The organism is Roseobacter sp. MH60115 (assembly GCF_015644665.1).
GTDB lineage: Bacteria > Pseudomonadota > Alphaproteobacteria > Rhodobacterales > Rhodobacteraceae > Roseobacter.
The window spans coordinates 1-446,863 of record NZ_JADOBQ010000003.1 but is presented as its reverse complement, the minus strand read 5'-3'; the positions used below and the strand labels follow the sequence as shown (position 1 = coordinate 446,863).

General features: G+C 60.9%; 445 protein-coding genes, 6 tRNA genes and 2 pseudogenes (1 of these 453 cut by a window edge). 251 read left to right on the top strand and 202 right to left on the bottom strand.

Annotated elements, in window-relative coordinates; all coding sequences use genetic code 11:
* Positions 1 to 360, bottom strand: partial view of a bifunctional alpha/beta hydrolase/OsmC family protein gene (locus tag ISX84_RS12595; protein ID WP_195820713.1) — the 5' end (the start) only. The gene continues 855 nt to the left of window position 1, outside the view; the window shows 360 of its 1,215 coding nt (coding positions 1–360); its start codon is at positions 358 to 360; the stop codon falls past the left edge of the window.
* Positions 361 to 676: 316 nt separating this feature from the next.
* Here ISX84_RS12595 and ISX84_RS12590 point away from each other — a divergent pair, with 316 nt between their 5' ends.
* Positions 677 to 1,477, top strand: a complete 801-nt coding sequence (locus ISX84_RS12590; protein WP_195820712.1) for a class D beta-lactamase — start codon at positions 677 to 679, stop codon at positions 1,475 to 1,477.
* A gap of 6 nt (positions 1,478 to 1,483) precedes the next feature.
* On the opposite strand, the gene dddP is transcribed toward ISX84_RS12590, so the two are convergent.
* Entirely contained in the window at positions 1,484 to 2,824 is a 1,341-nt protein-coding gene (gene dddP, locus ISX84_RS12585; RefSeq protein ID WP_195820711.1) for a dimethylsulfonioproprionate lyase DddP, read from the bottom strand.
* A 128-nt stretch (positions 2,825 to 2,952) separates the two neighbouring features.
* On the opposite strand from dddP, the gene ISX84_RS12580 reads away from it, so the two are divergent.
* The gene (locus ISX84_RS12580; RefSeq protein WP_195820710.1) at positions 2,953 to 3,690 is read left to right on the top strand and encodes a heme-dependent oxidative N-demethylase family protein; all 738 of its coding nucleotides are present in this window, start codon (positions 2,953 to 2,955) and stop codon (positions 3,688 to 3,690) included.
* 33 nt (positions 3,691 to 3,723) lie between these two features.
* Here ISX84_RS12580 and ISX84_RS12575 read toward each other — a convergent pair whose 3' ends face one another.
* The 4 genes from ISX84_RS12575 to ISX84_RS12560 all read right to left on the bottom strand — a co-directional run bounded on the left by ISX84_RS12575 (position 3,724) and on the right by ISX84_RS12560 (position 7,269).
* A complete protein-coding gene (locus tag ISX84_RS12575) occupies positions 3,724 to 4,173 on the bottom strand; it encodes a glyoxalase superfamily protein (RefSeq protein WP_195820709.1) in 450 nt (149 codons plus the stop codon).
* A 190-nt stretch (positions 4,174 to 4,363) separates the two neighbouring features.
* The gene (locus ISX84_RS12570) at positions 4,364 to 5,287 is read right to left on the bottom strand and encodes an alpha/beta fold hydrolase (protein ID WP_195820708.1); all 924 of its coding nucleotides are present in this window, start codon (positions 5,285 to 5,287) and stop codon (positions 4,364 to 4,366) included.
* Positions 5,288 to 5,483: 196 nt separating this feature from the next.
* Positions 5,484 to 6,887, bottom strand: coding sequence for a type I glutamate--ammonia ligase (gene glnA / locus ISX84_RS12565; protein WP_195820707.1), 1,404 nt, complete (start codon positions 6,885 to 6,887; stop codon positions 5,484 to 5,486).
* A 43-nt stretch (positions 6,888 to 6,930) separates the two neighbouring features.
* The gene (locus ISX84_RS12560) at positions 6,931 to 7,269 is read right to left on the bottom strand and encodes a P-II family nitrogen regulator (RefSeq protein WP_195820706.1); all 339 of its coding nucleotides are present in this window, start codon (positions 7,267 to 7,269) and stop codon (positions 6,931 to 6,933) included.
* 167 nt (positions 7,270 to 7,436) lie between these two features.
* On the opposite strand from ISX84_RS12560, the gene ISX84_RS12555 reads away from it, so the two are divergent.
* On the top strand, positions 7,437 to 8,981 hold the full coding sequence (locus ISX84_RS12555) for an NAD(P)H-hydrate dehydratase (RefSeq protein ID WP_195820705.1): 1,545 nt from the start codon (positions 7,437 to 7,439) through the stop codon (positions 8,979 to 8,981).
* On the opposite strand, the gene ISX84_RS12550 is transcribed toward ISX84_RS12555, so the two are convergent.
* Positions 8,978 to 9,493 (bottom strand): Hint domain-containing protein, encoded by a 516-nt coding sequence (locus tag ISX84_RS12550; RefSeq protein ID WP_195820704.1) that lies wholly within the window; start codon positions 9,491 to 9,493, stop codon positions 8,978 to 8,980. The two genes, ISX84_RS12555 and ISX84_RS12550, sit on opposite strands and share 4 nt — an antisense overlap.
* 143 nt (positions 9,494 to 9,636) lie before the next feature.
* Between ISX84_RS12550 and ISX84_RS12545 the strand changes: the two genes are divergently transcribed.
* Positions 9,637 to 9,721 (top strand) — tRNA-Leu (locus ISX84_RS12545).
* Between the two features lie 383 nt (positions 9,722 to 10,104).
* Here the strand turns inward: ISX84_RS12545 and ISX84_RS23490 are convergent.
* The 4 genes from ISX84_RS23490 to ISX84_RS12525 form a co-directional block, all read right to left on the bottom strand.
* Positions 10,105 to 11,256 carry a recombinase family protein gene (locus ISX84_RS23490; RefSeq protein WP_195820703.1) on the bottom strand — a complete coding sequence of 384 codons (1,152 nt, stop codon included), beginning with the start codon at positions 11,254 to 11,256 and terminating at the stop codon, positions 10,105 to 10,107.
* Positions 11,253 to 11,537, bottom strand: coding sequence for a hypothetical protein (locus ISX84_RS12535; RefSeq protein ID WP_195820702.1), 285 nt, complete (start codon positions 11,535 to 11,537; stop codon positions 11,253 to 11,255). The genes ISX84_RS23490 and ISX84_RS12535 overlap by 4 nt, the downstream gene beginning before the upstream one ends.
* 232 nt (positions 11,538 to 11,769) lie before the next feature.
* The gene (locus ISX84_RS12530; RefSeq protein WP_195820701.1) at positions 11,770 to 12,024 is read right to left on the bottom strand and encodes a hypothetical protein; all 255 of its coding nucleotides are present in this window, start codon (positions 12,022 to 12,024) and stop codon (positions 11,770 to 11,772) included.
* Positions 12,021 to 12,335, bottom strand: a complete 315-nt coding sequence (locus ISX84_RS12525) for a hypothetical protein (protein WP_195820700.1) — start codon at positions 12,333 to 12,335, stop codon at positions 12,021 to 12,023. The genes ISX84_RS12530 and ISX84_RS12525 overlap by 4 nt, the downstream gene beginning before the upstream one ends.
* Before the next feature lie 216 nt (positions 12,336 to 12,551).
* On the opposite strand from ISX84_RS12525, the gene ISX84_RS23485 reads away from it, so the two are divergent.
* Both ISX84_RS23485 and ISX84_RS23480 read left to right on the top strand, forming a co-directional pair.
* Entirely contained in the window at positions 12,552 to 12,944 is a 393-nt protein-coding gene (locus ISX84_RS23485) for a recombinase family protein (RefSeq protein ID WP_195820699.1), read from the top strand.
* A 3-nt stretch (positions 12,945 to 12,947) separates the two neighbouring features.
* Positions 12,948 to 13,355, top strand: coding sequence for a winged helix-turn-helix transcriptional regulator (locus tag ISX84_RS23480; protein ID WP_195820698.1), 408 nt, complete (start codon positions 12,948 to 12,950; stop codon positions 13,353 to 13,355).
* A gap of 622 nt (positions 13,356 to 13,977) precedes the next feature.
* Here ISX84_RS23480 and ISX84_RS12510 read toward each other — a convergent pair.
* Positions 13,978 to 15,231 carry a tyrosine-type recombinase/integrase gene (locus ISX84_RS12510; RefSeq protein WP_195820697.1) on the bottom strand — a complete coding sequence of 418 codons (1,254 nt, stop codon included), beginning with the start codon at positions 15,229 to 15,231 and terminating at the stop codon, positions 13,978 to 13,980.
* A 253-nt stretch (positions 15,232 to 15,484) separates the two neighbouring features.
* Entirely contained in the window at positions 15,485 to 15,793 is a 309-nt protein-coding gene (locus tag ISX84_RS12505) for a DUF6476 family protein (protein WP_195820696.1), read from the bottom strand.
* Here ISX84_RS12505 and ISX84_RS12500 point away from each other — a divergent pair.
* The 3 genes from ISX84_RS12500 to ISX84_RS12490 all read left to right on the top strand — a co-directional run bounded on the left by ISX84_RS12500 (position 15,792) and on the right by ISX84_RS12490 (position 19,004).
* A complete protein-coding gene (locus ISX84_RS12500; RefSeq protein WP_195820695.1) occupies positions 15,792 to 16,841 on the top strand; it encodes an RluA family pseudouridine synthase in 1,050 nt (349 codons plus the stop codon). The genes ISX84_RS12505 and ISX84_RS12500 overlap by 2 nt on opposite strands.
* A gap of 160 nt (positions 16,842 to 17,001) precedes the next feature.
* Complete coding sequence (gene rpoH / locus ISX84_RS12495; protein WP_195820694.1) at positions 17,002 to 17,898, top strand: RNA polymerase sigma factor RpoH; 897 nt, start codon at positions 17,002 to 17,004, stop codon at positions 17,896 to 17,898.
* A gap of 128 nt (positions 17,899 to 18,026) precedes the next feature.
* The gene (locus ISX84_RS12490; protein ID WP_195820693.1) at positions 18,027 to 19,004 is read left to right on the top strand and encodes a Gfo/Idh/MocA family protein; all 978 of its coding nucleotides are present in this window, start codon (positions 18,027 to 18,029) and stop codon (positions 19,002 to 19,004) included.
* Positions 19,005 to 19,006: 2 nt separating this feature from the next.
* Here ISX84_RS12490 and ISX84_RS12485 read toward each other — a convergent pair whose 3' ends face one another.
* From ISX84_RS12485 to ISX84_RS12460, 6 genes are all read right to left on the bottom strand, one after another.
* Positions 19,007 to 20,827 (bottom strand): M3 family oligoendopeptidase, encoded by a 1,821-nt coding sequence (locus tag ISX84_RS12485; protein ID WP_195820692.1) that lies wholly within the window; start codon positions 20,825 to 20,827, stop codon positions 19,007 to 19,009.
* 69 nt (positions 20,828 to 20,896) lie between these two features.
* The gene (locus tag ISX84_RS12480) at positions 20,897 to 21,781 is read right to left on the bottom strand and encodes an amidohydrolase family protein (protein ID WP_195820691.1); all 885 of its coding nucleotides are present in this window, start codon (positions 21,779 to 21,781) and stop codon (positions 20,897 to 20,899) included.
* Positions 21,774 to 23,372 carry an ATP-dependent DNA ligase gene (locus ISX84_RS12475; RefSeq protein ID WP_195820690.1) on the bottom strand — a complete coding sequence of 533 codons (1,599 nt, stop codon included), beginning with the start codon at positions 23,370 to 23,372 and terminating at the stop codon, positions 21,774 to 21,776. The genes ISX84_RS12480 and ISX84_RS12475 overlap by 8 nt, the downstream gene beginning before the upstream one ends.
* Positions 23,369 to 24,382 carry a ligase-associated DNA damage response exonuclease gene (locus ISX84_RS12470; RefSeq protein WP_195820689.1) on the bottom strand — a complete coding sequence of 338 codons (1,014 nt, stop codon included), beginning with the start codon at positions 24,380 to 24,382 and terminating at the stop codon, positions 23,369 to 23,371. The genes ISX84_RS12475 and ISX84_RS12470 overlap by 4 nt, the downstream gene beginning before the upstream one ends.
* Before the next feature lie 39 nt (positions 24,383 to 24,421).
* Positions 24,422 to 25,369 (bottom strand): alpha/beta fold hydrolase, encoded by a 948-nt coding sequence (locus ISX84_RS12465; protein WP_195820688.1) that lies wholly within the window; start codon positions 25,367 to 25,369, stop codon positions 24,422 to 24,424.
* Complete coding sequence (locus ISX84_RS12460) at positions 25,369 to 25,659, bottom strand: SCP2 sterol-binding domain-containing protein (protein ID WP_195820687.1); 291 nt, start codon at positions 25,657 to 25,659, stop codon at positions 25,369 to 25,371. The genes ISX84_RS12465 and ISX84_RS12460 overlap by 1 nt, the downstream gene beginning before the upstream one ends.
* Positions 25,660 to 25,734: 75 nt before the next feature.
* On the opposite strand from ISX84_RS12460, the gene ISX84_RS12455 reads away from it, so the two are divergent.
* The 5 genes from ISX84_RS12455 to ISX84_RS12435 all read left to right on the top strand — a co-directional run bounded on the left by ISX84_RS12455 (position 25,735) and on the right by ISX84_RS12435 (position 30,724).
* Complete coding sequence (locus ISX84_RS12455; protein WP_229884307.1) at positions 25,735 to 26,292, top strand: tetratricopeptide repeat protein; 558 nt, start codon at positions 25,735 to 25,737, stop codon at positions 26,290 to 26,292.
* A gap of 25 nt (positions 26,293 to 26,317) precedes the next feature.
* Positions 26,318 to 29,149, top strand: coding sequence for a helicase-related protein (locus ISX84_RS12450; protein WP_195820685.1), 2,832 nt, complete (start codon positions 26,318 to 26,320; stop codon positions 29,147 to 29,149).
* A complete protein-coding gene (locus ISX84_RS12445) occupies positions 29,150 to 29,527 on the top strand; it encodes an RNA-binding S4 domain-containing protein (RefSeq protein ID WP_195820684.1) in 378 nt (125 codons plus the stop codon).
* Positions 29,528 to 29,578: 51 nt separating this feature from the next.
* Positions 29,579 to 29,917 carry a ferredoxin FdxA gene (gene fdxA / locus ISX84_RS12440; RefSeq protein ID WP_195820683.1) on the top strand — a complete coding sequence of 113 codons (339 nt, stop codon included), beginning with the start codon at positions 29,579 to 29,581 and terminating at the stop codon, positions 29,915 to 29,917.
* Positions 29,918 to 30,211: 294 nt separating this feature from the next.
* The gene (locus tag ISX84_RS12435) at positions 30,212 to 30,724 is read left to right on the top strand and encodes a CarD family transcriptional regulator (protein ID WP_195820682.1); all 513 of its coding nucleotides are present in this window, start codon (positions 30,212 to 30,214) and stop codon (positions 30,722 to 30,724) included.
* A gap of 51 nt (positions 30,725 to 30,775) precedes the next feature.
* Here the strand turns inward: ISX84_RS12435 and cobS (ISX84_RS12430) are convergent, their stop codons facing one another.
* Complete coding sequence (gene cobS / locus ISX84_RS12430) at positions 30,776 to 31,537, bottom strand: adenosylcobinamide-GDP ribazoletransferase (protein ID WP_195820681.1); 762 nt, start codon at positions 31,535 to 31,537, stop codon at positions 30,776 to 30,778.
* Positions 31,538 to 31,618: 81 nt separating this feature from the next.
* Here cobS (ISX84_RS12430) and cobT (ISX84_RS12425) point away from each other — a divergent pair, with 81 nt between their 5' ends.
* Complete coding sequence (gene cobT / locus ISX84_RS12425; RefSeq protein WP_195820680.1) at positions 31,619 to 32,632, top strand: nicotinate-nucleotide--dimethylbenzimidazole phosphoribosyltransferase; 1,014 nt, start codon at positions 31,619 to 31,621, stop codon at positions 32,630 to 32,632.
* 29 nt (positions 32,633 to 32,661) lie between these two features.
* On the opposite strand, the gene ISX84_RS12420 is transcribed toward cobT (ISX84_RS12425), so the two are convergent.
* Positions 32,662 to 34,536 (bottom strand): monovalent cation:proton antiporter-2 (CPA2) family protein, encoded by a 1,875-nt coding sequence (locus tag ISX84_RS12420; protein ID WP_195820679.1) that lies wholly within the window; start codon positions 34,534 to 34,536, stop codon positions 32,662 to 32,664.
* Positions 34,537 to 34,561: 25 nt separating this feature from the next.
* Positions 34,562 to 35,017, bottom strand: coding sequence for an Lrp/AsnC family transcriptional regulator (locus ISX84_RS12415; protein WP_195820678.1), 456 nt, complete (start codon positions 35,015 to 35,017; stop codon positions 34,562 to 34,564).
* Between the two features lie 158 nt (positions 35,018 to 35,175).
* Here ISX84_RS12415 and hppD point away from each other — a divergent pair, with 158 nt between their 5' ends.
* Positions 35,176 to 36,270 (top strand): 4-hydroxyphenylpyruvate dioxygenase, encoded by a 1,095-nt coding sequence (gene hppD / locus ISX84_RS12410; protein WP_195820677.1) that lies wholly within the window; start codon positions 35,176 to 35,178, stop codon positions 36,268 to 36,270.
* Positions 36,271 to 36,333: 63 nt separating this feature from the next.
* On the opposite strand, the gene ISX84_RS12405 is transcribed toward hppD, so the two are convergent.
* Entirely contained in the window at positions 36,334 to 38,652 is a 2,319-nt protein-coding gene (locus tag ISX84_RS12405; protein ID WP_195820676.1) for a hypothetical protein, read from the bottom strand.
* A 157-nt stretch (positions 38,653 to 38,809) separates the two neighbouring features.
* On the opposite strand from ISX84_RS12405, the gene ISX84_RS12400 reads away from it, so the two are divergent.
* Positions 38,810 to 39,502: an SIMPL domain-containing protein gene (locus tag ISX84_RS12400; RefSeq protein ID WP_195820675.1), complete on the top strand. Its 693-nt coding sequence runs from the start codon at positions 38,810 to 38,812 to the stop codon at positions 39,500 to 39,502.
* 53 nt (positions 39,503 to 39,555) lie between these two features.
* Here ISX84_RS12400 and ISX84_RS12395 read toward each other — a convergent pair whose 3' ends face one another.
* Together ISX84_RS12395 and ISX84_RS12390 are read right to left on the bottom strand one after the other, a co-directional pair.
* Complete coding sequence (locus ISX84_RS12395; RefSeq protein WP_195820674.1) at positions 39,556 to 40,848, bottom strand: O-acetylhomoserine aminocarboxypropyltransferase/cysteine synthase family protein; 1,293 nt, start codon at positions 40,846 to 40,848, stop codon at positions 39,556 to 39,558.
* Between the two features lie 86 nt (positions 40,849 to 40,934).
* Positions 40,935 to 41,942, bottom strand: a complete 1,008-nt coding sequence (locus ISX84_RS12390) for a hypothetical protein (RefSeq protein ID WP_195820673.1) — start codon at positions 41,940 to 41,942, stop codon at positions 40,935 to 40,937.
* A 201-nt stretch (positions 41,943 to 42,143) separates the two neighbouring features.
* Here ISX84_RS12390 and ISX84_RS12385 point away from each other — a divergent pair, with 201 nt between their 5' ends.
* The 7 genes from ISX84_RS12385 (at position 42,144) to ISX84_RS12355 (ending at position 48,715) form a co-directional block, all read left to right on the top strand.
* On the top strand, positions 42,144 to 42,554 hold the full coding sequence (locus ISX84_RS12385; protein WP_195820672.1) for a hypothetical protein: 411 nt from the start codon (positions 42,144 to 42,146) through the stop codon (positions 42,552 to 42,554).
* A complete protein-coding gene (locus ISX84_RS12380; protein WP_195820671.1) occupies positions 42,551 to 42,973 on the top strand; it encodes a hypothetical protein in 423 nt (140 codons plus the stop codon). Before ISX84_RS12385 ends, ISX84_RS12380 begins: the two co-directional genes overlap by 4 nt.
* 124 nt (positions 42,974 to 43,097) lie before the next feature.
* Entirely contained in the window at positions 43,098 to 43,745 is a 648-nt protein-coding gene (locus ISX84_RS12375; RefSeq protein WP_195820670.1) for an HIT family protein, read from the top strand.
* Complete coding sequence (locus ISX84_RS12370; protein ID WP_195820669.1) at positions 43,738 to 44,298, top strand: hypothetical protein; 561 nt, start codon at positions 43,738 to 43,740, stop codon at positions 44,296 to 44,298. The genes ISX84_RS12375 and ISX84_RS12370 overlap by 8 nt, the downstream gene beginning before the upstream one ends.
* 2 nt (positions 44,299 to 44,300) lie before the next feature.
* The gene (locus ISX84_RS12365; protein ID WP_195820668.1) at positions 44,301 to 46,703 is read left to right on the top strand and encodes a nucleoside triphosphate pyrophosphohydrolase; all 2,403 of its coding nucleotides are present in this window, start codon (positions 44,301 to 44,303) and stop codon (positions 46,701 to 46,703) included.
* 670 nt (positions 46,704 to 47,373) lie between these two features.
* Positions 47,374 to 47,952, top strand: coding sequence for a BP74-related protein (locus ISX84_RS23240; RefSeq protein WP_229884281.1), 579 nt, complete (start codon positions 47,374 to 47,376; stop codon positions 47,950 to 47,952).
* Between the two features lie 139 nt (positions 47,953 to 48,091).
* Complete coding sequence (locus tag ISX84_RS12355; protein ID WP_195820667.1) at positions 48,092 to 48,715, top strand: hypothetical protein; 624 nt, start codon at positions 48,092 to 48,094, stop codon at positions 48,713 to 48,715.
* Here ISX84_RS12355 and ISX84_RS12350 read toward each other — a convergent pair.
* From ISX84_RS12350 to ISX84_RS12330, 6 genes are all read right to left on the bottom strand, one after another.
* Positions 48,708 to 49,157 (bottom strand): hypothetical protein, encoded by a 450-nt coding sequence (locus ISX84_RS12350; protein WP_195820666.1) that lies wholly within the window; start codon positions 49,155 to 49,157, stop codon positions 48,708 to 48,710. The two genes, ISX84_RS12355 and ISX84_RS12350, sit on opposite strands and share 8 nt — an antisense overlap.
* Before the next feature lie 10 nt (positions 49,158 to 49,167).
* Entirely contained in the window at positions 49,168 to 49,938 is a 771-nt protein-coding gene (locus ISX84_RS12345; RefSeq protein ID WP_195820665.1) for a hypothetical protein, read from the bottom strand.
* Positions 49,939 to 50,117: 179 nt separating this feature from the next.
* Positions 50,118 to 50,225, bottom strand: a complete 108-nt coding sequence (locus tag ISX84_RS23570; RefSeq protein WP_442800625.1) for a hypothetical protein — start codon at positions 50,223 to 50,225, stop codon at positions 50,118 to 50,120.
* 47 nt (positions 50,226 to 50,272) lie between these two features.
* Positions 50,273 to 50,395, bottom strand: a complete 123-nt coding sequence (locus ISX84_RS23565; RefSeq protein ID WP_195820664.1) for a recombinase family protein — start codon at positions 50,393 to 50,395, stop codon at positions 50,273 to 50,275.
* 339 nt (positions 50,396 to 50,734) lie between these two features.
* Complete coding sequence (locus ISX84_RS12335; RefSeq protein ID WP_195820663.1) at positions 50,735 to 51,574, bottom strand: hypothetical protein; 840 nt, start codon at positions 51,572 to 51,574, stop codon at positions 50,735 to 50,737.
* A gap of 84 nt (positions 51,575 to 51,658) precedes the next feature.
* The gene (locus ISX84_RS12330) at positions 51,659 to 52,432 is read right to left on the bottom strand and encodes a recombinase family protein (RefSeq protein WP_229884280.1); all 774 of its coding nucleotides are present in this window, start codon (positions 52,430 to 52,432) and stop codon (positions 51,659 to 51,661) included.
* 12 nt (positions 52,433 to 52,444) lie between these two features.
* On the opposite strand from ISX84_RS12330, the gene ISX84_RS12325 reads away from it, so the two are divergent.
* Positions 52,445 to 52,789: a hypothetical protein gene (locus ISX84_RS12325; protein WP_195820662.1), complete on the top strand. Its 345-nt coding sequence runs from the start codon at positions 52,445 to 52,447 to the stop codon at positions 52,787 to 52,789.
* A 5-nt stretch (positions 52,790 to 52,794) separates the two neighbouring features.
* On the opposite strand, the gene ISX84_RS12320 is transcribed toward ISX84_RS12325, so the two are convergent.
* Entirely contained in the window at positions 52,795 to 53,553 is a 759-nt protein-coding gene (locus tag ISX84_RS12320; protein WP_195820661.1) for a hypothetical protein, read from the bottom strand.
* A gap of 149 nt (positions 53,554 to 53,702) precedes the next feature.
* Positions 53,703 to 54,473 (bottom strand): hypothetical protein, encoded by a 771-nt coding sequence (locus ISX84_RS12315; protein WP_195820660.1) that lies wholly within the window; start codon positions 54,471 to 54,473, stop codon positions 53,703 to 53,705.
* Between the two features lie 240 nt (positions 54,474 to 54,713).
* Between ISX84_RS12315 and ISX84_RS12310 the strand changes: the two genes are divergently transcribed.
* Genes ISX84_RS12310 through ISX84_RS23235 form a run of 3 tightly spaced genes read left to right on the top strand, consistent with a single transcriptional unit; the run spans position 54,714 to position 56,658 of the window.
* A complete protein-coding gene (locus ISX84_RS12310) occupies positions 54,714 to 55,013 on the top strand; it encodes a hypothetical protein (RefSeq protein WP_195820659.1) in 300 nt (99 codons plus the stop codon).
* 36 nt (positions 55,014 to 55,049) lie between these two features.
* Positions 55,050 to 55,193 carry a hypothetical protein gene (locus ISX84_RS12305; RefSeq protein ID WP_195820658.1) on the top strand — a complete coding sequence of 48 codons (144 nt, stop codon included), beginning with the start codon at positions 55,050 to 55,052 and terminating at the stop codon, positions 55,191 to 55,193.
* Positions 55,194 to 55,248: 55 nt separating this feature from the next.
* Complete coding sequence (locus ISX84_RS23235) at positions 55,249 to 56,658, top strand: type IV secretory system conjugative DNA transfer family protein (protein ID WP_326838733.1); 1,410 nt, start codon at positions 55,249 to 55,251, stop codon at positions 56,656 to 56,658.
* Here the strand turns inward: ISX84_RS23235 and ISX84_RS12300 are convergent.
* From ISX84_RS12300 to drt3a, 3 genes and pseudogenes are all read right to left on the bottom strand, one after another.
* A pseudogene (locus tag ISX84_RS12300) lies at positions 56,563 to 56,799 on the bottom strand (antirestriction protein ArdA); the annotation flags it as partial. The gene ISX84_RS23235 and the pseudogene ISX84_RS12300 overlap by 96 nt on opposite strands.
* A gap of 335 nt (positions 56,800 to 57,134) precedes the next feature.
* On the bottom strand, positions 57,135 to 59,267 hold the full coding sequence (gene drt3b / locus ISX84_RS12295) for an antiviral reverse transcriptase Drt3b (protein WP_195820657.1): 2,133 nt from the start codon (positions 59,265 to 59,267) through the stop codon (positions 57,135 to 57,137).
* Positions 59,257 to 60,603, bottom strand: coding sequence for an antiviral reverse transcriptase Drt3a (gene drt3a / locus ISX84_RS12290; protein ID WP_195820656.1), 1,347 nt, complete (start codon positions 60,601 to 60,603; stop codon positions 59,257 to 59,259). Before drt3a ends, drt3b begins: the two co-directional genes overlap by 11 nt.
* A 479-nt stretch (positions 60,604 to 61,082) precedes the next feature.
* Between drt3a and ISX84_RS12285 the strand changes: the two genes are divergently transcribed.
* Entirely contained in the window at positions 61,083 to 62,576 is a 1,494-nt protein-coding gene (locus ISX84_RS12285) for a DUF2779 domain-containing protein (protein ID WP_195820655.1), read from the top strand.
* A 621-nt stretch (positions 62,577 to 63,197) separates the two neighbouring features.
* Here the strand turns inward: ISX84_RS12285 and ISX84_RS12280 are convergent.
* The gene (locus ISX84_RS12280) at positions 63,198 to 63,548 is read right to left on the bottom strand and encodes a hypothetical protein (RefSeq protein WP_195820654.1); all 351 of its coding nucleotides are present in this window, start codon (positions 63,546 to 63,548) and stop codon (positions 63,198 to 63,200) included.
* A 184-nt stretch (positions 63,549 to 63,732) separates the two neighbouring features.
* On the opposite strand from ISX84_RS12280, the gene ISX84_RS12275 reads away from it, so the two are divergent.
* Positions 63,733 to 64,362 carry a tyrosine-type recombinase/integrase gene (locus ISX84_RS12275; RefSeq protein ID WP_195820653.1) on the top strand — a complete coding sequence of 210 codons (630 nt, stop codon included), beginning with the start codon at positions 63,733 to 63,735 and terminating at the stop codon, positions 64,360 to 64,362.
* Between the two features lie 10 nt (positions 64,363 to 64,372).
* Here the strand turns inward: ISX84_RS12275 and ISX84_RS12270 are convergent, their stop codons facing one another.
* The 3 genes from ISX84_RS12270 to ISX84_RS12260 form a co-directional block, all read right to left on the bottom strand.
* Positions 64,373 to 64,735, bottom strand: coding sequence for an ankyrin repeat domain-containing protein (locus ISX84_RS12270; protein WP_195820652.1), 363 nt, complete (start codon positions 64,733 to 64,735; stop codon positions 64,373 to 64,375).
* Positions 64,736 to 64,841: 106 nt separating this feature from the next.
* Positions 64,842 to 65,231 (bottom strand): hypothetical protein, encoded by a 390-nt coding sequence (locus ISX84_RS12265; RefSeq protein WP_195820651.1) that lies wholly within the window; start codon positions 65,229 to 65,231, stop codon positions 64,842 to 64,844.
* On the bottom strand, positions 65,231 to 66,265 hold the full coding sequence (locus ISX84_RS12260) for a hypothetical protein (protein ID WP_195820650.1): 1,035 nt from the start codon (positions 66,263 to 66,265) through the stop codon (positions 65,231 to 65,233). The genes ISX84_RS12265 and ISX84_RS12260 overlap by 1 nt, the downstream gene beginning before the upstream one ends.
* 49 nt (positions 66,266 to 66,314) lie before the next feature.
* Between ISX84_RS12260 and ISX84_RS23395 the strand changes: the two genes are divergently transcribed.
* The 4 genes from ISX84_RS23395 to ISX84_RS12245 all read left to right on the top strand — a co-directional run bounded on the left by ISX84_RS23395 (position 66,315) and on the right by ISX84_RS12245 (position 68,776).
* Positions 66,315 to 66,449, top strand: a complete 135-nt coding sequence (locus tag ISX84_RS23395) for a hypothetical protein (RefSeq protein ID WP_268247473.1) — start codon at positions 66,315 to 66,317, stop codon at positions 66,447 to 66,449.
* A gap of 222 nt (positions 66,450 to 66,671) precedes the next feature.
* Positions 66,672 to 66,968 carry a hypothetical protein gene (locus tag ISX84_RS12255; protein WP_195820649.1) on the top strand — a complete coding sequence of 99 codons (297 nt, stop codon included), beginning with the start codon at positions 66,672 to 66,674 and terminating at the stop codon, positions 66,966 to 66,968.
* A gap of 4 nt (positions 66,969 to 66,972) precedes the next feature.
* The gene (locus tag ISX84_RS12250; protein ID WP_195820648.1) at positions 66,973 to 67,146 is read left to right on the top strand and encodes a hypothetical protein; all 174 of its coding nucleotides are present in this window, start codon (positions 66,973 to 66,975) and stop codon (positions 67,144 to 67,146) included.
* A 4-nt stretch (positions 67,147 to 67,150) separates the two neighbouring features.
* Entirely contained in the window at positions 67,151 to 68,776 is a 1,626-nt protein-coding gene (locus tag ISX84_RS12245) for a type IV secretory system conjugative DNA transfer family protein (protein WP_195820647.1), read from the top strand.
* Between the two features lie 20 nt (positions 68,777 to 68,796).
* Here ISX84_RS12245 and ISX84_RS12240 read toward each other — a convergent pair whose 3' ends face one another.
* Positions 68,797 to 69,096: a hypothetical protein gene (locus tag ISX84_RS12240; RefSeq protein WP_195820646.1), complete on the bottom strand. Its 300-nt coding sequence runs from the start codon at positions 69,094 to 69,096 to the stop codon at positions 68,797 to 68,799.
* Here ISX84_RS12240 and ISX84_RS12235 point away from each other — a divergent pair.
* From ISX84_RS12235 to ISX84_RS12220, 4 genes and pseudogenes are all read left to right on the top strand, one after another.
* A complete protein-coding gene (locus tag ISX84_RS12235) occupies positions 69,095 to 69,541 on the top strand; it encodes a hypothetical protein (RefSeq protein WP_195820645.1) in 447 nt (148 codons plus the stop codon). The two genes, ISX84_RS12240 and ISX84_RS12235, sit on opposite strands and share 2 nt — an antisense overlap.
* A gap of 152 nt (positions 69,542 to 69,693) precedes the next feature.
* Complete coding sequence (locus tag ISX84_RS12230) at positions 69,694 to 69,999, top strand: hypothetical protein (protein WP_195820644.1); 306 nt, start codon at positions 69,694 to 69,696, stop codon at positions 69,997 to 69,999.
* 104 nt (positions 70,000 to 70,103) lie between these two features.
* The gene (locus tag ISX84_RS12225; RefSeq protein WP_195820643.1) at positions 70,104 to 70,421 is read left to right on the top strand and encodes a hypothetical protein; all 318 of its coding nucleotides are present in this window, start codon (positions 70,104 to 70,106) and stop codon (positions 70,419 to 70,421) included.
* Positions 70,418 to 71,470 (top strand): annotated as a pseudogene (locus ISX84_RS12220) (recombinase family protein); the annotation flags it as partial. The gene ISX84_RS12225 and the pseudogene ISX84_RS12220, both read left to right, overlap by 4 nt.
* A 93-nt stretch (positions 71,471 to 71,563) precedes the next feature.
* Here the strand turns inward: ISX84_RS12220 and ISX84_RS23230 are convergent.
* Complete coding sequence (locus ISX84_RS23230; RefSeq protein ID WP_229884279.1) at positions 71,564 to 71,779, bottom strand: hypothetical protein; 216 nt, start codon at positions 71,777 to 71,779, stop codon at positions 71,564 to 71,566.
* A gap of 184 nt (positions 71,780 to 71,963) precedes the next feature.
* Positions 71,964 to 72,047: transfer RNA gene (locus tag ISX84_RS12215), tRNA-Tyr, on the bottom strand.
* Positions 72,048 to 72,157: 110 nt separating this feature from the next.
* Between ISX84_RS12215 and rlmB the strand changes: the two genes are divergently transcribed.
* The 3 genes from rlmB to ISX84_RS12200 all read left to right on the top strand — a co-directional run bounded on the left by rlmB (position 72,158) and on the right by ISX84_RS12200 (position 73,959).
* Positions 72,158 to 72,934, top strand: coding sequence for a 23S rRNA (guanosine(2251)-2'-O)-methyltransferase RlmB (rlmB, locus tag ISX84_RS12210; protein ID WP_195820642.1), 777 nt, complete (start codon positions 72,158 to 72,160; stop codon positions 72,932 to 72,934).
* A gap of 23 nt (positions 72,935 to 72,957) precedes the next feature.
* Complete coding sequence (locus tag ISX84_RS12205; RefSeq protein WP_195820641.1) at positions 72,958 to 73,272, top strand: hypothetical protein; 315 nt, start codon at positions 72,958 to 72,960, stop codon at positions 73,270 to 73,272.
* A 219-nt stretch (positions 73,273 to 73,491) separates the two neighbouring features.
* Positions 73,492 to 73,959: a CoA-binding protein gene (locus ISX84_RS12200; RefSeq protein ID WP_195820640.1), complete on the top strand. Its 468-nt coding sequence runs from the start codon at positions 73,492 to 73,494 to the stop codon at positions 73,957 to 73,959.
* Here the strand turns inward: ISX84_RS12200 and ISX84_RS12195 are convergent.
* From ISX84_RS12195 to hisA, 4 genes are read right to left on the bottom strand one after another with little or no spacing between them, the layout of a single operon-like run.
* Complete coding sequence (locus tag ISX84_RS12195) at positions 73,956 to 74,264, bottom strand: phosphoribosyl-ATP diphosphatase (RefSeq protein ID WP_195820639.1); 309 nt, start codon at positions 74,262 to 74,264, stop codon at positions 73,956 to 73,958. The genes ISX84_RS12200 and ISX84_RS12195 overlap by 4 nt on opposite strands.
* On the bottom strand, positions 74,261 to 75,022 hold the full coding sequence (gene hisF, locus ISX84_RS12190; protein WP_195820638.1) for an imidazole glycerol phosphate synthase subunit HisF: 762 nt from the start codon (positions 75,020 to 75,022) through the stop codon (positions 74,261 to 74,263). The genes ISX84_RS12195 and hisF overlap by 4 nt, the downstream gene beginning before the upstream one ends.
* Positions 75,023 to 75,029: 7 nt before the next feature.
* Entirely contained in the window at positions 75,030 to 75,518 is a 489-nt protein-coding gene (locus ISX84_RS12185) for a DUF2867 domain-containing protein (RefSeq protein WP_195820637.1), read from the bottom strand.
* A 5-nt stretch (positions 75,519 to 75,523) separates the two neighbouring features.
* Positions 75,524 to 76,246 carry a 1-(5-phosphoribosyl)-5-[(5-phosphoribosylamino)methylideneamino]imidazole-4-carboxamide isomerase gene (hisA, locus tag ISX84_RS12180; RefSeq protein ID WP_195820636.1) on the bottom strand — a complete coding sequence of 241 codons (723 nt, stop codon included), beginning with the start codon at positions 76,244 to 76,246 and terminating at the stop codon, positions 75,524 to 75,526.
* Positions 76,247 to 76,383: 137 nt separating this feature from the next.
* On the opposite strand from hisA, the gene ISX84_RS12175 reads away from it, so the two are divergent.
* Both ISX84_RS12175 and ISX84_RS12170 read left to right on the top strand, forming a co-directional pair.
* The gene (locus tag ISX84_RS12175; protein WP_195820635.1) at positions 76,384 to 76,770 is read left to right on the top strand and encodes a DUF2147 domain-containing protein; all 387 of its coding nucleotides are present in this window, start codon (positions 76,384 to 76,386) and stop codon (positions 76,768 to 76,770) included.
* A 171-nt stretch (positions 76,771 to 76,941) separates the two neighbouring features.
* Positions 76,942 to 77,415 (top strand): hypothetical protein, encoded by a 474-nt coding sequence (locus ISX84_RS12170; RefSeq protein ID WP_195820634.1) that lies wholly within the window; start codon positions 76,942 to 76,944, stop codon positions 77,413 to 77,415.
* A 55-nt stretch (positions 77,416 to 77,470) separates the two neighbouring features.
* On the opposite strand, the gene hisH is transcribed toward ISX84_RS12170, so the two are convergent.
* Together hisH and hisB are read right to left on the bottom strand one after the other, a co-directional pair.
* Positions 77,471 to 78,109, bottom strand: coding sequence for an imidazole glycerol phosphate synthase subunit HisH (gene hisH, locus ISX84_RS12165; protein WP_195820633.1), 639 nt, complete (start codon positions 78,107 to 78,109; stop codon positions 77,471 to 77,473).
* Position 78,110: 1 nt separating this feature from the next.
* Complete coding sequence (gene hisB / locus ISX84_RS12160; protein WP_195820632.1) at positions 78,111 to 78,698, bottom strand: imidazoleglycerol-phosphate dehydratase HisB; 588 nt, start codon at positions 78,696 to 78,698, stop codon at positions 78,111 to 78,113.
* Positions 78,699 to 78,837: 139 nt separating this feature from the next.
* Here hisB and ISX84_RS12155 point away from each other — a divergent pair, with 139 nt between their 5' ends.
* The 10 genes from ISX84_RS12155 (at position 78,838) to ISX84_RS12110 (ending at position 90,463) form a co-directional block, all read left to right on the top strand.
* On the top strand, positions 78,838 to 79,077 hold the full coding sequence (locus tag ISX84_RS12155) for an Lrp/AsnC ligand binding domain-containing protein (RefSeq protein WP_195820631.1): 240 nt from the start codon (positions 78,838 to 78,840) through the stop codon (positions 79,075 to 79,077).
* On the top strand, positions 79,074 to 79,418 hold the full coding sequence (locus ISX84_RS12150) for a hypothetical protein (protein WP_229884277.1): 345 nt from the start codon (positions 79,074 to 79,076) through the stop codon (positions 79,416 to 79,418). The genes ISX84_RS12155 and ISX84_RS12150 overlap by 4 nt, the downstream gene beginning before the upstream one ends.
* Positions 79,419 to 79,679: 261 nt before the next feature.
* Positions 79,680 to 81,002: a sn-glycerol-3-phosphate ABC transporter substrate-binding protein UgpB gene (gene ugpB / locus ISX84_RS12145; RefSeq protein WP_195820630.1), complete on the top strand. Its 1,323-nt coding sequence runs from the start codon at positions 79,680 to 79,682 to the stop codon at positions 81,000 to 81,002.
* 841 nt (positions 81,003 to 81,843) lie between these two features.
* Positions 81,844 to 83,814, top strand: a complete 1,971-nt coding sequence (gene acs / locus ISX84_RS12140) for an acetate--CoA ligase (protein ID WP_195820629.1) — start codon at positions 81,844 to 81,846, stop codon at positions 83,812 to 83,814.
* Positions 83,814 to 84,500 carry an adenylate kinase gene (locus ISX84_RS12135; RefSeq protein WP_195820628.1) on the top strand — a complete coding sequence of 229 codons (687 nt, stop codon included), beginning with the start codon at positions 83,814 to 83,816 and terminating at the stop codon, positions 84,498 to 84,500. Before acs ends, ISX84_RS12135 begins: the two co-directional genes overlap by 1 nt.
* A 51-nt stretch (positions 84,501 to 84,551) precedes the next feature.
* Positions 84,552 to 84,812 carry a DUF4212 domain-containing protein gene (locus tag ISX84_RS12130; RefSeq protein ID WP_195820627.1) on the top strand — a complete coding sequence of 87 codons (261 nt, stop codon included), beginning with the start codon at positions 84,552 to 84,554 and terminating at the stop codon, positions 84,810 to 84,812.
* 5 nt (positions 84,813 to 84,817) lie between these two features.
* Positions 84,818 to 86,602, top strand: a complete 1,785-nt coding sequence (locus tag ISX84_RS12125) for a sodium:solute symporter family protein (RefSeq protein WP_195820626.1) — start codon at positions 84,818 to 84,820, stop codon at positions 86,600 to 86,602.
* A gap of 103 nt (positions 86,603 to 86,705) precedes the next feature.
* A complete protein-coding gene (locus ISX84_RS12120) occupies positions 86,706 to 88,526 on the top strand; it encodes a DUF294 nucleotidyltransferase-like domain-containing protein (protein WP_195820625.1) in 1,821 nt (606 codons plus the stop codon).
* 4 nt (positions 88,527 to 88,530) lie between these two features.
* The gene (locus tag ISX84_RS12115) at positions 88,531 to 89,049 is read left to right on the top strand and encodes a hypothetical protein (RefSeq protein ID WP_195820624.1); all 519 of its coding nucleotides are present in this window, start codon (positions 88,531 to 88,533) and stop codon (positions 89,047 to 89,049) included.
* A gap of 1 nt (position 89,050) precedes the next feature.
* A complete protein-coding gene (locus ISX84_RS12110) occupies positions 89,051 to 90,463 on the top strand; it encodes a 3'-5' exonuclease (RefSeq protein WP_195820623.1) in 1,413 nt (470 codons plus the stop codon).
* 191 nt (positions 90,464 to 90,654) lie between these two features.
* Here ISX84_RS12110 and ISX84_RS12105 read toward each other — a convergent pair.
* The 5 genes from ISX84_RS12105 to ISX84_RS12085 all read right to left on the bottom strand — a co-directional run bounded on the left by ISX84_RS12105 (position 90,655) and on the right by ISX84_RS12085 (position 98,269).
* Positions 90,655 to 90,729: transfer RNA gene (locus tag ISX84_RS12105), tRNA-Gly, on the bottom strand.
* 115 nt (positions 90,730 to 90,844) lie between these two features.
* Entirely contained in the window at positions 90,845 to 91,225 is a 381-nt protein-coding gene (locus tag ISX84_RS12100; protein ID WP_195820622.1) for a VOC family protein, read from the bottom strand.
* Between the two features lie 127 nt (positions 91,226 to 91,352).
* Positions 91,353 to 94,793 (bottom strand): pyruvate carboxylase, encoded by a 3,441-nt coding sequence (locus ISX84_RS12095; protein ID WP_195820621.1) that lies wholly within the window; start codon positions 94,791 to 94,793, stop codon positions 91,353 to 91,355.
* A gap of 358 nt (positions 94,794 to 95,151) precedes the next feature.
* Positions 95,152 to 96,291, bottom strand: a complete 1,140-nt coding sequence (locus tag ISX84_RS12090; RefSeq protein WP_195820620.1) for an alpha-hydroxy acid oxidase — start codon at positions 96,289 to 96,291, stop codon at positions 95,152 to 95,154.
* A gap of 76 nt (positions 96,292 to 96,367) precedes the next feature.
* On the bottom strand, positions 96,368 to 98,269 hold the full coding sequence (locus ISX84_RS12085; RefSeq protein WP_326838732.1) for a sensor domain-containing diguanylate cyclase: 1,902 nt from the start codon (positions 98,267 to 98,269) through the stop codon (positions 96,368 to 96,370).
* A gap of 206 nt (positions 98,270 to 98,475) precedes the next feature.
* On the opposite strand from ISX84_RS12085, the gene ISX84_RS12080 reads away from it, so the two are divergent.
* Both ISX84_RS12080 and ISX84_RS12075 read left to right on the top strand, forming a co-directional pair.
* On the top strand, positions 98,476 to 100,887 hold the full coding sequence (locus ISX84_RS12080) for an ATP-dependent helicase (protein ID WP_195820619.1): 2,412 nt from the start codon (positions 98,476 to 98,478) through the stop codon (positions 100,885 to 100,887).
* A 477-nt stretch (positions 100,888 to 101,364) separates the two neighbouring features.
* On the top strand, positions 101,365 to 102,294 hold the full coding sequence (locus ISX84_RS12075) for an autoinducer binding domain-containing protein (protein WP_195820618.1): 930 nt from the start codon (positions 101,365 to 101,367) through the stop codon (positions 102,292 to 102,294).
* A 563-nt stretch (positions 102,295 to 102,857) separates the two neighbouring features.
* Here the strand turns inward: ISX84_RS12075 and ISX84_RS12070 are convergent.
* Complete coding sequence (locus ISX84_RS12070; protein ID WP_195820617.1) at positions 102,858 to 103,094, bottom strand: DUF1127 domain-containing protein; 237 nt, start codon at positions 103,092 to 103,094, stop codon at positions 102,858 to 102,860.
* 223 nt (positions 103,095 to 103,317) lie between these two features.
* Between ISX84_RS12070 and ISX84_RS12065 the strand changes: the two genes are divergently transcribed.
* Positions 103,318 to 104,391, top strand: a complete 1,074-nt coding sequence (locus ISX84_RS12065) for an Mrp/NBP35 family ATP-binding protein (RefSeq protein ID WP_195820616.1) — start codon at positions 103,318 to 103,320, stop codon at positions 104,389 to 104,391.
* On the opposite strand, the gene ISX84_RS12060 is transcribed toward ISX84_RS12065, so the two are convergent.
* A complete protein-coding gene (locus ISX84_RS12060; protein WP_195820615.1) occupies positions 104,388 to 105,158 on the bottom strand; it encodes a hypothetical protein in 771 nt (256 codons plus the stop codon). The genes ISX84_RS12065 and ISX84_RS12060 overlap by 4 nt on opposite strands.
* Positions 105,159 to 105,886: 728 nt before the next feature.
* On the opposite strand from ISX84_RS12060, the gene mraZ reads away from it, so the two are divergent.
* The 9 genes from mraZ to murD all read left to right on the top strand — a co-directional run bounded on the left by mraZ (position 105,887) and on the right by murD (position 116,738).
* A complete protein-coding gene (gene mraZ, locus ISX84_RS12055) occupies positions 105,887 to 106,390 on the top strand; it encodes a division/cell wall cluster transcriptional repressor MraZ (RefSeq protein ID WP_195820614.1) in 504 nt (167 codons plus the stop codon).
* A gap of 3 nt (positions 106,391 to 106,393) precedes the next feature.
* Positions 106,394 to 107,386, top strand: coding sequence for a 16S rRNA (cytosine(1402)-N(4))-methyltransferase RsmH (gene rsmH / locus ISX84_RS12050; protein WP_195820613.1), 993 nt, complete (start codon positions 106,394 to 106,396; stop codon positions 107,384 to 107,386).
* Complete coding sequence (ftsL, locus tag ISX84_RS12045) at positions 107,386 to 107,748, top strand: cell division protein FtsL (RefSeq protein WP_195820612.1); 363 nt, start codon at positions 107,386 to 107,388, stop codon at positions 107,746 to 107,748. The genes rsmH and ftsL overlap by 1 nt, the downstream gene beginning before the upstream one ends.
* Positions 107,745 to 109,526, top strand: a complete 1,782-nt coding sequence (locus ISX84_RS12040) for a peptidoglycan D,D-transpeptidase FtsI family protein (protein WP_195820611.1) — start codon at positions 107,745 to 107,747, stop codon at positions 109,524 to 109,526. Before ftsL ends, ISX84_RS12040 begins: the two co-directional genes overlap by 4 nt.
* Before the next feature lie 19 nt (positions 109,527 to 109,545).
* A complete protein-coding gene (locus tag ISX84_RS12035; protein WP_195820610.1) occupies positions 109,546 to 111,027 on the top strand; it encodes a UDP-N-acetylmuramoyl-L-alanyl-D-glutamate--2,6-diaminopimelate ligase in 1,482 nt (493 codons plus the stop codon).
* A complete protein-coding gene (locus ISX84_RS12030) occupies positions 111,024 to 112,460 on the top strand; it encodes a UDP-N-acetylmuramoyl-tripeptide--D-alanyl-D-alanine ligase (RefSeq protein WP_195820609.1) in 1,437 nt (478 codons plus the stop codon). The genes ISX84_RS12035 and ISX84_RS12030 overlap by 4 nt, the downstream gene beginning before the upstream one ends.
* A gap of 3 nt (positions 112,461 to 112,463) precedes the next feature.
* Positions 112,464 to 113,585: a phospho-N-acetylmuramoyl-pentapeptide-transferase gene (gene mraY, locus ISX84_RS12025; RefSeq protein ID WP_195820608.1), complete on the top strand. Its 1,122-nt coding sequence runs from the start codon at positions 112,464 to 112,466 to the stop codon at positions 113,583 to 113,585.
* 123 nt (positions 113,586 to 113,708) lie between these two features.
* On the top strand, positions 113,709 to 115,034 hold the full coding sequence (locus ISX84_RS12020; RefSeq protein WP_195820607.1) for a tetratricopeptide repeat protein: 1,326 nt from the start codon (positions 113,709 to 113,711) through the stop codon (positions 115,032 to 115,034).
* Between the two features lie 312 nt (positions 115,035 to 115,346).
* Positions 115,347 to 116,738: a UDP-N-acetylmuramoyl-L-alanine--D-glutamate ligase gene (gene murD / locus ISX84_RS12015; RefSeq protein WP_195820606.1), complete on the top strand. Its 1,392-nt coding sequence runs from the start codon at positions 115,347 to 115,349 to the stop codon at positions 116,736 to 116,738.
* Positions 116,739 to 116,802: 64 nt separating this feature from the next.
* On the opposite strand, the gene ISX84_RS12010 is transcribed toward murD, so the two are convergent.
* On the bottom strand, positions 116,803 to 117,978 hold the full coding sequence (locus ISX84_RS12010) for an NAD(P)/FAD-dependent oxidoreductase (protein ID WP_195820605.1): 1,176 nt from the start codon (positions 117,976 to 117,978) through the stop codon (positions 116,803 to 116,805).
* Positions 117,979 to 118,114: 136 nt separating this feature from the next.
* Here ISX84_RS12010 and ftsW point away from each other — a divergent pair, with 136 nt between their 5' ends.
* From ftsW to ISX84_RS11940, 14 genes are all read left to right on the top strand, one after another.
* Positions 118,115 to 119,284, top strand: a complete 1,170-nt coding sequence (gene ftsW / locus ISX84_RS12005; RefSeq protein ID WP_195820604.1) for a putative lipid II flippase FtsW — start codon at positions 118,115 to 118,117, stop codon at positions 119,282 to 119,284.
* Positions 119,281 to 120,384 (top strand): UDP-N-acetylglucosamine--N-acetylmuramyl-(pentapeptide) pyrophosphoryl-undecaprenol N-acetylglucosamine transferase, encoded by a 1,104-nt coding sequence (locus tag ISX84_RS12000; RefSeq protein WP_318169188.1) that lies wholly within the window; start codon positions 119,281 to 119,283, stop codon positions 120,382 to 120,384. The genes ftsW and ISX84_RS12000 overlap by 4 nt, the downstream gene beginning before the upstream one ends.
* Complete coding sequence (gene murC, locus ISX84_RS11995; RefSeq protein WP_195820603.1) at positions 120,381 to 121,787, top strand: UDP-N-acetylmuramate--L-alanine ligase; 1,407 nt, start codon at positions 120,381 to 120,383, stop codon at positions 121,785 to 121,787. The genes ISX84_RS12000 and murC overlap by 4 nt, the downstream gene beginning before the upstream one ends.
* Entirely contained in the window at positions 121,787 to 122,035 is a 249-nt protein-coding gene (locus tag ISX84_RS11990) for a DUF2484 family protein (RefSeq protein WP_442800622.1), read from the top strand. The genes murC and ISX84_RS11990 overlap by 1 nt, the downstream gene beginning before the upstream one ends.
* Entirely contained in the window at positions 122,032 to 122,280 is a 249-nt protein-coding gene (locus tag ISX84_RS11985; RefSeq protein WP_195820602.1) for a DUF2484 family protein, read from the top strand. Before ISX84_RS11990 ends, ISX84_RS11985 begins: the two co-directional genes overlap by 4 nt.
* Before the next feature lie 9 nt (positions 122,281 to 122,289).
* Positions 122,290 to 123,207 (top strand): UDP-N-acetylmuramate dehydrogenase, encoded by a 918-nt coding sequence (gene murB / locus ISX84_RS11980; protein ID WP_195820601.1) that lies wholly within the window; start codon positions 122,290 to 122,292, stop codon positions 123,205 to 123,207.
* Between the two features lie 159 nt (positions 123,208 to 123,366).
* Positions 123,367 to 124,245: a D-alanine--D-alanine ligase gene (locus ISX84_RS11975; RefSeq protein WP_229884276.1), complete on the top strand. Its 879-nt coding sequence runs from the start codon at positions 123,367 to 123,369 to the stop codon at positions 124,243 to 124,245.
* Positions 124,233 to 125,108, top strand: a complete 876-nt coding sequence (locus ISX84_RS11970) for a cell division protein FtsQ/DivIB (RefSeq protein WP_195820599.1) — start codon at positions 124,233 to 124,235, stop codon at positions 125,106 to 125,108. The genes ISX84_RS11975 and ISX84_RS11970 overlap by 13 nt, the downstream gene beginning before the upstream one ends.
* A gap of 1 nt (position 125,109) precedes the next feature.
* The gene (ftsA, locus tag ISX84_RS11965) at positions 125,110 to 126,444 is read left to right on the top strand and encodes a cell division protein FtsA (RefSeq protein ID WP_195820598.1); all 1,335 of its coding nucleotides are present in this window, start codon (positions 125,110 to 125,112) and stop codon (positions 126,442 to 126,444) included.
* Between the two features lie 366 nt (positions 126,445 to 126,810).
* Complete coding sequence (gene ftsZ / locus ISX84_RS11960; RefSeq protein ID WP_195820597.1) at positions 126,811 to 128,412, top strand: cell division protein FtsZ; 1,602 nt, start codon at positions 126,811 to 126,813, stop codon at positions 128,410 to 128,412.
* A gap of 207 nt (positions 128,413 to 128,619) precedes the next feature.
* Positions 128,620 to 129,543 carry a UDP-3-O-acyl-N-acetylglucosamine deacetylase gene (lpxC, locus tag ISX84_RS11955; RefSeq protein WP_195820596.1) on the top strand — a complete coding sequence of 308 codons (924 nt, stop codon included), beginning with the start codon at positions 128,620 to 128,622 and terminating at the stop codon, positions 129,541 to 129,543.
* 172 nt (positions 129,544 to 129,715) lie between these two features.
* Positions 129,716 to 130,585: an outer membrane protein assembly factor BamD gene (locus tag ISX84_RS11950; protein ID WP_195820595.1), complete on the top strand. Its 870-nt coding sequence runs from the start codon at positions 129,716 to 129,718 to the stop codon at positions 130,583 to 130,585.
* A 29-nt stretch (positions 130,586 to 130,614) separates the two neighbouring features.
* Positions 130,615 to 132,264, top strand: a complete 1,650-nt coding sequence (gene recN, locus ISX84_RS11945; protein ID WP_195820594.1) for a DNA repair protein RecN — start codon at positions 130,615 to 130,617, stop codon at positions 132,262 to 132,264.
* A 66-nt stretch (positions 132,265 to 132,330) separates the two neighbouring features.
* Entirely contained in the window at positions 132,331 to 134,010 is a 1,680-nt protein-coding gene (locus tag ISX84_RS11940; RefSeq protein ID WP_195820593.1) for a chloride channel protein, read from the top strand.
* Here the strand turns inward: ISX84_RS11940 and ISX84_RS11935 are convergent, their stop codons facing one another.
* The 6 genes from ISX84_RS11935 to ISX84_RS11910 form a co-directional block, all read right to left on the bottom strand.
* The gene (locus ISX84_RS11935) at positions 134,011 to 134,355 is read right to left on the bottom strand and encodes a DUF427 domain-containing protein (protein WP_195820592.1); all 345 of its coding nucleotides are present in this window, start codon (positions 134,353 to 134,355) and stop codon (positions 134,011 to 134,013) included.
* 75 nt (positions 134,356 to 134,430) lie between these two features.
* Positions 134,431 to 136,221, bottom strand: coding sequence for an aminopeptidase P family protein (locus ISX84_RS11930; RefSeq protein WP_195820591.1), 1,791 nt, complete (start codon positions 136,219 to 136,221; stop codon positions 134,431 to 134,433).
* Positions 136,222 to 136,269: 48 nt separating this feature from the next.
* Positions 136,270 to 138,147, bottom strand: coding sequence for a cobaltochelatase subunit CobT (cobT, locus tag ISX84_RS11925; protein ID WP_195820590.1), 1,878 nt, complete (start codon positions 138,145 to 138,147; stop codon positions 136,270 to 136,272).
* Positions 138,144 to 138,851 (bottom strand): aspartate/glutamate racemase family protein, encoded by a 708-nt coding sequence (locus ISX84_RS11920; RefSeq protein ID WP_195820589.1) that lies wholly within the window; start codon positions 138,849 to 138,851, stop codon positions 138,144 to 138,146. The genes cobT (ISX84_RS11925) and ISX84_RS11920 overlap by 4 nt, the downstream gene beginning before the upstream one ends.
* A gap of 22 nt (positions 138,852 to 138,873) precedes the next feature.
* Positions 138,874 to 139,860, bottom strand: a complete 987-nt coding sequence (gene cobS / locus ISX84_RS11915) for a cobaltochelatase subunit CobS (RefSeq protein ID WP_195820588.1) — start codon at positions 139,858 to 139,860, stop codon at positions 138,874 to 138,876.
* 124 nt (positions 139,861 to 139,984) lie between these two features.
* Entirely contained in the window at positions 139,985 to 140,611 is a 627-nt protein-coding gene (locus ISX84_RS11910; protein WP_195820587.1) for a J domain-containing protein, read from the bottom strand.
* 74 nt (positions 140,612 to 140,685) lie between these two features.
* Between ISX84_RS11910 and ISX84_RS11905 the strand changes: the two genes are divergently transcribed.
* Positions 140,686 to 140,943, top strand: a complete 258-nt coding sequence (locus tag ISX84_RS11905; protein ID WP_195820586.1) for a BolA family protein — start codon at positions 140,686 to 140,688, stop codon at positions 140,941 to 140,943.
* A gap of 9 nt (positions 140,944 to 140,952) precedes the next feature.
* Here the strand turns inward: ISX84_RS11905 and ISX84_RS11900 are convergent, their stop codons facing one another.
* From ISX84_RS11900 to ISX84_RS11885, 4 genes are all read right to left on the bottom strand, one after another.
* Positions 140,953 to 141,411, bottom strand: coding sequence for a DUF4177 domain-containing protein (locus ISX84_RS11900; RefSeq protein ID WP_195820585.1), 459 nt, complete (start codon positions 141,409 to 141,411; stop codon positions 140,953 to 140,955).
* Between the two features lie 136 nt (positions 141,412 to 141,547).
* Positions 141,548 to 143,059 carry an Asp-tRNA(Asn)/Glu-tRNA(Gln) amidotransferase subunit GatB gene (gatB, locus tag ISX84_RS11895; protein ID WP_195820584.1) on the bottom strand — a complete coding sequence of 504 codons (1,512 nt, stop codon included), beginning with the start codon at positions 143,057 to 143,059 and terminating at the stop codon, positions 141,548 to 141,550.
* 84 nt (positions 143,060 to 143,143) lie between these two features.
* Positions 143,144 to 143,629: a hypothetical protein gene (locus tag ISX84_RS11890; protein WP_195820583.1), complete on the bottom strand. Its 486-nt coding sequence runs from the start codon at positions 143,627 to 143,629 to the stop codon at positions 143,144 to 143,146.
* Between the two features lie 20 nt (positions 143,630 to 143,649).
* Positions 143,650 to 144,789 carry a hypothetical protein gene (locus ISX84_RS11885; RefSeq protein ID WP_229884275.1) on the bottom strand — a complete coding sequence of 380 codons (1,140 nt, stop codon included), beginning with the start codon at positions 144,787 to 144,789 and terminating at the stop codon, positions 143,650 to 143,652.
* A gap of 365 nt (positions 144,790 to 145,154) precedes the next feature.
* Between ISX84_RS11885 and ISX84_RS11880 the strand changes: the two genes are divergently transcribed.
* Positions 145,155 to 145,817 carry a transglycosylase SLT domain-containing protein gene (locus ISX84_RS11880; protein WP_195820582.1) on the top strand — a complete coding sequence of 221 codons (663 nt, stop codon included), beginning with the start codon at positions 145,155 to 145,157 and terminating at the stop codon, positions 145,815 to 145,817.
* Position 145,818: 1 nt separating this feature from the next.
* Here ISX84_RS11880 and ISX84_RS11875 read toward each other — a convergent pair whose 3' ends face one another.
* From ISX84_RS11875 to pepN, 3 genes are read right to left on the bottom strand one after another with little or no spacing between them, the layout of a single operon-like run.
* The gene (locus ISX84_RS11875) at positions 145,819 to 146,256 is read right to left on the bottom strand and encodes a hypothetical protein (protein WP_195820581.1); all 438 of its coding nucleotides are present in this window, start codon (positions 146,254 to 146,256) and stop codon (positions 145,819 to 145,821) included.
* A complete protein-coding gene (locus ISX84_RS11870) occupies positions 146,246 to 146,986 on the bottom strand; it encodes an SDR family oxidoreductase (protein WP_195820580.1) in 741 nt (246 codons plus the stop codon). Before ISX84_RS11870 ends, ISX84_RS11875 begins: the two co-directional genes overlap by 11 nt.
* A gap of 3 nt (positions 146,987 to 146,989) precedes the next feature.
* Complete coding sequence (pepN, locus tag ISX84_RS11865; RefSeq protein ID WP_195820579.1) at positions 146,990 to 149,539, bottom strand: aminopeptidase N; 2,550 nt, start codon at positions 149,537 to 149,539, stop codon at positions 146,990 to 146,992.
* 102 nt (positions 149,540 to 149,641) lie between these two features.
* On the opposite strand from pepN, the gene ISX84_RS11860 reads away from it, so the two are divergent.
* The 5 genes from ISX84_RS11860 (at position 149,642) to ISX84_RS11840 (ending at position 153,594) form a co-directional block, all read left to right on the top strand.
* Positions 149,642 to 149,812, top strand: a complete 171-nt coding sequence (locus ISX84_RS11860; protein WP_195820578.1) for a hypothetical protein — start codon at positions 149,642 to 149,644, stop codon at positions 149,810 to 149,812.
* A 5-nt stretch (positions 149,813 to 149,817) separates the two neighbouring features.
* A complete protein-coding gene (locus tag ISX84_RS11855; RefSeq protein ID WP_229884274.1) occupies positions 149,818 to 149,967 on the top strand; it encodes a DUF2256 domain-containing protein in 150 nt (49 codons plus the stop codon).
* 97 nt (positions 149,968 to 150,064) lie between these two features.
* Positions 150,065 to 152,206 carry a malate synthase G gene (locus ISX84_RS11850; protein ID WP_195820577.1) on the top strand — a complete coding sequence of 714 codons (2,142 nt, stop codon included), beginning with the start codon at positions 150,065 to 150,067 and terminating at the stop codon, positions 152,204 to 152,206.
* 86 nt (positions 152,207 to 152,292) lie between these two features.
* Positions 152,293 to 152,718, top strand: a complete 426-nt coding sequence (locus ISX84_RS11845) for a GlcG/HbpS family heme-binding protein (RefSeq protein WP_195820576.1) — start codon at positions 152,293 to 152,295, stop codon at positions 152,716 to 152,718.
* A gap of 99 nt (positions 152,719 to 152,817) precedes the next feature.
* Positions 152,818 to 153,594, top strand: a complete 777-nt coding sequence (locus ISX84_RS11840) for a gamma-glutamyl-gamma-aminobutyrate hydrolase family protein (protein WP_195820575.1) — start codon at positions 152,818 to 152,820, stop codon at positions 153,592 to 153,594.
* Here the strand turns inward: ISX84_RS11840 and ISX84_RS11835 are convergent.
* Both ISX84_RS11835 and ISX84_RS11830 read right to left on the bottom strand, forming a co-directional pair.
* Positions 153,591 to 154,139, bottom strand: coding sequence for an REP-associated tyrosine transposase (locus ISX84_RS11835; RefSeq protein WP_195820574.1), 549 nt, complete (start codon positions 154,137 to 154,139; stop codon positions 153,591 to 153,593). The genes ISX84_RS11840 and ISX84_RS11835 overlap by 4 nt on opposite strands.
* A 119-nt stretch (positions 154,140 to 154,258) precedes the next feature.
* Positions 154,259 to 155,011: an SDR family NAD(P)-dependent oxidoreductase gene (locus ISX84_RS11830; RefSeq protein ID WP_195820573.1), complete on the bottom strand. Its 753-nt coding sequence runs from the start codon at positions 155,009 to 155,011 to the stop codon at positions 154,259 to 154,261.
* 129 nt (positions 155,012 to 155,140) lie between these two features.
* On the opposite strand from ISX84_RS11830, the gene ISX84_RS11825 reads away from it, so the two are divergent.
* The 5 genes from ISX84_RS11825 to ISX84_RS11805 all read left to right on the top strand — a co-directional run bounded on the left by ISX84_RS11825 (position 155,141) and on the right by ISX84_RS11805 (position 160,732).
* Positions 155,141 to 155,521: a VOC family protein gene (locus ISX84_RS11825; RefSeq protein ID WP_195820572.1), complete on the top strand. Its 381-nt coding sequence runs from the start codon at positions 155,141 to 155,143 to the stop codon at positions 155,519 to 155,521.
* On the top strand, positions 155,518 to 155,967 hold the full coding sequence (locus ISX84_RS11820; RefSeq protein WP_195820571.1) for a methyltransferase family protein: 450 nt from the start codon (positions 155,518 to 155,520) through the stop codon (positions 155,965 to 155,967). The genes ISX84_RS11825 and ISX84_RS11820 overlap by 4 nt, the downstream gene beginning before the upstream one ends.
* 126 nt (positions 155,968 to 156,093) lie before the next feature.
* Positions 156,094 to 157,668 carry a Re/Si-specific NAD(P)(+) transhydrogenase subunit alpha gene (locus ISX84_RS11815; RefSeq protein ID WP_195820570.1) on the top strand — a complete coding sequence of 525 codons (1,575 nt, stop codon included), beginning with the start codon at positions 156,094 to 156,096 and terminating at the stop codon, positions 157,666 to 157,668.
* A 14-nt stretch (positions 157,669 to 157,682) separates the two neighbouring features.
* The gene (locus ISX84_RS11810) at positions 157,683 to 159,179 is read left to right on the top strand and encodes an NAD(P)(+) transhydrogenase (Re/Si-specific) subunit beta (RefSeq protein WP_195820569.1); all 1,497 of its coding nucleotides are present in this window, start codon (positions 157,683 to 157,685) and stop codon (positions 159,177 to 159,179) included.
* Between the two features lie 269 nt (positions 159,180 to 159,448).
* On the top strand, positions 159,449 to 160,732 hold the full coding sequence (locus ISX84_RS11805; protein ID WP_195820568.1) for a DUF3422 family protein: 1,284 nt from the start codon (positions 159,449 to 159,451) through the stop codon (positions 160,730 to 160,732).
* A 230-nt stretch (positions 160,733 to 160,962) separates the two neighbouring features.
* On the opposite strand, the gene ISX84_RS11800 is transcribed toward ISX84_RS11805, so the two are convergent.
* The 3 genes from ISX84_RS11800 to ISX84_RS11790 all read right to left on the bottom strand — a co-directional run bounded on the left by ISX84_RS11800 (position 160,963) and on the right by ISX84_RS11790 (position 164,817).
* A complete protein-coding gene (locus ISX84_RS11800; RefSeq protein WP_195820567.1) occupies positions 160,963 to 161,955 on the bottom strand; it encodes an ABC transporter permease in 993 nt (330 codons plus the stop codon).
* Positions 161,948 to 162,985, bottom strand: coding sequence for an ABC transporter permease (locus tag ISX84_RS11795; RefSeq protein WP_195820566.1), 1,038 nt, complete (start codon positions 162,983 to 162,985; stop codon positions 161,948 to 161,950). Before ISX84_RS11795 ends, ISX84_RS11800 begins: the two co-directional genes overlap by 8 nt.
* 101 nt (positions 162,986 to 163,086) lie before the next feature.
* On the bottom strand, positions 163,087 to 164,817 hold the full coding sequence (locus ISX84_RS11790) for a peptide ABC transporter substrate-binding protein (protein WP_195820565.1): 1,731 nt from the start codon (positions 164,815 to 164,817) through the stop codon (positions 163,087 to 163,089).
* A gap of 275 nt (positions 164,818 to 165,092) precedes the next feature.
* Here ISX84_RS11790 and ISX84_RS11785 point away from each other — a divergent pair, with 275 nt between their 5' ends.
* The 4 genes from ISX84_RS11785 (at position 165,093) to ISX84_RS11770 (ending at position 170,973) form a co-directional block, all read left to right on the top strand.
* Positions 165,093 to 167,030 (top strand): ABC transporter ATP-binding protein, encoded by a 1,938-nt coding sequence (locus tag ISX84_RS11785; protein WP_195820564.1) that lies wholly within the window; start codon positions 165,093 to 165,095, stop codon positions 167,028 to 167,030.
* Entirely contained in the window at positions 167,023 to 168,186 is a 1,164-nt protein-coding gene (argE, locus tag ISX84_RS11780) for an acetylornithine deacetylase (protein ID WP_195820563.1), read from the top strand. Before ISX84_RS11785 ends, argE begins: the two co-directional genes overlap by 8 nt.
* An 88-nt stretch (positions 168,187 to 168,274) precedes the next feature.
* A complete protein-coding gene (locus ISX84_RS11775; RefSeq protein WP_195820562.1) occupies positions 168,275 to 169,621 on the top strand; it encodes an NAD(P)/FAD-dependent oxidoreductase in 1,347 nt (448 codons plus the stop codon).
* Between the two features lie 185 nt (positions 169,622 to 169,806).
* Positions 169,807 to 170,973 (top strand): M20 aminoacylase family protein, encoded by a 1,167-nt coding sequence (locus ISX84_RS11770; protein ID WP_195820561.1) that lies wholly within the window; start codon positions 169,807 to 169,809, stop codon positions 170,971 to 170,973.
* A 22-nt stretch (positions 170,974 to 170,995) separates the two neighbouring features.
* On the opposite strand, the gene ISX84_RS11765 is transcribed toward ISX84_RS11770, so the two are convergent.
* The 3 genes from ISX84_RS11765 to moaA are packed head-to-tail and all read right to left on the bottom strand — an operon-like array spanning position 170,996 to position 174,374.
* Positions 170,996 to 172,063: a glycosyltransferase family 4 protein gene (locus ISX84_RS11765; protein ID WP_195820560.1), complete on the bottom strand. Its 1,068-nt coding sequence runs from the start codon at positions 172,061 to 172,063 to the stop codon at positions 170,996 to 170,998.
* Entirely contained in the window at positions 172,060 to 173,358 is a 1,299-nt protein-coding gene (locus ISX84_RS11760) for a 3-deoxy-D-manno-octulosonic acid transferase (protein WP_195820559.1), read from the bottom strand. The genes ISX84_RS11765 and ISX84_RS11760 overlap by 4 nt, the downstream gene beginning before the upstream one ends.
* A gap of 8 nt (positions 173,359 to 173,366) precedes the next feature.
* Positions 173,367 to 174,374 carry a GTP 3',8-cyclase MoaA gene (gene moaA, locus ISX84_RS11755; RefSeq protein ID WP_195820558.1) on the bottom strand — a complete coding sequence of 336 codons (1,008 nt, stop codon included), beginning with the start codon at positions 174,372 to 174,374 and terminating at the stop codon, positions 173,367 to 173,369.
* 84 nt (positions 174,375 to 174,458) lie between these two features.
* Between moaA and ISX84_RS11750 the strand changes: the two genes are divergently transcribed.
* Positions 174,459 to 174,944, top strand: coding sequence for a hypothetical protein (locus ISX84_RS11750; RefSeq protein ID WP_195820557.1), 486 nt, complete (start codon positions 174,459 to 174,461; stop codon positions 174,942 to 174,944).
* Positions 174,945 to 174,946: 2 nt separating this feature from the next.
* On the opposite strand, the gene ISX84_RS11745 is transcribed toward ISX84_RS11750, so the two are convergent.
* Genes ISX84_RS11745 through glmU form a run of 3 tightly spaced genes read right to left on the bottom strand, consistent with a single transcriptional unit; the run spans position 174,947 to position 178,683 of the window.
* Complete coding sequence (locus tag ISX84_RS11745; RefSeq protein ID WP_195820556.1) at positions 174,947 to 175,501, bottom strand: pyridoxamine 5'-phosphate oxidase family protein; 555 nt, start codon at positions 175,499 to 175,501, stop codon at positions 174,947 to 174,949.
* Between the two features lie 3 nt (positions 175,502 to 175,504).
* Complete coding sequence (gene glmS, locus ISX84_RS11740; RefSeq protein WP_195820555.1) at positions 175,505 to 177,325, bottom strand: glutamine--fructose-6-phosphate transaminase (isomerizing); 1,821 nt, start codon at positions 177,323 to 177,325, stop codon at positions 175,505 to 175,507.
* Positions 177,326 to 177,327: 2 nt separating this feature from the next.
* Entirely contained in the window at positions 177,328 to 178,683 is a 1,356-nt protein-coding gene (gene glmU, locus ISX84_RS11735; protein WP_195820554.1) for a bifunctional UDP-N-acetylglucosamine diphosphorylase/glucosamine-1-phosphate N-acetyltransferase GlmU, read from the bottom strand.
* A 138-nt stretch (positions 178,684 to 178,821) separates the two neighbouring features.
* Here glmU and ISX84_RS11730 point away from each other — a divergent pair, with 138 nt between their 5' ends.
* The 3 genes from ISX84_RS11730 (at position 178,822) to ISX84_RS11720 (ending at position 182,000) form a co-directional block, all read left to right on the top strand.
* Entirely contained in the window at positions 178,822 to 179,487 is a 666-nt protein-coding gene (locus ISX84_RS11730; protein ID WP_195820553.1) for an HAD-IA family hydrolase, read from the top strand.
* 48 nt (positions 179,488 to 179,535) lie between these two features.
* On the top strand, positions 179,536 to 180,744 hold the full coding sequence (locus ISX84_RS11725) for a DegT/DnrJ/EryC1/StrS family aminotransferase (protein ID WP_195820552.1): 1,209 nt from the start codon (positions 179,536 to 179,538) through the stop codon (positions 180,742 to 180,744).
* 92 nt (positions 180,745 to 180,836) lie between these two features.
* The gene (locus ISX84_RS11720) at positions 180,837 to 182,000 is read left to right on the top strand and encodes an isovaleryl-CoA dehydrogenase (protein ID WP_195820551.1); all 1,164 of its coding nucleotides are present in this window, start codon (positions 180,837 to 180,839) and stop codon (positions 181,998 to 182,000) included.
* Between the two features lie 46 nt (positions 182,001 to 182,046).
* Here the strand turns inward: ISX84_RS11720 and ISX84_RS11715 are convergent, their stop codons facing one another.
* On the bottom strand, positions 182,047 to 182,649 hold the full coding sequence (locus tag ISX84_RS11715; protein WP_195820550.1) for an OmpW/AlkL family protein: 603 nt from the start codon (positions 182,647 to 182,649) through the stop codon (positions 182,047 to 182,049).
* 152 nt (positions 182,650 to 182,801) lie between these two features.
* Here ISX84_RS11715 and ISX84_RS11710 point away from each other — a divergent pair, with 152 nt between their 5' ends.
* The 7 genes from ISX84_RS11710 to ISX84_RS11680 all read left to right on the top strand — a co-directional run bounded on the left by ISX84_RS11710 (position 182,802) and on the right by ISX84_RS11680 (position 189,755).
* On the top strand, positions 182,802 to 183,167 hold the full coding sequence (locus ISX84_RS11710) for a hypothetical protein (protein WP_229884273.1): 366 nt from the start codon (positions 182,802 to 182,804) through the stop codon (positions 183,165 to 183,167).
* A gap of 40 nt (positions 183,168 to 183,207) precedes the next feature.
* Positions 183,208 to 184,812, top strand: a complete 1,605-nt coding sequence (locus tag ISX84_RS11705) for a carboxyl transferase domain-containing protein (protein ID WP_195820549.1) — start codon at positions 183,208 to 183,210, stop codon at positions 184,810 to 184,812.
* 153 nt (positions 184,813 to 184,965) lie between these two features.
* Positions 184,966 to 186,906, top strand: coding sequence for an acetyl/propionyl/methylcrotonyl-CoA carboxylase subunit alpha (locus ISX84_RS11700; RefSeq protein ID WP_195820548.1), 1,941 nt, complete (start codon positions 184,966 to 184,968; stop codon positions 186,904 to 186,906).
* Positions 186,903 to 187,568, top strand: coding sequence for a glutathione S-transferase family protein (locus tag ISX84_RS11695; RefSeq protein WP_195820547.1), 666 nt, complete (start codon positions 186,903 to 186,905; stop codon positions 187,566 to 187,568). Before ISX84_RS11700 ends, ISX84_RS11695 begins: the two co-directional genes overlap by 4 nt.
* A 27-nt stretch (positions 187,569 to 187,595) precedes the next feature.
* Positions 187,596 to 188,453, top strand: coding sequence for a hydroxymethylglutaryl-CoA lyase (locus ISX84_RS11690; protein WP_195820546.1), 858 nt, complete (start codon positions 187,596 to 187,598; stop codon positions 188,451 to 188,453).
* An 11-nt stretch (positions 188,454 to 188,464) separates the two neighbouring features.
* Complete coding sequence (locus ISX84_RS11685; RefSeq protein ID WP_195820545.1) at positions 188,465 to 188,980, top strand: DUF6653 family protein; 516 nt, start codon at positions 188,465 to 188,467, stop codon at positions 188,978 to 188,980.
* Positions 188,973 to 189,755, top strand: coding sequence for a crotonase/enoyl-CoA hydratase family protein (locus tag ISX84_RS11680; protein WP_195820544.1), 783 nt, complete (start codon positions 188,973 to 188,975; stop codon positions 189,753 to 189,755). Before ISX84_RS11685 ends, ISX84_RS11680 begins: the two co-directional genes overlap by 8 nt.
* A gap of 118 nt (positions 189,756 to 189,873) precedes the next feature.
* Here the strand turns inward: ISX84_RS11680 and ISX84_RS11675 are convergent, their stop codons facing one another.
* The 3 genes from ISX84_RS11675 to ISX84_RS11665 form a co-directional block, all read right to left on the bottom strand.
* Positions 189,874 to 191,442, bottom strand: coding sequence for a hypothetical protein (locus ISX84_RS11675; RefSeq protein WP_195820543.1), 1,569 nt, complete (start codon positions 191,440 to 191,442; stop codon positions 189,874 to 189,876).
* Entirely contained in the window at positions 191,435 to 192,244 is an 810-nt protein-coding gene (locus ISX84_RS11670; protein ID WP_195820542.1) for a hypothetical protein, read from the bottom strand. Before ISX84_RS11670 ends, ISX84_RS11675 begins: the two co-directional genes overlap by 8 nt.
* Positions 192,245 to 192,441: 197 nt before the next feature.
* A complete protein-coding gene (locus ISX84_RS11665) occupies positions 192,442 to 192,948 on the bottom strand; it encodes a fasciclin domain-containing protein (protein WP_195820541.1) in 507 nt (168 codons plus the stop codon).
* Positions 192,949 to 193,254: 306 nt separating this feature from the next.
* Between ISX84_RS11665 and ISX84_RS11660 the strand changes: the two genes are divergently transcribed.
* The 32 genes from ISX84_RS11660 to ISX84_RS11515 all read left to right on the top strand — a co-directional run bounded on the left by ISX84_RS11660 (position 193,255) and on the right by ISX84_RS11515 (position 217,357).
* A complete protein-coding gene (locus ISX84_RS11660) occupies positions 193,255 to 193,620 on the top strand; it encodes an NADH-quinone oxidoreductase subunit A (RefSeq protein WP_195820540.1) in 366 nt (121 codons plus the stop codon).
* The gene (locus ISX84_RS11655; RefSeq protein WP_195820539.1) at positions 193,611 to 194,144 is read left to right on the top strand and encodes a NuoB/complex I 20 kDa subunit family protein; all 534 of its coding nucleotides are present in this window, start codon (positions 193,611 to 193,613) and stop codon (positions 194,142 to 194,144) included. The genes ISX84_RS11660 and ISX84_RS11655 overlap by 10 nt, the downstream gene beginning before the upstream one ends.
* A gap of 9 nt (positions 194,145 to 194,153) precedes the next feature.
* Positions 194,154 to 194,759, top strand: a complete 606-nt coding sequence (locus tag ISX84_RS11650) for an NADH-quinone oxidoreductase subunit C (protein WP_195820538.1) — start codon at positions 194,154 to 194,156, stop codon at positions 194,757 to 194,759.
* On the top strand, positions 194,759 to 194,932 hold the full coding sequence (locus ISX84_RS11645) for a hypothetical protein (protein WP_195820537.1): 174 nt from the start codon (positions 194,759 to 194,761) through the stop codon (positions 194,930 to 194,932). The genes ISX84_RS11650 and ISX84_RS11645 overlap by 1 nt, the downstream gene beginning before the upstream one ends.
* Complete coding sequence (locus ISX84_RS23390; RefSeq protein ID WP_268247471.1) at positions 194,932 to 195,063, top strand: hypothetical protein; 132 nt, start codon at positions 194,932 to 194,934, stop codon at positions 195,061 to 195,063. The genes ISX84_RS11645 and ISX84_RS23390 overlap by 1 nt, the downstream gene beginning before the upstream one ends.
* Complete coding sequence (locus tag ISX84_RS11640) at positions 195,063 to 196,286, top strand: NADH-quinone oxidoreductase subunit D (protein WP_195820808.1); 1,224 nt, start codon at positions 195,063 to 195,065, stop codon at positions 196,284 to 196,286. Before ISX84_RS23390 ends, ISX84_RS11640 begins: the two co-directional genes overlap by 1 nt.
* Positions 196,283 to 196,789, top strand: coding sequence for a hypothetical protein (locus tag ISX84_RS11635; protein WP_195820536.1), 507 nt, complete (start codon positions 196,283 to 196,285; stop codon positions 196,787 to 196,789). Before ISX84_RS11640 ends, ISX84_RS11635 begins: the two co-directional genes overlap by 4 nt.
* On the top strand, positions 196,790 to 197,887 hold the full coding sequence (gene nuoE / locus ISX84_RS11630) for an NADH-quinone oxidoreductase subunit NuoE (protein ID WP_195820535.1): 1,098 nt from the start codon (positions 196,790 to 196,792) through the stop codon (positions 197,885 to 197,887).
* A gap of 70 nt (positions 197,888 to 197,957) precedes the next feature.
* The gene (locus tag ISX84_RS11625; RefSeq protein ID WP_195820534.1) at positions 197,958 to 198,659 is read left to right on the top strand and encodes a hypothetical protein; all 702 of its coding nucleotides are present in this window, start codon (positions 197,958 to 197,960) and stop codon (positions 198,657 to 198,659) included.
* A 44-nt stretch (positions 198,660 to 198,703) separates the two neighbouring features.
* Positions 198,704 to 198,952, top strand: a complete 249-nt coding sequence (locus tag ISX84_RS11620) for a DUF5337 domain-containing protein (protein WP_195820533.1) — start codon at positions 198,704 to 198,706, stop codon at positions 198,950 to 198,952.
* Between the two features lie 12 nt (positions 198,953 to 198,964).
* Entirely contained in the window at positions 198,965 to 200,260 is a 1,296-nt protein-coding gene (gene nuoF, locus ISX84_RS11615; protein ID WP_195820532.1) for an NADH-quinone oxidoreductase subunit NuoF, read from the top strand.
* 258 nt (positions 200,261 to 200,518) lie between these two features.
* On the top strand, positions 200,519 to 201,001 hold the full coding sequence (locus tag ISX84_RS11610) for a DUF3291 domain-containing protein (protein ID WP_195820531.1): 483 nt from the start codon (positions 200,519 to 200,521) through the stop codon (positions 200,999 to 201,001).
* A complete protein-coding gene (locus ISX84_RS11605) occupies positions 200,998 to 201,492 on the top strand; it encodes a DUF3291 domain-containing protein (RefSeq protein WP_195820530.1) in 495 nt (164 codons plus the stop codon). Before ISX84_RS11610 ends, ISX84_RS11605 begins: the two co-directional genes overlap by 4 nt.
* 5 nt (positions 201,493 to 201,497) lie before the next feature.
* Positions 201,498 to 201,821: a hypothetical protein gene (locus tag ISX84_RS11600; RefSeq protein ID WP_195820529.1), complete on the top strand. Its 324-nt coding sequence runs from the start codon at positions 201,498 to 201,500 to the stop codon at positions 201,819 to 201,821.
* 109 nt (positions 201,822 to 201,930) lie between these two features.
* Positions 201,931 to 202,338: a DUF5333 domain-containing protein gene (locus ISX84_RS11595; RefSeq protein WP_195820528.1), complete on the top strand. Its 408-nt coding sequence runs from the start codon at positions 201,931 to 201,933 to the stop codon at positions 202,336 to 202,338.
* A gap of 39 nt (positions 202,339 to 202,377) precedes the next feature.
* The gene (gene nuoG, locus ISX84_RS11590; protein ID WP_195820527.1) at positions 202,378 to 204,390 is read left to right on the top strand and encodes an NADH-quinone oxidoreductase subunit NuoG; all 2,013 of its coding nucleotides are present in this window, start codon (positions 202,378 to 202,380) and stop codon (positions 204,388 to 204,390) included.
* An 8-nt stretch (positions 204,391 to 204,398) separates the two neighbouring features.
* On the top strand, positions 204,399 to 204,770 hold the full coding sequence (locus ISX84_RS11585) for a hypothetical protein (protein ID WP_195820526.1): 372 nt from the start codon (positions 204,399 to 204,401) through the stop codon (positions 204,768 to 204,770).
* A 6-nt stretch (positions 204,771 to 204,776) separates the two neighbouring features.
* Entirely contained in the window at positions 204,777 to 205,814 is a 1,038-nt protein-coding gene (gene nuoH / locus ISX84_RS11580; RefSeq protein WP_195820525.1) for an NADH-quinone oxidoreductase subunit NuoH, read from the top strand.
* The gene (locus ISX84_RS11575) at positions 205,811 to 206,014 is read left to right on the top strand and encodes a hypothetical protein (RefSeq protein WP_195820524.1); all 204 of its coding nucleotides are present in this window, start codon (positions 205,811 to 205,813) and stop codon (positions 206,012 to 206,014) included. The genes nuoH and ISX84_RS11575 overlap by 4 nt, the downstream gene beginning before the upstream one ends.
* Before the next feature lies 1 nt (position 206,015).
* Positions 206,016 to 206,510 carry an NADH-quinone oxidoreductase subunit NuoI gene (gene nuoI / locus ISX84_RS11570; RefSeq protein ID WP_195820523.1) on the top strand — a complete coding sequence of 165 codons (495 nt, stop codon included), beginning with the start codon at positions 206,016 to 206,018 and terminating at the stop codon, positions 206,508 to 206,510.
* Positions 206,507 to 206,905, top strand: coding sequence for a carboxymuconolactone decarboxylase family protein (locus ISX84_RS11565; protein ID WP_229884272.1), 399 nt, complete (start codon positions 206,507 to 206,509; stop codon positions 206,903 to 206,905). Before nuoI ends, ISX84_RS11565 begins: the two co-directional genes overlap by 4 nt.
* A complete protein-coding gene (locus ISX84_RS11560) occupies positions 206,902 to 207,321 on the top strand; it encodes a carboxymuconolactone decarboxylase family protein (RefSeq protein WP_195820522.1) in 420 nt (139 codons plus the stop codon). The genes ISX84_RS11565 and ISX84_RS11560 overlap by 4 nt, the downstream gene beginning before the upstream one ends.
* Positions 207,318 to 207,920 (top strand): NADH-quinone oxidoreductase subunit J, encoded by a 603-nt coding sequence (locus ISX84_RS11555; protein WP_195820521.1) that lies wholly within the window; start codon positions 207,318 to 207,320, stop codon positions 207,918 to 207,920. The genes ISX84_RS11560 and ISX84_RS11555 overlap by 4 nt, the downstream gene beginning before the upstream one ends.
* A 134-nt stretch (positions 207,921 to 208,054) precedes the next feature.
* Complete coding sequence (locus ISX84_RS11550; RefSeq protein WP_195820520.1) at positions 208,055 to 208,495, top strand: hypothetical protein; 441 nt, start codon at positions 208,055 to 208,057, stop codon at positions 208,493 to 208,495.
* Positions 208,496 to 208,523: 28 nt separating this feature from the next.
* Positions 208,524 to 208,829 (top strand): NADH-quinone oxidoreductase subunit NuoK, encoded by a 306-nt coding sequence (nuoK, locus tag ISX84_RS11545; RefSeq protein ID WP_011569388.1) that lies wholly within the window; start codon positions 208,524 to 208,526, stop codon positions 208,827 to 208,829.
* A gap of 4 nt (positions 208,830 to 208,833) precedes the next feature.
* Positions 208,834 to 208,965, top strand: coding sequence for a hypothetical protein (locus ISX84_RS23385; RefSeq protein WP_268247470.1), 132 nt, complete (start codon positions 208,834 to 208,836; stop codon positions 208,963 to 208,965).
* 7 nt (positions 208,966 to 208,972) lie between these two features.
* Positions 208,973 to 211,093 carry an NADH-quinone oxidoreductase subunit L gene (gene nuoL, locus ISX84_RS11540; RefSeq protein ID WP_195820519.1) on the top strand — a complete coding sequence of 707 codons (2,121 nt, stop codon included), beginning with the start codon at positions 208,973 to 208,975 and terminating at the stop codon, positions 211,091 to 211,093.
* Positions 211,093 to 212,634, top strand: coding sequence for an NADH-quinone oxidoreductase subunit M (locus tag ISX84_RS11535; protein WP_195820518.1), 1,542 nt, complete (start codon positions 211,093 to 211,095; stop codon positions 212,632 to 212,634). Before nuoL ends, ISX84_RS11535 begins: the two co-directional genes overlap by 1 nt.
* Before the next feature lie 11 nt (positions 212,635 to 212,645).
* Positions 212,646 to 214,088, top strand: coding sequence for an NADH-quinone oxidoreductase subunit NuoN (gene nuoN / locus ISX84_RS11530; RefSeq protein WP_195820517.1), 1,443 nt, complete (start codon positions 212,646 to 212,648; stop codon positions 214,086 to 214,088).
* 60 nt (positions 214,089 to 214,148) lie between these two features.
* A complete protein-coding gene (locus ISX84_RS11525) occupies positions 214,149 to 214,898 on the top strand; it encodes a biotin--[acetyl-CoA-carboxylase] ligase (RefSeq protein ID WP_195820516.1) in 750 nt (249 codons plus the stop codon).
* Positions 214,899 to 214,910: 12 nt separating this feature from the next.
* Positions 214,911 to 215,684 (top strand): type III pantothenate kinase, encoded by a 774-nt coding sequence (locus ISX84_RS11520; protein WP_195820515.1) that lies wholly within the window; start codon positions 214,911 to 214,913, stop codon positions 215,682 to 215,684.
* Between the two features lie 5 nt (positions 215,685 to 215,689).
* Positions 215,690 to 217,357: a ribonuclease J gene (locus ISX84_RS11515; protein ID WP_195820514.1), complete on the top strand. Its 1,668-nt coding sequence runs from the start codon at positions 215,690 to 215,692 to the stop codon at positions 217,355 to 217,357.
* A 73-nt stretch (positions 217,358 to 217,430) separates the two neighbouring features.
* Here ISX84_RS11515 and ISX84_RS11510 read toward each other — a convergent pair whose 3' ends face one another.
* From ISX84_RS11510 to ISX84_RS11500, 3 genes are all read right to left on the bottom strand, one after another.
* Entirely contained in the window at positions 217,431 to 218,888 is a 1,458-nt protein-coding gene (locus tag ISX84_RS11510; RefSeq protein ID WP_195820513.1) for a DEAD/DEAH box helicase, read from the bottom strand.
* A gap of 274 nt (positions 218,889 to 219,162) precedes the next feature.
* A complete protein-coding gene (locus ISX84_RS11505) occupies positions 219,163 to 220,770 on the bottom strand; it encodes a peptide chain release factor 3 (RefSeq protein ID WP_195820512.1) in 1,608 nt (535 codons plus the stop codon).
* 85 nt (positions 220,771 to 220,855) lie between these two features.
* Positions 220,856 to 221,857, bottom strand: coding sequence for a Hint domain-containing protein (locus ISX84_RS11500; RefSeq protein ID WP_195820511.1), 1,002 nt, complete (start codon positions 221,855 to 221,857; stop codon positions 220,856 to 220,858).
* A 140-nt stretch (positions 221,858 to 221,997) separates the two neighbouring features.
* On the opposite strand from ISX84_RS11500, the gene ISX84_RS11495 reads away from it, so the two are divergent.
* The 6 genes from ISX84_RS11495 (at position 221,998) to ISX84_RS11470 (ending at position 226,193) form a co-directional block, all read left to right on the top strand.
* On the top strand, positions 221,998 to 222,777 hold the full coding sequence (locus tag ISX84_RS11495) for an SDR family oxidoreductase (RefSeq protein ID WP_195820510.1): 780 nt from the start codon (positions 221,998 to 222,000) through the stop codon (positions 222,775 to 222,777).
* 3 nt (positions 222,778 to 222,780) lie between these two features.
* A complete protein-coding gene (locus ISX84_RS11490) occupies positions 222,781 to 223,899 on the top strand; it encodes a DNA alkylation repair protein (RefSeq protein ID WP_195820509.1) in 1,119 nt (372 codons plus the stop codon).
* A 145-nt stretch (positions 223,900 to 224,044) separates the two neighbouring features.
* A complete protein-coding gene (locus tag ISX84_RS11485) occupies positions 224,045 to 225,127 on the top strand; it encodes an ABC transporter ATP-binding protein (protein ID WP_195820508.1) in 1,083 nt (360 codons plus the stop codon).
* A gap of 21 nt (positions 225,128 to 225,148) precedes the next feature.
* Positions 225,149 to 225,499 carry a Lin0512 family protein gene (locus tag ISX84_RS11480; protein WP_195820507.1) on the top strand — a complete coding sequence of 117 codons (351 nt, stop codon included), beginning with the start codon at positions 225,149 to 225,151 and terminating at the stop codon, positions 225,497 to 225,499.
* Positions 225,492 to 225,860 carry a Lin0512 family protein gene (locus tag ISX84_RS11475; protein WP_195820506.1) on the top strand — a complete coding sequence of 123 codons (369 nt, stop codon included), beginning with the start codon at positions 225,492 to 225,494 and terminating at the stop codon, positions 225,858 to 225,860. Before ISX84_RS11480 ends, ISX84_RS11475 begins: the two co-directional genes overlap by 8 nt.
* A 102-nt stretch (positions 225,861 to 225,962) precedes the next feature.
* Positions 225,963 to 226,193 carry a glycine zipper 2TM domain-containing protein gene (locus tag ISX84_RS11470; protein ID WP_195820505.1) on the top strand — a complete coding sequence of 77 codons (231 nt, stop codon included), beginning with the start codon at positions 225,963 to 225,965 and terminating at the stop codon, positions 226,191 to 226,193.
* Between the two features lie 54 nt (positions 226,194 to 226,247).
* Here the strand turns inward: ISX84_RS11470 and ISX84_RS11465 are convergent, their stop codons facing one another.
* Together ISX84_RS11465 and ISX84_RS11460 are read right to left on the bottom strand one after the other, a co-directional pair.
* Positions 226,248 to 226,913: a helix-turn-helix transcriptional regulator gene (locus ISX84_RS11465; protein ID WP_195820504.1), complete on the bottom strand. Its 666-nt coding sequence runs from the start codon at positions 226,911 to 226,913 to the stop codon at positions 226,248 to 226,250.
* A gap of 27 nt (positions 226,914 to 226,940) precedes the next feature.
* Entirely contained in the window at positions 226,941 to 227,315 is a 375-nt protein-coding gene (locus ISX84_RS11460) for a hypothetical protein (protein WP_195820503.1), read from the bottom strand.
* Positions 227,316 to 227,540: 225 nt separating this feature from the next.
* On the opposite strand from ISX84_RS11460, the gene tatA reads away from it, so the two are divergent.
* The 4 genes from tatA to ISX84_RS11440 are packed head-to-tail and all read left to right on the top strand — an operon-like array spanning position 227,541 to position 229,959.
* On the top strand, positions 227,541 to 227,750 hold the full coding sequence (gene tatA / locus ISX84_RS11455; RefSeq protein ID WP_195820502.1) for a twin-arginine translocase TatA/TatE family subunit: 210 nt from the start codon (positions 227,541 to 227,543) through the stop codon (positions 227,748 to 227,750).
* Between the two features lie 3 nt (positions 227,751 to 227,753).
* Positions 227,754 to 228,206: a Sec-independent protein translocase protein TatB gene (gene tatB, locus ISX84_RS11450; protein ID WP_195820501.1), complete on the top strand. Its 453-nt coding sequence runs from the start codon at positions 227,754 to 227,756 to the stop codon at positions 228,204 to 228,206.
* The gene (gene tatC / locus ISX84_RS11445) at positions 228,203 to 229,117 is read left to right on the top strand and encodes a twin-arginine translocase subunit TatC (protein WP_195820500.1); all 915 of its coding nucleotides are present in this window, start codon (positions 228,203 to 228,205) and stop codon (positions 229,115 to 229,117) included. Before tatB ends, tatC begins: the two co-directional genes overlap by 4 nt.
* Positions 229,114 to 229,959 carry an ATP-binding protein gene (locus ISX84_RS11440; protein WP_195820499.1) on the top strand — a complete coding sequence of 282 codons (846 nt, stop codon included), beginning with the start codon at positions 229,114 to 229,116 and terminating at the stop codon, positions 229,957 to 229,959. Before tatC ends, ISX84_RS11440 begins: the two co-directional genes overlap by 4 nt.
* 281 nt (positions 229,960 to 230,240) lie before the next feature.
* On the opposite strand, the gene ISX84_RS11435 is transcribed toward ISX84_RS11440, so the two are convergent.
* From ISX84_RS11435 to ISX84_RS11375, 13 genes are all read right to left on the bottom strand, one after another.
* Positions 230,241 to 231,443 carry a LysM peptidoglycan-binding domain-containing protein gene (locus ISX84_RS11435; protein ID WP_195820498.1) on the bottom strand — a complete coding sequence of 401 codons (1,203 nt, stop codon included), beginning with the start codon at positions 231,441 to 231,443 and terminating at the stop codon, positions 230,241 to 230,243.
* A 65-nt stretch (positions 231,444 to 231,508) separates the two neighbouring features.
* A complete protein-coding gene (locus ISX84_RS11430; RefSeq protein WP_195820497.1) occupies positions 231,509 to 232,153 on the bottom strand; it encodes a protein-L-isoaspartate(D-aspartate) O-methyltransferase in 645 nt (214 codons plus the stop codon).
* Positions 232,150 to 232,935 carry a 5'/3'-nucleotidase SurE gene (surE, locus tag ISX84_RS11425; RefSeq protein ID WP_195820496.1) on the bottom strand — a complete coding sequence of 262 codons (786 nt, stop codon included), beginning with the start codon at positions 232,933 to 232,935 and terminating at the stop codon, positions 232,150 to 232,152. The genes ISX84_RS11430 and surE overlap by 4 nt, the downstream gene beginning before the upstream one ends.
* Before the next feature lie 73 nt (positions 232,936 to 233,008).
* Positions 233,009 to 233,662: an SDR family NAD(P)-dependent oxidoreductase gene (locus ISX84_RS11420; RefSeq protein WP_195820495.1), complete on the bottom strand. Its 654-nt coding sequence runs from the start codon at positions 233,660 to 233,662 to the stop codon at positions 233,009 to 233,011.
* 31 nt (positions 233,663 to 233,693) lie between these two features.
* Positions 233,694 to 234,098, bottom strand: coding sequence for a DUF1801 domain-containing protein (locus ISX84_RS11415; RefSeq protein ID WP_195820494.1), 405 nt, complete (start codon positions 234,096 to 234,098; stop codon positions 233,694 to 233,696).
* Between the two features lie 46 nt (positions 234,099 to 234,144).
* Entirely contained in the window at positions 234,145 to 235,626 is a 1,482-nt protein-coding gene (gene purF / locus ISX84_RS11410) for an amidophosphoribosyltransferase (RefSeq protein WP_195820806.1), read from the bottom strand.
* Positions 235,627 to 235,793: 167 nt separating this feature from the next.
* Positions 235,794 to 236,348 carry a CvpA family protein gene (locus ISX84_RS11405; protein ID WP_195820805.1) on the bottom strand — a complete coding sequence of 185 codons (555 nt, stop codon included), beginning with the start codon at positions 236,346 to 236,348 and terminating at the stop codon, positions 235,794 to 235,796.
* A 29-nt stretch (positions 236,349 to 236,377) separates the two neighbouring features.
* Positions 236,378 to 237,739 (bottom strand): DNA repair protein RadA, encoded by a 1,362-nt coding sequence (radA, locus tag ISX84_RS11400; RefSeq protein ID WP_195820493.1) that lies wholly within the window; start codon positions 237,737 to 237,739, stop codon positions 236,378 to 236,380.
* Positions 237,740 to 237,789: 50 nt separating this feature from the next.
* Complete coding sequence (locus ISX84_RS11395) at positions 237,790 to 238,548, bottom strand: DNA repair protein (protein WP_195820492.1); 759 nt, start codon at positions 238,546 to 238,548, stop codon at positions 237,790 to 237,792.
* Positions 238,549 to 238,734: 186 nt separating this feature from the next.
* The gene (locus ISX84_RS11390; RefSeq protein ID WP_195820491.1) at positions 238,735 to 239,481 is read right to left on the bottom strand and encodes an ABC transporter ATP-binding protein; all 747 of its coding nucleotides are present in this window, start codon (positions 239,479 to 239,481) and stop codon (positions 238,735 to 238,737) included.
* Positions 239,478 to 240,251, bottom strand: a complete 774-nt coding sequence (locus ISX84_RS11385; RefSeq protein WP_195820490.1) for an MlaE family ABC transporter permease — start codon at positions 240,249 to 240,251, stop codon at positions 239,478 to 239,480. The genes ISX84_RS11390 and ISX84_RS11385 overlap by 4 nt, the downstream gene beginning before the upstream one ends.
* Positions 240,251 to 241,282 (bottom strand): alanine racemase, encoded by a 1,032-nt coding sequence (alr, locus tag ISX84_RS11380; protein ID WP_195820489.1) that lies wholly within the window; start codon positions 241,280 to 241,282, stop codon positions 240,251 to 240,253. The genes ISX84_RS11385 and alr overlap by 1 nt, the downstream gene beginning before the upstream one ends.
* Positions 241,283 to 241,364: 82 nt before the next feature.
* Positions 241,365 to 242,153, bottom strand: coding sequence for a DUF1194 domain-containing protein (locus ISX84_RS11375; protein ID WP_195820488.1), 789 nt, complete (start codon positions 242,151 to 242,153; stop codon positions 241,365 to 241,367).
* Positions 242,154 to 242,417: 264 nt separating this feature from the next.
* On the opposite strand from ISX84_RS11375, the gene ISX84_RS11370 reads away from it, so the two are divergent.
* A complete protein-coding gene (locus ISX84_RS11370) occupies positions 242,418 to 242,849 on the top strand; it encodes an NUDIX hydrolase (protein WP_195820487.1) in 432 nt (143 codons plus the stop codon).
* A gap of 34 nt (positions 242,850 to 242,883) precedes the next feature.
* Here the strand turns inward: ISX84_RS11370 and ISX84_RS11365 are convergent, their stop codons facing one another.
* The 5 genes from ISX84_RS11365 to ISX84_RS11345 all read right to left on the bottom strand — a co-directional run bounded on the left by ISX84_RS11365 (position 242,884) and on the right by ISX84_RS11345 (position 247,572).
* Positions 242,884 to 244,377, bottom strand: coding sequence for a replicative DNA helicase (locus tag ISX84_RS11365; protein ID WP_195820486.1), 1,494 nt, complete (start codon positions 244,375 to 244,377; stop codon positions 242,884 to 242,886).
* A gap of 146 nt (positions 244,378 to 244,523) precedes the next feature.
* A complete protein-coding gene (locus tag ISX84_RS11360) occupies positions 244,524 to 245,204 on the bottom strand; it encodes an orotate phosphoribosyltransferase (RefSeq protein ID WP_195820485.1) in 681 nt (226 codons plus the stop codon).
* A 69-nt stretch (positions 245,205 to 245,273) separates the two neighbouring features.
* Positions 245,274 to 246,308 (bottom strand): dihydroorotase, encoded by a 1,035-nt coding sequence (pyrC, locus tag ISX84_RS11355; RefSeq protein ID WP_195820484.1) that lies wholly within the window; start codon positions 246,306 to 246,308, stop codon positions 245,274 to 245,276.
* A gap of 38 nt (positions 246,309 to 246,346) precedes the next feature.
* Positions 246,347 to 247,276 carry a phosphoadenosine phosphosulfate reductase gene (locus ISX84_RS11350; protein ID WP_229884271.1) on the bottom strand — a complete coding sequence of 310 codons (930 nt, stop codon included), beginning with the start codon at positions 247,274 to 247,276 and terminating at the stop codon, positions 246,347 to 246,349.
* 104 nt (positions 247,277 to 247,380) lie between these two features.
* Entirely contained in the window at positions 247,381 to 247,572 is a 192-nt protein-coding gene (locus ISX84_RS11345) for a hypothetical protein (RefSeq protein ID WP_195820483.1), read from the bottom strand.
* 275 nt (positions 247,573 to 247,847) lie between these two features.
* Between ISX84_RS11345 and ISX84_RS11340 the strand changes: the two genes are divergently transcribed.
* Together ISX84_RS11340 and ISX84_RS11335 are read left to right on the top strand one after the other, a co-directional pair.
* Entirely contained in the window at positions 247,848 to 248,756 is a 909-nt protein-coding gene (locus ISX84_RS11340) for an AAA family ATPase (RefSeq protein ID WP_195820482.1), read from the top strand.
* A gap of 66 nt (positions 248,757 to 248,822) precedes the next feature.
* Positions 248,823 to 250,085 (top strand): vWA domain-containing protein, encoded by a 1,263-nt coding sequence (locus ISX84_RS11335; RefSeq protein ID WP_195820481.1) that lies wholly within the window; start codon positions 248,823 to 248,825, stop codon positions 250,083 to 250,085.
* 3 nt (positions 250,086 to 250,088) lie between these two features.
* Here the strand turns inward: ISX84_RS11335 and purL are convergent, their stop codons facing one another.
* Both purL and ISX84_RS11325 read right to left on the bottom strand, forming a co-directional pair.
* Complete coding sequence (gene purL / locus ISX84_RS11330) at positions 250,089 to 252,248, bottom strand: phosphoribosylformylglycinamidine synthase subunit PurL (protein ID WP_195820480.1); 2,160 nt, start codon at positions 252,246 to 252,248, stop codon at positions 250,089 to 250,091.
* A gap of 263 nt (positions 252,249 to 252,511) precedes the next feature.
* Positions 252,512 to 253,417, bottom strand: a complete 906-nt coding sequence (locus tag ISX84_RS11325; RefSeq protein ID WP_195820479.1) for a LysR family transcriptional regulator — start codon at positions 253,415 to 253,417, stop codon at positions 252,512 to 252,514.
* 174 nt (positions 253,418 to 253,591) lie between these two features.
* Between ISX84_RS11325 and ISX84_RS11320 the strand changes: the two genes are divergently transcribed.
* The 10 genes from ISX84_RS11320 (at position 253,592) to ISX84_RS11275 (ending at position 264,920) form a co-directional block, all read left to right on the top strand.
* Positions 253,592 to 257,011, top strand: a complete 3,420-nt coding sequence (locus tag ISX84_RS11320; protein ID WP_195820478.1) for an indolepyruvate ferredoxin oxidoreductase family protein — start codon at positions 253,592 to 253,594, stop codon at positions 257,009 to 257,011.
* Positions 257,012 to 257,096: 85 nt separating this feature from the next.
* Positions 257,097 to 257,969 (top strand): lysophospholipid acyltransferase family protein, encoded by an 873-nt coding sequence (locus tag ISX84_RS11315; protein ID WP_229884270.1) that lies wholly within the window; start codon positions 257,097 to 257,099, stop codon positions 257,967 to 257,969.
* 26 nt (positions 257,970 to 257,995) lie between these two features.
* Positions 257,996 to 258,805, top strand: a complete 810-nt coding sequence (locus ISX84_RS11310; protein WP_195820477.1) for a glutamate racemase — start codon at positions 257,996 to 257,998, stop codon at positions 258,803 to 258,805.
* 30 nt (positions 258,806 to 258,835) lie between these two features.
* Positions 258,836 to 259,864, top strand: coding sequence for an N-acetyl-gamma-glutamyl-phosphate reductase (argC, locus tag ISX84_RS11305; RefSeq protein WP_195820476.1), 1,029 nt, complete (start codon positions 258,836 to 258,838; stop codon positions 259,862 to 259,864).
* Between the two features lie 6 nt (positions 259,865 to 259,870).
* Entirely contained in the window at positions 259,871 to 260,314 is a 444-nt protein-coding gene (ccmE, locus tag ISX84_RS11300; RefSeq protein WP_195820475.1) for a cytochrome c maturation protein CcmE, read from the top strand.
* A gap of 93 nt (positions 260,315 to 260,407) precedes the next feature.
* Positions 260,408 to 261,019: a holin-associated N-acetylmuramidase gene (locus ISX84_RS11295; RefSeq protein ID WP_195820474.1), complete on the top strand. Its 612-nt coding sequence runs from the start codon at positions 260,408 to 260,410 to the stop codon at positions 261,017 to 261,019.
* Positions 261,010 to 261,600 carry a holin family protein gene (locus ISX84_RS11290; protein WP_195820473.1) on the top strand — a complete coding sequence of 197 codons (591 nt, stop codon included), beginning with the start codon at positions 261,010 to 261,012 and terminating at the stop codon, positions 261,598 to 261,600. The genes ISX84_RS11295 and ISX84_RS11290 overlap by 10 nt, the downstream gene beginning before the upstream one ends.
* A gap of 60 nt (positions 261,601 to 261,660) precedes the next feature.
* Positions 261,661 to 263,625, top strand: coding sequence for a heme lyase CcmF/NrfE family subunit (locus ISX84_RS11285; RefSeq protein WP_195820472.1), 1,965 nt, complete (start codon positions 261,661 to 261,663; stop codon positions 263,623 to 263,625).
* Positions 263,622 to 264,074: a cytochrome c-type biogenesis protein gene (locus tag ISX84_RS11280; protein WP_195820471.1), complete on the top strand. Its 453-nt coding sequence runs from the start codon at positions 263,622 to 263,624 to the stop codon at positions 264,072 to 264,074. Before ISX84_RS11285 ends, ISX84_RS11280 begins: the two co-directional genes overlap by 4 nt.
* A gap of 69 nt (positions 264,075 to 264,143) precedes the next feature.
* On the top strand, positions 264,144 to 264,920 hold the full coding sequence (locus ISX84_RS11275; protein ID WP_195820470.1) for an enoyl-CoA hydratase-related protein: 777 nt from the start codon (positions 264,144 to 264,146) through the stop codon (positions 264,918 to 264,920).
* A gap of 2 nt (positions 264,921 to 264,922) precedes the next feature.
* On the opposite strand, the gene ISX84_RS11270 is transcribed toward ISX84_RS11275, so the two are convergent.
* The 3 genes from ISX84_RS11270 to gltX form a co-directional block, all read right to left on the bottom strand.
* Positions 264,923 to 265,234 carry a hypothetical protein gene (locus ISX84_RS11270; protein WP_195820469.1) on the bottom strand — a complete coding sequence of 104 codons (312 nt, stop codon included), beginning with the start codon at positions 265,232 to 265,234 and terminating at the stop codon, positions 264,923 to 264,925.
* A gap of 377 nt (positions 265,235 to 265,611) precedes the next feature.
* On the bottom strand, positions 265,612 to 266,907 hold the full coding sequence (gltA, locus tag ISX84_RS11265; RefSeq protein ID WP_195820468.1) for a citrate synthase: 1,296 nt from the start codon (positions 266,905 to 266,907) through the stop codon (positions 265,612 to 265,614).
* 75 nt (positions 266,908 to 266,982) lie between these two features.
* The gene (gene gltX, locus ISX84_RS11260) at positions 266,983 to 268,404 is read right to left on the bottom strand and encodes a glutamate--tRNA ligase (RefSeq protein WP_195820467.1); all 1,422 of its coding nucleotides are present in this window, start codon (positions 268,402 to 268,404) and stop codon (positions 266,983 to 266,985) included.
* 89 nt (positions 268,405 to 268,493) lie between these two features.
* On the opposite strand from gltX, the gene ISX84_RS11255 reads away from it, so the two are divergent.
* A complete protein-coding gene (locus ISX84_RS11255; protein ID WP_195820466.1) occupies positions 268,494 to 270,542 on the top strand; it encodes a ComEC/Rec2 family competence protein in 2,049 nt (682 codons plus the stop codon).
* Here ISX84_RS11255 and lexA read toward each other — a convergent pair.
* The 7 genes from lexA to ISX84_RS11220 form a co-directional block, all read right to left on the bottom strand.
* Positions 270,536 to 271,237, bottom strand: coding sequence for a transcriptional repressor LexA (lexA, locus tag ISX84_RS11250; protein WP_195820465.1), 702 nt, complete (start codon positions 271,235 to 271,237; stop codon positions 270,536 to 270,538). The genes ISX84_RS11255 and lexA overlap by 7 nt on opposite strands.
* Before the next feature lie 77 nt (positions 271,238 to 271,314).
* Positions 271,315 to 272,487 (bottom strand): molybdopterin molybdotransferase MoeA, encoded by a 1,173-nt coding sequence (locus ISX84_RS11245; protein ID WP_195820464.1) that lies wholly within the window; start codon positions 272,485 to 272,487, stop codon positions 271,315 to 271,317.
* Positions 272,484 to 272,963, bottom strand: a complete 480-nt coding sequence (moaC, locus tag ISX84_RS11240) for a cyclic pyranopterin monophosphate synthase MoaC (RefSeq protein WP_195820463.1) — start codon at positions 272,961 to 272,963, stop codon at positions 272,484 to 272,486. The genes ISX84_RS11245 and moaC overlap by 4 nt, the downstream gene beginning before the upstream one ends.
* A 1-nt stretch (position 272,964) precedes the next feature.
* Positions 272,965 to 273,777, bottom strand: a complete 813-nt coding sequence (gene trpC, locus ISX84_RS11235; protein WP_195820462.1) for an indole-3-glycerol phosphate synthase TrpC — start codon at positions 273,775 to 273,777, stop codon at positions 272,965 to 272,967.
* The gene (locus tag ISX84_RS11230; RefSeq protein ID WP_195820461.1) at positions 273,774 to 274,445 is read right to left on the bottom strand and encodes a uracil-DNA glycosylase; all 672 of its coding nucleotides are present in this window, start codon (positions 274,443 to 274,445) and stop codon (positions 273,774 to 273,776) included. Before ISX84_RS11230 ends, trpC begins: the two co-directional genes overlap by 4 nt.
* Complete coding sequence (gene trpD / locus ISX84_RS11225) at positions 274,442 to 275,461, bottom strand: anthranilate phosphoribosyltransferase (RefSeq protein WP_195820460.1); 1,020 nt, start codon at positions 275,459 to 275,461, stop codon at positions 274,442 to 274,444. Before trpD ends, ISX84_RS11230 begins: the two co-directional genes overlap by 4 nt.
* Complete coding sequence (locus ISX84_RS11220; protein WP_195820802.1) at positions 275,458 to 276,039, bottom strand: anthranilate synthase component II; 582 nt, start codon at positions 276,037 to 276,039, stop codon at positions 275,458 to 275,460. The genes trpD and ISX84_RS11220 overlap by 4 nt, the downstream gene beginning before the upstream one ends.
* A 185-nt stretch (positions 276,040 to 276,224) precedes the next feature.
* Here ISX84_RS11220 and ISX84_RS23475 point away from each other — a divergent pair, with 185 nt between their 5' ends.
* Positions 276,225 to 277,916 (top strand): divergent polysaccharide deacteylase family protein, encoded by a 1,692-nt coding sequence (locus ISX84_RS23475; RefSeq protein ID WP_195820459.1) that lies wholly within the window; start codon positions 276,225 to 276,227, stop codon positions 277,914 to 277,916.
* 5 nt (positions 277,917 to 277,921) lie between these two features.
* On the opposite strand, the gene ISX84_RS11210 is transcribed toward ISX84_RS23475, so the two are convergent.
* From ISX84_RS11210 to fabI, 9 genes are all read right to left on the bottom strand, one after another.
* Complete coding sequence (locus tag ISX84_RS11210) at positions 277,922 to 279,919, bottom strand: putative bifunctional diguanylate cyclase/phosphodiesterase (RefSeq protein ID WP_195820458.1); 1,998 nt, start codon at positions 279,917 to 279,919, stop codon at positions 277,922 to 277,924.
* 256 nt (positions 279,920 to 280,175) lie between these two features.
* Positions 280,176 to 281,213, bottom strand: a complete 1,038-nt coding sequence (locus ISX84_RS11205) for a succinylglutamate desuccinylase/aspartoacylase family protein (protein ID WP_195820457.1) — start codon at positions 281,211 to 281,213, stop codon at positions 280,176 to 280,178.
* Between the two features lie 3 nt (positions 281,214 to 281,216).
* Positions 281,217 to 282,728, bottom strand: a complete 1,512-nt coding sequence (gene trpE, locus ISX84_RS11200) for an anthranilate synthase component I (RefSeq protein ID WP_195820456.1) — start codon at positions 282,726 to 282,728, stop codon at positions 281,217 to 281,219.
* Between the two features lie 3 nt (positions 282,729 to 282,731).
* Entirely contained in the window at positions 282,732 to 284,573 is a 1,842-nt protein-coding gene (locus ISX84_RS11195) for a peptidyl-prolyl cis-trans isomerase (RefSeq protein ID WP_195820455.1), read from the bottom strand.
* A 77-nt stretch (positions 284,574 to 284,650) separates the two neighbouring features.
* Entirely contained in the window at positions 284,651 to 285,832 is a 1,182-nt protein-coding gene (locus tag ISX84_RS11190) for an aminotransferase (protein ID WP_195820454.1), read from the bottom strand.
* 83 nt (positions 285,833 to 285,915) lie between these two features.
* Entirely contained in the window at positions 285,916 to 286,428 is a 513-nt protein-coding gene (gene gpt, locus ISX84_RS11185; RefSeq protein ID WP_195820453.1) for a xanthine phosphoribosyltransferase, read from the bottom strand.
* 1 nt (position 286,429) lies between these two features.
* Entirely contained in the window at positions 286,430 to 287,035 is a 606-nt protein-coding gene (locus ISX84_RS11180) for a LysE family translocator (protein ID WP_195820452.1), read from the bottom strand.
* A 3-nt stretch (positions 287,036 to 287,038) separates the two neighbouring features.
* On the bottom strand, positions 287,039 to 287,650 hold the full coding sequence (locus ISX84_RS11175) for a LysE family translocator (protein WP_195820451.1): 612 nt from the start codon (positions 287,648 to 287,650) through the stop codon (positions 287,039 to 287,041).
* Positions 287,647 to 288,453, bottom strand: coding sequence for an enoyl-ACP reductase FabI (fabI, locus tag ISX84_RS11170; protein WP_195820450.1), 807 nt, complete (start codon positions 288,451 to 288,453; stop codon positions 287,647 to 287,649). The genes ISX84_RS11175 and fabI overlap by 4 nt, the downstream gene beginning before the upstream one ends.
* 145 nt (positions 288,454 to 288,598) lie before the next feature.
* Between fabI and pdxH the strand changes: the two genes are divergently transcribed.
* The 4 genes from pdxH to ISX84_RS11150 all read left to right on the top strand — a co-directional run bounded on the left by pdxH (position 288,599) and on the right by ISX84_RS11150 (position 290,596).
* Positions 288,599 to 289,204: a pyridoxamine 5'-phosphate oxidase gene (gene pdxH / locus ISX84_RS11165; RefSeq protein ID WP_195820449.1), complete on the top strand. Its 606-nt coding sequence runs from the start codon at positions 288,599 to 288,601 to the stop codon at positions 289,202 to 289,204.
* A gap of 279 nt (positions 289,205 to 289,483) precedes the next feature.
* A complete protein-coding gene (locus ISX84_RS11160) occupies positions 289,484 to 290,020 on the top strand; it encodes a cold-shock protein (protein ID WP_195820448.1) in 537 nt (178 codons plus the stop codon).
* Positions 290,017 to 290,478: a DUF192 domain-containing protein gene (locus ISX84_RS11155; protein WP_195820447.1), complete on the top strand. Its 462-nt coding sequence runs from the start codon at positions 290,017 to 290,019 to the stop codon at positions 290,476 to 290,478. The genes ISX84_RS11160 and ISX84_RS11155 overlap by 4 nt, the downstream gene beginning before the upstream one ends.
* 41 nt (positions 290,479 to 290,519) lie before the next feature.
* Positions 290,520 to 290,596: transfer RNA gene (locus ISX84_RS11150), tRNA-Pro, on the top strand.
* Between the two features lie 176 nt (positions 290,597 to 290,772).
* Here ISX84_RS11150 and ISX84_RS11145 read toward each other — a convergent pair.
* Positions 290,773 to 291,495 (bottom strand): helix-turn-helix transcriptional regulator, encoded by a 723-nt coding sequence (locus ISX84_RS11145; RefSeq protein ID WP_195820446.1) that lies wholly within the window; start codon positions 291,493 to 291,495, stop codon positions 290,773 to 290,775.
* 66 nt (positions 291,496 to 291,561) lie between these two features.
* Here ISX84_RS11145 and ISX84_RS11140 point away from each other — a divergent pair, with 66 nt between their 5' ends.
* The 3 genes from ISX84_RS11140 to ISX84_RS11130 all read left to right on the top strand — a co-directional run bounded on the left by ISX84_RS11140 (position 291,562) and on the right by ISX84_RS11130 (position 297,093).
* Positions 291,562 to 291,978: a RidA family protein gene (locus ISX84_RS11140; protein WP_229884269.1), complete on the top strand. Its 417-nt coding sequence runs from the start codon at positions 291,562 to 291,564 to the stop codon at positions 291,976 to 291,978.
* Positions 291,979 to 293,029: 1,051 nt separating this feature from the next.
* Positions 293,030 to 296,683, top strand: coding sequence for a vitamin B12-dependent ribonucleotide reductase (locus tag ISX84_RS11135; protein ID WP_195820445.1), 3,654 nt, complete (start codon positions 293,030 to 293,032; stop codon positions 296,681 to 296,683).
* Positions 296,684 to 296,694: 11 nt separating this feature from the next.
* A complete protein-coding gene (locus ISX84_RS11130; RefSeq protein ID WP_195820444.1) occupies positions 296,695 to 297,093 on the top strand; it encodes a hypothetical protein in 399 nt (132 codons plus the stop codon).
* A gap of 417 nt (positions 297,094 to 297,510) precedes the next feature.
* Here the strand turns inward: ISX84_RS11130 and ISX84_RS11125 are convergent, their stop codons facing one another.
* Positions 297,511 to 298,014, bottom strand: a complete 504-nt coding sequence (locus ISX84_RS11125; RefSeq protein WP_195820443.1) for an RNA polymerase sigma factor — start codon at positions 298,012 to 298,014, stop codon at positions 297,511 to 297,513.
* Positions 298,015 to 298,278: 264 nt separating this feature from the next.
* Between ISX84_RS11125 and ISX84_RS11120 the strand changes: the two genes are divergently transcribed.
* The gene (locus ISX84_RS11120) at positions 298,279 to 298,515 is read left to right on the top strand and encodes a hypothetical protein (RefSeq protein ID WP_195820442.1); all 237 of its coding nucleotides are present in this window, start codon (positions 298,279 to 298,281) and stop codon (positions 298,513 to 298,515) included.
* 97 nt (positions 298,516 to 298,612) lie between these two features.
* Here ISX84_RS11120 and ISX84_RS11115 read toward each other — a convergent pair whose 3' ends face one another.
* A complete protein-coding gene (locus ISX84_RS11115) occupies positions 298,613 to 300,151 on the bottom strand; it encodes a trimethylamine methyltransferase family protein (RefSeq protein WP_195820441.1) in 1,539 nt (512 codons plus the stop codon).
* Positions 300,152 to 300,555: 404 nt separating this feature from the next.
* On the opposite strand from ISX84_RS11115, the gene ISX84_RS11110 reads away from it, so the two are divergent.
* Entirely contained in the window at positions 300,556 to 301,158 is a 603-nt protein-coding gene (locus tag ISX84_RS11110) for an outer membrane protein (protein ID WP_195820440.1), read from the top strand.
* A gap of 54 nt (positions 301,159 to 301,212) precedes the next feature.
* Here ISX84_RS11110 and ISX84_RS11105 read toward each other — a convergent pair whose 3' ends face one another.
* On the bottom strand, positions 301,213 to 302,385 hold the full coding sequence (locus ISX84_RS11105; RefSeq protein WP_195820439.1) for a pyridoxal phosphate-dependent aminotransferase: 1,173 nt from the start codon (positions 302,383 to 302,385) through the stop codon (positions 301,213 to 301,215).
* A 220-nt stretch (positions 302,386 to 302,605) separates the two neighbouring features.
* On the opposite strand from ISX84_RS11105, the gene cysS reads away from it, so the two are divergent.
* From cysS to ISX84_RS11085, 4 genes are all read left to right on the top strand, one after another.
* The gene (cysS, locus tag ISX84_RS11100) at positions 302,606 to 304,096 is read left to right on the top strand and encodes a cysteine--tRNA ligase (protein WP_195820438.1); all 1,491 of its coding nucleotides are present in this window, start codon (positions 302,606 to 302,608) and stop codon (positions 304,094 to 304,096) included.
* 214 nt (positions 304,097 to 304,310) lie between these two features.
* Positions 304,311 to 305,930, top strand: a complete 1,620-nt coding sequence (gene cimA, locus ISX84_RS11095) for a citramalate synthase (protein WP_195820437.1) — start codon at positions 304,311 to 304,313, stop codon at positions 305,928 to 305,930.
* The gene (locus ISX84_RS11090) at positions 305,927 to 306,658 is read left to right on the top strand and encodes a class I SAM-dependent methyltransferase (RefSeq protein ID WP_195820436.1); all 732 of its coding nucleotides are present in this window, start codon (positions 305,927 to 305,929) and stop codon (positions 306,656 to 306,658) included. Before cimA ends, ISX84_RS11090 begins: the two co-directional genes overlap by 4 nt.
* A complete protein-coding gene (locus ISX84_RS11085; protein ID WP_195820435.1) occupies positions 306,648 to 307,418 on the top strand; it encodes a squalene/phytoene synthase family protein in 771 nt (256 codons plus the stop codon). The genes ISX84_RS11090 and ISX84_RS11085 overlap by 11 nt, the downstream gene beginning before the upstream one ends.
* A gap of 58 nt (positions 307,419 to 307,476) precedes the next feature.
* On the opposite strand, the gene ISX84_RS11080 is transcribed toward ISX84_RS11085, so the two are convergent.
* Positions 307,477 to 308,700: an MFS transporter gene (locus ISX84_RS11080; protein ID WP_195820434.1), complete on the bottom strand. Its 1,224-nt coding sequence runs from the start codon at positions 308,698 to 308,700 to the stop codon at positions 307,477 to 307,479.
* A gap of 75 nt (positions 308,701 to 308,775) precedes the next feature.
* Between ISX84_RS11080 and ISX84_RS11075 the strand changes: the two genes are divergently transcribed.
* The 4 genes from ISX84_RS11075 (at position 308,776) to ISX84_RS11060 (ending at position 311,976) form a co-directional block, all read left to right on the top strand.
* On the top strand, positions 308,776 to 309,519 hold the full coding sequence (locus ISX84_RS11075) for a precorrin-6A/cobalt-precorrin-6A reductase (protein ID WP_195820433.1): 744 nt from the start codon (positions 308,776 to 308,778) through the stop codon (positions 309,517 to 309,519).
* Positions 309,516 to 310,148 (top strand): DNA-3-methyladenine glycosylase family protein, encoded by a 633-nt coding sequence (locus ISX84_RS11070; protein WP_195820432.1) that lies wholly within the window; start codon positions 309,516 to 309,518, stop codon positions 310,146 to 310,148. Before ISX84_RS11075 ends, ISX84_RS11070 begins: the two co-directional genes overlap by 4 nt.
* Complete coding sequence (locus tag ISX84_RS11065; protein WP_195820431.1) at positions 310,145 to 310,810, top strand: alpha/beta hydrolase; 666 nt, start codon at positions 310,145 to 310,147, stop codon at positions 310,808 to 310,810. The genes ISX84_RS11070 and ISX84_RS11065 overlap by 4 nt, the downstream gene beginning before the upstream one ends.
* Positions 310,811 to 310,872: 62 nt before the next feature.
* Positions 310,873 to 311,976 carry a PAS domain-containing sensor histidine kinase gene (locus ISX84_RS11060; protein WP_195820430.1) on the top strand — a complete coding sequence of 368 codons (1,104 nt, stop codon included), beginning with the start codon at positions 310,873 to 310,875 and terminating at the stop codon, positions 311,974 to 311,976.
* Positions 311,977 to 312,074: 98 nt separating this feature from the next.
* Here ISX84_RS11060 and ISX84_RS11055 read toward each other — a convergent pair whose 3' ends face one another.
* The gene (locus ISX84_RS11055; RefSeq protein WP_195820429.1) at positions 312,075 to 313,202 is read right to left on the bottom strand and encodes a helix-turn-helix domain-containing protein; all 1,128 of its coding nucleotides are present in this window, start codon (positions 313,200 to 313,202) and stop codon (positions 312,075 to 312,077) included.
* On the opposite strand from ISX84_RS11055, the gene ISX84_RS11050 reads away from it, so the two are divergent.
* A complete protein-coding gene (locus ISX84_RS11050; protein WP_195820428.1) occupies positions 313,201 to 314,256 on the top strand; it encodes an alpha/beta hydrolase family protein in 1,056 nt (351 codons plus the stop codon). The two genes, ISX84_RS11055 and ISX84_RS11050, sit on opposite strands and share 2 nt — an antisense overlap.
* Positions 314,257 to 314,463: 207 nt before the next feature.
* Positions 314,464 to 315,048, top strand: a complete 585-nt coding sequence (locus tag ISX84_RS11045; protein WP_195820427.1) for an HNH endonuclease — start codon at positions 314,464 to 314,466, stop codon at positions 315,046 to 315,048.
* A gap of 53 nt (positions 315,049 to 315,101) precedes the next feature.
* Here the strand turns inward: ISX84_RS11045 and ISX84_RS11040 are convergent, their stop codons facing one another.
* Positions 315,102 to 316,469: an alpha/beta hydrolase family protein gene (locus tag ISX84_RS11040; RefSeq protein WP_195820426.1), complete on the bottom strand. Its 1,368-nt coding sequence runs from the start codon at positions 316,467 to 316,469 to the stop codon at positions 315,102 to 315,104.
* Between the two features lie 112 nt (positions 316,470 to 316,581).
* A complete protein-coding gene (gene xth, locus ISX84_RS11035; RefSeq protein WP_195820425.1) occupies positions 316,582 to 317,364 on the bottom strand; it encodes an exodeoxyribonuclease III in 783 nt (260 codons plus the stop codon).
* 348 nt (positions 317,365 to 317,712) lie between these two features.
* On the opposite strand from xth, the gene ISX84_RS11030 reads away from it, so the two are divergent.
* Positions 317,713 to 317,994, top strand: a complete 282-nt coding sequence (locus ISX84_RS11030; protein ID WP_195820424.1) for a DUF6749 family protein — start codon at positions 317,713 to 317,715, stop codon at positions 317,992 to 317,994.
* Positions 317,995 to 318,082: 88 nt separating this feature from the next.
* On the top strand, positions 318,083 to 319,132 hold the full coding sequence (locus tag ISX84_RS11025; protein WP_195820423.1) for a DUF6902 family protein: 1,050 nt from the start codon (positions 318,083 to 318,085) through the stop codon (positions 319,130 to 319,132).
* A 38-nt stretch (positions 319,133 to 319,170) separates the two neighbouring features.
* Here ISX84_RS11025 and ISX84_RS11020 read toward each other — a convergent pair whose 3' ends face one another.
* Entirely contained in the window at positions 319,171 to 319,494 is a 324-nt protein-coding gene (locus ISX84_RS11020; RefSeq protein ID WP_195820422.1) for a HesB/IscA family protein, read from the bottom strand.
* 83 nt (positions 319,495 to 319,577) lie between these two features.
* Here ISX84_RS11020 and ISX84_RS11015 point away from each other — a divergent pair, with 83 nt between their 5' ends.
* The 7 genes from ISX84_RS11015 (at position 319,578) to ISX84_RS10990 (ending at position 326,366) form a co-directional block, all read left to right on the top strand.
* Positions 319,578 to 320,720: a deoxyguanosinetriphosphate triphosphohydrolase gene (locus tag ISX84_RS11015; protein ID WP_195820421.1), complete on the top strand. Its 1,143-nt coding sequence runs from the start codon at positions 319,578 to 319,580 to the stop codon at positions 320,718 to 320,720.
* 90 nt (positions 320,721 to 320,810) lie between these two features.
* Complete coding sequence (gene argS, locus ISX84_RS11010; RefSeq protein WP_195820420.1) at positions 320,811 to 322,553, top strand: arginine--tRNA ligase; 1,743 nt, start codon at positions 320,811 to 320,813, stop codon at positions 322,551 to 322,553.
* A 78-nt stretch (positions 322,554 to 322,631) separates the two neighbouring features.
* Positions 322,632 to 323,633 (top strand): SPOR domain-containing protein, encoded by a 1,002-nt coding sequence (locus ISX84_RS23220; protein WP_229884268.1) that lies wholly within the window; start codon positions 322,632 to 322,634, stop codon positions 323,631 to 323,633.
* Positions 323,630 to 324,628 carry a beta-N-acetylhexosaminidase gene (gene nagZ / locus ISX84_RS11005; RefSeq protein ID WP_326838731.1) on the top strand — a complete coding sequence of 333 codons (999 nt, stop codon included), beginning with the start codon at positions 323,630 to 323,632 and terminating at the stop codon, positions 324,626 to 324,628. The genes ISX84_RS23220 and nagZ overlap by 4 nt, the downstream gene beginning before the upstream one ends.
* Before the next feature lie 14 nt (positions 324,629 to 324,642).
* A complete protein-coding gene (locus ISX84_RS11000; protein WP_195820418.1) occupies positions 324,643 to 325,434 on the top strand; it encodes a segregation and condensation protein A in 792 nt (263 codons plus the stop codon).
* A 50-nt stretch (positions 325,435 to 325,484) separates the two neighbouring features.
* A complete protein-coding gene (gene scpB, locus ISX84_RS10995) occupies positions 325,485 to 326,090 on the top strand; it encodes an SMC-Scp complex subunit ScpB (protein WP_195820800.1) in 606 nt (201 codons plus the stop codon).
* Positions 326,091 to 326,162: 72 nt separating this feature from the next.
* Entirely contained in the window at positions 326,163 to 326,366 is a 204-nt protein-coding gene (locus tag ISX84_RS10990; RefSeq protein ID WP_195820417.1) for a hypothetical protein, read from the top strand.
* Between the two features lie 8 nt (positions 326,367 to 326,374).
* Here ISX84_RS10990 and ISX84_RS10985 read toward each other — a convergent pair whose 3' ends face one another.
* The 9 genes from ISX84_RS10985 to ISX84_RS10945 all read right to left on the bottom strand — a co-directional run bounded on the left by ISX84_RS10985 (position 326,375) and on the right by ISX84_RS10945 (position 333,183).
* On the bottom strand, positions 326,375 to 327,451 hold the full coding sequence (locus tag ISX84_RS10985) for a 2'-deoxycytidine 5'-triphosphate deaminase (RefSeq protein WP_195820416.1): 1,077 nt from the start codon (positions 327,449 to 327,451) through the stop codon (positions 326,375 to 326,377).
* A gap of 67 nt (positions 327,452 to 327,518) precedes the next feature.
* Positions 327,519 to 327,595: transfer RNA gene (locus ISX84_RS10980), tRNA-Pro, on the bottom strand.
* A 56-nt stretch (positions 327,596 to 327,651) separates the two neighbouring features.
* Complete coding sequence (locus ISX84_RS10975; protein ID WP_195820415.1) at positions 327,652 to 328,905, bottom strand: MerR family transcriptional regulator; 1,254 nt, start codon at positions 328,903 to 328,905, stop codon at positions 327,652 to 327,654.
* Between the two features lie 4 nt (positions 328,906 to 328,909).
* Positions 328,910 to 329,212 carry an integration host factor subunit alpha gene (ihfA, locus tag ISX84_RS10970; protein WP_195820414.1) on the bottom strand — a complete coding sequence of 101 codons (303 nt, stop codon included), beginning with the start codon at positions 329,210 to 329,212 and terminating at the stop codon, positions 328,910 to 328,912.
* Positions 329,213 to 329,310: 98 nt separating this feature from the next.
* Complete coding sequence (locus ISX84_RS10965; protein WP_195820413.1) at positions 329,311 to 330,282, bottom strand: beta-ketoacyl-ACP synthase III; 972 nt, start codon at positions 330,280 to 330,282, stop codon at positions 329,311 to 329,313.
* Complete coding sequence (gene plsX, locus ISX84_RS10960; protein WP_195820412.1) at positions 330,279 to 331,352, bottom strand: phosphate acyltransferase PlsX; 1,074 nt, start codon at positions 331,350 to 331,352, stop codon at positions 330,279 to 330,281. Before plsX ends, ISX84_RS10965 begins: the two co-directional genes overlap by 4 nt.
* Before the next feature lie 49 nt (positions 331,353 to 331,401).
* Positions 331,402 to 331,608, bottom strand: coding sequence for a 50S ribosomal protein L32 (gene rpmF, locus ISX84_RS10955; protein WP_195820411.1), 207 nt, complete (start codon positions 331,606 to 331,608; stop codon positions 331,402 to 331,404).
* Positions 331,609 to 331,786: 178 nt separating this feature from the next.
* Positions 331,787 to 332,560, bottom strand: a complete 774-nt coding sequence (locus tag ISX84_RS10950) for an alpha/beta fold hydrolase (RefSeq protein ID WP_195820410.1) — start codon at positions 332,558 to 332,560, stop codon at positions 331,787 to 331,789.
* 65 nt (positions 332,561 to 332,625) lie between these two features.
* Complete coding sequence (locus tag ISX84_RS10945) at positions 332,626 to 333,183, bottom strand: YceD family protein (RefSeq protein ID WP_195820409.1); 558 nt, start codon at positions 333,181 to 333,183, stop codon at positions 332,626 to 332,628.
* 87 nt (positions 333,184 to 333,270) lie between these two features.
* On the opposite strand from ISX84_RS10945, the gene ISX84_RS10940 reads away from it, so the two are divergent.
* The 3 genes from ISX84_RS10940 to ISX84_RS10930 all read left to right on the top strand — a co-directional run bounded on the left by ISX84_RS10940 (position 333,271) and on the right by ISX84_RS10930 (position 336,444).
* On the top strand, positions 333,271 to 333,753 hold the full coding sequence (locus tag ISX84_RS10940; protein WP_229884266.1) for an outer membrane protein assembly factor BamE: 483 nt from the start codon (positions 333,271 to 333,273) through the stop codon (positions 333,751 to 333,753).
* Positions 333,754 to 333,824: 71 nt separating this feature from the next.
* The gene (locus ISX84_RS10935; RefSeq protein ID WP_195820408.1) at positions 333,825 to 334,550 is read left to right on the top strand and encodes a GNAT family N-acetyltransferase; all 726 of its coding nucleotides are present in this window, start codon (positions 333,825 to 333,827) and stop codon (positions 334,548 to 334,550) included.
* A gap of 85 nt (positions 334,551 to 334,635) precedes the next feature.
* On the top strand, positions 334,636 to 336,444 hold the full coding sequence (locus ISX84_RS10930; RefSeq protein ID WP_195820407.1) for an ABC-F family ATP-binding cassette domain-containing protein: 1,809 nt from the start codon (positions 334,636 to 334,638) through the stop codon (positions 336,442 to 336,444).
* Here the strand turns inward: ISX84_RS10930 and ISX84_RS10925 are convergent.
* Both ISX84_RS10925 and ISX84_RS10920 read right to left on the bottom strand, forming a co-directional pair.
* The gene (locus tag ISX84_RS10925) at positions 336,441 to 337,196 is read right to left on the bottom strand and encodes an SDR family NAD(P)-dependent oxidoreductase (RefSeq protein ID WP_195820406.1); all 756 of its coding nucleotides are present in this window, start codon (positions 337,194 to 337,196) and stop codon (positions 336,441 to 336,443) included. The genes ISX84_RS10930 and ISX84_RS10925 overlap by 4 nt on opposite strands.
* Positions 337,197 to 337,253: 57 nt before the next feature.
* Positions 337,254 to 338,147 (bottom strand): GNAT family N-acetyltransferase, encoded by an 894-nt coding sequence (locus ISX84_RS10920; protein WP_229884265.1) that lies wholly within the window; start codon positions 338,145 to 338,147, stop codon positions 337,254 to 337,256.
* Positions 338,148 to 338,184: 37 nt separating this feature from the next.
* Between ISX84_RS10920 and ISX84_RS23380 the strand changes: the two genes are divergently transcribed.
* On the top strand, positions 338,185 to 338,316 hold the full coding sequence (locus ISX84_RS23380) for a hypothetical protein (protein WP_268247467.1): 132 nt from the start codon (positions 338,185 to 338,187) through the stop codon (positions 338,314 to 338,316).
* Here ISX84_RS23380 and tyrS read toward each other — a convergent pair.
* Positions 338,313 to 339,563: a tyrosine--tRNA ligase gene (tyrS, locus tag ISX84_RS10915; protein WP_195820405.1), complete on the bottom strand. Its 1,251-nt coding sequence runs from the start codon at positions 339,561 to 339,563 to the stop codon at positions 338,313 to 338,315. The genes ISX84_RS23380 and tyrS overlap by 4 nt on opposite strands.
* A gap of 64 nt (positions 339,564 to 339,627) precedes the next feature.
* Here tyrS and ISX84_RS10910 point away from each other — a divergent pair, with 64 nt between their 5' ends.
* Positions 339,628 to 340,752 (top strand): anhydro-N-acetylmuramic acid kinase, encoded by a 1,125-nt coding sequence (locus ISX84_RS10910; protein WP_195820404.1) that lies wholly within the window; start codon positions 339,628 to 339,630, stop codon positions 340,750 to 340,752.
* Here the strand turns inward: ISX84_RS10910 and ISX84_RS10905 are convergent.
* Positions 340,749 to 341,168 carry a cupin domain-containing protein gene (locus ISX84_RS10905; protein ID WP_195820403.1) on the bottom strand — a complete coding sequence of 140 codons (420 nt, stop codon included), beginning with the start codon at positions 341,166 to 341,168 and terminating at the stop codon, positions 340,749 to 340,751. The two genes, ISX84_RS10910 and ISX84_RS10905, sit on opposite strands and share 4 nt — an antisense overlap.
* Before the next feature lie 47 nt (positions 341,169 to 341,215).
* Between ISX84_RS10905 and ISX84_RS10900 the strand changes: the two genes are divergently transcribed.
* A complete protein-coding gene (locus ISX84_RS10900) occupies positions 341,216 to 342,295 on the top strand; it encodes an NAD(P)/FAD-dependent oxidoreductase (protein WP_195820402.1) in 1,080 nt (359 codons plus the stop codon).
* Here ISX84_RS10900 and ISX84_RS10895 read toward each other — a convergent pair.
* From ISX84_RS10895 to ISX84_RS10885, 3 genes are all read right to left on the bottom strand, one after another.
* Positions 342,285 to 342,797, bottom strand: a complete 513-nt coding sequence (locus ISX84_RS10895) for a GNAT family N-acetyltransferase (protein ID WP_229884264.1) — start codon at positions 342,795 to 342,797, stop codon at positions 342,285 to 342,287. The genes ISX84_RS10900 and ISX84_RS10895 overlap by 11 nt on opposite strands.
* The gene (gene eno, locus ISX84_RS10890) at positions 342,797 to 344,071 is read right to left on the bottom strand and encodes a phosphopyruvate hydratase (protein WP_195820401.1); all 1,275 of its coding nucleotides are present in this window, start codon (positions 344,069 to 344,071) and stop codon (positions 342,797 to 342,799) included. Before eno ends, ISX84_RS10895 begins: the two co-directional genes overlap by 1 nt.
* Before the next feature lie 62 nt (positions 344,072 to 344,133).
* Positions 344,134 to 345,006, bottom strand: coding sequence for a DMT family transporter (locus ISX84_RS10885; RefSeq protein ID WP_195820400.1), 873 nt, complete (start codon positions 345,004 to 345,006; stop codon positions 344,134 to 344,136).
* A 249-nt stretch (positions 345,007 to 345,255) separates the two neighbouring features.
* On the opposite strand from ISX84_RS10885, the gene ISX84_RS10880 reads away from it, so the two are divergent.
* Entirely contained in the window at positions 345,256 to 346,227 is a 972-nt protein-coding gene (locus ISX84_RS10880) for a hypothetical protein (RefSeq protein WP_195820399.1), read from the top strand.
* An 88-nt stretch (positions 346,228 to 346,315) separates the two neighbouring features.
* On the opposite strand, the gene ISX84_RS10875 is transcribed toward ISX84_RS10880, so the two are convergent.
* Entirely contained in the window at positions 346,316 to 346,729 is a 414-nt protein-coding gene (locus ISX84_RS10875; RefSeq protein ID WP_195820398.1) for a Fur family transcriptional regulator, read from the bottom strand.
* A gap of 346 nt (positions 346,730 to 347,075) precedes the next feature.
* Between ISX84_RS10875 and ISX84_RS10870 the strand changes: the two genes are divergently transcribed.
* Both ISX84_RS10870 and ISX84_RS10865 read left to right on the top strand, forming a co-directional pair.
* The gene (locus ISX84_RS10870) at positions 347,076 to 348,407 is read left to right on the top strand and encodes a DEAD/DEAH box helicase (protein ID WP_195820397.1); all 1,332 of its coding nucleotides are present in this window, start codon (positions 347,076 to 347,078) and stop codon (positions 348,405 to 348,407) included.
* Between the two features lie 96 nt (positions 348,408 to 348,503).
* Entirely contained in the window at positions 348,504 to 349,391 is an 888-nt protein-coding gene (locus tag ISX84_RS10865; protein ID WP_195820396.1) for a DMT family transporter, read from the top strand.
* A 3-nt stretch (positions 349,392 to 349,394) separates the two neighbouring features.
* Here ISX84_RS10865 and ISX84_RS10860 read toward each other — a convergent pair whose 3' ends face one another.
* The 4 genes from ISX84_RS10860 to mazG all read right to left on the bottom strand — a co-directional run bounded on the left by ISX84_RS10860 (position 349,395) and on the right by mazG (position 353,170).
* Complete coding sequence (locus ISX84_RS10860; protein ID WP_195820395.1) at positions 349,395 to 350,807, bottom strand: protein adenylyltransferase SelO; 1,413 nt, start codon at positions 350,805 to 350,807, stop codon at positions 349,395 to 349,397.
* Positions 350,808 to 350,846: 39 nt separating this feature from the next.
* Positions 350,847 to 351,296: a GNAT family N-acetyltransferase gene (locus tag ISX84_RS10855; protein WP_195820394.1), complete on the bottom strand. Its 450-nt coding sequence runs from the start codon at positions 351,294 to 351,296 to the stop codon at positions 350,847 to 350,849.
* The gene (locus tag ISX84_RS10850) at positions 351,293 to 352,234 is read right to left on the bottom strand and encodes a nucleoside hydrolase (protein WP_195820393.1); all 942 of its coding nucleotides are present in this window, start codon (positions 352,232 to 352,234) and stop codon (positions 351,293 to 351,295) included. Before ISX84_RS10850 ends, ISX84_RS10855 begins: the two co-directional genes overlap by 4 nt.
* A gap of 123 nt (positions 352,235 to 352,357) precedes the next feature.
* On the bottom strand, positions 352,358 to 353,170 hold the full coding sequence (gene mazG / locus ISX84_RS10845; RefSeq protein ID WP_195820392.1) for a nucleoside triphosphate pyrophosphohydrolase: 813 nt from the start codon (positions 353,168 to 353,170) through the stop codon (positions 352,358 to 352,360).
* Between the two features lie 63 nt (positions 353,171 to 353,233).
* Between mazG and ISX84_RS10840 the strand changes: the two genes are divergently transcribed.
* From ISX84_RS10840 to ISX84_RS10825, 4 genes are read left to right on the top strand one after another with little or no spacing between them, the layout of a single operon-like run.
* The gene (locus ISX84_RS10840) at positions 353,234 to 354,403 is read left to right on the top strand and encodes a M20 aminoacylase family protein (protein ID WP_195820391.1); all 1,170 of its coding nucleotides are present in this window, start codon (positions 353,234 to 353,236) and stop codon (positions 354,401 to 354,403) included.
* Positions 354,404 to 354,406: 3 nt separating this feature from the next.
* On the top strand, positions 354,407 to 355,381 hold the full coding sequence (speB, locus tag ISX84_RS10835) for an agmatinase (RefSeq protein ID WP_195820390.1): 975 nt from the start codon (positions 354,407 to 354,409) through the stop codon (positions 355,379 to 355,381).
* Positions 355,378 to 356,328, top strand: coding sequence for an agmatinase (gene speB, locus ISX84_RS10830; protein ID WP_195820389.1), 951 nt, complete (start codon positions 355,378 to 355,380; stop codon positions 356,326 to 356,328). The genes speB (ISX84_RS10835) and speB (ISX84_RS10830) overlap by 4 nt, the downstream gene beginning before the upstream one ends.
* A gap of 47 nt (positions 356,329 to 356,375) precedes the next feature.
* Positions 356,376 to 356,783: a DUF1499 domain-containing protein gene (locus tag ISX84_RS10825; protein WP_195820388.1), complete on the top strand. Its 408-nt coding sequence runs from the start codon at positions 356,376 to 356,378 to the stop codon at positions 356,781 to 356,783.
* On the opposite strand, the gene ISX84_RS10820 is transcribed toward ISX84_RS10825, so the two are convergent.
* Positions 356,721 to 357,008, bottom strand: a complete 288-nt coding sequence (locus ISX84_RS10820) for a hypothetical protein (protein WP_195820387.1) — start codon at positions 357,006 to 357,008, stop codon at positions 356,721 to 356,723. The genes ISX84_RS10825 and ISX84_RS10820 overlap by 63 nt on opposite strands.
* Before the next feature lie 63 nt (positions 357,009 to 357,071).
* On the opposite strand from ISX84_RS10820, the gene prfA reads away from it, so the two are divergent.
* The 3 genes from prfA to ISX84_RS10805 all read left to right on the top strand — a co-directional run bounded on the left by prfA (position 357,072) and on the right by ISX84_RS10805 (position 359,735).
* Positions 357,072 to 358,127 (top strand): peptide chain release factor 1, encoded by a 1,056-nt coding sequence (gene prfA / locus ISX84_RS10815; protein WP_195820386.1) that lies wholly within the window; start codon positions 357,072 to 357,074, stop codon positions 358,125 to 358,127.
* 14 nt (positions 358,128 to 358,141) lie between these two features.
* Complete coding sequence (gene prmC / locus ISX84_RS10810; RefSeq protein WP_195820796.1) at positions 358,142 to 358,957, top strand: peptide chain release factor N(5)-glutamine methyltransferase; 816 nt, start codon at positions 358,142 to 358,144, stop codon at positions 358,955 to 358,957.
* Between the two features lie 223 nt (positions 358,958 to 359,180).
* Positions 359,181 to 359,735: a DUF4167 domain-containing protein gene (locus tag ISX84_RS10805; RefSeq protein ID WP_195820385.1), complete on the top strand. Its 555-nt coding sequence runs from the start codon at positions 359,181 to 359,183 to the stop codon at positions 359,733 to 359,735.
* Positions 359,736 to 359,769: 34 nt separating this feature from the next.
* On the opposite strand, the gene rsmA is transcribed toward ISX84_RS10805, so the two are convergent.
* From rsmA to lptF, 6 genes are read right to left on the bottom strand one after another with little or no spacing between them, the layout of a single operon-like run.
* Positions 359,770 to 360,612: a 16S rRNA (adenine(1518)-N(6)/adenine(1519)-N(6))-dimethyltransferase RsmA gene (rsmA, locus tag ISX84_RS10800; protein WP_195820384.1), complete on the bottom strand. Its 843-nt coding sequence runs from the start codon at positions 360,610 to 360,612 to the stop codon at positions 359,770 to 359,772.
* A 34-nt stretch (positions 360,613 to 360,646) separates the two neighbouring features.
* On the bottom strand, positions 360,647 to 361,621 hold the full coding sequence (pdxA, locus tag ISX84_RS10795) for a 4-hydroxythreonine-4-phosphate dehydrogenase PdxA (protein WP_195820383.1): 975 nt from the start codon (positions 361,619 to 361,621) through the stop codon (positions 360,647 to 360,649).
* Positions 361,618 to 362,820: a peptidylprolyl isomerase gene (locus ISX84_RS10790; protein ID WP_229884262.1), complete on the bottom strand. Its 1,203-nt coding sequence runs from the start codon at positions 362,818 to 362,820 to the stop codon at positions 361,618 to 361,620. Before ISX84_RS10790 ends, pdxA begins: the two co-directional genes overlap by 4 nt.
* A 26-nt stretch (positions 362,821 to 362,846) precedes the next feature.
* Positions 362,847 to 364,964, bottom strand: coding sequence for an LPS-assembly protein LptD (locus tag ISX84_RS10785; RefSeq protein WP_326838730.1), 2,118 nt, complete (start codon positions 364,962 to 364,964; stop codon positions 362,847 to 362,849).
* Between the two features lie 3 nt (positions 364,965 to 364,967).
* Complete coding sequence (gene lptG, locus ISX84_RS10780; protein ID WP_195820381.1) at positions 364,968 to 366,065, bottom strand: LPS export ABC transporter permease LptG; 1,098 nt, start codon at positions 366,063 to 366,065, stop codon at positions 364,968 to 364,970.
* Entirely contained in the window at positions 366,062 to 367,198 is a 1,137-nt protein-coding gene (lptF, locus tag ISX84_RS10775; RefSeq protein WP_195820380.1) for an LPS export ABC transporter permease LptF, read from the bottom strand. The genes lptG and lptF overlap by 4 nt, the downstream gene beginning before the upstream one ends.
* A 135-nt stretch (positions 367,199 to 367,333) precedes the next feature.
* Between lptF and ISX84_RS10770 the strand changes: the two genes are divergently transcribed.
* Entirely contained in the window at positions 367,334 to 368,806 is a 1,473-nt protein-coding gene (locus tag ISX84_RS10770; RefSeq protein ID WP_195820379.1) for a leucyl aminopeptidase, read from the top strand.
* Between the two features lie 4 nt (positions 368,807 to 368,810).
* Positions 368,811 to 369,269 (top strand): DNA polymerase III subunit chi, encoded by a 459-nt coding sequence (locus ISX84_RS10765; RefSeq protein WP_195820378.1) that lies wholly within the window; start codon positions 368,811 to 368,813, stop codon positions 369,267 to 369,269.
* Positions 369,270 to 369,306: 37 nt separating this feature from the next.
* Here the strand turns inward: ISX84_RS10765 and ISX84_RS10760 are convergent, their stop codons facing one another.
* The 3 genes from ISX84_RS10760 to ISX84_RS10750 form a co-directional block, all read right to left on the bottom strand.
* Positions 369,307 to 369,888, bottom strand: a complete 582-nt coding sequence (locus tag ISX84_RS10760; protein WP_195820377.1) for a retropepsin-like aspartic protease family protein — start codon at positions 369,886 to 369,888, stop codon at positions 369,307 to 369,309.
* A 51-nt stretch (positions 369,889 to 369,939) separates the two neighbouring features.
* Positions 369,940 to 370,563 carry a MarC family protein gene (locus ISX84_RS10755; RefSeq protein WP_195820376.1) on the bottom strand — a complete coding sequence of 208 codons (624 nt, stop codon included), beginning with the start codon at positions 370,561 to 370,563 and terminating at the stop codon, positions 369,940 to 369,942.
* Positions 370,564 to 370,627: 64 nt separating this feature from the next.
* Entirely contained in the window at positions 370,628 to 372,490 is a 1,863-nt protein-coding gene (locus tag ISX84_RS10750) for an ABC-F family ATP-binding cassette domain-containing protein (protein ID WP_195820375.1), read from the bottom strand.
* Positions 372,491 to 372,622: 132 nt separating this feature from the next.
* On the opposite strand from ISX84_RS10750, the gene ndk reads away from it, so the two are divergent.
* Positions 372,623 to 373,045, top strand: coding sequence for a nucleoside-diphosphate kinase (gene ndk / locus ISX84_RS10745; RefSeq protein WP_195820374.1), 423 nt, complete (start codon positions 372,623 to 372,625; stop codon positions 373,043 to 373,045).
* Positions 373,046 to 373,104: 59 nt separating this feature from the next.
* On the opposite strand, the gene ISX84_RS10740 is transcribed toward ndk, so the two are convergent.
* Both ISX84_RS10740 and ISX84_RS10735 read right to left on the bottom strand, forming a co-directional pair.
* Positions 373,105 to 373,431, bottom strand: a complete 327-nt coding sequence (locus ISX84_RS10740; RefSeq protein ID WP_195820373.1) for a TfoX/Sxy family protein — start codon at positions 373,429 to 373,431, stop codon at positions 373,105 to 373,107.
* Between the two features lie 362 nt (positions 373,432 to 373,793).
* Positions 373,794 to 374,471, bottom strand: coding sequence for a hypothetical protein (locus ISX84_RS10735; protein WP_195820372.1), 678 nt, complete (start codon positions 374,469 to 374,471; stop codon positions 373,794 to 373,796).
* A 247-nt stretch (positions 374,472 to 374,718) separates the two neighbouring features.
* Between ISX84_RS10735 and ISX84_RS23470 the strand changes: the two genes are divergently transcribed.
* The 4 genes from ISX84_RS23470 (at position 374,719) to choV (ending at position 380,929) form a co-directional block, all read left to right on the top strand.
* On the top strand, positions 374,719 to 377,961 hold the full coding sequence (locus ISX84_RS23470; protein WP_195820371.1) for a chemotaxis protein CheB: 3,243 nt from the start codon (positions 374,719 to 374,721) through the stop codon (positions 377,959 to 377,961).
* A gap of 114 nt (positions 377,962 to 378,075) precedes the next feature.
* A complete protein-coding gene (locus tag ISX84_RS10725; RefSeq protein ID WP_195820370.1) occupies positions 378,076 to 379,002 on the top strand; it encodes a choline ABC transporter substrate-binding protein in 927 nt (308 codons plus the stop codon).
* Positions 379,003 to 379,067: 65 nt separating this feature from the next.
* Positions 379,068 to 379,901, top strand: a complete 834-nt coding sequence (choW, locus tag ISX84_RS10720; RefSeq protein WP_195820794.1) for a choline ABC transporter permease subunit — start codon at positions 379,068 to 379,070, stop codon at positions 379,899 to 379,901.
* Complete coding sequence (gene choV, locus ISX84_RS10715) at positions 379,898 to 380,929, top strand: choline ABC transporter ATP-binding protein (RefSeq protein ID WP_195820369.1); 1,032 nt, start codon at positions 379,898 to 379,900, stop codon at positions 380,927 to 380,929. Before choW ends, choV begins: the two co-directional genes overlap by 4 nt.
* A 7-nt stretch (positions 380,930 to 380,936) precedes the next feature.
* On the opposite strand, the gene ISX84_RS10710 is transcribed toward choV, so the two are convergent.
* Entirely contained in the window at positions 380,937 to 381,326 is a 390-nt protein-coding gene (locus ISX84_RS10710) for a c-type cytochrome (protein WP_195820368.1), read from the bottom strand.
* Positions 381,327 to 382,136: 810 nt separating this feature from the next.
* Here ISX84_RS10710 and ISX84_RS10705 point away from each other — a divergent pair.
* The 14 genes from ISX84_RS10705 (at position 382,137) to ISX84_RS10640 (ending at position 397,301) form a co-directional block, all read left to right on the top strand.
* Positions 382,137 to 382,865: a DUF4384 domain-containing protein gene (locus ISX84_RS10705; protein ID WP_195820367.1), complete on the top strand. Its 729-nt coding sequence runs from the start codon at positions 382,137 to 382,139 to the stop codon at positions 382,863 to 382,865.
* A gap of 78 nt (positions 382,866 to 382,943) precedes the next feature.
* Positions 382,944 to 384,056, top strand: coding sequence for a serpin family protein (locus tag ISX84_RS10700; protein WP_195820366.1), 1,113 nt, complete (start codon positions 382,944 to 382,946; stop codon positions 384,054 to 384,056).
* Positions 384,057 to 384,079: 23 nt separating this feature from the next.
* A complete protein-coding gene (locus ISX84_RS10695) occupies positions 384,080 to 384,712 on the top strand; it encodes a DUF4384 domain-containing protein (RefSeq protein ID WP_195820365.1) in 633 nt (210 codons plus the stop codon).
* The gene (locus tag ISX84_RS10690) at positions 384,705 to 385,577 is read left to right on the top strand and encodes a serine protease (protein ID WP_195820364.1); all 873 of its coding nucleotides are present in this window, start codon (positions 384,705 to 384,707) and stop codon (positions 385,575 to 385,577) included. Before ISX84_RS10695 ends, ISX84_RS10690 begins: the two co-directional genes overlap by 8 nt.
* Complete coding sequence (locus tag ISX84_RS10685; RefSeq protein ID WP_195820363.1) at positions 385,574 to 386,503, top strand: OmpA family protein; 930 nt, start codon at positions 385,574 to 385,576, stop codon at positions 386,501 to 386,503. The genes ISX84_RS10690 and ISX84_RS10685 overlap by 4 nt, the downstream gene beginning before the upstream one ends.
* A gap of 2 nt (positions 386,504 to 386,505) precedes the next feature.
* Complete coding sequence (locus tag ISX84_RS10680; protein ID WP_195820362.1) at positions 386,506 to 388,038, top strand: caspase family protein; 1,533 nt, start codon at positions 386,506 to 386,508, stop codon at positions 388,036 to 388,038.
* Between the two features lies 1 nt (position 388,039).
* The gene (locus ISX84_RS10675) at positions 388,040 to 389,530 is read left to right on the top strand and encodes a caspase family protein (protein ID WP_195820361.1); all 1,491 of its coding nucleotides are present in this window, start codon (positions 388,040 to 388,042) and stop codon (positions 389,528 to 389,530) included.
* A 16-nt stretch (positions 389,531 to 389,546) separates the two neighbouring features.
* Positions 389,547 to 390,800, top strand: a complete 1,254-nt coding sequence (locus ISX84_RS10670) for a hypothetical protein (RefSeq protein WP_195820360.1) — start codon at positions 389,547 to 389,549, stop codon at positions 390,798 to 390,800.
* A 31-nt stretch (positions 390,801 to 390,831) separates the two neighbouring features.
* Positions 390,832 to 391,266 carry a hypothetical protein gene (locus ISX84_RS10665; RefSeq protein ID WP_195820359.1) on the top strand — a complete coding sequence of 145 codons (435 nt, stop codon included), beginning with the start codon at positions 390,832 to 390,834 and terminating at the stop codon, positions 391,264 to 391,266.
* A 3-nt stretch (positions 391,267 to 391,269) separates the two neighbouring features.
* Positions 391,270 to 392,652 carry a hypothetical protein gene (locus tag ISX84_RS10660; protein ID WP_195820358.1) on the top strand — a complete coding sequence of 461 codons (1,383 nt, stop codon included), beginning with the start codon at positions 391,270 to 391,272 and terminating at the stop codon, positions 392,650 to 392,652.
* Positions 392,640 to 393,407: a hypothetical protein gene (locus ISX84_RS10655; protein WP_195820357.1), complete on the top strand. Its 768-nt coding sequence runs from the start codon at positions 392,640 to 392,642 to the stop codon at positions 393,405 to 393,407. Before ISX84_RS10660 ends, ISX84_RS10655 begins: the two co-directional genes overlap by 13 nt.
* A 200-nt stretch (positions 393,408 to 393,607) precedes the next feature.
* Positions 393,608 to 394,129, top strand: coding sequence for a GAF domain-containing protein (locus ISX84_RS10650; RefSeq protein WP_195820356.1), 522 nt, complete (start codon positions 393,608 to 393,610; stop codon positions 394,127 to 394,129).
* A 195-nt stretch (positions 394,130 to 394,324) separates the two neighbouring features.
* A complete protein-coding gene (locus ISX84_RS10645) occupies positions 394,325 to 396,670 on the top strand; it encodes a cache domain-containing protein (RefSeq protein WP_195820355.1) in 2,346 nt (781 codons plus the stop codon).
* The gene (locus tag ISX84_RS10640) at positions 396,654 to 397,301 is read left to right on the top strand and encodes a response regulator transcription factor (protein WP_195820354.1); all 648 of its coding nucleotides are present in this window, start codon (positions 396,654 to 396,656) and stop codon (positions 397,299 to 397,301) included. Before ISX84_RS10645 ends, ISX84_RS10640 begins: the two co-directional genes overlap by 17 nt.
* Positions 397,302 to 397,771: 470 nt before the next feature.
* Here the strand turns inward: ISX84_RS10640 and ISX84_RS10635 are convergent, their stop codons facing one another.
* The gene (locus tag ISX84_RS10635) at positions 397,772 to 398,341 is read right to left on the bottom strand and encodes a YcbK family protein (RefSeq protein ID WP_195820353.1); all 570 of its coding nucleotides are present in this window, start codon (positions 398,339 to 398,341) and stop codon (positions 397,772 to 397,774) included.
* 303 nt (positions 398,342 to 398,644) lie between these two features.
* On the opposite strand from ISX84_RS10635, the gene ISX84_RS10630 reads away from it, so the two are divergent.
* The 4 genes from ISX84_RS10630 to ISX84_RS10615 are packed head-to-tail and all read left to right on the top strand — an operon-like array spanning position 398,645 to position 402,899.
* Positions 398,645 to 400,258 carry a L,D-transpeptidase family protein gene (locus ISX84_RS10630; protein ID WP_195820352.1) on the top strand — a complete coding sequence of 538 codons (1,614 nt, stop codon included), beginning with the start codon at positions 398,645 to 398,647 and terminating at the stop codon, positions 400,256 to 400,258.
* A 32-nt stretch (positions 400,259 to 400,290) separates the two neighbouring features.
* Complete coding sequence (locus ISX84_RS10625; protein ID WP_195820351.1) at positions 400,291 to 401,391, top strand: UDP-3-O-(3-hydroxymyristoyl)glucosamine N-acyltransferase; 1,101 nt, start codon at positions 400,291 to 400,293, stop codon at positions 401,389 to 401,391.
* A 34-nt stretch (positions 401,392 to 401,425) separates the two neighbouring features.
* Positions 401,426 to 401,683 carry an acyl carrier protein gene (locus tag ISX84_RS10620; protein WP_195820350.1) on the top strand — a complete coding sequence of 86 codons (258 nt, stop codon included), beginning with the start codon at positions 401,426 to 401,428 and terminating at the stop codon, positions 401,681 to 401,683.
* 7 nt (positions 401,684 to 401,690) lie between these two features.
* Positions 401,691 to 402,899 carry a beta-ketoacyl-[acyl-carrier-protein] synthase family protein gene (locus tag ISX84_RS10615; protein WP_195820349.1) on the top strand — a complete coding sequence of 403 codons (1,209 nt, stop codon included), beginning with the start codon at positions 401,691 to 401,693 and terminating at the stop codon, positions 402,897 to 402,899.
* Between the two features lie 53 nt (positions 402,900 to 402,952).
* Here ISX84_RS10615 and ISX84_RS10610 read toward each other — a convergent pair whose 3' ends face one another.
* A complete protein-coding gene (locus ISX84_RS10610; RefSeq protein ID WP_195820348.1) occupies positions 402,953 to 403,588 on the bottom strand; it encodes an invasion associated locus B family protein in 636 nt (211 codons plus the stop codon).
* 420 nt (positions 403,589 to 404,008) lie between these two features.
* Between ISX84_RS10610 and ISX84_RS10605 the strand changes: the two genes are divergently transcribed.
* Complete coding sequence (locus ISX84_RS10605) at positions 404,009 to 405,556, top strand: helicase HerA-like domain-containing protein (RefSeq protein ID WP_195820347.1); 1,548 nt, start codon at positions 404,009 to 404,011, stop codon at positions 405,554 to 405,556.
* Positions 405,557 to 405,728: 172 nt separating this feature from the next.
* On the opposite strand, the gene ISX84_RS10600 is transcribed toward ISX84_RS10605, so the two are convergent.
* The 7 genes from ISX84_RS10600 to ISX84_RS10570 form a co-directional block, all read right to left on the bottom strand.
* Complete coding sequence (locus ISX84_RS10600) at positions 405,729 to 406,268, bottom strand: hypothetical protein (protein ID WP_195820346.1); 540 nt, start codon at positions 406,266 to 406,268, stop codon at positions 405,729 to 405,731.
* 162 nt (positions 406,269 to 406,430) lie between these two features.
* The gene (locus tag ISX84_RS10595; protein ID WP_195820345.1) at positions 406,431 to 407,735 is read right to left on the bottom strand and encodes a branched-chain amino acid ABC transporter permease; all 1,305 of its coding nucleotides are present in this window, start codon (positions 407,733 to 407,735) and stop codon (positions 406,431 to 406,433) included.
* The gene (locus tag ISX84_RS10590; RefSeq protein ID WP_195820344.1) at positions 407,732 to 408,742 is read right to left on the bottom strand and encodes a branched-chain amino acid ABC transporter permease; all 1,011 of its coding nucleotides are present in this window, start codon (positions 408,740 to 408,742) and stop codon (positions 407,732 to 407,734) included. Before ISX84_RS10590 ends, ISX84_RS10595 begins: the two co-directional genes overlap by 4 nt.
* Positions 408,742 to 409,182 carry a hypothetical protein gene (locus ISX84_RS10585; protein WP_195820343.1) on the bottom strand — a complete coding sequence of 147 codons (441 nt, stop codon included), beginning with the start codon at positions 409,180 to 409,182 and terminating at the stop codon, positions 408,742 to 408,744. The genes ISX84_RS10590 and ISX84_RS10585 overlap by 1 nt, the downstream gene beginning before the upstream one ends.
* Positions 409,183 to 409,184: 2 nt before the next feature.
* The gene (locus tag ISX84_RS10580; protein ID WP_195820342.1) at positions 409,185 to 410,009 is read right to left on the bottom strand and encodes an ABC transporter ATP-binding protein; all 825 of its coding nucleotides are present in this window, start codon (positions 410,007 to 410,009) and stop codon (positions 409,185 to 409,187) included.
* Positions 410,010 to 410,097: 88 nt separating this feature from the next.
* Positions 410,098 to 410,880: an ABC transporter ATP-binding protein gene (locus tag ISX84_RS10575; RefSeq protein ID WP_195820341.1), complete on the bottom strand. Its 783-nt coding sequence runs from the start codon at positions 410,878 to 410,880 to the stop codon at positions 410,098 to 410,100.
* Between the two features lie 93 nt (positions 410,881 to 410,973).
* Positions 410,974 to 412,164: an ABC transporter substrate-binding protein gene (locus ISX84_RS10570; protein ID WP_195820340.1), complete on the bottom strand. Its 1,191-nt coding sequence runs from the start codon at positions 412,162 to 412,164 to the stop codon at positions 410,974 to 410,976.
* A 164-nt stretch (positions 412,165 to 412,328) separates the two neighbouring features.
* Between ISX84_RS10570 and ISX84_RS10565 the strand changes: the two genes are divergently transcribed.
* On the top strand, positions 412,329 to 413,438 hold the full coding sequence (locus tag ISX84_RS10565) for a PQQ-dependent sugar dehydrogenase (protein WP_195820339.1): 1,110 nt from the start codon (positions 412,329 to 412,331) through the stop codon (positions 413,436 to 413,438).
* On the opposite strand, the gene ISX84_RS10560 is transcribed toward ISX84_RS10565, so the two are convergent.
* The gene (locus ISX84_RS10560; protein ID WP_195820338.1) at positions 413,439 to 414,443 is read right to left on the bottom strand and encodes a GlxA family transcriptional regulator; all 1,005 of its coding nucleotides are present in this window, start codon (positions 414,441 to 414,443) and stop codon (positions 413,439 to 413,441) included.
* Between the two features lie 190 nt (positions 414,444 to 414,633).
* Here ISX84_RS10560 and ISX84_RS10555 point away from each other — a divergent pair, with 190 nt between their 5' ends.
* Positions 414,634 to 416,004, top strand: a complete 1,371-nt coding sequence (locus tag ISX84_RS10555) for a class II 3-deoxy-7-phosphoheptulonate synthase (protein ID WP_195820337.1) — start codon at positions 414,634 to 414,636, stop codon at positions 416,002 to 416,004.
* Between the two features lie 142 nt (positions 416,005 to 416,146).
* Here the strand turns inward: ISX84_RS10555 and ISX84_RS10550 are convergent, their stop codons facing one another.
* Positions 416,147 to 416,815: a PAS domain-containing protein gene (locus tag ISX84_RS10550; protein ID WP_229884261.1), complete on the bottom strand. Its 669-nt coding sequence runs from the start codon at positions 416,813 to 416,815 to the stop codon at positions 416,147 to 416,149.
* A gap of 300 nt (positions 416,816 to 417,115) precedes the next feature.
* On the opposite strand from ISX84_RS10550, the gene ISX84_RS10545 reads away from it, so the two are divergent.
* From ISX84_RS10545 to phoB, 11 genes are all read left to right on the top strand, one after another.
* Positions 417,116 to 418,006 (top strand): YicC/YloC family endoribonuclease, encoded by an 891-nt coding sequence (locus ISX84_RS10545; protein WP_195820335.1) that lies wholly within the window; start codon positions 417,116 to 417,118, stop codon positions 418,004 to 418,006.
* 3 nt (positions 418,007 to 418,009) lie between these two features.
* Positions 418,010 to 418,654 carry a guanylate kinase gene (gene gmk / locus ISX84_RS10540; RefSeq protein ID WP_195820334.1) on the top strand — a complete coding sequence of 215 codons (645 nt, stop codon included), beginning with the start codon at positions 418,010 to 418,012 and terminating at the stop codon, positions 418,652 to 418,654.
* On the top strand, positions 418,651 to 419,178 hold the full coding sequence (locus tag ISX84_RS10535) for a gamma carbonic anhydrase family protein (RefSeq protein ID WP_195820333.1): 528 nt from the start codon (positions 418,651 to 418,653) through the stop codon (positions 419,176 to 419,178). Before gmk ends, ISX84_RS10535 begins: the two co-directional genes overlap by 4 nt.
* Position 419,179: 1 nt before the next feature.
* Positions 419,180 to 420,367, top strand: a complete 1,188-nt coding sequence (locus ISX84_RS10530; protein WP_195820332.1) for a trans-sulfuration enzyme family protein — start codon at positions 419,180 to 419,182, stop codon at positions 420,365 to 420,367.
* A 15-nt stretch (positions 420,368 to 420,382) separates the two neighbouring features.
* Positions 420,383 to 421,444: an ATP-binding protein gene (locus ISX84_RS10525; protein WP_195820331.1), complete on the top strand. Its 1,062-nt coding sequence runs from the start codon at positions 420,383 to 420,385 to the stop codon at positions 421,442 to 421,444.
* Positions 421,445 to 421,662: 218 nt separating this feature from the next.
* Positions 421,663 to 422,703 carry a substrate-binding domain-containing protein gene (locus tag ISX84_RS10520; RefSeq protein ID WP_195820330.1) on the top strand — a complete coding sequence of 347 codons (1,041 nt, stop codon included), beginning with the start codon at positions 421,663 to 421,665 and terminating at the stop codon, positions 422,701 to 422,703.
* A gap of 88 nt (positions 422,704 to 422,791) precedes the next feature.
* Positions 422,792 to 424,279: a phosphate ABC transporter permease subunit PstC gene (gene pstC / locus ISX84_RS10515; protein WP_195820329.1), complete on the top strand. Its 1,488-nt coding sequence runs from the start codon at positions 422,792 to 422,794 to the stop codon at positions 424,277 to 424,279.
* Positions 424,276 to 425,637, top strand: a complete 1,362-nt coding sequence (gene pstA, locus ISX84_RS10510; protein ID WP_195820328.1) for a phosphate ABC transporter permease PstA — start codon at positions 424,276 to 424,278, stop codon at positions 425,635 to 425,637. Before pstC ends, pstA begins: the two co-directional genes overlap by 4 nt.
* A 14-nt stretch (positions 425,638 to 425,651) precedes the next feature.
* Positions 425,652 to 426,449 (top strand): phosphate ABC transporter ATP-binding protein PstB, encoded by a 798-nt coding sequence (gene pstB / locus ISX84_RS10505; RefSeq protein ID WP_195820327.1) that lies wholly within the window; start codon positions 425,652 to 425,654, stop codon positions 426,447 to 426,449.
* Between the two features lie 4 nt (positions 426,450 to 426,453).
* Positions 426,454 to 427,161, top strand: coding sequence for a phosphate signaling complex protein PhoU (gene phoU, locus ISX84_RS10500; RefSeq protein WP_195820326.1), 708 nt, complete (start codon positions 426,454 to 426,456; stop codon positions 427,159 to 427,161).
* A gap of 5 nt (positions 427,162 to 427,166) precedes the next feature.
* Positions 427,167 to 427,856, top strand: coding sequence for a phosphate regulon transcriptional regulator PhoB (gene phoB, locus ISX84_RS10495; protein ID WP_195820325.1), 690 nt, complete (start codon positions 427,167 to 427,169; stop codon positions 427,854 to 427,856).
* A gap of 10 nt (positions 427,857 to 427,866) precedes the next feature.
* On the opposite strand, the gene ISX84_RS10490 is transcribed toward phoB, so the two are convergent.
* The 4 genes from ISX84_RS10490 to pcaC are packed head-to-tail and all read right to left on the bottom strand — an operon-like array spanning position 427,867 to position 430,388.
* Positions 427,867 to 428,703, bottom strand: coding sequence for a 3-keto-5-aminohexanoate cleavage protein (locus ISX84_RS10490; protein WP_195820324.1), 837 nt, complete (start codon positions 428,701 to 428,703; stop codon positions 427,867 to 427,869).
* A complete protein-coding gene (gene pcaG, locus ISX84_RS10485) occupies positions 428,696 to 429,280 on the bottom strand; it encodes a protocatechuate 3,4-dioxygenase subunit alpha (protein ID WP_195820323.1) in 585 nt (194 codons plus the stop codon). Before pcaG ends, ISX84_RS10490 begins: the two co-directional genes overlap by 8 nt.
* The gene (gene pcaH, locus ISX84_RS10480) at positions 429,280 to 430,011 is read right to left on the bottom strand and encodes a protocatechuate 3,4-dioxygenase subunit beta (protein ID WP_195820322.1); all 732 of its coding nucleotides are present in this window, start codon (positions 430,009 to 430,011) and stop codon (positions 429,280 to 429,282) included. The genes pcaG and pcaH overlap by 1 nt, the downstream gene beginning before the upstream one ends.
* Positions 430,008 to 430,388: a 4-carboxymuconolactone decarboxylase gene (gene pcaC / locus ISX84_RS10475; protein WP_195820321.1), complete on the bottom strand. Its 381-nt coding sequence runs from the start codon at positions 430,386 to 430,388 to the stop codon at positions 430,008 to 430,010. The genes pcaH and pcaC overlap by 4 nt, the downstream gene beginning before the upstream one ends.
* A gap of 553 nt (positions 430,389 to 430,941) precedes the next feature.
* On the opposite strand from pcaC, the gene ISX84_RS10470 reads away from it, so the two are divergent.
* Both ISX84_RS10470 and aroQ read left to right on the top strand, forming a co-directional pair.
* On the top strand, positions 430,942 to 431,394 hold the full coding sequence (locus ISX84_RS10470; RefSeq protein ID WP_195820320.1) for a bactofilin family protein: 453 nt from the start codon (positions 430,942 to 430,944) through the stop codon (positions 431,392 to 431,394).
* Between the two features lie 285 nt (positions 431,395 to 431,679).
* Positions 431,680 to 432,117, top strand: a complete 438-nt coding sequence (gene aroQ / locus ISX84_RS10465) for a type II 3-dehydroquinate dehydratase (protein WP_195820793.1) — start codon at positions 431,680 to 431,682, stop codon at positions 432,115 to 432,117.
* Between the two features lie 77 nt (positions 432,118 to 432,194).
* On the opposite strand, the gene tsf is transcribed toward aroQ, so the two are convergent.
* Both tsf and rpsB read right to left on the bottom strand, forming a co-directional pair.
* Positions 432,195 to 433,070: a translation elongation factor Ts gene (gene tsf, locus ISX84_RS10460; RefSeq protein WP_195820319.1), complete on the bottom strand. Its 876-nt coding sequence runs from the start codon at positions 433,068 to 433,070 to the stop codon at positions 432,195 to 432,197.
* Between the two features lie 125 nt (positions 433,071 to 433,195).
* Positions 433,196 to 434,068: a 30S ribosomal protein S2 gene (gene rpsB / locus ISX84_RS10455; protein ID WP_195820318.1), complete on the bottom strand. Its 873-nt coding sequence runs from the start codon at positions 434,066 to 434,068 to the stop codon at positions 433,196 to 433,198.
* Between the two features lie 293 nt (positions 434,069 to 434,361).
* Between rpsB and ISX84_RS10450 the strand changes: the two genes are divergently transcribed.
* Positions 434,362 to 434,940 (top strand): PA14 domain-containing protein, encoded by a 579-nt coding sequence (locus tag ISX84_RS10450; RefSeq protein WP_195820317.1) that lies wholly within the window; start codon positions 434,362 to 434,364, stop codon positions 434,938 to 434,940.
* On the opposite strand, the gene ISX84_RS10445 is transcribed toward ISX84_RS10450, so the two are convergent.
* The 3 genes from ISX84_RS10445 to ISX84_RS10435 all read right to left on the bottom strand — a co-directional run bounded on the left by ISX84_RS10445 (position 434,923) and on the right by ISX84_RS10435 (position 436,849).
* Positions 434,923 to 435,777 (bottom strand): lysophospholipid acyltransferase family protein, encoded by an 855-nt coding sequence (locus tag ISX84_RS10445; protein ID WP_195820316.1) that lies wholly within the window; start codon positions 435,775 to 435,777, stop codon positions 434,923 to 434,925. The genes ISX84_RS10450 and ISX84_RS10445 overlap by 18 nt on opposite strands.
* The gene (locus ISX84_RS10440) at positions 435,774 to 436,553 is read right to left on the bottom strand and encodes a GNAT family N-acetyltransferase (RefSeq protein WP_229884260.1); all 780 of its coding nucleotides are present in this window, start codon (positions 436,551 to 436,553) and stop codon (positions 435,774 to 435,776) included. The genes ISX84_RS10445 and ISX84_RS10440 overlap by 4 nt, the downstream gene beginning before the upstream one ends.
* 113 nt (positions 436,554 to 436,666) lie before the next feature.
* Positions 436,667 to 436,849, bottom strand: coding sequence for a DUF3553 domain-containing protein (locus ISX84_RS10435; protein WP_195820315.1), 183 nt, complete (start codon positions 436,847 to 436,849; stop codon positions 436,667 to 436,669).
* A 27-nt stretch (positions 436,850 to 436,876) separates the two neighbouring features.
* On the opposite strand from ISX84_RS10435, the gene ISX84_RS10430 reads away from it, so the two are divergent.
* On the top strand, positions 436,877 to 437,473 hold the full coding sequence (locus ISX84_RS10430; RefSeq protein ID WP_195820314.1) for a histidine phosphotransferase family protein: 597 nt from the start codon (positions 436,877 to 436,879) through the stop codon (positions 437,471 to 437,473).
* A 42-nt stretch (positions 437,474 to 437,515) separates the two neighbouring features.
* Here the strand turns inward: ISX84_RS10430 and ISX84_RS10425 are convergent, their stop codons facing one another.
* The 10 genes from ISX84_RS10425 to ISX84_RS10380 form a co-directional block, all read right to left on the bottom strand.
* Positions 437,516 to 438,781, bottom strand: a complete 1,266-nt coding sequence (locus ISX84_RS10425) for a glutamate-5-semialdehyde dehydrogenase (RefSeq protein WP_195820313.1) — start codon at positions 438,779 to 438,781, stop codon at positions 437,516 to 437,518.
* Between the two features lie 57 nt (positions 438,782 to 438,838).
* The gene (gene proB / locus ISX84_RS10420; protein WP_195820312.1) at positions 438,839 to 439,945 is read right to left on the bottom strand and encodes a glutamate 5-kinase; all 1,107 of its coding nucleotides are present in this window, start codon (positions 439,943 to 439,945) and stop codon (positions 438,839 to 438,841) included.
* Positions 439,933 to 440,967, bottom strand: coding sequence for a GTPase ObgE (obgE, locus tag ISX84_RS10415; RefSeq protein WP_195820311.1), 1,035 nt, complete (start codon positions 440,965 to 440,967; stop codon positions 439,933 to 439,935). Before obgE ends, proB begins: the two co-directional genes overlap by 13 nt.
* Positions 440,968 to 441,002: 35 nt before the next feature.
* A complete protein-coding gene (locus tag ISX84_RS10410) occupies positions 441,003 to 441,545 on the bottom strand; it encodes a GNAT family N-acetyltransferase (protein WP_195820310.1) in 543 nt (180 codons plus the stop codon).
* The gene (locus ISX84_RS10405) at positions 441,542 to 442,144 is read right to left on the bottom strand and encodes a LysE family translocator (protein WP_195820309.1); all 603 of its coding nucleotides are present in this window, start codon (positions 442,142 to 442,144) and stop codon (positions 441,542 to 441,544) included. The genes ISX84_RS10410 and ISX84_RS10405 overlap by 4 nt, the downstream gene beginning before the upstream one ends.
* Positions 442,141 to 442,653, bottom strand: coding sequence for a GNAT family N-acetyltransferase (locus tag ISX84_RS10400; RefSeq protein WP_195820308.1), 513 nt, complete (start codon positions 442,651 to 442,653; stop codon positions 442,141 to 442,143). The genes ISX84_RS10405 and ISX84_RS10400 overlap by 4 nt, the downstream gene beginning before the upstream one ends.
* Positions 442,654 to 442,747: 94 nt before the next feature.
* The gene (gene rpmA / locus ISX84_RS10395; protein WP_195820307.1) at positions 442,748 to 443,017 is read right to left on the bottom strand and encodes a 50S ribosomal protein L27; all 270 of its coding nucleotides are present in this window, start codon (positions 443,015 to 443,017) and stop codon (positions 442,748 to 442,750) included.
* Between the two features lie 11 nt (positions 443,018 to 443,028).
* Entirely contained in the window at positions 443,029 to 443,703 is a 675-nt protein-coding gene (locus ISX84_RS10390; RefSeq protein WP_195820306.1) for a 50S ribosomal protein L21, read from the bottom strand.
* A 185-nt stretch (positions 443,704 to 443,888) separates the two neighbouring features.
* The gene (locus ISX84_RS10385) at positions 443,889 to 444,695 is read right to left on the bottom strand and encodes a DUF2059 domain-containing protein (RefSeq protein WP_195820305.1); all 807 of its coding nucleotides are present in this window, start codon (positions 444,693 to 444,695) and stop codon (positions 443,889 to 443,891) included.
* A 3-nt stretch (positions 444,696 to 444,698) separates the two neighbouring features.
* A complete protein-coding gene (locus ISX84_RS10380; RefSeq protein WP_229884259.1) occupies positions 444,699 to 445,490 on the bottom strand; it encodes a DUF2059 domain-containing protein in 792 nt (263 codons plus the stop codon).
* A 201-nt stretch (positions 445,491 to 445,691) separates the two neighbouring features.
* Between ISX84_RS10380 and ISX84_RS10375 the strand changes: the two genes are divergently transcribed.
* Positions 445,692 to 445,781 (top strand) — tRNA-Ser (locus tag ISX84_RS10375).
* Positions 445,782 to 446,863 lie beyond the last annotated feature (1,082 nt).

The window sequence follows — 446,863 nt, the reverse complement described above, 5'->3', positions numbered from 1 at the left end:
CTTTGAGGTGGCTTTCAGCACCGCCGCACCGCCCAGCGAATGCCCGATCATCAGTGACGGCGTCATACCGCGATCCGCGAGATATGCATTGGCCGCAATCAGGTCCTCCACATTGGACGTAAAGGAGGTGTTGGAGAACTCGCCCGCAGAATGCCCCAGACCGGTGAAATCAAAACGCAGCACGGCGATCCCCATGGACGCCAGACGCGCGGCAATGCGCCGGGCGGCCGGAATATCCTTGCCGCAGGTAAAGCAATGCGCAAAGAGCGCCGTCGCCAAATGCGGCCCGTCCGGGACATCCAGACGCGCGGCAAGCTCCGAGCCGTCATGTCCGGGAAAAGTGATGCGTTGAGTGGGCATGGCAGCGCTCCTTTGTCAGGGATCAGAGTGGGGCCATGGCAGGACGCATGCAAGAGGTGTGACAGCAGGATCACGGGGAGGTGACGGAAAGATCGCAGGTCGCTGTCTTCACGGGAGGCGGCCCGCTGGCCCCGCTACCGGCGGATTGCCGCGCAGGGGCACATGCCGGTGGATTTCCGATGATTTCCCCTTTGCCGCCGACTTCCCGCAATACTAGAAACGGGGTGGGATAAAAGAAGCAGTCATCCCGATAAAAAACCCAAACTCTGGACGTCGCGAATGTGCCGTCACAGTATGTATATTCAGGAGAAACGTTATGATGTCGATGTTGAGAACTGCTGCGCTTTGCAGTCTTTTTGCGGCAGGTGCCTATGCACAACCCTATGATATTTCTGACTATGTTGCAGAGATAGGGGTCGAGAATACAACCACAGCGGTGGTGGTGAAACGCTTGTCGGACGGCCATACATGGAGCAGTAATTTTGCCCGGGCCGAGGAACGCTTTCAGCCTGCGTCGACATCGAAAATTCCCCATACGCTGATTGCGCTGGAGAGCGGCTTTGCCACCCCGGAGACCACCTTCGAATGGGATGGCAAAGAAAGGTTCATGGACAGCTGGAACCAGGATCAATCGCTGATATCCGCCTATCAGCGCTCCGCGGTCTGGGTTTACCAGCATATCACCACCAGCCTCGGCGGCGACAAGATGGCCGACTGGTTGCAGGCGTTCGACTATGGCAATGCGGAGATCGGCGATGAAAGCGCGCTCGACAAATACTGGCTGCGTGGCCCGCTTGCGATCAGCGCCGAGGAACAGATCGACTTTCTGAGCAAACTGGCACAGGAGGACCTGCCGCTCGCGCCCGCGACCTATGTGGATGCGCGCAAGATCATGATGGAGGCGGAAGCCGGTGACGCAAGGCTCTATGCGAAAACCGGTTACAACCTGCGCAGCGGGCAAGAGGATCTGGGGTGGTATGTTGGCTGGGTCGAGACCGCGGATGAAACTTATGTTTTTGCGGTCAACATGGATCTGGGTGGCTTTGACGAGGCACCGCAGCGCAAAATCCTGGCCCGGCATGTCCTGGCCCGGCTGGATATCTTCCCCGCGCCGTAACCTGCGCTAACGCCCCATCAGCGCATCGTCGAAGGGGTAGGTGGTCAGGTTCTCGAAACCGTCCTCGGTGATGAGAACCTGATCCTCCAGCTTGATCGAGAAATCACCACCCTCGGGGCTGACCAGGGCCTCCACGCAGAGGCACATGCCCGGCTCCAGAGGGTAATCATAGGCCCCGGCCACCGCGCGGTCGGGGTAGGCCACCAACGGCCATTCATCGCACAACCCGACCCCATGCATCAGGCAGCCGTATTTCTGTTTCTGGAACGGCGCGTCCAGCACATGGGTACCTGCAGACAGCTCCGGGATCATCACGCCGGGCTTCAGCATCTGCATGTTGGTCATGATGTGCTCGACCCCGTGCTGCATGGCGTAGATCATATCGGGGCGCGGTTTTTCATCGCCGATCCACCAGCTGCGCGAGACATCGGTGCAAATGCCGTAAGCCCCCACCAGATCGGTGTCGAAGGAGATGATCTCGTTTTTCTGGCACACACGCGGGCCGCATTCCTGAAACCACGGGTTGGTGCGGGGGCCGGAGGAGAGTAGCCGGGTTTCGATCCACTCACCGCCGCGGCGGACGTTTTCAGCGTGCAGGATCGCCCAGATGTCATCTTCGCAGGTCACACCGTCGCCGACATGGGTGCGGGCAAACTCCTCCATCACCCGCATCGCGGTCTCGCAGGCGTGAGAAGAACAGCGCATCGCCTTGATCTCGTCGAGGCCTTTCACCGCGCGGGACTTCTCGGTCACCTCTTCGCCGTCCATGATCGTGAAGCCCTGCGCTTCCAGCGCGCGCAGCCCGTGCAGCATGACCTTGTCGACCGCCAGGTGTTTCAGCCCCGGTGCGTGTTCGGCCAGCAGCACCCGCACCTCATTGGCAAAATGGTCGGCGGCCACGTCCACCTTGTCACCCCGATCGAAGTAGAAGAGATCAGCGCCGGAGCGCTGTTCGCGGACAAGAGGATTGAATTTGCTGAGGAAGGGCGCGTTCTTGTAGTCCCACATCACCATATAGCCATCGGCGCAGAGCAGGACGGCGCGAAAGGGGTTGTGGGTGTTCCAAAGCTGCATATTGGTGCTGTCGGTCGCATAGCGGATGTTGAGCGGGTCGGTCATCAGCAGCCCGGCATAGCCACGGTCAACGATATGCTGCGTCAGGCGGGCGTGACGATAGGCGCGCATCGCGGCGAGGTCAGGCAATTCCAGCCCCGCATTCGCCCATTCCGCAAAGGCCAGCTGTGTCGGGCCGATCTCCACCCGGTCCATGTCATTTGGCGAGCCATCGCCCAGCGTTGCACCCTGGGTCGGGTCGATCTTGCGGCTATCGCGGTAATGCTGGTTCATCGTGGACCTCGCTGTCTCTGTCGCCCCTCAAGCTTGGGCGCAATTTCTTCGGCAGGTTTGCTCGAATGCGACACGATTCAGGGTCGTTTTTTGATGACAACGGCGCTGCCGCTCTCTAAGTGGCTGTTATGGTGGAGATTTTACAGGAAAAGCTGCCGCAGGAGATGCTGGACGAACGCGCCTTGCCGGGTGTGCAGCCCCTTGGCCCTGATGATTGGCTGCGTGTCGATGACGCCTATGCCGCCCAGATGGCACATCGTCGGTCGCTGATCGCGGCGCGGCGTGCGGAGGTTTATTGGCAGGATCCGGGCGCGGATGCGGCGGCGCGTGAGGTGCTGGCGCAGGCCTTGAAACTGCTGACGGGCCTGGGCTTTGAGGTGTCAGGCGGGCAGTGCCGCTGCCCGGATGGGCAGATCGTTCCGCTCGACGGGGATGCGCCGCTGATCGTGCTGGGCCAGTTGGTGCAGGAAGACATCTGCATCATGGACAAACGCGGCGATGAACATGTGTTGGTGGCTGCCTGCCTGTGTTTTCCCGCCAGCTGGCGGCTGAGCGAGAAGGTCGGACGCCCGTTGATCGGCATCCACGACACGGTGGAAGAATACGACGCAGGCATCGCCCGCCGGGTGCAGCGCCTGTTTGACGGGGTGCAGGTGGGCCGCCCGATGTGGCGCTACAATCGCCTGTGGTATGACGATCCGGACCTGTTTCAGCCCCGCTCGACCCTGTCGCCCCGCCGGATTGCACCGGGCGAGGCCGAGGCCGCCTACCAACGGGCGGAACGTCAGTGCATCGTGCGCATGCCCGAGAGCAGCGCGGTGGTTTTTTCCATTCACAGCTATGTGGTGAAAGCCACGCAAGGGTGATCCGGGCGCGGTGATCGAACGCCCGGACCGCTGTCAGGGGCGCGACCAGTGATCATTCAGAATGACCTGCGGCACGCCATCGGATGTTTTCTGCGGGCTGCGCCCGCGTGCGTCTAGGCTGCAGTTGATCTGGCGACGCAGGCAGGAAAACTGCTCTGACCGCACCACATCCACAGGCTGGTCAAACCGGATGGTCATGCGCCAGAACCCCTGCGCGCGCTGGTTTGCCGCCTTCACGACGCCCTGAAAGCGCCGCCCGAGGTAGCGGCCGCTCACACGTTGACCAATCTGCCATGCGGTTCTGGGCGCATCACCGGCCAGCGCGCAGAGCGTGTTCCAGTCGCGCATGCCCCATTGGTGCGCCACGGCTTCGAGCGCCATCGAATGCGACATGGGCTGACCGGCCTCGATCAGCCGGGCCCGCAGCCGCCGGGCCTGGGCCTTCAACGCGTCGCGGGAAGGAAGAGGTGTATCCACGTTCATCTCCATTCAGGTCGCAGGAGAGGGCAGGTGTCCGCATTGCCAGCACCGATGCGCGACCCATGGGATCAGAAATCGGAAGGACCATCGTGGTTTCACCAGAATGCGAACGGCAGGCACCACGCGCCTTCGCTGCCTCTACGCTGGTGCGCTGTTAAAGACAAGACATTTCCGTCTCTGAGACGGCGGTGGCTCAACTCAGCAGCGCGAGATCCGTGGTTGTCGTCCGGCGTCGTGTTGGCAGCGGGAAGGCAGGCTGACCGGCCAGCGTCAACCCCGCGTCCCTGTAAAACTTGGCATTGTCGAACCACCAGCGATGGGAGTTCAGCACGGTCCGGTTCGGCCCGTCCACATCCTTGAGATACTGCTCATGGCTGTAAAGATCGACGTGGTTTTTGTGGATACCGGATGGCATGCCGCTGCGGCCTGCCCGTTTACGAAACCCGTTGGCAGGCACAGCCGCATTCAGAACATCGTCCAACTGGCTGTAATAATTCGTAAACCGCTTGGACCTATGCGCCAGCAGAAGCGCGCCCCAGGCGCCCTTGCCAAACCACCGGCGATCCGCATCGCCAGACACGAACAACGTCTCATTGAGTTTCCATGCCCCCGATCCGGGGCCTGCATCATCGTCGAATTCAGAGAGTGCGCGCAGCACCAGATAGGCCCCCATGGAATGCGCGATCAGATTGACCTTGGGGCGCGGGGAGAGCGCCAGCAGGGGCAGGATGCCATCACGCACAAGGTGTTCCGCCGTCAGCTTGGCATGGCGTTTGTCGCTGTCATAGGCCGTCACCGTGCCCGCGCTGGGCCAGTCATAGGCGATCAGGGCGCCGCGGTAACCTTCACCGTTCAACCCGGCCCGGATCTTGTTCATGCGGTTCAGATTGTCGATCTGATCGGTGTTGAACCCATGTACGTAGATCGTGATCTCATTGGTGGCGGCCTCTGCCTTGACGTGGGCCAGCCAGTCGTCCTTGCTGATGATCCCGCCTGTCCACTTTCCGCTGGCATCCGGGCCGCTGGTCAATCGCACATAGCGGGTCACGTCAGCGGGGTTGTTGGTGAAGCGTTGTTTCGAGGCATTATAGGTGCGGCGCGAGAAAAACAGCGTCATGGTCAAATCTCCATCTTTAAATCGGCATCGTTCAAATGCGGCAATGATGCACCAAGAATGGGAAATTTCAAAATCCGGGCAGGCGACAACGAAAAAAGCGCCCCGGTCTAGGGGCGCTTTTGATGATTTTCCGTAGTCTTTTCGCAGATCAAAGGCAGACGGTTTTCGTGAAACCCTGCTCTGCTAAGAGAAGTTTTTAGCAGCTGTAATAGAGCGCGAACTCGACCGGGTGCGGCGTGTGTTCGTACTGTTCGATCTCTTCCATCTTCAGCTCGATGTAGCCTTCGATCTGATCCTTGGTGAAGACGTCACCCTTGAGCAGGAAGTCCATATCGGCCTGCAGCTCTTCCATGGCTTCACGCAGGGAACCGCAGACGGTGGGGATGCCGGCCAGCTCTTCCGCAGGCAGATCATAGAGGTTCTTGTCCATCGCCTCACCGGGATCGATCTTGCTGGTGATGCCGTCAAGACCGGCCATCAGTAGTGCTGCAAAGCACAGGTAGGGGTTCGCCGACGGATCAGGGAAACGGGCCTCGACACGCTTGGCTTTGGGGCTTTCGGTCCATGGGATCCGCACACAGCCCGAGCGGTTGCGCGCGGAATAGGCACGCAGCACGGGCGCTTCAAAGCCCGGGATCAGGCGTTTGTAGCTGTTGGTGCCAGGGTTGGTGAAGGCGTTCAGCGCCTTGGCATGCTTCAGGATACCACCGATGAAATACAGCGCTTCCTGAGACAGATCGGCGTATTTGTCACCTGCAAACACGGGCTTGCCGTCTTTCCAGATTGACATGTTCACGTGCATGCCGGTGCCGTTGTCGCCCGCGATCGGCTTCGGCATGAAGGTCGCCGATTTGCCGTAGGCATGGGCCACATTGTGGATCACGTATTTGTATTTCTGCAGCTCATCGGCCTGTTTCGTCAGGCTGTCAAAGATCAGACCCAGCTCGTGCTGGCAGGAGGCCACTTCGTGGTGATGCTTGTCCACCTTCATGCCCAGACGCTTCATGGTCGACAGCATCTCAGAGCGCAGGTCCTGGCTTTCGTCCACGGGGTTCACCGGGAAGTAACCGCCCTTGACGCCCGGGCGGTGGCCCATGTTACCCATCTCGTAATCGGTGTCGGTGTTCCATGCGCCGTCGGAGGCATCGACCTCGTAGGAGACTTTGTTCATCGAGGTGGAATATTTCACGTTGTCGAAGAGGAAGAATTCCGCCTCCGGACCCATATAGGCCACGTCACCCACGCCGGTGGATTTCAGGTATTCTTCGGCTTTCTGCGCCGTGCCGCGCGGGTCGCGTTCGTATGCCTCACCGGTGTCCGGTTCCACGACGGAGCAGTGCAGACAGACGGTCTTTTCCGCATAGAAAGGATCGACATAGGCGCTGTCTGTGTCAGGCATCAGCTTCATGTCGGAGGCTTCGATGGATTTCCAACCTTCGATGGAGGAGCCGTCGAACATGAACCCTTCTTCAAGGAAGTCTTCATCCACCTGATCGGCCATCACGGTCACGTGCTGCAGTTTCCCGCGCGGATCGGTGAAGCGGATGTCGACATATTCGACGTCCTCATCCTTGATCATCTTCAGTAATTCTTTGCTCATTCTCGTATATCCCTCTTGGTTGGAATGATAATCTGTTGGCCGGTCAGAGCGCGTCGGAACCGGTTTCCCCTGTACGAATGCGGATCGATTGCTCGACCGGCGTGACAAAAATCTTGCCGTCGCCGATTTTTTCGGTTTTGGCGGCCGAAACGATGGCCTCGATGGCCGCGTCGACCATGTCATCATCCAGCACGATTTCGATTTTCACCTTGGGCAGGAAATCCACGACATATTCGGCGCCGCGATAAAGCTCGGTATGGCCCTTCTGGCGGCCGAACCCCTTGACTTCGATGACGGACAGACCCTGGACACCGACTTCTTGCAGGGCCTCTTTCACCTCATCCAGTTTGAACGGCTTAATCACCGCTTCGATCTTCTTCATGGGGGCCTCCCTGCCTATGTTTCGTTTGGGTTCAGATCATTTCGGGCTGGAGCGGTCCATGGATTGCCGTAAACTGCTTTCTGTCCGAAGTGCATTTGGCAAATGTGCGCTTATTTTAGCGGCGTGTCGCACAAAAAATAAGCGAAAGTGAATCGCGAGGGTCAAAAATGACTGAACTTCTGACCGGTGCAGAGATGCGCGCCCATGAAAGCAAGGCGATTGAGTCGGGTCAGGTTACGGGTCTGGACCTGATGGAGCGGGCCGGGCAGGGCGTTGTCGATGCGATGTTTGCACAGTGGCCCGATATGCAGGCGGGCGATCATAGCGCCATTGTGCTCTGCGGTCCGGGCAACAACGGCGGCGACGGTTTTGTCGTGGCCCGTCTGTTGAAAGAACATGGCTGGAGGGTGCAGGTGTTCTGCCTCGGAGCGCCCGAAAACTTGCCGCCCGACGCCCGCCGGAACTTTGACCGCTGGACGGATTTAGGGCCGGTTGTCTCGATAGAAGAATTGAAGATTGATCAGGGTTTCAAACCCGATCTGGTGGTGGACGCCCTGTTTGGCACCGGTCTTACGCGCGCCATTGACGCTTCACTGGATCTCCTGTTCTCGAAGATCAATGCGCATGCCGCCCGGGGAGATACAAAAATCCTTTCTGTTGATATCCCATCGGGTGTCTGTGCCGACAGTGGGCGGGTTTTGGGAGACAGCCTGCGCGCCGACTTGACCGTGACATTCCACGGCGAGAAACCGGGCCATCTCCTGACGCATGGACTTCTGGCTCACTCAGAAAAAGTGGTTGTTGTTGATATCGGCCTCCCACAGTTTCAACGACACACCTCTGATACCAATTTCATCCTGAAAAATGAGCCTGTCACCCCGTATGTGCTGCGCAAATCTGGGCAACGGCATAAATACGATTACGGCCACGCGGTTGTGATCAGTGGCCCCGCTGCGCACACCGGGGCCGCGCGTCTGGCCGCCCGTGGTGCCTTGCGGATCGGCGCGGGGCTGGTGACCGTCGCTGCGCGCGCACAGGCGCTGCCCGAGCTTGCGGCACATCAGACCGCCGTGATGCTCCGGCAGGTGGAGGGTGGCGCTGATCTGAAGGTCCAGTTTGCCGATGACGCCCGTGCGAATGCCTTTTGCGCGGGACCTGCCTTGGGGGCAGATGATGTCGCGGCAGAGCTGCTTGGCGCGGTGCTGGCGTTGGAGCGCGCCACGGTGCTGGATGCGGATGCGCTGACGCTTCTGGCAGAGCGGCCAAAGCTCTTTACCGCTTTGCACACCAGCTGTGTATTGACGCCTCACGGTGGTGAATTCGTGCGGCTCTTCCCCGAGATCGAAGAGAAATTCGCCACGCCGCCGACGCGGGGCCCGGCCTATTCCAAGGTCGATGCAACCCGTGACGCGGCCAGAAAGGCGGGTTGTGTTGTGCTGTTCAAGGGGCCGGATACCGTGATCGCCGGTCCGGATGGCAGGTGCGTGATCAACCCGCCAGACGACAGCGCCGCCTGGTTGGCCACGGCGGGATCCGGGGATGTGCTGGCCGGATTTATCTGCGGCCTGCTCGCCAGGGGCTTGCCGCCCCTGTTGGCCGCTGCCGCAGGCACCGCCCTTCACAATGAATGCGCGCGATCCTTCGGCCCGGGACTGATTGCAGAGGATTTGCCAGAGGCGCTTCCGGGTGTTTTTCGCCAGATGGGTGTCTAGCTTGCTCTGCTGACGCGGGCGACACCTGCCGTATCCGCGGTACCAAGTTCCAGACCATCGGCGTAGAGCACTTGCGGTGTGGCGCAGAACACGCGGTGCAGCGTCACAACCTGCTGGCCAAGACTGCGCACGAACTCCCCATCAACAAGCTGGGCTGCCTCGACAAAGGCGTTGCGCGTGCCACAGAATGCCGGCGCGCGCCAATCGCGCAGATGGACGGTCTGGTGGGCCGTCAGCAAGGCATCGCGCTCCAGCCTGCAGTGGCCCAGGGACCCGGCGATGATATAGACCGTCGGCGCGACCACGCTGACAACCTCTACCCGGGTCACAGGCACAGCACCTTCGCGGGTCAGAACACGTTCACCCGCACGCAAGCCATCAACCGGGCGTTCGCCCTTGAGTGTCAGTATGCGCGCGCCCGAGACCAGCCCGGTAAAGCGGGCCCCTTCTAACGCACCGTCGCGCACCGGACAGCGCCTGTTGTCTACGCGCCCGACCGTTTTCGGCTTCATGGGCGTTCTTCCTTCTTCAACCTGTCTCCAAGTTGATCATGGATAATTATAACATCTGCTTAAGAGGTTCGAAATTTTCCTCTCGCGCTGCCTGCACGGGTTTGCTAAGCAGCGCGCCAACCGGTTTTGCTAACCGGCGATGTGCGGGTGTGGCGGAATTGGTAGACGCACCAGATTTAGGTTCTGGCGCCGCAAGGCGTGGGGGTTCAAGTCCCTTCACCCGCACCATCTTACCAAACTGGTCGCAATTTCCCGTTAAGGCATTGAATGGAAATGATATTTTTGGAGTTCGAGGTCCTGTTTTACGATGGTAGCGGAAAGGGTGGGTGAGGACCAGTTTGAGCACTTTTCGGCGTAACTCAAAACTACCTTTATCCGATATTTTCCAAGGGTTTGCTAGAAATTGCAGCGAAAGTTCAAGTTTCTCATTGAAGTGATGGCTGTTTGAGGACGGGATCGCGGCTTTTTCGGCCAGAACCGCCCGCTGTAGCGCCATTTCATTGTACTTTTGCTCTAGTGCGCTTGACACGGCTGCAGAGTCGGCACCGACAATGCGGTCCAGAGTTTTCTGCATGCGCGTTTCAAGGGCTTTCAGCTCTTCTTTGATAGTGCTACTTTGAGCATTTGCCTGTGCCACGCGCGTGTCCCAAAGCTTGCGGAACATCTTGCGGGCAATGGTGATCATGTTTGAAGTCGGTGCGATGTCTTTCAAAAATATCTTCGAATGCGCTTTCGACCTGCGCGCGCGGGATCGATTTGCCATAGCTCTCACAGGTTTTGGTCTGACACACATAGTAAGCATATTTCTTGTACTTTCCTTTCGACCAGGCAGAGCGGTAGGGCGCGTCGCACTCAGCGCAAAGCACCGCGCCGCGCAGGATGAAATCTTGACCGAGATCCGCGCGTTTGCTGATTTTGGTGCGGCCTGCGCGGATGTCCTGAATGCGCTGGTAGGTTTCCGCACTAATAAGTGCTTCGTGGTGGCCCCTGCGCCGGGTGACGCCCCACGCCTCATGCTCGACGAAGCCTGCGTAGACCGGGCGCGTTAGGATATCGGTCACGCGCTGCGGACGGACACGCCCGCCCGCCGCTTTTGGAAAAGCAGGTTGATCTTCAAGCCAGCGCTGCACTTCGGCTTGGCTGGCAAAGCGCCCCGAGGCAAATTCCTCAAGCGCTTCAACGACGATGGATGCCTCCGGCTCGTTGCGGACGTAGAGCTTGCCGTGTGGGGCGACTTTGCCCCATCTGTAACCGACAGGTGGCGGGAAAGTATTGTAGCCGCTTTCCAGCCGTGCCTTGGTCTTCTGCATGGCTTGTCGACGGTTCTGCTCGCGCTCCAACTCGCCATGGGCCGCCACAATTGTCTCGTGGAATTTGCCTTCCGGCGTATCTTCAAACCGGAAGTTCAGGCATTCGACCTGCGCACCGCGCTGCTTGAAGGCCCGGCGCAGTTGGATGTGGAATTCAGTATCGCGGGCAAAGCGTTTGAGATCATCGAAGATGACGACGTAGGATTTGTCCTTCTGCGCGTCGAGGTAGCTGAGCAGGGCTACCATGCCGGGGCGCTTCATGAAGTCGCCACCGCCAGAGACATCATCGGGGAAGACGGCCTCTACGACATAGCCTTGGCGCTCGGCGTGATCCCGACAGCGGGTCTCTTGGCTATCGAGACCGTGACCAGTGGTGGCCTGCTTGACGCCTGAGACGCGGCTGTAAATGACAGCGGGTTGTTGGGACCTAATATCTGTGCGGTATGTGCTCACGGTTGCTCCTTCTCGTTATCGGGTGAACGGGGTGCAACTGTTTCATGCGGCATGTCTTCAGGGTGCAGTAATCGTAGCACATCAACGCGAAGATCGGAATGCTTTTCTTGTTTGATTATAATGTCTTCCACATCGGTAGGGCCGATCTTTACGCCTAGGTCGACAAAGGCGCTCATGATGCGAAAGAGGGACATCAGGAAGACCTTTGCGGCTTCATTGGAGATATCGACGCCGTGCAGGTCGTCTCGGTACTCTTCGAGAAGGCGGTCGTCCAAGGACATCGGTGAAGTTGGGGTGTTCTCGGTCTCTGGGTGTCAGCCATGGCGTGATCCTTTCTGTTTGGGTGGATACAAAAGAGGGCGCTGGCCATCTCGGCGCAGCGCCCCTTTGGCTCCGGTTAGATCACCGCTTCAGCGTTCCATACGCGGCTGAGAGTGGTTTTGCCCATCACGGTCCTGAAATCGCGCGGGCGTATCGCCCCCCCGATCAACAGCATCGCGGGCCGGACCCTGATTATGGTTCTGCTGTCGGTTGATGCAGATCGATCCTGCTCGTCAGTTCGTTGAGCCGCGCGGCATATGCAGCGCCACCATCCACCAGGATTGCCGTCATCAGGTCTGATTTCTCTGCCTGCTCTTCGACGATCTGGGCAGCGCGCTTTTCGATCCGCTCGTCCTGCAGGCGAAACCCTTCTTCTCGCAGGCGTGTCGCGTCGTCAAACTGTATCTCCCGTGCTAGGTCTAGTGCTGTTTCAAAATCTGTCATCATGCATCGCACCGCCTTTGAATGAGTGCTGCCATGATTGCGCCGGGCGTGCGCTCCTGAAACTTGGCGAAGGCGGCCAATATCACATCGAAAGTGCCGTCCTCGTCATAGAACCATTGATAGATGCAGGTCATGCCGTTGGTCATACTGCCATCGGCGCGGTAGCGGGCGTAGGCCAGACCTTCCGTCAAGCCTGCCAGATAGGAATACTGCTCCGCCGCGTTCATGTCGGAAATGACCTTGCCAGCTGTGAAGTCACTTGCAGAGCCTGCTGTTGGCAGCAGCCCGTACAGGGCCAGCGCCGCTGCTTTCACCGCATTTTCGTTGTTATCTCAGATCCAAATAAAATACTGTTTTTGATGAATAATTTGTATCAAGAATTGAATTAACGTATACTGAAGATAACGCCTGAAAACTTGAGATTTTCGCCAAACCTGTTCGGCGAATTCCAAGAGCCAGGCAAAGACACAGAAAGGGTCCTTACGGTTGCAGTCGCATGAGGCGGTTTGCAAAACGCTAAGCACGCAGCAATGAAGAAACTGGCATATCTAAGAATTTCCACACAAGAGCTGCGTCCTGATCGCCAGATCGACGGAATGAAAGGCTTATGTGACGAGCTGTTCATCGAGTACGCCTCGGGTGCGACGATGAAACGACCCATCTTCGAGAAGGTTCTGACCGCCTTGGAAGAAGGCGACACCCTGTACGTTTGGGATCTTGACTGCGCATTCCGCTCGACTCTTGATGCCATCCAGACGGTAGATACGCTTCAACAGCGAGGGATCGCCCTTAATATCGTCAATCTGCAGCTCGATACCCGCACGTCGGCAGGGCGGTTGCTAGCGAACTCGCATGCAGGTGTTGCAGGGCGACAAGCGCCACTATTGGCATCCACGGGCGCAAGCAGAACTACATTCGCTTAGAGCATGGATCATCTTATCGAGATTGGACTGTTAGAAAGAAATCCCGGTTATGGCCATCCGCTACGACCCGAGTTTCGTCTCACGCAGCCTGGAGAAAAGGCGGCGGCAATCGCGCGCAAAATTCAATGTGTATCTCCTGAGGGCGATCAGAGCTTGCTGCGTAAATCATGGACCTTGCCGGTGCTGAGTTCACTTCAGACACCAAGCCGCTTCAACGATATCAAGCGAAATTTGCAAACGATCACCGATCGCGCTTTGTCACAGTCACTGAAGGCTATGGAAGCGAAAGATTGGGTGCATCGCAGCGTCGACGACACCGCTCGACCGCCAAGGTCAATCTATAGCGCCGTAAATGCTGGTGGAACTATTAGTAAGGTCATCGCGGGAGAAATTAGCTTTTTCCATCAATGATCAGAATGTCGAAAAAGCAGCCAACTACCAAGGCAGAACGAAAGCGTTCTTTGTCCGCGCTGAAGCGACCCAGTAATCAGGATCGGATGTCCGCTGCGAGCCCTCATTGATCTATACTGTGCGATGAAACGACGGCTGCTATCCGAAAATTCATATCGATGGCGCGAGCCGTATCGTGCGGCACAGAAGCCGCCGTTTGTGCAGCCGCAGCGAAAGAGCGCGTCGTCCGCGCTTCCGACCTTCGTCGCTCAAATCCAATGTCGGCTTCCGGGGCTTTGCGACCATCAAGAAGCACAAGGCGAACGGCGACTCCGCCCTTGCGTGGTATCTCATGAGCGATTTACCTACGGCTCCTTTTAACCGATGATGCCTCGCAGCCTCAGTTCAGCAGGCGGCTCCGACTACGGTCCACCGTTGCAAAGAGCAGGTATCAAAACCGAGGAGCCTTCAAGATTTACTGCTGCGGTGGCACCGCCGTTGCTCTGTACGGTGTCGGTGGTCGCCACGAGGCGTCCCTCATTTGCACCGGTTGGCGGTCGTCCTCGTCTTCCTGCCCATCGATTTGGTCCCAGTCTATGGCTGCCAGCGCGGCCCTCTGCGCCTCTGTAAGGGTCACCATCGCTCAGGCCTCCAGCCGCAGGACGTTGTCAGCCGCCGCGCCGGTGACGATCTCGCGGACCTTGTCAGCCCACGCCTCCAGCGCAGCGCGCTTCTCCTCCTCGAAGTCATAGTGTCCGTAGGTTTGCACCAGCACATCGTCGTCGGTGTGGTTGACCACCCGCTTGATGATGTCGCTGGGGATGCGCAGGCGCTGCATACCGGTGTACAGCGTACGGCGCAGATCGTGGGCACCCCAGTTCTCGCATTCCATGGCCGGGCGCACGCGCACCCGCAGCGCCTTCACGAGACCCTGATACGGCGTCTGGCCGTCGGTAGTGAAGACGTAGTCGCCACGTCGTTCAATACCCTCCAGCACCTCCAGCGCCATGGGAGACAGCGGCACGGTATGCTCGCGCCTGTTCTTGGTGCGGGTCGCCGGGATCGTCCAGACGGCAGCATCCATGTCCACCTCACCCCAGCGCATGGCGGCGATCTCGCCGGGGTTGTTGGCCTTGGTGCCGGGGCGCTGGCCCGTCAGCAGACCGAAGCGCAGAGCAGCCCCGTACGGGCTGTCCAGGCCCTCTGTGACTTTCCACAGCTTCGCGATCTCCTCGTCGCTCAGGACGCGGGTCTTGGGGGCATTCTTCGGGAAGGCCTTCACACCCAGCACCGGGTTGCGGTCGGCCATGTCGAGATCGACCGCGAGGTTGAACATGGTGCAAAGGACGGCACGCTCGCGGTTGAACGCCGTAGGATCGTCGGCCCGCATCTTCTTGCGCTTCATGAGGGCGGCCTTGGTGATGTCGCCCAGTGGCTTGTCAGCACCGAAGTGCGGGATAAGGCCGTTCTCGATCTGGCGGCGGTCCTCGCCGATGGACTTCTTGTGCCGCTTCTCGAACAGGTAGGTATCGGCGAGGTTGAGCAGGGTGTTGGTCGCGATCTTTTGCTCCTCGGCCTCAACGGCTGCCTGAGCCTCCAGCTCAGCCCGCATAGCGGCGTCACGGTCAAAACCGCGCTGGCCTTCCAGCTTGCGCTCTGTGGCCTCCTGCCGGGCTACCTCCAGCGTCATCTCACCCGTCGCGGCCAGCCGCACCTCCTTCTGCTTCAGACCGTCGGCGGTGCGTAGTCGGTAGTTCGTATAGTACGCCTTCTTGCCGGTCGGGGCGACGCGCACGTAGAGGCTGGTCACCTGCGTGTCACGAAGGATGTGGGCCTTCGCCTCGGGCTCCGCGTTTTCGATGGCGCGGACGGTCAGCTTGAGCTTCTGATTGGGCATTTTCGAGTCCTCGTTTTGGTGTGCCGCCGTGGGCGCAGTGCCCCGTGTCGTCAGAGTTCTTTCCAACACTTTTCCAACACTTTCTGACCGGTGTATTTCGAAGTGAAGCGGTCTTTCCCTTTGAAAATAAGGGGTTTACCGCCTCCTTTGCAAGCCCATAAGTGGCAAAACCTGATTGTGGATCAGGAGGTCCCCCGTTCAAGCCGGGGAGGTGGTACCACCCTTCCTCCGACCACTTGAAACTGCAGTCAAGCTATTGAACGGAAATCGTTTTTTCGAGCTGACCCGTGACACGGTCAAATATCAGGATCTCGTCGTTATCCGTCACCACGGCGTACCAATCGGGTCCCTGGGTAAAGGAAATGGCCCGCGCGTCGCCGGGCAGGGTGATCTCTGTCGGCAGATTGGGTGCGGGGTCGTTGAAACGCATGACAATCAGGAAGATGATCAGTAGAACACCGCCAATCATCGTCGCGGTCAGCACTGTCACCAACCGCCGCAGAAACCTCAGGTTGGCGGGTTCTTGACCCTCGTCTTCCGGCCTCAATTCAGGACTATCCATGCCGCTCCGCCAAATCCGCTTTTCCATCGACGAAACACCGCCGTCGCGCCTTGATAAGGCGCTTGCGCGCGATGTGCCAGTGGAGGCGGCCTTGTCGCGCACCCGCATCGGGCGCCTGATCGCAGAAGGGGCGGTGCGGGTAGACGGCACCGTGGCGCAGGACCCCAAGGCACGGGTCGACGCGGGCGCAGAGGTGATCATTGACGTGGAGGAGGCGCAGGACAGCCACATTCTGCCCGAAGATATCCCGCTGGACGTGGTGTTCGAAGATGACGATCTGGTCGTGATCAACAAACCGGCAGGCATGGTGGTACACCCTGCGCCGGGCACGCCGTCGGGCACGCTGGTCAATGCGCTGCTGGCGCATTGTGGGGCCGATCTGTCCGGCGTCGGCGGGTTGAAACGCCCTGGTATCGTGCACCGGATCGACAAGGATACATCGGGCCTGCTGGTGGTGGCGAAATCGGATGCGGCCCATCACGGCTTGGCCGCGCAGTTCGAGGCGCATTCGGTGGAGCGCTACTATCAGGCACTTGTTTATGGCGTGCCCGATGCGAATGACCCACGATTGCGCGGCGTGAAAGGGGCCAGTTTTGAGCCTGGCAATATCTTGAAGCTGACCACCCAGCTGGCGCGCCATCGCACAGACCGGCAGCGTCAGGCGGTGTTGTTTCACGGGGGGCGTCACGCGGTGACGCGGGCACGCACGGTGGAGCGGTTTGGCCAACCCCCGGTTCTGGCCCTGATGGAATGCTGGTTGGAAACGGGCCGCACGCATCAGATCCGGGTGCATCTGGCCCATGCCGGGCACGGTTTGGTGGGCGATCCCACCTATGGCGGAAAACGCAAACTCGCCGCGAAGGCGATGAGCGAGCCAGCGGCCGAAGCGATCAAAAATTTCCCGCGCCAAGCGCTGCATGCGGCTGTTTTGGGGTTCACACACCCTGTTTCCAGCGAAAACGTGCGGTTCGAGGCACCTTTGCCGCAGGACATGAGCGATTTGCTCGATGCTGCGCGCGGTTCTGACACAAACAGCAAGCCTGCGTGAGCGCACTGATACGTGAAGTGTTAACGCTGGCGCTTTATGTCAGTCTTTCGTTAATCCGACGGTTGTATCGTTTCCGTTAACATTTTCGGGTCTGACAACTTGAACTGATCAGTTCAGACCCTATCTAGCATGTTAAGCCCGTAAACATTGGGAGGCTTCTATGGCAAATTATGCAAATCTACCGGCGCCAACGCCGGAAGGCGGGTTGAACCGCTATATGCAGGAAATCCGCAAGTTTCCGCTTTTGGAACCTGAAGAGGAATACATGCTCGCCAAGGCATGGGTTGAGAAGGAAGACACCGCTGCGGCGCATAAGATGGTGACATCTCACCTGCGTCTCGCGGCCAAGATCGCCATGGGCTATCGCGGCTACGGTCTGCCGCAGGCTGAGGTGATTTCGGAGGCCAACGTGGGTCTGATGCAGGCCGTGAAGCGGTTTGATCCGGAAAAAGGGTTCCGCCTTGCGACCTACGCCATGTGGTGGATTCGTGCCTCTATTCAGGAGTACATCCTGCGCAGCTGGAGCCTTGTGAAGCTGGGGACGACCTCCGGCCAGAAGAAGCTCTTTTTCAACCTGCGCAAGGCGAAAAACCGCATTGGCGCGCTGGAAGAGGGCGATCTGCGTCCTGAAAACGTGACCCGTATCGCCACCGATCTGGGGGTGACCGAGGATGAGGTGATCTCCATGAACCGGCGCATGTCGGGCGGGGATGCCTCGTTGAATGCCACCGTCGGCTCCGAGACCGAAGGGGCGATGCAGTGGCAGGATTGGCTGGAAGATGAAGATGCCGATCAGGCTGGCGATTATGAGGCGCGTAATGAGCTCGAAGCACGGCGCGAGCTGCTGGGCGAGGCGATGAGCGTGCTCAATGACCGCGAGAAAGACATCCTCACGCAGCGTCGCCTGTCCGACAAGACGGTGACTTTGGAGGATCTCAGCGCGGAGTATGACGTCAGCCGGGAACGGATCCGGCAGATCGAAGTGCGCGCTTTTGAGAAACTTCAGAAGAAGATGCGCGATCTTGCCAAGGAAAAGGGCATGATGGCCAGCGCTTGATCCGACGTCACATAGCACTTTCTCGAACCCCCGCAGCCTGACGGTTGCGGGGGATTCTTTTTCGAAAAGACGCCTACCCTCTGTCCGCCTGTTTGCGCTAACCTGCGTTGAAACAGGGAGATATGGGCATGACATCACTACGCTGGGGCATTTTGGGCGCATCCAATTTTGCAGCAAACGTCATGGGCCCCGCCATCCATGCCGCCAGAGGGGCGCAACTGATGGCGCTAGCAACCTCAGACACTGCCAAAGCGGCCCCCTTCGACGCCTTTGCACCGGGGCTTCGGGTGCACGAAAGCTATGACGCGTTGCTGGCGGATGAACAGGTGGATGCCGTCTATATCCCGCTGCCCAACCACCTGCATGTCGACTGGAGCCTGAAAGCGCTGGCGGCCGGCAAACATGTGCTTTGTGAAAAGCCGATGACCCTGCAGGCAGATCAGTTCGATGAGCTGATTGCGGCGCGCGATGCCTCCGGGTTGCTGGCCGCCGAGGCGTTCATGATCGTGCATCATCCGCAATTCGTGCGGGCCAAAGAATTGATCGCGGAGGGAGCAATCGGGCACCTCCGCCATGTGGACGCGGTGTTTTCCTATTTCAACGCGGATCAGGCCAACATCCGCAATCAGGCTGCGGCGGGGGGCGGCGGGTTGCCGGACATTGGCGTCTATACCTTCGGGTCGGTGCGCTATGTGACCGGGCAGGAACCGCTTTCGGTGCCCTATGCGCATATCGACTACGAAAACGGGGTCGATACCTTCGTGCAGATGGCCGCAAAATTCCCCGATTTCACCTATTCTGCGGTGGTCTCCATGCGTCTCTTCAACCGGCAGGAGATCGTGTTTCACGGCGATCAGGGCGTTTTGCGCGTGACTTGCCCATTCAATGCAGGCGTCTTCGATCAGGCGGAATTATGTCTGGAATCCAAAGTCCACACCCGCGTGATTGAGAGGTTTCCCGGTGTAAACCACTACGTCCTGCAGGTGGAAGCCTTCGGCGCATCGGTCCGCGAGGGCGTGCCCTATGCGTGCCCGCTGGAATTCAGCAAGGGCACGCAGGCCATGATGAACATGGTTTTCGAGGCGGGTTGCAGGCCGGAGGGCTGAGCTCAGTCCTCCATCGCCTCCAATTCGTCGATGAAGCCCGAGATCATGCTGAGCCCCTTGTCCCAGAACGCAGGGTCCGAGGCGTCGAGGCCGAAGGGCGCAAGCAATTCCTTGTGGTGTTTGGACCCGCCCGCTTTCAACATGTCGAAATACTTGTCCTCAAAACCCGCGTCGCCTTCGGCGTAAACCGCATAAAGTGCGTTCACCAGCCCGTCGCCAAAGGCATAGGCGTAGACATAGAAGGGCGAATGCACGAAATGCGGGATATAGGCCCAGAAGGTCTCGTAGCCGTCCATGAATTCAAAGGCAGGCCCAAGGCTTTCGGCCTGGACGCTCATCCACAGCGCGTTGATGTCATCCGGTGTCAACTCGCCACCCCGGCGCGCGGCGTGCAGTTTGCATTCGAAATCATAGAAGGCGATCTGGCGCACGACCGTGTTGATCATGTCCTCAACCTTGCCGGCCAGCAGCACCTTGCGCTGGGCCTGCGTCTCGGCCCCGTCCAGCATCTTGCGGAAGGTCAGCATTTCGCCAAAGACACTGGCGGTTTCGGCCAAGGTCAGCGGGGTGGAGGAGAGCATTTCACCCTGTTCCGCCGCGAGCACCTGATGCACGCCGTGGCCCAGCTCATGCGCGAGCGTCATCACATCACGGGGTTTGCCTAGATAGTTCAGCATCACGTAGGGGTGCACGTTGGTGACAGTGGGATGCGCAAAGGCGCCCGGGGCCTTACCCGGCTTCACGCCCGCGTCGATCCAGCCCTTGCTGAAAAAGGGCGCCGCAATCTCGCCCATGCGCGGATCAAAGGCGTTGTAGGCGTCCATGACCGTGTTCTCGGCTTCGGCCCAGTTCACGATCCGGGTATCTTCCATCGGCAGCGGCGCATTCCGGTCCCAGACCTGCATCTTGTCGAGGCCCAGCCACTTGCGTTTGAGCTCATAGTAGCGGTGGCTGAGCTTGGGATAAGCGTCGACAACGGCATTGCGCAGCGCCTCGACCACCTCCGGCTCCACCTGATTGCTGAGGTGGCGACCCAGTTGCGCCGTCTCCATCCCGCGCCAGCGATCGACGATTTCCTTTTCCTTGGCTTGCGTATTGTGCACCCGCGCGAAGGTCTTGATGTTTTCTGAAAACACCTCGGCCAGCACCCGCGCCGCCGCCTCGCGTTTGCCACGCTCCGGGTCTGTGAGCAGGTTCAGCGTGCCTTCGATGTTGAGCGTCTCGCCCTCCACCTCGAATTCCAGCCCCGCAATGGTCTCATCAAAAAGCCGCTCCCAGGCATCGCCCACGACACCGAGATCGTGCAGGAACTTCTCCAACTCGTCGCTCAGCTGATAGGGTTTCATCGCCCGGATGCGGTCAAAGACCGGCTTATAGCGCGCCAGATCGGCGTTCTGGGCGTAAAGACCCTCCAGATGATCATCCGGCAGGCGGTTGATCTCCAGCGTGAAAAACACCAGCGGCGTGGTGAAATTGGTGATCTTTTCCTGCAGGTCGGACATGAACTTGGCCCGGCCCGCATCGGTGGTCAGCTGGTAATAGCGCAGACCGGCAAAGGACATGATGCGCCCGGCGATCTGGTTGATCTTTTCGTTCCGCAACACACAGTCCAGAAATCCCGGGGCATCCAGCTCGCCCAGCTTGCCTTCGTAGTCGGTGGCAAAGCTCGCGCAGGCCTGTTCCAGCCAGTCCAGATCACGCTTGAGTTCGGTGGCGTCTTCCCCGGTGTAGAGGTCATCGAGATTCCACTCGGGCAAATCGCCCAGAGGGGCGCCGCTACCGGCAGCATTTGCATCGCGCAGGGGAAAGGGGAGTTGAAACATCAAGGACCTCATCAGTGTTTGGCTATACCTATGTCGGGCAGGGCGGCGGGACAAGCGGGGCTTGTGCCTTCATGCAGTGTTGAACCCGAAAAGGCGTGCCGGGTTGTCCACGAGGATGCGCTGCCGGGTCTGTTCATCGGGCACAACGCGGTCGAAGGCGTTCAGAAGATCCGCCACCTGCGGCATCTGCGCATCCGCCAGCATCAGATGCGGCCAGTCGGAGCCCCAGAGGCAACGCTCCGGGTTGGCCGCGATCAGCGCGGCCACCAGGGCATCGGCCTGTGTGTAGGGGGCCGTGCACATGCGATAGAGAGCCGAGAGTTTCACCCAGGCGCGCCCCTCCGCCAAGAGCGTGCAGAGTGCCCTGAACCCGTCGCTGTCGGGGCTCAAGGCATCTCTGGGCCAGCCGATGTGATCGAAAACCACATCGACCGCCAAGCGCCGGACGTCGGCCATCAACTCTGTCATATGCTGATCTGCGTGGCAGAGCATTTGAAGGTGCAGGCCGCGTTCGGCCAAGGCCGGGGCCATGGCTTTGGCGCCTTCCCAGCTGAGAACACCGCCGTGCACGTAGTTGAGCCGCACGGCCGCCATGTTCCATTTCACAAAATCATCCATCTGCCGGTCTGACGCGTCATCGGCAAGCAGCCCGACGCCTTTGAAACCGGACCCCATGCGTTTCACGGTTTCGACCGTGACGCTGTTGTCCGTGCCGTAGAGGATGGAATGCACAATCACCCCGCGCGAAAAGCCTAATGTTTCCAGTTGGGTGCGGAACATCTCAAGCCAGTTGTCCAGATCAGGCCCCGGCGCGGGGTTTTCGACCCGGCCATTCCATAAGGGAAACTCCCCTGCACCCGCGACCAGATGCACATGCGCGTCGCAGGCCCCATCGGGCGCGCGTTTCAGGGGCGCCTGTGGGGGCGGTGGAAGAAGGGCGTCCGGTTTATCCATAAATCCTCAGCATGTCGTTCAAATCGGCCAGCGTGTTGGCTTCCTGCAGGGGTTTGTCCTGCCGCCAGCGCGACATACGCGGAAACCGTAGGGCAACGCCAGACTTGTGGCGCGGGCTGGCCTGAATGCCCTCAAAGGCGATCTCGAAAACATGATGCGGCGTCACCTGCCGCACCGGGCCAAAGCGCTGCAGCGTGTTCTTGCGCACCCATTTGGTGATCTCTCGGAATTCGGCATCGGTGAGGCCGGAATAGGCCTTGGTGAAGGGCACCAGATCATTGCCGTTCCAGACCGCAAAGGTGAAATCTGTGAAGAGATTGGCGCGCCGCCCGTGGCCCGCCTGCGCATAGATCATCACCGCGTCGATGGTCAGCGGGTCGAGCTTCCATTTCCACCAGTCGCCCTTTTTGCGGCCAACCAGATAGGGGCTGTCGGCGCGTTTGAGCATGAGCCCTTCGGCGTTTTTATCCCGCGCGATAGCGCGGATTTCGGCCAGATCGTCCCAGGTCTTGAAGTCCAGTTGGGGCGAGAGGCGCACCGGCGCTTCGGCTGGCAGGTCTGCGCAAGCGCGCTCAAGCAGGGCGCGACGCTCGGCGAAGGGCTTGTCCCGCATATCCGCGCCGTCCCATTCCAGCAGGTCATAGGCGTGCAGGACCACCGGCGCCTCGGTCAGCAGCTTATTCGGCACCGTCTTGCGCCCGATCCTGCGCTGAAGTGCGTTGAAGCTTGCAGGGCTTTCGGTCTGCGGATGCCAGACGAGCAGTTCCCCATCCAGCACCGTGCCCGGGGGCAGGAAATCCACCGCACGGGCCAGTTCCGGAAACCGGTCGGTCATCAACTCCTCGCCTCGCGACCAGACAAAATGCTGCCCGTCCCGCAGGATCAGCTGGCCGCGGATGCCGTCCCATTTCCACTCGGCCCGCCAGTCGTTCGGCGCGCCGAGCGCCTCCGGTCCGTCCTCCAGCGCATAAGCGAGATAGAAAGGGTAGGGACGCGAGGCATCGGCAGAGGCATCCTCGGCCTCGATCAGCGCCTCCCATGTGGTGTCGTCGGGGTGCCAGTTGCCCATCAGGCGGTGCGCCAGCTCCGCCTCCGATTTGCCGGTGGATTTGGCCAGCGCGCGCGTCATCAACTTTTGGCTGACCCCCATGCGAAACCCGCCGGTGATCAGTTTGTTGAAGACAAAGCGTTCCGTTCCGCCAAGCTGCGCCCAAACCTGAAGAACCGCGGCCTTCTGGTCCTCTTCCTCGACACTGGCCAGCGCGCGCAAGGCGTTGATCCAATGCGACAGGCTTTCATCAGAAGACGTTTCATTCGGGGGCAGCACCAGCGCGATGGTTTCGGCCAGATCGCCGACAATCGGGTAGCTCTCCTCGAAGAGCCAGAGCGGAATGCGCGCCTCTTCCGCCGCCCACTCGCGCAGCTTGGTGGTGGTCACCGCCCGTTTCGGTCTGCGCCCGGAGAACAGCGCCATGGTCCACATCCGGTCCATATCGGGCGCCTCGGCAAAGTAATCTGCCAGAGCGGAGACCTTCACCGTTGTCTTGGTGCTCTGGTCGATGGCGTTGAAAAGGGCTGCGAACCGCCTCATTCCTTGCCCTCCGTGTCCAGCATCTCGCCTTCGAACTCGGTGGGGACAACGCGGGCATTCCAGCCGTTTTCCGTCAGGTAACGGGTGAAGATATCCGTATACCCATGCGTCACATAGATGTTTTCTGCGCCGGTCTCCTTGATCGTGTTGAGCAGTCCCTGCCAGTCTGCGTGATCGGAGATGACAAAACCCCGATCCCCCGCGCGCCTGCGCCGGACCCCGCGCAACTGCATCCAGCCGCTGGCAAAGGCGTTTTCCTGGGTCCCGAATTTCCGGGCCCAGGCGCTGCCCAGTGCGGAGGGCGGCGCCAGAACCAAGGCCCCCGGATAGGCCTTGGGGTCGATCTCAGCCGTCGCATGTACGGTGTCCGGCAGGTCAATCCCCTGCGCGCGCAGCACCTTGTTGGTGGCTTCCACGGCGCCATGGGTCAGGATCGGGCCGATATCCGCATTCAGCATGGTCAGCAATCGCTGTGCCTTGCCCAAGGCGTAGGCCCCCAGAAACGCGGTCTTGCCCGCCGCTGCGCAGGCCGCCCACCAGTCGTTGATCTCGCGCGCGATCTGGGCCTGAGGCTGCCAGCGAAAGACCGGCAGCCCGAAGGTCGACTCCGTGATGAAGTGGTGGCAGCTCTGCGGCTCGAACGGCTCTGACAGCCCGTCGTCTTCGGTCTTGTAATCCCCCGAGACCACCCAGATTTCCCCGGCCACCTCGACCCGGATTTGCGCAGAGCCGGGCACATGGCCTGCGGGGTGGAACGAGACCTGCGCATCGCCGATGGTAACCATTTCGCCATAGGGCACGCCCTGCGCGGTGATCTCCCCCAGACGGTGCTGCATCACGGGCAAGGCCGTGTTGGTCGCAAGGTACCTTTGGTGGCCACTGCGGGCGTGGTCCGCGTGACCATGGGTGATCAGGGCGCGGTCCACCGGACGCCATGGGTCAATGTAGAAATCACCGGCAGCGCAATAGATGCCGCGATCTGTGAACGTGAGGACGGGGGCAGGGCTCATGTCAGCCAATCTAGGCGGCTGGCACCGTTTGCCCAGACCCTAGCCGTGTCCGCCGCTGAGAAAGAGCTCGGTCATGCGGTCGAAGAGGGGATCGGCGGTGGCCGCGCTTTCCATCAGAACCTCGTGTTCGCCGTCCGGCACCAGTTCGAGGGTGCCGCGTTTCCATGCGTCCATACGGCGGTGTACGGCGCTGATATCGACAATGCGTTCGTTGGTGCCCAGAAAGGTGACACAAGGCAGGTTGGGCGACGGGCGGCTGGCCAGATGCCGTGTTTCCAGCAAGGCCTCGCGCAGCCAGACGAAACTGGGGCCGCCCAGAGCCAGTTCGGGGTGCGCTTCGAGTTGCTTTCGCATCATTTCGAACTGCTCCGGGTCGCGCGTGAGCAGATTGTCCTGAAACCCGTCGGTCAGGACATGGTGTTCGATCGTGGTACCGGGGGGCAGGCGATGACCCTGTCCGACGCGCGGCATCACATGGCTGAGCGTCCAGGCTACCGGTCGCAAATGCGGCGCAATGCGAATGCCCCACATCGGGCCAGTGAAGGCCGTGGCCTGCACCGACAATCCCTCCATCGCGGCGCGCAGGCCAATGGCGCCGCCCATGGAATGCGCAAGCAGGAAAAACGGCCGCGGCATCTCCAGTGTCCGGGCGGCGCGGACCAGCGCATTCACGTCTTTCTGGTAGTCGGTGAAATGCCCCACATGACCCACCAGCGCATTGTCGAGCATGCGATCCGCCAGACCCTGACCGCGCCAGTCGATGGCCATGCTTGCAAAACCACGCTGACCCAAGGCAGCCGCACAGCCGTCATATTTTTCAATGAATTCGGTGCGTCCGGGAAAGATCAGCACCGTACCTTTTGCCTCCGATTTCGACCATTGGCCGATCCGGACGCGCAGATCGTCAGAGGTCTGCGCCCAATGCGCAGCCCCGCCTTTCTCTCCAAAAGCGATGTCGCTGAGAAAAGGGGCGGGGCTGAGGCTCATCAGGCCAGCGCAGAGGCGAGTTGCATGGCCATGCCCATGTCGCCGTCCACGCTGAGCTTGCCGGTCATGAAGGCGCTTGTGGGGTTCGTGTCCCCGTCCAGAATGGATTTGAACGTTTCGGCATCCGCGCTCAGCGTCACGTCTGCGGCCTCATCGCCCGCGCGCGCGCCAGAGCTGTCCATCATCACGCAGCCTTCGCCCGCGATGTCGAATTTGGCCGTGCCGCCAAAGTCCGATCCTGCCAGTTTTTCGTTCAGCGCCGCCACGGCTTCGGTCACAATATCGCTCATCTTCACGCCCTTTTGGGTTAGCGGCATCTTTGGGCACTGGAATTGCCCTGCATGCCTGTTACATTCAAATGTGTTATGGCCATGAAACTCTATTTCCTCAAACGTGTCGTTACGGCATTTGTCATCGCGCTCGTTTTTGTCGCGCCAGCGCAAGCTCAGCAAAGCGAAGAGGCTTTATTGCAACAGTTGCGCGAGGCGCCCGAATCGGATGCGCAGCGGTTGGACCGCGAATTGGCCCTGATCTGGGGCAGTTCGGGGTCGGCGTCGATGGATCTTTTGCTCAAGCGCGGCCGCGACGCGCTTGAGCAGGAGGAGACGGGCAAGGCCATCGATCACCTGACGGCGCTGACCGACCATGCGCCGGATTTTGCCGAAGGCTGGCATGCGCGCGCGACCGCCTTCTATCAGGCCGGGCTCTATGGTCCCGCGCTGGATGATCTGGAACGCGCGCTGGCGTTAAATCCCAACAATTACAATGCGATCTTCGGGCTTGGCGTGATGTTGCAGGAGTTCGGCGATCATGACCGGGCCGCCGCGGCCTTCGAACGTGTTCTGGCCTTGCATCCCAACCATGAGAACGCGAAAACGGCGATGGAGCAGCTCAAGCGGCGCGGCATCGGTCGGACCCTCTGAGCAGCAACGAACGAAGGACAGCGCCGTGACAGGTGACACGCGGGTTGTGGCCGTTCTGGGCCCGACCAACACAGGCAAGACCACCTATGCCATCGAACGGATGCTGGGCCACCGCACAGGGGTGATCGGCCTGCCGCTGCGGCTTTTGGCGCGCGAAGTCTACGACCGTGTGGTGGCGGCGCGGGGCCCTTCCGTGGTGGCCCTGGTGACGGGCGAAGAGCGGATCGTGCCGCCGCGCACGCAATACTGGATCTGCACGGTCGAGGCGATGCCGGACGGGATCGGCTGTGATTTTCTCGCGGTGGATGAAATCCAGCTCTGCGCCGATCCGGAGCGTGGCCATGTGTTTACCGACCGGTTGCTGCGTGCCCGCGGGCTGCATGAGACGCTGTTTCTGGGCGCCGACACCATGCGCGGCCCGATCCGCGCGTTGGTGCCGCAGGCGCAATTCGTCCAGCGCGAGCGCATGTCCGAATTGACCTATGTTGGTCCGAAAAAGATAAGCCGGATGAAGCCGCGCAGCGCCATCGTCGGGTTTTCGGTTGAGAATGTATATGCCATCGCCGAACTCATTCGGCGTCAGAAGGGCGGTGCGGCGGTGGTTATGGGGGCACTCAGCCCGCGCACCCGCAACGCGCAGGTCGACATGTACCAGAACGGTGAAGTGGACTATCTGGTGGCCACGGACGCCATCGGCATGGGGCTGAACCTCGACGTGGATCACGTGGCCTTTTCGGCGCTTTCCAAATTCGACGGGCGGCGGATGCGGCCCCTGGCCCCGAACGAGCTGGCCCAGATCGCCGGGCGCGCCGGGCGGGGTATGAAAAACGGCACCTTCGGGGTCACGGGCGATGCTTCCCCGCTGGACGAAGGGGTGGCTGAGGCGATCACATCGCATCGGTTCACACCGCTGAAAAAGCTCAACTGGCGCAATCACGCGCTGCGATTCGGCTCCATCGACGGTCTGATTGCCAGCCTTGAAGCCCCACCGAGTGACGAGGTGCTGGTCAAGGCCCGTGAAGCGGACGATTTGGGCGCGCTCAAGGTGCTGGCACAGGACGCCGAAGTGGCGGCGCGGTGCACCGACGGGCCCTCCGTCAGGCTGCTCTGGGACGTGTGCCGCATTCCCGATTTTCGCGGCATCAGCCACGCCGAGCACACGGGCCTTCTGGAGGCGATTTTCAACCATTTGCATGAGCGTGGCAGCTTGCCCGACGACTGGCTGGCGCAGCGCATCAACAGAATTGATCGAACCGATGGCGACATTGATGCGTTATCCAAGAGATTGGCGTTTATCCGCACGTGGACATATGTCGCGCAGCGCAAAGGCTGGACGATTGATGAAAGTCATTGGCGGGAGCAGACGCGTTCTGTAGAAGACCGATTGTCGGATGCGCTGCACGAGCGTCTGACGCAAAGATTTGTAGACCGGCGCACATCCGTGCTCTTGCGCCGGCTCGGCCAGAAGGAAGCCATGGTGGCAGAAGTATCGAATACCGGCGAAGTAACCGTCGAAGGTGAGTTTGTGGGGCGGTTGGAAGGTTTCCGCTTTTCACAGGACAAGGGTGCCGGTGGCGCCGAGGCGAAGACGATCAAATCGGCGGCGCTGCAGGCGCTTGGGCCGCAATTCCATCTGCGCGCGGATCGGTTCTACAATGCGCCCGATACGGAGATCGATTTCACCGAGCAAGGGGGCCTTGTCTGGGGCAAGGACGCCGTTGGCAAACTGGTGGCCGGTGCCGATGCGCTGAAGCCGCAGGTCGAGGTGTTCGTGGATGATGTGGCAGGCCCGGAGGTTGCGCAAAAGGTGCAGCGCCGGTTGCAGCATTTCATCGACCGCAAGATCGCAGCCCTGTTCGAGCCGCTTTTGAACCTCAGCCGGGACGAGGAACTCACCGGTCTGGCGCGCGGGTTCGCCTTCCAGATGGTGGAGGCGCTGGGTGTGCTGCCGCGGGCCGCCGTGGCCGATGATGTAAAGGCACTGGATCAGGATGCGCGCGGCGCGTTGCGCAAGCATGGTATCCGTTTTGGTCAGTTCACGATCTTTATGCCGCTTCTGCTGAAACCCGCGCCGACGCGCTTGCGGCTGGTGTTGTGGTCCTTGATGCAGGGCGTGCAGGATTTCCCTGAAGCCCCGCCGCCCGGTCTGGTGACCATTCCTGCGGACAAGACGGCCCCGGCCGGTGCCGACACGATGTCCGGCTACCGCATTGCGGGGGAACGCGCGATCCGCATCGACATGCTGGAGCGGCTCGCGGATATGCTGCGCGGCGAGAATTCGCGCGCCGGGTTCGAAGCCAACGCTGACATGCTCTCCATCACCGGGATGACGCTCGAGCAATTTGCCGATCTCATGCAGGGCCTTGGATACAAGGCCGACAAGGGCGAGCGGACCAAGGTGAAACCGGTCGATGCCGTGGTGACGCCAAGCGAGCCCACACCAGTGGAAGGCGACACGCCGGTCATGGATCAGGCGGAGGCAGCCGAGGCTCCTGCCGTCCCAACGCCGGAGACACCTGACAGCGAAACGCCCGTTCCGGTGACACCTGCCGAAGAGACGCCCCTTGGGGAAGCCCCCGATGCGGAAGAAGCGGGCCCGGAGCTTGAAACTTTCTATACGTTCACCTGGGGTCGCCCGCCGCGCAACGCCGGGGCGTCCAACCGCCGTCAGGGCGGGGATCGCCCGCAAGGCAAGGGTAAGGGCAAACCGGGAGGCAAAGGCAAACGTGGCGGTCCCCGTGGAGACAAGGACAAGGGGGCGCAGAAATTCTCCGCCCGGCCGCCCAAGCCGGAGAAGAAGATCGACCCGGACAACCCCTTTGCCGCCGCGCTCATGGGGCTGAAGGACACCAAGTGATTGGCTGAAAAACTCCGCCTCGACAAATGGCTCTGGCATGCGCGGTTCTTCAAAACCCGCTCGCTGGCGGCCACGCGGGTGGCGGCAGGGGATGTGCGCGTCAACGGCGTGCGTACGGAGAAACGCAGCCAGATGGTGGGCCCCGAGGACGTCCTGACCTTCGCTCAGGGCGATCACGTTCGGGTGATCCGCATCCAGGCCATCGGCGTGCGGCGCGGTCCGGCCCCCGAAGCGCAGACGCTTTATACCGATTTGTCCCCGCCGGAGCCCAGATCGAAGGACACTGCCCCGGAAAACCCCGGGTTTGAGGGAAAAGGTCGCCCGACAAAGCGGGATCGCCGCATCCTTGATCTTTCTAAGGCGCGCTCCCTTGAATGATCGGGTTGGCTCATTTAGCTACCCTTCAGAGACCGGGGAAAAGAGGGTCCGATGACCTATATCGTGAACGACAGCTGCATTGCCTGCAAATACACCGACTGCGTCGAAGTGTGTCCGGTGGATTGCTTTTACGAGGGTGAGAACATGCTGGTCATTCACCCCGATGAATGCATTGATTGTGGCGTATGCGAGCCTGAGTGCCCCGCGGATGCGATCCGCCCCGATACCGAGCCGGACACGGAGAAATGGGTTGAGTTCAACCGCAAGTATTCCGAGATGTGGCCGGTCATCATCACCAAGAAAGACCCGCTCCCCGATGCTGAAGAGCGCGATGGTGAGACCGGGAAGCTCGAAAAATACTTCTCCGAGAAGCCCGGCGAGGGCGGATGAGGCAAATTTCGCGCTGATTCGAAGTAATTCGCGCCGGTATTTCCTCTTTAATCGCTTCGTTTCGCGGTGTTTTCCGTGAATTGACGTAGGGTCCGCTTTTTTGCGGTCCGTTTTTGTGTTATATTGTCGTCACAAAGCAATAACGGATATGCTCATCGCCTTGCGACCTGATCGGTGGCTGGCACTGGAAAATCGATAGGCACACACTCGGACGCGCGGCCTCACGGTCAACGCTCAGTGTGTTTTTGACTGTCAAAATCCTGCGGGCCGCTGCCGTTTTCTAAGGAACACTGAATGACCAAATCGAAGAAACTTGATTTCCGCCCGAACGAATTTGTCGTCTACCCCGCGCATGGCGTGGGTCAGATCCTGTCGATCGAGGAACAGGAAGTGGCCGGAATTTCGCTGGAGCTTTTTGTGATCTCCTTCGAGAAGGACAAGATGACGCTGCGGGTGCCGACGCATAAGGCCACGGAAATCGGGATGCGGGCGCTGAGCTCGCCGGATGTGATCACCCATGCGATGAAGACGCTCAAAGGGAAAGCCAAGGTCAAGCGGGCCATGTGGTCGCGCCGGGCGCAGGAATACGAGCAGAAGATCAATTCCGGTGACCTGATTGCGATTGCCGAAGTGGTGCGCGACCTGCACCGCACCGATGATCAGCGCGAGCAGAGCTATTCGGAGCGTCAGCTTTATGAGGCCGCGCTGGAGCGTCTGACCCGCGAAGTGGCCGCTGTGAGCGGGGGCGACGAGTTGGCCGCTGCCAAACAGGTGGGCGACGTATTGGAAAGCCGCGTCGCGGCCTGATCCCCCTATTGCTCTTGAAAAAACCGCGTGTCCGCCGGGCGCGCGGTTTTTCTATGTCAGCAGCAGCACGAAAACTGCCAGAATGCCAACCTCGGCCAGTTGCTGCGTCGCGCCGAGGACATCGCCGGTCTGTCCGCCGATCTTCCGGTGTGCGAGCCAGCCCAACGCGCCGGTGACGGCCAGCGCGATCAGCAGGCCGCCAATGGCAGCACCTCCGACGCATAGCCCGGCCAGCAAGAGTGCTATGCCCAATCCCAGAACCGCCGTCGGCGCATCGGGGCGCCCCACGCTCTGCGACAGGCCAGCCTCCCGTGCATGCGGCAGGGCGGCCATCATACAGGGCATCATCGCGCGCGAGAGGGCCGCTGCTGCAACCGCCGACCAGAGACCCAGGGGCAGGAGAGCCGTATAGGCAGACCACCTGAGCCCGGTTACGATCAGCAGGGCCAGGATGCCGTAGGTACCGGTCTGGCTGTCTTTCATGATCTCAAGCCGCCGCGCCCGGTCGAAACCGCCCCAGAAACCGTCCGCCGTGTCGCCAAGCCCATCCTCATGCATGGCACCGGTCAGCAGCATCAGAACGGTCAGCAGGCCGCCTGCCGCAAAAACGGCTGGCAACCCCATCGCCAGGAAAATGCTGGCTGCGATCCCGGCAAGCCCGCCGATCACCACCCCCACCACCGGATAGGCCCAGCAGGCATGTGCCGCGCGCTCGAATGCGGTGTCCGGCACATGCGGCAGGGGCAAGCGGCTCAGCAAGGTGCCCGCCAGCAGTAGATCGGTCAGCCAGAAAGGGATTTTGTCGGTTTTCATACGGTGCCGTGTCGTTCGAGGCTTGTGGGGACGTGTTCATTGGGTAATCAGGTGCGCAGGATGTTGCAACCGAGGGACCCCATGACAGCAGCTTTTTCGGACATGGCCGGTTTCCGGTCCCTTCTGGCCGCACAGCCGGGCAACGACGCAGAAGCCATGGCCGCTGCCACCGCGCGCAATGGCCAGCTGACCAAACCGCCCGCCGCGTTGGGGCGTTTGGAAGAACTCGCCATCTGGTATGCGGGCTGGTGCGGCACCGCGCGCCCGGTGGTCGAGAAACCGCAGATCATTGTCTTTGCCGGAAATCACGGGGTTGCGGCGCAGGGGGTGTCGGCCTTCCCGTCGGAAGTGACCGCGCAGATGGTGCTGAACTTCCAGCACGGCGGGGCCGCGATCAACCAGTTGGCGCGCACCTTTAGCGCGCAGCTTGACGTGCATGCGCTCGCGCTCGACAGGCCGACCGCGGATTTCACCCAAACCGCCGCGATGAGCGCGGCGGACCTGGTCGAGGCCCTGCAGACAGGCTGGACAGCGGTGGATGAAGGCGCAGACGTGCTGGTCACCGGCGAGATGGGCATCGGCAATACCACCTCTGCGGCGGCGCTGGCGGCGGCTCTTTTTGGCGGCACCGCCTTGGACTGGACCGGGCGCGGCACAGGCGTGGATGATGCGGGGTTGGAGATCAAGACCCGTGTGGTGGCTGATGGCGTTGCGCTGCACGGGGGACAGGGCGATGGTCTGGAGACCCTGCGCCGTTTGGGCGGGCGCGAGGTGGCGGCCATGGCGGGGGCCATTGCGCGGGCGCGGAGCCTGCGTATCCCGGTCCTGCTGGACGGTTTCATTTGTTGTGCCGCCGCCGCCTGTCTGGAAAAGACCGTGGCCGGATCACTGGATCATTGCGTTGCCAGCCATCTCAGTGCCGAAGGCGCGCATCAAAGGATGCTGGACGCCCTGGGTAAAGAGCCCCTGTTGTCGCTTGGCCTGCGCTTGGGCGAAGCCTCGGGCGCGGCGCTCTCCATCGGTGTGTTGAAAGGCGCCGTTGCCTGCCTGAGCGGCATGGCCACTTTCGCAGAGGCCGGTGTCACCGACGCCTGACCGCTTGGGCTGATAGAACCAACACGAGTTCAGGCCTGCTTTTTCTCCGCATCCCGGCTGAGGAAGGCGGTCTCCAGCTCTTTCTGCAACTCCTTGGCACGAGCGAGGTAGGCGGGGTTCTGGCTGGCCGGAACCGCCGGATCCCAAAGCTGTGCCAACTCCTGCACGGAGTGGCGGTCGTGATGGTAGAAAATCCGCTCCGCTTCCGAGGCCTCATATTCGCTGAGCCCCATGTTCTCCAGCACATAGCGTCCGGCGCGCAGGGAACTGTCGAAAAGCTCGCGCACGATGTCATCCGCACCGGCCTGGTAGAGCCGGTAGACATGGGTGCGGTCGCGGGCGCGGGCGACGATGTGCAACCCGGGCCGTAGCTTGCGGGCGTATTGCACCAGCTTGATGGCGGCCTCCGGATCGTCCAGCGCGACGACCAGAACCCGTGCCGATTCCAGCCCCGCCGCGCGCAGGATATCCGGTCGGGTCGGATCGCCCAGAAACCCCTTGAACCCGAACCGGCGCATGACGGCGATGGTTTCCATGTCATGATCGAGCACGACGGTGTTGAAACCGTTTGCCTGCACCAGCCGGTTCACGATCTGACCGAACCGACCAATGCCCGCGATGATGACCGGCCCTTCGATGTCGATCTCGTCGTCTGGATGCTGTTCGCTGGTGTCGGGCGCGCGTTTCGACAGCAGATCGTAGATGATGAAGAGCAGGGGCGTGATCAGCATCGAAATCGAGATGACGAGCAGCAGGGTTTCCGCCACCCCACGTGGAATAACCCCCTGAACCACGGAAAAGGACACCAGGACAAAACCGAATTCGCCAGCTTGCGCCAGGGCGAGCGTGAAGAGCCAGTGGTCCTTGCCCTTGAGCTTGAAGGCGCGGCCGAGGAAGAAAAGAATGACGCCCTTTACGACAATGACCAGCAGCGCCATGGCGACGATGCCCGCCACATTGTTGAAGAGCAGTGTGAAATTGATACCGGCGCCCACGGTGATGAAGAAAAGCCCGAGCAGCAGGCCCTTGAAGGGCTCAAGGTCGGTTTCCAGCTCATGGCGGAATTCGGAACTGGCCAGGACGACGCCCGCCAGAAAAGCGCCAAGCGCGGGCGAGAGACCCACCAGTGTCATCAGAAAGGAGATGCCGACGACGATCAGCAGCGCCAGCGCGGTATACATCTCGCGCAGCCGCGCGGAATGGATGTAGCGAAACAGCGGACGGGTCAGGAAGACGCCTGCAAAGATGACGGCGGCGATGGCGGCAATGGTGACCAGCGTCACGCCCCAACCGGGCAGGCCTTCGACCAGAGAGAGGCTGTGGTGGGCCTTGTCGTGCGCGTCCTCGCCACCGCGCTGGATCGAGCCATCGGTGGCAATCTGCGCCGGTACAGTGGCGGCCAGCAGCGGCAGGAAGGCGAGGATCGGGATCACCGCAATATCCTGTGTCAGCAAGACTGAGAACACGGATCGGCCACCACTGGTCTGCATCAGCCCCTTTTCCGACAGGGTTTGCAGCACGATGGCGGTGGAGCTGAGCGAGAGCGCCAGACCGATCGCCAAGGCGACGCCCCATGGCTGGTTGTAGGCCATGGCAATGGCCATCAGGGCCAGCGCGCTAATCACGATCTGCAGCCCGCCCAGGCCGATGAGCCTGTGCCGCATGTCCCAGAGGGCGCGGGGTTCCAGTTCCAGCCCGATCAGGAAAAGCATCATCACCACCCCAAATTCGGCGAAATGCTGCAGATCTTCGGTCTCGGATCCGACCAGGCCCAGGACCGGACCAATGATGATCCCGGCGGCCAGGTAGCCCAGCACCGACCCCAGCCCCAAACGCGAGGCGAAGGGCACCGCAATGACTGCGGCGGCCAGGTAGATCGAGGCCTGGAACAGGAAGCTATCCATGTGGGTGACGTCTCCTCATCGGGGGTCAGGTGGGCAGGGGCCCATCGGATTTCAGCTGGTCCATCACGATCTGACTATGCACCCGTGCCACAGCCGGATGCGGCAGCAAAACGTCGTGGATCAGCGCGTTCAGGGCCGGTAAATCAGCGCAGTAAACCCGCAAAAGATAATCCGCATCGCCGGTCATTGTCCATGCGCTCGTGATCTCCGGGCGGGTGTTGACGAGGCGGGCGAAGCTCTTGGAGTGATCCGGCCCGTGCGTGCCCAGGTGCACCTGCACAAAGCCCTGAACCTGCAGCCCCAGATGGGCAGGATCGAGCCGCGCGACATAGGCGCGGATGTAGCCGTCGGCTTCCAGCCGCTGGCGGCGGCGGCCCGCCTGGCTGGAGGAGAGGTTCAGCATCTCGCCCAACTGCTGCGCCGTCAGGTGGGCGTTCCGCTGCAGGGCTTGCAGGAGGCGGGTGTCGGTATCGTCGAGCATGATGCGGGTCTTTCGCATTTGGCTTGGCTATCATGCGGGATTTCCGCGTCTGCGTCCATGCTTGCCCTGGAGATTGCGCGGAAAATGCGCCTGAAAGGCTGTATTCTGCTCGAAATTCGCGCATCGGGCGCGACTCGCTTTGCTGACTGGAGATCACCATGGGCCCTTTCCCGCATGACGCACCGAAATCCACGATCACCGAGGAGAATCCCGCCGGGACGGATGGGTTCGAGTTCGTTGAGTTTGCCCATCCCGATCCGCAAGAGTTGCGCGATCTTTTTGCGCGTATGGGCTATGCCCATGTCGCCAATCACAAAAGCAAGAATGTCGAGTTATGGCAGCAGGGCGATATCACCTATGTGCTGAACGCAGAAGCAGACAGTTTCGGGGCGCGTTTCGTCGAGGCGCATGGCCCCTGCGCGCCGTCCATGGGCTGGCGTGTCGCGGACGCCCGCGCCGCATTTGACCATGCCGTATCGAAAGGCGCGGAGCCCTATGAGGGGGCGGGCAAAGTGCTGGACGTGCCCGCCATTGTCGGGATCGGCGGGTCGCTGCTCTATTTCGTGGATCAATACTATGACACGAGCCCTTACAACGAAGAGTATGACTGGATTGCGCAATCGAAACCGGCAGGGGTTGGGTTCTACTATCTCGATCATCTGACGCATAACGTGCACAAGGGGAACATGGACAAATGGTTCAAGTTCTATGAGGACCTGTTCAACTTTCGCGAAATCCGGTTTTTCGACATTGAGGGCAAGTTTACCGGGCTGCTCAGCCGGGCGCTGACCTCGCCGTGTGGACGCATCCGCATTCCGATCAACGAGGATCGGGGGGAAACAGGGCAGATCGTTTCCTATCTGAAGAAGTACAAGGGCGAGGGTATTCAGCACATCGCCGTGGGCTCAAGCGACATCTATGACAGCACAGATGAGATCGCGTCGCGTGGGTTGAAGTTCATGCCCGGTCCGCCGGAAACATATTACACGCTCAGCCACGACCGCGTGGTTGGCCATGACGAACCCGTGGACAGAATGAAGAAGCACGGCATCCTGATCGATGGCGAAGGGGTCGTGGACGGCGGGGAGACGAAGATCCTGCTGCAGATTTTTTCGAAAACCGTGATCGGGCCGATTTTCTTCGAGTTCATTCAGCGCAAGGGCGATGATGGGTTTGGCGAGGGGAATTTCAAGGCGCTGTTCGAGAGCATCGAGCAGGAGCAGATCGATAGCGGAGAACTGGCGGCGGAGTAGGGGTGGCCTGAAGCCCACCCTACCTGCTGGCGCCTAGGTGCCTACGTAAAACCGGCGGCAGCGCTATCCTTTGGGCATCTTCAGGACGAGATTGCGCCCCCGTTTTTGGTAGCGCAACTCGCCTTCGCCGATGGCGGAAATGCGGCCGCCGTCGATACGGTCGCCGACCTGGACTTTCTTGTACCGGCCATTCGAAAGCCGGACCAGCGCACGGCGGTTCGACGGCGTGCCATAGACCCCGATCAGATTCACTTTACGCAGGTTGATCGCGTTGCGGACGGTGGCCTCACGTGTCACGGAGGCGCTTGAGGGGATGCTCGGAGCGACCGCCCGTGGGGCGATGCTTGCCGCGCCAACGGCAGCAGCCGAGGCGGCGGTGCGCTGCGCTCTCTCCACGATCTGTCCGAAGTTGCTGGGGCGGGCGTCGGGGCGCAATGAGGCGGCAAGCGCCAGATCCTTGTTGCTGGCCACGATCCGCTCCGATCCCTGTTCTGACAGCGGCGCGGCACCGTCCTCAAGCGGGACGAGGCTTGCGGTGGCGGCGCTGGACGGCGCAAGAGGGGGCGCCGGTCGGGCAGGGGGGCGTAGTTCGGCCAGCTCGGAACGGGTAAGCCCGTCAAGGGTTGCCCGTTCGGCAGTTTCGATCAGATCGGCGGGGCGCGTCTGTGGCCGGAAGGCGGCCAGGGCTGTTTGCACCGGATCAAGCTCGGTCGCGGTGGCCGCGCGCGACGGAAATGACCCAGGCCGCACCGGCGGCGCACCGGCGAAGATTTTCACCCCATCGGGGCTGAGCGTGCCCTGGGCCGTTGGGACCACAAGGCCACGGTCATCGAGCGCAAAGGTCGTCCCTGCCGCAGCAGGCGAGATTGGCGCATCGGGTGCCACATCGCGGGCAAATGCAGTCACGGGCGGCAAAGCCACGGCATCAAAGGCGGGTTCAATCGGGTCAATGCTGGTGACGTAGAGGTCTTCGATATCGACCAGAGGGGGCGGCGCGGGCACGTCGGGGGCCTGGGGCCAGATGCCGGTCACGGCGTAGCTTGCCCGTAAATCCTCAGGCGATTGTTCGGGCGCGGGGTCTGCGGCAAGGGGGGCGCGCAGAGCGTCCAGCACCGCAGCATCTTCATCCGTAAGGCCGGGATCCAGCAAGGCCAGTTCCCGCGCATCGCTTGTCTCGGGGTCCAGCAGGGAGGCGGAGGGCTGGATGGGCGGGGAGACTTCGATCGCGGTGATCTCCGACGCTTCGCCCCCGGGACCCCCGGCAATACGGTCCCGCAGGCTGCCGAACGACCAGGTGCCGATGCCTGCAATGGCCAGAACAAGAACGGCAGCGAGGCCCAAAGGAATGCCGCGCTTTTGCGGTGTCGATTCCTGAGCGTCACGCGCACCAAAAACCGTCAACCGGTCAGCTTCATTTGCCGGTTTCGTCGTCACCGGGGCCGTGGCGGGCAGGGGCGCGCGGACGGACCTGGCCTTGGGCGCGGCGCTTTGTTTCGGTACAAAGGGCTCAGCCGGTTCCGCGAAGCCCAGAACCACGGGTGCAGAGCCTGTCTCGTAGGTGAGCGGTGCGGGGTCCGGCGCACTACGGCGGCTGGAAAACGCGGCAACCTCGGTCGTCACCTCCCGTGGCGGCAGATCAGGGGCCGTGACATCGGCGACCTTGGGCTCCGTGGCCTTCAGGCTTTGCAGGGCATCCTGCAGGCTGGTTTCGCGCTCCGCCTCCGCCTGTCGGGCCGATTTGAATGTGGGCGTCTCAGGTCGGGGATCGGCTGCAGGCTCAGCCACCGGCGGCATGCCGGGCAGCTCTTCGGCCACCGGACCTGTCGGCGTCTCCGTATCCCCGGCGATGGTGATGGCCGTGGTGTCCGGCTCGACCGTCTGGCCCGGGGTCAGTAGCTCCCGCGCGGTGCGGGTCGGGCCGAAATAGGGCTCCCCCGCATAGGTCTGCGGCTCGGGTATTGCAACGAAACTTACGGGGTGAAACCGGTGCTCGACTGCAAACTCTTCCGCTTCCTGCAGGGTCTCCAACGCCACGGCTGCCACGTCCGTGACATCGTTCTCTGCGATGACGTCAAAGGCCAGATCATCCAGGGCGTAGGGCGTGGCCCCGGCCAGCGCATCGCGCGCCGCATCGCGCCGGTCCGCCAGATCGAGCCCCGGGGTCGACACCCGGAGATAGCGTATCTGTTCGTTGGGGATGACCAGTTTGCAGCGCAGACCGTCCGGCGCCATCGCGGTGGCGGTCTTGCGCAGCACGGCCAGCTTTGCGCCCAGGTCTTCTGCCTCCGGCGAAACCTCGCCGATCAGGCGCCATTCCTGCCCGGAGCGATGCAGCAGGCGGATGCCGTCGAAGGAGAGGGAAAGCGCGAAGTTTGGTTTCATGGCGTGGGTTTACCAGTCATCATGGCTCTTGCACAGATCGTTCATATATAGACAGAGCATATAGCAGGTCTTTGCCGAGGAAAAGCAAACCGATGGCAAACGACTTGCTCAGGCAGGTCATGCGGTATCACATGCCGCAGCAATCAGGAGAATAACGATGAGATATGTTTTGAGGGGCCTTGTGGCTGTCGTTCTGAGTGCCGGGATGGCGTTGGCGGACGACGCGCGGGTGATCACGACCACCGGCATCGGCACGGTGGAAACCACGCCCGATATGGCAACGCTTCGGCTGGGTGTCACGCATGAGAACAAGGAAGCTGCGGCGGCCATGGCGGCGACCTCCGAAGGGGTCACAGCCGTTCTGGCCCGTCTGGAAGCCGCCGGGATTGCGCCGCGTGACATGCAGACCGACCAGCTGTCGCTGCAGCCCATCTGGTCCGACTACAATTCCAACAGCAGAGACGCACGCAAGATCACCGGCTTTCTGGCCACCAATATGTTGACGGTCCGGGTGCGTGATCTGGACACGCTGGGCAGCGTGCTGGACCTGGTGATCGCGGATGGAGCCAATTCCTTCAATGGGTTGTCGTTTGGGCTGCAGGAGCCAAAGCCGTCTCAGGATGCTGCGCGGGCCGATGCGGTCAAGGATGCTGTTGACCGGGCACAGCAGCTGGCCGAGGCCGCTGGCGTGACGCTGGGGCCTATCCAGTCGATCAGCGAACAGGGCGGCTTTGCACGGCCGCAGATGATGGAAATGGCCGCAGCGCGCTCTGCCGCGGATGTGCCGATTGCCGCGGGAGAGCTGACCGTCTCGGCGCAGGTCAATATCGTCTTTGCCATCGCGGATTGATCCCGCGCTGGCCGTAAGTGGAAGGGGCGCTCTCGAAGCGCCCCTTTCTTGTATCAGCTCGTGGCTTTGGCCAGGGCCTGATCCAGATCGGCAATGAGGTCTTCAGCGTTCTCCGTGCCGATGGAAATCCGCACAACCCCCGGACCCGCGCCCGCCGCTTCCTGCTGTTCCGCCGTCAACTGCCGGTGGGTGGTGGAGGCGGAGTGGATCACCAGGCTGCGGGTGTCGCCAAGGTTGGCCACATGGCTGAAAATCTCTAACGCATTGACGAATTTCACGCAGGCCTCATAGCCGCCCTTGATGGCAAAGGTGAACAACCCACCAGCGCCCTTGGGGCAGATTTTCTTGATCCGGTCGAAATAGGGCGAGGATTTGAGCCCGGCATAGGTGACATAATCGACGCGCGGATCTTTCTCGAGCCAACCCGCCACGGTCTCGGCATTCTCCACATGTCGCTCCATCCGCAGCGAGAGGGTTTCAGTGCCCATCAGCGTGTAATGCGCAGCCTGCGGGTTCATGGTCATGCCCAGATCGCGCAGCCCGATGGCGATGGAGTGGAAGGTGAAGGCCAGCGGCCCGAAGGTCTCGTGGAATTTCAGCCCGTGATAGGCTGGTTCGGGCTGGCTGAGCGAGGGGAACTTGTCATTGGCCGACCAGTCGAATTTGCCTGAATCCACCACGCAGCCGCCGGTGACCGTGCCGTTGCCGGTCAGGTATTTGGTTGTGGAATGCACCACCAGCGTCGCGCCGTGCTCGATCGGGCGGCAGAGGTAGGGCGTGGCCGAGGTGTTGTCCACGATCAGCGGAATGCCTGCCGCATCGGAGATCTTCGAGATCGTATCAAGGTCGGTGATGTAGCCACCGGGGTTGGCAATCGCCTCGCAGAAGACTGCGCGGGTGTCGTCGTTGATGGCCGCCTTCACCGCATCAAGGTCGTCGAAATCGACGAAGGTGCACTCCCACCCAAACCGTTTGATGGTGTGGCTAAACTGCGTGACCGTGCCGCCGTAAAGGCGCGTGGAGGCCACGATGTTCTTGCCCGGCCCCATCAGCGGAAAGAGCGCCATGATCTGGGCCGCATGCCCCGATGAACAGCAGGCCGCGCCAACACCGCCCTCCAGCGTCGCAATCCGCTCCTGCAGCACAGCGATGGTCGGGTTGGTCAGGCGGGAGTAGATAAAGCCCACTTCCTGCAGGTTGAAGAGGGCCGCGGCGTGGTCGGCATCCCGGAACACATAGGCCGTTGTCTGGTAAATCGGGGTCTGGCGCGCACCGGTCGCGGGGTCGGGACGGGCGCCTGCGTGGATCTGCAGGGTGTCAAAACCGTAGTCGGGGCCGTCTGTCATGGGGTTCCTCCTGAGGACTTCGTTAACGGTATCGTTAGGCGATGGGGGGCAGGCATACAAGAGTGCCAGCCCGCAAGGCATGTGCCTCAGCGCATCCAGAAGCCCGCCGATTTGATCCGGTTGCGGATGGCGGCCTCGCGGCGCGGCAGGTTGTCCTGATCGAAAAGCGCACGCACCTTCGCCCCACGCCCCTGGTAGACATTCCGCTTGATCGGTGCGTGCGCCTTGAGCAGTTTCTTGATCTTGTTGGGGGCCGCGACCTCTTCGAGCACCTCGATCACCCTGTCGCTTTCGCGGGCATAGAGCAGCGGGAACATGCGGTAATGGCAGCTGACGGAGCCGTCGAGCAGCCCCTCCGGCAGCGTGTCACGCCCGCCCCCCAAGGCATGGATCACCAGCGGCAGCGCGATCTGGTCCAGCCAGGGCGTCATTTCCTGCGCGCAGAGCTCCTTTGGCGGATCATCCCGGATGGCCAACGCGTAGTCTTCAAAAAGCGCGCCAAAGCGGCGCGGGCAGCTGTAGAAGAAGTAACCTGCATTGAAGTAGAGATAGCGCCGCCAATATTCATCCGGCTGGTCCGGATCGAGCGTGCTTTCGAAGTCCAGCCCGAACTTGTCGTAGAGTGATCGCCATAAATCGCTGTATCCCGGCCCGTAGAGTTCCGGTTTTGGCCATGTGCCTTCCCGCCGGAGCGAGGCGGAGGGGCGGTCAAAGTCGAACGGCACCGACGTCAGATCCCCGGTGATCAGCGTATCGGTGTCAAAAAAGACAAATGGTTGGCCCTCGGGCAGCGCTCTGAGCATCTCGATCTTATTGCCGTAGGGGTAATCGGCGCCGAAGTGACGCGTCTCGAAGGGGATGATCTCTGCCTCAAGACGGTCCAGCATCTCCCGCACGCCTCGGTCTGAAATGCGGGGGTCTTTCGGCCACAAAGGGCCGGGTTGCGGTTCCGCGATCAACAGACGACCCGTGAAACCCGGGCTGGCATGGCGCAGCGAGGCCGCAAACAGCAGGGCCTCATAGGTCAGACGACCCTCCTGCGCGACGACCACGACGTTGAAATCTGGTGTGAAATTCTCAGCCGTTGCGGCCATATGCGCCTGTTCGTTGAAGGTGTTTGGCCGCAATTATAGGGCCAAGTCAGGCGCGACTAAAGCGCTTTGCACATAGGAGGTTGCATGAGATGTCGTGAATGGTGGGCCTGACTGTAGAGGAATCGAACCGCTTGTTCGAGATACTACAAGATTGGGAAAGTCAGCTTTCGCACTTTGATCTAGACGATCCGAGGTGCGACAATGACAATAACGCGCCATGATTTCAATGATTTAGCCAAAGTCGGTAAAAAGAAGCGGGAAGCGCCGTTTTCTCTGCGTTTGACCTTCGAAGAGCGCGCCAAGCTTGAGGCTGCCGCCAATGGCGTGCCTTTGGGCGCGTATATCAAGGCTGTTCTGTTCGATGGCGATCTGTCCAAGGTCCGGCGGCGCAACACCAATCCTGTAGCCGATCACGCGGCTCTGGGGCGCGTTTTGGCGTCTCTGGGCAACTCGCGCCTGTCTAACAACCTCAACCAGCTTGCACGGGCTGTAAACACGGGAACACTGCCTGTTCATCCTGAAATCGAAGCCGAATTGCTGAATGCCTGCGCGGACATTGCTGAAATGCGAAATGAGTTGCTGCGTGCGCTTGGATCGGATGGTGGTCCATGATCCTGAAAGGCAACATACGCGGCTCCGGCACCGAGCTCGCCCGGCATTTGATGAATGCCCGCGATAACGAGCATGTCGAATTGCATGATCTGCGCGGGTTTGTGTCGGATGACCTGCACGGCGCGATGCAGGAAGGTGAAGCTGTGGCGCGCGGGACGCGCTCCACAAAGCCTTTCTTTTCCTTAAGCCTCAATCCGCCAGAAAATGAAGATGTGCCGATTGAGGCATTTGAAACGGCCATCGGTCAGATCGAAATCCAGCTTGGTCTGGAGAACCAACCCCGCGCCATCGTCTTCCATGAAAAGGAGGGCCGCAGGCAAGGCATGCGAATATTCAAGATGGCAGTACAGCTTCGATATTGCCACAAAAGTGCGACTCGCTTTACCCCTGTTCGTCAAACGACGTGGTGGAAAAACTGAACTTGCGCACGTATCAGATTGATTTAGAGAGAACTTGAGGTTATGTTTTCAATAATAGCGGGCGACGAACAAGCCTTCCCATCGCGGCGATATGTGGTATATTGTTGTGAGGAAACCTCAAGATATGGCAGCAATGGATCTCAAGGACACACAACCTGACTCAGGCAACAAGTTTCATTGGCTCTTCCTGCAGGGACAGAGTTCAACAACTGCCATCTACGACACGGTTGTAGAAGAGACGCAAAATTTTGCGGTTCTTCCCACAAAGGGATCGATAGTGCCCGGATGGGTGCTCGTTGTTCCGAAGTTCCCGACGCCGCGGATAGCTGATGTGCCGGAAGAGCTGCACGCTGAACTCGGCGCGTTGGTACAGCGTGTGTCTGGAAAGTTGGAATCTGCGTTTGGCAATACTTACACATTTGAACATGGTGGTTTGAAGGGCTCAAAAATTTCGTGTGGCGTAGATCAAGCTCATCTGCACATCGCTGCGCTGGACTTTGACCTCGTTCAAGCAGCAATGTCCGAGACAGCAGGAAGTTGGATAGATGCCAGCTCTGCGATTTTTCCGAGCGCCGAACTTGCTGAAGGTGAATACTGGTTTGTATCAGCTGGCGATACGGCAAAATTCAAAACCGTCGATAAGCCGTGTTCGCAGTTCTTTAGAAGAATCATTGCTCGTAAAGCTGGCCACTCAGGGCTATGGGATTATCGTTCTGAAGACTTCATGGAAAATGTCACCTCGACCATAAAAGCCATGGGTGCAAATGGCTGAAGAAGAAGTACCTGACTATGATGATGGAAGAGAGACTGGGGATTGGACGTCACGATACAAGACACGTGCATGGGTGCAAATTGTCTTTGAGTTCATACTTCTCTTTTTCTACCTCATTGCCGCAAACTACTTGCTGATTGAATCAATTACCGAAAAGCCTGAAGAGAATACACGCGAAGGATTCATTTATAGCGCTCTGTTTGGCGTCTATATCGCCGAAGAGAAAGCCAAATGGATTGCACTGGCCTTGGCGGGTTTCGTGGGAGGCGCAGTTTTTGACCTAAAGTGGATGTACCACTCTGTGGCTAAGGGTATTTGGAACATTGACAGATGTCTCTGGCGCATAATAGTTCCGTTCAACTCTGCAATGGTATCCTTGTTTACTGGATTTTTGTTTGCTTCCGGGGTCATACCTTTTTTGAAGAATGAAAGCTTTGAAAACATATACGTGTTGTTAGGTTTTGGCTTTGTTTTTGGTTACTTCTCTGACAACATCCTTGCTGCCTTACAGAATCTCGCGAAGAAGGCCTTCGGTACGTTGGATGACAGTTAACCATGCTGACAGATGTTACGCCGCCGACCAAGAAGGATTTCAAATCACACGAGAAGATTTCAAAGAAATATGGTGTGAAGGCGGCTGGACTAGCTTTTCTCCCTTCAAGTTGGCGACTAGAGTTTGCGTCTCTGTCAATTGACGTTCATAGCGCTTGGCGTCAGAACACCAATCTAAGCAAGAACAAGGAGTTGAAGACATTATGTTCCTGGCTTCAGGATCGTTCATTTGAGCAGATTATCCTTCGATCTAGTGGCAGCTCTGAGACCCTACAAGATCGAGGTAAGTTCAAATCCAGAATCCTAAAGACAAACTGGACCTTTGCATCGCTAATCGACGAACTTGGAAAACTCTATCAGGATGCGGCAAAAGTAGATGCTGATGCCGACCTCGGTGTCGTCGTTCAGAGATACGTTCGGGCCGATTTTGCAGGGCACTTGTCCAATGAGCACAGAGTCAGTCCCACGATAAATCAATGGTCATACGAGTTGGAACTCCCCCAGTGGGCACCGTCCAAGGGCATCAACTCAAAACTTACGACTTCTCCTGATCCAACAGCGCCACTGAAGTGTGGGAGTCAAATTCCGCATCAACCGTTGCGCTCTGTCGCGCATTATTTGGTGGATGAATTCGTGGAAAGATGCCATCTAGAATGGCTTGTACACGAAAGTACGCTGTACTTAATGCAAATAGACTTCGAATGGCCGCAAATCGATATCGGTCTAGATCCAAAGAAAGACCTCAAGCTACAAGCACCGGCAGAATTGGACCTAGAGGCCAAGACAACTATTGCACCCTACAAAGTGGGATCGAGGACGAAGTGGCCTAAACTGAAGAATCTTTCAGATTTTGATTTCGGGATAGATAGTGCTCCGTCACCGAGAATATATCCACTCGATCCAAATCGTGTGATTTCCGCCTTATCTGATAAGTCTGAGTACAAACGACTTGTTGTAGAAATGAAAGCGCTAACAGGTGATCGGCTGGTTGTCAGAACCGACTGCATCAAAGAGAGTACCAACAAATTCAACCTACCTCGCACCGACACGATTGATGTTGAGAACGCGATAAAATGGTGTGGCGATACCCTTTCTCAGTTTGCTAAACAGGGGGTCGGGAAAGATAAGGTAATGTTCCTTTTTCACGCCTTTCTTCCTGCTAAAGCCGCTGCTTGGGCGTATGCGAGACCGGGCAACCCTGTAGTTATAGTCGATGCTTTATGGGGGCTTCCAGATGGTATGCAGGTTCTTCCTGTTGATACCTACGAGATCAATGTTGGGCAGAAGAAGGTTGCAAAGACAAAAACTACTTATAAACCGTTATTTTTGGTGGAGGTGGATGGCGGAAAATGGGACTATCGCAGCATTAAAACGCACGCAGGGCGTTGGCAGGTTCTTTCGGAGGCGGATAAGTTGGAGATTGCAACGAGAACGTCAAAGATCGCGAGCAAATTGAACGAAGATGCTCAGATTATGTGGTTCTGCAATATCCCAATGGAGTACAAGGTTGGTCGCAATCTACCTTGGTTTAGATCGCGCGAAATTCTTGATCCATCCCCACGGCAAGAGGTGCAATACAAGCCTTTCCGTGTTGCTAACCCGAATGACCTTCAAAAAGTCCCCGCGGAGAAGGTCACAATCCAGTTGTCCCCCGAAGCGGACTTGATAAGGGATGACAGTTTTCTAGAAGCGGTCATTTCTCTAGCAAAACAGCGAAGCCTACCTGTTCAATTGGAGGGGTCGATACTTGGGCATGCTTACTATCGGCTCAATCAGGAGAACATACCAGTCGTACTGACGAATGCTCCGAAATATTACCGAAAGCGCAATGCACAAGTCTTTGGAAAACTAGTCCGAGATAAGATTCCTGCTAGCATTGCGGAAGGCGGAGAGACCGTTAAGGAAGCGAGGCTGGCCAAAGGTGACATGCAAGTCGGACTGGCTGGTAAACTGTTGGAAGAACTAGACGAGTTTTTGCGAGCACACAAGGAAGAAGATAGCGCTGCAGAACTTGCAGATCTCTTGGAAGTGGTCAAAGGGCTTGCCAGCACTTCTGGACATAGCTGGAGCAAAATAGAGCGATTGGCAAAGGAAAAGGCTAAAAAGCGGGGCGGCTTTAGGGATGGCAGGGTCTTGATTGAGACAGCTTTACCTCATCGCGATAGTCCTATTGAACGTGCTGAACATGTTCGTATTTCGGACCTCGGTCGAGTTGAAAGTAGGAAAAACTACGTTGAGATTCCGCCCAGTACGCTCGTATCAACTTCCAAAGGTCCGGGGGTAATTTTTTCGTTTCAAGATGACCTCGCGCGGTACCGAATTTCAATCAAGGAAGGGAAGCTACAGCTAACCAAGCTCGACACGAAAGTGTCGGAGTCAGGGGAAGAGCAGCAAGAACTATTTTAAAATCCTCGATCGTGTTTCACCTTTGATAAGGTGGCGTTCATCCAATCCGCGCAGGGTTGGTCAGGTGGGGTGGTTCCAAGGCAAGGGCAGCTATCAAACGCTCCCTTACTGGTCGCGCTGAAATCGTCTCCATGAAGTGGTCTGGATGAAGTCCTCATGGAGGTATTGGGGGTAGCAGGAACGCTCCCCTGATTGGTGATTGAACGGGCAGCCGTTTATGCATGGTTCGGTGTCGGTGGAGAGGGAATTCTCCAAGTCTGACGAGTGGGTTTCAAGGGGGTGCGGTAGCCCCTTTGATCTTCCTGGAAGGATCGATGGGTTTGGGAGAGCGAAGTCTCCCATATGGTTCTGGATTAGGCTCAATGCCTTGGAAGAACCAGCGCCGGAGGGATGCAACGGGAACGCGCAGCGGGTTCCCTTGCCAAGATTGGTGGTACTACCACCAACATCTTGCCTTCTGCGCTATCGCTCAAAAAGGGCAAATCTCGCGTTCAACGCTATTGTCCAACCAGCGCATATCCTTTTTCAGACTTTTGACCCAACGACCTGGGTAAGCTGCGCCAGGGAGCTTTCCTGCAGTGACACCGATGGGCTGTTTCTGGAGCCGGTCGCTTCAATGTTTCAACAATGTGTTATGATTTGACTGCATTTACATCTTGGGAGCAACTTCATGACCGACCATTTTATCGGCCATTCGGCCAGCAATGACCTTACGGAAGCACTAAACAACGCTATTGCGAAGGCCAAGTCAGCACTGACAACAGACTACGTACGTTGGAAGCTCGATTTCGTCAACGGCGAGGCGGGTGGCTTCATAGTCGCTACCGATCTATACGCTGGAATTCACGCAGAAAGACCTCATCAGTATAACTTGGTTGGTCCTGTGTACTTCGAAATGATAGACGTCGCAAAAAAGCCTTTTGTAGTCAAGCTCGTCAGCGAAAGCCAAATCCGAACCGCGCGGAGAATTTTATCTGGCGAAGAGACGAAAAGTGTGCATGTGCAGGGTACAATTGTACCTTCGACGGCAAGCTATAATCCTGGTTGGAGCTACCACCTTGACCCGACTTCAGTAGATTTTTTTGAGTTTGCAATCGAAGTGTGTGACTCTGCCAGCGACTATGTGGAAGAAAATCTTGCAGATGTTGGCGGGGCTTTTTTACCCGGAAATCACTGGTGTCCGTGGTCATCGGAGTTAAGATCCGAATTGTCGGTTCCCGAACTCATAGAACGCTTGGAAACGAGTTGATATTCTAGACGCCGTGATGAAGTGAATTTTGAAGACTAAGAATCCTTTGCTTGGGTAGTTCTGGCCAGCTTCGGGAAGACCTTTGCGAGTAGCCTTCCAGTGTCGACTTACCTGCGTGCGAATAAACGAGAGGACCTCCATGACACAACAACACCTACAAAAGCTGTGGACGCTGTTTGGGACAATTCTGGTTTTTTACAGCGTGAATACTTGGTTATCGAGTCAGGGTGCGAATGCAATTCTCAATGTGAAGATATTAGACGAGCGCCCAGTCATTGGAGCTTTGATTGCTATTCCAATATGCTCAGTCCTTCTTTTCATACTGGCGCGAGTTGGTCTTCAGTTTGCCAAAGGGTCGCACTCAAGAAAGTGGCAAAATAGAATGCCCCTTGTCTGGCTCGAAGGACTGGACACAGATTCAAAGGCAGGAAAGTCCTATCAGGCCTTTTTTCTGCTAATTTTCATTCTAATCCCCATTGTCTCACTGATGCACTTTCTTCGAAAAGTCATGAGCGCGGATGTAGTTAACCTTGCTGATAGATCAACGGTTGTCTCGGCTTGGCACATGGTTGATTGGGAACTACTTATGTTCGGGCCGTACTGGAACGATGCCTACCGCATTGGCGAGACGATAACTCCGAACACGGCATCGCTAGAAAATACGGTGACATGGTTTCCTATGATCCAGCCAATCATTTTGGTGGCTCTTGTCGTAGTGTCTTCAGGAGCAGCGCTTCGGTTTCTGCTGGGAATTTTCAATTAAAGCGCGGCGAGCATATAATACGATACTTGTGAAATGCTCCACCATCAGCGTTGCATTGCCCTCGACACGTCCCGCCAATAATCATTTCTATACCCACCATCACTTGTCCGTTCGGGCATTGCGATGCCATTGACATCGCATTGCTGCCGCCACCTCGGTGAGGCGTGTATCCGACGTAAGAACGCGCGGGAATAGCCTTTAAGGCACCAACATTTGTTGATATGGATGTTTCCAAAGCCACCCTGAGGTTTTCATTTTCTTGCCGAAGCGCCGTTAGTTCTTGATCAACTTTCGCCGCCAATTCAGCAACGGCAGATTTCGCTTCAGACGCAGCGGTAACCGAAGCCTGCGCACAATCAACAACTGTGGTGCATTCCAGAACCTGCGACTGGGAAACCGTCGGCCACAGGAATAAGGCAAATACAATAATGAGCCGTTTCATTGATTTCTCCTCAATATGATCTTAGGCCTGTGACTTGCGCCCACGGGTGCGACAAGTCCTCAAAATAAGCAACTTCAGCCAAGTAGTACTCTGCGAGGACACCCCCACGATAGTGACATGATGTTTTTCGCGCGATACGCGCGATATTCCCATAGGCCGCTATCAGCCGGATGACAGGTTCGCTGTCGTCAATTTGTGAAAGGGCGTCGATGTACCCTTTCTTGATTTCTTCGTAAGCTATATCCGGCGAGGCGATGCTAACTTTCTGAACAACTACCTTGGCTCTCCCTATGATCGGAATCTTCAATTCGGCTTGTGAGTCCGAGATAATGTTTAAAGCGTCTCCGAGTACTTCCTTCACCTGTTCTGCGAAGACCGGAATTAAACATTCAGCGTCCCAGATCAACTGACGCGCATCATAGAATGCCTGTTGTTCGATTCTTGCTATCTCTCTAATTGTCTGACTTGCAATTTCGCCCACTGAATCAATGTTCTCGGCCACGCCCTGTTGAAATTCGCCAAGCCGTGCAGCGGAAATTCTGTCGATGTCGGCAATATAGCCTTCGACATCTGTCCCGAACTCCCGACTCAGTCGTTCGAGGGCTTTCGTTGCCCGGTCAATTGCTGCCGCAACAGTGTCAGCACTGTCCTTTCCAGCTTCCCTGACCCCCAACCAACCCAATAGGGATGCTTCAACCGGAGCGGTGCAAAACATGGTGGCGATGGCAAGGCACGAGAATGCTGTTCGAAATTGACGCAGTTTTGGATATCCGACTTTCATAAACTTCGCCCCCACGACGTTCACAGCAATCGAATATCATACTTTGGTTGAAAAATCAGCACCCCCGATCAACCTAAACAGGTTGCGATACAAAGTTGAACGATCTGCACCTATTTTGCGCGCTGCTTCGGAGACAAGAATACCCGTCGGATCGATACACTGGTGCGCAGCCAACACCGTCACAAAGTCCAACACGGACGGCCTGCCGAGCCTCTTACTGTCTCTAGTTCCGCGATGGTGTTTTTGGTGATGATGTCGCGTTGGAATTCGGCGAAGGCGCTGAACACGTGATAGATCAGCTTGCTGGCTGGGGTGGTGGTGCCCTCGCTCAAGCTTAAAATTGGATGCCTTCATTACTGAACCGTACTAGTAAATCCGAGAGGTGCAGAACCGAGCGGCCCAAACGGTCGAGCTTGAATACCACTACCGTGTCGCCTTCGCGCAGATGATTAAGCATGGCGTCCAAAACTTGCCTACTGCATTATCGCTCCAAAAGGGCACTTCTCGCATTTTGCGCTATGGGCCAATAATATCAATCCAATAGAAGCAAGAGGATCATCAAACGCTATGCTTGCTCAACCCTGCCATACCAGCACAACCCAATCCAAACATTGACGCACTAGGAAGTATCCCTAGAGCAGCGGGATTTCCATGCGCTGCAAGGAAGATGCCACTTAGTATTCCAAGCCCGCCAAGAGCCAGCGCGCCGATACAACTCACCTTTCGAAAAGATTCACTATTAAAAATTTCTTTCATAAACATATGCTTAAAGCAAATACTGTAACATTGCAACACATTACTGTGATGAGATGGATCCGTTAGCAGAGCCTTCGTTCCAGTTGTATGAGCCATTCAAGAAATGAGTTCCGTCACTTGCGCTACCCGTTAGCTGACCGTCGCCTGACAGTGCGACAATGATGTTTCCGCGTTCTGGCAAAAGTTCCTCGTTGCTCCTTGGGAGAGATGGGCGCGTCGGAGTTGGAGGTGGCTCTGGAGCCTCGTCAGCTTCTAGCAATACACTCGCAGCAGCGCTGAAAGTCACAAGACCTGCCGCACCTTTTGCGGCGCCTCCCGCAGCTATCCATGGAGCGGCCCCCAATGCCAAACCGCCCGTTGCTGCTGCAGAAGTTCCAACCGCGAGCGCACTTCCCCCAAGGCTGCCAACTATGATTTCAGCTCCAAGCACCCATCCCCAAATAGAGTTTTCACCAATTCGCGTGACATGATGAAAATCCATGGATTGATAGTCCTGCGCTTCGGGATCGTAAAGCCAAACAGCTTGTCCGTGCATCAGAACGGGTTCGGCGCCTACCCTGCCCAAACCGGAGTAATTAATCGCTATGGTTTCGTCGTCATCACCCCAAGCATAACCAGTCATCGTCATGTTAGCTTCTTGCCCGTTAACAACGCTACTGATGTTCACCACCCACTGACGCTCCGAGAATGATGCGGACCATACAAGTTCCTCTATGTTTTCGCCAAACCGCTCACTGAGCAATGAAGTCTCGGCCAATAGGGCTTCCGCCATCACCATAACATTCGCTGCCTTTCGCAATTCCGGTGACGCCATGGCGACGTGTGGACGCAGAAACAAACTGGCCGAAAGAATTAAGAGGCACGACAGAAAATGCTTCAAAAATAATACTCCAGAATCGCTAGGGCGTGAAATTGGGTATGATGGTCAACCTGACGAAGCAAATGCACTCCATGTCAACCGTTATCACATCCCGGGTGTCGAGTCACCTTGCTTAGCTCTTAACATCCCAAGCCATCGGCCCAAGGTTGAGCGATCTGCACCGATCCTGCGCGCTGCCTCTGAAACTGACAGGCCCATTTGGTTGATATGCTGATGCGCAAGCAAAACCGTCTCAATATCCAGCACAGGCGGTCTGCCCAGTCGCGTGCCACGCTTCCTTGCCGCTTCCAATCCGGCGATGGTGTTCTCGGCGATGATGTCGCGCTGGAATTCGGCGAAGGCGCTGAACAGGTGGTAGACCAGTTTGCCGCCGGGGGTGGTCGTGTTGATGCCCTCGCTTAAGGAGCAAAAGTGGATGCCTTGGTTGCGGAACCGCACCAGCAGGTCGGACAGGTGCAGGACTGAGCGCCCTAGACGGTCCAGCTTGAACACCACGACCGTATCGCCTTCGCGCAGTTCCTTGAGCATGGCATCAAGCCCTTGGCGGCTGGCCTTGCTGCCGGAGACGCCGTGATCTTCGAATATCTTTTCACAAGCCACGTCATTCAGCCCGTCGCGCTGCATGCGCAGTTTCTGGTCCTTGGTGGACACGCGCGCGTAGCCGATCCGCCGCCCCGGCGCATCGATACTGGGCCAAACATGCATGAGTGGTTGCCTCCTGCGCTGCTCAAAAACGAACCTTTCTGAGCAAGACCGCTGTGGCACCGATTTGACCCGTTTTGCCGATGCGATGCGCCGCAAATCGCGGCTTTCCGTGTATACGCCCATATTTCCTCCTGTTAAAGTGCGGGTGATCAAAAACCTTCGTTTATGATCAACGCATTAAAGGCATCCGGCAAAGCGTTTCTGACGGTCTGCCTGATCTGTCCACAGCAATCTTTTGCCGATGGGTTCACCGGTGCGGATGTACTGGAATGGAGCGCAGACAAGCAGGACGGTCACTTTCAGGCCTCTGTCACCATGATCGGGATTGTCGCAACGCAAACGGGTGAGCATGGCCATATTGCGGAATGCATTGATGCATGGTTTGGCGGCGGCGATGCCAGCCAACCGCAGCGATCCGCCAGAATTCTGGAAGTGATGCGCGGATTGCCGGACTTTCACCCTCAAGCCGTCATCCTGGCCGTGATTGAGAAGGAATGCGGGGATTTCTGATCTGGTTAGAGTTTTGGCACGACCAAGTCAGACGTAGCTTCCACGCTGGTCTTAGCGACCGTTGGCGCTGAACGCGTCATTTCCTGTTCAAATCGTTGTTCGGTGCCTTGGGTGATTTCCTCGGCGCGTTTCTTGAAACCGTTCAAGTCATCGGCGCTTGGCGGCTCGGTTTCATCCGCCATGCCGGATTGCATGCCACCGATCTCGGCCTGGCCAGCTCGCACATCATCGGCCAAATCACTCAGGCGATTGAGCCGATCCTTGTCCGCATTGATCGCTTCAAGTGTTGGTTCATCGCCGCGCCAGAGGATTGTGGCTGCAAGTTCCGGGGCCACCAATGTGCCGTCCTCTGTGCGGATATCGCCGTTTTGATCTTTGAACACCTTGGTTCCATCCGGTAGCCTCGCCGCACGATCCAGCTTGTCATCAAGCGCAGCATTGGCGTGCTTGACCTCGGCTTGAACGCGCCGGAGCAAGTCATCCAACCTGCGCTGAGCGTCGCTTAGAACCTGAACGGTTTCCTCGAACAGCGCGGCATAGGCCGGGTTGTTCATCATCAGGATTTGCAGATTGGTCAGTCCTGCTTCCTTGCGGGTGCCGCGTTTGCCGTTGATCTTGTCTTCGCGGATGTCAGCGTTCAGGAACCGTTCGATCCGCCCGACATCACGTCCGGCCATCTCGTTCTGGAGGTCGTCAAAATCCTGCGCGTGTTTGGCAAATTGCGCTTTCAGGCTAAACGTTTCTAGATCAATATCTCGTATCACATTGTATATTATATATATTTTCCGTTAAAATGTCGTTAACAGGTGTGCCCACGCAGTGAAGGTTTAAGCTGGAACGCACCCATATGAGACCGATGCCAATTCCTACCCACTCAAGGCCTGAGCAGCAGTCTGATAGCCAAGAGCATCCACTATTTTCCTGGTTTTTTCTGTTTCATAGGTGCTTTTTGCGCATGGCGTTTGTTCCATGCCTTGATGGAAAAACCCTTTTTGTGCATTTGGTCCCAATCAGGATATCCAAAGTTCGCGTATGGGAACCGGTAAGGTTCGGTGCGAATGTAGCTATGCACGTTACCGTCATTGTCCAATGGGTCTGTAATCATGTCCTGAAGCAGTCCAGTTGCCATTTTATCGATGTGCTCCTTATCGACCCGTCTCCTAGGTAGACCTCCAGGCGCTTCCGCGCGGTAACAGGCCAGTCCGACATCAGCGCGAATGTCGGTGACCCCCTTTCGCGCAACAAGCAAGGCGCGAATTTCCATATTCAGCATATCGGAAGGAGAACCAACATGCTTGCTGTCTGCGAGTGTATGGAACATTTCCAACGACATCTGTTCTCTGGCGTTTAGGATGAGGTTCTGCGCGGTTTGATCCAGAAACTTCTGGTAGGCGTCCTGACCGTCGTCCAGATGGGATTGGCATATAGCGGCGTCTGTCATCCAGAGCTGTGGTTCGACGACTTTGTGGAAGGTGTAGCGACCGACACGGGTGAACAGGCGTGCAATGGTTTTTACGCTTGGAACTAAAGCATCATGAGATTTGAGATAGGAAGAAAACCGGTGCCGTGCGTCTTTTGCTGATAACCCTTCGAGGAACAAAAACAAGAGCGTGACGAACTGGGATTCGCTCATTTTTGATCTACGAACAAAGCGGTTCTTCGAAACATAGATGGTTCTGGCCATAAAAATATATCCGTACTTACAGTGGCTTACTTCAATTTGGTACAGCAAACTTCTCTAGCTTTAGAGATGGCAATCTCGGTCATCTTTTAAAGAGCGTACGGGGAAATACATCATCTGACATCGGCCACAGCTTCTGCTGCCGACAACGAACCAAGATCGAAGACCAAATCAAGCCACGCTGAAAACAGCCGTTTTCAGCGACAGGACAAGTGCGCCCGGCGCATAGTTGAAAGGAAGGCAATGAACTATCCAAACGATCCCCGGCAGGGGCCGTCCAAGTCGATGATGCAGGCATCCACGGATGCGATGGCCAATATCTTTGCCCTCATCGCGGCCATGATCCTCGCGCCGCTGCTTTACGACTGGACGCGGGATTTATTCCTGAGTGCCGCCTCGCGGTCCTATGGCCGCGACATGCTGGAAATGCTGGATATCGCGTGGCTCATCCTCATGTATCCGGCGGTGTTTTTCTCAGCCCGCGTCACGATCTTTGTGGCGCTCACCAGTGGCGTGACGGCGCTTGCGCTGCGCTACGCCTGAATTCAATCCAAATCTGAGCAAAAAAAGGAGAGAACCATGCCCAGAAAAGTCCGTGAAAAAGTCGGTGAAATCCACCGCACGCGTATCGAGAAGACCTTCTTCGATCACGTGAAAGAAGTCCTGCAAGGCGCTGCCGTCATCGCGCTCGGGATCATCTTTCTGATCGCGATTTTCACCTGACCGGGGCGGCCCCCAAGTGGGGCCGATCCACCCCTCCCACTTTGCAGGAACCGCAATGACCCATTACCAGGAACACCCGCATGGCTCGGCCCGGTTTGCCGATCCCTTTGAAGTGCGCCGCGCATTTCGCAAAAAAGGCGGCGTGCCGATTGGCTTTCATCAAGGCCGGATGCTTTCGCATTCCGCACAAGCCGGGGCATTGCTGATCGGCGGTGCGGGCTGCGGCAAGTTCACGACCAAGCTTGCCCACATCATGGGCGCTACGGGTCGCAAATCAGGCCGCAAGGGTGAGCCGCCGCGTTACCTGATCCTTGATCCCAAGGGCGAGATGGCAGCGGTGATGGGACCGAGCCTCGTTCATAGCCGCGCGCATGCCTATTACATCAATCCCTACGACTTGCACGACCTGCCCAGCCATTCCCTCTCGCTACTAAGCCATCTGAAATCCTCGTCAAACACGCTGGTGGCTGATGCACGGCGCACGGCCCGCACCTTCCTGCCAGAAAGCGGGGGCGGCGATGCGCGGTTCTTTGAACAGAAGGCGCAAAACTGGGTTGATCCGCTGCTGCGGGGGCTGGTGCATGCCGATGGCAGCGTCTCGCCGCAAAGCCTTTATGATCTGGTCTGCATGATCCGTGCTGCGCCTGAGGCGTGGGAACAGATGGCGGACGCCATGGCCGGAATGGGCGAGCCTGATCTGCACGTGACTTACACCGAAATGATCGAAATGGCCGAAGACAGCCGTAAGACCTATGATTCCGTGCTGAGCGAGATCGCGAACGCGCTCGCTTTCATGAATGACGCCAATCTGCAAAACACGTTCACCAGCAATGCGGGTGCGGATTTCACACTGGATGTGCTGACCGAAGACAGCGACCGCCCGGTTTTTGTCTTCCTGATGATGCCTGCCGAGTTAATCGCGCAGAACGCCGTGCTGATCAGGCAGTGCTTTTCCACCGTGCGCACGCTGAAGCAGCGCAAACCCCATGCTCCGACCATCAACCTCGTGATTGATGAAGCCGCACAACTTGGGCGCTTTCCCGAGATTGCGGAGTTTTACGCCATTGGCCGGGGTTTTGGTCTTAGCCCGTTTTGCGTCTACCAGGATATTGGCCAGATCAAGCGCAACTTGGGCGAGACAGGCGCAATGACACTCTCGGCCAGCGCCGATGTCGAGATTTATCTCGGCGGCGGCATCTCCGATCTGGAGACCGCCCAGCACCTCAGTCGCAAGCTTGGTCAGCAAACAATTGCGCTGGACGATGGCCTGACCCAGGAACGTGCGGCACGTGCGAAACGCGAAGTGATGCACGGCACGCTGTTTAACGGACAAGATCTCACCATGTTCTGCGATGAAGGCCGCCAGCTCTGCGACCTCTTCGATGCCCATGTATTCCGACACGTCCGCCCCTTCGAACCCTTGATGGTCATGGATTGCCCACTCTTCCGCATTTTCTACTGGTGAGGCTGCAAGCATCTCGCGGATGTCTGCATAGATGTCGAAAGCGTCTCGCTCCGCATCGATCCAGCGCCCATGCAGAATGCCATTACTGTATGCTGCCAGACAGGCAACGTATATTCTGATATCTCCTTGTGATTGTTTCATTTTCTTCTCCTTCCGTAGGGTATGGGGTTGCTCCTGCAACCCCTGCCTCGTGGCGAACAGTGGGTGTGCAAGCGGAAGGGAAAATCGGCGAAAGATTCTGTCGTTGTTGGAGGCAACCTTCAGGGGGAGCCGACAACGATCATAATCTGTTCGATCTGTTTTGCCTGCAGTGCGCTGAGGGCGAAGCCCTAAGCCTTGTCAACGCAAGGGATGGAATAGGGGTGGCACGCCAAGACCACCCTTTTTGCCAAAAGACCGTTTTGAATTCAGCCTCTCCGCCGCGCATGTGTGTGTAGCTGCATACAGCCATTAACTGTCTGACGAAGCGCGTGTAACTAGTATACCTCTTGACTCCTCTTGGCGTCCAGCTCCTTTGCGAAGTCGAACTCTAACCAGTTTGTAAACCAACGCTGGGACTTCGAAGCATCGTCGGAGTATCCGATGATATCTGAGGCAAGTGCTGGATCAGACACCCCAAAGACCTTAAGCGCTTCTGCTTTCTTAACAGTGGGTATGTATGGGCAGGAAATCAGGTCAAACAACAACAAAACGAGCTCTGCATCCTTGTGACATGTCTCTGAACGATCACGAATACGCTTGATCGCCGTATCTACAACATGCTCGCGAAGTACATTGTACCGAACCTTATCGCGCATATAAAAGAGCGATACGGTAATCGAAAAATAACTCAGTGAGTTGTTCAAACTTTGTTTACTTCCATGAGACGGTAATTCGATGCCCAGATAGTCCGCTAATACCCCTTGCTCCAGCCAATAATCACGGCCCAATGCGGATAAAGCGATAAGCAAGTATAGAGTCTCGACTTGTATATGTTCCGAAGATTTGTTCTTCTTGATGATGAAGCAAGTATTGTCATAGACAAGTTTGTGAACAATCTGTTCTTGTGTGCGGTCGAGTTCTCTGCGGCGAAAGAATGCATTAAATACTTCCAGTATCCTACAAAGCCGAATGGTAGTATTAACTCTCGGCGACACTGCGTATATAAAAAATACAAACTCAATAACACTCGTGATGGCATTCACCATCTGCCTAGGTGAACGATTGTCCGGACTTACTTTCATATAGTCATCAACAAGACCTTGACTCTTCCTCTCGACAATCGAAAGGGTGTAATTAAGCATGTCCTTGTATTCTACCTCACACGTTTTGATGATTGTCTTGAATGACGTAATCAATGCATTCGAGTTGACGAAAACACTCCCCTTGGTCTCCAGCACTTCACCATTTTCATCAACGATCTCGTCAAGGTTGAAGTTTATTCTCTTTTCCAGCAGTTGGGCAATCTGCTGCTTAGCCATCGTGATTTCAGTTATGATAGGTTTTTCATACACTACAGCTTTTGCTGCATTTAGAGATAGCTTGTACCGCCGCAAAGCGTGCTGGAGCTCGTCGACAATGCGTACCCTATCCTCATCGCGGTTATAGAACACAAAGTAGTCATCAACATACCGAAACACCTCATAGTCCACCTGATGCTCTAGCCGGGAGCCACTGTTCCGGAGTGTGTGTTCGACCTCACGGTCGATGGCCTGAAGAATAATCTCAGCGAAGATTCGGGAGAACTCCGGGCCGATGATGATCCCGTTGGTTTCACCCATATTCATTCGCTGCATCAATCTATCGAAACGATCTGGGAAAGATCCATTGCTTTCGCCCAAGGCCTCCTTTTGGGCATCCTTCCCAATGGTCGCCCAGCCAATCGAGTGCGTGTAGATACTATCGAAACACTTGGAGACGTCTAGCTTGGTGAGATTATTGTATTTCTTTTCACATCGGTGATATCGGTAGGATTCGTAAAACTTGTAGATATTGCTGTATTCTCTGTATACAAAGAAAGAACGAAGACTTTCATATTCATTACCTAAAGTTTCAATCCGAGTCGCCTCCAAGGACAGCTTCTCCTTGTGAAGCTTGTCGTTGTGAAAAGTGAATTTTGCCACTTTTGAAGGTGCGCGTATCGAGAATGGACTTAGCGAGGTGTAGTAGAGAATCGTCTCCTTGCATCGATCATAAAATTCCGAGACATGCAGTTGACTGCGCGGGTGTGGCACGCAAAGCTCTCGGAACTCTGTTTCTTTATGATTGATCTTATAACGAAATGGAGTTAGGAAATCTTTCGGCTTAGGGTGTCGGTTGGTCGAGGGTATTTTTCTGTCGTCCAGCTGATATCTCCTGAAATCTAACTCCTGTTCGCCAACCCATCGTTTTACGTCAGAAAGCCGGTGTGGATTATCGGGAAGGCAGAATAGCAAATGAATGATTCGATCAAGTGCTGCGGAGCTCTTAAGCCATATTACTTCTGTATCTCCATTTTTCTGAATTCGGTGGCGGAGTATAAATGAATAGAAATGGCGATTGGAAAATGAGACAGGAATCTCATAAGGGAGCACATCCGATAAGAGGCTGCGCTCCTTCTTGTAAGAGAGACGTAGCTTTCTAGGAGACATTTTTCCAGACCCCCACGATTTCAAATAAGTTTTGCGCCGAGAACTTGTGATACTGCTTTGTCTCAAATCCATACTTGAACGACATTAGCTGCAAGCGGCTCTTTAGGCGTCCAGAGGGTAGTGCTGCAATTTTAGATTTAAGATATGAATCTAGAGCATCCAGGTCCCGCATTGCGCTCAACAGAGGGTTCGAAAAGAATATTCCTGATACCACATTCTTCTTGTTATTCACTAACCTTGTATTGCCAGTCAGAAACCGTAATCTTTTCTCTAGTAGTCGGCGGGAATTTAGCTCAGATTTTTTTGCATTTTGGTAGTAAGCATTGAAGGTTAAATCCAACCGCTTCTTGTAACGTGCAAGTTTTTCAGGAGACATTCTAAGGTCAACAGTCTTTGGCCCAACCTCGAATTTATAGCCCAGGTATGTCAGTTGGTAAGACGCCTTGGATGCCACACTTAGAATTTGAGTCTTTGTTCGGTTTCGTTTTAGCCCCATGCTTCGAAACGAGCGCGCCACTAGTTGTCTAAAAAGTCTTGTTCCCACATTCGGTGGTGGGCAAAAAATGATGACTATGTCGTCCACATATCGTGCGTAATACAAGACACCGGGATGGTTGCGGATACTAGTGTCGATGTCGCGCATATACAGCTCTGCCAAATATGCGCTTATACCGATGCCACGTGGCAGCCCTTCGTCAAGTCCGGTAATTTGGCTGTATTCATAAAGAATTCTTCGAATGATCTTCTTTGATTGTAGAGTCAGCAGTGGGTCATTGCGTAATTTTCTTAGAAGGATGTTTCTCGGAATGCTCTCATAAAATGATGATATGTCCGTGCGAACAATGTACTTTGGCATCGCATCCGCCAGCAATTCTCGCAGCTGGCAGATGATTTCATGCCTATTGGACTGTTTAACCTTATAAAGACGTCTTATGTTGTACTGAATTTGCTTTAGCGCGAATTGTGTCTCAGCGCTTCGTTCGGCCACAAACACCTTCTTTGGTTTGCCGATATCAATTTCCTGAATTCCAAATGAAAAGTCCTTTGCGCATACGTTCGTGCTTACCTCTTCAAGCTTCGCTTGGAGCATCTCCTCGCGTTCTTTTCGTAGAGCTTCCAGTTTCACCGAAAGGTCAACGCGTAGCGCCTCATAGTCTTCAGGAGTATGATTGTCCTTTTCACTTCTGAGCGTACGAAGTTTACCAATGCATGATTGAATTTCATGGCTCTTACCTTCAATTTCTGGGAAGAATTCACCTTCGAGGTAGTTGCCTTTTCGATTCTCGATATCGAAGATTTTTCTGAAGTTTTCTGCTGAAAATGACTGATCAAGCATGGCTGGTATGTCTCCGAGCTCTTTCTTTTCGAGACGTCAAACAGTCTTCTCTCAAGTAGCAAGCAGACTCAGAAATACTGCCGTCTTGGATACCATCCATAGCTGATTGAACTAGGAACCATTCGCGCGGACCTAAGGTAATGTCTAAGCTAGCCCTGATTGTCAAAGGACTCGCGTAGAGCGCCGAAAGGGCTTTTTTGATTGTTGCCGCATTCACGTACTCGAACTCCTACTCTATATTGCGAGTTTAGCAGTTCGGGTTGTGCTGTGCATCCCGAGTTGCACAAGATTTGGAGTTTTCCACAGGAGTCATACAACTATCGTGTAGGCTGTATGGCATGTGAGAATTGCGTTGCGGGCTAGGGGAAGCCGTTATTCAGCGCGACTAGTTCCTAGGTAAATCGATTTTGGGCAGCCTGTTCAGAACCTAAGGAACTTTCGACATTTACTTACAAGGCGCAATTTAGGATAAATGTTGTATGAGTTTATCAAAATCCGACTACATGTTGTTCCTAAGGCATCCTGCGTGGCTCTGGCTGAAAAAGCATGCCAAACACCTTCTACCGCCGGTCGATGCGGGGCTGCAGGCTCGGTTTGATGAGGGGCACGCTTTCGAGCCCTATGCTGAGGCGCTGTTCCCTGAGCTTGTCCGGCTCGGCTTTTCTGACTTTGCAAGCTACCAGACGCTAACAGCGCTAACTTCGAACACTTGGCAAAATGGCGCTACCTGCGTGGCGCAAGGGCGCTACGAAGGTGGCCCCCTCACATGCATCTCAGACATCGTCAGTCGCGATGGCGACGCCTTCGTCCTGACTGAGATCAAGAGTGGCACCTCGGTCAAGCCTGAGCACTATTTCGACCTTGCCTTCCAGCGCGTTGTCCTAGAGGCCGCCGAATTCCCGATTACCCGCTGTGAGGTGGCACGCGTCAATCGTGACTACGTCAGAGCTGGCGAGATCGATCCGCGAGAATTGGTGGCAATCACAGATATCACTGAAGAGGTCGCCGCCCAGATCGAGAGCACACGAGCACGGATCGATCAGGCACTGGATGTAGCAGCGAGCCCTAACATGCCCGATCCGGCTCCGGAACGTGCTCGCCTCAAGTCCTACAGCGAATGGCTGGAAATACGTGAGAAGCTCGATCCACCTCTCGCCGAAGACAGCATCCACAGGCTTCCGTTCATGAACGCGGAAAAAGCCACAGAACTGATCGGGGCAGGTATTAGCACAAACGATGCGATTGCCGATCCGTCTGTGCTGAGCAAGTCAACGAGAAGATATCTGAATGCGCGCAGCCACGGATTGAGAACCGTGGACCAGAAAGCATTGGATAGCTTTCTCAGCGAGATCACCTATCCGGTCTACTACTTCGATTACGAGACCTCTCAAAGCCTGCTTCCACCATGGGATGGGACGCGCCCCTATCAGCAAGTACCTTTTCAGTATTCACTGCATATCCGTCGGGAACCAAGTGGCGAAGTCGAGCACCTGGAGTACCTTCATCGCAATGACAGCAACCCGATGCCAGCGCTTCTCGAAAGGCTACGAGAAGACGTCGGAGAGACGGGTTCGGTGCTTGTTTGGTATCAAGCTTTCGAAAAGACCCGCAATAACGAGATGGCTGAGGCTTTCCCGGAGCATGCCGCATTCCTGCAAGGGCTCAATGACCGCGTGATCGATCTCATGAACCCGTTTTATGATGAGACCATTACCGATCCCGCGTTCAAGGGAAGCGCATCGATCAAGGCCGTCCTGCCCGCCTTGCTGCCGGAGCTCTCATACGATGACCTCGATATCCGTGAAGGCGCAAGCGCAGCCCGGCTTTGGAAAGAGGTCACGTTGACCAATCCGCAGGCCCCGGAACGTGAGAAAGTCTATGCTGATCTGGTCGAGTATTGCACGCGCGATACTTGGGCGATGGTGGCCATTCACGGAGCTTTGCAGGCGATGTCACAGGCACATCACCAATAGTAAAACAGCGCTAGAAAACACACGCGCTCCAACCGGCGAAAGGTTGGTCCCGATGAAATCGTCTCCATGATATGGCGGTATCCAATCTACGGAAGGTTGGTCTGGGGTCTTGGGGGCAGGAACGCCCGCCAAGTCGATGGGTGCAGGGAGAGCGAAGTCTCCTTGCTCGTGGTTGAGCGGCGATTGCGCTCTCTGGCTGGATGATGGGTTTGATGCCCGGAGACCAGCCAAAGGCCGGGGGGATGCAACGGGGGCGCGCAGCGGGTCCCCTTGCCAAGATGTGCAAAGTAAAAAATCGTAGATTTTGTACTACAGCACACATCTTGCGTTCGTCGCTAAGTGGGAAATCTGGTGGAAATTGGATTTGGTTTAGTGCGTCAATACTGGTTCAAACGGGGTCAGTGGATCGATCTGCTTTGCTTGGATTGAGGCTCGTTTTGAGATGATCCTGTAAGATTTTTCATCCGCCGTGGAATGATGATCTATTGAATCATGAGAGAAGCGGTCAGGCCTATGCCACACATGAGAAGTAGGCCGTGAATCGAGCTGCCGATCAAAACCGAATATGACGTCGCCTTCCGCTTGCGGGCGTCGTTAAATCGGGGAAACTGTTCCTGGGTGCTACGTGCCTTTGGGTTTTATTTTGCGCATCAACCAGTAGCCCAGTGCTCCCCACAATATGCTCTGCGCAAGGACGGCAAAGAACGGTACGTTTCCCTGTGTTGCAGAAGATGTTACGAGGACAACGGGAAAGAGAAGGATGGTCAGAAGAGGCGACCATCGGTGATCATGTTCCTGTACCGCCAACCAATTAGTCAGATCGTCGCCGTCCAGCCCTTCTGGCGCAGTTGCCATCATCGCTGCAAAGTTGTCCATAGCGCTTTGTCCAGCGGAGTCGATCCACATTGGCACCAACACGACATAGCAAACAGCCACTGAGGCACCGACCAACAAAGCGCGAATATCCAACATGTTACAACTCCTTAACTCTTATCCAGAAGTTGGGATATCTCGTGTAAGGCATGCTGAGAGCGGCATTGGCTCCTCACAGTTCTACCGTCCTGCGCTGTAAATTATTGACGACGTGGCACTTATCGGCTTATGTCAACTTATGGATAGAAGTTGACTTGATGATTTGGGCGTGGTGATCTGGGCTATGCCTTTGACAGGACTCAGGAATCCCAATCATCCCAAAGCGGGCTCAACGACGAAGGTGGAGCCGCTGCGCGATGTGGCTGACATTCGTGCGATTAAAGCGCTGTTGGCACATCGTCCGCGTGATCTGTGTTTGTTCACGCTGGGGATTAACACAGCCTACCGGGCGAATGAGCTGCTTTCGATTTCGGTCGGGCAAGTGGCGCATCTATCCGCCGGAGACGCCCTTGCATTGAAGCAATCCAAGAACGGGCGTTACCGTATGACGACGCTGAACCACACGGCGGTGCAATCGGTGCAGGGCTGGCTGGCGGAACATCCCAAGGCGGGCGACCCGGACGCGCCCCTGTTCCTGTCGCAGCGCACGCGCAGAGCGCTGACGGTGTCGCCGTTTATCAACATGGTGAAGGGGTGGTGCCGGGAAGTGGGACTTCAGGGCAATTACGGCTCTCATACCCTGCGCAAGACATGGGGGTTTCACCAGCTGCGCGGCAATACGCAGACCCCGCCGCATCTGGTGTTGCCCCTTCTGATGGAAGCATATGGCCATTCCAGGCAGCAGCAGACCCTCGAATACCTCTGCATCCAGTCCGATGAAGTCGCCTCCCTGTTTATGCAGGTGGAGTTGTGAGAGTACTTGCCTATCTCTCGATAGTACTTTCGGGAGGATACATAGCCAGCGTCAGCGCCTGCATGGCTCTTTCGTCGCTACGTCCTTCAGAATAATCATATGGACGGCATCCGTAATGATCCAACTGGTGTACTTGGGATTTATCACGCGCCAAAACGCTTATAACAAATTCCTCATGGCCATACTCTGCAGCCAAGTGTAAAGGAGTTTTTTCAAGCTCATCTACGTCGGAAAGTGATTGGCCGCTTTCTATTGCAGCATTTAACTCTACAATATCACCATTTCTTGCAGCGTGAAAAATATCCGGCGGCTCCTTTTCGGATTTTTCTTCTTTCATTATTGCCAATTTAGTCAAAATGATAAGATCCTTCAAGCATTTTTACGAATAGCTCTTCAGTGGCACTCAAAATTAATGGTAATAGTGAATGCGGCCCCCCGAAATGGTAGGTAGTAATAGCGATGTTTATGCAGGTGGAGCTTTAGCCCGGATAAAAATCGCTAGGCTCATTATCAGAATAGTCCAACCTGCTTGGGTCCGGCTTCAGATCATTGTACATAGAATCGTGCAGTAATTTCATACCTTTGACGTTATTGAAGGCGCGCGCATGGTCCCATGGAACTCGATCATTGGCGTCCTTTACCCATGGGTCAAAAGACGGATGCTGAGCAGCGGCAGCTAAAAATTTATTACTCGAACGTTCGGCAGCAATGTGAACCGGCGTAAAATTAAGCCGCTCGTCATCTTGAGTTGATAAAGACTGTCCTTGACTTAGAGCATCCAGCATTTCTCCAACATCGTCGTTCAATGCGGCTCGAAATAAGTTTGGATCTCGTCTTCTTGGCTGCAGATATACCTCTGGATTACTCATTAAAACAAGTATCCAAAATAGGCCAAATCAAAAATTTTGTCAAAAGAAACAGATAGTTCCTTGCCTCTTTGGAGGTTTGGAGTGGTAACTCTAGTCGTTTTGCCATTTTTTATACCACTGATAAATCGTTCATCGACGCAATCGGCAGGGCTTCTCGGTGCTAAGATATTGTTTGGAAAATCGATTCTAATGTCTAGAACAGATGTATCCATTTTACGATCCAGAACGCTATAACTTATAAGCCCATCGGCGCATCCATTTTGCCACGACCCTCTATTTCGGGGCCGAATAAGTTTTATCCAGCAGTTCCAGCCTTCGAGTTCGTAGGCTTCCAGTTTCCTATCTGAAAGTGTCGAAAACGGTATGACAAACATATATCCTTCGTAGAAAATTGTATCGTCATACGTTTGTGGTGACTCCCTTTTTACATCAAACCGGCAATATGCAATTGTGAGCTTTATTACGCCTGATATAACAAAATCAAATCTGAAAATAATGCTATCATAAAAAGCGTCTAGAATATCGTCGGTGAATAAATACTCCCCAGAAACCTGAAAAATGTAGTCTGCCACTTCCGCATTCAGTTGTCTTGTCTGATAAATTTCAGAAAGAGCGTTCGCGTGTTTTTCATCACGTGCGCGCTTAGCGATTGGGTAGATATGCTCATATTCCTCGGTCATCGCCAAAGACCGAACAAAGCGATCAACAAAGCGGAATGCTGTATCTGGTATAGAACCGTGACGGTACCAGTCGTATAATTGGCTATAGGATAGACCGCTGTCACGGGCCAGTATCTTGTTGCCACTGGCGTCATCGTAGTCGGCCATTATGGCGTCTCGTGTAGCCATCCATTTGAACTTTGAGCGGCCTCGCTTTTTTCGCTCAACCTCTTGATAGATAATTAAGATTTCTAAACTGACTCTCTTCCATTCGCTTGAAAAAGCCTGTTGGCGTGGTTGCTGCGTCGTTGCGCTCTTCAATTTGCGGTGATTTTCCGCAAATGCTTCGAAAGAAATGACGTTTTCTCCAGACATGTCCCGTTTCTAACAGATGCGGCGGCGATCAACCAAGAGGAGAACCACAATGTCTAAAACAAGCACCTTCAATGCGGGCCGGAACTGGGCGCAGAGCGGTGGCGCGATGCCGAAGATGACGGGCTGGTCGAACACCGCAAAGCAGACCTTTGGCGCGGGCTTTGCGCATGGCAGCAAGAAATAATGGCGGCCCGCCACTGCCAACCTTGCCCGATGTGTCTGCCGGATCAGCACCGGCGCTGCCTCTATTGCAGGCTGATGCCTGATGATGGGCGGCACGTCCTGACGCACCTCTAGCGCGTCTTTTCACACCATAGGGCTTTTCGCCCGTCAGTCGGTCCTGCGCTTTTGCGTTCAGGGCATGGGTCCGGCTTGTCTGTTCACATCTCAATGAAAGGGACTGGATATGTCTCATCCCTCGAATAAAAGCCCGCTGATGGAATCGGCAGGCACGATCACGTGGCTTGTGTCGCTGATCATCACCTACATCAACTTTCCCTGGCTGTTCAGGGCGACGGAGACCTGGATCCTCAGCTTTGCCAGCGTCTATTCGCGCGATGAAGGGTTTTTCGCCTTCGTCTCGCTCTGCTGGATGGCTGTTCTGGCTTTCCTGATCTTCAGCACGATCCGCGCGCTGCTGTCCGCCTTGATTGCGGCAGGCGGTCTCGCCCTGGTTATGCGCTTCTTCAGCAACAAGGACTGATCCCATGGAACGATTTCATAAATGTCTCGATACTGTTTTCTGCAAGGATGAACGGGTCATCACACACCGCATTGTTGAAGAGACCGCAGAGACCATCCGCGTTCTCAACTGGCCCGTGATCTGCGGGGTGCTGGGCGCTGCGGCCTTCGCCTGCCTGTCTGTATTTGCAGGAGGGTAAACGGATGTCCCAAGATGATTGGAACGCGCGCTTTGAGCAGGGCTCTGCACGCTTTGCAACGGAAGCGGATGCCATCCGAATGAAGATGTACAGGCAGACCGCCACGTCCTGCTTTTTGGGGCTGCGGGGTGGTCGCCCGCTCTATGGGGACCATCCGGGGGCGATGTTAATTGTCGCCCCCAGCCGCGCAGGCAAAGGATCGGAGCTAGTCACACCGAACCTGATGACAGGTGTGCAATCGGGGCGCACGCAGGTTGTGCTCAATACCAAGGGCGATCTGTATCACATCACCAAAAACCAGGCGGCCGATGACAAGGCCGTCTATTGCTGGAACCTGGATGGCCGACCGGACGTCCCCGAAGACCGGGTCAATCCGTTTGAAGGGATGAGGTGGCAATCGCGCACCCTGGAGTCGGATACCAAGACTGTCTGCCTTGGCTTGATCCCCGATAGTGCCAGCGGGAAAGACAAGTACTTCACCACGGGCGGGCGCGCGATTATGGAGGCGCTGTGCTACGCAGTCGCCAAACGGGACGGCGTCGTGACGCTCCCGGCGCTCTATGGGGCGACCAATGCTGTGCGTACAGGCGGCGCAGCGTGGAAACGACTCGCAGAGGACCTGGCTGATACGGAGAATCCTCTGTGTCAGCGCGTGCGCGCAGAGCTTGATCTCTATCATGCCGATCCACATGGCGGCGGCATGAAGGATATCATCGGCGAACTGGGGAATGCGATGTCCTTTGCCAGCGATCCGAACGCCATGCGCGCCGTGACGCCGCCCTTCAGCGTCTCTATCAAGAATGATCTGTGCAGCGCGGAGCGCTTTGCGAACTTCTACATCATCTGCGAAGCGGAGAAGCTGGAGACGCATGCGCCCATCATCAAGGCGCTGCTGAATATGCTGTTTCTGACCAAGGCGCGCCTGCCGGGCGCGCTGGGTCAGGACTGGATTCTCGATGAGACGGCCTTGCTGGGGTCTTATCCGATGGTGGAAACGCTGGCGTCCTACGGCCCCGGTTTCGGGATCAGGCCGTGGTTTGTGTTTCAGAATTTCAAGCAGGCAGATGCGCTTGGTCCGCGCGCACGTCAGACCATCTTTGCCAATGCCCAAACACAGATGTTCTTTGGCACGCGCGATCTGGAAACCTGCCGCATGCTCTCGGACATGGTCGGGCGCGAAACACTGGAGGTCGATGATCCGCTGACGCAAAGTCGCGGGCGGCATGAGCGGGACGCCATGAAGCGCGCGATCCTGATGGGGGCTGATCCGTTTGAAGTGGGCCTGGCCTTTCAGCAAAAGTCCTATGAAGCCACGCATCGCCGTAAGGTCGGGCGGTCTTTGATGACGCCTGATGAAATCAGAATCCAGCTTCAGACAAAAATGCTGCTCTTTGCAGACGGCTTGCCGGGGCCGCTGCTGGTGGACCGGATGCCCTATTGGAAGCGGCGTTCCCTGGCGGGGAAGTATCTGCCGGACCCGTATCACCCGCCTATGGATAGCGTCTTGGTACAGACCAGGTGGGGACAGCGCCGCCGCGCCGTCATCACCGAAGAGGTTGATCCGCGTTTCGCGCATCTGCCGCAATATGCGGACGGGCAGTGGTCATATGTTGAGGGGTATAAGCCATGAGGGTTTATAGCGAAAAATGCTCAATTGACGGCGTCTTCCAGCATCACCACGCGTCCTTCACAGAGCGCGTCAATATCTATCTTGCCACTGTAGTCGTCTTGAAATTTCTTGCTCAGCAACTCGCTTTGTTTGGCGACCCAAAGGGAATGGTTGAAGTCGCCGAGGGGGCCGCCAAGGGCGGCCACTTCATGACAGATATCCAGCATATGCGCCGCAACAAATGGCGCGTCCACGCCTTTCTCTACCAAATCCGTTCCAAGCAATAGCAGGTCGCTACGCAGCTTCAGTACCGCAATTTTCTGTTCGGGGGATAACTCCATGACCAATAACTCCTTTAATGACAATTCTAAAAATCCAGAACCGATTGTACCAGAGTTCGAGGCCTCACGACAAATTTTGGAGGTAGAGCGGCTGAGGTTTGACATCGAGCGTCTGCGCAACCCCACAACAAGAACCGCGAAACAGCACGAGCTACAGTCCAACTTCGAGTTGGAGAAAAAGTTAGATGCCCGGTTTGAGGCGGCACAAAACGCCTTTGTGGACAGACACCTAAATCTCAATCCCAAGCTGGAACCCGGTCTAGGGTATACCAATGAAGATACGTACCAAAAGCAGCTCGAAAAACTGCAAGTCGCATTCAGGCAAACGCCCGAAGCGATCCAAATGCGCGATGACCACACTGACCAGATAGAACGCTCATGGACGGACTTGCGTGTGTCTGTGAGCAAGGAACTTCGCAAGCAGGAGCATCATCACAGGCGCTAAGTCCTTATGAAAAGGAGAAAAACCTTGAGGTTCCAACTCAACTTATGATATGTTCACTTTATGTTCTCATGCGTGCGCGCTGATCTTGCGACCGCAAAAGAGCAAAGATTTTTCTACATTCTAACCGACCAACCAAGGAAAGGAGTTGTTCCATGGACAGACAAGTTATGCCCAATAAACCAGTTGAAACCTTGCGCGACGGACGCCTGAAGGCTGCCGTTTGGCAAAACGAAAATGATAAGGGCCGTTATTACACGGTGAGTCTCGCCAAGGTGTATGAGGATCGTGATGGCAAGCTGAAAGAGACGAACTCGTTCTCTGCCGGGGAAATGTTGCGCGTCTCAGAACTCGCCCGCGAAGCGCATACTGTGATCCGGGGTTTGAACAGAGAACATGCTGTCGAACGCAAAGCGGAGCCACAACCGTCAAAAGCAGCCCCAGAGCGCCGTCACAGATAACGCAAAAGATCAAAACGGCCTCCCAGCCTTGTGGGGGCGTCGTTCGTTTTTGAACGCAACAAATGAATGAGGAACGCAAACAACACTCAAGAAAGGACTGCCCTATGACCGAACATCTCAAGGATTTAACGACAAGCCTTTCCGGCGATCCACCAAGCTTAGAAGAGCGATTGCTCGCAAGGTATGGTCGGTATCTTGAAGGGGAAGACCTGACGGAGGCGCAGCGCAAAGAGTGCCTGCTGGCGCTTTGGCAGATCATGTCCGCCTTTGCGGACTACGGGTTCTCCCTCAAAGCTGGGGACAAGTTCACCAGTGAAAGTGACCACGGCATGGATGATGTGCTAAGATACCTCATCCCTGAAGAGACAGCGCCTGAAACAGTGGCATCCCCCAACACCGCAAACAAGGAGGAGCCGGAATGAGCGCAGAGCAGTTTCCTGAGTCAAGAGCAGGTCAGATTGACGCGGCAGTAATTTATTGTCGTGTTTCAACAACTAAACAAACCATCGAGGGGCACGGGCTTCAGTCGCAGGAGGTGCGCTGCCGCGAGTATGCTGAGCAACACGGTTACGACGTACTGGCAGTCTTCCCTGATGACGTGTCGGGGGGAGGGGACTTTATGGGGCGACCCGGCATGGTTGCCCTACTTTCCTTTCTCAAAGCACAGCCGGATCGACGCTTCGCAGTCATATTTGATGATCTTAAAAGATTTGCGCGGGACGCCGAATTTCATATCAAACTGCGGCGGGAACTGAACACAGTCGGTGCCAAGGTCGAGTGCTTGAATTTCAAATTTGAAGATACGCCCGAAGGCGAATTTATTGAAACCATTATGGCTGCTCAGGGCGAACTTGAGCGCAAGCAGAACCGCCGGCAGGTTATCCAGAAAATGAAGGCGCGTGTTCAGGCAGGCTATTATCTTTTTGCACCTGTCTACGGCTACAGATACGAAAAGGTGCCAGGTCGCGGCAGAATGCTTGTGCCTGATGAGCCTGCTGCATCGATTGTCAGGGAAGCGTTCGCTGGAATGGCCCACGGGCGCTTCCGCTCAATCGGTGACGTGAAGCACTATCTCGATGAGCACTCGAATATCTCACGGTGCTCCAATGGCGGAGCGCATTGGTCCGTTGTGTCTGATATCCTTCGGCGGAAGCTCTACACAGGGCTGATCACGGTCAAGAAGTGGGGGATTGTAGATCAGGAAGGTATCCACGAGCCGCTTGTCTCGCTCGCAGACTGGCTGCGTGTTCAGGACGTGCTTGATGGCAAGGCCATGGCCCCGCGACGCAAGGACATAAATGAAGACTTCCCCTTGAGAGGATTTGTGTGTTGCGCGGACTGCGGAGCGCCGATGACGTCTTGTTGGTCGAAGAGCCGGAACGGTGTGAAGCACCCTTACTACCTGTGCGCTCAGAAGGCGTGTCCCTCGAAGAGGAAGTCGATCCGCAGAGACGATTTAGAAACAGCTGTCGCTCGCGTGCTTGAAAGACTTGTACCAGCCCAGAAGCTCTCAAAGCTGGCAGGAGAGATGTTCCAAGACATATGGAACAATCGCGCCGCCCAGTCAGAGGCAACCACTCAGAGCCTTCTCAGAGAAGCAAGTCAACTCCAAAAACAGATCGACAAGTTGATTGATCGCTTGGTGAATGCGACTGGTGACAGTGTGATCGAAGCTTATGAACAGCGCATTGCGAAAATGCAGCAAGACAAGAAGGTACTTATGGAGCGCATCAATAACCTTGCTGTCAAACAGGATACCTTCAGCAAGACGTTCGAACACGCCATGCGATTCCTCTCAAACCCCTATAAAGTATGGGAAAAAGGTAGCTTTGATCTCAAGCGAAACGTCCTGAATCTGGTCTTTTCGGAACCTTTGGTCTATTGCAGAAATGAGGGTCTTCGAACCGCAAAAACGGCCTTACCTTTCAAGGTGTTAGGCGATTTTTCTACCAAGAATTTGGAGGTGGTGGGCGACCCTGGAATCGAACCAGGCGTGCGTCTCCGCGAGGGAGTTACAGTCCCCTGCCACACCTTGCGGCCTGTCGCCCACGCCGCTGATGCATTGCACCTGCGGTGAAGGCGTGATTACAAGCGGTGCCCAGAGGCGTCAAGGCGAAATCAGAACCTTTTTGGCGCTGGAATGAACAGGATCGATCCGATGAAAAAACCCAAGTGGGTTGTGCAGAAAGAGCAGGACAAAAAGGCACAGGGGCGCGAGACAGTCTGGCTTTTTGGCCTGCATGCCGTGCGTGATGCGTTGATGAATCCCGCGCGGGAAAAACTGCGGCTGGTGGTGACGCTGAATGCGCAGAACAAGCTCGCGGAGGCCATCAAGAGCGCCGGCGTAACGCCGGAAGTGGTCGATTCGCGCAAATTTGCAGCCCCGCTCGATCCTGGATCGGTGCATCAGGGGGCCGCGCTGGAGGTCAAACCGCTGGACTGGGGGCGTCTGGAGGATGTCTGCATAGGCCCGGCATCGCCGCGCGTGGTGATGCTCGATCGGGTCACGGATCCGCATAACGTGGGCGCGATCCTGCGGTCGGCCGAGGTTCTGGGGGCATCCGCCGTGGTAGGCACGCGGCACCATTCCGCCCCTGAAACCGGGGCCTTGGCCAAGACCGCCAGCGGTGCGCTTGAGCGCCAGCCTTATATCCGCGTCCGCAATCTGGCCGATGCGATCAAGGCCCTGCAGGACATGGGCTATCTGGTGCTGGGGCTGGATGGTGAGGCGACCCAAACCATCGAGGCGGCGGTCGAGGGCAAGCGCGACCGGCCCGTGGCGCTGGTGCTGGGCGCCGAAGGGCCGGGGCTGCGCGAGAAAACCAAGGAAACGGTGGACGCGCTGGTGCGGATCGACGCAGCCGGTCAATTCGGCTCGCTCAACGTCTCGAACGCGGCGGCGCTCGCCTTATATGCAAGCAGAGCGTCTGGATGACGCGCCAGGTTAGGATGCGCTGAATGGGGTATTCCACAAAGATTGCGACATGTTGCTACTGCGGGGCGCGAGCGGCACTCGTGCTGGGGCGGGACCGGCACGAACTGGTGTGCTCCAGCTGTGGCGCACCGCTGCACGAGTTGAAACGCCTGCCGCAGGAGCATCCCGGGAAAACCGAGCTTGTGCGCCCCTCCGCCGTGCGTAAATCGTCGAAACCGGCCAAAACCCCGAAAATGAAAAAGCAAAAACCACGACGCAAGAGTTACAAGCGGCGCAAGGGTTTCATGCAGCATCTGATGGAAGAGGCCTTTGATGTGATCGAAGATATCTTCGATTGAGCATCTTGGCAGGTTTCAGCCTGAAAATTTAACGTTTCGTTCACAGATTTGCGAGACAGTCTGGATATGCGGGTTTGCACGCATATCTAAGTGTCATGTCAAAGAGCTCGGAACGCTTTTTGATTTCATGACTGTCCCTCGTTCCGTACCTCTGCGCGCCCCTTGCTTTATAGCATCGGGCGCTCTTTTTTTCCGGCGTCGGGACAGGTAGGAAGAGGCATGACCTATTCGGACGCCCAGCTTAAGGAAATTCTGACCCGCACGCGCCGTATTGCGGTAGTGGGCGTGTCGATGAACCCGGTGCGGCCCAGCTATTACGTGGCGCGGTATCTGTCCCTGAAGGGGTTTCAGGTGGTGCCCGTCAATCCGCGTCACGCGGGTGAGGTGCTCTTGGGGCAAAGGGTGCAGGGCGCGCTGTCCGACATCGAGGGTGATGTGGATATGGTCGATATCTTTCGCCGGTCGGACGCCGTGCCGCCAATTGTCGATGAAGCTCTGGCGCACTTTCCAAAGCTTCAGACGATCTGGATGCAAATTGGGGTGGAACACGCCGATGCCGCTGCACGGGCAGAAGCGCGCGGCGTCACGGTGATCCAGAACCGCTGCCCCAAGATCGAATATCAGCGCCTGTTCGGAGAGTTGCGCATGGGTGGGTTTGCCACCGGGATCGTCTCATCACGGCTCTAGGAGCGTGCCGCTTTCTCCGCCAGACCGGATTGGCCCTGACGGCGGTCAAGCTCGCGCAGTACCTCATCCAGCGTCACGTCCGAGGCGGCCAGCATCACAAGCAGGTGGTAGAGCACGTCTGCCGCCTCTGAGGTCAGACGCTCCTTGTCGCCCTTCACCGCCTCGATGATCGCCTCTATCGCCTCTTCGCCGAATTTCTCGGCGCATTTCTCCGGGCCCTTCGCAAGGAGTTGTGCCGTCCAGCTGCTGTCCGGGTCCGCCGATTTGCGGGCTTCGATGGTTTGGAACAGGTCGTCTAGGGTCATGTCAGCCTCATGGGAATGCCCGCAGCGGCCATATGCGCCTTGGCCTCGGCGATGGTATAGTCGCCAAAGTGAAAGATCGACGCGGCCAGCACCGCAGAGGCCCCGCCTTCGGTGACCCCGTCCACCAGGTGATCCAACGTGCCCACACCGCCCGAGGCGATCACCGGCACCGCTACTGCATTGGAAATGGCGCGGGTCAGCGGCAGGTTGAACCCGGCGCGCGTGCCGTCCCGGTCCATCGAGGTCAGCAGGATTTCCCCCGCGCCCTTTGCCGCCACGGTCCGGGCGAATGCGACGGCGTCGATGCCGGTTGGCTTGCGGCCACCGTGGGTGAAAATCTCCCATTTGCCGGGGCTGACGGTTTTGGCGTCGATGGCCACCACGATGCATTGGCTGCCGAACTGGTTCGCTGCATCCGCTACCACATCGGGGTTGGCCACGGCGGCGGAATTGAACGATACCTTGTCGGCGCCCGCCAGCAGCAAGGCGCGCACATCGGCCGAGGTACGCACACCGCCGCCCACCGTCAGCGGGATATAGCAGTGCTCGGCCGTCCGGCTGACCACGTCGAACATCGTGCCGCGATTTTCGTGGGTGGCAGTGATGTCGAGGAAACAAAGCTCGTCCGCCCCCGCCGCGTCATAGGCAATGGCCGCATCCACCGGGTCGCCCGCATCGCGCAGATCGACAAAATTCACGCCTTTCACGACACGCCCTTCGGCGACATCCAGGCAGGGGATGATACGGGTTTTCAGCATGTGGCACTCATTCCGGCAGGAGGGTGGACCGGCCATCGCGTTCAGCGCGGGCAACCCGGGCCAGCGCATTGCGGGCGATCAGGATGTGAAACGGCAGGATGGACCGCAGGTAGAGGCGCCCCCCCAGATTATGCGGATGCACCCAGGTGGCCAGAAAAACGAGGCCGGCATCGCTCATGACGCTGACGCGGAAATTGAGGTGCCTGTCGTCAAAGCCAGCGATGACTTCGTCATCGGCACTGTGCTCAACGGGGAAAAATCCAATTTTTTCCGCTGCCTCCGGACCGTCCTTCATTAAACCAAAGGGCGCGGTGAGCAGGTTGCGCAGGGCGACAAGACCCTTTGCCCATCCCGGAAAATCCACGATGATACGGGCCGCCGAGGGCGCGGGCAGAGTGCTGGCGACCCGGTAGCAATCCAGAAAGTCACCCGGTGCCATCCGTGCGTGCAGGCGGCTTTGCACAGGCAAGTCGGTTTTGGTGACGACTGGAATCATGCTTGTCAGGCCTTCAGTGCTGCAAGTGCTTCTTTCAGGTCGATGGCCCCATCATAGAGGGCGCGGCCGGAAATTGCGCCTTGAAGATCTGCGCCACAATCGCGCAGGGCGATCAGGTCCTCCAGCGATGAGACACCGCCCGAAGCGACCACCGGGATCGACACCGCCCGGGCGAGCGCCGCGGTAGCTTCGATATTGGGGCCTTTCATCGCGCCGTCGCGCAGAATGTCGGTGTAGATGATGGCCGCGACCCCGGCGTCCTCAAAGGATTTCGCAAGCTCGGTCACCCGGACGTCCGTTTCCTCGGCCCAACCCTTGGTGGCGACAAACCCGTTGCGCGCATCGATACCCACCGCCACATGGCCGGGGAAGGTACGTGCCGCTTCGCGCACCAGATCGGGGTTTTCGACGGCAACAGTGCCGAGGATCACACGGGTGAGGCCTTTTTCAAGCCAGGATTCGATGGTGGCCATGTCGCGGATGCCGCCGCCCAGTTGCACGGGAATGGTGCAGCTCTTGAGGATCGCCTCGACCGGGGCGGCATTCACAGGCGCTCCTGCAAAAGCGCCATTGAGATCAACCAGATGCAGCCACTCGCAGCCTGCGGCGACGAAGTCCAGTGCCTGGGCCGTCGGGTCATCGTTGAAGACGGTGGATTTATCCATGTCCCCGTGGAGAAGGCGCACGGCCTGACCGTCCTTGAGGTCAATCGCGGGGTAAAGGATCATGGCAAGGGTCCTTGATATCGGGGTATGTTGCAGACCGTCTCTTGCACGCTTTGGCCGGGGTTTGCAACGCGACGCAGGGTCATGCTTGCACAGAGCGTCCCCAAACGCAGAGACTGCTGCGCAAAAGGGAGGACAACATGAAGAAACTGATGACAGCAGCACTTGCCTGCGCGGCCTTTGGCGGTGTGGCGCTGGCCGACCCCATCGAAGGCATCTGGCAGACCGAGCCGGACGACGGTGCCTATGCGCTGGTCGAAATGGCGCCCTGTGGGCCGAATTACTGCGGCACGATCCAGCGGACGTTCAATGCGACCGGCGAATATGCCTCCAACAATATCGGCAAGACGCTGGTGATCGACATGGCGGCGGACGGCGGCGGTAAATACAAGGGCAAGGTCTGGCGCCCGTCCAACGACAAGGTCTACATCGGAAAAATCGCGCTGCAGGGCGACAGCATGCTTCTGTCGGGCTGTGTGGCCGGTGGGTTGATCTGCTCCAAGCAGACGTGGTCGCGGGTAAAATAGGCCCGCGCGTCAGGCCTGGGCGGGGGCGCACAAGCGACCTCGGCTTGCCGTGACAAACCCGCGTGGTTCAACGCTTCATTAACGGGTGATGGCTTAAAACGATGAGACTTCTCTGCCCCCTTGCCATCGGGGGCAGGGTGTTTTTCGTGGGAACTCGTACCAGGCCGATCCATGCCGCAACGTCGCAAACCAGCATCCGAAGTGACGCCTGAATATGAGGATTCGGGCCTCTTCAAGAACAAGGTCGGGCAGCTCTCGGTCGAGCTGGTGCCGCAGATGATGCGCAATGGGCGCAACGATCTTGTGGTGCGCGGGTTCGTAAACCGCACGATCGAGATTGAAGTGGCTTTTGCGGGCAGGCGGGTGAAGGAGGTCGGCCCGTTGGAGGCGCGATTGCGCGCCATGATGACCCAGGCCGTCAAAAAGGCGGCGGCAAGCGGCGCGCGAGAGCCGGATACCGACCACATTCGACTGCCGGTTCTGATCGAAGGCGCGTGGCGGCCGCGCTTCAAGCGTGACCAGGCCGGGTGGGAAACCCGCAGCTATTACCTTTTTGCGGCACGCTGGTCGGTGCTGGACAATGAGGGCAACACGGTCTCTTTCGGCTCGCCGCCAATCGTGGTCGCGAGCCAGTATCAGGAGTGACACCCGCGCGGGCAGCGCGCGGATGCCCATCCCATGCAACACTCGGTCGGTCCGCTTAGGGGCGCCAGGTGAGGAAGTTCCCGATCATGCGCAAACCCGCAGCCTGGCTTTTCTCCGGATGGAACTGCAGGCCGATCATCGTGCCAGTGCCGATCACCGCCGTGACGTCGCCACCATACTCCACATGGGCCAAGCGCTCGTCCGGTCGCGTGACATCCATGTGATAGCTGTGCACGAAATACGCGTGATCCCCGCTCTTGATGCCGTCAAAGACCGGATGCGCGCCGTCCAGCACCAGATCGTTCCAGCCCATATGCGGCACCTTGAGCGCGGGGTCTGACGGTTCGATCTTGCGCACCTCGCCCGCGATCCAGTCCAACCCTTCGGTATCGGTGTATTCGCGCCCCCAGCTGGCCATCAGCTGCATGCCAACGCAGATCCCCATGAAAGGGCGCCCCTTGGTCTCCACCGCTTCGACCATCGCCGAATAGAGGCCGGAATGACCTTTCAACTCTGCCATGCAGGCCGGAAAAGCACCATCCCCGGGCAGCACGATCCGGTCGGCGCGGGCCACAACATCGGCATCGCCGGTCACGACAATCTCGCCGCCATCGGTTTCGCGTGCCATGCGCTCGAACGCCTTTTGCGCCGAATGCAGGTTGCCGCTTTCATAGTCAATAATCGCCGTCAACACGTCAGAGCGCACCTTTGGTGGAAGGGATCGCATCCGCTTTACGCGGATCAACCTCCACCGCGTCGCGCAGCGCGCGGGCGACGGATTTGAACGCGGCCTCGGCGATGTGGTGGCTGTTGAGCCCGTGCAGCATATCCACGTGCAGCGTGATGCCCCCATGAGTGCTGAGCGCCTGAAAGAATTCGCGCACCAATTCAGTGTCAAAGGTGCCGATCTTGGCGGTGGGCAGATCCACGTTCCAGATCAGAAAAGGCCGCCCCGACAGATCCAGCGCCGCGCGCACCAGCGCGTCATCCATCGGCAGAAGGCAAGCGCCATACCGGCGAATGCCCCGTTTGTCGCCAAGCGCGGTGGCCAGCGCCTGACCGATGGCGATGCCGGTGTCCTCCACCGTGTGGTGGTCGTCGATGTGCAGATCGCCCTGTGCCCGCACGGTCATGTCAATCAGCGAGTGGCGCGCCAGCTGGTCCAGCATATGATCGAAAAATCCAACACCGGTCTGATTGTCGTAAGAGCCTGTGCCATCCAGATCGAGGGTCACGGTGATCTCCGTCTCCGCGGTGGAACGGGTGAGGGTGTGGCTGCGCATAGGGGCCTCCGGGCCGAAGTGAGTGCGCGCCCTTATAGCAGCCTGCGGGTCCGCGCCAAGATGTGACATTCGGGATTGCAGCGCCCGTGCCGTATATGTCAGCTTGGGGCCGAGGCGAACCGCCCAATCAGGAGCATTCATGGCCACATGCGTCTTTATCCAGATCCGCTGCACACCGGGCACGACCTACCGGGTGGCGGAGGAGATCGCCCTGCGCGAAATCCATTCTGAGCTGTATTCGACCAGCGGCGATTTCGACCTGCTGATGAAACTCTACATCCCCAAGGACGAAGATGTGGGCAAATACATCAATGATCATCTGCTGGACATCAAAGGGATTGAGCGGTCGTTGACGACGATGACGTTCAAGGTATTTTGAGGCTGCGGCGTGGCCTTGGCGCGCTGGCGCTGGTGATCTGTGCCGGACCCCTGGCGGCAGGGCAGAAAACCTATGCCGGCGAAGAGGCCGCCGCCTTGCGCTGTGCCAATACGCTTGCCTTCACAGCGGTGGCGCTGGAATCGTCGGGCGGGATCGGTCAGTTGGAGAAAGACGTGATGCTGGACATCACCGTCCGCATCCTCGTTGACCATGTCAGCGGTACATGGCGACAGAAAAAGGCGGCGCTTCGCATCGTGCGTGACCGGCGTGATGTCATCGAAACACTTGATGATTTCCGGCGCTACGCCAATCAGTGTCTGGTGCAGTTTCCCATCAACTGAAAGCGTCGCGAGACGTTGTTGTGCCACAGTAACATCGCATCTTCGATCAGTCGGGGAGTGCGGCAATCGAACCGATCACCGGGTCTGCGGGTTCTACGCGGCCTGTGATCGCACGGGATCACCCTGCATTTTATGGGGTGACGTCGGAAGAGTGGGAGCGCACCGATGTGGCAAATGCACTTTCATAAACCTTGTCTCAAACTTCCCGTTATACGATCACTGGGATATCCGCCGCGCGTGTGGCGGCGATGGTGACCTGACATGGAGTTTCCGGTGAAGTCCAATGGCGTGATTCTGGCCGCAGCCTTTTTCTGGTCGACGATCTCTCCGGTCGCCGCGCAGACGGAGATCACTTTTTGGCACGCGTTTTCGGGCGGGCTGGCGGAGCTTTTGTCGACACAGGTCGACGCGTTCAATGCGTCACAAGACGATGTGGTTGTCGTCGCCACCCGCAAGGGAGACTATGCGGAGACGTTTCGTGCCGGGATTGAGGCCTTTGGCACGGAGGACCACCCCAGTCTCTTGATGGTCCACGATGTTGCAACCGCCGGGATGGTGTCGACACCACGCGCGTTCAAACCTCTACACGAGGTCATGGCCCTGCAGGATCCTGACTTTACCGGCGACGCGTTTCTCCCGGGGATCAGAGGCTCATTCTCCCAGGGTGATGGCCGGATACTCTCTTTGCCGTTCAACACGTCGACACCCGTTTTGTGGGTCAACCGCGACGCGCTGACTGCCGCGGGCATTGATCCTGAGGTCGATCTCAGCACATGGGAGCAGGTAGACGAGGTGCTGGGTCTCCTAAGGGCCGCAGGGAATGACTGCCCATTGACCACGACCTGGCCCAGTTGGATCCATCTGGAGAATTTCTCCGCTTATCACGACGTGCCCTTTGCTACATCCGCGAACGGATTTGGTGATGCCGAGGCCGCTCTTGTGCTGAACGGCGCCGCGCAGGTTGCGCATATCGACGCGTTGGGCGCTTGGGCGCAGGAAGGCAAATTCATCTACTCAGGGCGGCGCAACGCCGCCGGTGCCAGGTTTCGGGCCGGAGAATGCGCGCTTTTGACCGAAAGCTCGGCCGCCTATATGTCGATCCGCGTGCATGCGGATTTCGACCTGGATGTGCGCCCCTTGCCCTATTGGGCGGCGCTGACGGAGACACCCCGCAATTCGATTGTCGGTGGCGCGTCTATCTGGGTGATGGCGGGGCAGACGGAGGTGGAGTATCAGGCTGCCGCCGCCTTCCTGGGCTATATGAGTGCAGCGGAGGTTCAGGCGAATTGGCATCAAAACACCGGTTTCCTGCCGATTGCGCGTAGTGCGGTGGCGCTTGCACGGGCGCGGGGGTTTTACCTCACGAACCCTGGCAGCGAGGTTGCGGTGGCGCAGGTCTCTGCCGATGCCGTGACCGACAATTCCAGGGGTTTACGGCTGCACGCTCTCGACCAGCTTCGCGGCATCATAAACGAGGAGCTTGAGGCCGTCTGGTCCGGTGAGAATGACGCGCAGGCCGCGCTGGACAGCGCCCAGAGCCGTGGGGAGGCGGTATTGCGCCGCTATCATCAGGTCACCCGGTAGCTGATGTGTATTTCTCCCGGTGATGGTCCCACAGGATCACAATTGCCAAGGGCGCGACGTATCCAAGGGAAACTCCTGGTCGCGTGAATGCTCCGAAGACAATTGAAGAGAGGGCGGTCATTGGCGCAAGAGACACGTGATCCGGATTTTTCCTCACCAAGAGGCGTTGCAGACCTGTCCCGCTCTCTGCCATCGGAGGGTGGTCCTGCAATTGACCAGTGAAGGCGTGTGGGGGGAGACACAGAGCCCGTACCTTAGGGGTCGCTGCTTGATGGTTCTTGCGCAAGAACTTCTTCCCAGGCTCCTAAAGGCGCAGCTCCGCTAGCCAATCTTGAAAGGTGCGACTATCGCGTCGGTATCCGTGAAGCCGATGCCATGCTGAATGATCTTGGCGAATGGAACCTGAGCATCGATGTGCGACCTTTGCATGCGTGGCGAGCTCAATCCGGAGTGAGTCACATACACCGGGAGCGCCCAGAGCTATCCGATTTCCATGTCGTAAGGCGTCTAGCGATTCGCGAAAAACGGGAATTTTTGCTTGGATTGACAATATGTCGCAGGCCAAAAGTCAGAGCCGCTCCTAAATCGTATACATTTGCATACATCTGCGAAAGATGGATTGGCTGAATTGGAAATGATAGACCAAAGAAATCATTAACAAATCCTTTTACCTGAGAAAAAATTTACAGATACTCCACCCTGTCGAAAAAAACTTTACAAAAAATCCCAATAAAACCAACAATCAGTGTGTCCTGTTTACAAGTTTGAGTATGCTCTGACGGCAAGCGCCAATATCCCCGATGGTTGGGATCTATCGCGGCGCAGCACGAGGAGGATACCAATGACAACGGACGAACTGCTGGCGCCAGCTGATGTGGCGGCCACCGGCGCGGCGCCAAACCGCCCGCATGTGACCGCAGATGACTACACGCGGAGATACAACGCATCCGTGCAGGACCCCGACGCCTTTTGGGCGCAGGAAGGTCAACGGATCGACTGGATCAAGCCCTTCACCAAGGTCAAGAACACGTCCTTTGCGCCCGGCAACATTGACATTCGCTGGTTCGAAGATGGCACGCTGAACGTCTCGGCCAATTGTATCGACCGCCACCTTGAGGCGCGCGGCGACCAGACCGCCATCATCTGGGAGCCGGATGATCCGGCGAAGGAAGCGGCTCAGCACATCACCTACAACGACCTGCACCGCTCTGTCAGCAAAATGGCCAATGTGCTGCGGGAGCTGGGCGTCGCAAAAGGCGACCGGGTGGTGATCTACCTGCCCATGATCCCGGAGGCGGCCTATGCCATGCTCGCCTGCGCGCGGATCGGGGCCATCCATTCCATTGTCTTTGCCGGTTTCTCCCCGGACGCGCTGGGCGCGCGGATCAACGGCTGTGACGCGAAAGTCGTCATCACCGCGGATTACGCCCCCCGCGGCGGGCGCGAAACACCGTTGAAGTCGAACACAGACACGGCCCTGCTGCACTGCAACGACGATGTGAAGTGTCTCGTGGTCAAACGCACCGGTGGACAGACCACATGGACAGATCGCGACTACGATTGCACCGCATTGATGGCTGCGGCCTCGGCCGATTGCGCGCCGGTTGAGATGAACGCGGAAGACCCGCTGTTTATCCTCTACACCTCCGGCTCAACGGGCCAGCCCAAGGGTGTGGTGCACAGTTCGGGCGGCTATCTGGTCTATGCCGCGATGACACATGAAATCACCTTCGATTACCACGACGGCGATGTCTTCTGGTGCACGGCGGATGTGGGCTGGGTGACCGGCCACAGCTATATCGTCTATGGCCCGCTGGCCAATGGCGCCACGACGATCATGTTAGAAGGCGTGCCCACCTATCCTGATGCGGGCCGCTTCTGGGAGGTCTGCGCCAAGCACAAGGTCAACCAGTTCTACACCGCCCCCACCGCGATCCGCGCCCTAATGGGTGCGGGCAAGGAGTGGGTTGAGAAGCATGACCTGTCGAGCCTGCGTCTGCTGGGCTCGGTAGGTGAGCCGATCAACCCCGAAGCGTGGAACTGGTACAACGAGGTTGTCGGCAAGGGCAAATGCCCCATCGTCGACACTTTCTGGCAGACCGAGACAGGCGGGCACATGCTGACCCCGCTGCCTTGCACCGAGCTGAAACCGGGTGCTGCCCAGCAACCCTTCTTTGGTGTGCAGCCTGTGGTGCTGGAGCCGACCTCCGGCGAGGTGATTGAGGGCAATGGCGTCGAAGGCGTGCTCTGCATGGCCGACAGCTGGCCCGGTCAGATGCGCACCGTCTGGGGCGATCATGCGCGGTTCGAGAAGACCTACTTCTCTGATTACAAAGGCTATTACTTCTCCGGCGATGGCTGTCGGCGCGATGAAGACGGTGACTATTGGATCACGGGGCGCGTCGATGACGTGATCAACGTCTCTGGTCACCGGATGGGCACGGCGGAGGTCGAGAGCGCGCTTGTGGCCCATGCAAAGGTCGCTGAAAGCGCCGTGGTCGGCTACCCGCATGAGGTCAAGGGTCAGGGCATCTATGCCTATGTGACCCTGATGAACGGCGAAGAGCCCTCCGATGCGTTGCGCAAGGAGCTGGAAACCTGGGTCCGTACGGAAATCGGCCCCATCGCCAAACCGGATCTCATTCAATGGGCGCCGGGCCTGCCCAAGACACGCTCCGGCAAGATCATGCGGCGCATCCTGCGCAAGATTGCCGAGGATGATTTCGGGGCGCTTGGCGACACCTCGACACTGGCGGACCCCTCCGTGGTCGATGATCTCATCGAAAACCGCATGAACCGGGGGGACGCATGATGGACGGCTCCAAAATCCCCGTCACAGCTCCCGTCCTGATTCTGCTTGGGCCTCCCGGCGCGGGCAAGGGCACGCAGGCGCGCAAGCTGGAAGAAAACCACGGGTTTGTGCAGCTCTCCACGGGAGACCTGCTGCGCGCAGCGGTGGCTGCGGGCACAGAAGCGGGCCAACGCGCCAAGGCGGTGATGGAAGCAGGCGATCTGGTCAGCGACGAGATTGTCATTGCCATCCTGCGCGACAGGCTGGGTGATGCGGATTGTGCAAAGGGCGTCATCCTCGACGGCTTTCCGCGCACGACAGTGCAGGCCGAAGCGCTGGACGTGCTGTTGCGGGCCACCGGGCAGCGGATCAACGTGGCCATCAGCCTTGAGGTGGATGATGACGCAATGGTCCTGCGCATCTCGGGCCGCTTCACATGTGGCAGCTGCGGCGAAGGGTATCACGATACCTTCAAGCCCACGATCAAACCCGGTGTCTGTGACATGTGTGGCGGCACCGAGATGAAGCGCCGCGCGGATGACAACGCCGAAACGGTAGCACAGCGCCTAGCTGCCTATCATGCACAGACCGCACCGCTCATCGACTACTACGCCGGCCAAGGCGCGCTGTCGCGCATCCCCGCTATGGGCGCAATTGAGGAGATCGCCACAGCGCTCGACAGCGTCGTCGCTGCGGCCACGGCTTAGCCAACTGAGGGAGGCCTCTAGGCCTCAGGGAACCATACGGAGGAGGGCTTCATGTCCCAAACAAACGACACCAACGCGTATTGGCAAGCCAATGTGCGTCTCATCCTGATCAGCCTCGTCATTTGGGCGCTGGTCTCATTCGGGTTCGGGATCATCCTGCGCCCGGCATTGGCCGGGATCGCCGTGGGCGGCACCGACCTGGGCTTTTGGTTCGCGCAGCAAGGGTCGATCATCGTCTTCTTGATCCTGATCTTCTTTTACGCCTGGCGCATGAACAAGCTCGACCGTGAACACGGCGTGGACGAGGAATAGTCACAATGGATCAGTTTACACTCAACCTGCTGTTTGTGGGCGCGAGCTTCGCGCTCTACATCGGCATCGCGATCTGGGCCCGCGCGGGCTCCACATCAGAATTCTACGCTGCTGGTCGTGGCGTGCACCCTGTCACCAACGGTATGGCAACCGCTGCTGACTGGATGTCTGCCGCCTCCTTCATCTCCATGGCGGGGCTCATCGCCTTCACCGGCTATGACAACTCGTCCTTCCTGATGGGCTGGACCGGTGGCTATGTGCTGCTCGCATTGCTGCTGGCCCCTTACCTGCGCAAGTTCGGTAAGTTCACGGTGTCCGAGTTCATCGGCGACCGGTTCTACTCCAGCACCGCGCGGATGGTGGCTGTGATTTGCCTGCTTGTGGCCTCCATCACTTACGTGATCGGCCAGATGCAGGGTGTGGGCATCGCCTTTGGCCGCTTCCTTGAGATCGATGCCTTCTGGGGGCTGCTCATCGGGTCCTGCGTGGTCTTTGCCTATGCGGTCTTTGGCGGCATGAAGGGCGTGACCTATACGCAGGTGGCGCAATACTGCGTGCTGATCACTGCCTATACGATCCCGGCGGTCTTCATCTCGCTGCAGCTCACGGGCAACCCGATCCCGGCACTGGGCCTCTTCGGCAGCACAGAAAGCGGCGAGCCGCTGCTGGTCAAGCTGAACCAGATCGTGACCGACCTGGGCTTTGCTGAGTACACGGCAGCGCATGGATCGACGATCAACATGGTGCTCTTCACGCTGTCGCTGATGATCGGCACGGCGGGTCTGCCGCATGTGATCATGCGCTTCTTTACGGTGCCGAAAGTGTCGGACGCGCGCTGGTCGGCGGGTTGGACGTTGGTGTTCATTGCGCTCCTCTACCTCACCGCTCCGGCTGTGGGTGCGATGGCGCGGCTCAACATCTCCGAGCTGATGTGGCCCAATGGCACAAGCGGTGAAGCGGTCAGCGTCGAGCAGATCGAGACCGACCCGGACTACGCCTGGATGGCCACATGGCAGAAGACCGGCCTGCTGGGCTGGGAAGACAAGAACGGCGACGGCAAGATTCAGTACTACAATGATCAGAACGCCGATCTGCAAGCCAAGGCGGCTGAGAATGGCTGGGAAGGCAATGAGCTGACCAACTTCAACCGCGACATCCTGGTGCTGGCCAATCCCGAGATCGCAAGCCTGCCCGGTTGGGTGATCGGCCTTGTGGCAGCGGGAGGCTTGGCTGCGGCGCTGTCGACGGCGGCGGGGTTGTTGCTGGCGATCTCTTCAGCTGTCTCACATGACCTGCTGAAAGGTCAGCTCACGCCGAACATGTCAGAGAAATCCGAGCTCTTGGCGGCGCGGGTCTCGATGGCAGCGGCGATCGTGGTGGCCGTGCTTCTGGGGCTCAATCCACCAGGATTTGCAGCGCAGACAGTGGCCCTGGCCTTCGGTCTCGCGGCAGCCTCGATCTTCCCGGCGCTGATGATGGGGATCTTCTCGACCCGCATCAACAATGCAGGCGCCGTGGCAGGCATGCTCGCAGGCCTCGTGGTCACGCTGCTCTACATCTTCCTGCACAAAGGCTGGTTCTTCATCCCGGACACCAACTCGTTCACGGATGCCGACCCGCTCTTGGGCCCGATCAAGTCGACCTCTTTCGGCGCCATCGGGGCTGCGGTCAACTTCGCGGTGGCCTACTTTGTCTCCGGCATGACCAAGGAGACCCCGCAGGAGATCAAGGACCTCGTCGAAAGCGTGCGCATCCCGCGCGGTGCCGGCGTGTCCGTCGAAGGTCACTAAAGACGCCTGACATCGCCACCCATGGGTGGCGGTGCCTCCCATATCAGGCCCGTCCTGCCCGATCCTCCCTCGGGCAGGACATCCCGCTTCCAGAGGCTAACCCATGCCCCTTCCGGCCCATCTGCGACAGTTCCTTGCCTCTGTGCACCCGTATGACAGCCTGTCAGACGCTGATCTCGACACGCTAGCGCAGCTCTGCACGGCAACCGACTATGCCCCCGGCGAGACGGTTTTTGTGGTCGGGGACACGGCGGAAAACCTCTACATCATCGCGGGCGGAGAGGTCGAAATCACCGATGAGACGGATGTGCAAATCTCGATCCTCGGCCCGCGGAATTCCTTCGGGGAACGCGCGCTGCTGCGGGATGAAGCGGCCAGCCGTACCGCCACCGTGACGCGAGACTGCACGTTGATCGCGGTGCCAGCGGATACGTTTTTCGCGCTGATCGACGCCCATGCGCCGGTGGCCAAGTTCTTTGATCGCCGCCGTCCGCCGCGCTCCGATCAAAAAGACCTCACAACGCTGCCGGTGGGGCAGTTGATGACCCGCGATCCGATGACCTGCGCGCCCGAAACGCCGATCCGCGACGCCGCAGCCCAGATGCACGCCAAGCGCATTTCCTCGATCTGTGTCAGCGAAGCGCAGGGGTTTCGCGGTATTGTCACCCTGCGCGATATGACCGGGCGCGTGGTGGCAGAAGGGCATGACGCTGGTGCGCCTTTGTCCACGATCATGACGGAACACCCCCTCACCCTCAGACCTACCGCGCTGGTCACCGACGTGCTGCACCTGATGGTCGAGCGCGGCATTGGCCATGTGCCCATCGTCGAGGGATCGGACCTTGTCGGCATCGTCACACAGACCGATCTCACCCGCGCGCAGGCGATGTCGTCGGCTGATCTGGTTGGGCGCGTGGCCAAGGCTGCAGACGCGGGTGAAATGGCCCGCGTCACGGCGCAGATCCCGGATCTGTTGGTGCAGCTGGTCGAGGCGGGCAACCGGCATGAGGTGGTCACCCGCCTCATCACCGACATCGCCGACACCGCAACCCGGCGCTTACTCGCGCTTGCCGAAGCTGAACTTGGCCCGCCGCCCGTGCCCTACCTCTGGCTCGCCTGCGGCAGTCAGGGGCGGCAGGAACAAACGGGTGTCTCCGATCAGGACAATTGCCTGATCTTGTCTGACGATGTGACTGAGGCGCAGATGCCCTATTTTGCAGCCCTCGCGAAATACGTCAGCGACGGGCTCGACACCTGCGGCTATTTCTACTGCCCTGGCGATATGATGGCGACCAACCCGCGTTGGTGCCAGCCGTTGCGCGTGTGGCAAGAGTATTTCCGGGGCTGGATCGCGACACCGAACCCCGAAGCGCAGATGCTGGCCTCTGTGATGTTCGACCTGCGCCCGATCGGGGGTGACCGTAGCCTCTTCGACGATCTGCAGCAGAAGACCTTGGCAGAGGCGTCGAAGAACTCGATCTTCACCGCGCATATGATCTCAAACTCACTCAAGCATCAGCCACCGCTGGGTCTGCTGCGCGGGCTGGCAACCATCCGCTCGGGCGAGCACCGCAACCGGCTTGATCTCAAACACAACGGCGTGGTGCCGGTGGTCGATTTGGGCCGTGTCTACACGCTGCAAGGCCAGCTCAGCCCGGTGAACACCCGCGCCCGGCTGGAGGCCGCGCAGAAGGCGGGCGTGCTCTCGCCCGCCGGCGGTGCCGACCTGCTCAGCGCTTATGACCTGATCGCCATGACGCGGCTGGAGCATCAGGCGGCACAGGTCAAGGCCGGGGCCAAGCCCAACAACTATCTCGATCCCGCAACGCTCTCGGATTTCGAGCGCAGCCACCTGCGTGACGCTTTTGTGGTCGTGAAAACGATGCAATCTGCTGTGGGATCGGGCAAAGGCGCGTTAGGATAGGCCCATGTTTGTCGAACTCATCGCCACCATCTTCGCCGGGATCGCCTGTGCTGGCCTTGCCATGCTGCTCAATATCATGACGGGTCGCCGTCTGCCGAAGTGGGTGATGCCGGTGGCGGCAGGCGCGGGCATGATCGGCATGACCATCTCGAACGAATATACCTGGTTTGGACGTACGGCAGAGCGCCTGCCCGGCGGCGTTCAGATCGCCATGACGGTCGAGGAACAGGGCTGGCTGCGCCCGTGGACGCAGGTCTGGCCCTATACGAAACGCTTTGCCGCTGTCGATACGGGCACGGCGCGCAAACATCCGAACCTGCCCGATCAGCGGCTTGCGGATATCTATTTCTTCGGGCGGTGGTCGCCGGTCAATCAGGCGCCGATGCTGTTTGACTGTGGTCAATCGCAATCCGCCCTGCTGATTGATGGGGCCGATTTCGCCGCAGATGGCACCGTAGCTGATGCCGATTGGCAAGCCGTGCCTGCGGATGATCCGATCCTGAAACTGGTGTGTGAGACTTGATATGCTCACCACCCTTTCCCTCCGCCTGCGCGTCTTTCTCTTCTTCTGCCTCGTAGCCTTCGCGAGCGCGGCGCTGGCGGCAGGCGCACTGGCCTTTGGCTGGTCCAGAGGCGAAGCTGGCCTGCCCGCCGGTCCCTTCATCACCGCCTTTATCGCCTTTGCCTTTCTGAACACCGGGTTCGCGCTCGGCATCTGGCTGCTCTTTGATGAGAATATGGCCAAACCCATCACGCGCCTCTCCGCCGATTTACGTCTGCGCGCCCACTCCGGTGTGGATAGTGCCGTGGACAGGGATGCTGCGCGCTACCTTGGCGATCTGGCGCCCGCGGCAAGCGCGCTGTCTGAGACAATGAACGCCTCCGTCATGCAGACGGCGGCCCAGGTCGCGCAGGAGACGCAGCGCTTGAAGGCGGAAAGCGAACGGCTCACGGCCTTGCTGACCGAAATCCCGATTGCAACGATCCTTCTCAATCCGGCGCGGGAAATTGTTCTGTACGACGCGCAGGCCGCCGATGTTCTGACGCAGATTGCGCCGCCACGCCTGAAGGCGCCACTTGCCGATTACTTCGATCTCACCCCGCTGAACGCGGCAATGGAGAGGCTGTCCAAAGGGGCGGGAGAGGTGACGTTCACACTGCAGGATACGGGCGGAAACGGGGGGTTCGACGCCCGGCTGAAGGCCCTGGGGGACGACGGTCATATGCTTTGCCTGGACGTGAAAACCCCGAAAAGCCCCTCGATACACCCGCGCCCGCTGGTGTTCGATTTCGACCTGATGAATGCATCAGAGACACGGGAGATCGCCGAGACGCCGCTGCGCGACTTGTGTTTTGTGCCGTTTGATACGGAGACGACCGGGCTCAGCGTCGAGAAAGATGCGATCGTGCAACTGGGCGCGGTCCGGGTGCTGAACGGCCGCATCGTCGAGGGAGAAGTGCTGGACACTTACGTCAATCCGGGTCGTCCGATCCCACCCGCCTCGACAAAAATCCATCGTGTGACAGACGCCGATGTGGCAGACGCACCGGATATCGCCACCGCGGGTCGCAGATTTCACCATTTCGCCCGCGAGGCTGTGCTTGTTGCCCATAACGCGCCTTTCGATATCGGCCTGCTCCGCCGGTTCCAGACGGATATGGGGGTCGACTGGAACCATCCCGTGCTGGACACTGTGCTGCTCTCTGCGGTCGTGTTTGGCATTACCGAAGAGCATTCTCTGGACGTGCTCTGCGACCGTCTGGAGGTCACTATCCCGGCCCATCTGCGTCATACCGCGCTGGGGGATGCGCAAGCGACGGGGCGCGCGTTGGTCAAGCTGTTACCTTTGCTGGAGGGGAAGGGGATTGATACGTTCGGAGCGTTGACGCAGGCCACGCAAAAGCACGGGCGTTTGCTGAAAGACCTGAACACATAGCCGACGCTTTTCCGGGTGCTCGCTACTGTGCCGGAAGCTTAGAGGTCACAACCCAATGACGTCAGGACGGATCGCGTTTCCAGGCATCATATGAAAGGCTGCATCGTAGGGGGCGTGGCACGACGGTGGTCGGATGGCCTGCAAAACACCACGCAACCACGTTCGTATCGACTATCCATGAAAGGACCCATTGGAGCGGGCGAGGCGATTCGAACGCCCGACCCTAACCTTGGCAAGGTTATGCTCTACCCCTGAGCTACGCCCGCATCCTTGGGTGAGGCGTGAGATACCTCCGCTGCGCGGTGCCTGCAAGGGAAAAATAGTCCGGGGAGGCAAAAAATTCCAGTTTCTGGGCGAGGGGAAAAACCGGGCTCTGCGCGCTCAAGCGGCTTTCTGGATCAGGTCCCACCGATTGCCAAAAGGATCGCGGAAGACGACCACAGTGCCATAGACTTCCGTGCGCGGTGCCTCTTCGAAAACGACGCCCTTTTCTTGCAGGCGCGCATGATCCCGCGCGAAGTCATCTGTCTCCAGAAACAGCCAGACACGTCCCGCGCCCTGGTCCCCTATGGCTGCCTTCTGCCGGTCGTTTTCCGCCCGGGCGAGGACGATCCGGGTGTCGGTCCCGGGGGCGGCCACCGTCACCCATCGCTTGTGCCCCTGCGGGATGTCTCCGACGAGGTCAAATCCCAACGTGCCACAGAAAAAGTCGATGCCCGAGCCATAGTCCGGCACGATCACGGTGAAAGCTGAAATGCGCATACTGCCCCCTATGGTACAGTGGTTTGGGTGGACATCTTGGCGCCTCACGAGAACGGTACTTACCGCCCTGCAAGATGAGTCCCGCCCCGCTTTGTCCGCGAATGAGCGGAGACAGCGGGGCGAATTATTACTCCAATTCGACCAGCAAATCCTTGGCGTCGATCTGACCTCCCGGCGTGACATGAACCGCCTTGATCACCGCATCGCGCTCGGCATGGATGCCGGTTTCCATCTTCATCGCCTCGATGGTCAGCAGCAGATCGCCCGCTTTGACCTTGCCGCCGACGCTGGCCGCGACGGAGGCGACAACACCCGGCATCGGCGCACCGATATGATTGGCATTGCCGGCTTCGGCCTTGGGGCGCTGCACGGTGCTGGCCTTGACCAGACGGTTGGGCACGCGGATCACGCGGGGCTGGCCGTTGAGTTCAAAGAAGACCTTGACCTCGCCATCCTCATTGGTGTCGCCGACCGCCTGCAGCCGGATTTCCAGCGTCTTGCCCGGGTCGATCTCGGCAGAGATTTCCTCGCCCGGTTCCATCCCGTAGAAAAACGTTTTCGTCGGCAATGTGCGCACGGGACCATAGGTACGGTGACGGCCCATGTAGTCGAGGAAGACCTTGGGATACATCAGGTAGCCGCTGAGATCCTCGTCATCGACCTCCTTGCCCTCCATCGCGTCGGACGCTTCCTTGCGCAGCGCCTCCAGATCGGCGGGGGGCAGGTGCTTGCCGGGGCGTTCGGTATTCGGCGCCTCGTCTTTCAGCACCTTTTTCAGGATACCGTCCGGGAAACCGCCCGGAGGCTGGCCGAGGTTGCCGCGCATCATGTCGACGACACTGTCGGGGAAAGCGACATCGGTCTGGGGGTTTTCCACATCCGCGCGGGAGAGGTTCTGCGACACCATCATCAGCGCCATGTCACCCACGACCTTGGAGGAGGGCGTCACCTTCACGATATCGCCGAACATCTGGTTCACATCGGCATAGGTCTGCGCCACCTCGTGCCAGCGGTCGTCCAGACCGAGGCTTGCGGCCTGCGCCTTGAGGTTGGTGAACTGACCGCCGGGCATCTCGTGCAGATAAACCTCGGAGGAGGGGGCCTGCATGCCGGTTTCAAAGGCCGCGTAGTGGCTGCGCACCTCTTCCCAGTAGTCCGAGATTTCGCGCACCGCCTGCATCGACAGCCCGGTGTCACGATCCGTGTGCTTGAGCGCCTCCACGACAGAACCAAGCGTTGCCTGCGAGGTATTGCCCGAGAGCGCATCCATCGCGCAATCCACCGCATCCACCCCGGCTTCGGAGGCCGCGAGGATCGTGGCAGAGGCCACGCCTGCCGTGTCATGCGTGTGGAAATGGATGGGCAGGCCCACCTCGGATTTCAGCGCCTTGACCAGTTGCCGCGCGGCGGCGGGTTTCAGCAACCCGGCCATGTCCTTGAGGCCCAGCACATGGGCGCCTGCGTCGCGCAACTCCTTACCCATATCAACGTAGTACTTGAGATTATACTTGGCGCGGTCCGGGTCATTGATGTCGCCGGTGTAGCAGATCGAGCCTTCACAGACCTTGCCGCTGTCGATCACCGCATCCATCGCGACGCGCATGTTCTCCACCCAGTTCAGGCTGTCGAAGACGCGGAAGACATCGACGCCTGTGTTGGCCGCCACCCGCACGAATTCCTGCACCACATTGTCGGGGTAGTTGGTGTAGCCGACACCGTTGGAGGCGCGCAGCAGCATCTGCGTCATCAGGTTCGGCATGGCGGCGCGCAGATCGCGCAGGCGCTGCCAGGGGCATTCCTGCAGGAAGCGGTAGGCCACGTCAAAGGTCGCGCCGCCCCAGCATTCCACGCTGAAAAGCTGCGGCAGGTTGGCGGCGTAGGTCGGGGCCACCTTGATCATGTCATGGCTGCGCATCCGCGTGGCCAGCAGGGACTGGTGCCCATCCCGCATGGTGGTGTCGGTGATCAGCAACTGGCGTTGCTGTTTCATCCAGTCGGCAACCGCTTGCGGCCCCTTCTGTTCCAGCAGGTTGCGCGTGCCCATCATTGGCTCTGCCTTGAGCGCGGGGGGCTTGGGGTTCCGCACATGGGCTGCAGGGCGCGGATGGTCCTTGGTCTCCGGGTGCCCGTTCACGGTGATGTCCGCGATATAGGTCAAGACCTTGGTGCCGCGATCCCGGCGGCGGGTGAACTGGAAGAGGTCCGGCGTCTCGTCAATGAACTTGGTGTGGTAGGTATTGTCGAGGAACGTCGGATGCTTCAGCAGGTTCTCGACAAAGGCGATGTTGGTGCTGACGCCCCGGATACGGAACTCGCGCAAGGCCCGGTCCATCCGGGAAATCGCCGCCTCCGGCGTCTGCGCCTTGGCGGTCACCTTGACCAGCAGACTGTCGTAGTACCGCGTGATCACACCCCCGGAATAAGCGGTGCCCCCATCCAGTCGGATGCCCATGCCGGTGGCTTCGCGGAAGGCGGTGATGCGGCCATAGTCAGGAATGAAGTTGTTCTGCGGGTCTTCGGTGGTGATCCGGGTCTGCAGCGCGTGGCCGTTCAGATGCACGTCTTTCTGCGTGGGCTTGCCCGTCGCCTCGGCAATGCTCTTGCCCTCTGCGATCAGGATTTGCGCCTGCACGATGTCGATGCCGGTGACCTCCTCGGTCACCGTGTGTTCGACCTGCACGCGCGGATTTACTTCGATGAAGTAGAATTTGCCGTCGTCCATATCCATCAGGAATTCGACGGTGCCCGCGCATTCGTAATTCACATGTTTACAGATTTTATAGCCCAGCTCGCAAATCTCTTCGCGCTGCTTGTCGGTCAGATAGGGGGCAGGGGCGCGTTCCACGACCTTCTGGTTGCGGCGCTGCACCGAACAATCCCGCTCGTAAAGGTGGTACATTCCGCCGTGCTTGTCGCCAAGGATCTGCACCTCTACGTGGCGTGCCTTGAGGATCATCTTTTCCAGATAGCCCTCGCCATTGCCAAAGGCGGCTTCTGCCTCGCGGCGACCTTCCAAAACCTTTTCTTCCAACTCATCTTCGCCTTGGATCGGACGCATGCCGCGCCCGCCACCGCCCCAGGAGGCTTTGAGCATCAAGGGGTAACCGATCTCCTTCGCCTCCGACTTGATGGCCTTCATATCATCGCCCAGCACTTCCGTGGCGGGAATGACCGGCACACCGGCCTCCATGGCCACCCGGCGGGCGCTGGCCTTGTCGCCAAGGGCACGCATGGTTTCCGCGCGCGGACCGATGAAGGTGATGCCGTTCTGATCACAGGCATCGACAAAATCGGGGTTCTCCGACAGCAGCCCGTAGCCCGGGTGGATCGCATCCGCGCCGGAGGCCTTCGCGACCCGGATCATTTCATCGATCGACAAATATGCAGCAACGGGCCCCAACCCCTCGCCAATGCGATAGGCCTCATCCGCCTTGAACCGGTGCAGGCCAAGCTTGTCCTCTTCCGCATAAACGGCCACCGTTTTCTTGCCCATCTCATTGGCGGCGCGCATGATGCGGATGGCAATCTCACCGCGGTTTGCGATCAGGATTTTGCGGAAGTCAGTCATAGGGGGCTCCGGTCTTTCGCGCTATTGTGCAGGTGCAGCAACGTGTATGACGTTTGGGTAACTGCAACAACACGTAGTAGTGGGTATATCGCAAGAATCCATGTTTGAACGGCGTTTTGCGACGGTTGAACCCTCTGTAAACGCCGTTGGAGCGGGGATATTCCCTCCTGATTGAGCCTCCCGGTAACTTCCCTGACGTCTGGACAAGCTGCATATTGGCCGGGGTGCCAACGTCATGTGATCCCCTCTGACAGAGAGTTCGAAATGGTTAGATATGTCCTGGCCGCTCAGGGTAGAGGCGCGCAAGACCGGGACTGCTCACACGGAACACGCATGTCACCGTTGGGGTCGATCCAGGTTAAGACAGGACGATGGGGGGCGGCAGGCTTGCCAGATCCCGCGCGCCCAATTGTCCCATATTGGCGATCAGATCCTTCCGCAGAATATCGAGGAGGTGATCGATGCCTGGGGGGCCGAGGGCGGCAAGGGCAAAGTGGAATGCCCGGCCCAGCATGACGAAATCCGCGCCGCTTGCCAGTGCCCTCAGAATGTCGAGCCCGCCTTCGATCCCGGAATCGAAGATGACCGGCAGGCTTGTTTCCGCCCGGATACCTGGCAGCATGTTGATCGAGGCTGGCGCACCGTCGAACTGGCGCCCCGCGTGATTGGACACCCAAAGCCCGTCCACACCGATCTTTTCACAGGCGGGCACGTCGTCGGCACGCAGAACGCCCTTGATCAGCAAGGGGCCCTCCCACGCATCACGCAGCCAGGCGACATAGTCCCAATCGGGTGAGGTGCGCAGCAGATAACCCACATGTGCCGTGGAGGAGAGTGCCGTGGTGGCCGCGCTGGCGTATTTCTCCAGCGTGCGCATCCGGGGCAATCCGCGCCGCGCCATTTCAAATGCCCAGCGGGGGCGCAGGGCGACCTGGGCCAGCAAACGTGGCGTCAGCCGGGGCGGCAGCGTCAGACCAGAGCGCGTCTGGCGCTCGCGGCGCGAGGCCACCGGCACGTCTACCGTCAACACAAGCGTTGAGAAACCCGCGGCACGGGCGCGGTTCAGCATGTCGGTGCGAATGGCCTCGTCTCGTGGTGGATACATCTGGAACCAGCCGTCCGCCGCGAGGTGTGAGGCGATGTCTTCGGGGGTCTGGGTGGCCACGGTAGACAGGCTGTAGGGGATGCCCGCCCGACCCGCGGCGCGGGCCAGATGCGCTTCGGCATCCGGCCAGATCATCCCCGACATGCCAACGGGCGCGATGCCAAAGGGCAGGGGCAGGGTGTCCCCAAAAAGCGGCGTGCTCAAGTCAGGATCGAATTCACCGTGCAGGATGGACGGGACAAAGCCAATGCGGTCCAAGGCCTTGCGATTGCGCGCCTTTGTGGCTTCATGCCCGGTTCCGCTGTCAAGGTATTCCCAGACAAATTTCGGGATGCGCTGCTGTGCGCGCTGGCGCAGATCGACGAGGCCGGGGTAGGTATTGTGCAGGTCCATGGCGCGAGGCTAGCAACCAATGGGCGGCGCGGAAAGCGTCCTTTGCCTGCCTTCCGCACGCGCCACCCAGTGTCGTTCAACTGGCGGCCGGAAGGGTCCCGACCTTGGCGTGTTCCTCAAAGGCACGGTCCGCCTCTGCCTCGGCGTCCCCGTCAAAGGCGTCGACCTCGGTGCTGCCCAGGACCACCCGGTTGCGACCCTGCGCCTTCGCCTCATACATGGCGTCATCAGCGACGCGCAGCAGGTCCTGTGGCATGTGCCCGTGATCGGGGAAAAGCGCCACGCCGACCGACACTGTGATCCGGGGCAGGTTCTTTTCGCCGTAGCGCAGCGTGATCGCCTCGATCGCCCGGCGCAGCTTTTCCGCCCGGCTTTCAGCGGTCTTCCGGTCAGTGCCCGGCAGCAGGAGCATGAACTCCTCGCCTCCCATCCGGCAGGCGATTTCATCGCCATCGCAGGCCCGCTCCAGCGCCTCACCAACCGTGCGCAACACCATGTCACCCGCATCATGGCCGTGGTTGTCATTGAATTTCTTGAAGTGATCGACGTCGAGGTACAGCATGCTGAACACCTCTTCGGTGCGCTGCGCGCTCTGGATCATCTTGCGCAGATAGTCCGTCATGTGGCGGCGATTGAAGAGCCCCGTCAAGGGATCGCGCACGGACCGTTCCTGCAACTGATCGCGCATCTGAACGTTGGCAATGGCCAGGCTGATTTGTTCTGCGCACATCTGCGCCAGCTTCTGATATTCCTTGAAGGCATCGACGGACATCATCGTCTTCGCTTTCAGATGCATCAGGCCAACCGTCTCGCCATGTGCGAGGATCGGGAAGCAGAAATAAGGCCGGTCGTCATGGGGTTCGGCATGTTCGCAGACAAAATCGATGCTGGACGTGCCGTAAACATAGGTCCGACCGCGACGCAGCCCCCAGCATTCTTCGGGATGGATATGGGCCTTGTGGTCGCCTTCATTCCAGGAAGTCGCGCCATCCAACACGTCCCGGGAATTGGAGTAGACATACACACTGCCTTCGCAATCGGGCAGCATATGGGTCATGAAACGCGCGACCATTTCGAACAATTCATCCAGCGACCGGCTGGATTGCAGCCACTCGTTCAACTCACCCAGAAGGCTCACCTCACGGGCCAGTTGCATCTGGCGTTCCAGGGTCTTGCGTTCCTTGGTGGTGCGCGTCTCCAACTCGTGCATCTGACGCCGTCCGCGCCGCAGGACGGACAAAACGATGATGGAGAAAATCGTCATGAAGATGGTCGAGACGATCATCATCAACCATTCAATGCGCCATGCGAAGGTGTCACGCTTTTTCGTGATGTCGGTGTAAAATTCGATCGCCCCGATCACCGAACCATTCCGGACGACGGGCGTGTAAACCTCGGCGACTTCGCGCATCATCTCATTGGTATCGGCCAGGGCGTGCAGTTCAAAGTCATCGACTTCGGAGGCCGGTTTCGCAGCATGTTCGTAATAGGATTCGCCATTCATCACCTCGCCGATGAAGTAGGGTCTGGTGTTTGTGGTGCCGATATCGGAGGGCCGACTTGACCAGAAAACCCGACCCTCGGCGTCAAACATCTTGAAGCGATAGATGTCCGAGGCGCGCGTGATCTGGCTGAGAAAGGAAATGTCCAGATCCGTGAGGCCGTGGTGATTGCCGCCGGCACCGCCGTAGGCGCTCAAGTCCTCGCCCGAGGTGTCTACGTCGGCGGTCAGCTCGAACGTCTCCGCGCCGTGACCGAGCTGGTCCAGAACGCGTTTGCGCCAGAGCTTGGCTTCCTCCTTGATGTCGGCCTCAAGCATGCGGTCGACAATCGGGTAGGGCAATTTCACATTCGCAAAGATGTTGGCCGCCGCCATGAAGATCAAAAGCGCGACCACGCCGTATTTGCGGGCCTTCGCGCTGGCATTTTCCTGCGATACGATCTCAGCGAGCTTCTTTGACTGTTCTGCCGTTTCCACCACCACACTCCTTGGACACCCTTACGCCAAGGGATGAAGCGTTAACGTTTCCAATTCCTTAAGCTTTGGGGAGCCGCGCCCCGCGTGTGTCCGGCTTTTGTGTCAAGTTTTCGTCGGATTGGACCGTTTTGCGTCTGATGTGCAGATTATTGAACATTATAAGAACATAGCTTTAAATCGCTGCCTGACTTCGGTACGATATGGTCATGAGCAGTTACGATGAAATGGACGCCTTTGACGGCGCATCGCTGTCGGCGCGGGCGATGGCCGCGCGGCCGCAACCCTATTTGGATGGTCTGAACCCGGCGCAGCGCGAGGCGGTTGAGAAGCTGGACGGGCCGGTCCTGATGCTCGCCGGGGCGGGCACGGGCAAAACGCGCGCGCTGACCGCCCGCATCGTGCATCTGCTGATGACCGGGTCTGCCCGACCCAATGAAATCCTGGCGGTGACATTCACCAACAAGGCCGCGCGGGAGATGAAAAAGCGCGTGGGTCAGATGCTGGGGCAGCAGATCGAAGGGATGCCCTGGCTGGGGACCTTCCATGCGATCTGTGTGAAGCTGCTGCGCCGTCATGCGGAACTGGTGGGGCTGAAATCAAACTTCACCATTCTGGACACGGACGACCAGTTGCGGCTGCTCAAGCAGCTGGTGGCGGCGGACGGGATCGACGACAAACGCTGGCCTGCGCGGCAATTGGCGAGCATCATTGACGGCTGGAAAAACCGTGCGCTCACGCCAGACAAGGTGCCTGCCAGCGACGCAGGCGCCTATAATCACCGGGGTGTCGCGCTCTACGCGCAATACCAGCGGCGTCTCATTGAACTGAACGCCACGGATTTCGGCGATCTGCTGTTGCATATGGTCACGATTTTCCAGACCCACCCGGATGTGCTGGAGCAGTATCAGCGCTGGTTCCGCTACATTCTGGTGGACGAGTACCAGGATACCAATGTGGCACAGTACCTGTGGCTGCGGTTGCTGGCGGGCGGACACAAGAACATCTGCTGCGTGGGTGACGATGACCAGTCGATCTATGGCTGGCGCGGCGCTGAGGTGGGCAATATCCTGCGGTTTGAAAAGGATTTTCCGGGTGCCCATGTGGTCCGACTGGAACAGAATTACCGCTCCACCCCGCACATCCTCGCCGCCGCCTCCGGGGTCATCGAAGGCAATGAGGGCCGATTGGGCAAGACGCTTTTCACGGACCTCACCGAGGGCGAGAAGGTGCGTCTGATCGGCCATTGGGACGGCGAGGAAGAAGCCCGCTGGATCGGCGAAGAAGTGGAAGCGGCGCAGCGCGGCACCCGGGGCATGAAACCATTTGGCCTCGACCAGATGGCCATTCTGGTGCGCGCCTCTCACCAGATGCGCGCCTTTGAGGATCGGTTCCTGACCATCGGGCTGCCCTACCGCGTCATCGGAGGCCCGCGGTTCTATGAGCGGATGGAGATCCGCGATGCGATGGCGTATTTTCGCATCACTGTCAGCCCGGATGACGATCTGGCCTTTGAGCGGATCGTGAACACGCCCAAACGCGGCCTTGGCGACAAGGCGCGGCAGACCATCCAGCGCGTCGCGCGCGAAAACGGGATCTCCCTGCTGGAAGGCGCGCGTCTGGTTGTGGAAACACGCGCCATCGGCGGCAAGGGCGGCGCGGCCCTTGCGCAGCTTGTTGAGGGGATCGACCGCTGGGGCCAGATGACGAAGGGGCGCTTGATCTCCGTCTCTGAGACCGACGATGTGATCGACGAGGGCCCCGTCAAGCTGGAGTATTGTCACCCCGATGTGAGCCATGTGGAGCTTGCCGAAATCATTCTCGATGAAAGCGGCTACACCGCGCATTGGCAGAACGACAAGACGCCCGAAGCACCGGGGCGGCTGGAAAACCTCAAGGAGTTGATCAACCAGTTGCACAACTTCGAGAACCTGCAGGGGTTCCTCGAACATGTCAGCCTGATCATGGACAACGAGACCGATGATGGCGGCGAAAAGGTTTCCATCATGACGCTGCATGCGGCCAAGGGGTTGGAATTTCCCGTGGTCTTCCTGCCGGGGTGGGAAGACGGTCTTTTCCCCTCGCAGCGGTCGATGGATGAAAGCGGCATGAAGGGCCTCGAAGAAGAACGCAGGCTGGCCTATGTGGGCATCACGCGGGCCGAAGAGCTGTGCACCATCTCCTTTGCCGCCAATCGTCGGGTGTTTGGGCAGTGGCAGTCGTCTATGCCCTCGCGCTTTATCGATGAACTGCCCGAGACCCATGTGGAGGTGCTGACCCCGCCGGGCCTTTATGGGGGCGGCTATGGCGCGGCGGCACCGACATCGAACCTGCACAATGCAGCCGCCGAGGCGAATGTCTACAACTCACCCGGATGGCGCCGCCTGCAGGCGCGCAGCCAGGACCGCCCGGTCAGCCAGCCCCGCGAAAGCAAGAACACGGTGATCGATATGTCTGCGGTTTCCAGCTTCACGATGGGGGAACGCGTCTTCCACCAGAAATTCGGCTACGGTGCCATTCAGGGCATCGAAGGCGACAAGCTGGAGATTGCCTTTGAAAAGGCGGGGGTGAAGAAGGTCGTCGCGAAATTCGTGACCGGCTGCGACGATATCCCGTTCTAACAAACGCTGTCCGGGTCCTGCTGTAACCAAGCTGTTTTGGATTCCGGTGACGCAAACAGACGCTTCTGTAAACAAAGTGAATAGCAAGAGTGTCTGATCTGTGTTGCTGCTAGCTCCGAAGATCGCTCAGGTCAGCTTGCTACTCTCAATATGAGTAACTTCACTGCGCGTTTTTTGGTCCCTAGCCATAAATGGCGAGTAGCTTCTCGCATTATTTTCGACCATATGAGAGAAGATAGAAACCAACTTCGGCCAACCAAGCCGCGACAATGCGCGCTTTTTATTTCTGGATCGAAACCGGAGCTTTTGGTGACACTCAACAATACTCCTTAGAATTAGCGGTAATCTGCCGATGCGTTGCGGATGGTTTCTTGAATCCTGCTAACATACAGAAAAAAAGTCAAAAATTATCGGCAAGATTTAGCCTATATTAACCAGAACTATCGATACCAAGGTGAAGGCAGCTGGAAAGAGCACATGTCGCACTGGGTAAGAGCAGTTCTGGAAGAAGCCATCGGTAGTGGCGCACAGCGATCAGCCCAAGTTATGGAGGGGCTGAAAAGGATTTCGCACATCATCGAAGGGTCTGATGCCATCCAGTTTCGCACGGATGACATGGAGGAACTGGCCAACTCGATCAGTGTGTGTGACAACCTTACTGAGCTTTCGCAGCTTCTATGGCAGGCTGCGACCAACTCGGGATTCCAGCACTTTTCTCTGTTTGTTGTCGAGCAGGGACGATCCGCAAATTTTTCATCGCGCATGTGTACGTCATACGGGCAAAATTGGCTTCGGCGACACGAGGAGAAGTCATATCAATTCGTCGATCCGGTCTTTCTGGAAGCAAAGTCCGGAAATGCCAGTTTTCTGTTTTGCGATCTGAGTACGTCATCTCCGCTTGTAAGAGAGTTTTGGGATGACAGGGAAGAGCACAATGTCGGGACCAAGGGAATGTGTTATGCGAGCACACGGCCAAATGGCGCACGTATCGCAGTCACGTTTTCATCTTCAGACACCGAAGAAAAGTTTAGCGAGAATATCCGGTTCAACCGTTCGGACCTGGAAGCCGTGGCTCAACTCGCAATAGAAGGTTTCCAACACTGCGCCTCTTTGACGAACTTAGACGACAATACTCTGTCAGCGCAGGAACTCCGGTTTCTGCACACTTTGGCTACAAGTTCGCACCCCGCCAGCGCGCTGACCATGAGTTCGCCATATGGAGGGAATAACTCCCTGCAGGTATCAATTCGGCGAAAACTCAATGTGGAAACGATCTTTCAAGCGCTGGCAACGGCAAGCGCGAACGGTTGGTTCGACAATTTGCCATTTTACTCAGACGACGTTGTGACGCCATTTCCCAAGCTGGTAGGTTGGGAAGCTGCAGAAATGGCAGAAACCGACACATGAAACGGTCCTGGTGCCAAAGTACTTCGCTGTAACTGAAGAGGCCGTCGTTGTCTCTACGTTCTTGAGGTTTGGCGTCAAGGGCAGGACCGCGCTGGATGGTCCCGGTGGCGCAAGGTTACCAGAACAGGGGTCCAGCCACTTCAATCGCGAGACTTTGAGCTATTTTCGGCTAGTGGTCCTTGCCCCGGTCAAAGGATTGCAGCTGGGGCCTGAAAAGGAAAAAGGCGGCGCCCGGGAGGAGGGAGCCGCCTTCTTTGTCCGCTGCAGCGACTAGGGAGGAGGAAAGCCCCTGCAGCGTATGACAACAAGCCATCTCGGCTTGGGTGTTAGGGACAGCGGCATCCGGGAGGAGGATGAATGCCGCTGCCTGGTCACAGACGCCCCAGGGAGGAGGAAAGGCGCGTCTGATCTGGTAACCTGTCCCGGCTGCCCGACGGGCCGGAGGGAGAGGCGCGCATTTTCATGCGCTTTTGTAAGGGCGACGACATCCGGGAGGAGGATGAATGCCGTTGCATGTTACAGACACTCTAGGGAGGAGACGAATGTCTGATCTGTAAACAGGTTCACTTACCTGCGTATTTTTCTGCTGCTTCCAGTGCCAGGCCGCGGATCATCGACCGGGACAGGCCCAGATCGTTCAGGTCGCGGTCGTTCAGCTGTGCCAGCTCATTGTACGTCTCGCGGTACACGCGATATGTCGCATAGCGCTGCGCGGCAGCCTGAAGCAGGTTTGCGGTTACAGCCAGCGCCCGTTCGATCAGGCTGGTGGATGCGGAATTCGTTTGTGTGTAGTAGGCCATTTGCTGTGCCTCATCTTTCGTTCGTCGTTCTGTTGTGACCCATATTTATGCTTATGCTGCGGTTGCACAATAGACAGCTAAACAATGCTGCTATGCAGCAAATGCATGGGCGACCTAGCGTAAATTTATGCGTGTTGCTATAGGGTTAAGCAGTTATCAACCCTAAATACTGTTAGCGGAAACAGGCGCTTACCAAAACGGCGCATATGAGGAGAAATTGAGCATGTCTGTAACGAAGGCCGAAATTGAGGCAGCGCTGGCGCGTGTGGCGTTACCGGATGGCAAGAGCCTCATTGAACATGATTTGATTCGTGCCCTGACCATTGACGGCGATACCGTGAAATTCGTGATCGAAGCGCCCAGCCCGGAGGTCGCGCGCCAGATGGGGCCGCTTCGCGATGCCGCCGAGAAGATCGTGCGGGAGCTGCCGGGCGTTGAGACAGCCTCGGTCGCGCTGACCGCACACGGCCCCGCGGAGAAAAAGCCCGCGCCGCCCAGCCTCAAGATCGGCGGGCACCCGAAACCGCAGGCAGGACCGACCAAGCCAAGTGGGGTGAAACGCATTCTCGCCATCGGCTCCGGCAAGGGCGGGGTGGGCAAATCCACCGTGTCCTCGAACCTCGCCGTGGCATTGGCGCGGGCGGGCCGCAAGGTGGGGCTGCTCGACGCTGATATATACGGTCCCTCTCAGCCGCGCATGATGGGGGTGAACAAGCGCCCCGCGTCGCCCGACGGCAAGACGATCATCCCGCTGCACGCCCATGGGGTCACGCTGATGTCCATCGGCTTCATGCTGGAGGAGGGCAAGGCGGTGGTCTGGCGCGGGCCCATGCTCATGGGCGCGCTGCAGCAGATGCTGGGGCAGGTGGAGTGGGGGGAGTTGGACATCCTGCTCGTCGATTTGCCGCCGGGCACTGGGGATGTGCAGCTGACGCTTTGCACCAAATCTGAGCTCACGGGGGCCATTGTCGTCTCCACCCCGCAGGATGTGGCCCTTATAGATGCCCGCAAGGCGCTCGACATGTTCGACACGCTGAAGACGCCGGTGCTGGGGCTGATTGAGAACATGTCGATGTTCGTCTGCCCCGATTGCGGGTCCGAACACCAGATATTTGGCCAGGGCGGGGTGGCCGCAGAGGCGAAGAAACTGGGCGTTCCGCTTCTGGGGGCGCTGCCGATTGATCTGGACACGCGCCTTGCGGGCGACGGTGGTACGCCGGTCGCTGCCGGGGATGGCCCCATGGCCGAGGCCTACGGGCGCATCGCGCAGGGTCTCATTCAGGGCGGTATGGCCTAGCTCAGGGAGCGGCCCTGTATCAGGTGGCCGTAGAGCGTGCTGAGCACGCTCACGTAGACCAATCCTTGTATCGCCGCCAACGCGATGTCGAAAATCAACGTGTAGGCGGGCAGGGCGCCCGCCAGCCCGATGGCCAATTGTTGCAGCACCGTATTGATGATTGCCAGCAGCACGGCGGTCCAGAAGATATCGCGCGCGACAGGCCGCGTCGCGTCCCAGCTGTGCTGATACCCCATATCATGACCGGTGGCTGCGGCGGGCAGGATCAGGCTGATCCGCAGCAAAACCCATGAAAGACCTGTGAAAAATGCAATAAGCAGACCGATGCTCGCAAAGCCGCCGATCATCGGACCGGCAGCCACATTAACGACAAGCGCTGCGATCCCGGTTGCAATGCCCCCGCCCAGCACCAGAACAAACATGATGAGGAAGATGACCAGCGTAGATTTGAAGTATTGGCCGTAGACATCGGCACCGGGCCGCATGACCTTTGCCCGCTGGTCGCCTTCCAACAGCGCGTGGCGATGCCACAGGATCGCAAAACTCATCCAGGCCAGGCAGGTAACAACCACAGCAGCGGCAAGCATCGGATAGCTCTTGATAGCATTGGATGCCTCTGGCCCGGCGGCCTGGTCCACGCTCATGAACAGCAAGGCGGCGGCAAAGAGGTAAAGAACAGCACCCGGTGCGATCACGAATAGGGTTCTATGCGGCTGTGCAAAGATAAGCTGAAATGAACGACTGAGGATACCGATGGGAATGTTCACGCGCAAAATTTCTCTTTAGGTGCCATGGCGGATTACCGTCACGGGCGCCCGACATCCATATACAAAGAAAATTCTGGTTAAATTTTAGGGATGGGAATTGATGGGACTAAACGCGGTTTAGATGGGAAGGCCGCGTTAAAACGGTAAATCCCGCAGATTCCCGTTTGATTCGTTGCAAAGCTGGCTGGTTTTCTCCGCGAATATGTGTACAAAAGGGGAACACTTGATGGTGTGTTCTCAAGCCTCAAGTTTTTCTGGGAAATCGCGGGACAAAACAGGCCAATCTGTATTGTCTATATATTGTATGCGCAAACCATGTTGTCACAATTTATGCGACTTTCGGGGCAATACTCAAGCAAATCACAGCAATAGTCTTAACCTACTCCCCTATAATTAGGAGTTTGGTAACTAAAAATCCCTTGCCAACCCATAGTTTCCCACTGTATCCCTTATGCATCAGATGAGAACGAGCCCGGGGCAACAAACGACCCCACGCAAACAAAACTCTAGCAGGTTTCATACAGGCACCTCGCTTTCATCCGACCAAAGAGATCCGGCGCGCGAGCGAGCAGACATCCCCCCAGGTGGCGCGCGCAGCTGGACTTCCCCGCAGATGCGGGACGAGGGCGGCGGGTTGATCAGTGGCAGCAGATCGACCCGCCGTTTCCATTTCACGGCAGGGGGATAGGCGTCAATCTTAAAGTGACGTCAAAGATTGGGATAAGGCAGTGAGCCGCAGGTTCAGAGGCGAAAGCCATCACAAGGTCGACACCAAGGGGCGGGTCTCTATCCCAGCCTCTTTTCGCCGTGTGATCGAGGCCGCTGATCCCAACTGGGCCTCGGGCGATGCACCTGAGCTGGTTATTGTCTACGGTGATCATCGCCGCAATTACCTGGAATGCTACACGATCGAGGCCATCAACGAGGTGGACGAAAAGATAGATGCGCTGCCGCGCGGTGCGATGGAGCGCAAGATGCTCCAGCGTCTGTTTCACGGGCAGTCTTTCCCAACGTCCGTCGATGAAACCGGGCGTCTGGTGCTGCCTGCCAAGCTGCGCAACAAGATCGATCTGGACGGCGAGGCGTTTTTCATCGCCGCCGGTGACACCTTCCAGATCTGGAAGCCCGAGACCTACGAGGCGGAGGAAGCGGCCAAGACCGAAGCCTGGCTTGATGAATTGCCGGATGATTTCGATCCGCTGGTCTTCCTGGATTCCAAGCAAGGGGAGTAAGCCATGGCTGCTGCGGCCTCCTCTGACACATCTGCCCCCCATATTCCCGTCCTGTTGCCCGCCATTCTGAGGGCGGTGGCACCAGTGACCGGCGTCTGGCTTGACGGCACCTTTGGCGCAGGCGGGTATACGCGCGGGTTTCTCGACGCCGGGGCCGCGCAGGTGATCGCCGTGGACCGCGATCCACTGGCTTTCGAGATGGCTGCGGGTTGGGCCGCTGACTATGGCGATCGCTTGGTGCAGCAGCGCGGCGTCTTTTCGAAACTGGATACATACGCGCAGAGCCTCGATGGCATTGTGCTCGATCTGGGCGTGTCTTCGATGCAGCTTGATCAGGCTGAGCGCGGGTTTTCCTTCATGCGCGACGGACCTTTGGACATGCGCATGAGCCAGGATGGCCCCTCCGCCGCCGACATCGTGAACGAGGCGGATGAGGCGACCCTTGCCAACATCCTTTTCCAATATGGCGAAGAACGCGCCAGCCGCCGGATTGCCAAAGCCATTCTGCGCGAGCGCGCACAGGACCCGATCACGACGACCTTGCGCCTTGCAGGCATTATCGAGGGCTGCCTGCCGCGCGCCAAGCCCGGGCAGTCGCATCCCGCCACGCGCAGTTTTCAGGCGCTGCGGATCGCCGTGAACAATGAATATGGTGAGCTGTTTCAGGGTCTTATGGCGGCGGAGCGCGCGCTCAAGCCCGGCGGGCAATTGGCCGTTGTGACCTTTCATTCGGTCGAGGACCGCATGGTCAAACGTTTCCTGACCGCGCGTGCCGGGGCAGGTGGCAATGCCAACAGATACGCCCCGCAACAGGAGAAGGCTCCCCCGGCCTTCACCCTGAAATCGCGCAAGGCCATCGCGGCAGATGCCGAAGAGATCGCCCGCAACCCGCGCGCCCGGTCGGCCAAGCTGCGGGTGGCAACCCGCACAGAAGCACCGGCAGGCGAGATCGACGCAAAATCCATCGGCATGCCGGTGGTCAAAGAGGTAAGCTAATGCGCACGGTTCTTTACATCCTGACCACGCTGGCGGTGATCGGCCTGGCCTTCTGGGCGTACCGCGAAAACTATGCGACACAATCGGCGCTGGCCGACACCCGCGACTTGCGGCAGGACATCCGCGCGGCGCACGAACGGCTGGCGGTGCTGCGCGCGGAATGGGCCTATCTGAACCGGCCCGACCGCCTGCGGGACCTTGCAGAGATCAATTTCGACCGGCTCGGCCTGTTGGAGCTGCACCCCGAACAGTTTGGCCTGGTGGGTCAGGTGGCCTATCCGCCCGATCCCCTGCTGCCGATCACCAATCCGGTGGACGTCTCCAGCCTTGCCAGTGATGACACCGGGGAGACGCGCCCATGATCCGCACACCTCTGCGCCCTCTGGCGCGCATTCTCGATGCCCGCGCCAAGGGGGAGAACCCCGACGCGATCGAGCGGGAAAACATCCGCATCCGGCACGAGCAGATGCGCGACCAATCCCGCCAGCGCGCCGAGGGGCGTCTGCTGGTGCTGGGGCTCTTCTTCGTGGTGGCTTTCGGCGTCATCGGTGCCCGCATGGGGCTGCTGGCGACTGCCGAGCCGATGGAGCCGCGCGTCGAGGCACCGGGCGCCCGCATCCACGCCAGCCGCGCCGATATTGTGGATCGGCACGGGCGTCTGCTGGCCACGAATTTCGAGACGCATTCCCTTTATGCGCAACCGCCCCAAATGGTCGATCCGGCGCATTCGGCACGCGAACTGGCGCGTGTTTTCCCGGATCTCGATGAAAAGGAATTGCTGGAAGATTTCACCGGCAAGCGCAAATTCATCTGGATCAAGCGCAAGATCAGCCCCGAACAGATGCAGGCGGTGCATGAGATTGGCGATCCGGGCCTGCTCTTTGGCGCGCGCGACATGCGGCTCTATCCCAACGGCCGCCTGGCTGCACATGTGCTGGGCGGGGCGAGTTACGGGCGCGAAGGGGTGCATGCCGCCGAGGTGATTGGCGTCGCCGGGGTCGAGAAGTATTTTGATGATCATCTGCGCGATCCTGCCAATGGCAACCAGCCGCTGGAACTGTCGCTCGACCTGACCGTGCAGGCCGCGGCCGAGCGTGTGCTCTATGGCGGCATGAAGCTGATGAACGCCAAGGGCGCGACCTCCATTCTGATGGACGTCCACACCGGCGAAGTCGTCAGTGTTGTGTCCCTGCCGAGCTTTGATCCCAACAACCGCCCGCGTCCGGCGGTCACTGGCGATGCCTCTGACAGCCCGCTTTTTAACCGGTCGGTACAGGGCGTCTATGAGTTGGGCTCGACCTTCAAGATTTTCACCGTCGCACAGGCGCTTGATCTGGGGCTGGTGAGCCCCGATACGGTGATCGACACCAAAGGCCCATTGCGCTGGGGCAAGTTCCGTATTCGTGATTTCCGCAACTACGGCAATGCGATGACGGTCAGCAAGATCATTGAGAAGAGCTCCAACATTGGCACCGCGCGCCTTGCGCAGCAGATCGGCGTGGCGCGGCAGCGGGAGTTCATGGGCACCATGGGCATGCTGGAGGCCACGGGTTTCGAGATCGTCGAGGCGGCGACGGGCAAACCCCTGCTGCCCAAGAACTGGTCCGAGCTTAGCACCATGACCATTTCCTATGGCCACGGGCTGTCAACCTCCCCGATGCACCTTGCGGTGGGATATGCAGCGATTGCCAATGGCGGGTTGAAGGTGAAACCGACGATCCTCAAGCAGGACGGGCCGCAGGTGGGGGAACGGGTGATTTCCGAACGCTCCGCCGGTGCTGCGCGCAAGATGCTGCGCCGGGTGGTGACCGAAGGCACCGCCAGCTTTGGCGATGTCGCGGGCTATGCCGTCGGCGGCAAGACCGGGACGGCGGATAAACCGCGCCCTCAGGGCGGGTATTACGAGGATAAGGTGATCGCGACATTTGCCTCGATCTTCCCGGCGCATGATCCGCGTTATGTGCTGATCGTGACGCTGGACGAGGCCGTCGACACCACCGGTGAAAAGCCGCGCCGCACCGCCGGCTGGACCGCCGTGCCCGTGGCGGCGGAGATGATCAAACGCATCGCCCCGCTGCTGGGTCTCAGGCCAACCGTTGAACCTGCTGTGCTTACCGATGTAAAGCTCACCCGGAACTGAGCCGGAAAGGGCGGAGCCGATGAGCACAGACGCAAAGACACTTTCCTCCCTCGGCCTGACGGCCAAAGCCGGGCGCAATCCGGAGGTCACCGGCCTGGCTGTAGACAGCCGCGATGTGCAGGAGGGGTTTCTCTTTGCCGCGATGCCGGGCGTCAAGATGCATGGCGCGGAGTTCATCCAGTATGCGCTGCGCATGGGGGCGGCGGCTGTGCTGACAGATGCCGAAGGGGCCAAGATCGCCGCAGAGGAGCTAAGCACCAGCGAAGCTGCCCTGGTCGTGACGTCCGAGCCGCGCGAGGCTCTGACACGCGCCGCCTCGCTCTGGTTTGGTCGGCAGCCGCCGGTGATGGTGGCGGTCACGGGGACCAATGGCAAAACCTCGGTCAGCACCTTCGTGCGGCAAATCTGGACGCTGCTGGGCCACGCCGCGATCAACCTTGGCACCACCGGTGTGGAAGGCGCGTGGACCGCGCCGCTGATGCACACCACGCCCGAGCCGATCACTCTGCACCGCGCGCTCGCCGAGGCCGCCGAGCACGATGTTACCCATGCGGCGATGGAGGCCTCCAGCCACGGGCTGGATCAACGGCGCCTGGACGGCGTGACCCTCAAGGCTGCCGGGTTTACCAATTTCTCGCAGGACCACCTCGACTACCACGAAAGCTTCGAGGCCTATTTTGACGCCAAGGCGGGGCTGTTCGCGCGGGTGCTGCCCGAAGAGGCCAAGGCCGTGATCAATATTGAGGAAGAGCGCGGCGTCGATATGGCCGCGATTGCCAATGCGCGCGGCTGCCCGGTGGTCTCCGTCGGGCGGGACATCGGTGATTTTCACCTCGGCAACATTCAGGTCGATGCCACCGGCCAGACGGTCCAGTTCTTTCATCTGAGCAAATCCTACGTGCGCCGTCTCAACCTGATTGGGGATTTTCAGGCCGAAAACGTCTTGCTGGCCGCCGCGCTGGTGATCGCCTGCGGTGAAAAGCCCAACGTGGTGTTCGACACCTTCGAGGATCTCAGGACCGTGCGGGGTCGGATGCAACTGGCGGCGACACGCGACAATGGCGCCACGGTCTTTGTGGATTATGCCCACACGCCGGGGGCCGTTGCCACCGCGCTCAAGGCGCTGCGCCCGCATGTTGTCGGGCGGTTGATCGCAATCGTTGGCGCAGGCGGGGACCGTGATGCCACCAAACGCCCGTTGATGGGGCAGGCGGCAGCAGAGAACGCCGATCTGGTGATCGTGACCGATGACAACCCCCGCACCGAAGACCCCGCGACGATCCGCGCCTCGGTGCTGCTGGGCGCGCCAGACGCACAAGAGGTAGGTGACCGGGCCGAAGCCATTCTGCGCGGTGTTGACGCGCTGGGGCCGGGGGATGCGCTGCTGATCGCGGGCAAGGGGCACGAGACGGGCCAGACCGTGGGCGACGATGTTCTGCCCTTTGATGATGTTGAACAGGCCAGCGTCGCGGTGGCGGCCTTGGACGGGAAGTTCGCATGACCCTCTGGAGCGCGCAGGGCGCGGCGGCGGCGACAGGTGGGCAGGCGACCACCGATTGGACCGCGATGGGCGTATCCATCGACACCCGTAGCATCGAACCGGGTGACCTTTTCGTGGCCCTCAAGGACCAGCGTGACGGTCATGAATTTGTGGCCCAGGCGCTGGAGAAAGGCGCTGCAGCAGCCCTTGTCACGCACCGGCCCGATGGCGTGGCGGAGGATGCGCCCCTCTTGATTGTCCCCGACGTCTTGGCGGGGCTGCAGGCTCTGGGACGGGCGGGGCGTGCGCGCATGGGAGGTAAGGTTGCCGCCGTCACCGGCTCTGTCGGCAAGACCTCGACCAAGGAGATGCTGCTGGAGATGCTGCGCGTGCAGGGCCGCACCCATGCCTCCGTCGCCAGCTACAATAACCACTGGGGCGTGCCGCTGACGCTGGCGCGCATGCCTGCCGACACCGAATTCGCCGTGATCGAGATCGGCATGAACCACCCCGGCGAAATCGCCCCGCTTTCTAAAATGGCACAGCCGCATGTGGCGCTGGTCACCACCGTGGCCGCCGCACATCTGGAAGCTTTTGAGGATATCACCGGCATCGCAGTTGAGAAGGCCTCGATTTTCGACGGCGTTGTCCCGAACGGTGTTGCGGTGCTGAATGCGGATGTGGAGACTGCGGCAATCCTCATGGCCAAGGCCCAGGATTGCAAATTGCGCGATATCAGCTTTGGCGAACACGGCTATGATTTCAAACTGATCCGAGCCGATCTGCGGGAGGACACAACGGTCGTTCAGGCGCAGATGGGGGCGGAGCCCCTTCTTTACAAAATCGCCTCGCCGGGACGTCACTTTGCCATGAACGCGCTGGGGGCGCTGGCGGTGGTGGCTGCCCTGCATGCCGATATCGCGCTGGCCGTCGCCGCCCTGGGTCGGTGGAAGCCCTACAAGGGGCGGGGGCAACGCGAGCGCATACACCTCGATGCTGTCGAAGTGGGCATGACGCTGGACCTGATCGACGATAGCTACAACGCCAATCCGACGTCCATGCAGGCGGCGCTGGAGGTGCTTGCCGCAGCCCCCGTCACCAATGACATCGGGCGCGTTTCACGCGGGCGACGCATCGCTTTCCTGGGTGATATGAAGGAATTGGGGCCGGATGAGATTGCCCTGCATGCCGGTCTCGCGCACTTGCAGGCGATGCAATCGCTGGACGTGGTGCATTGTATCGGACCCCTCATGCGATCACTGTACGATATTCTGCCCGAGGCGCAGCGCGGCGCGTGGTTCGAGACCGCGGAGGAGGCGCTGCCTAGTCTGAAACGTAGGCTCGACAGTGGCGATGTGGTGCTGGCCAAGGGGTCGCTGAGCATGAAGCTGGGTCTCATCGTTGACGCCATCCGCAAAATGGGACATGCCCCGCTGGATGTGGAAGAAGGATAATCGATGCTTTACTGGCTCACGCTGCTGTCGGACGGGGGGGATTTTTACAACCTCTTTCGCTACATTACCTTCCGCGCTGGCGGCGCCTTTCTGACCGCGCTGGTTTTTGGGTTCCTCTTTGGCAAACCGCTGATCGCCGTGCTGCGCAAGCGTCAGGGCAAGGGCCAGCCCATCCGCGATGACGGTCCCGAGACGCATTTCGCCAAGGCGGGCACACCGACCATGGGCGGGCTGCTGATCGTAGGCGCGCTGGTGACGTCGACGGCGCTCTGGGCGCGGCTCGACAACCCCTTTGTCTGGATCGTGCTTTGCGTGACGCTCAGCTTTGCCGCCATCGGCTTTGCCGATGATTACGCGAAGGTGTCAAAGGGCAATCACAAGGGGGTGCCGGGCAAGGTGCGGCTGCTGCTGGGGTTCGTCATCGCCGGGATTGCAACCTATTGGGCCATGTCGATTCACGCGTCGAATGACGTGGAGCTTGCGGCGCGGGTGGCGGAGTATGATCCGCTCGCCGGACGGCTTGCGCTGCCTGTCTTCAAGGATGTGCTGATCAATCTGGGGCTTTTCTTCATCCCCTTCGGCATGATCGTGATCGTGGGCGCGGCCAACTCCGTGAACCTCACCGATGGGCTGGATGGGCTTGCCATCATGCCGGTCATGATCGCGGCCAGTACACTGGGTGTTATTGCCTATGCGGTGGGCCGGGTCGATTTCACCGAGTACCTCGATGTGCACTATGTGCCGGGCACGGGCGAGATCCTGATCTTCTGTGCAGGCCTCTTTGGCGGTGGCCTTGGCTTCCTTTGGTACAACGCGCCCCCCGCCGCCGTTTTCATGGGCGACACCGGCAGCCTTGCTCTGGGCGGTGCCTTGGGCGCCATCGCGGTCAGCACCAAGCACGAGATCGTGCTGGCCATCGTCGGCGGGCTTTTCGTTGTCGAGGCGCTGTCGGTGATCATTCAGGTCCTCTATTTCAAACGCACCGGGAAACGCGTTTTCCTGATGGCCCCGATCCATCACCATTATGAGAAAAAAGGCTGGGCGGAGAGCACCATCGTGATCCGCTTCTGGATCATCTCCCTGATCCTGGCGATGATCGGGCTGGCCACGTTAAAAGTGCGCTGACGCGCACCGCCCCTGCGAACGCCCACCCACCCACCCCGTCCGCAGGGGCGGGTGGACCAAACAAGCCTCTGTGCAAATGAGAGATGTTCGTTAATCTGCTCGGCGGGTCATGGAGGCGCGTGGATGTGGGATTTCATTGGTCAGTTCTGGGATCAGGGAGTGGATGTGGCAACTCTGATCCTGGCCATCATCGGCACACTCAGCACGTTGGGCTTGCTCCGGCGGCGCAGCAAGACGTTAAAGGATCTGATCTATATCGAGCAGGAGCGCGACGCATGTCGCAAAAAGCTCGACACCGCCGAAGTGCGTCTGGGCCATGTGGATCCTGAACGATTTATCGACAAGGCAAATGAGCTATATAGTGCTGGTAAATTCGACGCGGCAGAAACAGCGGCCCTCGATTTTACAAACCGCCAGTCCGAAGCCTTCGGTCGCGCAGCTGAAATCTTGACCGAACAGCGCATCATCGACAGCGAAACCGACGGTCAGACCGCTCTCGACGAGGCCGCGCGCTTTGTGCAGATCGGTCTTGCGGCAGACCCCGCGTCGGAGCGCCTGCGCGACCTGCAAGAGCTGACCCGTGCCCGGGCAGAAGGTTTGGCGCGCGGTGAACCGATTGAGGTGCTGAACTGGGGCGCGCTGTCTGCATTTGATCTCTACACGCTGTCTGTCACTCTGGAGCGCGCGGGCAATTACCGGCTGGCCGAGATCGCTGCCCGTCGCATGGTGCCGCTTGCGCGGCTGGAATTCGGTGCTACATCAATCAGCTACGGCAACGCGCTTGGGCGCCATGGCAGCACCCTGAAAGCGCTCAATCAGCTTCAGGCCGCGGAGGCGCTCTACCGGGCCGCGCTTGAGATCATCAAGCCCGCTGCCGGCGAAAACTCCGTAGACTACGCCAGCCAACTGTCCAATCTTGCCGGTGCTTTGAGTGCCCGGGGCGCACATGACGCGGCAGAGGAGATGTTTCGCAAAGTCCTCGAGATTGATCGCGCAACCGTCGGGGCGACCCATGCCAACTATGCCACGACACTTAACAATCTGGGCCTCGCGGTGCGGGCGCAGGGGCGCTATGACGAAGCCGAGGAGATCTACCACGAGGTGGTCAAGATCGACCGTTTGACGATTGGTGAGGCGCATCCGACCCATGCCGCCCATCTCAACAACTTGGCCCGGGTGCTGCACTCACAAAGCGCGTATGACGCGGCTGAAAAGGTCTATGCGGATGTCTTGAAAATCGATCGCGACACGATTGGGGAAATGCACCCGGACTATGCTTTTCATCTTGGCAATCTGATTGACCTCATGCGAGATCAGGGTCGTATTGCGGACGCGCTGCCACTGGCGGAGCAGGTGGTCGACATCTACCGTCAATCGCTGCCTGAGGGGGACCGCCGCATCACGATGGCTCAGGACACCCTTGCCGATTTGAGCACAAGATTGGGTTGAAGACGCCTGCCCGGGGGGCGTTCACGGCGATGCCAAACCGATGGGTTACGGATCTGATGCTTGCGGCGGGGTGTCGCCTCAAACGCTGTTCAACTGGCGCGGGGGCGACGCACTCTGTGTCTAGTTTGACACGCAAGAGACCACTTCTCCTTTTGCTCGAAGGGGCTTTGGAATGAGGTCGGCTCAGGCAAAACGCAAAATGCTGTAAGACGCTCTCCAATGCCGTCCGCGCCTTGTCACGGGTGCGCTAACCGGCTTGCCCCCGGACGCTCCGGGCGGCAGTGTCTCCGAAACGTGAAAGGAGAGCCGCGCGTGATTCCGGTTGTAGGTGTGCAAGGTCAGAAAGTTGCCGTGCTGGGGTTGGGTCGCTCGGGACTAAGCGCCGCGCGGGCACTGGCGGCGGGTGGGGCGACGCCGCTTTGCTGGGATGACAACCCGGCGGCGACGGCGCGCGCCGAGGCGGAGGGGTTCAGGTGCCAGCCGTTTCGCACGGCGGCTGATTTTGACGATATCGCACGGCTGATCGTCAGCCCCGGCATTCCGCATCTCTACCCCACCCCGAACCCGGTTGTTGCAACCGCGCTGTCGGCGGGGGTGCCGGTCGACAATGACATTGGTCTCTTCTTTCAGTCCTTTGCGACACATGCGTGGAACGGGTTTGACGTTGCACCGCGCGTTGTGGCGGTCACCGGGTCGAACGGGAAATCCACGACCTCCGCATTGATCCACCATATTCTGTCGGAGGTTGAGCGTCCCTGTCAGCTGGCCGGGAACATCGGGCGTGGGGTGCTCGATCTGGAGCCGCCCATTGATGGCGAGGTGGTGGTGCTGGAGCTGTCGAGCTACCAGACCGAGCTGGCGCGCAGCCTGACACCGGATATCGCAGTGTTTACCAATCTCTCACCGGATCATCTGGACCGGCACGCGGGGATGGGGGGGTATTTTGCCGCCAAGCGACGGCTCTTTTCCGAAGGCGGACCGGACCGGGCGGTGATTGGCGTGGATGAACCCGAGGGGCAGTATCTGGCCGGACAGCTCTCCGAGGGGCGCAGGGATGACCGGGTCATCCGCGTCTCCGTGGCCGGGAAGCTGACCGGGCCGGGATGGCAGGTCTTTGCGCGCAAGGGGTTCCTGTCGGAATACCGGAAGGGCAAACAGGTGGGGTCCATCGATTTGCGCGGGGTGCCGGGGTTGCCGGGGGCCCATAACCACCAGAATGCCTGCGCGGCCTATGCGGTTTGTCGGGCGTTGGGGTTGGCGCCGAAGGTGATCGAAGGCGCGTTCCACAGTTTCAGCGGGTTGCCGCATCGCAGCCAGCTGATCGGCGAAAAGAACGGCGTGCGGTTTGTGAACGACAGCAAGGCCACGAATGTGGATGCGGCGGCCAAGGCGCTGTCTGCCTTCGAGCGGGTGCGCTGGATCTGCGGCGGGTTGGAAAAAGAGGGCGGATTGGCGGAGCTCGGCGCCGCATCCTCGGTGCGCAAGGCCTATGTGATCGGTCGGGAGGCAGCGTCCTTTGCCATGCAACTGCCGATGGACGCTGAGGTTTGCACCACGATGGACAAGGCGGTGGCCCGTGCCGTGGCCGAGGCGGAAGAGGGGGATGTTGTTCTGCTGGCGCCTGCGGCGGCCAGTTTCGATCAATATGACAACTTCGAGCAGCGCGGCGATGATTTCGTGGCCGCGGTGCGGGCCTATCTCTGAGCTGTTTGCTTTTGCGGGGGCTGTCGGTTGCCTCCGGCGGGCATATTTTCAGAACAATGAAAGGTCAGCTGTTAAGGGCCCGTGCGGCGGCCATGGCGGACGACCACGCCCATTGGAAGTTGTATCCGCCAAGCCAGCCGGTGACATCCACTGCCTCGCCGATGACGTAGAGCCCCGGCACGGATTTTGCTTCCATCGTCCGGGCGGAGAGTGCATCGGTGTCAACGCCGCCCAGCGTGACTTCGGCGGTGCGGTAGCCTTCCGTGCCGGTTGGTTTCAGACGCCAGTCGGACAGTTTTTTGCAGATGGTACCCAGTCGTTGGTCGGATTGATCTGCGAGATTGCCCGTCAGGTCGATTTCGCGCGCCAGATGATCGACCAGACGCGCGGGCAGGTGGGTGGCCAGTTCTGTCGTCAGGTTGCGCCGACCCGATTGGTGGCGCTGGTTGCGCAGCTTGTCCATGAGGTCGGTATCCGGCGACAGGTTGACGGAGACCTCCTCGCCCTCCCGCCAATAGGAGGACGCCTGCAGGACGGCCGGGCCAGAGAGGCCTCTGTGGGTGAAAAGCAGGGCTTCGTCAAAGCTTTGGGCGCCCGCTGTGATCCGGGCTTTGGCGGAGACGCCCGCAAGATCGGCAAACCGTTCCTTGTCAAAGGTGAAGGGGACCAGCGCGGGGCGGGTTTCGGTGATCGGCAGGCCGAACTGAGCGGCAAGGTCGTATGCGAGACCGGTCGCCCCCATCTTGGGGATCGACTTTCCGCCTGTGCAGATGACGAGGGTATTCGCGGTGATCTGCGTTGTGGTGCCGTCTGTTTCCAGGCTGAACGTGAACCCATCCGGGGATTTTGCAAAACCATGTGCCGTGGTTTGCAACCGCAGATCGACGCCGTTTTGCTGCATCAATCCCCGGAGCATCGCGATGATCTCTTTGGCCGAGGTGTCACAAAAGAGCTGGCCCAGCGTCTTTTCATGCCAGGTGATACCGTGGCGGTCCACCAGATCGATGAAGTCCCATTGCGTGTAGCGGGCCAGTGCGGATTTGGCGAAATGCGGGTTTCGCGACAGGAAGGCCCCGGCGTCCGTGTAGAGATTGGTGAAGTTACAGCGCCCGCCGCCAGAGATGCGGATTTTCTCCCCCGGTGCGCGTGCGTGATCCACCAGCAGAATGCGCCCTTTTGCGTGGGCGGCACACATCATGCCAGCGGCCCCTGCGCCTATGATTGCCGTATCAACCTGCATCGCCGCCAACTGGCGCGAAAACCGACCAATAGCAAGTCTTGAGGCTGGTGCTGAGGATGATTTCGCGCTACTATCGGCCTTGTAGACCCCGAAAAGGGGCGCATCGAGGCAGTATGGTAATCCAAGGCAGGCACCCATGACAGAAATGGTCTATGGCGCAGTTCCGGTTCGTGATGGCGAACCGATCCTTCCCAAATGGTGGCGGACGATCGATAAATGGGCGATGTCCTGCATTCTGATGCTCTTTGCCGTGGGGCTTTTGCTGGGGCTCGCGGCCTCCCCGCCGCTTGCCGCAAAGAACGGGTTTGAGCCGTTTCACTATGTGCAGCGTCAGGCGGTTTTTGGCGTGTTTGCCCTGGTGGCCATGATCATCACCTCCATGATGTCGCCGGTGCTGGTGCGGCGTCTGGCGGTCCTGGGGTTTGTCGCGGCCTTTGTTGGCCTCGCCTTGCTGCCCTTCTTTGGGACGGATTTCGGCAAGGGCGCTGTGCGCTGGTACGGGCTCGGGTTTGCCTCCGTGCAGCCGTCTGAGTTCCTGAAGCCTGCCTTCGTGATTGTGGCGGCCTGGATGATGGCGGCCTCGACGGAGCTGAACGGTCCACCGGGCAAGACCTGGTCGCTCGCCCTCTGTGTGGCCATTGCGTCGATGCTGGTGCTGCAACCTGATTTCGGTCAGGCCTGTCTGGTGCTTTTCAGCTGGGGCGTGATGTATTTCGTGGCGGGTGCGCCGATGGTGCTGCTGGTGGGAATGGCGGCGCTGGTCGTCTTTGGGGGCACGCTGGCCTATTCCGGGTCCGAGCATTTCGCGCGCCGGATTGACGGGTTCCTGTCGCCGGAAATTGATCCGCGCACACAGCTTGGCTATGCCACCAACGCCATTCAGGAGGGTGGATTCTTTGGCGTCGGCGTGGGCGAGGGGCAGGTGAAATGGTCGCTGCCCGATGCGCATACCGACTTCATCATCGCGGTGGCTGCCGAAGAATACGGGCTGATCCTCGTGCTGGTGATCATTGCGCTCTACGCCACGGTGGTCGTGCGCTCGCTGCTGCGGCTGGTGCGTGAACGCGATCCGTTCATCCGCCTGGCCGGAACCGGGCTTGCCTGCACGCTGGGTGTTCAAGCGATGATCAACATGGGGGTCGCGGTGCGCCTGCTGCCTGCGAAGGGCATGACATTGCCGTTTGTCAGCTACGGTGGGTCGTCGGTCATTGCCAGCGGCATCGCCGTGGGCATGCTGCTTGCTTTCACGCGGACACGGCCACAGGGTGAAATCAGCGATCTGCTGTCGCGCGGGCGCGCCCCGTGAGCGCGCAACCTCTCCTGCTGATCGCCGCAGGCGGTACCGGCGGGCACATGTTCCCTGCGCAGGCGCTGGCCGAAGCGATGTTGCATCGCGGCTGGCGGGTGAAGCTCAGCACCGACGCACGGGGTGCGCGGTACACGAAGGGCTTCCCGCATTCCACCGAGATCGAGGAGATCAGCAGCGCCACCTTTGCGCGCGGCGGGCTGCTGGCCAAGGCGGTGGTGGCCCCGCGCCTTGTGCTTGGGACGCTGGCGTCGATCTGGGGCTTCATGCGGGACAAGCCCGCCGTGGTTGTGGGGTTTGGCGGCTATCCGACGATCCCGGCGCTCTCGGCGGCGCATCTGATGAAACTGCCCCGGATGATCCACGAGCAGAACGGCATTCTGGGCCGGGTGAACAAGGTCTTTGCCCCCCGCGTCGATGCCATCGCTTGTGGCACCTGGCCCACCGACCTGCCCGAGGGTGTGGAGGGTCACCACACCGGCAACCCGGTACGGCGTGCCATTCTTGATCGCGCAGAGGCCGGATACATCGCTCCGGGCGACTATCCCATGGAGCTGCTGGTGATTGGCGGCTCGCAAGGGGCGCGTATTCTCAGCGACGTCATCCCGCCCGCCATTGCCGCCCTGCCGATGCAGATGCTGCGCAACATCCGGGTCAGCCATCAGGCGCGGGAGGAAGATCTGGAGCGGGTCGCGGGTTTCTACGCCGAACACGGGATCAACGCCGATGTACAGGTTTTTTTCAACGATGTGCCGCGCCGCATGACCGAAGCACAGCTGGTGATCAGCCGGGCAGGGGCGTCATCCGTGGCCGATCTGTCGGTCATTGGCCGACCGTCCATCCTCATCCCCTATGCGGCAGCGACAGGCGATCACCAGACCGCCAATGCCCGCGGATTGGTGCAGGCGGGCGGGGCGATCATGATCCCGGAAAGCCGCCTGAACGTAGATGCCGTTGCGGAACACATCCTGACGGTGCTGGACAATCCGGACGCCGCCATGCACATGGCGCGCGCCGCTGCCGGATTCGGCAAGCCGGACGCCACGGAGGCGCTGGTGGAGATGGTCGAGCAGCTGGCAGCAAAAGGGCAAAGCACATGAGCGCAGCAACCAAACTGCCCGGCGACGTCGGGCCCATCCACTTTGTCGGCATTGGCGGCATCGGCATGTCGGGCATCGCCGAGGTGCTTCTGAACCACGGCTATACCGTGCAGGGCTCGGATCTCAAGGCGACGCCGATCACCCGGCGGCTCGAAGAACTGGGCGCGCATGTCTTTGAAGGGCAGCGTGCTGAGAACATCGCCAACGCCGAGGTTGTCGTGATTTCCAGCGCCATCAAACCCGGCAATGCCGAACTTGATGCCGCGCGGTCGCAGGGTCTGCCGATCGTCAGACGGGCGGAGATGCTGGCGGAGCTCATGCGCCTGAAATCCAACATCGCCGTAGCGGGCACCCATGGCAAGACGACCACTACGACAATGGTGGCAACCCTGCTGGATGCTGGCGAGTTTGACCCGACAGTGGTGAATGGCGGCATCATCCACGCCTACGGCTCCAACGCGCGGGCAGGCGAGGGCGAATGGATGGTGGTGGAGGCCGACGAGAGCGACGGCACCTTCAACCGGCTGCCCGCCACCATTGCCATCGTGACCAACATCGACCCCGAGCACATGGAGCACTGGGGCGATTTCGACACGCTGCGGCAGGGGTTTCTGGATTTCGTCTCCAATATCCCATTCTACGGGGTCGCGGTCTGCTGCACCGATCATGCCGAGGTACAGGCGCTGGTGGGCAAGATCACCGACCGACGCGTCGTGACCTATGGGTTCAATGCGCAGGCCGACGTGCGCGCAACCAATCTCAGTTACAAAAATGGCATCGCGCATTTCGATGTGGCGCTGCAGGCCGAAGACATCCTGATCGAAGGCTGCACCCTGCCGATGCCGGGGGACCACAATGTCTCCAACGCGCTTTCCGCGATTGCCGTGGCGCGCCATCTGGGCATGAAGGGCGAGCAGATTCGCGACGCGTTAGCCAAGTTTGGCGGCGTTAACCGGCGCTTCACCCGTGTGGGCGAAGTTAGTGGTGTGACGATCATCGATGACTATGGCCACCACCCGGTTGAAATCGCTGCGGTACTGAAAGCGGCGCGGCAGGCGACCGAAGGCCGCGTGATTGCTGTGCACCAACCGCACCGCTACACAAGGCTCTCCGGTCTTTTCGATGACTTTTGCGCCTGTTTCAACGACGCCGATGTGGTTGGCATTGCCGAAGTCTACGGTGCCGGCGAAGACCCCATCGAGGGCGCCAGCCGCGATGATCTGGTCGCTGGCCTCATCCGCCACGGCCACCGTCACGCGCGCGCGGTCGTGGGAGAGGATGACCTCGAACGCCTCGTGCGCGAGCAGGCCCGTCCGGGTGATATGGTGGTCTGCCTCGGTGCCGGTACCATCAGCACCTGGGCGAATGGCCTGCCCGACCGTCTGCGCAAAGGAGCTGCCTGATGCTGCTCTGGGCCTGCGTCGCCTGGGTCTTTGCCTCCGCCCTGGTGGCGATGCTGCCGATGCGCCATCAATACATCCCCGGTGTTGCGCTCTTGCTCGCCGCGCCCTGCCTGATCCTCTGGATCGGTTTTGACGTCAGCTGGTGGGCCGCGGCCCTCGCGCTTTTTGCTTTTGTATCCATGTTTCGTAATCCGCTGCGTTATTTTCTGGCCCGGGCCCGTGGCGAAAGACCGGAGATCCCGAAATGAGCCTCCCCCTCATCCTGGCGGCGCTCTGGGCCGTGGTGGCCAATGTTCTGGCCATGACCCCCAGCAAGGACCACCATTGGCGCAACGCCTATATGCTGATCGCCATCGGCATTCCGATCGTGGGCTATGTTACCTGGCTGCACGGGCCCTGGCTTGGCCTGCTGGTCATGGCGGGCGGGGTCTCCGTGCTGCGCTGGCCGGTGATCTATCTGGGCCGCTGGATCAAACGCCGGACCCTGCGCTAGGATCACGGCATGACAGATATGCCTGACGTCCGTGGCCGCCTGACGCCAAACCGGTCCTTGAGCGAGCTGACATGGCTGCGGGTCGGAGGCCCGGCAGACTGGTTCTTTCAACCGGCTGACCTGCAGGACCTGAGCGATTTTCTGGCTGCCCTGTCACCCGAAATCGCCGTCTTTCCAATGGGTGTCGGCTCCAACCTGATCGTGCGCGATGGCGGGTTGCGCGCCGTGGTGATCCGCCTGGGGCGCGGCTTCAACGGGATCGAGGTGACGGACGGCTTTGTGATCGCCGGGGCTGCCGCACTGGATGCCCATGTGGCGAAAAGGGCTGCGGATGCCGGGCGCGATCTGACGTTCCTGCGCACCATTCCGGGCAGCATTGGCGGGGCGGTCAGGATGAACGCGGGCTGCTATGGCAGCTATACGGCGGATGTGCTGGTGGAGGCGCAGGCGGTGACGCGTGAGGGTGAGATTATCACGCTGCGGCCAGACGATTTGCGCTTCGCCTACCGCCAGAGCCAGGTGCCCGAGGGCTGCGTCCTGGCGCAGGCCACATTTGCCGCGCCCAAAGGCGATCCCGCAGAATTACACGCGCGTATGGCCGATCAGATCGCCAAGCGTGACGCGACCCAGCCCACGAAAGACCGCAGCGCCGGGTCGACCTTTCGCAATCCGGCGGGGTTTTCCTCCACTGGGCGGGCGGATGACGTGCATGATCTCAAAGCGTGGAAAGTCATTGACGACGCAGGCCTGCGCGGGGCGCAGCTTGGTGGCGCACAGATGAGCCAGAAACACTCCAACTTCCTGATCAACACCGGGGACGCCACGGCGGCGGATCTTGAGGGATTGGGTGAAGCGGTGCGAAAAAAGGTTTACGCCCAAAGCGGTATCACGCTAGAATGGGAAATCAAGCGCGTGGGCGAGAATTAAGGGTTCCTTAACCACGATCCCGCCAGACTGCATGCAGAAAAACGACGGTGAACCGGCGCAAAAGTCGGACCAAAACAACGAAGAACGGGCCCCAGAGGTCTGGTAAAGAGGCACCAAGTGGGTCAGTCGAGCAGGACACCCCAACGTGTGGCGGTATTGATGGGCGGCCCTTCGGCTGAGCGCGAAGTGTCTCTGTCAAGTGGGCAAGCCTGTACTGCCGCGCTGCGGGGAGAAGGATTTGAGGTGATCGAGGTCGATGCAGGCCCCGATCTGTGCTCTGTTCTGGCGGAACTCAAACCGGATGCTGTTCTGAACTGCCTGCATGGGCGCTGGGGCGAGGATGGCTGCGTGCAAGGGCTGCTGGAGTGGATCGGCATACCCTATTCCCATTCCGGTGTGCTGTCTTCCGCTTTGGCCCTGGACAAACAGCGCAGCAAGGCGGCCTTTGCCGCGGCGGGCCTGCCGACGGTCCCCAGTATCCTAATCCCCTCAGCCGAGGTGCGCAGCCGCCATGTCATGCCGCCGCCCTATGTGGTTAAGCCCAACAACGAAGGCTCGTCCGTCGGCATCTATCTTGTGCATGAAGACAGCAACGGCCCGCCGCAACTGGCAGCGGACATGCCGGAAGAGGTGATGGTCGAGGCCTTTGCGCCGGGGCGTGAGTTGACGACCACCGTTCTGGGGGACCGGGCGCTGACGGTCACGGATATTCTGACCGATGGCTGGTACGATTACGATGCCAAATACAAACCCGGCGGGTCGCGGCACGTGGTGCCTGCGGATGTGCCGCCTCAGATTTTTGACCTCTGCATGGACTATGCCCTGAGGGCGCATAGGGCGTTGGGATGTCGGGGCGTGAGCCGCACTGATTTTCGCTGGGATGAAAGCAAGGGCGCCGACGGGCTGATCCTGCTGGAGACCAACACGCAGCCGGGTATGACGGCGACCTCCCTGACGCCGGAACAGGCGCAGGCCTGTGGCATGAGTTTCGGGCAGCTCTGCGCCTGGATGGTGGAGGACGCCTCATGCGATCGCTGAAATCGCGCAGACCCGGCCCCAGTGATCCGGCCCCGTCCCGCTGGGCCTGGCGGATGCAGCGGCTGATGCTGACGCCCGCCTTCCTGTTGATGTTGCGCGCAGGCGTGCCGATGGCGCTGACCTTCGGGGCGGCCACATGGTGGCTGTCGGAGGAGGCCAACCGCCAGATGATCCGCGACACGGTGGCCGAGGCCCGTGCCAGTTTCGAGACCCGTCCTGAGTTCATGGTGCATCTGATGGCCATCGACGGCGGCGATGACGACCTTGCGCAAGACATCCGCGAAGTGGTGCCGCTGGACTTCCCGATCAGTTCCTTTGACCTCAACCTGACGGAGATCCGGAACACCATTGCCGGGCTCGCGCCGGTCAAGACGGTGGGCGTGCGCATCCGTCCCGGCGGGGTGCTGCAGGTGGACGTCACGCCGCGCACGCCGGTCGCGATTTGGCGCAGCCGGGATGGTCTGACCCTGGTCGACATCACCGGCGCGCATCTGGGCAAGCTGGACAAGCGCATGGACCGGCCTGACCTGTTGCTCATCGCGGGCGAAGGGGCGGAAGGCGAGGTGAAAGAGGCGCTCAACCTCTATCGGGCAGCCGCCCCTCTTGGGGTCCGGTTGCGCGGCATCGTGCGCATGGGCGCGCGGCGCTGGGACGTGGTGCTGGACCGGGATCAGCGGATCCTGCTGCCGGAACAGGGCGCGGTTGAAGCGCTCGAACGGGTGATCGCACTCGATGCTGCAGAGGATGTGCTCGCGCGCGATGTGGTGCGGGTTGACCTGCGTCTTGCCGCGCGGCCAACCGTGCAGATGAGCGAACAGGCGGCCACGCTGTGGTGGGAAATAAAGAAGGTTTCAGGGCAGTAGAATGATGGACTTGTACGAAAGCCAGCGTCAGATGCGCAACATGCGCAAAGCGGCCATGCAGCGCGGTGTGGTGGCCATTCTGGATGTGGGCAGCTCTAAAATCTCCTGTCTCGTGCTGCGCTTTGACGGCATCGGCGATCTGGGCGAGGAGGGCGAGATCGGTTCGCTCGCCGGGCAGTCGCAGTTCCGTGTGATCGGCGCGGCCACCACCCGCTCGCGCGGGGTGCGGTTTGGCGAGATCTGCGCCATGCAGGAGACCGAGCGTGCCATTCGCACCGCGCTGCAAGGTGCGCAGAAGATGGCGGGTATCCGGGTGGATCACGTGATCGCCTGTTTTGCCGGGGCCGATCCGCGATCCTACGGGTTGGACGCCCAGGTCGATCTCGACGGGCAGGCGGTGGACGAACAGGACGTGGCGCGGGCGCTGGCAGCCTGCGATGTGCCCGACTATGGCGCGGGCCGGGAAGTGCTGCACGCACAGCCGGTGAATTTTGCGCTGGATCACCGCTCGGGCCTCAGCGACCCGCGGGGGCAGCTGGGGAATGCGCTGTCGGTGGATATGCATATGTTGACCGTCGATGGCTCGGCGGTGCAGCACCTGGCGCATTGCATCAAACGGTGCGATCTGGAATTGGCGGGGATCGCCTCCTCGGCCTATGTCAGCGGCATTGCCGCGCTGGTGGAGGACGAACAGGAGCTGGGCGCCGCCTGCATCGATCTGGGCGGCGGGGCCACGGGCGTGTCGATTTTCATCAAGAAACACATGATCTTTGCCGATACCGTGCGTATGGGCGGTGATCACGTGACCGGCGATATTTCCATGGGGCTTCAGGTACCCATGTCCATGGCCGAGCGGATCAAGACCATGCACGGTGGTGTGCATGCCACGGGGATGGACGACCGCGAGATGATCGAGATTGGCGGCGACACCGGCGATTTCGAACACGACCGCCGCACCGCCAGCCGGGCGGAAGTCATCGGCATCATGCGCCCCCGGGTGGAGGAAATCCTCGAAGAGGTCCGCGCCCGGCTGGATGCGGCCGGGTTTGACCATCTGCCCAGCCAGCAGATCGTGCTCACGGGCGGGGGCAGCCAGATCCCCGGGCTCGACGGGCTGGCCAGCAAGATCCTGGGCCAGCAGGTGCGGCTGGGCCGGCCCCTGCGTGTGCACGGGTTGCCGCAGGTCGCGACCGGCCCCAGCTTTGCCTCCGTGGTTGGTTTGACGCTTTTTGCCGCCCACCCGCAGGATGAATGGTGGGATTTCGATATCCCGGCAGAGCGCTATCCGAACCGGTCGCTCAAGCGCGCGGTCCGTTGGTTCCGCGACAACTGGTAGGACATTGAAAACACGAATCACGGTGACGCATGTGCTGCGCTGTGATACTGTTTGGACAAGGCCCGCAGAGGCCCAAAGGCGACCGAGCAGTCGTCCGAAAATGTCAGACTCACCGCGCAGGGCGCGTACCGGGTGCACCGCATCCGACCGAATCCTTTGCGCGTTTTTTAGTGCCGATTGCGTGGCTTTGCGCGACATCTTGCCAATGCCTACCGTCAGCAGGGGTTTGATGCCGCTTTCAGCCCATATTTTGTGGCAAAACTGTGTTTTTTACGTGACGCTGCGGCGCTCAACAGGTAGTGTTAGCCCTGAATAGGCACCAAAAGCACCCGCGAATGCGGGGCAGCAGCACAGGCGGATTGTATTATGACCCTTACTCTTTCGATGCCGGGACAGGCGGACCTCAGACCTCGTATCACCGTGTTCGGTGTGGGTGGGGCCGGGGGCAATGCGGTCAACAACATGATCGAGAAGGAGCTGGACGGCGTCGAGTTCGTTGTGGCGAATACGGACGCGCAGGCGCTGCAGCAGGCCAAGTCGGACAACCGCGTGCAGCTGGGCATCAAGGTCACCGAAGGTTTGGGCGCGGGCGCGCGGGCAACCGTTGGCGCGGCAGCGGCGGAAGAAAGCATCGAGCAGATCGTCGATCATCTGGCCGGCGCGCATATGTGTTTCATCACCGCCGGTATGGGCGGGGGCACCGGCACCGGGGCCGCACCGATCATCGCGCAGGCTGCGCGCGAGCTGGGTGTGCTGACCGTTGGCGTTGTGACCAAGCCCTTCCAGTTCGAAGGCGCCAAGCGGATGCGCCAGGCCGAAGACGGCGTCGAGGCGCTGCAAAAGGTCGTCGATACGCTGATCATCATCCCTAACCAGAACCTCTTCCGTTTGGCGAACGAAAAAACCACCTTCACCGAAGCCTTCTCCATGGCCGACGATGTGCTTTATCAGGGTGTGAAGGGTGTGACCGATCTGATGGTCCGTCCGGGTCTCATCAACCTCGACTTTGCCGATGTGCGTGCCGTGATGGACGAGATGGGCAAGGCGATGATGGGCACAGGGGAAGATGATGGTGAAGATCGCGCCATCCAGGCCGCCGAAAAGGCCATTGCCAACCCGCTGCTGGATGAAATCAGCCTGCGCGGGGCCAAAGGTGTCCTCATCAACATCACCGGCGGTCACGATCTGACGCTCTTTGAGTTGGACGAAGCCGCGAACCGCATCCGCGAAGAAGTGGACCCGGAAGCGAACATCATCGTTGGTTCCACGCTGGATACCGAAATGGGCGGCTTGATGCGGGTGAGCGTGGTTGCCACCGGCATCGACGCAACGGATGTGAACACGGAGATGCCTGTGCCACGCCGGTCCCTGTCGCAGCCGCTGCAACCGGCTGTGGTTGCCGAGGAAGAGGCAGAACCGATGGCGGCGGTCATGACGATGACCGAGACACAGGAAAGCGTTGTTGCAGAAGCAGCGGAAGAGCCGACCTTGTTTGAATCGCTCGATGTTGAGCAAACGGCGGCAGAAGACACCTATGCGCAGGAGGCCGACGATGATCTTCCGGCACCGGCCTATCAGCCGCAGGTTGCCGCTTTTGAACCGAGTCGGGTCGATACACCGGCGGAGCCTGAAGCCTTCGTCGCCCCGCGCGCCCTGACACCCGGCACACCCTCGCCTGAAGCGATGGCCCGCCTGCGCGCCGCGGCACAAAAGGCGGCACCACAGCAGGCACATCGCCCGGCCGCAGCACAACCGACCGCTGGGCAAGAGGAACGGCCCCGCTTTGGTATCAACTCGCTGATCAACCGGATGACGGGCCATGCCGAAGGGGGCCCGCAGCAGGCGCCACGCCAGCAACCCCCGGTGCAGCAGCGTGCGGCAGAACCCGCGCCAATGCCCCAGGATCAGGCTGATCCGGACCAGGAGCGCATCGAAATTCCCGCATTTTTGCGCCGCCAAGCCAACTGATCTCTTCACGAATTGCCAAAAACGGGCCGCATCTTTGCGGCCCGTTTTATTTTATTATCAGTACCTTAGTAGCGCGCAGGCGCCTTTGTGCCCAAATGTAACAGATGTGTTTCAGTCCGTTGCAAAGATTGAGTTGAGCCTCATGGGTTCAGTCCATAGGTACGAGTTCAACAGGGCCGGAGGGTCCGTGGGTTTTGTGGGGCTATTGTGCAGACAACGATCAAATCAGCGATCAGCTTTTCGGGCTGTGGCCTTCATACAGGTCACAAGGCGACGGTCACGATCAGACCGGCGACCGCAGAGCATGGCATCTGGTTCTCGCGCACTGACGTTGCCGTTGGCGATCGTCTGATCCCGGCGCGCTGGGACGCTGTCCTGCGGTCCCCGCTTTGCACCAAAATCCAGAACGCATCTGGCCTTCAGGTTTCTACCGTCGAGCATATCATGGCGGCGCTGGCTGGCTGTGGTGTGCACAATGCGCTGGTCGAGATTGACGGCCCCGAAGTGCCAATCCTCGATGGGTCTGCCGTGCCTTTCGTGCGCGGCATCATGCAGCGCGGTCTGCGGACGCTGCCTGCGCCGGTACGTGCGCTGGAAGTGATGAAGACTGTGACCGTAACCGATGGTGAAGCGTCTGCGACGCTGGCCCCTGCGGACACGCTGCAGATCGACTTTGAGATTGATTTTGACGACGCGGCGATTGGTCATCAGAAAAAATCGCTGGTCATGAACAATGGCAGCTTCGCGCGCGAGCTGTGCGACAGCCGCACCTTCTGCCGTCAGGCGGATGTGGATGCGATGCGCGCCAACGGTTTGGCACTCGGTGGCACGCCGGGTGAGAACGCGGTGGTCTTTGATGGCGACCGTGTGTTGAGCCCGGGCGGCCTGCGGCACCGGGACGAACCCGTGCGTCACAAGATGCTCGACGCTCTGGGCGATCTGGCGCTGGCCGGTGCGCCGCTCATCGGACGGTATTCCGGTGTCCGCGCGGGTCATTCGCTGACCAATACATTGCTGCGCAACCTCTTTGCGACACCGGATGCGGTGCGCATGGTGGTCTGTGACAGAAGCACGGCAGCGCGTCTGCCCGGTTACGGCCTGATCTGGGACGAGATTCCAGCTGTCGCGTAACGCGGTGATGCGCCTTGTCGTTCCCGGACACTTCTCTTCTCAAGCAAGCTTTATCACACCTGCGTACACAAACGGCGCAATGGGCGTTTTGCACGGGAAATTTCTGTGCTAGGACCTCTCAGAGTTCGCGCAAATTGCGTCGTGCGGGGGTACGGAATAAAGGTGGCAAAGCATGAGTAAGCTTGGGTCGCGAAAGCGGGTAATCACGGCACTGCTGATGGCAGCAACGCTGGCGGCATGTGGTGGCGGGAATGCCGGGCGCACCGGTGGCAACTTCTTTAACCCCGAAGAAATTCCGCTGGAGACCTATTCGCCCGAGCAGATTTTCGAACGCGGCGAATTTGAGCTGAACCGCAGCAGACCCGAGGATGCGGCCTTCTACTTTGCCGAAATCGAACGGCTTTACCCCTATTCCGACTGGGCCCGGCGCGCGCTGATCATGCAGGCGTTTTCCTATCACCGCGATCAGGACTACCCCAACAGCCGGTCCGCGGCCCAGCGGTTCATTGATTTCTACCCCGAGGATGATGATGCGGCCTATGCGCAGTATCTCTTGGCGCTCAGCTACTATGACCAGATCGACGAGGTCGGGCGCGATCAGGGGCTGACGTTTCAGGCCCTGCAGGCGTTGCGCGAAGTGATTGAGCGCTACCCGGACAGTGACTACGCGCGCTCTGCCATTTTGAAATTCGACCTCGCCTTTGACCATCTGGCGGCCAAGGAAATGGAAATCGGGCGCTACTATCTGCGCCGGAATCATTACACGGCGGCAATAAACCGCTTCCGTGTCGTGGTTGAGGATTTCCAGACCACCACCCACACGCCCGAAGCCCTGCACCGGTTGGTCGAAGCCTATCTGTCGCTGGGCCTGACCGATGAGGCGCAGACAGCGGGCGCCATCCTGGGCTTCAACTATCGCTCCACCGATTGGTATGAGGATAGTTTTGCGCTGCTGACCGGGCAGGGGCTGACGCTGGAGGCTGCTGGTGACAGCTGGCTGCGGCAGGTCTACCGCCAGACGGTGAAGGGCGAATGGCTCTGATCCGACAGCCATGACAAGCGGGGCGATATATGCTGCGCGGGCTTGATATCTCCGACATGTTGATCATCGACCGGCTGGAACTGAGTTTCCAGCCGGGTCTGAACGTGCTGACGGGCGAGACCGGGGCGGGCAAGTCGATCCTGCTGGATTCCTTAGGCTTTGTGCTGGGCTGGCGCGGGCGTGCCGATCTGGTCAGGCAGGGGGCGGCGCAGGGCGAGGTGACGGCCTGGTTCGATTTGCCTGACGACCACCCCGCCCATGCTTTGCTGGAGGAGGCGGGATTGCCGGGGGGAGATGAGTTGATCCTGCGCCGGATCAATACCTCGGAGGGGCGCAAGACGGCCTGGGTCAATGACCGGCGCTGCTCGGGTGATGTGTTGCGTCAACTCTCGGATACGTTGGTGGAACTGCATGGCCAGCATGACGATCGGGGGCTGCTGAACCCGCGGGGGCATCGGTTGATCCTCGACAGCTTTGCCGGGCTGGAAGCGGCCATCACAAAATGTCGCGCGGCGTGGAGTGCCAAGGGTAAGGCGGCAAAGGCGCTGGCGGCGGCGGAAGCAGCCATGGCGGCCATCCGCGACGAGGAAGAGTTCCTGCGTCATGCGGTGGCCGAGCTTGATGCCCTGTCGCCGGAGCCGGGGGAAGAGGCCCTATTGGACGTCCGCCGGCGGAGCATGCAGAACGCCGAGAAAATCCGCAGTGATGTGATCCGCGCCCATGAAATTTTGGGCCAGCAGGGGGCCGAAGCCGCCCTGGGCGACGCCTTGCGCTGGCTCGATGGGGCGGCTGAGCAGGCGGAGGGCGCGCTGGAGGCCCCAATGGCCTCCCTGTCGCGCGCCCTGGTGGAATTGGACGAGGCGATGGACGGGATTGTCGCCGCCATTGACGGGCTGTCCTTTGATCCGACGGAGCTTGAGGATACCGAGGAGCGTCTCTTTGCCATCCGCGCGTTGGCCCGCAAGCACGACGTTCTCCCCGATGATTTGGCCGGTTTTGCGGGCACCCTGCGGGACAAGCTTACGGCCCTCGATGCCGGTGATGCCGATCTGGCGACGCTGCGCCAACAATGCGAGGCAGCAGAAGCGCGCTATGCATCCGCAGCGGCAGGTCTGACCGAGGCGCGCCGCCGGGCGGCCAAAAAGCTGGACAAGGCCGTCAGCGCGGAGCTGGCGCCGCTCAAGATGGAGCGGGCCGTTTTCGAGACGCAGATCTCCGGGGACACACCGGGACCCGAAGGGGTCGATGCCGTGGCCTTTACCGTGGCAACCAACCCCGGCGCGCCCTCCGGGCCGCTCAACAAGATCGCTTCGGGGGGAGAGCTCAGCCGCTTTCTCTTGGCCCTCAAGGTCTGTCTGACCAAGGGCCAGACCGGCCTGACGATGATCTTTGACGAAATCGACCGCGGCGTCGGCGGGGCCACGGCAGACGCCGTCGGGCGCAGGTTGGCGGCGCTGGCCAGCGACGGTCAGGTGCTGGTGGTGACGCATTCGCCGCAGGTTGCGGCCCTGGGCGCACATCACTGGCGGGTGGAAAAACGGGTGTCGGGCGGGATGACGACTTCGACGGTGACACCGCTGCCCACGCCGGACCGGATCGATGAAATCGCACGCATGCTCTCGGGCGATACGATCACGGAAGAGGCACGGGGGGCTGCGCGCGCCCTCCTCGCGGGATAGAGGAGGCAAAAGGCTTCCCCCCATCGGCGGCTTGGCCTAGACAGGATGTAGCCAGAGTACGAAGTGATGTCCAAGCGATCCATTTTATCCCAGCAGCTCGACGTAGCGCTGACCAGCTGCCGGGATGGGTGGCGGTTGCTGCGTCACCGGGGACCCACGCAAATCCAGTTCTGGTTTATCGCGCTGATCATCGGGATCGCTGCAGGGTTTGCGGCGCTGTTTTTCCGCAAGGGCGTCAACGCCTTGCAAACTTATCTCTATGGCACCGAGGATGTCCGCCTGCTGCACAGCTTCGCGGAATCCCTGCCGTGGTATCTGGTGCTGATCATCCCGATTTGCGGCGGGTTGGTGGTGGGGGTGATCCTGCACATCTTTACCAAGGATGGTCGGGCGCGGTCGGTGGCAGATGTGATCCACGGGGCCGCGATGCATGATGGCCGTGTGGAAACCCGCGCGGGGCTGGCCTCGGCGCTGGCCTCGATGATCACGCTGGGCACCGGGGGATCGACGGGCCGGGAAGGCCCGGTGGTGCACCTCGCGGCAGTGATCTCCACCTGGGTCAACCGGCGCATCCACGCAGATGGGATCACCGGGCGCGATCTTTTGGGCTGTGCCGTGGCCGCTGCCGTCTCCGCCAGCTTCAATGCGCCCATTGCCGGGGCGCTCTTTGCGCTTGAAGTGGTGCTGCGCCACTTTGCCGTGCACGCCTTTGCCCCCATCGTGATTGCCAGTGCGGCGGGCACGATCATCAACCGGCTGGAATTTGGCGGGGTGACCGAATTCGCCCTCTCCACCACCGGTGCCGTACAGTTCTATCAGGAGATGCCCGCCTATCTGATGCTGGGCCTGGTCTGCGGGCTGATTGCCGTTGCTTTCATGAAAGCGATTTTCTGGGCCGAGGATTTCGGCACGAAGGTGCAGCGCAAGACCGGATTGCCGGGGTGGCTGCGCCCGGCAGTGGCGGGGGCCATGCTGGGCGGGATCGCGATCTTCTACCCGCATATCATCGGTGTTGGATATGAGACGACCTCGCTGGCGCTGACCGGCCAGCTCGCTCTCTGGAACGCTATCGTTTTCGCGGTCCTCAAGACCGTTGCCGTGGCCATCACCATGGCGGGGCGTATGGGCGGCGGGGTTTTCTCCCCCTCGCTCATGGTCGGCGCGCTTTCAGGTCTCAGCTTTGGCCTCATCGCCACCAGCGTCTTTCCGGATGTCTCCAGCTCGCTCGCCCTCTACGCGCTGACCGGCATGGGGGCTGTTGCCGCCGCCGTGCTCGGTGCACCGATCTCCACCACGCTGATCGTGTTCGAACTGACCGGCGACTGGCAGACCGGGCTTGCGGTGATGGTGGCCGTCTCGATGTCCACCGCGCTCGCCTCGCGTCTGGTCGACCGCAGTTTCTTCCTGACGCAATTGGAACGCCGCGGCATCCACCTGGCAGCGGGACCGCAAGCCTATCTGCTGGCGATGTTCCGGGTCGGCAGCGTGATGCGGCCCATGGACGACGAACGGGCCGCCAGCGAAGACGCCTGCTGGGAAATGATCGGCGACGGGGTCTATATCGACACAAACGCCACGCTGGAATCGGCCATGCCCATCTTTGAGACCGGCGTGCGCTTCATCCCCGTCGTCACGCTGAGCGCCGATGCTGCGCCGCCGGAGTTGCAGGGTGCGCTCTTCCATGTGGACGCGCTCAAGGTCTACAACCGCGCCCTGGCGGCCACGGCGGCCGAAGAGCACTCCTGATCAGATCTGCTCTACCGTCACATCCCCGTTTGCATAAAACGCCAGGTGATCCTTGATCCGCGCCACGCCGTCTTTGGGCTGCTCATAGGACCAGGCGACGTCCTTGAGCGTCGTGCTCTTGGTCACAACGGAATAGTAGCTGGCGTCCCCCTTATGCGGGCAATGGGTGGATTTGTCCGTCCGGTCCAGAAAGGCCATCGCAATATCACCACGCGGGAAATAGATCACGGGCGGGTAGTCGCCCTCGACCAGTTCCAGCGCCTCGGTGCTTTCCCCAAGCACGGCACCGCCAGCGCGCACGCTCCACGTGCCTTCCGCCTTCCGTATGGTGATATGGTCTGCCATGGCCAGCGTCTCCCCCTCTTGACGTCAAACTCTATCCGCGCCGCCTGTAACAGGACGATGACGCCGCGGCGGGCGTCAGATGGGCGCAGTTGCGGCATCCAACCACGTTTTTGCAGCGGGCGATAGGCGGGGGCCGATTTTTTCTGAAACCTCAGCGTGATAGGTGTTGAGCCAGTCGCGCTCGGCCAACGTCAACCGCTCAGCGACGATCAGGCGGCTGTCGATCGGGGCAAAGGTCAGCGTGCGCCAGTTCAGCATCTTGCGGTGACTGTCGCCGCCGGGTTTATCCGGCGCCTCCTGGGCCACGATCAGGTTTTCAATGCGGATGCCGAATGCGCCCTCCCGGTAGTATCCGGGTTCATTCGACAGGATCATTCCGGCCTCGATGGGCACATGGCTCACCCGGCTGAGGCGTTGTGGCCCCTCATGCACGCTCAGATAAGCGCCGACGCCATGGCCAAGCCCATGGTCGAAATCCTGCCCGGCAAGCCAAAGGGGCATCCGCCCGATGGCCTCGATATCGCGCCCGGCCAGCCCGACGGGCCAGCGCAGCCGGCTCATCGCGATCATTCCCTGTAGGACGCGGGTGAAAGCCGCGCAGGCCTCCTCAGGCGGGGCACCAATGGCGATGGTCCGCGTGATATCCGTGGTGCCGTCCAGATATTGCCCGCCGCTGTCCAGCACGATCAGCTGACCGTCTTCCAGCACGTTGTCGGTCTCTTCCGTCACGCGGTAGTGCATGATGGCCCCGTTCGGTCCACTGCCGGCGATGGTCTCGAAGCTGATGTCCTGCAGCGCGTTATCCGTGCGGCGCAAGCCTTCCAGCTTGGTCACCACCTGGGTTTCGCGCAGACTGCCGGCGGGGTGCGCATCGAGCCAGGCCAGCAGTTCCACCACCGCCGCACCATCACGCAAATGGGCCGCGGCAGCCCCCTCGATCTCGGCCTCATTTTTGCGTGCCTTGGGCAGGGCGCAGGGGTCCCCGTCAAAGACCGCACGGTCTCCCAGAATTTCCGCCAGCGCAAAGGGCAGGGTCCCGCGATCCACACGGATCTGCCCGTCGAGCGCATCCACCGCCGCCGTCAGATCGCTTGGTGCGTGCTGCGTCACATCCGGGCCCAGATGGTCGCGCACATCCGTGAGCTTCTCTGTCGCCATGAACAAATCCACCGCGCCCGTGTCGTGCAGGATGGCAAACCCCTGCGCCACAGGGTTGCGTGGAATATCCGACCCACGCACATTGAGCAGCCAGCACAGCGAATCCGGCAGCGTGATCACCGCCGCCTTATGCCCATCCTCGCGCAGCTCTTCGGCCAGCCGGGCGCGCTTCTGATCATGGCTTTCCCCGGCAAACTCAAGCGGATGCACCTTGACCGCGCCCAAAGGCGCCTCGGGCTGATCCGACCAGATGCGATCCACGAGATTGTTGCAGGCCCGCATCTCCACGCCGGTATCCTGCAGCGCCTTGCGCAGGATCTCGATCTGCCCGGCGCTGTGCAACCAGGGGTCAAACCCGACCAAACCCCCCTCTGGCAGCTGCTCCGGTAGCCACGCACCCAGCGACGTCTCGGGCCAGGGCACCGGCGTGAACACCTCCGCCACCTGCGCCTTGACCTGCGTCCGGTAGCGCCCATCGATGAACACCCCGGCCACCTCCGCCAGTGCCGCGCAAAACCCGGCAGAGCCAGTGAACCCGGTCAACCAGGCCAGCCGCTCATCACGCGCAGCGACGTATTCGCCCTGATGCGCATCTGCGCGCGGCACCAGAAACCCATCGAGCCCCTCGCCTGCAATCATCTCCCTCAGGGCCTTCAGCCGGGGCGGCCCCTGCTCGGGCCTTGCGGTGACTTCAAAGCTCTGAAACATGGACACCCTTTCATTGTTCCGATCAATATGCCCCCCGGAGGGCCGGGATCAGCTTGCGCGCTTTATCCCCATAACACGCGCCCGCGCCCGGGGATCGCTGTCAAAAAGGGCCGCCAACTGCTCGGTCATGGCCCCCGCCAGCTGATCCACATCCGTGATCGTGACGGCGCGATCATAATACCGCGTCACATCATGCCCGATGCCGATGGCCAGCAATTCCACCGCCCGGCGTTTCTCCACCATGGCAATCACATCGCGCAGGTGTTTCTCTAGATAATTCGCCGGATTCACCGACAGGGTGCTGTCATCCACCGGCGCGCCATCGGAGATGACCATCAGGATCTTGCGCGCCTCATGCCGCATCAGCATCCGGCGGTGCGCCCATTCCAGCGCCTCACCGTCGATATTCTCTTTCAGCAGCCCCTCTTTCATCATCAGCCCCAGATTGGGCCTTGTCCGCCGCCAGGGCGCGTCTGCGGATTTATAGATGATGTGGCGCAGATCGTTGAGCCGCCCCGGTTGCTGTGGGCGCCCGTCGTTGAGCCAGGCCTCGCGTGCCTGTCCGCCTTTCCACGCCCGCGTGGTAAAGCCCAGGATTTCGACCTTCACGTTGCAGCGTTCCAGCGTGCGCGCCAGCACATCGGCACAGATCGCCGCAATCGAAATCGGCCGCCCCCGCATGGAGCCGGAGTTGTCCAGCAGCAGGGTCACAACCGTATCCCGGAACTCGGTGTCCTTCTCGACCTTGAAGGACAAGGGCGTCGTCGGGTTGGCCACCACCCGCGCCAACCGCCCGGCATCCAGCATGCCTTCTTCCAGATCGAATTCCCAGGACCGGTTCTGTTGCGCTTGCAGACGGCGCTGGAGTTTGTTGGCCAATCGGCTCACGGCGCCTTTCAAGGGCTCCAACTGCTGATCGAGATAGGCCCGCAGCCGCTCCAGCTCCACGGGCTCGGCAAGCTCTTCCGCCCCGATCTCTTCATCATGATCGTTCAAATACACAAGGTAATTCGGGTCCGCGTCCGAGGCAGGGGGCGGGGCAGGTGGCTCCATCGGGGCCTCGCCCTCCGGCATCTCCGCCTCGTCGCCCATTTCCTGATCGGCCATGTCATCCATGGAAACCTGGGCCTGGCTGGCGTCCTGCTGCTCTTCCTGGCTCTGCTCGGGCGACCCCTCCGCTTCCTCTTCGTCCTGATCGTCCTGTCCGGTGCTGTCAGGCTCGCTGTCGTCCTCGGAACCTTCCTCGGCCTCGTCTTCCTGATCCTCGTCGATCTGGTCGGGATCGTCGCCCAGCTGATCGCCATACCCCAGATCGGAAATCATCTGGCGGGCAAACTTTGCAAAGGCAGACTGGTCGCTCAGCGTCTCATCGAGATTGTCCAGCGTCCCGCCGCATTGATCCTCGATGAACCCGCGCCAGAGCTCCATCACGTTCTGCGCACCCGTCGGCAGGTCACGGCCCGTCGCAAGATGGCGGATCAGATATCCCGCCGCCGTCGCCAGCGGCGCATCCGCTGCCTGCGTGACCTGATCATAGCCCTTGCGCATCGCCTCATGGGCAATCTTGGCATCGATGTTGCCCGCCGTGCCGGGCATGTCGCGCGCGCCCATCGCCTCGCAGCGGGCGGTCTCCATCGCTTCGTACAAATCGCGCGCCATGTCCCCCTGCGGCTGATACTTCGCATGGGTCTGACCGTTGTGATAGCGCCGGTTCAGCGCCAGCGCATCCGCCGTGCCCCGTGCCAGCATCACCTCGTCCCGTGTCATCCGGCGGCTGACCTGCGGCAGGCGCATGGCGTCCCCCGACAGGCCTGCCGGGTCCACGGAATAGGACACCGTCAATTCCGGATCATGCGCCATCACCTTGGTGGCCTCGGACAGCGCCTTTTTGAACGCGTCTGCCGGATTGTCTGACGGTTTGCTCATCCTTGGGTGCCTCTCGTTGGGTGCGGCAGGGCCGCCTTGCCCGTGGCCAGATCGGCCAGGAGCGCAACATGCACATCCAGCGCATCAATCACTTTATACCCCGGATCGTGCCCGTCAAATGCAAGGTTCAGATCCGTCCCGGCCAGAACCACGGCATCGGCACCCTGATCCGCAACCATCCGGCGCCCGGCCTCGAAGAACAGCGCGCGATCCTCTTCGGCGCAGTCGCCGCGCACGGCCATGTTCCGGTAGGCGGTGCCGACCTCTTCCATGTTGCCGTCGGGCGCCACGGCGTGTGTCCGGCTCAACTGCCCGTAGAGCTTGGTGCGCATGACAACTTCGGTGCCCAAAAGCCCAATCCTCTTGACACCTTGCTCTGCAAAATAAGCATCAAGAGGGGTCACGCCGCTGATCAGAGGCAGGGAGGAGAGGGCTTCGGTCTCGGCGAAACAGAAATGCCCGCCCAAAGAGGTGATCGCCGCACAATCGGCGCCCGCCGCCTTCAACTGATCAATCAGTCGCGCATAGGCCTGTGCCTGTTCCTGCCGCAGATCGCCAAGGTTGTTGCGAACCAATTCATCCACATCCGCATGTACAATCGTCAGCTCCAGCCGATGCCCCCTAGATCGCACAAGGGAGGTCAGCCGTTGGTAATAAACGACGGTCGCGGCGGGGCCGATGCCTCCGATCAGCCCCAGGTGCATGGTTCTGATCCCCGCATGCAGATCACCCCAGACTGACGCTGGCCGCGCTCTCCGGCAGCTCTTCGTCAAAGAGCCGCTGGTAGAATTCCGCGACGGTTTGCCGCTCCAGCTCGTCACATTTGTTGAGGAAGCTGAGGCGGAACGCATAGCCCACATTGCGGAAAATTTCAGCGTTCTGCGCCCAGGCAATCACCGTCCGCGGCGACATCACGGTCGACAGATCGCCGTTCATGAAGGCGGTGCGCGTCAGGTCCGCCACGGTGACCATCTGCTTGACGATCTTGCGGCCCTTTTCGGTGTTGTAATGCGGGTTCTTGCTGAGAACAATCGCGGTTTCGGCATCGATGCTGAGATAGTTCAGCGTCGCGACCAGTGACCAGCGGTCCATCTGACCCTGGTTGATCTGCTGGGTACCGTGATAGAGGCCGGTAGTATCCCCAAGGCCCACGGTGTTGGCCGTTGCAAAGATGCGGAAGAAGGGATGAGGGGTGATCACCTGGTTCTGGTCAAGCAGCGTCAGCTTGCCGTCCACCTCCAGCACCCGCTGGATCACGAACATCACATCCGCCCGGCCCGCATCATATTCGTCAAAGACAATCGCGGTCGGATTGCGCAGAGCCCAAGGGAGGATACCTTCCTGAAAATCAGTGACTTGCTTGCCGTCTTTCAACTTGATCGCATCCTTACCGATCAGGTCGATCCGGCTGATGTGGCTGTCGAGGTTCACCCGAACGGCGGGCCAGTTGAGGCGCGCGGCAACCTGTTCGATATGCGTGGACTTACCCGTGCCGTGGTAGCCCTGGATCATCACGCGGCGGTTATGCGCAAAACCTGCCAGGATCGCCAGCGTCGTGTCGGGGTCGAACTTATAGGTCGTGTCCAGATCCGGCACGCGGTCGCTGCGGTCTGCAAAGCCCTTGACCACCATGTCCGTATCAATGCCAAAGACGTCGCGGACGTGGATCTCTTCGGTGGGCTTTGTGTTGATGTCCAGTGCGCCGTCGGCCATGAGGTCATACCCCTTTACAAAAATGCGAAAAGCGGGCCGCGCAGGCCCGGATCATCTGGTGCAACATATATTGCGCAGGTGCAAGGGGAAGGGGCGGTCCAGTTGGGCGAAAGTGATGGTGCCATCAATCCTTGAAGTTGCGGCTGCCCTTGATCTGATCCCAGGCCCAGACAACTTCCTGAAGCTGTTCTTCCTGGCTGCGGTCACCGCCGTTCATATCCGGGTGCAGGACCTTGATCAGCGCCTTGTAGGCTTTGCGCACTTCCGGCTTGGTCCAAGTGTCTTTGGCCTCGAGGATTTCAAGCGCCCGTCGCTCGGTGGGGGGCAGGCGGCGGCCCGCCTGCGCACCGCGTCCCGGGTTCTGCGTGGCATTCGCGCCCAACACCTGATGCGGGTCTTCGATGCCCAGCCGCGCCCAGGCGCGCGCCTCCGGGTCGCCCAGCGGTTTGGTTGCCCGCTCCCAGACTTTATCCTTTGACATCTGGGCGTTGAGCTCTGCCTCGGTGGTGCCGTCAAAGAAGTTCCACTTCAGGTTATACTCGCGCACATGCGCCTGACAGAACCAGAAGAAATCATCCAGAACGTCCGGCGCTTTTGGTGCGCGATACTTGCCCGGTTCGTTGCATCCCTCGTGATCGCAAACGCGTGTCGAGGTCTCGGAGGCACCGGACATGCCACGCCGACCACGTGGGTTTTTCTTCTTGGAAGAAGAGACGGACATATCGAATCCAAAGGGATCTTGTTTTGGCATATTGGCACCTATACGAGTCGAGGCCGCTTAGTTTAGACTGCACACGGAAAGAGTGAAGGGGTCTGGGCAAAAAAATGTCGAAACGACAAGAGATTGAAGATCGGTTGCGCGAAGCTTTTGCGCCCCACATGTTGGAAGTTGTCGATGACAGCGAAAGCCATCGCGGCCATGCCGGTTACCCGGAGGGCGGTGAAAGCCATTTCAACGTGGCGATCCGGGCGCGCCAGTTCAAGGGCATGACCCGGGTGGCGCGCCACCGGGCGATCCACGCAGCGCTCGGGCCGCAGCTGATTTCGGAAATCCACGCCCTGGCGATTGACGCAGATGTTTAAGCCCGCCGGTCAGCTGTCTGATTTTTCTTCTTTTCTGACGGCTGCCAGTTTTTTCAGAGAGCTGGTCATGCCAGAGACTTCACTGGCTTCCTCAACGCCATTGTCGCTGAGCATCCGGCTGGCGCCCGCACTTTGCGAGGCGTCGTCTTGAGGTGTCTGAGGCGTAGCGAGTGGCGGTTCGGTGCGCTCTTCCGAGATCGGCATGACGGTGCTGGCGGGGGCGGGTAACGCCTCTTCCAGCGGTTTGCGGAAGACCAGCACGTTGCGCCAGTTTGTGGTGGTCGAGGCCAGGCCGGAGCGTTCAACCGAGGGCAGGGTTTCAGCGCGCTGATACTCCCAGCCGTCGGCGGCCATCTGGTTCATCACCTCTTCCAGCGCATGGGAAAACCGGTCCTCCGCAGATTTGATCCCCTTGGCCTTCACGCCCCGGTTTGGGGCGCTGATCACCCGGTACTGATACTGTGGCATTTGGCCGGTCTCCCGCGTTGTGATCTGTTTTATATCAAGTCGGTGCATCGCCGCCAATTGATTGTCGGCGGGGCACCCATGTTACCGTAGATTTTCAAGTGTATTGCGTTGCCTTCGCGCAGTTTGTCGGTCGCGATCAGCCCTTCAGTTTCTGCGCCACCAATTGGTTGACGGCCTTGGGATTGGCCTTGCCGCCCGTGGCTTTCATCACCTGTCCCACGAACCAGCCGGCCAGCTTGGGATTTTCCTGCGCCTTGGCAACCTGGTCGGGGTTGGCCGCGATGATTTCGTCCACGGCGGCCTCGATGGCACCGGTGTCGGTCACCTGCTTCATGCCACGCGCCTCGACGATCTCGGCCGGGTCGCCGCCCTCGGTGTAGACGATTTCAAAGAGATCCTTGGCGATTTTACCCGAAATCGCGTCGGACGCGATGAGGTCGATCACGCCGCCCAGTTGCGCGGGGCTCACGGGGCTGTCGGTGATGTCCTTGTCGTCCTTCTTGAGGCGCCCGAACAGCTCATTGATCACCCAGTTGGCGGCCATCTTGCCGTCACGGCCTGCGGCCACAGCCTCAAAATAGCCCGCGGAATCGAGATCAGCGGTCAGCACCGACGCGTCATAGTCTGAGAGGCCGAAGTCGCCGATGAACCGCGCCTTCTTGGCGTCCGGCAGTTCCGGCAGATTTGCGCCGATCTCATCGACCCAGGCCTGTTCGATCACCAGAGGCAGCAGGTCGGGGTCCGGGAAATAGCGGTAGTCATGCGCCTCTTCCTTGGACCGCATGGAGCGTGTTTCCATCTTGTCGGGGTCAAACAGCCGCGTTTCCTGATCGACTTCGCCGCCCGCTTCGACGATGGAAATCTGGCGCTTGGCTTCGATTTCGATGGCCTGCTGGATGAAGCGCATGGAGTTCATGTTCTTGATCTCGCAGCGGGTGCCAAGGTGTGAGAAATCCTGCGTCGCCTGATATTTTTCATACTGACCGGGCAGGCAGATCGACACGTTCACATCCGCGCGCATCGCCCCTGATTGCATGTCACCGTTGCAGGTGCCGAGATAGCGCAGGATCTGACGCAGCTTGCCCAGGTAGGCGGCGGCCTCTTCGGGGCCCCGGATGTCGGGGCGGCTGACGATTTCCATCAGCGCCACGCCCGTGCGGTTGAGGTCAACAAAGGACATATTGGGGTCCATGTCGTGGATCGATTTGCCTGCGTCCTGTTCCAAGTGGATGCGTTCCACGCGGACCAGCCGTGCGGTGCCGTCGCCCATTTCCACCAGCACCTCTCCTTCGCCCACGATGGGGTGGTAGAGCTGCGAAATCTGATAACCCTGCGGCAGGTCGGGGTAGAAGTAGTTCTTGCGGTCGAAGGCGCTCTCCAGATGGATCTCCGCCTTCAGCCCCAGCCCGGTGCGCACCGCCTGTTCGACGCAATATTCATTGATCGTGGGCAGCATACCCGGCATGGCCGCATCGACGAAGGACACATTGCTGTTGGGCTCCGCCCCGAACCTGGTGGAGGCAGCGGAAAAGAGTTTCGCCTTGGACGTGACCTGCGCGTGCACCTCCATGCCGATGACCAGTTCCCAGTCGTGTTTCGCGCCGGAAATGACTTTTGGTTTGGGGGTGTCGTAGGTCAGATCCAGCATCGTGGTCCCTCATGCGGCAGGTCTCGGTACCGGACCGGGTTTAGGCCAGCATGCGCAGTGCTGCAAGCCCCCGGTTCGATGCTGTCAGCGGGGGCGCGGCAGGTCGCGCCAGCAGAGGTCAATGCTGCCTTCGCCGCTCTCAGGCAGGGCGTGGTGCGACAGTATGCGGGCTTCGCTGGTAAAGTTGTCCTTGATCCGTACGACAATCAGGCAACAGAACGGGGCGGAGAGGTCAACGCTGACGATGTTATGGGGCCCGTGCGGCACGAGGGCGATCACCTGTGCCGGGTCGGCGCTGCCATCGCAGCAGAGCGGCCCCTGCAGTGGCAGGTCAAAGGCGATGGCTGCATGCAGCCGTGCGATGCCGTCGTACACCGGCAGATGGGTGCCCGTCAGCTCGAAGTAGGCCCGCGCGGATTGGAGCAGGCGCATGTGCAGCATGTGCAGCCGGGCGGTGGTGTCTTCGGAAGGCGCAGCGCACACATCACTCGGCGGCGCCGCGACATGGCGATGCCAGTCGATCCAGTCTCCGCTGTCCCAATGGGTGGCGTCTGCGGGTATCGTGCCCATGATGTTTTCTCTCCTCCGGATCAAGCAGGTTCTGTCACGGGACCATTTGCGGTGAACACGACGCGATTGCCCTGCGCAATCTCGCGGCGAAAGAGATCCGCGATGATGCGCAAAGCCTCGGCGCGACCTGCAGCGGCAAAACCGCGCGGGGAATGCACCCGCAGATTGTTGTTGAACCCGGCTGCGGCATGGGCCCAGGTCAGCGGGTGCAATTCGGTCATGTGCTCGCGCACGATCCAGTCCGCGCAGGCGGCGATTTGCGAGCGCGCCTGGTCGGCGGGATCGGAACCGGTGAAATTGCTGCCGATGGTGTTGGCGCAATAGGCGGCAAGCAGGTTGACCGTATATTGATGCGGCTTGCGGTCCAGAATGTCGTGCAGCCCTTCGATGAAAAACTCCAGATCGAGCTCTGCACAGGCCGTATCGTCGCCCGACAGCGCATCGAACATGACCCAGGTATAGCCCCCTGCGCCCCAGGTTGACTGGGTCCGGGCCGCGGTGCGGCGCGCTTCCAGTTCGAGCCGGGCGTGGGTGCCGAACCAGCGCGGGCTGAGATAGTTGCCAAGGGCACGCATGGAGCCGGGGTTGCGCGGATCCAGGTCGATCAACCGTTCACAGTCGCGCACCAGATCATCCGTGGTGCTGCGCCCCGCACCGTGCAGCGCGGATTTCGCCGTGGCCAGCGCGGGGGATTCGATCTCGCGCACATCAAAGGGCATCAGGATGTCGCGTGCGCGGTCGAAATGTGCCCTGAAAGCGTCGCGGTTGCGCTGTGGCAACTGGCTGTCCCACCCGGTGCCGCGCCACGCCCAGGCGATGTCCATATGGGCCTGGGCCACAATCGTGCAGAGGATCATGTCGTTGTCGGCCTCTTTGAGCATGCTCTCCAGCGCTTCGATGCCGCTCAGCAAAGGAGCGCTCTGCGCAGGCCGCCCGTCAAAGAGCGCATGCTCCACCGCCAGCACCACATCCGCCCGGGCGCCAAAGCTCAGCAGATCGGCCACCGGCATGGCCCCGGGGGTCGCGCGCCGCTCGGTTTCCGCAGTGCGAATGTCGTCGGCCAATTCCATCCACCGGTCCTGACGGGCCAGAAACTGGCCGCGCAGCTGATGGCTGTCGCGGGCGTTTTCCTCTTCGGTGGGGTTCGGACAGGCGATCATGAGAGCGCTTTCCGGTTGGGCAGATCGCGGTCGTCCCGCAGGGACCGACCGATCCGCAGATCCTGGCGGAAGTCGACGCAAACGGGCCAAAGCGGCTTTGGCGTAGTGAGACAACAAAGACATTTAACATTTCCAACTTGGTACAGAGGAAAGGATGCCGGGGCATTGGGGCTGAAACATGGCAGCGGCACGGAGATATCTCGTTGATTGCACCCGCCAGCAGGGACAATGGGCTGCCGTTGTTCATCATCTGGTAACGATGATTTCGCCCGCCTCCCGCTGGGGTGAGCGGAATTGCGACCGGCTTCGATTGTGCACAAGCGGAACGCTTGCACCCCGGGCCGATCTCGTCGCATAGAGACGGAATGAAACTCATTCTGACCTTTGTCGCGGGCCTGATGTCCCTGCCGATGAGCCCGGTCTTTGCACAGGCCGCCCCGGCAGCAGAGCCGCGCGAGCCCCTGCCGCGCATGCGGTGGAGCCATATGGAAAACCACAGCCTGTGGAATGCCGCCGCCCTGCGCGCTTTGCAAAGCCACGGCCAGCCGCTGGTGAATATGGTGCCTGCGGACATCGCCGACTGGTGCCCCTACTATGAAATGGCGGGCATCCCCGGGCGCGAGGCTTTCTGGGTCGGGTTCATGTCGGCGCTTGCGAAACATGAAAGCACCTACAAACCCTGGGCCGTGGGGGGCGGCGGCAAGTGGTACGGGCTGTTGCAGATCGCGCCGGCGACTGCGCGCGGCTATGAGTGTCGTGCAGGCAGTGGCGAGGCGCTGAAGGATGGCGGTGACAATCTCAGCTGCGCCATCCGCATCATGGCGGTGACGGTGCCGCGCGACGGGGTGATCGCGGGTCGGGACACCAAATGGCGCGGCGTGGCCGCTGATTGGGGCCCGATGCGGGTGCCGTCCAAACGCCGCGACATCGCCGCCTGGGTCAAGGAGCAGCCCTATTGTGCCGCGCCGCCACAACCGGTTCGGGCCGAGCGCCGAAGAACCCGTCAAACCCGCGGAGAAGACCGCTAGGTCAGCCGATCAGCGAAAAATGGTGCCGTTCGGTTCGGATGCCTAGCCTGTGCAGCGCGTCCTCGAAACGCTGGTGAGGTGGCGTGCATTCATAAGGCAGGCGGATTTTGCGCCCCGAGGTCAGTACCGCCGTTGCCCGGACCGAAAAATCGAGACGGGTGTTGAGCCGCATGTGATCCACTTCTGACCAGCGCAGCGCGGCCTCTCGCCTGCCGGTGGACCAGTAGATGCCCTCCGTGTCCATGGTCAGCCCGGCGGCGGGGTTGGCGTAAAGCTCCCAGAGCGCGGGCAGGGTAAAAAGCGCCACGATCCCCATCAGCCAGGGCGCGGCCTCGATCCAGAGGATGGCGAGCAGCAAAACGGTCCAGACCCCAAGAACCGCCCAGAGCGTTGCCCGATTGCGGCCCTGGCGTTGGTAGCTGAACGGCTCAGCGGCCACCCGTGACGTCCAGCGTCGATCCGGTCACATAGCTGGCCTCATCCGTGAGCAGCCAGACGGCTGCCTGGGCCACTTCTTCGGCGGAGCCCTTGCGCTTCATCGGCACCATATGCGCCAGCCGGTCCGCGCGGCCCGGCTCGCCGCCCTTGGCGTGCAGTTCCGTTTCGATCAACCCGGGGCGGATGGCCATGACGCGGATGTTGTCTGCGGCAACTTCGTCCGACAAGCCTTTGGTAAAGCAGTCAATTGCGGCCTTGGAGGCGGCGTAATCCACATATTGGTTGCCCGACCCCAGACGTGCGGCGGCGGAGGAGATGTTCACGATCACACCGCCGTCGCCCTGCGCCTGCATCCGCAGCACCGCCTCCTTGGCGACCAGCATCGCGCCGATCACATTGATGTCGAACATCCGTCTCAGCCGGGCGTGATCCATGTCGGTCAGCTTGGCCGTCTGATCGACCACACCGGCGTTGTTGATCAGCGCGTCGAGACGACCGAATTCGGCATCAACCTTGGCATAGACAGCCGCGATGGCCTCGGGGTCGGACACGTCACCCGGGCACAGAATGACCTTGGCACCTGCCGCGCGGCACTCTGCGGCGACGGCGTCGGCCCCGGTGGTATCGGTGCGGAAGTTCAGCGCCAGATCATAGCCTTTTTCAGCAGCAATACGTGCGCAGGCAGCGCCGATGCCGGCAGAGCCACCGGTGATGAGCAGGACAGGTTTCATGGGTCAGGATCCTCGAATTCGGGTCAGCATTTCGGTGGTGTCGCGGGAGAGGTCGGGCAGGGCGAGGATGCGATCAAGTTCGGCTGCCATCAGCGCCCGACGGTCCGCGTCATAGCGTTTCCACGTCTGGAAGGCGGAACACATGCGCGCGGTCGTCTGCGGGTTGAGCGGATCCAGCTTGATCAGCCAATCCGCCAGCAGCCGGTACCCGGCGCCGCTGGCGTGGTGGAACCCGGCGTGATGCGTGGCAAGCGCGCCCAGAACGGCGCGGAACCGATTGGGGTTTTTCCAGTTGAAATCCGCGTGGCCAGTCAGCGCGGCGGCGGTCGATGCCACGGCGTCCGGTTCGGCCTGCATCACCTGCAGTCCGAACCATTTGTCCATCACCAGCCTGTCTTCTTTCCATTGCGTTTCAAAGGATTGAAGGGCGCTCTTGCCAGCCTTCTGGCGCAACAGCACGGCAAGGCCCGCAAGCTGCTGGGTCATATTGTCAGCGGTATCGAACTGTGCCTGCGCGCGTTCAGGGCCTTCCAGGCGGCCCAGCAGAGAGAGCGTTGCATTGGCGAGACTGCGGCGTCCGGATTGGGACGCATCAGGCGCAAAGCTTTCCGTGATCTGATGGTCTGCATAGAGCCCTGGCAGCAGATCCGCGAGGTGCTGCGCCTGCGCCTCGCGCATCGCCTCGGAGGCGGTCCAGATTGCCGCCGGATCGGGGGTCTCGCCCGCGTCGTGCAGCGCGGTTGCCAGATCGGATTGGCTGGGCAGGCTCAGCATCAGCGCGCGATAGGCCGGGTCGAGCTCTGCATCCCCAAGGACCGCCCGAATGCCATCCAGGTACTTAGGGTCCGGGTCGCTGCCGCTGCGGATCATCGCCAGCAGGCTGGCCCTGGCCAATCCGCGTCCGGCCTCCCACCGGTTGAACGGGTCGGTGTCATGGGCCAGCAGGAAGGCCGCATGATCCTCCGACAGCTCGCTTTCCAGCACCACCGGCGCGGAAAATCCGCGCAGGACAGACGGGACGGGCCGTTCCGGCAGCCCTTCGAAGGTGAAGGACTGCGTCGCCTCCGTCAGCTCCAGCACCTGACTGGGCACCAGCTCTTCACCCGATGGCGACAGCAGTCCGGTCACAATCGGGATCACCTGCGGTTGCGGGTCGGGCGTGGTCGCCGACGGCTTCAAATTCTGCGTGAAGCTCAGGATGTAATTCCCTGCATACCAGGCATCCTTGACAGTCACGCGCGGCGTACCCGCCTGGCTGTACCAGCGTTTGAACTGCGTCAAGTCGCGGCCCGTGGCATCCTCGAATACCTTTAGCCAGTCTTCGATGGTGCAGGCCTGACCGTCGTGGCGGTTGAAATAGAGGTCCAGTGCATTGGCATAGGCATCGGCGCCCACCAGGCGGCGCAGCATACCGATGACCTCGGCGCCTTTGTCGTAAACGGTGGCCGTGTAGAAGTTGTTGATCTCCTGAAAGCTTTCAGGCCGAACCGGATGCGACAGTGGCCCCTGATCCTCTGGAAACTGCCGTCCGCGCAGTTCAATCACGTCTGATATGCGTTTCACCGCGGCAGAGCGCATGTCCGAGGTGAACTGGCTGTCGCGAAAGACAGTCAGGCCTTCTTTCAGGCAGAGCTGGAACCAGTCGCGACAGGTGATGCGGTTTCCGGTCCAGTTGTGGAAATACTCATGCGCGATGATCGCCTCGATCCGCTCGAAATTGGTATCTGTTGAGGTTTCCGGCGAGGCCAGCACGGCGGCGGAGTTGAAGATGTTCAGCCCCTTGTTCTCCATCGCGCCCATGTTGAAATCGTCCACGGCCACGATGTTGAAGATGTCCAGATCGTATTCGCGCCCATAGACGTCTTCGTCCCACTTCATGCTGTCCTTGAGCGCCTGCATGCCAAAGGCGCATTTGCCCTCGTCTCCGGGACGGACGTAGAGATTGAGATCGACGGTGCGGCCCGACCTGGTCGTGAAGCTGCCGGGGTGGGCCACCAACTCGCCCGCAACGAGGGCAAAGAGATAGGCAGGCTTGGGCCAGGGATCGTGCCATTCGGCGTGACCGTCAGCGGCGCTGACCGGATTGCCGTTGCTCAACAGCACCGGATGGGGGCCGTTGATACGGACGGTGAAGACACTCATCACGTCCGGGCGGTCGGGGTAGTAGGTGATCTTGCGAAACCCTTCAGCCTCACATTGCGTGCAATACATGCCGTTCGACATGTAGAGCCCTTCCAGCGCAAGGTTGTTCTGCGGATCGATTTCGACCTCGGCTTCCCAGATGAAAGGTGCATCCGGAACGGCGCAGGTCAGACCTTCGTCACTCAGGTCCGGCGTGACAGGGGCCCCGTCTATCTGGGCAGATATCAGCTTGAGCTTTTCACCGTGCAGGAACATGCGCCCCCCGGCGTCGGGCTTTGGTACAAAGGCGATACGGCTTTTCACGCGGGTTGCGGTTGGATCGAGGTCAAAAGTCAGGGAAACGGAGGTGACCTCAAACCCGAATGGCTTGTAGTCGCTCAGATAGATGGTTTGCGGGGCAGCGTCTCGCATGGGTCACCTTCATCTTTCATGGAACGGAACAGACAGCGCAAACGTTAGGAGGATGAGAAGCAAGTCGCAAGTCGGCTTGCGCAGCCGTGAAAAGGAGAGACCATGTCAGCGCCTGACACAAACATCGAACGCCAGAAGAAACGCCATAAACCGGCCATTTGGGGTCTGTGGGGCGGGTTGTTTCTGGCGGTGATCGTGATTGCCATCTTCGTCTGGTTGATGAGCGGTGACGAAGTGGCTGCTGCCGTTCAGGCGCTGCACCTGGTGGTCTGACGTTTATGCGGCGCAAGGGAGATCTGTCGCAAAAGACCTGCGTGGTCTGTGGGCGACCCTTTGCGTGGCGTAAGAAATGGGAAAAGGTCTGGGCAGAGGTGCGCTACTGCTCTGATCGCTGTCGTCGCGCCCGGTCCAGCGGCGCGGGGCATTGATTGGTAAAATAACATTACCAACTTTGTTGCCTATCGGAAACATTCCTCTTACACCTTCTGGCATATGCCAGAATATCAAGAGCGAGGAGTGTAACGCATGGCCGGTTTTCAGCAAAAAGGTGACCTGAGCGTCGCGGACACACTTGTCGCATTTCTCGAAGAGCAGGCACTGCCCGGCACGGGGGTGGATGCAGCAGCATTCTGGTCGGGATTTTCCGACCTGGTGCATGAGACGGCTCCCGAGAACCGCAAGCTTTTGGGTCTGCGCGCGGACATTCAGGCCAATATCGATGCCTGGCATGTGGCGCGGCGTGGCAGCCCGCATGACCACGAGGCCTATTGCGCTTTCCTGCGTGAGATTGGCTATCTGGTTGAAGAAGGCGACGCTTTCGAGATCGACACGGCAAATGTCGATGACGAGATCGCGCGTGTGCCCGGCCCGCAATTGGTGGTGCCGATCACCAATGCGCGCTATGCCCTCAATGCGGCCAATGCCCGGTGGGGGAGCCTCTATGATGGGTTCTATGGCACGGATGCCATGGGCAGCGCCCCACCAAAAGGCGGCTACGATCAGGGCCGCGGCGCGCGCGTCGTTGCCCGGGCGCGCGTGTTCCTGGATGAAGCGTTTCCGGTTGAGAAAACCAGTCACGCCGATGCGCGGCGCTACTACGTTCACAATGGCGCTCTGCTGATCGACGATCAGCCGTTGATGAAGCCCGAGAAGTTCATCGGCTACACCGGCCACCCGAAGGCACCGGACAGTGTGGTTCTGCGGAACAACGGCCTGCATGTGGTGCTGGTCTTCGACCGGACACATGCGATCGGCAGCCGGGACCAGGCGGGGCTTGCGGATGTGCAGATGGAGAGTGCGGTCTCTGCGATCATGGATTGTGAGGATTCAGTTGCCTGTGTCGATGCCGAGGACAAGGTCGTTGCCTATGCCAATTGGTTGGGCCTGATGAAGGGCGATCTGCAGGACACCTTCGAGAAAGGTGGCCGGCAGGTGACCCGCGCCCTGCATCCGGACCGGGTGTTTACCGGGCCGGATGGGGCAGAGGTTACGCTCAAAGGGCGGGCGCTGATGCTGGTGCGCAATGTCGGCCATCTGATGACGAACCCTGCTATTCTGGACAAGGACGGCAGTGAGGTTTTCGAAGGCGTGATGGATGCGATGATCACCACGCTGATCGCGATGCATGATCTGCAAAGGGATGGGGGGAATTCGCTGACGGGCTCGGTCTATGTGGTCAAACCCAAGATGCATGGGCCCGAAGAAGTGGCCTTTGCCGACCGGACGTTTACGCGGGTCGAGGAGATCCTGGGGCTGCCGCAATATACGGTGAAGCTGGGGATCATGGATGAGGAGCGGCGCACCTCCGTCAATCTCAAGGAATGCATCCGCGCGGCGAAATCGCGGGTTGCCTTTATCAACACCGGTTTTCTCGACCGGACGGGTGACGAAATCCACACATCGATGGAGGCGGGGCCGTTCAGCCGTAAGGATTTCATCAAGCGCAAGGCCTGGATCGGCGCCTATGAGAACCAGAACGTGGATATCGGTCTGGAATGCGGGCTGAGCGGGAAGGCGCAGATCGGCAAGGGCATGTGGGCGATGCCCGACCTGATGGCGGCGATGTTGGAGCAGAAGATCGAACACCCCAAGTCCGGCGCCAACTGCGCCTGGGTCCCGAGCCCGACGGCCGCGACCCTGCATGCGCTGCACTATCACAAGGTTGATGTCTTTGCGGCGCAGGAGAAGCTGAAAGCGGGCGGACGGCGCGCCTATGTGGATACGGTGCTGAACATCCCGCTGGCCGAGTATCAGAAGTGGAGCGATGATCAGAAGACTCGTGAAGTGGAGAACAACGCGCAGGGCATTCTGGGCTATGTCGTGCGCTGGGTCGATCAGGGCGTGGGCTGTTCCAAGGTACCGGACATGAACGATGTGGGCCTGATGGAAGACCGCGCCACCTGCCGGATTTCGGCGCAGCATATTGCCAACTGGCTGCACCACGGTGTTGTGGATGCCCAGCAGGTGATGGCGGTGATGCGCAAGATGGCTGCTGTGGTGGACGGGCAGAATGCGGATGATCCGCTCTACCGTCCGATGGCACCGGGTTTTGACGGGATCGCCTTTCAGGCGGCGTGTGATCTGGTGTTCAAGGGGCGGGTTCAGCCGTCAGGCTATACGGAGCCGGTGCTGCATGCGCGACGTTTGGAATTGAAGGCAAGCGCCTGAGGCCGCCGGTGACCCCATAGCCCGTCTCTACGCGCGTTTCGTGCGCGCGCCAGCATATTTTTTGAACAATGAAATGAGGAGCCGTCATGACCATCAGCCTGAGAAAAGCCCGTACCATCATCCGCAAGACTTTTGAGAAGGGGCGTGAACTGGACTTGAAGCCGCTGTCCGCTGTGGTGCTGGACGCCGGTGGTCATGTGCAGGCGTTTGAGCGTGAGGATGGTGCCGCACCCGGGCGGTTCGAGATTGCCTTTGGCAAGGCCTACGGGTCGGTCATGTTGGGTATTCCGGGCTCGGCGCAAATGGCGCGGGCGGAACAACAGGCTTACTTCATGACCTGTGTGAACGGCGCCTATGGCGGCAAGGTCATCCCGGTCCCGGGAGGCATCCTGTTGCGCGACAAGAAGGGCGTGGTGATTGGTGCCGTCGGCGTGACCGGTGATACATCGGATAATGATGTGATTGCGGGGCTTGCGGGTATTGATGCGGCGGGGCTGAGTGCTGAAAGTTGAAGCATTTTGCAATTCTGCACAGGTTTCTGCGCGGTCATGGACTGTTAACCTGCGCCGTGCAAAGCTATATCTGCGGGAAGTGAACCGAAGGGAATATCCATGGCGCGGCCTGTCATTGGCATCATTTGCAATCAGTACCTGATCAATGACGAATACCCTGTGCATGCGGGTGGCAAGATGAATTCGGACGCGGTCTCCGTCGTCTCGGACTGCGTCCCGATGATCATCCCATCTGACCCTGAATATGTGTCCATCAATGACCTGCTGGAGACATGCGACGGTTTTCTGTTGACCGGTGGGCGCCCGAATGTGCATCCCGAGGAGTATGGAGAAGAGGCAACGGAGGCGCATGGCGATTTTGACCGCGCGCGGGATGCGATTGCCTTGCCGCTGGTGCGGGCCTGCGTTGAACGTGGTCAGCCGTTCTTGGGCATTTGTCGCGGGTTTCAAGAAGTGAACGTGGCGATGGGCGGCTCTCTGCACCCCGAGATCAGGGATTTGCCGGGACGTATGAACCACCGCATGCCGCCTGACGGGACCCTGCAGGAAAAGTTCGAGAACCGACATACCGTGTCCTTTACCGAGGGTGGCGTCTTTCATCGTTTGATGGGGGCGCAGGAGGTGGTTACCAATACTCTGCACGGGCAAGGGATCAAGGTGGCCGGACCGCGGGTGGTTGTCGACGGAGTTGCACCGGACAACACGCCGGAGGCGATTTTCATCAAGGATGCTCCGGGGTTCACCCTGGCGGTTCAGTGGCACCCTGAGTATGAAGCCGCGAAAGATCCGGTGTCGCAGCCGCTGTTCTCGGCCTTTGGCCGTGCAGCGCGTGCGTGGTCAAATGGACGCAAGCTCACGCCCGCTCAGGTCGCTTAGGCATCAGCGGGCGCGATTGTCTTCAGGCCCATTGTGCTGAAGCGCACGGGCGGCGGCGCGTTTGCCGTTACATCTGACGTTGCCAAATCCCGGTGCAATGATGTCCAGGTCCAGTCGGATGGCCGGTCCACGAGGCCGGCCTGAACCGGCGCCGTGTGGATGAGCGTGCGGTGCAAGGCAAGATCATGTGCAGAGCGGATGCGATGTTCCCAGAAGCGGCGTTGCCATATGCCCTTTTCCCTGCGGTCGCATTGCGTTTTTGTGCGCGCAGACGGGTCCGGAAGCGCGCGGGAGAATTGCGATTTCAGGAAACTCCACCTTGTGCTGAAATTCGCATCGCCTTCCGGCAGCGTCCAGAGGGTATGGATCGCCGCAGGCAGGATCACGATTGCGTCGATTGCGAAGGGGTAGCGGGTGATGGTCTCTCGCACACAGCGCCGCAGTAAATCGACCTCATCCGTCAGCAAGGTGCTGCGGCTGTTTGCTAGGCGCGCGGTGAAGAAATACGTGCCGCCGGGTGTCTGGGATCGGATGTATTTGGACATAAGGCAAGCGTATCAACCCTATGGTTAAGAAATCCCAAACAAGGGTGGCCTAAAGCCCACCCTACCTGCTGGGCGCACCGGTTGAGATAGGCAGGTAGGGTGGGCTTTAGGCCACCCGGCTACATTTGCCCGCCGGCGATTTCGATGGCTTGTCCGTTGACGCTTTCCGATCCCGGCGATACCAGCCAGCGCGCTGCGACGGCCACTTCCTCCGGGGAAATCAACCGGTTATGGCGGTTGGCGGAGATCATCATGGCGCGCGCCTTGTCTTCACTCACGCTTGCGCGTTTCGCGATAGACAAGGTGTTCCGTGCGATGATCGGCGTGTCCACATAGGCGGGGCACAGGGCGTTGAACGTGATGGGTTTGCCCAAGTAGTCCTCGCTTAGCGCGCGAATGAGACCTATCATCCCGTGTTTCGACGCCGTGTAGCAGGACGCCCCCTGCAATCCGCGCAGCCCCGCAATCGAGGACACCGCAATCACCCGGCCCCAGTCTGTCGTGCGCATGGACGCCAGAGCTTCCCGGATGGTCAGGAAGGCACCGTCGAGATTGGTGGACATCATATCGCGCCAGAATGCCAGATCGGTTTTATGCAGGGCGCGGCCTTCGGCGATGCCGGCGTTGGCCACGCATATTTGTACCGGTCCACGCGCCTCGACTGCGACGCCGACGGTCTCCACCACCTGGGCCTCGTCCCGCACATCCATGACCATGCCGAAAATCCCGTCACCAGCCACCTGGTCCAGAACCGCCTGCCGTCTGCCGGTGATCGTGACTTGACATCCTTCTGCCGCCAACATCTTGGCGATCGCCAGACCGATCCCTGTACCACCGCCCGTGACCAATGCGTGTTTCCCTGCAAGCGTCATCCTGTCTCTTTCCTTGTGCCACCTCTGATCAGCTTAGCTGCGGCACGGGGCAGCACAAGGGCAGCGGGTGATTGTCTTGGACGCAGCATCGGCGTAATCTGTTTCTGTCCAATGTGATTGGAGGGGCTCATGCAGCGCATTACAGGGTTTGGTGGCTTCTTTTTTCGTGCGGAAAATCCCGAAAGTCTGGCGGCATGGTATGCGCGGCATTTCGGAATTTCCGAAGTGCCCAAGGACTACGAAACGCCGGTCTGGACGCAAGATCAGGGGCCTACCGTTTTTGCGCCCTTTGCCAAGGACACGACATACTTCGGCAATTCGGAAAAACAGTGGATGTTGAATTTCCGCGTCGATGATCTCGATGCGATGGTTGCCCAATTGCGCGATGCAGGCGAAGAGGTGGACATGCACCCCGAAGAACTGCCTAACGGGCGTTTTGCGCGGGTCTACGATCCGGAAGGCAACCCGATCGAGCTTTGGCAGCCGCAAGAGGTCGAAGCGAAAGTATGAAATGGTTTGATGTGCCGCCAGTCTGGCTGGTCGGCTTCGCGGTGCTGGCCTGGCTCCAGAGCCAGTATGTCTCCTTCGATCTGAGCCTTGCGCATCCCGTCACCCTGCTGCTGGCCGGTCTTTTTGTCGGTGCGGGCATCGTGCTGACCTTGCTGGCGGTGATGGAGTTCCGGCGTCACAAAACCACGATCATCCCCCATGAAACCCCGGACAGCCTGATCCAGTCCGGTGTCTTTGGCCGCTCGCGCAATCCCATTTATCTGGCTGATGTGCTGATCCTCGCAGGGCTTTGCCTCTGGTGGGACGCCGTGCTGGCCCTGGCCCTCGTACCCATTCTCGTCTGGGTGCTGGAGAGGCGCTTCATCGTGCCGGAAGAGAACCGGATGCGCCGTGTCTTTCGGGCCGACTTTGCGCGATATGAGCAAAAAGTGCGCAGGTGGCTCTGATTTCTTTGCATTTATTGCGCGACCCTCGGGGCCAAGTGCTTGTACCTCGCCGCAGCGCGCGGTAGTGGACAAATTACCTTTGCGCGAGATCGCGCGCCGAAACGGACCAGAACGGGGGAGCTTCAGTTGAAGATCGGGACACCAAAAGAGATTTTTGATGGCGAAGCACGGGTGGCCATGACGCCCGAGAGCGCCGCCCAGCTTCAGAAATTGGGTCATGAGTGCATCATCGAGACAGGCGCTGGGGCGAAGGCCGGATTTGCTGATGCCGATTACAAGGAGGCAGGCGTCGAGGTTGCCAAAACGGCGGCGGCGCTGTGGAAGGCTGCGGATGTGGTGGCCAAGGTGCGGGTGCCCGACGATGCGGAGATGAAGCGGCTGCGCGCGGATCAGACGCTGATTTCCTTCTTCAGCCCGGTGGCGGATGAAGCCAAGATGAAGCAGGCCGCCAAGAAGGGTGCGACCGTGATCGCGATGGAGATGATCCCACGCATCAGCCGCGCCCAGAAGATGGATGCGCTCAGCTCCATGGCCAATATCGCGGGCTACCGCGCGGTGATCGAGGCGGGCAATAATTTTGGCCGCTTCTTCACCGGTCAGATCACGGCAGCGGGCAAGGTGCCCCCGGCCAAGGTTCTGGTGGTCGGCGCCGGTGTGGCCGGTCTGGCGGCTATTGGCACCTCGACCAGCCTTGGCGCGATTACGCTGGCCTTTGATGTGCGGCCAGAGGTGGCCGAGCAGGTTGAATCCATGGGCGCCGAATTTGTCTATCTCGATTTCGAGGAAGAGCAGCAGGATGGCTCCGCCTCGGGCGGTTATGCCTCCGTGTCTTCGCCGGAGTTCCGCGAGGCGCAGCTGGCCAAGTTCCGAGAACTGGCCCCCGAGGTCGATATTGTGATCACCACAGCGCTGATCCCGAACCGCGAGGCGCCGGAGCTCTGGACCGAAGACATGGTGGCCTCCATGAAGCCGGGGTCGGTTATTGTCGATCTGGCGGCGGAGAAGGGCGGCAACTGCAAGCTGACCGTTGCGGATGAGAAGATCGTGACCGACAATGGCGTGACCATCATCGGTTATACCGATTTCCCCAGCCGGATGGGCACGCAGGCGTCGAACCTTTATGCCACCAACATTCGGCATCTGATGACGGATTTGACGCCGGAAAAAGACGGCGTGATCGATCACAACATGGAAGACGACGTGATCCGCGGTGCGACGATTGCGCATGCCAAGGAGGTCACCTTCCCGCCGCCGCCGCCCAAGGTGGCCGCGATTGCAGCAGCCCCAAAGAAAGAAGCGCCCAAGGAGCTGACAGCGGAAGAGAAGCGCGCCAAGGAGCTTGCAGAATTCAAGACGCAGACGCGCAATCAGGTGGGTCTGTTGGCCGTGGGCGGCGCGCTGGTGCTGGCCGTGGGTCTGGTGGCCCCGGCGAGCTTCATGCAGCATTTCATCGTTTTCATCCTGTCGGTCTTTATCGGCTTCCAGGTGATCTGGGGCGTGGCGCACAGCCTGCACACGCCGCTGATGGCGGTCACGAATGCGATCTCGTCGATCATCATTCTGGGCGCGCTCATCCAGATCGGATCAAGCTCGATGCTGATCACGCTGCTGGCCGCGCTTGCGGTCTTCATGGCGTCGATCAACATATTTGGCGGCTTCCTCGTGACACGGCGCATGCTCGCCATGTTCCAGAAATCGTAAGGGGTTAGGGGACAATGGAATACGGATTTACGATTGCGGCCTATGCGGTCGCGGCAGTTCTCTTCATCCTCAGCCTGGGCGGATTGAGCGGGCAGGAAAGTGCGAAACGCGCGGTCTGGTACGGGATTGCCGGTATGGCGATTGCGGTTCTGGCCACGTTAATTGGGCCCGGTTGGGGGCTGTCTGGTGTCTCGATCATCCTGATCGGTCTGGGGGCCGCAGTCGGTTACCAACTGGCCACCAAGGTGCAGATGACGCAGATGCCGGAGTTGGTGGCAATCATGCACAGCCTTGTGGGGCTTGCAGCGGTCTTCGTCGGTTTCAACGCGGACATCATGATCAACAATATGAGCGCGCTCTTTGTTGAAAACGGCGGTGTGCTGGGCGCGGTGGCTGCAGATGGTTACACGGCCGTTGGTCTGCCCAAGGACATCTATGAGGGGCTGTCGTCCTTCGGTCAGCTGATTGCCAAGAAGACCTCCGTAGAGATCAACATCTTGCGCATTGAATTGGTGCTGGGCATCTGGATCGGAGCGGTGACCTTTACTGGGTCCGTGATCGCCTATGGCAAGCTTGCGGGCAAGGTGGATACATCCGCCAACAAGCTGCCCGGTGGACACTTGCTGAACGCGGGCGCTGCGGTGCTGTCGTTGCTCTTTACGATCATGTATCTGAGCGGGGCGGGCAGCTGGACATTGGTCTTGCTGACGCTGCTGGCGCTCTTCATCGGGTACCATCTGATCATGGGGATCGGCGGGGCGGATATGCCGGTCGTTGTGTCGATGTTGAACAGCTATTCCGGCTGGGCGGCGGCGGCGATTGGTTTCTCGCTGGGCAACGACCTGTTGATCGTTGTGGGCGCTCTGGTGGGCTCCTCCGGTGCGATCCTGAGCTATATCATGTGCAAGGCAATGAACCGCTCCTTTGTGTCGGTGATCCTCGGGGGCTTTGGCGGCCCGGCGGGCGAGCAGATGGCCGTGGAAGGCGAGCAGGTGGCCATCGAAGCGGACGGCGTGGCCACGGCGTTGAATGAAGCCGACAGTGTCATCATCATCCCCGGCTACGGGATGGCCGTGGCGCAGGCGCAGCAGGCGGTCAGCGAGCTGGTCAAGAAGCTGCGCGCCAAGGGCAAGAACGTGCGCTTTGCCATTCACCCCGTGGCGGGGCGTCTGCCCGGACACATGAACGTGCTGCTGGCCGAGGCCAAGGTGCCTTATGACATCGTGATGGAAATGGACGAGATCAACGAGGACTTTCCGGAGACGGATGTGGCCATCGTGATCGGCTCCAATGACATCGTGAACCCGGCGGCGCAGGATGATCCGAACTCACCCATTGCGGGGATGCCGGTGCTGGAGTGCTGGAAGGCCAAGCAGGTGTTTGTGTCCAAACGCGGACAGGGCACCGGGTATTCGGGGATCGAGAACCCGCTGTTCTTCAAGGAGAATACGCGGATGTTCTACGGTGATGCCAAAGCATCGCTCGATAAACTGTTGCCGATGATCGACTGAGCAGAGGTGAAATATACTGAAAAACGCCGTCCCGAGGGGCGGCGTTTTTTATGGGAAAGGTGGCCCAAGGCCCACCCTACCTGTCGGATTGGATGGTGTCGTGTTGGAGAGAGTGTTGGTGGCTTTTGCGGGCTATGGCTTGGCCAATTGCTTCCGATGCTCATCTCTGTATACGATTGTACTCGGTTAACGCCTTGAAAAATATTCATAAAATGATTTGACATCAAGTGTTCGAGCATTAAGCCTTGAGGGTGAAACTGGAGCGAACCATGTCATCGATTTCTGATCATCCCTTGCGTTACAAACTGGCGAACGAGCTGCACGCGCGGCCTTTTCCATCGATGAAAGCGCCTTGCTCCGCGGCCTATGTTGCGATTAAGCAGCCTGAGGACGCGGTGAGCCGGGACCGTGCGCAGGATCTGGCGCATCTGACGGCGCTGCTGGATCGGCATGGTGCGCCGCATCCGCAACCGGGGGCGACACACTATTATGGTCAGATCGGGAAATACTGGCTGAAGTGGGAGCAGCACACGGAGTTCGTGACCTATACCGCCTTTTCCGACGGGGTCGTGGCGCGGCCATTTGATCCGGCTGAATTCGATGTCTTTCCGTCGGACTGGCTAGAGAACGCGCCGGGCCAGCGGATGACGTCCATCCTGCTCAACATCGTGCCGAGGCCTGCGGAGGATGCGGCTGTGACCGGTTCGTTGGATGAGTGGTTTGTTTCGGAGAGCCTGGCGGCGTCGGAGGTGCTGGACGGTGCGGCGATCATGGCCGGGGATTTCAGGATCGATTTGAACGGCCATTTACGCTTTGCGGTTTTTGCCGGGGCGCAGACCGGCGCGCGGCGCATTGGCCGGATTGTGCAGCGTCTGTGCGAGATCGAGACCTATAAGACCATGTCGATGCTGGGGTTTGCGCGGGTGCGGGCATTGCAGCCGGGGTTGAACGAGCTTGATACCAAGCTGACGGGGCTGATGGGCACGATGAGTGATGAGCGTGCGTCTGCGGAGGAGACGTTGCACGATCTGCTCAGCATTTCGGCGGAGCTGGAGACGTTGTCGGCACGGTCGTCGTTTCGGTTCGGGGCGACGGGGGCTTATGAGGCGCTGGTGGACCAGAGGATCGCGGCGTTGCGCGAAGAGCGGTTTCAGGGGCGGCAGCAGTTTGGCGAGTTCATGATGCGGCGCTATGCACCGGCGATGCGCACGGTGCATTCGGCGGAGGCGCGGCTGGAGGCCATGTCGAGCCGGTCGATCCGGGCGTCGAACCTGCTCAGGACACGGGTGGATGTGGAGCGGTCGGCCCAGAACCAGACGCTCCTGGAGAGCATGGACAAGCGGTCCGATCTGCAGTTGCGCTTGCAGCGCACGGTCGAGGGGTTGTCTGTCGTGGCGATCAGTTATTATGCCGTGTCGTTGGTGGGGTACCTGCTTTATCCGCTGACGCAGGCCACGGGGATGAGCAAGGGGATGCTGACGGCGCTGGCGACCGTGCCGGTGGTGTTACTGGTTTGGTGGTTGGTCCGGCGGCTCAGGAAGAGTGTGGAATAGGTCGATCTTTTCGCAGAAAAGTCGACCAGTGTGGACTAGTGGGTTCGCGCCGCGAACCTGCGGTCCAGCACCCGGTTCAGTATTTATAGGACAGCGGGACGGCGCTCTTTCTGCTTGCGCGAAAGACGCCCCGCCCGCCGTCCCATGTCTGGTACCCGGAATTGAGACGGGGTGCCGGACTCCGCAAAAATCCTGCGGATTTGCGCTCTGTCCGCACGCGGATCCGCGGTCTATCGACCGCGGATCCGGGGGTCCAAAGCATCTCTCAGCCCGTCACCGAGATAGTTCACCGAGAGCACCGTCAGCGAGATCAGAATGCCGGGCAGCATCACGCGTTCGGGGAATTCCTCCATGCGCGGCACCGCGTCCGACAGCAGCTTGCCCCAGGTGGGGAAATCCGATGGGAAACCGACACCCAGAAAGCTCAGCGCGCTTTCGGTGATGATGGCTGTGGCCAGTCCCAGCGTGGCGGAGACCATGATGGGGGAAACCACGTTGGGCAGCAGGTGTCGCCGGATGATCTTGAACGGCGTGGTGCCGATGGAACGGGCGGCGAGGATGAATTCGCGTTCCTTCAGCGCCAGTATTTCGCCACGGACGATGCGCGCGGTCTGCATCCAGGAGGTGATGCCAATGACGCCGACAATGAGGATGAACATGCCCGTTTCGGGCCCGAAACTTGCCCTGAGCGGCTGGCGGAAGAGGGTTACGGCGACCAGCAGGAGCGGCAGGATGGGCAGGGACAGAAACAGATCCGTCAGGCGCATGAGTGGTCCGTCGAGCCGCCGGAAATACCCGGCAGAAACGCCCACCGCCGTGCCGATGAAAAGCGCCAGGATCATTGCCGTCCAGCCCACGGCCATCGACGCCCGCCCGCCGGCGATCAGTGTTGCAAGGATATCGCGGCCGAGGTTGTCGGAGCCCAGGGGTTTGGCCCAACTGGTGCGCGCATCCCCGTCCCAGAGCAGGGTGTAGAGCGGGCGCATGTCCTTGTTGCGGATGTCGAGCTGCTTGGCATCGACCTGCCAGATCAGCGGCCCGATCAGAACAGCCAGCGTGATGAAGAGCAGGAACCCGCCCCCGATGAGCGCGCCCTTGTGCTTGCGGAACTGGTCCCAGACATCGCGCCACTGGCTGCGCGGTTCCTTGGGCGGCTCTTTGTCCTTGAGCGCGCCGTAGAGTTCAATCTCGGCGGCTGCGGCATTCACATTTTGATCAGTCATAGCGAATCCTCGGATCCAGAATGCCGTAGAGCACGTCCGCAATCAGGTTGAAGAGCACGATCAGGATGGCGAAGATGAACGTCAGCGTCATCACCATCGGCAGGTCATTGGCAAAGAGGGCCGTCAGCAACAGTTGCCCGATGCCGTTCACCTTGAAGAGCGTCTCGGTGATGATGGCGCCGCCGAAGATCGACGGGATGCCGAGGGCGATCACGGTGATGATCGGGATCATTGAGTTGCGTAGCACGTGGACCAGCACAACGACGCTTTCTTTCAGCCCCTTGGCGCGGGCGGTGCGCACGTAGTCCTGGTTGAGGTTGTCGAGCATCGATGCGCGCATGAAGCGGCTGATCTGGGCGGTGGTCTGCAGCGCCAGCACCATGACCGGCATGATCATCTGGTTGAACTGGACTTTGAAACTGGCCCAGTCGGTGACCACATGGGTGGTGTCATAGATCGACGGAAACCAGCCGAGATTGACTGAGAAGATCACGATCACCAGCACGCCGGAGAAGAAGGGCGGGATCGAGAAGCCGATCATCGATACGAAAGTGCCCGCTTGATCGAAGAGTGAATATTGCTTGTACGCGGAGTAGATACCGATCGGCAGGGCGATCAGGATGCCCACGATATAGGACATGCCCACGACCCAGAGCGTTTGCGGCATGCGCTGCATCACGATGTCCATCACCGGCGAGCGGGTCTGCCAGGAGATCACGCGCAGCTGACCATTGTAGAGGTTGGTGTCGGGCAGCCACCCCAGCAGAAAGCTGTCACGGGTCAGCCAGTCAATGAAGACCTGCGGCTCAATCCAGAAGAATTGCACCAGCCACTTCCAGTATTGCACGTGGATGGGCGCACCGAGGCCCAGGGCTTCGCGCATCTTCTGTTTGACTTCGGGGGGAACGGTGAGGGGCACCTGGGCCATCGGATCACCCGGCGCCAGTTGCAGCAGCAGGAAGATCACCAGACTGATGAACAGCAGCGTTGGCAGCGACAGCACCAATCTGCGGATCGTATATGTGAGCATGGAGCTACGCCTTTATGCGGTAGTCTTATTTTTGTTGGAATGGGCGACGGTGCGCCGGTGTTGTGCGGGCGGGGACAGGGCCCCGCCCGCCGGTATTTGCATCAATTCTTGATGCGATACCAGTCCGCGATGTTCCACAACTCGCTGTCCCAGTCGGACATTTTCACGCCGCCCAGGGTATTGGCGTGTGCCGAGGGGTTACCACGGTGCACAAGCGGGATGATCGAGTAGCTTTGCATGATCATATCGTTCATCTGCTTGGCCAGTGCGCCACGCTCTTCGAGGTTGGCGGTCATCGACATCTTCTCGACCAGCGCGTCATATTCGGGATCGCAGAAACGCTGGATGTTGGAGCCTTGCCACTGTGTTGCAGGGGTCGGGATGTCCGAGCAGAGCCAGTTGGCCATATAGGCCTCGGGATCCACACCGGCGAAGTTGTTGGTGTACATCTCGATGTCTGCATAGAACTTCTGGAAGGTATCGGGCGAGCCCGGATCACCGCCAAAGAAGACCGAGGCGTCCACGTTGCGCAGTTCCGCGCCGACGCCGATCTGGCTCCACCAGTCCTTGATCAGCGCCTGCGTGTCCTGACGCACAGCGTTGGTGGAGGTCTGATAGAGCACCGAGAGCTCGATGCCGTCCTTGTCACGTGTGCCGTTGCCGTTGCTGTCGACCCAGCCCGCTTCGTCGAGGATTGCCTTGGCGCCTTCGATGTCCTGCACGAGGCAGTCGTCATTGGCGGTAGAGGCATAGAGCTCGGGCGCGGGCAGAACGTTGCAGGTGGGCTGGCCACCGGCGCCGTAGCCAACCTCGACGATCAGCGCGCGGTCAATGGCCATAGAGAGGGCCTTGCCCACCGCCGGATCGGTCAGGAACGGGTGGGCGTTGTCGCCCCCCATGAAGACCGATCGCTTGTCCGGGCCGAGGTTGGGGTCCGCGTTGGTCTGGTTCAGGTGCAGACGTTCCACGGATGTGCCGTAGGCTGCGACAACTGTGCCCTTGCCCACCTCTTCCATGCGGGTCAGGACGTCAGGCGCCAGTTGCAGGTTCCAGGCGTAGTCAAACTCGCCCGTTTCCAGAACTGAGCGCGCGGCCGCTGCTGCATCGCCGCCGCCTTTGAAGGTGACGGTGGCGAAGGCGGGCTTGCCTTCCTCGCGGAAATTCTCGTTGGCCACGTAGGTGATCACGTCATTGGGACGGAATTCGCTGACCACGAAGGGGCCGGTGCCGATGGGGCCGAAATTGGCGGCGGTGCATTCAGGCGCCCGTGCGCCGAGGCACTCCTGAAACTGCGCTTTTTGCAGGATCGGAGATTCCGCGCCGACAAAAGCCGTGTAGGGGAAGGGCTTGGGCGCAGCAAAGGAGATTTTGACGCCGCGCTCGCCCTCGGCTTCGACAGAGGTGATGCCGTCAAAATAGCTTACCCCGGCGCATCCGCCCTCGGGGTGGGTGCAGTACTCATGTGTAAAGATCAGATCTTCCGCTGTCAGCGCCGTGCCATCCGACCATTCCACGCCTTCCTTCAGCGTCCAGGTGATCGAGGTCAGGTCTTCGGAAACGCCGCCATTTTCGACCGTGGGGATGTCCTCTGCCAGCCAGGGGACCATCTCTCCGTTCTCGTTGAACCGCGCGAGTGATTCCAGAACAAGACTGGCCGCTTCGTTCTCCTTGGTGCCGCCCGACAGAAACGGGTTCAGCGTCGAGGGCGCCTGCCAGTAGATGATGTTGAGTTGACCATCGCGACCGCGCTCGCCTGCGTGGCCGTCCGCATAGACGGCAGGTGCGACGGCGGTTGTTGCGATTGCCCCCATCAATAGGGTTCTGATTTTCATTTTATACTCCATGTTGGACACGTGAATGCCGATGTGCGCCTCGATTTCCGCGTGGGCGCAATGGTGCTGACCGGGAGCAATGCAAATGCACTGGCCTAACGTTGCGGAAAGACGCAGTTTTTGAGCCGGCTCCCGGGTGCATGCGCATATCGAAGCATCTTTTGTGGAAAAAGCAACCCTTGTCATGGATGACTTTGTGGCAACTGTGCCGGACGGGTTTGACACTGCCTGCTGGATGGCCTTAGCGTCTCGCAAAGATGAAAATAGGGGCGGGAATGCTGGATCAGGATCAACAAGGTACCGCGCTGCAGCCGATTGCGCAGCTCAAGGGGTTGCGCGTTGAGTTTCAGACCAAGGATGGCCCGGTGGTGGGCGTGGAGGATGTCTCCTTTGACATCAATCCCGGCGAGACCGTCTGCGTGGTGGGCGAAAGCGGGTCGGGCAAGTCCGTTTCCTCGCTGTCCCTGATGCGATTGGTGGAGTTCGGCGGCGGTGAGATCACCGGCGGGCAGCTGCTTTTTGACCGGCCCGGCGCGGATGATGTGGATCTTGCCAAAACCGATCCCGAGATGATGCGCTCGATTCGCGGCAATGAGATCGGCATGATCTTTCAGGAGCCGATGACGGCGCTGAACCCGGTGTTCACCGTCGGGCGACAGCTGACCGAAGGGCTGCGTCTGCACAAGAAGATGGGCAAATCCGAGGCGCGCGCACGGGCGTTGGAGCTGCTGCGCGAGGTGCGCATCCCCGAGCCCGAACGGCGGCTCGACCAATACCCGCATGAACTGTCGGGCGGCATGCGCCAGCGCGTGGTCATCGCCATGGCGCTCGCCTGCAAACCCCGCCTGCTGATCGCGGATGAGCCGACAACGGCGCTTGATGTGACCATTCAGGCGGAAATCCTGGCCCTGATGGACCGGCTCAAGCGCGAGACCGGCACGGCGGTGATGTTCATCACCCACGACATGGCCGTGGTGGCGCAGATGGCTGACCGTGTGGTGGTCATGTTCCGCGGCAACAAGGTCGAGGAAGGGCCGGTTGCCGAGATTTTCGAAAACCCGCAGCATCCCTATACCAAGGCGCTGCTGGCGGCGGTGCCGAAACTGGGTGAGATGCGCGGCAAGGCCTATCCCGAACCGATGAAGCTGCTCGGCACGCAAGGCGACGAGATCAAGCCGATCAAGGGCACGGATGAGGTCCTGCTGAGCGTCAGGAACCTGACCACGCGGTTCCCGGTCAAGGGCGGCTTTTTCCGCCGCACGGTGGCCAATGTGCATGCCGTCGAAGACCTCTCCTTCACGCTGAACAAGGGCCAGACCCTCAGCCTCGTGGGCGAAAGCGGCTGCGGCAAATCGACGGCTGGCCGGTCGATCCTGCGGCTGGTCGATCCGCTCTCGGGCGAGATCAACCTCGATGGCGTAGATATCATGGCGCTGGACCAGACCCGGCTGCGCAAGGCGCGGCTCGATATGCAGATGATCTTTCAGGATCCCTTTGCCTCGCTGAACCCGCAGATGCAGCTCTCCGATCAGGTGGCAGAGCCGATCCACAACTACGGCACGCTCAAGGGGCAGGCGGTACAGGACCGGGTTGCAATGCTCTTTGACCGGGTGGAACTGCCGCGCAGCTTCATGCGCCGCTTTCCGCATGAACTCTCCGGCGGCCAACGTCAGCGCGTGGCCATCGCCCGGGCGCTGGCGCTGAACCCCAAGCTGATCATCGCCGACGAAGCGGTCTCGGCGCTGGACGTCTCCGTACAGGCGCAGGTGCTGAACCTGATGCTGGAACTGCAGGCGGAGTTGGGCCTGTCCTTCCTCTTCATCAGCCACGACATGGCCGTGGTGGAGCGGGTGAGCCATCAGGTCGGCGTGATGTATCTGGGCCGGATCGTGGAACTGGGGTCGCGTGCGCGGCTCTTTGAAAACCCGCAGCACCCCTATACCCAGGCGCTGATGAAGGCCGTGCCCATCGCCGATCCCCGCCAGCGCAAGGATGAGCGCGACCTGAATTTCAAACCGATCCCTTCTCCTATCCATGCCGCTGACTACGTGCCTGAACCCTCGCGGTATGACGAGGTCGAGCCCGGCCATTTTGTGCTGCAGGGCGACTGGGGCGGGTACACGCGCAGTGACGCGCTGATGCGCACCGAAAACAAGCTGCGCGAAGGGCAGGATGCCCCCGAAGGCCTGAGCGGACGCCGCCTTTATGACTGAAAGGCTGAGCCCGCTGGCGTTGATGACACAGCTCGTCCGTTTTCCTACGGTCAGCCGGGACAGCAATCTGCCCCTGATCGACTGGGTCGAGGAATACCTTTCCGGCCATGGCATTTCCGCCCACCGCTACACCGACCCGGATCAGCCCAAGGCCGCCCTTTTTGCCCATGTAGGCCCTTGGGAAGAGGGGGCCGTTGTCCTTTCCGGTCACACGGATGTGGTGCCGGTGGACGGTCAGCCCTGGGACACGGACCCGTTTGATGTGGTGCAGAAGGATGGTCGCTATTTCGGGCGCGGCACCTGCGACATGAAAGGCTTTGACGCGCTGGCGCTCTGGGCCATGGTCGAGGCGCATCACGCAGGGATCAAACGTCCCTTGCAGATTGCCCTGAGCTTTGATGAAGAGATCGGCTGCACCGGTGCGCCGCCGATGATTGCGGCGATGCAGCCGGTGCTGCCCAAGGGCGCGTCGGTGATCGTCGGTGAACCCTCCTCGATGCGCGCGGTGACGGGGCACAAGGGCGGCACCGGCTTTGACACCCATGTGCAGGGGTTCGAGGTCCATAGTTCTCTGCTCGATCGCGGCGTGAACGCGATCATGTTCGGGGCGAAACTGATCGACTGGGCCAACCAGATGAATGCCATCAATCAGGCGGCAGAGCCTGAGGGTTTGGCGGCCATGTTCGATCCCCCTTTCACCACCGTGCATGTGGGCATGATTTCGGGCGGCACCGCGCATAATATCACGGCCAAGGATTGCCATTTTGCCATGGATTTCCGCGTGGTGCCGGGTGAGGACAAACGCGCATGGGAAGCCCGCTACCGGGCGCGCGTGGCCGAGGTCGAAGCCGAGATGCAGGCGATCGTACCGGAGACACGGATCGAGATTTCACCGCGGTTCGACGTGCCCGCCTTGCAACCGGAACAGGATGGCGCGGCAGAGAACTTTGTGCGCGGGGTCACCGGCGACAACGCCAGCAATGTGGTCAGCTACGGGACCGAGGCTGGGCAGTTTCAGGAGGCGGGGTATTCCGCGGTGATCTGCGGTCCCGGTGATATTGCGCAGGCGCATCAACCCAATGAGTTCATCTCGGTCGCCGATTTCGAGGCAGGCCATGATTTCATGCAGCGCCTTGTCGACCGCCTGCGGCAATGATGCGCGGGCATTCAAGGCCACGACCGTTCATCCCGGCAGGTAGGGTGGGCTTCAGGCCACCCGGATCGCCCCACGGGGATCACCCTCGGTGACGCCCTTTCCAATCTCTGAACAGACATCTGTTCGTTTCTCTGACCCGCTGCCCGCAGAGGCGGATGTGGTGGTGATCGGCGGTGGCGTCATCGGTGTCTGCACCGCACTCTTTCTGGCCCGGGCCGGCCAATCGGTCGTCCTGCTCGAAAAGGGCCGGATCGCAGGGGAACAATCCAGCCGCAACTGGGGCTGGATCCGCCAGCAGGGCCGCGATCCGGATGAGCTGCCCATCATGGTGGAGGCCAATCAGCACTGGCGCAACCTCGCCACGCAGACCAATCGTGATATCGGTCTGACCCAGGGCGGCGTGACCTATCTGGCCGACAATGACGCGCAGATGGCGCGCTACGCCGACTGGCTGCCGGTTGCGCAGGCGCAGGGTGTCGACACACGCCTGCTCACCGCCGCCGAGACCCGCGCATTGCTGCCCGGCACTGGCAAATCCTACGCAGGGGCCCTGCATACGGCCTCCGACATGCGCGCGGAACCATGGGTCGCCGTACCGGCGCTTGCGGAAATTGCCGCGCGGGCGGGCGCGCAGATCCGCGAGGGCTGCGCTGTGCGATGCCTCGATCTGGCGGCGGGACGTGTGGCAGGCGTTGTCACCGAAGCCGGACGCATCGCCACGTCGGAGGTGGTTCTGGCGGGGGGCGCCTGGTCATCGCTCTTCCTGCGCAACCACGGCGTCGCCCTGCCACAGCTCTCCGTGCGGGCGACGGTTGCAAAAACGACCGACCTGCCCGCCGTGGCAGCGGGCGGTGTGGCGGATAACCGGATTGCCTTCCGTCACCGCGCGGATGGCGGTTACACGCTGGCCCCCGGCGGGTTCCACGAGCTGTTCCTCGGGTGGGATGCCTTGCGCGCCCTGCCGAAATTCCTCACCCAATTGCGGGCCGATCCCTTTGGCACCCGTTTCCTGCCGACGGCGCCCAAAGGGTATCCGGATGCCTGGGGCACAGCGCGCCGCTGGTCCGGTGACGCGCCAAGCCCTTTCGAGAACCAGCGGGTGCTGAACCCCCAGCCAAACACCGCGAAGGTCCGCGATCTGAAGCGCAAATTTGCGACGCTCTTTCCTCAGCTTCCTCAGTTCGATATCTCGCACGCCTGGGCGGGGATGATCGATACGATGCCCGATGTCGTGCCCGTCGTGGACCGCGTTTCCGCACTGCCGGGCCTGACGCTGGGCACGGGGATGAGCGGCCATGGCTTCGGCATCGGCCCCGCCATGGGCCGCATTCTGGCAGATATGGTGATGGGCAACCCGACGGGCCACGACCTGACCCGTTTCCGGTTCAACCGCTTCACCGATGGCACGTCGATGCGGCTCGGACCGGCGCTGTGACGCTGCTTGCGCGGGTGTATTCACCTTCTGGTTGAAGCTGCCGAGCAGAGGGGTAAGATGGCGCCAAGGGGCCAGAATCATTCACAGTTCCCGGTGCAGACAGATGTACCCGCGTCAGGCGCAGAGCAAAACCACAGCGACGTCAGCCCGGACGGCCCACACCACCTCAAGGAGAGAATCCCACCATGCCCGTGAAAAACCGTTTTGCCGAATTGCACGATGAGATCACCGAATGGCGACGTGATCTGCATGCGCATCCGGAGCTGCTTTTCGACACCCATCGCACCTCGGCCCTGGTGGCGGAAAAGCTCGCCGCATTCGGCTGCGACGAGGTTGTCCCAGGGATCGGGCGCACCGGTGTCGTCGGGGTGATCAAGGGCAAATCGGACACTTCGGGCAAAGTCATCGGGCTGCGCGCGGATATGGACGCGCTGCCGATACTGGAGCAGACGGGTGTCGACTACGCCTCCAAGACGCCCGGTTCCATGCACGCCTGCGGGCACGACGGGCATACGGCGATGCTGTTGGGGGCGGCGAAATATCTGGCGGAGACGCGCAATTTCGATGGCATCGCGGTGGTGATCTTTCAACCTGCCGAAGAGGGCGGCGCTGGCGGGCGCGAAATGTGCGACGATGGGATGATGGAACGGTTTGGCATTCAGGAAGTTTACGGCATGCACAATTGGCCGGGCCGCCCGCTGGGCAGCTTTGCCATTCGCCCCGGTGCGTTTTTCGCGGCCACGGATATTTTCGAGATCGAGGTCGAGGGCCTGGGTGGTCACGCCGCCAAACCGCATGAGACCATCGACACCACCGTGGTGGCCAGCCACATCGTCATCGCCGCACAGACCATTGCCAGCCGCAACGCCGACCCGGTGGATCAGATCGTTGTCTCCGTCACCTCCTTCGAGACCTCCTCCAAGGCCTTTAACGTCATCCCGCAGCGCGTGACCCTCAAAGGCACCGTGCGCACGTTGTCGGATGGCATGCGTGACCTTGCGGAGATGCGCCTGAAAAAGGTGGCCAAAGGTGTGGCCGAAAGCTTCGGCGCAGAGGCGCGGGTGGACTACACGCGCAACTACCCGGTGATGGTCAACCACCCCGAGCAGACGGAATTCGCAGCACAGGTCGCGGCCTCCGTCTCAGGGGCCTGTGAAGATGCGCCGCTGGTTATGGGGGGCGAGGATTTTGCCTTCATGCTCGAAGAACGCCCCGGCGCCTATATTCTTGTGGGCAATGGCGACAGCGCGGCGGTACACCACCCGGAGTACAACTTCAACGACGACGCCATCCCGGCTGGCTGTAGCTGGTGGGCGGAGATTGTGGAACAGCGTCTGCCCGCAGCGCGCTAAACGCCAGCGGCTCGGCGATGAATCAGGCGGCGAGCAGGGCGCGATACACCGCGATAATGGCGGCGGCTTCCTGCTCGATCCGGAAATGGTCCAGCACGTTCTGCCGCGCTGCCTTCGACATGGTATCCAATGTTTGGGGATCGGACAGCATGCGGCTGACACGCTCGGCAATGGCCGCGGCGTCTTCGATGTCGACCAGATAGCCGGTTTCCCCTTCGACGATCAGCTCCTCGAAGGCGCCGACCTTTGTTGCGACAACCGGTGCCCCACAGGACATGGCCTCAAGCGGGGTCAAGCCAAAACCCTCCCAGCGCTGTGGCGCAACATAGAGGTCAAGTGCCTGAAAGTGCCGTGCAAGATCGGCAATCGGCACTTCGTCGCGGAAGAGGATGCGCTCCGTCAGACCAGCAGTCGCAACTTCCTCCTTGAGGGACTTGAGGAAATCCTGATGCTCCGCCGTGGCCCGGCCCATGATCAAAGCCTTGCCTTGCGGATGGGTCTTGAAGACCTCCACCATGGCGGTGACAAAGAGGTCATTGCCCTTTTGGTGGCGGATACGCCCGAAACAGCCGATCAGCGGGCCCTCTTCGGGCAGGTCCAGTGACCGGCGCAAAGCGGCACGGTCCGCCACGGGGGCGAATTGCTCACAATCCACGCCATGCCGGATCACGGTGGCCGGGCGTTCAAGATAGCTGGCGGATTTGGCGGAGGTCGCGATCACATCGTCCATCTGCCGGATGAGCCAGCGCGTGAAGCCGGTGTGACGCCGCTGCGCCGCCGAGGTGAAGAGCAGTTTCAGACGCTTTGCCCCGAGGTATTTCAGCGCCAGACCCGCCACCATTTCCACGTTGCGGCGGGCATGCCAAACCCGCGTGCCGGAAGGGCCGGACCGGGGCAGCGACAGCAGGCGGGTGGGGGCGATGTTGGGCACGTCGGGAGGCAGATCGGGGGCCGAGGCGGTGATCGCAATGTCCCGTGCCTGCAGGGGGACCAGACGGATCACCGTGGAGGTGACGCCGGAGTGGCGGCGTTTGAAATTCGGGGCAATCACCTCGATGTCGCGCAGGGGCAGGGCGGCGGGCGGCGTCATCCGGGGGTATCCTCCAGCTTGAGCATATGGACAAGGCGGGCGGCAATGCTGCCAAGCGCCTCGGACTTGCCTTTTACAACCGTCGCTGCGGCCTGCAAGGCCTTCGCCCGCGCGGTGTGATCCTGCAACAGGGTATCGACCTCCTGGGCCAGCGCGCCAGCGTCAGAGACGATCTTTACTGCGCCCGCGTTTTCCATATCGGCGAAGGTTTCCGCGAAGTTTGTCACATGCGGCCCGGAGAGCACGGCGGCCCCGGCCTCGACAACCTCAAAGGGGTTGTGTCCGCCGATGGGCCGCAGCGAGCCGCCCAGAAACACCATATCGGTCAGGGCATACCAATTGCCCAGCTCTCCCAACGTGTCGGCGAGATAGACGGCTTCGCCCGCGCGGGGCCAGGCCTCCTGTGAACGCACCGCAAAGCTGAGGTCGCTCTGCCGGATCAGGTCGATCACCGCGTCGCTGCGATCAGGATGACGCGGCACAAGGATCAGCATGAGGTCGGGATGATCGGCCAGCAGGGCCTTGTGTGCCGCCAGCACGATCTCTTCTTCGCCGGGGTGGGTGGAGGCGGCAACCCAGACCGGTCTGCCTTTGAGCGCGGCACGCGCCTGCGCCAGCACCGCCGGGTCCGTTGGCAGCGGCGCGGAGAGGGATTTGAGGTTGGTGCCACGCGCGACCCGGTCCACGGGCGCGTGCATATCCACCATCGCCTGTGCCATTTCGTCATTCTGCGTCAGGATCAGGTCAAATACTTCCAGGATATAGGCGGCAAGCTCCGGATGGCGTGCCCAGGCGGCGCGGGATTTCGCGCTCAGCCGTGCGTTCACCAGCGCCATGGCGGTACCCCGTTCGTGTGTCATGCGCAGCATGCGGGGCCAAAGCTCGCTTTCGACAAAAACCGCTGCATCCGGGCGCCAGTGCCCCAGAAACCGGCTGAGCGGCCCCTTCGCGTCCAGCGGCGCAAACTGATGCACGGTGCGGGGGGGCATGCGCTCGGCCACAAGTTTGGCGGAGGTCGGCGTGCCGGAGGTGATCAGGAAATGCGCGCGCGGCAGCAGTTCCCCCATCCGGGTGATCAGGGCCAGGACAGAGAGGCTTTCACCAACGGAGGCCGCGTGAAACCAGATCAGCGGCCCGCTGCCCGAGCGCGGCTGGCTCGCGTGCCCCATTTTCTCATGGGCGCGCAGGGCGGTGACGCCTTGCCCGCGCAACTTGCGGATTTCAGCCCAGGCGGCAAAGGGGGCCAGCAGCACCGTCGCCGCCACGTACAGATGAAAGAGCGGCGGCGCGCGCATGGACGTATTCAGCCGCCTGTATGGCTCATGTGGCGTGGCATCTGCCCATCCAGCCGCTGGCGCGAATAGTCAAAATCATGGCCCTTGGGTTTGAGTGCAATCGCCGCGCGGATCGCGTCCTCCAGCGGGCCGTCGTCCTCCGGATGGGCACGCAGGGGCGCGCGCAGATCTGCCGCGTCTTCCTGCCCCAGGCACATGAAAATCTCACCGGTGCAAGTGATCCGCACCCGGTTGCAGCTTTCGCAGAAATTATGGCTGAGCGGGGTGATGAAGCCGATTTTCTGCCCGGTTTCCTCCAGCCGCACATAGCGCGCGGGCCCGCCTGTGCGCTCTGCCAGATCGGTCACGGTGTAGTGTTCCGCGTAGCGTGCACGCACATCTTTCAAAGACCAGTATTGCCCGAGCCGGTCCTCGTTGCCGATGTCGCCCATGGGCATGACCTCAATCCACGTCAGGTCAATATCGCGTTTGGCGCACCATTCAGTGATATAAGGCAGTTCTTCCTCGTTGAACCCTTTCAGGGCGACCGCGTTCAGTTTGACACGCAGCCCGGCGGCCTGGGCCGCATCGATCCCGCGCAACACCTGCGGCAGACGGCCCCAGCGGGTGATTTCGGCAAACTTGGTTTCGTCCAGCGTATCGAGAGAGACGTTCACCCGGCGCACGCCAGCCGCGTAAAGATCCGTTGCAAAACGTTCCAACTGGCTGCCGTTCGTGGTCAGCGTCAGCTCTTTCAGCGTGCCCGCCTCCAGATGTCGCGACATGCTCTGGAAAAAGGTCAGAATACCCTTGCGCACCAGGGGCTCGCCCCCGGTGATCCGCAGCTTCTCGACACCAAGGCCCACGAAGGTAGAACAAAGGCGGTCAAGCTCTTCCAGTGTCAGCAGTTCCTTTTTCGGCAGGAAGGTCATGTTCTCGGACATGCAATAGACACATCGGAAGTCACACCGGTCGGTGACGGACACCCGAAGGTAGGTGATGGCGCGGGCAAAGGGATCAATCAATGGAGCTGTCATATGTTAATAGGTAATCCTCCCGGGCAGGCGCAGCAAGAGGTTAACGCCATTGATGCTAAATGGCGGCTGTGGTTTAGAGGGGGTATGTCCCATAGTCTTTCACTTCGCCTGACCGCCCTTGCCGCTGTGGTGAGCCTGTCGGCCTGTGCGCCGTTGAACCAGCTCAATCTGGCGTTGGGTGGGGGGGATCTCAGAACGGAACCTACCGTCTCTGCACCTCAGCAGACGCAGGCCATCCCAACCGGGTCGGCGCAGACCGCCGAGGCGCTGGATCAGTCGACCGCCGAGGAGCGCGTGGCTGCCACCCGGTCGCGCGGAGCGGGCCGGGCGTTGGGGCAGACCGTGGCCTCCCTCGGCACGCCCTCTGAACCGGGTTTTTGGCTGAAAACGCCGCTGGTGAGCGCGCAATCGGCTGGGCGGGTGAGAAACCCGGCAACCGGGAAATCCGTCGCTGTCACGCTGATCCCCATTGACGGGCCTGCGACCGCGGGCAGCCGCATGTCGCTGTCCGCCATGCGGGCGCTAGAGGTCGGCCTTGCCGATCTCGTCACCGTGGACGTCAGTTCGTAAGGTCAGTCGGCGTGACGGCCTAGAATATGCGTCGGCGCCCCGTCGATGGTAGATTGGTTGCGCGTTTCCCAATACTCTCGGATCCCATCGGCCCCGCGATCTTCGGCCCATTTCCCGAGCACGTCACGCTCGCCCGCGTAGTCCATGAAGGGCACGGCATAGCCGCAGCTGGTTTGCACCAGATCAACCGCAACATCGTAAATCTGCCGCGCGCCCTGAGAGGCCGGAAACAGCGCATTCAGCGCGTCAAACTCCGCATCCCGCGGGTGCAGGGTTCTGGCACTGCCATAGCAGCGCAGGATCATCGGCTTGGCCTCGAAACCGCACCACATCAGGGTCATTCGGTTGATTTGCGCCAGATGCCCGGCGGTTTCGTTGCCCGAACCGGTGAGATTGCGCCAGACGATGCGGTTGGGGCCCAGCACCCGCAGGCTATCCATGCCTTTGGGCGAAATATTGACCCTTCCCTCTGCCGCCGCAGAGCCTACGAAAAACAGATGCTGCGCTTCGATGAAGCGGATCAGCACATCGCTCAGGTCATCAAATTGCTTGGCCATGGCTCATTCCACCGTCACGGATTTTGCAAGGTTGCGTGGCTGATCCACATCCGTGCCCTTGGCCACAGCCGTATGATAGGCGAGCAGCTGCGCAGGGATCGCATAGAGGATCGGCGTCATGATGTCGGGCACCGTGGGCAGTTCGATGGTGGCAAAGGTGCCGTCACCGGCTTCTTCGATCCCCTGCCGGTCAGAGACAAGGATCACGCGGCCTTTGCGGGCGATCACCTCCTGCATGTTGCTGACGGTCTTGTCAAAAAGCGCATCCCGCGGGGCCATCACAACCACCGGCACATATTGATCGACCAGGGCGATGGGCCCGTGTTTCAATTCGCCGGAGGCATAGGCCTCCGCGTGTATGTAGCTGATTTCCTTGAGTTTCAGTGCCCCTTCGAGAGCCAGCGGGTACATCAGGCCCCGGCCCAGGAAAAGCACATCGCGCGCCTCGGCGAGGTTGAGCGCGGCTTTCTGCATGGCCTCGTTTGCCTCAAGCGCAATGGAGAGCACATTGGGCATGCCGCGCAGGGATGACAGGTGGTCGGCCAGCGTCTCGGCATCGATTTCACCGCGATCCCGCGCCGCCTTGAGCGCCAGGATGAGCAGTACCGCAAGCTGACAGCTGAACGCCTTGGTGGAGGCCACACCGACCTCGACCCCGGCATGGATCGGCAGCACCAGATCGCTTTCCCGCGCGATGGAGCTTTCGGGCACGTTCACCACGGAAACGATGCGCTCTGCCTTGCCCTCGCAATAGCGCAGGGCCGCCAGCGTGTCGGCGGTTTCTCCGGACTGGCTGACAAAAAGCGCGGTGGTGCGCGCGGGCACGGGCGGTTCGCGGTAGCGGAACTCGGAGGCGACATCGACATCAACCGGCAGGCGGGCGATCTGCTCGAACCAGTATTTGGCCGTCAGGCAGGCATAATAGGCGGTGCCGCAGGCCACCATGGTCAGCCGGTCCACCTTGGAAAAATCCATGCCCGGGTCGGGCAGGATGATCTCGCCGTTGGCATCAAGATAGTTCCCGAGCGCCTGGCCCATAACGGTCGGCTGTTCGGCGATTTCCTTGGCCATGAAGTGTTTGTGGCCCGCCTTGTCGATCCGCGTGTCGCCGATTTTCACGGTCTTGACCTCGCGGTTCGCCAGCGCGCCCTGCGCATCGCGAATTTCGACACCCGTGCGGGTGACAACGGCGCGGTCGCCTTCTTCGAGGTAGCTGATACGGTCGGTGAGCGGGGCCAGCGCAATCGCATCCGAGCCCACGAACATCTCACCCTCGCCATGCCCGATGGCCAGCGGCGAGCCTTTCCGCGCCGCCACGATCAGGTCGTCCTCGCCCGAGAACAGGAAGGCAAGCGCAAAGGCACCGGTCAGACGGTCCAGCGTCTTGCCCGCCGCCTCAACGGGGCCTGCGCCTTGTGTCATATAGTGCTCAGTCATCAGGGCGATGGTTTCGGTATCCGTCTGGGTGAGGAACTCCACACCGTGCTCGGCCAGTTCCGCCCGCAGTTCACGGAAATTTTCTATGATCCCATTGTGCACCACCGCCACGCGCCCCGCCTGATGGGGATGCGCATTGACGACGGTCGGCGCGCCATGGGTTGCCCAGCGGGTATGGCCAATGCCCGATTTGCCGGTCAGTGGCTCATGCACCAGCAGATCCGACAGATTGACCAGTTTGCCGACGGCGCGGCGGCGGTCGAGAAGCCCGTTCTCGACGGTGGCAATCCCGGCGCTGTCATAGCCGCGATATTCAAGCCGTTTCAGCGCTTCAACCAGAATGGGTGCCACTTCATGGCTGCCCAGAACACCTACAATTCCACACATTTTCAGCTGCCTCTTTGCAGTTTGGCCTTCTTGGCCTTTAAAATATCAAACAATTTCGTTGCCATGCCGGGTTTCTCGACCTGCGGCGCGCGGGCGATGGCCAGGGCATCGGCCTCGACGTCCGAGGTGATGACCGATCCGCTGCCCGTCATGGCGCGGTCTCCGATCGACACCGGGGCCACCAGCATGGTGTTGGAGCCGATGAAGGCGTTATCGCCGATTTCGGTCCGGTGTTTCAGAACGCCGTCATAGTTGCAGGTGATGGTGCCCGCGCCGACGTTGGTTTGCGTCCCAAGCGTGGCATCCCCGATATAGCTGAGGTGATTGACCTTGGTGCCTTCGCCGATCTGCGCGTTCTTGATCTCGACGAAATTGCCGACCCGCACGTTCTCGCTGAGCTCGGCACCAGGGCGCAGCCGGGCGTATGGCCCGACAACCGCACCCCGCGCCACATGACACCCTTCGAGATGCGAAAACGCCCGGATGGTCGCGCCGGACTCCACGGTGACACCGGGACCAAAGACGACATTCGGTTCAATGACCGTGTCGCGCCCGATCACCGTGTCAAAGGCGAAATGTACCGTGTCAGGCGCGGGCAGGGTGACGCCGTCTGTCAACGCTTTGGTCCGCGCGCGGGTCTGATACCCGGCTTCGGCGGCTGCCAGATCGGTGCGGCTGTCGATGCCAAGCGTTTCGGTTTCATCGCATTTGACCGCTGTCACTGAGAGGCCCCGCGCGTTGGCCAGCGCCACAACCTCCGTCAGATAGTATTCACCCGACGCATTGTCATTGCCCACTTCCGCAATCAGTTCGAAGAGGAGTTGCGCATCGCATCGCAGTAACCCGCTGTTGGTAAAGCGAATGGCGCGCTCCTCTTCGGTGGCATCCTTGTACTCGACTATACGCTCCAGCCGGTCACCCTGCATGATCAGGCGCCCGTACCGCGGTTGCACTTCGGCAATGTCAAATCCGAGCACAACGATGTCGTGCTCTGCCCTTGCGGCGAGCATGCGCTCGAGGGTTTCCGCCTGCAAAAAAGGAGTGTCGCCAAAGAGTACCACAACATCACCGTCGAAGCCTTCGAGTACTGCGCGTGCCTGATCCACGGCATGTGCGGTCCCCAACTGTTCAGACTGCAACACGATTTCGACGGATGCATCGTGGCTGAGTGCGGCACGCCGCACCCGGTCAGCACCATGCCCCGCGACAATGACGGTTTTTTCGGGCACCAGTCGCGCGCCCGCGTGCATCGCATGGATCAAAAGCGGCGCACCTGCAAGCGGGTGGAGGACCTTGGGCAGGTCCGAGTTCATCCGTGTCCCTTTGCCTGCGGCAAGGATGACCAAAGCGGTTTTCATGTCGTTTCTCTTTGTGTTCTGCTGTGGCCCTGTTTATCCGTCTGGCACAGCGGCGCAAGCCACGCAAACATCAAAGAAGGTTGCGGCTTGCAACATGTTTGGGCGGGCTTTCGCCCAGGAACAGGGCGGGGAACGGGCATGAAAACGGTTATTTTCGATCTGGATGGGACGCTGGCGGACACCAGCGGGGACCTGATTGCAGCGGCCAATCATTGCTTTCGTGACATGGGCGAAGGTGATGTGCTGGACCCTGGCGCCGATGCGGGCACGGCCCTGCGGGGCGGGCGGGCGATGCTGCGCGCGGGGCTCACGCGTCTGGGCCGGGCGGAGATGGAGCCGACGATTGATCACTACTACCCGCTGTTGCTGGACGCCTATGGTGCCGCCATTGACGTGCATACGCAGATCTACCCGCGGGCGATGGAGGCGGTTGAGCGCTTGAAAACCGGCGGCTACGGCGTGGGCATCTGCACCAACAAACCAGAGCGTCTTGCCGATGTTCTGCTGCAAAAGCTGGGGGTGCGGGATGCCTTTGCCTCGCTTGTGGGGGCCGATACGCTGCCGGTGCGCAAGCCGGACCCGGAGCCGCTGCATGAGGCGGTGCGGCGAGCGGGCGGGGCCCCTGGGCGTAGCGTGCTCATTGGCGATTCCGATACGGACAGGAACACGGCGCGGGCGGCGCAGGTGCCTTGTGTGTTGGTCACCTTTGGCCCGGCGGGCGGCGATATGGCGGCATTGGAACCGGAAGGCCTGCTGGCGGACTACGCCGATCTGCCGCAGATGGTGGACCGTCTGCTGGCTTGACCGGGGCCGGGGCCATCGGCAAAGCTGCAATCAACCAAGGGGTGTCAGATGACAGAGATTTTCAAGGGCAGCTTCACCCAGCAGGAGCCCATTCCCGAAGCCGGTATTGAGGCGGCGCTCACGGTGCTGCGCCATGGTCGGCTGCACCGCTACAACACCTCCGCCGAAGAGATCAGCGAAACGGCCCTGTTGGAGCAGGAATTCGCCGCAGCCGTCGGTGCCAAATACTGTCTGGCCGTTGCCTCGGGCGGGTATGCCATGGCCACGGCCCTGCGCGCGCTGGGCGTGCAGCCCGGCGATCCGGTGCTGTCGAATGCCTTCACGCTGGCCCCGGTGCCGGGGGCCGTCGCCGCCTTAGGGGCCACGCCGGTGTTTGTCGGCGTGACCGAAGCCCTGACCATTGATCTAGATGATCTGCGGGCTAAGGCGGGGCAGGCCAAGGTGCTGTTGCTCAGCCACATGCGCGGTCATATCTGCGACATGGATGCGCTGATGGCGATCTGCGACGCAGCGGGCATCAAGGTGATCGAGGATTGCGCGCATACGATGGGTGCGGCATGGAACGGGGTTCCGTCAGGGCGGCACGGGCTGGTCGGCTGCTATTCCTGCCAGACGTATAAACACGTCAATTCCGGCGAGGGCGGGTTTCTGGTGACCGATGATCCAGAGGTGGCCGCCCGCGCGGTGATGTTGTCCGGCTCCTATATGCTCTATGAACGCCATCTGGCGGCCCCGCCGAAAGAGGCTTTTGCGACCATCCGCTATGAAACGCCGAACATCTCGGGCCGGATGGACAACCTGCGCGCGGCGATTCTGCGGCCGCAGGTGGCTGATCTGGCAACACAATGTGCCCGGTGGAACGATCGGTATCACCGGTTGGAGGCCGGGCTGCGCGGCACGCCGGGGCTGACCGTTATTGACCGGCCTGAAGAAGAAACGATTGTCGGGTCCTCCATCCAGTTCCTGCTGCTCGACTGGGCCGCCGATGATGTGCGGCGGGTTCTGGCCCGCTGCGCGGAGCGCGGGGTGGAGCTGAAGTGGTTCGGCGCGCCGGAGCCTTTGGGCTTCACCAGCCGCTACGACAGCTGGCGCTATGCCGAAACACCGCAGATGCCCGATTCCGACCGGGTACTGGCGGGCATCGTGGACATGCGCGTGCCCCTGACGTTCTCGCTGGAAGACTGCGATTTGATTGCGCGGATCATCCGCGCAGAGGTTGGCGCGGTCTACCAGACGCAGTCGACAGCGGCCGAGTAACACGCGCCGGGCGGCATGTTATCTTGACCAATCAGAGGGCGTGTGTCATTTATGAACGCGTGTTCAATAAAATCTGGCGGGAGGGCGGCGCGATGTTCACGGCAACCATGGCTTTCGATCTGGGCGAGGATGTCAACGCGCTGCGCGACATGGTGCACCGCTGGGCGCAGGACCGCGTCAAACCGATGGCGGCGGATATCGACGAGAAAAACGCTTTTCCCCCAGAGCTTTGGCCGGAAATGGGTGAGCTGGGCCTGCTGGGCATCACCGTGGATGAAGCATTTGGCGGGGCGGGCATGTCCTATCTGGCCCATACCGTGGCCATCGAGGAAATCGCCCGCGCAAGCGCCTCTGTGTCACTGTCTTATGGCGCGCATTCCAACCTCTGCGTGAACCAGATCAAGCTGAACGGCACGCAGGAGCAGAAGGAAAAATACCTGCCGGGGCTGATTGCCGGAACCCATGTGGGCGCGTTGGCAATGTCCGAAGCAGGCGCGGGATCGGACGTTGTGTCGATGAAACTGCGCGCCGAGAAGCGTAACGATCACTACCGGCTGAACGGCACCAAATACTGGATCACCAACGGCCCGGACGCGGATACGCTGGTGGTCTATGCCAAGACCGACCCGGAGGCGGGCAGCAAGGGCATCACTGCATTTCTCATCGAAAAGGAGATGGTGGGTTTTTCGACCTCTCCGCATTTCGACAAGCTGGGGATGCGTGGGTCAAACACCGCCGAGTTGATCTTTGAGGACGTCGAGGTGCCCTTCGAGAATGTGCTCGGCGAAGAGGGCAAGGGCGTACGGGTGCTGATGTCCGGGCTCGACTATGAGCGCGTGGTGCTGGCGGGCATCGGCACGGGCATCATGGCCGCCTGTCTCGATGCGATCATGCCGTATCTCTCCGAGCGCAAGCAATTCGGCCAGCCCATCGGGAATTTCCAGCTGATGCAGGGCAAGATCGCCGACATGTATACCGCGATGAATTCCGCGCGCGCCTATGTCTATGAGGTCGCCAAGGCCTGCGACCGGGGTGATGTGACCCGTCAGGACGCGGCGGCCTGTTGTCTCTATGCCTCGGAGGAGGCGATGAAACAGGCGCATCAGGCCGTGCAGGCCATGGGTGGCGCGGGGTTCCTGAACGACAGCCCCGTGGCGCGGCTCTTCCGGGATGCCAAGCTGATGGAGATTGGCGCAGGGACGTCAGAGATCCGGCGGATGCTCGTGGGTCGTGAGTTGATGGCGGCGATGGGCTGACCCGATGGGGGAAACCGGATCAACCCACACCAGCACCTTTCTTGCTTCAGAACTTGTGCACGTAGGCCACGCCAAAGAGGAAGGGGTCGATTTCGGCTTCGCCGATATCCGCGCCGTTCAAGCTGACATCCGTATCGATGTCGAACCACCGCACATTTGCCCGGATCCATCCCGACTCGCTGACCTTGTAGTCAACGCCGACCTGCGCGGAGAGGCCGAAGGAATCGTCAAGCTCGAGGTTGGCAGCTCCGAAGTCTTCCTCGAAGAAGGTTGTGTAGTTGACGCCAATGCCGACGTAGGGCTTCCACGGGCTGGCATTGGTGAAGTGGTAGTTCACCGACAGGGTGGGCGGCAGGTGCTTGGTGCTCGCATTGCCGACGCCAGGCAGGCTGATGTCATGCTCGAACGGGGTCGCTGCGAGCAATTCGATGCCGATGTTATCGCGGATGAAGTATTCCAGGGTCAGCGTGATCGCCTCGTCGCTGGCGATATCCGCCTCAACGCCTGCGACGGTGCCGTTGCCGGATTTGGGGTTCACGCTGCCGATACCGATGCCGAAGGTCAGATCACCTTGGGACTGGGCAAGCGCGGGGCCTGTGACAAACGCGAGCGCGCTGGTCAGGAGGAGGGTTTTGATGGTGATCTTCATGATCTTTCTCTTTCCGTTTTTGAGTTCTCGCCCCTGATGCGCCGGACCCGGAACGCGGGCATTGATGCAGATCAAGAGAGTGTGAAGAGAGCCTGTGCAAAATTGCCGCAGGTGCGAAGGGCCGCGCTTCAACCGGCTCTGATGGACCGCAAATGCGGCACGGCAGAGGCTGCACCGCAGCGCTCTGGCCTCTGGCGCTGATGCCGCGATGGCTATGGTTTACCCCTCTGGCGCTTTTGGTGGTCGCCGTCGCGATTTGGGCGTTCCGGCTTGGGTGGATCGCCGTCACCATTTCGGAAACCGATGTGATCAATACCTACGCGCAACGCTATCTGGAGGAGGCCGGGGCTACGGCACGTCTGACCGACTGCACCGGTCTGCCGGGCACGGGCGAGGGGGTGTGGATCATCGTCCGGTGCGTCCGGGCGGGGCAGCGGTTCGACTACCCTGTGGACCGGTTCGGGCGATTGCTGGATCTGGTCGATGGGGTGCCGCAGCCCGGCGTGCCCCAGACATGAAGAGACCGCGCAGGTGCTGCCCTGCGATGAAGGAGGTTCCATGAAACTGATATCACAGGCTTTGCCTGCCTCGGAGAGTTTTCAGGCCAATCGGTCCGCCCATCTGGCGGCCTTGGCGGAGATCGCCGAGGCGGCCGGGGCGGCCGCATTGGGCGGTGGGGAGCGATCCCGCGCGCGCCACGTAAGCCGGGGCAAGATGCTGCCGCGTGAACGGGTGGCGAACCTGCTTGACCCCGGCAGCCCGTTTCTGGAGGTCGGTGCGACCGCCGCGCATGGGCTTTATGACGGTGCGGCGCCTTGTGCGGGTGTGATCGCGGGCGTTGGTCAGGTGCAGGGCCAGGAGGTCATGGTGGTCTGCAATGACGCCACGGTGAAAGGCGGCACCTACTACCCGATGACCGTGAAAAAGCATCTGCGGGCGCAGGAGATCGCGCAGGAAAATCGTCTGCCCTGCATCTATCTGGTCGACAGCGGCGGCGCGAACCTGCCCAATCAGGATGAGGTCTTCCCCGACCGCGATCACTTTGGCCGTATCTTTTACAATCAGGCGCGGATGTCGGCGCTGGGTATCCCGCAGATCGCCGTGGTCATGGGGTCCTGCACGGCGGGCGGCGCTTATGTCCCGGCGATGTCCGATGTGACGATCATCGTGCGCGATCAGGGCACGATCTTTCTGGCAGGCCCGCCGCTGGTAAAGGCGGCCACGGGCGAGGTCGTCAGCGCCGAAGACCTTGGCGGCGGTGATGTGCACACGCGGCTCAGCGGGGTGGCCGACTATCTCGCCGAGGATGACGTCCACGCTTTGGCGCTGGCGCGGCGGGCCGTGGTGTCGCTGAACCGGACAAAACCCGCAACCGTGCAGTGGGAAAACCCGGAAGAGCCCGCCTATGACCCCGAGGAAATCCTGGGCGTGGTGCCCGCCGACCTGCGCACCCCCTACGACATCCGCGAGGTGATCGCCCGGCTTGTGGATGGCTCGCGCTTTGATGAGTTCAAACCGCGTTTCGGCGAGACGCTGGTCACCGGATTTGCGCATCTCAAAGGCTGCCCCATCGGAATCGTGGCCAACAATGGCGTGCTATTTTCCGAGTCTGCGCAAAAGGGTGCGCATTTTGTCGAACTCTGCTCACAGCGTCGTATCCCGCTGGTTTTCCTGCAGAATATCACCGGTTTCATGGTGGGACGCAAATACGAGAACGAAGGCATCGCGCGTCACGGGGCCAAGATGGTCACGGCTGTGGCCTCAACCAATGTGCCCAAGATCACCATGCTGGTGGGCGGTTCTTTTGGCGCGGGCAATTACGGGATGGCCGGACGGGCTTATTCGCCGCGCTTCATGTGGACCTGGCCCAATTCACGGATTTCGGTCATGGGCGGGCCGCAGGCGGCGGGCGTTCTGGCCACCGTCAAGCGGGATGCGATCGAGCGCGCGGGTGAGAGTTGGTCCGCGGAAGAGGAGGCTGCGTTCAAGCAACCCACCATCGACATGTTCGAGCGCCAGAGCCATCCGCTTTACGCTTCGGCACGTCTTTGGGATGACGGCGTTATTGACCCGCGCGCATCGCGGGACGTGCTGTTTCTGTCGCTGTCCGCAGCGCTCAACGCCCCGATAGAGGAGACGCGGTTTGGCGTCTTCCGGATGTGAGGTGACAGATGACAGATAGACAATGCACATCCGCAGGTGCTGCGCGTCAGAACGGCGAGACCGCACGCAGAAACCCATCAGGGGGCGTTTCACGCACTGCCGCCACTGCGTGGGGCCCTGCACGGGGTCACGGATCAGATTTGGAGAAGGCAGATGTTTGACACGATCCTGATCGCCAACCGGGGCGAGATCGCCTGCCGGGTCATGGAAACGGCGCAGGCCATGGGCGTGCGCTGCGTTGCGGTCTATTCCGAGGCGGATGCCAGGGCAAAACATGTCGCGATGGCCGATACTGCCGTGCACATCGGGAACGCCCCCCCGGCGGAAAGCTACCTGCGCGGTGAGAAGATCGTTCAGGCGGCGCTGGATTGTGGCGCGCAGGCCATTCACCCCGGGTACGGCTTTCTCAGCGAGAACCCGGATTTCGTCGAGGCCGTCGAAGCCGCGGGCCTGGTCTTCATCGGCCCCTCCGCCTCTGCGATCCGCGCCATGGGCCTCAAGGATGCGGCCAAGGCGCTGATGATCGAGGCTGGCGTGCCGGTGGTGCCGGGCTATCACGGAGCGGATCAGGACGACGCCTTGCTGGCGCGGGAGGCTGAAAAGATCGGCTACCCGGTGTTGATCAAGGCCGTGGCCGGCGGCGGTGGCAAGGGCATGCGGCTCGTCGAGACGGCAGGTGATTTCGCCGCCGCGCTCGCTTCTGCCCGGTCCGAGGCACAGACCGCCTTTGGCAATCCGGACGTGTTGGTGGAGAAGTTCGTGACCCAACCACGTCACATCGAAGTGCAGGTCTTTGGCGATGGCACCCGCGCGGTGCATTTCTTTGAACGCGATTGCTCCCTGCAGCGCCGCCACCAGAAGGTGATCGAAGAGGCCCCCGCACCCGGCATGACCGGGGAAATGCGCAGCGCCATGGGAGAGGCGGCAGTGCGCGCCGCAGAGGCCATCGGCTACAGTGGCGCCGGGACCGTGGAGTTTATCGTGGACGGGTCGGGCGGGCTCAGCCCCGATGGCTTCTTCTTCATGGAGATGAACACCCGCCTGCAGGTGGAACACCCCGTAACGGAAGCGATCACGGGCGTCGATCTCGTGGAGTGGCAGCTGCGGGTGGCCGCAGGCGAAGGCCTGCCGACCGCGCAAGACCAACTGTCGATCAACGGACATGCATTCGAAGCGCGGCTCTACGCCGAGGACGTGCCCGCAGGCTTCCTGCCCGCCACGGGCACGCTGAGCCACCTGCACTTCCCCGATATGGTGCGCGCCGATAGTGGCGTGCGCGCCGGGGACACCATCAGCCCGTTTTACGATCCGATGATTGCCAAAGTCATCGTGCATGGACCGAACCGCGCGGTGGCGCTTGCGCGCCTGCGGCAGGGGCTGGCGGGATGCGAGGTGGCGGGCACGGTGACCAACCTCGCTTTTCTCGGAGCACTCGCCGGGCACGCAGGCTTTGGCAAGGGCAATGTCGACACCGGTCTCATCGCGCGCGATATTGACGCGTTGACCAAAACACCACAGGCACAGGCGCGGCATCTGGCGCTGGCGGGTATGGCCGCTCTTGGCCTGACCGACCCCGGTCCCGGAGCCGGTTTCACGCTGTGGGCCCCCCTTCGGCGCAGCGTTCAACTGCTCTGGCAGGACGAGGTCCAGACGCTTTCGGTAGAGGTGGTGTCCGCTGATCTGCAACGCTGGGACGTGGCAGGCGCGCAGGTCACGGCGCAGCGCAGCAGCGGGCGGTGGGTACTCGACGGACATGTCGCACCGCAGGTGGCAGTTGCAGGGAATGACATCACAGTTTTCGACCACTATGGGCTTGTCTTTACCCACATCGATCCACTGGATCAGGCGGGCGGGGCGGCAGGCGATGGCAATCTCATCGAAGCGCCGATGCCGGGCCTCGTGAAGGCCATCGATGCATCCGTCGGCCAGAGCGTCAGCGCAGGCGACCGCCTGGCCGTGCTGGAGGCGATGAAGATGGAGCACGCGCTGCTGGCGGCCCGCGACGGCGTGGTGGCCGAGGTGCTGGCCAGCGCCGGCGCTCAGGTCGAAGCGGGCGCCGCGCTCATCCGGCTGGAGGCGGAAGAGAGCACATGATCACCCTGCATCACTGTCCGCAGACCCGGTCCATGCGCACGCTCTGGCTTCTGCACGAACTGGAAGTGCCGTTCCAGTTACAGAGCTACCCGTTTGATCGCACCCTGCGCAGCCCGGCGTTCCTGAACCTGTCGCCTGCGGGCCGGGTGCCGGCGCTGGAAATCGACGGTGACTGCATGTTCGAGACGGGGGCCATCACCGAATACCTCTGCGAGCGGTTCAGCCCCGACGGTCTGGGCCGGATGCCGGGCACCCCTGAGCGGATGACATGGCTTATCTGGCTGCATTTCTCGGAAACGCTGAGCCAGCATACAGCGGCGCTCACGCAGCAGCACGTGGCGCTCTACGAAGACCACATGCGCAGTCCCATCGTGATGAAGCTGGAGGCCGCGCGCGTGCGCAAATGCTACGCGGCAATCGAGGCAGGGTTGAGCACCGAGGACGGACCCCTCGACCACCTGCTGAGCTCGGGTTTCACGGCGGTCGATATCTCGGTGGGGCAGGCGGTCTACATGGCGCGGCATTTCGCAAAGCTGGATGACTTTCCGGCGACGGCTGCGTGGTATGCGCGGATCACGGCGCGTGAGGGGTTCAAGGAGTCGCTGCCAGCGGATGACGGGATTTATGCGCAAGACTTTTACGCGCCCTGGCCTGTAGACTAGGCCAGACCATACCGGGGAGGATGAATTATGAGCTTGGGGCCTTGCGAGATTTTCGAGGTCGGCCCGCGTGACGGGCTGCAGAATGAAAAGCGGGATATCCCCGTGGCCGAAAAGGTGGCGCTTGTCGATTGCCTCAGCCGAGCCGGGTTCTCCCGGATCGAGGTGGCGAGCTTTGTCTCTCCCAAATGGGTGCCGCAGATGGCGGGCTCAGCGGACGTCATGGCCGGGATCAGCCGTGCCGAGGGCGTGCGCTACGCCGCACTCACGCCAAATCCGCGCGGGTTCGAGGATGCCAAGGCGGCGGGTGTCGATGAGATTGCTGTCTTCGCTTCCGCCTCGGAGGGGTTTTCCAAAGCCAATATCAACGCAAGTATTGCCGAGAGCATCGCCCGGTTCGAGCCGATCCTCGAAGAGGCGCGCCACATCGATCTGCCGGTGCGCGGCTATGTTTCCTGCGTGGTCGAATGCCCCTATGACGGGGCCGTGGCCCCTGCTGCCGTGGCTGAGGTTGCCGACCGCCTGTTCGCCCTGGGATGCTACGAGATCAGCCTCGGCGACACCATCGGGGCAGGCACGCCTGACAGCATCGCGCGCATGTTGCTGGCGGTGCGCGATGTGGTGCCGGTGGGGCGGCTTGCGGGGCACTACCACGACACAAATGGCCGGGCGATCGAGAACATCGACACCTCGCTCAGCCTCGGCGTGCGGGTCTTTGATGCAGCGGTTGGCGGCCTGGGCGGATGCCCCTATGCACCGGGCGCGGCAGGCAACGTGGCGACCGAAGCGGTGGCGGAACATCTGGCCGCACTGGGCTATGACACAGGCCTCGACCTCGAGGTGATCAAGGAGGCGGCAGAGATGGCGCGCGCCATGCGCGACGGCTGACGGCCAAGGCTATGGATATTTTCAGGGGTGCGGAACGGCTGATGACCATGGATGACGCGGTTTGGCTGCGCCATGCGAACCCGTGGTCGGTCTGGACGCGGATGCTGACCGCTCTGCCATTGCTGGTAATGGCGATCTGGAGCCGGGTCTGGCTGGGGGTCTGGGCACTGGTCCCCATCCTGCTGGCGCTGCTTTGGATCTGGATCAACCCGCGGGCTTTTCCGCCGCCCCAACGTCTCGACAGCTGGGCCAGCAGGGGCGTGCTGGGAGAGCGTATCTTTCTTGCGCACCGCAGCGAGATTGCGGGGCATCACCGGCGGGTTGCGGCTGTATTGAGCGCGCTGAGCCTGCCGGGCGCGGGGATCATGATCTGGGGCCTCTATGCGCTTTGGTGGGAAGGGGCGGTGTTTGGGATGATCCTGACGGCGCTGCCGAAAGTATGGTTCGTGGACCGCATGGTCTGGATATACGAAGATTGGGTACGCGCAGGCCGCGCCGTGCCGGGATTGGAGAGCTTGCATGTTTGAGACCCTGACGATTGAGACAGATGCGCGCGGCGTGGCGACGCTGACGTTGAACCGGCCCGAGAAGCACAACGCGATGTCGGCGCAGATGCTGGCGGATCTGACGCAGGCGGCCGCCGATCTGGGCGCGGATGACGCCGTGCGGGTGGTGGTGGTGACCGGGGCGGGCAAGAGTTTCTGCGCAGGCGGCGACCTCGCGTGGATGGCCGCACAGCGGGAAATGGATGCGGAAACGCGATCGGCGGAGGCGCGCAAGCTGGCGACGATGCTGGGGGCGCTCAACGCCTTGCCGAAACCGCTGATCGGCGCGGTACAGGGCAATGCCTTTGGCGGCGGGGTCGGCATGGCCTGCGTCTGTGATGTGGCTATTGCGGTCGACAGCGCCAAGTTCGGTTTCACGGAAACCCGGTTGGGCATCATCCCCGCGACCATCGGCCCTTACGTGTTGGCGCGGATGGGAGAGGGTCGCGCCCGGCGTGTCTTCATGTCGGCGCGGATTTTTGGTGCGGCCGAGGCAGTCGACTTGGGTATTCTGGCGCGCGCGGTGCCTGCCGATGCGCTGGCCGATGCGGTTGAAGCGGAAGTGGCCCCCTATCTCTCCTGCGCGCCGGGGGCCGTGGCGGCGGCCAAGGAACTGGCCCGCGATCTGGGGCCGCGCATCGACGGTGCAGTGGTGGATCACACGATTGCAGCGCTGGCCGCGCGGTGGGAGACCGAGGAGGCCGCCGAGGGCATCGGTGCGTTTTTCGACAAGCGCAAGCCGGATTGGGTGGACTGAACCTCAAAACTCCGCTGTGCCTGACGCAAGAGATGCGACTGTCCACCGGAGAGTTCGGATGCAAATTGACACCTGCTCCCAGCCCTCGCTCTCGGAGGGTCAGACCGGCCCGTTCCGCTCAATCTTCCCAAGGCTCAAAAAACGTCCAGGCATCTTTGAACCCTGAGATCGAAATACCTTTGTCCCGGCGCGTTCTGTCGTGGCGGGAGAATACATTTTCCGACGTCTTGACGCGCAACAGGAACTCCTGCAGCACCAGACCGGCCACCTCGTCGCGCAGGGCGATTTCCAGGGCCAATGCATTGGTATTCAGCATGAGATCGGTGCCGCCGACAGTGTACCTGTCCAAGCCCTTGAAGTGGTTTTTGGTGTTCGGCTTGACCTGTGCGTAGGTCGCATCCTGCTCCAGACCTTCGATGGCGCGCTCTCCTTCGTAGATTTTCATCATGTTTCCATAGAAGTAGCCGGCCATGCCGATGGATCTTTGCGCTTCGTTTTCGCCGTGGTCGAGGAAGGTCTGCAGGGTCGAAATCAGCCACCGCACGGACATTTCCTTGACCAGCACTGATCCTTGTTCCCGCCAGATCCGGTGAAAGAGCGTGCGGGCCTTTTCGGTATGCGGCGTATCCCGGCGCAGATAGCTGATGACCAGGCTGGTCAAGTGGTGCAGACGGGATTTGCCGCGCAGGCGATAGTCCAGCAGGGTGGATTGATGGCGAATATCCACGCGGCGCAGGTTGGGCATCTCGACGTCGCGCGGCAGGTGTTCCTGTGCAAGCTGCTCCAGATCGACAGTGACCGGCGGCAGGATGTCCTCTGCGTCTTGTGTCCGCACACGGGCATTGGTGCGCCGTAACAGAGCGGGCAGGGTGCAAGACACCGTGTCGCTCTTGCTCGGGGGCCATGCCGAACACCACGCGTCGGACGCAGGCGGTGTGTCGTCGGCGAGGAGAGAATCTGAAACGGCGCCAGGGTGGGAGTCAGCAATCTCATTCGTCCTCTCACGCTGCGCGATCCGGTCGGCATGTGGTGATGGGTTCTGATCCTCGAACAACAGAGTGTCGGTGTCCGGCAGCGCCTCGCGCGACAGCACGCCGATCAGTTTCATCACCTCTGATCGGGGATCCCCTTCGCAATCCAGCACGACGAGATTTTCCCCAAACACGTCTTTGGGTTTTTCCAGAATGGCGGGCCAGGACAACCCCGCGCCAAAGCGCTCTGAAAACGCCTCGAAGCTGTCAAATCTGGCGCGATACTTCCGGTGCTGCTGATAGCAGCTCTTGAGCCAATCCGCCTCATTGCGCCGGAAAAAGACGAATGTGACCGCGTGAGGGCGCAGGCTTCTGTGCAGAATCCGCAGGTTTTTGGTCAGTGTCGGGTAGACCGCGCGGTTGTTCGACCGTCCGATGAGTTCTCCACTGAAGTCTTCATGGCTCAATATGACGTTCTTTTGCAGCAGGCGACCAATGGTCTTGCAGATACCGGTAAGCCCGGCTTCTGCCTGCTCAAATCGTTCGTTTGCCAGGTCCAGGGCCGATGCGCGGGTATCAGGTGAGTGCAGGTAGAATGCGTCCGCGCTCTCCAACTCCTCGACCATGGATGTCAGGCTGTTCCGGATCGCCGCGGAGCCGGTCTGGTGCGGTCCTATATGTACCAGCACATTCTTTGGGGCGATCAGACTATCCATCCAGGTCCAGCAGTTCCGCAACCTTCACGGCAAACTTCCTGTTGATTTCTCTGTATTCATCCAACAGCGGCTCTGTCCGGCTTGCAAGCCCGAGCGCCGATGTCCATGCCGCCTCCTTCGCAAGGAACGGCTTGTGCTGAAGTGTTGAAAACTTTTGGCTGTAGGGCACGCAAACGACTTTACGGCCAAGCAATTGTGCCCAGTAGACGCCATGGTATGAGCTTGTCACAACCGTTTCGCCCGATGCAAGAAAGTCCACAACCGCTTTCATCTCCTGGTTCTTGTTGGTCATGAACGGCACACCATCCCGCTCGGTCAATGCAGGCGTCTTTTTCTGATGTATATACATGACGAATTCATGTGTCGGCGCCGGGGCGTTGTCGAAGGCCGGTGACATGCAGCTTGCACAGGGCACGAAGGCCAGCTCGTCATGCCATTCGAAATTCCGGGTGCCGAACAAGCCAAATCTGGAAGAGACGTCTCGCACAAGGGCGTCATCCTTGCCTTTCTGCGGCACGGCAACGCCCCAGGCCACCAGGGCGCCGGTTGGGTTCTCCACCCACTTCCTGGATAAGTCGTTGGTTTGGCCAAAAACCTGGCCGCCGCCCACAATCGCGTTCTCGGGGGCCGTAAGCTCATAGGCGAAGGTGACATTGGTAACGCGGTCCGGCCAGAAAAACTGCGCGGGGCCGCACATCCTGTCTCCCACGTTGTCGGCGCGACTATGGTAGATGTTCACCGTATCGGTGGCGGTTTCAGGTCCCGCACAAGCAATTTCGTTCACCGGAGATATGCATTCCATGGACAGGGTCAGAGCTTGAAAATGACCATACTCCACGCCAAACGGACATCAATCAAAAAAGGTGCGTTCTGGGCCGTTAGTGGTCGATGCCTCGCCTTGTGCATGAAGGCTGGTTTGTCCCGGCAAAGCCGCATCGATACAGGAAAACCCGCCAGATGCATATGGCGGGTTTCAAGGTCTGCGGGGCTGCGCCCGGATTATTGCGGCAGCAGCACCTTGTCGATGACGTGGATCACGCCGTTGGTGGCAAGGATGTCTGCCGTTGTCACATTGGCATCGTTCACCCGCACCGCTGCCGCGAATTTGCCACCCGTGCCATCGACGCGCACGGTCTGACCCTGCACGGTTGCCACATTGGTCACCGAGCCCAGCACATCACCGGACTGCACGGCGCCGGGCAGCACGTGGTAGGTCAGGATGCTGACCAATTGATCCTTGTTCTCCGGCAGCAGCAGGCTCTCAACCGTGCCTGCAGGCAGCGCGGCAAAGGCCGCATCCGTGGGTGCAAAGACCGTGAAGGGGCCGGGGCTGCGCAGCGTGTCTTCCAGACCTGCGGCCTGAACGGCGGCGACCAGCGTGTTGAAGTTGCCATTTGCGGCGGCGATATCGACGATGTCGCTGCCCTGTTGTGCGGGGGCACAGGCGGTGAGGGCAGCGAGAGCGCCAGCGGCGATGGTCGCTTTGAGGGCGGAACGTCTGTTCATGGTCTGTCCTTTTGATGTTGGTCGTTTTTGATCAAGGCCAGTCCGGCCTTGTTTCCCTATCGTAGAAACAGTTTACGCCCCGGGTGTGACATCAGATCACATATGTCCGGTTGCACTGGCTTTTTGAGCGGAAATACGCACAATGACAGCGCTAACGCCGCTCGCCGGAATGCAACCAAATCAAGGGGTTTTCCGGGGCGGCATCTGTTGACCCTGCCGGAGGAGCGGCGTAAACCCTTTGCAGCCCCAATCGCTGCGGGGCAGCATGGCGTGTCGCGCGTCAGAGCAGACAAAAGGAGCCAACCCTTGGACGAGATGCTGCGGGAATACCTACCCATCCTGATGTTTCTGGCTGTTGCCATAGGGTTGGGCCTTGTTCTGATCCTGGCCGCCGTGGTGCTGGCGGTGCGCAATCCGGACCCCGAGAAGGTCTCTGCCTATGAATGCGGGTTCAACGCTTTTGACGATGCGCGCATGAAATTCGACGTGCGGTTTTACCTCGTCTCGATCCTCTTCATCATCTTCGATTTGGAGATCGCCTTCCTCTTCCCCTGGGCCGTGGCCTTCAAGGACATCTCCATGGTGGGCTTCTGGTCGATGATGGTGTTCCTCGCGGTGCTGACGATCGGGTTTGCCTACGAATGGAAAAAAGGAGCGCTGGAATGGCAGTAGCCGCCGGAGCCAACGTTGCCGGTGTAGACCGCGACGTCGCCACGCAGGATCTGAACCGTGAATTGCAGGACAAAGGCTTCCTGCTGACCTCAACCGAGGACATCATCAACTGGGCGCGCACGGGCTCCTTGCACTGGATGACCTTTGGTCTGGCGTGCTGCGCAGTGGAGATGATGCACACCTCCATGCCGCGCTATGACCTGGAGCGTTTTGGCACGGCACCGCGCGCCAGCCCGCGCCAGTCCGATCTGATGATCGTCGCCGGAACCCTGACCAACAAGATGGCACCCGCGCTGCGCAAAGTCTACGACCAGATGCCCGAGCCGCGCTATGTGATCTCCATGGGCTCCTGCGCCAATGGCGGCGGGTACTACCACTATTCCTATTCCGTCGTGCGCGGCTGTGACCGCATCGTGCCGGTTGACGTCTATGTGCCCGGCTGCCCGCCGACGGCGGAGGCGCTGCTCTACGGCATCATGCAGCTGCAGCGCAAAATCCGCCGCACCGGCACAATCGTACGCTGAGGAGGCCCCATGTCTGACGCATTGAAAGAACTGGGCGCGTATATCGAGGCCAAACGCACCGATTGTGTGCTGGCCTGGGACGTGACCCATGGCGAGCTGAACCTTGACGTGACGCCCTCGAACATTACTGGCCTGGTGGAATTTCTGAAGGCCGACGCGACCTGTCAGTTCTCCTCGCTGGTGGACATCACGGCGGTGGATTACACCGGCCGCGCCAAGCGGTTCGACGTGGTCTATCACCTGCTGTCGATGTACCAGAACCACCGCATCCGCCTGCGGGTGAGCATCCGCGAGGATGCCATGGTGCCTTCGATCATCTCGGTGCATCCTTCGGCCAACTGGTTCGAGCGTGAGGTGTTTGACATGTTCGGCATCCTCTTCTCCGGCCACCCGGATCTGCGGCGCATCCTCACGGATTATGGCTTCCGCGGCTACCCGCTGCGCAAGGATTTCCCGACCACTGGCTACACCGAAGTCCGCTATGATGAGGCACAAAAGCGCGTGGTCTACGAACCCGTCAGCCTCGTGCAGGAATACCGGCAGTTCGATTTCATGAGCCCTTGGGAGGGCGCGGAATACATCCTGCCGGGAGATGAAAAGCAGGAGGCCAAGTAATGGACGGCATGTGGTGGCTGATCCTCTCGGCCCTGACAGCGATCCCGATGATCAAGCTGCTGCCGTTTTTCGGCATCAACAAATACTGGGCGGTGGCCTGCCTGATCCCACTGGGCACCATTGCTCTGCTGTGGTGGATGGGTCTGAAGCTGCAAGAGCTGGAGAAGCGCTGATGATCCCGTTTTTGACGGAAGTGCTGGAGCTAGCAGCGGCAGTTTTACTACTTGCAGGGGCGATGCCTCTTTTTAAAAAACACTTCATGGTAGGAAATATCCTACTAACTTCTGGTGAGGTAACACGATGATGGACGGCACCAAAGGTTTCGAAGACGCCCTCACGGGCGAACAGAAAATCCGCAACTTCAACATCAATTTCGGGCCGCAACACCCGGCCGCGCATGGCGTGCTGCGGCTGGTGCTGGAGCTGGACGGCGAGATCGTCGAGCGCTGCGATCCGCACATCGGCCTGTTGCACCGCGGCACCGAAAAGCTGATGGAAAGCCGGACCTACCTGCAGAACCTGCCCTATTTCGACCGGCTCGACTATGTGGCGCCGATGAACCAGGAGCACGCCTGGTGTCTGGCCATCGAAAAGCTGACGGGCGTCGAAGTCCCGCGCCGCGCCAGCCTCATCCGCGTGCTCTTCTGCGAGATCGGGCGCGTCTTGAACCACCTGCTGAACGTCACCACGCAGGCGATGGACGTGGGCGCGCTGACCCCGCCGCTTTGGGGCTTCGAGGAACGCGAAGAGCTGATGATCTTCTATGAGCGGGCCTGCGGCGCGCGTCTGCACGCGGCCTATTTCCGGCCCGGCGGCGTGCATCAGGACCTCACGCCAGAGCTGCTCGACGATATCGAGGCCTGGGCCAAGAAATTCATGACCGGCTTTATGGTCGATATCGACGGGCTGCTGACCGAGAACCGTATCTTCAAGCAGCGCAACGCGGATATCTGCATTGTCACCGAGGAAGATATCCTGGAATACGGCTTCTCCGGCGTGATGGTGCGCGGCTCCGGCCTTGCCTGGGACCTGCGCCGCGCGCAGCCTTATGAATGCTACGACGAGTTCGACTTCCAGATCCCCGTCGGCAAGAACGGCGACTGCTATGACCGCTATCTGGTGCGCATGGAAGAGATGCGCCAGTCGATCTCGATCATCCATCAGGCCATCGAAAAGCTGCGCGCGCCGGACGGGCAGGGCGACATCCTCGCCCGTGGCAAGATCACCCCGCCGAGCCGCTCTGACATGAAAACCTCGATGGAAAGCCTGATCCACCACTTCAAACTCTACACCGAAGGCTTCCACGTGCCTGAGGGCGAGGTGTATTGCGCCGTCGAGGCCCCCAAGGGCGAATTCGGCGTGTATCTGGTGGCCGATGGCACCAACAAACCCTACCGCGCCAAGCTGCGCGCGCCGGGTTTCCTGCACCTGCAGGCGATGGACCACATGTCGCGCGGCCACCAGCTGGCGGATGTGGCGGCGATCATCGGAACCATGGACGTGGTCTTCGGGGAGGTCGACCGTTGAACGTCAGTCCGAAAACCGGATCACGGGTTACGACGGTTCTGACCAGCGCTGCAGTCTGTCTGAGCGGCGGGGTGGCGTCGGCGGAAACGATGTCCGAACTGATCGACGCGTCCATAGGCCACGTCAAGATCCGCGACAATGTCGTGTTCATTGAGACGGAGACCGGCGGAAGCTTTTGCAAGATTGACGTCGGTGACGAGGTTTTTGCCGCCTTTGCCCAAGGCACCCCCGCAACCGGCAGCAGTATCACCTGCATCCCCTACGACGTGCTCGATGCCGGTTTCGTCTCCTCCGGCAAACGCGACTTTACCGATTTCATCGACGACTCGGAGGGGTATGAGAACGTTCGCGACGGCGTGATCCTGGTCGAGGATGGTGCTGCCACTTCCCTGTGTCAGGTCGCGATTTCCGATGATGACTTCACCCGTTTCGCCGCCGAAGGAACGCGCGGTGTTCAGGACGCGCGCGCAATCTGCGTCGCCATAGATGAGCTTGAGAGTTAAATGCTGAGACGCCTTCACCCCGACCAACCCGAGAGCTTCGCCTTTACGTCTGATAATCAGGCCTGGGCGGAGGGCCAGATCACGAAGTACCCCGAAGGGCGACAGGCCTCGGCCATCATCCCGCTGCTCTGGCGGGCGCAGGAGCAGGAAGGATGGCTGAGCCGTCCTGCCATCGAGCATGTGGCGACAATGCTGGGGTTGAGCTATATTCGCGCTTTGGAAGTGGCGACATTCTACTTTATGTTTCAGCTGCAGCCTGTTGGTAAGATTGCACATATTCAGGTCTGCGGGACAACCTCCTGCATGATCTGCGGGGCCGAAGATCTTGTCGCTGTCTGCAAGGAAAAGATCGCGCCGAATGCTCATGAACTGTCGGCAGATGGGAATTTTTCTTGGGAAGAGGTGGAATGCCTTGGATCCTGCTCCAATGCGCCGATGGCGCAGATCGGCAAAGATTACTACGAAGATCTGACCGCCGCGCGGATGGGCGAACTCATTGATGAGCTGGCCGCAGGCAAGGTGCCGGTGCCGGGCCCGCAGAACGGGCGCTATGCCGCAGAGCCGTTGGACGGGCTGACATCGCTGAAAGAGCATGACAGCGGTAAGACGCAGTACAATGCGAGCGTACAGCTGGCCGTGGACATCGGCGACACCGTCAAGCGGATCGACGGGACAGAGGTGCCGCTGTTGATGCCGTGGCAGGGCAAACCGGCCAATACATCCGGTAAGCCCGCGAAAGACGCGCGCCCGGCCGAAGGGGCTCCGGCGGACAGGACGGGCGTGACCGAACAGCAGGCCACTGAGACCTCCAAGGCCAAGCCACCGTCAAAGGAAGACCCGGGCCCGGGTGAGAAGCCGCAAGCCCTTTCCGCCGCACGGGACAGTGGCGCGGATGATCTGAAGAAAATCAAGGGGGTCGGACCGAAGCTGGAGAAGCTGCTGAACACCATGGGCTTTTACCACTTTGATCAGATCGCTGCCTGGACGGAGACGGAAGTGGCCTGGGTGGATGACAACCTGGAGGGCTTCAAGGGCCGCGTGACGCGGGACAACTGGGTCACGCAGGCGCGCAGCCTCGCCGAGGGCGCATCCACGTGAATTTCCAAAATTGTTAAAATCCGATAATGTGAGAGACTGACAGGGAAAAACAGGAAAAAAAGGTACCGGGATGGACAACAATAACGGAATGATCGGCATGGCTCTGGGGAGTTGGCTTGTGGCACTGGCAGGGGGCGTCTTGGCGGCCGTTCTGCTGTGGGTTCTGGGCGGATGGAGTTTCATGCAGGGCGCCTTTGTCGGGCTCTTGGTTTTTGTCATCTTTGGCGGGGTCATCAGTTGGATCATGAGCCGTCCGCTGTCTGCGCCGAACGCCCCGCGTACTCAGGCAACGGATGCGCCTGCGGCAGCCCCCACAAAACCCGCGGCTCAGGCCGCCCCGGTTGCCCCGGCTGTCGCACCAAGCCCGTCGGAGGAGGCGAAGGTCAAACCGTCCAAGCGCCTGCCGGGTCAGGAAGAGCTGTCCGCGCGCAAGGGGGATTGGAAGTACGAAAAGGAGCCGGAAGCCAAATCTGTGGCCAAGCCGGTGAAGAAAGTCGCGAAAAAGGCGGCACCGGCGACCGAAACTGCGGAGCGCCCCGCAGCCTTGTCCGATACACCCCGCGCGGGTGGGGCGGATGACCTGAAAAAGATCAGCGGTGTGGGCCCGAAGCTGGAAGAAACGCTGAACAGCCTCGGGATCTGGCATTTTGATCAGGTGGCCAGCTTGACGCAGGATGACATCGCCTGGGTTGACGAGCGTCTGCGCTTCAAAGGCCGGATCGAACGGGACGACTGGGTGGGACAGGCCAAGAAACTGGCCAGCGGCGAATAGGCGCGACGAAACGATAGAGCGAAAGACGGAAGGCAAGACCGTTCATGAGTGCGCAGGATCAGGACAGGCAGGCGCGCGAGCGCGCGCTGGCCGCCAAGGGGCGGCTGGTCAGCCTTGTGATCGTGGGCACGATGGTCTTGTGGCTGCTCGCACTTTGGCTGGGACCAAAGCTGGGCATGCCCGGACGCTATGCGTTTCTGTTCGATTTTGCGGCACTGGCAGGGCTCTTCTGGGCGCTGGTGGTGTCATTACAGATACGGCGTGCGCGCAAACACGCGCGCGGCAACGAGTGAGAGGGGAGCGCAATGCTTCAGGACAAGGACCGGATCTTTACCAATATCTACGGCATGCATGACCGCACGCTGAAGGGCGCGCAGAGCCGCGGCCATTGGGATGGCACGGCGGACATCATCAAGAAGGGCCGCGATTGGATCGTGGACCAGATGAAAGCCTCTGGTCTGCGTGGGCGCGGTGGCGCGGGCTTTCCCACGGGGCTGAAGTGGTCCTTCATGCCCAAGGAGAGCGATGGGCGGCCCGCGTACCTGGTGGTGAATGCTGACGAATCCGAGCCCGGCACCTGCAAGGACCGGGAGATCATGCGGCACGATCCGCATACGCTGGTCGAGGGCTGTCTGATCGCGTCTTTCGCGATGAATGCCCATGCCTGCTATATTTATATTCGGGGCGAATACATCCGCGAGAAAGAGGCGCTGCAGGCCGCGATTGACGAGGCTTATGACGCGGGTCTGGTTGGCAAGAATGCGGCCGGGTCGGGCTGGGATTTCGATCTCTACCTGCACCACGGCGCAGGCGCGTATATCTGCGGTGAAGAGACCGCGCTGCTCGAAAGTCTTGAGGGCAAGAAGGGTATGCCGCGCATGAAGCCGCCATTCCCGGCGGGCGCGGGGCTCTATGGCTGCCCGACCACGGTGAACAACGTGGAATCGATTGCGGTAGTGCCGACGATCCTGCGGCGCGGGCCGGAGTGGTTCGCAGGCTTTGGTCGCGCGAACAACGCAGGCACCAAGCTCTTTGCGATTTCGGGCCATGTGAACAACCCCTGCGTGGTCGAAGAGGCCATGTCGATCACCTTCGAGGAACTGATCGAGACCCATTGCGGCGGTATCCGCGGCGGCTGGGACAACCTCAAGGCGGTCATTCCCGGCGGGTCCTCGGTGCCGATGATCCCGGGCAAGGACATGAAAGACGCGATCATGGATTTCGACTACCTGCGCGAGCAGCGGTCGGGTCTGGGCACGGCAGCGGTGATCGTGATGGACAATTCGACGGATGTGATCAAGGCGATCTGGCGGCTGTCGAAGTTCTACAAGCACGAGAGTTGTGGGCAATGCACGCCGTGCCGCGAGGGCACCGGCTGGATGATGCGGGTGATGGACCGTCTGGTCACCGGCGAGGCGGAACCCGAAGAGATCGACATGCTGCTGGATGTGACCAAACAGGTCGAAGGCCACACGATCTGTGCGCTCGGCGACGCGGCAGCATGGCCCATCCAGGGCCTCATCAGCCACTTCCGCGACGAGATCGAGGACCGGATCAAACACAAGCGCACGGGCCGCGTGAGCGCGGTTGCGGCGGAATAGTTGGATGAACAGCCTGTCTTTTCTCATTTACCGTATGTCCCGGTCGAATAGCGGGACCTGTCCGCAGTGCGGCCATGAGAATGGGGTAAAGATTGGTCAGTTCGTCTGTGGGTCGTGCCGTTCTATGATCGACGAGAGTGAATATCAGCGCCTCACGCATCCGACATCGCGCCAGTGGTTAAGACTGTTCTGCGGCGGCTTGCTTGTCGCTGGCGGTATCTACGGATTTCATTTGGCAACGATGGACGTTGGCTAAGCATGCACCTCGCTGAATTCAACATCGGTACACTCAAGTACGACTGGGACGATCCGCGTGTGGCGGATTTCGTGAACGGGCTGGACCTTGTGAACGGGATCGCGCAGCGCAGCCCGGGGTTTGTGTGGATGATGGACGAAGAAGCGATGGAAGCGGCGCAGGCTGATCCCAACGGGCCGCTCGGGGGCAACCCGCGCACGGCCTCGACGCTCTCGGTCTGGGAGGATGCCGAAAGCCTCGAACACTTTGTCTGGAACACGGCGCACAAGCAGTTCTATGACCGGAAGGAAGAATGGTACGGCGCGGTTGAGACGCTGCGGCTGGTGATGTGGTGGGTCCCTGAAGGGCATCGGCCCTCCATCGAGGAAGCCATGGCGCGGTTCCGTCATCTGGAACAACACGGCGAAACGGAACATGCCTTTGGCTGGTCGCATCTGAAAGATGCTCAGCTCTGGAAGCATAAACAATGTGGGAATGCGGCATGATCGGACATCATCTTGCAGAGCTGAACGTCGGACGCCTTGTGGCCCCCACGGACGATCCGCGCGTCGCTGATTTCATGGCAAACCTCGACCGGGTCAACGGCTTGGGCAAACGCATGCCGGGGTTTGTGTGGATGATGGAAGGCTCTGGTGAGCCGGGCAGGGGCAATACGGACAACGCCATCGGGGGTGACCCGCTTTTTGTGCCGAACCTGAGCGTCTGGGAAACGGCGGAGGCGCTGGAGACCTTTGTCTGGGGCACCATCCACAAGCAGTTTTATGACCGTCGGGCCGAATGGTTCGAGGTGCTCGGACAGATGCATTTCGTGATGTGGTGGGTGCCCGAGGGGCATGAGCCGACGCTTCAGGAAGCGCTCGACCGGTTGGAGTACCGGAAAAAACATGGGGACAGCGACCACGCCTTTGGCTGGGCGCACTTAAAAGAGGCCCGCCTGTGGCAGCACAATACCTGTGCGCCAGTGGCGGCGGAGTGAATGTGATGAGATTGGCCGTTGGAAGTTTGATTGTCTGTGCGGTATTGGCCGGATGCAGCAGCGAGGCGGAGAAGCTGCGCTTTGACGGGCAGTTCTACCGCACGAAGCTCTCTGATCTGGATGAGCGACACAAGTTTCAGGTGACGGCCTCGCCGGTATCGGCCTCTCTGGAAGGGGCACGCGAAGCGGCGCGCTACGAGGCGATCGTGTTTTGCGTGAACGAATACGGCAGTTCGGCCATCGAATGGGTCGTTGGGCCCGATGATCCGGACGAGACGCTGCCCATCGACAACAACACGCTGACATTGCAGGGGGCCTGCCCACAGTGATCCGGCCCGGTGCATATCTGGCGTCTTGCCGCATGTTATTGCATAGCGGAACCTGCGCTTCCCATCTTGTGGGGGGACGGGGCATGCCGCTCCGCACAGGAGATCGGATATGAAAAAGAGTGTTTTGACGCTGACCACTGTGGCTGCGTTGACCGTAACAAGTGCAATGGCCGACAACCCGCCCCTACGGGACGTGAAATCCATCGATGACGGGCTTTTTGTGGTTGGTCTTGCCGATCAAATCCGCAAGAATTGCCCGGATATCTCGGCACGGGTCTTCCGGGCGTTGGGCGCGCTTCAGGATTTGCATTCTCAGGCGCTTGCGATGGGGTATGAGAAGTCGGAAATCGACGCCCATATCGACTCGGATGTGGAAAAGGATCGTCTGCGCGCACGCGCGGCGGGCTATATGGCCGCGCAGGGACTGACGCCTGATCCGGCGGGATACTGTGCCTTGGGCCGGGCGGAAATTGAACGCAACAGCGCCGTGGGCGTGCTGCTGCGCGAGAAGAATTGATCTGCGGCCGAGGCCGCATGTGGAACAGAGGCACATGATATGAGCGACTTACGCAAAGTCATAATTGATGATCAGGAAGTCGAAGTAGACGGCGCGATGACGCTGATCCAGGCCTGTGAAGAGGCCGGGATCGAGATCCCGCGGTTTTGCTACCATGAGCGGCTGACGATTGCGGGCAACTGCCGCATGTGTCTGGTCGAGGTGGTGGGTGGACCGCCCAAGCCTGCGGCAAGCTGTGCGATGCAGGTCAAGGACCTGCGCCCGGGGCCGGAGGGTCAGCCACCAGTCGTGAAGACCAACTCGCCCATGGTCAAGAAGGCGCGCGAAGGGGTGATGGAGTTCCTGCTCATCAACCACCCGCTCGATTGCCCGATCTGCGATCAGGGCGGCGAGTGCGACCTGCAGGACCAGGCGATGGCTTACGGTATGGATTTCTCGCGCTACCGCGAGCCGAAGCGCGCCACCGAAGACCTTGATCTCGGGCCACTGGTCGAGACCCATATGACGCGCTGCATCTCCTGCACGCGTTGCGTGCGGTTCACCACCGAAGTGGCGGGCATTCACCAGATGGGCCAGACGGGCCGGGGCGAGGATGCGGAGATCACCAGCTATCTCGGACAGACGCTCGATAGCAATTTACAGGGCAATATCATTGACTTGTGCCCCGTGGGCGCGCTGGTCTCCAAGCCCTACGCCTTCACCGCGCGGCCTTGGGAGCTGACCAAGACCGAGAGCGTCGATGTGATGGATGCGCTTGGCTCCAACATCCGGGTCGACACCAAGGGGCGCGAAGTGATGCGTTTTCTGCCGCGCAACCATGACGGCGTGAACGAGGAGTGGATTTCCGACAAGACGCGCTTTGTCTGGGACGGGCTGCGACGGCAGCGGCTCGACAAGCCCTATATCCGGGAGAACGGCAAGCTGCGGGCGGCCACGTGGCCCGAGGCGCTGAGCGCTGCGGCGCAGGCGATGGCGGGCAAGTCGGTCGCAGGTGTGATCGGTGATCTGGCCCCGGTCGAGGCGATCTATACGCTGAAACAGCTGATCGAGGGGCAGGGTGGCGTTGTGGAATGCCGGACGGCGGGCACGCAGCTGCCCGATACCAACCGGTCGGCTTGTGTGGGGACGGCGGTGATCGAGGATATCGACGCGGCGCGTAACATCCTGCTGATCGGGTCGAACCCAGCGGTTGAGGCACCGGTGCTGAATGCGCGTATCCGCAAGGCCTGGACCAAGGGGTGCGACGTGGCGCTGGTCGGCGAGAAGGTCGATCTGACCTATGAGTATGCGCATTTCGGGAACACGCCGGCGGATCTGATCAAGTACCGCGACTGTGCTGTCGAGAACCTGTCGAGTGACGGGCTTGTGATTGTCGGTCAGGGCGCGTTGCGACGCCCCGATGGGCTGGCCGTGCTGGCCGAAGCCATGGCGATTGCCGACGCGGCGGGCGCGGGCTTCATGGTGCTGCACACCGCGGCCAGCCGCGTCGGCGCGCTGGACGTCGGTGCCACGAACCCCGGCGGCATGGAGGCTGTCGGCCAGGCGGAGGTCATCTACAACCTCGGCGCTGATGAGTTCGACATCGACGACGGGCCTTTCGTGATCTACCAGGGCAGCCATGGGGATCGCGGCGCGCATCGCGCGGATATCATCCTGCCGGGCGCTGCCTATACCGAAGAACCGGGGCTTTTCGTGAACACCGAAGGCCGTCCCCAACTGGCGCTGCGCGCGGGCTTTGCACCGGGCGAGGCCAAAGAGAACTGGGCGATCCTGCGGGCGCTGTCAGCCGAGATGGACGCACAGCTGCCATTCGACAGCATTGCAGCTCTGCGCGGCAAGCTGGTCGCGGAGATTCCGCATCTGGGCAAGATCGACGAGATCGCCGAGACAACCCTGCGCCCGATCGACGGCGGCACCCTGTCGGATGCGCCGTTCAAACAGGCGATCACGGATTTCTACCTGACCAACCCGATTGCCCGGGCGTCCGAGCTGATGGCGGAGCTTTCCGCCAATGCCAAGGCGCGCCGGCAGGAGGCGATTGCGGCGGAATGAGGTGCGCGATGCTGAGCACTGCGATGATCCTGGGAGCCTGCAGCGAACAGGCCCCGCTGGCGACGGACTTCGTGCCCGACTATCTGGGCGCGGACATCCGACAGCTGGCCGGGGATCTGGTGCAGGTCGAGGCCCGCATGACCAAGGCACAGACAGCCGCCAATGTCTTTGAATACGCAGATTGCGCACTGGCATCTTTCATGCAGCGCGATGCTGTGCCATATGCGCGATACTTGCGGTCGAATTTCGATACAGAGGGTGGTGTGTGGGCTGCAGATGTAGTTTACATCACCTCGTCGGAGCGGCCGCGGGGCATTCGGGTGATCGACGCCGCGGCGGTCGCCGCTCACTGCAGGCAAAAACGCATTCCCACGGTGTGAGGACCTATGGCTGATTTCTTTACCACCCCCGGCGGCATTGCTGTCCTGATCCTGGCCCAGGTGCTCGCGGTTGTGGCTTTTGTCATGATTTCGCTGCTGTTTCTGGTCTATGGCGACCGCAAGATCTGGGCCGCCGTGCAGATGCGGCGCGGGCCCAACGTGGTGGGCACCTTCGGGCTTTTGCAGACGGTGGCGGACGCCCTGAAATACGTGGTGAAAGAGGTCGTGGTGCCTGCGGGCGCGGACAAGACCGTTTTCATGCTGGCGCCGATGACGTCTTTCGTGCTGGCGCTCATCGCCTGGGCGGTGATCCCCTTCAACGAGACCTGGGTGCTCAGCGACATCAATGTCGCGATCCTCTTCGTCTTCGCCGTCTCCTCGCTGGAAGTCTACGGCGTGATCATGGGCGGCTGGGCGTCGAACTCCAAGTATCCGTTCCTTGGCTCCCTGCGGTCCGCCGCGCAGATGATCTCCTACGAGGTCTCGCTGGGGCTGATCATCATCGGCGTGATTATCTCGACCGGGTCGATGAATTTCGGTGGCATCGTGGCCGCCCAAGACGGGCCCTACGGGTTCTTCAGCTGGTACTGGCTGCCGCATTTCCCGATGGTGTTCCTGTTTTTCATCAGCTGTCTGGCCGAGACCAACCGCCCGCCCTTCGATCTGCCCGAAGCGGAGAGCGAACTGGTGGCGGGTTACCAGGTGGAGTATTCCTCGACGCCCTTCCTGCTGTTCATGGCGGGCGAATACATTGCGATCTTCCTGATGTGCGCGCTGACCTCGCTGCTGTTCTTCGGCGGCTGGCTCTCGCCCATCCCGTTCCTGCCGGACAGCCCGTTGTGGATGGTGGCGAAGATGGCGTTCTTCTTCTTCCTCTTCGCCATGGTCAAGGCGATCACGCCGCGCTACCGCTATGACCAGCTGATGCGGCTGGGCTGGAAGGTGTTCCTGCCCTTCAGCCTCGTCTGGGTCGTCTTCGTGGCCTTTGCCGCCAAATTCGAGTGGTTCTGGGGGGCCTATGCGCGCTGGGGGATGGGCGGATGAACGGTAAACTGGCGGACGCTTTGGCGCAGGCATCGGACAGTGAGCTGCACGACCTCGCCTGTTTTCTCACCTCCAAGTTCAAGGTGCAGACCTTGAACGCCGAGACAAATGAAGCTTCCCAAGTGGAGGAAGCTGGAATCGTGACTGCGCTCAATGACTGGGCGGCCTTGGGCGGCGGGATCGCTGCCGGAAAGGAATGACATGACACAGATCGACTACACCCGCGCCGCCAAGTATTTCCTGCTGCAGGATGTCTGGACCGGCATGAAACTGGGGCTGAAATACTTCTTTGCCCCAAAGGCGACGATCAACTATCCGCATGAAAAGGGACCTTTGTCCCCGCGCTTCCGGGGCGAGCACGCGCTGCGCCGCTACCCCAACGGCGAGGAACGCTGCATTGCCTGCAAACTCTGCGAGGCGATTTGCCCCGCACAGGCGATCACCATTGATGCGGAACCGCGCGAAGATGGCTCGCGCCGCACCACGCGCTATGACATCGACATGACCAAATGCATCTACTGTGGCTTCTGTCAGGAGGCCTGCCCGGTGGATGCCATTGTGGAAGGTCCGAATTTCGAGTTCTCCACCGAAACGCGTGAAGAGCTTTACTACGACAAGGAAAAGCTGCTGGCCAATGGCGAGCGCTGGGAAGCCGAGATCGCCCGCAACCTGGAACTGGACGCGCCCTACAGATGAGCCTCGACGAGCCACATATGGAAGCCTATGCGAAGGGCAAGGCGCTCTCCGAGCAGGTTAATCCAGGCATGGAGGACGCCCTGCGCGCCCGCTATGACGCCCTGGTGCCGGGCATGGCGCGCACCGTGGTCGACGTGGCCTACGGCCAGTTCTATGCCCGGGGCGTGGTGGACGAAAAGACAAGGCTGCTGGCCACGATTGCGGCGCTTGCTGCTCTCGGAGGTCAGACCAAGCCGCAATTGCAGGTCAATATCAAAAGTGCACGTGCCGTCGGGGCCAGCCGGGAAGAGGTCTGCGAGATCATCTTTCAGATGACCCTCTATGGCGGTTTCCCGGCGATGATAAACGCGCTTAACGCGGCGCTCGAAGTTTTCGAGCAGGAGGAGGCTGCATGAGCGATCCAAAAAATCCTTTCGAAGGCGCGAACCCTTTTGCCGCGATGTTCAGCCAAGCGCAGGAGATGGCGAAAAGCTTTCCCGCGATGGAGGCATTTTCGCCCAAAGGGTTCGAGAAGATGATGGGCACCATGCCCAAGGACATGATGGAAATGATGTTCGGCAATGCGCTGAACGAAGGCTCGCTGGATGCGCGCACACGGATGCTGCTGACGCTGGCGGGGCTGACCATGCAGGGCGCACAGAATGATGTGGCGTTCCGGCAGGCGGTGCGCCATGCGCTGGAAGCCGGGGCCACCGAACAGCACATTGTCGAGACCATCGGCCAGATGTCGATGTTCGCGGGCCTGCCAGCCATGACGCGGGCGCTGGAACTGGCGCAACAGGTGCTCGACGAAGGAAAGGACGAGGAATGACGGTTTTTGCCTTTTATCTCTTTGCGATCAGCGTGATCGCGGGCGGGCTCTTCACGGTCATCAGCCGCAACCCGGTGCATTCGGTGCTCTGGCTGATCCTCGCGTTTCTCAGCTCTGCCGGGCTCTTCGTGCTGCTGGGCGCCGAATTCGTGGCGATGCTGCTGATCATCGTCTACGTGGGCGCGGTCGCGGTGCTGTTCCTCTTTGTCGTCATGATGCTCGACGTGGATTTTGCCGAACTCAAGGCGGAGATGGCGAAATACATGCCGCTGGCTCTGCTGATTGCCGTGGTGATCCTGATGCAATTTGTCATGGCTTTCGGGTCGTGGGAAGCCAATGCCGCCGCCGAAGGTCTGCGCGCGAATGTCACCCCCGTGGATCGGCACAACACCGAGGCGCTGGGGATGATCCTCTATGATCAGTATTTCCTTTTGTTCCAGCTGGCCGGTTTGATCCTGCTGGTGGCGATGATCGGGGCGATTGTGCTGACACTGCGCCACCGCTCGGATGTGAAGCGGCAGGATGTTGTGGCCCAGATGATGCGTGACCCGGCTCTGGCGATGGAACTGAAAGACGTCAAGCCGGGGCAGGGTTTGTAATGGAGGGCGATCAGATCGCAATTCTGGTCGCCGTTGCGGTCGCGGTGCTCGCGGCGTTTGGATATTTCAACCGGTCCTGAGACCGGCAAGGACGATGTAATGGAACTGAACGACATCAAACTGGGGCAGGCTCTGTGAAAACGGCAGTTGCATCAGCGGCAGTTGCGATGATGTCGTCAGGTGGGGCGGCAGAGACCTGCACGGCGGGGTCTCATCACGACTTCACCTCCGAGCCTGTGGATTTGGGCAGCGGGGCGGTGATGCACGAACGCTTCGTTTCCTTTGACGGGGACCAGATGCACTCTGTCGTGGTGACGCATTGCGGGTCATTGACCCAGATGGAAGCCTTTACCCACATCGCCGAAAAGGGCGCCGTGGCGACAATCAACGTGGATCAGGACCTCGTTGTGAAGGCGATCCGGCAGGCGGCAGACGCCCCGGACGCGGTGTCTCTTGCGCAACTGGGCGCGCGTCTGGATGCCATGGGCGCCCGTTCAACGACGTATAGGCTGGACCGCGCCAGCTGTGGCTGTGACGCGTTTTATGGTGCTGGCCCGGAGCGGCACGAGAAGTGATGAAGATGAGTATGCCTGAGGATGAGATATGATCGGACTTGAACATTACCTGACAGTGGCGGCGACGCTCTTTGTCATCGGCATCTTCGGGCTGTTTCTGAACCGCAAGAACATCATCATCCTGTTGATGAGCATCGAGCTGATGCTCTTGGCGGTGAACATCAATCTGGTGGCCTTCTCCAGCTTTCTGGACGATCTGGTGGGGCAGGTCTTCACGCTCTTCGTGCTGACGGTGGCCGCGGCGGAGGCGGCGATTGGTCTGGCCATTCTGGTCTGTTTCTTCCGCAACCGCGGCACCATCGCCGTGGAAGACGTCAACGTGATGAAGGGCTGATGCTATGACGATCGCACTGGACTACATCTGGGTGCTGCCTGTGGCCATCGGCGTTGTTGGCGTCTACTGCTTCGCGAGGATGGACCTGGTGTCCGAGGCCTCAACCGTACTCCCCAAGGCCAAGACCAAAGGATAAGCTGACCATGGAAACCATTATCCTGTTTGCCCCGCTGGTTGGCGCGCTTTTGTGCGGGTTCGGCTGGCGCATCTTTGGCGAGACGGCAGCGATGTGGATTTCCACGTCGCTCCTCTTTGTCTCGGCCATTCTCAGTTGGGTGGTCTTCCTGACCTTCGACGGAACCACCGAGCAAATCCAGATTCTGCGCTTTATCGAAAGCGGGACGCTCAGCACCGATTGGGCGATCCGGCTCGACCGGCTGACGGCGATCATGCTGATCGTGATCACCACCGTCTCCAGCCTCGTGCATCTCTATTCCTTCGGCTACATGGACCACGATCCGCAGTGGAAAGAGGGCGAAGTCTATAAGCCGAGGTTTTTCGCCTATCTGTCGTTTTTCACCTTCGCGATGCTGATGCTGGTGACCGCCGACAACCTAGTGCAGATGTTCTTTGGCTGGGAAGGCGTGGGCGTCGCCTCCTACTTGCTGATCGGGTTCTACTACCGCAAACCGTCGGCCAATGCGGCGGCAATCAAGGCGTTTGTGGTCAACCGCGTCGGCGATTTCGGCTTTGCGCTGGGGATCTTTGCGCTGTTCTTCCTGACCGACAGCATCAATTTCGATGATGTCTTTGCCGCCGCTCCGGACCTGGCTGAGACGCAGTTGACCTTCCTCTGGGGCGAATGGAACGCGGCGAACCTCGTCGCCTTCCTGCTCTTCATCGGCGCAATGGGCAAATCGGCGCAGCTGCTGCTGCACACCTGGCTGCCCGACGCGATGGAAGGGCCGACACCCGTGTCCGCGCTGATCCACGCGGCGACCATGGTGACGGCGGGCGTCTTCCTCGTTTGCCGCATGTCGCCGATCATGGAGTTCGCACCGGAAGCGATGATGTTCGTGACCGTGCTCGGCGCCACCACGGCCTTCTTTGCGGCGACCGTGGGTCTGGTGCAGACTGACATCAAACGCGTGATCGCCTATTCGACCTGCTCGCAGCTGGGGTACATGTTCGTGGCGGCGGGCGTGGGCATGTATTCCGCGGCGATGTTCCACCTGTTCACCCATGCCTTCTTCAAGGCGATGCTGTTCCTGGGCGCGGGCTCGGTCATCCACGCGATGCACCACGAACAGGACATGATGAACTATGGCGGGCTGCGCAAGAAAATCCCCTATACCTTCTGGGCGATGATGATCGGTACGCTGGCCATCACCGGCGTGGGCATCCCGGTATGGATACTGACCCTTGGCGAGATCCCCATTGGCTTTGCGGGCTTCCAGTCCAAGGATGCGATTGTCGAAAGTGCCTATGCGGCGGGGTCCACGTATGGCTTCTGGGCGCTGGTCATCGCGGCGCTTTTCACAAGCTTCTACAGCTGGCGACTGATGTTCCTGACCTTCTATGGCACCCCGCGTGGCGACCAGCACACGCATGACCATGCGCATGAGAGCCCGATGACCATGATCGTGCCGCTGGGTGTGCTGAGCCTCGGCGCGATCTTCGCCGGGATGGTCTGGTACGGATCGTTCTTTGGCCACACCGACAAGGTCGCGACCTTCTACGGCATTCCCTACGCGGAAGAAGGCGCGCATGGCGACGATCACGGGGAAGCAAAGGCTGATGACCATGGCGACGATCACGGCGGCGCGAAAGGCAAAGAGGGCGCGCATCACTATGCCTTTGCCGGTCAGCCGGGCGAGGGCGCGCTCTATATCGCACCCGACAACACGCTGCTCGATGATGCGCATAAGGTGCCCTATTGGGTGAAAACCTCGCCCTTCGCGGCGATGCTGCTGGGCTTCCTGACCGCCTATTGGTTCTACATCAAGAACCCCTCGCTGCCCGGTCGTCTGGCCGAAAACCAGCGCCCGCTGTATCTGTTCCTCAAGAACAAGTGGTATTTTGACGAGCTCTACGAGGTCATCTTCGTCGGACCCGCCAAATGGATCGGCAGCTTCTTCTGGCGGCGCGGTGACGGCGACGTGATTGACGGCGGCCTCAACGGCGTGGCGATGGGCATCATCCCGTTCTTCACCCGCCTCGCGGGCCGCGCACAGTCCGGCTACATCTTCACCTATGCCTTTGCCATGGTGATCGGCATCGCGGTGTTGGTCACATGGATGTCGCTGAGCGGGGGAGCAAACTGATGGACAACCTTCTGTCGATTGTGACCTTCATCCCTGCCGTCGCAGCGCTGATCCTGCTGGTCTTCCTGCGCGGGGACGATGACGCCGCGAACCGTAATGCCAAGTGGCTGGCGATGGCGGCGACCACGGTGACGTTCCTTGTGTCTCTGTTCATCCTGGCGGAGTTTGACCCCAACGACACCGGCTTTCAGTTCGTGGAAGAGGCGCCCTGGCTGCTGGGTCTGCAGTACAAGATGGGCGTCGATGGGATCTCTGTACTCTTCGTCATGCTGACCACCTTCATGATGCCGCTCGTGATCGCGGCGTCGTGGAACGTGACCGTGCGCGTCAAGGAATACATGATCGCCTTCCTGATGCTGGAAACGCTGATGCTGGGCGTCTTCATGGCGCTCGATCTGGTGCTGTTCTACCTCTTCTTTGAGGCGGGGCTCATCCCGATGTTCCTGATCATCGGGATCTGGGGTGGTGCCAACCGCATCTATGCGAGCTTCAAGTTCTTCCTCTACACCTTCCTGGGCTCGGTCCTGATGCTGGTGGCCATGGTCGGCATGTTCGCCGAAGCGGGCACCACGGACATTGAACAGCTGCTGATCCACCAGTTCGATTTCGAGACCTTCAGCATTGCCGGTGTGACCATCGTCGGTGGGTTCCAGACGCTGCTGTTCCTCGCGTTCTTTGCGAGCTTTGCGGTGAAGATGCCCATGTGGCCGGTGCACACCTGGCTGCCCGATGCGCACGTGCAGGCGCCAACGGCGGGCTCGGTGGTGCTGGCCGCGATCCTGTTGAAAATGGGCGGCTATGGGTTCCTGCGGTTTTCGATCCCGATGTTCCCTGTGGGGGCGGAGGTGCTGACGCCGCTGGTGCTGTGGATGAGCGCCATTGCGATTGTCTACACCTCGCTGGTCGCACTTGTGCAGGAGGATATGAAGAAGCTGATTGCCTATTCCTCGGTCGCGCATATGGGCTTTGTGACCATGGGCATCTTCGCAGCCAACCAGCAGGGCGTGGATGGCGCGATCTTCCAGATGATCAGCCACGGGTTTATCTCCGGTGCGCTCTTTCTTTGCGTCGGTGTGATTTATGACCGGATGCACACGCGCGAGATTGACGCTTACGGTGGTCTCGTGAACCGGATGCCGGCCTATGCGCTGATCTTCATGCTGTTCACCATGGCGAATGTGGGCCTGCCCGGCACCTCCGGGTTCGTGGGTGAATTCCTGACGCTGATGGCGATCTTCCAGGTGAATACCTGGGTGGCAGCTGTGGCCACGACAGGTGTGATCTTCTCGGCGGCTTATGCGCTCTGGCTTTACCGCCGGGTGGTCATGGGTGATCTGATCAAGGAGAGCCTGCGCTCGATCTCTGACATGACACCACGTGAGCGCTGGATCTTTGCGCCGCTGGTGGCCATGACTCTGCTGCTGGGGGTCTACCCGGCGCTTGTGCTGGATATCACCGGACCTGCGGTGGCAGCCCTGGTTTCAAACTACGATACGGCGCTGGCCGCGGCAGAAGCCGCCTCCCAGCTTGCGTCGAACTGAAGGATTAACGCATGACTTCCGCTGATCTGACCCTCGTGCTGCCGGAAATCCTGCTGGCGGTCTATGCCATGGTGATGCTGCTGGTTGCGGTCTACACCTCCAAGGACGGGCTGGCCTCGACGCTGGTCTGGATGACCGCCGGGGTGATGGTGGCTCTGGCCGCCTATATTGGTGTCACCGGCGAAGGGGCCAAGAGCGCCTTCAACGGCATGCTGATGATCGACGGCTTTGCGCGGTTTGCCAAGGTGACGATCCTGCTGGCAGCGGCGGCGGTGCTGATCATGTCGGAAGGCTACATGAAATCCCGCGATCTGCTGCGGTTCGAATACCCGCTGCTGGTGGCGTTGAGCGCTGTCGGCATGATGGTCATGGTCTCGGCGGCGGATCTGATGGCGCTTTACATGGGGCTGGAGCTGCAATCGCTGGCGCTCTACGTGGTGGCCTCGCTGCGCCGGGACAGCGTGAAATCCACCGAAGCGGGTCTCAAGTATTTCGTGCTGGGCGCGCTGTCCTCGGGTCTGTTGCTCTATGGCGCGTCGCTGGTCTATGGCTACGCAGGCACCACTCTCTTTTCGGGCATCATCGAAACCGCGCAGGCGGGGGAGGTCTCGCTGGGCCTGCTCTTTGGTCTTGTGTTCCTGATGGCTGGCATGGCCTTCAAGGTCTCTGCCGTGCCGTTCCACATGTGGACGCCGGATGTCTACGAAGGCTCGCCCACCCCCGTCACAGCCTTCTTTGCAACGGCCCCCAAGGTCGCAGCCATGGCGCTCTTTGCCCGCGTGTTGCACGACGCCTTCGGTAATGCGGTGAGTGACTGGAGCCAGATCGTGGCGCTCCTGTCGGTCTTGTCCATGTTCCTGGGCGCCGTGGCGGCAATTGGGCAGACCAATATCAAGCGGCTGATGGCGTTTTCGTCGATTGCGCATATGGGGTACGCGCTGATGGGGTTGGCGGCGGGCACCGTGCTCGGCGTGCAGGCGATGCTGATCTACATGGCGATCTACGTGACCATGAACGTCGGCACCTTCGCCTTTATCCTGATGATGGAAAAGGACGGCCAGCCGGTCACCGATATCGCGGCGCTGAACATGTACGCCAAGCGCGAACCGGGCAAGGCGCTGGCGATGCTTGTGCTGCTGTTCTCTCTCGCAGGCGTGCCGCCGATGCTGGGGTTCTTTGGCAAATTCTACGTGCTGCGGGCCGCCTATGAAGCGGGGCTGGCGTGGTTGGCCGTCGCGGGTGTGATCGCGTCGGTGATCGGGGCCTATTACTACCTCCGGATCGTCTTTTTCATGTATTTCGGTGATGAGGCCGACGAGGGCGTGGACGCGGGCGGCTCGCCCTTGCTGTCCGGCTTCCTGATGGCCTCCGCGGCGATCATGGTTCTGGGCATCGCGAATATGTTCGGGGTCGAGTCCGCAGCGGCGGCGGCAGCGGCCATGCTTGTCAACTGATCCGGTGCGACGCGTGGCAGAGCGACCCTCCGGGAGGGATATTTCTGGCCAGAAGAAGCCGTGAGCCAGTGGCCTGACGGATATGGCCGGGTGGTTCTGGAGGAGGTGGGCTCAACCCTGGACGAAGGGCTTGCAATGGCCTCGGACAGGCCTGCACCGTTCTGGGTATTGGCACACCGGCAGACCACGGCGCGAGGGCGGCGCGGTCGCGCCTGGGCTATGCCCCCGGGCAACTTCGCGGCGACTTTGGTGCTTCGGCCAGCAGAACCCCCGCATCTCGCCGCCCTGCGTTCCTTTGTCATGTCGCTGGCGCTGCACCGCGCCTTTGTCGAGGTCTGCGGACGGGCGGATGCCTTTGCCCTGAAATGGCCAAACGATGTGCTGCTGCGCGGCGGCAAGGTGGCGGGCATTCTGCTCGAAAGCACCGGGCAGGGGGCTGCGATGGGGCCGCTGGCCATCGGCGTTGGCGTGAACCTCGTCGCGGCCCCAGTGGCGGATGAGGTAGAGGCGGGGGCTGTGCAACCGGTGTCGCTGCGCGGTGAAACGGGGATCACCGTGGGACCAGAGGCCTTTCTGGACGCCCTGGCCCGCGCTTATGCACCTTTGGAGCAACAGTTCACGACCTTGGGCTTCGGGCCGATCCGCGCCGCCTGGATGGAGCATGCCGCGCGCCTTGGGGAAACGATCATTGCGCGCACTGGGCGCGAGGAGATCACCGGCACCTTTGAGGATGTGGACGCGGATGGTAACCTGCTGTTGCGCACGCCCAAAGGGCGCCGTGCCATCGCCGCGGCGGATGTATTTTTTTGAAGGGGGAGTGCCATGCTTCTGGCCATCGACTGCGGCAACACCAACACCGTTTTTGCGATCTGGGATGGCGAGCAGTTTCTGGCGTCCTGGCGTACCTCGACGGAGTGGCAGCGCACGGCGGATCAGTACTATGTCTGGCTGAGTACTCTGATGAAACTACAGTCGCTGGACGTGACGATCACCGACATGATCATCTCCTCGACGGTGCCGCGCGTGGTCTTCAACCTGCGCGTCATGGCGGACCGATATTTCAACACGCGGCCTCTCGTGGTGGGTAAACCGGATTGCCTGCTGCCGGTGGATGTACGAGTGGATCAGGGCACAGCTGTCGGCCCCGACCGGTTGGTGAACACGGTGGCGGGACATGATCTTTATGGTGGCGACCTGATCATGGTGGATTTTGGCACGGCCACGACCTTTGATGTGGTCGACAGGGATGGGGCCTATATCGGAGGGGTCATTGCGCCCGGCGTGAACCTCAGCCTCGAGGCGCTGCACCAGGCCGCTGCCGCCCTGCCGCATGTGGACATTTCCAAGCCGCAGGCGGTCATCGGCACCAATACGGTGACCTGCATGCAATCAGGTGTTTTTTGGGGTTATGTCGGGCTCGTGCGTGAGATATGTGCCCGGATCAAGGCAGAACGCGAACGCGAGATGCGCGTGATATCAACGGGGGGGCTGGCCCCGCTTTTCCAGCAATCCGAGGCGCTTTTCGACGCCTTCGAGGATGATCTGACCATTCACGGGCTGACCGTGATCCACCAATTCAACAAGGACGCCGCTTAATCAATATGAGCAATGAACGATTGATCTACCTCGCGCTTGGCGGCGCGGGTGAAATTGGCATGAACTGCTATGTCTACGGATACGGTCGCTCCGGCAAGGAGCGGCTCATCGTGGTCGACCTTGGCGTGGCCTTTCCCGACATGGAAACAAGCCCGGGCGTCGATCTGATCCTGCCGGACATCAGCTGGCTGATCGAGCGGCGTAGCCAGATCGAGGCGGTGTTCATCACCCATGCCCATGAAGACCATGTCGGTGCCGTGGCGCATACCTATGAGCAGCTCAAGGCGCCGATCTATGCGCGCCCCTTTACCGCCAATATCGCGGCGCGGAAGATGGAAGAACACGGACATCCCGAGGATGCGGTGCAGGTGGTCACGGCCTGGCCCGAACAGGTGCAGGCGGGGCCGTTCTCCGTGGGTTTCCTGCCGATCTCGCATTCGATCCCGGAAAGCGCGTCGATGGTGATCGACAGCCCGGACGGGCGGGTCATCCATTCCGGTGATTTCAAGCTGGACGAGACCCCGCTGGTGGGCGAGCCGTTTGACCCGGAGCTCTGGGCAGAGGTCAGCAAGGGGGGCGTGAAGGCGCTGATCTGCGACAGTACCAATGTCTTTTCCCCGGACCCCGGGCGGTCCGAGGCGAGTGTCGGCCCGGAGATTACCAAGCTGGTGCAATCCGCCAAAGGCATGGTGGTTGCCACGACCTTTGCCTCCAATGTCGCGCGCGTGAAAACGCTGGCCGAGGCGGGCGAGCGCGCCGGGCGGTCGATCGTTTTGATGGGGCGGGCGATGAAACGCATGGTGGAAGCGGCGGTGGAAACCGGTGTGCTCACAGATTTTCCGCCTGTTGTGCCGCCCGAAGATGCCAAATCGATCCCGCGCGAAAACCTGATGCTGCTGGTGACCGGGTCACAAGGGGAGCGCCGCGCCGCTTCGGCGCAACTGGCGCGGGGCAAGTATCAGGGGATCGAGATGAAAGAGGGCGATCTCTTCCTCTTCTCGTCAAAGACCATTCCGGGCAATGAAAAAGGTGTGATCCGGATCATCAACGCCTTTTCCGAGCAGGGGGTTGATGTGGTCGATGACAGCACCGGGCGCTATCACGTCTCCGGCCATGCGAACCGGCCTGATCTGGAACGGCTGACGAGCATCGTGAAGCCGCAGGTGGTGATCCCTATGCACGGCGAGCACCGGCATCTGCGCGAACATGTGAAGCTGGCGGAGCACAATGGCATGACCGGGGTTTTGGCGGTGAATGGGATGATGGTGGATCTGTCCGGCAACCAGCCAAAGATCGCGGATTACATCGAGACCGGGCGCACCTATCTGGATGGGTCGGTGCAGATCGGCGCGCTGGACGGGGTCGTGCGCGACCGGATCCGCATGGCGCTGAACGGCCACGTGGTGGTCACGGTCATTCTGGATGACGAGGATGAACCCTTGGGTGAGCCGTGGTGCGAGTTGAAAGGATTGCCGGAGAGCGGCAGCAGCCGCGCGTCGCTGGTGGACGTGCTGGAGGCCGATCTGGGGCAATGGCTGGCGCGGGCAGGGGCCAAGACCCTGCGCGACGATGACAAGCTACATGAAGGGCTGAAACGAACGGTGCGTCAGACTGCGCTCGACGAGATCGGGCGTAAGCCGGAAGTCACGATTGTGGTGAGCCGTCTGAGCTGACGCGAACGGCCGGGGCGCTATTGGCAACCCGGCCCTTCGGGGAGGATATTTGAGGCCAGAAGAAGCGGGCGTATCAGCTTGCGCTGCGTTCCTTGAAGCTGAGACCGATGAACTCGGGTGTGTGATCGCCCAAGCCCACGACCTTGTTGCCGCTCCGGTCTGATTGGTCGTTTTGCCGGCCACCCCCTGAACCACGGCGGCCCCGGCTGCGTTTGGGCTGCTCTTCTGGTTTTGGATCCGACTTGGGCTCGGGTTTTGCCGCAGTTTCCGGTTGCGCGATGTCCGCCTCATCCGTTTTGCGACTGCGGGACCGGCTGCGCTTGGGCTTTTCATCAGCTGTCTGCTCTGCCTTGGCGGGCTTTTCTGCCACCGGTGCGGCACCTTTGAGCGGGTTGTCTATGCGCGGGATTTCCCGCTGCACCAGCCGTTCGATATCGGCGAGGTTCTTTTCATCGCGCGGCACGCAGATCATCACCGCTTTGCCATCGCGCCCGGCGCGCCCGGTGCGGCCAATGCGGTGCACATAGTCTTCTGCATGGCTTGGCACGTCGAAGTTGAACACGTGGCTCACCGACGGCACATCGAGCCCGCGGGCGGCCACATCGGAGGCCACGAGGAACCGCAGCGTGCCATCGCGGAAGCCGTCAAGGGTGCGGGTCCGCTGCGACTGGTCCAGATCACCGTGGATCGGGGCTGCGTCATACCCGTATTTCTTTAGTGACTTGGCGACGATATCCACATCGACTTTGCGATTGCAGAAGACGATGGCATTGGTGCATTTCTCACCCTCAGCGTCGATCACGGCGCGCAAAACATTGCGTTTCTCAGAAGGTTCGCGGTCCTTGCGCGAACCTTTGAACATCACCACACCCTGTTCGATATTCTCGCCGGTTGTGGCCTGGCGCGCCACTTCGACCCGCTCGGGCGCGGAGAGGAAGGTGTTGGTGATCCGCTCGATCTCCGGCGCCATGGTGGCTGAGAAAAACAGCGTCTGACGGGTGAAAGGGGTCAGCGAAAAGATCCGTTCGATGTCGGGGATGAACCCCATGTCGAGCATCCGGTCGGCTTCGTCCACCACCATGATCTGCACGCCGGTGAGCAGCAGCTTGCCGCGTTCGAAGTGGTCGAGCAGACGGCCTGGCGTGGCGATCAGCACATCCACACCCTTGTCGATCAGCTTGTCCTGTTCCTTGAAGGACACGCCCCCGATGAGCAGCGCCTTGGTCAGTTTCAGGTGTTTGGAGTAGGTGTCGAAGTTCTCGGCCACCTGTGCTGCCAGTTCCCGCGTGGGGCAGAGCACGAGGCTGCGCGGCATGCGCGCCCGCGCACGGCCCCGCGCCAGCATGGTGATCATCGGCAGCGTAAAGCTGGCGGTCTTGCCGGTGCCGGTCTGGGCGATGCCGAGGACGTCCTTGCCTTCCAGAGCGGGCGGAATCGCACCGGCCTGGATGGGGGTGGGGCTTTCATAGCCCGCTTCGTCAATGGCTTTCAGAACTTTTGGATTCAGATTCAGGTCAGAAAATTTGGTCATATGTGTCCGGTTTTGGCGGACACTTTCTTGGCCCGCAGCAGCATCCATGTCGGCCCGCATGGCCCAAGTGGCGACCGATGTCGCGACATGATGTGCGTCCATAGCAACATGTGCCTCCAGCGTCAAACAGATGCGCTATGTCTTGATGAATTAAGGGAAATGACGGGATGCGCCGGCGTCACGCCCGATTTCAGCCCGCCGTGACACAGGATTTGACCGAACGCTGTGCGCCCCGCGGCCACCGGGTTTTCCCAGGGGCATGCCGCGCCTGATGTCAGGCCATCATTTCCTTGGTGGCGGTCAATGTCACGTCCGGATAGTCACGCGCAACCCGGTCGATATCCCACTGCAAGCGGGTCAGATACACAATGTCGCCATCGTGATCATGCGCGATATGCTGCTTGTTGCTTTCGCTAAATTTATCAATGGCTTGCTTGTCGCCGCTGACCCAACGCGCAGAGGTGAACTGGGAGGCTTCGAAGCGCACCGGCAGCCCGTATTCCAGCTCGATCCTGCTGGCCAGAACTTCGAACTGCAACTGTCCGACAACGCCCACGACAAAGCCCGACCCGATGGAGGGTTTGAAGACCTTTGCCGCGCCCTCTTCTGCAAATTGCATCAGGGCTTTTTCAAGGTGTTTGGCTTTCAGCGGATCGCCCGCCCGCACGCCTTGAAGCAATTCTGGCGCAAAGGAGGGGATGCCGGTGACGCGGATCGCCTCACCTTCGGTCAATGTGTCGCCGATGCGCAGTTGCCCGTGGTTGGGGATGCCGATGATATCCCCCGCCCAGGCCTCTTCGGCCAACTCACGGTCACTGGCCAGAAACATCACCGGGTTGGTGATCGCCATCGGTTTCTTGGAGCGCACGTGGGTCAGCTTCATGCCCCGCTCAAAATGCCCCGAGGCCAGACGCACAAAGGCCACGCGGTCGCGGTGTTTCGGGTCCATATTGGCCTGCACTTTGAAAACGAATCCGGCCACTTTTTTCTCTTCGGGCAGGATCTGGCGCGGCTCGGCAGATTGGATCTGGGGCTGCGGACCATAGGAGGCGATGCCCTCCATCAACTCCTTGACACCAAAGGAATTGATCGCGGAGCCGAACCAGATAGGCGTCAGCGATCCTTCGTGCATCGCCGCCATGTCGAGGGGGGGGAGCAATTCGCGCGCCATTTCCAGATCCTCGCGCAGCTTGTCCAGCAGCTCGGCGGGTACGTGCTCGGCCAGTTTCGGGTCGTCCAGCCCATTGATCTCGACGCTTTCGGCGACCCGGTTGCGGTCGGCCCGGTCCATCAATTCCAAACGGTCGCGTAGAATGTCGTAACACCCCAGAAAGTCGCGCCCGACGCCGATGGGCCAGCTTGCCGGTGTCACGTCAATGGCGAGGTTTTCCTGGATTTCGTCAATGATCTCAAAGACGTCGCGGCTTTCCCGGTCCATCTTGTTGCAGAAAGTCAGGATCGGTAGATCACGCATGCGGCAGACTTCAAAGAGCTTTTGCGTCTGGCTCTCGACGCCCTTTGCACCGTCGATGACCATCACTGCCGCATCCACTGCCGTGAGTGTGCGATAGGTGTCTTCGGAGAAGTCGGAGTGGCCCGGCGTGTCCACCAGATTGAAGCGGAACTCCCTGAAATCAAACGACATTGCCGAGGCAGATACGGAAATGCCCCGGTCCTTTTCCATCGCCATGAAGTCCGACCGAGTGCGGCGGGCCTCGCCCTTGGCGCGCACCTGGCCCGCCATCTGGATCGCCCCGCCAAACAGCAGGAATTTTTCCGTCAGCGTGGTCTTGCCCGCATCCGGGTGACTGATGATCGCAAAAGTGCGGCGGCGCGCGATTTCAGGCGGCAGATCGGGGCGGTTTTTGGTGGTGTCCAACATGAGCGAGCATATAGCGAGGCAGACCGGGCACAGCAAGCGCCGCGCTTTCGGTCAGCAGGTAGGGTGGGCTTCAGGCCACCCGTGATCAGCGCAGCGAAGCACGACGCAGCAATTCGACTGCATCGGGATGGTCCAGCAGGTCTTGCTGCACGTCGAGACCTTTCAGCGCGTCATGATGCCCTTGAGGACCCTGGCGATCCCATCCCGCCACAGGGGGCAACAATGGCGCCGTCCGGCCATCCACAAACATGGATTCCGCGGCAATCCCTTCTGCATAAATGATCTGGTGTGTGTCAAAAAGAAGCTGAAAATAGTCGACAAAACCGCCTTGTTGCACTGTCACATTGCGCCCGTTGACCAGATGCCGGGCCTTGACCAGCAATTCGGCGCGGCCCGCACCCAACCGGTCGGTCCGCTGATAGATAAACAGCCGATGGTCCGGGCTCACAATCAGGTCCCGGGCGTTGTTCAGCGTATCCGCCGCAATGCGGATCGGGGCAAACGCACCCACCGCCCGTTGCGTGCTGTGTCCAATCCAGCGGACCTGTTGCACCCCGTCGTCGCGCGTCAGCACCGCGTCTCCCGGCTGCAATTCCTCGATGGGGCGCTGGCGTCCGGATCCCATGGTGATATGCGTGCCGCGCGAGAAGGAGACACAGGCCACCTGCGCCAGTTTGCGGGCGGCGTCGGAACGATCAATCCCGACCAGCTGGTATTCTGTCCTGGCATCCAGCGGCGCCAGAGGCAGGGCAAATACATCCTCCGCATGGCCATCGGCATCCACCTGCACCAGGATCAACACTTCTGTCACCGGCGCGTTCTGCGACATGAAGGTAAGCGCGCAATCCAGATGAACCTCGGCACCCGGCGTGCCCGTTTCGGTATCGGCGCCAACGATCATCTCTTGGCTGTCCGACCGCAGCAGCCCCAGCCGCGCCAGTTCGGTCCCTGTGCGCACCATGTAGATATCATCCATGATCAGGTCATCGGCAAAGCTCAGACCATCCCCTTCGTTCGCGCCAGAGGTCACCACGATATCGGCAGCCCGCAGAACGGAGACGGATTGGCTGGTGGTGATCAAAGACATCCGGCGGTGGTGCTTTCCAAAGGGTGCGTCAAGGCGGTTACTTAGAATTCTGGTCGGTCCCGGTCAACTTCCCGGTGTTTTACTGGTCTCCACCGCGTGGGAGGTGCTACGCATGCGATGAATCACCGGAGGAGCATGACATGGATTTGGGGATTAAAGGTAAACGGGCGGTTGTCTGTGCCTCTTCCAAGGGGTTGGGGTTTGGATGCGCGCAGGCACTGGCGGCTGCGGGGTGCGATCTGATCCTGAATGCGCGCGGCGCAGATGCGCTGGAGGCCGCGGCGGAAACCATTCGCGCGGCCCATGGTGTCTCTGTTCAAACGGTGGCGGCGGATGTGACTGGGGAAGAGGGGCGCGCGGCTGTGCTCGACGCAGCCCGGGACGTCGATATCCTTGTCAACAACGCGGGCGGTCCGCCTCCCGGCATGTGGCACGACTGGGACCGGGAAGATTTCATCAAGGCACTGGATGCCAACATGCTGACGCCCATCGCGATGATCAAGGCGCTGGTGCCCGGCATGATGGAGCGGGGCTGGGGCCGGGTGGTCAACATCACCTCGCAATCGGTCAAGGCGCCGATTCCGCAGCTGGGGCTCAGCAATGCGGCGCGCACCGGGCTGACGGGATATGTCGCGGGCACCAGCCGTCAGGTGGCGGGCTCGGGCGTGACGATCAACAACCTGCTGCCGGGCATCCACGCAACCGACCGGGCCGAGGCGCTGGACGGCCCCGTGGCCAAGCGGGACGGCATCACCATCAAAGAAGCGCGCGCGCGCCGCTCCGCCACCATCCCCGCCGGACGCTATGGCACGGCAGAGGAATTCGGTGCCACCTGCGCGTTCCTGTGTTCACAGCACGCAGGCTTCATCGTCGGGCAGAACATCCTGTGCGATGGCGGCGCCACCAACGCCACGATCTGATCCATGGCGGAACGGTTTTCTCTCAAAGATGCGCTTTTCAATGCCGAGACGGTTGGCCAGCTGGCCAGCGAATACGCCAATGCTGTCCCTGGCTTTGATGCCGACAGGTTCCAGGCGGAGGCGCTCGCCGGATTTCCCGACCGTGAACTGATGGCGCGACTGGACTGGCTCGCCGATTGCATCGAGGCGCAGTTGGCGGGTGACTTTCCGACCATGGCCGAGCAGCTGGAAGCCGCCATGCCGCCGCCATTGGACCCCAGCCTCAAAGACGATGATTTTGGCAAGTTCATTCACGCGGTACCGGGCATTCTGGCCGTGCGGCACGGGCTTGAGGACCATCGGGACCGGGCGATGGAGCTGCTTTACCGCGCCACGCAGCGGTTCTCGATGGAATTCTACATCCGCCCCTTCCTCAACCGCTGGACCGAGGCAACGCTTGCTGATCTGGACACATGGGCCGCGGACCAGAACTACCATGTCCGGCGGTTGGTGAGCGAAGGCACGCGTCCGAAACTGCCCTGGGCCAAGGCCGTGACGCTGACACCGGATCAGACCCTGCCGCTGCTCGACCGGCTGCAGGGGGATTCCACGCGCTATGTGACACGCTCTGTCGCGAACCATCTCAATGACCTCTCGAAAACCCATGACGATCTGGTGCTCGGCAGGCTGTCGGCGTGGCAGGCACAGGCGACGCAGACACCCAAGGAGTTGGACTGGATGACCCGTCACGCCCTGCGCACCCTGATCAAGCAGGGGCATCCGGGCGCGATGACCGCCCTGGGGTTTGACGGCGAGGTGCCGGTGTCCGTCGCCCTTGGTATCGAAACGCCGCAGGTCGCCATGGGGGAGGCCTTGTGCTTTTCCTGCCGTGTCGCGGCGGAGGTCGATCTGCCGCTCCTGGTGGACTACAGGATCACCTTTGCCCGCCCGGGCGGCAAACAGGCGGAGAAAGTGTTCAAGCTGAAGCAGGGCAAGAGCACACCGGCAAAACCCTTCGAGGTGCGCAAGGTTCACAAGCTGAAAGGCGACGCGACGACATTCACACTACATCCCGGCACACATCTGATCACGGTTCAGGTCAATGGTGTGGACCGCGCGCAGGCGTCGTTCGAACTGCGCTAAGGCGGGCTTTGGCTGCACCGGTTGAACCGCGCGCAAGACGATCTGCCCGCGCCGCAGAATGCAACATGAGGCCACAGCGCTTGCGGGCACGGCAAAGGGCTGATAGCCCGTTATCCGATGAAATCTATCGGATTTGGGCGACCACGTGACCACTCCCCCCGCACGGCTGGACATCAGGAACCTGTGCCGCGTCTTTGACGGGCGCGCCGTGGTCGATAATGTCAGCATCGCCATTCAGCCGGGGCAGGTGACCTGCCTGCTGGGCCCGTCTGGCTGTGGTAAATCCACCACGCTACGCATGATCGCGGGCGTGGAAATACAGGACAGCGGCGAGATTTACGTGGACGGTCAGCTGGTCTGCGACACGATTTTCCGCCTGCCGCCGGAGCGGCGCGAGATCGGCCTGATGTTCCAGGATTTCGCCCTCTTCCCGCATCTCAGCGTGGCCGAAAATGTGGCCTTTGGCCTGAAAAAGGCCACCAAAGCCCAGAAACGCGCGCGCGTCGAGGAATTGCTGGAGCGGGTCGACCTCATACGCTTTATCGACGGGTTTCCGCATCAGCTGTCGGGCGGTGAACAACAGCGGGTGGCGCTGGCGCGTGCGCTGGCGCCCCGGCCCAAGATCATGCTGATGGATGAGCCCTTCTCCGGCCTCGACAACCGGCTCCGGGATGGCATCCGGGACGAGACCCTGACCATCCTCAAGGAAGAGAATACCGCCGTCCTGCTGGTCACCCACGAGCCCGAAGAGGCCATGCGCATGGCCGATGAGATCGCCCTGATGCGCGACGGCAGGATCGTGCAGCAGGGCGCGCCCTATAACGTCTACACCCGTCCCGTGGACCGCGCTGCCGTGGCTTTCTTCTCGGATGCAAATGTGCTGCAGGCCACGGTGAGCGGCGCCTTGGCGGAAACCCCCTTCGGCCAGTTTCTCGCCCCCGGGGTCCCGGATGGCACGGATGTGCACATCGTTTTCAGGCCGCAACATCTGCGCATTGATTTCGACCGGAACGGGCAGGGGCCCAAACCGACCGCGACGGATGGCACCGCAGCGCGGGGCGTCGTGCAGCGGGCGCGGTTCATGGGCAATGAAAGCCTTGTGGAATTTGCGATGGACTATGACGGTTCCGTTCTGCGCGCGACGGTGCCCAATGTATTCCTGCCGCAGCCGGGGACCGTCATGTGGCTGACGATCCGGCGTGACAGGTGTTTTGTATTCGATGCCTGAGGGGCACAGAGGAGGATGGCGATGACAAGACTGTTGGTGGAATTCGGGATGGGCACCTCGCTGCGGCGCGGCGACTATACGCAGGCGGCGGTGCGGGGGGTGAAGGACGCGCTCTGGCACAATTCGATCAACCTGGCGGAGCTGTTCGGGTTTGAGAAAACGGATATGCAGATCCGCGTCGACATTGGCGTGCAAAACCCCGAGGCGGTGAATGTGGCCGAGGTGCTCAAGGTCTTTCCCTACGGTCAGGCAGAGGTGCATGTGCAGCACGGCGGGCTGGATATTGCGCGCCCGGAGGGCGAGGGCAACCCGACGATCATGGCCAATGTGGCGCTGACCGTGGGCTTTGACATGGAGCGGGCCGATGGCTGAACAACGTCTGATCATCGAAATGGGCATGGGCAACGACCTGCACGGGCAGGATTACACCAAGGCGGCCAAACGTGCGATCGAGGATGCGTTTCGGCACTCGTCGCTGCCGATCTTTGGTGCGGTTGGGCTGAGCCACGACCAGATGCGGGTTCAGGTCACCGTCGGGGTGCAAGACCCCGAGGCCGTGGATGTGGACACCCTCGTGTCTACCCTGCCGCGGGGCCGCGCAGAGGTGCGCGTGGTCAAGGGCGGGCTGAACGTCGGCACGGACACGGATGACCCGATTGTGATCGCGCAAGCCAGCGTCGAGGCTTTTCTGCCGCCGCAAACCGATTGGCGGCTGCGCGCTCAAAGCCAGTAACTTTTTTTGATAGTTTGGACTATTTTCGGACTTTATGCGTTATCCCTTTACGGGCGCGCTGCATGTCGCGGGCGACCTAATGTTTGAAAAAGGACCAGTACGATGAAAAAATTCGGTATTCTCAGCGCTTTGGGTGTGATGGCAGTGCTGCAGGCCTGCGCAACAACCCCGCAACAACAACGGCAGGTCGGATGTGCCGGCGCCGGTGTCGCCGGTGCTCTGGCCGGTGCTGCTGTTGGCAATCAGCTGGGTGGCGGATCTGGCAGAGATATCCTGACCGCAGGTGGTGCGGTGGCAGGTGGTCTTGCCGGGAACAACGCGGCGGGCTGCTGAGCGCAAAAGCGTTAGCGTCCCACACTCCTTGCGCGGTGACCGATCTGCGACGCCTCAGGGCACGTAGTCGGCCAGCGTCTTTCCGGGCTCATCGACAAAAAGCTCCGGAAGCGCCTCTGCCGTTTGGATCAAATCGACCCGGAACACGCGGAAATCATTGCGCAATTCGCACCAGGATGTGAGCGTCCAGATCCGCCCCCAGTACTCCATGTGCAGGGGGCGGATCGTCCGCGTGGTCACCCGCGCCTCCTTGGAGGTATAGGTCAGGCGCAGTTTCTGCTTGGCCCGGATCGCCGCGCGCAGCGTCGGCATGTGGGCGAACCCGCGTGCGGCATCCGCGAAAGGGTAGACCGCAAATTTCCACTGATCGGCATCGGCGATGGTCTTTGTGGGCAGGACCGCATCAACCTTGTCGGTAAGGCTGAGCGCGGCGGCTTTCAGATCAGGGTCAGCGGCTTCCGCCACAATCGCCATGCCGAGGTTCAGCGCCTCCAGCTCCGCAACGGTGAGGTTCAGCGGCGGCAGGCTTATGGCTTCGGTGATCATGTAGCCCACGCCGCGTTCACCCTCCACCGGCACGCCGGAGGCCACGAGCGTATCCATATCGCGGTAAATCGTGCGGGTTGAGACTTCGAGGGTTTCCGCGATGTCCTGCGCGCGGTGCAGTTTCCCGTCACGCAGGATCTGTATAATGTCGAAAAGGCGGTCAGTGCGGCGCATGGGTCGACCCTGCCACCGACCCGCCGTCTAGTCCATCTGCATCAGAACCGGCGCATGGCGCAACTGCGCTGATCCCTCCGCCATCATGGCAAAGAATGTAGCGAATTCAGGGCGTTCCATTGCCTGCGCTTCGGTGGCCTTGGCCGCCTCAAGCGATGTCCAGAGGATGTAGTCGGTCCAGAGGCCGCTCTCATCGCGCGACAATTGACGGGAGAGGACGGCACCGGTGTCGCGCAGGAAGGCTTCGGTCTTGCGCGCCGCCTGCAACAGGTCTTCGGTTTTGATACCCTCCTTGACGGTGTAGGTCACAATTTCGGCAACCGGCATCTGTGCCGTGCCGCCCCCGGCAGCATCCGCTGCCGCAAAGGGTACAAGGGGGGTAAGACGCGTGAGTCTGCGCATGAACGTATCCTTTCTGTATCTTGCGTTCGACGTGGACATGGCAGACATCAACTGACATAAACCTGTCAGTTGATGTTCAAGGACCGCGATTTCTTGAATAAGTGACGGGCGTTCAAAGCCGTTTGGGCGCATCTGCGCTTTCGGGGCCTGCGGGATTTCCGTAATTCTATACGCGACTTGAGCGGGTCCCTGTTGTCGGGATTCGCACGATATGGGAGAAATGATATGTTGAACAATATTGGTCTGCCGGGCCTGCTGCTGATTGCCGTGGTGGTGCTCGTGCTCTTTGGCCGCGGCAAAATCTCGAGCCTCATGGGCGAAGTGGGCAAGGGCATCACCTCGTTCAAGAAAGGCATCAGCGAAGGCCAGGACGAAATCGCCAAGGCCGAAGAGGCCAAGGACGTCACGCCCGAGACCGAGAAAGACAAGGTCTAAACCATGCTCGATATCGGTTGGACGGAGATGCTGGTCATCGGCATCGTCGCGCTCATCGTTGTGGGTCCCAAGGATTTGCCGGTTCTGTTCCGAAAGCTGGGGCAGGCCGTGGGCAAGGCCAAGGGCATGGCGCGCGAGTTCAGCCGGGCCATGAATGATGCCGCCGATGAAACCGGCATGAAGGACGTGGCCAAGGGGCTGAAAACGGCAACGAACCCGATCAACTCCGCGATGGATGGCGTGAAAAACGCCGCTGCCGATCTGGGGAAGTTCGATCCTGACAGTGAGACCGGCAAGCTGGCCGAGCAGCGGGCAAAAGATACAAAGAAAATTCAGGCCGCGACGGCGCGCGCTGCAGCGGATCGCAAGATGAAAGAGGCGCAGGAAGCGCAGGCCAAGGCGGCCGAGCTTGAGGCCGCGCGCGATGCCGAACCCCCCGCAAAGAGTGAAACATGAGCGCATCTGACGACATTGACGAAAGCGCCGCCCCGCTGATCGAACATCTGGCAGAACTGCGCACGCGGTTGATCCGCTCGGTGATCGCCTTTCTGATCGGCATTGTGCTGGCCTTTACGGTGGCGGAGCCGATCCTGCAGTTCCTCCTGGGGCCGATCGAGGAAACCCTGCGCGAATTGGGCGATCCATCGCCCACGATGCAATATACCTCGCCGCAGGAATACCTGTTTACGCTGTTCCGCATCTCGATGGTCTTTGGCTTTGCGCTGGCCTTTCCGGTGATCGGGGTGCAGCTCTGGCGCTTCGTGGCGCCGGGGCTTTACCGCACGGAAAAGAACGCCTTTCTGCCTTTCCTGATCGCCTCGCCCGTCATGTTCCTGCTGGGCGCATCCTTTGCACATTTCGTCGTGACCCCGCTGGCCATGGCGTTTTTCCTCGGCTTTGCGGATGTGCCTTCGATCATCGCCGATCTTATGGGGTCTATCACCGGTGCCGATCAGGTGCCGGTTGTCGCCGGTGCCGCGCAGGAGGGTATTCGCATTACCTTCTTCGGCAAGGTGAACGAATCCCTAGATATCACGCTGAAATTCATCATGGCTTTCGGGCTTTGCTTTCAGCTGCCCGTGCTTTTGACACTGATGGGCAAGGCCGGGTTGGTGAATGCCGAGGGGCTTGGCAACGTCCGGAAGTATGCTGTCGTGGCCATTCTTGTGCTGGCTGCATTGGTCACGCCGCCCGATGTCATCACGCAGGGCATCCTCTTTACGGTGGTCTACGGGCTCTACGAGGTGTCTATTTTCCTTGTCCGGCGGGTGGAGACCAAGCGCGAAGCTAAGCTGCGCGAGGAAGGTGTCTGGTTCGAGGATGACGATGAAGAAGCCGATGACATCTCCGAGGATCAGCTGAAGTGATCGACGATCCGATGGACCGCATCGCGGCGGCACTGGAGCGCATGGCGCCAGCGCCGCAACCCGCGCCTGATTTTTCCGTGGCGCCGGCCTTTGTTTGGCATGTGGACCCGGATCGTCTGGAGCCGGTACAGCGTGTCGCGCGGGTGGACCTGCCTTTGCTGGTTGGTGTGGACCGATCCCGGGACACCTTGCTGAAGAATACCGAACAGCTTGCCCGCGGGCTGCCGGCGAATAACGCGCTGCTTTGGGGTGCGCGGGGTATGGGAAAATCAAGCCTTGTGAAGGCAATACATGGCAAAGTTCATGCACGACATGAGGTTTTGCGTATCGTGGAACTGCAGCGCGAGGATCTGCCCTCTGTTGGTCGGTTGCTGAACCTGCTGCGCGGCGCACCGTATCGCTTTATCCTGTTTTGTGACGATCTGTCCTTTGGGCATGACGATGCGCATTATAAGAGCCTGAAAGCGGTGCTGGACGGTGGTATTGAGGGGCGACCCGAGAATGTGGTGCTCTACGCCACATCGAACAGGCGTCATCTGATGCCCCGTGACATGATCGAAAACGAGCGTGGCAGCGGGATCAACCCCTCCGAAGCGGTTGAGGAAAAGGTATCGCTGTCTGATCGCTTCGGGCTGTGGCTGGGCTTCCACCCCTGTGACCAGGACCAGTATCTGGAGATGATCCGCGGCTATTGCGATGCCTATGGCGTAAAAATCTCGGAAGATGACCTGCGCGCGGAAGCCATTGAATGGCAGGCCACCCGTGGCGCGCGGTCAGGTCGGGTGGCCTGGCAGTATTTCACCGATTTGGCGGGTAGGCGGGGTGTGGTACTCGCCGATTGACCGGTTGGATCAAGCGAACAACCTCGGCGCGGCGTGCACAGGGCCTGACTGCAGCTCGAATACTTTGCAAAGTTGTGCGCAGTGATTTGCAAACTCGCCTGTCTTGAGTTTCTAGGGAAAATGAGGCTGGGAAGGTTTGGGTAGCCCGATTGAAAGCTGCGTCATGACCGCAAAACACGGCCGCAAAAGGGCGCGTGACCCTCTACTAGGGTAAGATCACGGCATTTCCCCTGCCACTTCAGTGCTTTGACAGTTTTAGACTAATTGAACCGATGCGCCCGTCACTGCAGGTAGGGCATCGGATCAACACTGTCGAAACCTTTGCGCACCTCGAAATGCACGTAGGCGTCGCTGCCACTGCGCAGTTTGGCCATGGGCTGACCGCGTGTCACCTTGGTGCCTTTCTCAACCGAGACATCCGTCACATTCGCATAGACGGTGAGCAGTTCCGGGTCGTGCCGGACGACGATGATCGGCACACCGTCAGCGCTTTTGGTGATTGCAGCCACCGTGCCTGCATCGGCCGCTTTAACGGGCGCGCCGGCATCGGCCTTGATGTTGATGCCTTCGTTCTTGCCCTTGGCGTATTCACGGATGATCGAGCCAGAGACCGGGAACACCATACGCGCGTCAGAGGAGGTTTGCGTCTGCTCTCCCACATCCACGGGCGGCGGGGCGGCAACGGTTTTCTGTGGTTTTGTGTCCGGTAAGGGCTTCACAGCACTGGGCGGCGTCGGTGTCGGAGAGCCCGCGCCGGGTCGGGTCACCGCGGCGGTTGCAACCGGGGCAGGGGCTGCCTGTTTCGCGACCGGGATCAAAAGATACTGCCCTTCACGGATAGCAAAATCCGAGCCCAGACCATTCCATTCCGCCAGTGATTTGACCGGCACCTGATAGAGGCGCGCGATGGTGTAGGCAGTCTCGCCCCGCTCTACCTTGTGGCGGGTGGGCTCTTCGCCGCTTTGCGGGCCCGGGGCTGGTGCCGCTGTTGCGGGGGGCAGGGCGGCGGTTTGCACCCCCTGACCTTCGGGGGCCCGGTTGATCGCATCACCGGCCAGCGTGCCGATGTCGACGTTCCCGGACTGGATCGGGCCTGTCGCCACGGCGCCGGTTGCGGCGGAGGGTTCGGCCACCCGTTTCGGCAGGGCAATCACCTCACCCTGTCGCAGCGGCACGTCGGCCTCGATCCCGTTAAACCGCGCCAGTTCCGGCGTGCTGACGCCGAGGCGCGATGCGATGCTCTGGATCGTGTCACCGCGTTCGGCCACCGCCACCTGATAGTTCGGGTAGGAGATGACGCCGCGATCATCGGGCTGCGGTCGCTCTGCCGTTGTCACGCCGGTTGCTGCGCCTGCGGTACTGAAGCCGCCGAGGCCTCCGCGCAGGTCGAAATCCAGCGGATCGGTACAGGCGGTCAACACCACCAGTGACGTTGCGGTCATCAGCGAAAGGCACGCTCGTCTGCGCGAAATCGTCAGGGTCATCTGCTTGTCCTCAATCGGGCCACGCGTCGGTTGGTCCAACACTTTATAACACCCTTTATAACAGCTTATGTGTCCTTTCCCAAGCCTTCGAGTAAAGGCACGAAACGAACCTGACGCAATTCTTCGTATTCAATGCCTTCTGCCGATTTGCGCACCACGATCAGGTGCTGCACCGCATCGGATTGCCCGACAGGGACCACCATGATGCCACCGACCTTGAGCTGTTCCATCAGGGTGCCGGGCGGGTCCTCTGCGGCGGCGGTGACGATGATGCGGTCGAAGGGGGCCTGATCGGGAATGCCGAAACTGCCATCTGCCGTGATGGCCGTGATGTTGGTTAGCCCCATATCGTCGAAGAGGTCGCGCGCCTCGCGCACCAGGCGGCTGTGCCGGTCGATGGTATAGACACGCCGCGCCAGCTTGCTGAGGATGGCGGCCTGATAGCCCGAGCCGGTGCCGACCTCGAGCACCTTGTCGCGCGGGCTGACGCGCAGGGCCTGGGTCATCAGCCCGACAACCGAGGGCTGGCTGATGGTCTGGCCACAGGCGATGGGCAGCGGCATGTCCTCATAGGCGCGACCCGAAAAGATGCCCCGGATGAACGGCCCGCGGTCAATCGCCTCCATCGCGGAAAGCACGCGTTTGTCTGTGACCCCCTTGGAGCGGAGCGCATAGAGAAACTGCATTTTGCGTTCCGCGTCCTCGCTCATGTGGCGATGCCCGAGAGATGTTCCATCATGTCGTGGGCCGTGAGGTCCGCCCGCATCGGTGTCACAGACACATAGCCCTCAAGGTTGTCGGCAGCGTCCGAGCCGGGCGCCGTGGCGATCTGCTGGTTACCGCCCCTGATCCAGAGGAAGCGGCGGCCCGAGGGGGAGAGATGTGGTTCGGTTGAAAACCCCGTGCCCGGGCGCATGCCTTGCGTGGAGAGGCGGATGCCCTTGACGTCCGCGCCGGTCACCGGCGGGAAATTCACGTTGTAAAACAGCCGGTAGCCGCCGTTTTCTTCCGGCGTGCGGGCCAGAATGCGCCGGACCACCTCGGCGCCATGCTGGGCCGCTGCCTCGAACGGGTTCGCCGTCTTGGCATTGCCGGGGCCGTAGTATTGCGACAGGGCAATGGCGGGCAGGCCCTGCAAGGCGGCTTCCATCGCGCCGCCGATGGTGCCGGAATAGAGCGTGTTTTCTGCGGAGTTATTGCCCCGGTTCACGCCCGACAACACCAGATCGGGGGGCGTGTCCTTCATCACGTCATGCAGACCGGCAAGCACGCAATCGGCGGGTGACCCTTCGGCGGCAAAGCGGCGGGGGCCAAACTCGCTGATCATCATCGGATGGGTGTAGCTGATGCAATGACCAACGCCGGATTGTTCAAAAGCGGGGGCGACCGTCCAGACCTCGCCGCCCTCGCCGGCAAGCTCGGTTGCAATGGCATGAAGCACCTCTAAACCGGGGGCGTTGATACCGTCGTCATTTGTGATGAGAATGCGCATGAATGGGTCCCTTTGCGCCTTGATAGGCGAGGGGTGTGCAGGCGGCAAGGGTGGGTGCCTCCGGCGGGCATATTTATAGTGCCGATGAAACCTGTATCTCTGCCAGAAGCCGTTTCGCCTGCCCAGCGGGATCGTTCAGGGGCGCGCGGTCCTCGCCGGGAAAGAAGCGGGCGCGGGTGGCCGTAGGCATCGGTTCCGGTGTCAGGATGTGAACCCTGGGGCCGGTTTTGATGGTTTCGGCCTGCCAGCTTTTGGCGAGGGTGATTTGCGCGGATTTGGTGGCGCCGTAGCTGCCGAAGAATTTTGCGCCTGCGTTTGGATCATCGAAGAATGCCGCCTGCCCGTTTTGGCCCAGCAGAGGGGCAACATAGCTGATCAGCGTGGCGGTGGCGGTGACGTTGCAGGCGGTGGATTTGGCGAAATCCTTGGCATCAATGTGATCGGCGGGCGCCAAAGGAGCCGCGTGGATGGCGGTGTGCAGCCATAGATCAAGGCTGCCCCAGCGGTCGAAGATACCCCGGCAGAGCGTCGCCATGGCTTCTGCGTTGGTCACATCCATCGGGGCGAGTGTGGCGCTGCCGCCTTGTGCGGTGATCCGGTCGTCCAGCTCTTCCAGCGCGCCGGTGGTTTTGGCCACGGCGATGATGTGGTGGGAGGGGCAGAGGGCTTCGGCGAGGGCGGCGCCAAGGCCACGGGACGCGCCGGTGATAAGGGCTGTTTTTGTCATGCGGCGGTCATGCGCGGGTTGCGCGCGCGCGTCAAGCGCTCTTGCGGTGATAGGTCAGCGTCAGAAGGGCGCAGTGCTCCATCGCCTCCATCGGGGTGGGGGTCGCCAGCGACATGCGCAGGGCCCGCTGGCCGTCATAGTCAAAGGCCTGCGGATAAAGGCTGCGCATCGCCTCCGCGAGGGTGGTCTGGCAATGCACGTAGAGGCTGAAACGATCCGGATCGCTGGCATGCCAGCCACAGCGCAGGGTGGAGCCGATCCGTGGTTTGGCAGGCAGCCATGACGGTTGGCCCCACTTCAGGGTCTCGGTCACCTCGCCGATATCGGCGCGAGCAGCGACGTCATGCAGGGCTTCCCGCAAGGCCGCAAATCGAACCTGTGCGGCTTTGGGCCAGGCTTCAATCGTCGCGGCGATGTCATCGGGTAGGGGGTGCATTCTGTTATTCTGACGCCCTCTGCTGACGGCTATTGTCAGGAGAGGGCTACTCCGCCGCCTTCATCTCGAAACCGCTTTCGATCTGGTCGGCGGGCTCAACCGGGTATTCGCCGGAGAAACAGGCATCACAGTATTGCGGCTGCACGCTGTTGCGGCCATCGGCCTCGCCCACGGCACGGTAGAGGCCATCCAGCGAGATGAACTTGAGGCTGTCCACCTGCAGATGGTCGCGCATTTCCTCTTCGGACATGGTGGCGGCCAGCAGTTTTTCGCGCTGGGGCGTATCCACGCCGTAGAAACAGGGCCAGGCAGTGGGGGGCGAGGCGATGCGGAAATGCACTTCCTTGGCGCCTGCATCCAAGATCATCTCCTTGATCTTGCGGCTGGTGGTGCCGCGCACCACGCTGTCGTCCACCAGAATGACCCGCTTGCCCTTGATCAGCGCGCGATTGACATTGAGCTTCAGCCGTACACCCATGTTGCGGATTTGCTCGGTCGGCTCGATGAAGGTGCGGCCCATGTATTGGTTGCGGATGATGCCCATGGCGTAGGGAATGCCCGAGGCCAGCGAATAGCCGATGGCCGCCGGTGTACCGCTGTCGGGCACGGGGCAGACCAGATCGGCCTCGACGGGAGATTCCTTGGCCAGCTCGCGTCCGATGGCCTCGCGCGTTTCATAGACGGAGCGGCCCCCGAGGATGCTGTCAGGACGGCTGAAATAGACATGTTCAAAGATGCAGAAGCGTGGTTTTTGCGGCCGGAAGGGGAAGTGCGATTCCACGCCGTTGGCGGTGATCACCACCATTTCGCCCGGCTCGATCTCGCGGATGAATTCGCCGCCGATGATGTCCAGCGCGCAGGTCTCGGAACTGAGCGCCCAGCCTTCGCCCACCTTGCCCAGCACCAGCGGACGTACGCCCAGCGGATCGCGCACGCCAATCAGTTTGGTGCGGGTCATGGCGACCACGGAGAAGGCGCCTTCGACCCGGCGCAGCGCGTCCTCCATGCGTTCGGGGATGGTGCGTTGCAGCGAGCGAGCCATCAGGTGGATGATGCATTCGCTATCCGAAGACGATTGAAAGATCGAGCCACGCTCGATCAGCTCGCGCCGCAGGGCGTTGGCATTGGTGATGTTGCCATTGTGCGCAATCGCCGCCCCGCCCATGGCGAATTCGCCAAAGAAGGGCTGCACGTCGCGGATCGCCGTCTGGCCCTTGGAGCCGGTGGTGGAATAGCGCACATGGCCGATGGCCAGCGGGCCGGGCAGGGTTTCCATCACCTTCTGCGAGGTGAAATTGTCGCGCACGTAGCCAAAGCGCCGGGCGGATTGGAACCCGTGTTCCGGGTGATGGCTGACGATACCGCCGGCCTCCTGCCCGCGATGCTGCAGGGCGTGTAGACCGAGGGCCACGAAATTCGCGGCATCCCCGACGCCGATGACCCCGAAAACCCCGCATTCCTCCTTGAGCTTGTCGTCCTCCTCCGCGTCGCGCAGAAAGGAGGTGTCAAAAGGATGTGCGGGAGGCATGATCTTGGACAACGGGGCAGCTCCGAATCCGGTAAGAGGCGTCGCCCCGTATGTAGGGTGTCAGGCGGCTACTGTCACGAAACTATCATGATCTCACGCGGAATTGTCGCCTCGCGGCAACGGTGGCAACACGTCTTGCGGGAAACCTGCAGCTCTCCGCAGAAAAATCAGGCGCCGCAGTTGCCGACAAGCGTTTCATATTGCTGGGTGATCCAACCAAGCGCCTGCTCAGGCTCTGAGTTCTGGATGCGGTCGGAGACTTGCCCAAAAACCACGGCAGAACGGCTTTCATCGACAACGGTGTAGGTTTCGCCTGTGACCACGGTCTCATAGACAAAGAAGGCGATGGCCACGAGCAACACGCCCCGCGCCACCCCAAAGACAAAGCCAAACCCCTGGTCGATGCCGCCAAGGGCGGATCGCTGTACCACCGAGGCAAAGAGCGGCGTAAAAAGCGACACCACGATCAGCGCCACGGCAAAGACGAGGGCAAAGGCGCCGATGATCGACAGCTCGCAGCTGTCTGCGAGGAATTCACCGACAACGGGGATTTCGCGCACCAGCGGTTCCACCTGCGGCGCAAAGAGAAACCCCAGCACAGCAGCGGCGATCCAGCCGACAATCGCCATGACTTCGCGCACAAGCCCGCGCCCGTAGGCCAGAAGCGCCGAGACGATGATGACCAGCGCCACAACGCCGTCAATGATGGTAAAACCTTCCATAGTGCTCAACGCCTCTCCGTTTTTGGCTTTCAGCCTGCGCCAAATATTTCGCCCACAAAGCCGGTCAGATCGCTCATCGTGTTCAGGGAAATCCCGCTGACACCAACAGCTTTGCCGCCCCCGGGGGCAATTGCAGCGGTGAAACCAAGTTTTTGCGCCTCTTTCAACCTGTTTTCGGTCTGAGTGGCGGGACGCAGCGCGCCGGAGAGGCTGATTTCGCCAAAAACCACCGTGTCGGCGGGCAATGCCGCGTCTTCCCGGGCGCTCAGGAGGGCCGCGGCCACGGCGAGATCGGCGGCAGGCTCGGAGACCTTCATGCCGCCTGCGACATTGAGATAGACGTCGAGGCCGGCAAAGGGGATGCCACAGCGCGCCTCCAGCACCGCGAGGATCATGGCGAGCCGCCCGCCATCCCAGCCCACAACCGTGCGGCGCGCCTGTGCATGGGGGGAGGGGGCGACAAGGGCCTGAAATTCCACCAGAACGGGGCGTGTCCCTTCAACCCCGGCAAAGACGACAGATCCAGGTGAGGGTTCCCCCCGTTCAGAGAGAAAGAGCGCGGAGGGGTTGGCGACCTCGGACAACCCCTGGCCGGTCATCTCGAAGACGCCGATCTCATCCGCCGGGCCAAAGCGGTTTTTCACCGCGCGCAGGATGCGGAACTGGTGGCCACGCTCGCCCTCGAAATAGAGCACGGTATCGACCATATGCTCGACCACGCGGGGGCCTGCGATCTGGCCTTCCTTGGTCACATGGCCCACGAGGATCACGCTGATCCCCTTGCGCTTGGCGAAACTGGTCAACTCATGGGCGGCGGCACGGACCTGGCTGACCGAGCCGGGCGCGCTTTCCACATTGTCGGCCCACATGGTCTGGATGGAATCGATGATGGCCAGCTGCGGTTTCTCCGCCTCCAGCGTGGTCAGAATATCGCGTAGGTTGGTTTCGGCGGCCAGCTTTACCGGGGCATCCGCCAGCCCGAGCCGTTGCGCGCGCATGCGCACCTGCGCCGCGGCCTCTTCGCCGGAGACATAGATGGTCTTGAGACCCGAGCGGGCAAATTGCGCCGCGGCCTGTAGGAGCAGGGTGGATTTGCCGATGCCCGGATCGCCACCCACGAGGATCGCAGAGGCCGGTACCAGACCCCCACCCAGAACGCGGTCCAATTCCTCGATCCCCGCTTTGGTCCGGGGCGGCGGGGCCTCTTCGGTCGCAAGATCGGTCAGGACAATCGACGCACCGCGCTTGCCGCCCAGCGATTTGGCTGGACCTTTTGAGATGCCGGCGTCTTCGGAGATGGTGTTCCACTCGCCGCAGGCTTCGCAGCGCCCGGCCCATTTGGTGGTGACATTGCCGCAGGCGGAACAGGAAAAGGAGGGGGATTTTGCCATTCGGCTTTCATGCCCCAGCCGTCCTGCCGCGTCAAAGGGTAAAGCGTGGGCTACTCAGCGGCAACGTTGCTCAGACGCACAACGCGTCCGGCGGTGCCCTTTGCCTGCTTTCGGGCTTCGGGCAATACTTCATCCAACTCACTGACCAGCCGGTCCAGTTGGGACTGCGCCACCGCTTCGTCCATCTCTACCCGGTTCAGCCACTGACGGATGTCGTAGTTCAGCGCCTTGGCATGGTCGAGCCGGTCTTGAAACAGCGCAACCTCCTGCTGCCGCTGCACAAGAAACTCCCGCGCGCGATCTACCTTTTCGTCGGCATAGGCTTGCGCGAGGCTCTGGCTGATCTGGCTCATTTGCGCGGCCACTTCCAGAAGATCGGGCTCCAGACTGCTCAGATCCGGATGATCGCGCAGAAATTCCATGCGCTCCTTGACCGCGTCATATTCCGCCGTGGCTTGAAAAACACCCTTGCGGTCTTCCGCATGGGCCAGCGCATAGGCCCGGGTCACGTCCTCCATGCGCATCGAAAACCCGTGATGCGCTGCCTCCAACCGCAGGATGCGGCTGTTGGTGGGCACGAAAAAGCACAGCACCAGAAGCAAGGCGGTCAAGGCCAGCTGTGCGTACATGCCTGCCTGATCGACCGGCACACCGTTCACACCCACCTGCAGCTCCAGCCAGGGCAGCAGCCCGGCAAACGCCAGTGCGGAACCAATCACCAGCACAATCGCGGAGGTGACGATCAGAAAGAGCGAAAAGGTCTGACAGACAGAGCGGGCAATCGCGACAAGAGGGCGGGCCTGTTCCATGATGAATTACTCCGAACAAAATCACTACAGATCGGCAAGAAAACGCCGGTACAAAGCAAGAATAACATAAAACTGGCGAAAATTATAATGAAAGCAGGATATTGGTGAACGGCGCACCCTATGCGCGAAGATTGTTCGCGGGGCGTGATCAACCGTTTGTTCCGGCGAAGATTGTCGCCGAAACCCTTACCTGACAGCTTCGATCGGGCCGTCGGCCTTACCTTGGATGAACTGGTCCAGATAGGGATTGCCGCTGGTATCCATCTGGCTCACCGGTCCGGTCCATTGGATCACGCCATCATGCAGCATGGCGATATTGTCGGCGATGGCGCGCACGGAGGTCATGTCGTGGGTGATGGTCATGGCCGTCGCGCCCATCTCCACCACGATCTCGCGGATAAGCTCGTTGATCACGCCGGACATGATCGGGTCGAGGCCGGTTGTGGGTTCGTCGAAAAAGATAATCTCGGGTTCGGCGGCGATGGCGCGGGCGAGACCCACACGTTTGGCCATACCGCCCGATAGCTCAGCAGGCAGACGGTCGGCCACATCCGGTTTCAGGCCGACGCGGCGCAGTTTTTCGATGGCAATCTCGCGCGCTTCTTCACGCGGGCGTTTAAGCGAGCCGCGCAGCAGGCGAAAGGCGACGTTCTGCCAGACCGGCAGGCTGTCAAAGAGCGCGCCGCCCTGAAAGAGCATGCCGAACCGCGCCAGAAAGGCATCGCGATCCCCTTTGCTCGCGTCCTGACCATCGACGGTGATGCTGCCGCTGTCCTGCTTGACGAGGCCGAGGATGCACTTCAGCGCAATGGATTTACCGGTGCCCGACCCGCCAATGATCACCATGGAGGTGCCCTTGGGGATCGACAGGTCGAGGCCGCGCAGCACGTGGTTCGACCCGAAAGCTTTCTGGATGCCCTTCATCTCGATCATAGCGTGAAAAACACCCCTGTGAGCACGAAATTGGCGGCGAGGATCAGGATTGCGGCACCTTCGACGGCGGATTTCGTGGCCCGTCCCACGCCCATGGCACCGCGTCCGGAATTCATGCCGTGAAAGCACCCCATCAGGGCGGCGGCAAAGCCGAAGACCGCGCCTTTGGTGAGCGAGGAGATGATGTCCAGCGGCTCCAGAAAATTCACGGTGTTGCGGATGTAGCCCGCCGGGTTGAACCCGAGCGTGCCTGTGGCCACGGCATAGCCGCCAAAGACGCCGATGATGTCACCCACGCCCACCAGCAGCGGCACGACCAGAACGGCCGCGAGTACCCGTGGGACGGTCAGGTACTTCATCGGATGCGTGGACAGCGTCACCAGCGCGTCAATCTGTTCCGTCACTTTCATGGTCGCAATTTCGGCGGCAATGGAAGAGGTCACGCGGGCAGCGATCATGAGGCCGACCAGCACCGGGCCAAGTTCGCGCACCATGCCCACGGCGACGATCTGCGGCACCACGGCCTCGGCGTTAAAGCGTGAGCCGCCCGCGTAGATCTGCAGCGCCAGTGCGCCCCCGGTAAAGACGGCTGTGAGACCCACGACCGGCAGCGACAGCCAGCCGATGTTGAGCAGGGCAGAGAGGAATTCGCGGCCATAGAACGGCGGGCGCAGCATATGGCTGACGGCCTGCACGCCGAAGAGGGCGATGCGGCCAATCGTGGCCAGTGCCGCCATCACGGTGCGGCCTATCAGGGCGAGCGGTTTCATCAGACGTAAACGCGTTTGTACCGCGCTCCCAGAGAGGTCAGAATTTCATAGCCAATGGTATCGGCAAATCCGGCAACGGTGTCCACCGATTGATGCGGGCCGATCAGTTCCAGGGTTTCGGGCTCCTCGGCGAGGCCTGTCACATCGACACCGATCATGTCCATGGAAATCCGCCCGACCACGGGGACGGCGGAGCTGCCGGTGTGCAGATGCGCGCTTGGTCCCATGCCCCGAATGATCCCATCGGCATATCCCGCAGCGATGGTGGCAATCCGCGACGGGCCGCGCGCCACCCAGGTGTTCGAATAGCCCACCGTTTCGCCCACGCTTACATCACGGATCTGGATCACTGGAATGTGCAGGGACACGACCGGGCGGGCATCCACATACGGCAGACCGCCGTAGAGCCCGATCCCGGGGCGGATCATGTCGAAGTGATAGTCAGACCCCAAAAGGGTGCCACCGGTCGCGGCCAGCGAACGGGGCGCGTCAATCCCGTCCGTCATCTCTACGAAGGTTTGCAACTGTCGCGCGTTCATCGCGTGATCGGGCGCATCGGCACAGGCGAGGTGCGACATGACAAGCGTCAGGTTCTGGCCAAGCGCCACATCCCGCAGCGCCGCCCATTCCGCGTCTTCCATGCCCAGCCGGTTCATGCCGGTGTCGAGTTGGATGCCAAAAGCGTGGCCGGGCAGGGTCTCCACATGGCGCAGCATCTGGTCGATGGAATTCAGCATCGGCGTCAGGTCGGCGTCGCGGATCAGGGCGGTGTCGCCCTCCATATGTCCCGAAAAGACGTTGATCTGCGGGCCCTTGCCAAGGATCTGCCGCAGGGCAGCACCTTCTTCGGCCATGGCGACAAAGAAGGTGCGGGCGCCCGCCCGGGCCAGGGCGCTGGCGACGGGCTTCAACCCCAGACCATAGGCGTCCGCTTTGACAACGGCACCGGCATCCGATTTCGCCATGGCGCTGAGGTTGCGCCAATTGTCAATCAAGGCGGTCATATCGATGGAAAGAACTGCACTGGCCATCCCCGCGTTTTGACAGGGATCGGGCGAGCGTCAAGTGGAAATTGGGCCTTGGGCAAGCCCATGCGCAGATGGTGCCGCCCTGTCAGGGAATATCGAAGTAGGCCCGGTTCTGCTCCCACATCTTTTCGCCGATCAGGCAATCGTAGGGTTGCTCTTGTGCGAGTTGCGCAGGGTAGATGCGCGCGGGCAGGCCGGCGATCTCCAGCACCAGCTTGCGTTTGACGGCATCGGCGAACTGGTCCCAGGCCAGAACCGGTATCACGAAGGCCCCCGGTCCGCCGATCACGCAGTGCCGGTAGTAGATGTCCAGATCCGGGATGCCCCAGATCTCGCTGAGCTGATCCTGCGTCATCAGGGGTAAACCGTTGATGATGAACCCCTCTGCCAGCGCCGCATCACGGGCGCGTTCCACCGGGCGGCCCTGATTGTTCGGCCCGTCGCCGGAGACATCGATCACCCGGCGCAGGCCCTGAAAGCCGTTCCCATCGAAATCCTCCGCGGCATAGAGCAGGGCACCCGAGATGGACGTGCGCCTGAGCCCCGCATCGAACCGGGCCGTGATCCTGTGCGCAATCGCTTGCGCCTCCCGTCGTGTGGCCAGCAAGGTCCAGGGCACGACAACCCGCTGCGAGTACTCGCCCGCCCATTCCACATAGGTAATGGCGATGCGGCCCAACAGACCGTTCTCAATGGCCTCCATCACCTGCGGGCTGGTGAGCGCTTCGGCATAGCCGCGCCGCTGGATTTCCAGCTCCGCAGGCGACATGGAACGCGAGACATCCACGGCCAGGAAGAGCTCCACATCCACTTCGACATCTTGTGCGGACAGGAAGGTGGGCAGGATCAGGAGCAAGGCAAGCCAGTGTCGCATGTGCCCATTGCGCCAGAGAATGCGGAGCCTGTCCAATCACAAATGATAAAGCTGCATGCGACGGGGCAATTCGCGAAGATTCGGGCAGGGTATCCGACGCAAACCGCACCCGCGTATGTCGAGAGTAGCGGGTGGGGATGTACAACCAGCACGCTGGGTTGAGATCATCCGGCTGGATTGTCGTTGCATGATGTTTGTTGCGCAAGCGCCCTCTTTTCCACCTATGGTGATCTGAAGACACGGCACGGGGGAATCGCACCGATCATGACCAGCACGCCCAGACTGGCAGCGCTTGCCGTGGTGATCCGCGTGGACCATGTCCTGCTGGTAAAGCGCAAAAACGCGCCGGATGCAGGCCTCTGGGGGTTTCCCGGCGGGCATGTGAACCTCGGAGAGACGGCGCTTGCAGCGGCGGCGCGGGAGCTTCGGGAGGAAACTGGCGTGCTTGGGCGACCCGTGCAGTATCTCACAAATGTTGATGTCATACACCGCGACACGCACGGCGACATGCAGTTTCATTTCCTGCTCGCGGCGGTGCTCTGCGACTACCTGGGTGGAACGCCGGAGGCGAATGACGACGCGAGCGCAGCGGCCTGGGTGCCTGCAACCGATGTTCTAGAGGGGCGGCTTTCCTGCAGCGCGAACGTCGATGACGTACTGCGCCTTGCGCATGCGGTTGAACGCGACAGCACTTAACTGTTGTAGGATACGTGAAAATACCCGGTCGGGGTCAGAATTCCCGGTCGCCGCCTTGCTGCCAGGGCTGCACGAGGTTGCCAAAGCGGGTGAAGCGGCCCTCGAAGCTCAGTTCAACCGTGCCGATGGGGCCGTGGCGTTGCTTGCCGATGACCACTTCGGCGCGACCGTGCAGGCGTTCCATCTCTTCCTGCCACTTGGCCATGGCTTCCAGATCGTGATCCCCCGGTTTTTCGCGTTCCTTGTAGTATTCCTCGCGGAACACGAACATCACCACATCGGCGTCCTGTTCGATGGAGCCGGATTCGCGCAGGTCGCTGAGCTGCGGGCGTTTGTCCTCGCGGTTTTCCACCTGACGTGAGAGCTGCGAGAGCGCGATCACCGGGATGTCCAGCTCCTTGGCGATGGCCTTGAGGCCCATCGTGATCTCGGAAATTTCATTCACGCGGTTCTCGGATTTGCCGGTGCCACGCACCAGCTGCAGGTAGTCCACGATCAGCACGTCGAGCCCGTAGGTCCGTTTCAGACGCCGCGCACGGGCCGCCAGCTGCGAGATCGGCAGGGCGGGCGTGTCATCGATGTAAAGCGGACAGGCCTCCAGCGCCTTGGCGGCATCGACGAAGCGACGGAATTCGGTCTCGGTCATATCGCCGCGACGGATCTGTTCGCTGGGCACTTCTGCTGCCTCTGACAGGATCCGCGCGGCGAGCTGCTCGGCACTCATCTCAAGCGAATAGAAGCCGACAACGCCGCCGTCGATGGCCCCTTCGGAGCCGTCCGGCAATTGGCCGCGCTTGTAGGCCTTGGCGATGTTGAAGGCGATGTTGGTGGCCAGCGAGGTTTTGCCCATGGACGGACGGCCCGCAAGAATGAGCAGGTCGGAGCGGTGCAGCCCGCCCAGTTTCTTGTCCATGTCGATCAAGCCGGTCGAAACGCCCGCAAGGCCGCCGTCACGCTGATAGGCGGCATTAGCTACATTAACAGCGTCCGTTACGGCTTTGAGAAAGCTCTGAAAACCACTTTCAACCTGGCCTTGTTCCGCCAGTTTATAGAGCGCCTGTTCAGCCTCAACGATCTGCTCGCGCGGCTCGGAGGCGACATCGACCGTCGCCGCCTTGTCGGAGATTTCGCGGCCCAGCTGGATCAGGTCGCGGCGCACGGCAAGATCATAGATCATCTGCGCGTAGTCGCGCACGGCAAAGGCGGAAATCGCGGCACCCGCAAGGCGCGCGAGATAGGCGGGGCCGCCCAGCTCCTTCAGCCCCTCATCGTCTTCCATGAAGGCCTTGAGCGTGACCGGAGAGGCAAGGTTGTTCTTGGCGATCCGGGCGGCGGCAATTTCAAAGATGCGCGCATGCACGGGGTCATAAAAATGTTTCGGACCGATGATAGAGGCCACCCGGTCGTAGATGTCATTGTTGGTCAGGATCGCGCCCAGAAGCTGTTGCTCAGCCTCGATGGAGTGCGGCATGGTCTCCGGCGATTGCACGTCGACGCCGGTTGGATTGAATGCTGCGATTTCGTTCATGCCTGTCTCACCTTGTCCCGGCGGTTTCTTAGCTCGTCCGTTTCACCAGAGGCAAATTGTATGTTTCTCTGGACAACCTGTGGATAAACCCAAGACTACATCATGCTGGCGCTTCATGCACGAAGATAACAAGATGTGGTGGGAGATCAGGTGTTTTCGCGCGCATGCTGCCAAGCACGGGGATCGTTCAGAAAGGCTTCGACTTCACTCAGCGTTGTGGCGTCAAACGCAGCCTGCGCCTTGGCTTCAGCCAGCACATCCCACCAGGTGCACAAGGAATGCAGAGCAACCCCATGATCGCCAAGGGTCTTTTCCGTCTCGGGAAAAATCCCGTAGTAAAAGATCACCGCCGTGTGCCCGCAGGTCGCACCCGTGTCGCGAATCGCATCGACAAAGGAGAGCTTGGAGCCGCCATCGGTGGTGAGGTCTTCGACCAGCAGTACGCGTTGACCTTCGCTCATATCGCCTTCGATACGTGCATTGCGACCGTAGCCCTTGGGCTTTTTGCGCACATAGGTCATCGGCAGACCCATCCGTTCGGCGACCAGCGCCGCGAAGGGGATGCCTGCCGTTTCGCCGCCCGCGATGTTGTCGAAGGCTTCAAAGCCCGCGTTGCGCATCACGGTGACGGTCAGGAAATCCATGAGTGTTGCGCGGATGCGCGGATAGCTGATCAGCTTGCGGCAATCGATGTAGGTGGGGCTGGGCAGGCCCGAGGCGAGGGTGAAGGGTTCGGCCGCGTTGAAGTGGACGGCCTTGATTTCCAGCAGCATGCGCGCGGTGAGGCGGGCCATTTCGGTGGCGTCGGGGTAGCTGCTGGGGGTCATCATGTGGTCCTTTGCTGTCGTGCCGGAAAGAGTCTTGCCTCCGGCGGGGATATTTCTGGCCAGAAGAAACTAGCGCACGGCCCATGCCAGCGGAAAGCCGGGATCAAAAACGGTGACCGGCCCGTCAGCGGTTTCGATGTGGGAGGGGTAGGTTGCGCCGGTTTTTTCCAGGGTGATGGTGTCGGTATTGGCGGGCAGGCGATAAAAGGCGGGGCCATTCAGCGAGGTGAACGCCTCCAGCTTGTCAAGCGCGCCGTCCTCTTCGAAGACATGGGCGAGAATGGACAGGGTGTTGGGCGCGGTAAAGCAGCCCGCACAGCCGCAGGGCAGCAGCTTGTTGGCGTCCGTGTGCGGGGCGGAATCGGTGCCGAGGAAGAACCGCGCGTCGCCGGATGTGGCCGCCGCGCGCAGGGCCAGACGATGCTCTTCCCGCTTGGCGACCGGCAGGCAGTAGTAATGTGGCCTGATGCCGCCCGCGAGGATGTGGTTGCGGTTGATCACGAGGTGATGCGTGGTGATCGTAGCCCCCAGGCTGTCGTCCTGCGCGCGGGCGTAGTCCACGGCGTTCCGCGTGGTGATATGTTCCATGACGACGCGCAGACCGGGCGTCGCCTTACGGATCGGGTCAAGCACCCGGTCGATGAACACTGCCTCGCGGTCGAAGATGTCGATCTCGGCATCTGTCACCTCGCCATGCACACAGAGTGGAAGGCCGATTTCGGCCATTTTCTCCAGCACCGCACGCACGTTGTCAAAGTTGGACACACCGCTGGCGGAATTCGTCGTTGCCCCCGCCGGATATAGTTTCACCGCATGCACAAGACCTGAGGCATGGGCGGCTGCGACATCCGCTGGATCGGTGTCTTCGGTCAGATAGAGGGTCATCAGGGGGGTGAAATCCATGCCTTCGGGAATCGCGGCACGGATACGGTCGTGGTAAGCGCTGGCCTGCGCGGCGGTCACCACCGGCGGCACCAGATTGGGCATGATGATGGCGCGGGCGAAATGTCGGGCAGTGGCAGGTAGGACAGCTTCCAACATCGCGCCATCGCGCAGGTGCAGGTGCCAATCGTCAGGGCGTCGCAAGGTCAGTGTCTGGCTCATGTCGCTGCGCTAGCACAGCTTTGTGCGCAGTGCCAGTATCAGCCGTCCTGCGCCTCACTCAGCAGCTGCAATCGTTTGACAAATCGGGGGGCGTTCAGGCGGTCCGCGACATTTCTGCACAGCGCGTGGAGCAACCTGTGCCGCCCCTGTTGGTCTAGCTTTGCCAGCAGGCGCCGCAGATAGGGCAGGTGGTCGCGCCGCGCGCGCATCAGTCTTGCAAAGCGGATCGGTGTCAGGGCGCCCTGTCCGGTGGCCACAATCAACCCATGCAGCAGGTCCATCTGCAACAGGCTTGTCTGCAGGATCTGCCCCATGTTGCGCATCGGCAGCTTTGTTACCTGCGGTTTGGTGAAAAGAGCAGCGTGCATTGCATCTTCTGTCTCGCTCGGATCGAAGATGATCCAGGCCTCTGAGGCCGCGTCCAGCATGTCCGGGGCGAAGCCGTAGCGATCATTGAAACTCACCCGGCGCATATGCGTAAAACGCCTGTCCCACGCCGCCACCCGTGGATCGAGCGTTGCCTGCGGCTGGATGGCCAGCACCTTGGCGCCCGGCGCTGTGACGGAAAATGCCGCCGCTGCGTAGCCGCAGGGTCCAGCGCCGTAAAACAGGACCTTATCGAATGCATCGAAGAACCCGTCATCCACAAGGTGGTCAAAAAACGCATAGACCGCAGGGTCGCGAAACCATGTGTCGCCATCACTGATCACGCCCAGATGGGACCATCCGACACTCTTGACCATGTTCCATCCCAGAGGATGCGCCTGGCTGGAAAGCGTCTGAATGCCCTGGTGGGTCTCGAAGGTCACCAGCAAAGTGGTGCCGTCTTCGACAAAACTGGCGCAGTGTTTTGAACCCAGTGGCGTCAGGGAGCCGCGCGCGCCGATCAGGTCGGTCACTTCGGACATCCACGCCTGCCGGGTCATGTCCCCCAGCGTGTGGCCAAAACTTATTGCCGCGTCCGGCATGGCACGTTTCCTCACCCTGCCCCCGGTCCTGTGCCGAAAGGCTTGTCTGGTGATTCTACGCGCCATTTGAGGCAAAATTGCGGAAACAACATGCGGAATTTTCGCTAATTGTCGCTTTTTGGACCGCTCTGCCGGGCGAAGTGTGCGGGCACGGCTGCCGCGCCACGCCCGAAGGCGATGTCTGCAGGGCAGCGCGTGAACCGTCGGCTCACCGTGACATCCGTGATCCATTGCACGGCGGCGCTCACTTGCAACCCGGCCTCACACCCCGTGATGTTGGCCGTGAGAATGAGCACGTCGGTCCAGCAAAGTAGCGTTTCAATTCTGACAGAGAAAAGGCCACTATTCGCTGTCACTGTCCAGACACCACCTGGGAGCTTTTCAACTGCGCCTGTGCCCAAGAATGCACTCAGTCGCCCGGGAACATCGGTCATTTCCGATCCTCTCAGGTATCGCCGATGGATCACCCCGCCCTGGATAATTCGCGTCAACGTAGACCAAAAGGCAAGGCATCAACGCTTGACCCGCCTGCTGTGGAGTGCAGGTTGTTGGCGGGAAAAGAGGAGAAAGCATGGCCGGGATTGATACGATCGACGCCGTTCAGGAAATGCTGTCGGCGCAGGGATATGTCTGCGACCGTGCGCTTGGCACAGTGGTTTTTTTGGCGCTGCGGCTGGGGCGACCGCTTTTCCTCGAAGGGGAGGCAGGCGTCGGCAAGACCGAGATTGCCAAGGCATTGTCTGCAGGCCTGAACCGGCGGCTGATCCGGCTTCAATGCTACGAGGGGCTGGATGCGTCCACGGCGGTCTATGAATGGAATTTCCCCGCCCAGATGGTGGCCATCCGCACGGCGGAGGCGGCAGGCGATCACTCCCGCAAGGATTTGCAGGCGGAGCTTTTCAGCGACGACTACCTGATCGAACGGCCACTGCTGGAAGCAATGCGCCCGGATGAGAACGGCGCGCCGGTGCTGCTGATTGACGAACTCGACCGGACAGATGAACCCTTCGAGGCCTTCCTGCTGGAGGCGCTGAGCGATTTTCAGGTGACGATCCCGGAACTGGGCACCATCAAAGCGCCAGAGCCGCCGATCGTGATCCTGACCTCCAACCGCACCCGCGAAGTGCATGACGCGCTGAAACGCCGCTGCCTCTATCACTGGGTGGACTATCCCGACTTCGACCGGGAGATGGAAATCCTGAACGCGCGCGCGCCCCAAGCGGCCGCAGCGCTCAGCCGCGAAGTGGTGGCTTTCGTGCAGCAATTGCGTACCGAAGATCTGTTCAAGAAACCCGGCGTGGCTGAAACCATCGACTGGGCCAAATGTCTGCTGGCGCTGGATGTGATCAACCTCAGCCCCGAGGTGATCGCCGATACGCTGGGCGCGATCCTCAAGTATCAGGACGATATCCAGAAACTGCAGGGTTCCGAGGCCAAACGCATCCTCGATCAGGTCAAGGCGACGCTGGAGCCCGCCTGATGCTTCTTCTGGCCAAAAATATCCCGGGGGAGCGCGCAGCGCGGGGGCAGCGCCCCTTGGACCGCAATGCCTGAATACGCCCCCCTCGATCTGCCCGAAAACCCGAAACTGGCGGGCAACATCACCCATTTCGCCCGCGCCCTGCGCCGGGCCGGTGTGCCTATCGGGCCGGGGCGGGTGATCGATGCCATCCGCGCGGTCGAAGCGGCAGGTTTCACTGAAAAACGCGATTTCTACTGGACACTGCACGCCTGTTTCGTGAACCGGCCCGAGCATCGTCTGGTCTTTGCGCAGATCTTCCGGCTCTACTGGCGCGATCCGCGCTATCTGGAACATATGATGTCCTACATGATCCCGGCGGTGCGCGGGGTGCAGGAGGATCGCAAGGCGCAGTCCGCTGAGAAACGCGCCGCCGAAGCGTTGCTGGACGGGGCCGAAGCACCGGATTTCGGCGAGGACGCGCCCGAGAATGAGGACACAACCGAAATTGAGATCGACGCCAGCCTGACCATGTCCAGTCAGGAACGGCTGCGCAGCCTCGATTTTGAACAGATGAGCACGGCGGAAATGGCGGCGGCCAAACGCATGCTGGCCCGGTTAAACCTGCCGGTGCCACCGATCCTGTCGCGCCGCGCCAAGGCGAGCCTGACTGGCCGTCGGGTCGATGCAGCCCGCACCCTTCGAGCGGCAATGCGGCAGGGTGGCGAGATGCACAGGATTGCCCTCAAGGAGCCGCGCCCGCGCTGGCCCAATCTGGTCGTGCTCTGTGATATTTCAGGCTCGATGAGCCAGTACAGCCGGGTGGTGCTGCATTTCCTGCACGCGGTGGCCAATGCCAAGGGGGCGGGCTGGGCCAAGGTGCATGCCTTCACCTTTGGCACGCGGCTGACCAACATCACCCGGCATCTGCGGCAGCGGGATGTGGACGCGGCCCTGGCCGCCGCCGGGGCCGAGGCGCAGGACTGGGAAGGCGGCACGCGCATCGGCGACTGCTTGACCAGCTTCAATCGCGACTGGTCCCGCCGGGTCATGGGGCAGGGCGCGGTGGTGTTGCTGATCACCGACGGGCTGGACCGGGATGACCCGGCGGCGCTGACCCGTCAGATGGAGCGGTTGCATCTCTCTGCCCGTCGCCTGATCTGGCTGAACCCCTTGCTGCGCTGGGAGGGCTTTGCCCCCAAGGCGCAGGGTATCCGCGCGATGCTGCCCAATGTGGACAGCTTTCGCGCGGGCCATTCCATTGCCTCGCTTGAAGACCTCGCAACCTCGCTCTCCCGCCCCGATGATATGGGCGAGAAAGACCGGCTCATGCGGCTGATCGACAGCTAGACGTCAGGCGACCGCATCGGCAAAGGCGCTGCGGTATAAGACGGATAGCGCCGTCATTGACGCGGTGCTGCCGCCCATCTTCACGTCATAGCCGCCAAAGGTGCCGACTTTCTCCAGCGTGAGACCGGCCGTTTTGGCCGCAGCCAACAGGGTGTCCGCGTCATCCGCGTCGCAGGAAATCAGATAGCGCCCCTGATCCTCGCCAAAGAGCTTGCTCGTGTCGCCTGTCTCCAGTGTCACGCCCAACCCGGCGCGCTCGGCCATCTCGAAGGCAGCCAAGGCAAGACCTCCGTCGGAGAGGTCCGTGCAGGCGGCAATGGTGGCGCGGTTGGCGCGGATGAAATCGCCATGCGCCACTTCCTGCGCCAGATCCACCGGCGGGGCGTCGCCTTCGGCGCGGTCAAAGACCTCTGCCAGCAGGGCCGACTGCCCCAGATGCCCGGCGGTTTCCCCCAGCACCAGCGCCACGTGGTTTTCGCGCACGTCACAGCCGATGATGTCATCCACATGCGCAATCAGACCCACCGCGCCGATGGTCGGGGTCGGCAGGATCGCCGCGCCATCGGTCTCATTATAAAGCGACACATTGCCGGAGACGATGGGCATGTCCAGCGCCTTCACAGCCTCTCCAATGCCTTTGATCGCGCCGACGAACTGGCCCATGATGCGCGGCTTTTCCGGGTTGCCGAAATTCATGTTGTCGGTCGTTGCCAAGGGGGTGGCCCCGACGGCGGTCAGGTTGCGGTAGGCTTCGGCGACGGCCTGTTTGCCGCCCTCAACCGGGTTGGCCTGCACATAGCGCGGCGTGACGTCCGAGGTGAAGGCCAGCGCCTTGTCGGTGCCATGCACCCGCACGATGCCTGCGCCGATACCGGGAATGCGCACGGTATCGGCCATGACCATTGTGTCGTATTGCGTGTATACCCATTCCTTGGCCGCATAATTCGGGCTCAGGATAAGTTTCCTGAGGGCCTCCATCGGATCGACTTCCAGATCCTCGGTGAAGGCGGCGGGGGCGGGGGTTTCCTCCCACGGGCGGTCGTATTCCGGAGCCGTGCCTGCCAGTGTCTTAAGCGGCAGATCGGCCTTGACCTCGCCATTGTGCACGATCAGGAAGCGATCTTCGGCAATGGTTTCGCCGACAATTGCGAAATCGAGGTCCCATTTGTCGAACACCGCCTTGGCTTCGGCCTCCAGCTCGGGGCGCAGCACCATCAGCATGCGCTCCTGGCTTTCCGACAGCATCATCTCATAGGCGGTCATGGCCTCCTCGCGCACAGGCACGTTTTCCAGATCGAGCCGCACGCCGAGGTTGCCCTTGTCGCCCATCTCCACAGCGGAGCAGGTCAGCCCGGCAGCCCCCATGTCCTGAATGGAGATCACCGCACCCGTCTGCATCAGCTCCAGCGTCGCTTCCATCAGGCGCTTTTCGGTGAAGGGATCGCCGACCTGCACGGTGGGGCGTTTTTCCTCGATGGTGTCGTCAAATTCGGCAGAGGCCATGGTGGCCCCACCGACACCGTCGCGCCCGGTCTTCGCCCCCAGATAGACCACCGGCATACCGACACCCGAGGCGGCGGAGTAGAAAATCTTGTCTGCATCCGCGAGACCTGCGGCAAAGGCGTTCACGAGGCAATTGCCGTTATAGGCCGGATCAAAACGGACCTCGCCACCGACAGTCGGGACGCCGAAACAATTGCCATAGCCGCCGATGCCTTCGACCACCCCGTTGACCAATTGCCGGGTCTTGGGATGCGCGGGCTCCCCGAAGCTCAGCGAATTCATCGCCGCGATGGGCCGTGCACCCATGGTGAAGACATCACGTAAAATGCCGCCCACCCCGGTGGCCGCCCCCTGATAAGGTTCAATGTAGCTGGGGTGGTTGTGGCTCTCCATCTTGAACACCACCGCCTGGCCGTCGCCGATGTCCACGACGCCCGCGTTCTCACCCGGGCCACAGATTACCTGCGGGCCTTCTGTGGGTAGGGTGCGCAGCCACTTCTTGGACGACTTGTAGGAGCAATGCTCGTTCCACATGGCTGAAAAAATGCCCAGCTCGGTGAATGTCGGCTCCCGGCCTACAATCTCGAGGATGCGGTCATATTCATCCGGGCTCAGCCCGTGTTTTGCGATCAGATCCGGTGTGATGGCAGGTTCAGTCATCGCGCGTCAGGCCCCCCGTGGCAGTGTTGCGCTGTCTTTAGAGGAAGGGGCAGGCAGGGAAAAGGGCAAAGCCGGATCGGCCTTGACGAAAAAAAAGGCCGAGCACGAAGCTCGGCCAAGTCCAACAGGGAGGTATGAAGGCAGATGCAGGGCATCCGCTCCTTCACGAGATCAAATAAGTGGCGACCTGCACACGATCAAGGCTAATTCTGTATAAGTGTCAGCATGTCAGATATGCGGATTTTGCATAGCTGACCGGATGATCAAGGATTCTGTTTGTCTCTCAACTGTTTGCGGTAACTGATGATCTCTTCCTGAACGAAATCCTTGAAGGCAGAGACCCGCTGGGAATGCCGCAATTCTTCCGGATATGCCAGAAAAACAGGCACATCCGCGGATTCCAGATCCGGCAGCACACGCACCAGATCGGGAAAGTCCTGTGTGACGTAGTCCGGCAGCACGCCGATTCCGAGGTTGTGCAGGACGCCCTGCAGAACACCGAAGTAATTGTTGACCGTCAGAAGCGAGCGGATGTCATAGGTCATCAGGTGCTGCACGAGGTTCAGACCGGCGCCCACCTGATCGCTGTCCGTATTCTGGCAGATGAGCCTGTGGTCCGCGATGTTCTCGATTTCTTTTGGCGTGCCGTTCTCTGCCAGATAGTCGGGCGTGGCGAACAGACACATGCGGATCATCATCAGCTTTTTGCGAATGAGGTCCGCCTGGCTGGGTTCCTTCATGCGGATCGCGACATCCGCCTCGCGCATCGGCAGGTCGAGCACGCGCTCTTCGAGCATCAGGTCGATCTTAAGGTCCGGGTATTGCTCGTAGAGCTTGGGCAGACGCGGCGCGAGCCAGAGCGTGCCGAACCCGGTCGTCGTCGTGACCCGAAGCTCGCCAAACACTTCCTCCTCGCTGTCGCGAATGCGGGCAGATGCCGTGTCGAGCCGTTTGGTCATGGCCGATGTCGCATCGAACAGCAATTCGCCCTGTTCGGTGAGAATCAGGCCCCGTGCGTGGCGGTGAAACAGCGTGGTGTTGAGCATCTCTTCGAGCCCACGCACCTGCCGGCTGACCGCCGATTGCGACAGATTCAGCTTATCGCCAGCGTGGGTCAAAGACCCTGCGTCCGCCACCGCGTGAAATATTCTGAGCTTATCCCAATCCATGTCGCATCCCGTGCAAATCCTTCGGCACCTCCTAGCGACATATTGTTTCGAAATACAGAGAAGGTGGCGGTCTGAGCGGCGAAATGCAAAAAAACCCCCTATACAGGTCAGTCTTTGTGACCTATTATTGCGGTAAATCTGTGCAAGACTGGGAAAACGCTGGGGAGGCGACCAATGAGCACTCAGAAAATATCGCTGAATGACCGTTACGACCTGACAAAGAGCCCGGTGCTGCTGAACGGCACGCAGGCTCTTGTGCGCCTGATGATGATGCAGAAAGCGCTGGATCGGACGGCGGGGCTGAATACCGCCGGGCTGGTCACGGGATACCGTGGCTCACCGCTGGGCGCGGTGGACATACAGATGCAGCGGGCGCTGAAACCCCTGTCCGATCATGACGTTACCTTTCAGACGGGTCTGAACGAAGACCTGGCGGCTACGGCACTTTGGGGCAGCCAGCAGGCGGAATTGCGCGGCGAGGGCAAGTTCGATGGCGTCTTTGGTCTGTGGTATGGCAAGGGCCCGGGGGTGGACCGCACCGGCGACGTGATGCGCCACGCCAATATGGCGGGCAGCTCTGCGCACGGTGGCGTGCTGATGGCGATGGGCGATGATCACACCGGGGAAAGCTCCACGGTCTTGCACCAGTCGGAATGGGCCATGGTGGACGCCTATATGCCGGTGGTGAGCCCGGCGGGGGTGCAGGAAATTCTGGACTACGGGCTTTACGGCTTTGCGCTCAGCCGGTTTTCCGGCCTGTGGGTCGGGCTAAAGACGATGAAGGACACCATCGAAGTGACATCCGTCGTCGACGCGGATCCTGGACGCGCGTCTTTTGTCCTGCCGACCTTTGAGATGCCGGACGGCGGGCTGAACATCCGGCTCATCGATACGCCACACGCGCAGGAAGCGCGTATGATCGACTACAAGCGCTTTGCCGCGGAAGCCTTCAGCCACGCCAACAAGATGGACAAGCGCGTGTGGGGCAAGCCGGGTGCCAAGATCGGTTTTGTCGCGGCGGGCAAGAACTGGCTGGATCTGGAACATGCGCTGACGCTCTTGAACATCGACGGTGCGGAGGCGGAGCGGCTGGGCATCACCACCTACAAGATTGGCCAGACCTTCCCGCTTGACATGAAAGGCTTCCACGACTGGGCCGAAGACCTCGATCTGATCGTTGTTGTCGAGGAAAAGCGCAAGCTGATCGAAGTGCAGATCAAGGAAGCGATTTTTGATGATCGCCGCGGCCGGCGGGTCTATGGCTGGCACAAGGGCGGCGGTGCGGGGTCGATGCACGGCGAAGAGCTGTTCCCGACACGCGGCGCGCTCGACCCGATCATGATTGCCGAGAAGCTGGGCGGTATTCTGATCGAAGAAGGGCGTGATAACGATAGGTTACGTGCAGGCCTTAAAGTTCTTGAAGACGCCCGCCGCAACGACAATGCCGAGGATATCGCGACCCGGTTGCCGTACTTTTGCTCCGGCTGCCCGCATAACTCCTCCACGAAACTGCCGGAGGGGTCCCGTGCCTACGCGGGCATCGGATGTCACTATATGGTGCAGTGGATGGACCGTGAAACCACCGGTTTCACCCATATGGGCGGTGAAGGCGCGAATTGGATCGGTGAGGCGCCGTTTTCTACGCGTGACCACGTATTCCAGAACCTCGGAGACGGCACCTATAACCATTCCGGTGTGCAGGCCATTCGCGCGGCGTTGAACGCGAAAACCAACATCACTTACAAGATCCTATACAATGACGCCGTGGCCATGACCGGCGGACAGCACAATGAAGGGGATCTGGATGCGCCGCGGATCGTCAAAGAGCTGCAGGCGATGGGTGTGCCGAACATCGCCGTGGTCTATGATGAGAAAGAAGATGTTGATCTCAAGGCGTTTTCCGATGTTGAAATCCACGAGAGAGCACATTTGCAAACTGTACAGGAGAAGTTTGCAAAGCTGTCTGGTGTCTCGGCGATTGTCTACATCCAGACCTGTGCCGCTGAAAAGCGCCGGCGCCGCAAGCGGGGGCTGTTCCCTGATCCGGACAAACGCGTTTTTATCAATACCGATGTCTGTGAAGGCTGCGGCGATTGCGGTGTGCAGTCCAATTGCGTGTCCATCGTGCCAAAGGAAACGGAATTGGGGCGCAAACGCGCCATCGATCAATCCTCTTGCAACAAGGACTACAGCTGTGTGAAAGGCTTTTGCCCGTCCTTTGTGACGCTGGAGGGGGCCAAAGTCCGCCAGGACCCGACCACAAAGCTGGACCTGCCCGACCTGCCACAGCCTGATCTGCCCACGATCAACGGCACGTGGAACGTGGTGATCACAGGCGTCGGTGGCACAGGTGTCGTGACCATTGGGGCCGTGATGGCGCAGGCGGCGCACATCGATGGCAAGGGCGCTGGCATGATGGAGATGGCCGGGCTGGCGCAAAAGGGCGGCGCCGTGCATATCCATTGCCGCCTTGCGGAAAAACCCGGTGATATCAACGCAATCCGCGTGGCAACCGGCGAAGCGGATGCGCTGATTGGCGGTGATCTTGTGGTCTCTGCCGGGGCAAAGACACTTGGGCTGACGCGCGCGGACCGCACCGGGGCCGTGGTCAACAGCCATGAAATCATCACCGGCGACTTTACCCGCGACACCGAATTTCAATTGCCCAGCGAACGGTTGTCCCTGGCACTCGAAGCGCGGCTGAAAGACCGGCTTGATCTCTTTGACGCCTCAGACCTCGCCAAGGCAACCTTGGGCGATTCCATCTTTTCCAACATGATGATCTTCGGCGGGGCTTGGCAGCGGGGGCTGATCCCTCTGTCGGCGGAGGCCATTACGCAAGCCATCACGCTCAACGGCGCTGCGGTGGAGCGGAACCTGCGCGCCTTTGACATTGGCCGGTGGGCGGTGCTGTTCCCGAAAGATGCGGCGGCGGTGTTGTCGCCCAAGGTCGTTCAGCTTCCGAAGACGCAGCAGGAGAAGATTGCTTTCCGGGCGGATCACCTCACCGCCTATCAAAGCGGTCGGCTGGCGCGGAAGTACCACAAGTTCCTTGAGGGAATTTCAGACGAGGATCTGCGCGATGCCGCTTTAAAAGGGTATCATAAGCTGCTGTCTTACAAGGATGAATACGAAGTGGCGCGCCTGCTCTTGTCGAGCCGTGAGAAGGCTGCGGCAGAGTTTGACGGTGATTTCAAAATGACTTTCAATCTGGCCCCGCCGATGTTGTCCAAAAAGGGCCCTGACGGGCGGCCCATGAAACGCACCTTCGGTCCCTGGCTGGAAAAACCGCTGCGCATTCTGGCTCGCTTCAAGCGGTTACGCGGCACGCCTTTCGATCCCTTCGGATACACGCGGGAACGCCGGATGGAGCGCGCCCTGATCAAACAATATGAGCGCGACATGCGCGAGGTTCTGCCCTTGCTGAGCGACACGACCAAACCCGCCATGATTGCGCTTGCGGAGCTGCCGCTTCAGATCAAGGGGTTCGGCCCGGTCAAGGAAGCGCATGAAGCCAAGGCAGCCAAGCGGCGCGAAGAACTGCTGGCGGTGATACGCGCCGGGGGATCGGAAACGGCCCGCGCCGCGGAGTAGTGTCACATCGGTGTTATAATCGCTGGGCATAGAGCGTTGCCGAAGCTAGAGTTTTGGCCACAAGATCATGCATGGAGCCATCATGATGCGCCGCAACATCGCGCGGGATATCAGCTATTCGCACTCTGCCGAGACACGGGGGGGCCGCGCCCTGATCCGGGTGATGGAGAATAGTACTGGTCGTCTGCGTTTGATCAAACGGGCCCGTGGCTATGAGCGTGAGGTCGCAAAGGGACGCGATTTCTTTGACGTCATGGTTGATCGCTATGGTCTTTCCCTCGACGTGGTTTCCGGGTCGCTGAAGAATATCCCCCGCACGGGGCCGCTGATCATGATCGCCAACCACCCTTACGGCATCCTCGACGGGTTGATGATGGGCCATATTCTGGCGCGGACGCGGGGCGATTTCCGCATTCTGGCCAATTCGGTGTTTCGCAAGGCCGAGGATCTGAACCGCGTCATCCTGCCGATCAGTTTCGAGACCACGAAGGACGCGCTGGCGCTCAATATTGCCACCCGGAAAACGGCGCTCGGCTATCTGCGCGATGGGGGGGCGATTGGTATTTTTCCGGGCGGCACGGTCAGCACCGCAGCGCGCCCGTTTTCGCGACCCATGGATCCCGGCTGGCGCAGCTTTACCGCGCGCATGATCGGCAAATCCGGTGCCATGGTCTTGCCGGTTTACTTTGACGGGCACACCAGCCGCCTGTTTCAGATCGCAAGTCACATGCATTCCACGCTGCGCATGGGGTTGCTGATCAAGGAGTTCCGAAAACGTGTGGACACGCCCGTCCGCATTGCCGTTGGGCAGCCCATTGGGCGCGACGTGCTCGACCCTTTGGCGAAAGACGGCAAAGCGATGATGGATTTCCTGCGCAAAGCAACGTATGAGCTTTCCACGGACCCGGATAAACGATTTGATCTGGGCTATGAATTCGAAGAGCGGCACCGGTCCTGAGCAGGTGCCACAAGGGCACCGGACGCATGGCAGTTGGTATTTTTGACAGCGGATTGGGCGGGTTAACCGTTCTGGAGGCAGCGCAAACGCGTCTTCCTGAGGTGCCCTTTGTCTATCTGGCGGATAGTGCCCATGCGCCCTACGGGGTACGTACGGCTGATGACATCTATGACCTGACTTGTACGGCAGTCTCGCGGCTTTTCGAGACGGGGTGTGATCTGGTGATTCTCGCCTGTAATACCGCGTCGGCGGCGGCATTGCGGCGGATGCAGGAATCCTGGGTGCCCGAGGACAAGCGGGTGCTGGGCGTTTTCGTGCCGCTGATCGAGGCGATGACTGAACGGCAATGGGGGGACAATTCTCCGCCGCGCGAAGTGGATGTGAAACATGTCGCCTTGTTTGCCACGCCCGCCACCGTTGCCAGCCGCGCGTTCCAGCGGGAACTGGCGTTTCGGGCCATCGGCGTTGATGTGGAGGCGCAGGCCTGTGGCGGTGTCGTGGATGCCATAGAAGACGGTGACATGATCCTGGCGGAGGCCTTGGTGCGCAGTCATGTCGATGCGCTCAAGCGCAAGATGCCGGAGCCGGACGCTGCCATTCTGGGCTGCACGCACTACCCTCTGCTGCAGGACATCTTTCAGGATGCCCTTGGCGAGAACGTGCGGGTATTCAGTCAGGCGACATTGGTTGCAGAGAGCCTGGCGGATTATCTGACCCGTCATGCCGATATGGCCGGGGCAGGCGACAGCGATTTCCTGACCACCGGCGATCCGCGCCGTGTGAGCGACCGGGCGACACAGTTTTTGCGACGACAGATCACCTTTCAATCTGCCTGAGCATTTCAACTCTATCGAGACGGACCTTCCATGACCTATTCCATCGCCATCCTTGGCGCCTCTGGCTACACGGGCGCAGAACTCATTCGGCTGATCGCCGAGCATCCTCATCTGAACATTACCGCGCTTGGCGCGCATTCCAAAGCCGGGCAGTCCATGGCACAGGTGTTCCCGCATCTGCGTCATCTCGACCTGCCCACGCTTTTGCAAATAGGTGACATCGACTTTGCAAACATCGATCTGTGCTTTTGCGCCCTGCCGCATAAGACCAGCCAGGAGGTGATCGCCAAATTGCCCGCTGATCTGAAGATCGTCGATCTGAGTGCGGATTTCCGTCTGCGGGACCCGGAGGCCTACAAGCAGTGGTATGGCAATGAACACGCCGCGGTGGCGCATCAGAAGGAAGCGGTCTACGGGTTGACCGAGTTCTACCGCGCGCAGATCAAGGCGGCGCGGCTTGTCGCTGGCACCGGGTGCAATGCGGCGACCGGGCAGTTTGTGTTGCGCCCCCTGATCCAGACCGGGTTGATCGACCTCGACGAGATCATCCTCGATCTCAAATGCGCCGTGTCCGGGGCAGGGCGGAGCCTGAAGGAAAACCTGCTGCATGCCGAATTGTCTGAAGGCTACCACGGGTATGCCGTGGGTGGGACGCATCGGCACTTGGGTGAATTCGATCAGGAATTCAGCGCCCTGGCAGGCAGGCCGGTCAAGATACAGTTCACGCCCCATCTGATCCCGGCCAATCGCGGCATTCTGGCGACTGCCTATGTCAAGGGGGCGGCAGATGCGATCCATCAGGCGCTGGTGGATGCCTATCCGAACGAGCCCTTCATCGAGGTGCTGCCCTTTGGCGAAACGCCCAGCACGCACCATGTCCGTGGCTCCAATTTCTGTCATATCGGCGTTGCGGCGGACCGCATCGAGGGCCGGGCGATCATCATTGGTGCGCTTGATAACCTGACAAAAGGTAGCAGCGGGCAGGCGTTGCAAAATGCCAACCTGATGTTAGATATTGAAGAGACCGAAGGGCTGATGATGGCCCCGCTTTTCCCGTGAGGATGGATGAAAAGTCTCAAGAAACAGCGCCGTATTCAGGTCATCGCCGTGGCGGTGGTGGCCTTGACGCTCTCGACGGCGCTGATCGGTTATGCGATGCGCGATGGTATCAATTTCTTCCGCGCGCCCAGCCAGATCGTGGCCGAACCCCCGGGACCATCTGAGGTCTTCCGCATCGGCGGGCTGGTCGAGGAAGGCTCCATCGTGCGTGGTCAGGGCGAGACGATCCGCTTTAGCGTGACCGATGGTGGCGCCGTTGTTCCGGTGACCTATACCGGCGTTTTACCCGATCTTTTCGAGGAAAATCAGGGGATGGTCGGCACCGGGCGTTACATTGACGGCGTCTTCGAAGCCCATGAAATCCTTGCAAAACATGACGAGACTTACATGCCTGCAGAGGTTGTGGATGCGCTCAAGGAGCAAGGGGTCTATCAGGACCCGAACGGCTAGCACCGTACGGTGGTTAAGAACGCACCGTTAGCCCATGTTTACCATTAATTGACTTTATCCGCCGCGACGTGATGCGAGCGGAGGGCAGTCAATATGCAAACGGTCAGAGAGATCGCGACGGAAATCGTTGCACGCGAAGGGGGCTTCGTGAACGACCCCGACGACCCGGGTGGGGCCACCAACTACGGCGTGACGATCCATACAATGCGGGCCCTGGGAATCGATCTGGACCGGGATGGGGCGGTGACGATCTCCGATGTGCGCGCGCTCACCCGGGAGCATGCAATTGAAATCTTCGAAAAACACTATTTCGAGAAACCGCTGATCGCTTTGCTGCCACCGGTGCTGCAAGCCTCGGTCTTTGACATGTATGTCAACGCGGGCGCCAATGCGGTGAAAATCCTGCAGCGGCTGTTGCGCGATATGGGGCATAAGATCGCCGTGGATGGCATTCTGGGGCCCAAGAGCATTGCGGCGGCACAGGCAGCCTATCTTGACGCGCCAAATCATCTGGCCGACGCCTACGGGATTGCCCGGCGGAACTACTATTTCCGCATCGCGGACAGACGTGTGGCCAGCCGAAAATATGCCCGTACACGCGCAGGCGGCAAAGGCGGTTGGATCAAGCGGGCCGAGGAGTTCATCTCCCGGCAATATCACATGACAGAGCAGCAATTTAAGCAAAGGGTGGCAGGATGGGTCTGATCTCAGGACTTCTCAACATCATTTTTGGAAATGATCGCAACGTGATACTGGAGACCGCAGAGGTTTTTCGGGAGAACACCGAAGAGGGAGCGGAGCGGTCGCAGGAGCTGCGCCTCGAGGCGATGAAACAGTTCGCCCGCGAATTCGAAGCCTCCAAACAGGGCTGGTTCGATCAGGTGATGGATGGCGTCAACCGGATACCACGTCCGGCGCTGGCCTTGGGTACGCTGGGGCTTTTCCTTGCGGCGATGATTGACCCGATCTGGTTTTCCGCGCGCATGCAGGGCATCGCACTGGTGCCGGAACCTTTGTGGTGGCTGCTGGGGGTGGTGGTGTCCTTCTACTTCGGCGCGCGGCATCAGGTCAAAAGCCAGCAATTCCAACGGTCCATTGCGCAAACCATGTCGCTGGCGCCGAAGGTGGCGGAAAATCTCTCCACGCTCCGCGCGTTGCGACCCACCTCGCCGGGTCTTGCCGATACCGGTCACGATGCGCGCCTGGCGAGCCTGTCGGTCCTGCCGGATGACAACTCCGCCCTTGTCGACTGGCGCGCCCGGAAAGGTCCAGCCGCGACAAAGTGATCGCCTTGGCTGGCGCGATTGTCATTGGAAGCCTCTGCATGGCCCCGTATACTCAGGGCTATGATCACAGAGTTTGGACATTTCGCGCTGATCCTGGCCTTCCTGGTGGCCATTGTTCAGATGGTGGTACCTCTGGTCGGCGCGCACAAGCGCTGGCCCGCGTGGATGGCGGTGGCGGAACCCGCTGCCTCCGCGCAGTTTCTGCTGACGGCCTTCTCCTTCGCTGCGCTGATGTATGCTTTCATCACCTCTGACTTCAGCCTGCGTCTGGTCACGCTGAACAGCCACTCGGCCAAGCCGATGATCTATAAAATCAGTGGCACATGGGGCAACCACGAAGGCTCCATGCTGCTCTGGGTGCTGATCGTGACACTCTTCGGCGCGATGGCCGCATGGTTCGGAGGCAACCTGCCACCGACCCTGCGGGCGCGGGTGCTGGCGGTGCAATCTGCCATCGGGGTGGCGTTTTTCGCCTTTATCCTCTTCACGTCGAACCCGTTTTTGCGGCTGGCGGTGCCGCCTTTCGACGGGCAGGACCTGAACCCGCTGCTGCAGGATCCGGGCCTCGCGTTCCATCCGCCCTTTCTCTATCTCGGTTACGTCGGCTTGAGCATGGCGTTCAGCTTTGCCGTCGGCGCGCTGATCGAGGGCCGCGTCGATGCAGCCTGGGGCCGCTGGGTCCGGCCCTGGACGCTGGCGGCCTGGATTTTCCTGACCATCGGCATCGCTCTGGGCTCCTGGTGGGCCTATTACGAGCTGGGCTGGGGCGGTTTCTGGTTCTGGGACCCGGTGGAGAATGCCTCCTTCATGCCCTGGCTGCTGGCTGCGGCCCTGCTGCATTCCGCCATCGTGGTGGAAAAGCGCGAGGCACTGAAAAGCTGGACGATCCTGCTGGCCATTCTTGCCTTTGGCTTCTCGCTCATCGGTACCTTCATCGTGCGGTCCGGCCTGCTGACCTCCGTGCACGCCTTTGCCAATGATCCCGAACGCGGTGTGTTCATCCTGATGATCATGGGCTTTTTCATGGGCGGCGCACTCATGCTCTTTGCGCTGCGGGCCAGCACAATGGAAGCCAAGGGCGTCTTTGGCCTCGTGAGCCGCGAAAGCGCGCTGCTCGCCAATAACCTGCTGCTCGCCGTGGCCTGTTTCGTGGTCTTCGTGGGAACAATGTGGCCGCTGGTGGCGGAGATGTTCTTTGACCGCAAGCTGAGCGTCGGCCCGCCCTTCTTCAACATGGCGTTTTCACCTTTCATGCTCGTGCTGGGGCTGATCCTGCCCATCGGCTCGGCCATGCCATGGAAGCGCGCGCGGATCATGCGGGCCATGCGCCCCCTGCGCTACGTCTTCGTGCTGGCGCTGGCGGTTGGCGGGTTGGCCTATGCGATGCAATCGGGGCGGACCCTGCTGGGGCCCATCGGCATGTTCCTTGCGGCCTGGGTTGTCATGGGCACCATTGTCGATCTGGCACAACGCACCGGGCGTGGGTCCGGGCGCCTGGGCCGCTTGATGCGCTTGCCCCGCGCCGATTGGGGCAAGATGGTTGCTCACGCGGGTCTTGGCATCACGATGATGGGTGTGTCGGGCCTGATGGCGTGGCAGCAGGAGGACATCCGCGTTGCCCAGTTTGGCGAGCCCTACAGCATCGGGCGCTACACGATCACGCTGGATGATGTGGTGAACAGCGAGGGACCGAATTACCTCTCCACCACGGGGTTTATCACGCTGGCACAGGATGGGCGCGAGATTGCACAGCTGCGGCCTGAAAAACGCATCTACCCGGTGGCCCAGATGCCCACCACCGAGGCGGCGATTGACTATGATCTGGCGCGCGACGTCTACGTGGTGATCGGCGATCGGCAGAACGATGGCGGATGGGCGGTGCGGACCTACATCAAGCCGATGACCAACTGGATCTGGATCGGCTCCGGCCTGATGGCCCTAGGCGGATTGCTGAGCCTTTCGGATCGGCGGTTCCGCGTTGCTGCCGGCGCGCGCAAGGGCGCTGTTCCGGTGCCTGCGGAATGATCCGCCTCGCGTTGATCCTGATGCTGCTGGCCAGCCCGCTCTGGGCGCTGGACCCGTCTACGGCACTGGACGATCCGGTGCTGGAGGCGCGGGCCCGCACGATTGATCACGCCCTGCGCTGTGTGGTGTGCCAGTCGGAATCGGTGGCTTTTTCGAACGCCAACTGGGCCGAGGACGCCCGCCGCACCGTGCGCGAGCTGATCACTGACGGGGCCAGCGATGCCGAGGTGCTGGATTTCTTCGTGGCCCGATACGGCGAGTTTGTCCTGATGTCACCGCGGGCCAGCGGGTCGACCTGGCTTTTGTGGGCGGCGGGGCCGGCGATGCTGCTGCTGGCTCTGGGCGTGGGCTATGGATATCTGCGCGGGCGATCCCATGCCAAGGCGCCGCAGGAAGCGGCCTTGTCAGCGGAGGAAGAGGCGCGCCTGCGTGAAATCCTGAAAGATTGACGCCTCGTTGCTCTTTTCTGAACCGTTCAGTTTGCTATGACAGGGGGCGCGGTAAGAAAAGGAAGCCACATGGACTATCAGACGCTGATCTACACGCTGCAGGATGGCGTGGCGACGATCACCCTGAACCGGGTCGAGAAGATGAATGCGCTCAGCACGCAGATGCGGGCGGAGATCGCCTATGCCGTGTCCGAGGCGGGCAAGACCGCGCGTGTGGTGGTGATCACCGGCGCGGGCAAGGCCTTTTGTTCCGGTCAGGATCTGGGCGACCGGGTCAGTGCCGCCAACCTCGATCTGGAACGCACCCTGCGTGATGAATACCAGCCGATGCTGCACGCGATCATCGAATGCCCGGTGCCCACCATTGCGGCGGTGAACGGCCCGGCGGCAGGGGCAGGGGCGAACCTTGCGCTGGCGGCGGATGTGGTGATTGCGGCGGAGAGCGCCTATTTCCTGCAGGCCTTTGCGCGCATTGGCCTGATCCCGGATGCGGGTGGCACCTATGTGATGCCGCGCACCATGGGCATGGCCAAGGCCATGGGGGCCGCGCTTTTTGCCGATAAGATCAGCGCCCGGCAGGCTGATGACTGGGGCCTGATCTGGGAAGCGGTGCCGGATGCGGAATTCGACGCGCATTGGAAGGCCCGTGCAGCACATCTGGCGCAAGGTCCGACGGCGGCCTATGCGGCGATCAAGAAGGTCATCCGTGGCAGCTGGGATAATTCGATGGAAGACCAGCTGACGCTAGAGGCCAAACAACAGGGCCACTGTGGCAAGTCACGGGATTTCAAGGAGGGCGTTTTGGCCTTCACCGAAAAACGACCCGCGCAGTTCGAAGGCCGCTAGGATCAGCCCCCGGCAGTCACGAAGCGTTCCACCAGCAAGACATCGTCCACGGTCAGCCGAGGACCATCCGCACAGGCGACGACCGCCACGGCCACGCCGTTCGCATGTACGGTCTGCACCCCGCCCGCAATGTCGGTGATGGTGATGGTGGGCGGTGTCTGGCCCCTGTCATAGATGACGGCGATCTTGTCTTCATCCTCGGCCACATCGGGGATGATGGCGCCTTCCGGGCCGCTGCAGGGGTGGCTCGCGACCGGCATGCGCTGCGCCAGCGGTCCGCCTTCCCGGTGAGAACTGTCGATCTGTCCCGTCATTCGCGCCTCACAACACTTTTTCACTTTGCGACGATCATCCTGCACATGCCCAATGCACCGTCGCCCCGCGTAACCTGTTCCATCCAAAGCAGAAACCTTGGTGCCTATTGTCCCACCGCGACACGGGCGGGGATCAGCGCCCCGCTTGCACGGCTGCTGGTTCTACCTAAAGGGTCGTGGTTAAAAGGGTCAAGAAATGCGGGTCATTATGCCGGGGTCCGAAACAATGACACATTTCAACCATAATTCGCGGAGGGGATCGGAGACAGTCCGGATCGCAACCATCCGCAATCCTGCCGGAACAGCGGCTTTGTCCACCTGGGCCTTGCCGTGTGATTCGCCCCGCGCCGGAAAGAACCGGCGCGGGGCGGTATGGATCAGCGGTTTTCGATATCCACATAGTCGCGCGATGTCTCGCCAAGGTAAAGCTGGCGGGGACGACCGATCTTGTTCTGTGGATCGGCAATCATTTCCTTCCACTGGGAAATCCAGCCCACCGTGCGGCTCAGCGCAAAGATCGGCGTGAACATCGACGTGGGGAAGCCCATCGCCTCCAAAATGATGCCGGAATAGAAATCCACATTCGGGAAGAGCTTCTTCTCCGCAAAATACGGGTCGGCAAGTGCGGCGGCTTCCAGCTCTTTGGCGACCTGCAGGATCGGGTTGTTTTCCACACCCAGCAGGTCGAGCACCTCGTCGGCGGATTGCTTCATCACCTTGGCGCGCGGGTCGAAGTTCTTGTAGACCCGGTGGCCAAAGCCCATCAGGCGGAAGGGGTCCTCCTTGTCCTTTGCGCGGGCGATGAATTCGGGGATGCGGTCCACGGTGCCGATCTCGTTCAGCATTTCCAGGCAGGCCTGGTTTGCCCCGCCATGCGCCGGACCCCAGAGGCAGGCGATACCGGCGGCGATACAGGCAAAGGGGTTCGCGCCTGAAGAGGAGGCGAGCCGCACCGTGGAGGTGGAGGCGTTCTGCTCATGGTCCGCGTGCAGGGTAAAGATCCGGTCCATCGCGCGGCTGAGGATCGGATTGACCTCGTAATCCTCGGCGGGCACCGCAAAGCACATGCGCAGGAAGTTGGAGGCATAGTCCAGATCATTGCGCGGATACACGAAGGGCTGTCCGATCGTGTATTTATAGGCCATCGCGGCAATCGTCGGCATCTTCGCGATCAGGCGGATCGAGGCGACCTCGCGCTGCCATGGATCGGCGATATCGGTGCTGTCGTGATAGAAGGCGGACATCGCGCCGACCACGCCGACCATAACGGCCATGGGGTGCGCATCCCGGCGGAAGCCGCGGAAGAAATTCATCATCTGCTCGTGCAGCATGGTGTGATTGGTCACACGGCTCTCGAAATCCTCCAGCTGCGCGGGCGAGGGAAGCTCGCCGTAGAGCATTAGGTAGCAGACCTCCAGGTAATGCGACATGCCGGCCAGCTGGTCGATGGGATAGCCCCGGTGCAGCAGCTCACCCTTGTCACCGTCGATGAAGGTGATGGTGCTGTCGCAACTTGCGGTGGAGGTGAAGCCGGGATCATAGGTAAACACCCCGGCCTGAGCATAGAGCTTGCGGATATCAACCACGTCCGGCCCGGCAGTCGGGGAGAAGATCGGCAGATCATACTCCTTACCATCAATGCTCAGCTTTGCAGATTTCGTGCTTTCAGCCATGGGAGGTCCTTCCTGTCTTGCTCGCGGGCGCACCCGCCATCCGGCTCTTGATGCGGGGTGCATCGGGCCAATTCGTTATGCAGAGGGTCCCCCTGCATCCTCAGCTGCATCTGTTAAACGGGCGAGGGTCTCTTCTTGGCCCAGAACCAGCATCATGTCGAAAACCGAAGGTGTGACCGCCCGACCTGCAAGCGCTGCACGCAGGGGCCCGGCCAGTTTCCCGAACTTGGTGTCCTTGCTCTCGGCAAAGCGGTTCAGGATATCCTCCAGATTTTCTCTGACCCAGCTATCAGTTTGCAACTGCGGCGTCAAATCCTTGAGTATACCACGGGATACCGTATCAAGCGCCTTTGCCGCTTTCTCGTCCGGCTCTACGGGGCGAGAGGTTAGTGCAAACTGTGCTTTATCAAGGAGTTCAGGTAAGGTCTTCGCGCGTTCCTTCACGCAGTACATGGCGCGCAGCAAGGCGTCTGACTGTGCATCCGTCAAGGCAGGCTCTCCTGCCGCAACGCGGTATTCCGCAATTTCCTGCTGCAACGCGGCATCATCGGATTGTGCAATATGCTGGCCCGACAGGTTTTCGAGCTTCTTTAGGTCGAACCGTGCCGGGCTTTTGCCGATTCCATCCAGATCGAACCAGTCGCGGGCCTGCGCATCGGTAAAAAATTCGTCATCACCGTGGCTCCACCCCAGCCGGGCGAGGTAGTTACGCATGCCCGCTGCCGGGTAACCCATTGCCTGATATTCCTGTGCGCCTAATGCGCCGTGGCGTTTCGACAGTTTCTTACCGTCCGGCCCGTGGATCAGCGGGATATGCGCCCAGACCGGCACATCCCAGCCCATCGCCTCGTAGATCATCATCTGGCGCGCGGCATTGTTGAGGTGGTCATCCCCCCGGATCACATGGGTCACGCCCATATCATGGTCATCGACAACAACCGCCAGCATGTAGACGGGCGTGCCATCGGAACGTAACAGCACCATGTCATCGAGTTGGTCGTTACGGATCGTCACATCGCCCTGCACGCGGTCCCGGATCACGGTTTCGCCCGATTGCGGTGCCTTGATCCGGATCACATAGGGCGCATCGGGATGGGTGCTTGGGTCCGCATCGCGCCACGGAGAACGGTAGAGGGTGCTTTTGCCTTCGGCGCGCGCGGCTTCACGAAAGGCGGTGATGTCTTCCTGTGTGGCAAAGCATTTGTAGGCTTTGCCAGCGGCCAGCAATTCCTCGGCCACGGCGGCGTGACGGGGCGCGTTTTCGAACTGGCTAACAATCTCGCCATCGTGATCGAGGCCCAGCCACGCCATGCCCTGCAGGATGGCGGCGGTGGCTTCGGGGGTGGAGCGGGCGCGATCCGTATCCTCGATCCGCAGCAGGAATTTGCCGCCGCGTCCCCGCGCATAAAGCCAGTTAAAGAGCGCCGTACGTGCGCCCCCAATGTGCAGGAAACCGGTGGGAGAGGGCGCGAAACGGGTGACAACGGGCGCGGACATGCAGGTGTTTACCTTTCAGTAACCATGAGGGGCGTAAATCTAGAGTGTCTGTCTATCCAGTGCGCTAACCGGGGGCAAGGAGGTGCTGCGTGACACGGATCCGGACCATTTTGCTCGATCAGCGCGGGTCCCTCTTTGAGTGGGTGCCGGTGTGTCTGGCCATTGGCATTGGTCTCTATTTTCTGCTGCGTTTTGAGCCCTCCACGGTTTTTCTGGCCAGCGTGGGGCTCGGGGCCTTTCTGACCCTGCTGCTGGGCAGGTGGCTGGGGGAGGCGTTCAGCCCGCTGGCCATCGCCCTTGTCCTTGTCGCCTCCGGTTTCCTGCTGGCGGCCTACCGGGCGCATGACGTGGCAAGCCCGGTCATGGGCTGGCGCTACTACGGCCCCGTGGAGGGGCGTGTCGTCAATCTGGACCGCAGCAGTTCCGACGCGCTGCGCGTGACATTGGATCAGGTGGTGCTGGAACGGGTCTCACCCCAACGCACGCCGGAGCGGGTGCGCATCTCGCTGCACGGTGATCAGAGCCTCAGCATCGCCCCGGCACCGGGCCTGCGTGTCATGACCACCGCGCATCTGTCGCCGCCGGGCGGGCCTGTGGAACCCGGAGGTTTTGATTTCCAGCGCCACGCCTGGTTCGGGCAATTGGGCGGGGTCGGCTACACGCGGGTGCCCCTGCTGGCAATCGCGCCGCCGCAGGATGATCAACTGGAACTGGCCGTGTTCCGGGTGCGGATGGCCGTTGCCAAACGCATGCTGGATATTCTGCCCGGTGATGTTGGGGGATTTGCCGTCGCGGTGACCACCGGTGCGCGCAGTTCGATCAGCCAGGAAGCGCTCGATGATCTGCGCGCCAGCAATCTGGCGCATCTGCTGGCAATCTCCGGGCTGCACATGGGGCTGTTGACCGGGTTTGTCTTTGCCCTGCTGCGCCTGACAATTGCGCTGGTCCCGCCTTTGGCGCTGCGGGTGCCCGCGCGCAAACTGGCAGCGGGCGGCGCGTTGATCGTGGCCTCCGGCTATCTGGCCCTGTCAGGCGGCAATGTCGCAACCGAACGGGCATTTATCATGGTGGCCGTGGCGCTGACGGCGCTGATGCTGAACCGTCGGGCGATTTCCCTGCGTGCCGTTGCCATCGCCGCCACGATTGTCTTGCTCTTGCGGCCCGAAGCCCTGTTGGGCCCGGGGTTCCAGATGTCATTCGCCGCGACAACCGCCTTGGTAGCGGTCTTTGGCTACATGCGCGATCACCGCATCGGCATGGGGCCGAAATGGGCGAAACCGGTGGTGGCTGTGCTGATTTCCTCTGGCGTTGCCGGGCTCGCCACGGCGCCCATTGGAGCGGCGCATTTCAACGCGATTTCGCATTACGGGCTGCTGGCCAACCTCACGTCGGTGCCGATGATGGGCACGGTGGTGATCCCCGCCGCAGTGCTGGCGCTGATCCTGGCCCCTCTCGGACTGGACTGGATCGGGTTGTGGATCATGGGGGTCGGGCTGCGCTGGATCCTCTGGGTGGGCAGTTTCGTCGCCAATCTGGATGGCGCACGTTCTTTTGTGCACGGGCCCGAAGTCATTGTTTTGCCGATGATTGCCCTTGGGTTTTTGTGGCTCTGCCTGTGGCAGGGCCGTACGCGGCTGATCGGGGTGGCACCTGTGCTCGCCGCCTTCTGGCTCTGGGCGACAACGGACCGGCCTGTGGGGCTGATCGCCGAGAATGGCGCGCTTGTGGGGGTGATGACGGATCAGGGCCGCGCGCTCAGCAAGGCCAAGGGTGCGGGCTTTATCGCGCAGAACTGGCTTGAGAATGACGGCGATGCGACCGATCAGTTCACAGCGGCCGCGCGTTGGCCCGAGACACCTGCTGCCCCTCTGCCGGGTGGCATCGGTGTGACCCATCTGTCCGGCAAAAAGGCGGTTGCGGCTTTTGACGGATGCGCCGAGGGGCAGATTGTCGTCGCCAATCAGGACCTGCCGAAACGCGCGTCAGCTTGCATTCTGCTTGACCCGGAACGTCTGCAGGACATGGGGGCCGTCGCCATCATGCAGAGCGGAGACGGGGTGCGCCTGAGTTCCGTCCGCGACAGGACGGGCGACAGGCTCTGGACCCCGTGGTACCGTGACAAGATGCGGCGTCAGTAGGTGCGGATCAGCCCGACCAGCTTGCCCTGCACCTTGACCTGATCATCATTGAAAATACGGGTTTCATAGGCCGGGTTGGCCGCTTCCAGCGCGATCGTGCTGCCCTTGCGCATAAAGCGTTTCAGGGTCGCCTCGTGGTCTTCGACCAGCGCCACGACGATGTCGCCATTGTCCGCCACATTGGTTTCCTTGATCACAACCACATCGCCATCATTGATCCCGGCGTCGACCATGGAATCGCCCCGGACCTCCAGCGCGTAATGCTCGCCGGATCCTGATATCATCTGGCCCGGCACGGCCACACTGTGCGAGCGCTGGTTGATCGCCTCGATGGGCACACCAGCGGCGATCCGGCCCATCAAGGGCACCTCTGTCGCAGCCACGGGGCTGACCGGTTGCGCATTGGCAGGCATGGGCACGTCGGGCTTGTCGCCATCGATGACACGCGGCGCGAACCCGGTGGTTGCAGCCCCGCCGAGGCTTTCGGGCAATTTGACAATCTCGATGGCGCGCGCGCGGTGGGCGAGGCGGCGGATGAAGCCGCGTTCCTCCAGCGCCGTGATCAACCGATGGATGCCGGACTTCGACCGCAGGTCGAGGGCTTCCTTCATTTCATCGAAACTGGGCGGCACGCCATCGCGTTGCACGCGCTTGTGAATGAATTCCAGTAAATCCAACTGCTTCTTGGTGAGCATCTTATGGTCCTCCGACGCCTGAATTAACATTTGTTCTAGAGATGTTCCCGTTTTGTGTCAACGGTGTCACAAGGATCTCACAGGGGCAGGTAGGAAACCCGCTCACCCGCGACGCGGGCTGGGTCGTGTGGCGGGCGGACTAAAAGCGCGTCGGCGCGGGCCAGAATGCTGAGCAGGGAACTGTCCTGCTGATCGAAGGCGCGCAGCCCGTCGGCGTTGAGGGTCGCACGCATGTAGTGTTCGCGCGGGCCATTGGCGGGCAGGGCAGCGGCAAGTGTTGTCTGCCTCTGGGCGGCGGGATGCGCCCCAAGGCCCAGCATGGCGCGGATCACCGGCGTGACAAAGACGGTGCCGCAGACTAGGGCGGACACCGGATTACCGGGCAGGCCGATCATCGGCGTACCGTTCAACCGCCCCGCCATCAGCGGTTTGCCGGGGCGCATCGCAACCTTGTAAAAGGATTGCTGCATGCCAAGCTCTTCGGCAACAGGCGCTACCAGATCATGATCACCCACGGACGCCCCGCCAATGGTGACAATCAGATCGGCGGTGGCGGCCAGTTGAAACGCCGTTTTCAGCGAGGCCGCTGTGTCCCGCGCGATGGGGATGAGGCGGGCGTCGGCGCCTTCGGCCTCCAGTTGCGCGGCAAGCCCAAAGGTGTTGGAGGCGATGATCTGATCGGGGCCGGGTGTCTCTCCCGGCATGACAAGCTCGTCGCCCGTGGCCATGATCGCCACCGAGGGACGCCGGATCACCGGTACCTGCGCGATGTTCATCGCCGCCAGCAAGGCCACATCGGAGGGGCCAAGACGCCGGGGCGCTGTCATGCTGTCCCCCGCTTTGAAATCGACGCCGGCGGGGCGGATATTGTCCTTATTTCCCATGTCGCGGTTCAGCGTGATCAGATCGCCGCGCCGGGTGACATCCTCCTGAATGACAACGAAATCCGTCTCGTCGGGCACCGGGGCACCAGTAAAAATACGCACGCATTGGCCGGGGCCGACCTTGCCGTCAAACGCGTGCCCTGCCGCCGCTTCGCCGACGACTTTGAACATCGCATCCGGTTCAACCTCTGCGCGGCGCAGCGCATAGCCATCCATGGAAGACGCATGAAAGGGCGGCTGCGTGCGGCTGGCCTGAACATCCTGCGCCAGAACACGGCCCGCCGCCACGCGCAGCGGCACGGTTTCCGTGCCCATCGGGTCCGCCAGAGCAAACAGATGCGCCAGCGCCTCGGCAACAGGTATCATGACGCCTCAAACCGGCCGGATTTGCCGCCATCTTTCAGAACCACACGCAGGTCGGTGATCTGCATGGCCTTGTCGACGGCCTTGGCCATGTCATAGATCGTCAACGCCGTGACGGAGGCGGCTGTCAGCGCTTCCATCTCCACTCCGGTCTGGCCGGTTGTCTTCACCGTCGCCTCGATCTCAAAGCCGGGCAGCGCAGGATCGGGCGCAAATTCCACGGAAACCTTTGTGATCGGCAGCGGGTGACAGAGCGGAATGAGATCGGAGGTGCGCTTGGCCGCCATGATCCCCGCCAAACGCGCCACCCCGAGGACGTCACCCTTCTTGGCGCGTCCTTCTGAAATGATATCAAAGGTTTCTGGTGCCATCTTAATGTTGCAGCGTGCCGTCGCAATCCGGTCGGTGATCGGCTTTTCGCCGACATCCACCATATGCGCGTCGCCCTTGCCGTCAAAATGGGTGAGCTTGCCGGCCATGCTACATGCCTCCGGCCGTGATCGGGTTGGCCAGAAGATCGCGCGTGGCCTGTTCGACATCCTCCTGCCGCATCAGGCTTTCTCCGATCAGGAAAATCCGCGCGCCATATTGGGCCATATCCGCCAGGTCCGCGGGCGTACCCAGGCCCGATTCCGCGACGATCAACCGATCCTCCGGCACCCGGCGGGACAGGGTGCGCGTCGTATCCAGGGATGTCTCAAAGGTCTTGAGGTTGCGGTTGTTGATGCCGATGAGGCGGCTTTTCAGCCGACCGGCCCGGTCCAGTTCCGCCTCGTCGTGGACTTCAAGCAGCGCATCCATGCCCCATTCGGTCGCGGCCTCTTCCAATTCCTCGGCCTGCTCGTCGCTGACCGAGGCCATGATGATCAGGATGCAATCGGCGCCAAGCGCGCGCGCTTCGGCGACCTGATAGGGATCGTACATGAAATCCTTGCGCAGCGCGGGCAGGTCACAGGCACCGCGTGCGGCCACCAAAAACTCCTTGGCGCCCTGGAAACTCGGCGTGTCGGTCAGCACGGAAAGACAGGTTGCTCCCCCCTCGGCATAGGCCCGCGCCAAGGCAGCGGGGTCGAAATCCTCCCGGATCAACCCTTTGGACGGGCTGGCTTTTTTCACTTCCGCAATCAGCCCATAGCCATGGATCGAGGCGTGATGCAGCGCATCGGCGAAGGGGCGCACGGGGGGTGCTTCGCGTGCTTCGGCCTCCACCTCTGCAAGCGGTTTGGCGGCCTTGTCGGCGGCCACTTCCTCCAGCTTGTAGGCCTTGATCTTATCGAGAATGGTTTCAGTCATGGTGCCTCCGGCGGGTTGGCCCAGTTTATGGCGCGGTGACCGCGGGCCTGCAACCACGCATTGGTGCGACTGAACGGGCGGGACCCAAAAAAACCACGCCGCGCGGAGAGAGGCGACGGATGGGCCGTTTCGATCTTGAGATTGACGTCCGCATCGACCTCCAGCGCCGCTTTATGCGCGCCCGCCCCCCAAAGCAGATAGGCGCGGGGTTGATCAGACAAACGGTCCAGCACTTGTGTCGTCAGCGCCTGCCATCCGAGCTTGTCGTGCCCCTTGGCCTCACCTGCGGGGACCGTGAGCACGGTGTTGAGCAGCAAAACGCCCTGATCGGCCCAAAACCCAAGGTCTGCGGTGCGTGGGCGTGTGCCGATATCCTCCTGCATCTCCTTGAAAATATTGTTCAAGGAGCGGGGCAGCGGCTGCGTGCCTGCATCAGCGGAAAACGCCAACCCATGGGCGTGTCCGGGCGTCGGATACGGGTCCTGCCCAAGGATAATGACCCGCGCCTCATCGGGTTGAACCTGTTCCAGAGCGCGGAACACCTGGGGCGCGGGGGGCAGGATCTGGCGCGGATCTGCCGCCAGCCGCTGTTCGACGTCGGGCCATGTCTGCGTGAAAAAGGGCAGGGTGCGCCATTGCCCCAAGGCCTTGAGCGAATAGGCGCTCACGCGGCTTGCGTGATTTTCGCGACCGCGTCGATTTTGGCCCGCGCAGCACCGCTGTCGATGGACATGGCGGCTTTTTCGACCCCTTCCTTGAGGTCGGCGACTGCATCGGCAACCAGTAGCGCTGCGGCGGAATTCAGCAAAACGGCATCACGGTAGGCGGAGGTTTCCCCATCCAGCAGGGCATTGAAATCGCGCGCGTTTTCCTCCGGTGTGCCGCCGATGATCGCCTCGAAGGGATGCACGGGCAGACCGGCATCTTCGGGGTGCACCTCCAGATCAGAGACCGTCCCGTCCGGCGCCAGCGCACTTATCCAGGACACCCCGGTGATGGTCAGCTCGTCCGTGCCGTCCGAGCCATGCACCAGCCAGGCCTTCTCCGACCCCAGCGCGCCCAGCGTTTCAGCCATGGGGCGGATCAGATCACGGGAAAACGCGCCGGTCAGCTGGCGTTTTACAGCGGCCGGGTTTGTCAGCGGGCCGAGGATGTTGAAAATCGTGCGCGTCCCAAGCTCCGCCCGCGTCGGCATGACATGAGCAATCGCCGGGTGATGCATCGGGGCCATCATGAAACCGATCCCGGCCTCGTTCAGCGCCTTTTCCACGATCTCCGGGCCCACCATGACGTTTAGCCCCATCTGGGTCAGCGCATCCGCCGCGCCGGATTTGGAGCTGAGGTTGCGGTTGCCATGTTTGGCCACAACCACACCGGCCCCCGCCACCACAAAGGCCGTCGCGGTGGAGATGTTCAGCGTGCCCTTGCCGTCCCCGCCGGTGCCGACGATATCCATCGCCCCCTCGGGCGCGCGCACGGCGTTGCATTTGGCGCGCATCACGGCGGCGGCGGCGGCGTATTCATCCACGGTTTCGCCGCGTGTGCGCAGTGCCATCAGAAGCCCGCCGATCTGGCTCGGCGTGGCCTCGCCCTCGAACAGAATGGAGAACGCCGTTTCAGCCTGCTCCTTGGTCAAGGGGCCGGTGGCTGCCGCGCCAATCAACGGCTTCAATGCGTCACTCATGCCGGTACCTTCATCTCGTCGATGAAGTTCTGCAAGAGCGCGTGGCCATGCTCGGACCGGATCGATTCTGGATGGAATTGCACGCCGTGGAGCGGCAGGTGCCGGTGCTGCAGCCCCATGATGGTACCGTCGTCGAGCTCGGCAGTGATCTCCAGCGTGTCGGGCAGCGTTTCCCGATCCACGATCAGCGAATGGTAGCGCGTGGCAGCAAAGGGGGAGGGCAGCCCGGCAAAGAGGCCTTTGCCCGTGTGGCTGATCTGACCCAGCTTGCCGTGCACGATGTCCTTGGCCTGGACAACCTTGCCGCCAAAAGCCTGCCCGATGGACTGGTGCCCCAGACAAACGCCCATCAGGGGGATGCCGGTTTCCGCCGCTGCAAGGGTGAGGCCTAGGCAAATTCCTGCCTGATCCGGGTCACAGGGGCCGGGCGAGAGCAGGATGCCCTGGGGTTTCATGGCCATTGCCTGTTGCACATCCAGTGCGTCATTGCGGTGGACCACTACATCCGCCCCAAGACTGCCCAGATAATGCAAAAGGTTGTAGGTAAAACTGTCGTAGTTGTCGATCAGCAGCAGCATGTCCAAAACTTTGAATTCGGGGCTGGAGGCGAGGGGCTCTAGCACGGTATATATCGCGCATACATGTTCAGGCTTGCAGCGCTGCGTCAAGGGGCGCAAAGGTGAGCTGTGGTCTGAACCGCGCAGTGGACCCGGTCTTCGACGCAGCAGCGGAGCCGGGTGTGAGACAAAGAGGTGAGTGGAGCGTGGCACGAGGATTTCTGAGAGGCGCTTTGTGGGGCACGGTCGCCAGCCTTTGTGTGGCGGGCGGCGCATCCATAATCGCGGAGGGACCGGCGGCCCCGGTGGTCAAAGCCTCGGCGCCTGCAGCAAATGACGCGCCGGAGCCGGTAGCGACCGATGCGACGACGACAAGCGGGGACCGCGTGCCGGTGACCGGCCAGCAGGCGCCGAAAGCGCCCGCCCCGCAACCCGATACGCTTGCCGCGGTGCGCGAGGAAACTGTCCGGTCCGCGGCGCAGCCGGAAACGGGGACCGCGGCGCTCCTGGCGGCTCCGGGACTGGGCAGTGACCAATCGGGCATCGAGGCGGGTGCAGCGGAAACACCGGTCGTGGCCAATGCGCAAGCCTTGGGACTGAAAGCCCCCGCTGTCGATGCGGGCATCAACGTCTCCACCGACCCTGCCCAGCCGCGCCCGCCAAAGATCACGCCAAAGGCCGGTCAGGACCTTGCCCTCAGCGAGGACCCGGTACAGCCCGCGTCACCTCTGGTGAGTACCGAGCCGTCGGGTCTTGCCGCCGACCCGGCACCGCGCGCGGAGCCTACAGACGCCTCCATTTCCGCGGACCCGGTGCAGCCGCCGCTGCCGGAGGTTCCCTCCGAGACGCAGGCCTTCGAGCCGGTGGTAAAGGCGCCTGTGCCCGCTGAAACGCCTGCAACGGCGGAAGATGCGCCAGCGCCGCAACCGGTGCAGACGGCCGTGGCGGCGCCGACACCACGCACGCCCGAGGACACAGAAACGACTGAAGCGCGCCCGCAGGCCCTTCCGCAGGACAGCGAAAATGCACCGGAACTTGCCTCGGACGACGTGTTGGCAGGCATCGGCGCGCCTGTCGGGACTTTCGGTAACCTGGCGCCCGATGTTCAGATCAACCGCTTGCCCACGTTGAGCGACCCTGCCACGCAAACCCCTCAGGACGTGCTTCTGCCCAATGCGAAAGAGGCGGTGGACGGCGGGCCGGAGGCCTCCGACCGCCCTGTGGACCGCTTTGCCGTGCCTCATGGCAACCTCAACGGGAAGCCGGTGATGGCCATTGTGCTAATGGATGACGGCGTTGATTTGTCTCGCGATACCATAGGGTTGCCCGCTCTGCGCAGTTTCCCCTATCCGATTAGCTTTGCGGTCGACAGTGGCCTGCCGGATGCCAAGGAGCGGATGGCGGCATACCGCGCAGAGGGGTTTGAAGTGCTGGCCACGGTCAACCTCCCGCAGGGGGCAAAAGCGGGCGATGCCGAGGTGTCGTTGGCCGTGGCGCTGGATGCCGTCCCGGAAGCCATTGGCGTCTTGGAAGGTGTCGGAGAGGGGGTGCAGACCTCGCGGGATGCGGCCCAGCAGGTGACGGAAATTCTGGCCGCCTCGGGGCATGGATTCGTGACCCAGAACAAGGGGCTCAACACCGTGCAGAAGCTTGCCGCCAAGGCTGGCGTGCCGTCCGCCGTCGTCTTTCGGGATTTCGACAGTAGCGACCAGACCCCCGTCGTGATCCGACGATTTCTGGATCAGGCCGCTTTCAGGGCCGGGCGGGATGGGTCGGTGATCATGCTGGGCCGTCTGCGCGAAGACACGATTTCCGCCTTGTTACTGTGGGGATTGCAGGACCGTGCCGAACAGGTGGCGCTGGTGCCGGTATCGGCGGCGCTGACCACGCAGCAATAGGGGGCTCAGGCGCGTCGCGCCGGTTCTTCGACGAAATCAGCATACCACAGGGCGAAGTCTTCGGCGGCCATCGGGTGCCCGATGGCGTATCCTTGCACCGCATCGCATCCCAATTCGGTCACGCGGGTAAAGAGCGCTTGGTTTTCCACCCCCTCGGCCACAACGCGCATGTTGAGGTTTCGGGACAGCGCCACCAATGCTGAAATGATGCTTTCAGCGCGGACATTCGGCACCGGCAGCACGATGGATCGGTCGAGCTTGATCCCGTCGATGCGCAGGCGGGACAGGTTCGACATGGAGGCATAACCCGTCCCGAAGTCATCCAGCACGACGGAAAAGCCCGCTCTGGTCAGGTTCTCAACGGTTTGGATGGCGTTGTCATCATCGCTTTCGATGAGCGTGTTTTCGAGCACTTCGATTGTCAGATCGGTGGGCGCCATGCCGCGGGCGAGCACCTCCTGCAGCAAGCGGTCCGGCAGGTTCGGATCGCGCAGGGTCGCGGGCGAGGCGTTGATCGAGATGGTCGGCACATCAATGCCGCGGGCCCGGAAGTCTTCCAGCGTATCCAGCCCTTTCTCCAGCATCATCAGGTCGATCTGCCGGATCAGCCCGGCCTCTTCTGCCGCTGCGATGAAGGTGGCGGGTGGAATGATGCCGCGCGCCGGATGCCGCCAGCGGGCCAGCACCTCGCATCCGAATAGCTTGCCGCTCTCGGTGCAGACCTGCGGCTGGAAATGCGGCTCGAACTGTTCGGCCTCGAGGGCGTCGGTGATCTGGGCAAAGAGCGCCTCCCGATCGTTGATTTCGTCCCGCAGATCGCCGGAAAAAGCACAGACCTGCCCACGGCCATCCCGTTTCGCCTTGTAGAGCGCAAGATCAGCCTCGATCAGCAATTGATCCGGTGTCGCCGCCGATGACGTTGCCAGCGTAAAGCCGATGCTGGCACCGATTTCGCAAGGGGCGCCGTCAATGGTCATGGGCTGGCTAATGGCCGCGACGAGGCGCTCCCCCAGATGTTCCAGATCATCGATTGATTTCGGCGCTTTCACCACAATCACGAACTCGTCGCCGCCGATGCGCGCCACCAGATCGTCCGACCGCGCGTGCGCCAGCAGGATCCGGGCCACCTCGACCAGGACATCGTCGCCGGCCTTGTGCCCGAGGCTGTCGTTGACGGCCTTGAAGCGATCAAGGTCGATCTTCATCACGCTGACCGCGACATCACCACTGGATCCGGTTTCGATACCGGACAGATAGTCATAAAGCGCCCGCCGGTTCAGCAGACCGGTGAGCGCGTCGTGATTGGCCGCGTGGGTCAGATTGTTGCGCGCCGCGACCAGCTCCTTGTTGCGCTGACGAATGGCTTCGAAGGAAGCGTTCAGCTGCCTTCCCCGCCGTTCGAACCGATGAATTGTCCGGCTGACAGAGACCTGCGCGGGCAGGAAAATAAACAGGGCTTCCATCATCAGGATCACCAGGGCGATGGCCAGCGCGATCGTTTCCAGCCGGTGCAGCCAGCGTGTCTGCGCAATGGATTGCGCTTCGTGCAGACTGGCCGCACTGTTCAGTGCAGAGAGCAGGTTCAGCTGGCCCATCGCCACCAGCTGGTTCTGCATGTTCGCCTTCACCTCGCCCGAGGCCTCAATCGTATAGCGCGCCGTAGAAACAAATCTGCGGGAGAAGTAGTCCAGCGGGAAGTCCGGATGGTCAAAGTAGAGATGCCGGAGCTTTTGTGACAGATCCCTGCGTGTCGTCAGCCAGACATTCGAATCCTCAAACAGCTTGATGGCGGACAGCAACCGCGCTTCGGTCTCCGCCGACGGGTTACGTTCACTCTCGCGCATCAGGAAAAGAATGCGCTGGCTGAGCATGACCTGTCTGGTGCTGATGCGGCTTGCCTCGGAATCCGCTTCCGATTCAGAGATGGCAACGATGGAGGCGTAATGCGCGCCCAGGATCGTGATGCAGACAATACTCAGGCCGAGAGCGTATCGTTTCCACAAGGATTGTGGCTTGGTGATACACACGTGGCGGATAAAACCGCGCGTCAGCCTTTTGAAAGTGCCAGTCAACCGGGGCCCCAGACGTCATTGCTCGATGCAAGGCGACCACCCACGGATCATATTCCCTGCTTATTGCGGCAAAATGACCTGTTGGAGTTTCGATACCCTCAAGAAAACGGGGTTCAGGCGGCGCGCAGCCCGGTTTTTAGCCCGTAATTAAGACAGATTTAGGGAAAATCCGACGCAGTTTCCGACCTCAGATGATCTCGTCTTCATCAAAAAGCGGGTCTGTTTCCAGCTGTGCGGCGAGGTCTTCCACGGTGTCGTCGGCAACGCTGGGGCTGAGGGCGGCAAGGTGAAAGACCGCGTCTCCCTCATTCACCAGCGGCAGGATCGCGCGCCCGATCAGGATGCCCGGCGAGGGGGCGACCAGATCGGTTTCAAAGCCACCAAAGGGGTCCGAGATCGTCGCCAACACCTCCCCTGCGACAACGGTTTCACCCTCTGCGCGGAAGGTGCGCAAGAGGCCCCCGGCAGGGGCCCGCAGCCAGGTGGAGGATGTGCAGACATAGGGTTTGGCCTTGGCCTTGGCGATGCCCTTCGCCGCCAGCATCGACATGCTGCGCATCACGCGCAGGATCCCGGCGACCCCGGCCCGCACGGCCATTTCGTCAAAGCGCAGGCCTTCGCCCGCCTCATAAAGCAGAACCGGCGTGCCGCGCGCGGCGGCTTCCGCCCGCAGGGACCCGTCACGCAAGGGCGATGTCAGAACAACCGGGGCGCCAAAGGCTGCGGCCATGTCCCGTGTTCCTGCATCACCGGGCGAGACACGGATTTGCGGCAGGTTCGTTCTGTGGATCGCCGCGGAATGCAGATCGATCCCGACATCGCAGCGCGAGACGACCTCGTTGAGAAAGATATGCGCCAGACGGGAGCCGAGCGAGCCCGACGGGTGGCCGGGAAAGCAGCGGTTCAGATCCCGCCGGTCGGGCAGGTAGCGGGAGCGGTTGAGAAAGCCAAAGGTGTTCACCACGGGCACGACCAGCAGCGTGCCGCGCAGGGATTTGAGTTGCGGCGCGCGCAGCAGACGCCGCACGATTTCAACCCCGATCACCTCATCCCCATGTACAGCCGCCGAGATGAACATCACCGGCCCCGCGCGTTTGCCGTGATGGACCTGCACGGAGAGGTTCACCGGCGTATGATCGGGCAGGATGGAGACAGGCAGGTGGACTGTTTCGATATTGCCGGGCCCGATGTGTTGTCCCGCGATTTCAAAGGGCTGGCGCGGCATGGATCAGCTGTTGCCCTGACCCGAAAAACGCGCGGCATCTGCGGCGGCCCGGCGGATGGCGTTGGATTTATGCACCGTCTCCTGGAACTCCGCCTCGGGGTCGCTGTCGTAGACGACACCGCCGCCCGCCTGGATGTAGAGCGTCTGGTCCTGCACCACCGCCGTACGCAGGGCAATGCACATATCCATATCGCCGCCCGCGCTGAAGTAGCCGACACCGCCGCCGTAGATCCCGCGTTTTTCAGGCTCCAACTCGTCGATGATTTCCATCGCGCGGACCTTGGGCGCGCCTGAGACAGTGCCCGCAGGCATGCCCGCGAAAAACGCATCCAGCGCGTCCTTGTCGTCCTGCAGCTCGCCCACCACGTTGGAGACGATGTGCATCACGTGGCTGTAGCGTTCGACGATGAACTCTTCGGTGGGGCGCACGGTGCCGATCTTGGCGACGCGGCCCACATCGTTGCGCCCCAGATCAAGCAGCATCAGATGTTCCGCCAGCTCCTTCTGATCGGCCAGCAGATCGGCCTCCAGCGCGTTGTCCTCTTCCGGCGTGGCGCCGCGGGGGCGGGTGCCCGCGATGGGGCGGATCGTCACCTCATTGCCAAAGACGCGTACCAAGATTTCGGGGCTGGCCCCGATGACCTGAAAGCCGCCGAAGTTGAAATAGAACATGAAGGGCGAGGGGTTGGTGCGCCGCAACGAACGATAGAGCGCAAAGGGCTCCTGCTTGAAATCCTGTGCCCAGCGTTGCGCTGGCACCACCTGAAAGATATCGCCCGCGCGGATGTAATCCTTGGCGGTCTCGACGGCCTGCTTATAGCCCTCGTGGGTGAAGTTGCTGACCGGCGCGCCGGGGGCTTCCGCCTCGCCCAGATCGCGGGTGGCCACGGGCATGGCGCGCTCCAGATCGCGCACCGCGTCCATCACCCGTTCGGCGGCCTGCGCATAGGCCGCGCGGGCGGATTGACCCTCCGACACCCAGGCGGGGGAGACCACGGTGACCTCACCCTTGACCCCGTCAAGCACGGCAATCACCGAAGGGCGCAGCATCACCGCATCGGGCAGGCCCAGCGGATCGGGGTTGATGTCCGGCAGATGCTCCACCAGCCGCACCATGTCATAGCCCAGATAGCCAAAGAGCCCGGCGGCCGCCTGCGGCAGGTCATCGGGCAGGGCGATGCGGCTTTCCGCAAGCAGGGCGCGCAGCGTGTCCAGCGGATTGCCGTCCTGCGGGGTAAAGGCATCTGCATCGTAGCGCGCTGTGCGGTTGATCTCGCTGGTCTCGCCTCGGCAGCGCCAGATCAGGTCCGGCTTCATGCCGATGATGGAATAGCGCCCGCGGATTTCACCCCCCGTGACCGATTCCAGCACAAAGGCGTCCTTTTGCGCCCCCGTCAGCTTCAGCATCAGGGAAACGGGCGTGTCCAGATCTGCGGCCAGCCGCGTATAGACGATCTGGTTGCGACCCTCTGCATAGGCCGCGTCGAAGGTTTCAAAATCCGGTGTCAAAGCCATGGGTCAGGGGAAGTTCACATGCACGGCCTGAAGCGCCTGCGGGTTGATCTGCGGATTGGCGCGTCGGCTGACATCGGTGCCGAAAATCTCGAAGACATTCTGCGCCAGTGCCTGATCGGCCTGTTCGGCCAGCTGCGCACGCATGGTTGCCGTCTCTTCATCGTCTGCAGGGCCAGAAATCCCGTCGAGCCGGACCACGACAATTGCGCCGTCATGCGGTTGCACGGAGATATCACCCACGGCCATATCGAACACCTCCGACAGGAAACCGGGCGGGGTGCCGCCGACAAAGTCGCTGCGCAGCAGGTTCTCTTCCCGCACCGCATCCAAACCAAGCTCCGCAAAGGGGGTGCCCTCGGTCAGTTGCGGCATCTGCGCGTCGACCTGAGCCGCGAGGCGCGATTCCACCTCCGCAGCCTGCCAATGCGCCAGTACATCCTCACGGACATCCTCAAAAGGGGCCGGACGCGGAGGCAATACCGCATCGAGTCGCAGGGCAAACAGCCCGCCGTCTTCCAACTGGCCGATTTGCGGGAAATCCTCTGCGGTCACAGCCAGCGCGGCGCGCCGGAACGCCTCGTAAGCGGCGATATCCTCGGCGCTGTCGGTGCTCCAGTCGACCTTGCCCAGCACCATATCGGTGTCTGCGGCCAACTCTTCCAAGGTGGCACCGCCCGCCAGCAGGTCATCGAGGTTTTCCGCCTGCGCCTCGACCAGACGGCGGGCACGATCAGCGGCAACCTCGGGGCGCAGAATGGCCTGTGCATCCTCGAAAGAGGTGAACTGTTCCGGCAGCACCGCGTTCACCCGGAAAAGCGCCGGCCCTAGCGAGCTGGGCAGGGGGCCAACAACCGCGCCCACCTCGGCGGCAAAAACACCTTCGCCTGCAGCCCCCAGATCCGCCAGGGTCACATCCCCCAGATCAATATCGGCCAGCGTCAGCCCACGGTTTTCCACCAGCGTTTCGAAATCGGTGCCGGTTTCCAGCGCGGCGGCAGCGGTGGCCGCACTTTCCGCGTCCAGATAGGCCAGACGTTCCACCAGGCGGCGCTCAGGCTGATTGAATTCCTCGCTGCGCAGATCGTAGGCCTCGCGCAGGTCGGCCTCGGCAATCTCTACCTGATCCACCATCGCATCCGGGCTCAGCAGCGCATAGGTGATCTGCTTGGTCTCCGGCAGGGTGAAATCGGCGATGTTCTCCTCGTAATGCGCCTGCAGGGTAGCATCTTCCGGCGCCTCAATCGGCGTTTCCAGATCGGCCTCGGAAAGCCGCGCCCAGGTAAAGCTGCGCTGCTCGCCCACGTAGTTGACCAGTGTTTCGACAAAGGCATCAGGCATCACCACGCCGCTGAGGATGGCGCCCTGCATCAGCGTGCGCGCCACTTCCTCGCGCAGCTGGGTTTCGAACTGTGCCTCGGAAATGCCGCTCTGCTCCAGCGCAAAGCGGTAACCTTCGCGGTCAAACGCACCATCGATACCCCGGAATGCACCGATTTCCAGAATACGGTCACGCAGGTTGCTGTCGCCGATGGACAGCCCGATTTGCGCGGCCTCGTGGTCCAGCGCGCGGGTGTCGATGATCCGCTGCAGCACGGCGCGGTCGAGCCCGATCTGCTGGGCCTGCGCAAAGGGCAGAACCTGTCCGGTCTGCTGCTGCACGGCCTGGATTTCCTGCTGCAACTGGCGGGCGTAATTGTCGACGGAAACAGGCATGTCACCCACGGTGCCAATCGTGCGGATATTGCCGGTCAGGCTGGTGGCGCCAAAGCCGCCGAGCCCGAGGATGAGCAGACCCAACAGGATCCAGACGGCGGTTTTCGAAATGCTTGATGAGCCCTTGGCCATATCACCCCTTTGCGCTGGCGCGCCTGTCACGTTTTGCCGCTCTGTCTATGCGCAGCCGCCCCGGGGGGCAAGGGGCCTCACAGGCTCTTGTCCATCCCCGCTAGGCGCTGAAAGAGCACGCCGATCCCGTCCTGATCCAGATTGGCAAAGGCAATGCGTAGCTGACGCGCGCCGTCGGGGTCGTCCTGGGGGTAGAACATTGTGCCGGGCAGGCACAGAATGCTCTGATCGCGCACCAGATGTCGCGCCAGATCGTCCGATTGCATCGTAAAGGGATGCCGCAGATAGGCGAAATACGCACCCAGTCCCAGCAACGCCCAGCCCTGTTCGGCCAGAACCGGAAACCCGTCACTGATGGCCGCCCGGCGCGCCAGGATTTCCGCACGTTCCCCGGCCAGCCATTGACCGAGGTTCTGCATGCCCCAGAGGGCCGCGTGCTGTCCAATCTGTCCCGGGCAAATGGCCACGGTATCAAGGAATTTCTCAACTTCGGCCAATCGGGTCTGCCCGGTTGCCATGGCACCCACGCGGTGGCCGGTCAGCCGGTAGGCCTTTGAAAAGGAATATAGGTGGATCAGCGTATCGGGCCACTCCGGGTCCTCGAACAGACCATGTGGCGCCCCCGATTGCGCATGAAAATCGCGGTAAGTCTCGTCGAGGATCAGCGCGATGCCGCGCCGCTGCGCCAGATCGTAAAAGGCACGGAGCAGCTCTGCGGGATACTCCACGCCGCTGGGATTATTGGGCGACACCAGGGCCATTGCGCGGGTGCGGGAGGTGATCAGCGCCTCTGCCATCTCCGGATCGGGCAGCAGCGCTGCATCCGTCTTCAGCGGCACCGTCCGCACGCCGGACATGTCCAGCCACATCTTGTGATTGAAGTACCACGGGGTCGGCAGAATAACCTCATCGCCTTCGGCACAAAGCGTGGCGATGGCGGCGGCAAAGGCCTGATTGCAGCCCGACGTGATGGCGATCTGATCCGTCGAGACCGCGCCCCCGTAGATCCGCCCCGTTTCCTGCGCCAGTGCCGCGCGCAGTTCCGGCAAGCCCAGCACCGGCCCGTAAAGATGCGCATCATCCCGCGCCAGCGCCACCTCTGCCATCACCTGCCGCAGAGCATCGGGGGGCGGATCGACAGGGGCTGCCTGACTGACATTGATCAACGGCCTGTCCGCAGGAAAGGCGACACCTTCCAGCCAGCGCCGGGCTTCCATCACGGGCGGGGCAAAGGTGGCGGCGGTGCGTGTCAAGATCATGTGGCGGCTCTGGTCAACTGGCGGCTCCGGCTTCTTCTGGCTCAAAATATCCTCGCCGAAGGCAAGAAAACTCTTTTGGCAGGCTACTCCGTCCCGCGATAGGGTTCCACGTATTGCAGCGCCATATCCCAGGGGAAGAAAATCCAGGTGTCCTGGCTGACCCCGGTGATAAAGGTATCGACCTGCGGCTCGCCCTTGGGCTTTGCATAGACGGTCGCAAAATGGGCATTGGGATAGAGCGCACGCACCACTTCGAGCGTTTTGCCGCTGTCGACCAGATCGTCGAGGATCAGAATGCCGGTGCCGTCACCCATCAAGGCGTCATCCGGCGCCTTCAGCACCTTGGCCTCGGACTGCTGCTGGTGGTCGTAGGATTTGATCGAGATCGTGTCGACGGTGCGGATGTCAAGCTCGCGCGCCACGATCATGGCTGGCGCCATGCCGCCGCGGGTGATCGCCACAATCGCGCGCCAGGCGCCCTCATCGGGCCCGCGGCCATCCAGCCGCCACGCCAAGGCACGGCTGTCACGGTGGATCTGGTCCCAGCTGATGTGAAAGCCCTTCTCATGGGGCAAGCGGCTTGGATCTTTGCTCATCTCAGTTCCTTTCAGTCAGCAGGCGCAGTCCCAAAGCGCCCAGCAGTGTCGCGGCAATACGGTCCAGGATGGGTTTCGCGCCAAGGTATCCACGACGCGCCGGGGCGCTGGAGAGCAGCAGGGCGACGACCCCGTAAAAACAGACCTCCAGCACGAAGTGGTTCGCAACAATGATCGCGATCTCCGTCGCGGCCAACCCTTGGGGGAAAACCACGACAATCACGGCGGCTGCAAACAGCATGGACTTGGGATTGCCCGCGTTGATCAGCATCCCGGAGAGAAACGCGCGCCCGTGCGGACGGCTTGCGTCGCCAACGGGAGATTTCGCGTGCCGCCACGTCTGGATCGCGAGCCAGATCAGATAGAGCGCGCCGCCAAATTTCAGCACCGTGTAGGTCCAGGGGAAGAGGCGAAAGAGCCCTTCGAGCCCCAGAAGGGCGGCGAGCGTCCAGAGGGCTGCGGCAAATCCCAGGCCAATGCCGGTAGCAAACCCCGCAGCACGCCCGGAGGCCACGCAGGTCTTGATGGCATAGAGCAGGGCGGCGCCCGGGCTGGCAAGCGCCGCGAGCAGCACGAGGTTGAAGGCGATCAGAGAGTCAAAAGTCATATGTTACCCCGCTGCGATACGTGCCCCGAAAAGGCCCAGAATGACGCCGAAACAGCGCTCCACACGCGCCTTGATCCGGGCATAGAGCTGTCGCGGTCCGCTGCGGGAAAAGACAAGGGCCAGGCAGGCGTACCAGCCGGTCTCGACCACGAAGATCACCGCGAGGATCATGGCCCCATCCAGCCAGGTCATGCCCGGTGGGATGATCCCGGTGAAGACGGCTGCGAAATAGGCGAGCGCCTTGTGATTTGCCAGATTGGTCAAGAGACCGAGCCAGAGAGCCCCGAGCGTGCTGCGTGGGGGCAGGGCGCCCGGCTCGGGCATCGGTTCCGCGGCATGGCGCCAGAGAGAGATGCCAATCCAGACCAGGAAAAGCCCGCCGATGATGCGCAGGCCCGTCTGCACCCAGGGCATCAGCTCAAACACCAGCGACAGCCCGGCGAGCGCCGCCACGGCCCACACAAGTACGGCACATGTCAGACCAAGGTTCAGCAGCAAGGCCGGGCGCAGCCCCTCGCTCGCGGCGGTCCGAATGGTGAGCACCGCAGCAGGGCCGGGGCTCATGGCGAGCATGAGTTGCAAGAGCGCCAGACCTGCGAGGGCGGAGAGGGTCATTCCTTGGCCATATCCGGTGCATCCACCGCCTTCATGCCGACCACGTGATAGCCCGCATCCACATGCAGGTTCTCACCGGTGGTGCCGGAGCCGAGATCAGAGAGCAGGAAGAGTGCGGCCTTGCCGACATCCTCGGTGGTCACATTGCGACGCAGCGGCGAGTTGTACTCGTTCCACTTCATGATGTAGCGAAAATCGCCAATGCCGCTGGCGGCCAGCGTCTTGATCGGCCCGGCAGAAATCGCGTTCACGCGGATGCCGTCCTTGCCCAGATCTTCGGCCAGATATTGCACCGAGGCCTCGAGCGCTGCCTTGGCGACACCCATCACGTTATAATGCGGCATGACTTTTTCCGCTCCGTAGTAGGTGAGCGTCAGGCAGGAACCGCCATTTGTCATCATCTTCTCGGCGCGCTGCACCACGGCCGTAAAGGAGTAGACCGAGATATCCATGGAGAGGGCAAAGTTGCTGCGGCTGGTGTCGACATAGCGGCCGCGCAGCTCGTTCTTGTCGGAAAACCCGATGGCATGCACGATGAAATCGAGTGTACCCCACCGCTCCTTGAGCGCCTCGAACAGCGCATCAATCGACGCCTCATCACCCACGTCGCAGGGCAGGACGATGTCGCTGCCCAGTTGCGCGGCCAACGGATCGACGCGTTTTTTCAGCGCATCGCCCTGGTAGGAGAATGCCAGCTCTGCGCCCGCATCGGCGCAGGCCTTTGCGATCCCCCAGGCGATGGATTTGTCGTTGGCCAGGCCCATGATGAGCCCGCGCTTGCCCGCCAGAAGATCGTTTCCCATAAAGGTCCCTCGATTGTCATGTGGTGTTTTTGTCCTTTCCGTCCTTTAGGCGATTGCGGCAGGCCCATCAAGGTAGGTCAATACACCCCCTTGACCTTTGCGCTGGTTCCGCCACTTGCTGCGGGGAAAGACATGTGAGGATGCCATGGATAGCAGAAGTGGAAAATTCGCGGGCGACAATCCCTTTGATCTGGCACAGATCTGGTTGGACGAAGCGGGGAAAACCGAACCCAATGACCCCAACGCCATGGCGTTGAGCACGGTGGATGCGGACGGCCTGCCAAACGTGCGCATGGTCCTGCTGAAGGCGATCGAGCCGGATGCCTTTGTCTTTTACACCAATTACGACAGCGCCAAGGCGGGCGAGCTTGACGGCGCGGGCAAGGCGGCCTTTGTGATGCACTGGAAAAGCCTGCGCCGTCAGATACGCGTGCGGGGCCTTGCGGAACGGGGCGACCCGGAGGACGCGGACGCCTATTTTGCCACGCGGTCGCTGAAAAGCCGGTTGGGGGCATGGGCTTCGAAACAGTCCCGCCCGCTGTCCAGCCGTGCGGCACTGATGGCCGAGGTGGCGAAAGTGACCGCGACCAAGGGCACAAACCCGCCGCGCCCGCCGTTCTGGGGCGGGTTTCGGATCAAGCCGCTGGAGATCGAATTCTGGGCGGATGGCGAGTTTCGCCTGCATGACCGGTTTGTCTGGCGCCGGGCGTCTTTCGACGAGACCTGGTCGATCACGCGCCTGAACCCGTGAGGGGCGAAAAAAAGCGCGAGTCTCAATAATTCACTGTTTGTCAGCGCACATAATATTGTGCATACATCGGGGGAGTTTTGATTTTTCAGTCATTTATGAGGTGGAATTCAACTGTGGCTAGAATGACCTGAGAAATCGCGAATGTGTGATGCTTGTGCGAGCGCCTTTTGCGATGTACGCGAAGAAATTCGTCTCAACTTTTTTGTTTCAACTTGAAAGAAGAAAGTTAATTCGCGCAAGACTGTGTTAGAAGACCTTACGACGGCTGAAAGAAGACGAGTGAGCGAGACCGAAGAAATATCTTCCCCCGTGAAGGGGCTTGTTAAATGGTTTGATCCGGTAAAGGGGTTTGGCTTCGTCGTTTCCGACGAAGGCGGTCCGGATATTCTGTTGCACGTTAACGTTTTGCGGAACTTCGGGCAAAGCTCCGTCGCCGATGGCGCACGGGTCGAGCTGGAAGTGCAGCGCACGGAACGGGGCGTTCAGGCGACGCAGGTGCTGGCCCTCTTGCCGCCGCAGGCGGGCGAGTCGGTGGGGTTGTCGGATATCGCGGCACTGGATCCGTCCATTGTGGCCGCCGCACCCTTGGAACCTGCACGTGTCAAATGGTTCGACAAGGGCAAGGGTTTTGGCTTTGCCAATGTCTTTGGCCGGCGCGAAGACATCTTTCTGCACATGGAGGTGCTGCGCCGGTCGGGCCTCTCCGATCTGGCCCCGGGCGAAGCACTGGCGCTGCGCGTCATCGAGGGCAAGCGCGGGCATATGGCCGCGGAAGTCTTTGCCTGGGAAGCAGCGCTGGACGTCTCGGAGGCATGATCCTGCGCGCCGCGGTGCTGATGTGCGCACTGGCGCAGGCGGCTGCGGCCGAGACCTGCCGCGACGACACGGTGTACCTGAAAGGCGATTGGGGCGACGCGCGATTTGCCGTTGAAATCGCCGATGATGACCGGGAGCGCGCGCAGGGGCTCATGCACCGGGAGCATCTGCCGAGTTCGGCGGGCATGCTTTTTGTCTATGACCGCCCGCAGACCTTGTCGTTCTGGATGCGCAACACGCTGATCCCGCTCGATCTCATCTTCATTGACCAAACCGGCACCGTCCGGACCATCCATCATTCCGCACAGCCGCTCGATGAGACACCGATTCCCGGCGGCTCCGGCCTGACACATGTGCTGGAAATCAACGGCGGGCTGGCCAAGGCGCTGGGGATCACGGCCGGAACCGTGCTGCGCCACCCAACATTTTCAGCGACAGACGCCCGTTGGCCCTGTTAGGGGTTTTCAAACCCGCACGCCCCGTTTAAGGAGTGCTTCGTCGGAGCGTGGCGCAGCCTGGTAGCGCACCTGTTTTGGGTACAGGGGGTCGGAGGTTCGAATCCTCTCGCTCCGACCACTTTCAAAAATATCTGTATGCATGGGCTGCGGTGTTATGGGATCGCAGCGGTCTGCTGACCAAATGATGGCGCAGGAAGGGATCTGCCGGACGGTCGAAATCCGCGACACGCCTGATCAACCGGGTCTTGGCGAAAGCGCTGTCTAGCGCCTCGTATCGAGCGTCCGGGAAACGCACTATTGCCGCGACATTTCGCGAAATGGGCAGACGTCATCCTCAAACGGCACATGTCGGCGCCGAAACTGTGTCCCTTCGATGACTTCCGGATGCCGGATCCGGTCCATGCGGAAATGCCGGAAATCATCGCGCGCGGGATCCCAGCCGACAAGATACCAGAGCGGCGGCAGGATCAGCATGGCTTGCGGTTCGATCGCGCGGTCTGTCTCACGGCCTTTTGCATCGCGGTAGCGAAAACGCAGATGCATCCGCTTGAGAAAGGCCGCCTCGAAGGCTGGCAACAGCGCGGGATCCATGGAGCCCATGTCCGATATGTCCTGATGCGGCGATAATTCTCCGATGTGCAGGCAATCCAGAAACTGACGCAGATCGCGGATCTTGTCTGACGGCAGCGCCTTCTCGATCTTGGCAAGCCCCGCGTCGGCAAGATCCGAAAACGGCAGGCTGCGCGCCGCGCGCATTGCCGCAACACTGATGAGAAGCGCAAACACTTCATCCACCGACAGGCGGGCCGTTGTCTGCACCGATTGCGGATCAAGTTGCAGGCCCCCGCCGCGCCCGGCTTCCGAGTGGATGACAAAGCCCTGATCGCGCAGGGCGCTGATGTCGCGCAGGATCGTCCGACGGGAGGTCCCGACCTCCTCGGCCAGGTCGTTGACGGTGGATGTGCCATTGCGGCGCAGGCTGCGCACGATGGCGTCATGACGAAGGCGAATGCTCACTCTGTAATACTAGCACTTTTGGTGACAAAATATGGCACCTTTTTGCCTTAGTCAGGGTGCAGGCACATGAACAAGGAGATTCTGACGATGCAACGCACAGCGGTAAACCCATGGGACTGGTCCCTGAAACTTGGCTACAATCAGGCAGAAATCATCGAAGGCCCGTCGCGGCAGTTGATCTGCGCGGGCCAAACGGCGGTAGACGGCGAAGGCAATCCACAGCACCCCGGGGACATGCGCGGTCAGATTGGCCTGGCATTGGACAATCTGGAGGCGGTATTGTCCGAGGCGAACATGGGATTGGGCAACATCATACGTCTTGGGGTTTTTGCCACGGACGTGGATGAAGCTTTGAAGAACTTCGATCTGCTTGGCATGCGGTTCGGACCGATTGGATGCGCCCCGCCGATGACCTTGCTTGGCGTGACCCGTCTCGCGATTCCGGGCTTGTTGTTCGAAATCGAAGCCACCGCCGCGGCATGAACCGAGACAAGATGCAGCAGCCTTCACGGTCGGTTCCCGACCAGCTGCTGCGTCTTGTCTTGCCCTCGGCGGGCAGCAGGACATTGCCCCTTTCGATGTGCTGAGACCCGCCCGACGGTGCGGCGCATCAGTGTTATTGTCGCGCAAAGCGTCAGGGCACGATTGACTGTGGTGACGAGCCGGGTTCAGGCGTAGGCCAAGCGCGCGGCGATTTCAGGTTTCTCTGTGATCCGTTGAAACGTCAATGCCAGCCAATGCTGGTTTCGCCGGAAACAGTCACGACCCTGCCGGTCGGCAATGACATCTGCAGGAATCATCCCACCGAAAGTCGATGCTGCCCCCAAATGCACAGATGGAATCGGGCTGCGCACGCGCGGATCTCCGCCAAATCATGCCGATGCTGTGCCACTATATCTAGTGGTGCCGCGGCTCGAATATCGGCCTCCTCCCCATATATGGGGAGACCGCCCGCGCCAAACAGTCGGGGTGCGACACAAAAATGTAACATTGCGTGAGTACAGCGCGCGAGTCGCAAAAAGGTCGGCCTTTGCCGGAGGTAACCGTTTCTTAACCTTCTCACCCTGTGGATAATTTCAAGCATTGCATAAGCCAGACAAGCTAAATCAGCCAAACCATTTGATTATTGCATCCGGCGGTTACGGCAACTTGTAAACAGTCCTTTGGGGATATTAACCGGGTGTTAATGATTTGAATCACAACGCACTCCGGGCAGACCAAATCAGCGGATGCGTCAAGTCCGTAAACTTTAAAAAATCTTAAAAATATCGTTGACCGGGTAGGGCAAGATACGTCAGTTTGTGGAGGCCGACGATGACGCCACAACATGTAGTGGTTTAACGCTCAGGGGCGGATCGACGGGACAGGGGCCGACAGACGACACTTTTTTCGATCTGATCCAAGGCCGGAGCGCTGAACGCGGCAGCTCCGGACAAGGAGATTGTGCCTATGACCCACGGCGCGAGGCTGGAGTAACGCGGCAATGACGGCGTTGGTCTGAAGATGAAATTGCTGGAAATGAGGCAGCGACAAAATGAAAATCGAACGTAAATTCACCAAGGCCGGGCAAGACGCTTACGCAGAGCTCGATTTCGTCACGACTGCATCGGAAATCCGCAACCCGGACGGCACCGTTGTGTTCCGCCTCGATGAGGTCGAAGTGCCCGGTTCCTGGAGCCAGGTCGCCAGCGACGTCATTGCTCAGAAATATTTCCGCAAGGCGGGCGTCCCCTCGAAAACCCGTCGGGTGAAAGAAAAGGGCGTGCCTGAATTCTTGTGGCGCTCGGTGCCCGCAGAGGGCGCGGAGATGGGCGGCGAAACCTCCTCCAAACAGGTCTTCGACCGTTTGGCAGGCGCATGGGCCTATTGGGGCTGGAAGGGGGGCTACTTCACCTCCGAGAGCGACGCCAAATCCTACTTTGACGAAATGCGCCACATGCTGGCCTCCCAGCGCGCGGCCCCCAACAGCCCGCAGTGGTTCAACACCGGCCTGCATTGGGCCTATGGCATCGACGGCCCGGCCCAGGGGCACCACTATGTCGATTACAAATCCGGCAAATTGACCAAATCCAAATCTTCCTACGAGCACCCACAACCGCATGCCTGCTTCATCCAGTCTGTCTCAGACGACCTCGTAAACGACGGCGGCATCATGGATCTGTGGGTGCGGGAAGCGCGTCTGTTCAAATACGGCTCCGGCACCGGCACCAATTTCTCCAGCCTGCGGGCTGCGGGAGAGAGCCTGTCCGGTGGGGGCCGTTCATCCGGGCTGATGGGCTTCCTGAAAATCGGTGACCGTGCGGCGGGGGCCATCAAATCGGGTGGCACCACGCGCCGGGCCGCCAAGATGGTGATCGTCGACGCGGATCACCCGGACATCCAGGATTTCATCAACTGGAAGGTCATCGAAGAGCAGAAAGTGGCGAGCATCGTCGCGGGCTCCAAGATGCACGAGCAGAAGCTCAACGGTCTTTTCGAGGCGATCAAGACATGGGACGGGGCGGAAGCCGATGCCTATGACCCCGCCAAGAATGACGCGCTGAAAACAGCGATCCGCGCGGCGAAAAAAGTATCTATCCCAGAGACTTACGTCAAGCGCGTGCTGGACTATGCCAAGCAGGGCCACACTTCCATCGAGTTCCCAACATACGACACCGATTGGGACTCCGAGGCGTATAACTCCGTCTCCGGGCAGAACTCCAACAACTCGATCCGCGTCACAAACGCTTTCCTGACCGCCGTCGAAAAGGACGCCGATTGGGAGTTGATCAACCGGGTCGATGGCAAGGTCACCAAGACTGTGAAGGCCCGCGAGTTGTGGGAGCAGATCGGCCACGCCGCCTGGGCCTGTGCCGATCCCGGCATCCAGTATCACGACACAGTGAACGACTGGCACACTTGCCCGGAAGATGGGGCGATCCGCGGCTCCAACCCCTGCTCGGAGTACATGTTCCTCGACGACACGGCCTGTAACCTGGCGTCGATGAACCTGCTGACCTTCCTCAAGGACGGCACGTTCCAGGTCGAAGATTACATGCACGCCACGCGTCTCTGGACCGTGACGCTGGAAATCTCCGTGATGATGGCGCAGTTCCCGTCGAAGGAGATTGCGCAACGCTCCTACGACTTCCGGACACTGGGTCTGGGCTATGCGAACATCGGCGGCCTGCTGATGAACATGGGCTATTCCTACGACAGCGATGAGGGCCGCAGCCTCTGTGGCGCCCTGACCGCCATCATGACCGGGGTGAGCTATGCCACCTCCGCCGAAATGGCGGGCGAGCTGGGCGCTTTCCCGGGCTATGCCAAGAACGCGCAGCACATGCTGCGGGTCATCCGCAACCACCGCAACGCGGCAAACGGCAAAGTGGGCGGCTACGAAGACCTCTCCGTCATGCCGGTCCCGCTCGACTACAAGAACTGCCCCGATGATCGGTTGATCGACGTGGCGCGCGGTGCCTGGGATCAGGCGCTGGAGCTGGGCGAGAAGCATGGCTATCGCAATGCGCAGGTCTCCGTGATCGCACCCACCGGCACCATCGGTCTGGTCATGGACTGCGATACCACAGGCATCGAGCCCGACTTCGCGCTGGTGAAGTTCAAGAAGCTGGCCGGTGGTGGCTACTTCAAGATCATCAACCAGTCGGTGCCTGCCGCCCTTGAAAAGTTGGGCTATGGGTCCGCGCAAATCGAGGAGATCGTCTCCTACGCGGTAGGTCACGGCACCATCGGCAATGCGCCGGGGATCAACCACACCTCGCTTGCGGGTCACGGCTTCGGCGCCAATGAATTGGCCAAGGTGGATGCGGCACTGGCCTCGGCCTTTGACATTCGCTTTGTCTTCAATCAGTGGACGCTCGGCGAAGAGTTCTGCACGCAAGTGCTTGGCATCCCTGCCGAAAAACTGAACGATCCAACCTTTGATCTGCTCAAACACCTGGGCTTCTCGAAAGCGGACATTGATGCGGCCAATGATCACGTCTGCGGGACCATGACGCTGGAAGGCGCGCCCTTCCTCAAGGAGGAGCACCTGCCGATCTTCGACTGCGCCAACCCCTGCGGCAAGCAAGGCAAGCGCTTCCTTTCCGTGAACAGCCACATCACCATGATGGCCGCGGCGCAGAGCTTCATTTCGGGGGCGATCTCCAAGACGATCAACATGCCGAATGACGCGACCATCGAGGACTGCCAGAAAGCCTATGAACTCAGTTGGTCGCTGGGGGTGAAGGCCAACGCGCTCTACCGCGATGGCTCGAAGCTCAGCCAACCGCTCGCGGCAGCCTTGGTCGAGGATGACGACGACGCGCAGGAGGTGCTGGAAAGCGGCTCGCAGCAGGAAAAGGCGGTCGTGCTCGCTGAAAAGATCGTCGAAAAAGTTGTGGTCAAGGAAATCGTCAAATCGCACCGCGAGAAGATGCCGCAACGGCGCAAGGGCTACACGCAAAAGGCCATCGTTGGCGGCCACAAGGTCTATCTCCGTACGGGCGAGTACGAAGACGGCAACCTGGGCGAGATCTTCATCGACATGCACAAAGAGGGTGCGGGCTTCCGGGCAATGATGAACAACTTCGCGATCGCCGTCTCGGTGGGTCTGCAGTACGGCGTGCCGCTGGAGGAGTTCGTCGATGCCTTCACCTTTACCAAATTCGAGCCTGCGGGCATGGTGCAGGGCAATGAGACCATCAAGAACGCGACCTCGATCCTCGACTACGTGTTCCGGGAATTGGCCGTCTCCTACCTCGACCGCACCGATCTGGCGCATGTTCAGCCTGAGGGGCATACCTTCGACGATCTGGGGCGCGGCGAAGAAGAAGGGGTGAGCAACGTCTCGGAACTCTCTGAAACTGCTGCAACAAAGTCACTGGAAGTGCTGAAACAAATCAGCTCCACCGGGTACCTGCGCAAACGTCTGCCGCAAGAGTTGGTGGTGCTTCAGGGTGGCCAGCAGGGCTTTGCGGAGGAAGCGGTTGCCTTCGACGGGCTCGCCCCGGTCTCCGAGGGCAGCGTCGCGGTGGCCATGGCCACCACGGCGGTCACCAGCGGATCGGTCAGCATGGACGCCCGCACCAAGGCCAAGATGCAGGGCTACGAGGGTGAAGCCTGCGGCGAATGCGGCAACTACACGCTGGTGCGCAACGGGACGTGTATGAAGTGCAACACCTGCGGCGGGACGTCCGGGTGTAGCTGAGGAGCGGGTTGATGATACTGAAAAATACAAATGCACTATCCGAGAATTACGGAAAGTGCACCTGGACAAACTCAGCAGGTAGACAGTTTGTGTTCTCGGAGTATCCGATAGACTACAAGCCGGAGGGTGATCGTGACATCTATCTCTTTTGCGCTTGCGGGATTTTCGGCTACAGCCCGATCTACATAGGCAAGGCAACCGACTTAAACAGTCGTCTGAGCGGTCATGAGCGCCGTGACGAGGCCAAGAGATATGGCGCTACGACGCTGCTCGTCTACTCGCCAGGAGGCCTGCTGTCTGAACTGTTCGAAGACAACGAAAAGCAGTTGATCCAAGAGTTTCGCCCGCTGCTCAACACCCAGCACGCCATGGGTGGGGTCTTTGGGACGAACGCCTTGGAGCACTACTGAAAACGCGTCCCTGGGGACGTGTAGGGGTGGCGGTTCTGCCCACGAGCAGGCCGCACCCCGACGAAATTGGAGCGGGGCAGGGTGGGACCTTGGCCTCTTCAATTGGGACAGAGTTGGACTCCGCAGGTTTCTGCGAAACCCGCTCTATCCAACCCGGCGGGTTTTCCGTGAAAACCCGCGCGTACAAGGGGCGGGTGCGCTCGCCCCCGACGACGTTCAGGCCGCAGGCAGAAAAATACCGAGCGGTTAACATATTGAGCCTGAACGGCGAAACTCAACGGGGGGCTCAGGCCCCCCGTATTTTGTCGCGCATGATCCACAAGGACTTCAAAAAAGGTGGCCTGAAAGCCCACCTTACCTGCCGGATGCACTGCTTGACCCCAACAGGTAGGGTGGGCTTCAGGCCACCCTTGCAGATCAGAAGAGATCGGAGACCGGGGCTTTCTGGGCAATCCCCATCTCTGCGCGCAGTTTGGAGCGCGCACGGGCGAGGCGTGACATCACCGTGCCCAGCGGCAATCCGGTGCGTTGCGCCAGGACGGTCGGGCTGGTTTCACCGGCCGCGATCATGTTGATCAGCAAGGCCTGCGTCTCAGGCAGTTTTTCGACCGCAGCCGCGAGATCGGCACAGGCCATGCGCGCAGGCGCTGTCGGCGGGACCGCGGCACTTTCCTCCTCCAGCGGATCGGTCGGCTTGTCCGACCGCCAGCGCTGTCGGGCGAGATTGCGCAGAATGGTCATGGCATAGCGGTCGAGATCGTCGACCTCTGCACCCTTGCGCAGGGCTGCCCAGAGTTTCAGCGCGGTTTCCTGCGCCAGATCGTCGGCGTCACTCTGGCTGTCGCTGAGGCGCCGGGCGCGCCCGGCAAGGCGGGGCAATAGGGCGTCCAGATCGGAAGGCATGTCGTGTGTCGGGTACATGTCGGGCTCCTTTTGATTGGGACCAACACCAGCATCGCAGGTCTGTTCCGGGGTGCCAGACGGGGGCTTTTTGCCGATCGCGGTTTTGAGGCCTTTTTCGGCGAGCCGCCGCCACCTGCCCATGGCCCAATCGGCGGGGAATGGCGCGATCTGCCGGTGCCGCACCGCAGCAGGGACGAAACAGCCGTTTTGCGCATCTACCCAACTGAGGCGCGAGAGTTGCGCCTTGGACACTTATGTTCAAACCTTAATGGGAGTACCCAAATGAAACTGATCACCAAAACCACAGTTGCAACCATCGCTCTTCTGTCGGCCTCTGCGGCCTTCGCACAGCTGGCGGCGGATGCGAATGGCGATGGCGTTCTGACAATCGATGAGGTCCAGGCAGTTTACCCTGACATCACCGCCGAGTCCTTCAGCACGATGGATCTCAATGCGGACGGCGCGCTGGATGAAGCCGAAGTGCAATCCGCGCAGGAAGCTGGCCTGATGCCAGCCTAAGCGGCCAACAGGCCTGAGACTACCGCCTTTCGATTTTAATGGCAGGCGCTCAGGTCGAGATGCCCGGTTTCTCCCCCAAGAGCCGGGCATCTCTTTTTCAATCGGGCAGGTGGATGTTGAACCGCGCCCGTATCTGCGCATCCAGAACCGGATCAAAGCGTGCTGTGGCGCGTCGCCCCAAGATCTCATCCTTGCGCGCGGTGGCCTTTTCGATCAGGTCGGGTTTTCCCCGTTCCACCCATTCCTTTGGCGATGTACGGTCCCCGAACGTCGGGTAGACGTGGTCCTGCTGCATGCGCCCCAGCGTTTGTTCGGTGCCAAGGTAATGTCCTGGTCCGCCCAGACAGACCTCTCGGATCTGATCGACGGCCAGGGTTTCATCCGTCACCTCGATCCCGCGCACGCAGCGCATCGCCTGACCGATCAGATCATCGCCCAAAATCAACGATTCATGACAGAAGCCCAGCAATGACGCATGCATGCCCGCGGCCTCATAGACCATGTTGAGCCCGGCAAGCCCGGCCATCACGTTGGAGCACATCTGCTCCCATCCGGCCTGCATGTCGGGCAGCTTTGCATCGGCAATTCCCGCAGCCGCCCCGCCCGGCAGATCATAGTATTTGTGCATCTGGGCGCAGCCTGCGGTCAAAAGCGCCTGTTCGCCGGAGCCGCCGGTCATCGCACCTGTGCGCAGGTCGAGCCCGAAGGGCCATGTACCAAAGACCGCGGGATGGCCGGGTTTCACGGCATTCACGTAGACCAGCCCCGCAAGGCATTCCGCCACCGCCTGCACGATGGCCCCGGCGATGGTCGAGGGCGCCGTGGCCCCCGCCATACCAGCGGAAAGCAACAGGACCGGCATGCCTGCCTTGATGCATTCTTCCATGACCTCGCAGGATTCCGTTGCGAATTTCATCGGCGGCACCACAAAGCAATTGGTGTTGCTGACAAAAGGCCGCGCCCGCCAGGCCTCTTCGCCGCCAGCGATCATATGCAACAATTCGACGCCGTGTTTCACGAAACCCGGTTCGGTGAAGGAGGTGCCGATATGTTTGCTGGTGCCCGCGCAGCAGGCGTAGATGGAATTGAGGTCCATCTCCAAATTGTCGGAGATATCGCGGCAGACCATGGGGCGCTGCACGAAATGGATATTGTCCAGCTGGTCGGCGATGCGCGCGGCATCATGCAGGTCCTGCACACCACATTCGCGGTAGCTGCTGCCATCCACCTCGACCAGATGTACCGCGGCCCCCGCCGTGCCGTAATGCACGCGGTGACCGGATAGCTCCAGATCATGCGCCGGATCCCGGCCCATCAGGGTGACAGACCGGTTGGCCCGCGCAATCGTGTCCTCGACAAGCGCGCGGGGAAAGCGGATGCGACCGTCGTCGCCCAGAAGGGCACCCGCGCCGGTCAGATATGCGATGCCGGAGGGGGGCGCGTCGGCGAGGCCGATCTCTTCCAGCGCCTCAAGGGCAGCGCCGTGGATCTTGTCCATATCGGCGGGGGAGAAAGGTTTGTACATGCCGCCCGACATGCCGGGTCGGATCGGGCGCAGGTGGGTGGCCAGAGGTGCCGCGCGCGCGGCCCGGCGCGCAGAGCGCCCGCCGCTGCGTGATTGTGTTTTTTGTGTCATTGGGTCGTCCTGAGAAGAAGAAGGGGGTGGATATGGCTCACACCATCGCCGGTCGCCCCCGCGCCGCGCGGCCCCGTTCCGCACCGATGGTGCGGATCACGATGTTGATCTTGCTCAGATCGTCCTGCATCGAAATGTCCTCTCCTGATCCCAGCCTGCGTTGCTGTTGCCGAACCGGTCAAGCCTGTTTGCGACCCCACGTCGTTTTTGGACTTTTTGAGAGCGACAGATGAACGCAGCAAAGACCCGCCGACCTTTGCGCCCGAAAGAAGGCGATTTGAGCCCATTTCCGCCGCCTCACGTTTCATTGATCGTCTGGGCATTGAACCAAATCGCAGCATCCACAGTTATCCCGCAGAGGACGTCACAAAAAGACGTTCGCAACCCAAGACAAGGACGTGACAATGAAAAAGATTTTGAGTGCAGCAGCCGCGGTGACCGCGACAGCCCTGATGACCGTGCCCGCATTTGCCGGAGCACTGGATGAACCCGTCGTAACGCCCGTACCCACCGCGCCACCGCCTGCACCCGTCTACACAGGGGGTGACTGGACCGGTTTCTACGCCGGTGCGCAAATCGGTAACTTGGACGTGGACGGTGAAAACGGTTTGGCCGGCGTTGGTGGCGATGACACCACCTACGGTTTGCACGCCGGTTACAACTACGATTTCGGCACCTGGGTTGTGGGTGGTGAACTCGACTATGACGATGCCAGCGTGGATCTATCCAACGGTGCCTCCGTCGATTCCGTCTGGCGCGCCAAACTGCGCGGCGGCTATGACTTCGGCCGCACGCTGGTTTACGCCACTGCCGGTTTTGCCGATCTGGATACATCTGTCGGCAGCGACACCGGTGAATTCTACGGTGTCGGCGTCTCCTACAAAGCCACAGAACAGTTCATCGTGTCGGGCGAGTACCTGATGCATGACTTCAGCGACATCGGCGGTGCCGCTGGCGTGGACGCGGAAGCGGATACCTTCACGGTCCGGGCGTCCTGGCAGTTCTGATCTAAGTTTCCTCCCCGGAACGGGCCCGGTTGTCGCAAGGCGCCGGGCCCATATTCATGCCGCGCGTTTTTCCGCGTGGGTGCAGAGCTTGCTCAGGGCCTGCTCGAACGCTCGGTCTTCGATGGTCATGGCCACGCGGATATGACCGGCAGCCGAGGTGCCAAAGCTCTCGCCGGGCATGACGGCGATATGGTGTGTCTCCAGCAAGTCATACGCAAAGGCCTCACCGGTCATCCCGGTCGCCCGGATGTCCAGCATCAGATACATCGCCCCCTGCGCCGGTACGAGCCCGACGGTGTTTTGGCGGGCGATCACCTGCTTGGCCAAGGCTCTGCGCCGCTGGAAGGGTGCGGCGATCTCCGCCTCGAAGGCGGCTCCCTGTTTCAGCGCAAAATCACTGGCATCCTGAATGAATCCGGGCACCCCATAGGTGGTATGGGTGGCCAGCGTAATCAGGTTTGCAATCACCGCCTCCGGCCCCACGATCCAACCGCAGCGCGAGCCTGTCATGGCATGCGATTTGGACATGGAGCCCACGACCAGCGTGCGTTCTGCCATGCCCGGCAGGGCGCGGGGGGATAGGTGGCGTCCTTCCCAGACCTGGGTGTCATAGACTTCGTCCGAGATCAGCCACAGATCATCGGACCGGCATGTCTCCGCGATCATGGCGAGGGTCGCGTCGGAATAGACCACGCCGGTGGGATTGTTCGGTGTGTTGATCAGCAAGGAGGATGCGTTGCGGGAATGCGCGCGCAATTCTTCTGCACGCGGTTGAAACGCTTCCGCCGCGTGGGTCTTGATCGCTTGGGGGATGGCCCCCACGCCCCGCAATGTACCGGGGTAGGTCGCGTAGTAGGGGTCAATATAAAGCGCTGTGTCGCCCGGGTCGCAGGCCGCCATATGCGCGGCAAAGAGCGCGGCTTGCCCGCCGGGTGTGATCACGACATTGTTGCGAGTGGTGGGCACGCCCGTGCGCGCCTGCACCCGCGCCGCCACCGTGTCACGCAGGGTGTCCGTGCCGGGTACCGCAGCGTATCCTGTGTGACCCGACATCGCGGCGGCATGCATCTTCTGCAGGATCGGTGCGGCGGTGCGGATGTCATGTTCGCCAATCGTCAGTTCCGTGACCGCAATGCCATCGGCAATCATGCGGCGCGCTTTCAGGAAAACGTCCCAGCCGTCTGATCCGCCCCCGGTGAGGCCCGTTATTCGCGTGGATTGATGCATGGCTGCCTCCGTCAGTCTCTTGCGCAGGGGCGCAGAGGTGGCACGATTCGTCAATCGGCCTTGACCGGCGCCTCTGCGTCGGGCTAGGGATGGGGCATGACCAGAACCACGCCCATTTGCTGTACTATTTGCTGAACTCCCCCAGCGGGCGGTTTTAGGTCGTTTTCAACCTGTCACAAGATTGCTAAGCCCGCGCCACACCTGCGCAAGGACGCCTGTCATGACGACATTGAAGCTCTACAACACGAAGACCCGGTCGAAAGAGGTGTTTCAGCCCATCGACCCAGAGAATGTGCGCATGTATGTCTGCGGGCCGACCGTTTATGATCGCGCGCATCTGGGCAATGCGCGGCCGGTGATTGTGTTCGATGTGCTCTTTCGGTTGCTGCGTCACGTCTATGGTGCAGAACACGTGACCTATGTGCGCAACTTCACGGATGTGGACGATAAGATCAACGCGCGGGCCGCAGAGAGCGGGCGCGCCATTGGCGAGATCACCGCCGAGACCACCCAGTGGTTCCTCGACGATATGGCGGCTGTCGGCGCGCTGGAGCCCACGGCCATGCCACGTGCGACGCAGTATATCGCGCAGATGGTGGCGATGATCGAAGACCTTATTGCGAAAGGTCACGCCTATGAGGCCGAGGGCCATGTGCTCTTTGCCGTTGAGAGTTATGCTGAGTATGGCGCGCTGTCCGGTCGTTCCGTGGACGACATGATCGCCGGCGCGCGGGTCGAAGTGGCGCCCTACAAGCGCAACCCCATGGATTTCGTGCTCTGGAAGCCCTCTTCGGAGGATCTGCCAGGCTGGGACAGCCCATGGGGGAGAGGCCGACCGGGCTGGCATATCGAATGCTCCGCCATGGCGCGTGATTTGCTGGGAGAGCGTTTCGACATCCACGGCGGTGGGATCGATCTGCAGTTCCCGCACCATGAAAACGAGATCGCCCAATCGCGCTGCGCGGGCCACGGGTTTGCCAATGTCTGGATGCACAACGAGATGCTGCAGGTCGAGGGTAAGAAGATGTCCAAGTCTCTGGGCAATTTCTTCACCGTGCGCGAAGTCTTGGACGGTCTGACGATTGCTCATAAGAACTTCAATGCCAGAATGTCTGTCCGAATGAGCGGCGAAGAGATACGCGCCGCGTTCCTACTTTCGCACTATCGCTCTGTTATGGATCTTGGGGTTCAGCGGCGCCACGAAGCTGGTGTGGTGGTTAACGAGTTTGCGAGGGGTCTTGGAAGAGGCGGGCTGGCTTCGCTGCATCTTCTCGAGGAAACGGATGCGCTTCCCGAGGTGTTGTCCGCTCTTAAAGACGATTTGGACACGCCAAGAGCAATTGCTGCAATCCGCAAACACCTGAAGGCGCTGCCTGCCGACCCAGATGCAAGGGTCGCCGAATTAGCCAAGAACTACTCTAGTCAGTTACTGCTTGGCTTCGATCTAAAGGCATCAGTGACTGCGGAAGATGCGGCTCGAGCTAGAGATGAGCGCAGAGGAGTATTTACCAAAGTGTTCGGAACAGTGGATGCGGTACAGCTCTTGGTCGATCAGCTTGATCAAGCTCGAGCAGAGAAAAACTTCGAAGAGGCGGATCGACTGCGCAGCGGGCTGGTTGATGCCGGTGTGATTGTTAAGAATACACCGAGCGGTACGAAATGGGAGCGGCAAAGTAACTTCGACCCTGGGAAGCTCGAGGCTTTGAAATGATCTCCCAACAGAGGATAGTGCCCGACCGCGGGTGGAAGCGAAGCGCCCGCCCGCGGGGGCGGTCGGGCGCTGTCCGTGCCGCAAGCGGCACAGACGAATTCTGTCACACAGGCTGCGGCACTATCGGAAACCCGTGCACCGGTGGCCCAAGGCCCACCTTACCTGCCAGCCCACAGGTAGGGTGGGCTTCAGGCCACCTTTGCGAAAGATCACTATGACCGAGCGCCTGTACCTTTATGATACCACCCTGCGCGACGGTCAGCAGACGCAGGGCGTGCAGTTCTCCACCGAGGAAAAGCGCGCCATCGCCGAAGCTCTGGATGCGCTGGGCGTCGACTATATCGAAGGCGGCTGGCCTGGGGCGAACCCCACCGACAGCGCCTTTTTCGACGCAGCCCCCAAAACCCGCGCGCGCATGACCGCTTTCGGCATGACCAAGCGGGCCGGGATGTCGGCTGAGAACGACGACGTGTTGGCTGCCGTTTTGAACGCGCAGACCAAAGCCGTATGCCTCGTGGGCAAGACATATGAGTTTCATGTCAGTGCGGCGTTGGGGATTTCCAATGCGGAGAATACAGACAACATCTCCCGCTCCATCGCTTACCTCACATCCATCGGTCGGGAGGCGCTCTTCGACGCCGAGCATTTCTTTGACGGGTACCGTGCCAATCCCGCCTATGCGCTGGAGGCTGTGAAGGCCGCCTATGACGCGGGCGCGCGCTGGGTTGTGCTCTGTGACACCAACGGCGGGACCCTGCCGGAGGAGGTGGGGCGGATCACATCAGAGGTCATCGCCGCCGGTATTCCCGGCGATCACCTTGGCATTCACACGCACAACGACACGGAAAACGCGGTTGCCTGCACATTGGCCGCCGTCGATGCGGGCGCGCGACAGATCCAGGGCACGCTCAACGGGCTTGGCGAGCGTTGTGGCAATGCCAATCTGACAGCGCTCATTCCGATCCTGCTGCTGAAAGAGCCCTACGCCAGCCGCTTCGAGATCGGCGTGACGCGTGACGCGCTCACAGGGCTCACGCGGATCAGCCGCATGCTGGACGAAATCCTCAACCGGGTGCCTTTCCGGCAAGCCGCCTTCGTCGGGTCCTCGGCCTTTGCACATAAGGCCGGGCTGCACGCCAGCGCCATCCTGAAAGACCCCACGACCTACGAACACATCAACCCGGCGGATGTGGGTAACGCCCGTGTCATCCCGATGTCCAATCAGGCGGGCCAGTCGAACCTGCGCGAACGGCTCGCGGGTGCCGGCCTCACCGTCGCCAAGGGCGACCCTGCGCTGGGACTGATCCTCGACCGGATCAAGGCGCGTGAGGCGGAAGGGTATTCCTACGATACCGCGCAGGCCAGTTTCGAACTGCTGGCGCGCGACACGCTGGGCCAGATGCCGGAGTTCTTCGAGGTCAAACGCTACCGCGTCACCGTCGAGCGGCGCAAAAACAAATACGACAAGATGATCAGCCTCTCCGAGGCGGTCGTGGTGGTGAAAATCGACGGCGACAAGAAGCTCTCCGTCAGCGAATCCATGGATGAAAGCGGCTCCGACCGAGGCCCTGTGAATGCACTCGCCAAGGCGCTGGCCAAGGACCTCGGGCCATATCAGCAGATCATAGACGACATGCGCCTGGTGGACTTCAAGGTGCGCATCACCCAAGGGGGCACCGAGGCGGTCACACGCGTGATCATCGACAGCGAAGACGGCCAGGGGCGGCGCTGGTCCACCGTGGGTGTGTCCCCGAACATAGTCGATGCCTCCTTCGAGGCTTTGCTCGACGCGATCCGCTGGAAAATCCTGCGGGACACGAGAGGGTCGTCATGAGCGACGCCTATCGGGAGGCCTTCTTCACGCTGCACCGCGATCTGCCGCGCGAAGGGCCTGGTGAGCCTGCAGATATCACCTGGGCGGCAGGTGTCGCGGGGACACCACGGACCGGGCGCATCTGTGACGCGGCCTGTGGGCCGGGCGCCGATATTGCGGCGCTGCGAAGGGTCGCCCCGGACGGACATGTGATCGCACTCGACAAATACCCGCATTTCACGGCTCAGGCGCAGGCGCTGCACGGCGGTGACCCGGCCGTGACCATCGCCACCGGCGACATGGGCCAGATCACCGGCCCCTTCGATCTGATCTGGTGTGCAGGCGCGCTCTACTTTCTCGGCATCACCGCGGGGCTGAAGACGTGGCGCGCGGCACTGGCGCCGGGCGGGGCCGTTGCCTTTTCCGAACCCTGCTGGTTCACCGATGCCCGGCCACAACAGGCCGCCGACCTTTGGGCAGAGGAGTATCCCGCAATGACCGATGCGGCGGGGATCGACGCGCAGGTGCAGGCGGCGGGCTACACCACATTGGGCACCCGCAAGCTCTCTGCCGCGGCATGGGAAAACTACTACGGCCCCATGGACAAGCGGATCGCGGCACTCTCACCTGGCAACACACCGGAACTGCAGCAGGTACTCGCCGAAGCGCGCCGAGAGGCGGATGTCTGGCGCGTGCACCCGGAGAGCTTTGGCTACCTGCTGAGCGTGGTGCGCCCGGATGGGATTTGACGCCGATCTGAATGCCTGCGCCGCGCTGGTCGAACAGGGCGACGCGGACCGCTTTACCGCCACCATGGCAAGCCCTGTTTCAGCACGCCACATCCTCTTTCCGCTCTACGCCTTCAACATCGAAGTGACGCGCGCGCCATGGGTGACGCAGGAACCGATGATCGCCGAGATGCGCCTGCAATGGTGGCGGGATGCGCTTGAGGAAATCGCCGAAAGCCGCCCGGTGCGACGACACGAGGTGGTCACCCCGCTGGCGGGTTTTCTGACGCCGGATCAGGCCCGCGCGCTGGACGAACTGATCGATGCCCGCCGGTGGGATATCGGCGCGGATCCCTTTGAGGATGAAGCGGAGATGTGGCGCTATCTTCGGGCGACAACAGGTACACTGCTCTGGACCGCTGCGCAAGCTCTGGGCGCCGCGCCCGCCGAGCAGGCCGCGTTTCTCAAAACCACCCGCGCCGTGGCGCTGGCCAACTGGTTGCAGGCCCTGCCTGAGCTCGAAGCGCGGGGCAAGCGTCCGATGCACGATGGACGGCCCGAAACCTTGGCCGCCCTGGCCAAAACCGCCCTCCGCGACCTCAAGGCGCAATCCGCCCTCGGCCGCGCGTCGCGTCTGGTTCTGCTCTCCGGCTGGCGTGCCCGTCACATTCTGAAAACCACCGCGCGCCAGCCCGGGCGCGTCGCGCGCGGCGCGCTCGTCACCCCGGAGCTGCAGCGCAGTCTCACCCTGATCCGCGCCCGTTTGACCAGACGCATCTGACTTCTTCTGGCTGCAAATATCCCGGGTGAGGCGCGGCACGCGCCGAGGGCAGAGCCCTCTAGGCCGTCTGCGGCTTGGGCCGCATCACCAACCAGATCAGAGCACAGCCCGCCAGCACCAGAAAGGGAATCATGGCGATGTTGACGGCGGCCCAACCCTCTTCGGCGGACCCGCCGGAGCAGTTCATCAACCCCCCCGAGGCGAGCGAGGCCAGTGTAACCCCACCAAAGACCAAGAGATCATTTACCCCTTGGATGCGTCCGCGCTCATGCGGTTCATGCGCACCCGCCAGCATCGTGGTGGCCCCGATGAACCCGAAATTCCAACCCAGTCCCAGAAGAATGAGGGCGACGAAGAAATGCGCAAGCGCCACGCCTGACAGCGCCACGGCCCCCGCGGCACCAAGGATCAGCAGCCCCAACCCCATGATCCGCTCCACCCCGAACCTGACGATCAGGTGGCCGGTGAAAAACGACGGTGCGAACATCGCCAAAACATGGCCCGTGACGACGTTGGAGGCATCCGCCACCGCGAACCCACAGCCCACAACGGCCAGGGGCGTGGAGGTCATCACCAGGTTCATCAGCGCGTAGGACACCATCGCGCAGATCACGGCAACCGCGATGCGCGGCGTCTTCAACAATTCCATGACCGACCGTCCCCGCGGCGCCTCTGCCGAAGGTTTCGGCGGCTTGGGGATGTCGAGAAAGGCAAAGAGCAGCATGCCCAGCACGTTCAGCGCCATCGCCGCCATATAGACCGGGAAGAACCGCATGACCGTGGCATCGGGATTTGCACTGGTCAGATAGCCCACCAGCTGCGGCCCGATGATGGCCGACAACAGCCCGCCTGCCATGACATAGGAAATTGCCTTGGGACGGAAGCTGTCCGAGGCTGTATCAGCCGCCGCAAATCGAAAGAAACCCTGGGAAGACATATAGATACCGGTCAGATAACTGCCGACCAGAAAGATCCAGAAGTTGTCCAGCGTCAGTGCATAGGCGCAGATGGCCGCACCGATCAGCCCGCCAACGGCGCCGACGAGAAAGCCCGCGCGCCGGCCAAACCGCTGCATCAGGCTCGAGAGCCAGGGCGCGGTGGTCATCGACCCGAAAACGATCATCGAAATGGGTAATGTCGCAAGACAGGCGTTGACCGCCATCTGCTGTCCCGCCAATCCGCCAATCACAAAAATCATCGTGATCTGGCTGCCCAGAAACGCCTGCGCCATGACCAGAACCATCACATTGCGCTTGGCGCGACTATCATCTGTTGCGTGCATGCGCCTTGGGTAATCTGCTTGCCGGGTCGGGGCAAGTCCCCTTGCCACCGGGGGCTTGTGGCCTAAAGTCGCGATATGAGAAATGCGGGTTCGATTCTGGTCATGGCGGGCGCGCGTGAGGCGCATGGCCTTGTATCCCGTCTTAAATCACGTGGTCGCTCGGTTGTCGCCAGCCTGCCAGAGCCCGAACGGGTGTTTGAGCCATTACCGGTGCCGACGCGGGTGGGGGCTTTTGAGGACAACGCGAGTTTCGAGGCCTGGGTGGACACGAACAACGTGGTCTGTGTGCTCGATGCCAGCCATGCCTTTGACGCGGAGGTCTCGCGCCGCGCCGCGCTTGTCTCGACACGTCTGAACCTGCGGTATCTGCGGGTGTTGCGCCCGCCGTGGCGCGCCTCCGGGCAGGATTACTGGACGGACTACCGCACCGTGCGCAAGGCATCCGAAGACATCCCGGCGGGCGAGCGTGTGTTCAGCAATACCGGGCGGGCCTCGCTGCCGGAGTTCGAGACATTTGCCGGGCAGGTGCTGTTTCTGCGCCAGACACAGGCCCAGAAAGCGCCACCGCCCTATGACTTTGTACGCTACGTCACCGGCACGCCGCCGTTCTCTCAACACAGCGAAGAGGCGCTCTTTCAGACCCTGCGGATTTCGCGCCTGATCTGCCGCAATGTCGGGGGATCGGCCAGCATCTCCAAACTGCTGGCCGCCCGGCGCCTGGGGCTTCGCGTGGCCATGGTTGCGCGGCCGGACCCGCCCGTTGGTATGCAGATCGTTGAAACCGTGACCGAGGCGCTGGCCTGGGAAGCTGACGCATGAGCGTTGGGCGGATTATTGAAACCGATGCGGATGTGGCGGAGGGGGCGGCTTGGCTCGCCCGCCAGGATGATCGCCTGGCGTCAGCGCTGCAGGCAACCGGCCCCTTGCCGCTGCGCCGCAGGCCGGATGGCTTTGCACAATTGTTGAGTGCCATCGTCAGCCAGCAGGTCTCCACCGCCTCGGCCCGTGCGCTCTGGGCGCGGCTGGAGGAGGCGGACGCGACGGAGCCTGCCGCTGTTCAGGCCCTGAGCGCAGAGGCCTTGCGATCGTTGGGTCTCAGCCGCCAGAAGGCGCGTTACGCGCATGCGCTTGCCGCGGCAGAGATCGACTTTGCTGCCCTCAGATCGGCGTCTGATCAGGAGGTCATCCGGGTGCTGACCGGTGTCACCGGCATCGGTGTCTGGACCGCGGAAATCTACGCCATGTTCTCGCTGGGCCGCGCGGATATCTTTGCCCCCGGCGATCTTGCCCTGCAGGAAGCGGCGCGCCTTCTTTACGATCTGCCCGAGCGCCCCAGGGAACGGGCCTTGCGGGAAAGGGCGGAAAGCTGGTCGCCCTGGCGGTCGGTTGCAGCGCGGTTGCTCTTTGCGTACTACCGGGTGGCCAAACAGAGGGACGGGATCACATGACACGGGTTTTGAATGCAGGCCGCCGCGCGCCGGTGTCGGGGGATACGCGGTCCGTCGTGGTGTTTCTGCACGGCTACGGGGCCAATGGCGCCGATCTTCTGGGGCTTGCGGACCCGCTGGCCGAACATCTGCCCGATACGCTCTTTGTGGCCCCCGATGCGCCCGAGGCCTGTGCGGGCGCGCCCATGGGATTTCAGTGGTTTCCGATCCCGTGGATCGATGGCTCGTCGGAAGAAGAGAGCATGCGCGGCATGATGCAGGCCATCGACGATCTCAACGCCTTTCTGGACGCGCTGATGGTCGATGAAGACGTGCTGCCCGAGCAGGTGGTGCTTTTTGGCTTTTCCCAGGGCACGATGATGGCGCTGCATGTGGCGCCGCGCCGCGAAGACACGGTGGCCGGTGTGGTCGGCTTTTCCGGTCGGTTGCTGAGCCCCGAAACCCTTGCGGATGAAGTGGTCGTGCGCCCGTCGGTGCTTCTGGTGCATGGCGACGCCGATGATGTCGTGCCGCCGCAATCCCTGCCACAGGCCGCCGAGGCCCTGCAGGAAGCAGGCTGGCAGGACGTCTACGCCCATATCATGAAGGGCACGGGCCACGGCATCGCGCCGGACGGTCTTTCCGTGGCGCTCGCCTTCATGCGCGACAAGCTGGGGCTCTGAGCGCAAGCGAGATCAATACTACTTTAACGCGGACGGGGCATGGTGCCGGCTGGAGAAGGCCCATGCAGGACGTCGAGTCGGATTTATTGGATATGGTGGAGCACCCGGTATTCGTTCTGGAACCGGATGCAGATGGCGTGCCGCGCTACGCGGCCTTCAATGCCTATGCCCGCAATGTGCTGGGCCGCCCCCTGGACGAGATACTGGGGTGCACCGCTGCCGAACTCTATCCGGGGCGTCTGGGCGAGGTCGCCTACACGCATCATGTGACCGCGATGACATCGGCCAAGCCGTTGATCTATGAAATCCTACTGCCACTGGACGGGGTGCAGCGGCTGCTGCGCACCACGCTACGGCCCGTTTGTGACGACAGCGGTGCGGTGGTGCGGATCATCGGAAGTTCGACCGATATCTCCGGTGGTCATGGCCTGCGCGAGGCGCGGACTGAAATGGCCACCCTGACCAGCGAGATGGAGGACTTTATCAATCTCGCAGCCCATGACTTGCGCACACCGATGCGCAATGTGTCCTTCATCGCCGAAATGCTGCGCGAGGATTTTGAAGATCTCGGCGATGGCAAGCTGGATCTGATCAATACGCTGGAGGACATTGGCAAGAACGCCATGCGGCTCATCAGCGACGTGCTGTCACATGCGCAGGCAACGTCTTTGGCCAATCAGACCGTGCATTTCGACTTTGCCGGGCTGGTGGAGGAAATTTCCACGGTACTGGACCCAATGGGCAACTGCGTGATCCGGCAAGCCGACGGAATTGTCGAGGGCGATCGCACGGCCACCCAGATTATTCTGCGCAACTTGATGGACAATGCCATAAAACATTGGACTCTATGCGGTACGGCGGCGGCGCCCGCCGACCAGCAGGCCCTTGAACTGACCATCGATCTGGCAGAGCTGGAAGACGGTTTTTTCGAGGTCACGATCACGGACAATGGGCAGGGTTTCACCGATCCGGCGCTGCTCTTTCTTGACACCGGTCAACTGCGCGTCGACAGCGGCTTTGGCCTGTTTGGCGTCAGGCGCCTGATACATGCCCGGGGCGGCACCCTGACGGTCTCCAACCGAGCGGATAGACAGGGCGCTGTCATTGCCTTCACCCTTCCAGGTCGGCGCGTGACAGAGGCTCCTTCGGCTCAAAAAATCGCTTGATGTGATCCTGCACGAGGCCGCCATTTCTGATGCGCAATGAGCGCAAGAGCGGGGCGCAGCCAGTAGCCTTTCCATGAAAGACAGCGCGGTGGGTGTGTTCAGGTCTTGCGATAGGCGCCCGGGCTTTGGCCCATGACCCTCTTGAACTCGGTGTAGAAGTTCGACCGGGTCAGGAAGCCGGCGGCTTCGCCCACGGCGCCGACCGGGTCGGATGTGCTATGCAGCAGCCGTGCGGCTTCGGCGACGCGGAATTCGTTGATGAACTGTGAGACATTCTTGCCCCCGGTTCGGTTGATGGCCTCGGACAGCGCCCGATCCGTCACGCCCAACCGCCGCGCCAGCCGGGTCAGCGACAGCTGCGGATCAACGAAGAGGCGGCTTTCTTCCAGAAAGGCGCGGGCCCGTTCCGCGATCTCCGCATCCTGGCTGTTTTGCTGGCTCTGCTTGGGCAGCGCATCGCCGCTGCGGATTGTCGCCGCAACCGCCACGCCCATCATGGCAATCATCACAAGACTGGCCAGCGACAGGAGCCAGCCGACGTTGGCGCCCTCATTGCGGGCAAAATCGATGGCAATCAGCGTGTCCATCACGCAGGTGATCACGAGCAGGCCGACCCCGATCAGGATCAAACGGCGCATGAACCCCACATGGGCCACCGCCAACTGTGACAGGCGGTCCGGCCCGCCGCGCCAGAGCCTTAGAAGCAGCAGCGCGTAGATGGCGTAGCTGAGCCCGATCATCAGATCGAGCGCCACCCGGACGTTCGGGACAGCGGCCACGACGGCTGTCGCAGCGGCAGCGCAACCGAGATGCAACAGGAGCGCTGTTTGCAGGCGTGCCGCGCGGTCCGACAGGGCAAAGTACCCAAGATAGATCAACGGCCCGATCCAGAATGGCAGCAGCCGCTGGACCACCAGCACCGCGTCGACCTGATAGGCGAACCGCAGAGCGACCAGGATCGTTTCCACCACGATCAGCCCTGCGAGCGCTGTGAAAAGCGCCTTGGCAGGCCCCGGCAGCCAGGCCCGCGTCAGCACCATGACACCAAAAATCGCGGCCAATCCGGTCAGAAACAGGGGGAGGGGGACGGAGATCACGGGGGCAGGCCTGTCCTCGATTGCGTAGAGCTGTCCTGAAAGCCGTTTCAGGACAGTCAAGGCATTGCCCGAAAACGGCTCTTTGCTCAAGTCAGGATCATCGCAACACCAATTCATGAGGTCTGACATGAACACCAATCTTCGCCAATTCTGCCTGTCGGCGGCCATTATTCTGGGATTTGCAGCGACGGCGGATGCCGCCGATTTCGCCCCCGCCGTCGCCGAATACCGCGCGGCGCATAGGGAGACGGATCGCGTGCTGGAAGGGCATGTGTGGTACCCGTCGCTGTCGCAAGAGCCGGAACGGTTGCTCAAGGGCAGCGCCGTCTGGCGCAACATTTCCGGCCATCTCGATGCCCGCATTGCACCCGGTGTCTTTCCGGTGGTGATGATGTCACACGGCATGTACGGCAACTCGATGAACCAGGCTTGGCTGGCCAAACGGCTCGCTGCTGACGGGATCATCGTTGTGCAGCCCAACCACCCCGGCACCACAAGCTTCGGGCGTGACCCCGATCAGGCGCGCCAGCTGTGGCTGCGCGCCACCGATCTCAGCGTTAGCTTTGACCAACTGCTGACCGACCCGCGGTTTGCCGACCACATGGACCCGACGCGGGTGGCCGCCGCGGGCCATTCGCTGGGCGGCTACACGGTCATGGCCGCCGCCGGGGCCCGGCACGATGTGGCCCACTTCAATCAAAGTTGTGCGGATGCCGCGGCGCGGCCGGATTGCGCGGCGCTGGAGATGTGGAAGGTGGGGCACAGCCCCGATGACCTTGAAGACCTGCAAAGCGATCGGTCCGATCCGCGCCTGCGCACCGTGATCCCGCTTGATCTGGGGGGCACACAGACATTTGCGCCCGACAGCCTTGCGGAGATCGACATCCCCGTGCTGGTCCTCGGCTCCGGACGTCAGGACATGCTGGACCAGACCATCGAATCCCGTGCTCTGGTGGCTAACCTGCCGGAAAACCTTGTCACCCATGTTGAGGTGGAAGATGCCGGTCACTTCGATTTCATGGGCGTCTGTGTCGAAGGCGGATACGAATTGCTCAAGCGCGAAGAGCCGGGAGATGAGATCGTCTGTGTCAAAGGGCAGGACGCCCGGATTGCCCAGCACGATCGCATCTATGATCTGATCATCACGCATCTGCGGGCCACTGGCGTTGTGGCTCAGCACTAAGGACACAAGGTCCGGTTCCGCCGTTTCAGGGTTGTGCCGGACCTTGTGGATAACTGTCACTTAACCGTTACCGTGTTACCCTATGCATCCTGCGACATGTTGTGGTCAAACAGGGGCTTGCAAGACGCAAACCACGAGATATAGTCGGCCTATCGGCGGGACTGGCCCGCTGGACCGGACGCGGAACGGCAAAGGGTGCGTGTAATCATGGACGGCGATTTCAGAACGGATTTTACCCGCAACCCTGCGAGCCTGAGGCACCGACCCGCGCTGGTGCTGAACGCGGATTATCGCCCCTTGAGTTACTACCCGCTATCGCTCTGGCCCTGGCAGGAGGCGGTCAAGGCGGCCTGGCTCGACCGGGTGGACATCGTCGCCGAATATGACGACATCGTCCGAAGCCCCAGTACGGAAATCAGAATTCCGTCGGTCGTCGTTCTGAAAGACTATGTAAAACCTCAAAAGCGCGTGGCCTTCACGCGCTTTAATTTATTTCTGAGGGATGAATTTCGTTGTCAGTATTGTGGCGCCAAGGGGGAGTTGACCTTCGATCACGTGGTACCGCGTGCCTCTGGTGGTGTGACCAGTTGGCAGAATGTGGTGGCGGCCTGTTCGCCCTGCAACCTCAAGAAAGGGTCTAAACCGCTGCACCGCACGGGTCTTTCCCTGCGCAAACCGCCACGCCAGCCGGGTGCGGAAGAGCTGCGCAACATGGGCCGCAAGTTCCCGCCCAACCATCTGCACGAAAGCTGGATGGATTTCCTCTACTGGGATGCGGAACTCGAAGCCTAGGCGTTTCGGTCCTGACACTTTGGGCGGGCATGATCGCTCATAGCCTGATCCGTCTAGCCACATAGATTTGTATAGATCAGCCGAAATCCGCGCGGTTTTTCGAGGGTTTCGCAGATCTCCTTTGGCGCCTCACCCGTCGTGTCGGGTTTCAGGTGCAGATCGAGAAAGGGCAGGGAGGTTTGCCGGATCACCCGCTGCCAAATGCGTTTGCCGGGCCCGTAGCGGTGCAGGTTCAGCCAGCCGATGGTGAAATCCAGATGCGAAATCTTCCGCGGGCTCAGGACAACGAGGTCGCTGTCCGCTGCCGCGATCATCGCATGGGTCTCATGCACCTGTCTCTGGTGGAAAAGCTTGCGCACAAGGCGCAGAAACTCCCGGTCCCTGTGGGCGCCATCGCGGACTTCCTGCGCGACCTGTGCCTTGACGTCGAAATAGTACCGCATGTGGGGGTCGCGGATGCGTTCCCCTCGCTGCGTCGGGTCGGTCCCGTCCATGTTGATGGAGACCTTGCACCGCGGCTCGCGGTCACAAAAATGCCGGGAGGCCGCCCCGCCAAAGGAATGGCCGACCGCACCGATGCGGGACAGATCAAACAGCCCGCTCAACCCCTCTGCACCGCCGGGCGCGTTGATGTCCGCCAGCGCCGAGAGAACAAACCGGATATCGGCAACCCAGAGGGCAAGCTGTGCGCGGGCGCCCATCCGCGCGCCGGAAACGCTATAGTGATACCGGTCCAATAGATCGTCGCGTGGCGCGGCCCCTAGAGGCAAGGCGGCGAGGGCATCGGCACTGGCCTGATCAAAGGTAAGGGCCGAATCTCGCGCCTCCTCCGGGATTTCGCTGTCGACGTAGTCCTGCAGCGCGCTGTCGACCTTGGCGACGCGGCCGTTTTGCAGCGTGACCAGGCTGGCGGAATAGCTGTGGCCGATGGAGACCACGATATACCCACGCGCAACCAATGCTTCGAAATAGGGTTCATTCGCCTCTGCCGCGTTGCCGTTTCCGTGCGAATAAAGGATGACCGGCAAGGCCCGCGACGTGTCTGGTATGGCATTCTGATAGGTATTGCTGCGCCGTTTGCGGTTCTGCAGTTTGTCCAGAATATTGTGCCTGCCATCCGGATCGATGGCAAAATCGACCGCGTCACTGTGAAACCCGTAGTGCTTTCGGCTGTCCGCATCCAGTGGGGCCCGTGCCGGATACCAAATGCGCACCATCAGATCTCTGTCGCGGCGTCCATTGGCGCGGGTCAGAATCTCCTGCATCTTCGGGGTCAGGTCATCGATCAGATCCGGGCTGGACAACACCAGCCGTTGCGCGCCGATGATATCGGCCTGCGCCCAGGTGGCGGGCCCTGCAAACAGGAAGATCAGCGGCAAGAGGTACGCAATCAGCGGGTATCGCACAAAGGGGTCTTTCATCAGAAGTGCACATCAGGTGACCGGTGGATCTGGTCGCTGAGACGGCTGATACTGATTCTGTGCGGCGCCCGTCGTCCGGTCCGGTGGGGTCGGACAGCCTGTGCGCCTGGTGTCAGGCGGCGAGATCAATCCAGACGGGGACGTGGTCAGAGGGCTTGTCGCGCCCGCGCACATCCTTGTCGATCACGCAGTCCGTCAGCATGTCAGCCGTTTGCGGGCAAAGCAGCAGGTGATCGATTCGGATCCCCTGGTTTCTGTTCCACGCACCGGCCTGATAATCCCAGAAACTATAATGTCCCGGCCCTTGCGTTCGGGCGCGAAACGCATCCGTCAGCCCCAGATTGATCAGCGCGCGAAAAGCTGTGCGGCTTTCGAGCCGGAACAGGGCGTCCTCCCGCCAACTGTCGGGCGCGGCGGCATCTTCGGTCTGTGGGATGATGTTGTAGTCCCCGGCCATCAGGAAGGGGGTCTCTTCGGCCAGAAGCGTCTCCGCCCGTGCTTTGAGCCGGGCCATCCAGGCAAGCTTGTAATCGTATTTAGGGCCGGGCACGGGGTTGCCGTTTGGCAGATACAGCCCGCAGACCCGCAGCGCATGGGAGGCGCCCACGACCGTGGCCTCGATCCATCGCGCCTGCTCGTCACTCTCATCCCCGGGCAGACCGCGCGTGACGTCTTCCAGCGGGTGTTTCGACAGAATCGCAACGCCGTTGAAGCTCTTTTGCCCGTGGGTGGCCACGTTGTACCCGCGTTCTTCAAAGAGTTCGGTGGGAAAAGCCTCATCGATCGATTTGATTTCCTGCAGAACCACGACATCGGGCTGGGCATCGTCCAGCCATTCAGGTAGTGCGTTGATCCGTGCCTTGATGCCATTGATGTTGAAGGTGGCAATCTTCATGTCGGCCCTCCCGAGATATGTGCAAGCTATCGCGCAATCAGAAGGTCAGAGCAAGCGCCGCAGTGGGGCCAAAATTTCCGCCGGACTGGAGGTGATTCCAGTGATTCTCGTTAACGGTTAACGAAAAACGGCAGTTATAAGTTAATATCCACATATTTATCCACTGTGGATAAAAAAAAATTAACCAAGGTTACCAAAGTGAGTTTCGCGGCACCGTCAGTCGGTAGGGCGCGACCCTATTGTGGATAACTAGTGGTTAACACATTCTTAACGTGAAAATTTATTGGAAACTCTCCTTAAACGGGCAAGCGTGAAAGGGCGAAAAACTTCATTTGAAAGGGATATGCGATGAAGACGAACGTACTGTTTGCGACACCCGCACTCGAAGACACATTTGCCGTTGAAACAGACCTGCACAGCGGCGCAGGTACCGCACTTTTCACCACCAGCATGGGCCCGGCAAGCGGCGACATGATGCGCGGTGAGGCCACCGAGCTTTTCACCACGTCGATGGCCCCCGAAGCAGACACCCTGTCCGGTGCTGAAACCGGTCAGTTCACCACCAGCATGGTCGCAGGCCGCGACGCGCTCTCGGGTGATGCAACCGGTCTGTTCACGACCTCCATGTAACCACAGGGCTTCTGGACCGGGCCCGACACCCATCTCGCCCGGTCATGAGCCTTGCGCGGCAGATCCATCGGACAAAGGAAGAACCCCCATGTCTAACGTCGTCTCTTTGGGTCTGCCGCGTAGATTGGATCTGGCAGAACGCCAGACCGTACTGATCGGAAATTTTGCCTGCAACAGGCGTAGCCCGGACGATGTGTTCTGGCTGAAGGAAAATGCCGAAGTTCTGAATGTGCTGGCGAGCAGCGGTGCGATGCTGCCGGAGAGCGCGTTGGCCCCTTATCGCCGTGTCTACGACGGTCTCGACGAGCGGCTGCGGTTCTTCCCCCAATACTACCGGTTCCTGCTGTCAATCTGTCTCGACCTTGAAGATCTCGGGCTGGGCAGCGGCAAGGGCACGGAACTCTGCCGTTGGGTCGCGAAAATGGGGCTTGTCGAAGCCGAGCTTTCCGATCTGCAACGCGCCGAGGCGCAGCGATTGCTGAAGAGACGCGGCGTGGGCAGCGAAGATGTCATGCTGACAGAACGGTTGCACCGGTTCATCAACCGCTCCGAAACCTTCACGCTGCCGAACAAGAAGGCCGCCTACGAGCTGACCCATATCGTATTCTACCTGTCGGACTATGGCCTGGTTGATCCACATCTGGAGGACGCGGCCACTGCCAGTCTCGAGTTTGCCGGCCTGCTGGCCTATCTGGATCAGGACATTGATTTACTTGCGGAAATCTGCGTGGCCATGCGCTTTTCCGGGAAGCGGCCAAGTGCGATTTGGGAAGATTGGATTGCGCAGGAAATGGGCGGCTTCGTGCTGAAAGCGGATGGCCCGAAAGGCTCTGATGCCTATCATGAGTATCTGGTGACCTGCTGGTGGGCGCAGTTTGCGGATCGTCCCAGCTTTCCCGGTGAGGCATGTTCCACCGGGCTCTACGTCGCACGGCATGCGGCGCGCAAGGGGCCGTTGCGGGCAATGTCGGAGTATATGTTCCACCTTGGACCGGCACGCAGCAATGACTGGAGCCAGATGCGGGCAGCGATGACGGATGCGGTTGGCCAGGACGGGGAAGACATCCTCAGCGGCGCAGAACAATCCTCTGACCGCTTCGATGCGTTTTTTGAAAGCTTCGCGCGTGCCGACGTCTAAAGATATATAAAACCAAAGATATACGTGCCGATGTTAATCTACATCGAGAACGAGGTGCCACACCCGCAGGAGCTTGAGGCATTGGGGTTTTCAATGATGAAGCGCGCGCCGATCAGCTCTTCGGAAAAATCGATGACCGCGTCGCCGAGGAAGGGCAGCGATACTGCGTCAATAACCACCTTTTGACCGGCGCCTTCGAGCACCAGATCATCCGCCCGGGGTTCATCGAGCGCGATTTCATACTGAAACCCGGAACATCCGCCGCCTTCGACAGCCACGCGCAAGGCTTTGCCGTCAGTGGCGGCACCGATTTCAGCCAGTCTGTCAAACGCGCGGGGCGTGACCTTGGGCGGGAGTTGCATCTGCGTGCTCCGTCAAGCGGTTTCATTAAGTCTTCGCGTGCAATATAGAAACTCTCGGGACAGGCGACAAGGACCAGCACGTCATGACGGCAGTATATGCCTCCGATCCGAACCACGCCCGCGGCCGGCGTGTACGGGAAGAGGAAAGCACGTTTCGGTCCTGCTTCCAGCGGGATCGGGACAGGATCATTCACGCCAGCGCCTTTCGCAGGCTCAAACATAAAACCCAGGTCTTTATCGAGCATGAAGGCGACTACTACCGCACGCGGCTGACCCATTCGATCGAGGTGGCGCAGGTGGCCCGCACGATCGCGGGGGCCCTCGGGCTGAATGGCGAGCTGACGGAGGCGGTGGCCCTTGCACATGATCTGGGTCACACCCCCTTCGGACATACAGGCGAGGACGCGCTCTCTGTGCTCATGGCGCCCTATGGCGGGTTCGACCACAATGCGCAGGCGATCCGCATCGTCACCCATCTGGAGCGGCACTACGCGGATTTCGACGGTCTGAACCTGACATGGGAGACCCTGGAGGGCATCGCCAAGCACAATGGGCCGGTCGTCGGTCCGGTGCCCTGGGCGCTGAAGGCGTACAACGATCAACACGATCTCGAACTCTACACCTATGCCAGTGCGGAGGCGCAGGTTGCGGCGATTGCCGACGATGTGGCTTACAACCATCACGATCTGCACGATGGTCTGCGGGCGGAGCTGTTTTCCACCGACGAACTGGCCGCGCTGCCGATCCTGAACGCCTGTTTCGAGGAAGTGGATGGCACCTATCCGGGACTGAACTACTACCGCAGGCGGCACGAGGCCCTGCGCCGCTTCTTCGGTATTCTGGTCGAGGATGTGATTGATTTTGCGCAGGAAAGGCTGCGTGAACTGGAGCCCCAGTCGGTGGATGATGTCCGGGGCGCCGGGCGTACCATCATCCGCTTTTCAGATGATGTCTTCTCTGATCTCAAGGTGATCCGGTCTTTCCTCTTTGACCGCATGTACCGCGCGCCCAGCGTCGTGAAGATGCGCGCGCAGGTCACGCAGGTGGTGGAGGAGCTCTTTCCCTACTTCATGGCGCATCCGGATCAATTGCCAAAGCAGTGGCGCAAGGATGTGCAGGAGGTGTCTGACGAAATCGATCTGGCGCGCATCGTGTCGGACTATATTTCCGGCATGACGGACCGCTTTGCGCTGCAGGAACATGAGCGGTTGATTTCGGGCGGGTAAGATCGCCTAAACCCTGCGGCAGCGCGGTGTCCGGTTGACCCGCGCCTTGGGCGTGATACACCGCGCCAATCTCTGCCGAAGGACGCTGACATGAACCTTTTTGCCGATATCCGCGCGCTTGTTTTGGGGTGCTTGCAGGACATGGAGACCGCCGGGCAACTGCGCGCCGGGCTGGCCATGGACAACGTGACGGTCGAGCCGCCGCGCGATGCGGCCCATGGCGACATGGCGACCAATGCGGCAATGGTGCTGGCAAAACCTGCCGGTCAGAAACCGCGCGACATTGCCGAGGCGCTGGCCGCCCGCTTGGCCGAGGATGATCGGATCGTTTCCGCAGATGTGGCGGGACCGGGGTTCCTGAACCTGCGGCTGGCGCCAGCGGTGTGGCAGTCCGTCGTTGCCGCCGCTCTCACGGCAGGTCCGGATTTTGGCCGCGCGCAGCTGGGGCAGGGCAAACGCGTGAATGTGGAATATGTGTCCGCCAACCCCACCGGCCCCTTGCACGTGGGTCACACGCGCGGTGCCGTTTTTGGCGACGCGCTGGCCTCCCTGCTGGATTTCGCGGGCTTTGACGTGACGCGGGAGTATTACATCAATGACGGCGGCGCACAGGTCGATGTGCTCGCCCGGTCGGTGTATCTGCGGTATCTAGAGGCGCATGGGCAGGGGGTGGCCTTCCCCGATGGCACCTATCCGGGCGACTATCTGATCGCCGTGGGCGAGGCGCTGAAAGACAAGGTGGGCGACGCCTATCTCGACAAGGGCGAGCAGTACTGGCTTGAGGATCTTCGCGTTTTCGCAATGGATGCGATGATGGAGATGATCCGCGCCGATCTCAAGGCGCTCGGCGTTGAGATGGATGTCTTCTACTCCGAAAAATCGCTCTACGGGACGGGCCGGATCGAAGCGGCAATCGATGATCTTCGGGACAAAGGCCTGATTTACGAAGGCGTGCTGGAGCCGCCAAAGGGCAAGAAGCCCGAGGACTGGGAACCGCGTGAACAGACGCTGTTCAAGTCCACCGAACACGGGGATGATGTCGACCGCCCGGTCAAGAAATCCGATGGCAGCTGGACCTATTTTGCGCCTGATATCGCCTATCACTACGACAAGATCGACCGGGGCTTCGACACCCTGATCGATGTCTTTGGGGCCGACCACGGCGGCTATGTGAAGCGGATGAAGGCGGCGGTTTCCGCGCTCTCGGACGGCACCGTGCCGCTCGACATCAAGCTCTGCCAGTTAGTGAAGCTCTTCAAGAACGGCGAGCCCTTCAAAATGTCGAAACGGGCAGGGACCTTTGTGACCCTGCGCGATGTGGTCGATCAGGTGGGCCCGGACGTGACACGGTTTGTCATGCTCACACGCAAGAATGACGCGATGCTGGATTTCGACTTCGACAAGGTCATGGAGCAGAGCCGCGAGAACCCCGTGTTCTACGTGCAATATGCCCACGCGCGGGTCGCCTCGGTGCTGCGCAAGGCCACCGAAGCGGATATTCCTGTGGACGACGCAACGCTGCAGGCGGCGGACCTGAGCCTGCTCGATCACGAGGCGGAGCTGGGGTTGGCGGCCAAGCTGGCCGAATGGCCGCGTCTGGTGGAAACCGCCGCGCGCAGCAACGAGCCGCACCGGGTGGCTTTTTATCTCTATGAGCTGGCCGGAACTTTCCACGCGCTGTGGAACAAGGGCAACGAGGTTCCGTCCTTGCGCTTCGTGCAGGATGACCCAAAAGTCACAGCGGCGAAAATCGCCCTCGCAAAGGCCGTGAGCGTTGTAATTGCAGCCGGTCTTGGTATTCTTGGCGTTACACCGGCGCAGGAAATGCGGTAGCAAATCGCGACCTTCGCCCGAGCAGGCAGTCATAGACAGACCGACGGGGCATCGTATCCCATCGGCAGCGAGGCGACGATGGCGGACGTTGAATTTTCCCATGGTATGGGCGCGTATGGGCGCGAGCGCGAGGCGCCGGGTGATGAAGAACTGTCGCCCAACGCCCTGACAATGATGACAAATGTGGCTGGCGCCGTGGTCTCTCTGGCGTTGATCGCGGGGATTGGCGTCTGGGGCTACAAGCTGATGGTGCGCGATGTCTCCGGCATCCCGGTGGTGCGCGCCGCCGAAGGGGAGATGCGGGTGCGCCCCGACGATCCCGGTGGGCAGGTGGCCCGGCATCAGGGCTTGGCCGTCAACGCCGTCGCCGCAGAGGGCGTTGCCGCAGGTCCGGTGGATCAGGTGGTACTGGCCCCGCGGGACACCGATCTGGCGCAGGAAGATCAGCCGATTTCTGCCACGGACGTGGCGCCGGTGGCGCAACCCGAACCGCTCGCCCCGGCGGCGGAGGTTGTGGGCGGTGCCAAACGTATCCCTGCACGGGTGGAGAGCACGCTGGCGGAAAACCTGCAAAGCGGTGCGATTGATGCAGTTGTGGCGGAGCTGACCTCTGGCGTGACCCCGCTGGCAGAGGCTGCCGATACGGCAGCGGACACCCTTGCAGCAGATGAAGCGACCGCAGCGGACGCTCAGGAAGCCCCCCCTGAAACCAGCCCGGCACAGATTGTGAAACGCCCGCGCCTGCGACCGGGCGCGCCCGCGACATTGCAGACTGCCGCCTTTGTCGCAGAGACCCCGACGGCCGAGATTGACGCCGCCGCCATCCCGGCAGGCACGCGTCTGGCGCAGTTGGGTGCCTTTGACAGCGCCGATGTGGCGCGCAGCGAATGGGCGCGTTTGGAAAGCCGCTTTGGCAGCTATCTGCAGGACAAATCCCGCGTGGTGCAGCAGGCGCAATCGGGCGGGCGCACCTTCTATCGTCTGCGGGCCATGGGGTTTGTCGATCTGGCAGATGCGCGTCGGTTCTGTTCCGCCTTCAAGGCCGAAGGGGTCGATTGCATCCCTGTCGCGTCCAAGTGAGCAGGTTCGGCGCCACCATTCTGGACGCCGATGGGCTGGCGCTGACGCCTGCCGAGACCAGCTTTTTCCGGCAAGCCAATCCCTTTGGCTTCATCCTCTTTGCCCGCAACATCGATACCCCGGATCAGGTGCGCCGTCTGTGCGACCAGATGCGCGATGCGGTCGGGCGGGATGCGCCCATCACCATCGATCAGGAAGGCGGGCGGGTGCAGCGCCTACGCGCGCCGCACTGGGCTGAATGGCTGCCACCGCTGGATTTCGTGACCGCAGCCGGCGCAGACGCCGAAAAGGCCATGTACCTGCGCTATCGCCTGATCGCGGCGGAGCTGAAGGCGCTGGGGATCGACAGCAACTGCGCGCCCATGGTCGATCTGGCGGGCAATGAGACGCATGATTTCCTGCGCAATCGCTGCTACGGGTCGGACCCGGCCACCGTGGCGCGTTTGGGCCGTGCCGTGGCCGATGGCCTGTTGGCGGGCGGTGTTTTGCCGGTGATCAAACATATGCCCGGCCATGGCCGCACTACGCTGGACAGTCATCATGACCTGCCACACGTCAGCGCCGCGCCTGAAAAACTGGCGCAGCATGATTTTGCCCCCTTCGCAGTGCTCAGAGATTTGCCGATGGGGATGACGGCGCATCTTGTCTATGAGGCCTTGGATGACCGCCCCGCGACCCTGTCCCCCAAGGTCATGCGGCTGATCCGGGAAAAGATCGGATTTGATAACCTCATCATGACCGATGACATCAGCATGAAGGCGCTGAGCGGCAGTCTGGAAGAGATCACAACCGGTGCCCTCTCTGCCGGGTGCGACGTGGTCCTGCACTGCAATGCGCCGCTTGCCAATCGCGAGCGGGTGGCCGGGGCGGCGGGCGAGATGAGTGAGGCCGGGCAAACCAGGGCGGAACGGGCCCTTGGCTACCGGAAAGCCCCTGACGATATTGACATTGACGCCACACGCGCGCAGCTTGAGACGCTGTTGAGCGGGGCGTAAAATCGTTATGGTGCATGGCTGAAATACCCTTTGAGGAAGACAAGACATCGGTTGCGGATCGGCTCGCCGCCGAGGCGCTGATCGTCGATGTGGACGGCTTTGAGGGGCCGCTCGATCTGTTGCTGACACTCAGCCGCACGCAGAAGGTCGATCTGCGCAAGATCTCCGTTCTGGCGCTGGCGCGGCAATACCTCGCTTTCGTGGAACGCGCCAAGGCGCTGCGGCTGGAACTGGCGGCGGATTACCTGGTGATGGCGGCCTGGCTCGCCTTTCTCAAATCGCGTCTGTTGTTGCCACCGGACCCCACCGAAGAGGGGCCGTCAGGTGAGGAACTGGCCGCGCATCTGGCCTTTCAACTGGAACGTTTGCAAGCGATGCGCGATGCCGCCGCGCGGCTGATGGGGCGCGACCGACTGGGACGCGATTTCTTCTGCCGGGGGCAGCCGCATGAGGTCACCCGCACCCGCAAAATCGAATATACCGCGACGCTGCTGGACCTGATGCAGGGCTATGCGCGTATCCGCACGCGGGATGAATTCCGCCCCTTCGTCATGGACCGGGAGGCGGTGTTCACCATGGAACAGGCGCTGGAGCGGATGCGCGGTCTGATGGGCTTTGCAGGCGACTGGACGGATATCGCCAGCTACCTGCCCGAGGGCTGGGAGCTTGACCCGGTGCGGCGCCGGTCGGCCACGGCATCGACCTTTGCGGCCTCGCTGGAGCTTGTTAAAGAGGGCCATCTGGAAATCCGCCAGTCAGGGACATTCGCGCCTATCCAGCTGCGCAAGAAGGACCGCCCATCGTGAGTGACGAGACATCGGCAGCACCGGAAGAGAGCCTGTTCGAGGCCCCGCCCATGGGCGAACAGGAACGGATGGTGGAGGCCATTCTCTTTGCCTCCGCCGAACCGGTGTCCCTTAAAGAGCTGGGTGCGCGCATGCCGCATGGGTCCGACCCGGCAGAGGCGCTGGTGCATCTGCGCAAGCGGTACGAGGGCAGGGGCGTGAACCTGTGCAAGATCGGGGATGCCTGGGCGATGCGCACGGCACCGGATCTGGGCTTTCTGATGCAGCGCGAAACGGTGGAGACGCGCAAGCTCAGCCGCGCCGCCATCGAAACGCTGGCGATCATCGCCTATCACCAGCCGGTCACGCGCGCGGAGATCGAGGAAATTCGCGGGGTCTCCGTCAGCCGCGGCACCGTCGATCAACTGCTGGAGATGGAGTGGATACGCTTTGGACGTCGCAAGATGACGCCCGGACGGCCCGTGACCTTCGTGGTCACCGAAGGGTTTCTGGATCACTTCGGGCTGGAGAATGCCCGCGATCTGCCGGGCCTCAAGGAGTTGCGCGCGGCGGGCCTGCTGGAAAACCGGCCGCCGCCGGGCCTTGGATTGCCCGGTCCCGAAGACGATGCAGAAGAGGAAAGCGCCGAAGGGCAGAGCGAGCTTTTCGAGGACTAACGCCTCTTGTCCTGAAAATTGCCGCAATTGGTGCTATAGTGACGGTGAGGCAATGCATCACAGGGCAGCACAATGGACAGACTTATCAGCATGATCCTGCGCCAGATCACCCGGCGGTTGGTCAACAAGGGCGTCAATGCCGGGATCAACAAGGCCGCTTCCATGCGTCCGCGCAAGGATGATGGGGGCAACACCCCTGCGCCCCCGCAAAGCAAAGAGAGCGCCCAACGAACAAAGCAGGCGATGAAGATGCTGCGCCGCACCACGCGGATGTAACGCGCGCCTCAGGTTGCGCGAAAATGCTTGCTGAGTTTCAGGCCCTGGCCCTGATAATTTGACGCGATGCCCGCGCCGTACAGCTGTGTCGGCACCTCCGCCATGCGTTCATAGACCAGGCGACCCACGACCTGCCCATGCTCCAACACAAACGGTGCCTCGTGACAGCGGACCTCAAGCACGCCGCGCGACCCGGAACCGCCTGCCGCGTCATGGCCGAAACCGGGGTCGAAAAAGCCTGCGTAATGCACGCGGAATTCGCCCACCATGGCCAGGAAGGGCGCCATTTCAGCGGCGTATTCGGGCGGAATGGTAACCGCCTCGCGGCTGACCAGAATGTAAAAGGCACCGGGGTCGAGAATGATCTGCCCGTTTTCGCTGTGCACTTCTTCCCAATACTCGCACGGCGGGTAGTGGTCGATCAGGTCGAGGTCGATCACGCCGGTATGCGGCTTTGCCCGGTAGCCCACAAGGGTCGTCTCCGGCAGGCGCAGATCCACGGAAAATCCCAAACCCTCGTCAATCACCGCAGGGCCGTCAACCAGCGGTGTGTCGGCATGCAGCGCCCGCAGCGCATCGTCATCGAGCACCGCCTGCCCATCGCCGAAACGGATCTGGTTCAGCCGCATGCCCGGACGCACCAGAACAGAAAACGACCGTGGGCAGATCTCGGCATAGAGCGGGCCGTGGTACCCCGGCGCAATCCGATCAAATTCTGTACCGCCATCGGTGATGGTGCGGGTCAGCAGGTCCAGCCTGCCGGTCGAGCTTTTGGCGTTGGCCACGGCCTGAATGTCTTCGGGCAGGGCCAGCGATTCCATCAGCGGCACGACGTAGACACAGCCCTTTTCCAATACCGCGCCATCGCTGAGATCCACGCGGTGCATCTCAAATTCCTTCAAGCGGTCAGAGACCCGTTCGCCATGACCCGCCAGAAAGGAGGCGCGCACCCGGTAAGCCGTTGTACCCAAACGCAAATCGAGGCTGGCGGGTTGAATCTGTGCGACGTTGATCTCGCGCGTTGCGGCGATCTGGGTGTCGGCGATCATCTGCGTGATCATCTGGTTGGGCAGCACGCCGCTCATGCTCTGTCTCCTGAATGTGCAAAGGCCCGCGCACTGCAGGCGCGGGCACTTGGCAAATGTCGGATAGTGGTCGGGCTAGCAGGACTCGAACCTGCGACCTTCCGTCCCCCAGACGGACGCGCTACCAGGCTGCGCCATAGCCCGACATGAGGCGCTACATACCCGATCTGGGGGCCGAGGCAAGAGCGAATTGGCATCTGTCAGTCTTTGCGGACGTCTTTACGCGCGCTGGCCATGCTGGCGCGCAGACGGATCAATTGCGCCAGAAGCGGCTTGGCGGCCTCCTGTTGATCCGGGGCCAAGGTCTTTGTCCGTGCGAGCACCGAGAGCGCGGCAGGCTGCGCTGGCATATCGGCCTCCTGGGGCAGGGGGCCAAGTTCAATCACCCGTATTTTGGGGGCCGCCGCCGGTGCGTCGGGCTCCGCCGCAGCCTCGGCGTGGACTTCTTCGGGTGCGCTTTCCCCTTCGTCGGGAGCTTCAGGTGGTTCATCGGCCTCCTGAACTGGGTCTTCCGGGGTTTCCTCTGGCGGTGGCGCCAAGGGGCGGCGGATGAAGCTGGGCAGGCTGTCAGAGGCAGGTGCTTCGTCTGCGACCTCCTCTGCTGCGGTCTCTTCGACCGGTTCCGGCGCGGCGTCGTCTTCTGCAGCGACAGGTGTGTCCTCGGGCGCCGCATCGTCACCGGCACTTGCCTCGATAGATGCCTCAACGGTCTCGGTGTCCGGCGCGGGCGTTGCCTCTACCGGGTCAGCCTCCTCAGACAGTTTCTCTTCCGGTTCATCTGCAGCGGCTTCATCCGCGGCCTGTTCCGGTTCCGAAACTTCTTCCGCATCGGAAAAGTCCAGCATCGGCTCGGCAATTTCTTCGACCATGTCCGGGGCGGGCTCGGCCTCGTCCGGCGCGTCCTCCAGGGGTTCCGGTTCCGCGTCGGGTTCGGGCTCTGCGTCCAATACCTCGCCTTCGGGCTCAGAGGCATCAACCGGATCAGCTTCGGCTGCCTCGGGCGTCTCGGGCGCTGGCTCCGGCACATCAATCGGGTCGGGCGCAGCTTCCTCAGCCACATCCACAGCATCTTCGGTCTGCTCGGGCTCAGGTGGGACACTTTCCTCGGCAGGAGGGTCTGCCGGTGCTGTCTGCGCGGGCTGGTCGGAACTGCCTTCGATCACCGCCATGGTCAGATCGTCCAGGGCCTGCGACTGGTCCGCGACATGGCTCAGGCCCTGTTCGCGCAGGATTTTCTGCACGCCCTTGATGGTCAACCCATCCTCGTGCAGCAGTTTCTTGATGCCCCCCAGCAGCAGCATATCCGCAGGTCGGTAATACCGCCGCCCACCCGCGCGCTTGATGGGCTTCACTTGCGTGAACTTGCTTTCCCAGAACCGCAACACATGCGCCTGCACGCCCAGCCAGTCGGCAACCTCCGAGATCGTGCGAAAAGCATCAGGTGATTTGGACATCAGATCAGGACTTGTTCCCGTCGGCCACGCGATCCTTCATCAGATGTGAGGGGCGGAATGTCAGCACCCGGCGCGGATTGATCGGCACCTCTTCGCCGGTCTTGGGATTGCGCCCGACACGCGCGGATTTATCCCGCACCGAGAAAGTCCCAAAGGAGGAAATCTTGACCTGCTCGCCACGCACCAGCGCGTCGGACAGATGCTCCAGCACGGATTCCACAAGTTGCGCGCTTTCATTGCGCGACAATCCCACCTCGCGGAACACAGCTTCGCTCAGATCCATACGTGTCAAAGTCTTTTCGGCCATGTTATCCCCCGTTGCGTTTTCAGCAACCATAGGGGACGGGGATTTTCAGAGTCAATATCAATGGCTTGCGCGATGCGGTTTGAGCGGCAAATACCGCGCTACCAGCGCAGCACCACCGCGCCCCAGGCCAATCCGCCGCCGATAGCTTCGGTCACGATCAGATCGCCCTCTTTGATTTGCCCGCGCGCCCGCCCGACAGAGAGGGCCAGGGGAATCGATGCGGCAGAGGTATTGCCGTGATCCTGCACCGTCACCACCACGTTTTCCATGGGCAGGCCCAGCTTTTTGGCGGTGCCCTGGATGATGCGGATGTTGGCCTGATGCGGCACGATCCAATCCACGTCTTCGGCGGTCACGCCCGCACGCGCCATCGCCTTATTCGCGGTGGCGGCCAGCTTTTCGACCGCGTGGCGGAAGACCTGGTTGCCCTGCATGCGCAGATAGCCGGTGGTGCCCGTCGAGACGCCGCCGTCGACGTAGAGCAGATCCTTGTGGCGTCCGTCCGAGTTGAGATCGGTCGAGAGAATGCCGCGATCGTCCGACGTGCCCTTACCGTCCTGCGCTTCCAGCAGCAGGGCGCCGGCGCCATCGCCAAAGAGCACGCAAGTAGAGCGGTCTGTCCAGTCCATGATGCGGCTGAAGGTCTCCGCCCCGATCACCAGCACCCGGCTGGCCTGGCCGGAGAGGATCAGCGCATTGGCATTGCTGAGGGCATAGATGAACCCGGCGCAGACGGCCTGCACGTCAAAGGCAAAGCCGTTTTCCATGCCCAGTTCGGCCTGCACCATGGTGGCCGCAGAGGGAAAGGTCAGATCTGCGGTTGAGGTGGCCACGATAATGGCATCGACGTCCTTGGGCTCCAGCCCCGCGTCGCTTAGGGCCGCGCGGGCCGCTGCCGTCGCCATGGTCGAGGTCGTTTCGCCGTCGCCCGCAAAATGCCGCCGTTCAATGCCCGAGCGCGACTTGATCCATTCGTCGTTGGTGTCGAGCGTCGCCTCGAACTCCTTGTTTGGCACAACACGTTCCGGCAGGTAATGGCCGACACCTCTGACAACAGCTCGCAGGCTCATGTTTCGCTTTCCTCCGCGGGCAGGGCGGCGACCCGTGCTGCCAGTTTATCCGTGAACTTGATATCGGCCAGCTGAGCGGCCAGCTTGATGGCAGCGGAGACGCCGGTGGCATCCGCCGATCCATGGGATTTCACCACCGTACCATTGAGGCCCAGGAACACGCCACCGTTGACGCGTCTGGGGTCGATCTTCTTTTTCAGGCGGCGCAACGACGTATAGGCCAGCACGGAGGCCAGGCGCGACAGCGGCGAGAATTTGAACGCCTCGCGCAGCCGGTCGCCGATCAGGTTGGCGGTGCCTTCACCGGTCTTGATGGCGACGTTACCGGTGAACCCGTCCGTGACTATCACATCGCAGATATCGCCCGAGATGTCGCCGCCTTCCACAAACCCCACGAATTCGAAGCCTGCGGTGTCGCGTTGATCGCGAATCAAATCATAGGCTTCTTTCAGCTCGGTGCGGCCTTTGTGTTCCTCGGTCCCGACGTTCAAAAGACCGACGCGCGGGCGCGGCAGGTCGAGCCCGTTGCGCGCGTAGGACATGCCCATTAGCGCATAGCGCAGCAGATCGTCGGCATCTGCCTTCACGTCGGCGCCCACGTCCAGCATCACGTTGAAGCCCTGCGGATTGGACGAGGGGTAGAGCACGGCAATCGCGGGTCGGTTCACGCCCGGCAGTTTGCGCAAGCGGATCATCGAGAGCGCCATCAGCGCGCCGGTGTTGCCACAGGACACGGCAACCGTCGCTGTGCCTTCGCGCACCGCCTCGATGGCGGACCACATGGAGGTTTCCTTGCCGTTGCGCACGATGTGGCTGGGCTTGTCATCCATGCTGACCACGCCGCTGGCGTCGCGCACTTCAACACGACCATCGAGCGCGCGTTTCCGTGCGACAAGGCCGGAAAGCTCTGCTTCCGGCCCGTGCAGGATAAACTGGATGTCGGGATTCTTGCGGGCGGAGGCATCACAGCCCGCAACAACGGCGGCGGGACCTTCGTCCCCCCCCATCGCATCTACGGATATGATGATGCGTCTGGCCTTCGCGGATGCCTGATCGGTCTGCGCCGTCATAGTGCGACTGCCCCCAAAACCTTCTGCCCTTATTGTTTAAGGGAAAGGTTTAGGCCGCGTCGTCTTCCAGATCAATCTCTTCTGTGAGCGCAACCACTTCTTTGTCGTCATAGTGACCGCAGGCGGCGCAGACGTGGTGCGGGCGCTTCAACTCGCCGCAGTTGGTGCATTCGTTCGGGTTTGCCGCAACCAGGGAATCATGCGCGCGACGGTTGTTGCGGCGCGATTTGGAGACTTTGTTCTGTTGAACAGCCATTGTCTTGGGCCTTTTGTCATTCGGGGCCGGGCGCGCAAACGGGCGCGGGGCCGGGTTTCAATTCAGTTCCCAGTCTTCGGGTGTGACGTGCGTTTAGGCCCAAGCCCGGCACTTGTCCAACCCTATTTGGGTGAGCGGCGCAAAATACTGCGATTGCGCCGTGGTGCAAGCGGTTTTTTTACCTGTTTTGCAAGGCCTGCGCCGTGGCTGGCAGATTGCCGTTGATATGCGCTTTGACGAACCCGGCGAAGAGCGTCGGGTCTTCGCCCGCCCAGCCGTGCCCAAGACCCTCTGCCGTGGCGGAGACGCTGCCGGGAAAGCGCGCATTGAAGACGTCCAGACCGTCTACAATAAGCGTGTGTTCCCGCGATCCGGCCACGAAAGCCAGACGGGTTTCCGGTTGCGGGGGCGTTTTGGAGAGGTTGAAATCGACAACGTCATTGGTGGCGCGTCGAAAGGCGGCAGGGCGGGTCTGGGCGGCTGCAGACACAAACCCGTCGACATCTGCGTTCGCCCCCATCATGCGGGCGGTGCGCCGGGCCATGAAGGGGCGTGGCGCCAGCGGGGCCATGACGGCTGACATGAGTTTCATCATCCCTTTGTGCGGCATGTCACCGGGGTGGATACCGCTGAGCAGGGCCGAGGCGCAAAGCTGCGGATGCTGCATCACCATCTGCAAGCCCACATAGGACCCCAGCGACAGGGCCACGAGATGCACCTTACCACCGGTTGCCTGTTGCCTGATCGCCCCGGCGGCCTGATCAGCGCTGTCCTGTAGCGACACCCACGGGACATCGCGGCTTTGCCCGTGACCGGGCAAATCGATCAGCAGAATGCGGTAGTCCGGCAATGCGGCGGCCACGTCCCGCCACATCCATGAACTGATGCCAACGGCATGCAGAAAGGCAATGACCGGCGCATCCTGCGGACCTTGAAGGGATGTATGCAGCACGGGCGCGTTCCTTTTGGGGATCAAGACGAATCCGGCGCGTGGGCCTGCGCCGGTGCAGGGGGGGGTCAGTCCTTTGACGTCTTGTCCAATTGCGCCTTGAGATCCGCCAGCCCGGCGAAGGGGCGGGCGTCTTCATCGCGCATCGGCGTGACACCTGGCTCAGCGTAGACGGTTTCGCCCAATTCGGCGCCGTCGCTGCGCGGATAGAGCGGCAGCGCCAGAACCAGCGCCTCGATCATCACCTGCTCGGGGTCGATCCACGGGCCCAGCGGCTCCGTGGTGTCATCCTCGGGCATCTCGACCTCCGGGGCGTCGATTTCTTCGTATTGCGCGAGATACATCCGCTCCACCGGCACATCGATCCGTGTCGTGACCGGCTCCAGCGTGACGCTGCAGGGCTGCACGACGGTTGCGCCAAGCGTACCGGTCAGCCGCCAGTCGGCCCCGCCATGGGCCGCGACCTCACCGGAGAAGGACAGCTTGCGCAGGCCCAGCAGATCCAGTTCTGTGGCGATGGCCTTTAACGCGGCGGCATCGGGGCGCAGAGAAAAGGCGGTGCTGCTGTTCTGATTGAGGTCCGCGACGCGCAGGGCGCCAGCGCTCGGAGAGGATTGCTTGGCCATGAGATACTTTCGTTTCTTGAACCATGGGCGGTGCATGGTGTAAGCGAGATAAAAGCCGCGACGCACAAGGGCAAGAGGGCAGGTTAAATGGGTATCACGAAGACGGTTATCGGGGCCATGCCCAAAGCCACGCGCTGGGGGGCGGTGGCCCTTTTGTGCCTGAGCCTGTCGGCCTGTGCCGCGCGGTTTCGCGATCACGGCTATATTCCGCCGCCCGAAGACCTTGAACAAATCGTGGTGGGGATCGACACACGGTCCAGCGTCGAAGAGACACTTGGATCCGCCTCGTCCAGAGCCGTCACGGACGATGGCGCCATCTTTTTCGTGCGCAGCCGTATCCGGACCTTCGCCATGCTGGCCCCCGAAGTGGTGGAGCGCGAAGTGCTGGCCATCAGCTTTGATGGTAATGATGTCGTCTCCAACGTCGAAACCTTCGGGTTGGAGCGGGGACAGGTGGTGCCGCTGACCCGCCGGGTGACAAGCTCCGGCGTGCGGGACGTGACCTTCCTGCGTCAGCTTCTGGGCAACCTGGGCCGCTTCACACCGGGTAACCTCGGCATCGACAACTAGAATTTGTCATGCGCGCTTTAAAAATGCTGTGCTAGAAGCCTGATATCAGAATGCCGTGCCGGAGGCCCGCAATGATATCGCTGACAAAAGGCCGCTACACCGCACGGGTGGCATCATCGCCCGGCGACATTGAAGCCGCCCAGACCCTCCGAGCCCGATGTTTCGGCCTGTCTGTGGACCGCGATTCGGATGTTTTTGACGCCCGCTGCGCACATATCCTGATCGAAGACCGGGACGACCGGGTGCTGGTGTGTACCTTCCGCATGCAGGAACTGACCGGCGCGGATGTCTCCGCCAGCTACGCCGCACAGTATTATGAGCTCTCCGCGCTGGAAGCTTTCGAAGGACGCATGGTTGAAATGGGTCGGTTCTGCATTGACCCGGATGTGCGCGACCCGGACATCCTGCGCGTCGCCTGGGCGGCGATGACGGCCTATGTAGACGATCACGATGTGCAGCTGCTCTTTGGTTGTTCGTCTTTTGCGGGCACGGAAACGGCGGCCTATCTGGATGCCTTTGCCATGCTCAAGGCGCGCCACCTCGCGCCGAAACGCTGGCTGCCGCGGGTGAAGGCACCAGATGTATTCCGTTTCGCCGCACGACTACGGCGTAAACCCGATCTGAAAAAGGCGATGGCGCATATGCCGCCCTTGTTGCGGACCTACCTGCTGATGGGGGGCTGGGTCAGCGATCATGCGGTGGTGGACCGTCAGATGAACACGCTGCATGTCTTCACCGGGGTGGAGATTGGCGCGATCCCGGCGGCCCGCAAGCGGCTGCTTCGCGCGCTCGCCTGAGGTTTTGCGCGCCACGTGACGAAATTTTCCGCATCGGGAAACCGGATACGTTGACCTCACCCCGGATGCGGCATAGCTGCGGGGCATGGCACGTGTCCCTCTTTTGCAGTTGAATGATATCTCCCTGACCTTCGGCGGCGATCCCGTCTTTGAGGGTCTGGACCTCGTGGTGCAGCCGGGCGACCGGGTGGCCCTCGTCGGGCGCAACGGGTCCGGTAAATCGACGCTGATGAAGGTGATGTCCGGGCTGGTGGAACCCGACAGGGGAGAGGTCACGCCGGGGCCGGGTGTGTCCGTGGGATACATGGAGCAGGAGCCTGATCTGTCGGGGTTCGACACCCTGGGGGCCTTTGCCGCCCATGGGCTGGAGCCGTCGGAGATGTATCTGGTCGAACGCGCGGGCGAGGGGTTGAAGTTCGATCCCGCCCGCCCGGTCGAGACCGCCAGCGGCGGGGAACGCCGCCGGGCGGCGCTGGCCCGTCTTATGGCGCGCGAACCGGATCTGATGCTGCTGGATGAGCCCACCAACCATCTGGATATCGAGGCCATCGCCTGGCTTGAAATTGAACTCAAGCAAAGCCGCAAGGGCTATGTGATCATCAGCCACGACCGCGCGTTTCTGCGCGCGCTGACCCGTGCGACGCTCTGGGTTGACCGGGGGGCTGTGCGGCGGCAGGAAAAGGGCTTTGCCGATTTCGAGGAATGGCGCGATGCGGTCTGGGACGAGGAAGACACCCAGCGCCACAAGCTCAACCGCAAGATCAAGGCCGAGGCGCGGTGGGCCGTCGAAGGGATTTCCGCCCGGCGCAAACGCAATCAAGGGCGCGTGCGGGCGCTGCAGGACCTGCGCGCCGAACGGGCGGCCCAGATCAAACGGCAGGGCACGGCCGCCATGGCGCTGGACGCGGGCCCCAAATCCGGTCGCAAGGTCATTGAGGCCACGGATATCAGCAAGTCCTTTGGCGACAAGGCTATTCTCAAGCCCTTCTCGATCACCGTCCAGCGGGGTGACCGCATCGCGCTGGTGGGGCCGAATGGGGTGGGCAAAACCACCCTGCTGAACATGCTGATTGGCAAGGAAGCGCCGGATGCAGGCACGATCAAGCTGGGCACCAATCTGGAACTGGCGCTCTTCGATCAGGCGCGCGCGCAGCTGGACCCGGACATGAGCCTCTGGGACAGTCTGACCGGCGATCCGGAGATGCGTGTTTCGGGCAAGGCCGATCAGGTGATGGTGCGGGGGCAGCCGAAACATGTGGTGGGCTACCTCAAGGAGTTTCTCTTCGACGAGGCACAGGCCCGCGCGCCGGTGCGGGCCCTGTCCGGGGGCGAAAAGGCCCGGCTGCTGCTGGCGCGGATCATGGCGCGGCCCAGCAACTTGCTGGTGCTCGACGAACCGACCAATGATCTGGACGTGGAAACGCTTGATTTAATGCAGGAATTGCTGGGCACCTACGATGGCACCGTCCTGCTGGTCAGCCACGACCGCGACTTTCTGGACCGGGTCGCGGCGACGACAATCGCGATGGAGGGGGATGGCAAGGCGACAATCTACGCCGGCGGGTGGAGTGATTATCTGCGCCAGCGGGGTCAGGATGATTTCGCCGGCAGCGTTGTGAAAGCCAAGTCGAGCACGCCGTCGGAGAAGCCCAAACCCGCTGCAAAATCCGGGCTCAGCTTTACCGAAAAGCACCGGTTGGAGGCTTTGCCTGCAGAGATTGAACGCCTGGAAGCCGAGATCGCCAAGCTCGAAGAGCTGTTGGGGGATCCGGCGCTTTTCACCGACCAGCCGGTGAAATTCCAGAAGGCCACCGACGCGCTGGTCGAACGGCATGAAAAGCTCAGTGCCGCAGAAGAGGAATGGCTGATGCTTGAGGAAAAGGCGAGCGCCTAGCGCATCCGCAGGGCACCGTCGATGCGGATCACTTCGCCGTTGAGATACCCCGCCTGCACGATGAACCCGGCCAGGGCGGCGAATTCCGCCGGGTCCCCCAGGCGGGGCGGGCAGGGCACATCGGCGGCCAATCCGGCCTGCACCTCTTCCCCCAGCCCGGCCAGCATCGGCGTCATGAAAATGCCCGGCGCGATGGTCATCACCCGAATACCCAACTTGGAGAGGTCCCGCGCCATGGGCAGGCAAAGCCCGACAACCCCGCCCTTGGAGGCGGCATAGGCGGTCTGCCCCTTTTGCCCGTCGTATGCGGCGATAGAGGCGGTGTTGATGATCACGCCCCGCGCCCCATCCGGTGCCGGATGGTTTTCCTCTATCGCCTCTGCGGCCAGCCGCGCCACGTTGAAGGTGCCGACCAGATTGATGTCGATGGTGCGCTGGAAGAGCGGCAGGGGGTGCGGGCCATCGCGCCCGACCGTCTTTGCGGCATCCGCGATCCCGGCGCAGTTTACCGCCGCCGTGATACGCCCCATTTTTTCCTTGGCGAAGTTGATTGCCGCCTGCACAGATGCCTCATCCGTCACATCCGTTTGCACAAAATGCCCGCCGATTTCCGCTGCCACGGTCTCGCCGCGCGCCACGTCCCGGTCAAAGAGCGTGACCATAGCCCCCTGTGCCGCGAAATGCCGGGCGGTTGCTTCCCCCAGACCAGAGGCTCCTCCGGTCACAACGGCGGCTGTATTGCTCAGCGGCATGGCGCTTCCCTCATGATTTGAACATCTGTTCAGTTAATCACGCGGCGCGCAGCCTGTCTAGCCGCCCTGCATCAGCCCGCGGTCCAGCCGCGCAAGCGGGCGGAGCAGGGAGGTGAGGGGGCGCCACCACAGCCACGTGCCGCCAAGCCGGTGCGGTCGCGCGCCAGTGCCCAGTTTGAACCGCGCCAGCCCGGCGTTTTCTTCGGTATCGAAGGTGCCGAGTTCCAGTTTCTGCACGCCCTTGGATTTGGCCCATCGAATGGCCGACCACAGCAGCAGCGTATGGGCGGAGACAAGGCGACCAGACGGTCGCGTATGGCCGATGTGGTAGGTTGCGCCGCTGCCATGTCGCAGGATCAGCAGCGCCGCCACCGGTTCGCGCCCCCAGAACGCGGTAAAAAGTTTGGCCTGGCCCGGGTTGGCCCGCCCGTAGGCCAGGGTCAGCGCCAGTGGCCAACTGCGATAGCCGCGCTGGTGCTGTTGGACCAGATCGGCCTGCAGCATCCAATGCCCCGGATCGTCGGGCATGTTCTGGCGGGTGACGCGCAGCTTTTGCGATTGCGCATGGCGCAGCCGATTGCGCCATTTCTGGTGCAGCCCGGCAAACAAAGTCTTTTCATCGGGCGTCAGGTCCAGCTGCGCGACCGTACTGGGGCTGGCCAGGGGCAGGGCGCCGATCCGGCTGAGCGGCATCGGGCGGTCCGGGGCCAGCAGTACCGGCCCCCTGACCTTCATGCCGCGCGCCAATTCCCTTAGCGCCTCGGGCGTTTCGGCACCGGGGCGGGTGATCATATGCACCGGCAGAGGGCCTATTTTCCGGTGCAGCGCCAAGGTGCCATCCTCCAGCCGCAGGGGCGGAGTCCCAAGCGCGTTCAGCGCCCGCGCAAAGGCGTCACTTTGCTGTAAAGGGGAGGGGGCAGAGGCAGGGGCGGCATCAAACATGACCTGCATTAACCGTCCGGAAACCTAAATCCGGGTTAATGGAACCATGAAAAAAACGGTCCAAGGCGTTGCTGCCCCCGCCCCGCGTATGACAAAAACCACGGCCTTCCTGATCGCCACCGGGCTCTCTATCCCGGTCTTTGCCATCCTGACGCTGATTGACTGGCTCTGGCTCTAACCCAATTGCACAAGCGCGTGCCGTTTCTTGCCCGCGCTGAGCTTGATCGGGCTGGAGAGCGCACCGGTATCGATCATCAGGCCCGCGTTGGTCAGGGGCTGATCATCCAGCCGCGCGCCGTTTTCGGCAATCAGGCGCTTGGCCTCCTTGCCGGACCCGGCCAGACCTGACTTCACGATCAACTGTACGATCGAGATACCGTCCCCCACATCCGCAGCACTCAGCGTCAGGGTGGGCAAATCATCCCCCACCCCCCCTTTTTCAAAGACCTCGCGCGCCGTCGCTTCCGCTGTGGCTGCCGCATCCGCGCCGTGCAGAAGCGTGGTCACCTCATTGGCAAGACGTACTTTGGCTGCATTGATCTCTGCCCCTTGCAGCGCACCAAGGCGGTCACACTCCTCCACTGGCAATTCAGTATAAAGCTTGAGGAACCGGCCCACATCGGCGTCCGTGGTGTTGCGCCAGAACTGCCAGAATTCATAAGGCGACAGCATATCGCCATTGAGCCAGACAGCGCCGCCCTGCGATTTGCCCATTTTGCGACCGTCCGATGTGGTCAGCAAAGGCGAAGTCAGGCCATAAACCTCCCCGTCGATCACACGCCGGGTCAGGTCGATCCCGTTGACGATATTGCCCCATTGGTCCGAGCCGCCCATCTGCAGGATGCAGCCATAGCGCCGGTGCAACTCCATGAAGTCATAGGCCTGCAGAATCATGTAGTTGAATTCCAGGAAAGACAGCGACTGTTCGCGGTCCAGCCGCGATTTTACGCTTTCAAAGCTGAGCATCCGGTTGACGCTGAAATGCCGCCCAATGTCGCGCAGGAAATCGAGGTAGTTCAGATCGTCGAGCCACTCCGCATTGTTCAGCATCAGCGCATCGGATGGGCCATCGCCATAAGTCAGATATTGCGCAAAGACTTTCTGCATGCCCGCGATGTTGTCGTCGATCTGGGCAGGCGACAGCAGCGGGCGTTCATCCGCCCGGAACGAGGGATCGCCCACCTTGGTGGTGCCGCCGCCCATCAGGGTGATCGGCTTGTGACCGCATTTCTGCAGCCACCGCAACATCATCACGTTGAGCAGGTGACCCACGTGCAGGGATTTGGCCGTGGCATCATACCCGATGTACGCGGGCTGCCCGCCGGTCAGCAGCGCCTCGTCCAGCCCCTGATAGTCGGTGCAATCGGCGAGAAAGCCGCGCTCCATCATCACAGCGACGAAATCGGATTTGGGATGGTAGGTCATCTTGCTTGCTCTCGGCTTGAATTGCGCCCACTCTATAGGCGGTGCGCAGGCAAAGGAAAAGGCTTTGAACAGGGCCATTGAGAAAACCGGAAAGGTGACCGCTCTGGGCGCGATGAGCGGTACGTCACTGGACGGCGTGGACGCCGCCGTGGTCATCACCGACGGGCATAGGATCGACGGTTTCGGCGCGACGTCTTATCGTGCCTATTCCAAGGCGGAACAGGCCGTGTTGCGCGCCAGTCTGGGACAGTGGTCCGGGGCCGCGGTGGAGGCCGCGAGGGATGTGGTGGAACAGGCGCATCTGGCGCTTCTGGAGGGTTTTGAGGCGGTTGATCTGGTAGGTTTTCACGGCCAGACTCTGGCCCATGCGCCCCGCACCCAAGGCACCTTGCAGGTGGGCGATGGCGCGTGGCTGGCGCAGGCCCTTGAGACGCCGGTGGTCTGGGATTTCCGCAGTGCGGATGTCGACCTGGGCGGCGAAGGTGCGCCGCTGGCGCCGTTTTTCCATTTTGCCTGTGCGCATCACATCGGCGCGACGGAACCGCTCGCTTTTCTGAACCTCGGCGGGGTGGGAAACCTCACCTATGTGGACCCCGCGTTTGATCATCCCGAAGAGCCGGGAGCCTTGCTGGCCTTTGACACCGGCCCGGCAAACGCGCCGCTGAACGATCTGCTGCAGAGCCGTTTGGGTCTCGCCTATGACGAGGGCGGCAAGATCGCCCGGCGCGGTACTGTGGAGCAGGGTGCGCTGGAGTTGTTTCTGGCCGAACCCTATTTTGCGCGCGTGCCGCCCAAATCGCTGGACAGGAACGACTTTTCGGAGATGGTGGCGCTGGTCGGTGAGTTGAGTGATGCCGATGCTGCCGCCACCCTCACTGCCATGTGCGCGGCCGGTGTAGCCGAAGGGATGCAGCATTGCCCGCAGCTCCCCGCGCGCATCCTCGTGACCGGCGGCGGGCGGCACAATCCGGTGCTGATGCAGATGCTGGCCGTCTCGCTTGACTGTCCCGTGGGGCCGGTCGAAGACGTAGGTCTGGACGGTGATATGCTGGAGGCGCAGGCCTTTGCCTATCTGGCGGTGCGCGTGGCGCGCGGCTTGCCCACGTCCTGCCCGGGCACAACTGGCGTTCGGGCTGCCGTGGGTGGCGGGACAGTCAGTTGGCCGCAGGCCAAGGACATCGCTGTTTAAGCGCGCGGAATGTCAAAGCCGGGGTCTGCAAGCGTGAACCCTTCGAACTGGAACCCAGGTGAAACGGTGCAGCTGACGAGCGTGAAATCGCCTGTGCTGTGCGCAGCCTGCCAGTGGTTTTCGGGCACGATGATCTGCGGCGCGCCTTTGGTCAGGTCCGGGGTCAATAGGTGATCCTGCGCAGGGCCGCTGTCTGTTTCACTCAAGGACAACACCAGCGGTGCGCCCGCGTGATAGAGCCAGATTTCCGTGGCATCCACCCGGTGCCAGTGGCTTGCCTCGCCCGCCGCCAGCAGGAAATAGATGCAGGTGCCGCTGGGCCGCCCGTCGTTCTCGGCCACCCATGTCTGGCGAAAATGTCCGCCTTCGGGATGCGGGGCAAGCCCCAGATGGGCGATGATCTCTTGTGCTGTCATACTGCGAGGCTAGTCTGACCGGGAACCAAGGCCAAGGGGGTAGGGGCTTGAAAGTCATCGTTATCGGCGCGGGGATCATCGGCGCACTGACAGCCCTGCGTCTGGCGCAAGCCGGGGCAGAGGTGACCGTGATCGACGCCGGACATCCCGCATCGGCGGCATCGGGCGCCTCCTTTGGCTGGATCAACGCCAGCTTTCACGCGAACAGGGATCACTTCAACCTGAGGCTTGCCGGGATGGAGGCACATAGGCGGCTGTCGTCAGAGCTTGCCTCAGAGGCGGTGCAGTGGCCCGGGTGCCTGTGGTGGGAGGAGGAAGGCGCGGCCTTCGATGCGCAGCATCGGTCGCTGGTGGCGTTGGGGTATAAGGTGCGGGAAATCGACCGGGCCACGTTTTCTGAACTGGAACCGGCAGTGACCGCCCCGGACCGCGCGTTGCATTTCATGGACGAAGGGGTGGTTGACCTTGGTCAGCTCACGGTACGGGCGTTGCAGGCTGGTGCCGACCTCGGGATGCGTTTGATCACGGGCGTGCGTGTCACGGGATTTGACGTGCGGGCCGATGTGCTGCGCGGCGTGCGGCTGGCAGGTGGTGTGCTGGAGGCGGATCGCTGTGTCGTTGCCGCGGGGGTTGCCACCCAGGGCCTGCTGGAAAGGGTCGGTGTCGCCCTGCCGATGCTGCACCGTCCGGGGTTGATCCTGCGATCGGAACCCCTGCCGGCGCTGCTGCGACATGTGCTTGTCAGCCCGGGGCAGGAGCTGCGCCAACTGCCGCAGGGGGAGCTGTTGGCGCCGACAATGGCCAGCCATCAGGGGGACACAACGGACAGCGTGCCCGAGACACCGGACAGGCTGGCAGATCAGGCGATGGCGCGGGTGTCGACCCTGTTGAACTGTCCGCTCAGGTGGGAGGTGGTCACGCTCGCCGCGCGCCCGGTGCCGCAGGACGGCTTGCCGGTGATGGGGGCCTGCGGGCCGGAGGGGCTTTATGTCAGCACCATGCATTCGGGCGCGACGCTTGCGCCGCTGGCGGCAGAACTGGTGGCCGCAGAGGTGCTGGAGCAAGACCTGACCAACACGCAATCGGCGCTGGTGGCCCCCTACAGGCCGCAGCGGTTTACAGGGTGAGCTCGTAGAACGCCAAATGCTCTTCGGTACCTGGCGGCACCTCTGAATAAGGGCCCCGGTTGCGGAACCCCAGCTTTTCATAGAGCGCACGGGCCGGGGCGAACTCCCGGTTGGTGTCGAGCAAAACGCGGGCATAGCCATCCGCCCGGGCCTGATCAATCAGGGCCTGCGACAGCAAATACCCGGCACCTGTACCCCGCGCGGCAGGGGACATGTAGACACGCTTGATTTCTGCATCCGCGTCGTTGAGCGGCTGGATCATCCCGCACCCGACCGCCGCGCCATCCCGTTCGGCCAAAAGGATCGCTCCGCGCGGACGCGCATGTTTGACGGGCAGCGCTGCCATCAATTCTCCATAGGCCTCTGCCGGATAGAAGGTTTCCGTCAGGATGCGCATCTCATCGCTGAAGCCTGCCAGGTAGTCGCGATAGTCCCAGCACAGGCGTTGTACCTCTGGCAGGTCGCGCGGCAGGTCTGCCGCGCGTACCGTCACCGCAGCCATCAGCGCAGGATGGAGCGCCCGGCATATTCAGCCGTTTCGCCAAGCGCTTCCTCGATGCGGATCAACTGGTTGTATTTCGCCAGCCGGTCAGAGCGGGCCAGCGAACCGGTCTTGATCTGCCCGCAGTTGGTGGCCACGGCCAGATCGGCGATGGTGGCATCCTCGGTCTCGCCCGAGCGGTGCGACATCACATTGGTGAAACCCGCGCGATGCGCCATATCGACCGCCCGCAGCGTTTCGGTCAGGCTGCCGATCTGGTTCACCTTCACCAGCATGGAATTGGCCGATCCGCGTTCGATCCCGGTGGCAAGGCGCGCGGGGTTGGTCACAAAGAGATCGTCGCCCACCAGCTGCACTTTGTCACCCAGCGCATCCGTCAGCGCCTTCCAGCCGTCCCAGTCGTCTTCAGACATGCCGTCTTCGATGGAGATGATCGGGTAATCGTTCACCAGCGCCGCAAGGTAGTCGACATTTTCCTGCGAGCTCAGCGTCTTGCCTTCGCCCGCCAGCACGTATTTGCCGTCCTTGTAGTATTCTGTCGCTGCGCAATCCATGGCCAGATAGATGTCATCGCCAGGTTTGTACCCCGCTTTTTCGATGGATTTCAGAATGAAATCAAGTGCATCCCGCGTGGAGTTGATGTTGGGGGCAAAGCCGCCCTCATCCCCGATCCCGGTGGAAAGGCCCGCGGCGGACAGCTCCTTTTTCAACGTGTGAAAGACTTCGGCCCCCATGCGCACGGCATCGCGGATGTTGCCCGCAGCCACCGGCATGATCATGAATTCCTGGATGTCGATGGGGTTGTCGGCGTGTTCGCCCCCGTTGATGATGTTCATCATCGGCACCGGCAGGACCCGCGCCGAGGTGCCGCCCACATAGCGATAGAGCGGCTGGGTGCAGAAGTCGGCAGCCGCCTTGGCGGTGGCAAGCGACACGCCGAGGATGGCATTGGCACCGAGGCGGGATTTATTCTCCGTCCCGTCCAACTCGATCATAACGCCATCGATCTCGACCTGTTCGGTGGCGTCGATGCCCACCAGCGCCTCGGCAATCTCGCCGTTCACGGCGGCGCAGGCCTCCAGCACACCCTTGCCCATGTAGCGCGCCTTGTCGCCATCGCGCCGCTCTACGGCCTCATAGGCCCCGGTGGAGGCGCCGGAGGGCACGGCGGCGCGGCCCATGGTGCCGTCTTCGAGGATCACGTCAACTTCGACCGTCGGGTTGCCCCGGCTGTCAAGAATTTCGCGGGCGTGGATGTCGATGATGGTGCTCATGTGAGGCTCCTCTGGTCAAAGGTTATCTGCCTCATAGCGGGCCGGGCTGCGGTTTGGAACCCTTAGGCGCTGTTAGCGCGAACATTCCTCTCGCGCCAGAGCGTGTAGAGCCCCGATCCCACGATGATCGCAGCGCCCAGCAGGGTCAGAACGTCGGGCCGTTCCTCAAAGACGGACATCCCGATGATCAGGGCAAAAAGAATGCGCGAGTACCTGAAGGGGGTCACAAAACTGACCTCGCCGATGCGCATGGCGGCAACGATGCCATAGTAGGCCACGATACCGATCAGCAATGCGATGGTGAAATAGACCCAATTGGCTGGCGACAGAGGCACCAGGCTTGTCCCGTTGATCCACATCAGCAGGGCGGCCGCAGGGATCAGCACCAGAAAGGCCAGGAAACTCAACTGCATGGTCGAAGTTTCCTGTGGGACGCGGCGTGTCGCCAGATCACGGATGCCCAGCCCGATGACACCCTGGACCGCGAAGAGCGACAGCCAGCTGAACCCCTCCATGCCCGGTCGAATGATCATCAGCACGCCGATGAAGCCCACAAGGATGGCGGACCAGCGCCGCCAGCCCACGGCCTCTTGCAGGAACAGCGCGGCGCCGAGGGTCACGAAAAGCGGTGTGGCCTGCAAAATGGCCGACGCCGAGGAGAGCGGGGTGAGTGCGATCGCGGTGACGAAGCCCATGGTTCCTATCAACTCACCAAAGGCGCGCAGGGCGATGGCAGGCGTCAGCATCGCGCGGGTGAAAAGCGGCTGGCGTTGGACAATCAGGATCACGCTGACCAACGCTGCACTGCCAAGCCCCAACATGCCGATGATCTGACCAACGGGCAGGGCCGCGGCCATAAGCTTGATCAGCATGTCTTCAATGGCGAAGCCGAGCATGGCCACCACCATGAAGGTCGCGCCGCGTAAATTGTCCATGGGGTGTCCTTTGGGGTTCCGTTCGCCTCCTTTCAGAAAGCAATCGCAAGGTCAATTGGCGGCGTAGGAAGGTTTTCGTGCAGGGAGCCGATCATCGGGCAGTGCAGCAGAGGGTAGAGCCAGGCCAGATGTCCGGAAAATATCTAAATTTGCAGTCACTTACGCCAGCTGTGGTTCACTATTTCTCAACCACCGGCCATCACTCTGAAGGCGGACATAGTGGGTGTCTGCGTATCAGCGAGAGGTGTCATGCAAGTTAGTCAATCTGTGAATTCCTACACGCTTTCCCTGTTTCAGGGCGCAAGCTCCGGTGAGAAATCAAATCTGGCCGCTGCGCAGCCCGGACCTGCGAGCTATTTCGCACCGACTGACGATACGAGCTTGCCAGGCATCTATGCGGATCCGCGTGTGGGGCAAGGGACCCCGGCCCGGATGTCAGATGCCACGATAAGGATATTGGATACCATCCATTCCATCGTCAGCAATGAGTTGAAAACAATCGGCGCGACCTTTCGCCAAATGGCGGAGGTCGACCTTGAGTTTGAGCCGGAAGAAAAACTGCCGGAGGACACGCGAATTAGAGATTTGACGTCTGAGCAAGTCGGAAGGTTGTCAGCAGACACCCGTGACGCAGCAAGGCTTGAGCTCCAGCTGTCCCTCTACACGACACTGGCAACTCAAGGAGGGGTTACTCCAAAAGGTTTTGGGTCCATTCTATTTGGTGAGAAATACGTCGAGATGAACGACGCGGAACTCGCGGAGCATCAGATTAACGCGCTGGTCGACAACCAGATCAAGGCAATAAAAATGACCTTGGAGCTGTCCAAAAGTGAAGAATTCATCAGGTTTTCGGCTGGAACAGGCATCCCGACGGATGTGACCGGGCCGCTGACCGATGAAGAACTAGCCACGTTGCGCAGTGATTTGCTGGCAGAGCGGAGGGCACAATATCAACGCGGTGAGTTGAACGTCAACGTAACCGTTTTCGCCAGCACCCATGCCGCCAACTATGACAAGACCTATAAGACGTTTGACATGGCCTCCGGAGAGACTGTGGTGAATGAGGCGAATACTGCTGCCTTTGATGAAGCCTGGGAGTTTAGCGAGCGGAAGAAAGAGGCCTTCCATCGGTTGCTGGTGGGGGACAGCGATTTTGTTCGGGACAACATCGAGCGACTTGGGATCTATGCCGAGGAATACATCAAGGATGCGACGTCCTGATTGAGGCGCCTGCAGGTCAATATATTGGCCAGGAGGTGGATGTCGCCCCTCCTGACGCGCCGCCTCGCCCTCACGCGGCACGATTGCGTCACTGCTTTTTCAGCGGCACGCCGTAAAGCTCCAACCGGTGTCCGCGCAGCTCGTAGCCGAGTTTGCGGGCGATGCGTTCCTGCAGCGCCTCGATCTCGGCGTCCACGAATTCGATCACCTCGCCTGAATTCATGTCGATGAGGTGGTCGTGGTGATCCCGCTCGGCGTCCTCGTAGCGGGCGCGGCCATCGCCGAACTCCAGCTTGTCCAGAATGCCCGCTTCTTCAAAAAGCTTGACCGTCCGGTAGACCGTGGCAATCGAAATGCCTGCATCGATGCCCGAGGCACGGGCATAAAGCTCTTCGACGTCGGGATGATCATCGCTGTCTTCCAGCACTTTCGCGATCACACGTCGCTGTCCGGTCATGCGCAGGCCCTTGGCCTCGCAGCGGTTGATGATGGTATTGCCCATGTCGGTGCCCTTGATCGCTGGAGGCCACATTTAGCGGCATTTTTGTCCTGCATCCAGACGCCTTTTCAGGCTTGTGTTGACTTCCGCCGCGCAAACCCCCATGTGCAGTGCAAGCGAAGCCTTCTGCCGCGTGAGCAGTTGTGAGCGCCCCGGCAATCATGCCGGTCCACGCGCTCATCCAGAAAGGCCCGCCGATGTTCCCAAAATCACGCGTGGGTCCAAACGCTGCGGACAGGTGTGGGCATATGGCCGACACGTGCGATCCGTGTTGCGTGTCCCAAGCGGTGTCCAAGGTGGCACGGCCAAAGAATGTGGCGGCCCGTTGCGGTGCGCCGGAAAGATATGAATGAGCGATTTTGATATGATGGACCTGCCGACCAAACTGGTGGCACGTCTGAAAGCGATGGGTCTGAACGACCCGACCCCGATCCAGAAACAGGCCATCCCGCACGCGCTGAACGGGCGCGATGTGATGGGTCTGGCGCAGACCGGCACCGGCAAGACGGCGGCCTTTGGTGTGCCGCTGGTGGCGCAGATGCTGGAGCTGGACGGACGGCCCGCGCCGAAATCCGTGCGCGGTCTCGTGCTGGCCCCGACGCGCGAATTGGCCACCCAGATCAGCGTGAACCTAAGAGCCTTTGCCGAAAACACACCGATCAAGGTGGCGATGGTCGTCGGCGGCCAGTCGATCAACAACCAGATCAAACGGCTGGAACGCGGGGTCGATCTGCTGGTGGCGACACCGGGCCGGTTGCTGGACCTGATGGACCGGCGCGCGGTGCGGCTGGACGAAGCGACGTTTCTGGTGCTCGACGAAGCGGATCAGATGCTCGACATGGGCTTCATCCATGATCTGCGCAAGATCGCGAATGTGATCCCGAAGGAGCGGCAGACCATGCTCTTCTCGGCCACCATGCCCAAGCAGATGAACGAATTGGCGCAAAGCTATCTGCGCAGCCCCATTCGCGTAGAAGTCTCGCCTCCGGGCAAGGCCGCGGACAAGGTCACGCAGGAAGTACATTTCATCGCGAAATCCGAAAAAGCCGGTCTGCTGATCGAGATGCTGGACAAGCACCGCGACGAGCGCGCGCTGGTCTTCGGCCGGACGAAACATGGCTCCGAAAAGCTGATGAAAACGCTGGTGAAGGCGGGTTATGCTGCGGGATCGATCCACGGCAACAAAAGTCAGGGCCAGCGCGACCGCGCGATCGCCGCCTTCAAATCCGGTGAGATCAAGGTGCTGGTGGCCACGGATGTGGCCGCGCGGGGCCTCGATATCCCGGATGTGAAACACGTCTACAACTATGATCTGCCGAATGTGCCGGACAACTACGTGCACCGGATTGGCCGCACCGCGCGGGCGGGCAAGGATGGCGCGGCCATTGCCTTCTGCGCACCTGACGAGATGGGTGAATTGAAGGCCATTCAAAAGACGATGGGTATTTCGATCCCCATTGGGTCCGGGCGGCCCTGGGAAGCCATGGATATCCCCGAAGGCACCAAGCCCAAAGGCCGTGGACGCGGTCGTGGGCGGGGTGGCAGGCCACAGGGCGCGGGTAAATCCGCATCCGGTCAGCCGCAGGGCGCCAAGCCCGCAGGCGGGCGTCGCAGACGGCGGCGCGGTGGCAAGCCGGGCGGACGCCCCAGTGCCGGTGGAGACGGGCAGAGGGTCGCCTGATCTCGGACGTCTGATTTAAAGTAACCTGCGTCCCTCTGCGGGCGCGGGTCCCGCCGGGCGATTGACATTGCCCGGCACAGCCCCCCATCTGGCGCCATGGACCGCAAGACTCACATGGATGCCTTTGGGGCAGCCGCCCTCATCACCTTTGCCCTGCATCTTGCGTTCAACCAAGTGGTCATCAAGGTCACCAACGGCGGGTTCAACCCGGTTTTTGCCGCAGGGCTGCGGTCCGCCGGCGCGGTCCTTGTCCTGCTGTTGTGGATGCGGTTGCGGGGGATCAGCCTGACCGTCCCGCGTGAGGCGGTGCCCGCCGGTATTCTGTCGGGCTGCCTCTTTGCGCTTGAATTCACGTGTCTTTTTACCGCGCTGGATTTCACCACCGTCAGCCGCGCCTCGGTGATTTTCTATTCCATGCCGGTCTGGCTCGCCATCGCCAGCCATTTTCTGATCCCGTCTGACAAGCTGACCGGGCTGCGGGGGATCGGGTTGGTGCTGGCGATGGGCGGGGTGGCGCTGGCCCTTCTGGACCGCAGCGATGCCTCCGCCAGCCTGACGGGGGATCTGCTGGCGCTGACCTCGGCCATCTGCTGGGCGGGCATAGCGCTCTGCGTCAAGATCACGCCGCTGAGCACGGTGCCGCCCGCGCAGCAATTGATGTTCCAGGTGATCGTCTCCGCGCCACTGTTGCTGCTGGCCTCGCTGGCCTTTGGCGATCTGATCCGCGACCTGCAGCCGATCCACATCGCCGGGCTGCTCTTCCAGATCATCGCGGTTGCGAGTCTCGGGTTTCTGGCGTGGTTCTGGCTGATGTCGATTTATCCTGCCTCGTCAGTGGCCTCCTTCAGCTTCCTGTCTCCGGTCTTTGCGGTGATCCTCGGCTGGCTGCTGCTGAGCGAGGATGTGGGGCCGCAGGTCTGGGTGGCGCTGGGGCTTGTGGCGCTGGGGATTTACCTGATCAACCGGCGCCCAAAGGTGGTCTGAGCGTCAGGTCCCGCAGAAGGTCGCGGGCACGCGCTGCGCCTTGGTGGGCGGGCGCATCAGGTCAAGATCATCGGTGTCAAAGGGGCTGGCGAGCGCGGTCAGAAGCCGCTCAAAGGGCGCGAAATCCCCGGCAACCGCGGCGGCAATCATCTCTTCCATCCGGTGGTTGCGCGGGATGATCCGCGGAGAGGCTGCCTGCATTACGGTCTGTGGGTCTCCCTCGCCCTGCAGCCGTGTCTGCCACTCGGCTGCCCAGGCGTCGAAGGCCTCACGCTCCAGGAACTGATCCCGTGCGTCACCGCGCGCCAGCGCGTCGAAGGTATTGGTGAAATCGGCCCCCTGCGCCTGCATCAGCGTCAATAGGTCCTGGATCAGCGCGGCGTCGTCCTTCGTTGGCGCGGCGAGGCCGATCTTGGCCCCGAAGCGCGACAGCCACGCTGCTTCGATCTGGGCGGGCATCGCGTGCACGATCTCCGTCGCTTCGTCCAGCGCGGTGGTGGGGTCGTCCAACTGCTGCAGCAGGGCCGTGGCGAATTGCGCCATGTTCCAGACGATGATCCGCGGCTGGTTGGAATAGGCGTATCGGCCCATCTGGTCGATGGAGCTGAAGACCGTATCCGCATGATAGTCATCGATAAAAGCGCAAGGCCCGTAGTCGATGGTTTCGCCTGAAATCGCGCAGTTGTCGGTGTTCATCACGCCATGGATGAACCCCACCGACATCCAGACCGCCACAAGCTCCGCCTGTGCGGCACAGACCGCGCGCAAAAGGTCCATCGGGCCTTTGGCGTCCGGATAGTGCCGAGCCATCGCATAGTCGGTCAGCCGGGCAAGCTCCGCCTTCTGGCCCCGGTGCGCAAAGACCTGAAAGGTGCCGACGCGCAGATGGCTCTGCGCCACCCGCGTCAGCACCGCGCCCGGCAACACCGTTTCGCGGATCACGTCCTCGCCGGTGGTGGTGGCCGCGAGGGCGCGGGTCGTTGGAATACCCAGCGCATGCATGGCCTCCGAGATCACATATTCCCGCAGCACCGGGCCCAGCCATGCGCGCCCGTCGCCCATGCGGGAATAGGGTGTGGGGCCCGAACCCTTGAGTTGGATATCGCGGCGGATGCCGTCGGTGCCCACGACCTCGCCCAAGAGCAGCGCGCGCCCGTCGCCAAGCTGCGGGTTGAAGGTGCCAAACTGGTGGCCTGCGTAGAGCTGGGCAATCGGTGTCGCGCCCTCAGGCACCTTCTGGCCCGAAAACATGGCGGCAAGCACGTCGTCCGATGCCTCCGGCAGGCCCAGCTTCTGTGCCAGCGTCTCGTTGAAGGTGATCAGTTTGGGCGCTTTGACCGGCGTCGGGTCCAGCCGCGCGTAAAAGGCGTCCGGCAGGGCGGCGTAGCTGTTGTCGAAGGGAACGGAAAAACTCATGGTCTTAACATATGTCGCGTGGGCCGCTGCGCAACGGGTTCAGAATCTGCGGGTCATCAGCATGTAGTCCGGGCGCGGGGTGAAACCGGCACGGGCATAGAGACGCTGGGTGCCGTCTGCGGTGCGATCCACCTCCAGATGCAGGGCCTTCAACCCGGCACTGGCGAGCGCGCGGGGAAGGCTTTGCAGGGTTTCCGAGGCGATGCCCCGCCCACGCACACCCGGGCGCACGTAGATTTCATCGACAAACCCGTCCAGGCCACCGAATTCCAGCGACCATCCAAAGGTCACGACCACATATCCAATGGGCGCGCGCGGCGGGCCGATCAGATAGGCCGCGCCATGGGGCGAGCCCTCCAGCAGCGGTGTGATTCCGGCCCTGCGCGCCTCGGCACCCAGCGCAATGCCGTGTTCTTCATGAAAGGCGGCGACAAGCGCATCAAGACGGTCCGCATGGTCCGCCGTGGCCAGTGTCAAAGCCGCGCTCACAGCCGCGACAGCCGCTCGGTCAGCAGGGTGAAAAACCCGTCTGCATCGATGTCCTTGATAAAGAGCGCATTGGCGGGTCTGTCGGTCACACCCCACCAGTCGGCAACGGTCATGCCCAAGGTCAGTTCCGACTGGGTTTCAATTTCCACGTTGATATGGCGTCCTTTGAACAAGGTGGGATCGATCAGATAAGCCGTCACGCACGGGTCATGCAGCGGTGCGCCCTCGGAGCCGTATTTCTCCTTGTCGAACCGTTCAAAGAAATCGGTCATCTCGGACACGGCTTTGCCCACGGGCGTACCCAGGGCCCGGAATGCCTCGTTCCGAGGGGGGGTGACCAGCGCCTTATGGGTGACGTCGAGCGACATGACCACGATGTGAATGCCGGATTTAAACACGATATCAGCGGCCTGCGGGTCGACATAGATGTTGAATTCCGCAGTGGGGGTAATGTTGCCCACCTCGAAATAGGCGCCTCCCATCAGTACGATCTCCTGCACCGCCTCGGCGATTTCCGGCGCCTTCTCCAGCGCGGTGGCAATGTTGGTCAGCGGGCCCAACGGACACAGGGTGATCGACTTCGGCGCGGCCCCCCGCAGCGTGTCGATTATGAAATCGACCGCATGCTGGTCCTGAAGTTGCATTTTGGGGTCGGGCAAGGTCGGGCCGTTCAGGCCGGTTTCGCCATGCACATGCTCTGCGGTGACCAGATCACGCCCCAGGGGCCGGTCGCATCCGGCGAAGACCGGCACATCCGTTTGCCCCGCCAGCTCGCAGATCATCAGCGCATTTTTCGACGTCAGCGCCAGAGGCACGTTGCCGGCCACGCAGGTGATGCCCAGAACGTCGATTTCGCCGGGGCTGGCCAGCGCCAACAGGATGGCGACGGCATCATCCTGCCCGGGATCGGTATCGATGATGATTTTGCGGGGGGACATGCATGCTCCTGTCCAAAAATTTGCGCGACACTCGCAAGTCGCACCGATTTTGTCCAGACGGTCAATTTCACCTGAGCAGGGGAGCGCGCACAGAGGTCGGTCGTGACGGCACCCTGGAAAGTTTTACGGGCGTTCGGCGCGTTTCACGTCGTCCCAGAGCGCGTCCATCTCTGCCAGATTGCTGTCCGTGGCTGTTTTGCCCGCCTGCGCCAGCCGGGCCTCCACGGCTTCGAAGCGGCGGGTGAACTTGGCATTGGCCGCGCGCAGGGCTGCCTCTGGATCAAGGCCGAGATGCCGCCCGAGATTGGCCATGACAAAAAGCAGATCGCCGTATTCTTCCTCGACCTCCCGCTCGGTCAGGCTGTCCTTTGCCTCAACCAACTCTGCGGATTCTTCGGTCAGCTTGTCCAGCACCTGCGTGGTCGACGGCCAGTCAAACCCGACACGGGCCGCACGTTTCTGCAGCTTGAGCGCGCGCAGCAGGGCGGGCAGGCCGATGGCCACACCGTCCAGGGCGCCGCCTTGCGCTTTTCCCGCCCGTTCCGCCGCCTTGATCGCCTCCCAATCCGCGGTCTGTTGGTCGGCGGATTTGTCCCGGCTTTCATCGCCGAAAACATGCGGATGGCGCGCCACCATCTTGTCGGAAATCGCGGTCACCACGGACTGAAAGGAGAAATGCCCGGCCTCTTCGCCTATGGCCGTGTGATAAACCGTCTGCAACAGCAGATCGCCCAGCTCCCCCTCCAGCTCCGCGAAATCGCGCCGCTGGATCGCATCGGCAACTTCGTAAGCCTCTTCAATGGTGTAAGGCGCAATGGTGTCGAAATCCTGCTCGATATCCCAGGGGCAGCCCGTTTCCGGATCGCGCAGGCGGCGCATGATCTCCAGCAGGCGCTCAATTCCCGCATTCCGGTCGTGGATCAAGTCTTCAGCCATTGCAGCGCGCCCATCTGTCGTGTCACATGCACCTGACAAATAATTCCACAAGGAGTCCAGCCCATGCCCGTGGTAAACCGGATCGCTGATCTGAGTGATGAGATGACGGCCTGGCGGCGGCATCTGCATTCCATCCCGGAACTGGGGCTGGAGTGTCACCAGACCGCCGCGTTTGTGGCCGAACGCCTGCGCGAATTCGGTGTCGACGCGATCCACGAAGGCATCGCAAAGACGGGCATTGTCGCGATCATCGAAGGGCAGGGCGAAGGGCCGACCATCGGGCTGCGCGCCGATATGGATGCGCTGCCGATCACCGAAGAGACCGGCGTGGACTATGCCTCCACCCATCCCGGCAAGATGCACGCCTGCGGCCATGACGGGCACACGGCGATGCTGCTGGGGGCCGCGAAATACCTGGCCGAGACACGCAATTTCGCCGGGCGCGTCGCGCTGATTTTCCAACCGGCAGAAGAGTTTGGCGGTGGGGGCGAGGTCATGGTGCAGGAAGGCATCATGGAGCAGTTCAACGTCAGCCAGGTCTATGCGATCCACAATTCACCGGGTCGCGATTTTGGCAGTTTCAACACCACGCGCGGGCCGATCATGGCCGCCGCCGACACGTTTCACATCCACATCACCGGGGTTGGCGGGCACGCGGCGCGTCCGCATGATTGTGTCGATCCTGTTGTTGCCGCCTGTTCTATCGTACAGGCGCTGCAGAGCATTGTCAGCCGTAACCGCCATCCGATGCAATCGCTGGTGATTTCCACCACGCAGATCCACACCGGCACCACCGATAACGTTATCCCTGAAACTGCCTATATCAACGGCACGGTGCGCACCTTCGACAAGGAGGTGCAGGCAATGGTGGTGCGCCGGATGGAAGAGGTCGTGGCGGGGCAGGCGGCGTCCTTCGGGCTGGAGGCCAGGCTGGAGTTCGAATTCGGCTACCCGCCGACGGTCAATGACGCCGCCAAGGCCGGTTTTGCGGTAGAGGTGGCCGCTGAAATAGCAGGCGCGGCGGCGGTGGATGACGCGATCATGCCGGTCATGGGGGCCGAGGATTTCTCCTACATGCTTGAGGCGCGGCCCGGCGCCTATCTGATGCTGGGGCAGGGGGAAGGCGCGGGCGTCCACCACCCCAAGTACAATTTCAACGACGAGATCGCCCCGATTGGCGCCTCCTTCTTTGCGCGGCTTGTGGAGCGGGCGCAGCCCGTGGCCGGAGCCTGATCCATGGCGCTGGAAGACGCCAAGACCCAGATGGATCACGCTTTTACCCGCGAGGATCCCAAGGGGCCAAGCTTTGAGCTAACCTTTGGCGGCGCTTTGTCGTTTCTGCGCAGGCGGTACACAAAGGACCTGACGGGGGTGGATATCGCCGTGACGGGTGTGCCGTTCGATCAGGCGGTCACCAACCGTCCCGGCACACGGCTGGGCCCCCGCGCCATCCGCGAGGCCTCGACCCTGCAGGCGCCCGACGCGCCCTATGGCTGGCCCTTTGACGTGCTGAGCGAGCGGGTGATTGTCGACTACGGCGATCTTGCCTTTGACTATGCCAATATCCCCGCCTTCCCCGATGCGCTGACCGCACATATCCGAGGCATACTGGACGCCGGGGCCGCCAGCGTGGTGCTGGGTGGCGATCACTACATCAGTTTTCCGATCCTCAAGGCCTATGCCGAAAAATACGGGCCGATCAGTCTGCTGCAGTTCGACGCGCACACGGACACCTGGGCCGATGACGACATGGGCCGCGTCGATCACGGCACGATGTTCTACAAGGCGGTGAAATCCGGGATCGTCGATCCCGCGACCTCCGTGCAGGTGGGCATTCGCACGACAAATGCGGATACGCTTGGCGTGAACATCATCGATGCGCGCGAGGTTCACGAAAAGGGGCCGGACGCGGCGGTGGCAAGGATCAGGGACATCCTCGGCGACCGGCCCTGCTACCTGAGTTTTGACATCGACGCGCTTGATCCCGCCTTTGCGCCGGGTACGGGCACGCCGGTCTGGGGCGGGCTGACCAGCGCGCAGGCGGCATCCATGCTGCGCGATCTGGCGGGCATCAACATTCGTGGCGGCGATGTTGTTGAGGTTTCGCCCCCCTTTGATACAACCGGAGCGACAGCCATTGCGGGGGCGCATGTGGCAACAGAACTCCTGAGCCTGCTGGGCTGGCGGATGCGTGAAGAGAGCAAAGAATGAGCAGTAAGAACCAACCGATCAGCGGCAATGATCTTGCGCGGTTTTCCGGGCCGGGCAGTTTCATGCGCCTGCCTTTTGTCAATGATCTCAAGGGGCTGGATGTGGCCTTTCTGGGCGTGCCGATCGACATCGGCACCTCGTGGCGGTCCGGCACGCGCTTCGGCCCCAAGGAGGTGCGCGCCCAGAGTGCGATGATCCGCCCCTATCACATGGGCACGGGGGCAGCGCCCTTTGACAGCCTGCAGGTGGCCGATATCGGTGATCTGGCGATCAATACGTTTTCGCTGGCCGATAGTCTGAAGATCATTCAGGAGAGCTATGAGGCGATCCTGAATTATGACGCGATGCCGATGGCCATTGGCGGCGATCATTCGATGACCCTGCCGATCCTGCGGGCCATGCACAAACGTCACGGGCCGGTGGCCTTGGTCCATGTGGACGCCCACGCGGATGTGAATGACGATATGTTCGGCGAACGGGAAACCCATGGCACGGTCTTCAAGCGCGCCCATGAAGAGGGGCTGATCCTGCCGGAGAAGACCTATCAGATCGGGCTGCGCGGCACCGGCTACACGGCGGCTGATTTCACCAAGGCGCAAGCCTGGGGCTTTCAGCAGTTCCCGGCGCAGGAGTTGTGGCACCGCAGCCTCTCCACCCTGGGTGGGGAGGTGCGCCGCGACATCGGCCCCGAACAGCCTACCTATGTGAGTTTCGACATCGACAGCCTTGACCCGGCTTTTGCCCCCGGCACCGGCACACCGGAGATCGGCGGGCTGACGACGGCGCAGGCGATGGAACTTATCCGGGCGTTGAAGGGGTTGAACATTGTGGGCTGCGATCTGGTGGAGGTGTCGCCGCCCTATGATACAACCGGCAACACCGCGCTGACCGGGGCGAACATCCTTTTTGAGCTGTTGTGCGTTCTGCCGGGCGTCGCGTATCGCTGAGAGGGCGGGACGCTCCGCGGGGGATATTTGTGGCCAAGAGAAGGCGGATGCGTATGGGAACGCTGGCGGTGGCGCTGCTTCTTTTGTTTGGTTTGGGCTATGTGCGTTTGGCGCCGATCAATCCCGCACGTTGGCATCAGCCGGTACCCCATGCACAGAGTACTGATTTTGCCAGCGGTGCCGTGCGGGTGATCCCGGGCGATGCGGAGGTGATGCAGCAGGTCGATGCGGTGCTGCGCGCGCTGCCGCGCACCCAGGTGCTGGCCGGATCGGTGGAGGCGGGGCGGATCACCTATGTGACGCGGTCCGCGGTGTTTGGTTTTCCGGATATGACGACCGTGGAGGCGCGGGACGGGCAGATCCGCATGTTCGCCCGGCTGCGGTTTGGTGTGTCAGATCTGGGCGTCAACCGGGAACGATTGGAGCGGGTGATCGCCGCCTTGCAGGGAGGATGACAGGCACCCCTGTTGCACCTCGCGCCACATCGGCACATTCAGCGACATCTGGCATTGTGCCATGAACATACGCCCATCGACCTGCAGGCAAATGGTCTGCCCAAGCTCCACCCGCTCGCCCGATTTGTCGGTGCAATAGCACTCGACCGTCTTGCCGCTGGGGCTGGTGACATCGGCAATACACGGCAGGGCCGCCCAGATCAGAAGCAGGGTCAGTCGTTTCATGGCGAAAACAATAGCATGGTGCCTGCTCTTGACCAACGGCTTTCAATGTCGGAGAGACGCAGAATGATCCCGGTGCAGCAATTGGAACAGATAACGGCGCGTTTCGAGTATCTCGAGGCGGCAATGTCGGCGGGCGATGCTTCGGCGGACATTGCGGCGCTGGCCAAGGAGTATTCCGATCTGCGCCCCGTGGTGGAGCAGATTGCGGCCTATCGTCAGTTGCTGGACGATCTGGACGAGGCGCAGGAGATGCTGTCGGACCCGGATATGGCAGCGCTGGCGGAGGAGGAGCTGCCCCGGCTGAAGGCGGCGCTGCCCGAGGCGGAGGCGGCGCTGCAGCTGGCGCTTTTGCCCAAGGACAAGGCGGATGCGAAACCGGCGATGCTGGAGATCAGGCCCGGCACGGGCGGGGATGAGGCAGCACTCTTTGCCGGTGATCTGCTGCGGATGTATCAGCGCTATGCCGAGAGCAATGGCTGGCAGTTCGAGATTATCGAGCTGCAGGAGACCGAGCTGGGCGGCATCAAGGAAGTGGTGGCCCATATCAAGGGTCAGAACGTCTTTGCCCGGCTGAAATTCGAGAGCGGCGTGCACCGGGTGCAGCGCGTGCCCAGCACCGAAAGCGGCGGGCGCATCCACACCTCGGCGGCGACGGTGGCCGTGCTGCCCGAAGCCGAGGACGTGGACATCCAGATCGACGCAAATGATCTGCGCATAGACACGATGAGGTCCTCCGGCGCCGGGGGCCAACACGTGAACACCACCGATTCTGCCGTGCGGATTACCCATCTCCCCACCGGTCTTGTTGTGACCAGTTCCGAGAAGTCACAGCACCGCAACCGTGAAATCGCGATGCAGGTCCTGCGCGCGCGCCTTTACGATCAGGAGCGGGCGCGGGTGGATAGCGAACGGTCAGCGGACCGTGCGGCACAGGTGGGGTCCGGGGATCGCTCCGAGCGCATCCGCACCTATAATTTCCCCCAGGGGCGCATGACGGATCACCGGATCAATATGACGCTCTACCGGCTGGATGCGGTGATGCAGGGCGATCTCGACGAGATCGTGGATGCGCTGACCGCAGATGCCCAGGCGCGGCAGATGGCGGAGATGGGGCAGTGACCGCGGCCGAGGCCATGGTGGCCGCGATGGCGCGGCTGCGGGCGGCAGGCGTTCCGGACCCGGCGCGGGATGCGCGGGTGCTGCTGGCCCATGCGGCCAAGGTGGATGCGGCGCGGGTCACGCTGATCGCGCCCGAAGACATCGCACCGGAGATCGCCGAACGCTACGACAATCTGATTGCCCTGCGGGCTGTGCGTGTGCCGGTCTCGCAGCTGATCGGGGCGCGGGAATTCTACGGGCGCGCCTTTGAGATCAGCCGCGACGTGCTGGACCCGCGCCCGGAGACCGAAGCGCTGATCGAGGTCGCCCTGTCAGAGCCCTTCGCGCGCATCCTTGATCTGGGAACCGGATCAGGCTGCATTCTGGTGACGTTGCTGGCGGAACGCCCGGAAGCGGAAGGGGTCGGTGTCGATCTCAGCGAAGCCGCCTGTCTGCACGCCAGCGCGAATGCCGCGCGGCATGCGGTTGCGGATCGTGCCACGGTCCTGAAATCGGATTGGTTCGAGGTGGTCGAAGGGCGATACGACCTTATCGTCTCCAACCCGCCCTATCTGACCGCGGAAGAAATGCTGCAGGTTCAGCCCGAGTTGCGGGACCATGAACCGCGCCTGGCGCTGACCGATGAACAGGACGGGCTGTCGGCGTACCGCGTCATTGCCGCACAAGCACAAGGGTACCTGAATGCGCGTGGTCGCGTTCTGGTTGAGACGGGCTGGCAGCAGGCGGCGACGGTGGCTGCGATCTTTGAGGCGCAGGGCTGGGGCGAAGTGGCGATTCTCCCTGATCTGGGGGGGCAGGATCGTGTGGTGTCTGCCGCGAAACCTGGATAAATTGTCCTGAAAATGCAGGAAAATTCCGCAAATCTGGTTAAAATCGATCATTACCTCTTGCGGCAGGACGATGTGCGTGTTTATTCAAAGATGTTGCAGCGGTGGATGCCCAACACTGGCGGTCCCGCGCGGCGTTATGCCCAACATATCGACACCCCGGAATGAAAGCAGCACAAAGCGCATCCGGTCACACGATCCACAGCACGAAGGCTGAGCGAGCTTCATGAAATCATCGAGATCCCGGTCCCGCTCGAAGAGCAACCGCAACCGGTCCCAAGGCAATCAAGGCGGCAATGTCGTCAACCGCGTGTTCGACAGTTCGGGCCCGGAGGGCAAGGTGCGCGGTACGCCGCAGCAGATCATCGAAAAATACAATCAGCTGGCGCGGGACGCGCAGCTGAGCAATGACCGCGTGGCGGCTGAAAACTTCCAGCAACACGCCGAGCACTACACGCGGATGCTCGCCGAAGCGCAGCGCGAGATCGAAGCGCGCCGCGAAGAGCAGGAACGCCAGAACCGCGAGCGTCAGGCCGAACGGGATCGCGAACGCGCCGAGCGTCAGGAACGCGACTCCAGCCAGCAGGCAGCAGCGGATCACGCCGCGCACCCTCAGCCGAGTGCTGATATGCGGGAGGGTGAAAGCAATCTGGTGGAAACGCCCGAAAGCCAGCCCAAGCCGAAGCCAAAGCGTGCTCCGCGTCGCAAACCGCGCCCCAAGCCCGAGGCGTCGAATGATGATCAGCCCGGCGGGGATGACGCACCAAAAGCAGCAGAATGATGCCCTGAAATGACCCCGCCACCGGCGGGGTTTTTCATGTCTGTGCCACAGCGCGGGCCAGGGCGCAGAATCCTTCGAGCGGGATTTGTTCCGCGCGGTCCGTGGGGCTCAGCCCCGCAGCGATCAGGCGGTCTTCGATGTCCGGGGCAACCCCCTTCAAAGCGGCCCGCAGCATCTTGCGGCGCTGGTTGAAGGCCGCAGCGACAACGCGGCTCAGAACTGCGGCATCGGCTTCGAAGCGCGGCTTGGGCAATGCTTGCAGATGCACAACACTGCTGGAGACTTTGGGCGGCGGCGTAAAGGCCTCCGGCGGCAGCTGCAGCACGATCCGCGCGTCTGCCCGCCATTGTGCCAGGATCGCAAGCCGTCCGTAGGTCTTGCTGCCGGGCCCTGCCACGATCCGCTCCGCCACTTCGCGCTGAAACATCAGCGTCAGGCTCTGCCAGAAGGGCGGCCAGTCCTGCGGCGTCAACCAGCGCACCAGTAGCTCCGTGCCGACATTATAGGGCAGATTGGCCGCGACGCGAATGGGCGGGGTCAGATGTGCCAGCGGGTCGATGTCCAACGCGTCGCCCTCCAGCACGGTCAATCGTCCAGGGTAGGCGGCGGCGACCTCCGACAGCGCGGGCAGGCAGCGGGCGTCTTTCTCAATCGCCAACACGTGACGGGCCCCTTCGGAGAGCAACCCGCGGGTCAGCCCGCCGGGGCCGGGCCCGATTTCAAGCACGTCGCAGCCTGTCAGATCACCGGCTTGTCGGGCAATCTTGGCGGTCAGGTTCAGGTCCAGCAGAAAATTCTGCCCCATCGATTTGCGCGCCTGCAGATCATGGGTGCGGATCACCTCGCGCAGCGGTGGCAAATCGTCGATGGCGCCCATCTTCATTGTTCCTCAAATATGCTTATCGACCGCCTCATAGATGGGCCATCCGGGCGGCCAGCTTCACCGCTTCGATCATGCTGGTGGCCGTCGCCACGCCCTTGCCCGCGATGTCAAAGGCGGTGCCGTGATCCGGAGAGGTCCGGATGAACGGCAGGCCAAGCGTGACGTTCACCCCGCGGTCGAAATCCAGTGTCTTGATCGGGATCAGCCCCTGATCATGATACATCGCAATCGCCGCATCATAGCTGCGCCGCGCGGCGGCATGGAACATCGTGTCTGCGGGAAGGGGGCCGCGCAGATCAAACCCGGCTTCTTGCATCTCGGCAAGCAGGGCCGCGATCCACTCCATTTCCTGCCGGCCCATTGCCCCCCCTTCGCCTGCATGGGGGTTCAATCCCGCAATTGCGATACGCGGTGCCGCAATGTCGAACTGCTGGCGTAGGGCGTGGTCCGTGATCTCGATCGTTTCGCGTAGCAGGTCAGGGGTCAGCGCCCGGGGGACCTCTTCGAGCGCGATATGGATCGTTGCCGGGACCACGCGCAGCGCGTCGGAGGCAAGCATCATGACCGCGCGTAGGGTGCCCCCAGAGAGGGCGGCGAGATATTCGGTATGACCGGGATAGGCAAAATCAGCCCCTTCGATCAACGCCTTCTTGTGGATGGGTGCCGTGCAGAGGGCACTGGCCTCACCCGATTGCACAAGCGCGACACAGGCTGCGATGACATCGACCACCCCTTGCGCATTTGCAGGATCCGGGGTGCCCGGTGTCGCCGGATTGGGGAACGCGTGGTGCAAAACGGGCAGGGACGTCGCGCACATCTCGGCGGCCTCTGCCGGGGTGTCGATGACGTGATAGCGGGTACCGGAGGGCAGGTGGCGCGGATCGCCCATCCATGCCATTGGAACCTGATCGCCAAGCGCCGCCCAGGCCGCTGCGGCGATTTCAGGGCCAACCCCGGCCGGTTCCCCGCAACTGATGAGAACGGGCGGCCTGTGGCCGGTCATGGGGTCACGATACGGGCGTCAGCGCGCAGCTGGTCCAGAAATCCTTCGGCATAGGCGTTGATGCGGCTGGACCGCAGGGCGCCAGCGACGTCTTCACGCGCTACATCTTCGTTCACTGCAGAGGTTCGGCCACACATCATCAGAAAGACAAGGGTCTCGCCGTTGGCCCGTGTCAGCGTTGTGGACACCTCGCCGGGGTCAAGCTTGCTGAGCTCGATGGCGATATCCTGCGGAATTTCCGACGGCGGCTTGCTGCCGCGTTCCAACACCTCTTCCGGCTGGCCCTGGGCCACGCCATAGAGATCGTCACAGACGTCTACCTGTGCCCGGACCTTCTCGGCAGCGGCCAGACCCGCTGGCGTGCGCCCGCCCGGGATGTAGTAGGCCGCATATTCGATTGCGGCATATTCCCGTGTGGGCGTTCCCGTCTCCTCGATATCGCGCAACTGAAAAAGCGCCACTGCGTTGGGAATGCTGAGCGGGTCGGTGACGTCCCCGGGGGCCAGCGACAACAGGATCGGGCGCAGCACCGGTGGCAGATTGTTCAACTCCTGCCACGGCAGGCGGCCGCCAGCTTCCCGCGAGGCGGTGGCGGAAAACTCACGCGCATAGTTCGAGAACTCTTCGATGGAGGTACTGGTGGCGATCTGCTGCGCAAGCTCATCAACCTCGGCTTTTTGCTCCGGTGGGGCCGGGATGATGATCTCCGAGACCAGCACGCGGACGCCGGACGTCCCCCCCGCCGTTCCAAGCGCACGGTCGATCTCCGCTTCGGAGATCTGCACACGGCCACCAAAGCGCGCACCGATCAGCTCTCGCCAGGCGATGCCGACTTCCACGAAATCGCGGAAAGATTCCTCTGCAACGCCGCCATCGGCAAGGGCTGCGACGAACTGATCCTTGGTCAGGCTCGTGCGGCCCGCGAATTCTTCGATGCCGGCCTCTATGTCTTCTTCGGTCAGTTCCAGCCCAACGGCTGCAATGGCCTGCGCCTGCAGGCGTTCGTTGATCAGGGTGTCGATGACCGCCTGACGGCTGGACCCCGGAGCATTCAGCAAGCGCAGGAACGTGATGCGCTGGTTGACCTCGTATTCAGTCACAACCGCGTCATTGACCAGCACCACCGGGTCAAACAGCCCCTGCGCGGCAACAGGCGGCGTCACGGCCATTGCGGCCACAAAGGCGATAACGAATTTCATACTGCTCACTGCGTTCATTGTTTTTGTTACCCGCATGTTCTGGTGTAGGTTTCCGTGCCTTTTTTCGCCGAAAATCCCCGTAGTCCGATGCTTAGGCCCAAAGTTGTCGAGGGTTCAAGGCTTGTCGATGTTGAGTAACTGCGTTGGACGGAAAATGCCACCGATACGCATTCGTTCTCATAGGTCACTCCAACTCCGGCATTCGAGGCACGATTGATCGAGATGTCGTAACGCCAGTCGGCGCTCGCGGTCCAGTATTTGTCGACCCGGTAGGATCCATCAAGTGCTATCTCCGCGATGCTTTCCGGGCGATCTTCGGCCAGATCGCTGATCAGCCAGATGTAGCTGCCGCCAAGGCTGGACCGGTTGTTGGCAAAGTACCCGCGCACCTCGGCCTTGGTGAAATCGAAATCGGCGTCAAAGAGCGAGCGCGCGGTCAGGGCCCACCCGTCTACCGACTTTAGCTGCCCGGCGACCAGATAATTCGAGGAAATGCCTCTGAGCCCGGAGGATTCTGTGAAATCCGGCTCCGCATCGTCGCGCAGGACCTGTCCGAGGGTCAGGGATGTGTCCAGCCCGTTGGGATCGAACCGCGCCCAGTTCACGCCAAGGGCTGCCGTGCGTCCGCGTTCGCGGCGGTCGGCTTCGGGAAAGCGGGACAGAGACAGCAGGTTGCCGCCATCGAATTCCACCCGTGTGCTTTCTTCGTTGGGAATATTGGGCCGATCACCGCCGACCCAGCCCAGCTGGACAATCGGTTCCAGAAACTGCGTGACGCCGTTTTCGCCACCACGGGCCATCGGATAGCGAAACGCAATGGCGCCGCGCGGGGTCAGTTGCGTTTGTGTCTGCGGCGTGGTGCTGTCTTGCGTGATGTTGAAGAGATCCGCCACGGCGCCCAGAGTGACTTCGGTGCGAAGACCGCTCGCCAACGTCCAGCCCCGCAGCCAGTCCACCTCGGTGCTGAACCGCGAGGCGTCCCGCCCGACGATATCAACATCCGAATAGCGATAGCGGCTTTGCGCCGAGGCCCCGAGCCGCAATTCCCCGCCAATGGCCGCCGGGAAGTACCGTGCCTCGTAAATCGCGTCCCCCACGACCGTTGGAAGATTTGCGTTGATATCCGCGTCCCGCAGCGATTTGAACGCCGTCAGGCTGCCAAAGATGAACTCGTCCCGCCGTGCGCGACTGATCGAGATCGCACTGTCCAGGCGGTCCTTGTCCGAATAGCCATAGTCCTTGAGATAGGAATCGTCACTTGTGAGCTCGATGTCAAACGCCAGGGTGAAATCGTTTCGGAGACTGAAACTCCCCTGACCGAAGACATAAGCGCGCGTCTCGCCAGGGCGCTCATCATCGCGGCTGACTGCTCCGTTGAACTCGATCCGCCCGTTCACAAAGGCTTGCCGGTACCGCAGTTCCAGCGTGCGCGTCCCCGAAGAGATATAGGGGGTCAGGGTGATGTCCCGGTCTTCGGCGATATTGATGAAATAGGGGATTTTGATCCCTGTGCCGAGTTGCGACGTGGTGCGCAGCGAAGGGGTCAGAAACCCCGTGGCGCGCTCCAGTGTCGGGTCGGGCAAGCGCAGGCGCGGGATATAGAGGACCGGCGTGTTGCGGATCAGGAACTGCGCGCCGTCGAAATAAAGCTGCCGCGCCTGCTTGTCGTGGATGACGCGCTTTGCCCGGATCTGCCATAGGGGCGGCGTGCCATCTTCACAGACTTTACAAGATGTTACAGCGGTTTTGTAAAGTTGACTGTAGCGCCCGTTGACCCGTTGGATCTGCACCGCAGCCAATTGCAGCTGCTGATCCAGCACCATGCGCGCACCGCTCAGCAGCCCCGTCTGAAGGTTGGCATCCAACTCCGCTGCGGAGGCCAGGACCCGGATGTCGTCGCCCTCCTGCATGGTGATCGGGCCGGAGATCGTTAGCGCGCCGGTCGCCCGGTCATAGCGGATTTCGGATGCGGTGATGCGGGTTGTGCCCTGAAAAGCCTCGACATTGCCGCGCGCAACCAACGCGCTGTCATTTTCGATAAAGAGCTCGTCGGCGATCAGCACGGCCGGAGGGTTGGGCGTCTCCTGCGCCCAGCTCAGCAAGGGCCAGACCAGCATCAGCAGAGTGAGAAAGGCACGCGTCACGGCTCAGCCATCCTCCGCGTGCAACAAAAGTCCAAGGGCAAGCAGAACGGCGGCAACAGGTGGTGTCCAGGCCGCGAGATAAATCGGAATCTGCCCGTTCTCGCCCAGAATTTGCGCGAAGCTGCGAATAAAATACAAACCAAACCCCAAAAGCACTGCCGCCAGCACCGAAATGCCGGTTCCCCCAAATCGGGTATGCCGCATGGTGAAAGCGCTCGCAACAAGAACCATCGACATCAAGAACAGCGGGCGGGCAAGTTCCGATTGAAACCATACGCGGTGCTGCCGCGAGGAGAACCCGGCCTGATCCAGCTGCGCAATGAATTCAGGCAATTCCCAGATCGAGATCGAACTTGGGCGGCCAAAGCTTTCCCGAATACGCTCCAGCGTCAGGGTCGAGGGAATAAAGAATTCGTCATGGGCTTCAGCATTGGCCTCGGAGTTTACACCAACTTGCAAAGGCCAGAGCTTCACATTGCGCAAGACCCATCCGCCTTCCGCCAGGGCCGCACTTTCCGCTGCCACCCGTCTGATCGGTCCGTCGTCGGGCGCGTAGGACAGGAATGTCACATCATAGAGGATGGAGGCATCCGCGTTTGAGCGCCACGCGCTGATGACGGTCTGTCCCTGCGCGCCGCCCTGACGCAGCCACAGGCCTTCATCCGAGATCGACAGGGACGACGCGCCACCGGTGCGGTAGCTCTCGGATAGCTCGCTGTAGCGTTTGCTGGTGGCCGCGACGATGGGATTCAGGGTGCTGACGGCCAGCCCCCCGATGATCAGCGCCACGACGGAGGGCGCGACCAGCGCCCGCAACGCAGACCGGCCCGCGGCCCGTGTCGCCACCAGTTCGGAAGACCGCGCGAGGCTAACAAAAAGCGCAATGGTTGCCAGAATGATGATCAGGGGCAGGATCTCGTTCACGGTTTCGGGCGTCTTCAGCAGCGTGAGCCCGATAATGCGCCCGAAACTGACGCCACGGTCGCTAAAACTACGGGTCTGATCGACAAGATCGACAAGGGCCACAAGCGAAAAGAGCACAAGAGCGAGAAGAAGAAAGCTCATGGCGAAGCGACGCGCGAAATAGAAATGCAGGATCATGCCGGTTGTTCCTGTGCGGGCTGTCGTTTGCGGCGCGGGCGTTTTGGTCGGGCGACATACCACATCATGGCGATGCTCAGAAGGGCGCCCACAAGGACCGGCAGGTAAAGGGTCGGCCACAGGCTTGCGTCATCGCGTACCGGTTTCTGCAACGTGGACCTGGCCCCGTCGATCAGCAAAAGCAGGCCAAAGGCAATCGCGACTTCCCGCCAGACCCCGAAGCGCGAATAGCCGCCCACCAGCAGGGTCGTAAAGCCGATCATGGCGGCGACGATGCAGAAAAGCGGCTCTGCAAACCGGGCGTGGAATTCTTCCGCAAAGTCACCCGGTCGTTGGTTGGTTTGCGCGGCCAGCACGTCCCACGCCGTAAAAAGCTGTGGTGTCAGCATGTTTCGGGCCTGGAGATTCTGGGCGCTGACATTGCGCGTCAAGGCGCTGATGTCGAAGGAGAAATCATGGAAGTTGGCGGTGGCGAGACGGTTGGTTCTCGTACTCAGCCGTTGCGCCAACCCGTCGACCATGATCAGGGTGGTGATATCCTGATTGCGGATCAGATAGGACTCTGCGGCGGTATAGATCACACCCTCTTCCGGCGTGCGCCGATCCGACAGAAACACATCGCGCAGCACGCCGTCTTCGGTGATTTCACGGGCGTAGAAGGTCACGGCGGGCGACGGATGCAGGAAAGCGCCCTCCGTCAGCAGGCGCGAGGTCGCATTCTGCGAAATCTCGGCTTCCCGTTCGCTGAGTTGCTGCAGGGCCAGCGGCAGCAGAAAGTGATTCAGCACCGAGGCCATGAAAAACACGATCACGCCAAAGACGAACACCGGTCGCGCCAGGCGAAAGGGGCCGGTGCCCGTCGCCTGCATGACCGTCAGCTCGCTTTCATTGTTCATCCGGTTGGTCACATAGACCGATGCGGCGAAAGCAGAGATCGGCAGCACCGTGGTGATCAGTTTGGGCAGGCCAAGGGCAGTGAATTCCAGAAAGACCAGCGCCGACTGGCCATCACTGATAAGCCGGTCAAACAGGATCACCGCCTGGTTGATCCAGAAGACGGCCACCAGCACCAGAGAGAAAAAGCCAAACAACAGCAGCAGTTGCGACAGCACATATCTGTCGATCTTGCTCACCGCTCTCCCCTTCGTACCAACTGACGTTTCTTGCGCGACGATAGACCAATCGGCGGGCGTGTAAAACTGCAATCTGGTCTTTGGCGGACGGGCGCGCTAGGTCGTGGGGGCACCTCATTCAGGAAAGGCTCCATCATGACCACGCCCACCGCCGTCAGCTTCAGCAAAACCGACATCGACCGCCTGTCAGATCATGCCGGTCGGATTGGATTGATCGTCGATGCCACGGGGCGTCTGGACGTGGCCGGACGGCGGGTGAACCGGCTGAGCAAGGGGGCGCTGAAACGCGCGCTTGAGGCACGTGTGGAAAAGGGTCTCAAGGAAGGCGACAGCCTGACGCTGGCCTACCCGGCGGGGATGGCGGCGGAGGCGGTGGACGTGATCTGCCTGCCGCGCGGCGCCTCCGAGACGGCAGCGCGCGATGCGGGCGCGCTTTTCGGGCAGAAGCGCGGGAAGGCGGATGTGCTGCTGGCCGTTGGGTCGGCGCGCCGGGCGGCGCATGTGGTGCAGGGGGCCGTGTTGCGGGACTACCAGTTCCGCGATCACAAAACCTCGGACGATGCGGCAGAAGGGACCATCGAGGTGATGTGTAACGATCCCGAAGCGGTCGAGGCGGCGGCAGCGCCGTTGCTGGCGACCGTGGAAGGCACCTTCATGACCCGCGATCTGGTCAATGAGCCTGCCAATGTGCTGACCACGACGGAGTTTGCCAATCGGCTGGCAGAGATGACGGCGCTGGGTCTCAAGGTCGAAGTGCTGGAGGAAGACAAGCTGGAGGAGTTGGGCATGCGCACCCTGCTTGCGGTCGGTCAGGGCTCTGCCAGCCCCTCCAAGGTGGTTGTCATGCAGTGGAATGGCGGAGACGAAGATGACGCACCTCTCGCGCTGATCGGTAAGGGCGTTGTCTTTGACACCGGCGGCATCAGCCTGAAACCGGCGGCGGGCATGGAAGACATGACCATGGACATGGGCGGGGCTGGCACGGTTGCGGGCGTGATGCGGGCGCTGGCGCTGCGCAAGGCCCCGGCCAATGTCGTGGGGCTGGTGGGGCTCGTGGAGAACATGCCCTCCGGTACCGCGATCCGTCCCGGCGATGTGGTGAAATCGATGAAGGGGGATACGGTTGAGATCCTCAACACCGATGCCGAGGGGCGCTTGGTGCTCTGTGATGTCATGTGGTACGCGCAGGAGCGGTTCGAGCCTGCCGGCATGATTGATCTGGCCACGCTGACGGGGGCGATCATCATCGGTTTGGGCCATGAGAATGCAGGCGTGTTTTCCAACGATGACACGCTGTGCAACGCTTTCCTGAAAGCCGCCGGAGCCGAAGCGGAAGGGGCGTGGCGCATGCCCTTGGGGCAGGCCTATGACGATATGTTGAAATCGCCCATTGCGGATATGAAAAATATTGGCGGGCGTCCGGCGGGATCGATCACGGCGGCGCAGTATCTGCAGCGGTTTGTCAAAGAGGGCACGCCCTGGATTCATCTGGACATCGCCGGTGTCGCCTCGTTGAAAACGGCGACAAAGCTTGCGCCCAAAGGCGCCACGGGCTGGGGCGTACGCGCGCTGGATCGTCTGGTTGCGGATATGTTCGAGAAAGGCTGAGCGCTTGGGCACCGCACTCTTCTACCACCTGACCCGCCGCCCGATGGAGGAGACCCTGGCTATGCTGCTTGGCAAGGCCGTGGCGGCGGAGATGCGCGTGGTGGTGCGGGGCACCGACCTGGGGCGTCTGGGGTGGCTGGATGAAAAGCTCTGGCTTGGGGCGGACGACGGATTCTTGCCGCATGGGCTGGCCGGTGGGGCGCATGATGCGGATCAGCCGGTGCTGTTGACCACGGCCCAGGAGGCCGTAAATGGCGCGCGCTGTCTGATGAGCATTGATGGCGCGCCCGTGGAGGCGGAAGAGGTGGCGGCGATGGAGCGGGTCTGCGTCCTTTTTGACGGAAACGATCCCGCAGCACTGGAGCATGCGCGCGGTCAGTGGAAATCTCTCAAGGACGCCGGTGCCGCTGCGCAATATTGGTCAGAAGAAAGCGGGCGCTGGGAGAAGAAGGCCGAGACCTGAGCAGCGGTGGCCTGAAAGCCCACCTTACCTGCCGGCGTCAGCGGGTCAGCGTCAACTCACCGCCGGTGATCTCGATCTTGCCCCAGCGCTGCAGGTAGGTCATGCCCAACAGGCTTTGCGACATCTCGCCGCCGTTGACCACAGCGGTGATGTCCTTGTCCGTGGCGGGGCCGATGGTGACGCTGTCCAGACGCACGGGTGCTGTGCGCACCTCGCCATTGGCGGTCATCGCCCGGCTGGTGAAATTCAGGCTGTCGGGGGCGAGGCCCGCTGCGGCGGCATCCTCGCGGGTCAGCACAAGCGTGGTGGCACCGGTGTCGAGCACAAACTCGACGGGGGCACCGTTAACCTCTGCCGCGATGTAGTAGTGGCCATCGGGGCTGCGGGGGACGACAATCTTGCCCTGATCGGCAAAGACGGTCTGTTGCGGGCGCACGGTTTGGCGGATGTCTTCCCAGAGGCCAAAGGCGGCGATGGCGCCGAGGAAGATCAGCCCCCAGACCGCCGCCTGCTGCAGGAGCTTGTTCGTCGACAGCCGGTTTTGCGCAAAAAACCATGCGCAGACCATCAGCCCGAGAAGGGCGAGATAGATCAATCTGCCGGTGTCAAAGCTGTCCATGAGGTGCTCCTGTCGCCTGTTGTCCTCAATATAGGCGTTCAGATCGGGAAATCAGCCTGCCGTCGGGCCGAAGCCAAAAGCGCTGAGCCCGTCGAGGACGAATTGCACGGAGAGCGCAGCGAGCAACATGCCCAGGAGACGGGTCACCACGGTCACGCCGGTTTTGCCAAGCGCGCGTTCGATCATGCCGCTGGCCAGAAAAAAGCCCATAACAATGAGCATGACGATCCCGGTTGCGCCGAGCACCAGGGCCGCGCCTTCGACACCGGGGCGCTGACCCATCAGCAGGATCACCGAGGCGATGGCGCCCGGTCCGGCGATCAGCGGGATGGCCAGCGGGAAGACCGAGGGGTCATCGCGATCCTCTCCCTGTTTGTCCTCCCGCCGCTTGGTACGACGTTCAAAGAGCATGTCGAGGGCGGTCAGAAAGAGCAGGATGCCCCCTGCCACGCGAAAGGCGGGCATGGAGATGCCGATGAAGGAGAGCAACGCCTCGCCGAAAGCCGCGAAGGCCAGCAGGATCAGGATGCCGATCAGGGTTGCGCGCAGCGCGATGCGCCGTCGGGCGGCGTTGGTCATGCCTTGGGTCAGCGCCACGAACAATGGGGCCAGACCAATCGGGTCGATGACGACGAACATGGTCACGAAAGCGGTGATGAAGAAAGCGGTATCCATCACTACAAATGAATTGGGGCTTTGCCCCAAACCCCAGGATACTTCAGGCCAGAAGAAGTGGTGGTCATGCGGCCTGGGCCCTTTCGAGCTTTTCAAGCGCTGTCATCCAGAGGGTTTCGGCGCGCTCCAGCGCCTCCATCACTTCTGCATATTTGCGGTTCCAGACTTCGAGTTCGCCCGCCTTGGCATCTTCATAGAGCGCGGGGTCGGCCAGTTTCTTGGCCAGCTTGTCGCGCATCTCGTTGAGTTTTTCGACGCGGGCTTCGGATTTGCGGGTCTCCGATTTCAGGGCGAGGATTTCGTCGCGGCTGGCGCGTTTTGCCTTGGGTGCTTCGAGTGGTTTTTTCGCCGATTTGCTGGTGGGCTTGACCGGGGTCAGCAGCATCTTGCGGTAGGCTTCCAGATCATCCTCGTAAGGCTTCACCGTACCGTCCGAGACCAGCCAGAGCCGGTCGGCCACCATCGACAGCAGGTGCATGTCGTGGCTGACAAGGATCACCGCGCCGGAATAGGCGGTCAGCGCCTCCACCAGCGCCTCGCGCGATTCAATGTCGAGGTGGTTGGTGGGCTCGTCGAGGATCAGAAGATGCGGGGCGTCCAGCGTGGCCAGCAGCAGGGAGAGCCGTGCTTTTTGGCCGCCGGACAGCCTGCCGACCTCGGTTTCGGCCTGATCCGGGCCCAGCCCGAACCCGGCCATCTGTGCGCGCAGTTTGGAATGCAACACGCCGGGGCGGGCGGAAATCATGTGCTGCAACGGCGTTTCGTTTATGTGCAGCTCATCCACCTGATGTTGCGCAAAAAATCCGATGCGCAGCTTGTTGGATTGCACTGATTTGCCGGACATCAGGGTCAGACGGTTTGACAGAAGTTTGGAGAGCGTGGATTTACCCTGGCCATTCTTGCCCAGCAGCGCGATGCGGTCGTCCTGATCGATGCGCAGGTTCAGGCGGCTGAGCACGGGCGTGTCGGTATAGCCGACCGAGCCGCCTTCGATGGAGATGATGGGGGGCGACAGCTCTTCGGGTTCCGGGAAGGTGAAGACACGCTTGGCCACCTGTTCGGGGCTGGCGATCATATCCATCTTTTCGATCATTTTCAGGCGGGACTGGGCCTGCTTCGCCTTGGAGGCCTTTGCCTTGAACCGATCGACGAAGGCCTGCATGTGGTCGCGCCGGGCCTGCTGTTTCTTGGCCATAGCGGCCTGGAGCGCGCGCTGTTCGGCCCGTTGGCGGGCGAATTGATCATAGGGGCCCTGATAGAAGGTGAGCTTGCGGTCCTCGAGGTGCAGGATGGCGCCCACGGCCCGGTTCAGCAGGCCCCGGTCGTGGCTGATGATGATGACCGTATGCGGGTATTTCGCGAGATAGGCTTCGAGCCAGAGCGCGCCTTCGAGGTCGAGATAGTTGGTCGGTTCATCCAGCAGCAGCAGGTCCGGTTGGGCAAAGAGCACGGCGGCAAGGGCCACGCGCATGCGCCAACCACCGGAAAAATCCGAACAGGGCATCTGTTGGTCCGCGGCGTCAAAGCCAAGGCCCTTGAGGATGCTGGCGGCGCGCGCCTCGGCGGACCAGGCGTCGATATCGGCAAGCCGTGTCTGGATGTCGGCGATGCGGCCCGGATCTGTTGCGGTCTCGGCTTCGCCCAGCAGGGCGGCGCGTTCGGTGTCCGCCGCCAGTACCGTGTCGATGAGCGAGGTCGACGAGGACGGAACCTCCTGCGCCACCCCACCGATCCGGGCCCGGCTTGGCAGAGAGATATCGCCGCCATCCAGCCCAAGTTCTCCACGAATGATCTTGAAGAGGGTGGTCTTGCCCGCGCCGTTGCGTCCTACCAGGCCGACCTTGTGGCCCTCCGGGATAACGGCGCTCGCGCCTTCGAAAAGCGGGCGGCCTTCGACGGCATAGGTGATGTCGGAAATGCGTAACATGGGCGCGGTGTGCCGCATCCTCTGGTCCGCGTCAATCGCCGCTTTTCATGGCTGATTGCCCGTGTTAGGTGGGCCGCGAAATTCAAGCGCGTCAGGGCATGGGCCTTGCGCGAAACATCACGGAGACTACTCATGGCCCTTGAGCGCACATTCTCGATCATCAAACCCGATGCCACTCGCCGCAACCTGACCGGCAAGATCAACGCCAAGTTCGAAGACGCCGGCCTGCGGATCGTTGCGCAAAAGCGTATCCACATGACCAAGGCACAGGCGGGTGTTTTCTATGCGGTGCACGCGGAGCGCCCGTTCTATGACGAGTTGTGTGAATTCATGGCTTCGGCGCCGGTTGTCGTGCAGGTGCTGGAAGGCGAAGGCGCCATTGCGAAGAACCGCGAAGTGATGGGGGCGACCAACCCCGCGGACGCAGCGCCCGGCACGATCCGCGCAGAGTTTGCCGAAAGCGTTGGCGAAAACTCGGTACACGGGTCGGATGCGCCTGAGACCGCCGCCGTTGAAATCGCGTATTTCTTCTCCGGTCTGGAACTGGTCGGCTAATCGTCACCGCAGGATGATTTTTGAGAGGGCCTTCCGCTGGGAGGCCCTTTTTTTGCGCCTCAGCCCGGACGCACGCCGATCTGATCCATCATTTGTTCGAAGGCATCGAGGCCCGCATCGAAGGACGATGCCTTGATCGCATCGAACCGCTTGCGCAGTGCTTTTTTCTCTTCGCCCTTGCAGTCGTTCCACGGACGGTTTTGCAAGGCCATCACCAGCACATAATATCCGATGAAATGCGGTCTCAGGCCGGTTTTAAGCATGCGCCCGTAGGCTTCGTCGGCGCCGAGATCGCGCAGGTCTTCGGCGGAATGAATGCCCGCAGCCTTGCAGGAGGCCTCATAGGCCGGGCCGAGATTGCGGATGGATGACACAGGGGTGGACATGGCAGGAGATTATGCCGCCACCGAGGTGTTTGTCACTTGCCAAAATGCCCTTAAAGGCTCGCGTAATCCGTGATGGGCGGCGGTGGAGGTGGTGGTTTCTTGGCACCGTCGGAGGTCGGTGCAGGGGCAGGTTTTTGCGTTTCTTTGGTCATCGGTTCGGTCCTTTCGCATGAAGCGGAGGGCCGCCTCGGCCAAAGGGAGTACCGGGCTTTTCTGCCGGTCACAGGGCAGCGACATGTCTAGATCGTGGCATTTAAAACGGGATTTTCGAGAAAATGTTCAGCTTTTGGCAACAAAGCCACGCGGTTCAACCAGCGGAATTGAGCGGGTGCGCGGTGATCAACGCGCCCTTTTTTGCCTGGTCAGGACCGAGGCAGCGGGAGCGGTTTCGCCCGGTACTCCGGCTCCAGATACACCTGCGTCGGTTGCGCATGGCCTATGCCAGCGTTGAAAATGAAACGCTTGAGCAATTCGGTCTGGAATTCGAATTCCCGCGCCCGTTCGGCAAATCCCTGGGGCAGGCGCTCATGCGCGTCCACCTGGGCGTACTCCATGTCCCGGCACATGTTCAGCAGCGGCAGGCAGATGTCGGCCAGCACATTGGTGGCCAGCCGTTCCGCGTGGTTGGAGTAGGGCTCCTGAAAGCCAATGTCAGGATGGAAAGCGTTGTTGAGCGCGCCCATGAATTCCTTGAACCGGACGATGGCGTTGCGCATCCCGTCCTTGATTTCCATGACCAGAATATGCGCGCCGGACAGAACAAGCCCCGGCACCTCGACAAGAAAGTCGGGCAGGGACAGCACATGTGCCCCATCCGGGATCGTTGAAATACACTTGCGCACCGAATGCGCCAGTTTTGCCACGAGAACCCGCTCCAGTTCACTTGTTTCTTGAAAGGAAACCCGATTGCGAAACCCGCGCCCCAGGACTTCACAGGACCGAACACTGATGCTCTTGTCCTCTTTCACGGTCAGGTTCAATGTCATCACACGGTCGGACAAATCCGAGGGCAACGGCACAACTCTATTGGGATCTGTCATTATTTCTATCCATAAACTGCAATCAATTGGTCCAAGGTGCCCCAAAATACGTAGGCAAGAGTAAATGCACCGTACGGTACCTGTTGCGCAACGGGTAGAGAAATATTACGCAACGCCCTATCTTAGGGTTGAATCTATAATAGCAGAGTCACTAGGATTGCAACTATGAGTTGCCAAACTCAGGCTGCGCGGGGGCGAACTCTGCGTGTACAACCTGTGATGGTTTCCTCGGTGGGGAGTAGAGCACGTGGACGGGGCAGACACTGAAGAGTTAACAATTATCGGTATCGGCTCATCGGCAGGGGGCTTGGAGGCAATCCGCGAGCTTGTCGCCACTTTGCCGACCGATCTGCAGGTGGCCTATGTGGTTGTGCAGCACATGTCGCCGCACCACAAAAGCCTGATGACCGAACTGGTCGCGCGGCAGACGAGCCTTGTGGTGCGCGATGTGGTCCACGGATCGCTGCCCGAGCCGAACGTCATCTATGTCACGCCGCCTAAGACGGACGTGGTCTACGAGAATGGCAAACTCAATCTGGTGGATCCCAGCCACGAGGTGGCCTCGCCCAAACCGTCGGTGGATCGCTTCCTGCTGAGCCTTGCCGATGAGCATGGCGAGAAATCCATGGCGATCATCCTCTCCGGCACGGGTACCGATGGTGCCTACGGTGTGCAGGCGATCCGCGAAGCCGGTGGCATCACCATCGCGCAGGACACTGAAAGTGCGAAATACGACGGCATGCCCATGGCCGCAATGCAGACCGGTTGCGTTGATCTGGTGCTGCGGCCCTTTGAAATTGGCACCCATCTGCAGAAAATCCTGACCTCGCCGCGCGATTTCGATGCGTTCCGGCAGGAGGCGTCGGAAAAGAGCCCCTCCTCGGATCTGTTGCAGATCCTGCTGGCGCGCACGCGGGTGGATTTCCGGGAATACAAGCAAACCACGATCAACCGCCGCATCGAGCGGCGCATGATCGCGCTGGGGATCGAGAGCCACGAGGAATATACCCAGTTCTGCCGGGTGAACCCCAATGCGGTGGACGCGCTTTTCAAGGATCTGCTGATTTCGGTCACCCGGTTTTTCCGGGACAAAAGCGAGTTCGAGGCGCTGAAAGAGCTGTTGCCAGCGCTGCTGAAGAAGAAAACCAATACGCCATTCCGGGTCTGGATTGCGGGCTGTGCGACGGGCGAAGAAGCCTATTCCATCGCCATTCTGCTCTGTGAAGCCCTGGGGGGCGCAAAGGTCCAGCTCAAGGACCACGTCCAGATTTTCGCTACAGATATCGACAAGGACGCCCTCGAAGTCGCGCGCAAGGGCATCTACGGCATGGCGGCTCTGAACGACATTCCCAAGGAGCTGTCGGATCAGTATTTCATCCAGCAGAACGACGGTATCCGGGTCATCGACTCGTTGCGCTCGGCGATCCTGTTTTCCGATCACAATGTGTGCCAGGATCCGCCATTTCAGAAAGTCGACCTGCTCTGCTGCCGTAACCTTCTGATTTACTTTGGAAATGCCCTGCAGCACAAGGTGATGTCGCGGTTCCACTATGCGCTTACCGACGCCTCTTTGATGTTCCTCGGCACCGCCGAGACGGTGGCGGGCTCCGATGAGCTCTTTATCCAGGACAGCCAATCCGCGCATATATATCGCCGCCGATCGATCCGGCGGTCCGAACACGCGCCCTTTTCCAACACCCGCAACGTGCCGCGCGCGCGCAAAATTGCACCAACCGCCGCGACGACACCAACCCCTGGTCACTCTACCGAACGGCAGATGTTCGAAGCGCTGGCTTTGGCACTGGGTAAGAATTCCGTGCTGGTCACGGATGAATACTCCATTGTGCGCATCTACGGGAATGTCAGTTCGTTCATTGAAATGAACGAAACCAGCAATCTGAAAATGCACATCGACCTGCTGCGGCGGCCCTTCCGCGAAGAGGCCCGGAGCCTTGTCACCCTGGCGCTGAAGAACGGCGAACACCGCTCCGGTGTCCGGCACCTGCTGGCCGATGACGATGACGCTGAAATCCGGCTGGATGTCTATCCGATCATTGCGCGGGACATCAATGAACGTGCGGCACTGGTTGTCTTTAGCGAAATCCAGGTGGATCGCTCCAAAGGGTTGGATACCGAGGTCAAAACGGGCGGTGCCGCCTTTGAAAGCGATCGTATCCGGTTGCTCGAAGACGAAGTGGCCACCACCCGGGAAGCACTGCAGCAAACCATCGAGGAACTGGAAACCTCGAACGAGGAACTGCAATCGCTGAACGAGGAGTTGCAATCGACCAACGAGGAATTGCAGGCCACCAACGAGGAGCTTGAAACCTCGAACGAAGAACTGCAATCGACCAACGAGGAACTGATCACCGTCAACGAGGAATTGCAGGTCACCGCCGCGGAACTCAGCGGTCGGACGGGCGAGTTGATGTCCGTGCTCGAAACCGCGCCGCTGGCGATCATGGTGCTGGATACGGCCCTGCAAATCTCGCAGGCGACCAATGCGGCCGCCGAGATGTTCGGCCTGTCGCGCCCGGTCTCCAACCCGCACGTCAGCCAATGTGTGCTGCCGGAAAACTGCCCGTCACTGGCGCCGATCTGCAATGAGACCCTCAAGCTGGGGGAGCCGATTTCGCGCGAATTCACCTCCAGGGGATCCCGTTTCAAACTCACCTGCTCGCCATTCTTCGACATGCGCGGACAGATGAAGGGCTCCACCATGGTGGTCTCGGAGTTCCCCGGATTGGCGCAGGAACTCGACCTGATCCTTGATCACGCGGAAATTTTCATGTTGAACCGGGCAACCGACGGGACGATCCTGCGGATCAGCCAGAAGTCGGCGGGGATTCTGGGCACCACGCGGCAGGAGGCGGAAGGCCAGAATTTCTTCAAGCTGGCGACCAAGAAAACCGCCGATGCCGTCAAGGAGCGTGACAACGCGCTGATGAACAGCGCGTCGGGAAGCGAACGCCATGTGAGCGAGGTCATCTCCAAGGACGACGGTGAAAAATACTGGATGAGCACCGAGAACTTCATCTTCGCGGATCCGTCGCTGCCAAGCTCTTCGATCTATTCGGTCGGGACGGATATCACGGATGTGGTGGACGCCCGGGACAAGGCAGAGGAAGCACTGGCGCATCTGCAACTGCTGCAGGATCTTGCCAAGGTCGGGTTCTGGGCGCTGGACGTCGATACCAAGCAACTGCACTGGTCATCGGAAGTCTATCGCATCCATGGAATGGACCCGTCAAAAACGTCGCCCACTCTGGAAGAAGCGCTAGAGTACTATCACCCTGATGATCGCAAGTCGGTGATAAAGGAGGTGGATCGCGTGGCCAAGAAGGGCGGGGATTTCCACTTCAGGCACAGGCTGATCAACAAGGACGGCGACACCGTGCACGTGGAATCCTTCGGGCTTGCCCGCGCCGATGCCTCTGGCGAGATCACCAAGATCATTGGCGTGTTCCGCGACCTGCCTCCGGACAGCTGAGAACCACACCGACCTTCCACACAACCAAGAGCCGCAGCAGGGTTCAGGGGTTTCGCCTTGACCCCCTGATCCAACCTGCGCATGTATAAAGAAAAATCAGATGGGAGATCCGATATGACGCTCAAGACAACCGCAAGTGCGCTGGCCCTTTTCGCCATGACCGGCGTGGCCGCCGCCGACTGCACGCAAGTGACCTTTTCCGACGTCGGCTGGACCGATATCACCGCCACGACGGCCGCCACAACCGTCATCCTCGACGCGCTTGGCTATGAGACAGACATCAAGGTTCTCTCCGTTCCGGTCACATATACCTCCATGGCGCAGGGAGATGTCGACGTCTTTCTCGGCAACTGGATGCCCACGATGGAAGGGGATATCGCGCCCTACCGCGAGGCAGGTACTGTCGACACCGTCCGTGAGAACCTTGCAGGCGCCAAATACACGCTGGCCGTCAACAAGGCGGCAACCGACCTCGGGATCAAGGATTTCGCCGATATCGCCAAACATGCCGATGCGCTGGATGGCCAAATTTATGGGATCGAGCCCGGCAATGACGGCAACCGCCTGATCCAATCCATGATCGACGCGGACGCCTTTGGTCTGAGCGGTTTCGAGGTCAAGGAAAGTTCCGAACAGGGCATGCTGGCGCAGGTCGAGCGTCTGTCCAAGAAGGATGAGCCGATTGTGTTCCTCGGCTGGGAACCGCATCCCATGAACGCGAACTTCGACATGGGCTACCTGACCGGTGGCGATGATTTCTTTGGCCCCAATCTGGGCGGCGCCTCTGTCTATACCAACACCCGCGCGGGCTATGTAGGCGAGTGCCCCAATGTAGGCGCGCTGCTCAACAACCTTGAATTCACGCTGGCCATGGAAAACGAGATCATGGGCGCGATCCTGAACGACGGCGAAGAACCTTCCGACGCCGCCAGTGCCTGGCTGACGGCCAACCCGGATGCCTTTGTCGCCTGGCTGGACGGCGTGACGACAGTGGATGGCGGCGACAGCGTCGCCGCAGTGAAATCGGCCCTCGGCCTGTGATCAAAACGCCCCGCACGCCAAATCGTGCGGGGCGATGACTTTTCCGGGGAAGGGTGCGTGTTTTGCTGGACTGGCTGACCGAGACGAAAATACCTGTTGGCAAGGGTGCAGCGGCGTTCTTTGACTGGTTACAGACCAACGGCGAGTGGTTCTTTGACGGGCTCGCCGTTGCGATGGAGGGGATGATCGACGCGATCCTCTGGGTGCTGCAGACGCCCCATCCTTTCATCATCATCCTGGCCTTTGTGGCCCTGACCTGGGCCTTGCAGCGCAGCTGGAAAGTCTGCCTCTTCGTGGCGCTGGGTTTCCTGTTCATTCTCAACCAGGATTACTGGGAAGAGATGACGGAGAGCATCACGCTGGTTCTGTCGGCCTGCGTGGTCTGCATGGCCATTGGCGTGCCCATCGGCATTGCGGCGGCCCACCGGCCACGCCTGTTTCAGGCGATGCGGCCTGTGCTGGACCTGATGCAGACGCTGCCGACCTTCGTCTATCTCATTCCAGCCATTGTGTTTTTCGGCATTGGTATGGTGCCGGGTCTGATCGCCACGGTGATCTTTGTGGTGCCCGCGCCCATTCGTCTGACCCATCTGGGCATCAGCACGACGCCCAAGCCGCTGCTGGAAGCGGCGGATGCTTTCGGCGCCACCCCGATGCAGAAACTGTGGAAAGTGGAGCTGCCCTATGCCCTGCCGCAGATCATGGCCGGGCTGAACCAGACCATCATGCTGTCGCTGTCGATGGTGGTGATCGCCGCCCTTGTGGGGGCCGACGGTCTTGGGGTGCCGGTTGTGCGGGCGCTGAACCAGGTGAATACGGCGCTTGGATTTGAAAGCGGATTTATCATCGTGGTTGTGGCCATCATGCTGGACCGGATGCTGCGGGTGGATCGCAAATGACAACGGCTGTTGAATTCGACAACGTCTCCATCGTTTTTGGCGACGCGCCGGAAAAGGCCCTGCCGGACATGGACGCAGGCAAATCGCGGGCCGAGATCCAGCAGGCGACCAATCAGGTGCTCGGCGTGCACAATTGTTCGCTCAGCGTGCCGGCCGGGGAAATCCTTGTCCTCATGGGGCTTTCGGGGTCGGGCAAATCCACCCTTTTGCGGGCGGTGAACGGGCTGAACCCGGTGGTGCGCGGTGCGGTCCGCGTGCACGACGGCGACTGGTCCTGCGATGTCACCCATAGCTCCGCGCCGGATTTGCGGCGGGTGCGGCGCGAATGTGTCTCCATGGTCTTTCAGCAGTTCGGGCTGCTGCCCTGGCGCACGGTGCGTGAAAACGTGGGTCTCGGGCTGGAGCTGGCGGATGTGTCCAAGAAGGACCGTCTGGCCCGTGCCGACAAGCAGCTGGAGCTGGTGGGACTGTCCGATTGGGCAGACCGCAAGGTCGGCGAGCTCTCCGGTGGCATGCAGCAGCGCGTGGGGCTTGCGCGCGCCTTTGTGACGGACGCGCCGATTTTGCTGATGGACGAGCCGTTTTCCGCGCTCGATCCGCTGATCCGCACCCGGCTGCAGGATGAACTGCTGGACCTGCAGCGCGATCTGCAGCGCACGATCATCTTTGTCAGCCACGACCTCGACGAGGCCTTCAAGCTGGGCGACCGGATTGCGATCATGGAGGGCGGGCGCATCGTGCAATGCGGCACGCCACAGGAGATTTTCTCGCAACCGGTGAATGACTACGTCGCCGATTTCGTGGCCCATATGAACCCGCTTGGCGTGCTGCGTGCCAGCGACGTGATGGAGCCCGCAAAAGCCGCACCCGAGCAGGCCGTGCCAGCGGACATGGAGGTCGAAACCGTCATGCGCATGCTGCTGGAAAACGATGGCCCGCTGGGTGTGGAGGACGACGGCGATCTGGTGGGGCAGGTGACCAAGCGGGGGGTGATCGCGCGCATTCTGGACCCGCGCGAAACACCCTGATCCATCGCTACTCCTGAATGGTGCGCAACCACGCTACCAGATCGGCAACCGGTTGGCTGGTCATGATCGGCTGCCCGCTCTGGGCGGAAATCGCCACGTCGTTGCCCTCAAAGAACCACCCGTAGACCGGCATGTCGCTGCCATGGCTGACCAGCGGGTCCCGCCCGTCGATCCGTTTCACCACACGGTAGGTCGGGAAGGTCCCATCCTCCTTTTTCGACAGCGTGGTCAGGTCGGCAGGCTGCACCAGCAGGACCGGCGACATCGGACCATTTCCCCGCCCTTCGATGCCGTGACAGGCTGCGCAATGCAGACGGAACAGTGACTGACCTTCCTGTGCGTCCTGTGCGTGGACTTGTTGGCCGAGGCAAAGTGCTGCGACAATCAAAAACCGCATGAGGGGCTCCCTTGTTGATGTGTACTGCACCATAGAAAGCGCCCGCTGCGGATGCGTTGACATGGGTCAATCCGGATCGACAAAATGACCTGTCTGGCACCCGCAACCGGGCGGGTCGTGTTCACGTCATGGCGGCGCGGCCATCCGGCACTGGTGATTTTTATGACCCGGCTTCGGCATAAGCAGGGTGTCTGACGCGGTGTCCTTTCTCTTGACACGTCTCCATTCGGGCCTGCCCAACCGGGAATAGTCCTGCCTGATCCAATCTGCCCGTCCTTTGGGCGTGGGCGGTTTCGCATAAATCCGCAGTCAGTCCAAACAGAGAGGCCATTTGGAATGATCATTGCCGTCGATCCAACGGATTTAATCCCCGCGCGTCCGTCTGTGATGTGGTTTTTCGACGTGGTGCGTCCCGGCTAACGCGGGCGCTCATCCCGCTTTGGAAAAGATCAAACCTGGCCGCGCGCAGGCACATACTGCCGGTGCGGAAGTGACATTAATCAACCTGCATGGCGCGATCCTGCAAATGGGGTATGCATCGGAAAAGAGGAGGAAAATTCCCGCTTTACGGGAACCTTTGGGCGCGTGTCGGGGACAAGTGCCGCTCTCTTAAGGCAAATAGCACTCCGCCCTTTGTACAGAGTGCTGGAAACCGGATTCTTACTTGCATCAACGAGGCTTTCCGCGCAATTTTTAATAAAATTTATTGCTGATTAGAAAAAAAATGGATCACACAACCTGATTGTGGGCGATTTCCATACCGACTGTAGATTTCAAGGGCCACTCGGGCTCCCGACCAAAGGATTTGAGATGATAAAGGATATCATGCTGTGGGCCGTCTTGAGCTATGCGAGTGTTACCGGGGCGGTTGACGCGCAAAGCAGTCGGATCCTCAGTGTAGAGCAGGCGACCGTTGCCAGCACCAAACCCCCCAGCCAAGCCTATACAATCACCGCCACGCTGAGCAATGCCGATGGCGTCTACAGCATTGGCGAACAGATCGACCTGAGTGTACGCCTCAATAAGGCGGCCTATCTTCTGGTGGTAAATGTCGATGAAGCGGGTCGCGTCGCCCAGCTCTTTCCCAACAAGTTCAACGAGGACAACTACGTCCCCGCCGACACCGAGCTTTTGCTGCCGGGACCTGGTGCACGGATTGTGGCGGCAGGCCCTGCGGGCACTGAGCTGATCAAGATTATCGCAACCGAACGTCCGCTGACCATTGATGACGTTTCTGTCTCGGCCCCTGTCGGTCCCTTCAAGGTTGCGCCTCCGGGCAGCGGAAGTCGCCTGTCCCGCGCCTTGGGCGTGGTGAATACGGGGCCTGCGTCCGGGAGTGACGAGAGCCCGGAAGCTGTCGGCGAAGGCGCAGAGCCCGGCGATGGGTCCGATGGCGCGGGCGGGGACGTCTCCGATGTGGGCCTTTGGGGAGAGTTTACCGTGTTGCTCAGCACCGTTGCCGCTGAGGAATCGTATCTGTCACCGGACATCTCACGCAGAGAGATCAGACTGGCCGCGCGGATACCTGAACTTGACTGATGTCGCGACCGATGCGTCGCGAACCGACGAAGGGCGGCTCACGTGCCGACCTCGGTCGTACACAAAAAGGAAAGAAGCATGAAAACCTGCCTCACCCGTGCCATATGCCTCGGCGCTTGCATGAGCGTTGCTGTCCCGACCTTCGCCAACGAACCGGTAATGGCGCTTGGCCTGCCTGATGCGGAAACCATGGATATTCTCGCTGCCGTTGACGATGGTGTTGGCAATCCCTTGGTTTCACCGCTGAGCGTGTTGTTGACCATGGGTCTTGCGCGCGCGGGTCTGGAACCGGGACAGCCGCCGGCCGATATGCCGCCGACCGTCAATCTCAGCTATGCGGTCTGGTATGATACGGCGACACGCCCATCGGAGGCCGCGGCATCGAACCTGACAGATGTCTGGCAGGCAGATCAGGAGACGCTCAGCCTTGCCAAGGATGGCATCGACCGTATCAATGCCTGGGCGGAAGAAGCGACCAAGGGACTTATTCCGAAACTGCTGAGTGATCCGCTGGACAGTGCCACTGTGGTGGTCACCAGCGCCCTTCACTTCAAAGACAACTGGTCGATGCCGTTTCCACCGGCTCAAACCGCTGAAAAACCATTTGCGCGTCCGGATCGCAGCACCGTCGATGTGCGCTTCATGACCAGTAGCAAGACATTCCCATCCTGGAAAACGGATGACGGTCTGGTGGTCGCCATGGGCTTTCAGGACGGTGGGTATGTGCTGATGAGGCTACCTGCGCGCGATGAGGAAGCCACAGAAACCCCCGCAGAGATATCGCCGCAGGATGAATCGACAGAGGGCGAAACGGACCAGGCGCCGACACCCGTTCTGCTGGCCCCGGAGGCCGCAAGCTTCGTGCGCGTCGCGATGCCGCTTCTGGATCTGGAAAGCAGCCGCGATCTGAATGCGGTGATGGAAGAGCTTGGCATGGAGCGGGCGTTGGCAGAGGGCATGCAAACCATCGTTGATGGGGGCGCAGTTCCAGGGCCACTTGTCCAATCTGTGGTGTTCAAGGCGGACGAAGCAGGGGTGGAAGCCGCTGCTGCCACGGCCGCAATTGGTGTCCGCTCGGTGGAGGTCAACGAAGCGCCTCTGGTGCAGTTTGATCGCCCCTTTGAGTTTTTCCTGATGATGCCGGGCATCGACACGGCGTTGATCGCTGGCGTCATCCGCGACCCCTCATGACCCAGTTTGCAAGGAGATATCCCGTGATCCGGAAACCTCTATCCCTCCCTTGCAGCGCCAAGGCGTTCGCTCTGCTCATCATTGCCATTGTCGGTGCTGCGATGACGCTCGGCACCCAGATCGCCCACGCACAGGAACGCACGAACGAGGTGCCGGTGTCGCGATCCGCGGGCGATAGCCTGCAGGCATACCTCAAGCTTTATGACCGCCAGAGCGACAGCTGGGCCAAGGTCGATTTCCCAAATCCGGATTTGAGTTTGGGAGACCTCGTTGCGGTCTGTGCCAAGGCTAAGCGCAGCGGCTATCTGTCGGTCTGGTCCCGCACCCTGGATGGCCAGCGCCCGGTGCGGATCTATCCCAACGATCTCACACCTGAAGAGCGCAAGGTAAAAGGGGGCAAGATGGAGGCCGGGCAAGAGCTTTGCCTTGGTGACGCCCAACAGGGTTATGGTTTCCAGGTGGAAGAGCCCCTGGCGCCTGCGGAGGTCTATCTGCACTGGAGCCCGGACCTCGGGGGCCAGTTTGCGCCTGAAGATATCCCGGTCATTCCCGACCACGGATCAACCAGTTCCAGAAGTGCGTCGGCACCCTACAGCGCCACTGTTTTGCGGTACCGGGTCGTTGCCGCGAACGAAGGAGATTTGACAGATGAATAAGGTGTTCGGACATCTGGCAGCGGCGTTCTGCAGCCTTGCCATGACAGGAGGCGCCCTGGCGCAGTCTTCCTTTACCTGCAAGGACAGCACCGGGCGAACGGTGAGCCGCGTCATCGGCGGCGCGCCGGTGAACCAGAGTGACGCGCCCTATCAGATCTTCCTGATTACCAAATCCCCTGACGGGAAAGGGTCGTCCGTCTGCGGCGGCTCCATCATCAGCCAAGGCTTTGTTTTGACGGCGGCGCATTGTGTTTCCAGCAAAAGCGCCAGCGGGATCGTTCCGGCAAAGCCAGATGCCGTCTATGCCGTATTCGGGGGGGATAACGTCTCGGAAATGGTCGAAGACAAGGACATCAGACCAGCGTCGGATCTCTACATCCATCCGGATTACAACGGCAAGAACGGCAATTCGGACATTGCGGTTCTGAAACTGGCGCGACCCTTGGATGTCGATCCCACATCAATCATCACGCTTGCATCGCCTCAGATGGAGCGTGCCCTGATGGGCGACTACACCTGCGCGCGTGTCACCGGCTACGGCGTGACCGAAGACGGCAAAACAAGCGAGGATTTGCTGGGCGTGAACCTGCGAATTCGGCCGGAATCCGAATGCCGCAAATTCATCAGCAAGTTTCGCGGCGCCCAATTTACAGGCGGATTGCTCTGCGCGGGCTACCCGGCCGGCAACAGAACGAGTTGCCAGGGAGATAGCGGCGGGCCCCTGGTCATCCGCGAAGGCCCAACCGGTCTTGTGCAGGTCGGGGTCGTCGCCTGGGGCGCGGAAGGGTGTGATGGACAGGGAAACTATGGTGTTTACACGCGTGTTTCCGCTTTTGTCCCCTGGATACTGAAGGTCACGAAATGAGAAGGCTGACGGGCTTGCTTGTGGCAATTGGCTTGGGTTTGGTCGCCCAGCCCGACAAGGCACGCGCCGCCTGCGCACCGTTGCAGGAGGCCGACAGCCTCATTGCGTCGCTGAACTCGGCAGATGTGTTCCGTCTGGGCGCGCTGCGCGAGACAGCCCTTGACCAGGGCTGCACCCCGGATGAGCGGGCGCAGATTTCGCGCTGGCTGGCGCTGGCGATGTCGCAAAAGGCGGTGCGTGAGGCTCAATCCTACGAAGAAGCCCTGCCGCTTTTGCGGGAGGCCTTGGATATTGCGGGCATCTGGCAGGTCCAGAATGTCCTCGGGGATGCCGCCCGCGACCGCCGTGACTTCGACGAGGCGGCATTGCGCTACCAGCTTGCCCTGCAGGATGCAGAGCTGCTCGCCGATCCTGCGTCGACCTATCTGGATCTGGCGCCGTCGAGGGAGGTGTTTCAGGCGATTAATGCCAAGGTGAATGATACAAGACTTTTGGCCAGCGGCTTTGTGACCCTGCCCGGTCGACCGGCATGCCAGCTTCAAACCAGCAATGCCTGGATTGCCGAGGTGGTCGTCCCGATACAATTCGTGACCAACGAGACGGTGATGACAGATAAGGGCAGCGAGGCCGCAGAAGAGCTTTTTAGCTGTCTGTCTGCCCTCACACCGTCCGAGATCAAGAGCATTACCGTGATCGGTCACACGGATGAGCGCGGCGAGGCCGCCTATAATCAGGATTTGTCGGAACGGCGGGCGCAAGCCGTCAAAGCCTATCTTGAGAACCGGGGCCTTCAGTTGACCCTGAAGGTTGCAGGGCGCGGCGAGAGCGAGCTCTTTCAGCCGGACGACGCGTTCAATTATTCCCAGGAAGAACGCTGGCAGATGAGCCGGCGAGTCGAGGTGGACGTGATCAAGGTGGAGCAATAGGCATGGCGAAGGGTTTCCTGGCATCGGCGGCCATGGCGCTGGCCTTGAGCGTTTCCGCGCCCGTTCAGGCCGCCAACTACGCGCTGGTCATTGGCATCGACGATTATGAAACGCAGCCCGATCTGGGGGGGGCGTTGAATGACGCGCGCTTGATTGCAACGGCCCTTCAGGATTTCGGCGTGAGCGAGTTGCGCGTGTTGTTGGATGGCGATGCATCATATGATGCAATTTCCAGTGCTTGGCAGGACCTTCTGGAGCGGGCTCAACCGGGCGATACGATTATCCTGACCTATTCCGGGCATGGCGCGCGGACACCGGATATCAACGGCGATGAGGCGAGCCTGTCTCAGCCCGATGACGTGACGGATGAAATGCTGGTGCTGCCCGGATTTGATCCGCAGTCGCCAGCGGGTCTGCGCGAAAAGATCGTGGATGACGAACTGCACCAATGGTTCCTGGCAGCGGGCGCAAAGGACGTGCAGGTGGTGTTTGTGGCCGACAGCTGCTTTTCAGGCACCTTGACCCGGGGGGGACGTGCCCGCTTTCTGAAAAACCTGCTGGGGTTTGAGGACGAGGTGGAGCGCAAACCTCTCAAGGCACTGGCGGAAACCGAAGAGGAAACCATTGAAAACGTGGTTTTTCTGGCGGGCAGCCGTGAAGCGGAACCCGTGATCGAAGTGGCGATTGGCGGGCGCTATCACGGCGCGCTCAGCTATGCCTTTGCGCGGGCCCTGTCGATGGATGCGGACCTCGACGGAGATGGTGTGCTGGGTCGGAATGACCTTGAAACCTTCATTCCCCGGACTGCAAAGAGTTTCAACGGATCGCGCTACTTGCCGGAAATAAACCCATCGGACGGCCCTGATTTCGATGTTCTGACGCCGGATAAATCAACCCCGGTCAGTGACGAGGTTCCATCCTGGAGCATTGACGAGAACGGGGACGATGTGACCGCGTCATTCGACCCGAACCGGGTGCCGCTCGCGGCACAGCCGGGCAGTTATTGGGATCGCGAGACCGGCAACGTCCATGATGCCACCGGTGAAATCGTGGGCTATGACATCGCGGAAAACCGACTGGGCGAAGTTGATGACAAGTTCTCCGTATTGAACCTTGTCCGCGAAGGGATGATCCGCAACGGGACGACGGTTTCCACCCTGCGCAACGGTCGCCCATGGCACCGCGAATTGACGGAAGGTCAGGAGTTCGCGGTCGAAGTGGGGCCCTTGACCGGGCGATATCTGACGGTGTTCAACCTGGCCAACAACGGCGAAGTGCAGGCGGTTTTTCCGTTTGAGCCCAGTCAGCGCGGACCGCTGCGCGTTGGGGAAGTCCTGTCCTTTGACGCGGTCGCCGCCGAACCTTATGGCGCGGACGAACTGATCGCCATCATCACCGATTATGAACCGGTTGATCTGCGTCAGGCCCTCAGGTGGGCGATGCCTGCAGGTGAATTCATCCCGATACTGACCCGCATCCTTGGCGAAGGCGGGGCCACCTTCGGGCATATCAGCATTTTCACGAAAAGAGGCTAGCATGAGAAGAGCATCCCTGATGGCGGTAGCAGCGGCAGCCGCGACACTCGCCAGCACATGGGCGCTGGCCGCAGATCGTGCCCTGTTGATCGGCATCGGCGCCTACAGTGGCGATGCCGCCCCATTGGAAGGGCCAGCCAACGATCTGGTCATGATGCGCGATCTCGTCGAGACCGAGATGGGTTTTGCCCCGGAAGAGGTTCTGGTTCTGAGCGATGCGCAGGCATCGCGCCCTGCAGTCCTCGCGGCCTTTCAGAACTGGCTTATTGCAGGCACAGGCGCGAATGATCGGGTCTTCATCTACTACTCCGGACACGGAACTCAGATCTACGATGAGGTCGGCGGGGACGAGGGGCCCGAAGGCATGGACGAGGCCCTCGTGATGGTTGACTACGACAGGTCCGACCCCCTTGCCGGTCTGGTCACCGACGACGAGATCGGACGCATGCTTGACCAGCTGGCCGACCGCCGGGTCACAATGCTGGTGGATGCCTGCCATTCCGGTACCGTGTCGCGCTCTCTTGCCGGAACCGCTTCTGCGCCGTCGCAGCGCGCCCGGTTTGTCGCACCGATCTCCCGCCCTCAGGCGGATGGCAGCAGCTCACGAAGTACGCTTGTGCCGGATGGTGGCGTTCTACGGCGCGACACCGGCCTGATCGGTGACATTCAGGTGCCACCCAAACAGAGGCTGGAGGTCTGGTCGGCCTCCGCACCTTATCAACTGGCCTGGGAGACCATGATCGACGGCCGCTCTCACGGCGTTTTCTCCTATCACTTCGCAACCGCGCTACGCGAGGGTACGGCGGACACCAACCAGAACGGAACCACCAGCCGCGAAGAGTTGCTGAGCTATCTGGCCGCTGAGGCGGATGCCTTTTGTAAAACGGATTTTGAATGTCAGTCCAAGGGGTTTACCCCGCAGCTTTCCGCGCCGCCGGTCTCGCGCATCCTCTCGGTGGTTGAGTGGCCGGAGGACAATCCCCAACCCGTCACCGCACCAAGCGTCGCGCAGATGCTGGACCTGCTCACCGGTGGCCGCGAGGATGCGCAGCTCTCGTTGGTGCATATGGACCCGGGCAAGTCCGGGCCGATCAGGGGCAACGACATCGTGGCCTTTGAGATATCCTCGGACCGGGACGGTGAAGTGCTGCTGTTTGACCTGCGGGACGGTGGACAGGTCATGCAACTCTTCCCCAGCCGTGCCTTTGCCAAGAACACACCGGTGGCGGCAAACCGCGTGCTGCGTATCCCAGATGCCTATACCAGGGCGAACTTCCGGATCCCCAGCGGGTCCGGCACGCTGTTGGCCCTCGTCGTGCATGATCGCGGGCTTGTCGAAGAGTTAAGTCAACGCAACAGGGATTTGACGCCGATCCAGGATCCGATGACATTTTTTGGTGAGTTGATGCGCGAGTTAAACGGAACCTGGCACAACGACAGCGAAAACCGAAAAGTCGAATTCGGGATCGCGCAATTGCCGTACAAGTTTTAAGTCGGAGCGCATACCTATGGCTGGATACAAACGACCTGCTGAAAGATTTGCCGCACGGGTTGCCAAGACGCTGTTCCAACCCGCGAAAGGGCAGGTGACTGTGCGACTGGAGCCCTGGTTCCTGGACCGGGAATTTCGCAGAATTCTGACGCAGCGATATTATCAGATCACCTTGGTGGGCCTGGAAGAGCTAGGGCTGGAAAAGCCCCGTGACGAGTATCGAACCGCTTACAATCGCGATCAGTTCGAAGATGCAGAGATCGGTGCCGGGTTATGGATGAAACATGTTCTGGATGGCCCGCGGCAGGTTCATTCCAGCCAGTCCGTTCACGAAGCACACAATGTGCTGCTAAGCCTCTGCAAGCAGGGTCATGGCTGGCCTGACGTGGCGATGGACAGGGCAATGTCCCAGCCCTTGCCGGATGATCAGGTTCCCAAGGTGGCCCAGCCCTCCAAGGCTGCGCTGGCACGGATCAAGACCCAAAAGGGGAACCCGGAAGGCACGTTGAAAGCACGGCGAGAGGCCGGGCCGCTTTGGATACGCATCGGTATGGGCAGCTGTGAGGTTATTGATGCCCTGTCGCTCTGGGATGCGATGCGTGCCGCCCCCGAGATCTGTGATGAATTCAGCGGGGACGACGCCGATAATCTGGTGCATCTCTTCGCGCGGGCATTCAATGTCGCCAACAGGCATTGGGACGCGTTACGCCTTTTGGGCCTGTCGCCCCCGGCCTGGATCGACGATGAGGCCAAAGAGGAGGGACGCGGGCTCGCTACGCTTTCCGTCTCCCAGGCCCTGACCGCTCTTGCCCTTGTGAAAGAAGCACAGAGCCTGGCCGAGACCGCAGGACGTCAGACGCCGACCGTTGATGATTTTCGCCAGGCGTGGGAGAATAGGCCCATCCTCAAGCGAATGAGCTTTGACGATTTTCTGACATCGACCGCCGGTCAGGCTATTGTTTCAAATGGGAAAAAGAATGGCGTTGTTCGGTTGGATGCCGATGATCCGCGCATTCTGGGCGTTGCAGAGGACACGGATGAGGTGGCTCTTGCGAGCCATACCGACGTTATGGACAAGCTTGCAGATATCAAAACATCGGGAGATCTTGACGATGTCGATCTGCTGCTTCTTTTCGCCGTTGCAGAAGGCAAAAAACTGCAACACTTACATGAAAACGATGCGTCGATCCGCATCAAGTATCCGCGCCTGGAAGACCTGAGCGCCGCCCTTGATGACTTGCAGGATCGCGTGATTGCCGCGGTGTCTTGACATGCCCGGCCAAACACACGGACCCAATCCAATGGATGAGACTCGGAAAGAAACTGCCAAGGCCGGCTTGGTGGCCCGCCTGAACGTGAAATTTGCGCAAGCCCATGCGGAGCTAGATGAGCATCTAAACGACTTGGGCACCCGTACGGAGGTGCTGGCTTTTGTGCCGATGGCCGCGAAAACAAGTGACACGAGCCTCCCGGTAGAGACAACATCACCTGACGACGACAACATGGTCGTTAAACTGCAGGCCGAAGGAAACAGCCTGCGTCTGTCGATCGAGAGTTTGGGATTTACACGGGCTCAGGAGGTGGCTGGACGCTTTGCGAATGTGCGCAGCCAGGACGGGCTGCTGAACTATGATTTCCGGTTCGACAAAATGGGCTGCGGATCGGTTCTGCTGGCCGACACCCCCGACGTGCGCAGGGCGCTCATGTCGGGCTGGCAGATTAGCCTCGAGGCCTAGTCGGTGTCCACGACATCCCATTATGTAGATGTGCTTGTGCCTCTGGCGGCCGCCGGACGCGATGTGGGCGGTGTGATTTGTGAAATCAGGGCAGCGTTCACGGACCGGGCTGCGGAAGCCCGGGGTGGGTTCGATCCCGCCATCGTGCCGTTGCTGGACGTCAAACTTGCCGGAGCCGGACAGCGTGCGTTGGACATCGTACGTCGGTTGCCCCTGCCCAAAAGGCGCTTTGGCCTGCCCATGCGACTAACCCGGCCAAGCTCTCCAAACACCGTGATGACGCCGCTCGACTCGCGCCAGGCCCGTGGATTGGACCCCCGGAATGCAAGCAGTGCGGAACTTGGTCTGGCCTTGTCGCTTTGCCTTTTGGAACGCGGCCGCAAACCGGGCGTGTTTTTCGCAACCGGGTCTCTGGAGGGGTCGAATTTCGACAGCGTTCATCCCAACGATGGGCCGGTTGGCCCGGTCGAGGGCCTTTCACAGAAATTCGAGGCCGTCACGACATGGCTGGAACGACACAAGGTCGGGCCGTGGGGCAAGCATGCAACGCTCTTTGTTCCAGCGCGCACGGTGGACGGCAGCTTGACCGTTGAGGCGTACCGGGAAGAGATTGAGCGGGCCAGAACAAGAGCCGCCGCAATTGGCGTCGAACTGACCGTGACGCCATTGCGCAGCCTTGCCGAAGGAGCGCGTCATCTGGGGGCTGTCAAACCGCGTTTTGACGCCAAGGAGGGCATGATGCGTGCCGGTGTCCTGGCGGTCCTCGGTTTTGTGGCGTTCATGGCGGCCGCGTTGCAACCGGTGGACCTGAGCCCGGGAAAGATTGACTATTTCCTCGGACCTCTCCCCACGCCGACGGTCCTGCGCGCCTCGGTTGCTGATGAAAAGGGCGCCAAAACCTTTCGGCCTGTGCCGCCCTGCACCACGAAAACCGGATTGTCCTTGGTACAGTTTGAGGATTATGTTTCGGTCAACATCGAAACAAGTCAGACGATGTTGCCCAAAAGTCTTTTTTCTGCGGTGTTTGTTGTGATCGGCGAGAAATCCCAGCCCAAAATATTCGAACCCAAACAAGCGCTCAACACGGAGGCCGACGCGGGTGCGACGCCGATCCGCAAGGTGAACGGCAGGCTGAGCTTCGGTGCCGCTTTCCCGGTGCAACCTCCCGAAGAGGAAATGAAAATCGTCGCGCTGTCACGCCAGTTGGGCGGGTTCAACACCAACCGCCTGGACCAAGGGGTCCGCGAAACCTTTGAGAACGCTCCACAGGAAACACGGCTCAACGCCCAGGCACGCTGGTTGGCCAACATCCGCGGTTCTTATATCGAGATTCCGTTTGAAGCCATCGCGCCCGACAACCAAAGAGTCGTCAGATGCGAAAGCTGATCCTTCTTGCGGTTGCCTGGCTTTCTGTCGCTGCGCCACATCCCGCGCATGCGGATCAAGTCAGCAGTTCGGTTTTCTCCCTGGATTTCGTGCCCACGGGCCTGCAGCTTCAGTCGTCTTCGAACGCAGAGCTTAATCTCTATGTGGACAGGCTCAAAATGCTGCAAACCACCTTCGTGGATCGGCCCGACGTCAGTTTTGGCGTGGTTCATGACGCCGAAACCTATTTTGACGCCGACCAATTGGGCCCCAAGCGCAACACCGTCATAAAGAATTTCTTTGATCGGAAGGGCATTCCCATCATTGCGAGCCGGGCGCAACCAAACCTCGGCCCGGACCGCGTGCTTGTGGAAATGAGATCGGCGCAGCAGGTGCGGCCATGGCATTGCCTTTGGCATGTGCATTTTCACTTCCCGCAAGACCTGGGCGGTGGCATGGTGACGGTTGCGCTTGGCAGCGGAGAGACACTGCGGTTGCCCGACAGGGCAGAGATCAGTTTTGAACCCGCATCCCACATCAGCGCACACCCCGAGGTGTTGACGCGCAATTCACCGCAAGACACCTATAGACGTGTGCCTCCGTCGCAGCGTTTGTCATCACCCAACGATGTTTTGCTGCGTCTGACACCGCCCAAGGACTCCTCTGATCTGCAAGGCGGTGAGTTCCCGCAATCCAGAGGCACGGCCAATACCGTTGCGCCACCCGGAATAGGCAATGCAGCGGAATGCACAGTGTCAGTTCGCAGCATCGGATAACGCGCAGCGAGTGACGACAACCGCCGTCCTTGCCTGTTCGCACGTGCTCCGCCAGGGCCGCCGGGCCTCAAAAAGCCAAGCGACCATTTGGGGAGGCCCACGCAAAGCGCTAGGCGATTTTACCTAGGCAGTTCTGCCTATTCTCCCGGCAGACAACGTCAGGCAGAATGCCTTGTCCAATCCGATTTGGAAGGCACGCCATGAAAACGCTCTCCCCATCGGTCCGCCACCCGTCCACTGAAGAGGGCGACACCGTGCTGGATGACCGCATGGATGCGCGGGTGTTCGATATCGACCCGCTTGGCGCGGAGGCACGGATACTGCCGCATCTCATGACCGCACAGCTCCAGTCCACTGCATCATTTCTGTTTTCATATCAATCTCTTCAGATGGCATCTTCACGTGGTTTACCAGAAGCCTGCTGCACACATGACGACATTCTGCGTGCACAATCCTTGCTGCTGGCCAAGCAGGCCACAACGCTGCGGGATGTGCTCAGAATTGATGATATCTACGCTCATCCGCTGATCCGCCGTGACAGTATTCTATCGGGTCACAGGATACGGTCGTTTGCCGGAGCGCCTCTGCGTGGCCCCCAAGAACAGCTTATCGGAGTGATTTGCACGGTGGATACAACCGCACGATGGTGGACTGATCGCGATATCCGTATTGTGAGGCGAATTGTCGCTCAATTTGAAGCGCGGCGACTTTCGCAACCCTGAAATTATGTAACATACAGGGTAAGGGGTATCGAATGACAACGAATCTCGGACCGGGATGATAAAAAACAGTAAGATCGGGGGCAGGGCAGGTGCACTCTGCACAAACGGGCGCGTGTCTTTTCGCACGCGTGCCGTGAAACACCGCATTTCCGCAGTATCCGACAGCGCGACGCCTTTCGACAGGCGGGCTCTGTCGTGAAACTCTCACTCGGCCTCATGCTGGCGCTTTGTCTTGCCGGGCTGCAATTCGTTGCGGTGACAATCGTGGTATTTTCCTCCTTTCTCACCTCCGAGAAAGTGTTGCTGGATCATGCGCGCCACCTGCTGCGCGATGTGGGCACCAATACGATCGAGCATTCCAGAGGTTTTCTGAAACCGGCCAAGGGGGCCGCCGAACTGGCCACGCGGCTCGCGGAAAGCCAGGTCATCGCAAGCGATAACTTTGAACAGCTTGAGAAACTCCTGTTTCAGCAACTGCAGATATCGCCGCAGTTTGCTGGCGTCTTCTATGGCGACGAGACGGGTAGTTTTGTCTACGTGATGCGCAGTTCCGGGCCGGCGCCCTTTCGAACCAAGATCATCCGTCAGGAAGAGAACACCCGCTTTGTCGAGCTGATCTGGCGCGACAACGGATATGCAGAAGTGCTCAGAAGCCAGGATCCGCTGGACACCTATGATCCGCGCACGCGCCTTTGGTACCAGACAGCCTCTGCCGAACGCGCCAGCATCTGGACGGATCCATACATTTTCTTCACGTCGCAAACGCCAGGCATCACCGCCGCCTCGCCCGTATTTCTCGAGAGCGGGCAGATACAGGGGGTTGTGGGGGTCGATATCGGGATCGAGGCGATCTCGGAGTTCCTGTCCCGGCTCAACATCGGGGAGAGCGGCAAGGCCTTGATCCTGAACCGGAATGGCGACGTGATCGCACACCCCAACCAGGACCTCATCAGTACGGCAAATGCAGATGGCACCTTTCGCTTTGTCAGCATCAACGAGATCGGTGATCCGGTGGCGCAGGCCGCATTCGGCCCCTTGATCAGAGGCGATGAGGTCTCGGTCGAACGCGAGGTCTCATCCCGGTTCGAGTACGGCGATGCCACATATGTCTCGACGGTGATGCCGGTGATCAGTGAGGAATTGCCCTGGACCATTGCGGTTTACGCGCCCGAAGCCGACTTCACCGGCGAGATCAAGGCCAACCGGACGCTGAATGTCTGGATCGCGGCCTTGATTGCCCTGATCTCCGGTGTCTTCGGCCTGATCCTGGCCAACTATATCCACAAACCCGTGCGCGCCTTTGCGGTGCGGTCTTCGCTGGTGTCGCAGGGCGAGGTTTCCGCGTCCGAGCCGCTGCCCAATACCTACCGCGAACTGCAACGCGCCAATGAGACGCTGGTGCAGGCTATCGCCGAGCGCAAGAAGTCCGAAACCGAATTCGGCCGCACATTCGACCTGGCCTCGCGGGGGATGGCCCAGATCGAAGCTAAAACCGGGCGGATCATGCGCGTGAACAGCAGGTTTGCATCGATGCTGGGATATGATGCGGATGAAATCCTGTCTCTGACGGCCCATGACATTTCGCATCCCGATGACCCGGTGGCCGGTTTCTTTTTCGAAGATGGCGGCCAGAAACGATCCGAGTACCTGCATGAAAAGCGGCTTTTGTGCAAAGATGGCGGTGTCATCTGGGTGAGTGAGAACGTGATTGTAATCCGGGATGACGCAGGCCAGTCGCGCCACGCCGTCGTGACGGTTGATGACATCACCGAACGCAAGGATGCCGAACGCAAGATCCAGCGGCTCAACCGCGACTTGTCGCATTCCTCGCGGGTGAACGTGATGGGGCAAATGGCCACCAGCCTGGCGCATGAGCTGAACCAGCCGCTTCTGGCGATCACCCAGAACATGGATGCCGCGCTCTTTGCGCTCAAGGACAAGTCCGGCGATCCTGAACAGCTGAAAACCATTCTGGAGGAAACGGACCGACATGCGCATCGGGCAGGGGATATCATCCGGGCCCTGCGCGGGTTCGTAAAGAAGGACGGGGTCGAAAAGGCCGAATTCGACTTTGAGGAACTGTTGGAACAAACGCTGCATCTGGTACGCTCGGAGGCCAAGGAGAATGGCATCGGCATTCGGATCGACATTCGCAACGTAGAACCCGTCTATGGATCCCGCGTTCAGATTGCGCAGGTCTTGTTGAACCTGCTGCGCAATGCCATTGAGGCCATCGGAGACAGTGATGTATCAGAGCGCATTGTCTGGCTGCGGGGGCAGGAAACCAATGAGGGCCTCACCATATCGATCACAGATACGGGGCCCGGCTTTGATCCAGAGGCCAATCTCTTCGAGCAGTTCGAGACCACCAAGGAAGACGGTATGGGACTGGGCCTGTCGATTTGTCGGTCCATCATTGACTCGCACGGGGGTAAGCTGTGGTACCAGCAGGACAATAAAGGCCATTCGCAGTTCTGCTTTACGCTGCCCCCTCTGGTCCCCAAGACGGTGAATGAGAAACTTGATGAATTCAGCGCCTGATCCTTGCGTTTTCATTGTCGACGACGACGAGGATATTCGCACCTCCTTGTCCCGCGCCCTGCGTACCCGCGGGTACAATACCTGCGTCTTCGCGTCGGCGCAAGCGTTTCTGGACGGGTATGATGCGGAACAATCCGGCTGCCTGATCCTGGATTACGGCATGCCGGAGATGTCCGGGCTTGAACTGCAAAAGCTGATGGTCGTACGCGGCTATTCGTTGCCGGTGATTTTCATCACGGGGCATGGCGGGGTGCCGGAGACCGTGCAGGCGATGAAGCTGGGCGCCATCGATTTTCTGGAGAAACCTTTTCGACAGGAAGCGTTGATCAAGCAGATCGACACGGCCCTTGAACTCGACGCGCAGCGCCGTCAGGGTCAGGACAAGGCGCGCAACGCCCGCGCGAGGTTCGAAAAGCTGACGGAGCGCGAACGCGAGATCGCCGGGCTTTTCGTTTCCAACCCGTCAAGTGCATCGAGCAAGGACGTCGCGCGGCAATTGGACATCAGCCCGCGTACTGTGGATCACCACCGCGCCCGCATCCTGGAGAAGATGCGGGTCAACTCGGTCGCAGAACTTGTCGATTTGTCGAACACCACGAAGCTTTTCGAAAACCCCGAAAAACGGACATAGGTAAATCTACCTAGGCAATCACACGAATTTACCCAAGGACGCTTTTCGCGCATGAACGGTGCACAGTGTGGGTGTTGGATATCGTGTGCACAGTTACGTGTAGCCGAGTAACGAGTACTGACGTTTTGCTTTTAACTAGCTGCTCATTTGAAGTTCCATTTTCGCATCCGGAACAAGGATTCAAGTGTGTATCGCTTGGGCTAGCCGGAAGAGCGTTGCAATCCACTGCACACTGGCGGGTTGCAACGCACCGGATGCCGCCGAAAAGTCGCCTTGCTCGATCCCGGTCTGTCTCCTCCTCCCCAGATGACCGCGCATTCGATGGCAACGACTATCCGGGGACCATTCTAGAGGTCGGGTTTACGAGCGATAATCCCGACGTCACCGCGGAGAACAATGCCGAGAATTGCACAAAAAAAGCGACCCTAGGGTCGCTTTCAACGTCTCGATTTTTACGGAATAAGCGGTTTTCAGCGCCCCCAGGTGCGCACAACGCCGCAGTCCATATGCACGAAATTGGACCGCGAGTATTTACCAACACCGCCGCCCTTGCAGGCCGCCGCGGCGCGCGCCACCTGACCAACCGATCGGCTCGACAAACGCAGGTCGGCCGCCTGGCCTTTCATGTGCAGCGAGTTTTTGGCCACGCCCCGGCTGCGCGAGCGCAGCATCGCGTTGGTTTGCGGACTGCGGTAGCCAGAGAGAAGCATGTAGGGCTCCGTGGCATCCAGCAGGTTGTGCGCGGCCGACATGATGTCGATCGTGCGCAGGTCCATGGACTTGACGCCGTCGGTGCGCCAATCCCGCATGAAGTGGTTGATTTCCTTGACTGCTTCGCGGACGTAGTTGCCCTCGATCCAGTAGATCATATCGATGCGTTCGCCGGTCCTGCCGGAATACATCTTGATCCGTCGGATGTCGCCCCCGCCGCGCAGAAAGCCCGCCGCGTTTGCGAATGTTGGTGCTGCTGTGATCGCTGTCGCCGCGAATGCGCCCAGAAGCGCACGGCGGGACATGCTCGATGAACCGTCAATCGTCATGTGGTCTTCGCCCCGTATTCTGCCTTTACCCGTGATGTTACACGGGGGTGTCATCTCTTCCCCAGATGCAACATGGGTATGTCATAGCCCCGATTGTTAACCAAGTGCTGAAAGGGAGAGCATCTGTTTTTGCGCAATTTTAGGCAAAATATCGCCAATAATAAGAAGGGGGCGCAAATTTTGCTGGGGCGATGCGCGCATGCATCAATTTCACCTTTCCTTGACCGAAAGCCGAAATGTTATTGGACATGGTTCGGACGGGCGGTCAAAACCGTAACGATTATTTTCCTGAGCGGGGGTTCTATGTCTTCTTTGGTTCTACGCAATCGGTCCTTGATCTTTGCTCTGACGGGGTTGCTGCTGGCGCTCTTCAGTTACGTGACACCGACCCCCGTTGCGGCGCAGGTCACCGCATTTAAACAAGCGGTCGCGGAAAGCGCCGCGCGCGACAAAGATATCGCGGCCTTCTATCAGGCCAATGGCTATGAAGGTATCTGGACCGGCAAGGGGCGTGACCGGAATAGACGTGCCGCCCTTCTCCAGGCCTTGAACGCCGCCGGAGATCACGGTCTGCCCGCTGCGCGATATGACGTTGAGGGGCTGCAGGCCAAGATGAAGGCGGCCCGCACGCCACGGGATCTGGGACTGCTCGAAGTTGAGATCAGCCGCGTCTTTCTGCAATTCGCCCGTGATCTGCAGACCGGTGTGCTGATCCCCAGCCGCGTGGACAAGGCTATCGTGCGCAAGGTTCCCTACCGGGATCGCACCTCATATCTTGTGAATTTTGCGAAATCTTCGCCCAAGGGGTTCTTTCGCGCTTTGGCCCCCAAGACCCACGAATACACCGCGTTGATGAAAGAGAAACTGCGCCTTGAACGCCTGCTGGCGAAGGGCGGGTGGGGGCCGACGGTTCCCGCGAAAACCCTCAAACCCGGCGCATCGGGTACGGCCGTCGTGGCGCTGCGGGATCGTCTTGTGCGCATGGGCTTTCTAAAGCGAAACGCCGGTCAGAGCTATGACGCAAAGATGACCGCCGCCGTTCAGCAGTTCCAGCGCGCCCATGGTCTGGCCCAGGACGGTGTGGCGGGCCCCGGCACGATGACCGAAGTCAACGTCTCCGTGCAGGAACGCCTGCAGTCCGTCATCGTTGCCATGGAACGCGAACGCTGGCTGAACCAGGAACGGGGCAAGCGCCACATCGAGGTCAACCTCACCGATTTCACCGCCAAGATCATCGACAACGGCAAAGTCACCTTTGAGACGCGGTCCGTCATTGGCCACCGCGAACGCGACCGCCAGTCCCCGGAGTTCTCCGACGTGATGGAGTTCATGGTGATCAATCCCAGCTGGTATGTGCCCCGCTCCATCGTGACCAAGGAGTATCTGCCGGAGCTGCAGGCCAACCCGAACGCCGTGAACCACATCGAGATCACGGATCGGAACGGGCGCCGCATCGACCGGTCGGCGGTGGATTTCACCCAGTTCACGGCGCGCACCTTCCCCTTTGCGATGCGTCAGCCCCCCAGCCGTGGCAATGCGCTGGGTCTGGTAAAGTTCATGTTCCCGAACAAATACAACATCTACCTGCATGACACGCCCGCCAAGAACCTCTTTGGCCGCGAAGTGCGCGCCTACAGCCACGGCTGCATCCGCCTCGCGGATCCGTTTGATTTCGCCTATGCGCTGCTCGCCAAGCAGACCAGCGATCCGGAAGGATTCTTCCAGGCGCGTCTGGCCACCGGCAAGGAACAGCAGGTCGATCTAAAGCAACCCGTGCCGGTGCATATCATCTACCGCACCGCATTCGTGGACGGGAAAGGCCAAACCCAGTTCCGCCGTGACATCTACGGACGGGACGGACGTATCTGGGATGCTCTGTCCAAAGCAGGGGTGGCGCTGCGCGCCGTTCAGGGGTAAATCTGCGCCCGGATCAGAGCGGGGGCAGAGCCATGACAGAGACAAGCCACAGCGTTCAGGAGATTGCCGCCGCGCTGGGAGCGGACGCCTTTGGTGATACGAGCCTGCGGGTCAGCCGCGCCTCGGAACCGAAGACGGCGGGCCCCGATGATATCGCCATCGCGACCAGCCAGAGCTATGCCGATGCGCTGAGCGCAGGTCAGGCGCGTGCCGCGCTGCTCTGGCAGGGGGCGGACTGGGAAGCGCTGGGGCTGAAAGCGGCGATCATTCCCAACCGCCCGCGCTATGCGATGTCTGGCATCACCAGGCTGATGGACCCCGGTCAGGGGTTCGGCGCGGGTATCCATCCCTCTGCGGTGATCGACCCGACGGCGGAATTGGGCGCGGGCGTTAGCGTCGGACCCTTCACGGTGATTGGTGCGGGTGCAAAGATCGGCGCGCGCTCCGTTATCGGCCCGCAGTGTTTCATCGGCTGGAACGCGGAAGTGGGCGAGGACGCTTTTCTGCGCGAAGGCGTGGGCATCGGCGCCCGCGTCCGTATTGGCGCGCGGTTCATCGCGCAGCCCGGCGCGCGCATTGGTGGTGACGGTTTTTCCTTTGTGACGCCGGACCGCTCTGCCGTCGAAGCAACGCGCAGCACGCTGGGCGACCAGCAGGAGACAGAGGCGCAATCCTGGACCCGCATTCATTCGCTGGGCGCGGTGACGCTGGGCGATGACATCGAGATCGGCATGAATTCCGTCATCGATTGCGGCACCATCCGCGACACCATCGTGGGCGATCGCACCAAGATCGATAACCTCGTACACATCGGCCACAACTGCGTCATCGGCACCGATTGCCTGCTCTGCGGCTGCGTGGGCATTGCGGGGTCGGTTGACATTGGCAACTACGTGATCCTTGGCGGGCAGGTCGGTGTCAGCGACAATATCTTCATCGGGGACGGTGTGATCGCGGGTGGGGGCAGCAAGATCCTCTCCAACGTGCCTGCAGGGCGCTCTATCCTTGGCTACCCGGCGGTGAAGATGGAAACCCACGTTGAAAGCTACAAAGCCACGCGCCGTCTGCCGCGCATCCTGCGTGACGTTGCGGCCCTGCAGAAAGCGGTTTTCAAATCAGGTGAGAGTGACTAAATCCAAGAGCGGGTAAGTCCGGAGGATTGAGCGCGTGAGCACGAAAGACAAAGTCATCGCCATCATCGCGGAACAGGCTGTTCTTGAGCCATCCGATGTCACCATGAACAGCACGCTCGAAGATCTCGGGATCGACAGTCTCGGGCTGGTGGAGAGCATTTTCTCCATCGAGGAGGCCTTTGATATCTCCGTGCCGTTCAATGCCAACGATCCCAAGGCCTCGGATTTCGATATCTCCACCGTGGCCTCTATCGTGGCGGGTATCGAACGCCTGCAAGCGGAGCAGAGTTGACCCCCTCATGAAACGCGTGGTCATCACCGGGGCAGGGACCATCAACGCGCTGGGGCATGATGTGCCCTCGACGTTGACGGCGATGCGCGAGGGTGTGTGCGGCATCGCCGCGCTCGAATTGCGGGACGTGGACCGCCTGTCGATCCAGATCGGCGGGCAGGTGCGCGGCTTTGAGGCCGAAGGCCGTTACAACCGCCAGCAGATGTCGCTCTATGACCGGTTCACGCAATTCACGCTCGCCGCGGCCAAGGAAGCCATCGACCAGTCGGGCCTAACTTTCAGCGGTGAACTCGCGGCCAAATCCGGTGTCGTTCTGGGCACGGCGGGCGGTGGTGTCAGCACCTGGGACGACAACTACCGCTCCGTCTATGAGGACGGCAAAAACCGCGTGCATCCCTTTGTCGTGCCGAAGCTGATGAACAATGCCGCGGCCTCGCATGTGAGCATGGAACACAACCTCAAAGGGCCCTCCTTTACGGTGTCCACAGCCTGCGCCTCGTCGAACCACGCGATGGCCCAAGCGTTTTCCATGGTCCGCTCCGGCATGGCACCGGCCATGGTGACGGGGGGATCGGAAAGCATGCTCTGTTTTGGTGGCGTGAAGGCCTGGGAGGGCTTGCGCGTCATGAGCCGCGATGCCTGCCGTCCGTTCTCGGCCAACCGCAACGGCATGGTGCAGGGGGAGGGCGCGGGCGTGTTCGTCTTTGAAGAATACGAACACGCACGGGCGCGGGGGGCGGACATCCTTTGCGAGGTGGCGGGGTTTGCCATGTCCTCGGACGCCAGCGACATCGTGATGCCGTCCAAGAACGGCGCGTCCCGGGCCATGGCCGGTGCGCTCGCCGACGCCGGGATCGATCGCGACGAAGTGGGATATATCAACGCCCATGGCACCGGCACCGCAGCCAATGACAAGACCGAATGCGCGGCAGTGGCGGATGTCTTTGGACCACACGCCGACAAGCTGATGATCTCTTCCACCAAATCGATGCACGGGCACCTGATCGGCGGTACCGGCGCGGTGGAACTGCTGGCCTGCATCATGGCGCTGCGGGACGGGATTATCGCGCCCACCATCGGCTATGAAGAGCCTGATCCGGAATGCGCGCTGGACGTGGTGCCGAACGAGGCCCGTGAGGCCAAGATCAAGGTCGCGATCTCCAACGCCTTTGCCTTTGGCGGTATGAACGCGGTGCTGGCCCTGCGCGCTGCATAACAAAAAGGCCGCCCCCGATGCGGGAACGGCCGGTTTGAAGGTCTCTGATCGGTTTACTGTTCGATTACAGACACATTGTCGTAGGCCGCCGTGAAGCCGGTCAGGGAGAGGGACACATCGACTTTCTGATCCGGCGCCAGCACCGGCACGATGGTCAGCACCGCCTGATTGCCCTTCTTGAAGCCGTCGATGTCCTGCTGGGTCAGCCCAATCCGCGCGTAACACCCAATGCTGTTACAGAATGCGAAAGGATAGCGTTTGGCGGGGTTGCTGTCGATCTTGACGGTCAGCTGCGCAGCTAGCGAGGTTTCCAGCGGGACGATCACCGTGGCACCGGCGCGGGCCTGTCCGCCATCCGGCAGGCGGAACAGGGTAAACTCGGAGATGGGCGTCCCCTCGCCATCGGCCAGAAGCTGGTACATCTGGCAGGGGTCCTCGCCTTCCTCCGTCTTGATGCACCGCATGCTCCAGTCGCCATATGTTTCCTTGACGTAGGTTTCGCCGACTTTCGGACCTTCGGTGGCCTCCTCGCCAAGGCTCAGACCATCCGCAGGACCGGGTGTTTCCTGTGCAGGTTCATCGGCGGGCTCTTCGGTCTCTGTAGATTGGGCCATTGCCATCGACGCGGCAAGGATCAGCGGCAGGGACAGCGCTGTTGCAGTGGAATAAAAGGACGTCAGCTTGGGCATGATTGCTCCGTGTTCATGGGTTTTCTGCGGTGTACCATGTGGTCTGCGCAGTGTCAGTCCCATGCGCATGAAATCGCTGTGTGACCCGGCAGTTTTTTATGGCCAGGGCCGTTCAATAAGAAAAGGGATGCGCAATGCATCCCTTCCCAAATTTTCTTCTCCCCGTCGGACTGGCCGACTTATTGGCAAAAGGCTACGCAACCGGTTTCGTGCCGTCAACCGGAAAGTCGTAGAAATTGAGACTGATAGGATAAAATCATCGTGTAAAAAGGGCCGTACCGAAAATCGGCACGGCCAGTCTGACAGGGAGGATGCCCAGGCCGGGAAGGACATAACCACCAGCCGGGCAAATTGACTATGGCCCTCAAAGGTTAAAATCGTATGGTCAGGGGACGTGTTTTTTCAGCGGGGGCCTTTGGCGTGACATCAGACATCTTTATCGGCGGCGGCGGGCCGGACTACGGCGTGCAGCAACATCTCAGCCTTGGCTATGCCAACCGCCACGGGCTGATCGCGGGCGCCACGGGCACGGGCAAGACCGTTACGCTGCAGATCCTCGCCGAAGGGTTTTCCAAGGCGGGGGTGCCGGTCTTCCTGTCGGACGTAAAAGGGGATCTGTCCGGGCTGGCCAAGGCCGGGACGGCGGATCACAAACTGCACGGGCCTTTCACCGAGCGCGCGGGCACCATCGGCTTCACCGACTACGTTTACGAGGCATTTCCGGTGACGTTTTGGGATCTTTTCGGCGATCAGGGCCACCCGGTGCGCACCACGGTTTCCGAAATGGGCCCGCTGTTGCTGGCCCGTCTGCTGGAATTGACCGAGGCGCAGGAAGGTATTCTGAACATCGCCTTTCGGCTCGCAGATGAGGACGGGATGCCGCTGCTGGATCTGAAGGATCTGCAATCCCTGCTGGTCTGGATCGGCGAGAACGCCAAGGATCTGTCGCTGCGCTACGGTAATGTCTCCTCCGCGTCCATTGGCGCGATCCAGCGTCGTCTGCTGGTGCTGGAAAATCAGGGCGGGGCAGGGCTCTTCGGAGAACCGGCACTGGCGCTCTCCGATCTGATGCGTGTTGACGCCACGGGCAAGGGCGAAATCAACATCCTCGCCGCCGACAAGCTGATGGGCGCTCCGGGGCTTTATGCGACGTTCCTGCTCTGGCTGCTGTCTGAGCTCTTCGAGGAACTGCCCGAGGTGGGTGACCCCGACAAACCCAAATTGGTCTTCTTTTTCGACGAAGCGCATCTCTTGTTCGACGACGCCCCCAAGGCGCTGGTCGATAAGGTCGAACAGGTGGCGCGCCTGATCCGCTCCAAGGGCGTCGGCGTCTATTTCATCACCCAGAACCCGGCGGATGTGCCCGAAGACATCTTGGGCCAACTGGGCAACCGCATCCAACACGCGCTCCGCGCTTTTACCGCGAAGGACCGCAAGGAATTGCGCATGGCCGCCGAGACCTACCGCGAGAACCCGGCTTTCGAGACCGAAGAGGCGATCCGCGAGGTCGGCGTCGGCGAGGCCGTCACCTCCATGCTGCAGAAAAAGGGCGTACCGGGGATTGTCGAGCGCACCCTGATCCGCCCGCCGTCGTCGCAGCTGGGGCCGATCACCAAGGTGGAGCGTGCCCAGATCATGACGGGTTCCGACATGGCCGGGAAGTACGATGATCCTGTGGACCGCAAATCCGCCTTCGAAATCCTCAAACAGCGCGCCGACCAGGCCGCTAAAGAGGCCGCAAAAGCCGAAGAAGCCGCCGAGGAGGAAGAGTCCCCACTCGCCCGCGAATTCAGCGCCGCCCGCCGCTACACCGGCGCCCGCGTCGCCCGCTCCACCTCTCGCGCGAGCCGCCGCCAGAGCAAAACCCTCGGCGGCGCCGTCGCCAACGCGGTGATCAAGGAGCTCTCCGGCACCACCGGCCGCCGCCTCGTCCGCGGTATCTTGGGCGGGTTGTTCAAGGGGCGATGATGGGCGCAGCGTCACGCCTGTATGAATTCGTTTGTTGCGTCAAACTCGCTTGAAGGTTCACCGTGATGACCACCTTAAGAAAGCTTGCATTGGTCATTGCTATGCTCCCAATCGCCGGTTTCGTCGATATTTGAGCCCGGTGGTACTCATACCGCCGGGCGTGCAGATGAACCTACACTCGCACGTCCGTCATCGCTTCTACAGCTTCTTCGGCTTTCTCAGCGGCTTTATCCATGGCATCGCTAGCATCGGCTTTTCCGCTGTCGGTCTTATCCGCATCCGTATCGGTGGTCTCTGCGATCATCTCCGAGATGTCCTGCTTGATACCGAGCTCAATTGCAGCAACGCCTCTGGCAGCCTCCGCCTGATTTTTCGATGCCACTTCGCTGGCGATTTCCTTGGCGACTTTTGAGTACTCAATGCGCGCTACCGTTGCGGCTGCAAAGCCCCAGGCATCTCCTTTTTCAGAACTTTCCTTCGCCTGCGCTTCCAGCTTGATTTGTGTCAACGCCGCTTCTGTTTGCTGGTCAGCAAGAGATCGGCTCAGGTTCTTAGCAAAAGGTTCGTCACCTTTTTTCGACGGCTCGGATGTCGCTGCAAGCACAGGGTCCGGCAATGACGTCCCGTTCTGTTGATTGTTCAGCTGGGCCGCGTTGGCATTTGCTTGACCAATCAGACTGGTCGCGATGTTCATACTGACTAAAGATACCATGCTAACACTGCTCCTGATTTACAAAAACACTACCACTTGCAGTCGTAGCTGGAGAATCTGAAGCTATCGTTTAAGAAAATCCGTTTTTACCAATGATTTTAACAAGTTCAGCCATGGTCCTGAAGGCAGCGAAATCATTTTTGCTTAGTGACGAGCGACTGGTTAGCGCTCTGGAATCAACCCTCGTGGGCTGAACCGCAGCACCAGCAGCAAAAGCACCCCTATGGTCAGCAGCCGCATATGCGCCGCTGAAGCGATCAGATGCGCTTTGACCGCGCTGCCATCCGGCAAGCCCGCCGTGATCCACTCCATCACCTGCAGGCCGATCGTCTCGCCCTGATCCCACATCAGGTAGATCAGCATGCCGCCCAGAACAGCGCCGAGGTTGTTGCCCGACCCACCGACGATCACCATCACCCAGACGAGGAAGGTGAAGCGCAGCGGCTGATAGGTACCGGGCGTCAGCTGCCCGTCCAGCGTGGTCATCATCGCGCCCGCGATGCCGCAGATGGCCGAGCCCAGAATGAACACCTGCAAATGCCGCGCGGTCACATCCTTGCCCATGGCCTCCGCCGCGACCTCATTGTCGCGAATGGCCCGCATCATCCGGCCCCAGGGGCTGTTCAGCGCCTGTTGCGCCAGCCACAAGAGCAGCACCAGCACAAAGGCGAAAAGCCCGCAGTAGAGCAGCTTTACGTAGATGGTCGAGGCCGTCACGGCATCGACACCAAAGCCTGCGGCCCGCTCCACGAAGACCGGATCATTCTGCAGATTGATTTCATAGGGCACGGGCCGGGGCACGCCGACCACGTTCTTCACCCCGCGCGACAGCCAGTCTTCGTTCTTGAGAATGGCGATGATGATCTCCGCAATCCCCAGCGTTGCAATGGCCAGATAATCGGATCGCAGACCCAGTGCTGTCTTGCCGATGATCCAGGCCGCGCCTGCGGCCAGCAAGCCGCCCACCGGCCAGGCCAGGATCACCGGTAGACCAAGGCCGCCAAGATAGCCCGTAAGCGCAGGCTCAATCGCCTCAACCGCTTCGACCGACGGATCGAAGAGCCCCCGGTAGATCAGGAACCCCACCACCAGAATGCCGAACACCACCAGCGAGCGGGTCCAGCCTTTGGCCATGCGCCCCGCGACGATAATGGCAATCCCGATGGTCAGCGCGCCGAGAAACAGGCTGGCGACGATGCCGAAACCGCCCGCTTGCCACGCACCCGGCGTCACCGGCATGCCCACCAGCACGGCGGCCAATCCCCCCAGCGCCACGAACCCCATGATGCCCACGTTGAAGAGCCCGGCAAACCCCCACTGCAGGTTCACCCCCAGCGCCATAATCGCGGAAATAAGCCCCATGTTGAGCACGAAAAGCGCGGCATTCCAGCCCTGAAACTGCGCGATCAGCGGGATCATCGCGAAGACGGTGGCGAAAAGGATCAGGTTTTTCACAGAGGCACTCATACCGCTTTCCCCGAGAACAGGCCTGTCGGTTTGACCAGTAGTACGATCAGCAAGATGACAAAGCTGACCGCCAGCTTGTAGTCGGTGGAGAGCAGCTGCACCAAGGTGTCCGGCGCCATGCTTTCCGGCACGACATAGGTCACCACCTTCTTCCAGGCATAGGTCACGGTCACTTCGGAAAAGGCGATGACAAACCCGCCGGCAATCGCCCCCAGCGGATTGCCCAGGCCGCCCACGATGGCGCTGGCGAAGATCGGCAGCAGCAACTGGAAATAGGTAAAGGGTTTGAAGCTCTTGTCGAGCCCGTAGAGCACGCCTGCGATGGTCGCCAGCCCCGCCACGATCAGCCAGGTGATCATCACCACCCGTTCAGGATTAATGCCCGAGAGCAGCGCCAGGTCTTCATTGTCGGAATAGGCCCGCATGGACTTGCCCGTCCGGGTGCGGTTGAGGAACCAAAAGAGCAGGGCAACGACAATCACCGCCGTCAGGATGGTGATGCCCTGCGTTGTCTTGAACGCCAACCCCTCACGCAGGCCCGTCATCTCGCGGAAGGTGCGGGCCGAGATGATAAAGCGTTCGCCATCCAGAAACCGCTGGTCATCCGGTCCGATGATGAACCGCACCAGCCCGTTGAGCACGAAGGTGACGCCGAGGCTCACAATCACGAAAATCACCGGCTTGGCCTTTTGCGCGCGATAAAACCGATAGACAACCCGGTCGGTGGTCAGCACCAGCGCCATACAACCAAGGATGCCAAAGGGCAGGGCGAGCAGCGCGGTGGGCAGCGGCCCCAGCGAAATTCCCCAGCTTTGAAAGAGCCAGGTCACCAACACGGTCACCATCGCCCCAAAGGCCATCGTGTCCCCATGGGCAAAGTTCGAGAACCGCAGAATGCCGTAGATCAGCGTAACTCCCAGCGCCCCAAGCGCCAGTTGCGAGCCATAGGCCACAGCGGGGATAATCACGAAATTCGAGAGGGCGATGAAGGCGTTGAGAAAGTCCATCAGCTGATTGCCTCACACACACCAAAACTGGTAACGACGGCGGCCGTGGAGCCGAAGTATTTAGTCATGACCATCCGCCCGTCAGCGTTCCTGACAAGCATCGTATATCCTTCATTATGCATGCCTAGAAAGAAGGAAGCGTTTTCCTCCCAAGGGATAGGGTTTATCCAATAGTGCGAAGATCCTTCGCGTATCGAAACCTCATATTTTTCGTTTTCGTCGGATTTCTTGACGTCGATTTCAAGTGTTGTCTGCGCGTCACTGCAGTCATGATCATCCCGACAGACCATCGTCACAGCACATTTGGCTGGTTTCATCGCGAATGCGACCAGAGGGTCCGTCAATTGCTCTGCTGTCGACCTCTTTGAGAGTTCAAAGCTAGAGACGCCGATGAGTGCTACGATGATCACCATTCCAAAGAACAAACGTTTCGTGGACACCTCTACCCTCCCAAAAACGACTTGCGCACTTCAGGGTCGGCGAGCAATTCCTTGCCCGTTCCCGTATAGGCATTCCGCCCCTGCACCAGCACATAGCCCTTGTCGGCGATCTCCAGTGCCTGCCGCGCGTTCTGTTCCACCATCAGGATCGGGATGCCCGTGCGCGCCACTTCGATGATGCGGTCGAAAAGCTCATCCATCACGATCGGCGACACTCCCGCCGTCGGCTCATCCAGCATCAACACCTTCGGTTGCGTCATCAGCGCCCGGCCCACCGCCACCTGCTGCCGCTGCCCCCCCGACAGCTCACCTGCCGGTTGCCGTCGCTTGTCGCGCAGGATCGGAAACAGATCATAGATCTGCTCCATCGTGGGCCTGATGTCATCCGTGCGGATAAACGCGCCCATCTCCAGGTTCTCCTCAACGGTCATGGAGGTGAAGATGTTCGACGTCTGCGGCACAAACCCCATGCCCTTGGCCACCCGGTCCTGCGGAGAAAGCGCGGTGATATCCTCGCCATCCAGCTTCACATGCCCCGCGCGCAGGTTCAGCATGCCGAACACCGCTTTCATGCCAGTCGATTTGCCTGCCCCGTTTGGCCCGACGATCACCGCGATTTCGCCACGGTCCACCGCAATGGTGCAATCGTGCAGAATGTCGGGGCCGTTCCCATAGCCGCCCGTCATCGCCTCACCAATCAGGAACGGCCCACCGGCAGAGGCATACGCCTTGCCGCCCGGTTTCACCGGCGTCGCGGTGCCCATGCCCCTGGGATTACCCAGCGACAGGTCCTTGTTGCCGCGGTCGGAATAGGGATCAGTGCTCATCCGAACCACTCCCGCTTCTTCTGGCCACAAATATCCCCGCCGGAGGCATGAAATCCGCCGCGCAGCGGCCAGCATATCCGACCGATGCTCATGCGCCCACCTTGTCCTTGTTCTTCAGGCCGGTGCCGAGATAGGCTTCGATCACCTGCTCATTCGCCTTGATCTCGTCCAGCGTGCCCTGCGCCAACACCTTGCCCTCGGCCATGCAGATCACCGGGTCGCACAGGCGCCCGATGAAATCCATGTCATGTTCGATGACCACGAAAGTATAGCCCCGATCCTGGTTGAGCCGGATAATCGCATCACCAATCGTGTTCAGCAGTGTGCGGTTCACGCCTGCGCCGACCTCGTCCAGAAAGACGATCTTGGCATCCACCATCATGGTGCGCCCCAGTTCCAGCAGCTTCTTCTGCCCGCCGGAGATCTGGCCCGCCTTGTGGTCCGCCAAATGCTCCACGGTCAGGAATTCCAGCACCTCATCGGCCTTGGCCCGCAAGGCGCGTTCCTCATCGGCGATGCGCTTGCGCCCGAACCAGGTGTTCCAGAGCGTCTCACCCGACTGCGCGCCCGGCACCATCATCAGGTTCTCGCGACAGGTCATGGACGAAAACTCATGCGCGATCTGGAAGGTGCGCAAGAGCCCCTTGTGGAAGAGCGTGTGCGGCGGCAGGCCGGTGATGTCCTCGCCCTGCATCGTCACACGGCCAAAGGTTGGTTGAAGAACGCCCGCGATCACATTGAAAAGAGTTGTTTTTCCCGCGCCGTTCGGGCCGATCAGCCCGGTGATCCTGCCCTGTTCGATTTCCAGCGACGCACCATCCACGGCGTGAAAACCGCCGAAGTGCTTATGAATGTCGTCTACGACGATCATATGTTTTCCCCGTCGGCGCTGCATTGGCGCCTTGTATCATTGGAACGGCCCGGCGCGCAAAGCGTCGGGCCGTTCGTTGTCTTACGGGACGGATTACTTGAAACCGATGGTTTCGTTCTTGCCATCCTTCACTTCGATCATGCGGTAGGTGCCCGCGGATTCGCCGGGGCCGATCAGCTCAACCGCCGAGGCACCGACATAGTCCACGTCGCCGCCTTCGCGAATGATGTCGAGCGCCTTGCCCAGCTCACCGGGGTAGATCTTTTCACCGGGCGCATTGGCCACATCGAGGATGTGCTTGCCATAGTCCGCAGGGTCGGTGCTGTCCGCCGCCTGCATGGCCAGCATGAAGAGTGCCGCCGCATCATAGCTTTCGGGCGTGTAGGGCGAGGTGGCGTCGAACGCGTCACCGGCCATCGCGGTCAGCTTTTCGATGCCCTCACCGCCGGAGCCTGCGATCTGACCGTAGGAGCCGTTCAGCGCATCCCCGACATTTGCCGGCAGGCTGTCGCCGATCATGCCACCGGGCAGGCCGAAGGTGTCAAACGCGCCTGTGTCCAGCGCCGCGTTGATGATGCCCAGACCCCCCTGGTCCAGATACCCGGCAACGACCAGCAGATCGCCCCCGGCAGAGGCCAGCGCGCCCATCTCCGCGGAATAATCCGCTTTGCCGTCTTCATGGGCCGCGACGATGGTCACTTCACCACCAACTTCCTTGAAGTTGCTTTCAATCGCATCGGCCAGACCTTTGCCGTAGTCGTTGTTGGTGTAGGTCAAAGCGATGGATTGCACGCCGCGCTCCTGCAGGATCTCGGCCATGACCTGGCCTTCGCGCGCATCCGACGGGGCGGTGCGGAAGAAGAGATCATTGTCTTCAACCGTGGACAGGCCCGGCGATGTGGCGGAGGGCGAGATCATCACCATGCCGTTCGGGATCGCCACGTTCTGCAGGATCGCGCCGGTCACGCCGGAGCAGTCGCCGCCAATGATGCCATGCGCACCATCCGCAATCAGGCGTTCCCCGTTGGAGGTGGACAGGCCGTTGTCGATACAGCCGGTATCCGCCCGCATCGGCGTCACCTTGGCTGCATCCAGCAGCTTGCCGCTCTCAGTCACTTCGCTCATCGCCAATTCAGCACCCGCCGCCATCGGACCGGTCAGCGATTCAATCGGGCCGGTGAAGCCGATGAGAATGCCCAGTTTTACTTCCTTTGCGTGACCACCTGCCAACGCAGAGGTCGCGACAAGTGCTGCAGCCGTGGAGGCCAAAAGCATCTTTTTCATTGTTTTCTCCCATATTGGAACATCACGTTCGGGCGACAGGTTATGCGCGCCGTGCTCAAAAGAAAAGCGCTTTTCGAGGGCCTCACAATCGGGTCAGCGCGCCTTGAGAAACCGGGCTTTTCGCCTATTTCCATCAGGTAAGCGCAGCTTGGGAGACCCGACAGATGACCCGCCGATTTCCAGTGAGAGCCCTCATCCTCTCTGCCTTGTTCAGTACCTTTGCGGTCATGGCGGTGCAGGCCGACACGCGGATCACCCTATCGCCGATGGCAGAGGGGCTCGATACGCCCTGGGGGATTGCCCTGATGCCGGACGGCGGTCTGCTGGTCACCGAGCGGGAGGGCGCGCTGCTGCATTTCCGCGATGGCGCACGCCGCGAGGTGGCGGGGGTGCCGGATGTGGCTGCACGGGGGCAGGGCGGGCTGCTCGACATCACATTGGCGCGTGACTTCGCACAGACGCGGGAGCTTTTCCTGACCTATTCCAAACCACAGCGGGGCGGTGCCGGGACGGCGCTGGCGGTGGCCCGCCTGTCGCAGGACGCCACCCGTCTGGAAAATCCGCGCGTTCTTTTCGAAATGGCCGCCGGCAGTGCGGGGGGGCGGCATTTTGGCAGTCGCGTGGTGGAGGCGGCGGATGGGACGCTCTTTGTCACCATTGGCGACCGGGGCGACCGCCCGTCCGCGCAGGATCGCAGCACCCACAATGGCGCGATTGTTCGCATCAATCGGGACGGGTCGGTGCCGCGCGACAATCCCTTTGTCGGGCAGGCAGATGTGTTGCCGGAGATCTGGTCCTTTGGACACCGCAACCCGCAGGGCGCAGGCTTTGACGCCGCCGGGCAGCTCTGGACGTCAGAGCACGGCGCGCGGGGGGGCGATGAGCTGAACCGCGTGAAGAAAGGCGCCAACTTCGGCTGGCCGGTGATCTCCTACGGGCGGCATTACTCCGGGGCCAAGATCGGCGAAGGCGCCACCAAGCCGGGGATGGAACAGCCGCTGCACTACTGGGACCCGTCCATCGCGCCCTCAGGATTGTTGGTCTATCAGGGCGAGATGTTCCCGGAGTGGCGGGGCGACATCTTTGTGGGGTCGCTGAAATTCGATTACATCTCGCGGCTGGAGGTGTCAGGGAATACCGCGCGTGAGGCCGGTCAGATCAAGTCTGATCAGACCAGCCGCGTACGTGACCTGATCGAAGCGCCTGATGGCAGCATCTGGTTCGTCTCTGTAGGCGACGGGGTTGTCTACCGCATGGCGCGCGCGGGCGCCTGATCAGATGGACAGGCGCGCCGCGTGACTGCCACGCTCGCGGTAGGGCGTGGTGTCATAATGCGACCGGTAGCATTTGGAAAAATGCGAGGGTGAGGCAAAGCCACAGGCCAGGGCCACGTTGATCACGCTCATATCGGTCTGCATCAGCAGGTTGCGCGCCTTCTGCAGCCGTAATTCCATGTAGTAGCGCTTGGGCGAGCGGTTGAGATAGCGGCGAAAGAGCCGCTCCAGCTGCCGCGTGCTCATGCCGACGTTCTTGGCGAGGATCGACGGGCTGATCGGCTCCTCGATATTGCCCTCCATCATCTGGATGACTTTGCTGAGCTTCGGGTGGCGCACGCCAATCCGGGTCGGCACCGACAGGCGCTGCGTGTCCTGATCGGTGCGGATCGACGCATAGATCAACTGGTCTGCCACCATATTGGCGAGTTCTTCGCCCTGGTGATCGGCAATCAGCTTGAGCATCAGATCGATGGAGGAGGTCCCGCCAGCGGTGGTAATCCGGTTGCCATCGACCACGAAGACCGATTTCGTCAGGTCGACCTCCTGGAACTCCTCGGAAAAACTGTCCTGATTTTCCCAGTGGATCGTGGCGCGTTTGCCGTCCAGCAGCCCCGCCTTGGCGAGTGTGTAGGCAGCAGTGCAGAGCCCGCCGACCAAAAGCCCCTTGCGGGCCTCGCGGCGCAGCCAACCCAGCACGCGTTTTGTGGTAGCTGCCTGCACGTCGATGCCGCCACAGACCATCACCGTGTCGTCGCGGTTCAGATCTTCCAGATCTCCGTCCAGCTTGAAGCCGCTACCCGAGGAGGCATAGACGATATCACCGCCCTCGCCGATGATCCGCCATTCATAGAGCTGTCGACCTGCCATCCGGTTTGCGATGCGAAGGCTTTCGACGGCAGCGGAAAAACAGAGCAATGTGAAATCGTCGAGCAAAACAAACACGAACCGCTTCGGTTTGTCGGCGGGCGGATCTTTCCGCAGGGCTGGTTGCATCTGGGACATTGCCGTCTCTTGATCTTATCTTCCCGGGACAGGGGGCGTTCTCCGCTGTCTGTTGGCTCACATGGTCACGACCGAAACGTCACGTCAAGAGGTCGAATTTGTGATATGGTCACTGCTCTAAGGCTTTTGTATAGAGGGCGCTGAGATGTGAGCGCTCGCAGGAATGCGGGCTCAACCCGGAGTAGAAAAAATGACCGAATGGACAAAATCAAGCTGGCGCGCCAAACCGCGGATCCAGATGCCGGATTATCCGGATCAGGCCGCCCTGGAGGCTGTCGAGGCCCAGCTTGCCCGATTTCCGCTCCTGGTCTTTGCCGGTGAGGCCCGTCGCCTGAAAAAGCACCTTGCCGCCGCTGGCCGTGGCGAGGCCTTTCTGCTGCAGGGCGGTGATTGCGCCGAGAGTTTCGACCAGTTCAGCTCGGATGCGATCCGCGACACGTTCAAGGTGATGCTGCAGATGGCCATCGTCCTGACCCATGGGGCCAAGGTGCCGGTGATCAAAGTGGGGCGTATGGCCGGGCAATTCGCCAAGCCACGCTCGGCGCCCACCGAGACGGTGGAAGGTGTGGAACTGCCCAGCTACCGCGGTGATATCATCAACGAGCTCGACTTCACGCCCGAGGCCCGCATCCCGGACCCGGAGAAGATGTTGCGCGCCTACACCCAGGCTGCCGCCACGCTGAACCTCATCCGCGCGTTCTCGACGGGCGGTTACGCGGATGTGCATCAGGTGCACGCCTGGACGCTGGGCTTCACCGAGAGCGAGAAGGTCGACCGCTACCGCGAGATTGCCAACCGGATTTCCGACACGCTGGACTTCATGACGGCGGCGGGGGTGAACGGGGATACGGCCCATACGCTGAAGTCCGTGGAATTCTACACCAGCCACGAGTCGCTCCTGCTGGAGTATGAAGAGGCGCTGACGCGTATCGACAGCACCACCGGCAAGTGGCTGGCAGGCTCGGGTCACATGATCTGGATCGGCGACCGGACGCGCCAGCCCGATGGTGCGCATGTCGAGTTTGCCAGCGGCGTGCAGAACCCGATCGGCCTGAAGGCGGGTCCGTCGATGACGTCGGAAGACCTCAAGGTACTGATGGCCAAGTTGAACCCCGAAAACGAAGAGGGACGCCTGACCCTGATCGCGCGTTTCGGCGCGGGCTCCGTGGGCGAGCACCTGCCGCGCCTGATCAAGACGGTCCGCGAAGAGGGGGCCAATGTCACCTGGGTCTGTGACGCGATGCACGGCAATACGATCAAATCCTCGACCGGCTACAAAACGCGGCCCTTTGATTCCGTGCTGCGCGAAGTGCGCGAGTTCTTTGCCGTGCATGCGACCGAAGGCACCGTGCCGGGGGGCGTGCATTTCGAGATGACCGGGCAAGACGTGACCGAGTGCACCGGAGGTGTTCGCGCCGTCAGCGATGAAGACCTGTCAGATCGCTACCATACCGCCTGTGATCCGCGCCTGAACGCCAGCCAGTCTCTGGAACTGGCGTTCCTGGTGGCGGATGAGCTGTCGAACCGCCGCGCCGCGCATCGCGATCAGGCTGCGGGGTAACGTCGGTTCTCCGATCAGGGTAAGGCCCGCCTGCGGATGTATCTGCGGGCGGGCTTTTTTGTGGCGGCTGCCAAAACAAAACCACCCGCACATTCTGTGCGGGCGGCCGTCCTGATCAAAGGATTTTGGTACTGAAATGCGGTCAGTCGTCCGACTTCACCAGCCGCAGGTAAGGCGCGTGCTGACGCGGCGTTTCGCTGCGGAAAGGTACGCTGGGCTCGCGGAACGCCTGCTCCGGTGTTGTCGCGGGCTTTTTCACCGGTGCGGGTTTGTCCTTTTGAAGCACAGGTGGCAGTGCTGCATCTGCTACGATGGGGCGTAGCGCGCTGCGCGCCACGTCGAACCGGCGCGGGCTGCGGCCCATTTCACCCACTGAAACCAGCGCGCCGAGAATGCGGCTTACGTCGCCGAGGTCGCTTTTCAGCGGCATCAGCACCATGCGCGCCTCCAGTGGCGGCAGGCCTGCACCGGCCTCGGAACGCAATTCCAAAGAACATGTCGCCGGCGTCTCAAAGACTTCTTCGAGGATATCGCTCAGCTGACGCCGCGATGTCGGCGTGATGAAAGAGGTCAGCGGCATGCCACGAACTTCCATGCCCATCAGATCGCTCAAATGGCTGCCGGCGATACGCAACCGGGCAATGCCGGGCGCAATTCTCTCGACGATGAAGGAATACTCCAGCGCCTGCTCGATTCCGCGCGGATCAATCTCTGCACGGTTCGGCATCAGACGGTTGCCACGCAGGGCTTCCCAATAGGCCTCCAACTGCGCGATTGGTGCAAATCCTGAATGTGAAACACGTTGCGTCATACTAAATACATTGTGCGTCTTTTGCCCGCCGTTGTCCATCGCCCAACCCTTTTCTTAAATCGGTGCTTGCGCACAGTCTGAAATCGTTACGAAGGCACCCATAGCGTTTATTTGCACGGTGCCAAACTGGTTACTGGAACTTTAATATCAACAATTTTCTACAAATGGTGGGATATGTTTAGATTTGGTTAACCGGTACATGCAAGGGCCTGCGGTCGGCGAAGCATCGCGCAGGGGTTGCCCTGACCACTTGAATCGCCATAAGGCTGGCGGGAACGACGGCCGAAAGGGCAAGAACTGATGATCCGCTCCATGACTGGTTTTTCCTCGGCCACGGGCAGCCTGTCGCCCCATTCCTGGGCCTGGGAATTGCGGGCGGTGAACGGCAAGGGGCTCGATCTGCGGTTGCGTGTGCCGGACTGGATCGACGGGCTTGAAGCGGGGCTGCGCAAGCTGCTGGCCGCTCAGGTCACCCGCGGCAATGTCACCCTGTCGCTGCGGCTGGCACGGGATGAGCAGGCAGGCGCCCTGCAGATCAATGAGCCGCAGCTGACGTCCGTTCTGGACGCTATGGCGGTGATCGAGGCTCGCGCGATGGAGGCGGGCGTCTCTCTGGCGCCTGCGACCTCCTCCGATATTGTCGCCTTGCGGGGCGTGCTAGAACAAAGCACCAGCGAAGATGATGCCGCACCCCTGGCAAAGGCGCTGCTGGCGGAGGCGGAGGCCCTGATTGCCGATTTCAACGCCATGCGCGACAGTGAAGGCGCTGCCCTGCACAAGGTGCTGATGGGTCAACTGGAGGAAGTTGCGACCCTGACGGCGGAAGCGGCACGGCTGGCGGAGGCCCGCAGCGGCACGCTGGCAGAGACCTTGAGGCGCAATCTGGCCAAGGTCATGGACAATACCGATGGCGCTGATGCCGACCGCGTGGCGCAGGAACTCGCGCTGATTGCCGTGAAATCCGACGTGACAGAAGAGATCGACCGACTTGCCGCCCACGTCGAGGCGGCGCGCGACCTGATCGGGCAGGGCGGGCCGGTCGGACGCAAGCTCGATTTCCTGATGCAGGAATTCAATCGCGAGGCCAATACCCTCTGCGCCAAGGCGCAGAACACCGATCTGACCCGCTGCGGTCTGGCTTTGAAGGCGGTGATCGACCAGATGCGCGAACAAGTCCAGAATGTGGAGTAGACGATGACCGCGACACGCCGGGGCCTTTTGATCATTCTCAGCTCGCCGTCGGGGGCGGGGAAATCGACGCTGGCGCGGCGCCTGCGGACCTGGGACGCGGATATCGAATTCTCGATCTCCGCCACAACCCGCGCGGCGCGCCCCGGCGAGGAAGACGGGCGCGAATACCATTTCGTGGATGAGGCCGCGTTCAAGGCGCAGGTAAGCCACGGCGGCATGCTGGAGCACGCCCATGTCTTTGGTAATTTCTACGGCTCCCCTCGGGCGCCGGTGCAGGCGACGATAGATCAGGGCCGGGACGTGCTCTTTGACATCGACTGGCAGGGCGCGCAGCAGATCACCAATTCGGCCCTTGGCGCGCATACGCTGTCGATCTTCCTGCTGCCGCCTTCGATCCGCGAGCTGCGCAACCGGCTGGAGAAACGCGGTCAGGACGATGCGGAGACCATCGCGCGGCGTATGGAAAAGAGCTGGGACGAGATCAGCCACTGGGGCGCTTATGATTTCGTGATCGTGAATGACGATCTGGATGAGACCGAAGAAAAGCTGAAAACCATCATTTCGGCAACGCGCCTGCGGCGCAGCCAGCAACCGGGGCTGACCGAACACGTGCGCCATTTGCAATCGGAATTCGAGGAGCTGTCATGACACTCTACGCTTTGGGAGATCACAGCCCGCAGGTGCATGCGGATACATGGGTGGCGCCGGATGCCAACCTGGTGGGGCAGGTGGTGCTGGAAGAGGGCGCCTCGGTCTGGTTCGGCACCACCATCCGCGCTGATCACGAGGAAATCCGCGTGGGCAAGGGATCGAACGTGCAGGAGAACTGTGTCTTTCACATCGACGCGGGCTATCCGCTGACCATAGGCAAAAATTGCACCATCGGGCACAAAGTGATGCTGCACGGCTGCACCATTGGCGACAATTCCCTGATCGGCATGGGCGCGACCGTGCTGAACGGGGCTAAAATCGGCAAGAACTGCCTGATCGGTGCGGGCGCGTTGATCACGGAGAACAAGGTGATCCCGGATGGCTCTCTTGTGATGGGCGTGCCGGGCAAGGTCGTCCGTGAACTCGATGCGGCAGCGATCCATGGCCTGACGCTGAGCGCGCTGCATTACCAGGAAAACATGCGCAAGTTTCGAGATGAACTGCGCCCGATAGAAGGCTGATATGAAAAACGAAAAAGGATCGCTGGTGCGCCCCGACGCACTGCCTGACAGCGCCAGCCGCCCGGTGGTGACCCCGCTGAGCCCTTCGGTTGTCTATGCGTCAGACACGCCCGATATGCTGGATCGGCAATACGAAGGCGGGCTGCAAGGCTATACCTATGCGCGCGAAGGTCATCCCAACGCCGATGTGGTCGCCAAACGCATGGACCGTCTTGAGGCCGCGCCGCATTCGGGTGTCGTGACGGCCTCGGGCATGGCGGCGGTCTCTGCGGTGCTGCTGGGGCTGACGAAAGCGGGGGATCATGTGATCGGTGGCAACCAGCTTTATGGCCGGTCGCTGCGGATGATGAGTGACGATCTGCCCCGCCTGGGCATTGCCACCTCCATGATCGATCCTGGTGATATCGAGGCGATTCGCGCGGCGCTACGCCCCGAAACCCGCATGGTGCTGATCGAAGTGGTCTCCAATCCGACACTGCGCGTGGCGGATCTGAAAGGCCTCGCGACGCTCTGCAAAGAAAAGGATGTCCTGTTGGTGGTGGACAATACCTTCACTACACCGCGCGCGATCCGGCCCTTTGACTGGGGCGCGGATATCGTGATCCACTCGATCACCAAGCTGCTGGCGGGGCATTCCGATGTCATGCTGGGCTATGTGGCGGCGCGCGATGCGGCGCTGAACAACCAGTTGCGGGTCTTTACGGTGACCGCCGGGATGAACCCCAGCCCCTTTGATTGCTGGCTTGCGGAACGCGGCATGTTGTCCTTCGATCTGCGCTTTGACCGGACCCAGGCCACCGCCGCCCGGCTGGCCGATCACCTCAGCACTCTCAAGGGGGTGAAACGCGTGATCTATCCGGGCCGTGACGATCATCCCGACGGCGCCCGCGCTACGGAGCTGTTGCACGGTCAGTTCTGCAACATGGTCAGTTTTGAGCTGGACGGGGATCGGGAGGCCGCCAACGCCTTCACACGCGCCGCGGATGGCTTGAACTTCGCACCGACACTGGGGGATATCGGCACCACGCTGTCGCATCCTGCCTCCTCCTCGCATCGGGCGCTGACGGCAGAAAAACGCGCCGAGCTTGGCATGTCCGAAGGGTTTTTCCGCGTATCCGTCGGGTTGGAAGACGCGGACGCGCTCTGCCAGATTTTCACCGACGCCGTCGCCGCCGCGACGGGCAACTGACGGGACACGGGTGCGATGAGCCAGGCTCTGACCGACATTCTGGCCGCGCTGCCCTTGCCAGCCCTCATCATCGATGGCAGCGAGCGGATTGTCAGCGCCAATGCTGAGGCGCGCAACCTGATCGGGCAGGGGATCGAAGGGCGCAACTTCGTGACCATGCTGCGTCAGCCCGGGTTGATCGACACGGTTGAGGCCGTTCTGCGCGACAGCCGCCCGCGCGTGGCGCAATACCTGGCGAATGACGGGGTGCAGGATACGACCTTTCAGGTCACCGCGCGGGCCTTGTCGGAGCAGAAAGCCCTGCTGCTGTGTTTTATGGATGTGACGCATCTGGAGCAGGCGGGGCAGATGCGTCGGGATTTTGTCGCCAATGTCAGTCATGAATTACGCACCCCGCTGACGGCCCTGATGGGGTTCATCGAAACCCTGCGCGGCCCGGCCCGCGAGGATGCCGCCGCGCGCGACAGGTTTTTGGACATTATGGAAGGTGAGGCGGGCCGGATGAACCGGCTTGTGGGCGATCTGCTGTCGCTGAGCCGTGTGGAGGGGGATGAGCGTGTCCGGCCCCGGGATCGGGTCAACCTGACCGACATCCTGTCATCCGTCCTGCGCACGCTGAAACACCTGGCGGAGGAGGCGGATGTCACGCTGGAACCGGATTTTGGCGACGCACCGGTTGAGTTGATTGGTGACCCTGACCAGCTGATGCAGGTGTTCACCAATCTTATTGAAAACGCGATCAAATATGGGGCATCGGGCAAGCGTGTCACCGTCCAGATCGACCTGGCGGATCGGGACCCGGCCTTGCGTGCGCCCGGCGTGCGCGTGCATGTGATCGACTATGGTCCGGGCATCGACGCCATTCACCTGCCGCGTCTGACCGAGCGGTTTTACCGCGCCGACAGCCACCGCAGCCGGGCCCTGGGCGGCACCGGTCTGGGGCTGGCCATCGTGAAGCACATCATCAACCGGCATCGCGGGCGTTTGAGAATGGAAAGTGAATTGGGCAAAGGCGCGCGGTTCACCGTGGTTTTGCCGACGCAAGCAACGGTGCCCGCAGCCGAATCTGACGTCTGAGTCGCTTTTTCTCCACCGTGGATTGAATCCTTCCCTCCAAGCGGGTCGTGATAAAATCATTTGAAATCAGTTATTTGAAACGCAACGAGATGCCAGACGCCATACGTCATAAAACTGTTACGTAACTGTCACAAAAGCATTGCCACAGGCCCGTACCACCGGCCCCAAGATCGCCATGGGGGTGATCAGATTCGAAATTGAAAATGACAGGAGATATCATGTCGTTCGTAAAACTCACCACTTCCGCGCTGGCCATTGCGGCCGTGTCCGCAACCACCGCTGCCGCGCGTGATCAGGTGCAAGTTGCCGGATCGTCGACCGTGCTGCCCTACGCGTCGATCGTGGCCGAAGCATTTGGTGAAAATTTTGATTTCCCGACACCCGTTGTCGAATCCGGTGGCTCCTCCGCGGGCCTCAAGCGGTTTTGCGAAGGTGTGGGCGAAAACACCATCGACATCGCAAACGCATCGCGCGCCATCAAGGACAGCGAAGTTTCCGTCTGCGCCGAGAACGGTGTGACCGACATCATCGAAGTACGCATCGGCTATGACGGCATCGTCTTTGCCTCCGACATCGCCGGCAACTCCTTTGAGTTCACGCCGACGGATTGGTACAAAGCCCTGTCTGCCGAGGTTGTTGTCGACGGCGAAATCGTCGCCAACCCCTATACAACCTGGGATCAGGTCAACCCGGAATTCCCCGCCCAGCCGATCCAGGCCTTTGTTCCGGGCACCAAGCACGGCACCCGTGAAGTCTTCGAAGACAAGGTGATCCTGGCAGGCTGTGAAGCAACCGGCGATTTCGAGGCCTTCAAAGCCGCCAATGGCGACGACAAGAAAGCCGCCGAGAAAGCCTGCATCGGTCTGCGCACAGACGGTAAATCGGTCGACATCGACGGCGACTACACCGAGACCCTGGCGCGTATCGAAAGCAACAAGGACGGCATCGGCGTCTTTGGTCTGGCGTTCTACGAGAACAACACCAACAAGCTGCAGGTTGCGACCATGTCCGGTATAACACCGTCCACGGAAAGCATCGCAACAGGCGAATACCCCGTGTCCCGCCCGCTGTTCTTCTACGTGAAGAAAGCCCACATCGGCGTCATCCCCGGCCTGAAGGAATTCGCTGAATTCTTCGTGGCAGACGAAATTGCAGGCCCCGATGGCCCGCTGTCCGAATACGGTCTGGTGGCGGATCCCAAGCTGGAAGACACGCAGTCCGCAGTGGCCGACGAAGCGGTTCTGGGCGGCAACTCCTAATCTGCCTGAACAAGGTTTTTTCGGGGGCGGATCTCTTCGCCCCCGAAACTGACGAAAGACGCATCATGCAATTTCTGGGGTGGACCGCATGGCACTTGGTTTGACGGGATATGTTGTCCTCGCCATCATTCTTCTGACAGTCGCTGCTTTTTTCATGGCGCGCAGCCGGGCAAAGTCCACCGCAGGGGGCGACATCCGGCTTTTGCACTCGCTGCCCAACTACTACGGCTATAATGCCGCGATGTTTGCAGCCGTGCCTGCCTTTGGCGTTCTGATGATCTGGCTGCTGGCGCAGCCGATGATCATCGAAAATTCCGTATTCAAACTGATCCCGGAGCGGATTGTCAGCGAAGGCTCGTCACGCGGGCTGGTGATGAGCGACGTGCGCCGTGTTGCCGAAGGGCTGGACATTGCCGTGGCCCAGGGCGCGCTGACCGATGACGAGGCCGATAATATCCGCACCGAATTCAAGGATGTGCGCAGCATTCTGGGCAGTGTGGGTGTCGCCTTGGGGTCGAATGTGGAGCCCGAAGTGCTCTACGCGGCGCAACAGTATCGCGCAAAATCCGAAACGGGCACTTTCTGGATGTCGGTTGCGGTTGTGGCACTGGCGGCCCTGGGGGCGGCGCTCGCGATCTTTGTGACCAACGCGGATTTCAGAGCCCGCAATACGGTCGAACGGGGCGCATTGGCGCTGCTGATCCTTGCCGCCTCGCTGGCCATTCTGACCACGGTCGGCATTGTTCTGTCGATGCTTTTTGAGAGCATCAATTTCTTCCGCCTGCACCCTTGGACCGACTTTTTCTTTGGCGGCAGCTGGGCGCCGAACTTTCGCGGCGACAGCGATCTGTCCATTCTGCCGCTGCTCTGGGGCACGCTCTATATCTCGGTGATCGCCCTGCTGGTCGCCGTCCCCATCGGGTTGTTTGCCGCGATCTATCTCAGCGAGTACGCGGGGCCCAAGACCCGCTCGGCGGCGAAACCCCTGCTCGAAATCCTCGCGGGTATCCCGACAATCGTCTACGGTCTTTTTGCCCTGCTCACGGTCGGACCGGCTTTGGTCAGCATCTTCGGACGGGGCGAGGCCGGTCTGCTGGGCGTGGACTGGATGAGCGGTGCGACCGCCGTGCTGACCGCCGGACTGGTCATGGGCATCATGCTGATCCCTTTTGTGTCCTCGCTCAGCGATGACATCATCAACGCGGTGCCGCAATCGATGCGGGACGGGTCCTTCGGGCTGGGTGCCACCCATTCCGAAACCATCCGGCAGGTCGTGCTGCCTGCCGCCCTGCCGGGGATTGTCGGCGCCGTGCTGCTGGCCGCCAGCCGTGCCATTGGCGAGACCATGATCGTGGTGCTGGGGGCAGGGGCCATTGCGAAATTTTCCCTGAACCCGCTGGAGGCGATGACCACCATCACCACGCGGATCGTCAGTCAGTTGACCGGGGATACCGATTTCGCCAGCCCCGAGACCCTCGTGGCCTTTGCCCTCGGCCTGACCCTCTTTGTCCTGACCCTCGGGCTCAACGTCCTCGCCCTCTACATTGTGCGCAAGTATCGGGAGCAATACGAATGACCGACGCGACCACCTCTTCCCTGCCGTCCGCGACACCGGTTTCCGGCAAGGGCTCGCTGATGCAGCAGGACGCGCGCACGCGCAAACGCAACGCGGCTGAGACGCGGTTCAAGGCCTATGGGATTGCTGCGATCACTATCGGGATGCTGATGCTGCTGGTGCTGGTCTACAACATCGTCTCGCGCGGCACCGGGGCGTTCCAACAGACCTTCGTGACGCTGGAGGTGGCACTGCCCGCCGAGAAGCTGGACAAAAACGGCACGCGCAATCTCGACGACATCAAGAAGGTGTCGACCTTTGGCTACACCCCGCTTTTGCGCGATGCCTTTGAAGCGAAGATCGCCGAAAAGAACATCGAGACCGAGCTGTCGGGCAAGGAAATGGCCGGTATCCTGTCCGCCGGTGCCGCGGCGCAGCTGCGGGATTTTGTGCTGGCGGATCCAACGGTGATCGGATCAACCGTCGCCTTTGAATTCCTCGCGTCCAGCCGCGTGGACGGCTACCTCAAGAACCGCGTCAGCCGCGACAGTATTGCCAATGACAAGAACATCAGCGCAGAGCAACTCGACTTCGTGGATCAGCTGACGGCCTCCGGCGCCATCGAAAAACGCTTCAACCTGGATTTTATCACCGGCGCCGACAGCTCTGACGCCCGACCGGAGGCCGCAGGCATGGGCGTGTCGATGATGGGCTCGTTCTTCATGATGCTGGTGGTGCTGGCGCTTGCGTTGCCCATCGGCGTGGCGGCCAGCATCTATCTTGAGGAATTCGCCCCCAAGAACTGGCTGACTGATATCATCGAGGTGAATATTTCGAACCTGGCGGCGGTGCCGTCGATCGTCTTTGGTATCCTGGGCCTTGCGGTCTTCATCAACTATATGCACCTGCCTACCTCTGCCCCTCTGGTGGGCGGGCTTGTGCTGACGCTGATGACCCTGCCGACCATCATCATTTCGACGCGGGCGTCGCTCAAGGCGGTGCCGCCGTCGATCCGGGATGCGGCCCTGGGGGTAGGGGCCTCGAAAATGCAATCGGTCTTTCATCACGTGCTGCCGCTGGCTGCACCGGGCATCCTGACCGGCACGATCATCGGGCTGGCACAGGCGCTGGGGGAAACCGCACCCCTCCTGCTCATCGGCATGGTCGGCTTCATCGCCTCGAACCCACCCGACAGCATTGCCAGCGGTCTGCTCGATCCGAACTCGGCCATGCCCGCGCAGATCTACGAATGGGCAAAACGCGCCGACCCCGCCTTTTATGAACGCGCCTGGGGGGGCATCATCATCCTGCTCTTGTTCCTGGTCACGATGAACACCATCGCCGTGATTTTACGTCGTCGCTTTGAGCGCCGTTGGTAAGGGGAGACACGAAAATGAACGATATGAGAATACTGGAGAGAGACGTGGACACCAATACCATCAAGATCGCTGCACGTGGCGTTCAGGTCTACTATGGCGACAACCACGCGATCAAGGACGTGGATGTCGACATCCAGGACAAAACGGTCACCGCCTTCATTGGCCCGTCGGGCTGTGGCAAATCCACCTTTCTGCGGTGCCTCAACCGGATGAACGACACCATCGATGTCTGCCGTGTCGAGGGGGACATCCACATCGACGGTGAAGACATCTATGACAAGCGCGTCGATCCGGTGCAGCTGCGCGCCAAGGTTGGCATGGTGTTTCAGAAACCGAATCCGTTCCCCAAGTCGATCTATGACAATGTGGCCTACGGACCGCGCATTCACGGGTTGGCCAAGAACAAGGCCGAGCTGGACGAGATCGTCGAAAACGCCCTGCGCCGGGCAGCAATCTGGAGCGAGGTCAAGGATCGTCTGACCGCGCCGGGCACGGGTCTTTCGGGTGGTCAGCAACAACGCCTGTGCATCGCGCGGGCTGTCGCCACCGAACCCGAGGTGCTGCTGATGGACGAGCCGTGCTCGGCGCTCGACCCGATTGCCACGGCCCAGGTTGAGGAACTGATCGACGAGCTGCGCCAGAACTATTCGGTGGTGATCGTGACCCACTCCATGCAGCAGGCGGCGCGGGTCAGCCAGAAAACCGCCTTCTTTCACCTGGGCAACCTTGTGGAGTATGGTGAGACCGGGAATATCTTTACCAACCCCGAAGATCCCCGGACGGAAAGCTACATCACAGGTCGGATTGGATAACCACATGCAAGATCAACACATTGCCTCTGCTTTCGACCGTGACCTGGAGGCTATTCAGGCACAAATCATGAAAATGGGCGGGCTGGTCGAGGCCGCGATCCGTGATGGCGCGCAGTCGCTGGATACCCGTGACGAGGAACTGGCCGAGCAGGTGCGCAAGAACGACCGCACCATCGATGAGCTCGAAGAGATGATCAATGAAGAGGCTGCGCGTGTCATTGCTCTGCGCGCGCCCACGGCCCGGGATTTGCGCCTGATCCTCAGCGTCATCAAGATCAGCGCCAATCTGGAACGCATTGGCGATTACGCAAAAAACATGGCCAAGCGCACGGGCGTTCTGTCACAGATGGCGCCGGTGGATGACAGCACCGGAGCGCTGCGGCGGATGTCGCGCGAGGTGGAGCGGATGCTGAAAGACGCGCTGGACGCCTACATTCAGCGGGACCCGGAACTGGCGAGCGAGGTCATCAACCGCGACCACGACGTTGACCAGATGTACAACGCGCTCTTCCGCGAATTCCTGACCTTCATGATGGAAGACCCGCGCAACATCACCGCCTGCATGCACCTGCATTTCATCGCCAAGAACGTGGAACGCATGGGCGATCACGTGACATCGATTGCCGAGCAGGTTGTCTATCTGGTGACCGGTGAGCACCCCGAAGATGCGCGCCCCAAAGCCGATAAAACATCAGTGGTAGCAGAAGGATAAGCCCCATGTCCGCCGATCAACCCCGCGTTCTGGTGGTCGAAGACGAGCCCGCGCAACGCGAAGTGCTGGCCTATAATCTGGAGGCCGAAGGATTTGCCGTCAGCCGTGCCGAAAACGGTGAAGAAGCCCTGATGCTGGTCGATGAGACGGCGCCCGATGTGATCGTGCTCGACTGGATGATGCCGAACCTGAGCGGGATCGAAGTGTGCCGCCGTCTCAAGATCAAGTCCGAGACACGGGCCATTCCGATCATCATGCTCTCGGCCCGCTCCGAAGAGGTGGACCGCGTGCGCGGGCTGGAAACAGGTGCCGATGACTATGTGATCAAACCCTATTCGGTGATTGAGCTCATGGCGCGGGTGCGCAGCCAGTTGCGCCGCGTGCGGCCCGCTGCTGCCGGGGAACGGCTGGAATACGAAGACATCGTGCTCGATTCCACCAGCCACCGGGTCAACCGGGGCGCCAGTGAGCTGAAACTGGGGCCGACGGAATTCCGCCTGCTCTCCACCTTCATGGAAAAGCCCGGACGGGTGTTTTCCCGCGAACAGCTGCTGGACCGCGTGTGGGGCCGCGACATCTACGTCGATACCCGCACGGTCGATGTGCATATCGGGCGTTTGCGCAAGGCGCTGACACAGTTCGGCGGGTCGGATCCGCTGCGCACGGTGCGCGGCGCGGGCTACGCGCTGGGGTAGGGGGCCTTACTTACGCAGCAAACGGGCGCAGGCGCAAAATTTCACGCGCCTGCTGCCATGTAGCGACGGGCCGTTCGTATTTTTCGCAGAGATCAGCGGCGCGCTTGATCAACGCCGCGTTTGACGGCGCGAGCCGTTCGCGGTCCAGCCGCACGTTGTCTTCCAGACCTGCACGGGTGTGACCGCCCGCGGCAATGGCCCACTCGTTCACCTCGATCTGCGCCGGACCGATGCCGGCCGCGCACCACGCGGCATCCGGCGCGCGCGACTTCACGGTTTCCACATAGAAATCAAAGACCTGCTTGTCCGCAGGCATCGCGTTTTTAACCCCCATGACGAATTGCACATACAGTCGCCCGTGCAGCTTGCCGGCCTCATGCATCCGGATCGCGTGCAGAACGTGAGATAAATCAAAGGCTTCAATCTCGGGCGTCACCTCATGGGTGCGCATTTCCGACGACAGCCAGTCCACCAGGTCGGGCGGGTTCTCATAGACACGGGTCGGGAAGTTGTTGGACCCGACGGAGAGGGACGCCATGTCCGGGCGCAAGGGTAACATACCGCCGCGTTCTTGCCCGGCGCCGGACCGGCCCCCGGTCGAGAACTGGATGATCATGCCAGGGCAATGCTTTTCAACACCTTCCTTCAGCCGTGCGAACTTCTCCGGGTCGGAAGAGGGGGTTTCGTCAGCATTGCGCACATGGGCATGGCAGATCGACGCCCCCGCCTCAAAGGCTTCCTGCGTGCTTTCAATTTGCTCGGAGACGGAAATCGGCACCGCCGGGTTTGCCGCTTTTGTTGGCACGCTGCCGGTGATCGCGACACAGAGAATACAGGGATCAGACATCGAAAAATACCGTTTCTTGAGGGCCTTGAAGGTGAATATTAAAGTGATACATGCCATCATCCGCTCGACTGGCGAGTAAGGTTGCGATGCGGGATTTATCTTCGATCCGGGCCAGCACAGGATCATCGGCATGTGCGGCGGCATCTTCCGGGAAATACATCCGGGTGTGCAGGCCGATGTTAATGCCCCGCGCCACAATCCAGAAGGTGATGTGCGGCGCCATCAGATGCCCGCTTGCATGGGCCACAGGCCCTGGTTTGATCGTGTCGAACTGCCAGGTTCCGGTCTCACCGTGACCGGCCTGGCGCCCCCAGCCGGTAAAACCCGACGCATCATTGCCATAGTGGCCGTCCGAATTCGCCTGCCATATCTCGACAAGCACGTCCTTGAGCGGCGCGCCGGTACCATCAAAAACTGCGCCCGTGATGCTGATCCGTTCACCCGGCGCGGCGTCTGTCACCATCCGCTCCCCCAGATCATTTGGATAAACGTCTGAAATTCCGCAGAAATTCGGCACACAGCCAATGTGGACGTAAGGTCCTGCAGTCTGCGATGCGCTCTCAAACAGTTTCGACATCACATACCCTCCGGCCGGTTTTCGAAGTAGCTCGCCCGGCGGCCCCGCAGCACAATGTCAAAACGATACGCCTGCGCATCCATGGGGATTGTGTGCTGCATGTCCAAGGGCGCGATGAGCCGCTCTGTGGCGTCCCGATCCGGGATCGCGGCCACGATGGGACAGCGCCAGATCAACGGGTCTCCCTCAAAGTACATCTGTGTGATCAACCGCTGTGCAAAGCTTTGGCCAAAAACGGAAAAATGGATATGTGCAGGCCGCCAGTCGTTCACGCCATTGGGCCAGGGGTAGGGGCCCGGTTTCACCGTTCGAAAGCTGTAGTGTCCCTGCTCGTCCGTCATCACCCGGCCACATCCGCCGAAATGCGGATCAAGCGGCGCGAGATATCCTTCGTTTTTGTGACGATAGCGACCGCCGGCATTGGCCTGCCAGACCTCGATCAGCGCATTGGGCACGCCGCGCCCGGTTTCGTCCAGCACATGCCCGTGCACGATGATCCGCGGTCCCAGCGCCATTTCACCGGGGGCTGCGAAATTCGTGATCAGGTCATTGTCGAGCGGCCCCAGCATATTTTGGTCGAAAACCGGGCCTGTCTCTTCGCTCAAGGTGCTGGGCAGGGAAATCTTGGCCAGGCGCGGTGATCGTGTCAGGCTGGTCTTATACCGCGGCGTGAGCGCGGGCGGCTGACGCGTCCAGTCGCGCGCCATGTAACCGCCTTTGGTATCCGTCATGGTTTGTCTTCCATCTCGGCAAAGGTCTGCTTGGCCAGCTTCAGCGCGTGATTGGCGCGTGGCACACCGGCGTAGATCGCAACATGCTGGAATGCCTCGATCACGTCTCTCTTGCTGGCACCAGTGTTTATGGTCGCGCGGATGTGCATCGGGATTTCGTCGAAGTTTCCGAGCGCTGCCAGCAGCGCCAATGTCAGCATCGAGCGTTCTCGCAGGCTGATGCCGTCCGACGCCCAAACCGTGCCCCAAGTGCCTTCGGCAATCAGTTGCTGAAAATCGGCATCGAGATCTGTCTTGGCAGCTTCGGCCTTGTCTACATGCGCGTCGCCCAGAACCTCGCGGCGTTTGCGCATGCCATTCGTGTAGCGTTCTGACATAGCTCTCCCCAAAGGCCAGTTTGGCACTGGTCCACGTCCACCATAAAGGATGCGCATGCTCCGAGGGAAGTTGATACTTTCACAGCGCTTGGTTCAAGATGAGCTCAATGGAACGCCCATATTGTGAATAGATATTTAATTTACATAATGTTGATTATACAATTTACAGAACTGCCGTTGAACAACTCTGCTTGCTCTGACGTTTAGGTCCCTTCCGGAACTGAACCGTACGTACGCTGTTTCAACTTCCGAGCCCAGCATGACAGCTAGACCCAAATCAACGGATAGCGGAATCTTGCGATTGAAATACACTCAGTCACTGAGTTCTCCGCCGACGTAGTCTGTCCAGTGAAGAACGCTCGCAGCCGGTCCATCAACCACTGCTTTTTGGATTAAGTATTTTTCCCAGATTACTGAATCTATTTATATTTGTCCGAATGCGCGTGTGCGCGCGACCATAGACAGGATAGAAGTTGCCACATATCCGATAACTCGGCACGCCTGCCCCTGTCGGTGACCGGGTCTCTGATCTGATCTGTCGGAAGGTCTGTGCATGGGCCTTTTCTCACCTTCAGTCGGCAGAGGTCACGACATCGTCTTCGGCAAAAGTATGCTGCTTGCTGGCACCGGCGTTCGCATTCCGACGCGGCGGAGGGTATTCCTCGACAGGAACCAGCTGGGAGTGAGAGACGTGGCGGAGACCGTGATCCAAGAGGACATGACGATTCAAGGTAACCTCGTGGCCAAGGACGGGGCAATCTCCGTCGGCGGCAAAGTTACGGGGGATATCGACGCAAGATCAGTCGGGGTCCTGGCGAAAGGTGTCGTGAAAGGCGCAATTGGCGCTGATGAGGTCAGGATTGCTGGCCTTCTCGAAGGAAGTGTGAAGTGCGGTGCGCTGGCTTTGGATGAAGAATCCGAGTTGAAAGCTGACGTGACGGCGGGCAGCATGACAATGAGTTCCGGGGCCAAGATATCCGGGCGCGTGGAGGCCCGTGGTGGCTGATATCAGATCTTACGATTTACGTAGCGACCGATACGCGGACTAAAGCGATCCTTCAAAGCGAGCTGGTAGAGTTCCGGGCCAGACGGATGCGCCAGAGGGCAACTCTGGTCACACATTGGAACGTTTGCAGTTCATGCTCTTGACGGAAGTCATCTGGCCGAGCCCTAGCAGGCGCAGGGACGCCCTGACAGTGTGGAGAAGCCTTTGCACCCGCCCTATCCCACCGTGCTGGACACCGCGCGGTTTGAAGGTCTATGCATGCACATCACCGACTGCGAGTACCCTATGACCTCCATCCTCATTCTGAACGGACCGAACCTCAACCTGTTGGGCACGCGCCAACCTGAGGTCTATGGCACGACGACATTGGCAGATATCGAGGTCAGTTGTTCCAACTGGGCGACGGACAACGGCTGTGACGTCAGCTTCATGCAGTCCAACCATGAAGGTGCGCTGCTTGACGCGATCCATGCGGCACGCGGGGTTCATCAGGGGATCGTGCTGAATGCCGGTGCCTATACGCATACGTCCATCGCCTTGATGGACGCGCTGGCCTCGGTGGAGATCCCTGCCATCGAACTGCATCTCAGCAATGTGCACGCGCGCGAAGAGTTCCGGCACAGGTCCTTCATCGCAAAGGTCGCGATTGGTCTGATCTGCGGGTTTGGTGCACATGGCTATCTTCTGGCACTCGACGCCATGAAGCAGCATATCGAAGATTAATTTCGACGCGTAACTGTCTGAAAAATAAAAAGGCGACACCGAGGTGCCGCCTGTTCATGTCGTTGAGGCTGTACGGTTCAGCCTTTAGCGGCCTTGGCAACCTCGGCGGCGAAATCCTCTTTCACCACTTCGATGCCTTCGCCCACTTCAAGGCGCACGAAGCCGGTGATGGTGGCACCGGCCTCTTTCGCGGCATCGCCCACGGTCAGATCGGGGTTGACCACGAAGGACTGGTTCAGCAGCGTGACTTCGGACATGTACTTCTTCATCCGTCCAACGATCATCTTCTCGATCACCGCCTCGGGCTTGCCGCTTTCGCGCGCGATGTCCATCTGGACCTGCTTTTCCTTGTCGACAACCGCCGGGTCCAGATCTGCTTCGGACAGGGAGGCCGGGTTCACCGCCGCGATATGCATCGCAACCTGCTTGCCAAAAGCCTCGTCGCCGCCGGTCATCGCCACCAGCACGCCGATTTTGCCCATGCCGGGCGCTGCGGCGTTGTGCACGTAAGACACAACGGTGTCGCCATCAATGGCGGACATCCGGCGTACGGACATGTTCTCGCCGATGGTGGCGATCTTGTCCGTGACCACGGTGGCGACGGTTTTGCCGCCCATATCCGCGTTGTTCAGCGCGTCCACATCAGACACGGACAGCGCAACGGAGGCGATGCCCGCAACCATTTCCTGGAACTCGGCGTTTTTGCCGACAAAGTCGGTTTCCGAGTTCACCTCAACCGCAACACCGTGTCCGCCGTCAACCTTGACAGCAACCAGGCCCTCCGCCGCCGTACGGCCGGATTTCTTGGCTGCCTTGGCCAAACCCTTGGTGCGCAGCCAGTCCTGTGCCGCTTCCATGTCGCCGTCGGTTTCGGTCAGCGCTTTTTTTGCGTCCATCATGCCTGCGCCGGTGGTATCGCGCAGCTCTTTGACCATAGATGCAGTGATCGCCATCTGAGGTTCTCCTTTGGGAATCGTCGGACCACATGTCCGTCATAAAATCGGGCCGCGGGCCCGTCGTAAGTCAGGTCGTGCTGGGGCAGGTCATCCCTGCCCCATATGTCATGCGTGTGACAGGATCAGCTTGCCGCTTTTTCCACGGTCTCTTCTTTGGATTCGATGTCCAGCGGTGCATCGCCCGACATCACATCGTCGGAAACTGTTTCCGAAGACGCCTCTCCAACTTCGACGCCTGTGGGCTCGGCCACGGCCTCTTCGACCGGCGCTTCTTCCATCGCGCCCAGATCAACGCCTGCCGCACCCAGTTGCGCGCTCATGCCGTCGAGGGCCGCACGGGCCGCCAGATCGCAGTAGAGCGAGATGGCGCGGGCTGCGTCGTCGTTGCCGGGGATGATGTAGTCGATGCCATCCGGCGCACAGTTGGTGTCAACCACGGCCACAACCGGAATGCCCAGCTTGTTGGCTTCGGCGACGGCCAGCGCTTCTTTCTTCACGTCGATGACGAAGATCAGGTCAGGACGACCGCCCATTTCGCGGATACCGCCGAGGGAAGCCTGCAGCTTGCCCTGATCCCGTTCCATGCCCAGACGCTCTTTCTTGGTCAGGCCGGCAAAGCCGTTCTCCGACTGCTCGTCGATGTTCTTGAGGCGGTTGATCGACTGGGACACGGTCTGCCAGTTGGTCAGCGTGCCGCCCAGCCAGCGGTGGTTCATGTAATACTGTGCGCATTTCTCTGCCGCATCCGCGATCGGCTGTTGGGCCTGACGCTTGGTGCCGACGAAGAGAACGCTGCCGCCTTTAGCGACGGTTTCACGGATCACGTTCAGGGCCGCGTCCAGCATGGGAACGGTCTGGGTGAGGTCCATGATGTGGATGCCATTGCGCGCGCCATAGATGAACGGACCCATGCGGGGGTTCCAACGCTGCGTCTGGTGGCCGAAGTGTACGCCTGCTTCAAGCAATTGGCGCATGGTGAACTCTGGAAGAGCCATGTCAGTATACCTTTCCGGTTTTATCCTCGGCGGGGGCATGACAGATTTCTGCCAACCGGCGGACCCTTGAGGATGTCTCCCCCAAAAGGCCCAAACCCCGCCTGCGGGTTTCAGTGGCCGCCGTATAGGCCAGTCATTGCCTTACCGCAAGGGCGGAAACCCCTCATTTGCGCAATATGTGACCGCATTTGCGGCGCTGGGTGCTTGTCACTGGCGGAAAGCACATTCTAGTATCTTCTCAACCGACCCCGCAGAGGGCCGGACGATCCAATGATCTACCACCGGGAGTGACCATGACCTTTACCTTCAAGTCCGCCATTTTGGCGATTGCCTTTTCTGTTCCAGTTTCCGCCCTGGCTGCGCCCGTGCAGCTCAACCCCGCCAACCCGCAGCCCGCTGCCAGCAGCCTGACCCCGGGCCTTGCGGTGCTTTATGCGTTTCCGGGTGATGTGCGCACCGTCAAGGACGCACAGAACGCGCTGAAACGAAAGAGCGTCGCGGGCGCGCCGCTCGCGGGGCTGTCCTATGACGACAACAGCGAGGGCGATCCGACGCTGACATCGGACAAGGCGACCAAGGTGGCCGCCGCAATCTCGGGCTATATCAAGTTTGACACGCCGGGCACCTATGTTCTCGATTTCCTCAACAATGACGGGCTGGAGATCAGCATCGGCGGGCAGGTCGTGGGCGACTATGACGAAGTGCACTCTTGCGGGTACGCGGGCGAGATCGAAGTGGCGGTGCCCAAAGCCGGATATTATCCGCTGGAGGCCACCTATTTTCAGCGCAAGGGCACGGCCTGCCTGATGATGGAGTGGGGACCGGACAGCGACGGGTTGGAACTGGTGCCCGATTCAGCGTTCTTCCACTGATTTGCGGGCGCCCTGCCCCTCTGCCTCGAAGCCTGCCCTAACGCGGGCTTCGCAGGCTGCGGCCAGCGCTTTGCGATCCGCAAATGCGCCAACTTGCAACGGCCTGTCGTAGACGACGGTGACCTGCCCGTGGCGCAGGGTGGCCAGCATTCTTAGAAAATGGCTGCCAAAATCCATATCCCCCCACCACCCGTAAAAACGGCCGTCCGCCTGTGCGGGGGCGTCGTAGATAACGGACACAGGCTGTATTTCCAGCGTTTCGCGTAACTCGGGCGCAAAGAAGGCCGCAAAAAGCGTGGTCTTGAAGGGCAAGACGCGCTGCCCGTCGCTGCTGGTGCCTTCGGGGAAAAACAACAGGCGATGGCCTGCGCTGAGCCGCTCTTTGAACAGCGCTGCCTGCGCCGCCGCCTGCGCGCGGCTGCGCTCAATGAACACCGTGCCCGTCGCCCGTGCCAGCCACCCGATCCCCGGCCAGCCCGCAACCTCGGATTTCGAGACGAAATAGATGCGCTTCGAGGCGTTCAGCACAAAGATGTCGAGCCAGCTGGCGTGGTTGGCCACCGCCGCCCCCGGTCCATGCGCCGGGTCCCCTTTTACGCGTAGGGTCACACCGATGATGCGCAGCGCCATCCGGCAGACAAAAACGGTGATATGGGGGGTGATCGGGCGGGCAATGCCAAAAACGGGGCGCTCGATCAAGCGGACCAGCAACAGCAGCGCCAGCCCGCCAAAAACCAGAACGGCCAGCGGCAGGCCCCGAAGCAGGATCAACAGATAGCCAAGCGCTGTCCGCCGCGGCGCGGGCGGCGGCGCATCCCCGAACCACGTCGTGTTCATACCGCGTCGCTCTGATAGAGGCGAGCCTGCCGTTCGTTCATCCGCGCTGTGTCCAGGATCAGGCAGACATCCGTGGTGTTGAAGGCATGATCGATAAAGGCCCCCTCGCCCACAAATCCACCCAGCCGCAGATACGCCTTGATCAGGGCGGGCACGGAGAGCATCGCGGCGCGCGGGTCCAGCGCATCCTCTGCCACAAGGTCCATGTTCTGGTAGGCGGCCTCCTGCGCCCGTACGCGTAATTCTTCCGGGGCCAGATGGCGGTGGTGCAGAAGTGACAGGGCTTGTGCAAGAGCTCCCACATCCGTCCCGTGGAAACTCGCCACGCCGAACAGCACTTCGATCTCATGGTCCGCGATGTAATTGGCCAGCCCGCGCCACAAGTGAAACATGGCCATGCCGCCGCGATACGCCGGATGCACACAGGAGCGCCCCAGCTCCAGCAAGCGGCGGTTGGACTTCAGCAAAATCGAGAGGTCGTACTCATCGGCGGAGTAGAACTGCCCCGCCGCCTCTGCCTGATCGGAGCGCATCACCCGGTAGACCCCGACCACCTCGCCCCGGGTCTCATCGGTCAGCAGCATGTGATCGAAAAACGGATCGAACCTGTCCTTCTCAAGACGGGCCGCGTGATCCACCAACGCACCGCCGCCCCCCAGTTCCTCGACAAAAACCGCATAGCGCAACCTCTGTGCCGCTTCGAGGTCCGCATCAGTCTCCGCAAGCCTGACCGAGAACGTGGATTTAAGCTTTGCGTCCATTTTTGCGGGGGTCATCCTGGTTTTCGGAAATCTGGTTTGCTCTTAGTGAATTGGCGGCGTGCTTGCAACGCAACAGCTGTCGCGGGTTTACAATCCAGAGGTGTGCGTTAACCTTTTGGCAAGGTTCTTCATCCATCAAACACCGGGGTCAAGGCAACACGGGTACTATCAATGACGATCTTCCCTTCGTCGCGAAAATTCACGGTGACACGGGCGTTTATGTTGCTTTGGACCTGTCCTGTCCCCCATTCGGGGCGGTCCGGATGCCGTACAAGCATACCGGGTGACAGGATCGCGTTTAAATCTTCCATGGCACCCTTTCGCGCAGGAGACAGTAGATGGGCCACAGCAATATTAACCTTGCCGCACTGATCGGCAGCCGCATCTGCCATGACCTGATATCGCCGATTGGCGCCATCAACAATGGTCTGGAACTTCTTGGCATGTCGGGTGGCACACCCGGCCCGGAAATTGATCTCATCCAGGAAAGCGTCGGCAATGCCAGCGCCCGCATCCGGTTCTTCCGTATCGCCTTTGGCGCGGCGGGGGAGCAGATGATGGGTCGTGCCGAGGTGATCTCGATCCTTGACGACCTGATGGACGGTGGCCGTCTGGATGTGGCCTGGGGGCCGCTCGACCCGCAGCCCCGTGGCGAAGTGCGCATGGCCTTTCTCGCGTTGCAATGCCTGGAAAATGCGATGCCGTATGGCGGGCGTATCGAGATCAGCAATGACGACAGCAGTTGGCTGCTGCATGGCCAGGCCGACAAGCTGAATATCGATGAGCCGCTCTGGAACATCCTGGCCACCCGGGACGCGCCTGCAGACCTGCGGCCGGCGCAGGTTCAATTCGCCTTGCTGCCGATCATCGCGGGGGACGCGAGCCGCCGGATCGTCACGGAAATGTCGGACACGCAGGTCAAGCTGCGGTTCTGAGGCCCTGCAACCACGTCACCAAGCGCGCGGCTCTCAGGGCGATCAGGCGCGCACCGTCCCGTCCCCGGTGACCAGATACTTGAAACTGGTCAGTTGAGCGGCCCCGACCGGGCCGCGCGCGTGCATTTTGCCTGTGGCAATGCCAATCTCCGCGCCCATGCCGAATTCGCCGCCATCGGCGAATTGCGTCGATGCGTTGTGCATCAGGATCGCGGAATCCAGTTCCATCATGAAACGTCGCGCGACCTCCGCGTCTTCAGTCAGGACGCAATCCGTGTGGTTCGACCCGTGTGTGCGAATGTGATCCATCGCCGCATCAAGATCAGGTACCACCCGTGCCGCGATGATCATATCGAGGTACTCCCGCCCCCAGTCGTCTTCCTGTGCCGCCACGGTGCCCTCGATCGCGGACAATGTCGCATCGGCGCGCACTTCGACACCAGCGTCGATCAGCGCGCGGATAAGGCCACGCCCCATCGTCTGCGCGATATCTTCATGGATCAGCAGACATTCCGCAGAGCCGCAGATGCCCGTGCGCCGGGTCTTGGCGTTGAGCACGACTTTGAGCACCTTCTCTGGGTCGGCGTCCTTGTCGATGTAGATGTGCACGATGCCTTCGAGATGCGCGAAAACCGGCACCCGCGCCTCGCGCTGCACCAGACCGACAAGGCCCTTGCCGCCGCGCGGCACGATCACATCAATCGTGTCGGTCATGGTCAGCATTTCAGACACCGCCGCCCGGTCGCGGGTTGGCACCAGCTGAATGGCATCCTCCGGCAGACCGGCATCGCGCAGCCCTTTCACGAGGCACGCGTGTAAGGCTGAGGACGAATGAAAACTCTCCGAGCCGCCGCGCAGAATGACGGCGTTGCCTGCCTTGAGGCACAGCGCCCCGGCGTCGGCCGTCACATTGGGGCGGCTTTCATAGATCACGCCAACGACGCCCAGCGGTGTGCGCACCCGTTGAATGTGCAGCCCGGTGGGCTGGGTCCACTCCGCGATCACCTCGCCCACGGGATCGACCTGCTCCGCGATGGCGCGCAGCCCGTCGATGATGCCGCGCAGCCGGTCTTCGTCCAGCGCCAACCGGTCCATCATCGCATCGGACAGACCTTTGTCGCGCCCATAGTCCAAATCCTTGGCATTGGCGTCCAGAATGGCGGCGCGGTCCGCCCAGACCTGCTCTGCCGCGGAAATCAGGGCGGCGTGCTTGCGTTCGGCACTGGCAAAGGCGAGGCTGGCTGCCGCGGCTTTTGCCCGCGCGCCGATCTCGGCCATCATCACTGGGATATTATCCATATCTTTCATTGCACTACATCCCGTTTTTAATTCTCGTAAAGATTGAAATCCGCGCTCAACACGTTGCTACAATGCCATATCGTCGCGGTGGATTAAAGCGGCGCGCCCGGGATACCCCAGCAGCGCCTCGATTTCCTGCGATTTCCTGCCTTTGATGATCTGGGCCTCTTCTGCGGTATAGCGGGCCAGACCGTGGCCCAGAATATGGCCGCTCCCATCCGCGATCGCGACGGCATCGCCGCGCTGGAAGGTGCCCGACACGGCGGCAACGCCTGCTGGCAGCAAGCTCTTGCCGGACATTAATGCGGCCACGGCACCTGCGTCCAAAGTGACCGTGCCGCGCGGCTTCATCGCTGCAATCCAGCCCTTGCGGGCGGCCTGCGGGTCCGTATCGGCGGTGAACCAGGTGGCGGGCGCACCGGTATGAAGCTGGCGCAGCGGGTTCATCGGTGACCCTTCCGTGATCGCCATCGCACAGCCGGCGGCGGTGGCCGTTTTGGCAGCCATCAGTTTGGTCTTCATCCCGCCTTTTGAGAGACCAGAGCCCGCGTCGCCCGCCATCTCCTCGATCTCGCCGGTGATCTTGTCGATGACATCGAACCGCTTTGCCTGCGGATCGTCATTCGGGTTCGCGCTGTAGAACCCATCCACATCCGACAGAAGGATCAGCTGATCCGCGCCCACGGTCACGGCGATCTGTGCCGCCAGCCTGTCGTTGTCGCCAAAGCGGATTTCATCGGTGGCAATGGTGTCGTTCTCGTTCACGATGGCCACAACGCCCAGCGACAAAAGCTGCTCCAACGTGGCGCGGCTGTTGAGATAGCGACGGCGGTTGGTACTGTCCTCGAGCGTGACCAGCACCTGCGCGGTGGTGATGCCATGCGGGGCCAGCACCTCTTCATAGGCGCGAGCCAGCCGGATTTGTCCGACGGCCGCAGCGGCTTGCGATTGTTCCAGCGCCAGCTCCTGCGAGGGCAGTCCCAACACCCCCCGCCCCAAGGCAATGGAGCCGGAGGAGACCAGCACCACATCAACTTGCCGCGCTTTCAGCCAGGCGATGTCTTCGGCCAGTGACGTCAACCAGTCAGCGCGCAGATGCCCGGTCTGCCGGTCTACCAGCAGGGCAGAGCCGATCTTGACCACAATCCGCCGGGCGGCGGTCAGGGATGCCACGGCTCTTCCTCCACGACAGGTTTGTGGCGCAAACGGTCGTCGTCGATCTGCCCGCGCAGCGTGCGCAGCACCTCAGTTACACCCTCGCGGGCGACACCGGACATCAGCATCACCGCGCCGCCACTGGCCTGTTCAAGCGCCTCACGCGCGGCGGCCCGTTCGTCTTCGTCCAGCGCGTCGATCTTGTTCAGCACGGTCACGCGGGGCTTTTCCGCAAGATCACCGCCATAGGCTTCGAGTTCGGTGATGATTGTCTGGTAGTCTTCGGCGACGGTCTCTGAGGTGCCATCAACAAGGTGCAAGAGGACGGCACAGCGCTCCACATGGCCCAGGAAGAGATCCCCCAGCCCCCTACCCTCGGACGCGCCTTCGATCAGGCCCGGGATATCGGCCACGACGAATTCGGTATTGTCCACACCGACGACCCCGAGATTGGGGTGCAGCGTAGTGAACGGATAGTCGGCGATCTTGGGGCGCGCGTTGGAGGTGGTCGCGAGGAAGGTGGATTTGCCGGCATTGGGCAGCCCAAGCAGCCCCACATCCGCAATCAGTTTCAGCCGCAGCCACAGCGTGCGCTCGACCCCCTCCTGCCCCGGATTGGCCCGGCGCGGTGCCTGATTGGTCGAGGATTTGAAATGTAAGTTGCCAAACCCGCCATTGCCGCCCCGGGCCAGTTGCACACGTTGGCCCACTTCGGTGAGATCGGCGATCACCGTTTCCTGATCCTCATCCAGAATCTCGGTGCCCACCGGCACCCGCAACACGATATCATCGCCATCCGCGCCCGTGCGTTGGCGGCCCATGCCGGGGATGCCGTTCTTGGCAAAGAAATGTTGCTGATAGCGGAAATCGATGAGCGTGTTCAACCCCTCCACCGCTTCGGCCCAGACCGAGCCACCGGTGCCGCCGTCGCCACCGTCGGGCCCGCCGTATTCGATATACTTCTCCCGCCGGAAGCTGACACAGCCACCGCCGCCCGCGCCAGAGCGGATATAGACTTTGCACAGATCGAGAAACTTCATGGGGGCTTCCTAGCCTTAAGGGGCGCAGCCCTCAATCACAGTTTTCGCAAATAGGTCCAGGTGGGCACCGTGGTGTCGCGCGCCACGCTGAAACTTTCGGCATCGCCGAGGTATTCAAAGCCGCAATGTGTCAGCACCCGCGCCGAGGCCGGATTGTCCTGAAAGACACTGGCGAACATGGTCTTGTTCTCCAGCGGGTTCGCCTCGACCAGCGCTTGCACCGCGTCCGACGCGAGGCCTGTGTTCCAATAGGGCGGTGCGACCCAATAGCTGACCTCCGACTGGTCGCGATCCATCCGCTCCAGCGAGATCAAGCCCATCAGCTCAGAGCCGTCAGCGATGGTGCCATCCATGGCCCAGACGTCCTCGTCCCGGTCATTCGACATGGCGCGGGTAACAAAGGCTTCGGTCCGGCCGGGCGGCAGCGGGTGTGGAATGCCGGTGGTCATGCGCGCCACGCGTTCATCGCCGCCATAAAGCTCAATCAGCCCCATGTCAGACTTGCGCAGGGGCCGCAGAACAAAACGCTCCGTTTCAACGGTCGGCTGTACCGTGATCTTTCCCATTTCCACCGTCATGTCCCTCCTCCGAACAATACGAACAACACCGACGCGACGGTTACCGCCGCGAGGGTCCACATTAGATAAGGTTCCATTGCCGTTCCCGCTATGGTGCGCGCGATCCCCTCACCGGCAAGTGTCCAGAGCGGATGCAGCAGAACCTGGCAACCGAGCAATACAGCAGCAATGGTTGCTGTTGCCTCAATAACCGGCGTGCCGGGGGCCACGAAGGCCGTGAATCCGCCCACAATCATGGCCCAGGCCTTTGGGTTGAGCGGGTGCACGATCAGGCCCGCGGCAAAACCGGGGGCCGCCTGCGCCTGATCCACGGCGCCCAACCGCGCATGCGCCACGCGCCAGGCCAACCAGATGATGTAGGCAGCCGAGGCGTATTTTAGCGCCTCGAAGACCCAGGGCGCCTGCTCTGCCAGTTCCATCAGGCCGAAGCCAACGGGCCAGATCACCAACTGCTTGCCAAGCGCGACACCCGCCACGAACGGCAGTGCGGCGCGAAAGCCATAGCGCGCCCCGGTGGTCATCAGGGCCATATTGGCCGGTCCCGGCGTGCCGACCTGACTGGCCGCGAAAATCGCAAAAGAGGTGACCGCGACGCTCATGTCGTGCCCCGCCATGCTTCGAGCGACAGCGCCATTTTCTGCAGCGTCACAGGCGTGCGCGTGGCGAGACACTCCGCAACCTCGATCCGGGTGGGGTGAAACCCCAGCTTTGACAGGATGCGGGCCGAAGCCGCGTTTCCCTGCATGTAACCGGATCGCAGATCGGTTCGGTGCCTGCGAAAGTAGCGACCGACCAGCGCGGTCGCCGCTTCGAACGCATAGCCCAGCCCCCAGAACGGTTGCCCCAGCCAATAGCCAAGTTCGTTTTGGATCGAACAGCAGCCGATGACCTTATCCGACGTATCGTCTGCGCGGGTCACCGCCAAAACCATGTCGTCCCCGGCGTGGCGCGCAAAGAACCCGCGCGCATTCTGCGGCGAATACGGATAGGGCACGCGCGTCAGCCAGCGCGACACCGACAGCGTGCCGATGAGCTCCGCCACACGCGCCGCATCCGCGTCCCGGAAGGGGCGCAGCACGAGGCGGTCGGTCTGGATGCATTCTGACATCGGCTTGGCCTAACACGTGGGTGTGGCGAAAATGAGAAAGGGGACCGGCGGTGTCGCCGATCCCCCTGAATGTGTCATGTCCTTGGGAAAGGGCTTATTCAGCGGCCTCCGCCACCGGCAGGACCGAAATAAACGTACGGTTCTTGAGACCCTTGTGGAAGGTCACGGCGCCATCGACAGTTGCAAAGATCGTGTGATCCTTGCCCATGCCCACGCCTTCACCCGGCCAGAACTTGGTGCCGCGCTGACGCACGATGATGTTGCCGGGGATGGCCGCCTGGCCACCGTAGAGTTTCACGCCAAGGCGACGACCCGCTGAGTCGCGACCGTTCCGGGATGAACCACCTGCTTTTTTATGTGCCATTTGGTCTCTCCTTAGCCTTTGCTGAGTTCTTTGGCCTGTTCGATCCAGCCTTCACGCTCGATCCGGCCCTTGAACGACAGTTTCTCGTCCATAGCAGCAACGTCCTCTTCGGTCCATGCCGCAATCTGCGCAAAGGAGGTGACGCCGCCTTCATGCAGTTTTTTCTCAAGCGCCGGGCCCACGCCGGACAGCTTTTTCAGATCGTCCGCGCCCGCGTCGGCCTTGGCCGCCTTGGGAGCTGCTTTTGCCTTGGGCGCATCGGCCTTGGCTTCGGCTTTCTTCGGGGCCGCTTTCTTGGGGGCTGCCGCTTCGACCGCTTTTGCGGAAACGGAGCCCGCGCCCATGGCGGCCTTCACGCCCGACTTATCCGCACCGGAGGCCAGGATATCGGTGACCTTGATCAGGGTCAGCTTCTGACGGTGGCCCTTCGTGCGCTTGGAAGAGTGCTTCCGGCGGCGCTTGACGAAGTTGATGACCTTCTCGCCCTTGACCTGATCGACGACTTCGGCCTGAACGCCGGCGTCTTTGACGAAGGGTGCGCCGACAACGGTCTTGTCGCCCCCCAGCATCAGAATATCGTTGAATTGAACGGTTTCACCCGCATCAGCAGCCAGTTTCTCAACGCGGAGCGTATCGCCCGCCTGAACCTTGTACTGCTTGCCGCCAGTCTTGAGGACTGCAAACATAGCATTTCCTTTGCTCAACCGCGTCCTGTGGTCCCCAGCATTGGGCGTTTTGGCCTGATGGCCACCTCGAACAGCGCACTCCGGTCGGAGTGATCGTTTTATAAGAGAACAAGGCCCGGCGAACCGGACCTCATTTATGAAGCCGCCATGTGCACCACCCGCACGCCCATGTCAAGCACGATCCCTCAGATATCGTTGCCCGCAGCATTGAGCGCCACCGCCCGCCCCAGACCATAGGCGATGTCGGTAAAGACATTCTCATACCCCTTGAACAGAGCCGCGTTCAGCTGCTTGCCCGCCGGACTTCGCGAAAACGCCTCATAAGCCTCCAGATCGCTGATCTCCAGCGGTTGCTGGGCCAGCAGGAAGTATCCGTGCAGCCAGGATTGCGCCTCTGTCCGCAACGTCTGTTCCGACTCCCATACCTGCGCAAGGATCTGGTCTTCTGTCATCTGCAGCAACCCGCCATCCGCCAGGCCGCGCGAGAACTGGTAGCTGGCGCTCATGGTCAGAGCCACGTTCAGGTCGAGAAAACCATTGGCCGCAATGAACGCCGTCAGCAAACGGCGATGCGGATCATCTTCCGGCAGATCGGCGAAGGCATCGGCGGCCGTCTCTTCCACGGAGGGATCCATCATGGCCCGGCGCGCGGCGATCTCCAGCGCTGTGATCCGCTGCCCCCGCAGGCTGTCGAAGAACTGCACCGCCACGTCGAGCGCCTCCGGGTCCATGCCCGTTTTCAACGCCGTGTAAAAGCTGTCCTCGATGGCATTGGGCGCGTAGAGTTGAGAGACCTGCTCCTGCCAGAAGGCGCCCCCCTGCCCGTTCAGCATATCGTCGTTGAGGCCCTCGGCGTCGCTCAACCCTTCTGTGCGCAAGGCATCTACAAGTTCCGGCACCCGCAGCGCATCCATCAGCACGGTCACCCGCGCGTCCGCCCAGAGCGGCGCGGCCGTCAGGCAAAACGCAAAGGCAAGGACGGCAGCGCGCATCGTTCAGAGGTCCTGACTGGGTTGTAACGCGCTCATCCGATCGGCCACGGCCTCATAGCGGTTGGCCATGATTTCAAACTGCACCGCATTCATCAATTCATAGACCCGCTGCATCTTGGGGTCTTCGAGCGCATCCGCATAGGCCGTGACATCGGCATCAGAAAACGCCTGATAGGTATAGGCCGAGCCGGAGAGCGCGGAGATCTGCATGCTGCGCCGCATCTCCCCTTCCTGCGACTTGAGGTTTTCGCGCAGATCAGCCTCGTCCATGCGCAGCTCGATCACACCCGCCGCTGCCGCCGCCATCAGAAACCGCACCTGCACCTCCTGAATGGCGCGGATCGAGGCATCTTCGGATCCCGTCGCCTTGTTCAACCGCTTCAATTCCTCCAGACGGGGCGAGCCGATCTGCACCAGCCCGGCAACAATCGCCTCTCCGCTTTCGCTCTTGAGCTCCTCGTCTTCCTTCATATGCGAGGCGTTTTCCGCCACGACGAGACGTTGCCCCAGGTCGGAGGCGTAAAAATCCACAGCATGGGTCAGAAGCTCGTCGCTCAGGGTCTGGGACAGGATGTCCAGCGCCATGGCGTGCATCTGGTCGGTATCGAAGACGTCTTCCACCAGACGGGTCCACTCCGACCCGAAATCATCCGCCTCCAGCCCGATCATGTTGGGCGCCGTCTCTGCCGTCAGCTTGATGCTCTCAAGCGCCACGTCAAAGCCGGTCACTTCCAGAAAAGCTTCGAGCCGGTCGAGATCGGCCGTGCGTGCGGGGCCTGCAAGCACGCCTGCCATCACTGTGATCATTAAGAACGCAGCGCAAACTCGGATCAGAGGTATCATGTCGGTCTCCTGTGGGGCGTTTTGCCTGTTACAGAAAACTTAAGTGTTTTCCGCGTCGGGGCAATGAAATTTCCCGTGTAAAGGCTCGGTTGGCTAATCCGCTCTTGTCACAAGCCGAAAAGCCGAATAAACGCCGCTGCACCAGACCCCCGCGGAGAGGTGCCGGAGTGGTCGAACGGGGCGGTCTCGAAAACCGTTGTGGGTGCAAGCCCACCCAGGGTTCGAATCCCTGTCTCTCCGCCAGCTTACCCTACGATCGAGTGTAACGAGGTTGATACTATCCTACACTTTTCAGTATCTTATCAGATCTGAGAACAGTTTGTTGTCGGATTGAGGTCTAGTAGATGCGATTGGATTTGATTATTTTTGGCGGGTAGGGTCAATAGGGCACAAAAGGTGCGGTGAACACGGAGTGCCAGACTTAGAAGATATTCTTTGCACGCAAGCGCATCCCGGATCACAGCCCGTAGCACTTAGAAGTTACGAAGACGCCCTTCAATATTACCGAGCTGGAGAAGTCGCAGGCCGTCTATTTCCGCGCATTGACGAGCGCTGGAATGTAAGAACGATCAACGATCAGAAGTACAATTGCGAAGACCCGTTTATGCGAATGTTCATAAAAAAACCCTCTACTGCCGGGGTAAGCCTCCATTTCAAATCGCCAGAGAAATTACGGCGGAAATTGAATTCGTCGTAGGTAGAGGAACACCGCATAAAGATTTGGTGCCGCGAAAAAATCACCGTCTAGCCTTTAGGAGACAACTGAATTTGCTCTTGGAGAAATGGTGTCAATCTCCAAAAACTATAAAGTCGGAACCGAGCCTCCCTTGGGTTGCTTCTGCGCTGGGTATAGAAAAAACCGACAATGACTGCGTTCAATCGTACAAAGATGCGTTGCTTGCGGAACTAACCAAAAACGCAACGAGCAAGGCATGACCCACATTTTCTAGCAACTGGACTTGATGCAACCCGTTGCAGCAAAATGCAATTTTCACCGAATTTTTTTTGCATTTAAAGAGCGGCTAAATTCGTACTCAGCCAAGCCCGAACGACCGCCATTGGTCGCTCAAGTTTAAAGGAGTACAACGAAATGGCCGCAGCTACCTTGCAGATATCTGGCAGCGATGCCTCATACATCAATCCTCCCGGCGTGACCAAAAGGTCCGCCAAGGACAAGTTCGTAAGTGCCGAACAAATCGCTGCGTGTCTAGCCCCCAGTTTCAGTACCACTAATTTGGCGTTTCTCTAATAAGGTTTCAGGCACAGGAGGGCGCATGCCAAGCGCGTGATGTGGCCGGATTTGGTTGTATTGTCTGAGCTAGACA

Excerpts from the sequence above, each read along its gene's own strand:
- ISX84_RS11645 (WP_195820537.1), top strand. The coding sequence starts at position 194,759 with ATGGACGGCATGTGGTGGCTGATCCTCTCGGCCCTGACAGCGATCCCG.
- rpoH (WP_195820694.1), top strand. The coding sequence starts at position 17,002 with ATGGCAAATTATGCAAATCTACCGGCGCCAACGCCGGAAGGCGGGTTG.
- ISX84_RS10580 (WP_195820342.1), bottom strand. The coding sequence starts at position 410,009 with ATGAGCACTGATCCCTATTCCGACCGCGGCAACAAGGACCTGTCGCTG.
- ISX84_RS12125 (WP_195820626.1), top strand. The coding sequence starts at position 84,818 with ATGGATCAGTTTACACTCAACCTGCTGTTTGTGGGCGCGAGCTTCGCG.
- ISX84_RS12475 (WP_195820690.1), bottom strand. The coding sequence starts at position 23,372 with ATGAGGCGGTTCGCAGCCCTTTTCAACGCCATCGACCAGAGCACCAAG.
- ISX84_RS10640 (WP_195820354.1), top strand. The coding sequence starts at position 396,654 with ATGAATTCAGCGCCTGATCCTTGCGTTTTCATTGTCGACGACGACGAG.
- ISX84_RS10550 (WP_229884261.1), bottom strand. The coding sequence starts at position 416,815 with ATGACGCAACGTGTTTCACATTCAGGATTTGCACCAATCGCGCAGTTG.
- ISX84_RS23385 (WP_268247470.1), top strand. The coding sequence starts at position 208,834 with ATGACGATCGCACTGGACTACATCTGGGTGCTGCCTGTGGCCATCGGC.
- ISX84_RS11935 (WP_195820592.1), bottom strand. The coding sequence starts at position 134,355 with ATGGCAGACCATATCACCATACGGAAGGCGGAAGGCACGTGGAGCGTG.
- ISX84_RS10740 (WP_195820373.1), bottom strand. The coding sequence starts at position 373,431 with ATGTCCACCCCTGTGTCATCCATCCGCAATCTCGGCCCGGCCTATGAG.
- ISX84_RS11405 (WP_195820805.1), bottom strand. The coding sequence starts at position 236,348 with ATGGAAGGTTTTACCATCATTGACGGCGTTGTGGCGCTGGTCATCATC.
- ISX84_RS11565 (WP_229884272.1), top strand. The coding sequence starts at position 206,507 with ATGAGCCTCGACGAGCCACATATGGAAGCCTATGCGAAGGGCAAGGCG.
- ISX84_RS10525 (WP_195820331.1), top strand. The coding sequence starts at position 420,383 with ATGAGCCAGGCTCTGACCGACATTCTGGCCGCGCTGCCCTTGCCAGCC.
- ISX84_RS11675 (WP_195820543.1), bottom strand. The coding sequence starts at position 191,442 with ATGGATAGTCTGATCGCCCCAAAGAATGTGCTGGTACATATAGGACCG.
- ISX84_RS11900 (WP_195820585.1), bottom strand. The coding sequence starts at position 141,411 with ATGCCACAGTATCAGTACCGGGTGATCAGCGCCCCAAACCGGGGCGTG.
- fdxA (WP_195820683.1), top strand. The coding sequence starts at position 29,579 with ATGACCTATATCGTGAACGACAGCTGCATTGCCTGCAAATACACCGAC.
- ISX84_RS11335 (WP_195820481.1), top strand. The coding sequence starts at position 248,823 with ATGCCTGAATACGCCCCCCTCGATCTGCCCGAAAACCCGAAACTGGCG.
- obgE (WP_195820311.1), bottom strand. The coding sequence starts at position 440,967 with ATGAAGTTTCTCGATCTGTGCAAAGTCTATATCCGCTCTGGCGCGGGC.
- rsmH (WP_195820613.1), top strand. The coding sequence starts at position 106,394 with ATGGCTGCTGCGGCCTCCTCTGACACATCTGCCCCCCATATTCCCGTC.
- ISX84_RS11155 (WP_195820447.1), top strand. The coding sequence starts at position 290,017 with ATGATCCTGCGCGCCGCGGTGCTGATGTGCGCACTGGCGCAGGCGGCT.
- ISX84_RS10685 (WP_195820363.1), top strand. The coding sequence starts at position 385,574 with ATGAGAAGGCTGACGGGCTTGCTTGTGGCAATTGGCTTGGGTTTGGTC.
- tatA (WP_195820502.1), top strand. The coding sequence starts at position 227,541 with ATGTTGAACAATATTGGTCTGCCGGGCCTGCTGCTGATTGCCGTGGTG.
- ISX84_RS12070 (WP_195820617.1), bottom strand. The coding sequence starts at position 103,094 with ATGGCCTACTACACACAAACGAATTCCGCATCCACCAGCCTGATCGAA.
- ISX84_RS12205 (WP_195820641.1), top strand. The coding sequence starts at position 72,958 with ATGGGGTATTCCACAAAGATTGCGACATGTTGCTACTGCGGGGCGCGA.
- tatC (WP_195820500.1), top strand. The coding sequence starts at position 228,203 with ATGAGCGCATCTGACGACATTGACGAAAGCGCCGCCCCGCTGATCGAA.
- ISX84_RS23390 (WP_268247471.1), top strand. The coding sequence starts at position 194,932 with ATGATCCCGTTTTTGACGGAAGTGCTGGAGCTAGCAGCGGCAGTTTTA.
- gmk (WP_195820334.1), top strand. The coding sequence starts at position 418,010 with ATGACCGCGACACGCCGGGGCCTTTTGATCATTCTCAGCTCGCCGTCG.
- ISX84_RS11340 (WP_195820482.1), top strand. The coding sequence starts at position 247,848 with ATGGCCGGGATTGATACGATCGACGCCGTTCAGGAAATGCTGTCGGCG.
- ISX84_RS12110 (WP_195820623.1), top strand. The coding sequence starts at position 89,051 with ATGCTCACCACCCTTTCCCTCCGCCTGCGCGTCTTTCTCTTCTTCTGC.
- ISX84_RS11360 (WP_195820485.1), bottom strand. The coding sequence starts at position 245,204 with ATGACCCCCAGCAGCTACCCCGACGCCACCGAAATGGCCCGCCTCACC.
- ISX84_RS11175 (WP_195820451.1), bottom strand. The coding sequence starts at position 287,650 with ATGACCCTCTCCGCCCTCGCAGGTCTGGCGCTCTTGCAACTCATGCTC.
- cobS (WP_195820588.1), bottom strand. The coding sequence starts at position 139,860 with ATGGCCGACGGCGCACTGGACATCAACACAAAGCCCACCGAAGAGATC.
- ISX84_RS11605 (WP_195820530.1), top strand. The coding sequence starts at position 200,998 with ATGATCGGACATCATCTTGCAGAGCTGAACGTCGGACGCCTTGTGGCC.
- ISX84_RS12235 (WP_195820645.1), top strand. The coding sequence starts at position 69,095 with ATGACCAATAACTCCTTTAATGACAATTCTAAAAATCCAGAACCGATT.
- ISX84_RS11835 (WP_195820574.1), bottom strand. The coding sequence starts at position 154,139 with ATGTCCAAATACATCCGATCCCAGACACCCGGCGGCACGTATTTCTTC.
- ISX84_RS11130 (WP_195820444.1), top strand. The coding sequence starts at position 296,695 with ATGATACTGAAAAATACAAATGCACTATCCGAGAATTACGGAAAGTGC.
- ISX84_RS11415 (WP_195820494.1), bottom strand. The coding sequence starts at position 234,098 with ATGCACCCCCTACCCGATGACATCGCCGCGACGATTGAAGCCTGGCCC.
- ISX84_RS11730 (WP_195820553.1), top strand. The coding sequence starts at position 178,822 with ATGAAAACGGTTATTTTCGATCTGGATGGGACGCTGGCGGACACCAGC.
- mazG (WP_195820392.1), bottom strand. The coding sequence starts at position 353,170 with ATGGCTGAAGACTTGATCCACGACCGGAATGCGGGAATTGAGCGCCTG.
- hisF (WP_195820638.1), bottom strand. The coding sequence starts at position 75,022 with ATGCTGAAAACCCGTATCATCCCCTGCCTGGATGTCGCCGAAGGGCGT.
- ISX84_RS12155 (WP_195820631.1), top strand. The coding sequence starts at position 78,838 with ATGGCCACATGCGTCTTTATCCAGATCCGCTGCACACCGGGCACGACC.
- ISX84_RS11720 (WP_195820551.1), top strand. The coding sequence starts at position 180,837 with ATGTTCACGGCAACCATGGCTTTCGATCTGGGCGAGGATGTCAACGCG.
- pepN (WP_195820579.1), bottom strand. The coding sequence starts at position 149,539 with ATGCGAGACGCTGCCCCGCAAACCATCTATCTGAGCGACTACAAGCCA.
- choV (WP_195820369.1), top strand. The coding sequence starts at position 379,898 with ATGACAACGGCTGTTGAATTCGACAACGTCTCCATCGTTTTTGGCGAC.
- ISX84_RS10680 (WP_195820362.1), top strand. The coding sequence starts at position 386,506 with ATGGCGAAGGGTTTCCTGGCATCGGCGGCCATGGCGCTGGCCTTGAGC.
- pcaH (WP_195820322.1), bottom strand. The coding sequence starts at position 430,011 with ATGACGGATACCAAAGGCGGTTACATGGCGCGCGACTGGACGCGTCAG.
- ISX84_RS10790 (WP_229884262.1), bottom strand. The coding sequence starts at position 362,820 with ATGAAATTCGTTATCGCCTTTGTGGCCGCAATGGCCGTGACGCCGCCT.
- ISX84_RS10520 (WP_195820330.1), top strand. The coding sequence starts at position 421,663 with ATGTCGTTCGTAAAACTCACCACTTCCGCGCTGGCCATTGCGGCCGTG.
- ISX84_RS10380 (WP_229884259.1), bottom strand. The coding sequence starts at position 445,490 with ATGGCAGGCGTGCTTGCAGGCCCCGCACGCACGGCCGATCTCGACCGG.
- ISX84_RS11105 (WP_195820439.1), bottom strand. The coding sequence starts at position 302,385 with ATGCATCAATCCACGCGAATAACGGGCCTCACCGGGGGCGGATCAGAC.
- ISX84_RS11885 (WP_229884275.1), bottom strand. The coding sequence starts at position 144,789 with ATGATCGCCTGTCCGAACCCCACCGAAGAGGAAAACGCCCGCGACAGC.
- ISX84_RS10430 (WP_195820314.1), top strand. The coding sequence starts at position 436,877 with ATGGGCCACAGCAATATTAACCTTGCCGCACTGATCGGCAGCCGCATC.
- ISX84_RS11910 (WP_195820587.1), bottom strand. The coding sequence starts at position 140,611 with ATGCCAAAACAAGATCCCTTTGGATTCGATATGTCCGTCTCTTCTTCC.
- recN (WP_195820594.1), top strand. The coding sequence starts at position 130,615 with ATGCTGCGCGGGCTTGATATCTCCGACATGTTGATCATCGACCGGCTG.
- ISX84_RS12485 (WP_195820692.1), bottom strand. The coding sequence starts at position 20,827 with ATGTTTCAACTCCCCTTTCCCCTGCGCGATGCAAATGCTGCCGGTAGC.
- ISX84_RS11025 (WP_195820423.1), top strand. The coding sequence starts at position 318,083 with ATGTCTAACGTCGTCTCTTTGGGTCTGCCGCGTAGATTGGATCTGGCA.
- cobT (WP_195820590.1), bottom strand. The coding sequence starts at position 138,147 with ATGAGCAAACCGTCAGACAATCCGGCAGACGCGTTCAAAAAGGCGCTG.
- ISX84_RS12095 (WP_195820621.1), bottom strand. The coding sequence starts at position 94,793 with ATGACTGACTTCCGCAAAATCCTGATCGCAAACCGCGGTGAGATTGCC.
- ISX84_RS10965 (WP_195820413.1), bottom strand. The coding sequence starts at position 330,282 with ATGAGCCTGCGAGCTGTTGTCAGAGGTGTCGGCCATTACCTGCCGGAA.
- ISX84_RS10595 (WP_195820345.1), bottom strand. The coding sequence starts at position 407,735 with ATGAGTGCCTCTGTGAAAAACCTGATCCTTTTCGCCACCGTCTTCGCG.
- ISX84_RS11670 (WP_195820542.1), bottom strand. The coding sequence starts at position 192,244 with ATGGAATGCATATCTCCGGTGAACGAAATTGCTTGTGCGGGACCTGAA.
- ISX84_RS12530 (WP_195820701.1), bottom strand. The coding sequence starts at position 12,024 with ATGATGACAGATTTTGAAACAGCACTAGACCTAGCACGGGAGATACAG.
- ISX84_RS10445 (WP_195820316.1), bottom strand. The coding sequence starts at position 435,777 with ATGAACACGACGTGGTTCGGGGATGCGCCGCCGCCCGCGCCGCGGCGG.
- ISX84_RS11850 (WP_195820577.1), top strand. The coding sequence starts at position 150,065 with ATGGCCGGTTTTCAGCAAAAAGGTGACCTGAGCGTCGCGGACACACTT.
- argC (WP_195820476.1), top strand. The coding sequence starts at position 258,836 with ATGACCTATTCCATCGCCATCCTTGGCGCCTCTGGCTACACGGGCGCA.
- ISX84_RS11435 (WP_195820498.1), bottom strand. The coding sequence starts at position 231,443 with ATGACCCTGACGATTTCGCGCAGACGAGCGTGCCTTTCGCTGATGACC.
- ISX84_RS12350 (WP_195820666.1), bottom strand. The coding sequence starts at position 49,157 with ATGAAACGGCTCATTATTGTATTTGCCTTATTCCTGTGGCCGACGGTT.
- ISX84_RS12100 (WP_195820622.1), bottom strand. The coding sequence starts at position 91,225 with ATGCGCATTTCAGCTTTCACCGTGATCGTGCCGGACTATGGCTCGGGC.
- phoB (WP_195820325.1), top strand. The coding sequence starts at position 427,167 with ATGTCCGCCGATCAACCCCGCGTTCTGGTGGTCGAAGACGAGCCCGCG.
- ISX84_RS11970 (WP_195820599.1), top strand. The coding sequence starts at position 124,233 with ATGCGATCGCTGAAATCGCGCAGACCCGGCCCCAGTGATCCGGCCCCG.
- nuoN (WP_195820517.1), top strand. The coding sequence starts at position 212,646 with ATGACTTCCGCTGATCTGACCCTCGTGCTGCCGGAAATCCTGCTGGCG.
- ISX84_RS10930 (WP_195820407.1), top strand. The coding sequence starts at position 334,636 with ATGGCACGTGTCCCTCTTTTGCAGTTGAATGATATCTCCCTGACCTTC.
- nuoK (WP_011569388.1), top strand. The coding sequence starts at position 208,524 with ATGATCGGACTTGAACATTACCTGACAGTGGCGGCGACGCTCTTTGTC.
- ISX84_RS11765 (WP_195820560.1), bottom strand. The coding sequence starts at position 172,063 with ATGACGCCGCCCGCCGCCCTGCCCCTGCGCGACATCGAGGTGATTGCC.
- hppD (WP_195820677.1), top strand. The coding sequence starts at position 35,176 with ATGGGCCCTTTCCCGCATGACGCACCGAAATCCACGATCACCGAGGAG.
- pcaC (WP_195820321.1), bottom strand. The coding sequence starts at position 430,388 with ATGTCAGAACGCTACACGAATGGCATGCGCAAACGCCGCGAGGTTCTG.
- ISX84_RS11695 (WP_195820547.1), top strand. The coding sequence starts at position 186,903 with ATGATCACCCTGCATCACTGTCCGCAGACCCGGTCCATGCGCACGCTC.
- glmU (WP_195820554.1), bottom strand. The coding sequence starts at position 178,683 with ATGAAAACCGCTTTGGTCATCCTTGCCGCAGGCAAAGGGACACGGATG.
- ISX84_RS11705 (WP_195820549.1), top strand. The coding sequence starts at position 183,208 with ATGAAACTGATATCACAGGCTTTGCCTGCCTCGGAGAGTTTTCAGGCC.
- ISX84_RS11070 (WP_195820432.1), top strand. The coding sequence starts at position 309,516 with ATGAGCGTTGGGCGGATTATTGAAACCGATGCGGATGTGGCGGAGGGG.
- ISX84_RS12395 (WP_195820674.1), bottom strand. The coding sequence starts at position 40,848 with ATGACAGACGGCCCCGACTACGGTTTTGACACCCTGCAGATCCACGCA.
- ISX84_RS10615 (WP_195820349.1), top strand. The coding sequence starts at position 401,691 with ATGAAACGCGTGGTCATCACCGGGGCAGGGACCATCAACGCGCTGGGG.
- ISX84_RS11045 (WP_195820427.1), top strand. The coding sequence starts at position 314,464 with ATGGACGGCGATTTCAGAACGGATTTTACCCGCAACCCTGCGAGCCTG.
- fabI (WP_195820450.1), bottom strand. The coding sequence starts at position 288,453 with ATGGGAAACGATCTTCTGGCGGGCAAGCGCGGGCTCATCATGGGCCTG.
- ISX84_RS11480 (WP_195820507.1), top strand. The coding sequence starts at position 225,149 with ATGACAAGACTGTTGGTGGAATTCGGGATGGGCACCTCGCTGCGGCGC.
- ISX84_RS12065 (WP_195820616.1), top strand. The coding sequence starts at position 103,318 with ATGTCTGTAACGAAGGCCGAAATTGAGGCAGCGCTGGCGCGTGTGGCG.
- ISX84_RS12575 (WP_195820709.1), bottom strand. The coding sequence starts at position 4,173 with ATGAACGTGGATACACCTCTTCCTTCCCGCGACGCGTTGAAGGCCCAG.
- ISX84_RS12245 (WP_195820647.1), top strand. The coding sequence starts at position 67,151 with ATGTCCCAAGATGATTGGAACGCGCGCTTTGAGCAGGGCTCTGCACGC.
- nuoI (WP_195820523.1), top strand. The coding sequence starts at position 206,016 with ATGACACAGATCGACTACACCCGCGCCGCCAAGTATTTCCTGCTGCAG.
- ISX84_RS11390 (WP_195820491.1), bottom strand. The coding sequence starts at position 239,481 with ATGATCGAGATGAAGGGCATCCAGAAAGCTTTCGGGTCGAACCACGTG.
- ISX84_RS12555 (WP_195820705.1), top strand. The coding sequence starts at position 7,437 with ATGACTGAACTTCTGACCGGTGCAGAGATGCGCGCCCATGAAAGCAAG.
- ISX84_RS10865 (WP_195820396.1), top strand. The coding sequence starts at position 348,504 with ATGGACCGCAAGACTCACATGGATGCCTTTGGGGCAGCCGCCCTCATC.
- ftsL (WP_195820612.1), top strand. The coding sequence starts at position 107,386 with ATGCGCACGGTTCTTTACATCCTGACCACGCTGGCGGTGATCGGCCTG.
- ISX84_RS11325 (WP_195820479.1), bottom strand. The coding sequence starts at position 253,417 with ATGGATTGGGATAAGCTCAGAATATTTCACGCGGTGGCGGACGCAGGG.
- ISX84_RS10545 (WP_195820335.1), top strand. The coding sequence starts at position 417,116 with ATGATCCGCTCCATGACTGGTTTTTCCTCGGCCACGGGCAGCCTGTCG.
- ISX84_RS12590 (WP_195820712.1), top strand. The coding sequence starts at position 677 with ATGATGTCGATGTTGAGAACTGCTGCGCTTTGCAGTCTTTTTGCGGCA.
- ISX84_RS11085 (WP_195820435.1), top strand. The coding sequence starts at position 306,648 with ATGGGATTTGACGCCGATCTGAATGCCTGCGCCGCGCTGGTCGAACAG.
- ISX84_RS10490 (WP_195820324.1), bottom strand. The coding sequence starts at position 428,703 with ATGTCTGATCCCTGTATTCTCTGTGTCGCGATCACCGGCAGCGTGCCA.
- ISX84_RS11125 (WP_195820443.1), bottom strand. The coding sequence starts at position 298,014 with ATGTACCCGACACACGACATGCCTTCCGATCTGGACGCCCTATTGCCC.
- ISX84_RS11395 (WP_195820492.1), bottom strand. The coding sequence starts at position 238,548 with ATGGAACAGGCCCGCCCTCTTGTCGCGATTGCCCGCTCTGTCTGTCAG.
- ISX84_RS23565 (WP_195820664.1), bottom strand. The coding sequence starts at position 50,395 with ATGCTTAATCATCTGCGCGAAGGCGACACGGTAGTGGTATTCAAGCTC.
- ISX84_RS10750 (WP_195820375.1), bottom strand. The coding sequence starts at position 372,490 with ATGTTACGCATTTCCGACATCACCTATGCCGTCGAAGGCCGCCCGCTT.
- ISX84_RS12375 (WP_195820670.1), top strand. The coding sequence starts at position 43,098 with ATGGCAGCAATGGATCTCAAGGACACACAACCTGACTCAGGCAACAAG.
- ISX84_RS10705 (WP_195820367.1), top strand. The coding sequence starts at position 382,137 with ATGATAAAGGATATCATGCTGTGGGCCGTCTTGAGCTATGCGAGTGTT.
- ISX84_RS11650 (WP_195820538.1), top strand. The coding sequence starts at position 194,154 with ATGTCTGACGCATTGAAAGAACTGGGCGCGTATATCGAGGCCAAACGC.
- ISX84_RS12040 (WP_195820611.1), top strand. The coding sequence starts at position 107,745 with ATGATCCGCACACCTCTGCGCCCTCTGGCGCGCATTCTCGATGCCCGC.
- purL (WP_195820480.1), bottom strand. The coding sequence starts at position 252,248 with ATGACTGAACCTGCCATCACACCGGATCTGATCGCAAAACACGGGCTG.
- rsmA (WP_195820384.1), bottom strand. The coding sequence starts at position 360,612 with ATGGGCGCCATCGACGATTTGCCACCGCTGCGCGAGGTGATCCGCACC.
- ISX84_RS12470 (WP_195820689.1), bottom strand. The coding sequence starts at position 24,382 with ATGAGCCCTGCCCCCGTCCTCACGTTCACAGATCGCGGCATCTATTGC.
- ISX84_RS10875 (WP_195820398.1), bottom strand. The coding sequence starts at position 346,729 with ATGGGCAATACCATCATCAACCGCTGCGAGGCCAAGGGCCTGCGCATG.
- ISX84_RS11060 (WP_195820430.1), top strand. The coding sequence starts at position 310,873 with ATGCAGGACGTCGAGTCGGATTTATTGGATATGGTGGAGCACCCGGTA.
- radA (WP_195820493.1), bottom strand. The coding sequence starts at position 237,739 with ATGGCAAAATCCCCCTCCTTTTCCTGTTCCGCCTGCGGCAATGTCACC.
- scpB (WP_195820800.1), top strand. The coding sequence starts at position 325,485 with ATGGGCGAACAGGAACGGATGGTGGAGGCCATTCTCTTTGCCTCCGCC.
- rpsB (WP_195820318.1), bottom strand. The coding sequence starts at position 434,068 with ATGGCTCTTCCAGAGTTCACCATGCGCCAATTGCTTGAAGCAGGCGTA.
- ISX84_RS11090 (WP_195820436.1), top strand. The coding sequence starts at position 305,927 with ATGAGCGACGCCTATCGGGAGGCCTTCTTCACGCTGCACCGCGATCTG.
- ISX84_RS11830 (WP_195820573.1), bottom strand. The coding sequence starts at position 155,011 with ATGACGCTTGCAGGGAAACACGCATTGGTCACGGGCGGTGGTACAGGG.
- ISX84_RS10725 (WP_195820370.1), top strand. The coding sequence starts at position 378,076 with ATGACGCTCAAGACAACCGCAAGTGCGCTGGCCCTTTTCGCCATGACC.
- pstC (WP_195820329.1), top strand. The coding sequence starts at position 422,792 with ATGGCACTTGGTTTGACGGGATATGTTGTCCTCGCCATCATTCTTCTG.
- ISX84_RS10925 (WP_195820406.1), bottom strand. The coding sequence starts at position 337,196 with ATGCCGCTGAGCAATACAGCCGCCGTTGTGACCGGAGGAGCCTCTGGT.
- gltA (WP_195820468.1), bottom strand. The coding sequence starts at position 266,907 with ATGGCTGAAAGCACGAAATCTGCAAAGCTGAGCATTGATGGTAAGGAG.
- ISX84_RS12175 (WP_195820635.1), top strand. The coding sequence starts at position 76,384 with ATGAAGAAACTGATGACAGCAGCACTTGCCTGCGCGGCCTTTGGCGGT.
- ISX84_RS11680 (WP_195820544.1), top strand. The coding sequence starts at position 188,973 with ATGTTTGAGACCCTGACGATTGAGACAGATGCGCGCGGCGTGGCGACG.
- phoU (WP_195820326.1), top strand. The coding sequence starts at position 426,454 with ATGCAAGATCAACACATTGCCTCTGCTTTCGACCGTGACCTGGAGGCT.
- ISX84_RS10610 (WP_195820348.1), bottom strand. The coding sequence starts at position 403,588 with ATGCCCAAGCTGACGTCCTTTTATTCCACTGCAACAGCGCTGTCCCTG.
- ISX84_RS12380 (WP_195820671.1), top strand. The coding sequence starts at position 42,551 with ATGATCCTGAAAGGCAACATACGCGGCTCCGGCACCGAGCTCGCCCGG.
- ISX84_RS10805 (WP_195820385.1), top strand. The coding sequence starts at position 359,181 with ATGAAATCATCGAGATCCCGGTCCCGCTCGAAGAGCAACCGCAACCGG.
- hisB (WP_195820632.1), bottom strand. The coding sequence starts at position 78,698 with ATGCGCAGCCACACCCTCACCCGTTCCACCGCGGAGACGGAGATCACC.
- ISX84_RS11475 (WP_195820506.1), top strand. The coding sequence starts at position 225,492 with ATGGCTGAACAACGTCTGATCATCGAAATGGGCATGGGCAACGACCTG.
- ISX84_RS11030 (WP_195820424.1), top strand. The coding sequence starts at position 317,713 with ATGAAGACGAACGTACTGTTTGCGACACCCGCACTCGAAGACACATTT.
- ISX84_RS11310 (WP_195820477.1), top strand. The coding sequence starts at position 257,996 with ATGGCAGTTGGTATTTTTGACAGCGGATTGGGCGGGTTAACCGTTCTG.
- ISX84_RS12195 (WP_195820639.1), bottom strand. The coding sequence starts at position 74,264 with ATGACCCTAGACGACCTGTTCCAAACCATCGAAGCCCGCAAATCGGCG.
- ISX84_RS11515 (WP_195820514.1), top strand. The coding sequence starts at position 215,690 with ATGAGCAATGAACGATTGATCTACCTCGCGCTTGGCGGCGCGGGTGAA.
- speB (WP_195820390.1), top strand. The coding sequence starts at position 354,407 with ATGGCGCTGGAAGACGCCAAGACCCAGATGGATCACGCTTTTACCCGC.
- ISX84_RS12415 (WP_195820678.1), bottom strand. The coding sequence starts at position 35,017 with ATGCTCGACGATACCGACACCCGCCTCCTGCAAGCCCTGCAGCGGAAC.
- murB (WP_195820601.1), top strand. The coding sequence starts at position 122,290 with ATGACAGATATGCCTGACGTCCGTGGCCGCCTGACGCCAAACCGGTCC.
- ISX84_RS12345 (WP_195820665.1), bottom strand. The coding sequence starts at position 49,938 with ATGAAAGTCGGATATCCAAAACTGCGTCAATTTCGAACAGCATTCTCG.
- ISX84_RS12480 (WP_195820691.1), bottom strand. The coding sequence starts at position 21,781 with ATGGATAAACCGGACGCCCTTCTTCCACCGCCCCCACAGGCGCCCCTG.
- ISX84_RS10670 (WP_195820360.1), top strand. The coding sequence starts at position 389,547 with ATGGCTGGATACAAACGACCTGCTGAAAGATTTGCCGCACGGGTTGCC.
- drt3a (WP_195820656.1), bottom strand. The coding sequence starts at position 60,603 with ATGCTTGATCAGTCATTTTCAGCAGAAAACTTCAGAAAAATCTTCGAT.
- ISX84_RS12385 (WP_195820672.1), top strand. The coding sequence starts at position 42,144 with ATGACAATAACGCGCCATGATTTCAATGATTTAGCCAAAGTCGGTAAA.
- ISX84_RS12315 (WP_195820660.1), bottom strand. The coding sequence starts at position 54,473 with ATGGCCAGAACCATCTATGTTTCGAAGAACCGCTTTGTTCGTAGATCA.
- cobS (WP_195820681.1), bottom strand. The coding sequence starts at position 31,537 with ATGAAAACCGACAAAATCCCTTTCTGGCTGACCGATCTACTGCTGGCG.
- ISX84_RS10770 (WP_195820379.1), top strand. The coding sequence starts at position 367,334 with ATGACCACGCCCACCGCCGTCAGCTTCAGCAAAACCGACATCGACCGC.
- ISX84_RS23480 (WP_195820698.1), top strand. The coding sequence starts at position 12,948 with ATGGATCATCTTATCGAGATTGGACTGTTAGAAAGAAATCCCGGTTAT.
- ISX84_RS11860 (WP_195820578.1), top strand. The coding sequence starts at position 149,642 with ATGTCAGCGCCTGACACAAACATCGAACGCCAGAAGAAACGCCATAAA.
- ISX84_RS11195 (WP_195820455.1), bottom strand. The coding sequence starts at position 284,573 with ATGGCCAAGGGCTCATCAAGCATTTCGAAAACCGCCGTCTGGATCCTG.
- ISX84_RS11420 (WP_195820495.1), bottom strand. The coding sequence starts at position 233,662 with ATGACAAAAACAGCCCTTATCACCGGCGCGTCCCGTGGCCTTGGCGCC.
- pdxH (WP_195820449.1), top strand. The coding sequence starts at position 288,599 with ATGGATAGCAGAAGTGGAAAATTCGCGGGCGACAATCCCTTTGATCTG.
- ftsA (WP_195820598.1), top strand. The coding sequence starts at position 125,110 with ATGATGGACTTGTACGAAAGCCAGCGTCAGATGCGCAACATGCGCAAA.
- ISX84_RS23395 (WP_268247473.1), top strand. The coding sequence starts at position 66,315 with ATGTCTAAAACAAGCACCTTCAATGCGGGCCGGAACTGGGCGCAGAGC.
- ISX84_RS10820 (WP_195820387.1), bottom strand. The coding sequence starts at position 357,008 with ATGAAACGACTGACCCTGCTTCTGATCTGGGCGGCCCTGCCGTGTATT.
- ISX84_RS10690 (WP_195820364.1), top strand. The coding sequence starts at position 384,705 with ATGAATAAGGTGTTCGGACATCTGGCAGCGGCGTTCTGCAGCCTTGCC.
- ISX84_RS11555 (WP_195820521.1), top strand. The coding sequence starts at position 207,318 with ATGACGGTTTTTGCCTTTTATCTCTTTGCGATCAGCGTGATCGCGGGC.
- ISX84_RS12170 (WP_195820634.1), top strand. The coding sequence starts at position 76,942 with ATGCCGCAACGTCGCAAACCAGCATCCGAAGTGACGCCTGAATATGAG.
- pyrC (WP_195820484.1), bottom strand. The coding sequence starts at position 246,308 with ATGAGCCAGACACTGACCTTGCGACGCCCTGACGATTGGCACCTGCAC.
- purF (WP_195820806.1), bottom strand. The coding sequence starts at position 235,626 with ATGCCTCCCGCACATCCTTTTGACACCTCCTTTCTGCGCGACGCGGAG.
- nuoH (WP_195820525.1), top strand. The coding sequence starts at position 204,777 with ATGGCTGATTTCTTTACCACCCCCGGCGGCATTGCTGTCCTGATCCTG.
- prfA (WP_195820386.1), top strand. The coding sequence starts at position 357,072 with ATGATCCCGGTGCAGCAATTGGAACAGATAACGGCGCGTTTCGAGTAT.
- ISX84_RS10905 (WP_195820403.1), bottom strand. The coding sequence starts at position 341,168 with ATGACAGCACAAGAGATCATCGCCCATCTGGGGCTTGCCCCGCATCCC.
- ISX84_RS11805 (WP_195820568.1), top strand. The coding sequence starts at position 159,449 with ATGTCATCGATTTCTGATCATCCCTTGCGTTACAAACTGGCGAACGAG.
- ISX84_RS11990 (WP_442800622.1), top strand. The coding sequence starts at position 121,787 with ATGCTGCTCTGGGCCTGCGTCGCCTGGGTCTTTGCCTCCGCCCTGGTG.
- ISX84_RS12090 (WP_195820620.1), bottom strand. The coding sequence starts at position 96,291 with ATGGACCTGCACAATACCTACCCCGGCCTCGTCGATCTGCGCCAGCGC.
- ISX84_RS11510 (WP_195820513.1), bottom strand. The coding sequence starts at position 218,888 with ATGACCAAATTTTCTGACCTGAATCTGAATCCAAAAGTTCTGAAAGCC.
- ISX84_RS11760 (WP_195820559.1), bottom strand. The coding sequence starts at position 173,358 with ATGCGCGCGCCGCCGCTCTTTCATCTGTACGTGGCGGCGACGGTGCTG.
- ISX84_RS11050 (WP_195820428.1), top strand. The coding sequence starts at position 313,201 with ATGAACACCAATCTTCGCCAATTCTGCCTGTCGGCGGCCATTATTCTG.
- ISX84_RS12115 (WP_195820624.1), top strand. The coding sequence starts at position 88,531 with ATGTTTGTCGAACTCATCGCCACCATCTTCGCCGGGATCGCCTGTGCT.
- ISX84_RS10435 (WP_195820315.1), bottom strand. The coding sequence starts at position 436,849 with ATGGAAGATTTAAACGCGATCCTGTCACCCGGTATGCTTGTACGGCAT.
- ISX84_RS10860 (WP_195820395.1), bottom strand. The coding sequence starts at position 350,807 with ATGAGTTTTTCCGTTCCCTTCGACAACAGCTACGCCGCCCTGCCGGAC.
- ISX84_RS12200 (WP_195820640.1), top strand. The coding sequence starts at position 73,492 with ATGACCTATTCGGACGCCCAGCTTAAGGAAATTCTGACCCGCACGCGC.
- drt3b (WP_195820657.1), bottom strand. The coding sequence starts at position 59,267 with ATGTCTCCTAGAAAGCTACGTCTCTCTTACAAGAAGGAGCGCAGCCTC.
- ISX84_RS10470 (WP_195820320.1), top strand. The coding sequence starts at position 430,942 with ATGGGCCTTTTCTCACCTTCAGTCGGCAGAGGTCACGACATCGTCTTC.
- argS (WP_195820420.1), top strand. The coding sequence starts at position 320,811 with ATGAACCTTTTTGCCGATATCCGCGCGCTTGTTTTGGGGTGCTTGCAG.
- ISX84_RS10535 (WP_195820333.1), top strand. The coding sequence starts at position 418,651 with ATGACACTCTACGCTTTGGGAGATCACAGCCCGCAGGTGCATGCGGAT.
- ISX84_RS11950 (WP_195820595.1), top strand. The coding sequence starts at position 129,716 with ATGAGTAAGCTTGGGTCGCGAAAGCGGGTAATCACGGCACTGCTGATG.
- ISX84_RS10840 (WP_195820391.1), top strand. The coding sequence starts at position 353,234 with ATGCCCGTGGTAAACCGGATCGCTGATCTGAGTGATGAGATGACGGCC.
- ISX84_RS10885 (WP_195820400.1), bottom strand. The coding sequence starts at position 345,006 with ATGGACAATTTACGCGGCGCGACCTTCATGGTGGTGGCCATGCTCGGC.
- murC (WP_195820603.1), top strand. The coding sequence starts at position 120,381 with ATGAGCGCAGCAACCAAACTGCCCGGCGACGTCGGGCCCATCCACTTT.
- ISX84_RS11320 (WP_195820478.1), top strand. The coding sequence starts at position 253,592 with ATGAGCACTCAGAAAATATCGCTGAATGACCGTTACGACCTGACAAAG.
- ISX84_RS11880 (WP_195820582.1), top strand. The coding sequence starts at position 145,155 with ATGAAACTCATTCTGACCTTTGTCGCGGGCCTGATGTCCCTGCCGATG.
- rpmA (WP_195820307.1), bottom strand. The coding sequence starts at position 443,017 with ATGGCACATAAAAAAGCAGGTGGTTCATCCCGGAACGGTCGCGACTCA.
- ISX84_RS11750 (WP_195820557.1), top strand. The coding sequence starts at position 174,459 with ATGTCCCATAGTCTTTCACTTCGCCTGACCGCCCTTGCCGCTGTGGTG.
- ISX84_RS12305 (WP_195820658.1), top strand. The coding sequence starts at position 55,050 with ATGCCCAGAAAAGTCCGTGAAAAAGTCGGTGAAATCCACCGCACGCGT.
- pdxA (WP_195820383.1), bottom strand. The coding sequence starts at position 361,621 with ATGACCGGCCACAGGCCGCCCGTTCTCATCAGTTGCGGGGAACCGGCC.
- ISX84_RS11640 (WP_195820808.1), top strand. The coding sequence starts at position 195,063 with ATGGACGGCACCAAAGGTTTCGAAGACGCCCTCACGGGCGAACAGAAA.
- ISX84_RS11595 (WP_195820528.1), top strand. The coding sequence starts at position 201,931 with ATGAAAAAGAGTGTTTTGACGCTGACCACTGTGGCTGCGTTGACCGTA.
- ISX84_RS12225 (WP_195820643.1), top strand. The coding sequence starts at position 70,104 with ATGACCGAACATCTCAAGGATTTAACGACAAGCCTTTCCGGCGATCCA.
- gltX (WP_195820467.1), bottom strand. The coding sequence starts at position 268,404 with ATGTCCGCGCCCGTTGTCACCCGTTTCGCGCCCTCTCCCACCGGTTTC.
- ISX84_RS10575 (WP_195820341.1), bottom strand. The coding sequence starts at position 410,880 with ATGATCGTCGTAGACGACATTCATAAGCACTTCGGCGGTTTTCACGCC.
- ISX84_RS11890 (WP_195820583.1), bottom strand. The coding sequence starts at position 143,629 with ATGGGCACGATACCCGCAGACGCCACCCATTGGGACAGCGGAGACTGG.
- argE (WP_195820563.1), top strand. The coding sequence starts at position 167,023 with ATGACTGAAAGGCTGAGCCCGCTGGCGTTGATGACACAGCTCGTCCGT.
- ndk (WP_195820374.1), top strand. The coding sequence starts at position 372,623 with ATGGCCCTTGAGCGCACATTCTCGATCATCAAACCCGATGCCACTCGC.
- ISX84_RS11430 (WP_195820497.1), bottom strand. The coding sequence starts at position 232,153 with ATGAGCGAGGACGCGGAACGCAAAATGCAGTTTCTCTATGCGCTCCGC.
- ISX84_RS10880 (WP_195820399.1), top strand. The coding sequence starts at position 345,256 with ATGCAAGTTAGTCAATCTGTGAATTCCTACACGCTTTCCCTGTTTCAG.
- ISX84_RS11685 (WP_195820545.1), top strand. The coding sequence starts at position 188,465 with ATGGATATTTTCAGGGGTGCGGAACGGCTGATGACCATGGATGACGCG.
- ISX84_RS12550 (WP_195820704.1), bottom strand. The coding sequence starts at position 9,493 with ATGAAGCCGAAAACGGTCGGGCGCGTAGACAACAGGCGCTGTCCGGTG.
- ISX84_RS11350 (WP_229884271.1), bottom strand. The coding sequence starts at position 247,276 with ATGCCGGACGCGGCAATAAGTTTTGGCCACACGCTGGGGGACATGACC.
- cimA (WP_195820437.1), top strand. The coding sequence starts at position 304,311 with ATGACCGAGCGCCTGTACCTTTATGATACCACCCTGCGCGACGGTCAG.
- speB (WP_195820389.1), top strand. The coding sequence starts at position 355,378 with ATGAGCAGTAAGAACCAACCGATCAGCGGCAATGATCTTGCGCGGTTT.
- ISX84_RS10440 (WP_229884260.1), bottom strand. The coding sequence starts at position 436,553 with ATGACCCCCGCAAAAATGGACGCAAAGCTTAAATCCACGTTCTCGGTC.
- rpmF (WP_195820411.1), bottom strand. The coding sequence starts at position 331,608 with ATGGCTGTTCAACAGAACAAAGTCTCCAAATCGCGCCGCAACAACCGT.
- gatB (WP_195820584.1), bottom strand. The coding sequence starts at position 143,059 with ATGCTGGATCTGACCTACGACACCCCCAAACCAAAAGTCATTTCCGGC.
- ISX84_RS11820 (WP_195820571.1), top strand. The coding sequence starts at position 155,518 with ATGAAATGGTTTGATGTGCCGCCAGTCTGGCTGGTCGGCTTCGCGGTG.
- tatB (WP_195820501.1), top strand. The coding sequence starts at position 227,754 with ATGCTCGATATCGGTTGGACGGAGATGCTGGTCATCGGCATCGTCGCG.
- ISX84_RS11495 (WP_195820510.1), top strand. The coding sequence starts at position 221,998 with ATGGATTTGGGGATTAAAGGTAAACGGGCGGTTGTCTGTGCCTCTTCC.
- ISX84_RS11470 (WP_195820505.1), top strand. The coding sequence starts at position 225,963 with ATGAAAAAATTCGGTATTCTCAGCGCTTTGGGTGTGATGGCAGTGCTG.
- ISX84_RS10850 (WP_195820393.1), bottom strand. The coding sequence starts at position 352,234 with ATGTCCCCCCGCAAAATCATCATCGATACCGATCCCGGGCAGGATGAT.
- ISX84_RS11715 (WP_195820550.1), bottom strand. The coding sequence starts at position 182,649 with ATGAAGATCACCATCAAAACCCTCCTCCTGACCAGCGCGCTCGCGTTT.
- ISX84_RS12075 (WP_195820618.1), top strand. The coding sequence starts at position 101,365 with ATGTCGCACTGGGTAAGAGCAGTTCTGGAAGAAGCCATCGGTAGTGGC.
- ISX84_RS10935 (WP_195820408.1), top strand. The coding sequence starts at position 333,825 with ATGATATCGCTGACAAAAGGCCGCTACACCGCACGGGTGGCATCATCG.
- ISX84_RS12460 (WP_195820687.1), bottom strand. The coding sequence starts at position 25,659 with ATGAGCGATATTGTGACCGAAGCCGTGGCGGCGCTGAACGAAAAACTG.
- nuoF (WP_195820532.1), top strand. The coding sequence starts at position 198,965 with ATGCTTCAGGACAAGGACCGGATCTTTACCAATATCTACGGCATGCAT.
- ISX84_RS12405 (WP_195820676.1), bottom strand. The coding sequence starts at position 38,652 with ATGAAACCAAACTTCGCGCTTTCCCTCTCCTTCGACGGCATCCGCCTG.
- ISX84_RS11655 (WP_195820539.1), top strand. The coding sequence starts at position 193,611 with ATGGCAGTAGCCGCCGGAGCCAACGTTGCCGGTGTAGACCGCGACGTC.
- ISX84_RS11870 (WP_195820580.1), bottom strand. The coding sequence starts at position 146,986 with ATGAAACCTGTCCTGCTCATCACCGGTGGCTCTGCCGGCATCGGCGCT.
- ISX84_RS10990 (WP_195820417.1), top strand. The coding sequence starts at position 326,163 with ATGGACAGACTTATCAGCATGATCCTGCGCCAGATCACCCGGCGGTTG.
- ISX84_RS11375 (WP_195820488.1), bottom strand. The coding sequence starts at position 242,153 with ATGCGACACTGGCTTGCCTTGCTCCTGATCCTGCCCACCTTCCTGTCC.
- gpt (WP_195820453.1), bottom strand. The coding sequence starts at position 286,428 with ATGAGCAAAGATCCAAGCCGCTTGCCCCATGAGAAGGGCTTTCACATC.
- prmC (WP_195820796.1), top strand. The coding sequence starts at position 358,142 with ATGGTGGCCGCGATGGCGCGGCTGCGGGCGGCAGGCGTTCCGGACCCG.
- ISX84_RS10410 (WP_195820310.1), bottom strand. The coding sequence starts at position 441,545 with ATGACGGTGGAAATGGGAAAGATCACGGTACAGCCGACCGTTGAAACG.
- ISX84_RS11295 (WP_195820474.1), top strand. The coding sequence starts at position 260,408 with ATGCAAACGGTCAGAGAGATCGCGACGGAAATCGTTGCACGCGAAGGG.
- ISX84_RS10895 (WP_229884264.1), bottom strand. The coding sequence starts at position 342,797 with ATGGCTGCGGTGACGGTACGCGCGGCAGACCTGCCGCGCGACCTGCCA.
- ISX84_RS10940 (WP_229884266.1), top strand. The coding sequence starts at position 333,271 with ATGGGTATCACGAAGACGGTTATCGGGGCCATGCCCAAAGCCACGCGC.
- ISX84_RS11725 (WP_195820552.1), top strand. The coding sequence starts at position 179,536 with ATGACAGAGATTTTCAAGGGCAGCTTCACCCAGCAGGAGCCCATTCCC.
- ISX84_RS11620 (WP_195820533.1), top strand. The coding sequence starts at position 198,704 with ATGAGTGCGCAGGATCAGGACAGGCAGGCGCGCGAGCGCGCGCTGGCC.
- ISX84_RS10630 (WP_195820352.1), top strand. The coding sequence starts at position 398,645 with ATGTCTTCTTTGGTTCTACGCAATCGGTCCTTGATCTTTGCTCTGACG.
- lexA (WP_195820465.1), bottom strand. The coding sequence starts at position 271,237 with ATGCTCACCAAGAAGCAGTTGGATTTACTGGAATTCATTCACAAGCGC.
- glnA (WP_195820707.1), bottom strand. The coding sequence starts at position 6,887 with ATGAGCAAAGAATTACTGAAGATGATCAAGGATGAGGACGTCGAATAT.
- ISX84_RS11905 (WP_195820586.1), top strand. The coding sequence starts at position 140,686 with ATGTCGAAACGACAAGAGATTGAAGATCGGTTGCGCGAAGCTTTTGCG.
- ISX84_RS12280 (WP_195820654.1), bottom strand. The coding sequence starts at position 63,548 with ATGTTGGATATTCGCGCTTTGTTGGTCGGTGCCTCAGTGGCTGTTTGC.
- ISX84_RS11290 (WP_195820473.1), top strand. The coding sequence starts at position 261,010 with ATGGGTCTGATCTCAGGACTTCTCAACATCATTTTTGGAAATGATCGC.
- ISX84_RS12080 (WP_195820619.1), top strand. The coding sequence starts at position 98,476 with ATGAGCAGTTACGATGAAATGGACGCCTTTGACGGCGCATCGCTGTCG.
- ISX84_RS12260 (WP_195820650.1), bottom strand. The coding sequence starts at position 66,265 with ATGTCTGGAGAAAACGTCATTTCTTTCGAAGCATTTGCGGAAAATCAC.
- glmS (WP_195820555.1), bottom strand. The coding sequence starts at position 177,325 with ATGTGTGGAATTGTAGGTGTTCTGGGCAGCCATGAAGTGGCACCCATT.
- ISX84_RS11600 (WP_195820529.1), top strand. The coding sequence starts at position 201,498 with ATGAGATTGGCCGTTGGAAGTTTGATTGTCTGTGCGGTATTGGCCGGA.
- ISX84_RS11180 (WP_195820452.1), bottom strand. The coding sequence starts at position 287,035 with ATGACTTTTGACTCTCTGATCGCCTTCAACCTCGTGCTGCTCGCGGCG.
- mraY (WP_195820608.1), top strand. The coding sequence starts at position 112,464 with ATGCTTTACTGGCTCACGCTGCTGTCGGACGGGGGGGATTTTTACAAC.
- ISX84_RS23235 (WP_326838733.1), top strand. The coding sequence starts at position 55,249 with ATGACCCATTACCAGGAACACCCGCATGGCTCGGCCCGGTTTGCCGAT.
- eno (WP_195820401.1), bottom strand. The coding sequence starts at position 344,071 with ATGAGCACCATCATCGACATCCACGCCCGCGAAATTCTTGACAGCCGG.
- ISX84_RS11795 (WP_195820566.1), bottom strand. The coding sequence starts at position 162,985 with ATGCTCACATATACGATCCGCAGATTGGTGCTGTCGCTGCCAACGCTG.
- ISX84_RS12370 (WP_195820669.1), top strand. The coding sequence starts at position 43,738 with ATGGCTGAAGAAGAAGTACCTGACTATGATGATGGAAGAGAGACTGGG.
- ISX84_RS11000 (WP_195820418.1), top strand. The coding sequence starts at position 324,643 with ATGGCTGAAATACCCTTTGAGGAAGACAAGACATCGGTTGCGGATCGG.
- ISX84_RS10825 (WP_195820388.1), top strand. The coding sequence starts at position 356,376 with ATGCGTATGGGAACGCTGGCGGTGGCGCTGCTTCTTTTGTTTGGTTTG.
- ISX84_RS11040 (WP_195820426.1), bottom strand. The coding sequence starts at position 316,469 with ATGAAAGACCCCTTTGTGCGATACCCGCTGATTGCGTACCTCTTGCCG.
- ISX84_RS10985 (WP_195820416.1), bottom strand. The coding sequence starts at position 327,451 with ATGAGCGGCGTGCTGCCCAACCAGATGATCACGCAGATGATCGCCGAC.
- ISX84_RS11205 (WP_195820457.1), bottom strand. The coding sequence starts at position 281,213 with ATGCCGCGCCAGCCCTTTGAAATCGCGGGACAACACATCGGGCCCGGC.
- ISX84_RS23380 (WP_268247467.1), top strand. The coding sequence starts at position 338,185 with ATGAAAAAAACGGTCCAAGGCGTTGCTGCCCCCGCCCCGCGTATGACA.
- nuoL (WP_195820519.1), top strand. The coding sequence starts at position 208,973 with ATGGAAACCATTATCCTGTTTGCCCCGCTGGTTGGCGCGCTTTTGTGC.
- ISX84_RS12230 (WP_195820644.1), top strand. The coding sequence starts at position 69,694 with ATGGACAGACAAGTTATGCCCAATAAACCAGTTGAAACCTTGCGCGAC.
- plsX (WP_195820412.1), bottom strand. The coding sequence starts at position 331,352 with ATGACGGCGCAGACCGATCAGGCATCCGCGAAGGCCAGACGCATCATC.
- ISX84_RS23240 (WP_229884281.1), top strand. The coding sequence starts at position 47,374 with ATGACCGACCATTTTATCGGCCATTCGGCCAGCAATGACCTTACGGAA.
- ISX84_RS11055 (WP_195820429.1), bottom strand. The coding sequence starts at position 313,202 with ATGTCAGACCTCATGAATTGGTGTTGCGATGATCCTGACTTGAGCAAA.
- ISX84_RS10400 (WP_195820308.1), bottom strand. The coding sequence starts at position 442,653 with ATGTCAGAATGCATCCAGACCGACCGCCTCGTGCTGCGCCCCTTCCGG.
- ISX84_RS12505 (WP_195820696.1), bottom strand. The coding sequence starts at position 15,793 with ATGGATAGTCCTGAATTGAGGCCGGAAGACGAGGGTCAAGAACCCGCC.
- hisA (WP_195820636.1), bottom strand. The coding sequence starts at position 76,246 with ATGATCCTTTACCCCGCGATTGACCTCAAGGACGGTCAGGCCGTGCGC.
- pstB (WP_195820327.1), top strand. The coding sequence starts at position 425,652 with ATGAACGATATGAGAATACTGGAGAGAGACGTGGACACCAATACCATC.
- ISX84_RS10755 (WP_195820376.1), bottom strand. The coding sequence starts at position 370,563 with ATGGATACCGCTTTCTTCATCACCGCTTTCGTGACCATGTTCGTCGTC.
- ISX84_RS12255 (WP_195820649.1), top strand. The coding sequence starts at position 66,672 with ATGTCTCATCCCTCGAATAAAAGCCCGCTGATGGAATCGGCAGGCACG.
- ISX84_RS11845 (WP_195820576.1), top strand. The coding sequence starts at position 152,293 with ATGACCATCAGCCTGAGAAAAGCCCGTACCATCATCCGCAAGACTTTT.
- ISX84_RS11575 (WP_195820524.1), top strand. The coding sequence starts at position 205,811 with ATGAACGGTAAACTGGCGGACGCTTTGGCGCAGGCATCGGACAGTGAG.
- ISX84_RS11140 (WP_229884269.1), top strand. The coding sequence starts at position 291,562 with ATGAACAAGGAGATTCTGACGATGCAACGCACAGCGGTAAACCCATGG.
- ISX84_RS12130 (WP_195820627.1), top strand. The coding sequence starts at position 84,552 with ATGTCCCAAACAAACGACACCAACGCGTATTGGCAAGCCAATGTGCGT.
- ISX84_RS10450 (WP_195820317.1), top strand. The coding sequence starts at position 434,362 with ATGACCTTTACCTTCAAGTCCGCCATTTTGGCGATTGCCTTTTCTGTT.
- ISX84_RS11985 (WP_195820602.1), top strand. The coding sequence starts at position 122,032 with ATGAGCCTCCCCCTCATCCTGGCGGCGCTCTGGGCCGTGGTGGCCAAT.
- ISX84_RS10760 (WP_195820377.1), bottom strand. The coding sequence starts at position 369,888 with ATGGACAGCTTTGACACCGGCAGATTGATCTATCTCGCCCTTCTCGGG.
- cysS (WP_195820438.1), top strand. The coding sequence starts at position 302,606 with ATGACGACATTGAAGCTCTACAACACGAAGACCCGGTCGAAAGAGGTG.
- ftsZ (WP_195820597.1), top strand. The coding sequence starts at position 126,811 with ATGACCCTTACTCTTTCGATGCCGGGACAGGCGGACCTCAGACCTCGT.
- ISX84_RS11625 (WP_195820534.1), top strand. The coding sequence starts at position 197,958 with ATGGACAACAATAACGGAATGATCGGCATGGCTCTGGGGAGTTGGCTT.
- ISX84_RS11285 (WP_195820472.1), top strand. The coding sequence starts at position 261,661 with ATGATCACAGAGTTTGGACATTTCGCGCTGATCCTGGCCTTCCTGGTG.
- ISX84_RS23485 (WP_195820699.1), top strand. The coding sequence starts at position 12,552 with ATGAAGAAACTGGCATATCTAAGAATTTCCACACAAGAGCTGCGTCCT.
- ISX84_RS11700 (WP_195820548.1), top strand. The coding sequence starts at position 184,966 with ATGTTTGACACGATCCTGATCGCCAACCGGGGCGAGATCGCCTGCCGG.
- moaC (WP_195820463.1), bottom strand. The coding sequence starts at position 272,963 with ATGGCCGGCAAGCTCACCCATTTTGACGGCAAGGGCGACGCGCATATG.
- trpE (WP_195820456.1), bottom strand. The coding sequence starts at position 282,728 with ATGGCTTTGACACCGGATTTTGAAACCTTCGACGCGGCCTATGCAGAG.
- ISX84_RS11505 (WP_195820512.1), bottom strand. The coding sequence starts at position 220,770 with ATGTTGGACACCACCAAAAACCGCCCCGATCTGCCGCCTGAAATCGCG.
- ISX84_RS12355 (WP_195820667.1), top strand. The coding sequence starts at position 48,092 with ATGACACAACAACACCTACAAAAGCTGTGGACGCTGTTTGGGACAATT.
- ISX84_RS10600 (WP_195820346.1), bottom strand. The coding sequence starts at position 406,268 with ATGGTATCTTTAGTCAGTATGAACATCGCGACCAGTCTGATTGGTCAA.
- ISX84_RS11280 (WP_195820471.1), top strand. The coding sequence starts at position 263,622 with ATGATCCGCCTCGCGTTGATCCTGATGCTGCTGGCCAGCCCGCTCTGG.
- ISX84_RS12250 (WP_195820648.1), top strand. The coding sequence starts at position 66,973 with ATGGAACGATTTCATAAATGTCTCGATACTGTTTTCTGCAAGGATGAA.
- xth (WP_195820425.1), bottom strand. The coding sequence starts at position 317,364 with ATGAAGATTGCCACCTTCAACATCAATGGCATCAAGGCACGGATCAAC.
- ISX84_RS12265 (WP_195820651.1), bottom strand. The coding sequence starts at position 65,231 with ATGAGTAATCCAGAGGTATATCTGCAGCCAAGAAGACGAGATCCAAAC.
- ftsW (WP_195820604.1), top strand. The coding sequence starts at position 118,115 with ATGACAGAAATGGTCTATGGCGCAGTTCCGGTTCGTGATGGCGAACCG.
- ISX84_RS12010 (WP_195820605.1), bottom strand. The coding sequence starts at position 117,978 with ATGCAGGTTGATACGGCAATCATAGGCGCAGGGGCCGCTGGCATGATG.
- ISX84_RS12390 (WP_195820673.1), bottom strand. The coding sequence starts at position 41,942 with ATGGCCGCAACGGCTGAGAATTTCACACCAGATTTCAACGTCGTGGTC.
- ISX84_RS12490 (WP_195820693.1), top strand. The coding sequence starts at position 18,027 with ATGACATCACTACGCTGGGGCATTTTGGGCGCATCCAATTTTGCAGCA.
- ISX84_RS10650 (WP_195820356.1), top strand. The coding sequence starts at position 393,608 with ATGAAAACGCTCTCCCCATCGGTCCGCCACCCGTCCACTGAAGAGGGC.
- ISX84_RS11610 (WP_195820531.1), top strand. The coding sequence starts at position 200,519 with ATGCACCTCGCTGAATTCAACATCGGTACACTCAAGTACGACTGGGAC.
- ISX84_RS12560 (WP_195820706.1), bottom strand. The coding sequence starts at position 7,269 with ATGAAGAAGATCGAAGCGGTGATTAAGCCGTTCAAACTGGATGAGGTG.
- ISX84_RS11315 (WP_229884270.1), top strand. The coding sequence starts at position 257,097 with ATGCGCCGCAACATCGCGCGGGATATCAGCTATTCGCACTCTGCCGAG.
- ISX84_RS12500 (WP_195820695.1), top strand. The coding sequence starts at position 15,792 with ATGCCGCTCCGCCAAATCCGCTTTTCCATCGACGAAACACCGCCGTCG.
- ISX84_RS11270 (WP_195820469.1), bottom strand. The coding sequence starts at position 265,234 with ATGACGGGACAGATCGACAGTTCTCACCGGGAAGGCGGACCGCTGGCG.
- ISX84_RS12030 (WP_195820609.1), top strand. The coding sequence starts at position 111,024 with ATGACCCTCTGGAGCGCGCAGGGCGCGGCGGCGGCGACAGGTGGGCAG.
- ISX84_RS12135 (WP_195820628.1), top strand. The coding sequence starts at position 83,814 with ATGGACGGCTCCAAAATCCCCGTCACAGCTCCCGTCCTGATTCTGCTT.
- cobT (WP_195820680.1), top strand. The coding sequence starts at position 31,619 with ATGACAGCAGCTTTTTCGGACATGGCCGGTTTCCGGTCCCTTCTGGCC.
- ISX84_RS10385 (WP_195820305.1), bottom strand. The coding sequence starts at position 444,695 with ATGCGCGCTGCCGTCCTTGCCTTTGCGTTTTGCCTGACGGCCGCGCCG.
- ISX84_RS11585 (WP_195820526.1), top strand. The coding sequence starts at position 204,399 with ATGCTGAGCACTGCGATGATCCTGGGAGCCTGCAGCGAACAGGCCCCG.
- pcaG (WP_195820323.1), bottom strand. The coding sequence starts at position 429,280 with ATGTCGAAACTGTTTGAGAGCGCATCGCAGACTGCAGGACCTTACGTC.
- ISX84_RS11810 (WP_195820569.1), top strand. The coding sequence starts at position 157,683 with ATGGAATACGGATTTACGATTGCGGCCTATGCGGTCGCGGCAGTTCTC.
- dddP (WP_195820711.1), bottom strand. The coding sequence starts at position 2,824 with ATGAACCAGCATTACCGCGATAGCCGCAAGATCGACCCGACCCAGGGT.
- ISX84_RS12310 (WP_195820659.1), top strand. The coding sequence starts at position 54,714 with ATGAACTATCCAAACGATCCCCGGCAGGGGCCGTCCAAGTCGATGATG.
- ISX84_RS10530 (WP_195820332.1), top strand. The coding sequence starts at position 419,180 with ATGAAAAACGAAAAAGGATCGCTGGTGCGCCCCGACGCACTGCCTGAC.
- trpD (WP_195820460.1), bottom strand. The coding sequence starts at position 275,461 with ATGAGTGACGCATTGAAGCCGTTGATTGGCGCGGCAGCCACCGGCCCC.
- ISX84_RS11015 (WP_195820421.1), top strand. The coding sequence starts at position 319,578 with ATGACGGCAGTATATGCCTCCGATCCGAACCACGCCCGCGGCCGGCGT.
- ISX84_RS10975 (WP_195820415.1), bottom strand. The coding sequence starts at position 328,905 with ATGTCCAAATCACCTGATGCTTTTCGCACGATCTCGGAGGTTGCCGAC.
- ISX84_RS11535 (WP_195820518.1), top strand. The coding sequence starts at position 211,093 with ATGGACAACCTTCTGTCGATTGTGACCTTCATCCCTGCCGTCGCAGCG.
- ISX84_RS11745 (WP_195820556.1), bottom strand. The coding sequence starts at position 175,501 with ATGGCCAAGCAATTTGATGACCTGAGCGATGTGCTGATCCGCTTCATC.
- ISX84_RS12580 (WP_195820710.1), top strand. The coding sequence starts at position 2,953 with ATGGTGGAGATTTTACAGGAAAAGCTGCCGCAGGAGATGCTGGACGAA.
- ISX84_RS10635 (WP_195820353.1), bottom strand. The coding sequence starts at position 398,341 with ATGACGATTGACGGTTCATCGAGCATGTCCCGCCGTGCGCTTCTGGGC.
- ISX84_RS10560 (WP_195820338.1), bottom strand. The coding sequence starts at position 414,443 with ATGTCCCAGATGCAACCAGCCCTGCGGAAAGATCCGCCCGCCGACAAA.
- ISX84_RS11840 (WP_195820575.1), top strand. The coding sequence starts at position 152,818 with ATGGCGCGGCCTGTCATTGGCATCATTTGCAATCAGTACCTGATCAAT.
- ISX84_RS11075 (WP_195820433.1), top strand. The coding sequence starts at position 308,776 with ATGAGAAATGCGGGTTCGATTCTGGTCATGGCGGGCGCGCGTGAGGCG.
- nuoE (WP_195820535.1), top strand. The coding sequence starts at position 196,790 with ATGCTGAGACGCCTTCACCCCGACCAACCCGAGAGCTTCGCCTTTACG.
- ISX84_RS10590 (WP_195820344.1), bottom strand. The coding sequence starts at position 408,742 with ATGGACTTTCTCAACGCCTTCATCGCCCTCTCGAATTTCGTGATTATC.
- ISX84_RS11800 (WP_195820567.1), bottom strand. The coding sequence starts at position 161,955 with ATGACTGATCAAAATGTGAATGCCGCAGCCGCCGAGATTGAACTCTAC.
- ISX84_RS11825 (WP_195820572.1), top strand. The coding sequence starts at position 155,141 with ATGCAGCGCATTACAGGGTTTGGTGGCTTCTTTTTTCGTGCGGAAAAT.
- ISX84_RS11940 (WP_195820593.1), top strand. The coding sequence starts at position 132,331 with ATGTCCAAGCGATCCATTTTATCCCAGCAGCTCGACGTAGCGCTGACC.
- ISX84_RS10655 (WP_195820357.1), top strand. The coding sequence starts at position 392,640 with ATGCGAAAGCTGATCCTTCTTGCGGTTGCCTGGCTTTCTGTCGCTGCG.
- ISX84_RS11370 (WP_195820487.1), top strand. The coding sequence starts at position 242,418 with ATGACCAGCACGCCCAGACTGGCAGCGCTTGCCGTGGTGATCCGCGTG.
- ISX84_RS11520 (WP_195820515.1), top strand. The coding sequence starts at position 214,911 with ATGCTTCTGGCCATCGACTGCGGCAACACCAACACCGTTTTTGCGATC.
- acs (WP_195820629.1), top strand. The coding sequence starts at position 81,844 with ATGACAACGGACGAACTGCTGGCGCCAGCTGATGTGGCGGCCACCGGC.
- ISX84_RS11500 (WP_195820511.1), bottom strand. The coding sequence starts at position 221,857 with ATGTCTTTGATCACCACCAGCCAATCCGTCTCCGTTCTGCGGGCTGCC.
- ISX84_RS11855 (WP_229884274.1), top strand. The coding sequence starts at position 149,818 with ATGCGGCGCAAGGGAGATCTGTCGCAAAAGACCTGCGTGGTCTGTGGG.
- ISX84_RS11120 (WP_195820442.1), top strand. The coding sequence starts at position 298,279 with ATGAAACTGATCACCAAAACCACAGTTGCAACCATCGCTCTTCTGTCG.
- ISX84_RS12455 (WP_229884307.1), top strand. The coding sequence starts at position 25,735 with ATGGCCATGAAACTCTATTTCCTCAAACGTGTCGTTACGGCATTTGTC.
- ISX84_RS12325 (WP_195820662.1), top strand. The coding sequence starts at position 52,445 with ATGATCAACGCATTAAAGGCATCCGGCAAAGCGTTTCTGACGGTCTGC.
- ISX84_RS11560 (WP_195820522.1), top strand. The coding sequence starts at position 206,902 with ATGAGCGATCCAAAAAATCCTTTCGAAGGCGCGAACCCTTTTGCCGCG.
- ISX84_RS11080 (WP_195820434.1), bottom strand. The coding sequence starts at position 308,700 with ATGCACGCAACAGATGATAGTCGCGCCAAGCGCAATGTGATGGTTCTG.
- ISX84_RS10425 (WP_195820313.1), bottom strand. The coding sequence starts at position 438,781 with ATGAAAGATATGGATAATATCCCAGTGATGATGGCCGAGATCGGCGCG.
- ISX84_RS12365 (WP_195820668.1), top strand. The coding sequence starts at position 44,301 with ATGCTGACAGATGTTACGCCGCCGACCAAGAAGGATTTCAAATCACAC.
- ISX84_RS10665 (WP_195820359.1), top strand. The coding sequence starts at position 390,832 with ATGGATGAGACTCGGAAAGAAACTGCCAAGGCCGGCTTGGTGGCCCGC.
- ISX84_RS12420 (WP_195820679.1), bottom strand. The coding sequence starts at position 34,536 with ATGGATAGCTTCCTGTTCCAGGCCTCGATCTACCTGGCCGCCGCAGTC.
- ISX84_RS11220 (WP_195820802.1), bottom strand. The coding sequence starts at position 276,039 with ATGCTGCTGCTGATCGACAACTACGACAGTTTTACCTACAACCTTTTG.
- ISX84_RS10570 (WP_195820340.1), bottom strand. The coding sequence starts at position 412,164 with ATGAAAAAGATGCTTTTGGCCTCCACGGCTGCAGCACTTGTCGCGACC.
- tsf (WP_195820319.1), bottom strand. The coding sequence starts at position 433,070 with ATGGCGATCACTGCATCTATGGTCAAAGAGCTGCGCGATACCACCGGC.
- ISX84_RS11710 (WP_229884273.1), top strand. The coding sequence starts at position 182,802 with ATGCGGCACGGCAGAGGCTGCACCGCAGCGCTCTGGCCTCTGGCGCTG.
- ISX84_RS12035 (WP_195820610.1), top strand. The coding sequence starts at position 109,546 with ATGAGCACAGACGCAAAGACACTTTCCTCCCTCGGCCTGACGGCCAAA.
- ISX84_RS11275 (WP_195820470.1), top strand. The coding sequence starts at position 264,144 with ATGGACTATCAGACGCTGATCTACACGCTGCAGGATGGCGTGGCGACG.
- ISX84_RS12285 (WP_195820655.1), top strand. The coding sequence starts at position 61,083 with ATGAGTTTATCAAAATCCGACTACATGTTGTTCCTAAGGCATCCTGCG.
- ISX84_RS23220 (WP_229884268.1), top strand. The coding sequence starts at position 322,632 with ATGGCGGACGTTGAATTTTCCCATGGTATGGGCGCGTATGGGCGCGAG.
- ISX84_RS10700 (WP_195820366.1), top strand. The coding sequence starts at position 382,944 with ATGAAAACCTGCCTCACCCGTGCCATATGCCTCGGCGCTTGCATGAGC.
- ISX84_RS12465 (WP_195820688.1), bottom strand. The coding sequence starts at position 25,369 with ATGAGCCTCAGCCCCGCCCCTTTTCTCAGCGACATCGCTTTTGGAGAG.
- ISX84_RS12020 (WP_195820607.1), top strand. The coding sequence starts at position 113,709 with ATGTGGGATTTCATTGGTCAGTTCTGGGATCAGGGAGTGGATGTGGCA.
- ISX84_RS11665 (WP_195820541.1), bottom strand. The coding sequence starts at position 192,948 with ATGAACAGACGTTCCGCCCTCAAAGCGACCATCGCCGCTGGCGCTCTC.
- ISX84_RS10625 (WP_195820351.1), top strand. The coding sequence starts at position 400,291 with ATGACAGAGACAAGCCACAGCGTTCAGGAGATTGCCGCCGCGCTGGGA.
- ISX84_RS11365 (WP_195820486.1), bottom strand. The coding sequence starts at position 244,377 with ATGAACGAAATCGCAGCATTCAATCCAACCGGCGTCGACGTGCAATCG.
- ISX84_RS11245 (WP_195820464.1), bottom strand. The coding sequence starts at position 272,487 with ATGATACCTGTTGCCGAGGCGCTGGCGCATCTGTTTGCTCTGGCGGAC.
- ISX84_RS11490 (WP_195820509.1), top strand. The coding sequence starts at position 222,781 with ATGGCGGAACGGTTTTCTCTCAAAGATGCGCTTTTCAATGCCGAGACG.
- ISX84_RS12570 (WP_195820708.1), bottom strand. The coding sequence starts at position 5,287 with ATGACGCTGTTTTTCTCGCGCCGCACCTATAATGCCTCGAAACAACGC.
- ISX84_RS12435 (WP_195820682.1), top strand. The coding sequence starts at position 30,212 with ATGACCAAATCGAAGAAACTTGATTTCCGCCCGAACGAATTTGTCGTC.
- moaA (WP_195820558.1), bottom strand. The coding sequence starts at position 174,374 with ATGACAGCTCCATTGATTGATCCCTTTGCCCGCGCCATCACCTACCTT.
- ISX84_RS10945 (WP_195820409.1), bottom strand. The coding sequence starts at position 333,183 with ATGGCCAAGCAATCCTCTCCGAGCGCTGGCGCCCTGCGCGTCGCGGAC.
- ISX84_RS11930 (WP_195820591.1), bottom strand. The coding sequence starts at position 136,221 with ATGTTTCAGAGCTTTGAAGTCACCGCAAGGCCCGAGCAGGGGCCGCCC.
- ISX84_RS12400 (WP_195820675.1), top strand. The coding sequence starts at position 38,810 with ATGAGATATGTTTTGAGGGGCCTTGTGGCTGTCGTTCTGAGTGCCGGG.
- ISX84_RS10390 (WP_195820306.1), bottom strand. The coding sequence starts at position 443,703 with ATGTTTGCAGTCCTCAAGACTGGCGGCAAGCAGTACAAGGTTCAGGCG.
- ISX84_RS11920 (WP_195820589.1), bottom strand. The coding sequence starts at position 138,851 with ATGCACCTGGGGCTGATCGGAGGCATCGGCCCCGCCGCGACCGTCGTT.
- ISX84_RS11460 (WP_195820503.1), bottom strand. The coding sequence starts at position 227,315 with ATGCGCAGACTCACGCGTCTTACCCCCCTTGTACCCTTTGCGGCAGCG.
- ccmE (WP_195820475.1), top strand. The coding sequence starts at position 259,871 with ATGAAAAGTCTCAAGAAACAGCGCCGTATTCAGGTCATCGCCGTGGCG.
- ISX84_RS12120 (WP_195820625.1), top strand. The coding sequence starts at position 86,706 with ATGCCCCTTCCGGCCCATCTGCGACAGTTCCTTGCCTCTGTGCACCCG.
- lptG (WP_195820381.1), bottom strand. The coding sequence starts at position 366,065 with ATGATCCTGCATTTCTATTTCGCGCGTCGCTTCGCCATGAGCTTTCTT.
- alr (WP_195820489.1), bottom strand. The coding sequence starts at position 241,282 with ATGGCCAGTGCAGTTCTTTCCATCGATATGACCGCCTTGATTGACAAT.
- ISX84_RS11385 (WP_195820490.1), bottom strand. The coding sequence starts at position 240,251 with ATGAAACCGCTCGCCCTGATAGGCCGCACCGTGATGGCGGCACTGGCC.
- ISX84_RS11110 (WP_195820440.1), top strand. The coding sequence starts at position 300,556 with ATGAAAAAGATTTTGAGTGCAGCAGCCGCGGTGACCGCGACAGCCCTG.
- ISX84_RS11690 (WP_195820546.1), top strand. The coding sequence starts at position 187,596 with ATGAGCTTGGGGCCTTGCGAGATTTTCGAGGTCGGCCCGCGTGACGGG.
- ISX84_RS12240 (WP_195820646.1), bottom strand. The coding sequence starts at position 69,096 with ATGGAGTTATCCCCCGAACAGAAAATTGCGGTACTGAAGCTGCGTAGC.
- ISX84_RS11115 (WP_195820441.1), bottom strand. The coding sequence starts at position 300,151 with ATGACACAAAAAACACAATCACGCAGCGGCGGGCGCTCTGCGCGCCGG.
- ISX84_RS10565 (WP_195820339.1), top strand. The coding sequence starts at position 412,329 with ATGACCCGCCGATTTCCAGTGAGAGCCCTCATCCTCTCTGCCTTGTTC.
- ugpB (WP_195820630.1), top strand. The coding sequence starts at position 79,680 with ATGGAGTTTCCGGTGAAGTCCAATGGCGTGATTCTGGCCGCAGCCTTT.
- ISX84_RS10555 (WP_195820337.1), top strand. The coding sequence starts at position 414,634 with ATGACCGAATGGACAAAATCAAGCTGGCGCGCCAAACCGCGGATCCAG.
- ihfA (WP_195820414.1), bottom strand. The coding sequence starts at position 329,212 with ATGGCCGAAAAGACTTTGACACGTATGGATCTGAGCGAAGCTGTGTTC.
- aroQ (WP_195820793.1), top strand. The coding sequence starts at position 431,680 with ATGACCTCCATCCTCATTCTGAACGGACCGAACCTCAACCTGTTGGGC.
- ISX84_RS10870 (WP_195820397.1), top strand. The coding sequence starts at position 347,076 with ATGAGCGATTTTGATATGATGGACCTGCCGACCAAACTGGTGGCACGT.
- ISX84_RS10405 (WP_195820309.1), bottom strand. The coding sequence starts at position 442,144 with ATGAGCGTCGCGGTCACCTCTTTTGCGATTTTCGCGGCCAGTCAGGTC.
- ISX84_RS10735 (WP_195820372.1), bottom strand. The coding sequence starts at position 374,471 with ATGACAGATCCCAATAGAGTTGTGCCGTTGCCCTCGGATTTGTCCGAC.
- ISX84_RS11785 (WP_195820564.1), top strand. The coding sequence starts at position 165,093 with ATGCTGGATCAGGATCAACAAGGTACCGCGCTGCAGCCGATTGCGCAG.
- ISX84_RS11020 (WP_195820422.1), bottom strand. The coding sequence starts at position 319,494 with ATGCAACTCCCGCCCAAGGTCACGCCCCGCGCGTTTGACAGACTGGCT.
- ISX84_RS12185 (WP_195820637.1), bottom strand. The coding sequence starts at position 75,518 with ATGATTCCAGTCGTCACCAAAACCGACTTGCCTGTGCAAAGCCGCCTG.
- ISX84_RS11975 (WP_229884276.1), top strand. The coding sequence starts at position 123,367 with ATGGGCGGCCCTTCGGCTGAGCGCGAAGTGTCTCTGTCAAGTGGGCAA.
- trpC (WP_195820462.1), bottom strand. The coding sequence starts at position 273,777 with ATGACTGAAACCATTCTCGATAAGATCAAGGCCTACAAGCTGGAGGAA.
- pstA (WP_195820328.1), top strand. The coding sequence starts at position 424,276 with ATGACCGACGCGACCACCTCTTCCCTGCCGTCCGCGACACCGGTTTCC.
- ISX84_RS12510 (WP_195820697.1), bottom strand. The coding sequence starts at position 15,231 with ATGCCCAATCAGAAGCTCAAGCTGACCGTCCGCGCCATCGAAAACGCG.
- ISX84_RS11770 (WP_195820561.1), top strand. The coding sequence starts at position 169,807 with ATGCCCGTGAAAAACCGTTTTGCCGAATTGCACGATGAGATCACCGAA.
- rlmB (WP_195820642.1), top strand. The coding sequence starts at position 72,158 with ATGAAAAAACCCAAGTGGGTTGTGCAGAAAGAGCAGGACAAAAAGGCA.
- tyrS (WP_195820405.1), bottom strand. The coding sequence starts at position 339,563 with ATGACCTACCATCCCAAATCCGATTTCGTCGCTGTGATGATGGAGCGC.
- ISX84_RS11190 (WP_195820454.1), bottom strand. The coding sequence starts at position 285,832 with ATGATCTTGACACGCACCGCCGCCACCTTTGCCCCGCCCGTGATGGAA.
- ISX84_RS12275 (WP_195820653.1), top strand. The coding sequence starts at position 63,733 with ATGCCTTTGACAGGACTCAGGAATCCCAATCATCCCAAAGCGGGCTCA.
- surE (WP_195820496.1), bottom strand. The coding sequence starts at position 232,935 with ATGCGCATTCTCATCACAAATGACGACGGTATCAACGCCCCCGGTTTA.
- ISX84_RS10710 (WP_195820368.1), bottom strand. The coding sequence starts at position 381,326 with ATGCGGTTTTTGATTGTCGCAGCACTTTGCCTCGGCCAACAAGTCCAC.
- nuoG (WP_195820527.1), top strand. The coding sequence starts at position 202,378 with ATGAGCGACTTACGCAAAGTCATAATTGATGATCAGGAAGTCGAAGTA.
- ISX84_RS11065 (WP_195820431.1), top strand. The coding sequence starts at position 310,145 with ATGACACGGGTTTTGAATGCAGGCCGCCGCGCGCCGGTGTCGGGGGAT.
- ISX84_RS10675 (WP_195820361.1), top strand. The coding sequence starts at position 388,040 with ATGAGAAGAGCATCCCTGATGGCGGTAGCAGCGGCAGCCGCGACACTC.
- ISX84_RS11135 (WP_195820445.1), top strand. The coding sequence starts at position 293,030 with ATGAAAATCGAACGTAAATTCACCAAGGCCGGGCAAGACGCTTACGCA.
- ISX84_RS12535 (WP_195820702.1), bottom strand. The coding sequence starts at position 11,537 with ATGTCCTTGGACGACCGCCTTCTCGAAGAGTACCGAGACGACCTGCAC.
- ISX84_RS11465 (WP_195820504.1), bottom strand. The coding sequence starts at position 226,913 with ATGCGCCGCACTGACCGCCTTTTCGACATTATACAGATCCTGCGTGAC.
- ISX84_RS11790 (WP_195820565.1), bottom strand. The coding sequence starts at position 164,817 with ATGAAAATCAGAACCCTATTGATGGGGGCAATCGCAACAACCGCCGTC.
- ISX84_RS10920 (WP_229884265.1), bottom strand. The coding sequence starts at position 338,147 with ATGCAGGTCATGTTTGATGCCGCCCCTGCCTCTGCCCCCTCCCCTTTA.